The organism is Gordonia sp. J1A (genome assembly GCF_055393515.1).
The window spans coordinates 851,986-1,310,454 of the sequence record NZ_AP041607.1; the positions used below are offsets into that span (position 1 = coordinate 851,986).

General features: G+C 68.8%; 417 protein-coding genes, 8 tRNA genes, 5 pseudogenes, 1 riboswitch and 1 other annotated feature (2 of these 432 cut by a window edge). Of the genes and pseudogenes, 264 read left to right on the top strand and 166 right to left on the bottom strand.

Annotated elements, in window-relative coordinates:
• Positions 1–1,712 carry the 5' portion of a neutral/alkaline non-lysosomal ceramidase N-terminal domain-containing protein gene (locus ACZ5QD_RS03955; protein ID WP_464367122.1) on the bottom strand. Its footprint begins 331 nt before the window's first position, so 1,712 of the gene's 2,043 nt are visible here — the first part of the coding sequence; the start codon lies at positions 1,710–1,712; the stop codon falls past the left edge of the window.
• 175 nt (positions 1,713–1,887) lie between these two features.
• On the opposite strand from ACZ5QD_RS03955, the gene dapB reads away from it, so the two are divergent.
• The 5 genes and pseudogenes from dapB to ACZ5QD_RS03980 all read left to right on the top strand — a co-directional run bounded on the left by dapB (position 1,888) and on the right by ACZ5QD_RS03980 (position 4,682).
• On the top strand, positions 1,888–2,640 hold the full coding sequence (dapB, locus tag ACZ5QD_RS03960) for a 4-hydroxy-tetrahydrodipicolinate reductase (RefSeq protein ID WP_006896232.1): 753 nt from the start codon (positions 1,888–1,890) through the stop codon (positions 2,638–2,640).
• Between the two features lie 6 nt (positions 2,641–2,646).
• The gene (locus tag ACZ5QD_RS03965) at positions 2,647–3,135 is read left to right on the top strand and encodes a hypothetical protein (RefSeq protein ID WP_045538527.1); all 489 of its coding nucleotides are present in this window, start codon (positions 2,647–2,649) and stop codon (positions 3,133–3,135) included.
• A gap of 27 nt (positions 3,136–3,162) precedes the next feature.
• A pseudogene (locus ACZ5QD_RS03970) lies at positions 3,163–3,378 on the top strand (flavodoxin family protein); the annotation flags it as partial.
• A gap of 47 nt (positions 3,379–3,425) precedes the next feature.
• A complete protein-coding gene (locus ACZ5QD_RS03975) occupies positions 3,426–3,881 on the top strand; it encodes a flavodoxin family protein (protein WP_045538547.1) in 456 nt (151 codons plus the stop codon).
• Positions 3,882–3,884: 3 nt separating this feature from the next.
• Entirely contained in the window at positions 3,885–4,682 is a 798-nt protein-coding gene (locus ACZ5QD_RS03980) for a hypothetical protein (protein WP_045538529.1), read from the top strand.
• Between the two features lie 26 nt (positions 4,683–4,708).
• Here ACZ5QD_RS03980 and ACZ5QD_RS03985 read toward each other — a convergent pair whose 3' ends face one another.
• A complete protein-coding gene (locus ACZ5QD_RS03985) occupies positions 4,709–5,536 on the bottom strand; it encodes a hypothetical protein (RefSeq protein WP_045538531.1) in 828 nt (275 codons plus the stop codon).
• Positions 5,537–5,701: 165 nt separating this feature from the next.
• Here ACZ5QD_RS03985 and ACZ5QD_RS03990 point away from each other — a divergent pair, with 165 nt between their 5' ends.
• Entirely contained in the window at positions 5,702–6,142 is a 441-nt protein-coding gene (locus ACZ5QD_RS03990; protein ID WP_045538533.1) for a hypothetical protein, read from the top strand.
• Between the two features lie 121 nt (positions 6,143–6,263).
• Here the strand turns inward: ACZ5QD_RS03990 and ACZ5QD_RS03995 are convergent, their stop codons facing one another.
• Entirely contained in the window at positions 6,264–6,497 is a 234-nt protein-coding gene (locus tag ACZ5QD_RS03995; RefSeq protein WP_156150472.1) for a hypothetical protein, read from the bottom strand.
• Positions 6,498–6,742: 245 nt separating this feature from the next.
• A complete protein-coding gene (locus ACZ5QD_RS04000) occupies positions 6,743–7,285 on the bottom strand; it encodes a hypothetical protein (RefSeq protein ID WP_197078081.1) in 543 nt (180 codons plus the stop codon).
• 144 nt (positions 7,286–7,429) lie between these two features.
• Between ACZ5QD_RS04000 and ACZ5QD_RS04005 the strand changes: the two genes are divergently transcribed.
• The 10 genes from ACZ5QD_RS04005 (at position 7,430) to ACZ5QD_RS04050 (ending at position 15,021) form a co-directional block, all read left to right on the top strand.
• Positions 7,430–8,236: a thymidylate synthase gene (locus tag ACZ5QD_RS04005; RefSeq protein ID WP_045538537.1), complete on the top strand. Its 807-nt coding sequence runs from the start codon at positions 7,430–7,432 to the stop codon at positions 8,234–8,236.
• 33 nt (positions 8,237–8,269) lie between these two features.
• Positions 8,270–8,758, top strand: a complete 489-nt coding sequence (locus ACZ5QD_RS04010) for a dihydrofolate reductase (RefSeq protein WP_006896237.1) — start codon at positions 8,270–8,272, stop codon at positions 8,756–8,758.
• Positions 8,755–9,486, top strand: coding sequence for a class I SAM-dependent methyltransferase (locus ACZ5QD_RS04015; protein WP_045538539.1), 732 nt, complete (start codon positions 8,755–8,757; stop codon positions 9,484–9,486). Before ACZ5QD_RS04010 ends, ACZ5QD_RS04015 begins: the two co-directional genes overlap by 4 nt.
• Position 9,487: 1 nt before the next feature.
• Complete coding sequence (locus ACZ5QD_RS04020; protein ID WP_006896239.1) at positions 9,488–9,901, top strand: helix-turn-helix domain-containing protein; 414 nt, start codon at positions 9,488–9,490, stop codon at positions 9,899–9,901.
• A 78-nt stretch (positions 9,902–9,979) separates the two neighbouring features.
• Positions 9,980–10,387, top strand: coding sequence for a VOC family protein (locus ACZ5QD_RS04025; RefSeq protein WP_006896240.1), 408 nt, complete (start codon positions 9,980–9,982; stop codon positions 10,385–10,387).
• Between the two features lie 32 nt (positions 10,388–10,419).
• Positions 10,420–10,767, top strand: a complete 348-nt coding sequence (locus ACZ5QD_RS04030) for a nitroreductase/quinone reductase family protein (RefSeq protein WP_006896241.1) — start codon at positions 10,420–10,422, stop codon at positions 10,765–10,767.
• 8 nt (positions 10,768–10,775) lie between these two features.
• On the top strand, positions 10,776–12,005 hold the full coding sequence (locus tag ACZ5QD_RS04035) for a winged helix-turn-helix domain-containing protein (RefSeq protein WP_464367123.1): 1,230 nt from the start codon (positions 10,776–10,778) through the stop codon (positions 12,003–12,005).
• A 13-nt stretch (positions 12,006–12,018) separates the two neighbouring features.
• Positions 12,019–13,245, top strand: a complete 1,227-nt coding sequence (locus ACZ5QD_RS04040) for a CaiB/BaiF CoA transferase family protein (RefSeq protein ID WP_006896243.1) — start codon at positions 12,019–12,021, stop codon at positions 13,243–13,245.
• Positions 13,242–14,189, top strand: a complete 948-nt coding sequence (locus ACZ5QD_RS04045; RefSeq protein WP_006896244.1) for a beta/alpha barrel domain-containing protein — start codon at positions 13,242–13,244, stop codon at positions 14,187–14,189. The genes ACZ5QD_RS04040 and ACZ5QD_RS04045 overlap by 4 nt, the downstream gene beginning before the upstream one ends.
• Positions 14,190–14,256: 67 nt before the next feature.
• Positions 14,257–15,021: an HAD-IIB family hydrolase gene (locus ACZ5QD_RS04050; protein ID WP_045540388.1), complete on the top strand. Its 765-nt coding sequence runs from the start codon at positions 14,257–14,259 to the stop codon at positions 15,019–15,021.
• 24 nt (positions 15,022–15,045) lie between these two features.
• On the opposite strand, the gene ACZ5QD_RS04055 is transcribed toward ACZ5QD_RS04050, so the two are convergent.
• Positions 15,046–15,891, bottom strand: coding sequence for a tyrosine-protein phosphatase (locus ACZ5QD_RS04055; RefSeq protein WP_006896246.1), 846 nt, complete (start codon positions 15,889–15,891; stop codon positions 15,046–15,048).
• 133 nt (positions 15,892–16,024) lie between these two features.
• On the opposite strand from ACZ5QD_RS04055, the gene thyX reads away from it, so the two are divergent.
• The 6 genes from thyX to ACZ5QD_RS04085 all read left to right on the top strand — a co-directional run bounded on the left by thyX (position 16,025) and on the right by ACZ5QD_RS04085 (position 24,460).
• Positions 16,025–16,774, top strand: coding sequence for an FAD-dependent thymidylate synthase (thyX, locus tag ACZ5QD_RS04060; protein ID WP_006896247.1), 750 nt, complete (start codon positions 16,025–16,027; stop codon positions 16,772–16,774).
• A 38-nt stretch (positions 16,775–16,812) separates the two neighbouring features.
• Positions 16,813–17,718: a 4-hydroxy-tetrahydrodipicolinate synthase gene (gene dapA / locus ACZ5QD_RS04065; protein ID WP_006896248.1), complete on the top strand. Its 906-nt coding sequence runs from the start codon at positions 16,813–16,815 to the stop codon at positions 17,716–17,718.
• Positions 17,718–19,619 carry a ribonuclease J gene (locus ACZ5QD_RS04070; protein WP_006896249.1) on the top strand — a complete coding sequence of 634 codons (1,902 nt, stop codon included), beginning with the start codon at positions 17,718–17,720 and terminating at the stop codon, positions 19,617–19,619. The genes dapA and ACZ5QD_RS04070 overlap by 1 nt, the downstream gene beginning before the upstream one ends.
• A complete protein-coding gene (locus ACZ5QD_RS04075; protein ID WP_006896250.1) occupies positions 19,616–20,248 on the top strand; it encodes a TIGR03085 family metal-binding protein in 633 nt (210 codons plus the stop codon). The genes ACZ5QD_RS04070 and ACZ5QD_RS04075 overlap by 4 nt, the downstream gene beginning before the upstream one ends.
• A 342-nt stretch (positions 20,249–20,590) precedes the next feature.
• Positions 20,591–23,281: an FtsK/SpoIIIE family DNA translocase gene (locus ACZ5QD_RS04080; RefSeq protein WP_346075437.1), complete on the top strand. Its 2,691-nt coding sequence runs from the start codon at positions 20,591–20,593 to the stop codon at positions 23,279–23,281.
• A 171-nt stretch (positions 23,282–23,452) separates the two neighbouring features.
• Complete coding sequence (locus ACZ5QD_RS04085) at positions 23,453–24,460, top strand: TerC family protein (RefSeq protein WP_464367124.1); 1,008 nt, start codon at positions 23,453–23,455, stop codon at positions 24,458–24,460.
• Here ACZ5QD_RS04085 and ACZ5QD_RS04090 read toward each other — a convergent pair.
• Positions 24,454–24,735 carry a YciI family protein gene (locus ACZ5QD_RS04090; protein ID WP_006896254.1) on the bottom strand — a complete coding sequence of 94 codons (282 nt, stop codon included), beginning with the start codon at positions 24,733–24,735 and terminating at the stop codon, positions 24,454–24,456. The two genes, ACZ5QD_RS04085 and ACZ5QD_RS04090, sit on opposite strands and share 7 nt — an antisense overlap.
• Before the next feature lie 22 nt (positions 24,736–24,757).
• Positions 24,758–25,291 carry an amino-acid N-acetyltransferase gene (locus ACZ5QD_RS04095; protein ID WP_006896255.1) on the bottom strand — a complete coding sequence of 178 codons (534 nt, stop codon included), beginning with the start codon at positions 25,289–25,291 and terminating at the stop codon, positions 24,758–24,760.
• Between the two features lie 74 nt (positions 25,292–25,365).
• Here ACZ5QD_RS04095 and pgsA (ACZ5QD_RS04100) point away from each other — a divergent pair, with 74 nt between their 5' ends.
• The 7 genes from pgsA (ACZ5QD_RS04100) (at position 25,366) to ACZ5QD_RS04130 (ending at position 30,599) form a co-directional block, all read left to right on the top strand.
• Positions 25,366–25,959: a CDP-diacylglycerol--glycerol-3-phosphate 3-phosphatidyltransferase gene (pgsA, locus tag ACZ5QD_RS04100; RefSeq protein ID WP_006896256.1), complete on the top strand. Its 594-nt coding sequence runs from the start codon at positions 25,366–25,368 to the stop codon at positions 25,957–25,959.
• A gap of 175 nt (positions 25,960–26,134) precedes the next feature.
• Complete coding sequence (locus ACZ5QD_RS04105) at positions 26,135–26,470, top strand: helix-turn-helix domain-containing protein (RefSeq protein WP_006896257.1); 336 nt, start codon at positions 26,135–26,137, stop codon at positions 26,468–26,470.
• Positions 26,471–26,518: 48 nt separating this feature from the next.
• Entirely contained in the window at positions 26,519–27,343 is an 825-nt protein-coding gene (locus tag ACZ5QD_RS04110; protein ID WP_222111120.1) for a PspA/IM30 family protein, read from the top strand.
• Positions 27,344–27,393: 50 nt separating this feature from the next.
• On the top strand, positions 27,394–28,572 hold the full coding sequence (locus tag ACZ5QD_RS04115) for a glycosyltransferase (protein ID WP_006896259.1): 1,179 nt from the start codon (positions 27,394–27,396) through the stop codon (positions 28,570–28,572).
• Positions 28,573–28,630: 58 nt separating this feature from the next.
• Positions 28,631–28,825: a DUF3046 domain-containing protein gene (locus ACZ5QD_RS04120; RefSeq protein WP_006896260.1), complete on the top strand. Its 195-nt coding sequence runs from the start codon at positions 28,631–28,633 to the stop codon at positions 28,823–28,825.
• 213 nt (positions 28,826–29,038) lie between these two features.
• Complete coding sequence (gene recA / locus ACZ5QD_RS04125; protein WP_006896261.1) at positions 29,039–30,082, top strand: recombinase RecA; 1,044 nt, start codon at positions 29,039–29,041, stop codon at positions 30,080–30,082.
• Between the two features lie 7 nt (positions 30,083–30,089).
• Positions 30,090–30,599: a regulatory protein RecX gene (locus ACZ5QD_RS04130; RefSeq protein WP_006896262.1), complete on the top strand. Its 510-nt coding sequence runs from the start codon at positions 30,090–30,092 to the stop codon at positions 30,597–30,599.
• 9 nt (positions 30,600–30,608) lie between these two features.
• Here the strand turns inward: ACZ5QD_RS04130 and ACZ5QD_RS04135 are convergent, their stop codons facing one another.
• The 4 genes from ACZ5QD_RS04135 to ACZ5QD_RS04150 are packed head-to-tail and all read right to left on the bottom strand — an operon-like array spanning position 30,609 to position 33,938.
• A complete protein-coding gene (locus ACZ5QD_RS04135) occupies positions 30,609–31,508 on the bottom strand; it encodes an amino acid ABC transporter permease (protein ID WP_006896263.1) in 900 nt (299 codons plus the stop codon).
• Positions 31,505–32,188, bottom strand: coding sequence for an amino acid ABC transporter permease (locus ACZ5QD_RS04140; RefSeq protein ID WP_006896264.1), 684 nt, complete (start codon positions 32,186–32,188; stop codon positions 31,505–31,507). Before ACZ5QD_RS04140 ends, ACZ5QD_RS04135 begins: the two co-directional genes overlap by 4 nt.
• A complete protein-coding gene (locus tag ACZ5QD_RS04145) occupies positions 32,189–33,208 on the bottom strand; it encodes a glutamate ABC transporter substrate-binding protein (protein WP_045540082.1) in 1,020 nt (339 codons plus the stop codon).
• Position 33,209: 1 nt separating this feature from the next.
• Positions 33,210–33,938, bottom strand: a complete 729-nt coding sequence (locus ACZ5QD_RS04150) for an amino acid ABC transporter ATP-binding protein (RefSeq protein ID WP_045540090.1) — start codon at positions 33,936–33,938, stop codon at positions 33,210–33,212.
• A gap of 163 nt (positions 33,939–34,101) precedes the next feature.
• Here ACZ5QD_RS04150 and miaB point away from each other — a divergent pair, with 163 nt between their 5' ends.
• Entirely contained in the window at positions 34,102–35,667 is a 1,566-nt protein-coding gene (gene miaB / locus ACZ5QD_RS04155) for a tRNA (N6-isopentenyl adenosine(37)-C2)-methylthiotransferase MiaB (RefSeq protein ID WP_045540079.1), read from the top strand.
• On the top strand, positions 35,664–36,371 hold the full coding sequence (locus ACZ5QD_RS04160; protein WP_222111119.1) for an Rv2732c family membrane protein: 708 nt from the start codon (positions 35,664–35,666) through the stop codon (positions 36,369–36,371). The genes miaB and ACZ5QD_RS04160 overlap by 4 nt, the downstream gene beginning before the upstream one ends.
• Positions 36,372–36,431: 60 nt before the next feature.
• Here the strand turns inward: ACZ5QD_RS04160 and ACZ5QD_RS04165 are convergent, their stop codons facing one another.
• A complete protein-coding gene (locus ACZ5QD_RS04165) occupies positions 36,432–37,811 on the bottom strand; it encodes a DUF349 domain-containing protein (RefSeq protein ID WP_006896269.1) in 1,380 nt (459 codons plus the stop codon).
• A gap of 214 nt (positions 37,812–38,025) precedes the next feature.
• On the opposite strand from ACZ5QD_RS04165, the gene ACZ5QD_RS04170 reads away from it, so the two are divergent.
• The 4 genes from ACZ5QD_RS04170 to hflX all read left to right on the top strand — a co-directional run bounded on the left by ACZ5QD_RS04170 (position 38,026) and on the right by hflX (position 42,199).
• Positions 38,026–38,838: a class III extradiol ring-cleavage dioxygenase family protein gene (locus ACZ5QD_RS04170; protein ID WP_039867390.1), complete on the top strand. Its 813-nt coding sequence runs from the start codon at positions 38,026–38,028 to the stop codon at positions 38,836–38,838.
• Positions 38,835–39,743, top strand: a complete 909-nt coding sequence (miaA, locus tag ACZ5QD_RS04175) for a tRNA (adenosine(37)-N6)-dimethylallyltransferase MiaA (protein WP_006896271.1) — start codon at positions 38,835–38,837, stop codon at positions 39,741–39,743. Before ACZ5QD_RS04170 ends, miaA begins: the two co-directional genes overlap by 4 nt.
• On the top strand, positions 39,743–40,657 hold the full coding sequence (gene dapF, locus ACZ5QD_RS04180) for a diaminopimelate epimerase (RefSeq protein WP_006896272.1): 915 nt from the start codon (positions 39,743–39,745) through the stop codon (positions 40,655–40,657). The genes miaA and dapF overlap by 1 nt, the downstream gene beginning before the upstream one ends.
• Positions 40,658–40,720: 63 nt before the next feature.
• Positions 40,721–42,199 carry a GTPase HflX gene (gene hflX / locus ACZ5QD_RS04185; protein ID WP_045540414.1) on the top strand — a complete coding sequence of 493 codons (1,479 nt, stop codon included), beginning with the start codon at positions 40,721–40,723 and terminating at the stop codon, positions 42,197–42,199.
• A 13-nt stretch (positions 42,200–42,212) separates the two neighbouring features.
• Here hflX and ACZ5QD_RS04190 read toward each other — a convergent pair whose 3' ends face one another.
• The 4 genes from ACZ5QD_RS04190 to ACZ5QD_RS04205 all read right to left on the bottom strand — a co-directional run bounded on the left by ACZ5QD_RS04190 (position 42,213) and on the right by ACZ5QD_RS04205 (position 46,385).
• Positions 42,213–42,470, bottom strand: coding sequence for an HPr family phosphocarrier protein (locus ACZ5QD_RS04190; RefSeq protein WP_006896274.1), 258 nt, complete (start codon positions 42,468–42,470; stop codon positions 42,213–42,215).
• 56 nt (positions 42,471–42,526) lie between these two features.
• Positions 42,527–44,575 carry a PTS fructose transporter subunit IIABC gene (locus ACZ5QD_RS04195; protein ID WP_222111117.1) on the bottom strand — a complete coding sequence of 683 codons (2,049 nt, stop codon included), beginning with the start codon at positions 44,573–44,575 and terminating at the stop codon, positions 42,527–42,529.
• Positions 44,576–44,670: 95 nt separating this feature from the next.
• A complete protein-coding gene (locus tag ACZ5QD_RS04200) occupies positions 44,671–45,618 on the bottom strand; it encodes a 1-phosphofructokinase family hexose kinase (protein ID WP_222111116.1) in 948 nt (315 codons plus the stop codon).
• A complete protein-coding gene (locus tag ACZ5QD_RS04205; RefSeq protein WP_045540810.1) occupies positions 45,615–46,385 on the bottom strand; it encodes a DeoR/GlpR family DNA-binding transcription regulator in 771 nt (256 codons plus the stop codon). Before ACZ5QD_RS04205 ends, ACZ5QD_RS04200 begins: the two co-directional genes overlap by 4 nt.
• Positions 46,386–46,524: 139 nt before the next feature.
• On the opposite strand from ACZ5QD_RS04205, the gene ACZ5QD_RS04210 reads away from it, so the two are divergent.
• Positions 46,525–48,243 (top strand): putative PEP-binding protein, encoded by a 1,719-nt coding sequence (locus tag ACZ5QD_RS04210; RefSeq protein WP_006896279.1) that lies wholly within the window; start codon positions 46,525–46,527, stop codon positions 48,241–48,243.
• A 26-nt stretch (positions 48,244–48,269) separates the two neighbouring features.
• Here the strand turns inward: ACZ5QD_RS04210 and lexA are convergent, their stop codons facing one another.
• Complete coding sequence (gene lexA / locus ACZ5QD_RS04215) at positions 48,270–48,929, bottom strand: transcriptional repressor LexA (RefSeq protein WP_231650344.1); 660 nt, start codon at positions 48,927–48,929, stop codon at positions 48,270–48,272.
• A 183-nt stretch (positions 48,930–49,112) separates the two neighbouring features.
• Here lexA and ACZ5QD_RS04220 point away from each other — a divergent pair, with 183 nt between their 5' ends.
• Positions 49,113–49,658, top strand: coding sequence for a LysM peptidoglycan-binding domain-containing protein (locus ACZ5QD_RS04220; protein WP_464367125.1), 546 nt, complete (start codon positions 49,113–49,115; stop codon positions 49,656–49,658).
• 22 nt (positions 49,659–49,680) lie between these two features.
• Entirely contained in the window at positions 49,681–50,130 is a 450-nt protein-coding gene (gene nrdR, locus ACZ5QD_RS04225; protein WP_006896283.1) for a transcriptional regulator NrdR, read from the top strand.
• Between the two features lie 53 nt (positions 50,131–50,183).
• Here the strand turns inward: nrdR and hrpA are convergent, their stop codons facing one another.
• Entirely contained in the window at positions 50,184–53,888 is a 3,705-nt protein-coding gene (gene hrpA, locus ACZ5QD_RS04230; RefSeq protein ID WP_464367126.1) for an ATP-dependent RNA helicase HrpA, read from the bottom strand.
• Between the two features lie 36 nt (positions 53,889–53,924).
• Here hrpA and ACZ5QD_RS04235 point away from each other — a divergent pair, with 36 nt between their 5' ends.
• Both ACZ5QD_RS04235 and ACZ5QD_RS04240 read left to right on the top strand, forming a co-directional pair.
• On the top strand, positions 53,925–54,386 hold the full coding sequence (locus ACZ5QD_RS04235; protein WP_464367127.1) for an SRPBCC family protein: 462 nt from the start codon (positions 53,925–53,927) through the stop codon (positions 54,384–54,386).
• Between the two features lie 40 nt (positions 54,387–54,426).
• Positions 54,427–55,659 carry an aminotransferase family protein gene (locus ACZ5QD_RS04240; protein WP_464367128.1) on the top strand — a complete coding sequence of 411 codons (1,233 nt, stop codon included), beginning with the start codon at positions 54,427–54,429 and terminating at the stop codon, positions 55,657–55,659.
• Positions 55,660–55,939: 280 nt separating this feature from the next.
• Here the strand turns inward: ACZ5QD_RS04240 and ahpD are convergent, their stop codons facing one another.
• Together ahpD and ACZ5QD_RS04250 are read right to left on the bottom strand one after the other, a co-directional pair.
• Positions 55,940–56,479 carry a carboxymuconolactone decarboxylase family protein gene (ahpD, locus tag ACZ5QD_RS04245; RefSeq protein WP_006896287.1) on the bottom strand — a complete coding sequence of 180 codons (540 nt, stop codon included), beginning with the start codon at positions 56,477–56,479 and terminating at the stop codon, positions 55,940–55,942.
• 55 nt (positions 56,480–56,534) lie between these two features.
• Positions 56,535–57,122, bottom strand: coding sequence for a peroxiredoxin (locus tag ACZ5QD_RS04250; protein ID WP_006896288.1), 588 nt, complete (start codon positions 57,120–57,122; stop codon positions 56,535–56,537).
• 138 nt (positions 57,123–57,260) lie between these two features.
• On the opposite strand from ACZ5QD_RS04250, the gene ACZ5QD_RS04255 reads away from it, so the two are divergent.
• Positions 57,261–58,247, top strand: coding sequence for a hydrogen peroxide-inducible genes activator (locus ACZ5QD_RS04255; RefSeq protein WP_278127211.1), 987 nt, complete (start codon positions 57,261–57,263; stop codon positions 58,245–58,247).
• Here ACZ5QD_RS04255 and ACZ5QD_RS04260 read toward each other — a convergent pair.
• Positions 58,231–60,375, bottom strand: a complete 2,145-nt coding sequence (locus tag ACZ5QD_RS04260) for a DEAD/DEAH box helicase (RefSeq protein WP_045540548.1) — start codon at positions 60,373–60,375, stop codon at positions 58,231–58,233. The genes ACZ5QD_RS04255 and ACZ5QD_RS04260 overlap by 17 nt on opposite strands.
• Complete coding sequence (locus tag ACZ5QD_RS04265) at positions 60,372–61,388, bottom strand: proteasome assembly chaperone family protein (RefSeq protein ID WP_278127212.1); 1,017 nt, start codon at positions 61,386–61,388, stop codon at positions 60,372–60,374. The genes ACZ5QD_RS04260 and ACZ5QD_RS04265 overlap by 4 nt, the downstream gene beginning before the upstream one ends.
• A 142-nt stretch (positions 61,389–61,530) precedes the next feature.
• On the opposite strand from ACZ5QD_RS04265, the gene ACZ5QD_RS04270 reads away from it, so the two are divergent.
• The gene (locus ACZ5QD_RS04270; RefSeq protein ID WP_278127214.1) at positions 61,531–62,163 is read left to right on the top strand and encodes a hypothetical protein; all 633 of its coding nucleotides are present in this window, start codon (positions 61,531–61,533) and stop codon (positions 62,161–62,163) included.
• Positions 62,164–62,273: 110 nt separating this feature from the next.
• Positions 62,274–63,386, top strand: coding sequence for a DUF4192 domain-containing protein (locus ACZ5QD_RS04275; RefSeq protein ID WP_464367129.1), 1,113 nt, complete (start codon positions 62,274–62,276; stop codon positions 63,384–63,386).
• An 11-nt stretch (positions 63,387–63,397) separates the two neighbouring features.
• On the opposite strand, the gene ACZ5QD_RS04280 is transcribed toward ACZ5QD_RS04275, so the two are convergent.
• Positions 63,398–64,078: a metal-dependent transcriptional regulator gene (locus tag ACZ5QD_RS04280; protein WP_006896294.1), complete on the bottom strand. Its 681-nt coding sequence runs from the start codon at positions 64,076–64,078 to the stop codon at positions 63,398–63,400.
• A gap of 125 nt (positions 64,079–64,203) precedes the next feature.
• On the opposite strand from ACZ5QD_RS04280, the gene ACZ5QD_RS04285 reads away from it, so the two are divergent.
• Both ACZ5QD_RS04285 and ACZ5QD_RS04290 read left to right on the top strand, forming a co-directional pair.
• Positions 64,204–65,448: an acetoin utilization protein AcuC gene (locus tag ACZ5QD_RS04285; protein ID WP_464367130.1), complete on the top strand. Its 1,245-nt coding sequence runs from the start codon at positions 64,204–64,206 to the stop codon at positions 65,446–65,448.
• Entirely contained in the window at positions 65,441–68,233 is a 2,793-nt protein-coding gene (locus ACZ5QD_RS04290) for a bifunctional acetate--CoA ligase family protein/GNAT family N-acetyltransferase (RefSeq protein ID WP_411815839.1), read from the top strand. The genes ACZ5QD_RS04285 and ACZ5QD_RS04290 overlap by 8 nt, the downstream gene beginning before the upstream one ends.
• Before the next feature lie 64 nt (positions 68,234–68,297).
• On the opposite strand, the gene ACZ5QD_RS04295 is transcribed toward ACZ5QD_RS04290, so the two are convergent.
• Both ACZ5QD_RS04295 and ACZ5QD_RS04300 read right to left on the bottom strand, forming a co-directional pair.
• Positions 68,298–69,296, bottom strand: coding sequence for a sigma-70 family RNA polymerase sigma factor (locus ACZ5QD_RS04295; RefSeq protein WP_006896297.1), 999 nt, complete (start codon positions 69,294–69,296; stop codon positions 68,298–68,300).
• 120 nt (positions 69,297–69,416) lie between these two features.
• Positions 69,417–70,007 (bottom strand): TetR/AcrR family transcriptional regulator, encoded by a 591-nt coding sequence (locus ACZ5QD_RS04300; protein ID WP_412475672.1) that lies wholly within the window; start codon positions 70,005–70,007, stop codon positions 69,417–69,419.
• 33 nt (positions 70,008–70,040) lie between these two features.
• On the opposite strand from ACZ5QD_RS04300, the gene zapE (ACZ5QD_RS04305) reads away from it, so the two are divergent.
• A complete protein-coding gene (gene zapE / locus ACZ5QD_RS04305) occupies positions 70,041–71,132 on the top strand; it encodes a cell division protein ZapE (RefSeq protein ID WP_412475673.1) in 1,092 nt (363 codons plus the stop codon).
• Here zapE (ACZ5QD_RS04305) and map read toward each other — a convergent pair.
• Positions 71,119–71,904, bottom strand: coding sequence for a type I methionyl aminopeptidase (gene map / locus ACZ5QD_RS04310; RefSeq protein WP_006896300.1), 786 nt, complete (start codon positions 71,902–71,904; stop codon positions 71,119–71,121). The two genes, zapE (ACZ5QD_RS04305) and map, sit on opposite strands and share 14 nt — an antisense overlap.
• A 78-nt stretch (positions 71,905–71,982) precedes the next feature.
• On the opposite strand from map, the gene ACZ5QD_RS04315 reads away from it, so the two are divergent.
• Positions 71,983–72,294: a helix-turn-helix domain-containing protein gene (locus ACZ5QD_RS04315; protein ID WP_006896301.1), complete on the top strand. Its 312-nt coding sequence runs from the start codon at positions 71,983–71,985 to the stop codon at positions 72,292–72,294.
• A gap of 3 nt (positions 72,295–72,297) precedes the next feature.
• Here ACZ5QD_RS04315 and ACZ5QD_RS04320 read toward each other — a convergent pair whose 3' ends face one another.
• The gene (locus tag ACZ5QD_RS04320) at positions 72,298–72,714 is read right to left on the bottom strand and encodes a DUF3099 domain-containing protein (RefSeq protein ID WP_062366836.1); all 417 of its coding nucleotides are present in this window, start codon (positions 72,712–72,714) and stop codon (positions 72,298–72,300) included.
• A 35-nt stretch (positions 72,715–72,749) separates the two neighbouring features.
• Between ACZ5QD_RS04320 and ACZ5QD_RS04325 the strand changes: the two genes are divergently transcribed.
• A complete protein-coding gene (locus tag ACZ5QD_RS04325) occupies positions 72,750–72,980 on the top strand; it encodes a DUF3039 domain-containing protein (RefSeq protein ID WP_006896303.1) in 231 nt (76 codons plus the stop codon).
• A gap of 7 nt (positions 72,981–72,987) precedes the next feature.
• On the opposite strand, the gene ACZ5QD_RS04330 is transcribed toward ACZ5QD_RS04325, so the two are convergent.
• The gene (locus ACZ5QD_RS04330; protein WP_412475674.1) at positions 72,988–74,097 is read right to left on the bottom strand and encodes a YihY/virulence factor BrkB family protein; all 1,110 of its coding nucleotides are present in this window, start codon (positions 74,095–74,097) and stop codon (positions 72,988–72,990) included.
• 137 nt (positions 74,098–74,234) lie between these two features.
• Between ACZ5QD_RS04330 and ACZ5QD_RS04335 the strand changes: the two genes are divergently transcribed.
• Positions 74,235–76,034, top strand: a complete 1,800-nt coding sequence (locus tag ACZ5QD_RS04335) for a DEAD/DEAH box helicase (RefSeq protein WP_375002019.1) — start codon at positions 74,235–74,237, stop codon at positions 76,032–76,034.
• Positions 76,035–76,084: 50 nt separating this feature from the next.
• Here ACZ5QD_RS04335 and ACZ5QD_RS04340 read toward each other — a convergent pair whose 3' ends face one another.
• Together ACZ5QD_RS04340 and ACZ5QD_RS04345 are read right to left on the bottom strand one after the other, a co-directional pair.
• A complete protein-coding gene (locus ACZ5QD_RS04340) occupies positions 76,085–76,270 on the bottom strand; it encodes a DUF7455 domain-containing protein (protein WP_045538182.1) in 186 nt (61 codons plus the stop codon).
• 124 nt (positions 76,271–76,394) lie between these two features.
• Positions 76,395–77,018, bottom strand: a complete 624-nt coding sequence (locus ACZ5QD_RS04345) for a TetR/AcrR family transcriptional regulator (protein ID WP_045538181.1) — start codon at positions 77,016–77,018, stop codon at positions 76,395–76,397.
• A gap of 164 nt (positions 77,019–77,182) precedes the next feature.
• Here ACZ5QD_RS04345 and ACZ5QD_RS04350 point away from each other — a divergent pair, with 164 nt between their 5' ends.
• From ACZ5QD_RS04350 to ACZ5QD_RS04410, 13 genes are all read left to right on the top strand, one after another.
• On the top strand, positions 77,183–77,950 hold the full coding sequence (locus tag ACZ5QD_RS04350) for an SDR family oxidoreductase (protein WP_006896309.1): 768 nt from the start codon (positions 77,183–77,185) through the stop codon (positions 77,948–77,950).
• A complete protein-coding gene (locus ACZ5QD_RS04355) occupies positions 77,950–78,780 on the top strand; it encodes an SDR family NAD(P)-dependent oxidoreductase (protein ID WP_006896310.1) in 831 nt (276 codons plus the stop codon). Before ACZ5QD_RS04350 ends, ACZ5QD_RS04355 begins: the two co-directional genes overlap by 1 nt.
• On the top strand, positions 78,777–79,853 hold the full coding sequence (locus tag ACZ5QD_RS04360) for an NADPH:quinone oxidoreductase family protein (protein ID WP_412475675.1): 1,077 nt from the start codon (positions 78,777–78,779) through the stop codon (positions 79,851–79,853). Before ACZ5QD_RS04355 ends, ACZ5QD_RS04360 begins: the two co-directional genes overlap by 4 nt.
• Positions 79,850–80,605 (top strand): 3-oxoacyl-ACP reductase FabG, encoded by a 756-nt coding sequence (gene fabG / locus ACZ5QD_RS04365; RefSeq protein WP_006896312.1) that lies wholly within the window; start codon positions 79,850–79,852, stop codon positions 80,603–80,605. The genes ACZ5QD_RS04360 and fabG overlap by 4 nt, the downstream gene beginning before the upstream one ends.
• A gap of 2 nt (positions 80,606–80,607) precedes the next feature.
• A complete protein-coding gene (locus ACZ5QD_RS04370) occupies positions 80,608–81,060 on the top strand; it encodes a MaoC family dehydratase (protein ID WP_045538178.1) in 453 nt (150 codons plus the stop codon).
• Positions 81,060–82,085, top strand: coding sequence for a phosphotransferase family protein (locus ACZ5QD_RS04375; RefSeq protein ID WP_062366848.1), 1,026 nt, complete (start codon positions 81,060–81,062; stop codon positions 82,083–82,085). Before ACZ5QD_RS04370 ends, ACZ5QD_RS04375 begins: the two co-directional genes overlap by 1 nt.
• Before the next feature lies 1 nt (position 82,086).
• Positions 82,087–83,307, top strand: a complete 1,221-nt coding sequence (locus tag ACZ5QD_RS04380) for an acyl-CoA dehydrogenase family protein (protein WP_006896315.1) — start codon at positions 82,087–82,089, stop codon at positions 83,305–83,307.
• On the top strand, positions 83,307–84,497 hold the full coding sequence (locus ACZ5QD_RS04385; RefSeq protein ID WP_412475676.1) for an acyl-CoA dehydrogenase family protein: 1,191 nt from the start codon (positions 83,307–83,309) through the stop codon (positions 84,495–84,497). The genes ACZ5QD_RS04380 and ACZ5QD_RS04385 overlap by 1 nt, the downstream gene beginning before the upstream one ends.
• Positions 84,476–85,591 carry an acyl-CoA dehydrogenase family protein gene (locus ACZ5QD_RS04390; RefSeq protein WP_412475677.1) on the top strand — a complete coding sequence of 372 codons (1,116 nt, stop codon included), beginning with the start codon at positions 84,476–84,478 and terminating at the stop codon, positions 85,589–85,591. Before ACZ5QD_RS04385 ends, ACZ5QD_RS04390 begins: the two co-directional genes overlap by 22 nt.
• A 186-nt stretch (positions 85,592–85,777) precedes the next feature.
• Positions 85,778–87,163 (top strand): MFS transporter, encoded by a 1,386-nt coding sequence (locus tag ACZ5QD_RS04395; RefSeq protein ID WP_006896318.1) that lies wholly within the window; start codon positions 85,778–85,780, stop codon positions 87,161–87,163.
• A gap of 51 nt (positions 87,164–87,214) precedes the next feature.
• Positions 87,215–87,844: a TetR/AcrR family transcriptional regulator gene (locus ACZ5QD_RS04400; protein ID WP_101841579.1), complete on the top strand. Its 630-nt coding sequence runs from the start codon at positions 87,215–87,217 to the stop codon at positions 87,842–87,844.
• 31 nt (positions 87,845–87,875) lie between these two features.
• Complete coding sequence (locus tag ACZ5QD_RS04405; protein ID WP_006896321.1) at positions 87,876–89,603, top strand: AMP-binding protein; 1,728 nt, start codon at positions 87,876–87,878, stop codon at positions 89,601–89,603.
• Positions 89,600–92,752, top strand: coding sequence for a carboxyl transferase domain-containing protein (locus ACZ5QD_RS04410; protein ID WP_464367131.1), 3,153 nt, complete (start codon positions 89,600–89,602; stop codon positions 92,750–92,752). Before ACZ5QD_RS04405 ends, ACZ5QD_RS04410 begins: the two co-directional genes overlap by 4 nt.
• Positions 92,753–92,849: 97 nt before the next feature.
• Here the strand turns inward: ACZ5QD_RS04410 and ACZ5QD_RS04415 are convergent, their stop codons facing one another.
• Together ACZ5QD_RS04415 and ppgK are read right to left on the bottom strand one after the other, a co-directional pair.
• Positions 92,850–94,247, bottom strand: coding sequence for an RNA polymerase sigma factor (locus tag ACZ5QD_RS04415; protein WP_062366856.1), 1,398 nt, complete (start codon positions 94,245–94,247; stop codon positions 92,850–92,852).
• Between the two features lie 179 nt (positions 94,248–94,426).
• Positions 94,427–95,233: a polyphosphate--glucose phosphotransferase gene (gene ppgK / locus ACZ5QD_RS04420; RefSeq protein ID WP_006896324.1), complete on the bottom strand. Its 807-nt coding sequence runs from the start codon at positions 95,231–95,233 to the stop codon at positions 94,427–94,429.
• Positions 95,234–95,350: 117 nt separating this feature from the next.
• On the opposite strand from ppgK, the gene ACZ5QD_RS04425 reads away from it, so the two are divergent.
• Positions 95,351–96,253 (top strand): inositol monophosphatase family protein, encoded by a 903-nt coding sequence (locus ACZ5QD_RS04425; RefSeq protein ID WP_006896325.1) that lies wholly within the window; start codon positions 95,351–95,353, stop codon positions 96,251–96,253.
• A 24-nt stretch (positions 96,254–96,277) separates the two neighbouring features.
• On the opposite strand, the gene ACZ5QD_RS04430 is transcribed toward ACZ5QD_RS04425, so the two are convergent.
• The 10 genes and pseudogenes from ACZ5QD_RS04430 to ACZ5QD_RS04475 form a co-directional block, all read right to left on the bottom strand.
• Positions 96,278–97,195 carry a dioxygenase family protein gene (locus ACZ5QD_RS04430; RefSeq protein WP_412475679.1) on the bottom strand — a complete coding sequence of 306 codons (918 nt, stop codon included), beginning with the start codon at positions 97,193–97,195 and terminating at the stop codon, positions 96,278–96,280.
• Positions 97,192–98,253, bottom strand: coding sequence for a maleylacetate reductase (locus ACZ5QD_RS04435; protein WP_412475680.1), 1,062 nt, complete (start codon positions 98,251–98,253; stop codon positions 97,192–97,194). The genes ACZ5QD_RS04430 and ACZ5QD_RS04435 overlap by 4 nt, the downstream gene beginning before the upstream one ends.
• 2 nt (positions 98,254–98,255) lie before the next feature.
• Positions 98,256–98,873 (bottom strand): aromatic-ring hydroxylase C-terminal domain-containing protein, encoded by a 618-nt coding sequence (locus tag ACZ5QD_RS04440; RefSeq protein WP_428832044.1) that lies wholly within the window; start codon positions 98,871–98,873, stop codon positions 98,256–98,258.
• 87 nt (positions 98,874–98,960) lie between these two features.
• A pseudogene (locus ACZ5QD_RS04445) lies at positions 98,961–99,658 on the bottom strand (FAD-dependent monooxygenase); the annotation flags it as partial.
• Between the two features lie 116 nt (positions 99,659–99,774).
• Positions 99,775–100,044: pseudogene (locus ACZ5QD_RS04450) on the bottom strand (FAD-dependent monooxygenase); the annotation flags it as partial.
• A gap of 65 nt (positions 100,045–100,109) precedes the next feature.
• Entirely contained in the window at positions 100,110–101,180 is a 1,071-nt protein-coding gene (locus tag ACZ5QD_RS04455) for an MBL fold metallo-hydrolase (RefSeq protein WP_006896330.1), read from the bottom strand.
• Positions 101,181–101,226: 46 nt separating this feature from the next.
• Positions 101,227–102,036: an ABC transporter ATP-binding protein gene (locus ACZ5QD_RS04460; protein WP_412475681.1), complete on the bottom strand. Its 810-nt coding sequence runs from the start codon at positions 102,034–102,036 to the stop codon at positions 101,227–101,229.
• A 2-nt stretch (positions 102,037–102,038) separates the two neighbouring features.
• Positions 102,039–102,821, bottom strand: a complete 783-nt coding sequence (locus tag ACZ5QD_RS04465; RefSeq protein WP_412475682.1) for an ABC transporter permease — start codon at positions 102,819–102,821, stop codon at positions 102,039–102,041.
• Positions 102,821–103,687, bottom strand: coding sequence for an ABC transporter permease (locus ACZ5QD_RS04470; protein WP_412475683.1), 867 nt, complete (start codon positions 103,685–103,687; stop codon positions 102,821–102,823). Before ACZ5QD_RS04470 ends, ACZ5QD_RS04465 begins: the two co-directional genes overlap by 1 nt.
• The gene (locus tag ACZ5QD_RS04475) at positions 103,684–103,923 is read right to left on the bottom strand and encodes an aliphatic sulfonate ABC transporter substrate-binding protein (protein ID WP_039867362.1); all 240 of its coding nucleotides are present in this window, start codon (positions 103,921–103,923) and stop codon (positions 103,684–103,686) included. Before ACZ5QD_RS04475 ends, ACZ5QD_RS04470 begins: the two co-directional genes overlap by 4 nt.
• Between ACZ5QD_RS04475 and ACZ5QD_RS04480 the strand changes: the two genes are divergently transcribed.
• Positions 103,888–104,511 (top strand): LysR substrate-binding domain-containing protein, encoded by a 624-nt coding sequence (locus ACZ5QD_RS04480; protein ID WP_412475726.1) that lies wholly within the window; start codon positions 103,888–103,890, stop codon positions 104,509–104,511. The genes ACZ5QD_RS04475 and ACZ5QD_RS04480 overlap by 36 nt on opposite strands.
• A 20-nt stretch (positions 104,512–104,531) precedes the next feature.
• Here ACZ5QD_RS04480 and cei read toward each other — a convergent pair whose 3' ends face one another.
• Complete coding sequence (gene cei / locus ACZ5QD_RS04485) at positions 104,532–105,221, bottom strand: envelope integrity protein Cei (protein WP_062366870.1); 690 nt, start codon at positions 105,219–105,221, stop codon at positions 104,532–104,534.
• 278 nt (positions 105,222–105,499) lie between these two features.
• Here cei and ACZ5QD_RS04490 point away from each other — a divergent pair, with 278 nt between their 5' ends.
• The gene (locus ACZ5QD_RS04490) at positions 105,500–105,799 is read left to right on the top strand and encodes a DUF4193 domain-containing protein (protein WP_006896337.1); all 300 of its coding nucleotides are present in this window, start codon (positions 105,500–105,502) and stop codon (positions 105,797–105,799) included.
• 86 nt (positions 105,800–105,885) lie between these two features.
• Here ACZ5QD_RS04490 and ACZ5QD_RS04495 read toward each other — a convergent pair whose 3' ends face one another.
• A complete protein-coding gene (locus ACZ5QD_RS04495) occupies positions 105,886–106,464 on the bottom strand; it encodes a DUF3093 domain-containing protein (protein WP_045539890.1) in 579 nt (192 codons plus the stop codon).
• A 42-nt stretch (positions 106,465–106,506) separates the two neighbouring features.
• Between ACZ5QD_RS04495 and dut the strand changes: the two genes are divergently transcribed.
• Entirely contained in the window at positions 106,507–106,989 is a 483-nt protein-coding gene (gene dut, locus ACZ5QD_RS04500; protein WP_375002004.1) for a dUTP diphosphatase, read from the top strand.
• Positions 106,990–106,991: 2 nt separating this feature from the next.
• Positions 106,992–107,882: a DUF3710 domain-containing protein gene (locus ACZ5QD_RS04505; RefSeq protein ID WP_346075404.1), complete on the top strand. Its 891-nt coding sequence runs from the start codon at positions 106,992–106,994 to the stop codon at positions 107,880–107,882.
• Here ACZ5QD_RS04505 and ACZ5QD_RS04510 read toward each other — a convergent pair.
• Positions 107,856–108,569, bottom strand: coding sequence for an alpha/beta hydrolase (locus ACZ5QD_RS04510; protein ID WP_412475727.1), 714 nt, complete (start codon positions 108,567–108,569; stop codon positions 107,856–107,858). The genes ACZ5QD_RS04505 and ACZ5QD_RS04510 overlap by 27 nt on opposite strands.
• A 71-nt stretch (positions 108,570–108,640) precedes the next feature.
• On the opposite strand from ACZ5QD_RS04510, the gene ACZ5QD_RS04515 reads away from it, so the two are divergent.
• Positions 108,641–109,015 carry an OB-fold nucleic acid binding domain-containing protein gene (locus ACZ5QD_RS04515; protein WP_006896342.1) on the top strand — a complete coding sequence of 125 codons (375 nt, stop codon included), beginning with the start codon at positions 108,641–108,643 and terminating at the stop codon, positions 109,013–109,015.
• A gap of 82 nt (positions 109,016–109,097) precedes the next feature.
• Here the strand turns inward: ACZ5QD_RS04515 and ACZ5QD_RS04520 are convergent, their stop codons facing one another.
• From ACZ5QD_RS04520 to ACZ5QD_RS04540, 5 genes are all read right to left on the bottom strand, one after another.
• On the bottom strand, positions 109,098–109,538 hold the full coding sequence (locus tag ACZ5QD_RS04520) for a hypothetical protein (protein WP_006896343.1): 441 nt from the start codon (positions 109,536–109,538) through the stop codon (positions 109,098–109,100).
• Between the two features lie 10 nt (positions 109,539–109,548).
• Positions 109,549–110,709, bottom strand: a complete 1,161-nt coding sequence (locus ACZ5QD_RS04525) for a globin domain-containing protein (RefSeq protein WP_006896344.1) — start codon at positions 110,707–110,709, stop codon at positions 109,549–109,551.
• Positions 110,710–110,719: 10 nt separating this feature from the next.
• Positions 110,720–111,223, bottom strand: coding sequence for an RrF2 family transcriptional regulator (locus ACZ5QD_RS04530; RefSeq protein WP_006896345.1), 504 nt, complete (start codon positions 111,221–111,223; stop codon positions 110,720–110,722).
• A 132-nt stretch (positions 111,224–111,355) separates the two neighbouring features.
• On the bottom strand, positions 111,356–112,018 hold the full coding sequence (locus ACZ5QD_RS04535; RefSeq protein ID WP_045540236.1) for a potassium channel family protein: 663 nt from the start codon (positions 112,016–112,018) through the stop codon (positions 111,356–111,358).
• 2 nt (positions 112,019–112,020) lie between these two features.
• Positions 112,021–112,683 carry a potassium channel family protein gene (locus ACZ5QD_RS04540; protein ID WP_039867369.1) on the bottom strand — a complete coding sequence of 221 codons (663 nt, stop codon included), beginning with the start codon at positions 112,681–112,683 and terminating at the stop codon, positions 112,021–112,023.
• 78 nt (positions 112,684–112,761) lie between these two features.
• On the opposite strand from ACZ5QD_RS04540, the gene ACZ5QD_RS04545 reads away from it, so the two are divergent.
• The 3 genes from ACZ5QD_RS04545 to dxs all read left to right on the top strand — a co-directional run bounded on the left by ACZ5QD_RS04545 (position 112,762) and on the right by dxs (position 118,158).
• Positions 112,762–114,816 (top strand): APC family permease, encoded by a 2,055-nt coding sequence (locus ACZ5QD_RS04545; protein ID WP_045540238.1) that lies wholly within the window; start codon positions 112,762–112,764, stop codon positions 114,814–114,816.
• Complete coding sequence (locus tag ACZ5QD_RS04550; protein ID WP_278127250.1) at positions 114,813–116,099, top strand: class I SAM-dependent RNA methyltransferase; 1,287 nt, start codon at positions 114,813–114,815, stop codon at positions 116,097–116,099. The genes ACZ5QD_RS04545 and ACZ5QD_RS04550 overlap by 4 nt, the downstream gene beginning before the upstream one ends.
• A 112-nt stretch (positions 116,100–116,211) precedes the next feature.
• A complete protein-coding gene (gene dxs, locus ACZ5QD_RS04555) occupies positions 116,212–118,158 on the top strand; it encodes a 1-deoxy-D-xylulose-5-phosphate synthase (protein ID WP_062366874.1) in 1,947 nt (648 codons plus the stop codon).
• A gap of 13 nt (positions 118,159–118,171) precedes the next feature.
• On the opposite strand, the gene ACZ5QD_RS04560 is transcribed toward dxs, so the two are convergent.
• Entirely contained in the window at positions 118,172–119,449 is a 1,278-nt protein-coding gene (locus tag ACZ5QD_RS04560) for a ribonuclease D (protein ID WP_006896351.1), read from the bottom strand.
• Entirely contained in the window at positions 119,446–120,087 is a 642-nt protein-coding gene (locus tag ACZ5QD_RS04565; RefSeq protein ID WP_081598103.1) for a DUF3000 domain-containing protein, read from the bottom strand. The genes ACZ5QD_RS04560 and ACZ5QD_RS04565 overlap by 4 nt, the downstream gene beginning before the upstream one ends.
• Positions 120,088–120,311: 224 nt before the next feature.
• On the opposite strand from ACZ5QD_RS04565, the gene hemE reads away from it, so the two are divergent.
• From hemE to hemQ, 3 genes are read left to right on the top strand one after another with little or no spacing between them, the layout of a single operon-like run.
• Complete coding sequence (gene hemE / locus ACZ5QD_RS04570) at positions 120,312–121,340, top strand: uroporphyrinogen decarboxylase (protein ID WP_039867371.1); 1,029 nt, start codon at positions 120,312–120,314, stop codon at positions 121,338–121,340.
• A complete protein-coding gene (gene hemG / locus ACZ5QD_RS04575; protein ID WP_062366876.1) occupies positions 121,337–122,740 on the top strand; it encodes a protoporphyrinogen oxidase in 1,404 nt (467 codons plus the stop codon). The genes hemE and hemG overlap by 4 nt, the downstream gene beginning before the upstream one ends.
• Before the next feature lie 37 nt (positions 122,741–122,777).
• The gene (gene hemQ / locus ACZ5QD_RS04580; protein WP_006896355.1) at positions 122,778–123,473 is read left to right on the top strand and encodes a hydrogen peroxide-dependent heme synthase; all 696 of its coding nucleotides are present in this window, start codon (positions 122,778–122,780) and stop codon (positions 123,471–123,473) included.
• A 24-nt stretch (positions 123,474–123,497) separates the two neighbouring features.
• On the opposite strand, the gene msrB is transcribed toward hemQ, so the two are convergent.
• Genes msrB through ACZ5QD_RS04600 form a run of 4 tightly spaced genes read right to left on the bottom strand, consistent with a single transcriptional unit; the run spans position 123,498 to position 127,554 of the window.
• Positions 123,498–123,911: a peptide-methionine (R)-S-oxide reductase MsrB gene (msrB, locus tag ACZ5QD_RS04585; protein WP_006896356.1), complete on the bottom strand. Its 414-nt coding sequence runs from the start codon at positions 123,909–123,911 to the stop codon at positions 123,498–123,500.
• A gap of 17 nt (positions 123,912–123,928) precedes the next feature.
• Positions 123,929–125,179: a glycosyltransferase family 87 protein gene (locus ACZ5QD_RS04590; protein ID WP_278127252.1), complete on the bottom strand. Its 1,251-nt coding sequence runs from the start codon at positions 125,177–125,179 to the stop codon at positions 123,929–123,931.
• A gap of 25 nt (positions 125,180–125,204) precedes the next feature.
• Complete coding sequence (locus tag ACZ5QD_RS04595) at positions 125,205–126,791, bottom strand: alpha/beta fold hydrolase (protein WP_464367132.1); 1,587 nt, start codon at positions 126,789–126,791, stop codon at positions 125,205–125,207.
• Positions 126,792–126,801: 10 nt separating this feature from the next.
• Positions 126,802–127,554, bottom strand: coding sequence for a dihydrofolate reductase family protein (locus ACZ5QD_RS04600; protein WP_045537624.1), 753 nt, complete (start codon positions 127,552–127,554; stop codon positions 126,802–126,804).
• A 35-nt stretch (positions 127,555–127,589) separates the two neighbouring features.
• On the opposite strand from ACZ5QD_RS04600, the gene zapE (ACZ5QD_RS04605) reads away from it, so the two are divergent.
• Together zapE (ACZ5QD_RS04605) and ACZ5QD_RS04610 are read left to right on the top strand one after the other, a co-directional pair.
• A complete protein-coding gene (gene zapE, locus ACZ5QD_RS04605; protein ID WP_006896360.1) occupies positions 127,590–128,606 on the top strand; it encodes a cell division protein ZapE in 1,017 nt (338 codons plus the stop codon).
• A gap of 7 nt (positions 128,607–128,613) precedes the next feature.
• On the top strand, positions 128,614–129,276 hold the full coding sequence (locus ACZ5QD_RS04610; protein WP_039867407.1) for a Type 1 glutamine amidotransferase-like domain-containing protein: 663 nt from the start codon (positions 128,614–128,616) through the stop codon (positions 129,274–129,276).
• 4 nt (positions 129,277–129,280) lie between these two features.
• On the opposite strand, the gene ACZ5QD_RS04615 is transcribed toward ACZ5QD_RS04610, so the two are convergent.
• Positions 129,281–129,904: a GNAT family N-acetyltransferase gene (locus ACZ5QD_RS04615; RefSeq protein ID WP_464367133.1), complete on the bottom strand. Its 624-nt coding sequence runs from the start codon at positions 129,902–129,904 to the stop codon at positions 129,281–129,283.
• Positions 129,905–130,021: 117 nt separating this feature from the next.
• On the opposite strand from ACZ5QD_RS04615, the gene ACZ5QD_RS04620 reads away from it, so the two are divergent.
• On the top strand, positions 130,022–130,918 hold the full coding sequence (locus tag ACZ5QD_RS04620; protein WP_006896363.1) for a DUF4261 domain-containing protein: 897 nt from the start codon (positions 130,022–130,024) through the stop codon (positions 130,916–130,918).
• Between the two features lie 2 nt (positions 130,919–130,920).
• On the opposite strand, the gene ACZ5QD_RS04625 is transcribed toward ACZ5QD_RS04620, so the two are convergent.
• Positions 130,921–134,295 carry a DUF499 domain-containing protein gene (locus tag ACZ5QD_RS04625; RefSeq protein WP_464367134.1) on the bottom strand — a complete coding sequence of 1,125 codons (3,375 nt, stop codon included), beginning with the start codon at positions 134,293–134,295 and terminating at the stop codon, positions 130,921–130,923.
• Between the two features lie 136 nt (positions 134,296–134,431).
• Positions 134,432–137,200, bottom strand: a complete 2,769-nt coding sequence (locus tag ACZ5QD_RS04630) for a DUF1156 domain-containing protein (protein ID WP_464367135.1) — start codon at positions 137,198–137,200, stop codon at positions 134,432–134,434.
• A 147-nt stretch (positions 137,201–137,347) separates the two neighbouring features.
• On the opposite strand from ACZ5QD_RS04630, the gene ACZ5QD_RS04635 reads away from it, so the two are divergent.
• Positions 137,348–138,931 (top strand): HNH endonuclease signature motif containing protein, encoded by a 1,584-nt coding sequence (locus ACZ5QD_RS04635; RefSeq protein ID WP_464367136.1) that lies wholly within the window; start codon positions 137,348–137,350, stop codon positions 138,929–138,931.
• Between the two features lie 12 nt (positions 138,932–138,943).
• Here the strand turns inward: ACZ5QD_RS04635 and ACZ5QD_RS04640 are convergent, their stop codons facing one another.
• The 9 genes from ACZ5QD_RS04640 to ACZ5QD_RS04680 all read right to left on the bottom strand — a co-directional run bounded on the left by ACZ5QD_RS04640 (position 138,944) and on the right by ACZ5QD_RS04680 (position 145,264).
• On the bottom strand, positions 138,944–142,426 hold the full coding sequence (locus ACZ5QD_RS04640) for a helicase-related protein (RefSeq protein ID WP_464367137.1): 3,483 nt from the start codon (positions 142,424–142,426) through the stop codon (positions 138,944–138,946).
• Between the two features lie 78 nt (positions 142,427–142,504).
• Entirely contained in the window at positions 142,505–143,377 is an 873-nt protein-coding gene (locus ACZ5QD_RS04645) for a DUF4261 domain-containing protein (protein WP_006896368.1), read from the bottom strand.
• A 118-nt stretch (positions 143,378–143,495) separates the two neighbouring features.
• Positions 143,496–143,570: transfer RNA gene (locus ACZ5QD_RS04650), tRNA-Val, on the bottom strand.
• 49 nt (positions 143,571–143,619) lie between these two features.
• Positions 143,620–143,693: transfer RNA gene (locus tag ACZ5QD_RS04655), tRNA-Cys, on the bottom strand.
• A gap of 14 nt (positions 143,694–143,707) precedes the next feature.
• Positions 143,708–143,780, bottom strand: a tRNA-Gly gene (locus tag ACZ5QD_RS04660).
• A 52-nt stretch (positions 143,781–143,832) separates the two neighbouring features.
• Positions 143,833–144,909 (bottom strand): hypothetical protein, encoded by a 1,077-nt coding sequence (locus ACZ5QD_RS04665; protein WP_006896369.1) that lies wholly within the window; start codon positions 144,907–144,909, stop codon positions 143,833–143,835.
• Between the two features lie 70 nt (positions 144,910–144,979).
• Positions 144,980–145,054: transfer RNA gene (locus tag ACZ5QD_RS04670), tRNA-Val, on the bottom strand.
• A gap of 49 nt (positions 145,055–145,103) precedes the next feature.
• Positions 145,104–145,177, bottom strand: a tRNA-Cys gene (locus ACZ5QD_RS04675).
• Between the two features lie 14 nt (positions 145,178–145,191).
• Positions 145,192–145,264, bottom strand: a tRNA-Gly gene (locus ACZ5QD_RS04680).
• A gap of 261 nt (positions 145,265–145,525) precedes the next feature.
• Between ACZ5QD_RS04680 and ACZ5QD_RS04685 the strand changes: the two genes are divergently transcribed.
• From ACZ5QD_RS04685 to ACZ5QD_RS04700, 4 genes are all read left to right on the top strand, one after another.
• Positions 145,526–145,597 (top strand) — tRNA-Val (locus tag ACZ5QD_RS04685).
• A 258-nt stretch (positions 145,598–145,855) separates the two neighbouring features.
• Positions 145,856–147,661 carry an ABC transporter ATP-binding protein gene (locus ACZ5QD_RS04690; RefSeq protein ID WP_006896370.1) on the top strand — a complete coding sequence of 602 codons (1,806 nt, stop codon included), beginning with the start codon at positions 145,856–145,858 and terminating at the stop codon, positions 147,659–147,661.
• Positions 147,661–149,421, top strand: coding sequence for an ABC transporter ATP-binding protein (locus ACZ5QD_RS04695; RefSeq protein WP_412475728.1), 1,761 nt, complete (start codon positions 147,661–147,663; stop codon positions 149,419–149,421). Before ACZ5QD_RS04690 ends, ACZ5QD_RS04695 begins: the two co-directional genes overlap by 1 nt.
• A gap of 9 nt (positions 149,422–149,430) precedes the next feature.
• The gene (locus ACZ5QD_RS04700) at positions 149,431–150,093 is read left to right on the top strand and encodes a TetR/AcrR family transcriptional regulator (protein ID WP_006896373.1); all 663 of its coding nucleotides are present in this window, start codon (positions 149,431–149,433) and stop codon (positions 150,091–150,093) included.
• 13 nt (positions 150,094–150,106) lie between these two features.
• On the opposite strand, the gene ACZ5QD_RS04705 is transcribed toward ACZ5QD_RS04700, so the two are convergent.
• From ACZ5QD_RS04705 to ACZ5QD_RS04715, 3 genes are all read right to left on the bottom strand, one after another.
• Entirely contained in the window at positions 150,107–151,102 is a 996-nt protein-coding gene (locus ACZ5QD_RS04705) for an alpha/beta hydrolase (protein WP_222111771.1), read from the bottom strand.
• A 136-nt stretch (positions 151,103–151,238) separates the two neighbouring features.
• The gene (locus ACZ5QD_RS04710; RefSeq protein ID WP_412475690.1) at positions 151,239–153,086 is read right to left on the bottom strand and encodes an ABC transporter ATP-binding protein; all 1,848 of its coding nucleotides are present in this window, start codon (positions 153,084–153,086) and stop codon (positions 151,239–151,241) included.
• Entirely contained in the window at positions 153,083–154,873 is a 1,791-nt protein-coding gene (locus tag ACZ5QD_RS04715) for an ABC transporter ATP-binding protein (RefSeq protein ID WP_082781349.1), read from the bottom strand. Before ACZ5QD_RS04715 ends, ACZ5QD_RS04710 begins: the two co-directional genes overlap by 4 nt.
• Positions 154,874–155,076: 203 nt before the next feature.
• Here ACZ5QD_RS04715 and ACZ5QD_RS04720 point away from each other — a divergent pair, with 203 nt between their 5' ends.
• The 11 genes from ACZ5QD_RS04720 (at position 155,077) to ACZ5QD_RS04770 (ending at position 165,732) form a co-directional block, all read left to right on the top strand.
• Positions 155,077–156,426, top strand: coding sequence for a glycosyltransferase 87 family protein (locus ACZ5QD_RS04720; RefSeq protein WP_412475691.1), 1,350 nt, complete (start codon positions 155,077–155,079; stop codon positions 156,424–156,426).
• A gap of 94 nt (positions 156,427–156,520) precedes the next feature.
• On the top strand, positions 156,521–158,539 hold the full coding sequence (thrS, locus tag ACZ5QD_RS04725) for a threonine--tRNA ligase (RefSeq protein WP_375004126.1): 2,019 nt from the start codon (positions 156,521–156,523) through the stop codon (positions 158,537–158,539).
• 13 nt (positions 158,540–158,552) lie between these two features.
• Positions 158,553–159,080 (top strand): ATP adenylyltransferase, encoded by a 528-nt coding sequence (locus tag ACZ5QD_RS04730; RefSeq protein ID WP_006896379.1) that lies wholly within the window; start codon positions 158,553–158,555, stop codon positions 159,078–159,080.
• A gap of 8 nt (positions 159,081–159,088) precedes the next feature.
• A complete protein-coding gene (pgsA, locus tag ACZ5QD_RS04735) occupies positions 159,089–159,787 on the top strand; it encodes a phosphatidylinositol phosphate synthase (protein ID WP_006896380.1) in 699 nt (232 codons plus the stop codon).
• The gene (locus ACZ5QD_RS04740; protein ID WP_006896381.1) at positions 159,784–160,710 is read left to right on the top strand and encodes a phosphatidylinositol mannoside acyltransferase; all 927 of its coding nucleotides are present in this window, start codon (positions 159,784–159,786) and stop codon (positions 160,708–160,710) included. The genes pgsA (ACZ5QD_RS04735) and ACZ5QD_RS04740 overlap by 4 nt, the downstream gene beginning before the upstream one ends.
• Before the next feature lie 4 nt (positions 160,711–160,714).
• Positions 160,715–161,839 carry a glycosyltransferase family 4 protein gene (locus ACZ5QD_RS04745; RefSeq protein WP_006896382.1) on the top strand — a complete coding sequence of 375 codons (1,125 nt, stop codon included), beginning with the start codon at positions 160,715–160,717 and terminating at the stop codon, positions 161,837–161,839.
• A gap of 30 nt (positions 161,840–161,869) precedes the next feature.
• On the top strand, positions 161,870–162,385 hold the full coding sequence (locus ACZ5QD_RS04750) for a LemA family protein (protein ID WP_006896383.1): 516 nt from the start codon (positions 161,870–161,872) through the stop codon (positions 162,383–162,385).
• A gap of 93 nt (positions 162,386–162,478) precedes the next feature.
• Positions 162,479–163,384 carry a pyridoxal 5'-phosphate synthase lyase subunit PdxS gene (gene pdxS, locus ACZ5QD_RS04755; RefSeq protein WP_006896384.1) on the top strand — a complete coding sequence of 302 codons (906 nt, stop codon included), beginning with the start codon at positions 162,479–162,481 and terminating at the stop codon, positions 163,382–163,384.
• 205 nt (positions 163,385–163,589) lie between these two features.
• Positions 163,590–164,417 carry a PP2C family protein-serine/threonine phosphatase gene (locus tag ACZ5QD_RS04760; RefSeq protein ID WP_006896385.1) on the top strand — a complete coding sequence of 276 codons (828 nt, stop codon included), beginning with the start codon at positions 163,590–163,592 and terminating at the stop codon, positions 164,415–164,417.
• Positions 164,414–165,148 (top strand): hypothetical protein, encoded by a 735-nt coding sequence (locus tag ACZ5QD_RS04765; RefSeq protein ID WP_006896386.1) that lies wholly within the window; start codon positions 164,414–164,416, stop codon positions 165,146–165,148. The genes ACZ5QD_RS04760 and ACZ5QD_RS04765 overlap by 4 nt, the downstream gene beginning before the upstream one ends.
• A 104-nt stretch (positions 165,149–165,252) precedes the next feature.
• Complete coding sequence (locus tag ACZ5QD_RS04770; protein WP_101841577.1) at positions 165,253–165,732, top strand: LuxR C-terminal-related transcriptional regulator; 480 nt, start codon at positions 165,253–165,255, stop codon at positions 165,730–165,732.
• 32 nt (positions 165,733–165,764) lie between these two features.
• On the opposite strand, the gene ACZ5QD_RS04775 is transcribed toward ACZ5QD_RS04770, so the two are convergent.
• Positions 165,765–167,738: an acyl-CoA dehydrogenase family protein gene (locus ACZ5QD_RS04775; RefSeq protein ID WP_412475692.1), complete on the bottom strand. Its 1,974-nt coding sequence runs from the start codon at positions 167,736–167,738 to the stop codon at positions 165,765–165,767.
• 96 nt (positions 167,739–167,834) lie between these two features.
• Here ACZ5QD_RS04775 and tesB point away from each other — a divergent pair, with 96 nt between their 5' ends.
• The 12 genes from tesB (at position 167,835) to ACZ5QD_RS04835 (ending at position 180,255) form a co-directional block, all read left to right on the top strand.
• Positions 167,835–168,686 (top strand): acyl-CoA thioesterase II, encoded by an 852-nt coding sequence (gene tesB, locus ACZ5QD_RS04780; RefSeq protein WP_006898334.1) that lies wholly within the window; start codon positions 167,835–167,837, stop codon positions 168,684–168,686.
• Complete coding sequence (gene pdxT / locus ACZ5QD_RS04785) at positions 168,683–169,294, top strand: pyridoxal 5'-phosphate synthase glutaminase subunit PdxT (protein ID WP_045539201.1); 612 nt, start codon at positions 168,683–168,685, stop codon at positions 169,292–169,294. The genes tesB and pdxT overlap by 4 nt, the downstream gene beginning before the upstream one ends.
• A 54-nt stretch (positions 169,295–169,348) precedes the next feature.
• Positions 169,349–170,104 carry a YebC/PmpR family DNA-binding transcriptional regulator gene (locus ACZ5QD_RS04790; RefSeq protein ID WP_006898332.1) on the top strand — a complete coding sequence of 252 codons (756 nt, stop codon included), beginning with the start codon at positions 169,349–169,351 and terminating at the stop codon, positions 170,102–170,104.
• A gap of 102 nt (positions 170,105–170,206) precedes the next feature.
• Positions 170,207–170,800 (top strand): crossover junction endodeoxyribonuclease RuvC, encoded by a 594-nt coding sequence (gene ruvC / locus ACZ5QD_RS04795; protein WP_006898331.1) that lies wholly within the window; start codon positions 170,207–170,209, stop codon positions 170,798–170,800.
• Positions 170,797–171,390 carry a Holliday junction branch migration protein RuvA gene (gene ruvA, locus ACZ5QD_RS04800; RefSeq protein ID WP_006898330.1) on the top strand — a complete coding sequence of 198 codons (594 nt, stop codon included), beginning with the start codon at positions 170,797–170,799 and terminating at the stop codon, positions 171,388–171,390. Before ruvC ends, ruvA begins: the two co-directional genes overlap by 4 nt.
• Positions 171,387–172,454 carry a Holliday junction branch migration DNA helicase RuvB gene (gene ruvB, locus ACZ5QD_RS04805; RefSeq protein WP_006898329.1) on the top strand — a complete coding sequence of 356 codons (1,068 nt, stop codon included), beginning with the start codon at positions 171,387–171,389 and terminating at the stop codon, positions 172,452–172,454. Before ruvA ends, ruvB begins: the two co-directional genes overlap by 4 nt.
• A 120-nt stretch (positions 172,455–172,574) precedes the next feature.
• On the top strand, positions 172,575–172,985 hold the full coding sequence (gene yajC / locus ACZ5QD_RS04810; RefSeq protein ID WP_062367999.1) for a preprotein translocase subunit YajC: 411 nt from the start codon (positions 172,575–172,577) through the stop codon (positions 172,983–172,985).
• Positions 172,986–172,994: 9 nt separating this feature from the next.
• A complete protein-coding gene (gene secD / locus ACZ5QD_RS04815) occupies positions 172,995–174,614 on the top strand; it encodes a protein translocase subunit SecD (protein ID WP_045539197.1) in 1,620 nt (539 codons plus the stop codon).
• Positions 174,611–175,684, top strand: a complete 1,074-nt coding sequence (gene secF / locus ACZ5QD_RS04820) for a protein translocase subunit SecF (RefSeq protein WP_006898326.1) — start codon at positions 174,611–174,613, stop codon at positions 175,682–175,684. The genes secD and secF overlap by 4 nt, the downstream gene beginning before the upstream one ends.
• Complete coding sequence (locus ACZ5QD_RS04825) at positions 175,681–177,381, top strand: ABC transporter substrate-binding protein (RefSeq protein WP_062368001.1); 1,701 nt, start codon at positions 175,681–175,683, stop codon at positions 177,379–177,381. The genes secF and ACZ5QD_RS04825 overlap by 4 nt, the downstream gene beginning before the upstream one ends.
• Positions 177,378–177,947, top strand: a complete 570-nt coding sequence (locus ACZ5QD_RS04830; RefSeq protein WP_006898324.1) for an adenine phosphoribosyltransferase — start codon at positions 177,378–177,380, stop codon at positions 177,945–177,947. Before ACZ5QD_RS04825 ends, ACZ5QD_RS04830 begins: the two co-directional genes overlap by 4 nt.
• 13 nt (positions 177,948–177,960) lie before the next feature.
• Positions 177,961–180,255 carry a RelA/SpoT family protein gene (locus ACZ5QD_RS04835; RefSeq protein WP_006898323.1) on the top strand — a complete coding sequence of 765 codons (2,295 nt, stop codon included), beginning with the start codon at positions 177,961–177,963 and terminating at the stop codon, positions 180,253–180,255.
• Positions 180,256–181,378: 1,123 nt separating this feature from the next.
• On the opposite strand, the gene ACZ5QD_RS04840 is transcribed toward ACZ5QD_RS04835, so the two are convergent.
• A complete protein-coding gene (locus ACZ5QD_RS04840; protein ID WP_006894782.1) occupies positions 181,379–182,308 on the bottom strand; it encodes a peptidylprolyl isomerase in 930 nt (309 codons plus the stop codon).
• Positions 182,309–182,459: 151 nt separating this feature from the next.
• Between ACZ5QD_RS04840 and ACZ5QD_RS04845 the strand changes: the two genes are divergently transcribed.
• Together ACZ5QD_RS04845 and hisS are read left to right on the top strand one after the other, a co-directional pair.
• Positions 182,460–183,143 (top strand): MBL fold metallo-hydrolase, encoded by a 684-nt coding sequence (locus tag ACZ5QD_RS04845; RefSeq protein WP_006894783.1) that lies wholly within the window; start codon positions 182,460–182,462, stop codon positions 183,141–183,143.
• Entirely contained in the window at positions 183,140–184,405 is a 1,266-nt protein-coding gene (hisS, locus tag ACZ5QD_RS04850; RefSeq protein ID WP_006894784.1) for a histidine--tRNA ligase, read from the top strand. Before ACZ5QD_RS04845 ends, hisS begins: the two co-directional genes overlap by 4 nt.
• Positions 184,406–184,415: 10 nt before the next feature.
• Here hisS and ypfJ read toward each other — a convergent pair whose 3' ends face one another.
• Positions 184,416–185,288: a KPN_02809 family neutral zinc metallopeptidase gene (gene ypfJ, locus ACZ5QD_RS04855; protein ID WP_045539259.1), complete on the bottom strand. Its 873-nt coding sequence runs from the start codon at positions 185,286–185,288 to the stop codon at positions 184,416–184,418.
• A 136-nt stretch (positions 185,289–185,424) separates the two neighbouring features.
• On the opposite strand from ypfJ, the gene aspS reads away from it, so the two are divergent.
• From aspS to aroB, 11 genes are all read left to right on the top strand, one after another.
• Positions 185,425–187,260 carry an aspartate--tRNA ligase gene (gene aspS, locus ACZ5QD_RS04860; protein ID WP_006894786.1) on the top strand — a complete coding sequence of 612 codons (1,836 nt, stop codon included), beginning with the start codon at positions 185,425–185,427 and terminating at the stop codon, positions 187,258–187,260.
• Between the two features lie 7 nt (positions 187,261–187,267).
• The gene (locus ACZ5QD_RS04865) at positions 187,268–188,413 is read left to right on the top strand and encodes a phosphotransferase (RefSeq protein WP_412475693.1); all 1,146 of its coding nucleotides are present in this window, start codon (positions 187,268–187,270) and stop codon (positions 188,411–188,413) included.
• A 9-nt stretch (positions 188,414–188,422) separates the two neighbouring features.
• A complete protein-coding gene (locus ACZ5QD_RS04870) occupies positions 188,423–189,787 on the top strand; it encodes a replication-associated recombination protein A (protein ID WP_006894788.1) in 1,365 nt (454 codons plus the stop codon).
• Between the two features lie 66 nt (positions 189,788–189,853).
• Positions 189,854–192,535: an alanine--tRNA ligase gene (alaS, locus tag ACZ5QD_RS04875; protein ID WP_006894790.1), complete on the top strand. Its 2,682-nt coding sequence runs from the start codon at positions 189,854–189,856 to the stop codon at positions 192,533–192,535.
• On the top strand, positions 192,532–192,960 hold the full coding sequence (gene ruvX / locus ACZ5QD_RS04880; RefSeq protein WP_006894791.1) for a Holliday junction resolvase RuvX: 429 nt from the start codon (positions 192,532–192,534) through the stop codon (positions 192,958–192,960). The genes alaS and ruvX overlap by 4 nt, the downstream gene beginning before the upstream one ends.
• Positions 192,961–192,990: 30 nt before the next feature.
• Positions 192,991–194,880, top strand: coding sequence for an endolytic transglycosylase MltG (gene mltG / locus ACZ5QD_RS04885; protein WP_433821198.1), 1,890 nt, complete (start codon positions 192,991–192,993; stop codon positions 194,878–194,880).
• A complete protein-coding gene (locus ACZ5QD_RS04890; RefSeq protein WP_464367138.1) occupies positions 194,877–195,722 on the top strand; it encodes a shikimate dehydrogenase in 846 nt (281 codons plus the stop codon). Before mltG ends, ACZ5QD_RS04890 begins: the two co-directional genes overlap by 4 nt.
• A 76-nt stretch (positions 195,723–195,798) precedes the next feature.
• Positions 195,799–196,182, top strand: coding sequence for a prepilin peptidase (locus tag ACZ5QD_RS04895; protein WP_464367139.1), 384 nt, complete (start codon positions 195,799–195,801; stop codon positions 196,180–196,182).
• A 57-nt stretch (positions 196,183–196,239) separates the two neighbouring features.
• Entirely contained in the window at positions 196,240–197,454 is a 1,215-nt protein-coding gene (gene aroC / locus ACZ5QD_RS04900; RefSeq protein WP_039866780.1) for a chorismate synthase, read from the top strand.
• A complete protein-coding gene (locus ACZ5QD_RS04905; protein ID WP_045540469.1) occupies positions 197,451–197,984 on the top strand; it encodes a shikimate kinase in 534 nt (177 codons plus the stop codon). Before aroC ends, ACZ5QD_RS04905 begins: the two co-directional genes overlap by 4 nt.
• 30 nt (positions 197,985–198,014) lie before the next feature.
• Positions 198,015–199,124 (top strand): 3-dehydroquinate synthase, encoded by a 1,110-nt coding sequence (gene aroB / locus ACZ5QD_RS04910; RefSeq protein WP_045540468.1) that lies wholly within the window; start codon positions 198,015–198,017, stop codon positions 199,122–199,124.
• A gap of 275 nt (positions 199,125–199,399) precedes the next feature.
• Here aroB and ACZ5QD_RS04915 read toward each other — a convergent pair whose 3' ends face one another.
• Positions 199,400–199,891: a B-4DMT family transporter gene (locus ACZ5QD_RS04915; protein WP_006894800.1), complete on the bottom strand. Its 492-nt coding sequence runs from the start codon at positions 199,889–199,891 to the stop codon at positions 199,400–199,402.
• 42 nt (positions 199,892–199,933) lie between these two features.
• On the opposite strand from ACZ5QD_RS04915, the gene ACZ5QD_RS04920 reads away from it, so the two are divergent.
• The 10 genes from ACZ5QD_RS04920 to pyrF all read left to right on the top strand — a co-directional run bounded on the left by ACZ5QD_RS04920 (position 199,934) and on the right by pyrF (position 211,143).
• Positions 199,934–201,070: an aminopeptidase P family protein gene (locus ACZ5QD_RS04920; RefSeq protein ID WP_464367257.1), complete on the top strand. Its 1,137-nt coding sequence runs from the start codon at positions 199,934–199,936 to the stop codon at positions 201,068–201,070.
• Between the two features lie 21 nt (positions 201,071–201,091).
• Entirely contained in the window at positions 201,092–201,658 is a 567-nt protein-coding gene (gene efp / locus ACZ5QD_RS04925; protein ID WP_006894802.1) for an elongation factor P, read from the top strand.
• Between the two features lie 49 nt (positions 201,659–201,707).
• Positions 201,708–202,157 carry a transcription antitermination factor NusB gene (gene nusB / locus ACZ5QD_RS04930; RefSeq protein ID WP_006894803.1) on the top strand — a complete coding sequence of 150 codons (450 nt, stop codon included), beginning with the start codon at positions 201,708–201,710 and terminating at the stop codon, positions 202,155–202,157.
• A gap of 83 nt (positions 202,158–202,240) precedes the next feature.
• Complete coding sequence (gene pyrR / locus ACZ5QD_RS04935; RefSeq protein ID WP_006894804.1) at positions 202,241–202,804, top strand: bifunctional pyr operon transcriptional regulator/uracil phosphoribosyltransferase PyrR; 564 nt, start codon at positions 202,241–202,243, stop codon at positions 202,802–202,804.
• On the top strand, positions 202,801–203,835 hold the full coding sequence (locus ACZ5QD_RS04940; protein ID WP_062367515.1) for an aspartate carbamoyltransferase catalytic subunit: 1,035 nt from the start codon (positions 202,801–202,803) through the stop codon (positions 203,833–203,835). Before pyrR ends, ACZ5QD_RS04940 begins: the two co-directional genes overlap by 4 nt.
• Positions 203,835–205,190 carry a dihydroorotase gene (locus tag ACZ5QD_RS04945; RefSeq protein ID WP_464367140.1) on the top strand — a complete coding sequence of 452 codons (1,356 nt, stop codon included), beginning with the start codon at positions 203,835–203,837 and terminating at the stop codon, positions 205,188–205,190. Before ACZ5QD_RS04940 ends, ACZ5QD_RS04945 begins: the two co-directional genes overlap by 1 nt.
• Positions 205,187–205,765: a PH-like domain-containing protein gene (locus ACZ5QD_RS04950; protein WP_039866783.1), complete on the top strand. Its 579-nt coding sequence runs from the start codon at positions 205,187–205,189 to the stop codon at positions 205,763–205,765. The genes ACZ5QD_RS04945 and ACZ5QD_RS04950 overlap by 4 nt, the downstream gene beginning before the upstream one ends.
• Positions 205,765–206,958, top strand: a complete 1,194-nt coding sequence (gene carA, locus ACZ5QD_RS04955; RefSeq protein ID WP_375001937.1) for a glutamine-hydrolyzing carbamoyl-phosphate synthase small subunit — start codon at positions 205,765–205,767, stop codon at positions 206,956–206,958. Before ACZ5QD_RS04950 ends, carA begins: the two co-directional genes overlap by 1 nt.
• Positions 206,958–210,287, top strand: coding sequence for a carbamoyl-phosphate synthase large subunit (gene carB / locus ACZ5QD_RS04960; protein WP_006894809.1), 3,330 nt, complete (start codon positions 206,958–206,960; stop codon positions 210,285–210,287). Before carA ends, carB begins: the two co-directional genes overlap by 1 nt.
• Before the next feature lie 13 nt (positions 210,288–210,300).
• Entirely contained in the window at positions 210,301–211,143 is an 843-nt protein-coding gene (gene pyrF, locus ACZ5QD_RS04965; RefSeq protein WP_464367141.1) for an orotidine-5'-phosphate decarboxylase, read from the top strand.
• Between the two features lie 123 nt (positions 211,144–211,266).
• Here the strand turns inward: pyrF and ACZ5QD_RS04970 are convergent, their stop codons facing one another.
• Complete coding sequence (locus ACZ5QD_RS04970) at positions 211,267–212,334, bottom strand: alpha/beta hydrolase (RefSeq protein ID WP_464367142.1); 1,068 nt, start codon at positions 212,332–212,334, stop codon at positions 211,267–211,269.
• 325 nt (positions 212,335–212,659) lie between these two features.
• On the opposite strand from ACZ5QD_RS04970, the gene mihF reads away from it, so the two are divergent.
• The 14 genes from mihF to ACZ5QD_RS05040 all read left to right on the top strand — a co-directional run bounded on the left by mihF (position 212,660) and on the right by ACZ5QD_RS05040 (position 225,888).
• On the top strand, positions 212,660–212,974 hold the full coding sequence (mihF, locus tag ACZ5QD_RS04975; RefSeq protein WP_006894812.1) for an integration host factor, actinobacterial type: 315 nt from the start codon (positions 212,660–212,662) through the stop codon (positions 212,972–212,974).
• A 2-nt stretch (positions 212,975–212,976) separates the two neighbouring features.
• Positions 212,977–213,597: a guanylate kinase gene (gmk, locus tag ACZ5QD_RS04980; RefSeq protein ID WP_006894813.1), complete on the top strand. Its 621-nt coding sequence runs from the start codon at positions 212,977–212,979 to the stop codon at positions 213,595–213,597.
• Positions 213,598–213,897, top strand: a complete 300-nt coding sequence (gene rpoZ / locus ACZ5QD_RS04985) for a DNA-directed RNA polymerase subunit omega (RefSeq protein WP_006894814.1) — start codon at positions 213,598–213,600, stop codon at positions 213,895–213,897.
• 9 nt (positions 213,898–213,906) lie between these two features.
• Positions 213,907–215,214: a bifunctional phosphopantothenoylcysteine decarboxylase/phosphopantothenate--cysteine ligase CoaBC gene (gene coaBC / locus ACZ5QD_RS04990; RefSeq protein WP_222110815.1), complete on the top strand. Its 1,308-nt coding sequence runs from the start codon at positions 213,907–213,909 to the stop codon at positions 215,212–215,214.
• A complete protein-coding gene (gene metK, locus ACZ5QD_RS04995) occupies positions 215,211–216,425 on the top strand; it encodes a methionine adenosyltransferase (protein ID WP_006894816.1) in 1,215 nt (404 codons plus the stop codon). The genes coaBC and metK overlap by 4 nt, the downstream gene beginning before the upstream one ends.
• 71 nt (positions 216,426–216,496) lie before the next feature.
• On the top strand, positions 216,497–218,527 hold the full coding sequence (locus tag ACZ5QD_RS05000) for a primosomal protein N' (protein WP_006894817.1): 2,031 nt from the start codon (positions 216,497–216,499) through the stop codon (positions 218,525–218,527).
• A gap of 1 nt (position 218,528) precedes the next feature.
• Positions 218,529–219,470 carry a methionyl-tRNA formyltransferase gene (fmt, locus tag ACZ5QD_RS05005; protein WP_006894818.1) on the top strand — a complete coding sequence of 314 codons (942 nt, stop codon included), beginning with the start codon at positions 218,529–218,531 and terminating at the stop codon, positions 219,468–219,470.
• A complete protein-coding gene (locus tag ACZ5QD_RS05010; protein ID WP_464367143.1) occupies positions 219,467–220,879 on the top strand; it encodes an RsmB/NOP family class I SAM-dependent RNA methyltransferase in 1,413 nt (470 codons plus the stop codon). The genes fmt and ACZ5QD_RS05010 overlap by 4 nt, the downstream gene beginning before the upstream one ends.
• A 46-nt stretch (positions 220,880–220,925) precedes the next feature.
• A complete protein-coding gene (rpe, locus tag ACZ5QD_RS05015) occupies positions 220,926–221,630 on the top strand; it encodes a ribulose-phosphate 3-epimerase (protein ID WP_006894820.1) in 705 nt (234 codons plus the stop codon).
• Between the two features lie 34 nt (positions 221,631–221,664).
• Complete coding sequence (gene ribD, locus ACZ5QD_RS05020) at positions 221,665–222,651, top strand: bifunctional diaminohydroxyphosphoribosylaminopyrimidine deaminase/5-amino-6-(5-phosphoribosylamino)uracil reductase RibD (RefSeq protein WP_412475729.1); 987 nt, start codon at positions 221,665–221,667, stop codon at positions 222,649–222,651.
• Between the two features lie 119 nt (positions 222,652–222,770).
• A riboswitch (FMN riboswitch) is annotated at positions 222,771–222,920 on the top strand.
• Between the two features lie 56 nt (positions 222,921–222,976).
• A complete protein-coding gene (locus tag ACZ5QD_RS05025; protein ID WP_006894822.1) occupies positions 222,977–223,624 on the top strand; it encodes a riboflavin synthase in 648 nt (215 codons plus the stop codon).
• Positions 223,617–224,954, top strand: a complete 1,338-nt coding sequence (locus ACZ5QD_RS05030) for a bifunctional 3,4-dihydroxy-2-butanone-4-phosphate synthase/GTP cyclohydrolase II (RefSeq protein WP_375001924.1) — start codon at positions 223,617–223,619, stop codon at positions 224,952–224,954. The genes ACZ5QD_RS05025 and ACZ5QD_RS05030 overlap by 8 nt, the downstream gene beginning before the upstream one ends.
• Positions 224,951–225,421 carry a 6,7-dimethyl-8-ribityllumazine synthase gene (ribH, locus tag ACZ5QD_RS05035; RefSeq protein ID WP_006894824.1) on the top strand — a complete coding sequence of 157 codons (471 nt, stop codon included), beginning with the start codon at positions 224,951–224,953 and terminating at the stop codon, positions 225,419–225,421. Before ACZ5QD_RS05030 ends, ribH begins: the two co-directional genes overlap by 4 nt.
• A complete protein-coding gene (locus tag ACZ5QD_RS05040) occupies positions 225,418–225,888 on the top strand; it encodes a PH domain-containing protein (RefSeq protein ID WP_006894825.1) in 471 nt (156 codons plus the stop codon). The genes ribH and ACZ5QD_RS05040 overlap by 4 nt, the downstream gene beginning before the upstream one ends.
• Positions 225,889–225,930: 42 nt before the next feature.
• Here the strand turns inward: ACZ5QD_RS05040 and ACZ5QD_RS05045 are convergent, their stop codons facing one another.
• The gene (locus tag ACZ5QD_RS05045) at positions 225,931–226,773 is read right to left on the bottom strand and encodes a hypothetical protein (RefSeq protein WP_464367144.1); all 843 of its coding nucleotides are present in this window, start codon (positions 226,771–226,773) and stop codon (positions 225,931–225,933) included.
• Between the two features lie 108 nt (positions 226,774–226,881).
• On the opposite strand from ACZ5QD_RS05045, the gene uvrC reads away from it, so the two are divergent.
• The 9 genes from uvrC to ppc all read left to right on the top strand — a co-directional run bounded on the left by uvrC (position 226,882) and on the right by ppc (position 238,333).
• A complete protein-coding gene (gene uvrC, locus ACZ5QD_RS05050; protein ID WP_006894830.1) occupies positions 226,882–228,882 on the top strand; it encodes an excinuclease ABC subunit UvrC in 2,001 nt (666 codons plus the stop codon).
• On the top strand, positions 228,879–229,775 hold the full coding sequence (rapZ, locus tag ACZ5QD_RS05055) for an RNase adapter RapZ (protein WP_045540113.1): 897 nt from the start codon (positions 228,879–228,881) through the stop codon (positions 229,773–229,775). Before uvrC ends, rapZ begins: the two co-directional genes overlap by 4 nt.
• Positions 229,772–230,800, top strand: coding sequence for a gluconeogenesis factor YvcK family protein (locus tag ACZ5QD_RS05060; RefSeq protein ID WP_006894834.1), 1,029 nt, complete (start codon positions 229,772–229,774; stop codon positions 230,798–230,800). Before rapZ ends, ACZ5QD_RS05060 begins: the two co-directional genes overlap by 4 nt.
• Positions 230,801–230,911: 111 nt before the next feature.
• Positions 230,912–231,895 (top strand): DNA-binding protein WhiA, encoded by a 984-nt coding sequence (gene whiA / locus ACZ5QD_RS05065; protein WP_039866771.1) that lies wholly within the window; start codon positions 230,912–230,914, stop codon positions 231,893–231,895.
• A gap of 141 nt (positions 231,896–232,036) precedes the next feature.
• Positions 232,037–233,056, top strand: coding sequence for a type I glyceraldehyde-3-phosphate dehydrogenase (gap, locus tag ACZ5QD_RS05070; RefSeq protein WP_006894838.1), 1,020 nt, complete (start codon positions 232,037–232,039; stop codon positions 233,054–233,056).
• A 5-nt stretch (positions 233,057–233,061) separates the two neighbouring features.
• Positions 233,062–234,279 (top strand): phosphoglycerate kinase, encoded by a 1,218-nt coding sequence (locus tag ACZ5QD_RS05075; RefSeq protein ID WP_346076272.1) that lies wholly within the window; start codon positions 233,062–233,064, stop codon positions 234,277–234,279.
• Positions 234,276–235,073: a triose-phosphate isomerase gene (gene tpiA / locus ACZ5QD_RS05080; RefSeq protein WP_006894840.1), complete on the top strand. Its 798-nt coding sequence runs from the start codon at positions 234,276–234,278 to the stop codon at positions 235,071–235,073. The genes ACZ5QD_RS05075 and tpiA overlap by 4 nt, the downstream gene beginning before the upstream one ends.
• A gap of 123 nt (positions 235,074–235,196) precedes the next feature.
• Entirely contained in the window at positions 235,197–235,430 is a 234-nt protein-coding gene (secG, locus tag ACZ5QD_RS05085) for a preprotein translocase subunit SecG (RefSeq protein WP_006894841.1), read from the top strand.
• A 50-nt stretch (positions 235,431–235,480) separates the two neighbouring features.
• Entirely contained in the window at positions 235,481–238,333 is a 2,853-nt protein-coding gene (ppc, locus tag ACZ5QD_RS05090; RefSeq protein ID WP_464367145.1) for a phosphoenolpyruvate carboxylase, read from the top strand.
• 4 nt (positions 238,334–238,337) lie between these two features.
• On the opposite strand, the gene ehuA is transcribed toward ppc, so the two are convergent.
• From ehuA to tkt, 9 genes are all read right to left on the bottom strand, one after another.
• Positions 238,338–239,093, bottom strand: coding sequence for an ectoine/hydroxyectoine ABC transporter ATP-binding protein EhuA (ehuA, locus tag ACZ5QD_RS05095; protein WP_062367507.1), 756 nt, complete (start codon positions 239,091–239,093; stop codon positions 238,338–238,340).
• A 49-nt stretch (positions 239,094–239,142) separates the two neighbouring features.
• The gene (ehuD, locus tag ACZ5QD_RS05100; RefSeq protein WP_045539808.1) at positions 239,143–239,784 is read right to left on the bottom strand and encodes an ectoine/hydroxyectoine ABC transporter permease subunit EhuD; all 642 of its coding nucleotides are present in this window, start codon (positions 239,782–239,784) and stop codon (positions 239,143–239,145) included.
• Complete coding sequence (gene ehuC / locus ACZ5QD_RS05105) at positions 239,781–240,509, bottom strand: ectoine/hydroxyectoine ABC transporter permease subunit EhuC (protein ID WP_006894845.1); 729 nt, start codon at positions 240,507–240,509, stop codon at positions 239,781–239,783. Before ehuC ends, ehuD begins: the two co-directional genes overlap by 4 nt.
• A 16-nt stretch (positions 240,510–240,525) precedes the next feature.
• A complete protein-coding gene (gene ehuB, locus ACZ5QD_RS05110) occupies positions 240,526–241,359 on the bottom strand; it encodes an ectoine/hydroxyectoine ABC transporter substrate-binding protein EhuB (protein ID WP_085950733.1) in 834 nt (277 codons plus the stop codon).
• A gap of 301 nt (positions 241,360–241,660) precedes the next feature.
• Positions 241,661–242,386 carry a 6-phosphogluconolactonase gene (gene pgl, locus ACZ5QD_RS05115; RefSeq protein WP_464367146.1) on the bottom strand — a complete coding sequence of 242 codons (726 nt, stop codon included), beginning with the start codon at positions 242,384–242,386 and terminating at the stop codon, positions 241,661–241,663.
• A complete protein-coding gene (locus tag ACZ5QD_RS05120) occupies positions 242,383–243,327 on the bottom strand; it encodes a glucose-6-phosphate dehydrogenase assembly protein OpcA (RefSeq protein WP_045539959.1) in 945 nt (314 codons plus the stop codon). Before ACZ5QD_RS05120 ends, pgl begins: the two co-directional genes overlap by 4 nt.
• Positions 243,324–244,865 carry a glucose-6-phosphate dehydrogenase gene (zwf, locus tag ACZ5QD_RS05125; protein ID WP_464367147.1) on the bottom strand — a complete coding sequence of 514 codons (1,542 nt, stop codon included), beginning with the start codon at positions 244,863–244,865 and terminating at the stop codon, positions 243,324–243,326. The genes ACZ5QD_RS05120 and zwf overlap by 4 nt, the downstream gene beginning before the upstream one ends.
• Before the next feature lie 39 nt (positions 244,866–244,904).
• Positions 244,905–246,023: a transaldolase gene (tal, locus tag ACZ5QD_RS05130; RefSeq protein WP_464367148.1), complete on the bottom strand. Its 1,119-nt coding sequence runs from the start codon at positions 246,021–246,023 to the stop codon at positions 244,905–244,907.
• A gap of 83 nt (positions 246,024–246,106) precedes the next feature.
• Positions 246,107–248,182 carry a transketolase gene (gene tkt / locus ACZ5QD_RS05135; RefSeq protein WP_464367149.1) on the bottom strand — a complete coding sequence of 692 codons (2,076 nt, stop codon included), beginning with the start codon at positions 248,180–248,182 and terminating at the stop codon, positions 246,107–246,109.
• A gap of 361 nt (positions 248,183–248,543) precedes the next feature.
• Here tkt and ACZ5QD_RS05140 point away from each other — a divergent pair, with 361 nt between their 5' ends.
• The gene (locus ACZ5QD_RS05140; RefSeq protein ID WP_464367258.1) at positions 248,544–249,500 is read left to right on the top strand and encodes a heme o synthase; all 957 of its coding nucleotides are present in this window, start codon (positions 248,544–248,546) and stop codon (positions 249,498–249,500) included.
• A 38-nt stretch (positions 249,501–249,538) separates the two neighbouring features.
• The gene (locus tag ACZ5QD_RS05145; protein WP_231650313.1) at positions 249,539–250,783 is read left to right on the top strand and encodes a hypothetical protein; all 1,245 of its coding nucleotides are present in this window, start codon (positions 249,539–249,541) and stop codon (positions 250,781–250,783) included.
• A gap of 36 nt (positions 250,784–250,819) precedes the next feature.
• Here ACZ5QD_RS05145 and ACZ5QD_RS05150 read toward each other — a convergent pair whose 3' ends face one another.
• Together ACZ5QD_RS05150 and ACZ5QD_RS05155 are read right to left on the bottom strand one after the other, a co-directional pair.
• Positions 250,820–251,536, bottom strand: coding sequence for a hypothetical protein (locus ACZ5QD_RS05150; protein WP_006894854.1), 717 nt, complete (start codon positions 251,534–251,536; stop codon positions 250,820–250,822).
• Positions 251,529–252,506 (bottom strand): quinone oxidoreductase family protein, encoded by a 978-nt coding sequence (locus ACZ5QD_RS05155; RefSeq protein ID WP_464367150.1) that lies wholly within the window; start codon positions 252,504–252,506, stop codon positions 251,529–251,531. The genes ACZ5QD_RS05150 and ACZ5QD_RS05155 overlap by 8 nt, the downstream gene beginning before the upstream one ends.
• A gap of 35 nt (positions 252,507–252,541) precedes the next feature.
• Here ACZ5QD_RS05155 and ACZ5QD_RS05160 point away from each other — a divergent pair, with 35 nt between their 5' ends.
• On the top strand, positions 252,542–252,922 hold the full coding sequence (locus ACZ5QD_RS05160) for a hypothetical protein (RefSeq protein ID WP_006894856.1): 381 nt from the start codon (positions 252,542–252,544) through the stop codon (positions 252,920–252,922).
• Positions 252,923–253,009: 87 nt separating this feature from the next.
• Here the strand turns inward: ACZ5QD_RS05160 and ACZ5QD_RS05165 are convergent, their stop codons facing one another.
• The 4 genes from ACZ5QD_RS05165 to mptB all read right to left on the bottom strand — a co-directional run bounded on the left by ACZ5QD_RS05165 (position 253,010) and on the right by mptB (position 257,560).
• Entirely contained in the window at positions 253,010–253,930 is a 921-nt protein-coding gene (locus ACZ5QD_RS05165; RefSeq protein ID WP_006894857.1) for a COX15/CtaA family protein, read from the bottom strand.
• Positions 253,927–254,730: an ABC transporter permease gene (locus tag ACZ5QD_RS05170; RefSeq protein ID WP_006894858.1), complete on the bottom strand. Its 804-nt coding sequence runs from the start codon at positions 254,728–254,730 to the stop codon at positions 253,927–253,929. The genes ACZ5QD_RS05165 and ACZ5QD_RS05170 overlap by 4 nt, the downstream gene beginning before the upstream one ends.
• Positions 254,727–255,707 (bottom strand): ABC transporter ATP-binding protein, encoded by a 981-nt coding sequence (locus tag ACZ5QD_RS05175; protein ID WP_045539147.1) that lies wholly within the window; start codon positions 255,705–255,707, stop codon positions 254,727–254,729. The genes ACZ5QD_RS05170 and ACZ5QD_RS05175 overlap by 4 nt, the downstream gene beginning before the upstream one ends.
• A 98-nt stretch (positions 255,708–255,805) precedes the next feature.
• Positions 255,806–257,560: a polyprenol phosphomannose-dependent alpha 1,6 mannosyltransferase MptB gene (mptB, locus tag ACZ5QD_RS05180; protein WP_464367259.1), complete on the bottom strand. Its 1,755-nt coding sequence runs from the start codon at positions 257,558–257,560 to the stop codon at positions 255,806–255,808.
• 125 nt (positions 257,561–257,685) lie between these two features.
• On the opposite strand from mptB, the gene ACZ5QD_RS05185 reads away from it, so the two are divergent.
• From ACZ5QD_RS05185 to ACZ5QD_RS05225, 9 genes are read left to right on the top strand one after another with little or no spacing between them, the layout of a single operon-like run.
• Positions 257,686–258,438 (top strand): helix-turn-helix transcriptional regulator, encoded by a 753-nt coding sequence (locus ACZ5QD_RS05185; RefSeq protein WP_006894861.1) that lies wholly within the window; start codon positions 257,686–257,688, stop codon positions 258,436–258,438.
• Positions 258,435–259,871: a Fe-S cluster assembly protein SufB gene (sufB, locus tag ACZ5QD_RS05190; protein ID WP_006894862.1), complete on the top strand. Its 1,437-nt coding sequence runs from the start codon at positions 258,435–258,437 to the stop codon at positions 259,869–259,871. Before ACZ5QD_RS05185 ends, sufB begins: the two co-directional genes overlap by 4 nt.
• Positions 259,871–261,046, top strand: a complete 1,176-nt coding sequence (sufD, locus tag ACZ5QD_RS05195; protein WP_433821218.1) for a Fe-S cluster assembly protein SufD — start codon at positions 259,871–259,873, stop codon at positions 261,044–261,046. Before sufB ends, sufD begins: the two co-directional genes overlap by 1 nt.
• Positions 261,047–261,081: 35 nt before the next feature.
• Positions 261,082–261,852, top strand: a complete 771-nt coding sequence (gene sufC / locus ACZ5QD_RS05200) for a Fe-S cluster assembly ATPase SufC (protein WP_006894864.1) — start codon at positions 261,082–261,084, stop codon at positions 261,850–261,852.
• A gap of 39 nt (positions 261,853–261,891) precedes the next feature.
• Positions 261,892–263,157, top strand: coding sequence for a cysteine desulfurase (locus ACZ5QD_RS05205; RefSeq protein WP_006894865.1), 1,266 nt, complete (start codon positions 261,892–261,894; stop codon positions 263,155–263,157).
• A complete protein-coding gene (gene sufU, locus ACZ5QD_RS05210; RefSeq protein WP_464367151.1) occupies positions 263,157–263,612 on the top strand; it encodes a Fe-S cluster assembly sulfur transfer protein SufU in 456 nt (151 codons plus the stop codon). The genes ACZ5QD_RS05205 and sufU overlap by 1 nt, the downstream gene beginning before the upstream one ends.
• A 9-nt stretch (positions 263,613–263,621) precedes the next feature.
• Complete coding sequence (locus tag ACZ5QD_RS05215) at positions 263,622–263,990, top strand: metal-sulfur cluster assembly factor (RefSeq protein ID WP_006894867.1); 369 nt, start codon at positions 263,622–263,624, stop codon at positions 263,988–263,990.
• Between the two features lie 20 nt (positions 263,991–264,010).
• Positions 264,011–264,517: a hypothetical protein gene (locus tag ACZ5QD_RS05220; RefSeq protein ID WP_412475694.1), complete on the top strand. Its 507-nt coding sequence runs from the start codon at positions 264,011–264,013 to the stop codon at positions 264,515–264,517.
• A gap of 9 nt (positions 264,518–264,526) precedes the next feature.
• Positions 264,527–265,105, top strand: a complete 579-nt coding sequence (locus ACZ5QD_RS05225) for an FUSC family protein (protein WP_412475695.1) — start codon at positions 264,527–264,529, stop codon at positions 265,103–265,105.
• On the opposite strand, the gene ACZ5QD_RS05230 is transcribed toward ACZ5QD_RS05225, so the two are convergent.
• On the bottom strand, positions 265,090–265,671 hold the full coding sequence (locus ACZ5QD_RS05230) for a helix-turn-helix domain-containing protein (protein ID WP_006894869.1): 582 nt from the start codon (positions 265,669–265,671) through the stop codon (positions 265,090–265,092). The two genes, ACZ5QD_RS05225 and ACZ5QD_RS05230, sit on opposite strands and share 16 nt — an antisense overlap.
• A 48-nt stretch (positions 265,672–265,719) precedes the next feature.
• Between ACZ5QD_RS05230 and ACZ5QD_RS05235 the strand changes: the two genes are divergently transcribed.
• From ACZ5QD_RS05235 to ACZ5QD_RS05245, 3 genes are all read left to right on the top strand, one after another.
• Positions 265,720–266,697 (top strand): NAD(P)/FAD-dependent oxidoreductase, encoded by a 978-nt coding sequence (locus tag ACZ5QD_RS05235; protein WP_062367499.1) that lies wholly within the window; start codon positions 265,720–265,722, stop codon positions 266,695–266,697.
• Positions 266,698–266,726: 29 nt separating this feature from the next.
• Positions 266,727–267,083: a thioredoxin gene (trxA, locus tag ACZ5QD_RS05240; protein ID WP_062367498.1), complete on the top strand. Its 357-nt coding sequence runs from the start codon at positions 266,727–266,729 to the stop codon at positions 267,081–267,083.
• 102 nt (positions 267,084–267,185) lie between these two features.
• Positions 267,186–268,352: a DUF7373 family lipoprotein gene (locus ACZ5QD_RS05245; RefSeq protein ID WP_006894872.1), complete on the top strand. Its 1,167-nt coding sequence runs from the start codon at positions 267,186–267,188 to the stop codon at positions 268,350–268,352.
• Positions 268,353–268,375: 23 nt separating this feature from the next.
• Here the strand turns inward: ACZ5QD_RS05245 and ACZ5QD_RS05250 are convergent, their stop codons facing one another.
• Together ACZ5QD_RS05250 and ACZ5QD_RS05255 are read right to left on the bottom strand one after the other, a co-directional pair.
• The gene (locus ACZ5QD_RS05250; RefSeq protein ID WP_412475696.1) at positions 268,376–269,587 is read right to left on the bottom strand and encodes a lycopene cyclase family protein; all 1,212 of its coding nucleotides are present in this window, start codon (positions 269,585–269,587) and stop codon (positions 268,376–268,378) included.
• Positions 269,584–270,357, bottom strand: a complete 774-nt coding sequence (locus tag ACZ5QD_RS05255) for an SDR family oxidoreductase (RefSeq protein WP_062367495.1) — start codon at positions 270,355–270,357, stop codon at positions 269,584–269,586. Before ACZ5QD_RS05255 ends, ACZ5QD_RS05250 begins: the two co-directional genes overlap by 4 nt.
• Before the next feature lie 98 nt (positions 270,358–270,455).
• Between ACZ5QD_RS05255 and ACZ5QD_RS05260 the strand changes: the two genes are divergently transcribed.
• A complete protein-coding gene (locus ACZ5QD_RS05260; RefSeq protein WP_045540187.1) occupies positions 270,456–272,084 on the top strand; it encodes an ABC-F family ATP-binding cassette domain-containing protein in 1,629 nt (542 codons plus the stop codon).
• Between the two features lie 26 nt (positions 272,085–272,110).
• Here ACZ5QD_RS05260 and ACZ5QD_RS05265 read toward each other — a convergent pair whose 3' ends face one another.
• From ACZ5QD_RS05265 to acnA, 6 genes are all read right to left on the bottom strand, one after another.
• Entirely contained in the window at positions 272,111–273,010 is a 900-nt protein-coding gene (locus ACZ5QD_RS05265) for an MSCRAMM family protein (protein WP_062367494.1), read from the bottom strand.
• A gap of 44 nt (positions 273,011–273,054) precedes the next feature.
• The gene (locus tag ACZ5QD_RS05270) at positions 273,055–273,660 is read right to left on the bottom strand and encodes a class F sortase (protein ID WP_006894877.1); all 606 of its coding nucleotides are present in this window, start codon (positions 273,658–273,660) and stop codon (positions 273,055–273,057) included.
• Between the two features lie 115 nt (positions 273,661–273,775).
• Positions 273,776–275,323: an acyl-CoA synthetase gene (locus ACZ5QD_RS05275; protein ID WP_006894878.1), complete on the bottom strand. Its 1,548-nt coding sequence runs from the start codon at positions 275,321–275,323 to the stop codon at positions 273,776–273,778.
• 73 nt (positions 275,324–275,396) lie between these two features.
• On the bottom strand, positions 275,397–277,046 hold the full coding sequence (locus tag ACZ5QD_RS05280; RefSeq protein WP_006894879.1) for a substrate-binding domain-containing protein: 1,650 nt from the start codon (positions 277,044–277,046) through the stop codon (positions 275,397–275,399).
• A gap of 200 nt (positions 277,047–277,246) precedes the next feature.
• Positions 277,247–277,819 carry a TetR/AcrR family transcriptional regulator gene (locus ACZ5QD_RS05285; RefSeq protein WP_006894880.1) on the bottom strand — a complete coding sequence of 191 codons (573 nt, stop codon included), beginning with the start codon at positions 277,817–277,819 and terminating at the stop codon, positions 277,247–277,249.
• A 3-nt stretch (positions 277,820–277,822) separates the two neighbouring features.
• On the bottom strand, positions 277,823–280,621 hold the full coding sequence (gene acnA, locus ACZ5QD_RS05290; RefSeq protein ID WP_006894881.1) for an aconitate hydratase AcnA: 2,799 nt from the start codon (positions 280,619–280,621) through the stop codon (positions 277,823–277,825).
• Between the two features lie 273 nt (positions 280,622–280,894).
• Here acnA and ACZ5QD_RS05295 point away from each other — a divergent pair, with 273 nt between their 5' ends.
• The 8 genes from ACZ5QD_RS05295 to ACZ5QD_RS05330 all read left to right on the top strand — a co-directional run bounded on the left by ACZ5QD_RS05295 (position 280,895) and on the right by ACZ5QD_RS05330 (position 289,178).
• Positions 280,895–281,512: an Rv1476 family membrane protein gene (locus ACZ5QD_RS05295; protein ID WP_062367492.1), complete on the top strand. Its 618-nt coding sequence runs from the start codon at positions 280,895–280,897 to the stop codon at positions 281,510–281,512.
• Between the two features lie 313 nt (positions 281,513–281,825).
• A complete protein-coding gene (locus ACZ5QD_RS05300; protein ID WP_081598057.1) occupies positions 281,826–283,256 on the top strand; it encodes an NlpC/P60 family protein in 1,431 nt (476 codons plus the stop codon).
• Positions 283,257–283,336: 80 nt separating this feature from the next.
• Positions 283,337–284,560 (top strand): AAA family ATPase, encoded by a 1,224-nt coding sequence (locus tag ACZ5QD_RS05305; RefSeq protein ID WP_412475697.1) that lies wholly within the window; start codon positions 283,337–283,339, stop codon positions 284,558–284,560.
• Positions 284,547–285,485 carry a DUF58 domain-containing protein gene (locus tag ACZ5QD_RS05310; protein WP_412475698.1) on the top strand — a complete coding sequence of 313 codons (939 nt, stop codon included), beginning with the start codon at positions 284,547–284,549 and terminating at the stop codon, positions 285,483–285,485. Before ACZ5QD_RS05305 ends, ACZ5QD_RS05310 begins: the two co-directional genes overlap by 14 nt.
• Entirely contained in the window at positions 285,485–286,477 is a 993-nt protein-coding gene (locus tag ACZ5QD_RS05315; protein WP_006894886.1) for a VWA domain-containing protein, read from the top strand. The genes ACZ5QD_RS05310 and ACZ5QD_RS05315 overlap by 1 nt, the downstream gene beginning before the upstream one ends.
• A gap of 16 nt (positions 286,478–286,493) precedes the next feature.
• Entirely contained in the window at positions 286,494–287,228 is a 735-nt protein-coding gene (fabG1, locus tag ACZ5QD_RS05320; protein ID WP_006894887.1) for a 3-oxoacyl-ACP reductase FabG1, read from the top strand.
• 59 nt (positions 287,229–287,287) lie between these two features.
• Positions 287,288–288,121 (top strand): NADH-dependent enoyl-ACP reductase InhA, encoded by an 834-nt coding sequence (gene inhA, locus ACZ5QD_RS05325; protein ID WP_006894888.1) that lies wholly within the window; start codon positions 287,288–287,290, stop codon positions 288,119–288,121.
• A gap of 1 nt (position 288,122) precedes the next feature.
• Positions 288,123–289,178 carry a ferrochelatase gene (locus tag ACZ5QD_RS05330; protein ID WP_006894889.1) on the top strand — a complete coding sequence of 352 codons (1,056 nt, stop codon included), beginning with the start codon at positions 288,123–288,125 and terminating at the stop codon, positions 289,176–289,178.
• A gap of 7 nt (positions 289,179–289,185) precedes the next feature.
• Here the strand turns inward: ACZ5QD_RS05330 and ACZ5QD_RS05335 are convergent, their stop codons facing one another.
• Entirely contained in the window at positions 289,186–290,010 is an 825-nt protein-coding gene (locus tag ACZ5QD_RS05335) for a DUF3097 domain-containing protein (RefSeq protein ID WP_006894890.1), read from the bottom strand.
• An 83-nt stretch (positions 290,011–290,093) separates the two neighbouring features.
• Here ACZ5QD_RS05335 and ACZ5QD_RS05340 point away from each other — a divergent pair, with 83 nt between their 5' ends.
• Positions 290,094–290,891: a serine/threonine protein kinase gene (locus ACZ5QD_RS05340; protein ID WP_464367152.1), complete on the top strand. Its 798-nt coding sequence runs from the start codon at positions 290,094–290,096 to the stop codon at positions 290,889–290,891.
• Between the two features lie 4 nt (positions 290,892–290,895).
• Here ACZ5QD_RS05340 and ACZ5QD_RS05345 read toward each other — a convergent pair whose 3' ends face one another.
• The 3 genes from ACZ5QD_RS05345 to ACZ5QD_RS05355 all read right to left on the bottom strand — a co-directional run bounded on the left by ACZ5QD_RS05345 (position 290,896) and on the right by ACZ5QD_RS05355 (position 292,900).
• On the bottom strand, positions 290,896–291,453 hold the full coding sequence (locus tag ACZ5QD_RS05345) for a hypothetical protein (RefSeq protein ID WP_278127320.1): 558 nt from the start codon (positions 291,451–291,453) through the stop codon (positions 290,896–290,898).
• Positions 291,450–292,052, bottom strand: a complete 603-nt coding sequence (locus ACZ5QD_RS05350) for a hypothetical protein (protein ID WP_039866799.1) — start codon at positions 292,050–292,052, stop codon at positions 291,450–291,452. The genes ACZ5QD_RS05345 and ACZ5QD_RS05350 overlap by 4 nt, the downstream gene beginning before the upstream one ends.
• Before the next feature lie 77 nt (positions 292,053–292,129).
• Positions 292,130–292,900 carry a TVP38/TMEM64 family protein gene (locus ACZ5QD_RS05355; protein WP_464367153.1) on the bottom strand — a complete coding sequence of 257 codons (771 nt, stop codon included), beginning with the start codon at positions 292,898–292,900 and terminating at the stop codon, positions 292,130–292,132.
• A 114-nt stretch (positions 292,901–293,014) separates the two neighbouring features.
• Between ACZ5QD_RS05355 and ACZ5QD_RS05360 the strand changes: the two genes are divergently transcribed.
• From ACZ5QD_RS05360 to ACZ5QD_RS05390, 7 genes are all read left to right on the top strand, one after another.
• Entirely contained in the window at positions 293,015–294,919 is a 1,905-nt protein-coding gene (locus ACZ5QD_RS05360) for a methylmalonyl-CoA mutase family protein (protein WP_464367154.1), read from the top strand.
• Entirely contained in the window at positions 294,916–297,162 is a 2,247-nt protein-coding gene (gene scpA / locus ACZ5QD_RS05365; protein WP_045540130.1) for a methylmalonyl-CoA mutase, read from the top strand. The genes ACZ5QD_RS05360 and scpA overlap by 4 nt, the downstream gene beginning before the upstream one ends.
• The gene (gene meaB / locus ACZ5QD_RS05370; protein WP_278127324.1) at positions 297,159–298,178 is read left to right on the top strand and encodes a methylmalonyl Co-A mutase-associated GTPase MeaB; all 1,020 of its coding nucleotides are present in this window, start codon (positions 297,159–297,161) and stop codon (positions 298,176–298,178) included. Before scpA ends, meaB begins: the two co-directional genes overlap by 4 nt.
• Before the next feature lie 284 nt (positions 298,179–298,462).
• Positions 298,463–298,972 carry a MarR family winged helix-turn-helix transcriptional regulator gene (locus ACZ5QD_RS05375; protein WP_278127325.1) on the top strand — a complete coding sequence of 170 codons (510 nt, stop codon included), beginning with the start codon at positions 298,463–298,465 and terminating at the stop codon, positions 298,970–298,972.
• 27 nt (positions 298,973–298,999) lie between these two features.
• Complete coding sequence (locus tag ACZ5QD_RS05380) at positions 299,000–299,782, top strand: MSCRAMM family protein (RefSeq protein ID WP_464367155.1); 783 nt, start codon at positions 299,000–299,002, stop codon at positions 299,780–299,782.
• Between the two features lie 2 nt (positions 299,783–299,784).
• Positions 299,785–300,597 carry a YceI family protein gene (locus tag ACZ5QD_RS05385; RefSeq protein ID WP_464367156.1) on the top strand — a complete coding sequence of 271 codons (813 nt, stop codon included), beginning with the start codon at positions 299,785–299,787 and terminating at the stop codon, positions 300,595–300,597.
• A gap of 104 nt (positions 300,598–300,701) precedes the next feature.
• The gene (locus ACZ5QD_RS05390) at positions 300,702–303,305 is read left to right on the top strand and encodes an MFS transporter (RefSeq protein WP_278127328.1); all 2,604 of its coding nucleotides are present in this window, start codon (positions 300,702–300,704) and stop codon (positions 303,303–303,305) included.
• Positions 303,306–303,366: 61 nt separating this feature from the next.
• Here ACZ5QD_RS05390 and ACZ5QD_RS05395 read toward each other — a convergent pair whose 3' ends face one another.
• Together ACZ5QD_RS05395 and ACZ5QD_RS05400 are read right to left on the bottom strand one after the other, a co-directional pair.
• The gene (locus tag ACZ5QD_RS05395; protein ID WP_464367157.1) at positions 303,367–304,722 is read right to left on the bottom strand and encodes a ClC family H(+)/Cl(-) exchange transporter; all 1,356 of its coding nucleotides are present in this window, start codon (positions 304,720–304,722) and stop codon (positions 303,367–303,369) included.
• Between the two features lie 121 nt (positions 304,723–304,843).
• Positions 304,844–304,929 (bottom strand) — tRNA-Leu (locus ACZ5QD_RS05400).
• Between the two features lie 92 nt (positions 304,930–305,021).
• On the opposite strand from ACZ5QD_RS05400, the gene ACZ5QD_RS05405 reads away from it, so the two are divergent.
• Together ACZ5QD_RS05405 and ACZ5QD_RS05410 are read left to right on the top strand one after the other, a co-directional pair.
• On the top strand, positions 305,022–306,353 hold the full coding sequence (locus ACZ5QD_RS05405) for a M20/M25/M40 family metallo-hydrolase (protein ID WP_006894910.1): 1,332 nt from the start codon (positions 305,022–305,024) through the stop codon (positions 306,351–306,353).
• A 39-nt stretch (positions 306,354–306,392) separates the two neighbouring features.
• The gene (locus tag ACZ5QD_RS05410) at positions 306,393–306,932 is read left to right on the top strand and encodes a YbhB/YbcL family Raf kinase inhibitor-like protein (RefSeq protein WP_006894911.1); all 540 of its coding nucleotides are present in this window, start codon (positions 306,393–306,395) and stop codon (positions 306,930–306,932) included.
• A gap of 18 nt (positions 306,933–306,950) precedes the next feature.
• On the opposite strand, the gene ACZ5QD_RS05415 is transcribed toward ACZ5QD_RS05410, so the two are convergent.
• Both ACZ5QD_RS05415 and ACZ5QD_RS05420 read right to left on the bottom strand, forming a co-directional pair.
• Positions 306,951–308,051 carry a quinone-dependent dihydroorotate dehydrogenase gene (locus ACZ5QD_RS05415; RefSeq protein ID WP_278127329.1) on the bottom strand — a complete coding sequence of 367 codons (1,101 nt, stop codon included), beginning with the start codon at positions 308,049–308,051 and terminating at the stop codon, positions 306,951–306,953.
• Positions 308,052–308,094: 43 nt separating this feature from the next.
• Entirely contained in the window at positions 308,095–309,135 is a 1,041-nt protein-coding gene (locus ACZ5QD_RS05420) for a YncE family protein (protein WP_062367487.1), read from the bottom strand.
• Between the two features lie 57 nt (positions 309,136–309,192).
• Between ACZ5QD_RS05420 and ACZ5QD_RS05425 the strand changes: the two genes are divergently transcribed.
• From ACZ5QD_RS05425 to ACZ5QD_RS05450, 6 genes are read left to right on the top strand one after another with little or no spacing between them, the layout of a single operon-like run.
• Positions 309,193–310,032: an undecaprenyl-diphosphate phosphatase gene (locus ACZ5QD_RS05425; protein WP_278127330.1), complete on the top strand. Its 840-nt coding sequence runs from the start codon at positions 309,193–309,195 to the stop codon at positions 310,030–310,032.
• Between the two features lie 45 nt (positions 310,033–310,077).
• Positions 310,078–310,752: an MSMEG_4193 family putative phosphomutase gene (locus ACZ5QD_RS05430; RefSeq protein ID WP_006894915.1), complete on the top strand. Its 675-nt coding sequence runs from the start codon at positions 310,078–310,080 to the stop codon at positions 310,750–310,752.
• A 37-nt stretch (positions 310,753–310,789) separates the two neighbouring features.
• Positions 310,790–311,554 carry a DUF3090 domain-containing protein gene (locus ACZ5QD_RS05435; protein ID WP_045539078.1) on the top strand — a complete coding sequence of 255 codons (765 nt, stop codon included), beginning with the start codon at positions 310,790–310,792 and terminating at the stop codon, positions 311,552–311,554.
• Positions 311,551–312,369, top strand: a complete 819-nt coding sequence (locus tag ACZ5QD_RS05440; RefSeq protein WP_052692428.1) for an SCO1664 family protein — start codon at positions 311,551–311,553, stop codon at positions 312,367–312,369. Before ACZ5QD_RS05435 ends, ACZ5QD_RS05440 begins: the two co-directional genes overlap by 4 nt.
• A gap of 51 nt (positions 312,370–312,420) precedes the next feature.
• Positions 312,421–313,671 (top strand): cysteine--1-D-myo-inosityl 2-amino-2-deoxy-alpha-D-glucopyranoside ligase, encoded by a 1,251-nt coding sequence (mshC, locus tag ACZ5QD_RS05445; RefSeq protein ID WP_278127331.1) that lies wholly within the window; start codon positions 312,421–312,423, stop codon positions 313,669–313,671.
• Between the two features lie 9 nt (positions 313,672–313,680).
• Positions 313,681–313,989, top strand: a complete 309-nt coding sequence (locus tag ACZ5QD_RS05450; protein ID WP_006894919.1) for a hypothetical protein — start codon at positions 313,681–313,683, stop codon at positions 313,987–313,989.
• 24 nt (positions 313,990–314,013) lie between these two features.
• Here ACZ5QD_RS05450 and ACZ5QD_RS05455 read toward each other — a convergent pair whose 3' ends face one another.
• Positions 314,014–314,913 (bottom strand): PAC2 family protein, encoded by a 900-nt coding sequence (locus tag ACZ5QD_RS05455; protein WP_045539073.1) that lies wholly within the window; start codon positions 314,911–314,913, stop codon positions 314,014–314,016.
• Positions 314,914–314,964: 51 nt separating this feature from the next.
• Between ACZ5QD_RS05455 and metH the strand changes: the two genes are divergently transcribed.
• The 5 genes from metH (at position 314,965) to hisG (ending at position 321,307) form a co-directional block, all read left to right on the top strand.
• Positions 314,965–318,546, top strand: a complete 3,582-nt coding sequence (gene metH, locus ACZ5QD_RS05460; protein ID WP_045539072.1) for a methionine synthase — start codon at positions 314,965–314,967, stop codon at positions 318,544–318,546.
• A gap of 108 nt (positions 318,547–318,654) precedes the next feature.
• A complete protein-coding gene (locus ACZ5QD_RS05465; RefSeq protein WP_045539082.1) occupies positions 318,655–319,272 on the top strand; it encodes a DUF1345 domain-containing protein in 618 nt (205 codons plus the stop codon).
• A 149-nt stretch (positions 319,273–319,421) separates the two neighbouring features.
• Positions 319,422–320,057 carry an HAD family hydrolase gene (locus ACZ5QD_RS05470; protein ID WP_231650269.1) on the top strand — a complete coding sequence of 212 codons (636 nt, stop codon included), beginning with the start codon at positions 319,422–319,424 and terminating at the stop codon, positions 320,055–320,057.
• Positions 320,058–320,136: 79 nt separating this feature from the next.
• On the top strand, positions 320,137–320,400 hold the full coding sequence (locus ACZ5QD_RS05475; RefSeq protein ID WP_006894924.1) for a phosphoribosyl-ATP diphosphatase: 264 nt from the start codon (positions 320,137–320,139) through the stop codon (positions 320,398–320,400).
• Positions 320,401–320,458: 58 nt separating this feature from the next.
• Complete coding sequence (hisG, locus tag ACZ5QD_RS05480) at positions 320,459–321,307, top strand: ATP phosphoribosyltransferase (protein WP_006894925.1); 849 nt, start codon at positions 320,459–320,461, stop codon at positions 321,305–321,307.
• A 521-nt stretch (positions 321,308–321,828) separates the two neighbouring features.
• Here the strand turns inward: hisG and ACZ5QD_RS05485 are convergent.
• Positions 321,829–322,686 carry a thioesterase family protein gene (locus tag ACZ5QD_RS05485; protein WP_006894927.1) on the bottom strand — a complete coding sequence of 286 codons (858 nt, stop codon included), beginning with the start codon at positions 322,684–322,686 and terminating at the stop codon, positions 321,829–321,831.
• Between the two features lie 104 nt (positions 322,687–322,790).
• Between ACZ5QD_RS05485 and ACZ5QD_RS05490 the strand changes: the two genes are divergently transcribed.
• The 14 genes from ACZ5QD_RS05490 (at position 322,791) to ACZ5QD_RS05555 (ending at position 339,813) form a co-directional block, all read left to right on the top strand.
• Complete coding sequence (locus ACZ5QD_RS05490; RefSeq protein WP_006894928.1) at positions 322,791–323,621, top strand: tRNA (adenine-N1)-methyltransferase; 831 nt, start codon at positions 322,791–322,793, stop codon at positions 323,619–323,621.
• Between the two features lie 33 nt (positions 323,622–323,654).
• Complete coding sequence (gene arc / locus ACZ5QD_RS05495; RefSeq protein WP_006894929.1) at positions 323,655–325,331, top strand: proteasome ATPase; 1,677 nt, start codon at positions 323,655–323,657, stop codon at positions 325,329–325,331.
• Positions 325,332–325,441: 110 nt separating this feature from the next.
• A complete protein-coding gene (locus ACZ5QD_RS05500) occupies positions 325,442–328,084 on the top strand; it encodes an FHA domain-containing protein (protein ID WP_464367158.1) in 2,643 nt (880 codons plus the stop codon).
• A 45-nt stretch (positions 328,085–328,129) separates the two neighbouring features.
• Positions 328,130–329,635, top strand: coding sequence for a depupylase/deamidase Dop (dop, locus tag ACZ5QD_RS05505; protein WP_045537398.1), 1,506 nt, complete (start codon positions 328,130–328,132; stop codon positions 329,633–329,635).
• A gap of 117 nt (positions 329,636–329,752) precedes the next feature.
• Positions 329,753–329,944: a ubiquitin-like protein Pup gene (locus ACZ5QD_RS05510; protein ID WP_006894932.1), complete on the top strand. Its 192-nt coding sequence runs from the start codon at positions 329,753–329,755 to the stop codon at positions 329,942–329,944.
• On the top strand, positions 329,941–330,807 hold the full coding sequence (prcB, locus tag ACZ5QD_RS05515) for a proteasome subunit beta (RefSeq protein ID WP_278127336.1): 867 nt from the start codon (positions 329,941–329,943) through the stop codon (positions 330,805–330,807). The genes ACZ5QD_RS05510 and prcB overlap by 4 nt, the downstream gene beginning before the upstream one ends.
• The gene (gene prcA / locus ACZ5QD_RS05520; protein WP_006894934.1) at positions 330,804–331,520 is read left to right on the top strand and encodes a proteasome subunit alpha; all 717 of its coding nucleotides are present in this window, start codon (positions 330,804–330,806) and stop codon (positions 331,518–331,520) included. Before prcB ends, prcA begins: the two co-directional genes overlap by 4 nt.
• Before the next feature lie 5 nt (positions 331,521–331,525).
• A complete protein-coding gene (gene pafA / locus ACZ5QD_RS05525) occupies positions 331,526–332,884 on the top strand; it encodes a Pup--protein ligase (RefSeq protein ID WP_006894935.1) in 1,359 nt (452 codons plus the stop codon).
• Between the two features lie 16 nt (positions 332,885–332,900).
• Positions 332,901–333,884: a helix-turn-helix transcriptional regulator gene (locus ACZ5QD_RS05530; RefSeq protein ID WP_006894936.1), complete on the top strand. Its 984-nt coding sequence runs from the start codon at positions 332,901–332,903 to the stop codon at positions 333,882–333,884.
• Entirely contained in the window at positions 333,881–334,843 is a 963-nt protein-coding gene (locus ACZ5QD_RS05535) for a helix-turn-helix transcriptional regulator (protein WP_006894937.1), read from the top strand. Before ACZ5QD_RS05530 ends, ACZ5QD_RS05535 begins: the two co-directional genes overlap by 4 nt.
• 96 nt (positions 334,844–334,939) lie before the next feature.
• Positions 334,940–335,197 (top strand): Sec-independent protein translocase subunit TatA, encoded by a 258-nt coding sequence (gene tatA / locus ACZ5QD_RS05540; protein ID WP_006894938.1) that lies wholly within the window; start codon positions 334,940–334,942, stop codon positions 335,195–335,197.
• Between the two features lie 15 nt (positions 335,198–335,212).
• Positions 335,213–336,220 carry a twin-arginine translocase subunit TatC gene (gene tatC / locus ACZ5QD_RS05545; protein ID WP_006894939.1) on the top strand — a complete coding sequence of 336 codons (1,008 nt, stop codon included), beginning with the start codon at positions 335,213–335,215 and terminating at the stop codon, positions 336,218–336,220.
• A gap of 3 nt (positions 336,221–336,223) precedes the next feature.
• Positions 336,224–338,965, top strand: a complete 2,742-nt coding sequence (locus ACZ5QD_RS05550) for a DEAD/DEAH box helicase (protein WP_464367159.1) — start codon at positions 336,224–336,226, stop codon at positions 338,963–338,965.
• 65 nt (positions 338,966–339,030) lie between these two features.
• Positions 339,031–339,813: a DUF4333 domain-containing protein gene (locus tag ACZ5QD_RS05555; RefSeq protein WP_464367160.1), complete on the top strand. Its 783-nt coding sequence runs from the start codon at positions 339,031–339,033 to the stop codon at positions 339,811–339,813.
• Between the two features lie 43 nt (positions 339,814–339,856).
• Here the strand turns inward: ACZ5QD_RS05555 and ACZ5QD_RS05560 are convergent, their stop codons facing one another.
• Complete coding sequence (locus ACZ5QD_RS05560; protein ID WP_464367161.1) at positions 339,857–340,792, bottom strand: 5'-3' exonuclease; 936 nt, start codon at positions 340,790–340,792, stop codon at positions 339,857–339,859.
• A 42-nt stretch (positions 340,793–340,834) separates the two neighbouring features.
• Here ACZ5QD_RS05560 and ACZ5QD_RS05565 point away from each other — a divergent pair, with 42 nt between their 5' ends.
• Positions 340,835–341,953 (top strand): M24 family metallopeptidase, encoded by a 1,119-nt coding sequence (locus ACZ5QD_RS05565; protein WP_464367162.1) that lies wholly within the window; start codon positions 340,835–340,837, stop codon positions 341,951–341,953.
• On the opposite strand, the gene ACZ5QD_RS05570 is transcribed toward ACZ5QD_RS05565, so the two are convergent.
• The gene (locus ACZ5QD_RS05570) at positions 341,913–343,427 is read right to left on the bottom strand and encodes an HNH endonuclease signature motif containing protein (RefSeq protein WP_464367163.1); all 1,515 of its coding nucleotides are present in this window, start codon (positions 343,425–343,427) and stop codon (positions 341,913–341,915) included. The two genes, ACZ5QD_RS05565 and ACZ5QD_RS05570, sit on opposite strands and share 41 nt — an antisense overlap.
• Positions 343,428–344,119: 692 nt before the next feature.
• Positions 344,120–344,536: a TIGR03618 family F420-dependent PPOX class oxidoreductase gene (locus ACZ5QD_RS05575; protein WP_375004066.1), complete on the bottom strand. Its 417-nt coding sequence runs from the start codon at positions 344,534–344,536 to the stop codon at positions 344,120–344,122.
• An 80-nt stretch (positions 344,537–344,616) separates the two neighbouring features.
• Between ACZ5QD_RS05575 and ACZ5QD_RS05580 the strand changes: the two genes are divergently transcribed.
• From ACZ5QD_RS05580 to ACZ5QD_RS05595, 4 genes are read left to right on the top strand one after another with little or no spacing between them, the layout of a single operon-like run.
• Positions 344,617–345,366, top strand: coding sequence for an SDR family NAD(P)-dependent oxidoreductase (locus tag ACZ5QD_RS05580; RefSeq protein ID WP_464367164.1), 750 nt, complete (start codon positions 344,617–344,619; stop codon positions 345,364–345,366).
• Positions 345,363–346,607 carry a precorrin-6y C5,15-methyltransferase (decarboxylating) subunit CbiE gene (cbiE, locus tag ACZ5QD_RS05585; protein WP_375004065.1) on the top strand — a complete coding sequence of 415 codons (1,245 nt, stop codon included), beginning with the start codon at positions 345,363–345,365 and terminating at the stop codon, positions 346,605–346,607. Before ACZ5QD_RS05580 ends, cbiE begins: the two co-directional genes overlap by 4 nt.
• On the top strand, positions 346,604–347,377 hold the full coding sequence (gene cobM / locus ACZ5QD_RS05590) for a precorrin-4 C(11)-methyltransferase (RefSeq protein ID WP_045537376.1): 774 nt from the start codon (positions 346,604–346,606) through the stop codon (positions 347,375–347,377). The genes cbiE and cobM overlap by 4 nt, the downstream gene beginning before the upstream one ends.
• Positions 347,370–348,134, top strand: coding sequence for a cobalt-precorrin-6A reductase (locus ACZ5QD_RS05595; protein ID WP_278127343.1), 765 nt, complete (start codon positions 347,370–347,372; stop codon positions 348,132–348,134). Before cobM ends, ACZ5QD_RS05595 begins: the two co-directional genes overlap by 8 nt.
• On the opposite strand, the gene ACZ5QD_RS05600 is transcribed toward ACZ5QD_RS05595, so the two are convergent.
• The 3 genes from ACZ5QD_RS05600 to cobG form a co-directional block, all read right to left on the bottom strand.
• The gene (locus tag ACZ5QD_RS05600) at positions 348,131–349,645 is read right to left on the bottom strand and encodes a precorrin-2 C(20)-methyltransferase (protein WP_278127431.1); all 1,515 of its coding nucleotides are present in this window, start codon (positions 349,643–349,645) and stop codon (positions 348,131–348,133) included. The two genes, ACZ5QD_RS05595 and ACZ5QD_RS05600, sit on opposite strands and share 4 nt — an antisense overlap.
• 11 nt (positions 349,646–349,656) lie before the next feature.
• Positions 349,657–350,280 (bottom strand): precorrin-8X methylmutase, encoded by a 624-nt coding sequence (locus ACZ5QD_RS05605; protein WP_278127344.1) that lies wholly within the window; start codon positions 350,278–350,280, stop codon positions 349,657–349,659.
• Between the two features lie 72 nt (positions 350,281–350,352).
• Positions 350,353–351,525 (bottom strand): precorrin-3B synthase, encoded by a 1,173-nt coding sequence (cobG, locus tag ACZ5QD_RS05610; protein WP_278127345.1) that lies wholly within the window; start codon positions 351,523–351,525, stop codon positions 350,353–350,355.
• 205 nt (positions 351,526–351,730) lie between these two features.
• Between cobG and cobN the strand changes: the two genes are divergently transcribed.
• The 5 genes from cobN to ACZ5QD_RS05635 all read left to right on the top strand — a co-directional run bounded on the left by cobN (position 351,731) and on the right by ACZ5QD_RS05635 (position 360,066).
• Positions 351,731–355,366: a cobaltochelatase subunit CobN gene (cobN, locus tag ACZ5QD_RS05615; RefSeq protein ID WP_278127346.1), complete on the top strand. Its 3,636-nt coding sequence runs from the start codon at positions 351,731–351,733 to the stop codon at positions 355,364–355,366.
• A 106-nt stretch (positions 355,367–355,472) separates the two neighbouring features.
• Positions 355,473–356,012, top strand: coding sequence for an FxsA family protein (locus ACZ5QD_RS05620; RefSeq protein ID WP_278127347.1), 540 nt, complete (start codon positions 355,473–355,475; stop codon positions 356,010–356,012).
• A gap of 64 nt (positions 356,013–356,076) precedes the next feature.
• A complete protein-coding gene (locus tag ACZ5QD_RS05625; protein ID WP_278127348.1) occupies positions 356,077–357,693 on the top strand; it encodes an amidohydrolase in 1,617 nt (538 codons plus the stop codon).
• Positions 357,690–359,309 (top strand): apolipoprotein N-acyltransferase, encoded by a 1,620-nt coding sequence (gene lnt / locus ACZ5QD_RS05630; protein WP_411815864.1) that lies wholly within the window; start codon positions 357,690–357,692, stop codon positions 359,307–359,309. Before ACZ5QD_RS05625 ends, lnt begins: the two co-directional genes overlap by 4 nt.
• Positions 359,290–360,066, top strand: a complete 777-nt coding sequence (locus ACZ5QD_RS05635) for a polyprenol monophosphomannose synthase (protein WP_464367165.1) — start codon at positions 359,290–359,292, stop codon at positions 360,064–360,066. Before lnt ends, ACZ5QD_RS05635 begins: the two co-directional genes overlap by 20 nt.
• An 84-nt stretch (positions 360,067–360,150) precedes the next feature.
• On the opposite strand, the gene ACZ5QD_RS05640 is transcribed toward ACZ5QD_RS05635, so the two are convergent.
• Positions 360,151–360,495, bottom strand: coding sequence for an RNA polymerase-binding protein RbpA (locus tag ACZ5QD_RS05640; protein ID WP_006894962.1), 345 nt, complete (start codon positions 360,493–360,495; stop codon positions 360,151–360,153).
• Between the two features lie 172 nt (positions 360,496–360,667).
• Between ACZ5QD_RS05640 and ACZ5QD_RS05645 the strand changes: the two genes are divergently transcribed.
• The 3 genes from ACZ5QD_RS05645 to ACZ5QD_RS05655 all read left to right on the top strand — a co-directional run bounded on the left by ACZ5QD_RS05645 (position 360,668) and on the right by ACZ5QD_RS05655 (position 362,118).
• Positions 360,668–360,949 carry a hypothetical protein gene (locus ACZ5QD_RS05645; RefSeq protein WP_006894965.1) on the top strand — a complete coding sequence of 94 codons (282 nt, stop codon included), beginning with the start codon at positions 360,668–360,670 and terminating at the stop codon, positions 360,947–360,949.
• A gap of 81 nt (positions 360,950–361,030) precedes the next feature.
• The gene (locus tag ACZ5QD_RS05650; protein WP_006894967.1) at positions 361,031–361,831 is read left to right on the top strand and encodes an adenylate/guanylate cyclase domain-containing protein; all 801 of its coding nucleotides are present in this window, start codon (positions 361,031–361,033) and stop codon (positions 361,829–361,831) included.
• A gap of 2 nt (positions 361,832–361,833) precedes the next feature.
• Positions 361,834–362,118 (top strand): hypothetical protein, encoded by a 285-nt coding sequence (locus tag ACZ5QD_RS05655; RefSeq protein WP_006894968.1) that lies wholly within the window; start codon positions 361,834–361,836, stop codon positions 362,116–362,118.
• 21 nt (positions 362,119–362,139) lie between these two features.
• On the opposite strand, the gene ACZ5QD_RS05660 is transcribed toward ACZ5QD_RS05655, so the two are convergent.
• Positions 362,140–363,003 carry a crotonase/enoyl-CoA hydratase family protein gene (locus ACZ5QD_RS05660; RefSeq protein ID WP_051999595.1) on the bottom strand — a complete coding sequence of 288 codons (864 nt, stop codon included), beginning with the start codon at positions 363,001–363,003 and terminating at the stop codon, positions 362,140–362,142.
• 60 nt (positions 363,004–363,063) lie between these two features.
• The gene (locus ACZ5QD_RS05665) at positions 363,064–364,845 is read right to left on the bottom strand and encodes an alpha/beta hydrolase (RefSeq protein ID WP_464367166.1); all 1,782 of its coding nucleotides are present in this window, start codon (positions 364,843–364,845) and stop codon (positions 363,064–363,066) included.
• Positions 364,846–364,925: 80 nt separating this feature from the next.
• Between ACZ5QD_RS05665 and ACZ5QD_RS05670 the strand changes: the two genes are divergently transcribed.
• Complete coding sequence (locus ACZ5QD_RS05670; protein ID WP_101841570.1) at positions 364,926–365,627, top strand: VOC family protein; 702 nt, start codon at positions 364,926–364,928, stop codon at positions 365,625–365,627.
• 61 nt (positions 365,628–365,688) lie between these two features.
• Here the strand turns inward: ACZ5QD_RS05670 and ACZ5QD_RS05675 are convergent, their stop codons facing one another.
• From ACZ5QD_RS05675 to sfnG, 5 genes are read right to left on the bottom strand one after another with little or no spacing between them, the layout of a single operon-like run.
• A complete protein-coding gene (locus ACZ5QD_RS05675; RefSeq protein WP_039866824.1) occupies positions 365,689–366,186 on the bottom strand; it encodes a flavin reductase family protein in 498 nt (165 codons plus the stop codon).
• A 22-nt stretch (positions 366,187–366,208) separates the two neighbouring features.
• Positions 366,209–367,480 carry an LLM class flavin-dependent oxidoreductase gene (locus ACZ5QD_RS05680; RefSeq protein ID WP_006894978.1) on the bottom strand — a complete coding sequence of 424 codons (1,272 nt, stop codon included), beginning with the start codon at positions 367,478–367,480 and terminating at the stop codon, positions 366,209–366,211.
• Positions 367,481–367,499: 19 nt separating this feature from the next.
• Entirely contained in the window at positions 367,500–368,702 is a 1,203-nt protein-coding gene (locus ACZ5QD_RS05685; protein ID WP_006894979.1) for an acyl-CoA dehydrogenase family protein, read from the bottom strand.
• A gap of 42 nt (positions 368,703–368,744) precedes the next feature.
• Positions 368,745–369,962 (bottom strand): acyl-CoA dehydrogenase family protein, encoded by a 1,218-nt coding sequence (locus ACZ5QD_RS05690; RefSeq protein WP_464367167.1) that lies wholly within the window; start codon positions 369,960–369,962, stop codon positions 368,745–368,747.
• Positions 369,963–370,005: 43 nt separating this feature from the next.
• A complete protein-coding gene (gene sfnG / locus ACZ5QD_RS05695) occupies positions 370,006–371,178 on the bottom strand; it encodes a dimethylsulfone monooxygenase SfnG (protein ID WP_006894983.1) in 1,173 nt (390 codons plus the stop codon).
• Between the two features lie 236 nt (positions 371,179–371,414).
• Here sfnG and ACZ5QD_RS05700 point away from each other — a divergent pair, with 236 nt between their 5' ends.
• Genes ACZ5QD_RS05700 through ACZ5QD_RS05710 form a run of 3 tightly spaced genes read left to right on the top strand, consistent with a single transcriptional unit; the run spans position 371,415 to position 373,392 of the window.
• Complete coding sequence (locus ACZ5QD_RS05700) at positions 371,415–372,041, top strand: LON peptidase substrate-binding domain-containing protein (RefSeq protein ID WP_039866865.1); 627 nt, start codon at positions 371,415–371,417, stop codon at positions 372,039–372,041.
• Between the two features lie 3 nt (positions 372,042–372,044).
• The gene (locus ACZ5QD_RS05705; protein ID WP_006894987.1) at positions 372,045–373,031 is read left to right on the top strand and encodes a pirin family protein; all 987 of its coding nucleotides are present in this window, start codon (positions 372,045–372,047) and stop codon (positions 373,029–373,031) included.
• Between the two features lie 16 nt (positions 373,032–373,047).
• Positions 373,048–373,392 carry a GNAT family N-acetyltransferase gene (locus tag ACZ5QD_RS05710; RefSeq protein ID WP_006894988.1) on the top strand — a complete coding sequence of 115 codons (345 nt, stop codon included), beginning with the start codon at positions 373,048–373,050 and terminating at the stop codon, positions 373,390–373,392.
• A gap of 55 nt (positions 373,393–373,447) precedes the next feature.
• Here ACZ5QD_RS05710 and ACZ5QD_RS05715 read toward each other — a convergent pair whose 3' ends face one another.
• From ACZ5QD_RS05715 to ACZ5QD_RS05735, 5 genes are all read right to left on the bottom strand, one after another.
• Entirely contained in the window at positions 373,448–374,731 is a 1,284-nt protein-coding gene (locus tag ACZ5QD_RS05715) for a flotillin family protein (RefSeq protein ID WP_006894989.1), read from the bottom strand.
• A gap of 49 nt (positions 374,732–374,780) precedes the next feature.
• Entirely contained in the window at positions 374,781–375,287 is a 507-nt protein-coding gene (locus ACZ5QD_RS05720; RefSeq protein ID WP_006894990.1) for a hypothetical protein, read from the bottom strand.
• 108 nt (positions 375,288–375,395) lie between these two features.
• Entirely contained in the window at positions 375,396–376,475 is a 1,080-nt protein-coding gene (locus ACZ5QD_RS05725; RefSeq protein WP_006894991.1) for an NADH:flavin oxidoreductase, read from the bottom strand.
• A 37-nt stretch (positions 376,476–376,512) separates the two neighbouring features.
• On the bottom strand, positions 376,513–379,845 hold the full coding sequence (locus tag ACZ5QD_RS05730) for an arabinosyltransferase domain-containing protein (protein ID WP_464367168.1): 3,333 nt from the start codon (positions 379,843–379,845) through the stop codon (positions 376,513–376,515).
• Positions 379,838–383,098 (bottom strand): arabinosyltransferase domain-containing protein, encoded by a 3,261-nt coding sequence (locus ACZ5QD_RS05735; RefSeq protein ID WP_062367855.1) that lies wholly within the window; start codon positions 383,096–383,098, stop codon positions 379,838–379,840. The genes ACZ5QD_RS05730 and ACZ5QD_RS05735 overlap by 8 nt, the downstream gene beginning before the upstream one ends.
• A 209-nt stretch (positions 383,099–383,307) precedes the next feature.
• On the opposite strand from ACZ5QD_RS05735, the gene ACZ5QD_RS05740 reads away from it, so the two are divergent.
• The 5 genes from ACZ5QD_RS05740 to ACZ5QD_RS05760 all read left to right on the top strand — a co-directional run bounded on the left by ACZ5QD_RS05740 (position 383,308) and on the right by ACZ5QD_RS05760 (position 387,914).
• The gene (locus tag ACZ5QD_RS05740; protein WP_006894994.1) at positions 383,308–384,144 is read left to right on the top strand and encodes a mycofactocin-coupled SDR family oxidoreductase; all 837 of its coding nucleotides are present in this window, start codon (positions 383,308–383,310) and stop codon (positions 384,142–384,144) included.
• Between the two features lie 42 nt (positions 384,145–384,186).
• A complete protein-coding gene (locus ACZ5QD_RS05745; RefSeq protein WP_039866829.1) occupies positions 384,187–385,218 on the top strand; it encodes an Atu2307/SP_0267 family LLM class monooxygenase in 1,032 nt (343 codons plus the stop codon).
• A gap of 35 nt (positions 385,219–385,253) precedes the next feature.
• On the top strand, positions 385,254–386,765 hold the full coding sequence (locus ACZ5QD_RS05750; protein ID WP_062367857.1) for an MFS transporter: 1,512 nt from the start codon (positions 385,254–385,256) through the stop codon (positions 386,763–386,765).
• Between the two features lie 125 nt (positions 386,766–386,890).
• Positions 386,891–387,493, top strand: coding sequence for a TetR/AcrR family transcriptional regulator (locus tag ACZ5QD_RS05755; RefSeq protein ID WP_039866831.1), 603 nt, complete (start codon positions 386,891–386,893; stop codon positions 387,491–387,493).
• Between the two features lie 49 nt (positions 387,494–387,542).
• A complete protein-coding gene (locus ACZ5QD_RS05760; RefSeq protein WP_375004041.1) occupies positions 387,543–387,914 on the top strand; it encodes a hypothetical protein in 372 nt (123 codons plus the stop codon).
• A gap of 31 nt (positions 387,915–387,945) precedes the next feature.
• Here the strand turns inward: ACZ5QD_RS05760 and ACZ5QD_RS05765 are convergent, their stop codons facing one another.
• From ACZ5QD_RS05765 to aztA, 3 genes are all read right to left on the bottom strand, one after another.
• On the bottom strand, positions 387,946–389,064 hold the full coding sequence (locus ACZ5QD_RS05765) for a linear amide C-N hydrolase (protein ID WP_045538207.1): 1,119 nt from the start codon (positions 389,062–389,064) through the stop codon (positions 387,946–387,948).
• Between the two features lie 172 nt (positions 389,065–389,236).
• Positions 389,237–390,151, bottom strand: a complete 915-nt coding sequence (gene metA / locus ACZ5QD_RS05770) for a homoserine O-acetyltransferase MetA (protein ID WP_045538208.1) — start codon at positions 390,149–390,151, stop codon at positions 389,237–389,239.
• A gap of 75 nt (positions 390,152–390,226) precedes the next feature.
• Positions 390,227–390,859, bottom strand: a complete 633-nt coding sequence (gene aztA, locus ACZ5QD_RS05775) for a zinc ABC transporter ATP-binding protein AztA (RefSeq protein ID WP_464367169.1) — start codon at positions 390,857–390,859, stop codon at positions 390,227–390,229.
• A gap of 48 nt (positions 390,860–390,907) precedes the next feature.
• On the opposite strand from aztA, the gene aztB reads away from it, so the two are divergent.
• From aztB to aztD, 4 genes are read left to right on the top strand one after another with little or no spacing between them, the layout of a single operon-like run.
• Entirely contained in the window at positions 390,908–391,765 is an 858-nt protein-coding gene (gene aztB, locus ACZ5QD_RS05780; protein ID WP_052692401.1) for a zinc ABC transporter permease AztB, read from the top strand.
• Positions 391,766–391,811: 46 nt separating this feature from the next.
• Positions 391,812–393,005 carry a hypothetical protein gene (locus tag ACZ5QD_RS05785; protein WP_045538210.1) on the top strand — a complete coding sequence of 398 codons (1,194 nt, stop codon included), beginning with the start codon at positions 391,812–391,814 and terminating at the stop codon, positions 393,003–393,005.
• Positions 393,002–393,934: a zinc ABC transporter substrate-binding protein AztC gene (gene aztC / locus ACZ5QD_RS05790; RefSeq protein WP_006895004.1), complete on the top strand. Its 933-nt coding sequence runs from the start codon at positions 393,002–393,004 to the stop codon at positions 393,932–393,934. The genes ACZ5QD_RS05785 and aztC overlap by 4 nt, the downstream gene beginning before the upstream one ends.
• A 49-nt stretch (positions 393,935–393,983) precedes the next feature.
• Positions 393,984–395,186, top strand: a complete 1,203-nt coding sequence (aztD, locus tag ACZ5QD_RS05795) for a zinc metallochaperone AztD (RefSeq protein ID WP_006895005.1) — start codon at positions 393,984–393,986, stop codon at positions 395,184–395,186.
• 54 nt (positions 395,187–395,240) lie between these two features.
• Here aztD and arsB read toward each other — a convergent pair whose 3' ends face one another.
• From arsB to ACZ5QD_RS05810, 3 genes are all read right to left on the bottom strand, one after another.
• Positions 395,241–396,332 (bottom strand): ACR3 family arsenite efflux transporter, encoded by a 1,092-nt coding sequence (gene arsB / locus ACZ5QD_RS05800; RefSeq protein WP_375004036.1) that lies wholly within the window; start codon positions 396,330–396,332, stop codon positions 395,241–395,243.
• Positions 396,329–396,712: an ArsR/SmtB family transcription factor gene (locus ACZ5QD_RS05805; RefSeq protein ID WP_375004034.1), complete on the bottom strand. Its 384-nt coding sequence runs from the start codon at positions 396,710–396,712 to the stop codon at positions 396,329–396,331. Before ACZ5QD_RS05805 ends, arsB begins: the two co-directional genes overlap by 4 nt.
• Positions 396,713–396,789: 77 nt before the next feature.
• Entirely contained in the window at positions 396,790–397,332 is a 543-nt protein-coding gene (locus ACZ5QD_RS05810) for an AAA family ATPase (protein ID WP_464367170.1), read from the bottom strand.
• 218 nt (positions 397,333–397,550) lie between these two features.
• On the opposite strand from ACZ5QD_RS05810, the gene ACZ5QD_RS05815 reads away from it, so the two are divergent.
• Positions 397,551–398,150 (top strand): FUSC family membrane protein, encoded by a 600-nt coding sequence (locus tag ACZ5QD_RS05815; protein WP_375004032.1) that lies wholly within the window; start codon positions 397,551–397,553, stop codon positions 398,148–398,150.
• 314 nt (positions 398,151–398,464) lie between these two features.
• Entirely contained in the window at positions 398,465–399,400 is a 936-nt protein-coding gene (locus tag ACZ5QD_RS05820; RefSeq protein ID WP_006895011.1) for an FUSC family protein, read from the top strand.
• 30 nt (positions 399,401–399,430) lie between these two features.
• On the opposite strand, the gene ACZ5QD_RS05825 is transcribed toward ACZ5QD_RS05820, so the two are convergent.
• A complete protein-coding gene (locus ACZ5QD_RS05825; RefSeq protein ID WP_006895013.1) occupies positions 399,431–400,015 on the bottom strand; it encodes a hypothetical protein in 585 nt (194 codons plus the stop codon).
• 256 nt (positions 400,016–400,271) lie between these two features.
• Here ACZ5QD_RS05825 and ACZ5QD_RS05830 point away from each other — a divergent pair, with 256 nt between their 5' ends.
• Entirely contained in the window at positions 400,272–400,586 is a 315-nt protein-coding gene (locus tag ACZ5QD_RS05830; RefSeq protein ID WP_006897775.1) for a DF family (seleno)protein, read from the top strand.
• A 108-nt stretch (positions 400,587–400,694) separates the two neighbouring features.
• Here the strand turns inward: ACZ5QD_RS05830 and ACZ5QD_RS05835 are convergent, their stop codons facing one another.
• The 3 genes and pseudogenes from ACZ5QD_RS05835 to ACZ5QD_RS05845 all read right to left on the bottom strand — a co-directional run bounded on the left by ACZ5QD_RS05835 (position 400,695) and on the right by ACZ5QD_RS05845 (position 403,226).
• Positions 400,695–400,937 (bottom strand): GNAT family N-acetyltransferase, encoded by a 243-nt coding sequence (locus tag ACZ5QD_RS05835; RefSeq protein WP_006897776.1) that lies wholly within the window; start codon positions 400,935–400,937, stop codon positions 400,695–400,697.
• Between the two features lie 191 nt (positions 400,938–401,128).
• Positions 401,129–402,392, bottom strand: a pseudogene (locus ACZ5QD_RS05840) (IS3 family transposase).
• Positions 401,974–402,105: a sequence feature (AL1L pseudoknot), on the bottom strand. Its footprint overlaps the pseudogene before it by 132 nt.
• Before the next feature lie 183 nt (positions 402,393–402,575).
• On the bottom strand, positions 402,576–403,226 hold the full coding sequence (locus ACZ5QD_RS05845; RefSeq protein WP_231650158.1) for a class I SAM-dependent methyltransferase: 651 nt from the start codon (positions 403,224–403,226) through the stop codon (positions 402,576–402,578).
• Positions 403,227–403,251: 25 nt separating this feature from the next.
• On the opposite strand from ACZ5QD_RS05845, the gene ACZ5QD_RS05850 reads away from it, so the two are divergent.
• The 3 genes from ACZ5QD_RS05850 to lspA are packed head-to-tail and all read left to right on the top strand — an operon-like array spanning position 403,252 to position 406,198.
• Positions 403,252–403,674, top strand: coding sequence for an ArsR/SmtB family transcription factor (locus ACZ5QD_RS05850; RefSeq protein WP_039855988.1), 423 nt, complete (start codon positions 403,252–403,254; stop codon positions 403,672–403,674).
• Positions 403,671–405,671 (top strand): heavy metal translocating P-type ATPase, encoded by a 2,001-nt coding sequence (locus ACZ5QD_RS05855; RefSeq protein ID WP_045538215.1) that lies wholly within the window; start codon positions 403,671–403,673, stop codon positions 405,669–405,671. The genes ACZ5QD_RS05850 and ACZ5QD_RS05855 overlap by 4 nt, the downstream gene beginning before the upstream one ends.
• On the top strand, positions 405,668–406,198 hold the full coding sequence (gene lspA / locus ACZ5QD_RS05860) for a signal peptidase II (protein WP_005206743.1): 531 nt from the start codon (positions 405,668–405,670) through the stop codon (positions 406,196–406,198). The genes ACZ5QD_RS05855 and lspA overlap by 4 nt, the downstream gene beginning before the upstream one ends.
• A 48-nt stretch (positions 406,199–406,246) precedes the next feature.
• On the opposite strand, the gene ACZ5QD_RS05865 is transcribed toward lspA, so the two are convergent.
• The 3 genes and pseudogenes from ACZ5QD_RS05865 to ACZ5QD_RS05875 form a co-directional block, all read right to left on the bottom strand.
• Entirely contained in the window at positions 406,247–407,374 is a 1,128-nt protein-coding gene (locus ACZ5QD_RS05865) for a hypothetical protein (RefSeq protein ID WP_045538443.1), read from the bottom strand.
• 382 nt (positions 407,375–407,756) lie between these two features.
• Positions 407,757–408,089, bottom strand: a complete 333-nt coding sequence (locus ACZ5QD_RS05870; protein ID WP_005203177.1) for a helix-turn-helix domain-containing protein — start codon at positions 408,087–408,089, stop codon at positions 407,757–407,759.
• Positions 408,086–409,191: pseudogene (locus tag ACZ5QD_RS05875) on the bottom strand (tyrosine-type recombinase/integrase). Before ACZ5QD_RS05875 ends, ACZ5QD_RS05870 begins: the two are co-directional and overlap by 4 nt.
• Before the next feature lie 814 nt (positions 409,192–410,005).
• Between ACZ5QD_RS05875 and ACZ5QD_RS05880 the strand changes: the two are divergent.
• Positions 410,006–410,359, top strand: coding sequence for a type II toxin-antitoxin system RelE/ParE family toxin (locus ACZ5QD_RS05880; protein WP_464367171.1), 354 nt, complete (start codon positions 410,006–410,008; stop codon positions 410,357–410,359).
• Positions 410,356–410,652, top strand: coding sequence for a helix-turn-helix domain-containing protein (locus tag ACZ5QD_RS05885; RefSeq protein ID WP_006895015.1), 297 nt, complete (start codon positions 410,356–410,358; stop codon positions 410,650–410,652). Before ACZ5QD_RS05880 ends, ACZ5QD_RS05885 begins: the two co-directional genes overlap by 4 nt.
• Positions 410,653–411,240: 588 nt before the next feature.
• On the opposite strand, the gene ACZ5QD_RS05890 is transcribed toward ACZ5QD_RS05885, so the two are convergent.
• Positions 411,241–412,092 (bottom strand): hypothetical protein, encoded by an 852-nt coding sequence (locus ACZ5QD_RS05890; protein ID WP_464367172.1) that lies wholly within the window; start codon positions 412,090–412,092, stop codon positions 411,241–411,243.
• Between the two features lie 81 nt (positions 412,093–412,173).
• Positions 412,174–413,109, bottom strand: a complete 936-nt coding sequence (locus tag ACZ5QD_RS05895) for an SDR family oxidoreductase (RefSeq protein ID WP_222111425.1) — start codon at positions 413,107–413,109, stop codon at positions 412,174–412,176.
• Positions 413,110–413,240: 131 nt separating this feature from the next.
• Here ACZ5QD_RS05895 and ACZ5QD_RS05900 point away from each other — a divergent pair, with 131 nt between their 5' ends.
• Positions 413,241–414,113, top strand: coding sequence for a helix-turn-helix transcriptional regulator (locus ACZ5QD_RS05900; RefSeq protein WP_222111426.1), 873 nt, complete (start codon positions 413,241–413,243; stop codon positions 414,111–414,113).
• Here the strand turns inward: ACZ5QD_RS05900 and ACZ5QD_RS05905 are convergent.
• From ACZ5QD_RS05905 to ACZ5QD_RS05925, 5 genes are all read right to left on the bottom strand, one after another.
• Positions 414,080–414,544, bottom strand: a complete 465-nt coding sequence (locus tag ACZ5QD_RS05905) for a universal stress protein (RefSeq protein WP_222111427.1) — start codon at positions 414,542–414,544, stop codon at positions 414,080–414,082. The genes ACZ5QD_RS05900 and ACZ5QD_RS05905 overlap by 34 nt on opposite strands.
• 319 nt (positions 414,545–414,863) lie before the next feature.
• Positions 414,864–415,694 carry a class I SAM-dependent methyltransferase gene (locus tag ACZ5QD_RS05910; protein WP_222111428.1) on the bottom strand — a complete coding sequence of 277 codons (831 nt, stop codon included), beginning with the start codon at positions 415,692–415,694 and terminating at the stop codon, positions 414,864–414,866.
• Positions 415,695–415,731: 37 nt separating this feature from the next.
• Positions 415,732–417,435, bottom strand: a complete 1,704-nt coding sequence (locus ACZ5QD_RS05915; protein WP_372452507.1) for a flavin monoamine oxidase family protein — start codon at positions 417,433–417,435, stop codon at positions 415,732–415,734.
• Positions 417,432–418,316: a nitrilase-related carbon-nitrogen hydrolase gene (locus tag ACZ5QD_RS05920; protein ID WP_006895023.1), complete on the bottom strand. Its 885-nt coding sequence runs from the start codon at positions 418,314–418,316 to the stop codon at positions 417,432–417,434. The genes ACZ5QD_RS05915 and ACZ5QD_RS05920 overlap by 4 nt, the downstream gene beginning before the upstream one ends.
• Positions 418,317–418,381: 65 nt before the next feature.
• Positions 418,382–418,882 (bottom strand): hypothetical protein, encoded by a 501-nt coding sequence (locus ACZ5QD_RS05925; RefSeq protein WP_006895024.1) that lies wholly within the window; start codon positions 418,880–418,882, stop codon positions 418,382–418,384.
• Positions 418,883–419,061: 179 nt separating this feature from the next.
• On the opposite strand from ACZ5QD_RS05925, the gene speB reads away from it, so the two are divergent.
• From speB to ACZ5QD_RS05940, 3 genes are all read left to right on the top strand, one after another.
• Positions 419,062–420,057 (top strand): agmatinase, encoded by a 996-nt coding sequence (gene speB, locus ACZ5QD_RS05930; protein ID WP_006895025.1) that lies wholly within the window; start codon positions 419,062–419,064, stop codon positions 420,055–420,057.
• Between the two features lie 87 nt (positions 420,058–420,144).
• A complete protein-coding gene (locus tag ACZ5QD_RS05935; protein ID WP_199502569.1) occupies positions 420,145–420,903 on the top strand; it encodes a sulfite exporter TauE/SafE family protein in 759 nt (252 codons plus the stop codon).
• A 51-nt stretch (positions 420,904–420,954) separates the two neighbouring features.
• A complete protein-coding gene (locus ACZ5QD_RS05940) occupies positions 420,955–421,407 on the top strand; it encodes a MarR family winged helix-turn-helix transcriptional regulator (RefSeq protein WP_006895027.1) in 453 nt (150 codons plus the stop codon).
• Positions 421,408–421,420: 13 nt separating this feature from the next.
• Here the strand turns inward: ACZ5QD_RS05940 and ACZ5QD_RS05945 are convergent, their stop codons facing one another.
• Entirely contained in the window at positions 421,421–422,038 is a 618-nt protein-coding gene (locus ACZ5QD_RS05945) for a TetR/AcrR family transcriptional regulator (RefSeq protein WP_222111429.1), read from the bottom strand.
• 158 nt (positions 422,039–422,196) lie between these two features.
• Between ACZ5QD_RS05945 and ACZ5QD_RS05950 the strand changes: the two genes are divergently transcribed.
• Positions 422,197–423,993: an acyl-CoA dehydrogenase gene (locus tag ACZ5QD_RS05950; RefSeq protein WP_464367173.1), complete on the top strand. Its 1,797-nt coding sequence runs from the start codon at positions 422,197–422,199 to the stop codon at positions 423,991–423,993.
• 22 nt (positions 423,994–424,015) lie between these two features.
• Here the strand turns inward: ACZ5QD_RS05950 and ACZ5QD_RS05955 are convergent, their stop codons facing one another.
• Positions 424,016–424,240, bottom strand: coding sequence for a CDGSH iron-sulfur domain-containing protein (locus ACZ5QD_RS05955; RefSeq protein ID WP_081598062.1), 225 nt, complete (start codon positions 424,238–424,240; stop codon positions 424,016–424,018).
• 90 nt (positions 424,241–424,330) lie between these two features.
• Here ACZ5QD_RS05955 and ACZ5QD_RS05960 point away from each other — a divergent pair, with 90 nt between their 5' ends.
• From ACZ5QD_RS05960 to ACZ5QD_RS05980, 5 genes are all read left to right on the top strand, one after another.
• Positions 424,331–425,323: an iron-containing redox enzyme family protein gene (locus ACZ5QD_RS05960; RefSeq protein ID WP_045538474.1), complete on the top strand. Its 993-nt coding sequence runs from the start codon at positions 424,331–424,333 to the stop codon at positions 425,321–425,323.
• A complete protein-coding gene (locus ACZ5QD_RS05965) occupies positions 425,320–426,066 on the top strand; it encodes a methyltransferase (protein ID WP_464367174.1) in 747 nt (248 codons plus the stop codon). The genes ACZ5QD_RS05960 and ACZ5QD_RS05965 overlap by 4 nt, the downstream gene beginning before the upstream one ends.
• Positions 426,063–426,572, top strand: coding sequence for a GNAT family N-acetyltransferase (locus ACZ5QD_RS05970; protein WP_222111431.1), 510 nt, complete (start codon positions 426,063–426,065; stop codon positions 426,570–426,572). The genes ACZ5QD_RS05965 and ACZ5QD_RS05970 overlap by 4 nt, the downstream gene beginning before the upstream one ends.
• Positions 426,573–426,652: 80 nt before the next feature.
• Complete coding sequence (bluB, locus tag ACZ5QD_RS05975) at positions 426,653–427,306, top strand: 5,6-dimethylbenzimidazole synthase (protein ID WP_006895033.1); 654 nt, start codon at positions 426,653–426,655, stop codon at positions 427,304–427,306.
• 94 nt (positions 427,307–427,400) lie between these two features.
• Positions 427,401–427,964, top strand: coding sequence for a peroxidase-related enzyme (locus tag ACZ5QD_RS05980; RefSeq protein WP_006895034.1), 564 nt, complete (start codon positions 427,401–427,403; stop codon positions 427,962–427,964).
• Between the two features lie 10 nt (positions 427,965–427,974).
• Here ACZ5QD_RS05980 and ACZ5QD_RS05985 read toward each other — a convergent pair whose 3' ends face one another.
• The 5 genes from ACZ5QD_RS05985 to ACZ5QD_RS06005 are packed head-to-tail and all read right to left on the bottom strand — an operon-like array spanning position 427,975 to position 432,414.
• The gene (locus tag ACZ5QD_RS05985; RefSeq protein WP_464367175.1) at positions 427,975–428,712 is read right to left on the bottom strand and encodes a 1-acyl-sn-glycerol-3-phosphate acyltransferase; all 738 of its coding nucleotides are present in this window, start codon (positions 428,710–428,712) and stop codon (positions 427,975–427,977) included.
• Between the two features lie 54 nt (positions 428,713–428,766).
• A complete protein-coding gene (locus tag ACZ5QD_RS05990) occupies positions 428,767–429,771 on the bottom strand; it encodes a glycine betaine ABC transporter substrate-binding protein (RefSeq protein ID WP_006895036.1) in 1,005 nt (334 codons plus the stop codon).
• Complete coding sequence (locus ACZ5QD_RS05995) at positions 429,768–430,538, bottom strand: ABC transporter permease (protein ID WP_006895037.1); 771 nt, start codon at positions 430,536–430,538, stop codon at positions 429,768–429,770. Before ACZ5QD_RS05995 ends, ACZ5QD_RS05990 begins: the two co-directional genes overlap by 4 nt.
• On the bottom strand, positions 430,538–431,770 hold the full coding sequence (locus ACZ5QD_RS06000; protein ID WP_006895038.1) for an ABC transporter ATP-binding protein: 1,233 nt from the start codon (positions 431,768–431,770) through the stop codon (positions 430,538–430,540). The genes ACZ5QD_RS05995 and ACZ5QD_RS06000 overlap by 1 nt, the downstream gene beginning before the upstream one ends.
• Entirely contained in the window at positions 431,767–432,414 is a 648-nt protein-coding gene (locus ACZ5QD_RS06005) for an ABC transporter permease (protein ID WP_174302276.1), read from the bottom strand. The genes ACZ5QD_RS06000 and ACZ5QD_RS06005 overlap by 4 nt, the downstream gene beginning before the upstream one ends.
• A gap of 247 nt (positions 432,415–432,661) precedes the next feature.
• Between ACZ5QD_RS06005 and ACZ5QD_RS06010 the strand changes: the two genes are divergently transcribed.
• Complete coding sequence (locus ACZ5QD_RS06010; RefSeq protein WP_045538462.1) at positions 432,662–433,102, top strand: MarR family winged helix-turn-helix transcriptional regulator; 441 nt, start codon at positions 432,662–432,664, stop codon at positions 433,100–433,102.
• A 12-nt stretch (positions 433,103–433,114) separates the two neighbouring features.
• On the opposite strand, the gene ACZ5QD_RS06015 is transcribed toward ACZ5QD_RS06010, so the two are convergent.
• Positions 433,115–433,969 carry a MarR family transcriptional regulator gene (locus ACZ5QD_RS06015; RefSeq protein WP_045538463.1) on the bottom strand — a complete coding sequence of 285 codons (855 nt, stop codon included), beginning with the start codon at positions 433,967–433,969 and terminating at the stop codon, positions 433,115–433,117.
• Positions 433,970–434,081: 112 nt separating this feature from the next.
• Between ACZ5QD_RS06015 and ACZ5QD_RS06020 the strand changes: the two genes are divergently transcribed.
• Positions 434,082–434,867 carry an SDR family oxidoreductase gene (locus ACZ5QD_RS06020; protein WP_045538464.1) on the top strand — a complete coding sequence of 262 codons (786 nt, stop codon included), beginning with the start codon at positions 434,082–434,084 and terminating at the stop codon, positions 434,865–434,867.
• Positions 434,868–434,923: 56 nt separating this feature from the next.
• Complete coding sequence (locus ACZ5QD_RS06025) at positions 434,924–435,409, top strand: nuclear transport factor 2 family protein (RefSeq protein WP_045538465.1); 486 nt, start codon at positions 434,924–434,926, stop codon at positions 435,407–435,409.
• A gap of 23 nt (positions 435,410–435,432) precedes the next feature.
• On the opposite strand, the gene ACZ5QD_RS06030 is transcribed toward ACZ5QD_RS06025, so the two are convergent.
• Positions 435,433–437,820, bottom strand: coding sequence for an ATP-binding cassette domain-containing protein (locus ACZ5QD_RS06030; RefSeq protein ID WP_222111434.1), 2,388 nt, complete (start codon positions 437,818–437,820; stop codon positions 435,433–435,435).
• A 148-nt stretch (positions 437,821–437,968) separates the two neighbouring features.
• Between ACZ5QD_RS06030 and ACZ5QD_RS06035 the strand changes: the two genes are divergently transcribed.
• A complete protein-coding gene (locus ACZ5QD_RS06035) occupies positions 437,969–438,679 on the top strand; it encodes a lysostaphin resistance A-like protein (protein WP_464367176.1) in 711 nt (236 codons plus the stop codon).
• A gap of 1,062 nt (positions 438,680–439,741) precedes the next feature.
• Here ACZ5QD_RS06035 and ACZ5QD_RS06040 read toward each other — a convergent pair.
• Positions 439,742–440,635, bottom strand: a complete 894-nt coding sequence (locus ACZ5QD_RS06040; RefSeq protein ID WP_464367177.1) for a serine/threonine-protein kinase — start codon at positions 440,633–440,635, stop codon at positions 439,742–439,744.
• 14 nt (positions 440,636–440,649) lie between these two features.
• Complete coding sequence (locus ACZ5QD_RS06045) at positions 440,650–441,294, bottom strand: phosphatase PAP2 family protein (protein ID WP_233500075.1); 645 nt, start codon at positions 441,292–441,294, stop codon at positions 440,650–440,652.
• 186 nt (positions 441,295–441,480) lie between these two features.
• On the opposite strand from ACZ5QD_RS06045, the gene ACZ5QD_RS06050 reads away from it, so the two are divergent.
• The 5 genes from ACZ5QD_RS06050 to ACZ5QD_RS06070 all read left to right on the top strand — a co-directional run bounded on the left by ACZ5QD_RS06050 (position 441,481) and on the right by ACZ5QD_RS06070 (position 446,671).
• Entirely contained in the window at positions 441,481–442,524 is a 1,044-nt protein-coding gene (locus ACZ5QD_RS06050) for a phosphotriesterase family protein (protein ID WP_006895048.1), read from the top strand.
• A 9-nt stretch (positions 442,525–442,533) separates the two neighbouring features.
• Positions 442,534–442,995, top strand: a complete 462-nt coding sequence (locus ACZ5QD_RS06055; protein WP_006895049.1) for a Fur family transcriptional regulator — start codon at positions 442,534–442,536, stop codon at positions 442,993–442,995.
• A 38-nt stretch (positions 442,996–443,033) separates the two neighbouring features.
• Positions 443,034–445,235: a catalase/peroxidase HPI gene (gene katG / locus ACZ5QD_RS06060; RefSeq protein WP_464367178.1), complete on the top strand. Its 2,202-nt coding sequence runs from the start codon at positions 443,034–443,036 to the stop codon at positions 445,233–445,235.
• A gap of 136 nt (positions 445,236–445,371) precedes the next feature.
• Positions 445,372–446,406, top strand: coding sequence for an LLM class F420-dependent oxidoreductase (locus tag ACZ5QD_RS06065; RefSeq protein ID WP_464367179.1), 1,035 nt, complete (start codon positions 445,372–445,374; stop codon positions 446,404–446,406).
• Between the two features lie 121 nt (positions 446,407–446,527).
• Positions 446,528–446,671, top strand: a complete 144-nt coding sequence (locus tag ACZ5QD_RS06070) for a hypothetical protein (RefSeq protein ID WP_156150511.1) — start codon at positions 446,528–446,530, stop codon at positions 446,669–446,671.
• 127 nt (positions 446,672–446,798) lie between these two features.
• Here ACZ5QD_RS06070 and ACZ5QD_RS06075 read toward each other — a convergent pair whose 3' ends face one another.
• Complete coding sequence (locus tag ACZ5QD_RS06075) at positions 446,799–447,269, bottom strand: nitroreductase family deazaflavin-dependent oxidoreductase (RefSeq protein ID WP_006895053.1); 471 nt, start codon at positions 447,267–447,269, stop codon at positions 446,799–446,801.
• 4 nt (positions 447,270–447,273) lie between these two features.
• The gene (gene htpG / locus ACZ5QD_RS06080) at positions 447,274–449,214 is read right to left on the bottom strand and encodes a molecular chaperone HtpG (RefSeq protein ID WP_039866851.1); all 1,941 of its coding nucleotides are present in this window, start codon (positions 449,212–449,214) and stop codon (positions 447,274–447,276) included.
• Positions 449,215–449,264: 50 nt separating this feature from the next.
• Here htpG and ACZ5QD_RS06085 point away from each other — a divergent pair, with 50 nt between their 5' ends.
• The gene (locus tag ACZ5QD_RS06085; RefSeq protein ID WP_082781325.1) at positions 449,265–450,029 is read left to right on the top strand and encodes a PIG-L family deacetylase; all 765 of its coding nucleotides are present in this window, start codon (positions 449,265–449,267) and stop codon (positions 450,027–450,029) included.
• Between the two features lie 8 nt (positions 450,030–450,037).
• Here ACZ5QD_RS06085 and recD read toward each other — a convergent pair whose 3' ends face one another.
• The 3 genes in view from recD to recC are tightly spaced (each overlapping or abutting the next) and all read right to left on the bottom strand, a layout consistent with a single transcriptional unit that may run on beyond the window.
• Positions 450,038–451,933 (bottom strand): exodeoxyribonuclease V subunit alpha, encoded by a 1,896-nt coding sequence (gene recD, locus ACZ5QD_RS06090; RefSeq protein ID WP_464367180.1) that lies wholly within the window; start codon positions 451,931–451,933, stop codon positions 450,038–450,040.
• Positions 451,930–455,298: a UvrD-helicase domain-containing protein gene (locus tag ACZ5QD_RS06095; RefSeq protein WP_464367181.1), complete on the bottom strand. Its 3,369-nt coding sequence runs from the start codon at positions 455,296–455,298 to the stop codon at positions 451,930–451,932. The genes recD and ACZ5QD_RS06095 overlap by 4 nt, the downstream gene beginning before the upstream one ends.
• On the bottom strand, positions 455,295–458,469 hold the 3' portion of the coding sequence (gene recC, locus ACZ5QD_RS06100; protein ID WP_062367704.1) for an exodeoxyribonuclease V subunit gamma. Its footprint extends 206 nt past the window's final position; only the last 3,175 of its 3,381 coding nucleotides appear in the window; its start codon lies beyond the right edge, outside the window; the stop codon is at positions 455,295–455,297. The genes ACZ5QD_RS06095 and recC overlap by 4 nt, the downstream gene beginning before the upstream one ends.

The following is a 458,469-nucleotide window of genomic DNA, read 5'->3' on the forward strand; positions in this document are numbered from 1 at the left end:
GCGGCGGGCACCTTCGAGATCACCTGGCCGAACCGGCGGCCGGGTATCGGGGTGTCGGCGGGCTGTGAGCCCAGTAGATCCGGCTGCAGGCCCGAGGTGTCGGCCGGACGGCGCCCGGCGGCCAGCCGGGTTCCGCGGGCCATCGCCCGCGCCATGGCGTCGAACTCCTGCATGTAGGCGCACAGCGTCCATCGGCCGAACATCGTCTCGCCGCCCTCGTACTGCTGGGCCACGTACTCCTCCGGCGTCACGGTGTACTGGCTGTAGCCGTTCGAGTAGCCCTGCAGCAGGACGTTCTCCAGCGGGACCTTGAGGGCGTCGGCGACGATCCGGCGGATTCGGAGGCCGGCGACGATCGTCGACTCGCTCGGCAACGCGGCGAGCACGAGGTCGCCGATCCGGATCAACTGCACCGGAAGAGTCTGTTCGATCCACGGCCGCGGCGGGAGGATGCCGAGCGGGAACAGAATCGCCTTCGGCGCCTGGTTGTCGACGATCCACGGATCGGGCGTCGGGGCCGTACCGGCGCCGAGCGCCATCGCGAACTCGTTCCGCACGCCCTCGTTGAGGAATCCCAGTTGGCTGCGGGTGTTGTCCTCCTGGCTGGTGGCCGCCGCAGCGGCGCCCATCATGGCGGGTGAGGTGCGAGCCGCCTTGCCGTGCGGTGTGTAGTGGCCGTCGATGGAGACGTTCGCCATGTCGACGTACCGGGTGGCGGAGTCGACGCCGCCGGCGGTCATCGGGCGCGCCGCACGGAAGGCCGCCTGCGCGGCCTGATCCTGGCGGCGCCCGATGATGATGCGATTGGCCCGGTGATCGGCGGTCGGACCGCCCGGATGCATCTTGCGCAGCCACAGGTTGGGGCTCATGTCGCCCGCGTTGGTCTGCGCGTGGGCGCTCACGACGTTCGGGTCGCGCTGTTCGGCCAGGTATGCGGCATAGCCCTTGTTGTCGGCACTGATCAGGAAGTTCGCGTCGGTGAGCGAAGTGCCGTGCGTGGCGAACCAGGTGATCTCGCCGATGACGGCTCCGCCGCGGCGCAGGCGGATGGCCGTCACCTGCGGGTCGATGGCGTCGGGGAAGTGCTTGCGGTCGGCGGCGGGATTGAGCTCGAACGCCGGCATCGACCGGTTCGCGCTCGCGTCGTGGAGTTCGGCGTGCCCGAGTTCGACGGTCCCCGGCCCCAGCGAGGCGTGCGCGGCCGCGACGGCGTCGAGCAGCCCGTCGATCTCGGCACGGAAAGAATTGTGCCGATGGCCCCTGGCGGCGAGGACGTAGGCGTAATCCCATGCGGTGCCGCCGCAGGAGTTGTGGTTGTGCGTCGCGTTGATGTTGACGTTCTGCGCGGTGTACGTCGTGCCGTACCGCTTCGCGAGTTCGGCGAGCAAAGTCTGATGGTGTGAGACGAAGACGCACGCGATGTCGGCGGTGATGAACAGGACGCGCTTGCCGGTGGCCGCGTCGGCGATGATGTACGCCCGCGCCCAGGTGCGCTGCAGCAGTCCCTTCGCCACCTGTTCCATGTCGGAGTAGCCCATCATGCCCTGACCGGCGATCGCTCCCGTCATGTCACCCTTGCCCGCGCCGACGAGATAACCCGACGCGGCGGAGGCCGGTCCCGTCTCGCCGAACGATGCGGCGCCGAGCGCCGTCGCCGCAGTGGCCCCTACGGCCGCGGCTTGCAGGAAGGTTCGGCGTGAGACGGAACTCATGGGACTCCTCGTGTGACTGGTGCTTCAGCGCAGATCGGGTGTGACCCTAGCCCGCTGTTGATCGAACGATCAACAGATGGCTCGGGATTGGCGCACGTTACGGCTCGAGCGGCCGGAGCGGTGCGTTCGGGCGCCTTCTAGACTGGGGTGGATTCACGAGACGAAAGGGTCCCTCATGGGCAACGGCATCCGCGTGGGTGTGCTGGGCAGTAACGGCAAGGTCGGCAAGGCGATCGTCGAAGGCGTCGAGGCGTCGGCGGAGACCGTGTTCACCGTGGGCGTCGACAAGGGCGATCCGCTCTCGGCTTTCGTCGACTCGCAGACCCGCGTCGTCGTCGATTTCACGCACCCGGACGTCGTGATGGACAACCTCGAGTTCCTCATCGAGAACGGCATCCACGCCGTCGTCGGCACCACCGGCTTCACCGCCGAGCGGCTCGACACCGTCCGCGGCTGGGTGGAGCAGAACCCCGGCGTCGGCGTGCTCATCGCTCCGAACTTCGCGATCGGTGCGGTGCTCTCGATGCACTTCGCGCAGCAGGCCGCGCGGTTCTTCGAGTCGGCGGAGGTGATCGAACTGCACCACCCGCACAAGGCCGACGCGCCGTCCGGCACCGCTGGGCGCACCGCGCAGCTCATCGCGACGGCGCGCGCGGAAGCCGGGCTCGGCGCGAGTCCGGACGCGACGTCGACCGGACTCGAGGGTGCCCGCGGCGCCGACGTCGACGGGGTCCGCGTGCATTCGGTGCGTCTGGCCGGTCTGGTCGCGCACCAGGAGGTGCTCTTCGGCACCCAGGGTGAGACCCTCACCATCCGTCACGACTCCATCGACCGGAACTCCTTCGTTCCCGGGGTGCTGCTGGGTGTCCGCGAGATCGTCGACCGTCCCGGGCTCACGGTGGGGCTCGAGACCTTCATGGATCTGTAGTCGTCGGTGGCTGCGAAGAAGAAGGCCGACGCCCGGCCGATCGTCGCGCTCATCGCCTTCCTGGTGGTCGCGCTCTGCGTGTACTTCGTCCTGCTGAGCCGGACCGCGATCGGCCTGATCTCCGACGGCGGTGTCGTCGGCATCGGGCTCGGCGTCGGTGTGATCGTGCTGCCGCTGCTCGGCGTCTGGATGGTGGTGTCGACGCTGCGGTCGGGGATCGAGCATCAGCGGATGGTGGCGGCCGCGCAGGATCTGGGGCGCGACCTCGACGTGGACGACTTGCCCCGGCGGCCCTCGGGGCGGATTGAGAAGGACGCCGCCCTGGAACTTTTCGAGCAGGTCAAAGTGGAATGGGAGGCCGACCCGTCCGACTGGGTGAGCACCTATCGCATCGCTCGCGCATACGACTACGCGGGCGACCGCTCGCGGGCGCGCGAGATGATGCGGCGCGCCGCGGAGCAGTATCGGGCGGCGAAGGCCGAGCAGCGGTCGTGATCGCGCGATCGGGGGCATGATGGCGTCATGGCTCGATTGCTGATCGTTCACCACACGCCCTCGCCGCACTGCCAGGCGATGTTCGAGGCGGTGGTCGCCGGCGCCACCGATCCCGAGATCGAGGGGGTCGAGGTGGTGCGCCGCGCGGCGCTGTCGGTGTCCACGAGCGACTTCCTCGACGCGGACGGGTACGTGCTCGGCAGCCCGGCGAATCTCGGCTCCATTTCAGGTGCTCTCAAACATTTGAGTTGCGATAACCCCGCTATTAGATGTTCTTGGAGGTCGGCGGCATGAAGCGCTTGCTGATCATCCACCACACGCCCTCGCCACACTGCCAGGCGATGTTCGAGGCGGTGGTGAGCGGTGCGACCGATCCCGAGATCGAGGGCGTCGAAGTGGTGCGCCGCGCGGCGCTGTCGGTGTCGACGAGCGACTTTCTCGATGCGGACGGCTACGTGCTCGGCAGCCCGGCCAACCTCGGGTCGATTTCGGGTGCTCTCAAGCACGGGTTCGACTGTTCCTATTACCAGATCCTCGACTCGACGCGGGGCCGCCCGTTCGGGCTGTACCTGCACGGGAATGAGGGGACTGAAGGTGCGGAGAATATGGTTGACCGGATCACTGCCGGGCTCGGCTGGGAGAAGGCCGCCGAGTACGTCATCGCCTCGAACAAGCCGGACAAAGCGGTGCTGGAGGCGTGCTGGGAACTGGGCGCGACCGTCGCCGCCGGTCTGATGGAGCAGTGACCGATGGGTGCAGACAACTCATGCGTCGTCACGTTCACGGGTCTTGTCCATCCTCAAGGCGGGTCGTGGTATTTCGACGGAGTGCGGTTCGTCGAGGCGGAGGGTCGGCGATTCGACGTCGTTCTCCGAGAGTCCACCTTCAACGTGAAGGTCACCCTTGGCAGTGATCCATTTACTGGCGACCCCATTGCGGACGCGGCGACCCTGAATCCGCTTTGGGGTGAGACCGAGGCCGTGTTGCGCGGGATGTTGGATTCGTTGGGTTTCCACCTCGGGGCTAAGCTGGAACCCCAGTTCATGACCGGCACGATCGCCGACAGAGCAGCAACCGGTGCTAGATCGTCGTTTCCCGAGATCGCACTTGTTGAAGATCAGGCAGTCGCGGCGGAGACCATGAATCGCTATGCGCAGCTAGCGGCGAACAATGCCAATATCCGGCACGCTCTCGCGGACATGAGGTCGGCGCTTAGCTTGTCCGACGACACCCCTTTCTACTGCTACCGAGCGCTGGAAAGTCTGCGTGAGGAGTTCGTCGACGAGCGTGACTCACGAAACAATCGGGAAAAGCGGGCGTGGGGGCGCCTGCGTGCCGCGCTTTCAATTGACGAAGGACGGGCAAAAGAGCTTGCCGCGCTGGCGAAGCCGAGGCGACACGGCGGGAATCCACACGTCGACCATGATGAAAGAGTCAACTGGTTGAAATGGACGCGAGCGATCGTCGCGACGTTCATCGATGGCTATCCAGACTCTCTGCACGGCCCTGGTGACGATGGACTTGAGGGAGAAGCGGGGTCTGCGTAGACCGTTCTCTCGCTGCAATCGAGCGTTTACTGCGGCTGCCACCCGTCGTCGAGATCCTTTTCGTGGGCGGAGACAAGGTAGCCGACTGCCTCGACGACCGCCGGGCACACGGCATTCATCGCCTCGCCGAGCTGTAACCAGCGCTCCGCCCCGGTGGGGTCAACGTAGTGAAAGACCTGCTCGAACGCGAACACCGGCATGAGGTCGACAGCACCGCTGTCAGCGGGTCGCGCGAACTCAACACGCGCGAGGACTCCACCCGCCTCAACGACTCCCTCGTACACGCTCGACTTCACGCCGCCGGGTGGTCGAGGTGATACGCGCACCTCGGCCATCCGAACTGCGTTGTTGGCCACCACGTTCAGCAGTCGATGCTTGTCAGTGTTCGAGAGGTGCTGGAGCACGTGAAGCGGGTGCAGTTTGTCGGCGCCTGCGTGGTACGGCTGTTGGGACTCGAACACTTCGGTGACGGTCGGGCCGTACCACTTCTTGCGTTTGCCAATCCATTTCTTGAAAGACTCGGCCGAGCGCTGGAGTGGGAACGCTACGTCGAGGGGGTTGTTGGTCTGAATCCGTGGCGGTGTGACAGCCCAGACCGCGTGGTCTATTGCGGCTCTGAGGTTGTGGATGACGTCGCCCATGAGCAGCGACGACCTTGTGTAGTCGGGGACCTCATCGAGCGTCCATTCAGCCCACACGGTGGGTTCGGACGCCTCCGACATGTTGCTGCGCCGGGAGTACTTCTTCTCGGCGGTGAGCAGTTCTTCGAGTAGGTCCCGCAGCTCATCTCGAATCTCGAATGCGCGCTCGATTTTGTCCTGGCCCGGCAGGCGCGCGCTCTCGCTCTCACTCATGCGCAGAGCGTATCTGCTGCGGCTGCCCCCACCGGCGCTATCGTCGCCGGTGGGTGTCGAGGCCATCCATCGTCACCTTCCGCACCGCCCCTGGTGCTCGCTCTCCCACCGGGGGCGTGTGTCGTTTCAGGCCAATCTGTCAGCGCACGTCGATACATTTCGACGATGACCACACCGCCCCCGCCCTCGATCCTCATCGAGGTACGCGCACGCACTGACTACCTCGAACCCCACCACCGCGAGGCGCTGGAGTCTCTGCCCGACGTGCTGCGATCGCAGGGCGTCGAGACACAGTTGGTCTATCGCGAACTCGGCGGCATGGGAGCGCCGCCCCTCGACATTCTCACCGCCTATCTCGTCGGAGTCGGCGGCGGTCTGACGGTGGAGCTGGCGAAGGCCACGATCAAGGGCCTGATCGAGTGGGGCCGCAAGCGGATTCGCGAGCAGCCGCCCGAGTACGAGAACCACGAGCCGCCCGAGGGGTGGCGGGTGCGCACAAAGCTCTATGGACCGAAGGGCGAACTGCTCAAGGTCATGGACGTGAAGCGCGATAGCGTCGATGCCGAGTACACGCACCCCGACATCGACGACGAGCAACGCCGTTAGCGCAGTCGGGTCGAGGCGATGCAGCTGGTCGAGGATCTGGCCCTCGATGGTCGTCTCGGTGGTGGTCATGGTCGGTCTCCTCAGATCTCGGATCGAGGGGTCGCGGATGGAGGCACGGCGTTCATGTCATCGTGCCCACCGCCTCATCGAGCAGATCGTTGGCGCGGTCGGCGTCGAGGTACCCGGCGGCGACTTCGCGGTCGAGGGCGGCGCGCAGCCGCCACCACGACAGCTCAGCGCGGCACTCGCCGACGCGGGGGCCGGTGGTTTCACCTCGGGACGCGAGGACACCGAGCCGAGATCTCCATGCGGCCATGGTCCGTTCGCGGGGGTGGGTGATCGCCGTGGTGCTCATGCTTGTCAGTCAAGCAAGTAGGGTGCAAAGCCACTCGGGGCGAAAGCGTCGGCAATCTCGAAGGCACGGAAACTGTATTGCCGGTGTTGTCGAGGCGACTGAAAGGCGTTGTGGACGGTGCAGATATGACTCGACCGCCCTGCGGATCGACCGGAACCCGGCTACGGGACTTGCGAAGGTTCCGGTCGACCCGCGAGGCGGTCGATGTGTTGATCATGCACCGCTGGGGTGCAGAGGCGGTCCGGTCAGGTGGGCGTCTCGTTGAGGCGCGTCCACGCGGCCTGCATCTCGGCGGTGACGTCGGTGCCGAGCGAGCGGACCCAGCGCAGGGTCGGCTGCCGTCCGTTGACGTGGGCGACGACTTTGGTCTGCTCAATGTCGGCGGCGTCGACCTCACGCGCTTCGACCAGGTGGAAGTCGAGGTCGCACACCAGGAACACGGCGGTGGTGAAGTCGGTCGAGCGGAACGCGCTGAACTTCGCTGCGAGGCCCGCGGATCGCACACCCATCGCCTTGACCTGGATGCGCTGACCACCCGGCGCGGTGATGTCGTGGGACTTGGTGCTGTTCGGCTCCAGTACACCGCCGCGTGCGGCGTGGACCACCGCCTCGGCGACGTCGCCGAGCGGCTTGTTGCTGGTGCGTACGAGGCCGCGTCGACGTAGCTCAGCGATGATGGCGGCGTCGAGCCGGAGCAGGTCTTGCACTCCGTCAAGTCCGTTCAGTCGGCAGGCCGATTCCTGGTCGGTGGCCTCTCGCTGATCGGCGACCGACTGGCTCTTGCTCATACTGCATTTCTGTGAGCCATCCAGTTCTTGGATCAAGAATACGCAGGCGGAGAGTCGGAAGACGGTTCCGATGGATGGGTGGGCCGGAACCGCCGATCTCGCCGCTGCGACCGGGACCGGCGAACGCTCGCTAGACTCGACGACGTGAGCGCGTCGATCCCGACCCCGTACGAGGACCTGCTGAGACTGGTGCTGGAGACCGGAACCCCGAAGGCCGATCGCACCGGGACCGGAACACGCAGCGTGTTCGGCCACCAGATGCGCTTCGACCTCTCGCAGGGCTTTCCTCTGATCACCACCAAGAAGGTGCATCTCAAGTCGATCATCTACGAACTCCTGTGGTTCCTGCGCGGCGACTCGAACGTCCGGTGGCTGCAGGAGCACGGGGTGAGCATCTGGGACGAGTGGGCGTCGCCGAACGGGGAGCTCGGCCCGGTCTACGGCGTGCAGTGGCGCAACTGGCCCACGCCGTCGGGTGAGCACGTCGACCAGATCGCCCTGGCGCTGGAGACGCTGACCACCGACCCCGACTCGCGGCGCAACATCGTATCCGCGTGGAACGTCGGAGAGATTCCGCAGATGGCGCTGCCGCCGTGCCACGCGTTCTTCCAGTTCTACGTCGCCGACGGGCGGCTGAGCTGCCAGCTGTACCAGCGCAGCGCCGACCTGTTCCTCGGCGTTCCGTTCAACATCGCGTCCTACGCCCTGCTCACGCACATGATGGCGCAGCAGGCCGAGCTGGAGGTCGGCGAGTTCGTGTGGACCGGCGGCGACTGCCACATCTACGACAACCACGTCGACCAGGTGCGCGAGCAGCTCTCGCGCGAACCGCTGCCGTATCCGACGCTCAAGTTGCGCAGGGCCGACTCGATCTTCGACTACCAGTACGACGACTTCGAGGTCGTGGGATACCGGTCGCATCCGGCGATCAAAGCGCCGGTCGCGGTCTGAGCCGGTGACACCCTCCTCGGGAACGGAGCGGACATGACAATCACCCTGGTGTGGGCGCAGGACCGCGCGGGAGCCATCGGCCGCGCCGGCGTGATCCCGTGGCGCGTCCCGGAGGACATGCGGCGCTTCAAGGAGATCACCGGCGGCTCGACCGTGATCATGGGTCGCAAGACCTGGGAGTCGTTGCCGACCGCGGTGCGTCCGCTGCCCGGGCGGCGCAACATCGTGATCACGCGGGCGCGCGACTACCGCGCCGACGGTGCCGAGATCGTCGCCGGCCTCGAGGCGGCGCTGGACGCGGCGGGCGAGGCGGCCGCGGTGATCGGCGGCGGGGAGATCTACGCCGCGGCCATCGACCGGGCCACACACCTGCGGGTCACCGAGATCGACGTGCTGGTGGACGGCGCCGACGCCTTCGCACCCGTCGTGGATCCCGACCGATGGGAGTCGGTGACCGTCGGCGAGTGGCTGTACTCGTCGACCGGCACGCTGTACCGGTTCATCGACTACCGGCGACGGTGAGCTGGTTCAGCGCGGGCGGTGACGACTACGCCCGCTATCGGCCGACGTATCCGGCCGCACTGGTCGACGCCCTCGCCTCGGCGGCGCCGGACACTCGCCGCGCGGTCGACGTCGGCTGCGGAACCGGCCAGCTCACCGCGCTGCTTGCCGAGCGCTTCACCGGCGTCGTCGGACTCGATCCGGCGGGCGAGCAGATAGCTCACGCGGTGACCGCGGGCAACATCGACTACCGCGTCTGTGCGGCCGAGCACCTCGCCGTCGAAGACCACACCGCGGACCTGGTCACGGCCGCGCAGGCCGCGCACTGGTTCGATCTGAGCGCGTTCTACGGCGAGGTGCGCCGGATCGCGGTCGACGACGCAGTGCTGGCCTTGATCACCTACGGGGTCCTCGTGCTCGACGACGACCTGGCGGACCGGTTCGGGACGTTCTACCGCGAGGAGATCGGACCCTACTGGCCGCCCGAGCGCCGGCACGTCGACAACGGCTACGCCGAACTGGAGTTCCCGTTCGAGCGTCTCGACACACCCGCGTTCACCATCGAACGATCGTGGACGCTCGAGGAGTTCGTCGGCTACCTCGGCACCTGGTCCGCGGTCCGCCGCGCCGGCGAGGCCGATGCCGGCGGGCTCGTCGACGCACTCGCCGCCGACCTCGCGCCGCGCTGGGGCGACGACCGCCGCGTCGTGCGATGGCCGGTGACGGTCATCGCCGGGAGAGTGCGCTGACATGCCCGGTCCGTCCACCCCGCAGTCTCCGGAGACGCTCGCCCACCTCCGTCGCGCTCGGGACCTGATGGATCGCGAATACGCCGAACCCCTCGACGTGCCGACGATGGCGCGCCGGGCGCTGATGTCCACGGCGCATTTCAGCCGGGAGTTCAAGATCGCGTACGGCGAGACCCCGTACGGCTACCTGGTCACGAGGCGGGTGGAACGGGCGATGGCGCTGCTCCGGTCCGGTATGAGCGTCACCGATGCGTGCGTCGAGGTCGGGTTCACCTCGCTCGGCTCGTTCAGTTCCACGTTCCGGCGCCTGACGGGGGAGACGCCCAGCGCCTACCGGGCGCGCTCGCACGAGCCTCTCGAGGGGCTGCCGTCGTGTATGACCAAGATCCTCGCGCGTCCGATGCCGTTCGGCTGACGCCCCGAGGAGCACGGCCGTGGGAACCGAGCAGTTTTCGAGAAGCACGGCGACGGCGGGACCTCTAGCGTTGTCCGCATGACGAACATCGAACTGACCTACTGTCCCATCACCGTCGACGACATCGACGCCGCACTCGGCTTCTACCGCGACGCCCTCGGTCTGGAGGTGACGCGCGACGTCGCCAACGGCGACCACCACTGGGTCACCCTGCGCCTGCCCGATCAGCCGTCGGTCGAGGTGGTGCTGTCGCAGCCCGGAGGCGGCCGCTCGCCCGAGGACGCCGAGGCGATCCACCGTCTCGTCGCCAAGGGCATGATGCCGCCGATCGTGTTCCGCTCCGACGATCTCGATGCGATCTTCGAGAAGGTCTCCGCGTCCGGAGCCGAAGTGCTCCAGGAGCCGATCGATCAGCCGTGGGGGCCGCGGGACTGTGCGTTCCGCGACCCCGCCGGGAACATGGTCCGCATCAACGCCGCCGGCTGACGCGCGGGCGCGGCGCGGTTAGGCTCGTCGAGATGAACACGTTTCAGCGAGTCGCGCACGGTGTCAACAGGCTGGTGGCCCCGATTCTGAGGGCGCCCGTGGTCGGTGGGATGCTGTCGAGATCGATGACCGAGATCACCTACACCGGCCGGCGGAGTGGGAAGCAGTTCTCGCTGCCGGTCGCATACCGCCGCCGCGGCGCCGACGAGGTGATCGTCGGCGTCGCGATGCCGGACAAGAAGAACTGGTGGCGCAACTTCGATCCCGGACCGGCGCCGATCGGGATCCGGCTCGAGGGCGTCGACCGCACCGGCACGGCTGTCGCGAAGTCCACGGACGAGGGCACCGCGGTGTACATCACCCTCGACGCCGTACACTGATGACGGCGATGCGCGCCGAACTCTCGGTGGCGCAGGCCCGCCGCATCGCCCTTGCGGCGCAGGGATTCGCGGATCCGCCGCCGGCGGGCGAGCCGACCCGTAGACATCTGCGACGAGTGCTGAGCCGCACACGGCTGCTTCAGCTCGACTCGGTGAACGTCCTCGCGCGAGCGCACTACCTCCCCGCGTTCAGCCGGCTCGGAGCGTATCGTGACGGGCTTCTCGACGGCGCGGCCTGGCGCCCGAGGGCGCGGAGCCCGCGGCTGCTCGCCGAGTACTGGGCACACGAGGCGGCCCTGGTTCCGGTCGACGACTGGCCGCTGTTCGGCTGGCGGATGGACGAGTACCGCGACGGCCGCTACCGCCATACGCGAGAGGTGCTGCAGCGCAACAGGTCCCGTGCGGCCGACGTGCTCGCCGTGATCACCGATCAAGGTGCGATGACCCCGCGCGAGATCGAGGACGCGCTCGGCATCACGCGGGCTCCGGCCGAGCGCGGCTCCTGGTGGATGCGCGGTGAGGTGAAGCATCTGTGCGAGGCGATGTTCGCGGCCGGTTCGCTGTCGGCGGTGCGGAGCCCGCACTTCCACCGGCACTACGACCTCGCCGAGCGCGTCGTCGGCGCCGAGCGCGTCGGTGTCACGGTCGGCCGGCGAGATGCGCACCGCGAGCTGGTGTCCCGCGCCGCGGCCGCGCACGGGGTCGCGACGGCGGCCGACCTGGCCGACTACTACCGCTTGCGGACCGCCGAGGTCCGCGACGTGCTGGGCGACCTCGTCGACGCCGGAGTGGTGACGCCGGTGCGGGTCGACGGCTGGAGCGAGCCCGCCTATCTGCACCGCGACGCGCGGCTGCCGCGCCGAGTACCGCATTCGACGCTGCTGTCGCCCTTCGATCCGCTGGTGTTCTACCGCCCGCGCACCGAGCGGCTCTTCGGCTTCCGCTACCGGATCGAGATCTACGTACCCGAGCACAAACGGGTGCACGGTTACTACGTGCTGCCGTATCTGATGGACGAGGAACTGACGGCTCGCGTCGACCTCAAAGCCGACCGCGCCGCGGGCGTCCTCCGGGTGCTCTCGGCACACGCGGAGCCGGGCGCCGACACCGCGCGGGTCGCGCGGTCGCTGGCCGTCGACCTGGCGGCGCTGGCCGACTGGCGCGGCCTCGACCGGGTTGAGGTCACCGGACGCGGCGACCTCGGTCCCGCCTTGCGCTCCGAAGCCGCCCGCGGCTAATAGGCTGGCAGGCGTGAACTCTCCACAACACCAGCGGAGGCTGCCGCTCGACGGGGTCCGGGTGCTCGAGCTCGGCAACTACATCGCGGCGCCGACCGCCGGGCGCATGCTGGCCGACTTCGGCGCCGAGGTCATCAAGATCGAACGTGAGACCGGCGACGAACTCCGCAACTGGCGCCTGTACGACGGCGAGACGTCGATGCTGTTCCGGACGATCAACCGGAACAAGAAGTCCGTGGTGCTCGACCTCAAGACCGAACAGGGGCGCGAGGACGTCAAAAGCCTTGCCGCGCACTGCGATGTGGTTCTCGAGAACTTCCGTCCCGGGACTCTGGAGCGATGGGGGCTGGGCCCCGAGGCGCTCAGCGAGGCGAACCCGGACCTGATCTTCGTCCGCATCTCCGCGTTCGGTCAGACCGGCCCCTATTCGGAAAGGCCGGGCTTCGCGGCGGTCGCCGAAGCCTACGGCGGGTTCCGCGAACTGGTCGGCGACCCCGATCGGCCGCCGGTGCGCGTCGGGGTCTCGATCGGGGATTCGATCGCTGGACTCTACGGAGCCTTCGGCGCCGTGATGGCGCTCTACGAGCGTCTGCGCAGGCGCGACGAGAACCGCGGCGGCGACGGTGAGCCCGGACTGCCGTTGGCCGATCGGATCGTCGACGTCGCCCTGAACGAGGCGATCTTCTCGATGATGGAGTCGCTGGTGCCCGACCTCGGGGCGTACGGGGTGAAGCGAGAACGGACCGGCGGACGCATGGAGGGCATCGCACCGTCGAACGGCTATCTCTGCCGGGACGGCAGTTCCGTCGTCATCTCGGGCAACGCGGATGCGATCTTCCCCCGCTACATGAGAGCGATCGGCCGCGACGATCTCGCCGACGACCCCGATCTGGCCACCAACGACGGCCGGTGGCGGCGGCGCGACGAGATCGACGCGGCGATCGGGGAGTGGACCGGCGCGAGGTCGCGCGACGAGGTGCTCGCCGTGCTCGACGACGCGGCCGTCCCCGCGGGCCCGATCTACACCGCCGCCGACATCGTCGCGGACGAGCAGTACCGCGCACGGAACATGATTCAGGAGTTCGACGTCGACGCCGGCGGCCCCGAGCCGCGCCGGGTCGCGTTCCCGGGCATCGTCCCGGTACTCGGCGAGACCTCGCTGCCGATCCGCTCGGTCGGCCCCGACCTGGGTGAGCACACCGACGAGATCCGCGCGCGTTTTCTGGGAGGACGGCGATGAGCGCGCAGTCGGCCTCCGGAGCCACGGACTATTCGCAGGTCGCCCTCCGGGACGTGACCCTGCGTGACGGACTGCAGCTCACCGGCAAGGTGCTCGACGTCGAAGTCCGCGTGGCACTGGCACGCACCCTGTTGGCGGCGGGTGTGCCCGAACTCGAGATCGGTTCGATGGCGCGACCCGATCTGGTTCCGCCGATGGCGGGCACCCTCGACATCGTCGCGCAACTGACGCCGGACGAACTCGACCGCTGCTGGGTGTGGGTCGCCACCCCGAGACACGTCGAGAAGGCCGCCGCGGCGGGCGTCCGGAACTTTCAGTACTGCCTGTCGGTGTCGGACGCGCACAACAAGGCGAACATCGGCCGGTCCGCCGAGGACAGCATCGCCGCCATGCCGCGAGCCGTCGCGGCGGCCAAGGAGGCGGGCGGCCGCATCCAACTCTGTCTGGCCACCGCGTTCACCTGCCCGTTCGACGGTCCGGTGGACCCGGATCGTGTCCGCGGCATCGTCGCCGACCCGCGCACGGCGGACGCCGACGACGTGGTGCTCGCCGACACGCTCGGCCAGGCCCACCCCGATCAGGTGCGCGACCTGTTCGCGACCGTCGGCGCGGGCGAACGCAGGCTCGTCTTCCACGGACACGACACCTGGGGGATGGGCGTCGCGAACTCGCTGGCCGCCGCCGACGGCGGCGCCCGACTGGTGGACGGTGCGCTCGGCGGACTCGGCGGCTGCCCGTTCGCTCCCGGCGCCAGCGGCAACACCGCGAGTGAGGACCTCCTCTTCGCCACTCGCCCCGGATACCTGACGCCGGCCGTGCTCGCGGACCTCGTCCGTGCGGGTGAACGGCTGCTCGCCGAACTCGGTGAACGGTCGCGGTCGAAGGCCGCGCAGGGAGCGCGGTCCAAGGCGCAGGCCTTCGACTGGGTCATCGCCGGGGACTGACCCGCACCGGCCCGGGACCGGCGCCCGGCTACACTTCTGCGCGCACACTTAACGGAAGGGTGGACACGTGTCCGTCACGCACAACGGCAAGACCTACCGACTCGTCATGTTCGATCTCGACGACACCCTGGCGCCGTCGAAGACCGCGATGAGCGACGAGATGGTCGGGCTGTTCCGGGAACTGCTCGCCGGAAGCATGGGCTGCATCATCTCCGGCGGTCAGTACGGGCAATTCCAGTCGCAGGTCCTCGACCGGCTCGGCGACTTCGCGGACCGCGGCAACCTGCACCTGATGCCCACCAACGGCACCCGCTACGTCCGGTGGTCCGGCCGGGATTGGGAGACGGTGTACGCCGAGGACCTCTCCGACCACCAGAAGGCCGAGGCCATGCGGGTGGTGGAGGCCGGCGCACGTGAGCTCGGGCTCTGGGAGGAGAAGACCTGGGGCCCGATCCTGGAGGACCGCGGCAGTCAGGTCACCTTCTCCGCGCTCGGCCAGTCCGCGCCGGTCGACGCGAAGGCGGCGTGGGATCCGGACGGGCGCAAGAAGGAGTCGCTGCGTGCGTACGCCGCCGAGCGGCTGCCCGACCTCGAGGTCCGCAGCGGCGGATCGACGTCGGTCGACATCACGGCGAAGGGGATCGACAAGGCCTACGGGGCGCGCCGTCTGATGGAGATCCTCGGCCTGGGCACCGACGACATCCTGTTCTTCGGCGACCGTCTCGACGAGGGCGGCAACGACCGTCCGGTGGCTGAACTCGGCATCGACGCGGTCGCCGTCCACGGCTGGCAGGACACCTACGCGAAGCTGGGCGCCATCGTCCGCGGCTGACGCGCCGCGCCGGCCACCGGGGCCTCAGCTCAGCAGGCTGCTCCGGAGCGAGTCGACGTCCTCATCCGTCAGGCGCAGCCCCTTGCGGAGGTAGCCGTCCATCGAGCCGTAGACGCGATCAGCGGCCGCGAAGGCCGAGTTCAGCATCGAGATGTCCACGCCGTTGATCGGGTCGGTGGCCGATGCACGCCGATAGTGGTTGGAGGCGAGATAGTCCGCCTCGATCGTCGCGCGGTCGACACCGAGGACGGTCAGCAGGACGGCCGCCACCCAGCCGGTGCGGTCCTTGCCCGCCGAACAGTGGAAAAGCGTGGTCCGGCCGGTCTTCGCCGTCTTCGCGATCTCGAGGACGGCCGTGCGGAGCTGAGCGCGCGCGTTGGCGTCGGTGACGAATTCCGGATACGCCGACGCGACGTCGATCAGACTCAGCGGCGACACCTGTCCGAGGACGTCCGCACTCACCTGGCGCGTGCCGGGCACGCGACGGTCGGGTTGGACTGCCCGCTCGATACCGGTCCGCAGATCGATCACCGTCGCCAGACCGCGGGCGCGCAGCGCTGAGATGTCGGATGCGGTGAGCCGCGAGAGATTGTCGCTCCGCAGCACGAGTCCGTTGACATGCCGACCGTCGGCGGCGCGATAGCCCTCGAGCGTCCTGGTGTTGATCGTCCCCTCCAGCCCGATCTCCCGTCCGGGCGTGATCGCCGAGTTCGTGACGGCGGCCGTGGCCACCGGTGATGCGGCGGCAGGTGCGGCCAGGGCCGGAGAGGAGGCCGTCGGAACGACCACGGTGACGGACAGGGCGGTGACGGACAGGGCGGCGGACAGGGCGAGGGCCGCGAGGCGACGGCGGCGGATCGAAGAGCTCACTGGACCGATGATGCACCACCGGCCCGGATGCCGCAGGACGAACCGGATGCGAGACAATCGAGGCTCGAGGCTGTCCGGGTGCCATGACCCGCAGAGCCCGTCATGAGCCGCTGCAGTGCCGAGGAGTTGCGACGTGTCCGAATTAGTGCCGCTGAAGGTCCAGCTGGTCGCGGCAACGCAGTTCATGCCGCCGGAGGTGGACTGGGATACCGACGCCGACGGTGGTGAGGCCCTCATCGAGTTCGCCGGTCGCGCCTGCTACGAGAGCTGGCACAAGCCGAATCCGCGCACCGCCACCAACGCCGGCTATCTGCGTCACGTCCTGGAGGTGGGCCACACGTCGTTGTTCGAACACGCCACGTGCACCTTCTACATCACCGGGATCTCCCGGTCGTGCACGCACGAGCTGATCCGTCATCGCCACTTCTCCTACTCGCAGCTCTCGCAGCGCTTCGTCCCCGAACACGATTCCAACGTGGTCGCGCCGCCGGCGATCCGCGGTGACGAGCGCCTCGAGGAGTTGTTCGTCGAAGCGACCGACGCGGCGCGGCGCGCCTATGCCGACCTCCTGGCCGAGCTCGAGGCCAAGTTCGCCGACGTCCCGAATGCGATCCTGCGGCACAAGCAGGCCCGACAGGCGGCCCGCTCGGTGCTGCCGAATGCGACGGAGACGCGGATCGTCGTGACCGGCAACTACCGGGCCTGGCGCCACTTCATCGGAATGCGGGCGACCGAGCACGCGGACGTCGAGATCCGCCAGCTGGCCGTGGAATGCCTGCGCCGGCTCCGCGAGGTGGCACCGACGGCGTTCGGGGACTTCGAAATCGGCGAACTCGCCGACGGAACCGAAGTCGCGACCTCGCCCTTCGTATTCGAGGGCTGAGCGCGGCGATCGGCCCGTCAGACGGTAGCCTGAGCGGCATGAACTCGGCTGACGCAGGAATTGCGGAACACCCGTTCGGGACGGTTTCGGTGGCAATGGTGACCCCCTTCACTCGGGAGGGGAAGGTCGATCTCGACAAAGCCGCGGAGCTGGCCGCTCACCTGGTCGACGGGGGCTGTGACGCCATCGTCGTGAACGGCACCACCGGTGAGTCGCCGACCACCACGGTGCAGGAGAAGAACGACCTTCTGCGGGTCGCGCTCGACGCGGTCGGCGACCGCGCGAAGGTCGTCCACGGGGCCGGCAGCTACGACACCGCCGAGTCGGCGCGGCGCGTCCGCGAAGCGGAGGAGATCGGCGCGGACGGCGTGCTGATCGTCACCCCGTATTACAGCAAGCCGCCCCAGTCGGGTGTCCTAGCACACTTCCGCACCATCGCCGACGCGTCGAGTCTGCCGGTGATGCTGTACGACATCCCGCCGCGGTCGGTGATCCCGATCGAGACCGAGACCATCCTGCGCCTCGCCGAGCACCCCAACATCAAAGCCGTCAAAGACGCCAAGGGCGATCTGCATGCGGCGTCGAAGATCCTGGCGGCCACCGACCTGGAGTACCTGTCCGGGGAGGACGCACTGAACCTGCCGTGGCTGTCGATCGGCGCCACCGGTTTCGTCAGCGTCATCGGCCATCTCGTGCCGGGCCGGCTCCGCGATCTGCGGGCCGCCGTGCTCGCCGGCGACCTCGCGCAGGCGCGCCGGCTCGCCGACTCGATGGCACCGCTGGTCGACGCGATGGGTCGGCTCGGCGGAGTGTGCATGGTCAAGACGGCCCTGCGCATCACCGGTCTGGAAGTGGGGGATCCGCGGTTGCCGCAGGTCGCGGCCGAACCCGCCCAGATCGAAGCACTCATCACGGATCTGCGCGCAGCCGAGGTGATCTCCTGATGGCCGACAACAGCAACAACACCGCCGGCGACAACAGCGGTAACGGCAACGCCGACGGGGGCGGCCGCAAGGGCGGCGGTCGTCGGCGGGCCTCACGCAAGGCGGGCCCGCCCGCCGACCACCCGAACAAGGCGCGGGCGGCCGATTCAGGCGCCGCGAAACTGCCTCCGCAGGTGGCCGCGGCCACCGGATCGAGCGTCACGGGCGACGTCATCGACCGGCTGCCCGCCCCGCCGAAGCTGCCCAAGGGCGGACTCCGCGTCGTCGCGCTCGGCGGCATCGGTGAGATCGGCCGCAACATGACCGTCTTCGAGTACGACGGCAAGCTGCTCGTCGTGGACTGCGGCGTGCTCTTCCCCGAGGACCAGCAGCCCGGCGTCGACCTGATCCTGCCCGACTTCGGCTACATCGAAGACCGCGTCGAGGACATCGAAGCAGTGGTCCTGACGCACGGCCACGAAGACCACATCGGCGCAGTGCCCTTCCTGCTCAAGCTCCGCGGCGACATCCCGATCGTCGGTTCCCGGTTCACGCTCGCACTGGTCGCGGCCAAGTGCCGCGAACACCGCCTGCGGCCGAAGCTGGTCCAGGTGGCCGAGGGCGATCGCCTCTCGCACGGCGGATTCGACTGCGAGTACTTCGCGGTGAACCACTCGATCCCCGACGCGCTCGCCGTCGCGATCCGTACACCGGCCGGTCTGGTCCTGCACACGGGCGACATCAAGCTCGATCAGCTGCCGCTGGACAACCGTCTCACCGACCTGGCCGGCTTCAGCAGACTCGGCGACGAGGGCGTCGACCTGTTCCTGGTGGACTCGACCAACGCCGAGGTCCCCGGTTTCGTCACCCCCGAGCGTGAGATCGGCGGCGTCCTCGACACCGTCATCGGCAAGGCCCGCCAGCGCGTGATCGTCGCCTCCTTCGCGAGCCACGTCCACCGGATCCAGCAGATCGTCGACGTGGCACACCGGCACGGTCGGCGCGTGACCTTCGTCGGCCGGTCGATGGTCCGGAACATGCAGATCGCGCAAGACCTCGGTTACCTCACCGTGCCGGACGGCGTGGTGGTGGACATGGACACCGCGGCCACCCTGCCCGACCACCGGCTGGTGCTCATCTCCACCGGCTCGCAGGGAGAGCCGCTCTCGGCCCTCTCGCGCATGGCCCGCGGTGAGCACCGCCAGATCAACATCCGCGCCGACGACCTCGTGGTCCTCGCGTCGTCGCTGATCCCGGGCAACGAGAACTCCGTGTTCGCCGTGGTGAACGGTCTCGCCAAGCGCGGCGCCACCGTGGTGACCCAGGCCAGCGCCAAGGTCCACGTCTCCGGCCATGCCTCCGCGGGCGAGTTGCTGTACCTCTACAACGCGGTGCGCCCGTCGAATGCCATGCCCGTGCACGGTGAATGGCGCCACCTGCGCGCCAATGCCGCGCTCGCCGAGGCCACAGGGGTTCCCGCCGACCGGATCGTCCTCGCCGAGGACGGAGTGGTCGTCGACCTGGTGGACGGACGCGCCAGGATCACCGGCCGCGTGCCGGTCGGATACGTCTACGTCGACGGACTCTCGGTCGGCGACGTCGGGGAATCGACGCTCTCGGACCGCCTCGTGCTCGGCGAAGGCGGCTTCATCTCCATCTCGGTGGCGGTGGACGCGTCGACGGGTGCCGCGGTGAGCAAGCCGACGGTGTCCGGCCGCGGCTTCTCCGACGATCCCGGCGCCCTGAACGACGCCGCCGAACTGGTGAACAAGGCGCTCGTCGAACTGGCCAACGAAGGGGTCACCGACACCCACCGGATCGCTCAGGGCGTGCGGCGCGCGGTGGGTCGATGGGTGGCTGAGAAGTACCGGCGCCGGCCGATGATCGTCCCGACCGTCATCGCGGTGGGGGAGCGGCGGTGAATCTCGCCCGATCCGAGCGGGCGGCGCTCGTCGAGACGATGCGCCGGACGGGGCCCGACGCCCCCACGCTGTGTGCGGGCTGGGACAACCGTGATCTCGCGATCCACCTGATCCTGCGGGAACGCAGGCTCGATGCGACAGCGGGCATCTTCATCGGCCCGCTGGCCGGACACACCGCTGCCGTCGCCGACAGCTACGCCGACAAGCCCTGGGACGAGCTGCTGGCCATGTTGTCCGACGGGCCGCCCTGGTACTCGCCGTTCCGGGTGGCCGACCGCTTCCTCAACCTCGCCGAGATGTTCGTTCATCACGAGGACGTGCTGCGCGGGGGCGCCGATCCGGCCGGTCCGTTCCTGCCGCGGCAGGTGTCGCCGGATCTCGAGCGGGCTCTAGAGCTTCCGCTGCGGACGGTGGGACGCCGGATCATGGCGGGCTCTCCCGTGCGGGCCACCCTGCGCACCGGGGACGGTCGGGAGGTGATGAGCGTGGGCCGCGGCCAGCCGGTGGGAGTGTCCGGCTCGGTCGGGGAACTGCTGCTCTTCGCGTTCGGCCGTGCACCGGTCGACGTGGAGTTCTCCGGTTCTCCGGCAGCGATAGCGAGCCTGCGCAGTGCCCACCGGACGTTGTGAACCGGTCACGAAATCGACACGACCGTGATCTCTGCGGTGTTGCCAGTGTGACTGATGTGATTGGCGGGCATTAGGCTGGAGGCCATGGCTTCCAATGCATCAACGCGCAGCCGCTCATCCGAGACTTCGGGGAAGCCGAAGTCGTCGGCCGGCGGCCGGTCGCGCAGCGGCGCCTCACGTGGGGGGACTCGGGCCACGGCGACGGCACGGCCCAAGTCCGGACAGGGCGGCCGCGGCGGTGCGCGCAAGCCGCCCGCAGACCGGGCCGGAACCGCGCGCCGCCCGGCGCACTCGCAGGATCTCAAGCGCCGGCCGGCGGAACGGTCGTCGGTGGCGCGGGGGATGGGCCGGGCCGCAGCGGCGACCTGGAACCTCGCCGCACGCGGTCTGGGCGGCGTCGCACGCATCGGTGCTCACCGGGACGAGGCGCCGTCGCAGGGACGCGACAGCGCGGGTCTGGCTCTCACACTCGCCGCAGCGCTGGTCGCGCTCGGCGTCTGGTTCACCGCACTGGGGCCGGTCGGGGCATTCGTCGACACGCTCGTCCGGGCCGGTTTCGGCGCGCTCGCCTACGGCGTCCCCGTGTTCCTGGTCGCCGTCGCGGTGCTGGTGATGAGGTTTCCGGCCAACCCGGAGCGTCGTCTGCGCAATGTCGCCGGGACGTTGCTGATCGCAGTTCCGGTGCTCGCCCTCACGCACCTGATGCACGGCGCACCGACCGGCTACGACGCCCGCGCCCGGTCGGCGGGCTTCGTCGGCTACGTACTGGGTTCGCCGCTGACGAACGCGGTCACGGTCTGGGTCACCGTCCCCCTGTTCCTGCTTCTGGCCGCCTTCGGCGTGCTCGCCCTCAGCGGACGGACACTGGGCGAGGTGGTCGCCGCCACGTCGGACTACCTGGGCCTGGGGGCGGAGTACGACTACGAGTACGACGACTACGAGCAGGACGACTACGGGCCCGACGACTACGGGCCCGACGACGAGTACGACGAGTACGGACCGGACGAGTACGGCGACGAGCCGAAGCCGGATGCGGTGGACGAGCGCCGTGCCGATCCGGACGCGGCGATCGACTACGGCGACCCGTACCGGAACTACCCGCCCGATACGCGGCGCCGTCCCCGCTCCGGCGGTGCGTCGCCGCGCAGGCGCAGGACCGCCGGGCAGGACCGCGACTCGCACATGGCCGATCTCCTGACCGAGCCGTTGATCGACGCGCCGCTGCCGGCGTCCGCACGCCGGTCCGGGCCGGGGGAGCCTCCCTTCGACGTTCCCGTCGACGACAATCCGACCACGCCGCTGGGCGACCTCAGCGATGTCCTCGGCGACGACGGTCTGGACGGCGGCGCTCTCGACTCCGGTGCTCTCGACAGCGATGCCTTCGAGGCCGACGACCACGAGTCGGACGAGCCGACTCCCGCGGCGCGCCCCCGCCGCCGGCCGGCGCCCGCTCCCGCACCGGCGGCCGCTCGCAAGCCGGTCACGACCGCTCCTCCCGCAGCGCCGTCGGGCGGTTCGTTCCTCGATCAGGACCCCGAATCGGGATATCTCCTGCCGCCGGCCGACCTGCTGGTGCAGGGCGAGCCCGCCAAGCTGGGGACCTCTGCCAACGACGAGATGATCGACCGCATCAACAGTGTGCTCGAGCAGTTCAAGGTCGACGCCGCGGTCACCGGATACACCCGGGGTCCGACGGTGACGCGGTACGAGGTGGAGCTGGGCCCGGCCGTCAAGGTCGAGAAGATCACCCAGTTGCAGCGCAATATCGCCTACGCCGTCGCCACCGACAACGTGCGTCTGCTGGCGCCGATCCCGGGCAAGTCGGCGGTCGGCATCGAGGTGCCGAACTCCGACCGTGAGATGGTGCGCCTCTCGGACGTCCTCGCGGCGCCGACGACGCGCAAGGAGAATCATCCGCTCGTCATCGGTCTCGGCAAAGACATCGAGGGCGACTTCGTGAGCGCCAACCTCGCGAAGATGCCGCATCTGCTGGTGGCGGGTTCCACCGGTTCGGGCAAGTCGAGCTTCGTGAACTCGATGCTCGTGTCGCTGCTGACCCGCGCCACACCCGAAGAGGTGCGGATGATCCTCATCGATCCGAAGATGGTGGAACTCACGCCGTACGAGGGCATTCCGCATCTGATCACACCGATCATCACCGAGCCGAAGAAGGCGGCGGCCGCGCTCGCCTGGCTGGTGGAGGAGATGGAGCAGCGCTACCAGGACATGAAGGCGTCCCGGGTGCGGCACATCAATGACTTCAACGCCAAGGTCCGATCGGGTGAGATCACCACTCCGCTCGGATCGGAGCGGGTGTACAAGCCGTACCCGTACATCGTCGCGATCGTCGACGAGCTCGCCGATCTGATGATGACGGCGCCGCGTGACGTGGAGGAGGCGATCGTCCGCATCACGCAGAAGGCGCGTGCCGCGGGCATCCACCTGGTCCTCGCCACGCAGCGACCGTCGGTGGACGTGGTCACCGGCCTGATCAAGACGAACGTCCCGAGCCGACTGGCCTTCGCCACCAGTTCGCTGACCGATTCCCGGGTGATCCTCGACCAGCCGGGGGCGGAGAAGCTGATCGGCATGGGCGACGGTCTGTTCCTCCCGATGGGTGCGAACAAGCCGATCCGCATGCAGGGCGCGTTCATCACCGACGAGGAGATCTCGGCCGTCGTCGAGTTCACCCGCGAGCAGTCCGAACCGGACTACACCGAAGGCGTCACGACGGCCAAGGCCGGCGAGAAGAAGGACATCGACGCCGACATCGGCAACGATCTCGACGATCTGCTGCAGGCCATCGAGCTCGTGGTGTCGAGCCAGTTCGGTTCGACGTCGATGCTCCAGCGGAAGCTGCGCGTCGGATTCGCCAAGGCAGGCCGGTTGATGGACCTGATGGAGACGCGCGGCATCGTCGGCCCCAGCGAGGGATCGAAGGCCCGCGAGGTCCTGGTCAAGCCCGAGGACCTCGCCGGTGTCATCGCCTCGATCACCGGGGGAGGCGGCGAGGACGCCGATCCGTTAAACTGACGGAGATCTTGGAGGGGAGTATCCCCGCCTCGCAGGCGTTCCCGTCAGTACGGAACGGTGGTGCGGCATCCGCGGATCGGATGCCGTGCACCGCTCCCGGGGCCGCCGCCGGCGCCGCCGGTGGGAGAGACCTCCAGCATCGTCGCTTCGTGCTACGTGTTGGAGGAATTCATGAATGCCACTGTCGTGACCTGGTTGGTCACCGGGGCGGTGATCCTGGGCCTGTTCGTCTTCGACTTCTTCGCCCACGTCCGTACCCCGCATGAGCCCACGCTCCGCGAGTCCGGATTCTGGTCGGCGGTCTACATCGGCATCGCCGTCCTGTTCGGCGGATTCGTCTGGTGGAAATGGGGCGGAACCTACGGCGGCGAGTACTTCGCCGGTTACGTCACCGAGAAGGCGCTCTCGGTCGACAACCTGTTCGTGTTCGTGGTCATCATGACGTCGTTCGCCGTACCGCGCGTCTACCAGCAGAAGGTGCTGCTCCTCGGCATCGTGATGGCGCTCGTCATGCGCGGCGCCTTCATCGCGGTCGGCGCCGCCGCCATCAACGCCTACAGCTGGGTGTTCTATCTGTTCGGGCTCATCCTGCTCGTGACGGCGGTGAAGCTGCTCAAGGAGAGCGACGAGCCCGCCGTGCACGAACGCGAGCGCGAGAGCCGCCTCGAACGGTTCGTCAAGAAGTGGTTCCGCGCCACCGACGTCTACGACGGTGACCGTCTCACCACCAAGATCGACGGCAAGCGCTACATCACCCCGCTGCTGGTGGTGCTGATCATCATCGGTTTCACCGACGTGCTGTTCGCCCTCGACTCCATTCCGGCGATCTACGGACTCACCCAGGAGCCGTACCTGGTGTTCACCGCCAACGCCTTCGCGCTGATGGGTCTGCGGCAGCTCTACTTCCTGCTCGGCGGCATGCTCGACAGGCTGATCTACCTCTCGTACGGTCTGTCGCTGATCCTGGCCTTCATCGGCGTGAAGCTGGTCCTGCACGCGCTCCACGAGAACACGCTGCCGTTCATCAACGGCGGCGAGTCCGTTCCGGTGCCGGAGATCGGCACTCCTCTGTCGCTGGGCATCATCGGCGGCACCCTGCTGGCGACCACGGTGGCCAGCCTGGTGGTCAGCCGCAAGCGCAGTCGCGACGCGGCCGACGTCGGACCCTCGCGTCAGTAGGGGCCGAAGACCTGCGTCAGCTCTTTGACGGAGACGGCGGCGACGGCCGACTCGCGCGCGAACGGGTCCTGCGCAAGCAGGTCGCGAGCGGCGTCGGCGTCGTCGGCCGTGATCATCAGGAGCGCGCCGCTGCCGTCGGAGTACGGACCCACGAACTGGAGACGGCCGGCCTCGTGCTGTGCACTCAGCCAGGTCCGGTGCTCGGGCCGGAACCGGTCCCGCACCGCCGCGGCCTCCGGGGCGTAGGTGTATTCGACGGCGAAGAAGCCGGCCATGTCCGATGTCCTTCCGTGGCGGTCACAGATGCGCGAGCATCCGGGTGTTTCCGAGGGTGTTGGGTTTGACGAAGCTGAGATCGAGGAACTCGGCGACACCTGTGTCGTACGACCGGCACATCTCCTCGAAGACCTCGCGGGAGACCGGGGTGCCGTCGATCTCCACGAAGCCGTGCCGGGAGAAGAACTGCGTCTCGAAGGTGAGGACGAAGACCCGCTCCAATTCGAGTTCGCGGGCCACATCCATCAACCGGTCGACGATCTTGTGCCCGATGCCGCGACCGGCGTGCGCGGTGTCGACGGCGACCGTGCGGACCTCGCCGAGGTCCGACCACATCACGTGCAGGGCGCCGCAACCGACCACCTCTCCGCCGTTTTCGGCGACCCAGAACTCCTGGACCGACTCGTAGAGGGTGACCAGGTTCTTGTCGAGCAGGATCTTGCCGGCGTAGATGTCGATCAGTTCCTTGATGCGGGGAACATCCGATGTCCGGGCACGGCGGACGAGGACCGATGAGGGCTCGCCGGTGCGGGAATCGGGTTGTTCGCTCAGCATGCCATCGAGAGTAGCCGCAGGTCCGAGCGCGCCCTTCGGGAGTCTGAGAAAAGCGTGACGTTAGGCTTGATCACGTGACTGAGCCTGTGCGCCGTGTGTTCGGCGAGGATGCGGCCCCGGTGCCCGTGGTGAACATCGCCAACGCACTGACGGTGTTCCGCATCGTCCTGGTCCCGGTGTTCGTGGTCCTGCTCTTCGTCGACGACGGGGAATCGGTGAGCTGGCGGATCGCGGCCTTCGTGGTCTTCGCGGTCGCCGCGTTCACCGACCAGCTCGACGGCCGCCTGGCGCGCGGCATGAACCTGGTCACCGACTTCGGGAAGATGGCCGATCCGATCGCGGACAAGGCGCTCATCGGCGCGGCACTGATCGGCCTGTCGATCCTGGCGGAGCTGCCCTGGTGGGTCACCGGGGTGATTCTGGCGCGGGAGATCGGAGTGACGCTGCTGCGCTTCTGGGTGCTGCGCCACGGAGTGATCCCGGCCAGCCGGGGCGGCAAGCTCAAGACCCTGCTTCAGTCGGTGGCGATCGGACTGTTCGTGCTGCCGCTCTCGGGAGCGTGGCACACCGCCGCGTGGGCGATCATGGCAGCCGCGCTGGTCGCGACGGTGGTCACCGGACTCGACTACGTCTGGCGGGCCGTCGTGCTGCGCCGCGGCGCGGAATAGACCAGGGGCCCACGGCGTTGAGATCCGAGTGTGCCGGGCGTGCGCGGGAGCGCCGCGGCGTGCGGTATGTCGGCGGCGGTCGGTCGGGAATTCGGCTAGGGTCGACGGCACAGGCTATTGATGGAATCGACGGCCCGACCCCCGGGCTCCTGGAGAATCGTGAGGAGGTCCGCGCGTGACTCTGCTCTTGCGTGAGGCGATCGGCGATGAGCTGCGCCGTGTTCGGAACGGTCAGGGACGCACATTGCGTGAAGTCTCGACCGACGCGAGGGTGTCGCTCGGTTACCTCTCCGAGGTCGAACGCGGGCAGAAGGAGGCCTCCAGCGAGCTGCTGGCGTCGATCTGCGAGGCGCTCGACGTGCCGATCGGCGAGGTGCTCTTCCAGGTCGCGGGCCTGATGCAGCCGGCGGGCCGGCCCGTCGGAGCGTCCGATAGCCTTGTCGAAGTCATTGCCCCCCAGGAAGATTCGGTGGACGACGCGGGTGTGCCCGCGGCACTTGCCGCCGCGTGATCGATCGAACGACGACGCGACCCGCGCAACGAGGAGTTTGGAAGACCGATGGCCAATCCGTTTGTGAAGTTCTGGAACTACATGATGGCGCTGGGCAATTCGAAGATCGACGAGCACGCCGATCCGAAGGTGCAGATCCAGCAGGCGATCGAGGACGCGCAGCGGCAGCACCAGGCGCTCTCCCAGCAGGCGGCGGCGGTCATCGGCAACCAGCGGCAGCTCGAGATGCGGCTCAACCGCCAGCTCGAGGAGATCGAGAAGCTGCAGGGCAATGCGCGCCAGGCGCTCACGCTCGCCGACCAGGCCGCGGCCGCCGGTGACAGTGCGAAGGTGGGCGAGTACACCAACGCCGCCGAGGCCTTCGCGGCGCAGCTGGTGACGGCCGAGCAGAACGTCGAAGACCTCAAGGTGCTGCACGATCAGTCTCTGCAGGCCGCAGCGCAGGCCAAGCAGGCCGTCGAGCGCAACGCCATGGCGCTGCAGCAGAAGCTCGCCGAACGCTCCAAGCTCCTGAGCCAGCTCGAACAGGCGAAGATGCAGGAGCAGGTCAGTGCTTCGCTGAACCAGATGAGCGAGCTCTCGGCTCCCGGCAACACGCCGAACCTCGAGCAGGTGCGCGACAAGATCGAGCGTCGCTACGCCAATGCCCTGGGGTCGGCCGAGCTCGCCAAGGGCACCGTCGCCGGACGCATGCAGGAGGTGGAGGCCGCGGGCGTCCAGCTCGCCGGCCACGCCCGGCTCGAGCAGATCCGGGCCAGCATGAACGGTGGATCGCTCGCGCCGGGGCAGACCGCCGGCGCACAGGACGCCCCGGCGGGCCAGGTGGAGCAGGGCGGCGCTGCGCCCGCCCCGCAGACCCCGGAACAGAACTGAGCACCCTCGACAGTTCCGGCAGCCGTGACGACGGGTCCGAGACGGGCCCGTTGCGCATCGCGATCGTGGCCGGGTCCGACGCCGGACACGCATTTCCGGCGCTGGGCCTGGCCACATCGCTGCGTACGGCAGGCGACCGCGTGGTCGTCTACACCGGTGAGCGGTGGACCGCGGCGGCAGCGCGCCGGGGCCTCGAGGTGCGTCCGCTGCCGGGACTGGCGGCTCTGCCCGATGAGGACGATGACGATGCCGGAGCCAAACTGAGCGTACGGGCCGCGCGGATGGCGACGGCCCTGGCTCCGGAACTGGCGACCGGCGGATTCGACCTCGTCGTCAGCGACGTCATCACGGTGGCCGGGGCCTGGGCGGCCGAGCTGGTCGGTCTGCCCTGGATCGAGCTCTCGCCGCATCCGCTCTACGAGCAGTCGGCCGGCCTGCCGCCGATCGGCGCGGGACTGGCCGCCGGCGAGGGAATCGGCGGGCGGCTGCGCGACGCGCTCCTGCGTGCGAGCGCCGCACCCGCTGTGGCCAAGGGCCGTCGGCAGCGCCGCGGCGCCCGACGGAGCATCGGCCTCCCGGATGAGTCGACGCCCCTCGCACGATTCGTCGCGACCCTGCCCGGACTGGAGGTTCCCCGCCCGGACTGGCCTGAGCGCACCCACCTGATCGGACCGTTGCTGTTCGAACCGACCGACGACTGTTTCGTTCGGCCCGAGGGCGACGGCCCGCTCGTGGTGGTCGCGCCGTCCACGGCGGCCACGGGGGCGGGCGATCTCGGCGCCGCGGCACTGGCCGCGCTCGCCGACCTGCAGTCCACGCGACCGCTGCGGGTGGTGTACTCCGCCCTGCAGCCACCGCATGCCGAGGTGCTGCCCGACCGGCTGGTCGCGGCGACGGGCCGTCAGGACGAACTCCTCCCGGACGCCGACCTGGTGATCTGTGGCGGCGGTCACGGCATGCTCGCGAAGTCGCTGCTCGCGGGAGTGCCCGTGGTGACCGTGCCCGGCGGCGGTGATCAGTGGGAGCTCGCCAACCGGGTCGCGCGGATCGGCTGCGGACGGCTGGTGCGCCCGGCCACCACCGCCGCACTGGCGGAGGCGATCGCCGGAGTGCTGGACGATCGGCGTCACGCCGACGCCGCCCGGCGCGTCGCCGCCACCGTCTCGGGCGTCGTCGATCCGGTGCGGGTCGCGCACGCCGCGTATCGGCGATGGACCGGGCCGAGGTGAACACCTGCACGTCCGGACCGTCGGTGGCGGCGGTCGGGCGATCGTGGAGAATGGAACCATGCGTCTGACGGAGTTCGCCGAACTCACCGAGGCAGAGTTCGGCAGAAAGCGGGCCGACGGTCTGCTGACCGATCTGGTGCTGATGGAACTGGGCGGCCGCACGGGCCGGGAGGCCATCGAGCAGGGAGTGGATCCGAAGCTGGTGTGGCGGGCACTCTGCCGCGAATTCGACGTACCGCCGGAACGCTGGTGATCGCCGGATCCGGCGTGTCGGATTGCCGTCGAACATCTGTTCGCTATCCTGTAATGGAACCGGAGCGCGCTCTGGTGCGTCCAATTTAATGACCGTACGAACGGGCCCGGGCGGAAATGTCACACCCGTCTCCTACCGTGTGGTCACGAAAGCGGAAGACGTTCGTATCCACAGCAACGTTCCAATACAGCAGAGCACCCGGAGGAGAGACCGATGGCACCCGTGACTGATCGGCAGAAGGCACTGGATCTGGCGCTGGCTCAGATCGACAAGAATTTCGGCAAGGGCTCGGTGATGCGTCTGGGTGAGGACGCCCGCCCGCCGATGGAGGTCATCCCGACCGGCTCGGTGGCCCTCGACATCGCACTCGGCATCGGCGGCCTCCCGCGCGGCCGGATCGTGGAGGTCTACGGCCCGGAGTCCTCGGGTAAGACCACCGTCGCCCTGCACGCCGTCGCGAACGCTCAGGCCGCAGGCGGCATCGCCGCGTTCATCGACGCCGAACATGCACTCGATCCCGAGTATGCGGCGAAGCTGGGTGTCGACATCGACGCGCTGCTGGTCTCGCAGCCGGACACCGGAGAACAGGCACTGGAGATCGCGGATATGCTCATCCGCTCGGGTGCGCTCGACATCCTGGTGATCGACTCGGTGGCGGCGCTCGTGCCCAAGGCGGAGATCGAGGGCGAGATGGGCGACAGCCACGTCGGACTGCAGGCACGGCTCATGAGCCAGGCCCTGCGCAAGATGACCTCCGGTCTCAACAACTCCAACACCACCGCGATCTTCATCAACCAGTTGCGCGAGAAGATCGGTGTGATGTTCGGTTCGCCGGAGACCACGACCGGCGGCAAGGCCCTCAAGTTCTACTCGTCTGTGCGACTGGACGTCCGGCGGATCGAGACGCTCAAGGACGGCACGGACGCGGTCGGCAACCGGACGCGCGTCAAGGTCGTCAAGAACAAGGTGGCGCCGCCGTTCAAGCAGGCGGAGTTCGACATCCTGTACGGGCACGGCATCAGCCGCGAGGGTTCGCTGATCGATCTCGGCGTGGCCGAGGGCTTCATCCGCAAGTCGGGTTCGTGGTTCACCTACGAGGGCGATCAGCTGGGGCAGGGCAAGGAGAACGCCCGTAAGTTCCTCATCGCCAATCCCGATGTCGCGAACGAGATCGAGAGCAAGATCAAGGACAAGCTCGGCATCGGTCGTCCCGCCGCGGACGCCGACGAGATCGCCCCCGAGCCCGTCGACTTCTGATCCACCTATGTCCGACGATACGGCGGCCCGGTCCGGCCCGTCGCCCTGGGATGCTGCGCTGCGGCTCCTGGGGACCCGGGCCCGGAGCCGGGCGGAGATGCGTGACCGTCTGAACGCACGCGGCTTCACCCCGGACGAGGTGGAGCAGACTTTGCGCCGGCTCGACGAGTGGAAGCTGCTCGACGACGCCGACTTCGCCGCCGAATGGGTTCGATCGCGGCATGCGCACTCCGGTCGCGGGCGGCTGGCTCTCAAACGCGAACTGCGGACCAAGGGGATCGACGATGAGACCGCGGCGCAGGCACTGGACCAGATCGATCCCGAGGACGAGCGGGAGATCGCCGTCCGGCTCGCGGAGAAGAAGCTGAACGTCTCCGGCGAACAACTCGGTGACCGCGAGATCCGGGCCAAGGCGTATCGGCGGCTCGCAGGGGCCCTGGGTCGCCGCGGCTATCCGCCGGAGATGGTCGGATCGGTGGTCAAGGAAGTCCTCGACCGCGCTCGACACTCCGCCTGACTCCCGGCTTCACCGGCCGATACCGGTGAAGCCGGGGATGTTCTCCATCGCTTCCAGATCGGCGACGTCCGGATCGGGAGCCGCGGTCCGGCGCCGGCCGCTGCGCAGACGGCGTTCGAGGTAGTTCGCCAGGCCCGTCAGACAGAAGTTGATCGCGATCATGATCACCGCCACCACGAGCAGTGACGGCAGGTAGTTGCCCCAGTACGACGCCGAGACGATGCCCGACCGCACCACCTCGATGTATCCGAAGGCGTAGCCCAGAGCGCTGTCCTTCAGCGCGATCACCATCTGCGAGATCAACGCGGGCAGCATCGCGGTCACCGCCTGCGGCAGCAGGATCATCCGCATCATCTGCGACTTGCGCATGCCGATCGACAGGGCGGCTTCGGACTGGCCTTTGGGAACCGACTGGATTCCCGCCCGCAGGATCTCCGCGATCACCGAGCCGTTGTACAGGGTGAGACCGAAGACCACGGCGGCGAACGAGAGCTGTGACGACGGCACGACCGCGTACTTGGCGAACAGGTAGTACGCGAAGAACATCAGGATCAGGACCGGGATCGCACGGAAGACCTCGACGATCAGACCGCAGACGGCACGCACCGCCCGGTGGTCCGACAATCGTCCGATGCCGAGCAGCGTACCGACCACCAGCGCCAGGATGATCGAGGCGAACGCCGCCTTGATCGTTCCCCACAGACCCGGCAGCAGCCAGGTGGTCCAGGTCCCGGCGACGGTGAACGGTCGCCACATGTCCGATTCGAACTGGCCGTTGTCGGCCAGCACTTTGATGATGTACGCGGCGATCGCGATCAGGATCACGACGAAGACGACCGCGGTGATCAGGTTGCGGCGCCGGGCGTGCGGCCCGGGCGCGTCGTAGAGGACGGTCGACTGATCGCTCATCGCTTGACCGCCCATCGCTTGGCGGCCCATCCGAAGACCGCACCCTCCGCGAGGGTGATGATCATGAATCCGATGGCGATGATGGCGAAGATCAGCAGGATCTGGTCGCCGTGGGTCTCGAGTTCGGACTTCATGAGCAGTGAGGCCTCCGCGACGCCGATCACCGAGGCGATCGTGGTGTTCTTGGTGAGCGCGATCAGCACCGATCCGAGCGGCGCGATGACGGTGCGCAGCGCCTGCGGCAGGATGATCAGTCCGAGAACCTGGGTGAAGGTGAGCCCGAGCGATCGAGCGGCTTCGGCCTGTCCGATCGGAATGGTGTTGAACCCGGCGCGGAGGGTCTCACAGACGAACGTCGCCGTGTACAGGACGAACGCGAGCACCGCGAGCCGGAAGTTGTTGGTGGCGATGAAGTTCGAGCTCTCCGTCGCCAGCGTGAGACCGAGGTTCTGGTACAGGCCGATGGAGCAGAAGAGCACGATCAGGGTGAGCGGGGTGTTGCGCACGACGTTCACGTACACGGTCGCGAAGCCGCGCATCACCGGAACCGGCGAGACCTTCATGGCGGCCAGCAGGACACCCCAGATCAGTGCGCCGATCGCCGAATAGACAGTGAGTTTGATGGTGATCCAGAACGCGGGCCAGATCTGCGGACCCATGCTCTGCCATAGGTCGGACATCTACGCATCTCCTTCGCAGGGCGTCGACGGGGAGGTGAGGAAGTCGAGATTCCCGACGTCCGGGAAGAGCTTGTACTGCGATCCCGGCGCGTCGGCGCGGGCGATCCACGAATCGATCGTCTCGTTGCCGAGCGCGTCGCGGAGATCCCGGCTCCAGACGGACTGGTCGGAGCCGGGCAGCGGGGCGAGCATCGCTTCGAGCGCCTCGTTGACCTTCGCGACCGAGTCGGGATAGTTCTTCGCCATGCCGATGCCGTAGCGCTCGGTCGAGAACGGCTGGCCCTTCTTCTTCAGCTTCCCGCCGACGCAGGCGTCCTTGGGATAGGTCATCGACACGAGCTTGAACTCGCCGGGGTAGCGGTTGGCGTACCCGGCCAGAATCGTCTCGTCGGTGGTGAGCGCGTCGACCTTGTCACGGCGCAGCGCCTCCACGCACGAGGAGTAGGAGTCGTACTCCTGGAGCTGGACGCCCGGCAGCTGAGCCTTCACGTTCTGCGCCGGTGTCGAACCGCTCACCGAGCACAGTTTCTTGCCGTTGTTGAGGTCCATCAGCGAGTTCAGGGACGAGTCATTCTTGCGGACCAGGAGCCCCTGGTAGGTCACGAGGTAGGGGCCCGCGAAGGCCACCTTCTTCGCGCGCGCCTCGTTGATCGAGTACGTCGCGGCGATCATGTCGACCTCACCGTTGCCGATGAGGGTCTCGCGCTGAGCGGAGGGTGTCTCGCGCCAGGTGATCTCCGGATGCGGTACGCCGAGCCGGTCGGCGATGTGGTCGACGACGTACTCGGAGACCGACGGATCGAAACCGACCACCGAACCGTCCGGCTGCTGCACACCGAGCCCGGGCTGGTCGTACTTGGTGCCCAGGACGACCTTGCCGGACTTGATCGACTCGACGAGGTCGCGCGGTTCGGTGCTGCCGCACGCGGCCACGGCGGGCAGTGCCAGGGCGATCGCGAGGATCAGCGCCGGCAGTGCGCGGCGTCGGCGTGACGGGCGTCTGAGGGAAGTGGTCGCCATGTCAGCCTCCCAGGATCTTCGACAGGAAGTCCTTCGCACGGTCGGACTTCGGCGCGGTGAAGAACGTCTCGGGATCGGTGTCCTCGACGATCTGACCGTCGGCCATGAAGATCACGCGGTCGGCGGCCTTGCGGGCAAAGCCCATCTCGTGCGTCACGACCACCATCGTCATGCCCTCCTTGGCGAGGGCGACCATCACGTCGAGGACCTCGCTGACCATCTCCGGGTCCAGGGCCGAGGTCGGCTCGTCGAACAGGATCACCTTCGGATCCATCGCCAACGAGCGGGCGATGGCGACGCGCTGCTGTTGACCGCCCGAGAGCTGAGCCGGGTACTTGTCCTTCTGAGCGGCGATGCCGACGCGGTCGAGCAGTTCCTCCGCACGTTTGCGGGCATCCGCCTTCGAGGCCTTGCGCACCTTGATCGGTCCGAGCGTCACGTTGTCGAGGATCGTCTTGTGCGAGAAGAGGTTGAACGACTGAAAGACCATGCCCACGTCGGCGCGGAGCCGGGCCAGGTCGCGGCCCTCCGCGGGCAGCAGTTCGCCCTCCACCCGGATCTCGCCGCTGTCGATCGGCTCGAGTCGATTGATGGTCCGGCAGAGGGTGGACTTGCCCGAGCCGGAGGGGCCGAGGACGACCACCACCTGACCGCGGGGCACTTCCAGGTCGATGTCGCGGAGCACATGGAGGTCGCCGAAGTGCTTCTGCACGTTCTTCATCGAGATCATCGGTGTGACGTTCGTGTCGGGCATGACTAACAAACTAGTTGTGACGCGCGTCGCCGCACGGGTTCTTTCGCATGTTCCCGCGTGTCGCCGCGCGGAACCGGACATGCCGGCGATGCGGTACGTGTGACGCGGACGGATTTGCCCCGCCACGTAACCTTGAGATGTGAGTGTTGAGGCCCTGGGAGAGACGACGACCGAGGATGCGGCGACGGCGCCGCGCTCCTATTCGGTCCGTACCTACGGATGTCAGATGAACGTGCACGACTCCGAACGGATCGCGGGCCTCCTCGAAGACGCGGGCTATGTGGCCGCCGACGACGGCGACGACGCCGATCTGGTGGTCTTCAACACCTGTGCGGTGCGTGAGAACGCGGACAACAAGCTCTACGGCAATCTGTCGCATTTGGCGCCGGTGAAGGCGCGGCGACCCGGGATGCAGATCGCCGTCGGCGGGTGTCTGGCGCAGAAGGACAAGGACACCGTCCGCAGCCGCGCACCCTGGGTGGACGTCGTTTTCGGAACCCACAACATCGGCTCGCTGCCGGTGCTGCTCGAACGGGCCCGCCACAACGACGAGGCGCAGGTCGAGATCCTGGATTCGCTCGAACGATTCCCGTCCACCCTGCCCGCGCGCCGTGATTCGGCGTATTCGGGTTGGGTGTCGGTCTCGGTCGGCTGCAACAACACGTGCACCTTCTGCATCGTGCCGTCGCTGCGCGGCAAGGAGGTGGACCGGCGTCCGGGCGACGTTCTCGCCGAGGTGCAGGCACTGGTGGACCAGGGCGTGCTCGAAGTGACCCTGCTGGGCCAGAACGTCAACGCCTACGGGATGTCGTTCGCGGATCCGGACATCCCGCGCAACCGCGGGGCGTTCGCCGATCTGTTGCGCGCGTGCGGCGGCATCGAGGGACTGGAGCGGGTGCGCTTCACCTCGCCGCATCCGGCGGAGTTCACCGACGACGTCATCGCGGCGATGGCCGAGACCCCCAACATCTGCCCGCAGCTGCACATGCCGCTGCAGTCCGGCTCGGACCGAGTCCTCAAGGCCATGCGACGCAGCTACCGCAGAACCAAGTTCCTCGGCATCCTGGACCGCGTCCGCGACGCGATGCCGCACGCCGCCATCACCACCGACATCATCGTCGGTTTCCCCGGCGAGACCGAAGCTGACTTCGCGGAGACGCTCGACGTGGTGGAGCGGGCGCGCTTCTCGAGCGCGTTCACCTTCCAGTACTCGCCGCGACCGGGCACCCCGGCCGCCACCATGCCCGATCAGGTTCCGCCGGAGGTGGTGACCGAGCGGTACCAGCGGCTGATCGCGCTCCAGGAGCGGATCTGTCTGGAGGGCAACACGGCGCTGGTCGGGACCGAGGCGGAACTGCTCGTCGTCGCCGACGAGGGACGCAAGAGCTCCTCGACCGGGCGGATGACCGGACGCGCCCGCGACGGACGTCTGGTGCACTTCCTATCGACCGGCGATGCGGACGGTCGGACCGGCGGCATCCGTCCGGGTGATGTCGTGACCACCGTGATCACCGACGCCGCCCCCCATCATCTGATCGCCGACGCCGGGGTGCTCTCGCACCGTCGTACCCGCGCCGGCGATGCGCACGAGGCGGGCACCCTGCCCACCACACCACCCGTCGGCGTCGGGCTCGGGATGCCGTCGATCGGAGTGCAGTCCGTTCCTGAGCCGACGAGCGCATGCGGAACTGGAGGCTGTTCATGAGTAAGAACGATCTGGATACTTTCACTCGATACGAGCGCGAGCTCCGAAAGACCGAGAAGAAGGTCGCGGGGGAGATCGACCCCGGTGCCCGGGCCGTGGTGGTCGCCGTATGCGTGCTGCTCGCAATGGTCTCGCTGGTTCTGCCGCATGCCGGCGACGCCACGGGTCTCGACGTGCTGATGATGACCGACAAGGCCACCGCCGAGCACATCAAGCTGCCGTCGGAGATCTTCGTCTACATGCTGGCGATCTTCGGCATCGGCTTCTCGACGCTCGCGTTGATCACCCGTCGCTGGGTGCTCGCCTGGATCGCGCTGGCCGGAACCGCGGTCGACGCGGTGGCGGGCATGCTCGCGATCTGGACCCGGAACACCGTCGGAGTCGACGAGACGGCGTCGCCGTCGGGTGCCGGCGCGGGTCTGCTGCTGGGTTGGGCCGTCGCGATCGTTCTGGTGTTCCACTGGGCCCGAGTGGTGTGGAATCGCAACTCCTACCACCTCGCGCTGGAGCAGGAACGTCGCGCCGAGGCCGCCAACCGCGAAGCCTTCGGACTGTCGCTCCAGCGACCGGTGGCGCCCAGCGCGAAGGCCGCGAGAGCCGACGAAGCGGATTCTGCGGAAGCGGACTCGGCGGAGAATGCCCACACGCAGGGCGACCAGACTCGGGGCGACCAGACTCCTGAGGGGACCGCGTCGGACGACTGAGTTCCGGGCCCGGGCTCGGTGCGAACGCACCGCGCCCGGGCCGTCGGGACCTGGTGGGCGTCAGCGATCGGTGAGCGCCGAGTGGGCCGCGCTGGCCCACTCGCGCCACTGCGCGGCCTGTTGCCGCAGCTCCGCGGCCTCACGGTCGCGTCCCGCGGCGGCGGCCTTCTCGGCCTGCTCGTCGAGCTTGTCGGCGCGCTCGGTGAACTGCGCGGCGCGCGCCTGCGCCTCCGGGTCGGTGCGTGCCCAGTCGGCGTCCTCGGCGTCGCGCAGCCGCTTCTCGAGCGCCCGCGCACGGCTCTCGAGTCTGTGCATCTGTTCGCGCGGGACCTTGCCGATCTCGTCCCACTTCTCGCGGAAGGTACGGAACTCGCGCCGCGCGGTCTCCAGATCGGCCGCCGGATCGATCTTCGCCTCGGCCTCGTCGAGCAGTGCGGTCTTGGCCTTCGCGTTCTCCGCGAATTCGGCGTCACGCTCGGAGTTCACCGCGTTGCGGGCCTGGAAGAAGACATCCTGTGCGGCCTTGAACCGGAGCCAGAGCGCCTCGTCGGTGTCGCGCGGTGCGCGACCGGCGGCCTTCCATTCGGCCAGGAGTTCGCGGAACTTGGCCGCCGTGGGGCCCCAGTCGGTGGAGTCCGACAGCGCCTCGGCTTCGGCGATCAGTTCCTCCTTGCGCGCCTTGGCTCCCGCCCGTTCGCGGTCGAGTTCGGCGAAGTGCGCACCGCGACGCCGGTTGAACGCGTCCCGCGCTTTCGAGTAACGCCGCCACAGCGCATCGTCGGTCTTGCGGTCGATGCCCTTGATCGTCTTCCACTCGTCCAGGATCGCCCGGAGCCGGTCGCCGCCCGCCTTCCACGAGGTGCTCTCGCTCCCGATGTGCTCGGCTTCGGCCGCCAGCGCCTCCTTGCGTTCGATCGCCGAGACACGGGCCGACTCGCGCAGGTCCTTGACCTCCTGCGCCACATCGTCGGCGCCGGAGACGATCACCTCCAGACGGGCCGCCAGGCTGTCGACGTCACCGATGACCTGTGCGTCGGGGAGTTCGGCGAGCAGATGCGCCGCCGACGCCTGAGTCTTCCTGGGGTCGCCGGAACGGGCGGTGAGACGCTCCTCGAGGATCTCCACTTCAGTGGCCAGGTCGGCGAACTTCCGGGAGAAGTGCGCGAGGCCCTCTTCGACGGTCCCGGCCTGCCACGAGCCGATCTGGCGCTCGCCGCTCGCAGTCTTGAGCCACACCGCACCGCTCGAATCGATCCGGCCGAACTCGTTCGGATCACCCACCGGCACCGGATGGACCGGTACCGCCGGGGTCGGGCCGCCGACTGCGGGCCGGGGGACCGGACGCGGCCGAGGGCCAGGCTTCGGTCCCGGCTTCGGGCCGGGCTTGGGGGCCGACGGGCCGTTCGAGGCCGGGTTGCTCGAGTCGGGCGAGTTGATCATGCGTGTACCTCTTGAATCGTCTTCGCCGCGCGTCACGGCTGCCAGATCACTGCGTGGTTCATTCACGTGGTTCATTCACTACGAGGTTCATTCAAGCAGGCACGGCGACGGTTGTGGGCGCGGCCTGCAACATTGCCTCCCACATCGAGGCCGGGACGCCGCCGGTGCCGGGCCCGAACCGATGTTCCGCGCGCGCACCGGTAGCGTCGAGACCGTGCTAGCCCTGGTTGCGATAGTCCCGAGCGCTCCGCTGCTCGTCCCCGAACTGGCCGGTCCGGCCGCCACCGACACCGAACCCGTACGCGCGGCCGTGCGTGCGGTGGCGAAGCGGCTCGGCAGCGCGGCCGATCGGTGGATCGCACTCGGCGCAGCCGATCGCGCCGGCTCCGCCGGTGCCACGGACTACCGCAGCTGCGGCGACTTCGGCGGATACGGTGTGCCGCACCCGGTACGACTCGGCGGTCCGCCGACCGAGGGCGCGCCGCTGCCCCTGTCGATGCTGATCGCGGGGTGGGTCCGCGGTGAGGCCGACGGCGGCGGAGAGCGGATCACGGTGACGCCGTGGGTGGTGGATCCGGAGTGGTCGCCGGACCAGTGCGCGGCAGCCGGACTGGAACTCGCGCGCGCCCTGTCCGACGGCGGCGATCCCGACAGCGACGATCCCGACAGCGGCGATCCCGACAGCGGCGACCGGGTGGGACTTCTGGTGGTGGCCGACGGCTGCACCGCGTTGTCGCCGGGCGCTCCGGGCGGCGGCGAGCGGCCCTCGGCGATCGCGCTTCAGCGGCGGATCGACGACGCGCTCGCCCGCGCGGACACCGGCGCACTGGCCGCCCTCGACGCGGACGCGTGCGCCGCGGAGGGAGTCGGAGGCAGGGCCGCATGGCAGGTCCTGGCGGCCGCCTGCGGCGGTCCCGCGGCCGATGTCGCTGTGTCTGATGTCGCAGCGGCAGAGGTGTTGTATCGCGATGCCCCGTTCGGGGTCGGTTACACCGTCGCCGTCTGGTCGCCGGGGGCGCCGCGGTGACCCTCGCACCCATCGCCGTCATCGGCCCGACGGCCAGCGGCAAATCAGAACTCGCCCTCGATCTCGCCGAACACTTCGGCGGCGAGATCGTCAACGTCGACGCGATGCAGCAGTACCGCGGGATGGACATCGGCACCGCCAAGCTTCCCGTCGCCGAACGGCGGGGGATACCGCACCACCAGATCGATGTCCTCGACGTCACCGAGACCGCCACCGTCGCCCGCTACAAGTCCGCGGCGACGGCAGACGTCGAAGCGCTTCTCGCATCGGGCCGGCTGCCGGTCATCGTCGGCGGGTCGATGATGTACATCCAGGGCCTGCTCGACGATTGGGAGTTCCCGTCGACCGATCCCGCGGTGCGGGCGAAGTACGAGGCGCTGCTCACCGAGATCGGGCCGTTGGCTCTCCACCGCAGGCTGGCCGAGGTCGACCCGGCCGCCGCGGCCACCATCCTGGACTCGGACGGCAGGCGCATCGTGCGCGCCCTCGAGGTGGTCGAGATCACCGGGGAGCCGTTCGCGGCGTCGGCGCCGTCGATCGGTGAACCGCGGTGGGGGACCCGCATCCTGACCCTCGACCGAGAGAAGGAGGCCCTCGACGAGCGGATCCGGTTGCGCACCGCGGCGATGTTCGACGCCGGCCTTGTCGACGAGGTGCGAGCACTGTGCGAGAGCGGCCTGCGGGAGGGACGGACGGCCTCGCGGGCGATCGGCTATGCACAGGTCATCGAGTATCTCGACGGCGTCTACGACCTCGATCAGGCGCAGGAGCGTACTTTCTTCGGCACGCGACGGTACGTGCGCCGGCAGCGGTCGTGGTTCCGGCGCGACCCGCGCGCGGTGTGGCTCGACGCCGCCGATCCCGCCCTGCTGGAGAATGCGCTCCGCGCGCTCCGCGTAGCCTGATGGGAGTGAAGAACTCTCCGGCGCTGACCTTCGTCAAAGGGCATGGCACCCAGAACGACTTCGTGATCCTGCCCGATCCTCAGGCACAGATCGAACTGACCGAGGACCTCGTCGTCGCCCTCTGCGACCGCCGGCGGGGACTCGGTGCCGACGGCGTTCTGCGCGTCGCGACCGCCGGATCGCTGGTGGCCGAACAGGTGCTGGAACGGCTACCCGAGGGCGTTTCGGGCGTGGACTGGTTCATGGACTATCGCAACGCCGACGGTTCGATCGCGGAGATGTGCGGCAACGGTGTGCGCGTGTTCGCGCACTACTGCCGGACCGAAGGGCTCGTCGACACCGATGCGTTCACCGTCGGTTCGCGCGCCGGGGCCCGTCCGGTCACCGTGCACTCGGCCGACGACGCCGACGCCGACGTGAGTGTCTCGATGGGACCGGTGGCGCTGCGCGGTCCGAGCGAGGTCCGCATCGCGGGTACGACGCTGACGGGCGAGGCCGTCGACGTCGGCAACCCTCACCTGGCCTGCGTGGTCGACGGACTGACGCCCGAACGGCTCGCGACACTGGATCTCACCACCGGCGCCGAGCTGGACTCGGCGCTGTTTCCGGACGGGGCGAACGTCGAGATCCTCACCCCGCTGACCCCGGGCGGCCCGACCCCGGCCGACGAGGCCGACTTCCATGCGCACATGCGAGTGTTCGAGCGGGGCGTCGGGGAGACCCGATCGTGCGGTACCGGCCTGGTGGCCGCCGCAGCGGCTGCGCTGTCGGGGGCCGGCAGAGACTCGGGGTCGGTCGCGGTCACAGTGCCGGGCGGCGACGTGCTGGTCACTGTCGGCGACGGCTCGGCCGTCCTGCGCGGCCCGTCTCGGCTGGTGGCCCGCGGCCGGCTCGTCGCGGGCTGGGCCGACTGAGCGGGCACCCGCGGGAAATCCGGATGCGTTCCGGTGCCGGTCGGGGGCACAATGGATGTACATATGACTGAACTGACCAAAGAATCTGCATTGGACGAATCCGCCGACGACCGGTCCGCCGAGGAGGTCCCGGGGCTCTCGGAGCGTGGACGCCCGGGCGAACCCACGGTGGGCGAACTCCAGCTCGACGAGCGTGCCTCGCTGCAACGCGTCGTCGGCCTGTCGACCGAACTCGAGGACGTCACCGAGGTCGAGTACCGCCGCCTCCGGTTGGAGCAGGTCGTCCTCGTGGGCGTCTGGACCACCGGGAGCGTCGCCGCGGCCCGCGCCAGCATGGCCGAACTCGCCGCGCTCGCCGAGACTGCCGGATCGCAGGTGCTCGACGCCCTGATCCAGCGCCGTGGCAAACCTGATCCGGCCACCTATCTCGGCTCCGGCAAGGCCGAGGAACTCCGCGAAGTGGTGGTCGCCAGCGGAGCCGACACCGTGATCTGCGACGGTGAGCTGACTCCCGCCCAGCTGACGGCGCTGGAGAAGGTCGTCAAGGTGAAGGTGATCGACCGCACCGCGCTCATCCTCGACATCTTCGCCCAGCACGCCACCTCGCGTGAGGGCAAGGCGCAGGTGGCGCTGGCGCAGATGGAGTACATGCTTCCCCGGCTGCGCGGCTGGGGCGAGTCGATGTCGCGCCAGGCAGGTGGCCGCGCCGGCAGCAACGGCGGCGTGGGCCTGCGTGGCCCCGGTGAGACGAAGATCGAAACCGACCGCAGGCGGATCCGCGAGCGAATGGCCAAGCTGCGCAAGGAGATTCGCGGGATGAAGACGGCTCGGACGGTGAAGCGCGCGGCGCGCCGCCGGGGCGGTGTACCGGCCCTGACGGTGGTCGGCTACACCAATGCCGGCAAGTCGAGCCTGGTGAACGCGATGACCGGCTCGGGAGTCCTCGTGCAGGACGCACTGTTCGCGACGCTCGATCCGACCACCCGCCGCGCGCAGCTCGCCGACGGGCACGAGGTGGTCTTCACCGACACCGTCGGCTTCGTCCGGCATCTGCCCACCCAGCTGGTCGAGGCGTTCCGGTCGACACTGGAGGAGGCCGTCGACGCCGATCTGCTCGTCCACGTGGTGGACGGGTCAGACCCGTTCCCGGCCAACCAGATCTCGGCCGTCCGCCAGGTGTTGGGGGAGGTGCTCGCCGAAGAGGACCGCCCCGCGCCGCCGGAGATGCTGGTCGTCAACAAGATCGACGCCGTCGACGGCGTGACCATGACGGCGCTGCGGGCCGAGTATCCGGATGCGCAGTTCGTCTCGGCCCGGACCGGTGAGGGGCTCGACGGGCTCTTCGCCGCGATCACCGACTTCCTGCAGCGAGACGATGTGGACGCCGTCCTGCAGGTGCCGTTCGCCCGCGGAGAGGTGATCTCCCGGCTCCACCAGCACGCGCACGTGCTCGACACGGAGCACAACGCCGAAGGCACCCGCCTGCATGTGCGGATGCCTTCTGCGCTCGCGGCCGAGTACAGCGATCTGACCGTCGCCTGACGGTCTCGCCCGGCTACTCGGCGTCGAGATCCTTGGCGACCAGTGCCGCGATCTGATCGACCGCGGCCTGGTCGTCGCTTTCGACGGTGACCGAGGCGCCCTTCTCCGCGCCGAGGGTCATGATCATCAGCGCGCTGCCCGCGTCGACCGGATCACCGCCGGCGGCGAGCGTCACCGGGACGCCGAGAGCGGTGGCCGCGTCGGCGATGATGGCGGCGGGACGAGCGTGCAGACCGACGGCCGATCCGACGGTGACGGTGGTGCTGGGCATGGACGTGCCTTTCTTTCGGTGTGACGGCCCGAGCTGCGTGCTCGGGCCCGGGTGTTTCAGGCGGCCTCGGCGGGGATCGGCGTGCGCTCCCGGCTGGGCTGGTACTGCTTGGCGGCGAGGACGGCGACGGCGGAGACGATCACGCCCGCCACGATAGCGATCAGGAACTTCCACCACGTGCCGTTCATCGCGAAGAGGACGAACACGCCCCCGTGGGGTGCCCGGCACTGGACGCTCAACGCCATCGACAGCGCTCCGGTGACCGCACCGCCCAGCATCATGGACGGGATCACGCGGAACGGATCGGCGGCGGCGAACGGGATCGCGCCCTCGGAGATGAACGACGCGCCCAGCAGCCAGGCGGCCTTGCCGTTCTCGCGCTCCGGTTCGGTGAACGTCGACGGTCGGAGGGTGGTCGCCAGCGCCATCGCCAGCGGCGGAACCATGCCTGCGGCCATCACCGCGGCCATGATCTCCCACTGTGCGACGCCCGCGCCGGCGAGTCCGAGGCCGGCGACGCCGAAGGCGTACGCCGCCTTGTTGACCGGTCCGCCCAGATCGAAGCACATCATCAGGCCGATCACGATGCCGAGGATCACCTTGGAACTGCCGGACATCGAGTTGAGCCAGTCCTCGAGCGAGGTGTTGATCCACGACAGCGGACGGGCCAGCAGAGCGAACATGATGAAGCCGGTGACGAGCGTGCCCACCAGCGGAATGATGACGACCGGTTGCAGTCCGCGCGCCCACTGGGGCAGCGGCAGCCGGGAGAGCCAGAGGGCGACGACGCCGGCCAGCAGACCGCCGACGAGACCGCCGATGAAGCCGGCGTTCACGGCGACGGCGATCAGACCCGCGGTGAATCCGGGAGCGAGACCGGGCCGGTCGGCGATCGCGTAGGCGATGTAGCCGGCCAGGACCGCCACCATGAGCCCGATCGCCAGATTGCCGATCGCGAAACTCACTCCGCCGAGATACTGCATGAGCCCGCCCGGCGGCAGATCCCAGAGACTGTAGTGCAGTGCGTAGTACAGTCCGTCCGAGGTGCCCTCCTGCACCGTCGAACTGCCGATCTCGTAGCCGGCCAGCAGGAAGCCGAGCGCCATCAGCAGACCGCCCGCGGCGACGAACGGGATCATGTAGCTGACACCGGTCAGCAGAGCCTGCTTGAGCTGACCTCCGATGCCCACCCGCGAGGCCGCGGGCGCCTGCGCGCCGGCGTTCGCGTCCCCGGCGACGGTGGCGGCCCGGGGATCTCGCGCCGTGCGGACCGCCTCGGCGATCATCGCATCGGGTTCGTTGATCGCGCGTTTGACGCCGGAGGCGACCACCGGCTTGCCGACGAACCGGTCGCGGCCCTTGACGCCCACATCCGTCGCGAAGACCACCACGTCCGCGGCAGCGATCACATCGGGGGCGAAGGGCGTCGAACCGGTCGACCCCTGGGTCTCCACCGCGAACTCCACGCCGGCGCGTTCGGCGGCGAGCTTGAGGGCGTCGGCGGCCATGTAGGTGTGCGCGATCCCGGTGGGGCACGCGGTGACGGCGACGATCCGAGTGGTCCCGGGCTCGGCCGCTGGGGATTCGGTTGCCGGGGTCTCAGTTGCCGGGGTCGCTGCGGGGGTCGCTGCGGCCGGGGCAGGGGCCGGCTTGCCCTCGACGGCCTCGTTGACCAGATCGACGACGGCGGCGGCGTCGGGCGCCGCGCGCAGGGCGGCGACGAAGTCGGGCCGCACGAGGGCGCGCGCCAGCGAACTGAGCACCTTCATGTGCTCGCCGGCGGCTCCCTCCGGTGCCGCGATCAGGAAGACGATGTCGGCGGGCCCGTCCGGAGCACCGAATTCTGCCTTTCGCGTCAGGCGTGCCATGGCGAGGGTGGCGGTGGTGACGGAGGCGACGCGTGCGTGCGGGATCGCGATGCCTCCGGGAAGCCCGGTCGCGGATTTGCGTTCGCGTGCCATAGCGGCCTCGGCGAGCTCGGCCGGGTCGGTGCAGCGGCCGGCGTTTGCGACCAGACCGGCGAGCGCGGCGATGACACTGTCCGCATCAGCGCCGGCGTCACCGTCGAGCAGGACCAGCTCCGGCGTGATGATCTGTTGGGACATGATGGCTCCCTCGGTGATTCTGGGGGGTCGGGATTCTGGGGGTCGGGGATTCGGGGACTCGGGGATTCTGGGTGTCGGGGTTCTTCGCGGACGGATCAGGACAGCCGGGAGACAGACACACCCGCTTCGTCGAGCAGATCCGGAGTGGGCGGCGTGGTGCCCGGCAGTGCTGCGGCCGCCGAGCCGTGAGCGACGGCACTGCGCAGGAGCCCGGCCTCGTCGGCACCGCGCAGGTGCGCGATCAGATAACCGGCGAGTGAGGCGTCGCCCGCGCCGACGGTGCTGCGGACCGCGACAGCCGGCGCGGTGGCGAACCATATGCCGTCCGGGGTGGTCAGGAGGGCGCCGGCCGCGCCCAGCGTGGTCAGCACCGTCCCGCCGGTCCGGTCGGCGAGTGTTCGGGAGGCGGCCGCTGCGACGCTGGGATCACCCTGCGCCGCAGACCTCTCCATGCCGGCCGGATCGTCGCCGGTGAGTTCGGCGAGCTCATCGGAGTTCGGCTTCAGCAGTGCCGGACGGGCGGCGGCCACCGCGGCCAGGGGTGCACCGGACGTGTCGACGGCCACCCGACAGTGCAGCGACGCCGTCGCGGCGAGTACCTGCGCGTACCAGTCCTCGGGGAGGCCGGGCGGCAGCGAGCCGCACAGAGCGAGCCAGTCCGCTCCCTCGGCACGGGCCAGGATCGTGGTGCGCAGCGCGGCCCCGGCCTCGGCGGAGACGGCCGTTCCGGCGTCGTTGATCTTGGTGGTGGTGCCGTCCGGTTCGGCCACGGTCAGGTTGGTCCGGACCGTCCCGTCCGCCGACACCGCCTGGTGCGGAAGGGCCACGGCGCGCAGGCTGTCGATGAACGGGTCGTCGGCGCGGGCGGGCAGGACGGCCAGTGTGGGAAGGCCGGCAGCCCGCACCACCCGTGCGACGTTGATTCCCTTGCCGCCCGGTTGGTCGACGACGCGGGCCGCACGGTGCACCTCGCCCCGCCGGAGCGGTCCGGCGAGCTCGATCGTACGGTCGGTGCTCGGATTGGCGGTGACGGTGACGATCATGCGATCACCACCTCGATCTCGTGGGCGCGCAGTTCGTCGGCGAAGGCCGAGTCGATCCCGGCGTCGGTCACGAGGACATCGACGTCCTCCAGGGTTCCGAAGCTCATCAGTTCCTCCCGGTTGATCTTGGACGAGTCGGCGAGGACCACCGTCGTCGTGCAGGCCGCGATCATGGCGCGTTTGGTGGCGGCCTCGTCGGCGTCGGGTGTCGACAGACCGTGCTCGAGCGACAGACCGTTGGTGCCGAGGAAGCCGACCGACGCACGGATGCGCGAGAGTCGCTCGATCGCGTCGGCGCCGACGGAGGCACCGGTCTTGGGCCGGAGTCTGCCGCCGGTCAGCAGCACCCCGGAGCCGGGCAACTCCGCCACCACCTCGGCGATCTGCACGCTGTTGGTGACGCAGGTCAAGCGGGCGTCGGCGGGGATGGACAGAGCCAACTGCAGAGTGGTGGTCCCGGCGTCGATCACGATGGAACCGCCGTCGGCGGGCAGGAATGCCAGCGCAGCGGCACCGATGGCGCTCTTCTCGCCTCGGTGGGTCTCCTCCCGAACCACCAGATCGGGTTCGTCGACCACTGCGGCGACGTCGAGGCGTACGGCTCCGCCGTGGACGCGCACCAGATGGCCGCTGCGAGCGAGAATAGCCAGGTCGCGGCGCACGGTCTCGCCGGTCACGGAGAAGCGCGCGGCGAGATCGGCTACGGAGACGCGGCCGCGCAGGCGGACCTCGTTCGCGATCGCCGACTGGCGTTCCTCCGCGTACATCTGCTCTCCCGACTGTCCGATCTCATGCAACGATGGGGATCGTGCAAAGATGTGGATCTGTGTTGATTTGGTTGGTTACACATCTTTGTTTACATGGGTACGTGTTGACACGTCAAGGACTTTCTGTAATCTCTCTCACATGACCGAGGTGACTTCTCCCGTGCCTGCCGAGAACCCGTTCCGCGCCGACGTCATCGTCTCCGGTACTCCGGTGGTCGGTGGCCTCGCGTACGGACCGATCATCAGACCCGCACCGCGACCCGGCTTCGACGCCATCGATGACTCTCCCGTTCCGGAGGAGCTCCGCGACGCAGAGATGGAGCGTTTCACCGCCGCCGCCGGAGTGGTGGCCGACCGGCTGGCCGACCGGGCCTCCCACAGCACCGGCGTCGCGGCCGAGGTCCTGACTGCCACGGCCGGTCTCGCGCGCGATCGCGGGTGGGCGACGGCCGCGGGCAAGTCGATTGCGCAGGGCGTTCGAGCGCCGCTCGCCGCGATTGCGGCCACCGAGCAGTTCGTGGAGATGTTCACCAAGCTCGGCGGCCTCATGGCTGAACGGGTCACCGATCTGTTGGACGTCCGAGACCGCGTCGTCGCCGAACTCCTCGGGCTCTCGGAGCCGGGCATCCCCGTGCCGGACGTACCGTCGATTCTGCTCGCCGACGACCTCGCGCCCGCCGACACCGCGGGTCTGGACCCGGCACGCGTCATCGGGCTGGGCATGCGGCTCGGCGGCCCCAGCAGCCACACGGCGATCATTGCTCGCCAACTCGGTATTCCGTGCGTGGTCGCCGCCGCTGAACTCGATGAGATCCCCTCCGGAGCCATGGGCTACGTGGACGGGGACGCGGGAACGGTGGGGGCCGCCCCGGACGCCGGACTCATCTCGGACGCCGTGACGGCCGCGGCGACGCGGGCAGCCGAGACGGCGGCCTGGCGTGGGCCGGGCCGCACGGCGGACGGGCACGCGGTCGCGATCCTGGCCAACGTGGCCGACGGCGTGTCCGCTCGGTCGGCGGCGCAGGCGCCGGTGGAGGGCGTCGGACTGTTCCGAACCGAACTGGCCTTCCTGGACCGCGCGGCCGAGCCCACCGTCGCCCAGCAGGTAGAGCTCTACCGGGAGGTGATCGACGCCTTTCCCGGGCGCAAGGTGGTGATCCGCACCCTCGACGCGGGCTCGGACAAGCCACTGAAGTTCGTCGCCCACTCCGACGAGCCGAATCCGGCGATGGGAGTCCGCGGCAACCGCATCGTGCAGACGTATCCGGACATCCGCAACAACCAGCTCGATGCGCTGGCGGAGGCGGCGCGCGACGACGGCCGTGCGACGCCGTGGGTGATGGCACCGATGATCGCCACGGTCGACGAGGCGCGCGAATTCGCCGCGCGGGTTCGGGAACGCGGTCTGGTGCCGGGGGTGATGATCGAGGTGCCGTCGGCGGCGATCCTCGCCGACGCGATCCTCGCCGAAGTGGACTTCGTCTCGATCGGCACCAACGACCTGACCCAGTACACGATGGCGGCGGACCGGATGTCGCCGGAGCTGGCGGCGCTCACCGACCCGTGGCAGCCGGCGGTACTCGCGCTGATACAGCGGGTCGGGGACGCCGGTCGGGACCAGGGCAAGCCCGTGGGCGTATGCGGCGAGGCGGCTGCCGATCCGTTGCTGGCATGTGTGCTGGTCGGGATGGGTGTGACGTCGTTGTCGTCCGCGCCTGCGGCGTCGGCCGCGGTGGGACTGAAGCTGGGTACCGTCACCATGGATCAGTGCCGCGATGCGGCGTCCGCCGCGATCGCCGCGACGAGTCCGTCACAGGCGCGCGAGGCGGTTCGCGCGGTTCTGGCCGGCGAGGTGTGATGTCCCGCTGAGGCCGGCCGGGCGCCTCAGATACGGCGCATCACCGTGACGACCTTGCCGAGGATGGCGGCGTCGTCGCCGGGGATGGGCTCGAAATGCTCGTTGTGCGGCATGAGCCAGACGTGACCGTCGGTGCGCTTGAAGGTCTTCACGGTGGCTTCGCCGTCGATCATCGCGGCGACGATGTCACCGTTCTCCGCCACGTTCTGCTGGCGCACGACCACCCAGTCGCCGTCGCAGATCGCCGCGTCGATCATCGATTCGCCGACCACGCGAAGCATGAACAGGGAACCGTCGCCGACCAGTTCGCGCGGCATCGGGAAGACCTCCTCCACGGCCTGTTCGGCGAGAATCGGTCCGCCGGCGGCGATCCGGCCGAGCACCGGAACGAAGGTCGGCGTGGGGAGTGACTCTCCGTCGGCCTCGGCACCGCCCGAGGGCGGTGTCCGCTGATCGTCCCGAACGTTCACCGCACGCGGACGGTGCGGATCGCGCTTGAGAAGGCCGCGGCGCTCGAGCGTGCGGAGCTGATGGGCCACCGACGACGTGGAGGTGAGTCCGACGGCCTCGCCGATCTCACGGATGCTCGGCGGGTAGCCGCGCTCGCGGACCGACTGACGGATGACCTCGAGCACCTCGCGCTGACGCTGGGTCAATGAGGCCTCGAGCGTCGCGGTGGAGAGCATCGGATCGGGCGTGTCGGTCACGGTCGGGCCTTTCGTCAGCTGTGTTCGATCGATGGTCCAAAGGCTAGTTGAGTAGGTCACAAAACTCAAACAATTGTTCGACGCGTGTCGGCGTTTGTCGGACCCCTCGTGTTAACTATCGAACAAGAGTTCTTCGAACACGCGATCGATTGGAGACGAGTCATGAGCACGAGGACGGCACCCGCCCCGACCGGACGCGCCACCGCTGTGCACTCCACTGCGTCGGCGATGACCTGCGACATCCCGGTGGTCCGTGGCTCGCTGGTCCGTGATCGGGGAGTACGCGGAGCGGGGCGAGGCGACTCGAGCGGAACGTGCTTCCCGACCGGCCGCCCCGAGCGGCGTCGCCCGGTCGCGGACCGGCGAGTGATGTTCGATGCGCCGCCGGCCGGCCGGACCGCGCTGTCGCCCGCGGTGTACCGCAGGCGCCGGTGGGCCGGGGCCGCGGTGGTCGGCGGCACCCTCGCCGGCATGGTGTGGCTGCTCGCCCTCGTCGGAGCGGGCTACCAGGATGCGGCGACGCCGGAGTCGCCGGCGGCGACGCACGTGGTGTACGTCCGGTCGGGGGAGTCGCTCACCGCGCTCGCTGAGCGGATCGCTCCGGAGTTGCCGTCCGCGGGCGTCATCGCCCAGCTGCGCGACCTGAACGGCCTCGAGACATCGGGACTGCATGTCGGACAAGCGCTTATCGCCCCGCAGTACGGCTGAGGCGGGCGGGTATTGTCATGGCATGCGCTGCCCGTTCTGCAAGAACGACGACACCCGTGTCGTCGACTCCCGAGTCGCCGACGACGGCCAGGTGATCCGTCGCCGCAGGTCGTGCAATGAATGCGGGCGGCGGTTCAGCACGGTCGAGACGGCTGTGCTGTCCGTGGTGAAGCGCAACGGCATCTCCGAGCCCTTCAGTCGCGAGAAGGTGATGCAGGGCGTGCGCCGCGCCTGCCAGGGCCGTCAGGTGGACGAGGACGCACTGGCGAAGCTTGCGGTGCAGGTGGAGGACACCGTGCGCTCGTCGGGTTCGGCCGAGATACCGAGCAATGAGGTCGGTCTCGCGATCCTCGGTCCGCTGCGCGACCTCGACGAGGTGGCCTATCTGCGGTTCGCCTCGGTCTACCGGTCGTTCGAGTCGGCCGACGACTTCCAGCGCGAGATCGATTCGCTGCGCCGCGACCGTCACTGACACTCACGGCACCGGCGCCACCGGTCCGAGCAGTCAGCCACCGCCCCGAGCAGTCAGCTGAACTTGTCGATCGCCTTGATTATCCGCTGCTCGGAGACTGGACCGTTGGTGCCGAGCTGCTGAGCGAACAGGCTCACGCGGAGTTCCTCCAGGCGCCACTGCACCAACTCGTTCAGCGCCTCGTGGCGTGCGGCCGGAAGCTGGGCGAGGCGCCTATTCCAGACCGCCACCACCCTGTCGATGGCGCCCATCGCCTCGTTGTCCCGGCCGGCGGCGGTGTTGAGGGACTCGAGGCGCAGCCGCGCGGCGGTCAGATAGCGCGGCAGCGAGCGCAGATGCTCCAATGCCGTCGCGCCGACGAAGCCGTCGAAGATCAGATCGTTGACCTGATCGGAGACGTCGTCGGCGGCGAGAGTCCCGGACCGGGCGTCGACGGCCCGGCGCACCGGGGAGTATTCGGCGAGCGCCGCGACGGCGGCGTCGAAGTACTCGGGTGCGCGCGACCGGATCACCGGCCCCAGCCGCGCCGAGAGCGCGCCGAAGTCACCGGGACTGCGCAGGGCGGCCAACTCCGGCTCCCGTGCCAGGGTGTCGGTGACCGCCCGTGCCGTGCAGTCGGCCAGCAACGCGTCCACGTCCGGATACGGGCTCTGGCTCAGCGCGAGCTTGGCCGGCGGCGGCAGAGTCGACGCCAGCTTGCGGCTGGGCGGCGCGATCGCGAGTCGCAGGAGTTCTCCGGCGGCGGCGGCGATGCCGGCGTCGCGCTCGGTGGAGGTGGCGGCCTTCGCGATGCGTACGCCCTGTCCCGGCACGGTCGCGAGCGTGGGATAGCGGGTGATCGTCTGTCCCGCAACGGTCGCCGTCTCGGAGTCGGCGAGGGTGCCCAGACCGTCGGCGGTCCATTCGCGGTGCAGGGGCGCACGGCGGTCGCGGTCGGCGTCGGCAGACAGGTCGGTGCGAAGCGCGGCGAGCCGGTCGCCGCGCGCGATGATCGCGCCGTCTGTGCCGGTGACGGCGAAGTGCATCCGCAGATGCGGGGGGAGTGCCGACGGATTGAAATCGCGCGGAGCCAGGGTGACCCCGCTGATCGACGACAGCTCGCGAGCCAGGCCGGTGAGCAGTGGCTCGCTGCGCACCGAGAGTCGGCTGAGAGCGAGTTCGGCGTACCGGGACGCCGGGGACATGGACTTGCGCAGGCCCTTGGGCAACGACTTGATCAGCTGCGTCGCGAGTTCGGCGCGCATCCCGGGTACGAGCCAGTCGAATCCGGTGTCTCGCACATGTGCCAGGAGCGGCTCGGGGATGATCGCGGTCACGCCGTCATCGGGTGCGCCGGGCTCGAAGTGGTAGCGGAGCTCCAGGCGGGTCTCGCCCTGCTGCCAGGCGGCCGGATAGTCGGCGGCCGTGGGGACGTCGTCTCCGAGCAAGTCCTCGGGCCGGAGGTTGAGCAGCGCCGGATCGGTGCGGCCCGCCTTCTTCCACCACGAGTCGAAATGCCGTGTCGACACCACGGTGGACGGTATGCGCGCCGCGTAGAACTCGAAGAGCTCGTCGTCGGAGATGCGCAGGTCCCTACGCCGCGCGCGATGTTCGGTCTCGGACGCGTCGCGGAGCAACTCGGCGTTGTGGGCGAAGAACGCATGACGGTTACGCCAGCGTCCGGCGACCAGTGCCTCCTGGATGAAGATCTCGCGCGAGGTCTTCGGGTCGATCGACCCGTAGTTCACGCGGCGCTGTGCCACCAGGGGAACTCCGTACAGGCTGACCTTCTCGTACGCCATCACCGCGCCGCGGCGGGTGGACCAGTGCGGCTCGGAGTAGGTGCGCGTCACCAGGTCGCCGGCCAACTCCTCGACCCAGGCCGGATCGATCGAGGCCACGGTGTGTGCGAACAGGCGCGAGGTCTCGACGAGTTCGGCGGCCACGACGAAGGCGGGCGGTTTGTTCGCGAGGAAGGATCCGGGGAAGATCGCGAACTTCGTGCCTCGGGTGCCCAGATAGTCGCGTGAGTCGCCTTGCCGCGCACCGATGTTGGTCAGCAGGCCGGAGAGCACGCTGCGATGAACGGCTGCCGGGTCCACCTCGGTGTCCGGGATCTGCCACTTGAGGTCGCTGACGGTGCGCCGCAGCTGCCGGTGCAGATCGATCCATTCGCGGATCCGCAGGAAGTGCAGGAACTCTCGCTCGCACATCTTGCGGAACTGGCTGCTTGAGAGTTCCGCGCGCCTGGCCGTCAGATACTCCCAGAGCTTGAGGTGCCCGAGGAACTCCGACCCCGGCACCGCGTGCCGGCGATGGGCGGCGGTGGCGGCCTCCCGCTTGTCGCTGGGGAACTCCCGAACGTCGGGCAGGGCCAGCGCCGCAGTGATGACGAGCAGGTGATCGAGGCAGCCGTTGTCGTGTCCGGCAACCAGCATCCGGCCCAACCTCGGGTCGACGGGCAGCCGCGCGAGCTGCTTGCCGATCTTGGTCAGCCGCGCGGACGCGGAATCGGTGCCGGTGACCGCTCCCAGTTCGGACAGCTGTGCCATGCCGTCGCGGACCGCTCGCGGGTCGGGCGCCTGCACGAACGGGAAGTCGTTGATGTCGCCCAGCCGCAGCGACAGCATCGACAGGATGACGGCGGCGAGATTGCTCCGCAGGATCTCCGGGTCGGTGTACTCCGGACGAGCGTCGAAATCGTCTTCCGAGTACAGGCGGATGCAGATGCCCGGCGCCACCCGGCCGCAGCGACCCGCGCGCTGACGGGCGCTGGCCTGTGAGACCCGTTCCACGGGAAGACGAGTCACCTTGGTGCGGGTCGAATAGCGGGAGATGCGAGCCGTACCCGCATCGATCACGTACCGGATGCCGGGAACGGTCAATGACGTCTCGGCGACATTCGTGGCCAGCACGATCCGCCGACCGTTGGACGGGGCGAACACCCGTTGCTGCTCACCGACCGACAGCCGGGCGAACAGCGGAACGATCTCGGCCTCGCTGCGTCGGCGGAGGGCATCGGCCGTGTCGCGGATGTCGCGCTCGGTCGGCAGGAACACCAGGATGTCGCCCGGGGCGTGCGACCACAGCTCGCCGACCGCCGCGTCGATCGCCGCGATCTGATCGAGGTCGTCGTGGTCGGAGTCGTCGCTCTCGCGCGGCCGATACCGGATCTCGACCGGGTACGTCCGCCCCGAGACCTCCAAGATCGGCACCGTGTCCGCGGTGGTGGCGAAATGCCGGGCGAAGCGGTCGGGCTCGATGGTCGCCGAGGTGATGATGAGCTTGAGATCCGGTCTGGTCGGCAGCAACTGCTTGAGATAGCCGAGCAGGAAGTCGATGTTGAGGCTGCGCTCGTGCGCCTCGTCGATGATGATCGTGTCGTAACCGGACAGCCGCGGATCCCGGCCGATCTCGCGCAGCAGGATGCCGTCGGTCATCACCTTGATGCGGGTGTCCTTGCCGACCTTGTCGGAGAAGCGCACCTGATACCCGACGGTCCCGCCGATCTCGGTGCCCAACTCGTCGGCGATCCGCCGGGCCACCGACGTCGCCGCGATCCGCCGAGGCTGCGTATGACCGATCGAGGTGCGGCCGAGTTCGAGGCAGATCTTCGGCAACTGGGTCGTCTTGCCCGAACCGGTCTCGCCCGCGATCACGACCACCTGGTGTGCGGAGACGGCCTCGGCGATCTCGTCGCGGCAGGCGCTGACCGGGAGTTCCGGCGGATAGGAGATCGTCAGGGCGGACAGGTCCGGAGACGGGATCGCGGAAGGCATGATGACATCGATTCTACGGTGGGCCACAATGCGGTGATGACACCCGGAACAGAGTCCTCCGCACGCGTCGTCTCCGCCGAGCGGATCGTCGCCGCACCGCGCAGCCGGATCTTCGAGCTCATCGCGGACCCCGCCCGTCAGCCCGAGTGGGACGGCAACGACAACCTCACCGCGGCCGAGCGAGGCCGGCGGGTGCGCCGCGTCGGCGACGTCTTCACCATGCGGCTCACCAAACCCGGTGCGGTGCGCGAGAATCACGTCGTCGAGTTCGACGAGGGAAGTCTCATCGCGTGGCTGCCGTCGGAGGTGGGGAAGAATCCGCCCGGCCATCTCTGGCGTTGGGAACTCTTCGAGCACGCCGACGGCACTCGTGTGGTGCACACGTACGACTGGACGGAACTGCACGACCCCAAGCGCGAAGCCCGCGCCAGGGCGACGACGAGCGAACGGCTGGCGTCGTCGATCGACCGTCTCGCCCGGCTCGCGGAGTCCGGCTGAGAGGGAAGCACAACCCGGGGTGAAGTGCGATATTCAAGGCATGGGTTCTCTCTGGCACGGCTTTGCAGACATGGGTGCGGTGACCGCGGACGGACCGTTCATCGTGACGCGCGGACGCGGGACGCGTGTCTACGACGACAGCGGCAGGGAATACATCGACGCCACCGCGGGTCTGTGGTTCGCCAACATCGGTCACGGTCGCACCGAGGTGGCCGACGCGGTGGCGCGGCAGCTGTCGACGCTCGCGCACTACTCGAACTTCGGCGACGTGGCGTCGGAGATCACCGTCGAACTCGCCGAGCGCATCGCCGCGATCGCGCCGGTACCGGGTTCGAAGGTGCTGTTCACCTCTGGCGGCAGTGATTCGGTCGAGTCGGCGGTCAAACTGGCGCGCCGGTACTGGGTAGAGCAGGGTGCGCCCGACAAGACGATCGTCGTCGGACGCAGCCGGGCGTATCACGGGATGCACGTCGCGGGCACTTCGCTCGCGGGCATAGACGCCAACGGCGAGGGCTACGGCGAGTTGATGTCCGACACCGAGACCGTCGCGTGGGATGACGCGAAGAGTCTCCTGGGGCTGGTCGAGCGGATCGGACCCGATCGCATCGCGGCCTTCATCGCCGAGCCGATCCTGGGCGCGGGCGGAGTGTATCCGCCGCCGGAGGGCTACCTGCGCGAAGTCCGCGAGATCTGCCGCGACCACGACGTGCTGTTCATCGCCGACGAGGTGGTCACCGGGTTCGGCCGTATCGGGGCCCGGGAGTGGTTCGCCTCCTCCCGATTCGGTCTCGATCCCGACATGATGACCACGGCCAAGGGACTCACCAGCGGGTATGTGCCGATGGGCGCATTGGTGGTCGCGCCGCGGGTGGCGGCGCCGTTCTTCGCCGGCGGCACGTGGTGGCGCCACGGATACACCTACGGCGGCCACGCCGCAGCGGCAGCGGCCGCACTGGTGAACCTCGACATCATCGAGCGCGAGGGACTGCTCGAGACGGCGAGCCGTCTCGAGTCCGACCTCGCCGCGGCGTTCGCGCCGCTCGCGGAGCTGTCTCAGGTCGGCGAGGTCCGCACCGGTCTGGGAGCGGTGACGGCGGTACAGCTCGCCGACCCGTCGAAGGGAGCGGCCGCCGTGACGAAGCTGCGCGAGCACGGTGTCAGCGGCCGGGTGGCCGGTCAGGGCGCACTGCAGATCTCGCCGGCGTTCATCATGACCGCGGACGAGGTGGGGGAGCTCGCCGATCGGGTGGCGAAAGCCGTGCGGGAGCTGTAGCCACCGATATCGACGGCCACCACATCGATACCCCGAAGTCGCCTCGGAAAACCCGTTGCGGCCGCTCCGGGCATCGGCGTAGCGTTCTGCTCGTCAACAGGGAAGGAGGTGGTCCGGGAAATGGTGAATTTCAGGACTGAGGAGGTGGCCGCCGCCTGACCGACTGACTGACGTCAGACGGCGGTTGCCCACCTGAAATGACGGCAGGCCCCGAGCACGTGAAGTTCACGCGCTCGGGGCCTGCCCGCATGTGGCCCGCAGTGGTGCGGGCGGCAGTCCGTCAGACTCCCGCGGCGGCGAGTGCCTCGGCGGAGGTGATCGCCTGGCCGACGCCGGCCACGATCGACGCGGCCTTGAGGGCCTCGAACACGACCTCGCGGTCCTGCCCGCCCTCACGGACGACGTTCTCGTGCGCGCCGACGCAGTGCTCGCAGCCGTTGATCGCCGACACCGCCAGCGACCAGAGCTCGAAGTTCACCTTGTCCACGCCCGGGTTGCCGATGATGTTCATCCGCAGACCGGGACGCAAGTCGTCGTACTTGCCGTCGAGGAAGCCGCGGCCGCGGTAGAACACGTTGTTCATGCCCATGATCGAGGCGGCGCCGAGGGCGGCGTTGTACGCCTCCGCCGACAGGTTGTCGGCGGCTTCGTCGGCGATCTCACGCAGCACGGTGGCGTTGCGGGTCGCCGCGGCGGTGGCCAGCAGCGTGCCCCACAGCTGCTCCTCGTTCAGCACCGTGGTGCGGCTGATCGAGGAGAGGTTCAGCTTGAGATCCTTGGCGTACTCGGGGAGTGCGTTCTTCAGGTTGTCGATGCTCATATCGCTCGATCCCTTCGAGTGTGAGGTGGCGTGGGAGATCCGGGAACGGCCGGAATCAGACGCCCGCGCTCATGAGCTCGCCCGCGTTGATGGTCGGGTCGCCCTTGCGCCAGTTGCAGGCGCACAGCTCGTCGGACTGCAGGGCGTCGAGCACGCGCAGGACCTCGTCGACGTTGCGGCCGACCGAGCCCGCGGTGACCGACACGAACTGGATCTCGTTGTTCGGGTCGATGATGAAGGTGGCGCGATCGGCGACGCCGTCGGCGTTGAGGACGCCGGTGGCCTCGACCAGCTCGCGCTTGAGGTCCGAGAGCATCGGGAAGGGGAGGGTCTTGAGGTCCTCGTGCTGGGCGCGCCACTGGAAGTGGACGAACTCCGAGTCGATCGAGGCGCCGAGCACCTGGGTGTCGCGGTCGGCGAACTCGTCGTTCAGCTTGCCGAAGGCGGCGATCTCGGTGGGGCAGACGAAGGTGAAGTCCTTCGGCCAGAAGAAGACGACGCGCCACTTGCCCGCGTGGTCGTCGCTGGTGACCGTGGTGAAGTAGTCGTCCGGCTGCTGCGCGTCGACCTTCGAGAGGTCGCCGCCGATGACGGCGGTGAGGTTGTAGGCCGGGAACTGGTCGCCGATGGTGAGCAGAGCCATGTGTGTACTCCTTCAATTCGGATTCATGTTGCGGGAGAGAAGATTCCGGCGGAGAAACGGTCGGTTTCCCGCCTGGAGTCCATTCTGCCCGAAACCCAGTGAAAAGCAAATGCGATAGTAGTCACTATATTGATAGGCATGACCGATCAAAGTTATCAGCCGCCCATCACCGCACTGAGGGCGTTCGTGTCCGTGGCGAAGCACTTGCACTTCGGCTCCGCCGCAGCCGAACTCGGGGTCAGTCAGCCCTCGCTGTCACAGGCGCTGGCCGGACTGGAGGCGGGGCTCGGACTCCGGCTCGTCGAACGGACCACCCGGCGGGTGATGCTGACGGCGGAGGGCCGCCGGCTGCTCGGGTCGGCGATCGCGGTGTGCGACGCCGTCGACGACTTCCTGCTCGATGCCGCCGGCGACCTCGACCCGCTGTCGGGGACTCTCCGGTTGGGATTGATCCCGACGATCGCGCCCTACATCCTGCCCCGGGTGTTGCAGGGGCTCGCCGAACGCCGACCGGCGCTCGATCTGCTGGTGGTGGAGGATCAGACCGACCGTCTGCTCGGACAATTGCGCGACGGAGCCCTCGATGCGGCGGTCCTCGCCCTGCCCGCCGGCGCACCGGGGATCGGCGAGATCCCGATGTACGCCGAGGACTTCGTCCTCGCGCTGCCGCAAGGACATCCGCTCGCCGGACGGAAGCGGCTGTCGCCGAAGATGCTGGAGGATCTTCCGCTGCTGCTGCTCGACGAAGGACACTGCCTGCGCGATCAGGCTCTCGAGGTGTGTCAGCTCGCCGGCGTCTCGCCCGATCTGCGTCAGACGCGGGCCGCGTCGCTCACGACCGCGGTGCAGTGTGTCGAAGGCGGGCTGGGAGTGACGCTGATCCCGCAGACCGCGGTGGCCGTCGAGACCGCGGCGGGTGGACTCGCCACGGCCGAGTTCGCGCGTCCGCGGCCCGGCCGCACGATCGGCCTCGTGTACCGGGAGTCGTCGGGCCGGGGCGAGGCCTACCGCGCGCTGGCCGCCGACATCGCCGAACTGGTGGCCGACGGAGGCGCGGTGACCCCGGTGGGCACGCGGTCCGGCGGCACCGACGACACCGCCGTCGGCCTCACGCCTGAGCGGTGAGCTGCTCCCACTCGTCGATGAGGCTGGAGTCGACGTCGCGGATCAGATCGCCGAGTTCGTCGGTGATGTCCTCGATCTCGTCGGTGACCGCCGACATCGGCAACCCGCTGTTCAGTGCGCGGTAGCAGTCGGTCAGGTACCGCAGGACGACGCCTTCGCTGCGCGCGAGCCCGAGGTCGGAGATGAGCTCGGTGAAGGTCATCGACCGCTCCCGCATGTACCGCAGGACGGATTTGGGCGACGGGGGAGTGTTCGCCAGCCAGGGATGGCCCCGGCGATAGGTCTCGTATGCGAAACCGATCTCCTCGGCGAGCGGCTGCGGCCACGTGATCTGCTCGAGTCGCTCCATGCGCTCCTCGTACTCGATCCCGTCGGCCTTCATCTCGGCGACGGCGGCGTCGCGCGCCTGCTTGCGCTGCGCGACGAGCACGGGGCGCGGATCGTCGAGGGTGCATTCGAGTATCGAGATCACATCGAGCGCGTAGGTGTCCGAATCGGTGTCGAGGAGTTCGAACGCGGCGACCGCGAACGCCGAGAGCGGATTGGTGAGGGCGAAGTTCTCCGGCAGGTCGATGGAGAGTTCCACGTGCTTCCCGTCCGCCGCGGGCCGGTCGAGCTTCGTCACGATCCCGGTCTCGCACAGGTCGCGGTACAGCGCGATGGTGTGCTTGATGTGGCGCAGTTGCCGCGAGCGCGGTTCGTGGTTGGTCTCGAGCAGATGCCGCAGCGCCGCGAAGCAGTCGCCGGGCCGTTCGAGCACTTCCATCAGCATCGCGGTGGTCATCCGGAAATGCGACTTCAACTCTTCGTCGGGAGCGTCGATCAGCGTTTCGAAGGTCTTCTCGCCCCAGCTGACGAACCCCTCGGGGGCTTTGCGGCGCACCACCTTCCGCAGCTTCTTGGGGTCGTCGCCCGCCTTCGCCACGGCGCGCGCGTTCTCGACGTCGTGTTCGGGTGCCTGGGCCACCACGTAGCCGACGGTGTCGAAACCCGCCCGGCCGGCACGGCCGGCGATCTGGTGGAACTCCCGCGCTCGCAGCCGGCGCACCCGGTGGCCGTCGTACTTGGTCAGGCCCGCGAACAGCACGGTGCGGATCGGCACGTTGATGCCCACGCCGAGGGTGTCGGTTCCGGCGACCACCTTCAGCAGGCCGGCCTGCGCCAGCCGTTCGACGAGCCGCCGGTAGCGGGGGAGCATGCCCGCGTGATGCACGCCGATGCCCGACCGCAGGAGTTTCGACAGGGTGCCTCCGAAGCCGGTCTGGAACCGGAAGTCGCCGATCGCCTCGGCGATGGCCGCCTTCTCCTCCTTGTCACAGATCTTCACCGACAGCAGCGCCTGGGCGCGTTCGACGGCCTGCTGCTGCGTGAAATGAACCACGTAGACCGGCGCCCGGCCGGCGTCGATCAGCTCGGCGATCGTCTCGTGGATCGGGGTGATCGCGTATCGGTACTGCAGCGGCACGGGCCGCTGCGCACCGGTCACCGGCACGGTGGTGCGACCGGTGCGGCGAGTGAGGTCGTCGACGAAGAAGTCCATGCTGCCCAGCGTCGCCGACATCAGCAGGAACTGCGGCTGCCGGTCGACAGCGGTCTCGGGCGACGGATCCGGCAGTTCGATCAGAGGGACCTGCCAGGCCCAGCCGCGGTCGGACTCGCCGTAATAGTGGAATTCGTCGGCCACCAGGACGCCGACGTCGGATCCGGCGCCGTCGCGCAGGGCGATGTTGGCGACGATCTCGGCGGTCGCGCACACGATCGGCGCGTCGGCGTTGACCGACGCGTCGCCGGTGAGCAGACCTACATTGGCGGCACCGAACTGATCGCACAGATCGAAGAACTTCTCGCTGACCAGGGCTTTGATCGGCGCTGTGTAATACGCGCGCCGCCCGCGGCAGAGCGCGAAATAGATGGCGCCGGAGGCGACGAGCGACTTGCCCGATCCGGTCGGCGTCGCCAGGATCACGTTGCTGCCCGAGACGAGCTCGAGGAGCGCCTCCTCCTGATGCGGGTACAGGTCGAGCCCGCGAGACGCCCACCACGTCGTGAACCTCTCGAATGCGAGATCTTCGTCAGTGGTGGGCGTCAGCGGAACGGTGTCGCTCGGTTCCGTGGCCGGCGTCGTCAGCTCGGATCACGTCCTTGTGTGTCGTCGGGCCCGGTGTCGCTCTCGTCGTCCGGCTCCGGGAAGGCGCCATCGCCGAGTCCGTCGAACTCCGCGGCGTGTTCGGCCAGGAACCGCTCGAACTCCGCACCCAGTTCGTCGCCCGAGGGGACATCCTGGTCGGCGGCCAGCAGCGAGGCCTGCTCGTTCTTCGCGCGCATGTAGGCGTCGTACTGGTTCTCCAGCGACGTGACGACGGCCGCGACCTCCGCATTGGACGCCACCTCGCCGTCGATCTGCTCGCGCATCTGCTCCGCGGCGTTCTCGAGCGCCGCGACCGGCAGTTCGAGACCGGCGACCTTTCCGATCGCCTGGATCAGTGCGGCGGACGCGCCGGGGTAGTTGGCCTGCGCCAGGTAGTGCGGAACGTGCGCGGACAGGCCCGCGGTGCGGTAGCCGGCCTGGCCGAGCCGCAGTTCGAGGAGCATCGACGCGCTGGCGGGCAGCTTCATCGGGTTGCCCCAGCGGTTCAGGTCGCCGAGAGCGTCCGAATCGTTGCCGTGCGCGGTGATCGAGGCAGGCCGCGTGTGCGGAACCGCCATCGGGATCGAGTTCAGACCGACCACTCGCGAGACGCCGAACCGCTCGGCGAGTGCGGTGATCGCGGTGGTGAACTGCTCCCAGCGCAGGTCGGGCTCGGGTCCGTCCAACAGCAGGAACGGAACCCCGGCGTTGTCGCGCACCGCGTGGACGGTGAGCTTGTGCATGTCGATCCCGTCGAACTCCACACCGCTGAAGGAGATCATCGGCCGCCGCGACCGGTAGTCGATCAACTCGTCGGTGTTGAACGTCGCGACCAGTTCGGAGTCGAGGGCCTCGCGCAGGTGCGTCGCGGCCAGCGCGACGGCGTGTCCGGCGTCGGCGTAGCCCTCGAGGGCGTGGATCAGCACCGGTCCGTCGCCGTCGGCGCCGTACACGGCGGGAGCCGGGAACTCGAGATCGTAGAGCTTGCGGGGGTCGTCCTGCCGCTCATCCATGGTCTCTCCCTTCGAATGTGACATCTCATTGTCCCGTACGGGACTCATCGCGTTCAACACGGCTCTGCGGCGGGTCATTCCCGTGTCGCGGCCGCGCGGATGGCACAGTGGTGGTGTGCGACTTGTTGCTGGAGTGAAGTCTGTGGCTGCCGTGTTGATGGTGGCCGGGGCGGCGTCGGCGTGCGCCGTGACGGGAGAGGCAGTCCCGTCACTGGATCTCTCGTCGAAGTCGGTACCGAGTTCGGCGTTCCCCTACGGCCCCGGGCAGCAGGTCCCGTCCGCCCAGGTCCCGGGCATCCTGGCGGACATCACGTTCCGTCCGCTCCGCGGTGAGAACACCCCGGCCGACTGCACTCCGGCGCCGGTGGATGCGCCGACGGCGAGGGTGCTCGTGGGGCCGGGAGGGCCCGCGCAGGGGACGCTGACCACGATGGTGGTGCGCGCCACCGACAGCTTCGACGACTTCGTCGCGCGGGCTCGCCGGTGCGGGGAGTTCGCTCTCGGCGGAACGGTCGGCACGTCGGTGGCGACCGAGGTCACTCCCGTCGACGGCGGTGTTCCCGGAGTCCGGCTCGAGCGCCGCATCCGAATGGGACCGGCCGATCAGCCCGCGCCGCCGCCGACGAGTTCGGTGACCGAGTTCGTGGCGCAGCAGGGGGACATCCGCGTCTACGTGCAGAATCGGCGTCCGGGCGGCGACGATCTCGGCGCCGAGGAACTGGGCGCCACTCGCACGCTGTTCGACGCCGCACGGACACGCGCGTTCGGCGGCTGACGCACCACCGACGGGCAAACGCCCAGGTCGATCTGTGCATCGACGCCTTGTCGGTCAACATCGGCCGGCGGGGTCTTCCCGGCCGGCCGCGTCGAGGCCAGCGTGGGTGCATGACCAATTCACTCAGCATTCCCGCAGGCGGCCACACCGACGGTCGCTCCGATCCCGACAAGTTGCTCGCCGCGGTCCCGGGACTGCTCGGCTTCGTGCCCGAACAGTCGATCGTGCTGCTGGTGTTCGGTGCCGACCGCACTGTCGTGGCGACCATGCGGCACGATCTGTGCCTGACCAAGAACGGTTCGCCGTCCGCCGGCATGCGGCAGCTGTTCATCCGGTTGGGGACGCTCGCGGCCTCCTACGGGGCCATCGGCACCGTCGCGGTGATCGTCGACGACCGCTACCGGCCCGACGACGACCGCTACCGCGCCGTCGCGGCGGCTGCGAACAAGGGCTTCGGCCCCGCGGGCGGACTGTCCGCGGCGTTCGCGATGGCACAGGCCGCCTCGGGCAGCCGGTGGCACACCGTGTGGCGACCGGCCGGGGGCCGAGCGGCGCCCTATCCGTTCACCGCGGCGGTACCGGCCACCGGAGTGCTGTCGGACCCCAACGCCTCGCCGACCGCGCTGGAGCGCGCGGTCCACTCCGGCAGACGGATTCTGGCGCGGCGGTCGGAGATGCTCGCGCTGCTGTCGCCGGAACCGCACTGCGCCCGGGCGGGCTGCCGCGGCGTGTCACCGGTTCCGGTGCGGCACGAACCCGGCCGCGTCGACGCGCAGGGGCTCGCATTCGCGCTGGGAACGCTGGCCCGTTTCAGCGCCGGCGACACCGATCTGACGTGCGCGGACGTGAACACCCTCGCCGAAGCGCTGGTGTCGGTGCATGTGCGCGACGCGCTGCTCGGACTCTCGCTCACCGAACAGCGCGGCGCGGCGGAGGATCTGTGGCGCACCCTGACCAGACGGCTCGACGGCCATGCCCGCGCGGCGGCGGCCACACTGCTCGGGCATCTGCACTACATGGCCGGGGAGGGCGCGTACGCGGGCGTGGCGTTCGGCGTGGCGCACGACGCCGACCCCGACTACCATCTCGCGAACCTGCTCGACACCGCACTGATCAACGGCATGCGACCGAGGGAACTGCGCGGACTCGCCGAACTCGCATACGAGATCGCCGAGAGCCTCGGCGGCCCTCTGCCCGCCCCGGTACACGAGCCGGCCGGCTGACCGTGCGGTGATCAGGTCTTGTTGACGAAGATCGCGTGCGAGATCTCCGAGGACAGCGTCAGCCCCTCGTGTCCGGGAGTGTTGATGATGACCGCACGGGGTGTCACGTTCACCGACACGCGCGCGTTCGGCACCACGCCGGCCTGCCGCAGCTCGGAGATCAACTCCGGGTCGGCCTGCGCGTGCTCGGACATACGCGTGATCACGACGGTGCTCTCACCCTGGGGGAGGTCGACGAGCCGCACCGAGGTGTCCTCGCGCGCACTGGCCTCGACCCCGAGCTGCTCCAGCCCGGGAATCGGATTGCCGTACGGCGACGTGGTCGGGTTGTCGAGGACCTCGACGATGCGCCGCTCGACGTTCTCGCTCATCACGTGTTCCCAGCGGCAGGCCTCGTCGTGCACCTCGTCCCACGGCAGACCGATCACGTCCACCAGCAGCCGCTCGGCCAATCGGTGCTTGCGCATCACTGAGATGGCCAGATTGCGGCCCTTGTCCGTGAGTTCGAGATGCCGATCGCCCGCGACGCGCAGGAGCCCGTCGCGCTCCATGCGGGCCACCGTCTGCGAGACCGTCGGTCCACTCTGTTCCAGGCGCTCGGCGATGCGAGCGCGCAGCGGGATGATCCCCTCCTCCTCAAGGTCGTAGATCGTCCGCAGATACATCTCTGTGGTATCGACAAGATCGTTCACGAAGCCTCAGTCCTTTCGCCTCAGTTCAGGTTACCTGTAAGGCGGGGCGTCAGGGGCACCTGATGCAGTCCCCGAGTGGCGTGAAACCGTTAGCGTGACAGGGTGATGCGAAAAGAGGCGAGGCGATGAGTGCGGCGATCATCTGGAGCGAGCACTTCATGGAGTACAAGTGGGCCTACACCCACCCGATGAGTCCGGTGCGCCTCGCCCTCACGATGTCGCTGGCGCGCAGCCTCGGTGTGCTCGACGACGTGGACACGATCGAGCCGCTGCCGGTGGACGACGGGCTCCTGACCACTGTCCACACGCAGGGTTACGTCGACGCGGTCCGGGCCGTCAGCTACGGCACCGCGTCGCTCAACGGCCCGGTCCTCGAGCGTCTCTTCGGCCTCGGCAGCGCGGACAACCCGATCTTCGAGGGCATGCACGATGCGGGAGCGATGCTGGTCGGCGGCTCGGTGGCCGCGGCCGCGGCGATCGCGTCCGGAAGCGTGCGCCGAGCGGTCAACATCGGCGGCGGCATGCATCACGCGATGAAGGGCCACGCCGCCGGCTTCTGCATCTACAACGACTGTTCGATCGCGATCCGCTGGCTGCTCGAGCACGGCTACGACCGGATCGCCTACATCGACGTCGACGCGCACCACGGAGACGGCGTGCAGGCCGAGTTCATCGGCGACCCGCGGGTGATGACGGTGTCGCTGCATCAGCACCCCGCGACGCTGTGGCCCGGCACCGGCTGGGCCACCGAAGTGGGCGAGGGACCGGCCACGGGCACCGCGGTGAACGTCGGACTGATGCCCGGGCTGCCGGACTCGTTGTGGCTGCGCGCCTTTCACGCCGTCGTTCCGTCGATGGTGGAGGCGTTCAAGCCGCAGATCCTGGTGACGCAGATCGGTGTCGACAGCCACCGCGACGACCCGCTCACCGACCTGGCACTGACCGTCGACGGCCACGCCGCCGCGGTCCGGGCGTTGCGCGAACTCGCCGACCGGTACTGCGAGGGACGCTGGCTGGCCGTCGGCGGCGGGGGATACGGTGTGATCAACGTGGTCCCGCGCAGCTGGACGCATCTGATCGGCGCGGCGCTCGATCGCGACGTGCCCGCGCAGACCCGCATCGGGGACGACTGGCTCGCCGGCGCGCAGGATCTGGCGAAGACGGTTCACCCCGACTACGCGCGGCCGCCGAAGGCCACGATGGGAGACGGCGGCGTCACCGACTTCGTCCGCTGGGACGGCGACGGCAGCGCAGAACCACCCGACGGCGTCTCGGAGACCGCCCAGCGGCAGACCGACAAAGCCATCATCGCCACCCGCCGAGCGGTGTTCCCGCTGCACGGCCTGGACCCGGAGGATCCTCGTGACTGACACGCCCGACACCGGATCGACGGACACCGCGAGCGATACGGAGGACACGCCGACGACCGAGGACGCGCTCCCGCGCGAGTACCCGCGGCAGTGGAGCGCCGACGTCCTCGCCTCGGACGGAGGCGTGGTTCACATCCGGCCCATCATGCCCGCCGACGCCGACCTGCTCGTCGAGTTCCACAACGGTCTCAGCGAACGCACCCGCTACATGCGGTACTTCGGTCCGACGCCGACGCTCCCGCCGCGCGAAGTGGTGCGCATGACGACGGTGGACTACCGCAACCGCGTCGCCCTGCTGGCCTTCCTCGGCGACCGGGTGATCGCGATGGGGCTGTACGAGGGGCTCGCGGCGGACGGTAAACCGACGTCCGCCGAGGTGGCCTTCGTGGTCGCCGACGATCACCAGGGCCGTGGGTTGGGTCCGATCCTGCTCGAGCACCTGGCGGGTGCGGCGGCGGAGAACGGCTTCACCCGGTTCGAGGCGGAGGTGCTGTCGGAGAACCCCAACATGGTGGCTGTATTCCGTGATGCGGGATATCAGATCAGCCGGGCCTTCGACGGCAGCACCGTGCACGTCGAGTTCCTGATCGATCCCACCGAGGCGCTGACGGCGGTGCGCAACGCCCGCGAGCGTGCCTCGGAGGCACGCAGCATCGCGAATCTGCTGCGTCCTTCGTCGGTGGCCGTGATCGGTGCCTCCGCCGACCCCAAGAAGGTCGGCAACGTGTTGCTGGCGAATGTGCTCGCGGCCGGCTTCACCGGGCCGGTGTTCCCGGTGAACGGTTCGGCGGTGGCGTCCGAACCGGACGACGCCCAGCCGCGCCGCGGTCCCGGACGACCGCCGCGCACCGCACCGCCGTCGGTGCGCGGGATCCGCTCCTATTCGACTGTGCGCGACATCCCCGACCCGGTGGATCTGGCCGTCATCGCGGTGCCTGCCGCGCGCATAGACCAAGTGCTCGACGACTGTCTCGCCAAAGGCGTGCGGACCCTGGTGGTGGTGTCGGCCGGCTTCGGTGAGAAAGGCGAGGCCGGGCTGGAGAACGAGAAGCGGCTCGCCGAACAGGTCCGCGCCCACGGAATGCGCCTGGTGGGGCCCAACGCGCTCGGCGTGGTCAACAACCATCCCGACATCGCGCTGAACGCGTCACTGGCTCCCCGCATTCCGGGGGCGGGCCGTGTCGGATTCTTCTGCCAGTCCGGTGCGCTCGGCATCGCGATCCTCGACACCGCTGCCCACCGCCGGCTCGGCCTGTCGACGTTCGTCTCCGCGGGCAACCGCGCCGATGTGTCCGGGAACGACGTGCTCCAGTACTGGGACACCGACGACGACACAGACGTGGTGCTGCTGTACCTGGAGAGCTTCGGCAATCCGCGCAAGTTCGGGCGGATCGCCCGCCGGGTGGCGTCCAAGAAGCCGATCGTCGCGATCAAGTCGGGCAGCGGGGCGATGTCGCCGGTACACGCCCAGCGCACCGGTCCGGTGCGCGACGACCGCGTGGCGCAGATGGTGCTGGAACAGGCCGGGGTGATCCAGGTCGAGACGATCGCGGAGCTCTTCGACTCCGCTACCGTGCTGGCCTACCAGCCGCTGCCCGAGGGTCCCCGGACGGCCATCCTCGGAAACTCGTCGGTCATCGCGTCCCTGGCTGCCAACACCGCCCGCAGCTCGGGCCTCGAAGTGGTCTCGATCGTGGATCTGGGGCCGGCCGTGACACACGACGCACTGTCGGCCGCCGTCGCCGAGGCGATGAACGACGACGCGATCGACGCGGTGATCGTGGTGTTCGTCCCGCCGGTGGCCGTCGACTCGTCCGACTACGCGTTGGGCCTGCTGGAAGCGACCCGCCCGGCCGACGGAGGCGATGTTCCGACCAAACCGGTCGTGACGACCTTCCTCGCGGTGGAGGGTGTTCCGCCCGGTCTGTCGCGCACCGGACCGGACGGGCTGCCCGTGCGCGGGTCGATCCCGTCGTACCCGACGCCCGAGCGCGCTGCGAGCGCGCTGGCGCAGGCGTGGCGCTACTCCCGGTGGCGGTCGCGGCCGGCCGCCGCGCCCGCACCCATCCCGGATTCGCGGCCGGAGGACGCGCGCAGCTTCGTGCGAGAGGCGATGGCCGACGGCCCGCGCTCGCTCACTCCGCGCGAGGGGTCGTACGTGCTCGGGCACTTCGGCATCGAAGTGGTTCCGTTCCGGGACGTCCGGACGATGCACGAGGCGTCTGCGGCGGCGCGTGAGCTGGGATTCCCGGTCGTGGTGAAGTCCACCTCGCCGGCCTGGGTCGGTCGGGTGGACCGGGAGGGCGCCCGGCTGGACCTGTCCGACGCGACCGCGGTCATCACCGCGTTCAACGAACTGCAGACCCTCACCGGCGACTCGTCGCTCCAGGTGCAGCGGATGGCGCCGAAAGGCGTCGGGATGTACCTCCGCGTCTCCGACAGTCCGTCGTTCGGTCCGCTGATGTCGTTCGGCCTCTCCGGACGACTGTTCGAGGCGCTCGGTGACCGGAGCTTCCGGTCGATCCCGCTGACTGAGCACGATGCCAGGGAACTGGTCGACGAGCCGAGTGTCCGGACGCTGCTGGCCGAGGACCACACCGATCCGGACGCGCTGGTGGAGTTGCTGCAGCGGGTGTCGGCGCTGATCGACGACGTCCCCGAGATCCGCGAGCTGACGCTCGACCCGATCCTCGCCTCGCCCGACGGGATCTCGGTCCTGGGGTCGCACATAGATGTCGGCCCGGTGCCCACACTCGCGGACACCGGGCCGAGGCGGCTGGGTTGACTCGGGGGATCATCGACCGCAGCCGCCGGTCTGGGGCGGGACCGCGGCGCGGTCCCTCATCGGATCAGCTCGCGTAAGCGCGGAGCTTCTCGGCGCGGTCGCCCTGACGCAGCTTGGTCATGACCTCGCGCTCGATCTGGCGGACACGCTCGCGCGAGAGCCCGAAGGCGCGGCCGATCTGGTCGAGCGTGCGCGGCTGACCGTCTTCGAGGCCGTACCGCATCGTGATGACCTGCATCTCCCGCTCGTCGAGCGTCGAGAGCACCGAGCGGATGTCGGAGTGCAGGAGGTTCGCGATGACGACGGTCTCGGCCGAGGTGGCCTCGGCGTCCTCGATGAAGTCGCCGAGCGGCGCCTCCTCGTCGTTGCCGACGGGCATGTCCAGGCTCACCGGATCGCGGCTGTGGTCCATCAGATCGGCGATCTTCTCAGCCGGGATACCCGATTCCAGGGCCAGTTCCTCGTCGGTGGCCTCCCGGCCGAGCTGCTGGTGCAGTTCGCGGCGGATACGGGCCAGCTTGTTGACCTGCTCCACGAGGTGGACGGGCAGGCGGATGGTGCGGCTCTGATCAGCCATGCCGCGGCTGATCGCCTGGCGGATCCACCAGGTCGCGTAGGTCGAGAACTTGTAGCCCTTCGCGTAGTCGAACTTCTCGACGGCGCGGATCAGACCGAGGTTGCCCTCCTGGATGAGGTCGAGCAGCGGCATGCCCCGGCCGGTGTAGCGCTTGGCCAGGGAGACCACCAGGCGCAGGTTCGCCTCAAGCAGATGCGCGCGAGCCTGTTCGCCCTCGCGGACGAGAATGGCGTAATCGCGCTTCTTGGCCGGGCTGAGGCGCTTTTTGGTGGCCAGGAGATGCTTCGCATACAGCCCGGCCTCGATGGCCTTGGACAGGTCGACCTCCTGCTCAGCGGTCAGCAGAGCGGTGCGGCCGATGCCGTTGAGGTAGACGCGGACGAGGTCGGCCGAGGGTGACTGCGCATCCAGATCCTGCTCGGTGAGAGCCGGGCGAGTACGGGTGGAACGAGCTTCGGACGGGCGGGCAATCGTCGAGTGAGCCATGCGACCTCCTGGAGATGCGTTTCATCAGTGCGTTCACCAGGTCCAACGTCGCGGGTGCCGGAAAGGTTCCCCGTGGTTGCTGAGAAGTTGCTTAGTCTACCGCTGCGCGGTGGAATCGGCTCATTGGACCAGGTCAGGAAAGTAACGACCGATCGCATCCCGAAGTTCCCGCGCACCGCGCACCGTGCCGGAGAAGTAGGCGAGAGCCGTGACGCCCTCGCAGAACACCATCAGATCCTCGGCCAGATCGTCCGCACCCCGCTCGCGAGAGATACGGGAACCGGCGGCGAAGAGCGCGATGGCTGCGGACCGGGAGAAGAGGCACTCGCTCAGCGCCGTCGCCGTGCCGGCTTCGGCGGCGTCCGGGGCGAGGGCGTAACGGGCACGCACATCGCGCATCCGCACGCCGGTCAGATGGTGAAGATAGTCGGCGATGACCGTGCCCGGTGACGCGCCCGACGACTCGGCGGTCGCCGACACGCGGTGGAAGGCGGCGCGCGAGGTCCGGGTCAGATGCGCGATCGCGCCGCCGAGAAGGGCTGCACGGGTGCGGAAGTAGTAGGACGTCGATCCCTTGGGCAGGTCGAGAGCCCGGTCGACGGCAGAGTGGGTCACCGCGCGGTTGCCGCCGGCGGCGGCGAGGTCGAGCGCAGCCTCGCAGATCGCCTCACGGCGATCGGTCCTGGGAGTGAGATCGGGCACGGCACTCATTGAATCACCCTCTACGAACATAGAGTGTTCGTTATGTGGAAGTGGCGAGAGCAGCGAGCGATGCGTGCGGACCGGGAGCGCCGCGCCGCGGTCCGTGCGGCAGTGCATCAGCGCGCGGCACGGGAAGGACTGCGTCTCACCGATGGACAACTCGCCGTGCTGCGGTTGCTGTGCGGTGAGGAGAACGTCTACCTCCACGGTCCGCCCGGCCGCGGTAAGAGTTGGCTCGTCGACGCCGTGGTCGCGGCACTCGGTGCGCGCCGATGGCATCTGCACGAGTTCTTCCGGGATCTGCACGACGGTATCGGTGCGACCGGCGGGCTCGCCCCGAGCGTGTCCGCACTGGTCGGTTCGGCGCGGGCGGTCTGCCTGGACGAGTTCACCGTCCACGACCCGGCCGACGGAGTGCTGCTCGACCGAGTGCTGCGTGAGTTGCACCGCCGCCGGATCCGTATCATCGTGACCTCGAATCGCGCGCCCGCCGAGCTGATGCCGAACCCGTTGTTCCACTCTGCATTCGAGCCGACCATCGCGACGATCGAAGACATCTTCACCGTCGCGACCCTGGACGACGGCCGCGATCTGCGGGAGGCGGGTGCGGCGGTCGTCCTCGCCGCCGGCGGCTTCCGTCGGGGGCGTTGGACGATCTGCGGTGCGGGATCCGTGCGACGCGCCGGGGGCGGCCGCCCGGTCGCCTCCGGCGAAGAGATGGACGAAGAGGGGACGGTGGAGTTCGGGTTCGGCGAGTTGTGCGAGGTCCCCGCCCATGTATCGGACTACCTGTCGCTGGCCGAGCGCTTTCCGCGCTGGCGGGTGACGATGCCCGACGAGTGCGTCGCCGGCCCCGACGCGCTCGCCCGGTGGGCGGCACTGCTCGACGTCGCCCACGATCGCGACATGGAGGTGACCGTCGTCGCGAGCTTCGGGCCCGGCGAACTCGCGGACCTGCTGCGTTCTCGGCTGCCCGACGCCGCTCGCGCCGTCAGCCGAATGTCGGCGTGGACGGTCGAGACTGCAGCGACGGTGGAGACTGCATGCACTGTCGAGACTGCAGACACTGTGGAGACTGCGGACACTGTGGAGACTGCAGACACTGTGGACACGGCGGCTGTCAGCGAGCGGTGAGGACGGTCGGTCCGTCCTCGGTAATCGCCACGGTGTGCTCGGAGTGCGCGGTGTTGCTCCCGTCGGCCGAGCGGATCGTCCAGCCGTCGGCGTCGTAGACGATCTCGTCGGTTCCCGCAGCCCACCACGGTTCGAGAGCCAGTACCATTCCGGGCTTCAATCGGAGGCCGCGGCCGGCGCGTCCGACGTTCGGGACATGTGGATCCTCGTGCATGGTGCGGCCGAGACCGTGGCCGCCGAAGTCGGTGTTCACGCGGTAGCCGTCGGCGGCGGCGACGGCGCCGATGGCGGCGGAGATGTCGCCGAGTCGGCCTCCGGGAAGGGCGGCCGCGATGCCGGCCTCGAGAGCACGGCGAGTGGAGTCGATCAGTCGTGCGTCGGGATCGTCGGTGCGGGACGCGACGTCGTCGTCGAAGCCGACTTGAACGGTGATCGCCGAATCTGCAGTCCAGCCATCGATCGAGACGGCGAAATCCATGGTCAGGAGATCGCCGCGTGCGAGGACGTGCGGGGCGGGCAGGCCGTGCAGCACGGCGTCGTTCACGGACAGGCAGACGACGTTGCGGAACGGTCCTCGGCCGAAGGAGGGGGAGTAGTCCCAATAGCAACTGACCGCGCCGCGATCGGCGATCAGCCGTCGTGCGTGATGTTCCAGATCCATCACGTCGACGCCCGGGCGCGCGAGACGTGAGAGGTCGGTGAGGACCTCGGCGACGAACGCGCCGGTGACCGCCATCTTCCCGATCTCATCCGGCGTTTTGAGCTCCATCATCGTCATCTCCCAGCGTTGGTATTTAAATACCGACACTGTAGCAGCCCCGCGGTATTCGAATACCGCTAAGCTGCGGGTATGGTTCGTCTCCCGTTGACTCCCGAGCAACTCGCCGCAGGCAGACGCCTCGGAGTCCTCTTCCGCTCCGCACGGGCCGACCGCGATCCCGTGCGGGTGGCGGCCGCAGCCGGGATCTCGCCGGAGACATTGCGCAAGCTCGAGTCCGGCCGGATGCCGAGCCCGAGTTTCGGGACCGTCGTCGGGCTGTGCGCGGCGCTGGAGATGCCGGTCGACGATGCGGTCGCGACCTGGCTGGCCGACGGCGTGGACGGCGACCGAGTGGACGGCGACCGTATCGGCGGCGGACGCGACGAACGTGCGGTGGGCTGAGCCCTACTCTCGTTCCGGGTGCTCGGGATCGGGACGTCCCTCCACCTCGGATTCGATGATCCGGTGCGACCGGTCGTCGTAGCGATCGCGATGCGGCTCGGGCGCGATCTCCGGCTGCACGGAGCGGGTGCTGCCGTAGTGATACATCGGGACCTCGCCGTGCTTGCGGGGTTCCCGGTCGTTGGCCTTGAGGACGGCGATCCACGGAATCGGGATGGACGCGACGATGATCGCCAGTGCGATCCAGCCGTTCTGCGTGACGCCGTACACGATCGACGCGATGATCAGTGCGGGGATGCGGATCGACATCATCAGGAAATAGCGACGCTTGCGGGCGCGGAAGACGGCGTCGCGGTCGGGTTCAGCGCTGGTGATCAGGAAGCTGTCGCCGTCACCATCGCGTCCTCGTCGTTCCGCCATACCTCCATGGTTGCACAGTGGTCCACAATGGAGTCATGGCTACTCAGACGATCGAACGCCCGGACATCGATGAACGCACTGAGGAGGACGATGACACTCCGAAAGTCTTCCACTATGTGAAGAAGGACAAGATCGCCGAGAGCGCGGTCATGGGTACTCACGTGGTCGCCCTGTGCGGTGAGGTCTTCCCGGTCACCAAGTCCGCGAAACCCGGCTCGCCGGTCTGCGAGAAGTGCAAGAAGATCTACCAGAAGATGAAGAAGTAACCGATTCTCAGCGGGCGGTCGGGGCGGGTCCGTCGGGATCGTCCCCGTCCCGGCCGTCGTCCCCGTCCCGGCCGTCGCCCGACCCGCGGCCGTTCAGTGCGCGATTGCGCAGTGTGTCGGTCAGTTCGGTGGTCTGGCTGGTGACCCAGTTGCGCACCACCCCGCCGCCGCGCGGCGCCGGCCACAGTTCCTCGATCGAGGCGTTCAACTCGGCTCCTACGACGATCGCGAAGCCGAGGAAGAAGGTGAACAGGAGGAACGCGATCGGCGTCGCGAGGGCGCCGTAGGTGTAGCCGGCGCGGGTGAGCGCGGTCAGGTAGAAGCGCAGGACGTACGTCGCGACCCAGAAGAAGACACCCGCGAACAGGGCGCCCGGCAGCAGCCGGTGCCAGGGCGCCGGATGCGGCAGCGCGAACCGGTACAGCGTCACCAGCGCGCCGATCAACAGCACCCCCACGAACGGGAAGTAGCCCCAGTCGACCAGATCGGAGATCGCCGGATCCCACGCGTCGGGCAGGATCTGGTGCAGATACGTCGGCCCCAGTGCCACCAGCGGCAGCACCAGGACGCCGGAGACCAGGAAGACCATGTAGATGAGCAGCGCGAAGATGCGCTGCCACACCGGGTGGCGGATCTCGTGCTGTCCGTGTGCGTGCACGATCGAGGAGACGAAGCACGACATCGCCGACGATCCCGCCCACAGAGACATCACGAAGCTCACCGACATGATCGCCACTCGGCCCCGCCCGAGGACGTTCTCGACGGTCGGAGCGATGAGGTCGTCGACCACGTTCGGTGTGAAGGCGTGTTCGGAGAACGAGATGATGCGCTCCGTGATGATCTGCACGGTGTCGGGGCCGAACCAGTCGGCGATGTATCCGAGGCTGCCCAGTACGCCGAGCAACAGCGGGGGGAGCGACAGAGCCTGCCAGAACGCCGCCTGCGCGGCCCAGCCGATGATCGAGTCGTCCCAGGACTTGACCGTCGTCCGCCACGCCAGACGAGGGATTCCACGTATCACTTCGGGCAGGCTCGCCCGGCTCTGCCGGTCGTCCTGACTCGCGTTCTCCTCGCCGTCGGTGGGCGCGTGGTGCTCGGTGTCGATGCCTACCAGCATGGCGGATGGGCGCCACGCCCGGAACGAGCGCCCCGCCGGCGGGCGTGGCGCGCAGGCGTGCGGCGGCGACCGCGAGGATGTCCGGCGGCCGGGATAGACTCGTGGAGGTTTTCTCGCGAGGAGGGTGCAGGAGCAGGGTGACCAGCACGGAGACAGAAGTCGGGTCCGGGACGACAATCGGTGACGGGGTGGACGAGGTCGACGGTGAGGCTGCTCGGCGCGTGGGATCGGGCGCGCCGCTGCGCGCCTGGCAGCGGCGGGCGCTGACGAAATACCTGACCAGACGGCCGAAGGACTTCCTCGCCGTCGCGACGCCGGGTGCCGGAAAGACGACCTTCGGGCTGCGCGTGGCCTCGGAACTGCTGGCCGACCGGACCGTGGAACGGATCACCGTCGTCGCGCCGACCGAGCATCTCAAGCACCAGTGGGCACAGTCGGCCGCGCGCGTCGGCATCGCGCTGGACTCGAACTTCTCCAACTCGACGGGGTCGACCAGCTCGGACTTCGACGGTGTGGTCCTGACGTACGCACAGGTGGCGGCGCACCCGTCCCGCCACCGCGTCCGCACCGAGCAGTACCGGACGCTGGTGATTCTCGACGAGATCCACCACGGCGGCGACGCGAAATCGTGGGGCGACGGGATCCGGGAGGCGTTCAGCGATGCGGAACGGCGGCTGTCGCTGACCGGAACACCCTTCCGCTCGGACGATTCCCCGATCCCGTTCGTGACCTACGAACCGGAGCCGGGCGGTGGGCAGCGCTCGAAGGCCGATCACTCCTACGGCTACGCCGACGCCCTGCGCGACGGCGTGGTCCGGCCAGTGGTCTTCCTCGCATACTCCGGTCAGGCGAGCTGGCGGACCAGCGCGGGTGAGGAGTTCACCGCCCGGCTCGGTGAGCCGCTCTCGGCCGAGCAGACCTCGCGCGCCTGGCGCACCGCGCTCGACCCCCACGGCGACTGGATCCCCGCGGTCCTCTCGGCAGCCCACCGTCGGCTGATGAAGCTGCGGGACTCGGGTGTGCCGGACGCGGGCGGACTGGTGATCGCGACCGACCAGCAGACCGCGCGCGACTACGCCGAGCTCCTGCTGTCGATGACCGGCAAGAAGCCCGCGCTGATCCTGTCCGACGATCCGAAGTCGTCCTCCCGGATCGCCGAGTTCTCGGCGAGTCAGGACGAGTGGATGGTCGCGGTGCGCATGGTGTCCGAAGGCGTCGACGTGCCGCGGCTGGCGGTCGGGGTGTACGCGACCAATGCGTCGACTCCGCTGTACTTCGCGCAGGCGATCGGCCGATTCGTGCGGTCGCGGCGCCCGGGGGAGACGGCGAGCGTCTTCCTGCCCTCCGTGCCGGTGCTGCTCGACCTGGCGAGCAAGCTCGAGGCGCAGCGCGATCACGTGCTGGGCAAGCCGCATCGTGAGTCGGACGGACTCGAGGACGGGCTCCTGGCTCAGGCCAACAAGCGCGAGGACGAGCCGGGCGAGGACGAGAAGACCTTCGAATCGCTGCACGCCGACGCCGAACTGGATCAGGTGATCTACGACGGTTCCTCGTTCGGCACCACGACACTCGTCGGTTCCGACGAGGAGTCGGACTATCTGGGACTTCCCGGACTGCTGGACGCCGACCAGGTGCGAACGCTGCTGCAGCAGCGGCAGGCCGACCAGGTGACACGACGGTCGGCCGCGGCCAAGGCGCGTCCCGCCGACGACGCTCAGGCGCAGGCCGCTCCGAACGCCGCTGAACGGCAGACGGGGGAGAACCTGCACGCCCTGCGCAAGGAGTTGAACACCCTCGTCGCGCTCCATCACCACCGGACGGGCAAGCCGCACGGCCAGGTCCACAACGAGCTGCGCACTCGCCTGGGCGGTCCGCCGACGGCGATGGCGACCGCCGAACAGTTGCGCGAAAGGATCAAAGCCCTGCGAACCTGGTAGGTTCGCAGGGCTTCGAGCCTGGAGTCAGCCGGCCGTGACCGGCGCGGCGGTCAGTCGACCACCGCCCCGATCTCGACGAGGCGGGCCTCGTGATCGTTGTAGTGGTGGAGGCAGAAGAGCAGCTCTCCACCGGTCGGCAGGGTGGCGCGCACCTTGGCAGCGGCGCTGCAGCGATCGCAGCGGTCTGCGGCAGTCAGCGGCGTCCTCGCGGGTGCGGTCGTGGCGATGTCGCTCATGTCGTCCTCCGTCCCATAGCCGGCGAACCGCGAATCGGTTCGTCGTCCTTCACTCTGTCAGACGAATACCGGCCCCTGAATGTTCCCGGTTGGCCTCGGTGTGTCGCAAATCAATTCATTCGGACTACGGATCGGGCCGATCGGCGCGCACCGGAGCGGCGCCGACCACGCGGAGGGCGATGCCCGCGTAGAAGTCGCCGAGCCGGCTCGGGTCGAGCGGGCCGGACTCGGAGTACCAGCGAGCGATGTCGATCCCCATCGACAGGAGCGAGTTCGTGGTCGTGTGGGGATCGTCGACGTCGAACGCGCCCGAGGCGATCCCGGCGTCGACGATCGCCCGCACGCGCCGAGTGATGTCGCGGCGGAGTTCGACGATCTCGCGGCGGTGTTCGGGAGTCAGACTCGTGAGTTCGTAGTTCACTATCCGTGCGCTGGTGTGTCCCCTCGCGTGCCACTCGGCGAATGCGCGTATCACCGAGGCGAGCCGCTCTGCCGGGTCCGCACCGGGGTCGTCGGCCTGCTCGACGGTCGCGAGGGTGGCCTGGTGGCCGGTGTGCGAGAGCTCGAAGAGCAAGTCTTCCTTGCTGCGGTAGTGGACGTACACCGCCGCCGGACTCATGCCGGCGGCCGACGCGATGTCGCGCGTCGTGGTGCCGTGGAAGCCGCGTTCGGCGAAGGCCTCCAATGCGGCGTCGAGCAGACGCCGCCGGGTGAGCTCGGATCGGGACGGAATGCTCTCGTCGTTCACGCTCGCCTCCTGTGTGCCGGGTCGGTGCCGCACGGTCTCGGATATGAGCCGGGCCGCATCCGGCGAGACCGGTTGACGGATGTCTCACCGTGGTGCAAGGTGGATCGTAACAGCTAAGCAAGCGCTTAGTCAGAGTTCACCGCAGTTCATGACAAGGAGACTCCGTGGCACAGATCGATCCTCAGCGCTTCAAGGGCCAGACGGCCATCGTGACGGGCGCCAGCCGCGGCATCGGGTTCGCGATCGCCGAGCGGCTGATCGCCGAAGGCGCCAAGGTCACGATCACCGCTCGCAAGAAGGAGGCCCTCGACGACGCCGTCGAACGGCTCGGCGGTGCGGACGTGGCACTCGCGGTACCCGGTCGCGGCGACGACCCCGACCATCAGGCCGATGCGGTGGCGAAGACCGTCGAGCGCTTCGGCAGTGCGGATCTGCTCGTCAACAACACCGGTATCAACCCGGTCTACGGACCGCTGATGGACATCGATCCCGAGGCCGCACGCAAGATCATGGACGTCAACGTCATCTCGGCGCTGCGCTGGGCGCAGGCGGTCAACCGGGCCTGGCAGGGCGAGCACGGCGGTGCGATCGTCAACGTCGCCTCCATCGCGGGTCTGCGCCCCGCACCGGGCATCGCCTTCTACGGGGTGTCGAAGGCCGCGGTCATCCATCTCACCGAAGAGCTCGCGTGGGAGCTCGGACCGAACATCAGGGTCAACGCGGTGGCTCCGGCGGTGGTGAAGACGCGGTTCGCCACCGCCCTCTACGAGGGTCGCGAGGAGCAGGTCGCCTCGGCGTACCCGCTCAAGCGATTGGGGGAGCCGGACGACATCGGTTCGGTGGTGGCCTTCCTGCTGTCGGCCGACGCGGGCTGGATGACCGGACAGACGCTCGTCGTGGACGGCGGCGTGCTCCTCGGCGGCGGCGCCTGATGAGCGGCGCGGACCCGGCGGCCTTCGATCCGGCCGGTAAGACGGTCGTCGTCACCGGAGCGGGCAACGGCATCGGCGCCGGGCTCGCCGTCGCAATGGGTGCGCGGGGCGCTCGGGTGGTGGTGGCCGATCTCGATGCGCAGGGCGCCGAACGCACGGTGGCGTCGATCGCGGGCGCGGGCGGAACCGCGGTGGCCGCACCGGGCGACGCCGCGTCGCAGGACGGCGTGGACGCCCTGATCGCGACGGCCCGCGAAGCCTACGGTCCGATCGACGCGTGGTTCGCCAACGCGGGAGTCGACCGAGGGCGCGGGCTCGAGGCCGACGACGCCGACTGGGAGCTCTCGTGGAATGTCAACGTGCTCGCGCACGTGCACGCGGCGCGCCGGCTCGTCCCGGAGTGGATCGAGCGCGGCGGCGGACGGTTCGTCGTCACCGCTTCGGCGGCCGGGCTGCTGACCATGCTCGGCGCTCCCGCGTATTCGGTGACCAAACACGGCGCCGTCGCCTTCGCCGAATGGCTGTCGGCGACCTATCGGCATCGAGGAGTCGTGGTGCAGGCGATCTGTCCGCAGGGCGTGCGCACCCGGATGCTCGATCAGTCCGGGCCCCTCGAAGAACTGCTCAGCCATGACGTCGCACTCTCCGTGGACGACGTGGCGGCGGCGGTCGAGGCGGCCCTCGACGGCGACGACTTCCTGATCCTGCCGCACCCCGAGGTGTCCGGCTACTACCGGGCGAGGGCCGGCGACACCGACCGCTGGCTCGCGGGCATGAACAAACTGCAGCGCAGGCTCGACTCGGCCCGGTCCGCGGGAGAGCCGCGATGAAGGCGTGGCGGGTGCAACGGCTCGGCGAGCCCTCTGAGGTGCTGCACCTCGCCGACGTCGACCTCCCGGAGCCGGGACCGGGGCAGGTGGTGGTGCGGGTACTCGCCTCCGCGGCGAACTTCCCGGACGTCCTCATGTGCCGCGGGCTCTATCAGGTGCGGCCGGAACTGCCGTTCACCCCGGGAGTGGAACTGTGCGGTGAGGTGACCGCGCTCGGTGAGGGCGTCGCCGGGCTGTCGGTCGGCGACCGGGTGCTCGGCGGCGCGGTGCTGCCGTACGGCGGTTTCGGCGAGTACGCGGTGATGGCCGCCGCCGAGACCTTCCCGGCGCCGGAGTCCCTGGACGATGCGCAGGCCTCGTCGCTGTTCATCGGGTACCAGACCGGCTGGTTCGGACTGCACCGTCGAGCCCGGCTCCAACCGGGGGAGACCCTGCTGGTGCACGCCGCGGCCGGCGGGGTCGGCAGTGCCGCGATTCAACTGGGCAAGGCCGCCGGCGCGAAGGTGATCGGCGTGGTCGGTGGATCGGCCAAGGCCGGGGTCGCTCGCGCGCTCGGCGCCGATGTCGTGGTGGACCGGCACGCGGAAGACTTCGTCGAGGTCGTCAAGTCCGAAACCGGCGGTCGCGGCGCCGACGTGATCTACGATCCCGTCGGCGGCGACACCTACCTGCGGTCCACCAAGTGCATCGCATTCGAGGGGCGGATCCTGGTGATCGGCTTCGCCGGCGGCACCATCACCGAGACGGCGCTGAACCACGCGCTCATCAAGAACTACTCGGTGGTCGGTCTGCACTGGGGTCTGTACAACAGGTACGCGCCCGACCTCGTCCGCGAATGCCACGCCGAGCTCACCGCGCTCGCCGACTCCGGAGCCATCGCGCCCCTCGTCAGTGAGCGGCTGCCACTGGAGGAAATCCCCGACGGCCTGCAACGGCTCGCCGACGGCAATACCGTCGGACGCGTGGCGTATCAGGCCACCCCGAGCGGACTCACCGGCCGCTCCGCCCGATTCCGCACACCCGAATCCCGCACATCCGAATCAAGTACGTCCTCGAAGGAGAGAACTCTATGACCACCCAGCGCATTGCGATCGTGACCGGCGCCGCTCGAGGCATCGGTGCCCAGGTGGCGCGCCGTCTGGCCGACGACGGTCACGCCGTGGCCGTTTTCGATCTCGACGAAGCGGCCTGCCAGAGCGTCGCCGACGAGATCACCGCCGCCGGCGGCAGAGCGATCGGTGTGGGCGTCGACGTCTCGGACGAAGTCAAGGTGGAGGCCGGCGTCAGCCGGGTCGCGGCCGAACTCGGGCCGCCGACGATCCTGGTCAACAATGCGGGCATCATCCGCGACAACCTGCTGTTCAAGATGAGCGTCTCCGACTGGGACTCGGTGATGGCGGTGCACCTGCGCGGTGCCTTCCTGATGTCGCGCGAGGTGCAGCAGTACCAGACCAAGGAGGGCTGGGGGCGCATCGTGAACCTGTCGAGCACCTCGGCGCTCGGCAACCGCGGCCAGGCCAACTACTCGGCGGCCAAGGCGGGGATGCAGGGCTTCACCAAGACCCTGGCGCTGGAACTGGGCCGCTTCGGCGTCACCGCCAACGCGATCGCTCCGGGATTCATCGCGACCGATATGACCGCAGCGACCGCCGAGCGCATCGGCGTCTCCTTCGACGACTTCAAGACCGCCGCGGCCAAGGAGATCCCGGTCCAGCGCGTGGGCGAGCCCGCCGACATCGCGCACACCGTGAGCTTCTTCGCGAGCGAAGGCGCCGGCTTCGTCTCCGGTCAGGTCATCTACGTCGCCGGCGGACCGAAGGCCTGACGATGATCGAGATCAACAGTGCCGAAGACCTCGTCGCCGCCGTCGGAACGCATCTGGGCTACTCCGACTGGTACGAGGTGACTCAGGAGAAGGTGAACCTGTTCGCCGACGCCACCGGTGACCACCAGTGGATCCACGTCGACCCGGAGAGGGCCGCGAAGGGACCCTTCGGCACCACCATCGCACACGGCTATCTGACCCTGTCATTGATTCCGGTGCTGCGCCAGAGCGCCTGGCGTGCGGTCGGAACCACGATGGGCGTCAACTACGGCACCGACAAGGTGCGGTTCCCCGCGCCCGTCCCGGTCGGATCGAAGGTACGGGCCGGCTTCGAACTCGTCGAGGTGAAGGCGAGTTCGGCCGGTCAGCAGGTGGTCGAGAAGGTCACCATCGAGATCGACGGCGGCGAGAAGCCGGTGTGCATCGCGGAGACCGTCTCGGTGCTGGTGTTCTGATGGCGGCCACCGGTTCACGCGAATTGCCCGGTCTCGATCTGGCCCGGCTGACTCCGTGGTTCATCGAGAACGTCGGCCCGATCGACGGCGCGCTCGACGCGGAGCTGATCGCCGGCGGCAAGTCGAACCTCACCTACCGTCTCACGGACGGAGACAACCGCTGGATACTGCGCCGCCCGCCCGTCGGCAAGCTGCTGGCGACGGCGCACGACATGGGACGCGAGTACACGATGATGTCGGCGCTGGCGCCGACGGAGGTGCCCGTGCCGCGGATGTACGCGATCTGCGACGACACCGACCTGCTCGGCGCGCGGTTCTATGTCATGGAGGCCGTCGACGGGACTCCCTACCGTAAGGCCGCCGAACTGGCCGAGCTGGGCAGCAGCCGCACCCGTGCGATCTCCGAGCGGCTCGTCGACACGCTGGCCGCTCTGCACCGCGTGGATCCGGCCGAGGTGGGACTGGGCGACTTCGGCCGTCCCGAAGGGTTTCTGGCCCGGCAGGTCGCGCGGTGGCGCAAACAGTTCGACGCCGCGCACACCCGCGACCTCCCGGACATGCAGCGACTGCACGGGCTGCTGGCCGAGCGGGTACCCGCCGACGCCGCCCCGGGCATCGTCCACGGCGACTACCGCCTCGACAACGTGCTCGTCGACGACGCCGATCAGGCCCGGGCGGTGCTCGACTGGGAACTGTCGACGATCGGGGACTCGCTCACCGATCTGGCGCTGATGTGCGTCTACCACCGTCTCGGTGCTGCGGGCGGCGGCGTCACCGACGTCTCGCTGGCGCCCGGCTTCCTCACCGAGGACGAGGTCCTCGCGCGCTATTCCGCCGAGTCCGGCCGTGACCTCTCGGACTTCGGGTTCTACCTCGCGTTCGGCTGCTTCAAGCTGGCCGGGATCGTCGAGGGCATTCACTACCGCTACGTCAACGGTCAGACGGTCGGCGAAGGATTCGCCGACGCCGGACAGGCCGTGGGTCCGCTGCTGAACGCGGGCCTGGACGCTCTGAAGGAGAGCTGAGATGGATTTCGAGTTCGACGCGAAGACCGAGGAACTGCGGGAGAACCTCCTGGAGTTCATGGATCAGTTCGTGTACCCGGCCGAGCCGGTGTTCGCCGAGCAGCTGGCCGCGCTCGAGGACCCGTGGGATTGGGACAGCGTGCCGGTCCTCGCCGAACTGCGGGCCGAGGCCCGCAGGCGCGGACTGTGGAATCTGTTCCTGCCGGGCGAACACGGGGCGGGACTGACCAATCTGCAGTACGCGCCGCTGGCGGAGATCACCGGCCGCAGCCCCGGGCTGGCCCCCGCCGCACTCAACTGTGCCGCGCCCGACACCGGCAACATGGAGGTCCTGGCCCAGTACGCGAACGCCGAGCAGCAGCGCAAATGGCTGACCCCGCTGCTCAACGGCGAGATCCGCTCGGCGTTCGCGATGACCGAGCCGGATGTCGCCAGCTCGGACGCGACCAACATCGAACTGTCGATCGTCCGCGACGGTGACGAGTACGTCATCAACGGGCGCAAATGGTGGATCACCGGTGCCATGAGCCCCAACGCGAAGATCTTCATCGTGATGGGGAAGACCGATCCGTCCGCGGAGCGGCACGCGCAGCAGTCGATGATCCTCGTCGAGCGCGACACCCCGGGCTTCGAGGTGGTGCGCGGGATGCACGTGCTCGGCTACGACGACCACGATCACGGCGGCCACGCCGAACTGCGGTTCACCGACGTGCGCGTCCCGGCGGCGAACCTGATCGGGGCGGAGGGCGACGGATTCGCCATCGCTCAGGGCCGGCTCGGACCGGGCCGCATCCACCACTGCATGCGGTCGATCGGCATGGCCGAGCGTGCGCTGGAGATGATGTGCCGGCGAGCCGCGAGCCGCGTCGCCTTCGGCAAACCGCTCGCCGAACAAGGTGTGATCCGCAACTGGATCGCCGAATCGCGGGTCAAGATCGAGCAGTTGCGGCTGTTGGTCCTGAAGACCGCGTGGCTGATGGACACCGTCGGCAACCGCGGCGCCCACACCGAGATCCAGGCCATCAAGATCGCCACCCCGTCGACGGTCGAGTGGATCCTGGACAAGGCGATTCAGACGCACGGCGCCGGCGGACTCTCCCAGGACTTCCCGCTCGCCAACTACATCGCGGGCATCCGGACGCTGCGGTTCGCCGACGGTCCGGACGAGGTGCACAAGAATTCCCTCGCGCGCGCCGAACTCCGCAGGCAGGGGACTCGCTGATGACGGAGGCGACCGCGGCGGCCGATCTCGCGCGGACGGTGGCGGACTTCCTGGCCGCACACGATCCCGCGACCACCGATCCGCTGGAGTTCCTCCGAGCCCGGTACGACGCGGGTCTGGCCTGGGTGGCGTACCCGGTGGGCCGCGGCGGACTGGGGCTGTCGCGGTCGCTTCAGCCCGAGGTGGACCGACTCTTCGCGGAGGCCGGCGCACCCGGAAACCGGAGCGAGGTCAACGGCATCGGCCTGGGCATGGCCGCGCCGACGATCCTGCGCTACGGCACACCCGAGCAGCTCGACCGCTACCTGCGCCCGCTCTGGACCGGCGAGGAGGTGTGGTGCCAGCTGTTCAGCGAACCCGGGGCCGGCTCCGACCTGGCGGCCATGGCCACCCGAGCCGTCCGCGACGGCGACGAGTGGGTGGTGAACGGGCAGAAGGTGTGGACCTCGGGCGCGCACAACGCCCGAATGGCGATCCTCGTCGCCCGCACCGACGGCGATGTGCCCAAGCACCGCGGACTGACGTACTTCCTGTGCGATATGACCGACCCCGGCGTCGACGTCCGGCCGCTGCGCCAGATCACCGGCGAGGCGGAGTTCAACGAGGTCTTCCTCACCGACGTGCGCATCCCGGACAGCCAGCGGCTGGGGGAGATCGGTCAGGGCTGGGAAGTCGCCAATGCGACCCTGAACAACGAACGGGTGGCGATCGGGGGCCGGGCCGCCCGGCGTGAGGACGGGATGATCGGCGTGGTCGCGCGGACCTGGCGCGACCGCCCCGACCTGCGTACCCCGGAACTGCACGGCGAACTGCTGAAGCTCTGGGTCGATTCCGAGGTGGCTCGTCTCACCGGCGTCCGGCTCGGCCAGAAGCTCGCCTCCGGGCAGCCCGGTCCGGAGGGAGCGGCGATGAAACTCTCGTTCGCACGCATCAACCAGGAACTGTCCGGGCTGGAACTGGAGATCCTCGGCGCCGAGGGACTGCGCTACTCGGATTGGACGATGGTCCGGCCGCAGCGCGTCGACTTCTTCGGCCGCGACGCGGGCTACCGGTACCTGCGAGCCAAGGGCAACTCGATCGAGGGCGGGACATCGGAGATCCTGCGCAACATCGTGGCCGAACGCATCCTCGGACTGCCGCCCGAACACCGAGTCGACAAGGACATTCCATGGAAGGACGTGCCGAGATGAGCGTCGCGGCGGACTACGTGCCGCACCTGGTGACCGACGAGGCGGAGGAGGATCTGCGGGCCGCCGTGCGCGATCTGCTGTCCCGGCGAGTCAGCACGGACGCCCTCATCGCCGCCTACGACGGCGCCGCGCCGCCCGACCTCTGGCGGGAGATGGCCGGACTGGGGCTCGCGGGCCTGTCGATCGGTGAGCAGCACGGCGGTGCCGGAGCCACCCCGGCGGTGGCGGCGGTGGTCCTCGAGGAACTCGGTGCGATACCGGCGCACACCCCGATGCTCACCAGCGCCGTGATCGCGACCACCGTGCTCGAGGAGGCGGGCGACACCGAACTGCTCCCGGGGCTGGCCGACGGATCCGTCGTCGCCGCGCTCGCCGTCCCGTTCTCCGCCGATCCGTATTCGGTCATCGCGAGGGTGGCGGCGGCCGACGCGCGCCTGTCCGGGCGGGTGCAGAGCGTGGCCGGCGCCGAGGACGCCCATGTCTTCCTGGTTCCCGGTTCGGACGGCGCCCTGTATGCGGTGCCGTCGGAGTCGGTCGTGGTCACGCCGGTCACGTCGCTCGACATGACCCGACCGGTCAGCGACCTCGAGTTCGACGGGGCCGAGGGGAGGCGTGTGTCGGACGACGGCGCGGCGGCGGTCCGCTCCGGTCTCGCGATGGGCGCGGCCCTGCTGGCGTCCGAACAAGCGGGCATCGCGCGGTGGTGTGTCACCGAAACCGTGGCTTACCTGAGGCAGCGACGCCAGTTCGGGCGCGTCGTCGGTGGCTTCCAGGCGATCAAGCACCGGCTGGCGGACCTGTACGCGGACACCGAACAGGCCTCGGCGGCGGCGCGCGCAGCTGCGGTCGTCTCGACCGATCTCGGAGTGGACTCTGACGAGTCGGCGCTGACGACGGCGGTCGCGGCGGCCTACTGCGGCGACCACGCCGTCCGGGCCGCCGAGGAAGCCGTCCAGTTGCACGGCGGCATCGGAATGACCTGGGAGCATCCCGCGCACCTCTACCTCAAGCGGGCGAAAGCCGATCAGATCGCTCTCGGTACTCCCGGACGGCATCGGGCGGCGCTGACGATCCTCGCCGATCTGCCCGCCTGACCTCGGCGAACCGGAGGCGACGAGACGCGCCGTCGGCGGACGTGACCACGTCCGCCGACGGCGCGTTCTAGCTGTGCACGACGGTCGTCTCCTCGGACGCTCGCGCTGGGCGTTCAGGCATTGACGTTGACGTCAATGTAAAGCATGATGAGTGTCACGCATCACACTTCGAGGCCGAGGAGGGTCATGAGAAATCCAACTGGTGCGGTGGCAGCGCAGGGGACCGAGGAACTGTCCGCGCACCGCAAACTGCTGGCCGCCGGTCTGTTCGGAAGCTCCATCGAGTGGTACGACTTCTTCGTCTACGGCACCGCAGCGGCGCTCGTCTTTCCGAAGATCTTCTTCCCGGACGCCTCGGCGCTGGTCGGCACCCTGCTCGCGTTCAGCACCTTCGCGGTCGGATTCATCGCCCGCCCGCTGGGCGGCATCCTCGCCGGCCACTTCGGCGACAGGATCGGCCGCAAGCCGATGGTCCTGGCCTGCCTGATCTCGATGGGACTGGCGACCTTCCTGATCGGATGCCTGCCGTCGGCGGCCGCGATCGGCTCGGCCGCGCCGATCCTCCTCGTGACCCTGCGATTCATCCAGGGGCTCGCGTGCGGCGGCCAGTGGGGCGGCATCGTCCTGCTGCTCACCGAATCGGCAGGCCCCAAGCGCCGCGGATTCGCCGGGACGTTCGGTCAGATGGGAGTGCCGCTGGGTCTGGTGATGGGCAACCTGGCGATGATCATCGTCAACGCCTCGACGTCGGATGCGGCCTTCCTGAGCTGGGGCTGGCGGATCCCGTTCTGGGCCAGTGCCGCCCTCATCCCGCTGGTGCTGTACATCCACTTCAAGGTCGAGGACTCACCGGAGTTCCGTCGACTGCAGGAGACCGCCGCGGCCAGGCGCGATACCGAACAGATCGCCCAGGCACCGCTGTCGGAGGCCATCCGCTTCCACTGGCGCAAGATCCTGCTCGGCGCGGGGCTGCTGGCAGCGACCAACTCGGCCTTCTATGTGGCGATCGCCGGATTCCTGGCCTACGGCACCAAGTCCGCGGCGGACAACGGCCTCGGCATGGACCGGACCACCGTCCTCGCCGCCATCATGGTGGTCTCCGTCCTGATGCCCGTGGTGATCGCGTGGGCGGGTAAGGCGTCCGATTCGATCGGCCGCCGACCGTTGATCCTGCTCGGCGGCGGCGTGCTGCTCCTGTGGGCGTTCCCGTTCTTCTGGCTCGCGAACTCCGCATCGGGCGTTCTCCTCTTCTTCGCGATGATGATCAGCAGCATCGGGCAGGCGTTGACGTACGGACCGCTCGCCGCCTTCATGGCCGAACTGTTCGAGCCCCGGCTGCGCTACTCCGGCGCCTCACTCGGCTACCAGATCGCCGCCGTCGCCGTCTCCGGCGTCGCCCCGCTCGTCATGACCTGGATCATCGCCGAGACGGCGTCGACCACCGGAGTGTCGATCTATCTGGCGGCGATGGCACTGGTCACCGTGGTCTGCGCCTGGCGGCTGCCGGAGACCAACGGTGCGGCCGTCCGCACCGATCCGGAGGCGGTGCCGGGCGTGCCGGCCGCCGCTTGACGGCGCTCCGGCGTCCTTGAAAGGCCGACCGTGTCACAGCAGACTGTCACAGTGAGCACCACTCAAGAGCGTGCCCGTGCCAGCCGCAAGGACGCCGGAGCAGCCCGCCGCAACCAACTCCTCGCCGCCGCCGCCGAGTGCTTCGACGAGTTCGGCTACTCCGCGGTCACCGTCGAGATGATCGCGAACCGCGCGCACACCTCGCGCCCCACGTTCTACGCCTACTTCCGATCGAAGGACGAGGTCTTCCTGGCCCTGGTGGAGAAGCTGGCAGACGAGCTGAACGTGACGCAGAGCCTCACCGGGCTGGAGGACGCCGGTGCACGCGAGATCCTCGCCGCGACCACTCGCGCGTACCTGGACGCCATCTTCTCGATGGGCGGCATCGTCGGGCTGATCGACGTCACCGCGTCGGTGCGGCCGGAGGTCGCCGAGATCTGGACCTCGGGAGCCGACCGCCGGATCCGCGGTTACGCGCGATTCCTCCGGAACCTTCCCGGCGGAACCCTCGATCCGGCGATCGAGCCGGAACGACTGGTGCAGATCATCGGCGACGCCATCCACCACGGCGCCAAGCGGCTCGCCGGGGCGGATGAGGAGGCCAAGGAGCGGTTCGTCCTCGACATCATCGCGGTCACCGAGCGTCTGCTCGGACTGACCGACGACCACCCGGCCCCGTAGCGGGCCACCCCGAACAGGAGCAGTTCCACCCATGTCCCCACAGAGCACGCCGGCTGACGTCCGGGCCACCGACAGCACACAGACGCCACCGGCAGCGGTTCTCGAGGCGGCGGCCGCGGAGCTCGCGGCCCGGCAGCTGGCGAATTGGCCTGCCGCCGTGCCCCGAGAATTCGAGTACCCGGCCGGACGTCCGACGATGGTCGACCACCTGCGGCATTGGGCCGCACTCCGTCCCGACGCGCCGGCGATCACCTTCTACGACCGCGACGTCTCCTATGCGGAGTACGACGAGTTCTCGGACCGGTTCGCGGGTTGGCTCGAGTCGGTGGGCGTTCGGGCGGGGGACCGGGTCGGAATCCACCTCGCCAACTGCCCGCAGTTCCACATCGCGATGCTCGGCGTGCTCAAGCTCGGCGCTGTCCATGTTCCGGTGAACCCGCTGTTCAAAGGCTTCGAGCTCGAGCACGAGCTCACGGATGCGAACGTGACGGTGCTGCTCACCTCACCCGAGCAGCGCGACCTCGTCGAGTCGGTGCGTGCCCGCACCCCGGTGCGACTGGTCGCGACGACGGCACTGGACGACATGCGCGCACATCCGTCGTCGACCGCGTCGGACTGGGCCGAGATCATGCGCGCCCCGCGCGCGCAGGTGCGCCCGGCCGATCCGGACGTGCTCGCGGCGTTGAACTACACGGGCGGCACCACCGGTATGCCGAAGGGGTGCGAACACACGCAGCGGCACATGGCGTACACGGCCGCCACGGCCACCCTCGCCGGCGGAACCGGCCTGGGCGATGCGGACGCGGTCTCGATGAACTTCCTGCCCGTCTTCTGGATCGCCGGCGAGGACTTCGGCATCATCAAGCCGCTGATCAACGGCCAAAGGGTGGTGCTGCTGACCCGGTGGGACGCCGCAACGGTCGTCGACCAGGTGGCCGCCTACGGTGTCACCGACCTCGTGGCCACCGTCGACAGTTACCTGGAGATCCTCGACCTGCCCGGCCTGGACCCGGCTGCGCTGCGCTCATTGAGGTCCACTCTCGCCGTGTCGTTCGTGACCCGGCTCGATCCGCCGATCCGGGCCCGATGGCGGGCCGCGGTCGGATCGGTCCTGCGCGAGGCCTCTTACGGCATGACCGAGACGCACACCGCCGACACGTTCACCCTCGGCTTCCAGGACGGCGACCGCGATCTGCTCGCCGATCCGGTGTTCTGCGGTCTGCCGGTTCCCGGAACCGACATCCTGGTCGTCGACGACGACGGCCGTCCGCTGCCGGTCGGCGAGGTCGGCCAGATCATCGTCCGGAGTCCGTCGATCCTGAGCGGTTACCTCGACGATCCCCGGGCCACCGCCGACGCGCTCCGCGACGGGTGGCTGTACACGGGCGACCTCGGCCGCTTCGACGAGTGGGGTGCGCTGCACTACCTGGCGCGGACCAAGGAGATGATCAAGATCAACGGCATGAGTGTGTTCCCGTCGGAGGTCGAGGCACTGATGCGCCGCCACGAGGGGATCGAGGCGATCTCGGTGGTTCCTCGGCCGGACCCCGACAGGGGGCAGGTCCCGGTCGCCTTCGTCGTGGTCACCGAGAACGGCCCGGACGAGCGGTCGCTGGTGGCCTGGGCGAGGGAGAACCTCGCGACCTACAAGGTGCCGGAGGTGATCGTCGTCGACGCGCTGCCGATGACGGCCACCGGCAAGGTCCGCAAGGGCGAACTCCTCGAGCGCGCCGCGGCGACGACCGGGGGCGCGGCATGAAGCTGCTGATCGCCAATCGGGGCGAGATCGCCCTGCGCATCATCCGCACCGCCCGCGAGATGGGCGTGTACACCGTCGCGGTGTACGCACCGGACGACGCCGCCACACCGCACGTCGCCGCCGCCGACGAGGCCGTCGGACTGCCCGGTGAGGGCCCGGCCGCGTATCTCGACATCGACGCGGTGTGCAGCGCCGCGATCCGGACGGGTGCCGACACCGTGCATCCGGGTTACGGCTTCCTGTCGGAGAACGCCGACTTCGCGCAGGCGTGCGCGGACGCGGGCATCACGTTCGCGGGCCCCGCACCCGAGGTACTGCGGCGTTTCGGCGACAAGCAGGCCGCGCGCGCGGCCGCCGTCGAATGCGGGCTCGATGTGCTCGCCGCGACCGACGGCGCCGCCGATCTCGCGCGGATCAGGGAGTTCGCGGGACGATGCCCCGGCGGTGTGATGCTCAAGGCGCTCGCCGGCGGCGGAGGGCGCGGGATGCGTCCCGTTACCGGCGACGCCGATCTGGACGCCGCGTTCCGGTCCGCGGTCGCCGAGGCCGAACTCGGATTCGGCGACGGGCGGGTGTTCGCCGAGGAACTCCTCACCGGCGGTCGGCACATCGAGGTGCAGGTGGTCGGCGACGGCGCTGAGGCGGTGGCGGTCGGCGACCGCGACTGCAGCGTCCAGCGCCGTCGACAGAAACTCATCGAGGTGGCGCCCGCACCGGGACTGGGCGACGGCTTGCGCACTCGGTTGCACGACGACGCCGCGCGACTGGTCGCGGCGGCCGGGTACCGCGGGCTCGCGACGGTCGAGTTCCTGGTGCAGGGGTCGCGCGCGGTGTTCCTCGAAGTGAATCCCCGCATCCAGGTGGAACACACGGTCACCGAGGAGGTCACCGGTCTGGATCTGGTGGCGATCGGACTGACCCTGGCCGGCGGGGGCCGGCTCGCCGATTGCGGTCTGGCCACGATCCCGCCCACGACTGCCTGCGCGGTGCAGATGCGCGTCAACCTCGAGACGATGAGCGCCGACGGTTCGGCGATGCCGACAGCGGGCAGGCTCGACGCCTTCACGCCGCCGACCGGACCCGGCGTCCGCGTCGACACCTTTGGCGCGCCCGGCCTGGAGACCTCGTTGCGGTACGACTCCCTGCTCGCCAAGGTCATCGTCCGCGCGCCGACTCTCTCGTCGGCCTGCGCGAAAGCCGACCGCGCGCTGTCGGAGTTCGTCATCGACGGGCCGCAGACCAACATCGGGCTGCTGCGGGCGATCCTCGCGGACGCCGAGTTCGCTCAGGGGCCGGTCGACACCGGCTTCCTCGACCGCAGGCTCGCCGACCTGCTGCCCGCGTGCGACGACGACGGCGCGCGGCAGACCGTCGCCGCCGACCTCGACGAGGACGAACAGGCGGTGGCCGCGCCGCTGACCGCCACCGTCATCCACGTCGCCGAACCGGGACGCGTGGTCGCCGCCGGCGAGCCGCTGGCGGTACTCGAAGCGATGAAGATGCAGCACGAGGTGATCGCCGAGACCTCGGTGCGGGTGATGCGGGTGCTCGCGGCCGAAGGCGCGACGGTGCTCGCGGGCACCCCTCTGGTGGTCTACCGCCCGGACGCTGCGGCGAGCGGCGCAGCCGACACCGCGGCCGACGACCTCGACCGGAACCGCGCCGACCTCGACGAGGTGAACGCACGGCATCGTCTCACCCGGGACGAGGCCCGCCCCGATGCGATCGCCCGTCGCCATCGGATCGGCAGGCGCTCCGCACGGGAGAACATCGCCGACCTGGTCGATCCCGGCAGCTTCGTCGAGTACGGCGGGCTCGTCATCGCCGCGCAGAAGGCGCGGCGGTCGGAGGACGATCTGATCGCCAACACCCCGGCCGACGGGTTGGTGGGCGGAATCGCGACCATCGCCGCCGACGCCTTCGGTGCCGACCGTGCCGCCGCGGTGGTCATGTCCTACGACTACACCGTCCTCGCGGGCACCCAGGGTTGGCGCAACCACGCCAAGACCGATCGCATGCTCGACATCGCGCTCAAGCGGGAGATCCCCGTCGTCTTCTTCACCGAGGGCGGCGGCGGCCGTCCGGGCGACACCGACCTCGACATCGTCGCGGGCCTGGATGCGTCGACCTTCCGATCGATGGCCCGCGTGCGCGATCGCGCACCGTCGATCGCCGTGGTGTCCGGCCGGTGTTTCGCGGGCAACGCGGCTCTGGCGGGCGCCTGCGACATCCTCATCGCCACCCGCGACGCGAACATCGGCATGGGCGGTCCGGCGATGATCTCCGGCGGCGGGCTCGGCGAGTACCCGCCCGAGGCGATCGGCCCGATCGACGTGCAGCGCCGCAACGGCGTGGTCGACCTCGTCGCCGACGACGAGGCGCACGCCGTCCGGCTCGCTCGGCAGGTGCTGGGCTACTTCCGGGGCGCGGTGGACGAGTGGACCGCCCCCGACGGGCGTCAGGCGCGCCACGCGGTACCGGAGAACCGGCTGCGGGCATACGACGTGCACGCCGCGGTGAGGGCGGTCGCGGACGTCGATTCGGTTCTGGAACTGCGCCCGGATCACGCACCCGGAATCGTCACCGGTTTCCTGCGCGTGGAGGGCCGGCCGTTCGGATTCGTCGCCAACAGCAGCCTTCATCTCGGCGGCGCGATCGACGCCGCCGGAGCCGACAAACTCGCCGAGTTCCTGGAACTGTGTCAGCTGCGCGGACTCCCCGTGGTCTCGTTCTGCGACACCCCGGGTTTCATGGTCGGGCCGGAATCGGAGGAGCAGGCCACCGTGCGCCGCTTCTCCCGCCTCTTCTCGGTCGGCGCCCGACTGACCGTGCCGTTCGGTGCGGTGATCCTGCGCAAGGGCTACGGACTCGGCGCGATGGCGATGGTGGGCGGGAGCTTCCGGGCGCCGCAGTTCACAGTGGCCTGGCCGACCGGTGAGATCGGCGGCATGGGTCTGGAGGGCGCCGTGCGGCTCGGCTTCTCGAAGGAACTCGCCGCGGCCCCGGACGACGGGGCGCGGACCGAACTGTACGACCGACTGGTCGCGACGATGTACGCGCGCGGACGCGCCCTGAGCGCGGCGGCGACCTTCGAACTCGACGACGTGATCGACCCGGCCGACACCAGATCGTGGATCCGCACGCTGTAGGGGAGCCCGACGCAGAACGCCGGCGAGTCGACGCCGCCCGGGACGGGTGGGGGTCGACTCGCCGGCGTTCGTCGATCTGCCGGGCGGGGCCTGCTGCTCAGTCCAGGTAGTCGCGGAGCACCTGGGAGCGGCTCGGATGCCGGAGCTTGCTCATCGTCTTCGACTCGATCTGGCGGATGCGCTCGCGGGTGACTCCGTACACCTGGCCGATCTCGTCGAGGGTGCGGGGCTGACCGTCGGTGAGACCGAAGCGCAGCCGGACGACGCCCGCTTCACGCTCGGACAGGGTGTCGAGCACGTCCTGCAATTGGTCCTGCAGAAGGGTGAAGCTGACCGCGTCGACCGCGACCACCGCTTCGGAGTCCTCGATGAAGTCACCGAGTTGGCTGTCGCCCTCGTCGCCGATGGTCTGGTCCAGCGAGATCGGTTCACGCGCGTACTGCTGGATCTCCAGCACCTTCTCCGGCGTGATGTCCATTTCCTTGGCGAGTTCCTCCGGCGTCGGCTCACGGCCGAGATCCTGAAGGAGTTCGCGCTGGATGCGGCCCAGCTTGTTGATGACCTCGACCATGTGCACCGGGATGCGGATGGTGCGGGCCTGGTCGGCCATGGCGCGGGTGATGGCCTGCCGGATCCACCAGGTGGCGTACGTGGAGAACTTGTAGCCCTTGGTGTAGTCGAACTTCTCGACGGCGCGGATCAGGCCGAGGTTGCCCTCCTGGATCAGGTCGAGGAAGGCCATCCCGCGACCGGTGTACCGCTTGGCGAGGGAGACCACGAGCCGCAGGTTGGCCTCGAGGAGGTGGTTCTTGGCACGGTTTCCGTCACGCGAGATCCACGACAGGTCGCGCCGCTGCGCCACCGACAGCTTCTCGCCCGACTCCATCACCCGGCGCAGCCGCTCGGTGGCGAACAGTCCCGCCTCGATGCGCTTGGCGAGCTCGACCTCTTCCTCCGCGTTCAGCAGGGCGACTTTGCCGATCTGCTTGAGGTAGGCGCGAACCGAGTCGGCCGAGGCGGTGAGTTCGGCGTCCTTGCGAGCCTGCCGCAGCGCCTCGGACTCGTCCTCGTCCCAGACGAAGTCCGGCTTGGGCTCGTCGTCCTTCTTCGCGCGGCCGCGGCCCTTCGCGGCCTTGGCCGGCTTCGCGTCGTCGGCCTCGTCGTCATCGTCGACGATCAGTTCGGCGTCGGCGAGATCGATCTGCGAGTCGTCGACGTCGTCGAGGCCCTCGCCGCCGTCGAGTTCGGTCTCGTCCACCTCGACGGTGGGATCGGCGGCCTTGCTGCCCGCGGTCTTCTTCGTCGTCTTCTTGGCGGCGGTCTTCTTCGCAGTCTTCTTGGCTGCAGTCTTCTTCGCGGCGGCCTTCTTGGCGGGCGCCTTCTTCGCGGCGGCCTTCTTGGCCGGTGCCTTCTTGGCGGGCGCCTTCTTGGCTACCGGGGCGTCTTCTGCTCCGGTGGCTTCGGCTGCTGCGTCGGTGGACTTGGTGGTTGCCACGTACAACCTTTCGACATAACTCACGGGCGGCACGGCTGCGCGCGTCCCGAACAGGACGTGACGCCGTGGGCGAAGGGGCTTGAGGGCTCGGTGCGAGACCGACGTGTTCCATTGTAACGACATCGCCGTGACGAGCACATGCGCATGCCGGTCTCACGCCCCCGACGAGCGGCCGACGATCAGAACGAAAGACCCTCGTCGACGGCGATCGCAGCGCCGACGATTCCCGCGGTGTTGCGCAGCTCAGCAGCGACGACGGGGGTCTGGTTGGTCAGCAGCGGAATCCACTGATCGGCTTTGCGGCTGATCCCGCCGCCCGCGATGAACAGGGTGGGGGAGAAGATCGCCTCGTAGTGCCGCAGCACTTTGGAGACCTTCTTGCTCCACTTCTCCAGCGACCACCCGTGGTCCTCGCGCACCTTCGCCGACGCGCGGTGCTCGGCCTCCTTGCCGTCGATCTCAAGATGGCCGAGCTCGGTGTTCGGTACGAGCGTTCCGTTGTACAGGAGCGCCGAACCGATGCCGGTGCCGAAGGTCAGGAGGATCACCGTGCCCTCGGCGTCGCCGACACCGCTGCCGAACCGGTACTCGGCGATTCCGGCGGCGTCGGCGTCATTGAGCACCGTGACGCGGCGCCCGCCCAGCCGGTCGCTGAACAAGGCATACAGGTCGGTGCCCTTCCACGACTCGTCGATGTTGGCGGCGCTGCGCATGATCTGCTGCCGGACCACGCCCGGGACGGTCAGCCCGACCGGGCCGGTCCAGCCGAAGTGCTCGACGATCTCGGCGACCGTGTCGGCGACCGCGGCCGGGGTGGCGGGCTGCGGGGTGGCGATGCGGTGGCGTTCTCCCACGAACTGTCCGGTTCGAAGGTCGACGATCGCCCCCTTGACTCCCGAGCCGCCGATGTCGATGCCGAAGCCGAGGTCGGATGACGGACTCGGCGAACGGTCGGAGGCAAGCACGGTGAATCGCGCGTCGGTCATCGGTACGGTCCGCCCTTCTTGGCAGGTCGAGGCTCGATCGGTGGACGATGGCGGCGGGAGACGGCCTGCGCCGTGCTCCCGTCGGACACTCTAGACTCGCAACTCTAGACTCTAGGTGTGACGTCTCCCGGCTTCTCCACCCCGTCCGATCCCATCGATACGCCCACGGCCGCGCCTGCCGAACTCGCCGAGATCGCCCGGCGGGTGGCCGAACGGGCCGCCGAGCACGTCCGGACGCGGCGGGTGGAACTGTTCGCGCCGACGGGCACGAGGGTCGCCGACGGCTCGGTCGAGTCGAAGTCGACCCCGACGGATCCGGTCACGGTCGCCGACCGGGAGTCCGAGGCACTGATCCGGAACCTGCTGCGCGCCGAGCGGCCCGACGACGAGGTCCTCGGCGAAGAGGACGGCGGGTCCGTCGACGTCCCCACCGGGGTCCGCTGGGTGGTCGACCCGATCGACGGCACGGTGAACTTCCTGTACGGGATACCGGCGTTCGCCGTGTCGGTGGCGGCACAGATCGACGGACGCTCGGTGGCCGGCGCGGTGGTCGACGTCGCCCGCGGGGTGACGTATTGGGCGAGCGCCGGCGGGGGAGCGTGGGCGACGGGACTCGGGCCGGACGCGATCCGACTGTCGTGCAATCCGATCACCGACGTCGGGCTGGCTCTCGTGGCCACCGGATTCGGGTACTCGCGCGAGCGTCGCGTGCGCCAGGGCGCGCTGATCGCGCAGCTGCTGCCCGAAGTGCGCGACATCCGGCGAGTCGGCGCCGCGGCGCTGGACCTGTGCATGGTGGCATCGGGTGCCGCCGATGCCCACATCGAGCACGGACTGAGCCCGTGGGACTGGGCGGCGGGCGGACTGATCGCAGCGGAGGCCGGGGCGACGGTCCTCCTGCCGCCCGCGGACTCGCGATCGAGCGACGGCCACGTGACGGTCGCCGCAGCCGGCGGCATCGCCGACGAGTTCGTCGACGTCCTCGAGCGGATCGGAGCGCTGCGCGCGTTGCCCGACTGAGCCCGCGTACCGCCGGCCGGCCCGTCATTCGTCGGTTGCGGCTCCGGGCGCCAGCACCACGTCGAACCGCACTCGTGACCACGGTCCGTCGATCACTCGGCCGTCCGGAGTCGGTGTGCCCGCCGGCTGCTCGATGAAATCCTTGACCAGCGAATCCTTGACTCCGAACACGCTGTCGCGGTCCAGCAGCTCGTCGCCGCGGACGAAGATGTGCGTCACCAGGCGCCGGCAGCCCGGCGCGGTGACCATGAAGTGCAGGTGCGAGGCGCGGTAGGGCGATCGGCCCACGGCCTGCAGCATCTTGCCTACCGGGCCGTCGTAGGGGATCGGATACGGCGTCGGCTTGATCCCCCAGAACCGGTACCCGCCGTCGTCGTCGGTGAACAGGTGGGCGCGCGCCGCGACGCGCCCGTCGTCGTGCTGAACGTCGTAGAGACCCTCATCGTCGGCCTCCCACACCTCGATCCTGGCGTTGCGGACCGGATCGCCGTCGACGTCGCGGACGGTGCCCTCCACCCAGCACGGCTGTCCCGCAGCGCCGAACGCCACGTCGCCGCCGAGTTCGATGCGGGGGGCTCCGTCGACGAAGAACGGGCCGAAGACGGTCGCCTCGGTCGCATCTCCGTAGGCCTCGTTGTTGATGGCGATGGTCTGCATCGACGCGCCCAGCGTGTCCGAGAGCAGCACGAACTCCTGTCGCTTGTCATCGGTGATGTGACCGGCGTCGGTGAGGAAGTCGATGGCGACCTGCCACTCGTCCTCGGTCAGCCGCACATCGCGGAGAAGGGCGTGCAGATGTTCGACGAGCGAGACCATCACCCGTCGCAGACGCGGATCGGCGCAGTCGTCGAAGGAGTGGACGACGCGCTGTACGACGTCCTCTTCGACCGCCCGTTGGCGTTCGGAGATCGGGCGGTTCGAGTGGTCGGGGATGGTGGTCATCGGGGTTCGTCTCCTTCCCACGCCGCGCGGAGCAACGCGGTGAGGTCGTCGGTGCTGACGGGTTTCGGGTTGTTCGTCGGGATGGCTGCCAGAATGGGCGGGACCGCTGCGGCGATACCTTCTCCGGGCATGCCGTAGTCCTTGAGCGCGCGGGGCGCCGACACGGCGCGGCGCAGGGCGGCCAGACCGGCGACCGCGGTCTGGCTGCCGAACGCGCGAGAGATGCGTGCGGCGGCCTCCGGTGCGCCGGGCGCGTTGAAGGCCAGCACGTGAGGCAGGACCACCGCGTGCGTCTGCGCGTGGGGCAGGTCGTACATCCCGCCCAGGACATGACAGATCTTGTGATGCATGCCCGAACCCGCCGAGGCGAACGACACCGCCGCGAGGTACGCACCGTAGAGCGTCTGCTCGATGGCGTCGAGGCCTCCGGCGCCGTCGACCAGCCCGATCATCCCGGCTCGCAGTCCGCGGATCCCCTCCTCGGCCAGCGCTCGGTCGATCGGATCCGCGCGCGGGCCCCACATCGAGTCGACGCAGTGGGCGAGCGCGTTGAGCCCGCTGGCGACGGAGAGATCGGCGGGCAGGGACTGCAGGAGGGTCGCGTCGTACACGATCGACGTGGGCAGGACGCGCCGGTCGGTTCCAGTGGTCTTGACTCCGTTATCGGTCATCCCCCAGACGTTCGTGGCTTCGCTGCCCGCGTAGGTCGTCGGCACGGCGACGATCGGCACACCGCTGCGCAGGGCCACGGCTTTGGCCAGGCCGGTGGCCGAGCCGCCGCCCACGCTGACGAGGACGTCGACGTCACCGGTGCGGGCAGCGGCCCGGGCGCGCTCGGCGACCTCGATCGGCACGTGCATGGCGACGTCGTCGTGCCGCACCGCGAGCGGGAGCCGCGCGGCGACGGCCTCCACCTGTTCGGCGCTCGGACCGGAGTGGATCAGCATGGCCCGAGTGCCGCCGACCGCCGCGACCTCCGCGGCCACGGCTCCCGGCGCGTCGCCCCGCGCGAACACCACGCGCTGCGGCAGCGTCTCGTGAATGAAGTCGAAGCTCATCGTCAGCGCCCCAAGACCGTTCGCATCGCCGTCGACAGTTCGCGGGTCGGGTCGTCGGGCAGCTGGTTCGAGCGCCAGGCAATGTGCTTGTCGGGCCGCACGAGGAGCGCCCCGGACTCCGAGACCTCGCGGAGCTTCGCCCAGTCGTAGTACAGATCGGTCACGTCGCGGCCGGGACCGATCACGACTGCTTCCAGAGGTACTCCGAGCTCGCGGGCGACGGCGTCGGCCGCCTGCGTCCACGGACTGCCCGCGACGCCGGTGACGAGGGTCCAGCGATCGTACGGCGCCAGGTCGAGCATCGCTTTGCGCGAGACGTTGTCGCCGACCCAGGCGTGGGGCAGATGTGCACCCGGCGACGTGGACGGGACGTAGTACAGATCGCGATCCTCACGCCCGGCCGGCGGCTGCGGCTCGGTGCCGTCGGAGACGATCGCAGCCGAACGGTAGAACTGGCCGAGTTCCACCCCGTGCGCGTTGAACTCGTAGTTCTTGGTGTTCATGGCTTTGACGAGGGCAGCCCGTTTCGCCTCACCGGCCGGCGAGTCGGCTTTCCGCTCGGCGATCGCGGCGGCCATCTCGTCGCCCTCCAGACCGACGACGCCGAGTGCGGTGAACATGTCGGAGAACTCTCGCGCCGACTTGTTCGCCCGGGTGACGATCTGTTCGGCGACGGGGGCGCGTTCGGCGGTGTAGGAATCGAGCAGCGACGGTGCCGCCTGCCCGCGCAGAACCGCGGCGATCTTCCAGGCCAGATTGTACGAGTCCTGCACCGAGGTGTTGGACCCCAGACCGTTCGACGGCGGGTGCCGATGAATGGCGTCGCCGACGCAGAACACCCGGCCCTTCTGCAGGTCGGTGGCGTACATCTCGTTCACGCCCCACAGGCTGTAGCCGGTGATCTCCGGCTCGAGATCCGGCACCCCCAGCAGGTCGCGAATGATGCCGGTGGCCATCTCGTCGTCCAGATCCGGCGGCGGCTGGTTGATGTCGTAGCCCCATACGATGAGCCACTCGTCCCACGGGCGCACCATGCGCACCAGTCCGGTTCCGATGCCGCCGACATTCGATCCGGGCTGGATCACCCAGTAGAGAACACTCGGTCGATGGTCAACCAGGGAGGCGATGTCGGCTTTGAGATGTTCATCGATCCGGCGATGTCCATCGCGCCTTCGAACGTCAGACCGATGTCCTCGGCCACGCGTGAGCGGGCGCCGTCGGCCCCGATCAGGTACTTCGCGCGGATCCGGTACTCCTGGCCGGTGAGACGGTCCCGCACGTCGACGGTGACGCCGTTCTCGTCCTGCGAGTGGCCGAGATACTCGGTGGAGAAGCGGGTCTGCGTTCCGCGGACGGTCGCGTTGCGGACCAGGATGGGCTCGAGGTAGGTCTGCGGGATGTCCACCGTGAGGCACGGCGAGGCGAGCCGGTAGTCGCCTCGCGGTCGGGGCGGGTGCCCCAGGTTCGGATCCGGCCGATCTCCTCGCCTGCGATCGACGTGCAGAAGACGGTGTCGCCGATCAACTCGTGGGGAGTGGCCTCGGCGAGGACCTGATCCTCGATGCCCATGTCCCGGAAGACCTCCATCGAGCGTTGGTTGGTGATGTGCGCTCGGGGCGTGTTCGCGGTCCAGCGGTACTTGGTGATCACGATGTTCGGGATGCCCAGCGTCGACAGGAACAGCGCTGCCGACGCGCCTCCGGGTCCGGAACCGACGATCAGGACATCGGTCTCGACGATGTCCCCCTCGGGCACCTCGGTTGCGGCGATGCCGTCGTTGAAAACAGCCATGATCTGGCCTTCCTGTGAGATTTGATGCCTGTGCGATGTGCTGCGGTCGTGCGCCGGCGGGCGGTTCAGCGGGGCTCGCCGAGACCGAAATGCATGAGGTCTTCTCCCACCACCAGGTGGCCGGAGAACCCCTGCTGCGCCTGCTGCCACTTCTCGACCGGCGTATTGCCCGGCACCAGGTGTGTGAGGACCAGGGTGTCGACGCCCGCGGCCTCGGCTTGAGCGCCGACCTCCTCGATCGCGGTGTGCGCAGCGAGCATGTGCTGCATGAGGTTGGGGTCGGGTCTGGCGGAGTTCGGCCCGAGCAGGGAGTCCACCCAGTCCATGTCGATGCACTCGTGGAGGAGGATGTCCGCGCCGTCCGCGATCGTCACCAGATTGCTGCACACGCCGGTGTCGCCCGAGACGACGATCGAGCCGTCCGGGGTGTCGAAGCGGAAGGCGAAGGCCGGGAAGATCGGCCGGTGGTCGACGAGGATGGCGGTCACCCGGACGTTCTCGTCCGCATAGACCTCGAACGGTTCCATCGCCGGACTCGGGTCGCCGTTGGGGTCGTCGCCGGTCGTTCCCGGGAGCACGATGTCGTGGAACTCGAAGATCTCGCGCAGATCCTGCTTGGCGTTGTCGCGCATCCGGTCGTTGATGTCGAGGGCGTACGCCTGGAGCAGCCTGGCCGTCGACTCCTCGAGACCGGGTGTCGGCGACTCCGGATTGAAGACCTCGGGGATCGGATCCCGATTGGTCTCGTCGAAGATCGGCGGCAGGACGCGACGATCGCCGGGGCCGTAGACCTGCACCGGCTGCCGGAGACCGTCGGAACCGTTGTGCCAGGCGAGGAGCAACAGGTTCGGATAGTCGACCATGTGGTCGGAGTGGTGATGGGTGATGAACACGCCGCGGAGGTCGTCGAGACCCTTCTGGAATCCGGCCGGGCCGAGACCGGCCTTGCGGTACCGGGGACCCCACCCCTCACCGCAGTCGATCAGGTACACCGAGTCGTTCACCGTGATCGCGGTCGAAATGCCGGCGCGGTCCGATCCGTCCCACCACGGCGGTCCGCCGGAGGTGCCGAGCAGGGTGACCCGGGTGCGATAGGCGGTGGCCTGGGCGTTGTCGAGAGGCTGATGAGTTGTCATGGCGGCGTTCTCCTAGAGGGCTTTCTCCTGCTGGCGTTTCGGGTGGTCAGGCGATGCTCGCGTGCGACTGCGCGGCCTGGATGAGCTCGAAGACCTCGGTGCGGTACTTCGCGTACGCGGGCAGCGTCTTGGTCTCGAGTTGGTCCCGTGGCTGCGGTAGATCGACGTCGATGTTCCGCGTCACTCGGGTCGGAGCACCGGAGAGGACGATGACTCGGTCACCGAGGTACACGGCCTCGTCGATGTCGTGGGTGACGAAGACGATGGTGGTGTCGAAGTCCTTCCGCACACGCAGCACCAGGTCCTCGAGTTCGATGCGGGTCTGCGCGTCGACGGCGGCGAACGGCTCGTCCATCAGCAGCACATCCGGCTGATATGCGAGGCCCCTGGCGATCGCCGCGCGCTGCTGCATGCCGCCCGACATCTGCCAGGGGTACAGATCATGCTTGCCCGCCAGACCCACCGCAGTGAGAACCGAATCGATCCGGCGCGCGCGCTCGGCCTTGCGGACCGTGCGGCGCAGCGGAAGTTCGATGTTGTCGGCGACGCTCAGCCACGGGAACAGGGAGCGACTGTAGTCCTGGAAGACGACGGCCAGCTTCGCGGGCGGTCCGGTCACCGTGTCACCCTCGAACAGGCAGGCGCCGTCGGTGGGTGCGAGCAGGCCGGCCATGCACCGCAGCAGGGTGGTCTTGCCCGAGCCCGAGGGGCCGACCACGCAGACGAACTCGCCGCGGCGCACGGTGAAGTCGATTCCGGCCAGGATCTGGACATCGCCGTAGGATTTGCGCAGGTCGCGCAGTTCCATGAGCGTCGTCGGTGCGGTGACATCGGTTTCGGTGGCGTCGACAGACATGATCATCCTTTTGCGTTCAGGGCCCGCATGCCGTACTGCCAGCGCAGCACGTACTTCTCGATGCGGACGAAGACGAGATTGGCGAGGTATCCGAGCAGGCCGAGCAGAACGGTGCCCGCCCAGGTCTCCGGGACCGCGAAGGTCTGCTGGGAGTTCAGGAGGTAGAAGCCGATGCCGTTGGTCGACGCCACCATCTCGGAGACGACGATCAGGATGATCGAGATCTGCAGAGTGGTGCGCAGGCCGGCGAAGATGGCGGGGCCGGCATGCGGGAGCAGAACGTACCGGATGTATTGCGGGAGCGTCAGTCGGTACGACCGCGACATGTCCTCGACGAGCGGGTCGAGGGATCGAACTCCGTCGATGGTGTTGAGCAGGGTCGGCCAGACCGCACCCACGACGATGATCGAGATGTTCGTCGCCGGACCGATGCCGAAGACCAGCAGGCCGATCGGCAGCAGAACGGGAGGCGGCAGCGAGCGCAGGAACTGGATGATCGGCTCGCACGCGGCACGCAGGACCGGCGACAGCCCGATCAGCAGTCCGAAGACTATCCCCAGTGCGCCGGCGATGAGGAATCCGATGAGGAACTTCTCCACGCTGGGGACCACGTCGGTCCGCATGCCGTGGACGATCAGGTCGTCCCACATCGTGGTGAGGATGGTCTTCAGGGAGGGAAAGTACAGCGATTCACTCGTCGCCGAGGCGAACCACCAGGTCAGAACCAATGCGGCGGGCAGCCAGGCGCGAAGGAGGATCGCCCGCCAGAGACGACCGGTCTTCATCACTTCGCCTCCTCTCGGTGACTCGGGTGCCAGAACAGCAGCGGCTTCTCGGCTGCCTTGAACACGGTGTTGACCAGGAGCCCGAGCAGGCCCGCGGCGAAGATCAGGGCGTACATCTCCTTGATCGCGCCCGCCGACTGAGCGACCACGATGTCCTGGCCCAGACCTGCGGCGCCGCCGATCATCTCGGTGACGATGGAGATGATGAGTGCGATGGCGGCCGCGATCCGCAAGCCGGTCATCGCGAACGGCGTCATCGACGGAATGACGATTCGGCTCGTGGTGAGCCACCAACCGAGGTGGTAGCTGCGCGCCATGTCGAGACTGGTGGCGTTCACCTCACGGACGCCGTAGACCAGCTGGGTCAGCAGCGGCCAGATCGCGCCGAACACGATCAGGACCATCTTCATTCCCGGCGTCGGGCCCCACAGCAGCAGACCGAGCGGGATCAGGGCCACCGGCGGGATGGGTTTGAGGAACTCCACGACGAGCCAGGTCGATTCCTCGGCGAATCGCGACAGGCCGAGGAGGATGGACAGCGGCGCGGCGATGACGATGATGACCACGAGACCGAGGATCACGATCGACACCGTCGACCAGACGGACGCCCAGAAGGCTCCCGATCCGAGCAGGTCGAGGAAGGCGCCGAGCATCTGGCCTGCGGAGGGCAGTGCGGTGGCCGGCAGGACGCCGAGTGACCAGAGCACCTGCCACACGGCGAAGACGAGGGCGACGGCGCCGGCACCGTAGAGGAATCGTCCGAGACGGGACTCGGCAGATGCGTTGATCGTCCGCACCCATCGCCGGATCGGCCGGTGCATGGTCGTGGCCGAGGTGGAGTCGGTCACGGTGACGAGCTGACTCACGGCCAGATCATCTCCTTCGTATCGACGGGCTTCGAGGTGAAGCCGAGGTGGTTCATGAGGTCCGCGGTGCCCTGGAGAGCGTCGGCGCTGATCTGGTCCGTGTAGACGGGGAGACGCATCTTGGCGAAGACCTGTGGCGGCAGCTTTCCGTACTTCTCCAGCACGGCGCCCACCGCTGCGGGATCCTTCGCTGCGACGAGATCGGCGCGGTTGACCGCCCGGACGAACGCTTTCACCAGCTCCGGGTTGGTTTCGGCGAACGGGCCCGCGCTCCGGACGTGTCGGTCGAACTCTCCGATCCCGACCCGGCCGGAGTCCTCGGCATGGTGGCGGAGGGTCGGGCGGACGTCGGATTCGTCGCCACCGCGGACGTCTCCCGCCTGGCCTCCGCATTCCCCGGACTCCACGTCCGATCCCTGGTGGATCTGCCCCTGGTCCTGGTGGTCTCAAGCGGTCGGCATGTCGTCGGCCTGCGTGATCTGGAGTCGGAGACGTGGATCGTGCCCGCGGCGATTCAGGGATTCCCCGGGCTCGACGAGCTGACCGATCAGTTCTGGCGACGGAACGACGTGACCCCCGCCCGTATCCAGCAGGTGTCGACTCTCCAGACGGCGCTGCCGCTCATCGCCGCGGACATGGCCGTGGGGCTGCTGCCGCGTGACGGATTCGAGGTGGTCGGCGGGCAGGTCGCGGCGATCGATCTGGCCCTCGACATCCCGCCGTTGCGCGCCGCGATGGTCTGGTCCGCCGAGATGCAGCCCGCACCCAGTTTCGATCTGTTGTTCCAGGTGATCGATCAGGCGGTCGCCGACGCCGCCATCTGACCGCGGCGGTGCCGTGAACGCTAGCAGGCCTGGTTGTGCACCGCTTCGATGAGTGATCGATCGATCGCCGTCTTCGGGTTCTTCGGGTCCACCGACCGCAGGGCCTCGAGTGCGGCCTGCGAATCCTGAGTCGGACGTCCCTGCGTGTAGTACTCGCCCAGTGCGAGGTCGACGTCGGTACCGGTGCGGCCGTCGTCGACCAACTGAGCGCACGGCGCGGCGAGCCACACCGCCGCCGCGCCCGCCTGACCGGCCTGACCGAATCGGATCTGAGCGACGCAATGCAGATTCTGGTCGGAGTAGACGGTGTCGTCGGCGTATGCGGGATCGCCGGGGGTGAACCCCTCGGCCACGAGATCGTCGCTCACCGAACGCGCCGAACCGCGGGGCGCGGCGGAGTTGAAGACGCGCACCTTGAACGTCGACAGACCCGCCGGCGCGACGCTGAGCATCTCGGTGGAGCTGACCGGCTTCAGATTCGGCGGGGGCGTCGCCGGTGCCCCGGAGCGGTCCGACGGCGACGCGGCCTCGGGCATGTTGCAGTCCGTGGGGCGCGCCTCGTCACCGCCGCCGGTCAGCGCGACCGACCAGGCGGTGATGGCAGCCACGGCGAGGACCGCGACGACGATGAGGGCGGGCATCAGGTGGCGGCGCCGGAACGGACGGCCCTTCACATCGGTGGTGTAGCCGGTGGCGATCTTCGAGACCAAGACGCTCTAGCACCTTCTTCCGGAATCAGGGGTCGCCGACCACTGTAGAGGGCTCCGCGACGACGGTGCGGGAAGGTGTCCGGCGCGCCCTCATAAGTCGAGTTCGGTGCCTCTGACCGGCGCATTCGACGAGTGGTTGACTTCCGGGGTAGGTGCACCTAGAATTCGGGCGCCCAACATCATCGCGCGACGATGTGGGGGCCGGGGGAACGAGGCCACAAGTGTGTTCTCCCACAGCAATCCGCATCCACACCTACAGAACCCAGGTTAGGCACACTATGGCAACCGATTACGACGCTCCGCGCCGCAGCAACGACGACGACATCGCGGAGGACTCGCTGGAGGAGCTGAAGGCTCGCCGCAATGAAGCGAAGTCCGCCGACGTCGATGTCGACGAGGGCGACACCGCCGAATCGTTCGAACTGCCGGGCGCGGACCTGTCGGGCGAGGAGTTGTCGGTGCGCGTGGTCCCGAAGCAGGATGACGAGTTCACATGCTCGAGCTGCTTCCTCGTGTACCACCGCAACCGTCTCGCCGAACAGCACGGCAACGAGATGATCTGCGTCGACTGCGCCTGATGCACCCCTGTGCCGCGAACCGACCGCGGCTCCGGTGATCCCGGACCGCGGTCGGTGAATCGCGACCCCCGTGCGCCGCGTAGGGCTCAGCCCTGCGCGGCGTCGTCCTTTCCGTGACCTTCGTCTCCGGGACCCTCGTCTCCGGGCTCGCGGTCTGCGGGTTCCTGACCGGGGACGCGGCCCGCGTCACCCATGCCCAGTGAGGCCAGCACCCGATCGGGATGGCGGGTCGAGATGAGCCAGTAGGGCGTCGGGTCGTCGGGGTCGTCCAACACCACGAGCACCATCGTCTTGACCCAGGTGCGATGGAGTACGAACGCTGCCGGATCGAGCTGCCTGCCCATGGCCGCGCTGCGCTGCGCCGCCGAGACCGTGGCGCCGCGGGCGATCACCTCGCTGGGCAGCATGGCCTTCCCCGCGTGCAGCGAGCCGTTCGCGTCCACGCGAACGGGCGTCCGCCCCATCGAATACAGTCCCCAGCCGATGAGGGCCGCGATGACGGGATAGGCGACGACGCTCCACGGCTCCCGGTAGGCGGCGAGTTGGACCTCGTAGCCGAAGATCGCGGTGATGGCGAGGCCGGCGAGCCACCACCACCACGGGACGATGAGGCGCTCGCTGTAGCGGTCCTGCTGCGGGGCGGGTGTCGAGGCTGCTTGCGTCACGCGGACAAGCCTAATGCGGTAGCGCCCTAGTAGTCTGCGGGGGTGACCACGCCAGTGACGCCCGATACGTATCCGCCGTTGCGAATCCGCCGACTCGATCCCGACCTCCCGCTTCCCGTGCGCGCCCATCCGGGCGATGCGGGCATCGATCTGTACGCCGCCACCGACCTCGTGCTGGCGCCGGGACGTCGTCAGCTCGTCGGGACCGGTATCGCGATCGGGCTGCCGTACGGCACCGTCGGACTGATCCATCCGCGCTCCGGTCTGGCGGCGCGCGCGGGACTGTCGATCGTCAACGCGCCGGGAACGATCGACGCGGGCTACCGCGGCGAGATCAAGGTGTGCCTGATCAACCTGGATCCGGAGGCTCCGATCACCGTCACGCGCGGCGACCGGATCGCCCAGCTGATCGTGCAGCGTGTCGAGTTGCCAGACGTGGTCGAAGTCGATGAACTCGACGACACCGAGCGCGGCGCCGGAGGCTACGGCTCCAGTGGCGGCCACGCGATTCTGACGGAGGGATGACGATGGCACAGCGTGCGACCGGCGCCGCGGGCGACAAGTACTCGATCGGCGACACCGCGGGACCCTACGACATCGCGGATCTGGCGACGCCCCTCGCCGAACTCGCGAACTCCCATCTGGATCTGGGCTCCCTGCTGATGCCGGTGGTGGAGGGCGGGCAGGTGACCGTCGAGATGTCCGCGACGCATGAGCCCGAGGCCGTCTACCTCGTGACGCCGGTCGGCCGCATCGGACTGCACGCCTTCGCCGCCCCGCGCAGCGGGGGACTGTGGCGCGAAGTGGTGCGCGAACTGGCCGAGTCGCTCCGCAGCGACGGAGCGCAGACCTCGATCGAGGACGGTCACTGGGGCCGCGAAGTGGTGGCCCGGGTGCCCGGCGGCAGTCACCGGTTCATCGGTGTCGACGGTCCTCGCTGGATGGTGCGCTGCGTCGCGAGCGGCCCCGAGGAGTCCGAGGTGCAGCTGGCCCAGCTCGCCCGCGCCGTCCTCGCCGAGACGGTGGTGCGTCGAGGCAGTGAACCGTGCCCGCCGCGGGAGTTGCTGCCGATCGTGTTGCCGCCGGTCCTCGCCGAACAGGTCGCGGCCGCCCAGCAGCAACTGGCCGAGCAGGCGGCCGAGCAGGCCGGGATGGACGCCGAGACCGGAGCCTTCCCCTCGCAGCCGCTGCCCGCACAGCCGTCCGGTGACGACTCCGGAGTGCCGGAGGTGATTCCCGGCGGCGCCGTGGAGCAGAGCGCCTCGGCCACCGTCTACTCCGATCAACCGGACGCGGATGCGCCGTCGGCGACAGCGGAGGAGACGTCGGCTCCGCCCGCAGTGGAGCCGGAGGAGGCACCCACCGCGCCGCCGTCGCGCGGTTCGGCGATGTCACGCTTCCGCCGGCGCCGCCGCTGACGCGTCCCTCCAGGCGGCGGCACAGGCGTCGCCGAGCCGATGCGGTGCCGGCCCGAACTCGGTGAGCGGCACGGCGCGCACCGCCGCCCGCGGTGCATACGCGGCCCAGGCCCGTCCCACCTCGACGGGATGCAGCGGGTCGTCGGGGGCGGCGGCGACGCCCAGCGGCACCGTCAGCGCGGACAGTTCGCTCTCGGCGGGCGCGGTGTGCGCGGCCGCGGCACGCAACTGCTCGACCAGTCCGCGGTCGGCGAGCGAGCGCCACGACCGTGACAGCTCCGCCCCGAGCCATGCGGGGCTGGTCCGGACCATCTGCGCCACTGCGGCCGCCAGACCGTCGCGTTCGATCGCGTCGGCGGTCAGCCGCGCCGACAGCGCGGCGAGTGAGTCCGCGGCCGGGCCCGACCACGGCGGCAGGGCGGCAAGCACTCCGCGGCAGTGCTGCGCGAGCGGTGATCGCAGTGCCCATTCGACGGCGATCGCCGCACCTATCGAGATGCCGCCGACGAGTAGGTCATCGCCTTCGGCGGCGACCTGGTCCAGGCGCGTAGAATAGCTGTTGACCAGGTCAGATTCTGGTTCGAGTGACACCAATCGAGCGCCGATCGAGGCGGCGGCGGGGCCGAAGACCCGTGCGGCGTAATCGGCGTCCGACCCGGTGCCCGGCATCACGATCAGCGTGGTCATACTTCGATCATGCACGGGTAGTATGGTGAGTTTGCAAGTGAGTTCGATTGCGACACCCCGCGGAGGATGGGATGGCTAATTCGGGTCTGCTCAAGCGGCTCGGACGGATGCTGACCGAAGATCTCGACGAGATCGAAGAGGGTCGCATCCAGCGCGAGTGCCAGGCACATGGTGCGCAGCGCGCGGTCGACTGCGCCCGCGGCGACGAGGCGACGATGGTCGGCGAGCTCCGCGCGGTCGAGACGTGTTCGCGCAACACCAAGACCGGTGTGGTCGCGGAGTTCTTCGACGGCACCGACACGGTGATCCTCAAGTGGATGGGCCGGAACCGGATCCCGGGCATCGAACCCGGTCGACGGGTGACGATCCGCGGCCGGGTGGCGAACTCGGACGGCATGAAGGTGATCTACAACCCCTATTACGAACTGCACGCCACCGACGAGTGAGCGCCTGACCGAGTGAGCGCATGACCGAGTGAGCATGACGACGCCGGCCTCCGTGGAGACCGGCGTCGCGTCGTGCAGTACTTCAGATGCTCAGCAGCAGCGAGGTCCCGAGCGTGATCAGCGCCGCGACCTTGATCAGATCGAATCCGACATACCAGTAGTGCGCCGTGCTGCGGTGTTCGGGAACCGACTCCGGGTGGGCCAGGACCAGATCGGTGCGCTTGGAGAGCACCGGCCTGATCGCCGCCACCTGAACGATCAGCGCCGCGGCCGCCACACCGAGTCCGATCAACGTACCCGTCGACCAGTCGTCGCCGACGGCGACCGCGACGATCAGTGCGATCGCCCAGAGCGCCTCGACCGCGTTCAGCGCGCGGAACACGAGGCGGCCGATACCCAGGCCGAGCGGGATGGTGATCCCGGGGGCCTGGAACTTGAGCGGCGCCTCGATGAACGAGATGCCGAACACCATGCCGAGCCAGATGAAGGAGCCGGCTGTCGCCAGGGCCTGGGTCACGGTCATCGGATCACGCTCACTTCATCACGCTGAAGGACTCGTAGTGGATGCGGTCCTCGGGCACGTCCCGCTCCAGCAGGGCGTCGCGGATCGCGCCGAGGAAGCCGGACGGTCCGCACAGGAGCGCGGTGGTGTCGGGTGCGATGTCGACGCCCTCGAGATCCATATACCCGATCCGCGTCGCCTCGTCGGTCGCCAGTCCGTGCTCGTACCACTGCAGCAGTTCGGCCTGGGGGAGGCGATCGACGAGCTGTGCGAGGTCGCCTCGGTGCGGCTGCCTGCTGCGCGAGCGGTCGGCGTGCAGGACCGTGACCGGACGGGTGTCGCCGGTGGAGACCAGGTGGTTCAGCAGACCGATCACCGGGGTGCAGCCGATCCCCGCCGAGGCCAGCAGCAGCGGATCGTCTCCCTCGGGGAGGGTGAGGTCGCCGAAGGGCGTGCTCACGGTCATGAGATCGCCCTCGAAGACGTGCTCGTGCAGATGGCTGGACACCTCGCCGTCGAGCTTGACGCTGATGTGCCACGCGGGATCGGAGGTCGACCCGGTGAGGCTGTACTGCCGGATCTGCCGCGCGCCGTCGTCCATCGTCGCCTGGACCGAGATGTACTGACCGGGGACGAATGCGCCGAGCGGCTCGCCGTCGAGGCTCTCGAGCGTGAAGGCCACGGCGTCGGGGGCCACCTGCTCGCGTTCGACGACGCGCGCCGACTTCCACACATCGCCGGGTTCGACGCCGGCAGCCCGGTACAGCTCGGTCTCCCGGCCGATCAGGACGTGTGCCATCTCCCAGTACAGCTCGTCCCATGCGGCCGCGACCTCCGGGGTGACGGCCTCACCGAGGACGTCGACGATCGCGGCGAACAGGTGCTCGTGGACGATCGGGTACTGGTCGGCGACGATGCCGAGGGAGGCGTGCTTATGGGCGATCCGGTCGATGATGAAGCGCATCCGGCCGGCATCGGGCTCGAGCTGCAGTCGGGCGAAGGCCGCGACCGCACCCGCCAGCACCTGCGGCTGACCGCCGGTGGCCTGGTTGGTCCGATTGAACAGATCGCGGAGCAGTTCGGGCCGCGCGGTGAACATCCGGTCGTAGAACCGCGGCGTGATCTCCGGCAACGCGGCTTCGACGACGGGGACAGTGGCTTCGAGCACCAGTTTCGTATCCGACGAGATCATCGATTTATCCTCACTTCGCTGCGATTGAATCGGGAGCCGCCGCATCCACGGTGGTCGTGGTCGGCGGGGTATCGGTGGACCGGAGAGTCGGCAGCAGCGTCAGCAGCTGGGCTCCGGTCGGATCGGCGATCAGGTCTTCGACGCTGAGCCGATCGAGGCTGGTGTAGAACGCCTCCTGGGCGGTCGCGAGTGCGCGGCGCAGACGGCAGGCGTTGCGCAGGGGACACGGTGCGGGGCCTTCGCAGTCGACGACTTCGGCATCGCCCTCGAGATGACGGGCGAGCCAGCCGACGCCTGCTCGCCTGCCGAGCTCGGTGATGCCCAGGCCGCCGGAGCGGCCGCGGCGCGAGTGCACCACGCCGAGTTCGGCCAGTCGACTGACCACCTTGGCCACGTGCGTGTAGCTCAGCTGCAGATCGGCCGCGATCTGCTTGGAGGTGTGGCTGGCATCCGGGTCGGCGGTCAGCGCCATGACGACCCGCAGGCCGATGTCGGTGAACCGTGTCAGCTGCATGAATCGATCAGAACATAATTGGAACCCGGGACTCCAATTAATGTGTCGGACCTCTCATGACCTGCGGAAACAGGTATTTTCGGCCTTCGAGCCGGGGACGAAAGTCCCTACCGCTACTACAGCGTGTAGGAGTTAAATGGGTGACTTGATCGTCCGGTGGAGCTCTTCTTCGGCTTCCTCCGGTGCGATGAACACCAGCTCGTCGCCGCCCTCGAGAGAGTCGTCCGACTCGGGCACGATCACTCGCCGGCCGCGGATGATCGCCACCAGCGCGACGTCGTGCGGGAGCTGCAGGCGGCGCACCGCCTTCCCCGCGAGCGGGGTGTCGTTCGGCAGGGTCAGCTCGACGAGGTTGGCCTGGCCCTGGCGGAAGGTCATCACTCGCACCAGATCGCCGACGGTCACCGCCTCTTCGACCAGCGAGGCCAGCATCCGCGGTGTGGAGACGGCGACGTCGACGCCCCAGTCCTCATTGAAGAGCCACTCATTGCGCGGATCGTTGACGCGGGCGACCACCCGGTTCACGGCGAACTCCGTCGTCGCGAGCAGGCTCACCACCAGATTCGCCTTGTCATCTCCCGTGGCCGCGATCATCACGTCGTACGTCTGCAGCTGCGCCAGCTCCAGGTCCGACAGTTCGCACGCGTCGGCGTGCACCCAGTCGGCCCCGGGTACCGCGACCGGATCGATGTGCGTGCGGTTCCGTTCGAACAGCGTCACGTCGTGATCGTTCACGAGCAGTTCGCGGGCGATGGCCCGGCCGACGGCCCCGGCTCCGGCGATGGCGACTTTCACAGTTACTCCCGGGGCATCTCGGCGCCGGCGACGGCGCGCGCGTTGTCGACATTGGAGGCGAGGGTCGCGACGTAGAGCACGTCGTCGTCCTGAATCACGGTCCGCGGATCGGGCAGCACGGTGTTGCCCATCCGCGACAGGAACGCGACCCGCGCACCGGTCAGTTCCTGGAACTTGCCCGCGTCGGTGCCGACCCACGATTCGTGGAAGTCCAGAACGGCCATCACCACCGAGCCCGACGGATCGGTCCAGACCGGCGTGCTGGAGGTCTCGCCGAGGGCGGCGACGAATCGCTGGGTGGTCCACGGGACGGTCGCGACCGTCGGGATGCCGAGACGCTCGTACACCGCCGCGCGCTTCGCATCGTAGATGCGGGCGACGACGCGGTCGACGTCGAAGGTCTCCCGCGCGACCCGCGCGGCGATGATGTTGGAGTTGTCGCCCGAGGACACCGCGGCGAAGGCGTCGCAGTCCTCGATGCCTGCGTCCTTGAGGACGTCCCGGTCGAATCCGACGCCGCAGACTCTCCGGCCCCGGAAGTCCTCGCCGAGACGACGGAAGGCCGTCTCGTCTCGGTCGATGACGACGACGTCGTGGCCGAGTCCGGACATCGCCCCTGCCAGGGCGGATCCCACTCGGCCGCAACCCATGATGATTACGCGCACGGTGATCGAGGTTACTGTGCCGCGATTGAATCCGCACCCTGGTGTTGCGAGGGCGACCTCGGGCCTTAATGTTGCGGAGTGTCCACGATGTCAAAGGTGTCGGTAGCCACCAAGAGGCTGGTCCTCGGGCGTCCGTTTCGCAGTGATCGGCTCGGTCACACGCTGCTGCCGAAACGGATCGCGCTGCCGGTGTTCGCCTCTGACGCGATGTCGTCGGTGGCCTACGCCCCGCAGGAGATCTTCCTGGTCCTGTCGATCGCCGGTATCAGCGCGTACACCCTCGCTCCGTGGGTGGCGGTGGCCGTGGCGGCCGTCATGGTGGTGGTGGTCGCCAGCTACCGGCAGAATGTCCACGCCTATCCTTCGGGCGGCGGCGACTACGAGGTGGCCACCGTCAACCTGGGCTCCAACGCCGGTCTGACGGTCGCGTCCGCCCTCCTGGTGGACTATGTGCTGACCGTCGCCGTGTCGGTGACTTCGGCCGCGGAGAACATCGGTTCGGCGGTACCGCTGGTGCACGAGCACAAGGTGTGGTTCTGCGTCCTCGGCATCGCGCTGCTGGCCGCGGTGAACCTGCGCGGTATCAAGGAATCCGGTGCGGTCCTCGCGATTCCGACGTATGCGTTCATCGTCGGCGTGCTGTTGATGCTCGGGTGGGGAGCGGTGAAGATCTTCGTCCTCGGCGACACCGTCGAGGCCGAGACCTCGGGATTCGGGATCGTCGCCGAACAACCGCACCTGATGGGGCTGGCGATGGCCTTCCTCGTCGCGCGGTCGTTCTCGTCCGGCTGCGCCGCGCTGACCGGTGTGGAGGCGATCAGCAACGGTGTGCCCGCGTTCCGGAAGCCGAAGTCGAGGAACGCCGCGACCACCCTGCTGCTGCTCGGCTCCTTCTCGATCGCACTGCTGCTGGGCATCGTGATGCTCGCTCAGAAGATCGGCGCGAAGTACGTCCTCGATCCGGCGAAGGATCTGAGCGGTCTGCCCGACGGCTACCAGCAGAAGTCGATCCTCGCGCAGCTCGCCGAGGCCGTCTTCCGTGGTTTCCCGCCGGGCTTCTACTTCATCGCCGTCGTCACCGCCCTGATCCTGTTGCTCGCGGCCAACACCGCGTTCAACGGTTTCCCGGTGCTCGGCTCGGTGCTCGCGCAGGACCGGTACCTCCCGCGTCAGCTGCACACCCGCGGCGACCGCCTGGCGTTCTCGAACGGCATCGTCTTCCTGGCACTGGCCGCGATCGCCTTCGTCGTCGCCTTCGGGGCCGAGGTCACGTCGCTGATCCAGCTGTACATCGTCGGCGTCTTCGTCTCCTTCACCCTCAGTCAGACCGGCATGGTCCGGCACTGGACCCGCCACCTCAAGACCGAGAGCGATCCCGATGCGCGCTCGCGGATGCGGCGGTCGCGCGTCATCAACGCGATCGGCATGGTGATGACCGGGACGGTGCTGGTGGTGGTGCTGCTGACCAAGTTCACCGCCGGCGCGTGGATGGCGATTCTGGCGATGGTGGTGCTGTTCTGCCTGATGAAGCTGATCCATCGCCACTACTCGGGGATCGTCGACGAGCTCGAGGCCACCGACCAGTCCGACGAGGTGCTGCCGAGCCGCAGCCACGCCGTGATCCTGGTGTCCACGCTGCACCTGCCGACGCGGCGCGCGCTGCGCTACGCCCGGGCGACGCGCCCCGACACCATCGAGGCGGTGACCGTCAACGTCGACGACCGTGACACTCGCACTCTCGTCAGCGAGTGGGAGGAGAGCGACATCACGGTGCCGCTCAAGGTGCTGGCGTCGCCCTACCGCGAGATCACGCGTCCGATCATCAACTACGTGCGGCGCGTGCGACGCGAGTCGCCGCGCGACGTCATCACCGTCTTCATCCCCGAATACGTGGTCGGCCACTGGTGGGAGCAGATCCTGCACAACCAGTCCGCACTGCGCCTCAAGAGCCGCCTGCTGTTCGAGCCCGGGGTGATGGTGACCTCCGTTCCGTGGCAGCTGAACTCCTCGGAGAACCGGGCCCGGCGGGCGGAGCACAATTACCACGCACCGGGCGACGCCCGCCGGGGGTTCTCGGCCAACGAGCAACCGCGGCCCGGATCCGGTTCCCCCTCGGACGGCGGAACCCGATGAGCCGCCCCGGCGGCCCGCTCACCCTCGAGGTCACCGCGTACGCCAACGGCGGTGCCGGTATCGCGCGGTCGGACGGTCGCGTGGTCTTCGTCGACGGCGCCCTGCCCGGCGAGCGGGTACGCGCCCGCATCACCGACGACTCGCGCAGCAGCTACGCCAAGGCGGCGGTGGAGGAAGTCCTCACCCCGTCCGAGCATCGCGTGGCCCCTCGCTGTCCGGCCGCGGTGGCCGGCGCCGGCTGCTGCGATCTCGCCTTCGTCGAGCCGGCGTACGCGAGGAGGCTGGGCGCGGACGCCCTCGCCGACGTCCTTCGCCGGATCGGCCGATTCGACCTCGACGAACTGCCGCCCCCGGACGTGGAGCCGCTCGGCGGAGCGTCCACCGGCTGGCGGATCCGGACGCGGCTCGCGGTGGGCCGAGACGGGCGGGCGGGCCTGCGTGGACGCCGGTCGGCCGAGATCGTCACCGAGCCGTGCGTCGCACCCGTCGCGGGACTGCTCGAGCAGGTGGACGGCCTCGGTGCCCGGCCGGGGACCGAGATCGTGCTGATGGCGGGCACCGACGGCGTGCGGCATGCGGGTGAGCTCGCCGCGCCCCGGGAAGGCGATGTGCGCGGACGCCGTCGCGGCGACGCCGCCCGACGCCGGGCCCAGCGATCGCGCGGGGCCCGCAGTGCGCCCCGAGAGCTGCGCATGCTGGTCGGTGACGGTTCGGTGACCCACCGCGTCGGCGACCGGAGTTGGCGGATACCGGTGACCGGCTTCTGGCAGGCACATCGCAACGCTCCCGAGGTGTACTCGGCCGCCGTGGTCGATCTGCTCGCCGAGGCGGGCGTCGCGGGGACAGTTCACGCGTGGGACCTGTACGGCGGGGCGGGCGTCTTCAGCGCGGCGCTGATCGACGCTGGGCCGAGCCGCGGACTCGACGTCGCATCCGTCGACCTGGTCGACACCGATCCGAGCGCGCTCGCCGCCGCAGATGCGGTCTTCGGCGCCGATCCGGTGACCACTCATCGAGGCGGCGTCGCCGAGACCCTCGCCGGCCTGCGGTCACCGCAGGTGGTGGTCAGCGACCCGCCGCGTGCCGGGGCCGGACTCTCGGTGGTGGACGGCGTCGCCGCCGCGGGTCCGGAGGCGGTGGTGCACGTGGGATGCGACGCGGCCTCCTTCGCGCGCGACCTGGGCCGGTACGCGGTCCACGGATACCGGGTGCGCGGCTGGCGGGCCTTCGACGCCTTCCCGCTGACCCATCACATCGAGGCGGTCGCCGTTCTCACGCGGTGAGGGGCTCGGTGACCCTGCGGCGTCCTGTGATCCCGGGCTCAGACCCCGAGTCCGTAGACTGGGTCTGATGCGACGCCGCTCGGGCGGTCGCGGCTGCGAAGGAGGACTACGGATGGGCGTGCTGGATCGGGTGGACTCACCGGCAGACGTACGTGCGTGCTCGCCAGAGGAACTGGCGGAGCTGGCCGACGACATCCGGCAGTTCCTGATTCAGAAGGTCGCGGCCACCGGGGGACACCTGGGCCCCAACCTCGGCGTGGTGGAACTGACCCTCGCGATCCACCGGGTCTTCGACTCGCCGACCGACCCGATCCTGTTCGACACCGGGCACCAGTGCTACGTCCACAAGATCGTCACCGGGCGCAAGGATCGATTCGACACCCTGCGGGAGCAGGGCGGGCTCACCGGGTACCAGGACCGCACCGAGAGCCCGCACGACTGGATCGAGTCCTCGCACGCCTCGGCGGCGCTGTCGAACGCCGACGGTCTCAGCAAGGCCTTCGCCCTGCGCGGCGAGGACCGCACCGTGGTCGCGGTGGTCGGTGACGGCGCGCTCACGGGCGGCATGTGCTGGGAGGCGCTGAACAACATCGCCGACAGCGACCGCTCGGTGGTGATCGTCGTCAACGACAACGGGCGGTCGTACGCGCCCACGATCGGCGGATTGGCACGCAATCTCTCGGCGCTGCGGCTGCAGCCCGGTTACGAGCGCTTCCTGGAGACGGGCCGGCGCACCCTCAAGAGCGTCCCGATGGTCGGCGACGCCGCGTACGCGGTGCTGCACGGGATGAAGAGCGGGGTCAAGGACCTGGTCTCGCCGCAGGCGATGTTCGCCGACCTCGGGATCAAGTACGTCGGCCCGGTCGACGGGCACGACCTGGCCGAGATGGAGGCCGCGCTGCGGCGGGCCAAGGCCTTCGGCGGTCCGGTGATCGTTCACGCCGTGACCCGGAAGGGAAACGGCTACGCCCCGGCCGAGAACGACGAGGCCGAGCAGATGCACTCCACCGGAAAGATCGACCCGCTCACCGGCCGGGCGCTCGCCGAATCGCCGGTCGACTGGACCTCGGTGTTCTCGGAGACGCTCGTGCGCGAGGCCGCCCGCCGACCCGAGGTGGTGGCGATCACCGCCGCGATGCCCGGTCCCACCGGGCTCGCCGCGTTCGGTGAGCGGTACCCGGAGCGGATGTTCGACGTCGGGATCGCCGAACAGCACGGCATGACGTCGGCGGCCGGGTTGGCGCTCGGCGGCATGCATCCGGTCCTCGCCATCTACTCGACCTTTCTGAACCGTGCCTTCGATCAACTGCTGATGGACGTCGCGCTGCTCAATCTGCCGGTCACGGTGGTGCTCGACAGGTCCGGCATCACCGGTCCGGACGGACCGAGCCACCACGGGATGTGGGACCTGTCGCTGCTGGCGATCGTTCCGGGGATGCGCGTGGCAGCTCCGCGCGACGCCGTCCGGCTGCGCGAGGAACTCGCCGAGGCCCTCGATATCGGCGACGGTCCCTCGGCGGTGCGCTTCGGCAAGGGCCGCGTGCCCGACGACATTCCGGCGGTACGGCGGCTCGGCGACGGCGTCGACGTTCTCGTGGAGGCCGCCGAGCCGGGCGGGGTCCTCATCGTCGCCGTCGGCGGAATGGCGGAGATCGGCATCGGGGCGGCGGAACTCCTGGCCGCCCGCGGTATTCCCGCCACCGTGGTCGACCCGCGCTGGGCGCTGCCCGTCCCCGCATCGATCGCCGACCTGGCCCGCACGCACACCTCGGTGGTGACCATCGAGGACGGCGGCGTGCGCGGCGGTGTCGGAAGCGCGGTGGAGTCGGCGCTGGAGCAGGCGGGCGTCGACGTTCCCGTCCATCGTCGGGGAGTGCCTCAGGAGTTCATCGCACACGCTTCGCGCGAGGCGATCCTCGCCGACTGCGGGCTCACTCCCGCAGGGATCGCCGACTCGGTGATCGCCGACTCGATCGCGACCGGATCCGGGTACGTGTCCCTGGTGGGGCCAGAGGAGCCGGTGGAACTGAACGCGCCCGTCACCACCGCGAGCGGGTAGACGCAGAGCCGGCTCAGGGCCGGATCGCGTCCAGGGCCGCGTCGATCGGTGCGGCCACCAGGGCCCGCTGCCACGGTCGGGCACCGCGCTCGGCGAGCCACTCGTCGGCGCCGGCGCTCGGGCCCAGACCCTCCCAGCAGAGGTTGCGCAGCAGGTCGGGGGAGATCAGGTTCTCCTGCGGAACGCCGACCTCCTCGGCGATCGCCCGGACCACCGGACGCACGGCGCCGGCGCGGGCCGCGGCCTCCGGATTGCGCTGCTCCCACCGGTTGTAGGGAGGCGGTCCCACCTGCGGAGTCTTCTTGGCAGGCAGGTCCGACTCGGGCAGTTGCTGGGCCTTCCGGATGGCGCGCATCCAGCGGTCGGCCTGACGCCGCTGGCGCGGTCCGCCGAACACCGGGAGGCTGGCCAGGGCCGCGGTATCGGTCGGATTCGCCGTGGCCGCGGTGACGATGGCCGAGTCGGGAAGCACCCGGCCCGGCGCGATGTCCCGGCGCTGCGCGATCTCCTCCCGCGCCGTCCAGAGCTCGCGCACCACCGCGAGTTGGCGCTGAGTGCGCAGGTTGTGGATGTTCGACGTCCGCCGCCAGCGGTCGGTGCGCGGCGGCGCGGGCGGCCGCCGGAGAACGTGGGCGAACTCCTGAGCCGCCCATTCGCCGCGGCCGCGTTCGTCCAGCGCGCCGGCGACGGCGTTGCGCAGTTCGATGAGGACCTCGACGTCCAGGGCCGCGTAATTGAGCCAGTCCGCCGGCAGCGGTCGGCGCGACCAGTCGGCCGCGCCGTGACCTTTCGCGAGACCGAGGTGCAGGAATTCGGCGACCATCGCCGCAAGATTGACCTTCGGGAAGTCGAGGAGCCGGCCCGCCAGCTCCGTGTCGAACAACGACTCGGTCCGGAAGCCGAGCTCGCGCAGGCAGGGCAGGTCCTGGTCGGCGGCGTGCAGGATCCACTCGGGCCCGTCGAGGGCGTCGATGATCGGCTCCAGTGCATCCGGGTGCGCGATCGGATCGATCAGAAAGCTGCCCGATCCGGCGCGTCTGAGCTGGATCAGATAAGCGCGCTGCGAATAGCGGTAGCCGCTGGCGCGCTCGGTGTCGACCGCGATGGGGCCCGAGCCGTCGCGCAGCCGGCGTGCGGCTTCGGCGAACTCGTCCCCGGTGGCGAGCACCGGCGGGACTCCCTCGCGCGGCGAAGTGAGTGGCGTGACGTCGGGCGCGACGGCTGGCTCGGGCTGGGCCCGCGGTTCCACCCGCGGCTGTTCGCCGGTCGAACCGGTCGAGGCTTCGGTCACGAGGACTGGACCGGGCCGAGCGCGGTCACCCCGGCCGGCGGCAGCCCCGCGGCCGAGGCGAGGACCTCGCAGAACGCCTCGAGATGCGCGGCGAGCCGGGGACTGGTGGCCGTCCACGACGCGCGGAGTTCGAGCTGGTGCGCCTGCGGGGGGCCGGCGATGTCGCCGTATCGCACAGACGTGGTGGCGGTGACCGTGCCGCCGAGGGCCCGAACCATCGGTACGTCGGACCCGAGCGGGGGATCGGATTCGGTGGCGCCGTCGGGGACGCCGAGCGCCTCCGACAGCCACGTCCACGCCACCTGCGGCAGCAGCGGATCGGCTGCGAGGGCGGCCTCCACCTCGGCCTGAATGAAGGCGACGAGCCGGAAGGTTCCGTTCCACGCCTCCTGGCCTGCGGGGTCGTACAGCAAGACGAGTCTGCCGAAGGCACTGCCGGAGGAATCGTCGGCGACCAGCGCGGGATCGCCGGACTCGGGCGGGCTGACCTCGACGCCGAGGGCGTAGCTGTACGGCGCCAGGCGCTGCGGCGGGCGGATCGAGCCGATCTCGATCTCGCGGCGCACGGCGGCGTCGTGGAGCGAAGCCACCGCATCACGGAATTCGGCGGGCTCGCTCGGGGCTCCAGAAGTGGTCACGGCGTCAGGTTAGGCCCCCGCTCCTGCCAGTTGGCGGAGGCGCGCCGCAAGCTGAAACGACGATAAGTGAGCGGCCTCACGCGCCGGCGCCGGTACGGGTGCGGCATATCACCTGGACGGAGCACAGGGAGGCCGCGGGCGGTGCGCGGATGGTGGCGGGCGCGGGCAATGATGGCAGAGTTGTCCGTATGACTTCGATTCGAGGCCGACGTTCGCCGGGCCGGATGCCGTTGATCGCCGCCGCCACGGGCGGCACCCCTTCTCGCCGACCCGTGTGGTTCATGCGCCAGGCGGGGCGTTCACTGCCGGAGTATCGCGAGATCCGTGCCGGGCGCGGGATGCTCGAATCCTGCTTCGACCCGGAACTGGTGGCCGAGATCACCATGCAGCCGGTGCGCAGGCACGACACCGACGCGGCGATCCTGTTCTCCGACATCGTGGTCCCGCTGCGCGCTGCGGGGATCGACCTGGACATCGTGGCCGGGACGGGCCCGGTCATCGCCTCGCCGATCCGGACCGCGCGTGATGTGGCGTCGATCCCACGCCTGGACCCCGCTTCGGTCGGCGCCGTGACCGCGGCCATCGGCATGATCCTCGGTGAACTGGCCGACGAGAAGTCCCTGATCGGCTTCGCGGGTGCACCGTTCACCCTCGCCTCGTATCTGATCGAGGGCGGACCCAGCCGCACCTACGAGCACACCAAGGCGATGATGTTGGCTGAGCCGGAGCTGTGGCATTCGCTGATGGGGCGGCTCACCGACATCACCATCGCCTTCCTGCGCGCCCAGCTCGACGCCGGCGTCGACGCCGTTCAACTGTTCGACTCCTGGGCGGGAACGCTGTCGAAGGCAGCGTACGAGGAGTTCGTGGCGCCGCACTCGTCTCGAGTGATGGCGGAGGTCGCCGAGTACGGGGTGCCGCGCATCCACTTCGGTGTCGGCACCGGAGAGATCCTCGGCTCGATGACCGACGTGGGCGCCGACGTCATCGGCGTCGACTGGCGCATCCCGCTCGACGAGGCCGCGGCCCGCGTCGGGCACCGCGTCGCGGTCCAGGGCAACCTCGATCCGACGGTTCTGCTGGCCGGCGACGACGCGGTCCTCGAGCGCGAGATCGATCGAGTGGTGGCGGCCGGACGGCGAGCCGTCGACGCGGGTGCCCCGGGACACATCTTCAATCTCGGGCACGGCGTCCTGCCGAACACCGACGCCGGCGTGGTGACGCGCGCGGTCGAGCTCATTCACTCGCTGTGACCGGCGGGCGGTCGGGGGACCGGAACCGGGTCGCGGTGATCGGGGCCGGTGTATCCGGTCTGACCGCCGCCCACCGCCTGCGGCGCGAGCTCGGAGCACAGGCGCGGATCGACGTCTACGACGCGGCTGACCGGCCGGGCGGCCTGCTGTGCACCCGCACCGTCGGCGGTACCGCGGTGGACGTCGGCGCCGAGGCGTTCATCGTGCGCCGTCCCGAAGCCCTGGCGCTGGTGACCGAACTGGGTCTGGCCGACCGCGTGGTGGCCCCGGGACCGATGCGGCCGGCGATCTGGTCCGGGGGAGCGCTGCACGACCTCCCGGCCCCGGCTCTGATGGGCATCCCGGCGGGTCCGGCACCGTTCGCGGATCTCGCGGCCGCCGACGACCTGGAGAGGATGGCGGCCGAGGAGCGGACTCCGCTGGAGTGGACTCCCGGAGCCGATCCGTCGGTGGGGGAGCTGGTGGGTGAGCGGTACGGACGGTCGGTGGTGGCGCGCGGGGTGGACCCGATGCTCGGCGGCGTGTACTCGGCGCTTGCCGACCAGCTCGGACTGCGCGAAGCCGTGCCCGCACTGGCTCGCGCTCTCGACGCGGGCGCTGCGTCGCTGAGCGCCGCCGTTCGGACCGTGCTCGACGCCGGCGCTGGGGGAACGGGCCCGGTGTTCGGCGCGCTCGCCGGCGGATATCGGGAACTGGTGTCCGCGCTCGTCGAGGCCGCGGGCGCCGATCTGAGACTCGGTACCGAGGTGGTCGGGCTGCGGCCGATCGCCGACGGCGCCGCGGTGCTGGTCGCCGGTTCGGGTGAGCCCCGGGCGGTGGAGTACGACGCGGTGATCGTCGCCGTTCCGATCTGGACGGCCGCCCGCCTCCTGTCGGAGGCGGCTCCGGCCGCGGCCGCGGTGTTCGGCGAGGTCGCACCCGCGGGCTCGGCCGTCGTGGCTCTCGCGGTGCCCGCCGCGACCCCGCTGCCCGAGCATTCCGGTGTGCTGGTCGCGACCGACGCCGGCCTCCGGCTGAAGGCGATCACGCTGAGCAGCCAGAAGTGGCCGCATCTGCGACACGGTGACGTGCGGACGCTGCGGACCTCGTTCGGACGGCTCGGCGACCCGGTGACGGCGAGCGACACCGAACTCGTCGACGCCGCGGTCGCCGACCTCGGCACGGTCTTCGCCGCCGCCGGACTGCCCGCGCCCCAGGTCGCCGACGCGGTGGTGCAGCGCTGGCCGCACGGACTGCCGCACTACGCACCGGGGCATCTCGCCCGAGTCCGCGAGGCGGTGGCCGGACTGCCCTCCCGGATCGGGGTCGCCGGGTCCGGTTACGCCGGAGTCGGAGTGCCCGCCTGCATCGGCACCGCGGAGGCGGCCGTGGGAGAAATCACCGCCGACCTGCGGACCTGACGTTCCGCCCGAGTCGGGCCGGTGGCACGATGGAGGCATGAGTCGCCTGGATTACGCCGAACTGAATGCAACCATCCGATACCTGATGTTCTCGGTCTTCAAGGTCCGGGCGGGCGAGCTGCCGGCGGACCGTGACGAGGTGGCCGCCGATCTCGAGCGTTTCCTCGCCGAGGTCGCCGACAAGGGCGTGGTGGTGCGCGGCATCTACGACATCGCCGGTATGCGCGGCGACGCCGACTTCATGTTCTGGTGGCACGCGGAGACCATCGAGCAGTTGCAGGACGCCTACTCGACCTTCCGCCGGAGCACCGTCCTGGGCCGGGCGTCCGACCCGTTCTGGAGCGGCTCGGCGCTGCACCGTCCGGCGGAGTTCAACAAGAGCCACATCCCGGCGTTCCTCGCGGGCGAGGAGCCCGGTGCGTACATCTGCGTGTACCCCTTCGTGCGGTCGTACGACTGGTACCTGCTGCCCGACGCCGACCGGCGCAAGATGCTCGCCGATCACGGCAAGGAGGCGCGCGACTACAAGGACGTGCGGGCCAACACGGTCCCGGCGTTCGCGCTCGGCGACTACGAGTGGATCCTGGCCTTCGAGGCGCCGGAACTGCATCGGATCGTCGACCTGATGCGCGACCTGCGCGCCACCGAGGCGCGCCGCCACGTGCGCGTGGAGATCCCGTTCTTCACCGGACCGCGCGTGGACGCCGCCAAGCTGGCCCGCTCGCTGCCCTGATCGGGCCCGCGCGCCGGGCAGGGTTCACTCGGCCTCGAAGGTGAGGCTGATGGAGTTGATGCAATAGCGCAGATCGGTCGGGGTGTCGTAGCCCTCGCCGGCGAAGACGTGACCGAGGTGGCTGTGGCAGTTGGCGCACAGCACCTCGGTCCGCGTCATTCCCAGCGAGTCGTCGACGCGCTCGATGATCCGGTCGCCGGCGAGCGGGGAGAAGAACGACGGCCATCCGCAGTGCGACTCGAACTTCGTCGTACTCCGGAACAGTTCGGCGCCGCAGGCGCGGCAACGGTAGACGCCGACATCGGTCTTGTCGGTGTACTCACCGACGAAGGGCCGCTCGGTGCCGGCTTCGCGCAGCACGTGGAACTCCTGCGGAGTGAGGCGTTCACGCCACTGCTCGTCGGTGAGCTGGGACAGGTCGGCAGGCTGGTCGGTCATGCCGTCCAGGGTACCGCTCAGGCGGCGGGGACGGGCCCGTCGTGGACCGAGCCGCCGTCGCTGGAGCCCCCGTCGACGGAGCCGCCGGTCGCATCCGCTTCACGCAGGTCGAGGTAGCGGAACAGCAGCACGCAGAACACCGAGATCATCAGCAGCGACCAGCCGAGCGGAACCTTGTTGTATTCGAGGTACCGGCCGAACGGTTCCCATTTCTTCGAGTCGAAGACGTCGAAGGTCATGCAGCCGTACACGCCCAGCCAGGCCGGCCAGTTCCGCATGGTCGAGCCGGTCTGGAAGACGGTCATCAGCAGCGGGAACAGCAGCATCGAGTAGTAGCCCTGGCCCAGCGATCCCACGAGGAACGTGGTGCCGAGCAGAACGCCCGACGAGGTCGCGAGCCAGAGCAACTCGTCGCTCCGGCGGTAGTAGCGGTAGAGGAACCACAGCGAGAAGACGGCCATCACCACGAACGCGATCCGCAGCAGCCACGCCAGCCAGGAGTCGACGCCGAAGTAGGCGGCGTTGCCGGTGATGGAGCTGTTGTAGTAGTCGCGCGACTCGCCGAGGTACGGGACGGTGCGGTGGACGAAGTCCATCGGGTCCTTCGACAACGGCCACGCCAGCACGTTCAGCACCAGCGGCACACCGATCGCGGTGACCAGGATCTTCCACTGGCGGTTCAGCAGCACCAGCAGGAGCAGCGGCGCGAGTACCGGCTTGACGGCGAGCGTGAGACCGATCGCGACGCCGGCCCACAGGTCGTGTCTGCGCATCATCAGCATCATGAACGCCAGCATCCCGAGCAGGACGAAACCGTTGAAGTTGGTGAAGATCAGCGTGTGCGCCACGGTCTCGGTGCTGAAGAAGAAGAGCAGGAGCGCCGGGAACACCCAGGAGTCGTAGGAGTAGCCGAACATCCTGGTCAACAGGTAGGCGCAGAGAATGAGCACCACCACGCTCGCCGCGATGAACAGCCAACGGGAGTATTCCGGGTTCAGAACCGCGAGCGGCGCCATCAGCATGGTGCCCGACGGCGGGTACAGGTAGTGCGGATCGACCGTGCTGTAGTTCTCGTTGTAGACCGGCAGCCGGTTGAGGAAGTTGAACGCGGCGTTGTAGACGGGCGTGAAGTCGTCGGTCCGGTGTCCGTTGACTCCGAGGATCAGCGACCGCTGAATGATCATCATCACCGAGATCGGCCACAGAATCAGCGAGATGATCCGCTGCGACTCCACGCGCGGATACAGGTAGCGCTCTACAACGTTCACCCGCGCACCGTACTACACCACGGTGTCAGGCCGGACAGGCGCGCTCGCTCGGCGCGCCCAGCGGAGCCGGGCCGAGATATTCGCCGATCAGGTCGCCCGCGCACGTGGAATTGGCGGCCACCGAGTAGCCGAGACCGTCCCACGAGACGGTGGTCTGAGCCGTGTCGGCCGCCAGCATCAGCGGCGTCAGATCGTCGGCCGCGGCGGCGCCGTTGATCGGATCGTTCTGGCCCACGAGCACCAGCGGGTCGACCGCGAAGCGCTCCGGCGCGGCGGGCGAGTCGGCGACGCCCCAGCCGTCGCACCGGACGAGATCGAGTGCCGTGGTGCCGGCGGTCAGCGGATTCTGCGCGTTCCAATCGCGCGCGAGGGCGGGGATCTCGTCGGTGCCCGGACGCCCGCGCATGTCGTTGCAGCGGGCCACGATCTGGCCGTCGGCCAGGCGGAGCGAGCGAGCCTGGTCCGCGAGCTTGCGCAGGGCACCCGTGTCGCCGCGGTCGGCGGCGGTGAGCGCCGTACTCAGTTCGCGCAGTCCGTCCGGGGAGGTGTCGCCGACCGCGAGCGCGGTGGTGAGTGCGTCGAGGACCTGTGTGTCCGACAGCGCGCCCACCTGTCCGCCCGCGCCCGACGACATCAGCCGTGGGAGGACCGCCGCCCCGCCCGCGCCGAGCGAACAGCCCGCCCCGGCGCAGCGCTGCGTGAACGCGGTGAGGGTGGCCTGCAGGCCGCGGGCGCGGCTCTGGGCGGCGGCCTTCGCGGACACGTTGTAGCCGACCGGGGAGTCGAGGATCAGCCGGCCGACGTGGTCCGGGTGCGCGGCGGCGAACGCGAGGGCCACCGATGATCCGGTTCCGACCGACAGGATCGCGAGCCGGTCGACGTCCCAGCGCTGGCGCAGTTGCTCGAGGTCTTCGCCCGCCGCCGCGGCCGAGTAGTCGAGCTGGTCCGGTGTCAGCGTGTCGTTGCACTGGTCGGCGGCCGCGCGCGCCGCCTCCGACAGTTTCTCGGCGCGTGCCGCGACATCGCGTCCGTCACCCGCACCGTTGTCGTCGTAGACGCTGCGCTGCGTGGTGGTCATGCAGTCGATCAGACCGGACGTGCCGATCCCGCGATGGTCGACGGCGATCACCGGACGGCGATCCAGGATGCCGTGGTCGGCGCCCGTCGCGAACGACAGCAGGGTCCGCGAACTCGGCATGTCCTCTCCGCTCGTCAACACGAGCGGCACGGCGCCGGCCGGCGTGGCGTCGGTGCGGGCGCGGACGACGCCGACCTTGATCGTGGTGCCCGACTGCTGCGCCGGGTCCACCGGGACGTCCAGCCGCGCGCAGTCGAGCTTCACACCGTCGGGAACGGTGACGCCGTACCTCTGTGCGATCGACCCCGCGCACTGGCGCCAGTTCAAGTCCTTCTTCGGCGCCTGCAGGGCGGGCTGCTCCGGTGCGCCGGTCGCCTGCCCGCCCTCGTCGTCCCCGCGCACGATGTCGGGACCGGTGTCCGGACCGACCGCGCAGCCGCCGACGGACGCGGCCAGGACGAGCACAGTCAGGACTGCGGCGAACCGGGAGACCGCCGATGCTCCAGCGGTCCGCGGGCGTCCGGGTGAATGCATGACCGCGAGCCTAGTCGGCACGCTCCCACAGTTGATACAGATACCCTTCCGCGTCGCCGAGCATGTGCCGCAGACGCATCGGCCCGGGAAGGGAACCGGCCGTCCGAGCGGGGACCGCGGTGCCGTGCGCGATGCGGGGTGCGTCGCCGCCGACCAGCGCGGGGCTGACCGTCAACGCCAGTTCGTCGAGCAGACCGGCGGCCGCGAGATCGGCGAGGAACCGGGGACCGCCCTCGCACAGCACATGCCGCAACCCACGCCGGGCGAGCTCGTCGATCACCGCCCGCGGCTGCACCGACGACTCACCGCAGTCGACCACGGTGGCGCCGGCGTTGAGCAGTCGGCGCCGCGCGTCTCGCGGGGCGTCGCTGCACGTGGCGATGAGGACGTCGGGGTGCCGCGCCGTGGTGAAGTCGGCGGGCAGGTTCAGCGATCGCGACGCGAGGACCAGCAGCGGCACGGCCGACTGACCGCGGGCGGCGCGGCCCGGCGCGTGACGGGGCTCGACGACCGGTGGTCCGTACCCCTCCGTGACCGCGGTCTGCGCACCCACGACGATCGCGTCGGCCAGTGCGCGCTGCAGGTGGAAGACGGTGTGGTCGCCGTCGGATCCCAACGCGCCCGACCGACCCTGCGCGGTGGCGGCGCCGTCGATGCTGGCGATCATGTTGGCGCGGACCACCGGTTCGCCGGACGGCGGAAAAGAATAGACCTGCGCCAGTCCGTCTGCTGTGACATCAGTCGCTTTCTGCAGGATGAACATGAGTCCATCATGGTGCCGGTCGTTACCCTTGCCTAATGCTGGCACGACTTAGCGATCGGAATCCGGTCCTGGCTCCCGACCAACTCATCGGCGAGATGGTTCCGCCGACGATGTTCGACGAGGTGAGCTTCGACTCGTACATCCCCGACCCCGATGAGCCCAGCCAGACCGCGGCGGTGAACGCCGCCCGCGACTTCGTCGCCCGCGCATCCAAGGTCCGCAGCGGCGGAAAGAAGAGCTTCTTCCGCAAGTCCGCCGCACCCCAGGGGATCGGGCTCTACCTCGACGGCGGCTTCGGCGTCGGCAAGACGCACCTGCTGGCGTCGATCTACCACGCGATGCCGGGGCCCAAGGCGTTCGCGACCTTCGGCGAGGTCACCAATGTGGTCGGCGCCCTCGGTTACATCGACGCGCTGGAACGGCTGTCGGGACACAGTGTCCTCTGCATCGACGAGTTCGAGCTCGACGATCCGGGCGACACGATGGTGGTCTCGCGGCTGCTCACCGAGCTCACCGCCCGCGGCGTCTCCATCGTCGCCACGTCCAACACGCTGCCCGGCCAGCTCGGCGAAGGCCGGTTCGCCGCGAGCGACTTCCTGCGCGAGATCCAGAAGCTGTCGTCGATCTTCGAGACCATCCGCGTCGACGGTCCCGACTACCGGCACCGTGACCTTCCGCCCGCACCGGAGCCGATGTCCGACGAGGAGCTCGAGCGTCAGGCCGAGAACACCGTCGGGGCCACCCTCGACACCTTCGACGGCCTGATCGCGCATCTGGCGAAGCTGCACCCGTCGAAGTACAAGTCGCTGGTCGACGGCGTGTCGCTGGTATGCATCTCCGACGTGCGTCCCGCGCCGGACCAGGCGGTGGCACTGCGCCTGGTGGCGCTGGCCGACCGGTTGTACGACGCGGAGATCCCGGTGAGCATCTCCGGGGTCAAGCTCGACGAACTGTTCACCCCGGAGATGCTGGCCGGCGGCTACCGCAAGAAGTATCTGCGCGCCACCTCGCGGCTGCTGGCCCTCTCCCGATTCGCGGAGGCGAATGACTGAGGCGCCGATGACTGACGTGCAAGGCCCACTGATCCTGCTGTCCCTCGGGGCGGGCGCTCTGTTGGAGAACCTGCCGCCGGTCGCCGGTGCGGCGCACGACGCCACCGAACCGCGTCGTCTGCGGATCGGCTACATCGACGAGGCTCAGCGTCATCTGCTCGACGCGCCGTTCACCGGACCCGAACGCGAGCGGCTCGTCCGGTTCGGGTACGACGTCGTCGATGTCGACCTCCGCAAGAGCGGCTTCGAGGAGGCTCTGGCCTGTGTCGACGCCTTCTACGTCTCGGGAGGCGACACCTTCGCGCTGATGTCCGGGCTGCGCCGCAGCGGCGCCGACAAGGTGATCGCCGAACGGGTCCGCGCCGGGACTCCCTACGTCGGCCTCAGTGCGGGAGCGGTGGCGGCCGGGCCGGACGTGGAGCCCGCAGCGTTGATGGACGACCCGGGTCTGGGTCTCGACCTGGCCGATTTCCGGGGACTCGGACTCACCGACACCGTCGTGATCCCGCATGCGGACGGACAGTTGCCGCCGTATCCCACCGAACTGATCGACCGGACGCTGAATGAGTACGGCGACCGATTCACACTGCTGCCGCTGTACGACGATCAAGCGTTGATCGTCGACGCCGCCGGATCGCGCGTGGTGCCGTCGGCCGAACCCGCCGTGTGAGGGTTCAGCTCTCGCGGGCCAGCACGAAGTCGTGCTCGATGGCGCCGTTCATGTTGAAGCTCTTGGTGCCGATCTGGCGGAAGCCCATCTTCGCGTAATACCTCTTCGCGCGTTCGTTGCCCGAGTGCACGCCGAGCCACACGAGGGTCGCACCGCGGTCGCGGGCGGCGTCGACAGCCGCGTTCATCAGGGCGTGAGACGGCCGGAGCTCGCTGTGGGCGGCATGATGCTCGGGCAGCACGTACATCTTGGAGATCTCGGTGACCGTCCCGTTCGCGACGGCGGCGGCACCGGCCGGGAACGCGTCGACCGCCGCGCGCACGTCGGGGTCGGCCGGGAGGTCGTGGACCAGCAGCGCGTAGCCGACGATGGGGCCGCCGGCACCGGTCCGCGCGACGAGTACCTGCTTGCGCGGGTCCGCAAGGTACTCGGCGAACCGTGCGGCGGAGAGCACCTGCTCGATGTGCGCGGCGATGTTCTCCGGTGTCGAGTGCGGCGGGCAGGCGAGCGGGAAGGTCGAGGCAGCGACGTCGGCGATCGCGGGAGCGAGGCCGGGATCGGTGACCGTCTCGATCAACAGACCGGCGTCGCCGGCGGCCGATTGCGCTGAAGTCGCAGATTGCGTCACATACCGATTGTGCCTTGTTCCGGTGCGGCGGCACGACACGGTACCCCGCGTCCTGGTGCAATGGAGGCTGTATGGAGCTGTATGGAGGCTGTACCGCCAACGACCGTGAGGACGCCCGTGGATCCACTGTTCGTCACCCTGTTCCAGACTCGGATCGATCCCGGCCTGACGGCTGCGAGACTGCTCGAGCAGATCCGTGCCGACTGGGGCGAGTTGCTCGACTCCGAGTTCGACTCAGTTGTGGTCGAGACACAACGAGGCGAGGGACCGGAGTCCCCGCCGGTGTTCGTGATCGCTTTCGACGAGGTCCGGGTGCTCGTGGCGGGCGTCGACGTGCCGCAAGGACTCGACGTCGCCGACGCGGCTCAGGGCAGTCCGCTGTGGAGTGCGGAGGCCGAGCTGCCCGACCCGGACGGGCCGTCCCTCGTCGTCGCGGCGTCGTCGGAGGCGGTGCTCGCCGGCCCGGTATTCGACGATGCGGTTCTCGGTGACGCGGTTCTCGGTGACGACCGTGACCTCATCGAGGAGGCGACGCTGATCTCGCGGGTGGTGACCTCACTGCTGGCCTGCACCGACTCGGTGCGGGCGGTGTACATGCACACCTCCGAGCAGATCGCCGAGCCCTCGGCGTACCGGCGCGCGGCGCTGGAGGTCTCGCCCGACCTGCCGCTGATGCTGTGGGTCGATTTCATGGTCGCCGACGAGGCCGGACTGGTGTCGGCGGAGACGATCGGGATGTCGGAGCTGGGGTTGCTCGACATCGAGGTCACCGACAGCACACTGCCGGCCGAGCAGGTGGTGAAGGTCGTCGTCGACACCGCCGTGCTGATGTACGACGACGGTCCGGTCATCGGTGACGGTGACGTTCTCGGGACCGACAGCGGCGACTTCACTGCGCGGATCGCCCCGTCGAAGTACGACGCCGACCACATCGTCCTGCACCTCGTGCCGCCGACGGCGACCGCCAACCGTGCCGAGCGTCGCGCCGCGGCGCGGAAGAAGAAGCGTCGCTGACCTCAGTCGTTCTCGAAGCCGGACGCTTCGAAGCCGAGGGTCGTCGCGTTCTCCGACACGGTGCGGCGCACCGAATCGGAGAATCCGTCGGGATCGACGGCGCTGATCTCGATGCGGATCTCCACCCGTCCGGCGGCCGAGGAGAGGTGCTTGAGCACTTCCTGCTGGATGGTGCTGAAGTCGCGCGCCGGAAAGTCCGAGTCGAGTTGCGCTGAGCCGAAGTAGCGGCGCTTGAGTGCGCTCTGAGTGGTGGACTGCGTCTCCGCCGAGCCCGCTCCGGCGGTGGACGCGTCCGATGATCCGCCGTCCGCCGAGGACTGCTCGCCGTCGCGCTCCCGCTGCTGGCGCACCTCCTCGTCGCGCTGAGCGTCCGCCGGTCCCGGCTTCACGATCAGCGTGCTGTCGGAGATGTGCACGGTGGCGTCGTCGCCGGGCAGATGCAGCCCGAGATAGCGCTTCTGGGTCTCGTCGTATCCGTCGGCGAACGCGAATCCCTGCTGGCGCCAACTGATCTGGTCGTCGAGGACCGAGTACAGCCCGTCGATCAGCACCTCCCGGTCGCGCAGCCGCGGCAGGTATGGGTAGGTCGCGTAGTACCGGTGCAGCGTGCCCACGTCGAGGTGTCCGGAATCCCATGCCGCCGACAACCGGCCCGTCAGATCCAGATAGATCAGCGACGACGATCGGGCCAGCGCGATGTGTTCCAGGCTGAGCTTGGCGCCGGTGCGCGCGTAGACGTCGTCCTTGCTGCCCGAGACGTTGACCACGTCGATGGAGTAGGTCGCCTCGCCCGTCTGCTGCTCGGGGCAGAGCGCCCAGCAGAAGGTCTCGTTGAGCCGGTTGCGCACGATGTCGTCGTTCGTCGCGCGCCGTTCCGTCGCCTGCCTGGTCTGCTGACCGCCGAGCCCGTAGTCGTCGGCGTTCTCCGCGACGTGCTTCCACGCCAGGTAGTTGCGCACCGCCTCGTCCAGTTCGCGGGCCCGGTTGGTGTCGGCGGCGAGGAAGATCAGCGAGTTCTTGAACGAACGGATCGCGTTGCCGCGGTGTTCGAGGACGTTCGCGGCCCACGACTTGGCCGTCGGGGCCGAGGACCGCGCGGCGTAGGTGTGGTGCATGGGCACCACGACCAGACGCGTGTCGGTCTCGTCCGGCACGTCGGCGGACGATTCGGGGAACACGTGGATCCCGGCGAACGACTTGTCTGCGGAGATCTTGCGCAGTTCGGTGAGCCGCCGTTCCACCTCGGCCCAGACGTCCGCGGGCGCCAGCCCGGCCGCGTGGTCGCGCGCGGTGCGGCTGATGTTGGCCTGGGTGTCGTACCAGTAGCGCGACGACTCGGTGTACAGGTACGTCGACTGACCGGTGAGGGCGTCGAGCGCCGAGTGGAAGTTGCCCGGTACGTCGCCCGGGAGAGCGGTGCCGAGGAAGATGCGGTGCTTCTCCGCGCCCTTGTGCGCCGAGTGCAGACCCGGAGTCGCGGCCATGAACACCGAACGGGCCAGCCGCTGTGCCACCTTGCGCTTGCCGAAGTGCTCGTTGTTCTTGTCGACCAGCGACGGGACCGATTCGGGGCCGGCGACGTCGGTGTGAATCACCGGTTTGAACTGGTCCTCGAGGTACTTGGTCACCTCGGAGACCACGTCGGCGTCGTCGAGTGGCACGGTTCCCGGCATGATCAGCGCCGACGAATTGTCCGACCGCCAGAGGGTCCCGACCACCCGGTTCATCATCTGCAGGACGCCGCGAGTCCGCTGGAACCGGTCGAGGGTCGACCAGTCCTGGTACAGCCGGTCGAACAATTCCGGATGAATCGGGTAGCAGCGCTTGATCCGGTCCTCGTACTGGGAGTCGCGGACCTCCGACGGGAACTCGGCGTGGTACTTGCGGTAGAACTCGACGACATTCTTGGCGATGTTGGCGATCTTCGCCGACGCCTCGGCGTCCGGTGTGGAGAAGATGCGCCGCCGCACGATCTCGAAGCTCTCCTCGGCGTTGGCGGGCTGCCACTGGTCGGCGGTCCGGCCGATCACGTTCTTCAGTGCGTGGAGTGCTTCGCGGCCGTACTCGCCGCCGACCTCTTCGTCGTTCACCTCGTCGCCGCCGTCTCCGTTGGACGACGCGGGGATCGAGATGACCACCTGAATGCCCTTGACCGCACGGGCGGCTTCGGTGAGGGCCTGGGCGAAGGTGAACTGGGTGTCGAAGTCGCCGGCCGGAAGCGGTTCCGGAGGGTTCACGAGCTGTCTGGCGTACGCCACCCATTCGTCGATCAGGATCACCGCGGGGGAGTACAGCGTGAAGAGCTCGCGGAGGTCGGCACCCGGGTTGGTCGAGGTGCGGTCGGCATGGGCGACGATGTCATAGGCTTCCTGCCCGCCCAGCTGCCAGGCCAGTTCGCCCCACATGGTGCGGATGTTCGGCCGGCCGTCGTCGGTGTTCTCCCGTGACGGGACCATCTGGTTGCCGACCAGGGCGACGCGTCCGACGCGTCCTCGCACCGCGTCGAGCGGTTTGGCGAGCGGAGCGACGTCGTCACCGAAGACGTGACTCTCCGCGCCCGACGCCAGATGCCAGAGCGCGAGCATCGAGTGCGTCTTGCCGCCGCCGAAGTTGGTCTGCAGGTTGATGACCGGTGACGCGTTCTCGTCGCCGGTCAGTCGCGCGACGTTCCGGGTGATCAGATCGCGCAACCCCTCGGTGAGATAGGTACGGCCGAAGAACTCGGCGGGGTCGGTGTACTCGGACTTGTGGCCGCCGCTGCGCATCGCGACGGTGTACAGGTCGGCGGCGAACTCCGCGGCGTTGAACTGGTCGCTCTGGATGTCGGGATGGGGTGCCAGGACGTCCCGCCATGCCGGCAGATTGTCGGAGCCCACCTGCAGCGCGGGCACGTTGCGCGCGGCCCGTTCGGTGGCCTGCCGGGTGCCGATGGCGCGGACGTCGTCGCGCAGCTTCGCGACGTCGGCGGCCTCCTTCGGAGCGTCGATGGCGAGCAGGAATCGGTGACAGATGTCGAGGTCGAACTGCGCGTCGTCGTTCGTGAAGTTCTCGTGATGCGCGAGCCGGTTCCGGGCGTCAACCAGCGGCGTCGCCAGGGATACCTGCGCGCGGCTGAGCCGCTTGCCGATCGGGTCCCAGCCGCGCCGGAACTTGTACGGAATGTTGTCGGTGAACATCCGAAGGCTGTCCGACGGGTCGAGCGGGTTGTACTTCTTGTCGGGGTGCGCGCTGGGTGCCTTGACCGTGCGCAGCACGTCGATCCAGCCGCTCGCCCCCGCCGGCAGATCGGGGCCGATCGTCTCGGTCAGGAAACGATCGACCGCCGGTCCGAGCAGCTCGAACGCCTGATGGATCCGATCCCGATTACTCGGCGCCACGGAGGGCTCCTTTCACTATTCACACAACTGTGTGTATTCGCGACGAAGGTTATCGCAGCGGTCGGACAATCAGGACGTCGAGGTCACGTCCCGCCGCCGGTGTGACGGATACCCGCCTACTGCTGCGGCAGGGGCCTCACAGCAGCATCTCCTGGTGCACCGCACCCCGCGCACCGCGGGCGATGTCGCTCCATGCGGCGCCGAGGCCGTTGAAGCTGACCGCGAGGGCCGTCGACTTGCGGTCCTCGGCTAGTTTGAACAGCAGGCTCGCGAGTTCGCGGCACAGGTCGGTGTCGACCGCATCCGGCACCAGGCTCAGCAGTGTCGACGCCGCGGGGATGCCGTCCGAGTCGAGGACACGCACCAGGTGCATCACCACCTCCCACTGGCTGATCGACGAGTCGGTGGACGGGTCGTAGTCGGCAGGCATGTCCGTGGGCGCGATCAGCGCGACCCGGCCACCGCCCTTGGTGAGAATGCCCGAGCGCTCCATGCCGTCGAGCGAGATGCTGCGCGCGTTCGCGAGCGACTCGGCGTCGCCGAACTTGCCGCTGTCGAAGCCGTTCTGGCGGAACCAGGTCAGCGCGAAGCGGGTGGGTGCGTCGAAGTCGTTCTCCAATTCGCCGAGCACCTCGTCGAGGATCGCGTTGATGCGTTGCAGCGCGGTCCGGACCGTCATCTTCGACCCGTCGTCCTCCAGCACCGCGTTGTACTCGGAGAAGATCGCCATACCCGGCCCGATCGCGGCCTGCGGCAGATCGACCGGCGCGATGGCGCCCTGCTGCAATTCGCGCAGGCTCGCCGGAAGCTCATTGCGCAGCCGCGCCAGGAACGCACGGCGGTCGACGCGCGGCGCGTCCTCCGGGCGCGGTCGGAGAGCGAGAACGATGGAGGAGGCGAGGGCGTTGGTTCCCTGGCTCAGCATGCGGTTACCGAGCTCCGATCGCATCGGCCACGTCGCGGTGATCTGCCAGCCGGAGCGGATCATGCCCTCCAGCAAGGTCTCCCAGCCGGTCGACGCCTGGCCGTCCTTCGACGAATCCTGCTGTTTGAACGCGTAATACACGGTGATGGGGAAGTCCTCGTACGCATTCTCGCGGGCGCGCCGGAAGACCTCACGGAATCCGTCTTCGAAGAATTTGTGCGCGCCCTCCTTACCGTTATGTCGGTAAGGGTTGGCCACGAGTTCCTCGGTCTTCGGCACAAGCATGGTCGAGAGGATCGACGGATGGATGTCCTTGAGCGACCGACGAAGCCACACGTAGAAGTAATCCGACAGGTCCGAGTAGCCGATGTTGTCGTAGTAGGGCGGGTCGGTGGAGATGAGCGCAGGGACTAGTACAGCGTCGTCAGCTGATATCTGATCAGTCCGGGCAGGTGAGACTCCGGTGGCTTGGTCGACAGTCTCGGCCGTCCATCCGAGGGAATTCGCAAAAGATCCGGTGTTATCCCCGAGGGGATTCACCTCTGAGAAATCCCAAACCATTGGAAGTGCCTGCCGCGCGTATGTTGAACTGGTCGACTCTCGACTGACATACCAATTTGTGAGCGACGAGTTTCGGTCGGTCATCTTTGAGATCGCCAATCCCAGATAAGTAGCCACCGCATCCGCATACGCGACGGCTCCCGTTCCCCCGTCGTCGAGTCGGCTACCCTCCGTCATTCCCGCGGCGAGCGCGTCACGCAAGACCAGCTCGCGTGCTTCTCCGACCAGATCGCTGAATGTCGTCAGCGCGGTGAGTTGGCGTGGCGTGAAGAGGTCTGAGTAGGACTTGAACCCGTACGCTTGCACTCGGAAGCTGGGAGCTTTCGGCGGGATTGCCCCAATTGGTGCGGTGTCGGGTGATATGACCTCAGCGGCCTGCTCGTGCTCTGGAGTTGGCGCGAGATACACCCGTCGCCGTTTCCCCTCCGCGACCGTCGCCATCAATTGCTCGCCCATCCGCCCCGCACGACCCTCCGAGCGGATGTACTTGAGTTCCACCGCCGTCCCACACCGAATGCAGGTCGCGCCGGTCCGGCCGACGGTCCCGTCGGTCTCCTTCGTCGGCGCCTGAGCCGGATCGTGACCGATCTCGTACAGCACGGCCTTGCCTTCGATCACGGGGACGACGTACGCCTCCTTGCCCTTCTTCTTGCCGAGCCACCACGACCTGACGAGGGGCATCGCTATCCGGCACTCGGGATTCGGGCACGTCACCGTACGCGCCCAGATCCACGCGATCACCGTCGCCTCGGTGCCGTCGGGCAGGGTCGCCTTCGGATACAGATGTCCGATCCGCTTCTGGGCCTCGTCGCGCATCCACTGTCCGTAGCGGCGGACGTCCTCGGCGAGACCTGTCGCGCGGGGCCAGTTCTGGATCGTCTCGTCGGCGGCGCCGGGCCACACGGGCGGCTGGCCGGCGAATTTCGGGGGAATCTCGATCAGCGCCTTGTTGATGAGCACGGCGACGGGGTTCAGATCGGATGCATGAGCTTCGAGTCCGAGTCGTTGCGCTTCAAGGGGAATGGTTCCGCCGCCGGCGAACGGGTCGAGGATCGGCGGGGGATTGCAGTCGGTCGACTCCATGATCTTGCGATGAGCTTCGGCGAGCAGTTGCTCGTCGTTCGAGTTCTCCCACACCACGAGTCGCTCGATCAACTCGAAGAGTCGCTTTCGCTCCGCGAGCTGCTCCGCCTCGGTGGAGTACAGGTCTGGGCGCGACGCGGGGTCGTCCACCAGTTGAGAGAACAGCACAGCGCGTGCCGCGGCCAGTGGCCGGCGCGCCCACCACAGGTGCAGTGTCGACGGATGTCCGTGGCGGATCGACTTCTCGCGAGCGGACTCCTCGTTGATCTTCTGCAGCGGGATGCTGACCTCGATCAACTTGCGTCGCTGAACATTACTGTGTGCATCGCTGGACACGGGTACCCCTTGGTGAAGCGCATGGCGGACGAGAACGTTTCAACATAGCGCACACGGCAGTGTGTATCGCAATCGGTGTGACTCGCCTGAGAATGTCGGACCCCTCGACTATCATCGAACGTAAGTTCGATAATCAGGGGGTTGGAGATGAAAGTGCAGGTGAGAGAGCGTAGGGCTTCGTCTGTGACGGTGGCCGACGACGCGATCGTCATCCGGATCGAACGTCCGGACGTCCAGAACTCGGCGACCGCTGCATCCGAGGCGTCTGGGTCACGAAGCGATCGAGCGGCACTGCTCGGGTTCGCGGCGCGCGCGGACTGCTACCAGGGGCTGGTGCTGTGGCATCGATACGAGGCGCTGTACTCGCTGCTCATGGCGAAGCAATCCGAGTTGGAGTCCGATCCGTCGGCGGACGCCTACACCCGGCTCTACGACCCACTGTGCCAAGTCGCGGCGTCGTATGCGGTCGCCGCGGGTGTGCAGCACTACACGGCAGAGCGGTTCGTCGAATCCGCCGTGGCCTGCATGGAGCGGATCCCGGCCCTCGGACGGATGTTGCGCGACGGACTGATCAACTCGGCGAGTTTCCGGCGCGCGGTGGAGCAGACGGCCCTCGTCGACGATGCGGACGTCCTGGCCTTCATCGACGCGGAAGCGGCCGCGAGACTGCGCGAAGTGGGCGGTCTCTCGGCGGCGCGCGTGGAGACGATGCTCGGGGCGATCGTCGCCGAGCACGATCCCGACGCGGTGACCTTGACCCGGGAGGAGGTGCGGGCAGCCAAGCGCGTGCAGGTGAACCCGCTGACCGACACCGCCTCGGAACTCATCGTCACCGCGTCGGCCGAGGACGTGGCGATCGCCAAGGATGTACTCGATGCGGTGATCGCCGGCGTCTGCCCCAACGACCCACGCTCCAAGGGCGCCCGGCGCAGTGATGCGGCGATGGCGCGCATCAACGGCACGGACTTCGTATGCGAGTGCGGTCGAGAGGACTGCACTGCTCGACTCGCGCCGGCCGACATCGCGTCGCGGTGCGCCCGGATCGTCCTGCACGTGGTGGTTCGGAAAGAAGTGCTCGACGGGACGTCGCAGACTGCGGCGCATCTGGACGGCCACGGCCCGATCTCGGCGACACACGTTCGTGAGATGGCGTCACGGCCCGACGCTGTGCGTCGCGAGCTGAACCTCGACGAGGTCATCGCGCAGGCGAGTCGGCCCGACAGCGGATACCGTCCGTCCGCGGCGCTGGATACTGCCGTCCGCGGGCTGTTCGGCACCTGCTCGTGGCCGGGTTGCGCCCGGCCCGCGTGGAAGTGCGACCTCGACCACGTATGCGAGTACGACCACGCGGATCCGTCGGCGGGCGGCGTCACCTGCATCTGCAATCTCAATGCGAAATGCCGATTCCATCACGGGTTGAAGACCCACGCGAACGGGTGGGTCGACGATCAGATCGTGGACGCCGCCGGCGTCGTCTGGACCGAAGTCACCTCACCGGAGGGGATCACCGTCCGGCAGCAGGCACTGAACATGTGGCTCCTTCCCGAGCTGGGCCACCTTCAGTGCGGACACGGCTCTCCGACACGCCGAGAAGCACGACACGCCGGTGACGAACCCGAACGCTCGCTGACACGGTTGCAGGCCAAGCACCGGTACCGCATGCAGAAGCGAGCGGCGAACCGCCGGGCGCGCGAAGCCATCGCCCACGACGCCGGCGCCCCGCCGTTCTGATACCGCGAGCCATCAATGGGGCGGGAGTGCCTTCTTCCAGGCCTTGTGCCAGTTGAGTTCGACTCCGCTCACGTCGGTGTTCGCGAGGTCGACGTCGCGGAAGTAGTCGGTGAGGTAGCGGACCTCGTCGTGATCGGGGCCGTCGGGGCTCACCGAGACCATCGCGAGCCGGTGGTTCTCACCGGTGTTCTTGCCCTGGAGCACCTGGTTGTAGGAGACGAAGAAGGTGTCGGCGCCGGCGATCCGGCCCTTGACCTCGATGTACACCGATGGTGCACGACCGCCGTCCGCAGCCGGAGCCGGAACGGAGAGGACGTCGTATCCGGGGTTGTTGTGCGGCATCTCCTCGGGCATGCGGGCCAGGGCGCACTCGGCACGCAGCACCGCGTCGACGGCCCGCCGGTCGGTGGCCGTGGTGTCGGCGGCGTGTCGGCCCACCGACTCGCCGAGCATCCCGGCGGGGACCACGAGAACCGCGGTCTCCAGCTTCGGCGGGCGTGCGGTGAGGACACGCTCGTCGGCGAGCTCGCGCAGGCGGCGCCCGAGCCTGGCCTCCAACTCGCGCGCCCGCCGCTCGAGCCGTTCCGGGCTGAGGCGCCGCCCGCGCGTGGTCTTGCCGGCCGCCGATTCTTCACGCCGGCGTGCGACTTCGGAGTCCAGGTAGTTGATCTGCTCGATCAGCCGTGTGCGCACCGCTCTCTCGGTCCGCTCGACGTCGGGGACCACGCGGTCGCGGACCTCGCTCAGGTGACGGGGCACCGCGGTGGACGCGGCCCACGACAGCGCCTGGTCCGTCAGCGCACGGCCGACGAATGAATCGAGCCCGCGGATCGGCGCGCCCTCCGGGATCGGCTGCAGGTCGAGATGCGGCGCCGGACCGGCATCGGCGACCGATCCGTCGGCGTCGATCGAGACGAACGCGAATCTCTTGCTGACCACAGTCCCGGCACCGTCGACGATCTCGGAGGTCAGGGCGAAGATCGCGCGCGGGGCGGTGCCGGGATCGGTCGGGTCGAGCAGCGTGGCGCCCGCGGCGAGGACGTCGGCACTCCCGTCCAGGACGGAGTCGATCACGGCGTCGAGCAGCGGGTGCCCGGGTGCCAGGAGGTCGGCGCGCACGGCGCCCGACGACACCGCCGACGGCTCGAACGTGACGCGCTCGTACGCCCTCGTCACCGGCCGCCCCGCGTGCTCCCGGCGGATGTCTCGATGACGCAGCGGCGCCGGAACATTCGAGATCTGGAACCGGTGGCGCTCCCGCTTCGACAGCCGACCGCCGAGCGCGGTGAACGCATCGGTGAAGAACTGCGCGATGTAGTGCGGCTGCAACCTGCGCGCGGTCGCCTCGTCCATCTCGCGGCGCAGACGCGCCATCTCGAGCGGATCGAGCGTCTCGCGGGCGAGTGCGCGCTCGGTGACGAGCGTGTCGCAGCCGGAAGCCACCTCGGCGTCGACGATGCGCTCGATCTCGTCGATCCGCGCGGGATCGTCGCCGTAGAGCACCGCATCCCACAGCAGGTCGCGCAGCGGCCGGCCGGCGAACGCTTCGTCGCCGAGAACGTCGAACAGCTTGCCGCCGTAGGCCGAACGTTGCTGCTCCATCTTCTCGAGCAGACGCGTGTAGACCTGACCTTCGCGAGTCTGGGCGGCCACGATGTTCCACAGGCGGCACACGTTCTTCTGCCCGATGCGGTGAATGCGGCCGAAGCGCTGCTCGAGTCGGTTCGGATTCCACGGCAGGTCGTAGTTGACCATCAGGTGCGCGGCCTGCAGATTGAGCCCCTCGCCGGCGGCGTCGGTGGCCACCAGCACCAGCCGCGACGGTTCGTTGGTGAACTGCTCCCGGATCGCGACGCGCTCGCCGCGCCGCGTGCCGCCGTGAATCGTCAGCACCGCGTCGTCGGAACCGAGCACATTGCGGATCTGCGCGGTGAGGTAGTCGAGCGTGTCCTTGTGCTCGGTGAACACGATGAGCTTGCGCGGACGACCGTCCTTGCCGCGCAACAGTTCTCGATCGGTCAGCAGTGAACGCAGCTCCGACCACTTCCGGTCGATGCCGCGGTCGCGCACACGGGTCGCCAGCGCCACGAGGTCTTCCAGGATCGCGATCTCGGTGTCGAGTTCGGCGACGGTGCGTGCGGCGGTCGCCGCGTCGACCACTTCCTCCTCGATGCGCTCGTACTCCTCGGCGCTGTATTCGTCGGGATCGTCGAAGGCGTCGGCGGGCGGCAGCGGCATCCGATCGTCGACGGGGATCCGGCCGGCGATCAGGTCGGCACGACGCGAGGCGAGCCGATCGCGGCGACGCTGCAGACTTCGCAGCACCGCGTGGGTGCTCGACGCGAGCCGGCGCTGGAGGACGGTGAGCGCGAACCCGACGGTGCGGCGTTTGGGGGAGTCGGGCGAACTCTCCGCACGGTTCATCTCCACGCGCACGTACTGCGTGACGGCCTCGTACAGCTCCGCCTCCCCGTCGGAGAGCTCGTAGGGAACGGTTTCGGCGATCCGTTCCGGGAACAGCGGCCTGCCCTCGAAGGTGAGCAGTTCCTCCTTGACCATCCGTCGCATGAGGCCGGAGGTGTCGGCGACCGCGTCCGACTGCGGGCGGCCGGCGAATCGGTCCTCGTCGAGAAGGGAGAGGAACAGTTGGAAGTTGTCGTCGTTGCCGGCGTGCGGCGTCGCCGTCATCAGAAGCAGGTTGCGTGCCACGCCGCCGAGGACGCGGCCGAGCTTGAACCGCTCGGTCTCCCGGACCTCGCCGTCCCAGCCCTGCCATGACGCGGACAAGCGATGCGCCTCGTCGACCACCACCAGATCCCACTCGCTCGCCTCGAGGTGACCGATCAGGTCGGGGTCGCGGGCGAGCTGATCCATGCGGGCGATCATGAACGGGTGGGCCGGGAACGGGTCGCCGCTGGGGCTGGCGTTGATCAGATCCCGGGTCAGGAGAGTGGCTGTGAGGCCGAACTTCTCCGACAGTTCGTCCTGCCACTGTTCCACCAGCCCGCCCGGCGCGACGATCAGCAGCCGCGCGAGATCGCCCCGGAGCAGCAGTTCCTTGGCGTACAGCCCCGCCATCACCGTCTTGCCCGCGCCGGGATCGTCGGCCAGCAGGAAGCGCAGGGGAGTGCGCGGCAGCAGTTCCCCGTACACCGCGCGGATCTGGTGCGGCAGGGGAGAGATGTCGCTGGTTCCGACCGCCGCCATCGGGTCGTGGGCGCCGGTCATCGCGATGCGCAGCGCCTCCGTCGCGAGGCGGAACGTCCGCGGGTCGGCGTCGAAGGTCCACGAGCGCTCGACATCGTCCTCGACGACGATGTCAGCGATGTCGTCGGCGAACAGCATCTCCTCGCGGACGCCCAGTCGGTCGTCGCGGACGACCACCGTGGCCGCCGAATCTCCGCTCGGGATCACCGCGACGAGGTGGACCGGCTCGCGCCAGCGGCCCGACAAGCGCTGCCCGGGACGCAGATCGGTGAGGGATCGCAGATTCATGTGCACACCATAGTGGGCGCATCGGACAGTTCCCGCGTCGCGGTGGTGCTACTTGCGGTGGTGTTACTTGCGGTGGTGCTACTTACGTCCGAACCAGCGCCGCTTCCTCGGCTGCGCCGGCTCGTCGGCGAGTTCGGGTTCCGGGAAGTCCTCTCCGACGAACTCCAGCGACAGGACGGTCTTGTCCGCGTCGACCTGCGACGGCGCGTGGTGCGCGACGATCTCGGCGGCCTCCGTGGCGCCCAGCGTGTCGCCGTCGCCGATCACCGGGCCGTTCTCGAGAAGGTAGATCGCGGTGTTGACGATGCGGCCGAAGGTGTCCTCGGCGGACTCGTGCGACTGCACGATCTCGACGTCTGGCAGCCCGAGCATGTCGAGTCCGCGCGTATGTCCGGTCATGATGCCGTCGGGTCGCGGCGCGACGTTCAGGGCCACCCACGCCGGGAGCATCGGATCGGGGAGCGTCTCGATCGCCAGGTCGCGGAACAGCGGAGGCAGGATCACGTGATTCGCGCTGCCGAAGTACACGGCGACGATCGACTCCGACAGTGCCACCGCGGCAGCGATGACCTTCGACAGCAGGACCGCATCGGCGATCGCCTCGACATGGTTCGTCTCATGTCCCGGCCGGACGACGGTGACGATGGTGTGCGCCGAGTAGTCGGCGGGCGCCGGAGTGTGATCGGGCCACAGCCGGCTGTACTGGGCGATCTCGGCGAGGTCGTCGCCCACCGGTGCCGCGATCCCCATCAGGAAGATCTGCCGGTCGCCGTACGCCAACGCCAGGGGCGAGTCGGCGTCGTCGGCCGCCCCCGACCCGGCAGCAGCGTCGCCGACGCTCAGCAGATCGGCGTCCAGGTCCGGGAAGTCGCTGAGCATCTGTGCGGCGAGGCGCTCGGCGGAGAGTGCGGGATCGAGTCGGCTCTGGAACAGCATCGCGAGGCTGGGCACTGGAGTCCGGTCCTTTGCAGTGGGGTTCGAGGGGCGGTCCGGCCGAAGCGGAACGCCGTCAATCCTGCCAGAACCGGGAACGACGAAGCCCGCCGGATCCCGGCGGGCTTCGTCTGCGTGGTGCGCGATACAAGGATTGAACTTGTGACCTCTTCCGTGTCAGGGAAGCGCTCTCCCACTGAGCTAATCGCGCGGGTCTTATTGAGTTGGTGCCGTTACTCGAACTCGGTACCGGTGTTCGGTGGAGGTGGCGACGGGAATCGAACCCGTGTGCACGGCTTTGCAGGCCGTTGCCTCACCACTCGGCCACGCCACCAGGTGATCTTTCCGAGCGGATGACGGGATTCGAACCCGCGACCCTCACCTTGGCAAGGTGATGCGCTACCAGCTGCGCTACATCCGCATGCCGGTGAACTCGTCTTGTGGACGCTGTCGCTCACCGGCGAGAACAAACACTAGCGGTACGGCGGCGACATTTGCAAACCGGGGTCCCCGTCGGACCGTGGACTCCGCCAGATCAGCCGCTCCGCCTCGGACGCTCCGAGGTCGCTCGCGGCGAATGCGGTGACGTCGGCGGCTCGCTGACGGAGATGGTCGGCGACGCTCCGGTCGAATGCGGCGTCGACCCGGGACTCGAAGTCGTCGATCGGGCCAGTGGCGTCGAGCCAGGCACGTCGGTCGAGCTGTTCTCTGGCGCGGTCGGCGCCCTCGGCGTACGTCAGGAACGCCAGGACTCGATCCGTGAGGGCGTCGGCGCGCTGGTCCAGGCCGCTCGACTTGTCGATGTAGGCGTTGACGATCTCCGGATCGGATGCGCGGGGGCCGAGGGGCTGCGAACCGAGGATTCGGCGCGCCCTGCGAATCGCGGCGGCGGACTCGGCGACCGTCCGAACCTCGGCGTCGAGGTCGATGCGGGCCTGGTATCGATCCAGCAGATCGTCGTGCCATGCCGGGTTCTGGTGCAGCCGCGCCGCCACTACGGCGGCCAGCACCGCCAGCCGGCCGTTCTCGTCCGCCTGCATCAGCCGTAGCGCGGCCTGCTCTTCGGAGTCCGGTCGGTAGCGCCGGCGCAGTCGCATGTCGGCGATCTCAGCGGTCTCCACGTGCTCGGGCGGTTCGACGAAAGGGAGCCAACTCAAGCCGACCGCTCGGGCGCGCAGGGTGAAGTCACGACCTCTCCAGGTGTCCAGCGCCAGCGCCAGGTGGCCGGACACCGTTCCGTCGCGGGCTGTCTCGCCGAACACCGTCTCGCCGCACGGGTCCGGGCCGCCCGCATCCGCGGCGGCCCGGGCGGCGTCGTCGTACTGCTGCTTGCGGATTCGGCGCGACTCGCGGAGACGCTCGGTGTGCGTCGTGAGTCGCCGAGCCAGTGCGTCTCGAACGGGCCGTGGGCGGCGAAGCGGGCGTCGGTCGTCGCCGTCGGAGCGTCGGGCATCGCGCGGGCGGTAATCGGAACTGCCGGACGCGGGCTGCCGGACAAGGATCGCCACGGCGACCACGACGAGTGCGGCGGCGACGAGCATCAGTGTCATGGACACAGCACAGCATGAGGGTCGGACAACGAGACGAGGCCCGGCGGTCGCCGGGCCTCGCTGTCGGATCTGGTGCGCGATACAAGGATTGAACTTGTGACCTCTTCCGTGTCAGGGAAGCGCTCTCCCACTGAGCTAATCGCGCGGGTCTTATTGAGTTGGTGCCGTTACTCGAACTCGGTACCGGTGTTCGGTGGAGGTGGCGACGGGAATCGAACCCGTGTGCACGGCTTTGCAGGCCGTTGCCTCACCACTCGGCCACGCCACCAGGTGATCTTTCCGAGCGGATGACGGGATTCGAACCCGCGACCCTCACCTTGGCAAGGTGATGCGCTACCAGCTGCGCTACATCCGCATACCGGTGAGCTGCCTTGTGGGCGTTGCTCACCAGCGAGAAGAACACTAGCGGCACGTATGTCGTCAAGACAAATCGTGAGGTCAGCGACTTACATGGATGTGATTCCGCAGATGGGAGCGTTCTTGGCACCCCGGAGACGGGCTCGCGACCGTTCCTCGCGAGTGTTCCCGGCTCTCGAGCGGGGGATTTGGTGCCGTCGGCCGCGATGTGTAATCTGTTTTCTCGTGCGACCGACGCAGGTCGTTCATAACTCGATACGGTCCCGTGGCTCAGTGGAAGAGCGTCCCGTTCACACCGGGGAGGTCGCTGGTTCGATCCCAGCCGGGACCACAAGAAGAAGACCCGCAGGTTACTGCGGGTCTTCTTGCTGTTCGACGCGCGACTTGCCACTCGACGCGCGAGCGCGATCGCGACTCGACGACGTTCCGCCTCTCCTCCTGCTGTTTCGCAGATCTCGGTCCAGCGAGTGCCTCCTTTCTCTCTACTTTCGCCCCGCTCGGGGGCTTGCCACGACTTCGCATCGACCATATTCTGAACGCACTTCATTAATAGGTATGGCAAACCTAAGACACATGCGTGAGGAGCGATATGACGACGCTGGAAGCGCCACCGGTGCAGACCGCCGACGACCCGCCGACCGATCCGAAGGTTCAGCAGCGCGAGGACTCCCGCGCGCTCCGCGAACTGATGCGCCCGGTGGCCCCGCAACTGGCGCTCGGTCGTGGACTCGCGGTGATCTCGGGTGTGCTCGCAGTGGTCCCGTACGTCGCGCTGGTGCACATCGGCGAGGTCCTGCTCGATGCGGCCCGTGCGGAGGCACCCGTCGACGGCGATGAGGTGAACCATTGGATCGAGATCCTGATCGTCACCTTCACCCTGCGGCTCGCCGTCTATTTCGTGGCACTGGGCGTCACCCACTTCGCGGACATCCGACTGGGGCATACGATCCGCCTGCGGATGGTGGAACGTTTCTCGCGTGTGCCGCTCACATGGTTCACGTCGACGAACTCCGGCCGCGTGCGCAAATCGCTGCAAGACGATATCGGAACCATCCACCACCTCATCGCCCACCAGCCAGTCGACGGCACCCAGGCCGTGGTGATGCCACTGGCGTTGACGGCCTACGCGTTCGTCATCGATTGGCGGCTGGGTCTGCTGGCCATAGCGACGGTTCCCCTGTACGCCGCCGCGATGGCGTTGGGAATGCGCGGCATGGCGGAGAAGACCGTTGAGATGGACGCCAAGCTCAGCGTGGTCTCGGCACGGATGGTCGAGTTCGTCACGGGTATCACGGTGGTGAAGGCATTCGGACGGGTGGGCCGCGCGCACAGCGCCTATCAGGAGGCCGCCGGCGATTTCCAGGCCTTCTACTACGCCTGGGTGAAGCCGCTTCTTCGAGTCAGTTCGCTGGGTACCTCCCTGCTCGCGGTCCCATTGGTACTGCTGATCAACATCGGCGGCGGCGCCTGGCTGGTGCACCGCGGCGAGGTCACCACGGCCGACGTGCTCGCCACCTCGCTCATCGCATTGTTGGTCCCGTACGGCATCGAGGTGCTGATGAACTCCATGTGGTCATCGCAGATGGCGGGCGCGTCCGCGCGGCGTCTCACCGACCTGCTCGAAACCCCGACCCTCGACGACGACGGTGTTCGCGCCCAGCCCGAAGGACACGACGTGGAATTCGACCACGTCAGCTACTCGTACGGCGGGCCGGGAGCGGACCTGGCACTCGACGACGTCTCGTTCACCCTCCGCGAGGGCACGATCACCGCGCTGATCGGCCCTTCGGGCTCGGGCAAGTCGACCATCGCGACTCTGCTGGCGCGCTTCGACGATCCCTTCGCGGGGCAGATCCGCCTCGGCGGCGTACCGATCGCCGAGATCGACCACCTCTACCAGCACGTGAGCTTCGTGTTGCAGGAACCGCAACTGCCGTCGATCTCGCTCCGCGACAACATCGCCCTCGGCCGGCCGGACGCGACCGACGAACAGATCCGCGCAGCCGCCCGTGCCGCCCGGATCCTCGACGACATCGAAAGTCTCCCGGACGGCTTCGACACCGTCTACGGCTCGGCGAGCGGGCTCTCCGGCGGTCAGGCGCAGCGCATCGCCATCGCGCGTGCCGTACTGGTCGACGCCCCCGTCCTCATCCTGGACGAGGCCACCGCGCTCACCGATCCGGAGTCCACGCACCAGATCCAGCAGGCGCTCAGTGATCTGGCCCGCGACAAGACAGTGCTTCTGGTGGCGCACCGACCCGAGGTGGTCGAGGGCGTCGATCAGATCGTGCTCGTGGACAGAGGGCGCGTGCTCGCAACCGGCACGCACGACGACCTCCTCGGCGAGCCCGGCTACGCCCGCCTGTGGGAGTCGGTCGAGGAAGGCGAGAAATGATGAACCTGCCACTGATCGACATCATCCCGCGGATGAAGCGGATGGTCTCCGCGCCCGAGGCGCTGGCCCCGGCGTTGCTGGCCGCAGTGCTGGCCGGTCTGGTCGAAGGCCTGGCCCTGGTCGCGTTGCTCCCGGCCATCAGCTCGCTCGCATCCGGCGAACGGGTGTGGGGATCGGGAACCGCGGGATGGCTGATCGTCTTCGCAGTGCTCGCGGCGGCGGCCTTCGCGCTCATCTACATTCAGGAGCGGCGCACGTACGCGGTCGCTCTGGACTTCCTCCACAGCATTCACCGGCTGGTGGGCGACCAGGTGTCGAGACAGCCGCTGGGCTGGTTCGCACGCCCGCTGTCCGGCCGATTGTCGCGGATGGTCTCGTCGGAGTTGATGATGGCGGGCGAGATCTTCGCCCACATGATCGGCCCGCTGGTCTCGCGGATGACTGCGGCGATCGTGATCGTGGTGGCGTCGTGGTTCTGGAATCCGTGGCTCGGTCTGATTCTGACGATCGCCGCACCGGTGTTCGTGATCATCACCCTGGCGTCGACTGCGTTGATGCGCAGTGGCGAGCGGATTCACGAGCCGGAAGAGGTGAACCTGGCGAACCGCATCGTCGAGTACGCGCAGTGCCAGGGCGCACTGCGATCGTGCGGTCGAGGCCGCTCGTTCGCACCGTTGGACGCCGCGTTCGGTGACACCCTCCGCGCCCGAAGAAGAGCACAGTGGATCGAGACCGCCGGTCTGTTGCTCTCCGGCATGGCGACCCAGGGAGTGATCGTCGCGCTGATCTCCATCACCGGAGCGCTGGCCGTCTCGGGGGCGCTCGAACCGATTCCGGCGCTGGCGTTCGTCGGTTTCGCACTGCGCTTCACTTCCACCCTCTCCACCATCACCGAGAGCGCGATGAGCCTTGAATCTCGGCGGCCGCTGCTCGACGCCATCGACGAGGTGCTCACCGCCGAACCGCTGCCTGAGCCGCCGTCTCCGGCCGAGTTGACCGCTCCCGGCACGATCGAACTCGACCGGGTGAGTTTCGCCTACCGCTCCGACCAGGATCCGGTCCTGCGCGACGTCTCGCTCCGGGTGCCCGCCGGTGCGATGGTGGCCCTGGTCGGTCCCTCCGGCAGCGGCAAGACCACGCTGATCAGACTGGTGAGCCGCTTCCATGACGTCGACGCCGGCACGGTGAATGTCGGCGGCGTGCCGGTGACCGAGCAGACCACCGAGCAACTGATGGGGCAGTTGTCGCTGGTATTCCAGGACGTCTATCTGTTCGACGACACCCTTGAGGCCAATGTCGCAGTCGGCCGGAGCGGCGCGTCGCGGGATGAGATCCGCGCGGCGGCGGACCTGGCCGGCGTCACCGAGATCGCCGAGCGGCTCCCGGACGGCTGGGATTCGCGGGTGGGGGAAGGTGGGCGAGCACTCTCCGGAGGCGAACGGCAACGAGTCGCCATCGCACGGGCATTGCTGAAACGGTCACCGATCGTGCTGCTCGACGAGGCCACCTCGGCGCTCGATGTGGAGAACGAGGCGAACATCGTCGCTGCCGTCGAACGATTGCGCACGCAGGCCACCGTGCTGATCATCGCGCATCGTCTGGAGACGATCGCCGCGGCCGACCAGATCGTGGCGCTCACCGACGACGGGCGAGTGGAGGCGCAGGGCACGCACGAGCAACTCCTGGCCCAGGACGGCACGTACTCGCACTTCTGGAACCGGCTGCACAGTGCGCAGGGGTGGCGGATCGTCGCCGACTAATCTGGACCGGTGCAGGGTTCAAGCTCACCGGACAACCGGCCCGTCCGCGGCGGACGGAAGGTGGGGCGCAAGCCCGCCTTCACCGCCGACGACGTGGTCGCCGCGGCGATCGCCGAGGGCATCGACCGGTTCACGCTCTCGGCGGTCGCCGAACGGCTCGGCGTCGTGACGGCTGCCATCTATCGGCTGTTCCCCTCGCGCGACGACTTGGTGATCGCCTGCCTCGACGCGGCAGGGGCGACCATCGCGCTGCCGGAGCCGGGCAGCCGATGGCGCGACGTACTGCGGTTGTGGGCCGACGAGTGCTGGCGAGTCTGCGACGACTTCCCCGGACTCGCGTTGCTCGTATACGCCTTCGCACCGGCGCCGTCACGGATCGAGCACGTCTTCGCCGCCTACGTCGCGGCCCTGGCGGCGGAGGGGAAGACCCGCGGCCAGGCGATGTTCGCCCTGGACTTCCTGGGCGACTCGGTATTCGCCTCGCACCTGTCGGTGGAGTCGATGCGCGCGGTAGACGAGCGCGGCGACTCCGGACTGGACCGGATCCGCCGGGCGCTCGGTGCGGGCGACACCGCTCTGCGTCCGGACGACTCGTGGATCGACCGCGGGGCGGTCGACACCAAGATCGACTTCATCCTCGCCGGCCTGGAACACCACTGGCCGGAGATCTGAGCCGTGCCCGGCGTCAGGCGCCGATACCGCGGGCGATCTGCGGCCAGGACTTGTGCAGCTGGTCCTGCCAGTACTTCCAGGAGTGCGAACCGGCCGGAACACGGTCGACCGTCGCAGGAATGCGGAGACGGCCCAGTTTCGCGGCCAGGCCCTCGGTGCACTGACGCGTCGCCGCCTCGATCGCGCCGCCGACGACGATCTGGTCGGTGAGCGTCGCCGAGTCCGGGACGTACTGCGGGGTGTCGTACTTGCCGGGCAGACCGGTCGCGGCGCTCAGGTACAGCGAGACGCCGCGCAGCCCGGCAGCGTTCACGACCGGATCGTTCTGACGCCACAGGGGACCGTTGTACGGCCCCCACATGTTCCGGGCGTCGCCGCCGCCGCGGGTCTCGACCACCAGCCGCACATACGTCTGGCCGGGCTGGGTGGAGGTGGCCGCGCAGCCGCTGTAGGCGGCGACGGTGCGATACAGACCCTTGTGGGCGATCGCCAGGTTCAGCACCGAGGTGGCCGACGAGGAGATGCCGGCGATGGCGTTCCGGCCGTTGGTGGAGTAGGTGCTGTCGATGACTGCGGGCAGTTCCTCGCCGAGGAAGGTCGACCACTTGTTGACGCCGAGCTTCTCGTCGGGCTTGAGCCAGTCCGTGTAGTAGCTGAACGCGCCCTTCATCGGAATCACCACGTAGGCGTTCTTCTGTGCGAAGAAGTTCACGACGTCGGTCTTGCCCTGCCAGGTCGCGGAGTCCTCGCCGCCACCGGCCCCGTTGAGGAGATAGAGCACGCCGGCGGGCCGAGACCGGTCCTTCGGCAGAAGGACGGTCAGCGGTATGTCGCGGTTCATCGCCGCCGAGTGCACCACGATGTCGGTGCTGGTGGGACCGGTGGCGCTGGACGACACCAGCGCGGAGGCCGGCGCGGCCGAGACGGGCGCGGCCGGCAGGCTCGCGCCTCCGACGATGAGGGCGGCCGCCGTGGCGGCGAGGGCGATTCGGGAGGGTCTGCGGATCACGGTTCGGAGTTCCTGTCGTCGGGGCGGGGGAGCGGAGCCTTTCGCGGAGCCCTGTCAGGCGAGCGGAGCCCAATCAGGCAATGAGGCTGGTCACATACTTGCACATTCCGTGTCCGCTATCGGCCCTTGTCGAACATCAGGTCGGGCCGCGCCCGTAGATTCGGGCGAACTCACCGCCCGCAGCCAGCAGCTCCGAGGCCGAACCGTGCTCGATGATCCTGCCGTCGGCGAGCACTGCGATCGTGTCGGCGGTCGCGAGCGTGGAGTACCGGTGGGTGACGATGAGCGTGGTGGTGCGGTTCCGCAGTGCCTCCAGACCACGGCCGATGATGAGTTCGGTGCGCGGGTCCGCGGCGCTGGTGGCCTCGTCGAGGATGAGGATGTCGGGGTCGGCGGCGAGCGCGCGCGCGACCGTGATGAGCTGTCTCTCGCCCGCGCTGAGCAGGGTGCTGTCGCCGGAGACCGGCGTCTCGGGTCCACTCGGCAGCCCTGCCAGCAGCGAGTCGACCATCGCTTCGTCGACCGCGCGGCCATCGGTGGGGCGTCCGTAGTCGACGTTCTCGCCCGCCGTCCCGCTGAACAACCACGGATCCTGCGTCACCACCGCCATCATCGACCGCACCTTCGAGCGCGACATCCCCGCGATGTCCTCGCCGTCGATCAGGATCCGTCCGGCGGTCGGGTCGGCGAACCGCTGCAGTAGCCCGGTGAGTGTGGTCTTGCCCGACCCGGTGGCGCCGACCAGCGCGGTGGTGCGTCCGGCGGGCAGCGTCAGGTCGATTCCGCGCAGTACGGGGCTGCCGTCGGCATAGGAGTAGTGCACGCGCTCGAAGGCGACCGTCGGCGGAAGCGTGTGCCGTCCGTGAGCGGCGACCGGCTCATCGTCGACCGCGGGCTCGGGCTCCTCGTCGGCGCCCAGGAACGTGCGCACGCGACCGAATGAGATGAAGCCCGACTGCAGGGTCGGCAGCGTGCTCGACAACTCCGTCATCGGGGCCGAGAGCTGCTGGGTGTACATCACGACGGCCTGCAGGGTCCCGAGCGTGACGGCGCCGTCGAGCATCTTGAGCGCACCGAGGACCGCGATGATCACGAACACCAGGGCGTTGCAGAAGGTGAGGACCGGGGTGATGGAACCGCTCCACGCCTGCCCGCTGCGCGCCGCGCGTTCCAGCCGGCGGTTGAGCTCGTCGAACTCCCGCGAAGTCTGCGGATGTCCGTCGTACGCGGCGATCATGTCGTGGGCACCGTAGACGTCTTCGATATGTGCGCTGATCGACGAGGTGGTCCGCCACTGCGCCTGCATGTGCGGGCGGGCGAACCGGACCACCGTGAACGCCAGGGCCGCGGTGACCGGGATCGTGGCGAAGGCGATGAGGGCGAAGAAGGGGGAGAGCAGGATCAGCGCGACCGCCACCGCCACCACGGTGAGCATCAGCACCGGCAGTTGGACGAAGAGCGGGCCGATCACCGTCGACATGTTGTCGACGTCGACGGTCATCGCGTTGAGCACCTCGCCGCGCCGACCGCCCTCGAGTCGGGAGACCGGCAGACGGTGGATCTTGCGCTCCACCCGTTCGCGGATGGTGCGGATCGCGTCCTGAACCGCGCTGTTCACGAGCAGGCCGCTGCCGATGCGGGTGATCGTGACCAGGGCGATGGCGATCAACGCGACTGCGGCGGCGGCCCACAGCCGGTCCCAGTCGATCCCGGCGCCCGGTACCGCGCCGGTGGTCTCGACCACGTTGGCGAGATCGCCCTGCCCGCTTCTGCGGAGTTGCTCGACGGCCTGCTCCCGAGTGTCGCCCGCGGGCAGCCTGGTGCTCACGGCGCCGGAGAAGATGATGTTGGTGAGGCGGGCCAGGAGCACCGGCACGGTGACCGTCGACAGGGCGGCGACCACCGACAGGACCAGCGCGAAGCTCAGCCTGCGGTCGGAGCCGAGGAAACGCCGGAACTCGCGCAGCGCGCGGACGATCCTCATCGTGAGACCCCCGTCGCCACAGTCGGCCCCTCAGGAGCAGGAGCAGGAGCGGCCTGTGCCTGGGCGAACTCGCGGTACACGGCGCATCGGGTGAGCAGGTCCTCGTGGCGTCCAGTCGCGACGATCCGGCCGGCGTCGAGCACGGCGATCAGGTCTGCGGAGCGGACGTTGTCCACCTGCTGGTCGGCCAGCAGAATCGTCGCCTCGGGCAGAGTGGCCCGGATTCCCGAGAGCACCGATTCGGCGGTACTGCGGTCCATCGCCGAGAACGCCGAGTCCAGGCACAGGATCCGCGGTCGCCTCACCAGCGCGCGTGCCACCGCGAGCCGCTGCCGCTGTCCGCCGGAGAAGTTGGATCCGCCCTGCGCCACCTCGGTGGAGAGTCCGCCGCGGTCGACGACGGTCGTCGCCATCTGAGCCGCCTCGAGGGCGCGCCAGAGCCGGTCGTCGTCGGCCTCGGCGTCGCCGAGGCGGAGATTCGATTCGACCGTGCCCGCCACCAGTGACTGACCCTGGCCCACGTGGGCGACGGCCGCGCGCAGGTCGGGCAGGTGCCACGCCCCGAGTCGGACGCCGCCGGCCTCCACGGTCCCGGATGCGGGGTCGAGCAGTCTCGGCACCAGCGCGAGCAGCGACGACTTGCCGCTGGAGGTGCCGCCGATCACGGCGGTCACCGTCCCCGGCAGGCACGTCAGCGAGACCGCGTCGACGGCCGGGTGATCTGCACCTTCATACCGCACGGTCGCCGACCGGAAGGTCAGCGGCAACGGACCGTCGACGACGGCGGTCCCGTCGTCGTCCAGGCCCGCGGGACGGTTGATCACGGCCGCCAGGCGGGTGGCGCTGGCGCGGGCGCGGGGGAGCATTCCGGCCAGTGCGATGAACACCGTGATACCCGCGACGATCTGCATCAGGTACCCGGTGAACGCCGTGAGGCCACCGATCGTCAGATGCGAGTCCTCGATCAGACGGGCGCCGAACAGGCTGGTGGCGACGCTCGCCAGATTCGCGATCAACAGGACCCCGGGCAGCAGCATCAACTGCAGTGCCGCGACCCTGCGGACCAGAGCCGTCAGATCGCGATTGACCTCGGAGAACCGGGTGCTGGCGGCCCGCTCGCGGCGGAACGCGCGGATGATCCGGGTACCGCCGAGTTGTTCGCGCAGCACCCGGTTGACGCGGTCGACCGCACCCTGGACGCGCGTGGCCAGGGGCGTGACATAGACGACGAAGATCCCGATGCCGATGCTCAGCACGATGGCGGTGACGACGATGACGGGTGCCAGGCGCACCGACTCCCGCAGCGACATGGCGATCGCACCCACGGTCACCAGCGGTGCCGCCACCGCGACGCTGGTGGTCAGGAACACCGCCTGTCCGACCACCGAGGTGTCGAGGGAGGTCCGAGTCAGGAGCGTGGGCGTTCCGAGTTCGTGATAGGTGGCTGTGGAGAAGTCGGCGACGTGCCGGTACACCGATCGACGCAGGTCGGCTGACGTGCCCGCCGAGAGCGCCGCGCCGAGCGCGATGGCGGCGAGCGAGGCGACCAGTCCGCCGATCGCGACCGCCAGCATGATCGCGCCCATCCGTTCGATGTACGGAACATCGCCCGCCACCACTCCGTTGTCGATGATGAGCGCGTTGAAGGTGGGCTGGGCCAGGCTCGCGGCCATCGCCAGGATCTGGGCGAGGATCACTCCGGCGACGATCGCGCGGCGGTTGCGCATCGACGATGCGGCGAGCCGGACGAGATCGGCGCCCGGCCGGGCCGCGTGTGCTCCACTCACCTGGAACGGCTCCCTTCCCGAGCGACGGCCCCGTGCGGGCGCGTGCTCGTGTCTCATGCGTGCCGGACGCCGGCACCGGATGCCAGTATGGCCAGCGTCGCCGGGCGGAGGGGGCGGACGGGTCGAACTCCACAAAGAACCCTGGTCCGACACCCCTGTGCGCCGTACCGCCTCGGCGGACGGACCGGACGTATTATCGCCGAGTGAAAATCAGCGGGGCGGATACACGTCCGGTGACATGGTCGATGGTGGCACTGGCCGCTGTCGGTGCGGCGTTGATCATCGCCTGGAACATCTGGGTGGCGCCGTTCGACCACCCGGTGTTCGGACTCTTCAACATGGGCATCGACACGCGCGTCTACCGCGGAGGGGCCGCGGCGGTGTGGGACGGACGCCCGCTCTACGACCTCCCTGTGTACAAGGTGTGGCAATTCACCTACACCCCGTTCGCCGCGATCATCCTGGTGCCGCTGGCCTGGATCCCCGAGCACTCCGCCCAGTTCCTGTGGAACGTCGGCAACGTCGTGTGCCTGCTGGGTCTGGTCGCGGTCTCGCTGCGCTCGCTGCGGTTCCGGATCGACGGGCGATTCGTCGCCTTCGTCGTTCTGTTCGCGGTGTCGGTGATCGGTCTCGAACCGGTCCACACCACGTTCTGGAACGGTCAGATCAACCTGGTGCTGGCGCTGATCGTGATCGCGGATCAGGTGCGGCGAAGCGAGCGGATGCGCGGAATCGGCGTCGGGCTCGCCGCCGGTATCAAACTGACCCCGATCTTCTTCACCGCGTACCTGCTGATCACCAGGCAATGGCGCGCCGCGGTGACGGCGGTCGTCACCTTCGGCGTCACCATCGCCATCGGTCTGGCCATCCTCGGTTCGGAGGCGTGGGGGTTCTGGACCGACAGCCTCTCGCAGACCGGGCGGATCGGGCCGATGGACCACCCGGCCAATCAGTCGCTCAACGGCTTCTTCGCCCGACTGGTGCCCATGGGACTCGGGCACACGCCGAGCTGGCTGTGGATTCCGGTGGGTGTGGTCGTCGGACTGCTCGGTCTGTGGGCGGCGTACGCGGCCCACCGCGACGGCCAGGAACTGCTCGCGTTGAGCATCACCGGCATGACCTCGTGCGCGGTCTCGCCCTTCTCCTGGGGACATCACTGGGTGTGGGTGGTGCCCTTGCTGATGGTGGCGGTGGTGCACTGCTTCGACGCGGCCGACCGGCGCCGCCCGGTCACGTGGCTGTGGTGGCTGGCACCGGCCACGGTGGTGGCGCTGACGTTCACCTGGTGGCATCGGGTCACCGTCGTCGGCCCCCACGGGCACGAGGACATCAAACTCTCGTTCGGTGTGTTCCGGTTCCTCCGGGCCCCGATCGGCCCGGCGTGGGAACTGCCGTTCCGTTTGGCGGGCAGCGGGGCGTATGTCCTGTTGCTCCTGATCACGATCGCGGTCACTCTGTGGATGTGCGACGGGATGCGCGCGATACGATTCAACGCGACCGTGCCGCGTGTCCGTGACCGACATGCGGCAGCCGCCCCTCTCGACACCGAATAGAGGAATCACGACCGTGCCCGACAACGTCGCTGCCGAAAGAGCCCGCCTGCCCGAGACCGTCCGGGTTCCGGCGGGCACTACCGCCGGCGCCGCCATGCGGGACGCGGATCTGCCCGACGGTGTCGAACTGCCCAACAAGGGACCGCAGGCGGTGGTCGTCGTCCGCGAGGCCGACGGCACGCTGCGCGACCTGTCGTGGGCGCCGGAGACCGACACGCTGGTCGAGCCCGTCACCGCGGACTCGGAGGACGGACGCGCGGTGATCCGCCACTCGTGCGCGCACGTGCTGGCGCAGGCCGTCCAGGAGCTGAACCCGAAGGCGCATCTGGGCATCGGGCCGCCGATCACCGACGGCTTCTACTACGACTTCCAGGTGGACGATCCCTTCACCCCCGAGGACCTCAAGGCTCTCGAGAAGCAGATGAAGAAGATCATCAAGTCCGGTCAGCGGTTCTCCCGCCGCGTCTACGAGTCGAAGGAGCAGGCGCGGGCCGAGCTCGCGGACGAGCCGTTCAAGCTCGAACTGATCGACGACAAGGGCGCGGCCGACGACGCCGAGGTGATGGAGGTCGGCGGCGGCGAGCTCACCGCCTACGACAACCTCAATCCGCGGACCGGGGAGAAGATCTGGGGCGACCTGTGCCGCGGCCCGCACGTGCCGACCACCAAGTACATCGCCGCCTTCAAGCTGACGCGCAGCTCGGCCGCCTACTGGCGCGGCGATCAGTCGCTCGCCGACCTCCAGCGCGTGTACGGCACCGCCTGGGAGTCCACCGAGGCGATGGACGCCTACCTGGACCGTCTCGCCGAGGCCGAGAAGCGCGACCATCGCCGGCTCGGCGCCGAACTGGACCTGTTCAGCTTCCCCGACGAACTCGGTTCGGGTCTGCCCGTCTTCCACCCCAAGGGCGGCATCATCCGCAAGGAGATGGAGGACTACTCGCGCGAGCAGCACGCTGCCGCCGACTACGAGTTCGTCAACACGCCGCATCTGACCAAGGGGCATCTGTTCGAGGTGTCGAAGCACCTCGACTGGTACGCCGACGGCATGTTCCCGCCGATGCACCTCGACGCCGAGTACAACGACGACGGCACCGTCCGCAAGCCCGGCCAGGACTATTACGTCAAGCCGATGAACTGCCCGATGCACAACCTGATCTACCGGTCGCGCGGGCGGTCGTACCGTGAACTCCCGCTGCGGCTGTTCGAGTTCGGTTCGGTGTACCGGTACGAGAAGTCCGGCGTGGTGCACGGTCTCACCCGGGCCCGCGGCTTCACGCAGGACGACGCGCACATCTACTGCACGCAGGAGCAGGTGGTCGAGGAGCTGACCACCACGCTGAACTTCGTGCTGCAACTGCTCAAGGACTACGGTCTCGACGACTTCTACCTGGAGCTCTCCACCAAGGATCCGGAGAAGTACGTCGGATCGGACGAGGTCTGGGACGAGGCGACACAGACGCTGCGTCAGGTCGGCGAGGCCTCCGGTCTGGAGCTGGTTCCCGATCCGGGCGGCGCCGCGTTCTACGGGCCCAAGATCTCCGTGCAGGTCAAGGACGCGCTGGGCCGCACATGGCAGATGTCCACCCTGCAGCTCGACTTCTTCGAGCCGGAGCTCTTCGAACTCGAGTACACCGCCTCCGACGGCACCAAGAAGCGACCGGTGATGATCCACCGCGCGCTGTTCGGCTCCATCGAGCGGTTCTTCGGCGTCCTCACCGAGCACTACGCGGGCGCGTTCCCGGTGTGGCTGTCGCCGGTGCAGGTGGTCGGCATCCCGGTCGCCGACGCCTTCGCCGACCACCTGCAGGGCGTCGTCCGGCGCCTCAAGGGCCGACGGGTGCGCGCCGAAGTGGACTTCTCCGACGACCGGATGCAGAAGAAGATCCGCAACCACACCACCGCCAAGGTGCCGTTCATGCTGCTCGCCGGCGAGCGGGACGTGGAGGCGAACGCCGTGAGCTTCCGGTTCCGCGACGGAACCCAGCTCAACGGGGTGCCCGTCGACGACGCGATCGTGGCGATCGACGAGTGGGAGGAGTCGCGCCGCAACGATTCGCCGACCGCCGCCACCATGCAGGACTTCCTCGATGCCGCACGCAAGCGTCGATGAGGGAGCAGCGTCGATGACCGATCCGGATCACCTGCAGCGGTTGTGGACGCCGCACCGCATGAGCTACATCACCGCGGCCGCGCCCAGGCGGGCGGTCGACGGCGGTGAACTCACCGGGCACCCGTTCCTCGACATCCCGCGGATGTCGGACGAGGACGGGCTGATCGTCGCGCGCGGGGAGTCGGTGTACGTGGTGCTGAACCTGTACCCGTACAACCCCGGCCACGCCATGGTGGTCCCGTACCGTCAGGTGGCCGACCTCGAGGATCTCACTCCCGAGGAGAGCCTCGAGTTGATGGCGTTCACGCAGCGGCTGATCCGGGTCATCAAGTCGGTCTCGAATCCGGATGCGTTCAACGTCGGACTCAACCTGGGGGCGCCGGCCGGCGGCTCGCTGTCGGAACACCTGCACCAGCACGTCGTCCCGCGATGGACGGGCGACTCGAACTTCATCACCGTCGTGGGGGACACGAAGGTGCTTCCGCAACTCCTCCAGCAGACGCGCGCGCTGCTGGCACAGGCGTGGAACGAACTTTCTTAAGGACGGAAATGCTCAGCATCCTCGGACGGGCCTCGGTCTCCAAGGTCACCTTGCCGATCGGCCGTGCGCTCATCCGCACCGGGCTGACCCCGGACGCGATGACTCTCGTCGGCACCGTCATCACGGTCGGGGCCTCGATCGCCCTCTTCTCGCAGGGTTACCTCTTCGCGGGCGCCCTCGTCACGTGGGCGTTCGTGATGTTCGACATGCTCGACGGCGCGATGGCCCGCGCCCGCGGCGGAGGCACCAGATTCGGCTCGGTGCTCGACGCCACCTGCGACCGGATCGCCGACGGCGCGATATTCGGAGCGCTCGCCTGGTGGGCGGCCTTCACCGCGCCGCACCGTCCGCTGTTGATCGCGACGCTGATCTGCCTGGTGACCTCGCAGGTCATCTCCTACGCCAAGGCGCGTGCCGAGGCCGCCGGGCTGTACGGCGACGGCGGCCTCATCGAGCGGCCCGACCGGCTCATCATCGTCCTGGTCGGCGCCGGCTTCACCGATTTCCCCGGCCTGCACTGGTGGTGGGCGATCCACGTCGCGATGTGGGCGCTCGCGGTGCTGTCGGTGATCACCGTGGGTCAGCGGATGTGGTCCATCTACTGCTCGCCGGGCGCCCGCGATCTGATCCCCATCGCCGTTCCGGACGAGGCCGGCACGGATGACGGCCCGGACGAGTCCGGCCGCACCGGCGACGGGGAGGCGTGATCGTGCTCGACAAGCTCGCCGAGTACGCTTCCGACTTCGGTTATCGCGCCGGGTGGGCGGCCGTCCGCTGGGCGCCGGAGTCGGTGGCCCGCAGTGTCTTCGACGCCGTCGGGACCGTCGCCGGCCGGCGCGGCGGGGGGCCGGAGCAGTTGCGCAAAAATCTTGCGCGGGTGGTCGGCACGACGCCGGAGCAGGTGCCCGACGCACTCGTCGAACAGGCGATGCGCTCGTATGCGCGGTACTGGCGAGAGGCCTTCCGGCTGCCGACCACCGATCCCGCCGACATCGTGGCCAGTGTGCGGATGTCCGACCACGACCGCCGCGTGGTCGACGAGGTCTGCACGTCCGGTAAGGGCGTGGTGATGGCGCTGCCGCACTCGGGCAACTGGGACATCTGCGGGGTGTGGCTGGTCGCGCACTACGGACAGTTCGCCACCGTCGCCGAACGGCTCAAGCCGGAGTCGCTGTTCGACCAGTTCGTCGCCTACCGGGAGTCGCTCGGCTTCGAGGTCTTCCCGCTCACCGGCGGCGAGCAGCCGCCCTTCCGGCTCCTCGCCGATCGGCTGCGCGCGGGCGGCATCGTCTGCCTGATGAGCGACCGCGACCTGTCGCACAGCGGGGTGCCCGTCGAACTCTTCGGGGAGCGGACGCGGATGCCCGCGGGGCCGGCGAAACTCGCCATCGAGACCGGCGCGACCCTTCTCGCCGTGCACCACAGCTACCCGGACGCCGACACGTCCCTGATCCGCTGCGGCACCGTCATCGACACCTCCGGTGGCGTGGCCGCCGCCACCCAGGCCCTGGCCGACGCATTCGCCGAAGGCATCGCGAGTGCGCCCGCCGACTGGCACATGCTGCAGCCGCTGTGGGAGAGCGACTGGTCGCAGGCGCGCCGCGACCGGCTCGGGGTGGACGGGGAGTAGCGCGGTGAAGATCGGCATGATCTGCCCCTACTCGTTCGACGTGCCCGGCGGCGTTCAGGCGCACGTGATCGAACTGGCGGAGGTCTTCATCGGGCGCGGGCACGACGTGCGGGTCCTCGCGCCGGCCGGGCCGGACGTCCAGGTGCCGGACTACTTCGACTCCGCCGGCCCGGCGCTCGGGATCCCCTACAACGGGTCGGTCTCGCGTGTGACCTTCTCGCCGAAGGCCTACCACCGACTGCGGCGGTGGATCGAGGTGAACGAGTTCGACGTCCTGCACGTCCACGAACCCAACGCGCCCAGCCTGTCGATGCTGTCGCTGATGGTCGCGACCGGACCGATCGTCACCACCTTCCACACGGCGACCACGAAGTCGCTGTGGCTCACGGCGTTCGACTCGATGCTTCGCCAGTACCGCGAGCGGATCTCGGGCAAGATCGCCGTGTCCGAACTCGCGCGCCGCTGGCAGATGGAGTCGCTGGGCAACGACGCGGTGGAGATCCCCAACGGCATCGACGTCGCGTCGTTCGCCGAGGCGACACCGCTCGAGGGCTTCCCGGCGCCGGGCCGGACCGTGATGTTCCTCGGCCGCTACGACGAGCCACGCAAGGGCATCGACATCCTCATGCGCGCCCTGCCGCACATCGTCGAACGCTTTCCGGACGTGACCGTGCTGGTGGTCGGGGGCGGAGACGAGAAGGCGCTGCGACGGCGCGCCCGGGACCTGTCCGGACATCTGCAGTTCCTCGGCATGGTCGACGACGAGACGAAGGCGCGGGCCCTGGCGAGCGCCGACGTATACGTGGCGCCCAACCTCGGCGGCGAGAGCTTCGGCATCGTCCTGGTGGAGGCGATGGCGGCCGGGACGGCGGTGGTGGCCAGCGATCTGGTCGCATTCCAACGAGTGCTCGACGGCGGTGACGCCGGCCGGGTGGTGGAGACCGGCTCGCCGATCGCGCTCGCCGAGGCGGTCGTCGGCCTGCTCAGCGACGAGCAGGCACGGCAGGAACTCATCGCCCGCGGGCGGGCGCGGGCGCAGCGGTACGACTGGAGCCATGTGGCCGACGAGATCCAACGGGTGTACGACACCGTCACGCTGGGCGCCGGTCCCGTCGTGGTGTCGGACTAGGGCCGTGCCGGAAGCCGATCGGAGACGACTGTGACGAATGTGACGATCGTGTGGATCGTCGTCGGCGCGATCGCGGGAGCGGCGCTGCTCTGGCTCGCGATCCTGGCGGCCACGCGCGCGACCCGGCTCGACCGGCTCAACGTGCGCGTCGACCTCGCCTACGAGGCGCTCGTCGCGGCGCTGGAGCGCCGCGCCGTCGTCGCACGGGCCATCGCGTCCACGGCCCCGGACGGCGAGGGCGCCCGTGACCTCGCCGCCGCCGCGACCGACGCCGAAGCCGCACCGCGTCAGGAGCGGGAAGCCGCCGAGAACCGGCTGTCGGTGGCACTGGCCGGGGTGGCCGACACCGACCGGCCACCGGTTCTGGTCGCCGAACTCGCGGATGCCCAGACGCGGGTGACGATGGCGCGGCGCTTCTACAACGACGCGGTCCGCGATGCGCGAGCCCTGGGCGGTCGGCGAATGGTGCGCTGGCTCCGGCTGGGCGGACATTCCCGGCTCCCGGAGTACTTCGAGATCACCGAACGCGTCAGCGGTTCCCGCTGACTCCCTTCCCGCCGGACCCGGCGTTGGTCGGCACCGAGCCGATCGGGTTTACTTGGAGGGACATCCGACACCACTGAACAGGGAGATCAATCAGTGTCCACTGAGGCTCAGAACGCACCGGCGACCGGCACGGCTCGCGTCAAGCGCGGTATGGCCGAAATGCTCAAGGGCGGCGTCATCATGGACGTGGTCACCCCCGAGCAGGCCAAGATCGCCGAGGATGCGGGTGCCGTCGCGGTCATGGCTCTCGAGCGCGTTCCCGCCGACATCCGCGCTCAGGGCGGCGTGTCGCGGATGAGCGACCCGGACATGATCGACGGGATCATCGAGGCCGTGTCGATTCCGGTGATGGCCAAGGCCCGCATCGGTCACTTCGTCGAGGCGCAGATCCTGCAGAGCCTCGGCGTCGACTACATCGACGAGTCCGAGGTGCTGACCCCGGCCGACTACGAGAACCACATCGACAAGTTCGCCTTCACCGTGCCCTTCGTCTGCGGTGCCACCAACCTCGGCGAGGCGCTGCGCCGCATCAACGAGGGCGCCGCGATGATCCGGTCGAAGGGCGAGGCCGGGACCGGCGACGTCTCGAACGCCACCACCCACATGCGCCGGATCCGCCAGGAGATCCGCCGCCTCACCTCGCTGCCCGAGGACGAGCTGTACGTGGCGGCCAAGGAACTGCAGGCCCCGTACGAGCTGGTGGTCGAGGTCGCCAAGGCCGGCAAGCTTCCCGTCACGCTGTTCACTGCGGGCGGCATCGCCACCCCGGCGGACGCGGCGATGATGATGCAATTGGGCGCCGAGGGCGTCTTCGTCGGCTCGGGCATCTTCAAGTCGGGCAATCCGGAGCAGCGTGCCGCCGCGATCGTCAAGGCCACCACCTTCTACGACGACCCGGATCAGCTGGCGAAGGTCTCGCGAGGCCTCGGCGAGGCGATGGTCGGCATCAACGTCGACGACATCCCGCAGCCGCACCGGCTCGCCGAGCGCGGCTGGTGATCCGCCGATAAGGCGCAGCATCGAACGAGGTTCCGCGGCGAGTATCGCCGGGAACCTCGTTCGCGTCTCGAGAGCGAGCCGAAGGTCTCGCTCCGGGGTATCGCGGCGTTGACGCTGTGGTAGAAGTACACTCGCGTGGGCGACGTAACCTGCTGCAGCTGTCGCCGGCGCCACGATCGCAGGACTACAGATCGCAGGGGAGACGATGGACGAACCGAGGATTCTGCGCGACGACGCGCTCACCGGCCGGGACGAGGTCGGAGACGTGGTCGTCGACTGGGCGGTCGTCTGCCATGTCGGTCGGGTTCGCGAAGCCAACGAAGACGCCGCGCTGGCCGTTCCCGGACGGTACATCGTCGCCGACGGCATGGGCGGCCATGACAGCGGCGAGCTGGCGAGCGAGGCGGCGCTGCTGACTCTGGCACAGGCACCGGTGGGGGAGAGTTCCGCCGACACGCGGCGGGACATCGCCGAGTTGCTGGAGAAGGCGCAGGAGCGGATCGGTGAGTTCGGCACTGAGACCGGCCGGCGCGCGGGCACCACAGCCACCGGCGTCGTTCTGGCGATCGAGGACGGTGTTCCGAACTGGGTCGCGTTCAACATCGGTGATTCGCGCACCTATCTGTACTCGGCGGGCGAGCTGCGCCAGGTGAGCGTCGATCACTCCCAAGTGCAGGAACTCGTCGCCGCCGGATATCTGACGTCCGAACAGGCCCGTGTCGACCCGCGCCGGAATGTCATCACTCGTGCGCTCGGTGCGGGCATGACCGTTCCCGTCGCCGATTACTTCGCCTTCGCCGCAGCCGACGGCGACGTGGTGCTGCTGTGCTCGGACGGGCTCGACGGCGAGTTGAGCGACGACGAGATCGCCGTGATCCTGGAGGCCTCGCCCGACAACGAGGTCGCCGCCGCGGCTCTGGTCGAGGCCGCCCTGGAGTCGGGGGCGCACGACAATGTCACGGTGGTGGTCCTGTCGGCGACACTGCCGTCCGCCGCCGCCGAACCGGACCCGAACGCGACTGCGAGCCAGTGACGGTGCGACCGGAAGCGAGCACCACCTTCGTCGAGTACTGCGGCGAGCGGATGCCCGTGCTTCCCGGAGCACCGTTCTACATCGGCCGTGAGGCCACGCTGACCGTCGACGACAACCCCTATCTGCACCGCCGGTTCCTCGTGCTGCACGACGAGAACGGCATGTGGTGGCTGACGAATCTCGGGACGCATCTGTCCGCGACGGTGACCGCCGCCGACCTCGGCTTCACCGCGACGCTCGGTCCGGGCGCGCGGATGCCGCTCGTGTTCGGTCGCACCAGCATCGTCTTCACCGCCGGCCCGACCACCTACGAGGTACAGGTGCAGGCGGGCTCGCCCGACGTCTCCGCACCCACCGTGGAGACCCTGGTGGGCGGTGACACCACGCGCGGGGTGCCGAATTTCACCGAGAGCCAGCGGCTGGCGATCCTGGTGCTGGCCGAGGCGATCCTGAAGCGCGACGGTACCGGTGCCAGCGCCATCCCGAGTTCGGCGCAGGCCGCGGCACGCTTGGGTTGGCCGCTGACGAAGTTCAACCGCAAGCTCGACAATGTGTGCGACAAGCTCGACATGATCGGTGTGAGCGGCATGCGGGCGGGCGGGGGCAAGCTGGCGACCAACCGCAGGTTGCGGCTCGTCGAGTACGCTCTCTCGACCCGGGTCATCAGTCGTGAGGATCTCCCGCTCCTCGACGCGGAGTACGCGCGCAATCAGGCCTCTGAACAGCAGTGATGGCATGGGGAGTTCTCCCCATCGACGGATCTGGCCGAGCCCCATAGCGTTCTCTTCAACAGCCGCGGAACAGTGAGTTCCAGCGCCGAGAAAGGGAATTCGAGATGACCGTCACCGCAATCGCCGCCGCTCCTGCCGCCGCCCCCGCCGCCCGCGAGGCCGCACGCACCCGCCACTCACGCGGACCGGGTTCGGCGAGCAGCGGCGCCGCGTCGGCCGTCGACCGTCGTCGCCGGGAGGCGCTCGCCCGGCTCAGCGCCCGGGTGATGCCGTTGCCCGGCCGCCCGCTGTACGCCGCGCCCGCTCCCGCCACTGCGGGCCGGCAGGCCGACGCGGCGGTTCCGGCGGCGCGGCTGCCGCAGCCGACGCTCACCGATCGGGAGGTGGAGGTGCTGCGCACCTGGCTGATGCTCGATTCGAAGCCTGCGGTCGCCGAGGCGCTGTACATCTCGCTCGGCACGGTCAACACCCATCTGACCCGCATCCGGGCCAAGTACGCCGAACTCGGCCGTCCGGCCTCCACCAAGGCCGCGCTCGTCGCCCGTGCGATTCAGGACGACATCGTCGACATCGACGAGCTCTGAGGCCCGGCCAGTCGCCGGTGAACCTGCCGGTCCTACCGGTGCCGCAGCATCGGCACGTCGAGACCGACCGGCGGCACGCCGAAGGCGTCGACGAGCGTCTGAGCGTGCGGCCGCAGGTCGGCGCAGAGTTCGTTGACGCCGCGACGGACGGCCTTGGCGCGTTCCACGCTGACGTGCCGGTGCATGAGGAACCACGACAGGTCCTCTTCCAGGACCGAGTAGACGAACAGGTCGCGGACCCGCTTGAGCAACCGGCGGGTCTCGCGGTCCTGGACTCGTCCGATCACCTCGACGAAGGTCTCGAGAACGATCCGCTCGATGTGCGCCTGCCCGACCTTGATCAGGTGATCCTGGGTGTCGGTGAAGACCGCTACCGGATCGGCGTCGTCCTCGCGGGCGCGTCCCAGCCGTCCCGCGACCGTCCGGGTGAGGTGATCCTCCCGGTTGCGGAGCAGCCTGAGCTGAGTTCCGGGGTGTGTGAGGGCGCTGTTCTCGGGGTCTCCGTCGGAGCCGTCGAGCAGGGTCTGCACCACCTGCCGCGCCGCGGTCTTCTCCAGCGCGACGCTGCCTGCCATGTTGGCGACGAACCTCACCCATCCCACGGGGTCGAGGTCGCGGATGTCGTCCGCGTACGAGGTGAGCTGCTGCTTGGCGACGAGTTGCGTGAGTACCAGGTTGTCGCCCTCGAAGGTGGTGAAGACGTCGATGTCGCCGCGGAGCAGGGGCAGCAGATTCTCCGACAGGTACCCGGCGCCACCGCAGGCTTCGCGCGCCTCGGAGATCGCGCGCTGGGCCAGCGCCGTGTGACCGGCTTTGATGGCGGCGGCCTTGGTCTCCAGGCGGCGCATGTCGGCCGGGTCGACGGTGTCCGGGTCCGCGGTCTGCAAGTCGTGGAGTTCGGCGGTGACCTCGTTCTGTGCGAGTGCGAAGGCGTATGCGCGCGCCACCAGGGGGAGAAGCCGTCGCTGGTGTGTGCGGTAGTCCATCAGCAGCAGTTCGCCGTCGCCGCCGGGCGCCTGAAACTGTCGGCGGACCAGGGCGTAGTTCACCGCGAGGGCCAGGCCGAAGCGTCCCGCGGCACCGGCCGAGGCGCCTACGGTGACGCGGCCGCGGACCAGGGTGCCGAGCATGGTGAAGAACCGGCGGTTGTCGGACTCGATGGGGCTGGAGTACGTGCCGTCGGCGGCCACGTCGCCGTACCGGTTGAGCAGGTTGGCGCGCGGGACACGGACGTGGTCGAAGGCGATCCGGCCGTTGTCGACCCCGGGGAGACCGCCCTTGTAGCCGCAGTCGGAGGTGGTGACGCCGGGGAGGTCGGCGCCGTCGGCGTCCCGGATCGGCACGACGAAGCAGTGGACGCCGCGGCCGACCGGTTCCTCGCCCGGCCCGCCGGTGACGAGCTGTGCGAAGACCGCGGCGTAGCGGGCGTGGGCGGCGGCCCCGCCGATGTAGTCCTTGCGCGAGTTCGGCGTCGGCGAATGGATTTCGAACTCTTCGGTGTCGGGTCGATAGGTGGCGGTGGTCTCCAGGTGCTGGACGTCGGATCCGTGGCCGGTCTCCGTCATCGCGAAACAGCCGAGTACGTCGAGGTCGATGAGGCCGCGGACGTATTCGTCGTGGTGGCGTGCGGTGCCGAGGTTCTCGATGGCTCCGCCGAACAGGCCCCATTGGACGCCGGCCTTGACCATCAGCGAGAGGTCGCCGTAGCCGAGGGTCTCGATGGCGGTGACGGCTGCGCCCACGTCACCGGTGCCGCCGTGCTCGGCCCGGAAGCCGGCAGCGGGGAAACCGAGGGCGACCATCTCCTTCATCTGGCCGAGCACGCGGGCGCGATAGTCGTCGAGGGACAGTCCGGACTGGGGGAGCAGTGCGTGAGTCTGGATGTGGTCGCGCACGGTGTCGCGGGTGGCGGCCCACCGCCCGTCGAGGACGGTGCGCAACCGGGCGGCCAGATCCGCTCCGGTGTCGTCGGTGCCGGCGTCTGCAGAACTCGTCTCGGGGCTCATGCCCTGACCCTACCGAGGGGTTGCCGACGCCGGGAGCGGAGCGGAGTGCGTGGAGCGGCGTGCGCGGGTCTCGGCAGCTGGTGCGATAATCGCCGGGTGGCGAGCATTGAAGAGATTCTGGCCGTGGAGCGGATCGACAACGACATCTATCGCGGCGGTTCCTTCCCGAGCCAGCTGCGCAGGACGTTCGGCGGTCAGGTGGCCGGGCAGGCCCTGGTGGCCGCGACCCGGACAGTGGACCGGGAGTTCGCCGTCCACTCGCTGCACGGCTATTTCCTCCGGCCGGGAAGGCCGGACGAGCCCGCGGTGTTCATGGTCGACCGCATCCGCGACGGGCGTTCGTTCGTGACCCGGCGGGTGACCGGCGTGCAGGACGGCGAGGCGATCTTCTCGATGTCGGCGTCGTTCCATGTGACCCACGACGAGGGCATCGAGCACCAGGATCGGATGCCCGAGGTGCCGGACCCGGAGTCGCTGCCGGGCCGCGAGTCGGCGGACGACAGTCAGAGGGCGCTGCTGGAGGAGTGGGCGAACTTCGACATCCGGATCGTCGGTCAGGCGGAGACCTCCAGGTATCCGGGGCTGGCCGCACAACAGCGGGTCTGGTTCAAGTACCGGCTCCCGTTGCCGGACGACCATCTGCTGCACGTGTGCACTCTGGCGTACATGAGTGACATGACGCTGCTGGGGTCGTCGATGACGGTGCACCCGGGGGCGAAGGCGCAGACGGCCTCGCTCGATCACGCGATGTGGTTCCTCCGGCCGTTCCGGGCCGACGACTGGCTGCTGTACGACCAGACCTCGCCGTCGGCGGGCGGCGGGCGGGCCCTGACCCAGGGCCGGATCTTCGACCGCTCCGGCCGGATGGTGGCCGCGGTGACCCAGGAGGGACTGACCAGGTCGGTCGCTACCGACTCGGCCGCGTCGATCATGAGGCAGGACCGGTGAGCGTGCGGATCGGTGTGCTCGCTCTGCAGGGCGATGTCCGCGAGCACGTGGCGGCGCTGGCCGCGTGCGGTGCCGAGGCGGTGCCGGTGCGCCGGGAATCGGAGCTCGACGCGGTGGACGGCCTGGTGATCCCCGGCGGCGAATCGACGGCGATGAGCCGGCTGCTCGGTGTGTTCGAGCTCTACGACCCGCTGGTGAAGCGGTTGCGTGACGGGCTGCCCGCGTACGGCTCGTGCGCGGGGATGATCATGCTGGCGTCGAAGATCCTCGACACCCGGCCGGACGCCCGGCATCTCGACGCACTGGATGTGACGGTGCGGCGCAATGCGTTCGGGCGTCAGGTGGAATCGTTCGAGACCGATCTGAGCTTCGCCGGCATCACCGACCGACCGGGGGCGCGTCCGGTGCGCGCCGTGTTCATCCGGGCGCCGTGGGTGGAGGAGACCGGGCCGGGAGTGCAGGTCCTGGCGACGGTGGACCGCGGGCCCGCGGCGGGGCGTGTCGTCGCCGTACGGCAGGGAAACGTGCTGGCCACGTCGTTTCATCCGGAGGTCACCGGCGACGTGCGCGTGCACGAGTTCTTCGTCGATATGGTTGCCACAGCGTAGAATCTGCCCGTGCCCTGACAGGCATCGCTGACTTTTCACGAAGGGAACACCACAATGAGCGGCCACTCCAAATGGGCCACCACCAAGCACAAGAAGGCTGTCATCGACGCCAAGCGCGGCAAGATGTTCGCCAAGCTGATCAAGAACATCGAGGTGGCGGCTCGTACGGGTGGTAGTGATCCGGCAGGCAATCCGACGCTGTACGACGCGATTCAGAAGGCGAAGAAGTCGTCGGTCCCGAACGACAACATCGAGCGCGCACGCAAGCGCGGCGGCGGTGAAGAGGGCGGCGGCGCCGACTGGCAGAACATCACCTACGAGGGCTACGGCCCCAACGGCGTCGCCATCCTGATCGAGTGCCTGACCGACAACCGCAACCGTGCCGCGACCGAGGTCCGGGTGGCGATGACCCGCAACGGCGGCAACATGGCCGACCCGGGCTCGGTGTCGTACCTGTTCACCCGCAAGGGCGTGGTGACGTTGGAGAAGGGCGATCAGACCGAGGACGACGTGCTGATGGCCGTGCTGGACGCGGGTGCCGAGGAGGTCACCGATCTGGGTGATTCCTTCGAGATCGTCAGCGAACCCGGTGATCTGGTCGCCGTGCGCACGGCGCTCCAGGAGGCGGGAATCGACTACGACTCGGCCGAGCCGGACTTCCGCGCGTCGGTCGAGGTGGCCGTCGACGCCGAGGGCGCGCGCAAGGTGATGAAACTGATCGATGCGCTGGAGGACTCCGACGACGTTCAGAACGTCTACAGCAATGTCGACATCAGCGACGAGGTGCTCGCCGAGCTCGAGAACGACTGATAGAGTCTCGAACAAGTGTTCTTACCGCTGCGCTGCAGCGGAGGATGCCGTCGTCGTGCCGATCGGGTGCGACGACGGCCTTGATCGGGAAGTGAGGCGCGAGTGCGAGTCATGGGCGTCGACCCCGGCCTCACCCGATGCGGAATCGCGTTGGTGGAGGCGGGAACCGGCCGCAGAGTCACCGCGCTCGACGTCGACGTGGTCCGCACCCCGGCCGACATGGAACTGGCCGAACGGCTGCTTGCGATCCACGTGGGCGCCGTCCACTGGATCGACACGCACGGACCCGACGTCGTGGCGATCGAGCGGGTCTTCGCGCAACGCCAGGTGAGCACGGCGATGGGTACGGCACAGGCGGCGGGCGTGATCGCGCTGGCCGCCGCGCAACGCGGGATCCCGGTGCGGTTCCACACGCCGAGCGAGGTGAAGGCCGCTGTCACCGGCTCCGGCCGGGCGGACAAGGCGCAGGTGACGGCGATGGTCACGCGGATTCTCGGAATGCAGACGCCGCCGAAGCCGGCCGACGCGGCCGACGCGCTCGCGCTGGCCATCTGTCACTGCTGGCGCGGTCCGGTCAACGATCGCATGGAAGAGGCCGCCAAGCGGGCGCGCGAGGCGCAGAACCGTCATCGCGCCCGGCTTAAGGCGGCACAGGAGGAGGCCCGCGCTGTGCTGGGCGGAGAGGCGGCGTCGTGATCGCGTCCGTGTCCGGCGAGGTCATCGACATCGCGCTCGATCACGCTGTGATCGAATGCGCCGGAGTCGGCTATCGCGTCTTGGCGACTCCGCCGACTCTCGGGTCGCTCAAGCGGGGGACCACGGTGCGGCTCCTCACCGCCATGATGGTGCGCGAGGACTCGATGACGCTGTACGGCTTCACCGATCCCGAGGCGCGCGACCTGTTCGGGTTGCTGCAGACGGTGACCGGCGTCGGTCCGCGTCTGGCGATGGCGACGCTGGCGGTCCTCGAGCCGGACACCCTGCGGCGTGCGCTGGCCGATTCGGATGCGAAGGCGCTCACGGCGGTTCCGGGGATCGGCAAGCGGGTGGCCGAACGGCTGGTGGTGGAGTTGCGCGACAAGGTGACCGCTGGACCGGCGTCGTCGCAGGCGGGAGTCTCGGTGCCTGCCGGAGCCGGCGCCCAGGTCACCGAGGCTCTCGTCGGCCTCGGCTTCACCGAGGGCGCCGCGCAGAAGGCCGTCGCCGCGGTACTCGCCGACAACGCCGACGCCGACTCGTCGGCTCTCCTTCGCGCCGCGCTCACCGCCCTCGGGCCGCGTCGATGAATCCGGAGGAAGACTTCCTGGCGGCCGGTCCCATCGCGGGCGACGGTGACCTCGACGCGAGTCTGCGGCCGTCGAGCCTGACCGACTTCATCGGGCAGCCGCGCGTCCGCGAACAGCTCGAACTGGTGCTGCACGCGGCGCGGGCGCGGGGCCGCACGCCCGATCACATCCTGCTGTCGGGGCCTCCCGGGCTGGGCAAGACGTCGCTGGCGATGATCATCGCCGGCGAGATGGGGGCGGCGATCCGCATCACCTCGGGCCCCGCGCTGGAGCGGGCGGGCGATCTGGCGGCGATGCTGTCGAATCTCGTCGAGGGCGATGTGCTGTTCATCGACGAGATCCATCGCATCGCCCGGCCCGCCGAGGAGATGCTGTACCTGGCGATGGAGGACTTCCGCGTCGACGTCGTCGTGGGCAAGGGCCCGGGCGCCACGTCCATCCCGCTGGAGGTGGCGCCGTTCACCCTGGTGGGCGCCACCACGCGATCCGGCGCACTGACCGGCCCGCTGCGCGACCGGTTCGGATTCACCGCGCACATGGAGTTCTACGAGACCGGCGAGCTGGTCCGGGTGCTGCAGCGGTCGGCGGCGATCCTCGGGATCGCCATCGAACCGGAGGCTGCGGCCGAGGTCGCCGGACGCTCGCGCGGAACACCCCGGATCGCGAATCGGCTCCTGCGGAGAGTGCGGGACTACGCGGAGGTCCGCGGCGACGGCCGCGTCGACCTGTCGGCCGCGCGCGCGGCGCTGGCGGTGTACGACGTGGACGAACTGGGACTGGATCGGCTCGATCGCGCGGTACTCGGCGCTCTCGTGCGCGGCTTCGGCGGGGGGCCGGTGGGCGTCTCGACGCTCGCCGTGGCCGTCGGCGAGGAACCGGCCACGGTGGAAGAGGTGTGCGAGCCGTTCCTGGTGCGCGCCGGAATGATCGCGCGGACTCCGCGGGGCCGTGTCGCCACCGCGGCGGCCTGGCATCACCTGGGTCTTCAGCCGCCGGCGGGTGCGATGGACCGAGTACTCGGGGTCCGCGTGCGCGAGGACGGCACCGGAACCCTCTTCGACTGACGCACGTCACGCCGTCGGACGGGCGGTCGCGCGACGCGATCGGTCGGAGCATGAATCAGAATCGCGACGCGAGCGCCACCTGTGAGTCTCGCGCCCGGCGGGCCTGGCACACTGGTCCCCATGGAATCGTTGATCCTCCCGTTGATGCTGGTCTTGATGGCCGGCTTCATGTTCTTCAGCATCCGCAACCAGAAGAAGCGTGCGGCCGCTATGAACGAGATGCAGAACTCCCTCGAGGCCGGTGCGCGCGTGCAGCTGCATTCGGGTCTCTTCGCCACCGTGGTCGACACCGGCGACGGTGACAGCGACGTCGTGAAGCTCGAACTCGCTCCCGGTGTGGTGACCGAGTGGAACCGGCTGGCCATCCGCGAGGTCGTGACGCCGGAAAGCGAGGCCACCGATGAGGCCCCCGAGGCGGAGACCACAGCGCTTGAGACCACCGCGATCGAGACATCAGAGATCGTTCCGGACGCGCCGGCGGCCGACGAATCGCGCGACGAGAAGAACGAAGCGAAGCCCGAAGAGAAGTAGACGACCCACGTGACTAAACCCAATCGACGCGCCGCCGGCACCAAGCTGCGGCCCGAGGTTGCACCGTGGAAGCCGCTCACGGTGTTCTTCGTCGTCCTCGGCATCATCTATGCGCTGGTGTTCTTCACAGGCGGCGGAAGCCCGAAGCCCAAACTCGGCATCGACCTGCAGGGCGGCACCCGGGTGGTGCTGACCGCTCGCACCGACGACGGCAAGGCGCCCTCGGCCGAACAGCTCGACCAGGCGCGCCAGATCATCGACCAGCGCGTCAACGGCCTCGGCGTCGGCGGCTCGGAGGTCGTCGTCAACGGCAGCACCATCGTCATCACCGTGCCGGGTGACGACGGCAAACAGGCTCGTGCGCTCGGTCAGACCGCGCGGCTCTACATTCGTCCGGTCGTCGAGCAGCAGCCGGCGACCAAGCAGAAACCGGATCCGACGGCCAAGAAGGTCGCCGATATGACGCCGGAGGAGCAGACCGCGGCCATCGACGAGCAGCGCAGCCTGCGGCAGGCCCCGGCGAACGCCGACAAGGCCACCCTCGACAAGCTCCGACAGGAGATGGGCAAGCTCGACTGCTCGGCGTCGGCCAACGACCCGCTGGTGGGCCACGACCGGCCGGACGAGTACCTCGTCACCTGCGGTGACAAGGACGGGATGGTGTACCTGCTCGAGCCGATGCTGATCGACGGCCGCGATATCGCGAGCGCGAAGGCCGGGCAGAACCAGACGGGCGCGTGGACGGTCAACGTCGATTTCAAGGGCGACGGCAAGAAGACGTGGGCCGACTACACGGGCAAGCACGTCGGAACCCAGACCGCGGTCACGCTCGACACCCGGGTGCTGAGTGCGCCGTCGATCAACCAGCAGATTCTCGGCACCACCGAGATCAGCGGCTCCTTCACCCAGGACGAGGCGAACCAGCTGGCCAACGCGCTGAAGTACGGTTCGCTGCCGCTGTCGTTCGCGATGTCGGACGCACAGACGGTCTCGGCGACCCTCGGACTGCACTCGCTGCAGGCCGGCCTGATCGCCGGCCTGGTCGGCCTGATCCTGGTCCTGATCTACTCGCTGATCTACTACCGCGCGATGGGCTTCCTGTCGGTGCTGTCGCTGATCCTGGCCGGTGCGATGGTGTACGGCATCATCGTGCTGCTGGGCCGCTGGATCGACTTCACGCTCGACCTCGCGGGCATCGCCGGTCTGATCATCGGCATCGGCATGACCGCCGACTCGTTCGTGGTCTACTTCGAGCGCATCAAGGATGAGATGCGTGAGGGCCGGACGGTGCGGTCGGCGGTGTCCCGCGGCTGGCAGAGCGCGCGGCGCACGGTCTGGACCGGCAACGCGGTCAGCTTCATCTGCGCGGCGATCATCTACCTGCTCGCCGTGGGGGCGGTGCGCGGATTCGCGTTCACCCTGGGCTTGACCACGCTGATCGACATCGTCATCGTGTTCCTCGTGACGCACCCGCTGGTCGTGCTCGCGAGCCGGAACGAGTTCCTTTCCCGACCGGCCGTCAACGGCCTCGGCGCGGTATCGGAGGTGGCGCGGGCTCGTCGCAAGGCGAGCGCAGCGGCACGTACCTCCGGCTCCGCCGCTGATCGATCAGAGGGGGAGTCGCAGTGAGCGACAAGACGACCTCAGACACGTCGCGCTCCGGCACGGCGCCCGCGGACTGGGCCGACGCCGACTACGTCGCGGCCAAGGACCAGTCCTTCCTCTCCCGCCTGTACTCCGGCACCGGCGCCTTCGACGTCGTCGGGCGGCGCCGCCGCATGTGGTACGTCATCTCCGGCGTGCTGATGCTGATCTGCATCCTGTCGATCGCGATCCGCGGGTTCACCTTCGGCATCGACTTCGAGGGCGGAACCCAGGTGTCGGTGCCCGCACGCGCCGGCGTCACCACGAGCGAGGTGTCGAAGGTCTTCAGCGACACCCTCGGCAAGGACCCGCAGTCGGTTCAGCAGGCAGGCAGCGGCAACTCCGCGACCATCCAGCTGCGCACCGAGACGCTCACGACCGAGGAGACCGGCAAGCTCCTGCACGCGCTCGGCACGGCCTTCGAGCCGGAGGTGACCCAGGCCGATGTGAGTTCCTCCGACGTCAGCTCGACGTGGGGCAAGGAGATCACGCGAAAGATGCTGATCGCGCTCGCGGTGTTCCTGGTAGTGGCGTTCATCTACATCGCGATCAGATTCGACAAGGAGATGTCGATCGCGGCGATGGCCTCGCTCATCTTCGACCTCGTCGTCACCGCCGGCATCTATTCGCTCGTCGGTTGGGAGATGACGCCCGCGACGGTGATCGGCCTGCTGACGATCCTCGGCTTCTCCGTCTACGACACGGTGGTGGTCTTCGACAAGGTCGAGGAGAACACCAGATCGGTGCTCGCGACCACGCGCCGCACATACGCCGAGCAGACCAACCTCGCGGTGAACCAGACGCTGATGCGCTCGATCAACACCACGGTGATCTCGATCCTGCCGATCATCGCGCTGATGGTGGTCGCCGTGTGGATGCTCGGTGTCGGCACGCTGAAGGATCTGGCGCTGATCCAGCTCGTCGGCGTGGTCGTCGGCACCTTCTCCTCGGTCTTCCTCGCCTCGCCGCTGCTGGTGACGATGAAGGAACGGTCGACCGACATCAAGCGGCACACGGCCAAGGTCCTCGCCCGCCGAGAGAAGGTCTCAGCATGATTCACCCGCGGCTGCGCCGTGCCGCAGCTCTGCTCGCGGTCGGTGCGGCCGCGGGTGGAGCACTCGTCGCGTGCGGCGGCGAGAAGCGGTCGGACGTGGACTACCTCATCGACGCACGGGTGTCGTCGTACAACGTCAACACCGTCGACGCGCACGCCGACGGCGCCCTGATGGCGCTGACCCGCGTGCTCCCGGGCTTCTCCATCGTCGGCCCGGAGGGCCAGATCCTCGCCGATCGGGACGTGGGCACCGTCTCGCAGGAACAGGGCGAGGCCCTGACTCTGCGCTACGACTTCACACCCGCCGCGGTCTACTCCGACGGCACCGCGCTCAGCTGCGACGATCTGTTCCTGGCGGCGACCGCGATGGGCGGCTCGGTACCGGGTTTCGACGCCGCCACCAACGCGGGCTACCGCGACATCGCGCGTGTGGAATGCACACCGGGCGCCCGGACCGCCACCGTGGTCTTCAAACGCGGCAGCGCCTACGGCCAGTGGAACGAGCTCTTCGGTTCCGGAACGCTGCTGCCCGCGCACGTCGTGGCGCGGCTGGCGGGCGTGCCCAACGTGGTCGACCCGATCCGTTCGGGCGACCGGACCGCGATCGCCAAGATCGCGAAGGCGTGGAACACCGGTTTCGACCTTCGGCCGGGAGCCGCGGTCGAGGCCGACCGGTTCCCGTCCGCCGGTCCGTATCGCATCGACTCGTACACCGTCGACGGCGGTCTCAAGCTGGTCGCGAACGACAAGTGGTGGGGCGCGCGCCCGGCGGCGCAGACCATCACCGTCTGGCCGCGGGGCACCGACGGCGAAGCCGCCCTCGACGGTTCCCGGTCCACCGTCATCGACACCGCCGACCTCGCGCTCGGCGATCGGGTGTCCGGACGCGCCGCGCCCACCACCCCCGTCGACCGATCGACGTTGCGCGAACCGGCTCCGCTGTCGGTGACGCAGCTGGTGTTCGCCGGCAAGGGGGCCGCGGCCGATCCGCTGGTACGCAAGGCACTGGCGTCGTGCATGCCGCGCGACGCTCTCGCCCGCCGCTTCGGCACCAACGGCGTGGTGTGGAATCTGCGCACCGCCTCACCCGCGGATCCTCTGGGATCGTCGCTGAACGTCCAGTACGGCCGCCGGTACCCGCGGTCGGACGTGCCGCGAGCCAAGGAACTGCTGGCCCAGCGTGTGATCGGAGAGAACGGGGCGCGCGCGAAACCCCGGATCCGGATCGGATACCTCGCGAAGTCGCAGGAGAACGCCGACGCGGTCCGGATGATCGCCGACGCCTGCACTCCCGCGGGTTTCACCGTGGAGGACGTCGCCTCGCCCGATCTGTCGGTGACCGCGCTCGGCAAGGACGTCGACGCGCTGCTGCTCTCGGACGGGAGCTTCGCCGCGTCGAGCACCGCATCGGGCTTCCCCGAGGCGTACGCCCTCTTCGGCGGCGACCCGCTGAACCTGTCGGGTTTCCGTAACAAGCAGGTCAGCGACGCGATCACCGAGCTGGCGGCGACGCGCAGCGACAGCGCCCGGCTACCGCTGCTGCGGACGATCGAGACGGCGGCGTGGGACGAATTGCCGACGGTTCCGCTGTTCGGCACCGTCCGCGCACGGGAATCGTCGTCGGTCACGCATGTGGTCCCCGGGCTCGGCGTGTCGGGCACCGGCTGGAACATGGACCGCTGGGGCGTGTCGGGGTGAGCCTCACCGAACGCTCGTCCGACCTGCGGGGCCTCGCGCAGGCCGCGATCGAGCAGCATGCTCGGCTCGTCGCCGACTTCCCTTCGCCCGGTGTCGAATTCAAAGATCTGACGCCCGTGCTCGCCGATGCGGCGGCGTTCGCCGCGGTGACCGGCGCACTCGCCCAGGCCTGCGCGGGGGCCGACCTCATCGCGGGCATCGACGCGCGAGGCTTCCTCGTCGGCGGTGCCGTGGCCCGCGAACTGGGCACAGGTCTCGTCGCGGTCCGTAAGGCGGGCAAGCTGCCGCCGCCGGTCATCGGCGTCGACTACCAGCTCGAATACGGCACGTCGCGGCTCGAGGTGCCGGCCGAGGGGATCGACTTCACGGGGCGCCGTGTCGCCGTGGTCGACGACGTCCTGGCGACCGGGGGGACGGTCGTGGCCGCCACCCGGCTGCTCGAATCCGCCGGTGCGCGGGTCGAGGCGATCGCGGTGATCATGGAACTCGCGGATCTGCCCGGCCGGGCCACGATCGCCGCGGACCTCGGACCCGCTGTTCGAGTGCATAACCTCTGCCGCGGCTGAGTACCATCGCGTTATGAGCGATCCCGACACCAAGCGCCCGGACGACGGTTCACCGCTGAGTTCGCGCCGCGTGCGAGCGCGTTTGGCACGGCGGATGACGGCGCCGCCGCGCAGCGGGGTCGCGCCGGTCCTGGAACCGCTCGTGAGTCTGCACCGCGAGGTGTATCCGAAAGCCGACGTCGCCGTCCTGCAGCAGGCCTATGCGGTGGCGGAGGAGGCCCACTCGGGCCAGTTCCGCAAGTCCGGTGACCCGTACATCACGCATCCACTGGCGGTCGCCACCATCCTCGCCGACCTCGGCATGGACACCACCACGCTGGTGGCGGCGCTGCTGCACGACACGGTCGAGGACACCAGCTACTCCTTGGAGAAGCTCGAGGCGGACTTCGGCGCCGAAGTGGCGCATCTGGTCGACGGCGTCACCAAACTCGACAAGGTGGCGCTCGGCAGTGCGGCGGAGGCCGAGACCATTCGCAAGATGATCATCGCGATGGCGCGTGATCCGCGGGTGCTGGTCATCAAAGTCGCCGACCGTCTCCACAACATGCGCACCATGCGGTTCCTCCCGCCCGAGAAGCAGGCCCGCAAGGCGCGCGAGACCCTCGAGGTGATCGCACCGCTCGCGCACCGGCTGGGCATGGCGACCGTGAAGTGGGAACTGGAGGATCTCGCCTTCGCGATTCTGCATCCGAAGAAGTACGAGGAGATCGTCCGGCTCGTCGCCGACCGCGCACCCAGCCGGGACACCTATCTCGCGCGCGTGCGCTCCGACCTCAACACCGCGCTCGGCGCCTCGCGCATCACCGCCACCGTCGAAGGCCGGCCGAAGCACTACTGGTCGATCTATCAGAAGATGATCGTCAAGGGCAAGGACTTCGACGACATCCACGATCTCGTCGGCATGCGCATCCTGTGCGACGAGGTCCGCGACTGCTACGCCGCGATCGGCGTGGTCCACTCGCTCTGGCAGCCGATGGCCGGTCGCTTCAAGGACTACATCGCGCAACCCAGCTTCGGCGTGTATCAGTCGCTGCACACCACGGTGATCGGCCCCGAGGGCAAGCCGCTCGAGGTGCAGATCCGCACCTTCGAGATGCACCGGACCGCGGAGTTCGGCATCGCCGCGCACTGGCGCTACAAGGAGGGCCGGAAGGGCAAGGGGCGCAAGGCGACCGACATCGCCGAGGTCGACGACATGGCGTGGATGCGGCAGTTGCTCGACTGGCAGCGGGAGGCGGCCGACCCGGGGGAGTTCCTCGAGTCCCTGCGCTACGACCTCGCGGTGAAGGAGATCTTCGTCTTCACCCCGAAGGGCGACGTGATCACGCTCCCCGCGGGGTCGACGCCCATCGACTTCGCGTACGCGGTCCACACCGAGGTCGGCCACCGGTGCATCGGAGCCCGCGTGAACGGGCGACTGGTGGCGCTGGAGCGGGCGCTGGAGAACGGCGAAGTGGTGGAGGTGTTCACGTCCAAGGCCGAGAACGCCGGACCCAGCAAGGACTGGCAGAACTTCGTCGTCTCGCCCCGCGCCAAGGCCAAGATCCGCCAATGGTTCGCCAAGGAGCGCCGCGAGGAGGCACTCGAAGCCGGCAAGGACGCGATCGTCAAGGAGGTCCGCCGCGGCGGTCTGCCCGTGCACCGGCTGGTCTCGGGCGAGTCGATCAACGCGCTGGCCAAGGAGTTCGGCTTCAACGACGTCGATGCGCTGTACACGGCGGTCGGAGAGGGTCATGTGCCCGCGGGACGGGTGGTGCATCGGCTGGTGGCGATGCTCGGCGGCGTCGACGCGGCCGAAGAGGAGATCGCCAATCGGGCTACTCCGTCGTCGCCGACCCGCAGCAGGCAGAGCGGTGACAGCGGCGTCGTGGTCGAGGGCGTCGACAACGTGCTGGTCAAGCTCGCCAAATGCTGCACCCCGGTGCCGGGCGATGAGATTCTCGGCTTCGTGACCCGGGGCGGCGGCGTCAGCGTGCACCGCTCCGACTGCACCAATGCCGACGACCTGCGGTCGCAGCCCGAACGCCTGGTCCCGGTGAGTTGGGCGCCCAACCCGTCCTCGGTGTTCCTGGTCGCGATTCAGGTGGAGGCTCTCGATCGGCACCGGCTGCTCTCGGATGTGACCCGCGTCCTCGCGGACGAGCGCGTCAACATCCTCTCCGCCTCGCTCACCACCAACCGTGATCGTGTCGCGGTCAGCAAGTTCACATTCGAGATGGGCGACCCCAAGCATCTCGGCCACGTGCTGAACGTGGTCCGCAACGTCGAGGGCGTCTACGACGTCTACCGTGTGACGTCCGCCGCCTGACCCGCGCCCCTTGAGGGTTCGGAGGGCGCGACGGGCCTGGTTCAGGGCTATCTGCCTCTTCAGGGTCATCGAGTAGCGGAGGAGCGCAGCGACGGAGCGTGTCGAGATTGCGTGCGTGTGTCTCGATGCGCCGTGTCGCTTCGCTCTCTTGGCTTTCTCGACCGGCCTGGATAACAGGGTTTTCGAGTAGCGGAGGAGCGCAGCGACGGAGCGTGTCGAGATTGCGTGCGTGTGTCTCGATGCGCCGTGTCGCTTCGCTCTCTTGGCTTTCTCGACGGGCCTGGATAACAGGGTTTTCGAGTAGCGGAGGAGCGTAGCGACGGAGCGTGTCGAGATTGCGTGCGTGTGTTTCGATGCGCCGTGTCGCTTCGCTCTCTTGGCTTTCTCGACGGGCCTGGATAACAGGGTTTTCGAGTAGCGGAGGAGCGTAGCGACGGAGCGTGTCGAGATTGCGTGCGTGTGTTTCGATGCGCCGTGTCGCTTCGCTCTCTTGGCTTTCTCGACGGGCCTGGATAACAGGGTTTTCGAGTAGCGGAGGAGCGTAGCGACGGAGCGTGTCGAGATTGCGTGCGTGTGTCTCGATGCGCCGTGTCGCTTCGCTCTCTTGGCTTTCTCGACTGGCCTGGGTAGCAGGGCAGCGACGGAGCGTGTCGAGATTGCGTGTGTGTCTCGATGCGCCGTGTCGCTTCGCTCTCTTGGCTTTCTCGACTGGCCTGGGTAGCAGCGGAGCGACGGAGCGTGTCGAGATTGCGTGTGTGTCTCGATGCGCCGTGTCGCTTCGCTCTCTTGGCTTTCTCGACCGGCCTGGGTAGCAGCGGAGCGACGGAGCGTATCGAGGTTGTGCGTGTGTCTCGATGCGCCGTGTCGCTTCGCTCTCTTGGCTTTCTCGACTGGCCTGGGTAGCAGGGCAGCGACGGAGCGTGTCGAGATTGCGGGTGTGTCTCGATGTGCCCGTGTCGCTTTGCTTCCCTCGGCTTTCTCGACGGGCCTGGATAACAGGGTTTTCGAGTAGCGGAGGAGCGCAGCGACGGAGCGTATCGAGATCGCGCGGGTGTGTCTCGATGCGCCGTGCCGCTTCGCTCCCTGGCTCGACGAGCCGGGGAGCAGGGGCACTCTGCTCGGGCTACTCGGTGATCGAGGTCGACTTGATCTGCAGCGGGGTCTTCGGGAAACCGTTGGTGTCGGTGCCGATTGGACCCGGATCGATGCCGCCCGCGACCACCTTGTCGATGATCTTCATGCCTGCGTCGTCGACCTTGCCGACCACGGCGAGGGTCGGGGTGAGCTGGGTGTCCTTGGTCACGATGAAGAACTGGGCGCTGCCGGTGTTGGCGACGCCGTTCTGTTCGTCGTTCCGGTTCGCGATCGCGACGGTGCCGCGCGGGTAGACCACCGGGGGAGTCATGCCCATCTGCAACATCTGCGGGCTGATCTCGCCCTCTTTGAGGTTCGTGGGGTTCTCGTCGGGACTGCTCCAGCCGGGGGCGCCGGCGCCGGTGCGCGTCGGGTCGCCGCACTGCAGGATGTGGAGCTGATCGCTCTGCGCGAGCCGGTGGCAGTCGGTGCCGTCGTAGTAGTGGTTGTCGGAGAGCGAGACGATCGCGTTCACATTGCACGGCGCCTCGGAGCGGTCCAGGGTGATCGGCACCTGTCCGAGGTTGGTGTCCAGCGTCCATCCGACGGTGCCGGTGTTGAGTGTCCGGCTCTCCGGCATCGGGGAGGTGCGCAGCTTGCCTGCACCCTCGCGCATGAATGCGATGTACTGCTCGCCCTTGGCCTTCTGATCGGCCGGCGCGGTCTTGAGCTGCTCTTCGAGCGACTTGAGCTGCTGGTCCAGATCGTTGGGCGTCTTGGTGTACGTGCATTCGGTGTGCCGCTGGTCGTCCCAATGCCGGTAGTAGAAGTAGCCGCCGACGGCGACCGCGGCCAGCACCACCACGCTGCACACTGAGATGATCGTGATCCGCCGCTGCCGTGCGGCACGGCGCTCGCTCTCGAGCCGCTCTTCCAGCTTGCGGCGGGCAGCGTCGCGACGCTCTTCGTTGGACGACACGCTGGTGGAACCTCCTGTGCGGCATGTGGGACTGAGCACTGTCACGGCAGCGCGCCCCATGCTATCGCAGCGGTCTTCGGGGCCGATGAGACAATGGACTCCGACGTGTCGCCCTGCAGATCGCCGGGCGTTGACGAGGAGGTGTGCCACCGTGCTGATCGCCGGATTCCCCGCGGGCATGTTCCAGACCAACTGCTATCTGGTCGCCGAGGACCGGGGAAGCGACGCGGTCATCATCGATCCGGGCCAGGACGCGGCGCCCCAGGTTCGCGCGGCGCTCGCCGAATACGACCTGACGCCGGTGGCCGTCTTCCTGACCCACGGTCATCTCGACCACACCTGGAATGCCGCCGAACTCGCCGACGAGTATTCGATCCCGGTGTACATCCACGCCGACGACCGCCCGATGCTGACCGATCCCGGCATGGGCCTGGGCAGCGCGCTGTCGTCGATGATCGGCGACATGACCTTCGACGAACCGGAGAAGGTCATCGAGTTCGTCGACGGCGAGGACGTGGACGCGGCGGGAATCCGATGGTCGGTGGACCACGCGCCCGGGCACTCGCTGGGCAGTGTGCTGCTGACGCCGGACTCGGGTGAGGTCTGCTTCTCCGGCGACGTACTGTTCAATGGGTCGATCGGCCGGACCGACCTGCCCGGCGGCAGCCACCGCACGCTGCTCGAGTCGATCGCGGACAAGCTGATGGTGCGCGGCGACGACGTCGTGATCCTCCCGGGTCACGGACCCCAGACCACGATCGGAGCCGAGCGGGCCTCCAACCCGTTCCTGCTCGATCTTCCCGATGCGAACAAGAAAGGACGTTTCGGACTGTGAGTGGAGAATTTGCGGCGCCGAAAGGCATCCCCGACTACTTCCCGCCGGCCTCGGCGGACTTCCTCGCGGTACGGAACGCACTGACCGGCGCGGCGCACCGCGCGGGCTACGGGCACATCGAACTGCCGATCTTCGAGGACACCGCGCTCTTCGCCCGCGGCGTCGGCGAGTCGACCGACGTCGTCAGCAAGGAGATGTACACCTTCGCCGATCGCGGCGGCCGCTCGGTGACGCTGCGTCCGGAGGGCACGGCGGGCGTCATGCGCGCGGTGATCCAGCACGGTCTCGATCGCGGCCAGCTCCCGGTCAAGCTCTGCTACGCGGGCCCCTTCTTCCGGTATGAGCGGCCGCAGGCCGGCCGCTACCGCCAGCTCCAGCAGGTCGGGATCGAGGCCATCGGCGTCGACGACCCCGCGCTCGACGCCGAGGTGATCGCGGTGGCCGACGAGGGATACAAGCGTCTCGGTCTGTCCGGCTACCGACTCGAACTCACTTCGCTGGGCGACGACACCTGCCGCCCGCAGTACCGGGAAGCGTTGCAGCAGTTCCTGTTCGGTCTCGACCTCGACGAGGCGACGCGCGCGAGAGCGGAGATCAATCCGTTGCGCGTGCTCGACGACAAGCGGCCGGAGATCAAGGAGGCGACCGCGAGCGCACCGCTGATGCTCGACCACCTGAGCGACTCGGCACGCGATCACTTCGAGCAGGTCCGGGGTCACCTCGACCGGCTGGGCGTCGAGTACGTGATCAATCCGCGCCTGGTGCGCGGGCTGGACTACTACACCAAGACCACCTTCGAGTTCGTCCACGACGGTCTCGGCGCGCAGTCGGGGATCGGCGGCGGTGGGCGCTACGACGGTCTGATGCGTCAGGTGGGAGGCAAGCAGGATCTCTCGGGCATCGGTTTCGGGATCGGCGTGGACCGGACGGTGCTGGCGCTGGAGGCCGAAGGCGTCTCGGTGGCCGGCGAAGGCCGGGTTCAGGTATTCGGCGTTCCCCTCGGAACCGCGGCCAAGAGTGAGCTGGTCTCGCTCGCAGCGCAGTTGCGTGCCGCGGGCGTCAGCGTCGACCTCGCCTACGGTGATCGCGGACTGAAGGGCGCGATGAAGGCGGCCGACCGCTCGGGTGCCCGCCTCGCCCTGGTTCTCGGTGATCGCGAACTCGAGGAGCGCACGATCGAGCTCAAGGATCTGTCGAACGGCGAACAGCGCCGGATCGGCCTGGACGACGCGGTCGCGTCGGTGGTCGCCGCGCTGGCCTGAGCCGGCGCGATCAGAGGTCGTTGGTCGCGAAGGTGTCGCACCGGCGGGCGTCGCCGCCGTCGTAGCCGATCTTGAACCAGCGGACGCGCTGCGCCGCCGAACCGTGCGTCCAGCTCTCCGGGTTGGAGCGCGAGCCCTGGATGGTGTCGTCGCCGATGGCCTTGGCGCTCTGGATCACGGTCTGGATCTGCTCGTCGGACAGCGGTTCCAGCATTGCGTCGGGACCCTTGTCGGCATGATGTGCCCACACGCCCGCGAGGCAGTCGGCCTGGAGTTCGATGCGCACCGAGCCGGCGTTGCCCATGCGTTGCCCCTTCGCCAGCACGCCGGTCAGGTTCTCGACGTGATGGCCGAACTCGTGCGCGACGACGTACTCCTGGGCCAGCGGACCGTCGGACCCGCCCATCCTCTTGAGGTCGGCGAAGAACGACGGATCGAAGTAGGCGGTCTCGTCGCCCGGACAGTAGAACGGCCCCATCGCCGACGACGCGGCGCCGCACGCCGTGTTCACGCTGCCGCTGAAGACCACCGTCTTGGGCTGGGTGTAGCCCCGCATCAGGTTCGACCACACTTTGTCGAGGCTGATCGTCGTGGCTTTGATGCGGCACGCGTCGTCGGTGTTGGCCATCTCGACGGTGCAACTGTCGAGATGGCGCTGCATCTCGGCGTTGTTCGAACCGGCGCCCGAACCGGCGACCTGCTGGTTCGACGACGAGTCCGAGCCTCCGCCGAGAATGTCCCCGGGGTTGATACCGAACAGCAGCGCCACGATCGCCACGACGATGCCGGCCGCGCCCCCGACGACCATGCGCCCGCCGCCTCCTCCCGAGCCGCCGGCGCTGACATTCCCGCCCTCGAGCGGGCCGCTCCCTCGAAACGTCATGGGCTTACAGTAGCCGCGACATCGGCGGCCGGCCGTGACGTCGATGCGACTGTCGCTTTGTCGGTGGGGGTCCGTAGAATCGGCTGGAACAGCGTGAACCCTGGCAGCTCTGTGCTGCGCAGAAGGAAGGAACCCAGTGCTCCGCACTCATTTCGCCGGATCGTTGCGTCGTGAGGACGCCTCGCAGACCGTCACCGTCGTCGGATGGGTGGCGCGCCGGCGCGACCACGGTGGAGTCGTCTTCATCGATCTGCGTGACTCGTCCGGTCTGGTGCAGGTGGTCTTCCGCGACGAACAGGTCGCCGAAGCGGCTCATCGGCTGCGCGCCGAGTACTGCGTCCAGGTCACCGGCGAGGTGGAGGTCCGGCCGGAAGGCAGCGAGAACGCCTCGCTCGCCTCCGGTGCGATCGAGATCAACGCCCGCGAACTCGTGGTCCTCAACGAGTCGGCTCCGCTCCCGTTCCAGCTCGACGAGCAGCCCGGCGAGGAGGCGCGACTGCGCCACCGCTACCTCGATCTGCGCCGCGAGGGACCGGCGAAGGCCATCCGGCTGCGCTCGCAGGTGAGTGCGGCGGCGCGGTCGGTGCTGGGTGCGCACGACTTCGTCGAGATCGAGACGCCGACGCTGACCCGGTCGACACCCGAGGGCGCCCGCGACTTCCTCGTGCCCGCGCGACTGCAGCCGGGATCGTTCTACGCACTGCCGCAGAGCCCGCAGCTGTTCAAGCAGTTGCTGATGGTCGCAGGCATGGAGCGGTACTACCAGATCGCACGCTGCTACCGGGACGAGGACTTCCGCGCCGACCGGCAGCCGGAGTTCACCCAGCTCGACATCGAGATGAGCTTCGTCGACGAGGACGACGTGATCGCCCTCGCCGAGGAGATCCTCGCGGCGCTGTGGAAGCTGATCGGCGTCGAGATCACCACGCCGATCCCGCGGATGACGTACGCGGACGCCATGCGGCGCTTCGGCAGCGACAAGCCCGATCTGCGTTTCGACATCGAACTCGTCGAGTGCACCGAGTTCTTCGCCGACACCCCGTTCCGCGTCTTCCAGGCGCCGTACGTCGGCGCCGTGGTGATGCCCGGCGGCGCGTCGCAGCCGCGCAGGCAGCTCGACGCCTGGCAGGAGTGGGCCAAGCAGCGCGGCGCCCGCGGCCTGGCGTACGTGCTGGTCCAGGAGGACGGCAGCCTCACGGGACCGGTCTCGAAGAACATCTCCGACGCCGAGCGCGAAGGTCTGGCGGCTCACGTCGGAGCCCAGCCGGGCGACTGCGTCTTCTTCGCGGCCGGTGCGGTCAAGAGCTCGCGGGCGCTGCTGGGCGCGGCCCGCGGTGAGATCGCCGAGAAGCTCGGACTCATCAAGGACGGCGACTGGGCGTTCACCTGGGTCGTCGACGCCCCGCTGTTCGAGCCGGCCGACGACGCCACGGCCGCCGGCGACGTCGCGGTGGGGACGGGCGCGTGGACGGCCGTCCACCACGCCTTCACCTCACCGAAGCCCGAGTCGATGGATCTGCTCGAATCGAACCCCGGCGAGGCGCTGGCCTACGCCTACGACATCGTCTGCAACGGCAACGAGATCGGCGGCGGTTCGATCCGCATCCATCGTCGCGATGTGCAGGAGCGTGTCTTCAAGATCATGGGCATCAGCGAGGAGGACGCGCAGGAGAAGTTCGGCTTCCTGCTCGACGCCTTCTCGTACGGTGCGCCGCCGCACGGCGGCATCGCCTTCGGCTGGGACCGGATCACCGCACTGCTCGCCGGCGAGCCGTCGATCCGCGAGGTGATCGCCTTCCCGAAGTCGGGAGGCGGCATCGACCCGCTGACCGACGCTCCGGCGCCGATCACTCCCGAGCAGCGCAAGGAGACCGGCATCGACGCGAAGCCGCAGAAGCCGGAGAACAACTCGGACAAGAAGAAGGTGGACGAGGCCGGTGCGGCCGCCGGAACGAAGGCGTCCGAAGCCTGAGGAAGCCATGACTGTAATCGCTGACGAACGGATCACGTCAGTTCTGGAGGCCGCCGAAGGCGTCCTCGCCAAGCGCGCGGGCACCGCGGTGCGGCTCGACGGGCCCGAGGACCTCGGCGGGACCGGGCGGTCCACCGTCATCCGGGCGCGCGTGCTCGACAACCCGGTGTCGCTGGACCGAACCGTCGTCGTCAAGGCCTTCGACCAGCAGACTCCCGCGTCGCAGGTGCTCCGCGAGATCGCGTCCTACCGTTATGCCACGGCGCTGCCCACCCGTTCGCGGCCCGGGCCCCAGCTCCTCGCCTCCGAACTGGAGGCGCGCATTCTGGTGCTCACCGACCTCGGCCACGGCCGGCCGATGGTGGAACTGCTCGGCTCCAACGACGCCGACGAGGTGGAACGGGGTGTGAGCGCGTGGGGGCAGGCGCTCGGCCGGATGCACGCCGCCACTCTCGGGGGCGAAGAGGACTTCCGCACCCTGATGCACATCAGCGGCAAGGACCGCGGCGGCACCGCCTCGCGCATCTTCGCCTCCGACGGCGGCATCGTCGACGAGGCCGCGGCCTCGGTGGACGCGCATGAGCAGATTCTCGAACGCATCGACGTCGAGTTGCCGGCAGGCGCCCGCGAGACGCTCGAGAACAGCCTGCGGCTGTTCGAGGAAGGGGACTTTCGGGCGTTCAGCCCGGCCGACGTCGGCCCGGAGAACATTCTCATCAACGGTGACGGCGTCCAGTTCATGGATTACGAGTGGGGCGAGTTCCGCGATGCGGCACTCGATGTGGCGTACGCGCTCGCGACCTTCCCGGCCCGGCTCGCCGTCGATGTGGTGCCCGAGCGGCTCGAGTTGGAGAAGTCCCTCGCGGACGCCTGGCGCGGCGAGGTGAAGCCGCTGTGGCCGTCGATCAGCGATCGCGGCCTCGCCGAACGGATCTTCCACGCGCGTGCGCTGTGGGTGTGGCTGTCCACCTACTGGCTCATCCGCGGCGACTCCAGCGGACACGACTGGGCGCTGCACACCACGGACGCGCGCGTGGTGCTGTCCCGGTGGGCCGACCTCGCCGATTCGGGGGACTCGTACGACGTCGGCGGCGAGTTCATCGACGCCGCGGACCGGATGCAAGAGGCCCTGCGGATCTACTGGTTCGGGTGATCGGGAGCTGTGGACGACGGTCTGTTCGGGACACCGGACGATTCCGGTGACGCGGTCGAGTCCGGTGCGGCCGGTCGGCCCGCGCCGCCGCTCGCCGTCCGGATGCGTCCGGCGTCGCTCGATGAGATCGTCGGCCAGGAACATCTGCTCGGCGGGCGTTCGCCGCTGCGGCGGCTGATCGCCGGTTCGGGTGCCGCGTCGGTACTGCTCTACGGTCCGCCCGGCACCGGCAAGACCACGATGGCCTCGCTCATCAGCCAGGCCACCGGCGGTCGTTTCGAGGCGCTCTCGGCACTCTCGTCGGGCGTCAAGGAAGTCCGTGCCGTCATCGACATGGCCCGGCGACGGCTGGCGCACGGACAGCAGACGGTGCTGTTCATCGACGAGGTCCACCGGTTCTCGAAGACTCAGCAGGACGCGCTCCTCGACGCCGTGGAGAACCGGATCGTGCTGCTGGTGGCGGCGACCACGGAGAATCCGTCGTTCTCGGTGGTCGCGCCGCTGTTGTCGCGGTCGCTGGTGCTCCAGTTGCGGTCGCTGACCGACGACGACGTCGAGACCGTGCTGCGCCGGGCCGTCGCCGATCCGCGCGGCCTCGACGGCTCCGTGGAACTGTCCGACGAGGCGCTCGACCACCTGGTCGCGGTGGCGGGCGGTGACGCGCGGCGCGCGCTGACCGCACTGGAGGCGAGCGCGGACGCGGCCGAGGCCGGCGATGTGATCGAGGTCGCCGACGTGGAGGCCGCCATCGACCGCGCCGCGGTCCGCTACGACCGCGACGGCGATCAGCACTACGACGTCACGAGTGCCTTCATCAAGTCGATCCGCGGATCGGATGTCGACGCCGCGCTGCACTATCTGGCGAGGATGATCACCGCGGGGGAGGATCCCCGATTCATCGCGCGGCGATTGATGATCCACGCCAGTGAGGACATCGGCATGGCCGACCCGACGGCGCTGCAGGCGGCGGTCGCCGCCGCGCAGGTCGTGCAGATGGTTGGGATGCCCGAGGCGCAGCTCGCGTTGGCCCAGGCCACCGTCCATCTGGCGACCGCGCCGAAGTCCGGTGCGGTGACTTCGGCGCTGGGGAAGGCGATGACCGATGTGGCGGCGGGCAAGGCCGGCGCCGTCCCGCCGCACCTGCGCGACGGTCATTACGCGGGAGCCAAGAAGTTGGGCAACGCGATCGGATACCGGTTCCCGCACGACGACCCCGACGGGGTGCTGGCGCAGCAGTACGCACCGGACGCGCTCGTCGGCGTCGACTACTACGAGCCGACCGACCACGGATTCGAACGGGAACTCGCCCCGCGCGTGGGTCGTCTGCGCTCCATCGTGCGCGGGCTCACTTCCCGGGGGCGCTCCCGCAGGTGACGCGCCGGTGGGGCGTAAACTCGACTGTTGATTCTCTGCCCGACTTCTACGAAGGACACCGCCGCAGTGCAGACGCATGAAATCCGGAAGCGATTCCTGGATCACTTCATCCGCGCCGGACACACCGAGGTGCCGAGCGCCTCGCTGATTCTGGACGATCCGAACCTTCTGTTCGTCAACGCCGGCATGGTGCCTTTCAAGCCCTTCTTCCTCGGCGACCAGACACCGCCGTACACCCGCGCGACGAGCGTGCAGAAGTGCGTGCGCACCCTCGACATCGAAGAGGTCGGGATCACCACCCGCCACAACACCTTCTTCCAGATGGCGGGCAACTTCTCCTTCGGCGACTACTTCAAGCGCGAGGCGATCCGGTTCGCGTGGGAACTGCTGACCAATTCGGTCGAGGACGGCGGGTACGGCATCGACCCGACGCGGCTGTGGCCGACGGTGTACCTCGACGACGACGAGGCCGAGAGCATCTGGCGCGACGAGATCGGCGTGCCGTCCGAACGGATCCAGCGGCGCGGCATGGCCGACAACTACTGGTCGATGGGCGTGCCCGGACCGTGCGGTCCGTGTTCGGAGATCTTCTACGACCGCGGTCCCGAGTACGGCGTCGAAGGCGGTCCCGAGGCCGACGAGGACCGGTACATCGAGATCTGGAATCTCGTCTTCATGCAGAACGAACGCGGTGAGGGCACCAGCAAGGACGACTACGAGATCCTCGGTCCGCTGCCGAAGAAGAACATCGACACCGGCATGGGCATCGAGCGGGTCGCCTGCCTGCTGCAGGGCGTCGACAACGTTTACGAGACCGACCTGCTCAAGCCGATCATCGACCTCGCGTCCCGCCTCACCGGCCGCGAGTACGGAGCGGGCAAGCACGAGGACGACGTCCGCTTCCGCGTGGTCGCCGACCACGCCCGCACCGCGGCGATGCTGATCGGCGACGGTGTGGTTCCCGCGAACGACGGTCGCGGGTACGTGCTGCGCCGACTGCTGCGTCGCATCGTGCGGTCCATGCGGCTGCTGGGGTCGGGCACCACCGGCGGCGGCGAGGCCACGATGGAGCGGATCATCGCCGAAGTGATCGATGTGATGAGCCCGTCGTACCCCGAATTGGAGCAGCAGCGGGCCCACATCCTGTCGGTCGCGGTGGCCGAGGAGACCACCTTCGCCCGGACGCTGGCAGCGGGCTCCAAGCTGTTCTCGGAGGCGGCCGATGCCACCAAGAGGGCCGGAAGCACCTCGATCAGCGGCAGCGACGCCTTCACCCTCCACGACACCTACGGCTTCCCGATCGACCTGACCCTGGAGATGGCGGCCGAAGCGGGTCTGGAGGTGGACCGCGAGGGCTTCTCCGAGCTGATGGGCGAGCAGCGCCGCCGCGCGAAGGCCGATGCGAGTGCGCGCAAGTCGTCGCACGCCGACCAGTCGGTGTACCGCGAGTTCCTCGACCGCGGACCCACCGAGTTCACCGGTTTCGACGAACTGGTGTCGGAGGCTCGCGTACTGGGCCTGGTGGCCGACGGTCAGCGTGTCCGGTCCGCCGCCCCCGGCACCGAACTGGAACTGATCCTCGACCGCAGCCCCCTCTACGCCGAGTCGGGCGGCCAGATGGCCGACCGGGGAACGATCACCACCGGAGACGGTGTGCGGCTGGCCGTCCGAGACGTCCAGAAGGTCGGCAAGAAGGTGTGGCTGCACCGGGTGGTGGTCGACGAGGGCGAGATCGTCGAGGGCGACGAGGTGCTCGCCGCGGTGGACGCGGGCTGGCGTCACGGCGCCACTCAGGGGCATTCGGGGACGCACATGGTGCACGCCGCACTGCGGGAGGTCCTCGGTCCCACCGCCACCCAGGCCGGTTCGCTGAACCGTCCGGGTTACCTGCGTTTCGACTTCCATGCAGGCAGTGGGCTCACGGACGCTCAGCGCGAGGAGATCGAGCGGATCGCCAACCAGGCGGTGGAAGCCAACTACGCGGTGAACACCTTCGAGACCGATCTGGCGAAGGCCAAGGCGATGGGGGCCATGGCGCTGTTCGGCGAGAACTACGGTGACCGCGTCCGGGTGGTCGAGATCGGCGGACCGTTCTCGATGGAACTCTGCGGCGGCACCCATGTGGCGAGCTCGGCGCAGATCGGTCCGATCACGGTGATCGGCGAGTCGTCGGTCGGGTCGGGCACGCGCCGCGTCGAGGCATACGTCGGCATGGACTCCTTCCGCTACCTCTCGCGGGAGCGTGCCCTGATGGCCGGCCTGGCCGCGTCCCTCAAGGTGCCCTCCGAGGAGGTGCCCGATCGGGTCGAGCAGTTGGTCCTGAAGCTCAAGGAGGCCGAGAAGACCGTCGCGGCACTGCGGGCGGAGCAGTCCCGGGCAGCGGTCGCGGGCCTGATCGACGAGGCCGTCACCGTCGGTGACACGCTGCTCGTGGCGGCCCGCGTCGCGGACGGTGTGGACGCGAACGGCCTGCGCGGACTGGTGACCGACCTCCGTGGCCGCGTCGCCGACCGCAATGCGGTTGTCGCACTCTTCTCGTCGGCCGACGGCAAGGTCCCGTTCGCGATCGGCACCACCGACGCCGCGCGCGCGGCCGGTGTCAAGGCGGGCGACCTCGTGAAGGAACTGGCACCGCTGGTGTCGGGCCGGGGCGGCGGCAAGCCGGACCTGGCACAGGGCTCGGGCACCGACGCCGCGGGCATCGACGCCGCTCTGGCGCGGCTGCGCGAGGTCGTCGGCGGCCGGTGATCTCACCTCGCGGACGCCGCATCGCCATCGACGTGGGAAGCGTGCGCGTCGGGGTCGCGGTGTGCGACCCCGACGGAATCCTGGCGACCCCGGTCGAGACGGTCCGGCGCGCCAAGGACGGTTCCGACGTGGCGCGGATCGTGGAGATCATCGCCGAGTACGAGGCGATCGGCGTGGTGATCGGCCTGCCGCGGACACTGCGCGGCGAAGAGGGACCGGCGGTCCGTGCCGCGCGGTATTTCGGACGTCAACTGGCGGCCGAAGCCGACGGAGTCGCGATCGAGTTCTACGACGAGAGGCTCACCACAGTCACTGCGACTGCTGCGCTGCGTGCGTCGGGAGTGAAAGCGAAAGACGCGCGTGCCGTCGTGGATCAGGCTGCGGCTGTCGCTATCCTTCAGGGATGGCTCGACGCGCAACGATGAGCCGCCAGCCGACGAGGAGGAATCTCTCAAGTGTCTGACCAGGACGACCCGCGCAGCGAAGGATCCGGCGGACGATTGCCGTCTGACGGAGACCGGCGCCGCTACTTCGCGGAGTCGATGGGCGCCGGACAGTCGGGCAACCGGCATCGCCGCCGGCGTGCGCCCGGTGATCCGACGACGACGGGCAGCATTCCGATCGTCCGGGTGGGGGATTCACTGCCGGATCCGACGATCGAGTACCGGACCCCGGAGCCGCCTGCCGGCGAGCCGTCGCCGTACTTCCAGGTCCAGTACCGCCCGACCGAGGTGGAGGGGCTGAGCTTCACCGAACCGCGGACCTCGCCGCACTCGACGGAACCGCCGACGATCGTGAACCCGCCGGCACGTCACGCGCAGGAGCAGCAGACTCAGGTCCCGCAGACTCAGGTGCCCCAGACCGAGGTCCCACAGACTCAGGTCCCACAGGCTCAGCCGGTGCAACAACCCGAGCCGACCGGTCTCTTCGACATCCTGGATGTCACGCAGGACGACGTCACCCCGGGCGAGACCACCGGATCGCACGCCCGGTACGACGCGCCGCCGGCGGAGTACGCCGCCACCGACTATGCGCCGACCGACTATTCATCGGCTGAGTATGCGCCGGCCGACCATGCACCTGCCGAGTACGCGTCCGCGGACCCTCGAGCCGCGGGCACCGTGGGCCAGGACGTCGCGGCGGCGGGCTATGCGCCGGCCGGCGGCGCCGATGAGGACGCCGATCTCGTCGATCGTCCGATGCCCGCCCGCAAGCGCAACCGCAAGGTGGTCGTCGCCGTTCTGGCGATCCTCCTCGTGGTCATCCTGGTCCTGGCGGGCATCGCGCTGAAGGCGCTCGGCGTCTTCGACTCCAGCACCGACTACGACAGCAGCACCGGGCACGGCTCGGCGCTGGTGGAGATCCAGAGCGATGCGACGGTGCGTGACATCGGCGACACCCTCACCGACGCCGGGGTGGTCGGCAGCCGCAAGGCCTTCGTCAACGCCACCGGCAACGACACCGTCGCCGCGGGCTTCTACAAACTGCCCAAGGGCATCTCGGCCGAGGCGGCGGTGCAGAAGATGCAGGGCAGCGACAATCGCGTCGGTTTCATGGTGGTGCCCGAAGGTCTGCAACTCGACACCAAGAAGGGCGTCGACGGCAAGACGACGCCGGGCATCTTCCAGCGGATCGCCGACGCGACGACGGTGAAGACCGACGATCAGACGTACGGGGTCACCGTCGATCAGCTGATGGAGGCCGCCGCGACCGCCAGCGCCACCGAACTCGGCATCCCGTCGTGGGCGCTCGAGGCGTTCAACCGGCTCGGCAACGACCATCGCCGGATCGAGGGGCTCATCGCCTCGGGTGCGTGGGAGGATCTCGACCCGCGGATGTCCGCCGTGGAGATACTGCACACCCTGATCACCAACTCCGACAAGCGCTTCACGGCATGGGGCCTGCAGTCCGACAACAACACCGGACTCACGCCCTACCAGAACCTGGTGACGGCGTCGATCGTCGAACGCGAGGCGAACAAGGACGAGGACTTCCCCAAGGTCGCCCGCGTGATCTTGAACCGGCTCAAGGCCGGACAGCGGCTGGAGATGGATTCGACGATCAACTACACCGCGGCCGTCACGGACGTCGATGTGCGCGGTGACGTCTACAAGGACGAGAACGCCTGGAACACCTACCAGCACGAGGGCTTGCCGATCACACCGATCGGTGCGGTCGGTGAGCGTGCGCTGCACGCCACGCTGAATCCCGCCAGCGGCGACTGGCTGTACTTCGTCACCGTCGACAAGCAGGGCACCACGCTGTTCTCGAAGACCTTCGACCAGCACAAGAAGAACCGTCAGGTGGCGTGCAAGAACAAGCTCCTGACCACCGGCTGCGAATGACGGGCGAGGATCCCGTGGACCCCGTACCACGCAAGGCCGCGGTGCTCGGCTCGCCGGTGGCGCACTCCAAGTCTCCGGCGCTGCACCGTGCGGCCTACCGGGCGCTGGGTCTGCGAGGCTGGACGTACGAGGCCATCGACACCACGGCGGAGCAGCTTCCCGACCGCGTTTCCCGCGCGGGTGCCGAATGGATCGGTTTCTCGGTGACGATGCCGGGAAAGCTCGCGGCGCTGGCCTTCGCCGACGAGCGGACGCGCCGAGCCGAATTGATCGGATCGGCCAACACCCTGGTGCGCACCGACGCGGGGTGGCGGGCCGACTGCACCGACGTGGACGGGATGACCGGCGCGCTGGCAGCGGCCGGACTCCCGGCCGGGGCATCGCGAGCCGTGGTGATAGGCGCGGGCGGAACCGCTCTGCCGACGCTAGCGGCGCTGGCCGACGCCGGCGTCTCAGCGGTGTCTATCGTCGCACGCAGTGCCCAGCGGGCGCGCGGCGCGTGCGACCTCGCCGAGCAACTCGGCCTGTCGGTGGAGGTGGTGCCCTTCGACGGCGGCGCGACGGTGCGTCAGGCGTGCGCGGCCGCCGACGTCACCGTGTCGACAGTGCCGGCGCCGGCCGCCGAGGCGCTGATTCCGGCGGTGACCGCCACGCCGCGCCTGATCGACGTGATCTACGACCCGTGGCCGACGCCGCTCGCCGCCGCGACGGCCGCCGCCGGCGGCACCGTGGCCGGGGGACTGGTGATGTTGTTGAACCAGGCCTACAGCCAGGTGGAGCAGTTCACCGGCAGACCTGCCCCGAAGGCCGCCATGGCTGCGGCGGTCGGTCTGGCGCTCTGAGTCGACCCCGGTCGGGTGTCGGGGCCTGTGGATCGGGTGATTGTCGCGGTCCACAGGGGACCGGGACGCTCGAGCGATGGTCCCCGAACTCCTGGCAGCCGTCTGGCTTCTGCTCGTCGCCGCGATCGACCGCCGGACCGGGCGCATCCCGAACTCCCTGGTCGTTCCGGCGATGGTGGGCACCGCCGCCGTGGCGGTGTGTCTGCCCGTCGTCGGAGCGTCGGCGGCGGTCGCCGCCGTGCCGTATGTGCTGGCCTTCGCGCGCGGTCACTGCGGTGGCGGCGACGTCAAGCTCGCCGTGCCGTGCGGCGCGTTGGTCGGTGAACCGATCGTGAGCGGCCTCGTCGTGGTGGCGGCGGCGGTGATCTCCCTCGTGACCTGCGGTATTGCCAGAAAGACCAGCCTGCCGCACGGGCCCGCACTCGCGGCGTCGACCATCCTGTTCCTGCTGCTGACATGACCGGTGCGCGACGGCGGAACCGTCCGGAGTGCCTGCCTGTGCCGCCGGTGGACCCTTCTGGAACAATTGACCATTGTGTTGCGCTGGATAACTGCCGGAGAATCCCATGGCCCGGCCCTGGTGGCCCTCGTCGAGGGGATGGTCGCCGGAGTGGAGATCACCTCGTCCGACATCGCCGAACAACTGGCCCGCCGCCGGCTGGGCTACGGCCGCGGCGCCCGTATGAAGTTCGAGGCCGACAAGGTCACGATGATCGGCGGAGTCCGCCACGGGCTGACGATGGGCGGCCCGGTGGCCGTCGAGATCGGCAACACCGAGTGGCCCAAGTGGGAACAGGTGATGTCGGCCGATCCGGTCGACGCCGAGGAACTCGAGGGCAGCGCGCGCAATGCGGCGCTGACCCGTCCGCGACCCGGGCACGCCGACTACTCCGGCATGCTGAAGTACGGCTTCGACGACGCCCGTCCGGTGCTGGAGCGGGCGAGCGCACGGGAGACGGCGGCGCGCGTCACCGCGGGCACGGTGGCCCGGAACTTCCTGCGGCAGGTCTTCGGCATCGAGATCGTCTCGCACGTCGTCTCGATCGGTGCGAGTACGCCGTACGACGGTCCCGCGCCGACCGCCGCCGATCTGTCGGCGATCGACGAGAGCCCGGTCCGCGCCTTCGGCAAGGACGCCGAGCAGTCGATGATCGACGAGATCGAGGCCGCCAAGCGCGACGGTGACACGCTCGGCGGCGTCGTCGAGGTGATCGCCACCGGTGTCCCGATCGGACTCGGCTCGCACGTCAGCGGCGAGACCAGGCTCGATGCTCGGCTGGCCGCGGCCCTGATGGGCATCCAGGCCATCAAGGGCGTCGAGGTCGGTGACGGCTTCGAGACGGCGCGGCGTCGCGGCAGCCAGGCCCACGACGAGATGGTCCCCGGAGCCGATGGGGTGCTTCGCTCCACCAATCGTGCGGGCGGGCTGGAAGGCGGGATGACCAACGGCGAGTCGGTCCGTGTCCGGGCCGCGATGAAGCCGATCTCGACGGTCCCTCGGGCGCTGTCGACCGTCGACATGACCACGGGCGAGCCCGCCACCGCCATCCACCAGCGCAGCGACGTGTGCGCCGTGCCCGCCGCGGGTGTGGTCGCCGAGGCGATGGTCGCGCTGGTGCTGGCACAGGCGGCGCTGGAGAAGTTCGGCGGCGACTCGGTCTCCGAGACCGCCGCCAACCTGCGCAGCTACCTCGACGTGATCGAGAGCCGTCCGCCGCACCCGCAGTCGTGACGGCACAGGCCACCGGCCGTCCGGCCGCGGTTCTCGTCGGCCCGATGGGAGCGGGCAAGTCGACCGTCGGCCGCGCACTGGCCCACGCTCTCGGCGTCGCCTTCTGCGACACCGACGACGAACTCGAACGCCGCTCCGGCAGAAGCATCCCGGACATCTTCGCCGCCGACGGCGAACCGGCCTTCCGCCGGCTGGAGTCCGAGGTCGTCACCGACGTTCTGGGCCGGTTCGACGGTGTGGTCTCGCTGGGCGGAGGAGCGGTGATGACCGACACGATCCGCGAGGCGCTCGCCGGCCACGCCGTGGTGTATCTCAGGGTCGGCGCCGACACCGGGTTCGCGCGCGTCGCTGCGTCCGACCGACCGTTGCTCGCCGACCCCGACCCACGTCGGCGCTATGCGGACCTGCTGTCGCGCCGAGAACCGACCTATCGCGCCGTCGCGGCCGTCGAGGTGGACGCGGCCCGGAACCCGCAGACTGTCGTCGACGACATCCGGGCCCGACTGCAGGCGGTGCGGGCCGACCAATGAACGCCGACCAATGAACATGGGAGATCAGGCATGACCGAACCGGTGAAGGTCGCCGTCCGCGCGGCGAGTCCCTACGACGTGACGATCGGCCGGGGTCTGCTCTCCGACGTCGCCGAAGCGGCGCAGGGCGCCGATCGCGTGACGATCGTCTATCAGCCGACCCTCAAGGCCACCGCCGAGCAGATCCGCGAGTATCTGGCCGAACAGGGCTTCGATGCGCATCGCGTCGAGATCCCGGACGCCGAGGATGGCAAGGACCTCTCCGTCGCCTCCTTCTGCTGGGAGGTCTTCGGACGCATCGGCATGATGCGCAACGACAAGGTCATCAGCCTGGGCGGCGGTGCCGCCACCGACCTCGCCGGTTTCGTGGCCGCGACGTGGATGCGGGGCATCGGCGTCATCCACGTGCCGACCACGCTGCTGGCGATGGTCGACGCCGCGGTGGGCGGCAAGACCGGCATCAACACCGATGCCGGAAAGAACCTCGTCGGGTCGTTCCACGAGCCCGACGCCGTGCTCATCGATCTCGCGACGCTGGAGACGGTCCCGCACAACGAGGTCGTCGCCGGGCTCGCCGAGGTCATCAAGACCGGATTCATCGCCGATCCGGTGATCCTCGACATGATCGAAGCCGACCCCGGTGCCGCCCTCGACCCGAAGGGGACGGTCCTGCCGGAGCTGATCCGCCGGTCGGTCCAGGTGAAGGCAGACGTCGTGTCCGCGGATCTGAAGGAGTCCTCACTGCGGGAGATCCTCAACTACGGTCACACGCTCGGCCACGCGATCGAACGCCGTGAACGCTACAAGTGGCGTCACGGGGCCGCGATCTCCGTCGGCATGGTCTTCGCCGCCGAACTCGGGCGGCTCGCGGGCCGGCTCGACGACGAGACCGCCGACCGCCATCGCCGGATCCTCGAACTCGTGGGTCTGCCCACGACCTACGACGAGGACGCGCTCGGCGAACTCCTCAAGACGATGGCCGGCGACAAGAAGAACCGGTCGGGCATGCTCCGATTCGTGGTGCTCGACGGTCTGGCGAAGCCCGGCCGTCTGGAGGCCCCGGACCCGTCGCTGATCGCGGCCGCCTACTCGGCCGTCGCCTCCGGCGGAGCCTCGGGCCCCGCCCCGATCATGCTGTGAGCGGTTCGAGGGTGGGATGATTTCGACTCGCTCCGCTCGCTCAACCACCCTGGATGTGAAGTGCCCACCGGCAGGCTGATTGCGCGCGCTGCTCCTCAGGCTGGCTGAGCGGGCTGCTCCTTAGGCTTGTTGAGCGGGCCGCCCGGCAGGCTGGTTGAGCGGGCTGCTCCTTAGGCTTGTTGAGCGAGCGAAGCGAGTCGAAACCCCCTCACAGCACAAACAACAGCGGGCCGGGAACCTCGAAGGTTCCCGGCCCGCCGTCGTGGAGACGATGCTCAGGCAGTGGTCGCCAGCTGAGCGGTCTGCGCTTCTGCTGCTTCCTGCGCCTTCAACTCGGCCTTCCGCTGGTCGCGGCGGACGAAGAAGCGCCCGAGGCTGACGCCGAAGAACGCCGGCAGGTAGACGATGAGGGTGATGAACGAGACGCCGGCGGTCATCTCGATCCAGAAGGAGGCCTGGCCGATACCGTTCAGCCAGAAGGTTCCGAGGATCCAGCACACGAGGCACGACACGACGGCGGCCACGAGGCCGACCTTGAGCCAGCGCATCGTGAGATCCTCGTAGTCGTCGGGGTCGCTGTGCGCGCGGGCGTCCCTGATGCCGTCGTATCCGCCCCAGATCACCGCGATCAGCACCACGGCGATCACCGCGAGCCAGCGTCCGAGTGGCGAGGACAGAGGTGCCGTGATGACGACGACACCGAGAATGATTCGGGCGGCGATGTGCACAATCGACATCACGGCGCCACGCAGTAGCCACGAACTCATGGATGCACCATACCGGGGAGGAACATGTTCAACAACGCTGACATGCGGAAAGAAGAGGCCCGCGCCGAGGCCGGCGTGACGACCGCGGCCAGGCGCGCCCGATTGTCCCGGGCATTGGGAGACGACGCGGCGGGGGACCAGGTGGACGCGATCGTCGTGTCGAACCTGGTCAACGTGCGTTACCTCACAGGTTTCACCGGCAGCAACGCGGCGGTCCTCGTCTGGGCCGAGCGGCCGGAGCGGCCCGAGGACACGATCTCGACGGACGGCAGATATGTGTCGCAGGTGGCCGCACAGGTACCCGACCTGCCGGCGCTGATCGCCCGCGACTGCCCGCGCGCCCTCGTCGAGCACGCCGCCGGCCTGCGACCGCGCGTTCGGATCGGCATCGAGGCGGACGCGATGTCGGTGGCGGCGTTCACCGACCTGTCGCAGCACGCCGGCGCGGAACTGGTCCCGCTGCGCGGAACGGTGGAAGCGCTGCGCGCGGTCAAGGACGCCGGTGAAGTGGAATTGATCACGTCAGCGTGCCGGATCGGCGACGAGGCCCTCGCCGCTCTGATCGAACGCGACGCGATCGTACCGGGCCGCACCGAGCGCGCCGTGGCGCGCGACCTCGAGTGGGAGATGTACGTGCGCGGCGCCGACGCCATCGCCTTCGAGACGATCGTCGCCGCCGGGCCGAACTCGGCGATCCCGCACCATCGCCCCACCGATGCGGTGCTCGCCGACGGCGACCTGGTCAAGATGGATTTCGGCGCGGTCGCCGGCGGCTATCACTCGGACATGACCCGCACCTACGTACTGGGGGCCGCGGCGGCGTGGCAACGCGAGATCTACGAGATCGTCGAGGCCGCGCAGCTCGCCGGCCGCGAGGCCCTCGTTCCCGGCGCCGACCTGGCGGGGGTCGACGCCGTCGCCCGCGAGGTGATCGCGGACGCGGGGTACGGCGAGTACTACGTGCACGGTCTGGGGCACGGGGTGGGGTTGGAGATCCACGAAGGTCCGGGAATCGGGGCCGCCGCGAGCGGTACACTGCCTGTCGGCGCAACGGTCACCGTTGAACCCGGGATCTACCTGCCCGGGCGCGGCGGCGTGCGGATCGAAGACACCCTGGTGGTCACCGATGCCGGACCGCGATTGCTGACGACCACCCCGAGGGCGCTCCGCGCCCTGTGACTTTCCGAGGAGACAACACATATGGCGTCGACCGCCGACTTCAAGAACGGCCTCGTCCTCAAGATGGAGGGCGACCAGCTCTGGCAGATTCTGGAATTCCAGCACGTGAAGCCGGGCAAGGGCCCCGCGTTCGTGCGCACCAAGATCAAGAACGTCCTGTCGGGCAAGATCGTCGACAAGACCTTCAACGCCGGAGTCAAGGTGGAGACGGCGACCGTCGACCGTCGCGACATGACCTACCTGTACAACGACGGCACCGACTACGTGTTCATGGACGGCGAGACCTTCGACCAGATCACCATCGCCCCCGAGGTCATCGGCGACGGTGCGCGCTTCCTGCTGGAGAACATGACCGTCCAGGTCTCGACCCATGAGGGCGCGCCGCTGTCGGTGGAGCTCCCGGTCACCGTCGAACTCGAGGTCCAGCACACCGACCCGGGTCTGCAGGGCGATCGATCGACCGGCGGCTCCAAGCCCGCCACGCTGGAGACCGGCGCCGAGGTCCAGGTGCCGCTGTTCATCAACACCGGCGACAAGCTGAAGATCGATTCCCGCGACGGCAGCTACCTCGGCCGCGTCAACAGCTGACACACCGCACCACCGACGTTCCCCGAGCAAGACAGGCACTGCGACTCACGTGAAGAAACCCGGTACCCGCCACAAGGCGCGCAAGCGCGCGGTGGACCTTCTGTTCGAGGCGGAAGCCAAGGGCGTGAAGGCCACCCAGCTGATCGCTGAGCGGCGCGAGATCTACCCCACCGACGACAGCGTCGGAACGATGTACGAGTACACCGTGCGCGTCGTCGAGGGTGTCACCACGGACGCCTCCCAGGTGGACGCCGTGATCGAGTCGCATCTGGAGAACTGGAAGCTGCACCGGCTCCCGGCGGTCGACCGCGCCATTCTGCGGCTGGCCGTCTGGGAGCTGCTGTACGCGACCGACGTCGACATCGACGTCGTGCTCGACGAGGCCGTCGAGCTCGCCAAGGAGCTCTCGACCGACGATTCCCCGTCGTTCGTCAACGGCGTCCTCGGCAAGGTCGCCGAACTGGCCCCTCAGGTCAGGGCGGCGGCCTCGGCGGAGTAGACTGGCTCCTCGAGAGCAAGTTCTGGCTCGACAAGAGAATTTCCTTTAACGACCCGTCCAGTGAGGCGGAGAAGGAGGTCGACTTGGCTCCGCCGGTCGATCGTGCGCGCCCTCAGCGTGTGTTACTCGACGCTTCTGACGTCGGGCGCACGGTGGCACGCATGGCACATCAAGTGATCGAGAAGACCGCTCTGGACGCTCCCGACGCCCGTCGGGTCCTGCTCATCGGTATCCCCACGCGGGGCACCTCGCTGGCAGTGCGGCTGGCCGAGCGGATCGCCGAGTTCTCCGGCGTCCGGGTGCCGACCGGCTACCTCGACATCACGCTCTACCGCGACGACCTTCGCGACAAGCCCCATCGCCCGCTCGAACGGACGCTCGTCCCCGAGGGCGGCGTCGACGGCGCGCTGGTGATCCTCGTCGACGACGTCCTCTTCTCCGGCCGCACCGTGCGAGCTGCGCTCGACGCGCTGCGCGATCTCGGCCGTCCGTCCGCGGTGCAACTCGCGGTGCTGGTCGATCGCGGCCACCGGGAGTTGCCCCTGCGCGCCGACTACGTCGGCAAGAACGTCCCGACCTCCCGGGACGAGGACGTCGAAGTCCACCTGGTGGAGCACGACGGGATCGACGAGGTGGTGCTCCGATGAAGCACCTGCTCTCCGCCGCCGACCTGTCCCGCGACGACGCGCTCGACATCCTCGACGAGGCCCAGCGGTTCGAGCAGGCGCTCGCCGGCCGTGAGGTCCGCAAACTCCCCACCTTGCGTGGCCGGACGGTGATGACCGTCTTCTACGAGAACTCGACGCGTACCCGCGTCTCGTTCGAGGTCGCCGCCAAGTGGATGAGCGCCGATGCGATCAACGTCAGCGCATCGAGTTCGTCGGTCAACAAGGGCGAGTCGCTGCGCGACACCGCCAAGACACTGCGCGCTCTCGGCGCGGACGCCCTGGTGGTGCGGCACCCGGCATCCGGCGCCGCCGCCCAGGTGGCGCGGTGGACCAACGACGGCAGCGACGTCACCGGCCTGCCGACCACCGGCCCGTCGGTCATCAACGCCGGCGACGGCACGCATGAACACCCCACGCAGGCGCTCCTCGACGCCTACACGATTCGCCAGCGTCTGGGCGGTTTCGAAGGTCGCCGCGTCGCGATCGTCGGAGACATCCTGCACTCGCGCGTGGCGCGGTCGAACGCCCGGCTGCTCGCGACCCTCGGTGCCGAGGTGGTCCTCGTGGCACCGCCGACCCTGCTGCCGACGGGCGTGCAGACGTGGCCGGTCCGGGTCGCCACCGATCTGGACGCCGAGCTTCCGGCCGCGGACGCGGTGATGATGCTCCGGGTCCAGGCCGAACGCATGAACGGCGGATTCTTCCCGAGCGCGCGCGAGTACGCGGTGCGCTACGGGCTCTCGGACACCCGCATGGCGATGCTGCGCGACGACGCCGTGGTGCTGCATCCAGGCCCGATGCTGCGCGGCATGGAGATCGGCTTCAACGTCGCCGACACCCCGCAGGCCACCGTCCTCGAACAGGTCCGCAACGGCGTCCACGTCCGCATGGCGGTGCTGTTCCGCCTCATCGCGGGAGCCGAGGAGTCCATCGGCGGACCCGACAGCAGAACAGCGGACAGCAGAACACCCGACAGCAGCGCACCCGACGATTCCCGAGGAGTGAAGTAGTGTCCGTCACCGGTTCGGTCCTGATCACCAACGTCCGGCCCTACGGTGACGGCGACCCGGTGGATGTCGCCGTCGTCGACGGCGAGATCACCGCGATCGGCGCCGGCCTGCCGGCTCCCGAGGGGGCGGACACGATCGACGGCGGAGGCGGCGTACTGCTTCCCGGCTTCGTCGATCTGCACACACATCTGCGCCAGCCCGGCCGCGAGGACACCGAGACCGTCGAATCGGGCTCGCGAGCGGCGGCGCGCGGCGGCTACACGGCGGTCTTCGCGATGGCGAACACGGACCCGGTGGCCGACAACGCCTCGATCACCGATCACGTGTGGCGCCTCGGCCGGGAGATCGGTCTGGTGGACGTGCACCCGGTGGGTGCGGTCACGGTCGGACTCGCCGGCGAGCAACTCGCCGAGATGGGCATGATGGCCGACGGCGACGCTGCGGTGAAGCTGTTCAGCGACGACGGGAAGTGCGTGCACGATCCGGTCATCATGAAGAGGGCGCTCGAGTACTCGAAGGGGCTCGGAGTGTTGATCTCGCAGCACTCCGAGGATCCGCGGCTGACTGTGGGAGCCGTCGCGCACGACGGTCCGACCGCCGCGCGGCTGGGTCTGACCGGCTGGCCGCGTGCCGCCGAGGAGTCGATCGTCGCGCGCGACGCGCTGCTGGCGCGCGATGCCGGGGCCCGGGTGCACATCGCGCACGCCTCCACGGCGGGCACGGTCGAGCTGATCCGCTGGGCCCGCAGCCAGGGGATCGAGATCACCGCGGAGGTCACTCCGCACCACCTGCTGCTGGACGACTCGCGGCTGGAGACCTACGACGGCGTCAACCGCGTCAACCCGCCGCTGCGCGAGGAGACCGACAAGACGGCGTTGCGGGCGGCACTCGCCGACGGGGTCATCGACTGCGTCGCCACCGACCACGCACCGCATGCGGCGCAGGAGAAGTGCTGCGAGTTCTCGCAGGCGCGACCGGGGATGCTGGGTCTGGAGACGGCGCTGTCGATCGTGGTGGAGACGATGGTCCGGCCCGGACTGCTCGACTGGCGCGGCGTCGCGCGAGTGATGAGCGAACGGCCGGCGCAGATCGTCGGCCTCGACGACCAGGGGCGGCCGATCGCCGTCGGTGAGCCGGCGAATCTGACGATCATCGATCCGGACGGTTCGTGGGAGGTCCGCGGCCAGACACTTGCCAGCAAGTCCGGCAACACCCCCTACGAGTCGATGCGGCTGCCGGGCGTCGTGCAGGCGACGGTCCTGCGCGGTCGGGTCACGGCGGCGCGGGGACCCGCGGAGCTCGACGACACGGTCTGCGACCCGGCGTTCGACGAGACGGCGGGTGAGTGGCGGTGAACGAGGTTCTGTACTACGTGGTGGTCACCGTCGTCGCCCTCGCGGTGTGGCTGACGCTGGTGGCGATGGTGGTGCGCGGCTGGCGCAACCGGGGCCGCAGGCAGGCGGAGAGCGTCGGAGAACTGCCGGTGGCGCCCGCCGACCCGGGAGAGCTCATCCGCGGCCCGCACACCGGCCTGTACCTCGGCAGCACGATGGCGCCGAGCTGGCAGAACCGCATCGCGGTCGGCGACTTCGGAGACCGCGCCAACGCTCAGCTGTCGGCGTTCCCGGCCGGATTGCTCATCGAGCGCTCGGGCGCCTCGCAGATCTGGATCCCCGAGGAGTCGATCGTGGCGGTCCGCACCGAACGCGGGCTCGCGGGCAAGGCGATGAGCCGCGACGGTGTGCTGGTGATCCGCTGGGCGCTGCCGACGGGGATCCAGGTGGACTCCGGGCTGCGCGCCGACGACAAGTCGGTCTATCCGGAGTGGGTGGCGGCCTACGAGGAGATCACCGAGAAGGCTTTCCGCGAGCTCGAACTCACGGACGAACATGAATCTGGCACCAAGAAGACGAAGAAGAGAGACAAGTGATGAACAAAGCGGTGATGGTGCTGGAGAACGGCCAGGTTTTCACCGGTCAGGCGTTCGGCGCCACGGGACGCACTCTGGGCGAAGCGGTCTTCTGCACCGCGATGACCGGATACCAGGAGACGTTGACCGACCCGAGTTACCACCGGCAGATCGTCGTCGCGACGGCGCCGCAGATCGGTAACACCGGCTGGAACACCGAGGACAGTGAGAGCCTGCTCGGCAAGCGTTCGTCGGTCCGGTGGTCGGCGGACTTCATCGACCACCGGGATCCGGGGAAGATCTGGGTTGCCGGATACGCGGTCCGCAACCCCACGCGACGCGTCTCCAACTGGCGAGCCGGCTCGTCGCTCGAAGACGAGCTGATCGGTCAGGGAGTGGTCGGCATCGCGGGCATCGACACCCGCGCACTGGTGCGCGTGCTCCGGGACAGCGGATCGATGCGCGCCGGGATCTTCTCCGGCGATGCGATCGGCAGCACCGAGGAGATGCTCGACGCGGTCCGCGCCCAGCCGTCGATGGCCGGTGCCGATCTCGCGGCGCAGGTCAGCACGTCCGAGCCGTACATCGTCGAGGCGGCCGGCGGGGAGGCGAAGTTCACCGTCGCCGCGCTCGACATGGGCATCAAGGCCAACACCCCGCGCATGCTGGCCGCCCGCGGAGTGGAGGTGCACGTGCTCCCGTCAGACGCCACCTACGCCGACATCCGCGCTCTGAACCCGGACGGTTTCTTCCTGTCGAACGGGCCGGGCGACCCGGCGACCGCCGACGCGGCCGTCGCGCTGACCAGCGAGGTGATCGACGCGGGACTGCCGACGTTCGGCATCTGCTTCGGCAACCAGATCCTGGGACGGGCCTTCGGCCGCAGTACCTACAAACTCAAGTTCGGTCACCGGGGCATCAACATCCCGGTCCTCGACACCACCACCGGCCGGGTCGCCATCACTTCGCAGAACCACGGCTTCGCCCTCGAGGGCGAAGCGGGCGAGGAGTTCGACACCGACCTCGGCCGTGCCCGCGTCTCCCACGTCTGCGCCAACGACGGCGTCGTGGAGGGTGTGGAGCTGCTGTCCGGCCAGGCGTTCTCCGTGCAGTACCACCCGGAGGCCGCGTCCGGACCGCACGACGCCGCCAACCTCTTCGACAAGTTCGTCAACGTGATGGAGAACTCCGCCATGAAAGGAACCCGCGCGTAATGCCTCGCCGTACAGACATCTCCCACGTTCTGGTGATCGGGTCCGGCCCGATCGTCATCGGCCAGGCCTGCGAGTTCGACTACTCGGGCACCCAGGCCTGCCGGGTGCTCAAGGCCGAGGGCCTGCGCGTGTCGCTGGTCAACTCCAATCCGGCCACGATCATGACCGATCCCGAGTTCGCCGACGCCACGTACGTGGAGCCGATCACTCCGGAGTACATCGAGAAGGTCATCGAGACCGAGGCCGCCGGCGGCCACCCGATCGACGCCGTGCTCGCGACCCTGGGCGGTCAGACCGCGCTCAACGCGGCGGTCGGCCTGCATGAGAAGGGCATTCTCGCCAAGCACGACATCGAGCTGATCGGCGCCGACTTCGACGCCATCCAGCGCGGCGAGGACCGCCAGATGTTCAAGGACATCGTCACCGAGATCGGTGGCGAGAGCGCCCGCTCGCGGGTCTGCCACACCATGGAGGAGGTGCACGCGACCGTCGAGGAGCTCGGCTACCCGGTGGTGGTGCGGCCGTCGTTCACCATGGGCGGACTCGGCTCCGGCATGGCCTACGACGAAGCCGATCTGGACCGGATCGCCGGCGGCGGCCTGGCGGCCTCGCCCACGGCGAACGTCCTGATCGAGGAGTCCATCCTCGGCTGGAAGGAGTACGAGCTCGAGCTGATGCGCGACAACAAGGACAACGTCGTCGTGATCTGCTCGATCGAGAACGTCGATCCGGTCGGTGTGCACACCGGCGACTCGATCACCGTCGCACCCGCGATGACGCTGACCGACCGCGAGTACCAGATCATGCGCGATCAGTCGATCGCCATCCTCCGCAAGGTGGGCGTCGACACCGGCGGTTGCAACATCCAGTTCGCCCAGAACCCGCGCGACGGCCGACTGGTGGTCATCGAGATGAACCCGCGAGTGTCGCGCTCGTCGGCGCTGGCGTCGAAGGCGACCGGCTACCCGATCGCCAAGATGGCGGCCAAGCTGGCCATCGGCTACTCGCTCGACGAGATCATGAACGACATCACCCGGGTCACGCCCGCGTGCTTCGAGCCGGCGCTCGACTACGTGGTCGTCAAGGCTCCGCGTTTCGCGTTCGAGAAGTTCCCGGGCGCCGACGACACGCTGACCACCACGATGAAGTCGGTGGGCGAGGCGATGAGCCTGGGCCGCAGTTTCGCCGAGGCCTTCGGCAAGGTGATGCGATCACTGGAGACCAAGGCGGCGGGCTTCTGGACCGAGGCCGACCGGCCCGACCCGGCGACCATCGACACCGAGGCGCTGCTGTCGGAGGTGTCGGTCGGCAGGGACGGCCGCATGTACAAGATCATGCTGCTGCTGGAGGCGGGCGTCGGCATCGACCGGATCTACGAGGCGACCTCGATCGACCCGTGGTTCCTGGCCGAGATCGACGGCATCCGACAGATCGGTCACGAGGTCCGCGACGCCGAGAGCCTCGACGAGTTCACCCTGCGGGTCGCCAAGAGCAACGGACTCTCGGACCGCCAGATCGCAGTCCTCCGCGGTACCGACGAGGACGCGATCCGCGAACTGCGGACGGGCATGGGCGTGCGCCCGGTCTACAAGACGGTCGACACGTGCGCCGCCGAGTTCGAAGCGAAGACCCCGTACCACTACAGCTCCTACGAGCTCGATCCGGCGGCGACCACCGAGATCGCCGCGCAGACCGAGCGGCCCAAGGTGCTGATCCTGGGCTCGGGACCCAACCGAATCGGCCAGGGCATCGAGTTCGACTACTCCTGCGTCCACGCCGCGCTCACGCTGTCGGAGGCCGGCTACGAGACGGTCATGGTGAACTGCAACCCGGAGACGGTCTCCACCGACTACGACACCGCCGACCGCCTGTACTTCGAGCCGCTGACCTTCGAGGACGTCCTGGAGGTGTACCACGCCGAATCGCAGTCGGGCACCGTCGCGGGCGTCATCGTCCAACTCGGCGGGCAGACTCCGCTGGGGCTCGCCGCACGGCTCGAGGCCGCGGGCGTGCCGATCGTCGGCACCAGCCCGGCCGCGATCGATCTGGCGGAGGACCGCGGCGAGTTCGGCAAGGTACTCGTCGAGGCGGGCCTGCCCGCACCGCAGTTCGGGACCGCCACCACCTTCGAGGGCGCCAAGGACATCGCGGCCGGAATCGGCTACCCGGTGCTGGTCCGCCCGTCGTACGTGCTCGGCGGCCGCGGCATGCAGATCGTCTACGACGAGCAGGGGCTGGCCGACTACATCGCGAACGCCACCGAGATCTCCGACGACCGCCCGGTGCTGGTCGACCGGTTCCTGGAGGGTGCCGTGGAGATCGACGTCGACGCGCTGTGCGACGGCGACGAGGTCTACATCGGCGGCATCATGGAGCACATCGAGGAGGCGGGCATCCACTCAGGCGACTCGGCGTGCGCGCTGCCCCCGATCACGCTCGGCGCCGATGTGGTGGAGCGGGTGCGGACCTCGACCGCGGCGCTGGCCAGGGGTCTGGGCGTGCGCGGCCTGATGAACGTTCAGTACGCGCTCGCCGGCGACGTGCTGTACGTGCTCGAGGCCAACCCGCGGGCGAGCCGCACGGTGCCCTTCGTCTCGAAGGCCACCGCGGTGCCGCTGGCGAAGGCGTGCGCGCGAGTCATGCTGGGCATGTCGATCGCCGAACTGCGCACCCAGGGCATCCTGCCCGCGGAGGGCGACGGTTCGGTCACCCCGGCGAACGCCCCGGTGGCGGTCAAGGAGGCCGTGCTGCCGTTCAATCGCTTCCGGCGGGAGGACGGGACCGGCGTCGACTCGCTGTTGAGTCCCGAGATGAAGTCGACCGGTGAGGTCATGGGACTCGACGACGATTTCGGCCGGGCCTTCGCCAAGTCGCAGGAGGCGGCCGGGGGAGCGCTCCCTCGCTCGGGCACGGTCTTCGTGTCGGTGGCCGATCGCGACAAGGCCTCGATCATCTCCCCGATGAAGCGCCTCGCCGACCTGGGCTTCACCGTTCTCGCCACCGGCGGTACCGCGGACGTGCTGCGCCGCAACGGTATCCAGGTGGAGACCGTGCGCAAGTACTTCGAGGCCAAGGAGGGTGAGCGGACCGTCATCGACGCCATCAGAGAGCGCAAGGTGGACCTCATCATCAACACGCCGTTCGGCACCGCCGGACCGCGCGTCGACGGGTACGAGATCCGTGCCGCCGCGATCGCCGCGACGGTGCCGTTCATCACCACCGTGCAGGGTGCGGGCGCTGCGGTGCTCGGCATCGAGGCGACGCTGAACGCCACGATGAGCGTGCGATCACTGCAGCGCCGCCACGCGGAGATGCAGGCGGGCAAGTGATAGAGGCCGGAAAGTGATAGAAGCGACGGCACGATCGTCCGGTTTCGCGGCGCGATACCGGACGGTCGTCGCCGAGCGCGGACGGCTGTGCGCGGGAATCGACCCGCACGCGGCGCTGCTCGAGCAGTGGGGTCTGCCGGTGACCGTCGACGGGCTGCGCGCCTTCGCCGACGCCTGCGTCGAGGGCCTCGGTCCCACCGCCGCCGTCATCAAACCGCAGGTCGCCTTCTTCGAGGTCTTCGGCGCCGCGGGCTTCGCGGTCCTGGAGGATGTGATCGCCGGCTGCCGAGAGGCGGGGGCGGTGGTCCTCGCCGACGCCAAGCGCGGCGACATCGGCTCCACCATGGCGGCGTACACCGCGGCATGGCTCGACGACGCGTCGCCCCTGTGCTCCGATGCGGTGACCCTCTCGCCGTACCTGGGTTTCGGATCGCTCGAACCGGCTGTTCACAAGGCGCGGACCACCGCGCGCGGCGTCTTCGCCCTCGCCCGCACCTCCAATCCCGAGGGCGGCTCGGTGCAGACGGCCGACGCCGGCGGTCGGACCGTCGGACAGTCGATCGTCGACGCCGCCGCGGAGGTGAACGCCGATGGCTCCGGAACGGTCGGCGTGGTGGTCGGCGCGACACGCGAACACGGATTGGATCTGAGCCGTCTGGCCGGTCCCGTGCTGTCGCCGGGATTGGGCGCCCAGGGCGCCACCGCGGCCGATCTGGCCCGGATCTTCGACGGTTCGGATCCGTCGTGGCTGCTGCCGGCGGCCAGCCGCAGCATCCTGCGCGCGGGACCCGATCCGGCGGCCCTCGCGACTGCGGCGTCCGCGACCCGAGACGAGGTCGAGGCGGCGCTGCGGTAGCCGCTCACTACTGACGCGACACTCGACGACGGAACCCCCGTCCCGGACGGGGGTTCCGTCGTCGAACATCGCGGCTGTGCGGGGTCTGCGGGTTTCGCGGATGGCGCGGAGCCTCGGGGCCGTTCAGTAGTGGCCGATCTCCTCGCGGAAAGCGGCGATCGCGGGCCAGGTCTCCTGTTCGGCGACGGCCCCGGTCAGCAGGCCGAGGTGGCTGGTCTCGACGGTGTGGAACTCGGCGTGGACGGAGTCGGTGAACAGGCTCAGTCCGTGCTCGGCCGCCGCGTGGCTGACGATCGCGTCACGGTGCGAGCCGGCCATGAAGACCGGCGCCGTGATGGACGTGAGATCGACGGTGACCGATCCGAAGTGCAACTCGCCGCGTGCGATCTCATCGCGCAGGATGAGATTCACCAGCATCTGCTCGCTGACCTTTCCCGGGTAGCCGGGCAGCGAGTTCTGGAAGCGGTCGATCACCTGCATGCGGACCAGCGCGTCGGTGTCTCGGAGGTTCGCCAGAATGTACTGCGGCTTGCGTAGTTCGCGATCCCACGAGCTCGCTCGGTAGGCGAGTTGTACGGCGATCGACGGGATGCCGCCCAGCGCGCGGAGCAGATAGGTGACCGGCTTGCCCTGCGTGGGGCCGAGCAACCTCCGGAGCAGGGGATAGGGCTCGATCTTCTGGTAGTTGAGCGGTGTGCCGGCGGTGATGACCGAGCGGATCGGCAGGTCGCGCTGTGCGGCCGCGGTCATCAGCGACAGGGTGCCGCCGAGGCTCCAGCCCATGAGGTCGACCGCGTCCGGCCCGGCCCGGAAATCGTCGATCACCTCGCCGATCGCGCGGGGGATGAAGGTGCCGAAGTAGTCCTCGAAACCGAGCCGGCGGTCGGCGTAGCCCACGTCGCCGAAGTCGATGACGTACGGAACGGTACCGGTGCCGAGCAGGAACTCGACCACCGAGTTGCCCGGCTGGGCGCCGGGTGCCAGGTCGTAGCAATGGGCGGGCACCGCCAGCGGCGGGACCAGCAGCACCGGGACCTGACCGGACTCCCGAGCCGCCCGGAGTTGGTCCGCTGAACCGAAGCGGATCAGCTTGGCGTGCGGACGTTCCGAGAGCACCACCGACTCGCTGGCGCTGGACGGGGCGAGGTCGTCGGTCAGGACACGAGCAAGGGTTCGAAGGTCACTGAGCATGGAGGGCACGGTACCTTGTGCCGCATCCGCCGTCGCACGCCGTGTTGTTCCCGGACGATCGATGTGGTTCCGAGGTGATCGGCGCTCTCCTGCGACACCGAGTGCGGGCGCGCCCGGTGCGCTTCACCGGAAACGGCGGCGGAGCGGGTACCGTTTGTGCTGGTCCGATTGCATGGGACTCCGATTGCATGGGACAAGGCGTCGAGCGTTAGGCTGGATCCGATTCGCTCGTAGGGGCCGCACGGCCCCGAAGCGGAAAAACACGAGATGTTCGTATAGCGTCGCGTGGACAAACCGAACTGTAGACACGAAAGACGGAGGAACCGTGGCTCTTCCCCAGTTGACCGATGAGCAGCGCGCTGCAGCGCTCGAGAAGGCGGCTGCCGCTCGCCGGGTGCGCGCGGAGCTCAAGAACCGCCTGAAGAGCGGCGGCACCAACCTGCAGCAGGTGCTGGCCGACGCAGAGAACGACGAGATCCTCGGCAAGATGAAGGTCTCGGCCCTTCTCGAGGCCCTGCCGAAGGTGGGCAAGGTGAAGGCGCAGGAGATCATGACCGAGCTGGAGATCGCTCCGACTCGCCGTGTCCGCGGTCTCGGTGACCGCCAGCGCAAGGCGCTTCTCGAGAAGTTCAGCTCCTGAGCGTGACCCGGGAGCACACCCGACGGAGGGGCCGACTGGTTGTACTGGTCGGCCCCTCGGCTGTCGGAAAGTCGACCGTCGTCGCACGGCTGCGCGAGCTCGTTCCCGATCTGTGGTTCAGCGTGTCGGCGACGACCCGCGATCCGCGGCCGGGTGAGGTGGACGGTCACGACTACCACTTCGTGAGCCGAGAGAAGTTCGACTCGATGATCGAGAACGGCGAACTCCTCGAATGGGCCGACATCCACGGGGGGCTGCAACGTTCGGGAACACCCGCGGCTCCGGTGCGCGAGGCCCTCGAGTCCGGCTCGCCCGTGCTGCTGGAGGTCGACCTGGTGGGATGCCGCAACGTGGTGACGGCGATGCCGGAGGCGACGACGGTGTTCCTGGCGCCGCCGAGCTGGGAGACTCTGGTGGAGCGGCTGACCGGCCGCGGCACTGAATCCCAGGAGGTGATCGACCGTCGACTGGAGACGGCGCGGTCGGAGATGGCCGCCCGCGAGGAGTTCCAACACGTCGTGGTGAACGACGATGTCGACGCGGCCGCCGAACAATTGGTAAACTTGCTGGTTGGGCCGCCGTTAGAGGAGCAGACCCAAGCAGAGACTTCGCAGGAGAATTGAGTGAGCACTCAGACCGAGACCGAATCAACCGTGGTTGTGGACGAGCCCGTCTACGACGCCCCGCTGGGTATCACCAATCCGCCGATCGACGAACTGCTCGAGCGCACCTCGTCGAAGTACGCCCTGGTGATCTACGCGGCCAAGCGCGCCCGGCAGATCAACGACTACTACAACCAGCTCGCCGAGGGCATCCTCGAGTACGTCGGCCCCCTCGTGGAGCCGGGCGTCCAGGAGAAGCCGCTCTCGATCGCGATGCGTGAGATCCACTCGGACCTGCTCGAGCACACCGAGGGCGAGTAGGCCCCACAGGTGTCCAAAGCGCACATCCTGATCGGTGTGGGCGGCGGTATCGCCGCGTACAAGGTGTGTTCGGTCATCCGGCACTACACCGAGGCGGGGCACGACGTCCGAGTGATGCCGACCAGGGCCGCCCTCAACTTCGTCGGGGCCGCCACCTTCGAGGCGCTGTCGGGCAACCCGGTCAGCACCGAGGTCTTCGACGACGTCGACGAGGTGGCTCATGTGGCGCTGGGACGCCGCGCCGACCTGGTGATCGTCGCGCCGGCGACGGCGGACCTGATGGCCCGCGCGGTCGCGGGTCGCGCCGACGACCTGCTGACCGCATCGCTGCTCACGGTGAGCTGTCCGGTGCTGTTCGTTCCGGCGATGCACACCGAGATGTGGGAGCATCCGGCTACCGTCGCCAATGTCGCGACCCTCCGGAGTCGCGGCGTGACCGTCATGACTCCGGCCGTGGGGCGTCTCACCGGCACCGACAGCGGTGCCGGGCGCATGCCCGAGCCCGCCGAGATCGCGGCGCTGGGGGATCTCCTGCTGACCCGCGCCGACGCTCTGCCCTACGACCTGTCGGGTGTGCGCATGGTGATCAGCGCCGGCGGCACCCGCGAGGCCCTCGACCCGGTGCGATACCTGGGCAACCACAGTTCCGGCAAACAGGGGTACGCCCTGGCCCGGGCGGCCTCGCAGCGCGGAGCCCGGGTGACGCTGGTCTCCGGCGCCACCTCGGATCCGGGTGAGCCGGCATCGGTCGAGATCGTTCACGTGGACTCCGCACGCGAGATGCAGTCGGAGATGACCACGCGGGCCGCGGATGCCGACGTGGTGATCATGGCGGCCGCCGTCGCCGACTTCCGGCCCACGGCGGTGGCCGGCGCCAAGATCAAGAAGGGCGACGACGGACCCGCTCCCATCCACTTGGACACCAACCCCGATATTCTCGCCGGGCTGGTCGCCGACCGTGCGCAGGGCCGGATTCCCCGGAGTACCGTGATCGTCGGATTCGCCGCAGAGACCGGTGACGCCGACGGCGGAGTCCTCGACCACGGCCGCGCCAAGCTCCGCAGAAAGGGCTGCGACCTGCTGGTCGTCAACGCCGTCGGCGGCGGCAAGGCGTTCGGCACCGAGGACAACACCGGCTGGCTGCTGACCGCGGACGGCCGCGAGACCGGACTGCCATTCGGCTCAAAAACTTTGATGGCGAGCAGAATCCTTGACGAAGTGGCCGCTCTCGTGCCAGATGGACAGGTGCCCTCGCGCGCCGGCACCGGCGAACGAGACGGCAACGAACTGACACACAACCCCGAGAGGAACCGATGAGCGCCTCAGCGTCCCGTCTATTCACGAGCGAATCCGTCACCGAGGGTCATCCGGACAAGATCTGTGACGCGATCAGCGACTCGATCCTGGACGCGATGCTCGCGAAGGATCCGAAGGCCAAGGTGGCCGTGGAGACCCTGGTCACCACCGGTCAGGTGCATGTCGCGGGCGAGGTCAGCACCACCGCCTACGTCGACATCCCGACCATCGTGCGCGAGAAGATCCTCGAGATCGGCTACGACTCGTCCACCAAGGGCTTCGACGGCACGTCGTGCGGCGTCAACATCGCGATCGGCGCGCAGTCGCCGGAGATCGCCCAGGGCCTGACCCACTCGCACGAGAAGCGCACCGGCACCCACGACGACGACATCGACCAGCAGGGTGCAGGCGACCAGGGCCTGATGTTCGGTTACGCCACCGACGAGACGCCCGAGCTGATGCCGCTGCCGATCGCGCTGGCCCACCGGCTCTCGCGCCGGCTGACCCAGGTCCGCAAGGACGGCGTCCTGCCGTACCTGCGTCCCGACGGCAAGACTCAGGTCACCATCGAGTACGCGGGCGACACCCCGGTCCGTCTCGACACCGTGGTGGTCTCCACGCAGCACGCCGCCGACATCGACATCGAGGGCATGCTCGCCCCCGACATCCGCAAGCACGTCCTCGAGCCGGTCTTCGCCGAACTCGACCTCCCGGTGAAGCTCGACACCTCCGACCCGCGTCTGCTGGTGAACCCCACCGGCAGCTTCGTGCTCGGCGGACCGATGGGCGACGCCGGTCTCACCGGCCGCAAGATCATCGTCGACACCTACGGCGGCATGGCGCGTCACGGCGGCGGTGCGTTCTCGGGCAAGGACCCGTCGAAGGTCGACCGCAGCGCCGCCTACGCGATGCGCTGGGTGGCGAAGAACGCCGTTGCGGCGGGCCTGGCCAGCCGCATCGAGGTCCAGGTGGCCTACGCCATCGGCAAGGCCGCGCCCGTCGGTCTGTTCGTCGAGACCTTCGACACCGAGAAGGTGGACCCCGGCACCATTCAGAAGGCGATCTCGCAGGTCTTCGACCTTCGTCCCGGGGCCATCATCCGCGATCTGGACCTGCTGCGGCCGATCTACGCACCGACCGCCGCGTACGGACACTTCGGCCGGACCGATGTGGATCTGCCGTGGGAGCGCACCGACCGCGTCGCCGCACTCCGCGAGGCCGCAGGCCTGTAAGAGTGCGCGAGGCTGCAGGTCGGGGAGCGGTCCGCCGCGGCGCGGTCTCAGGCGATCGCTAATCTCGACGTGTGACAGCCGAGACCGAGCGCGTGGCCGCGAAGCCTCCGCGCAATCAGCGGGTCGCCGCACCGCAGCGACCGGTGGCCCGTGTGCTGCCGATGCTCGGGCTGGCTCACCTGGACCGGCCCTTCGATTACCTCGTGGACGCCAAGACGGACGCGGACGCCCAGCCGGGCGTCCGCGTCCGTGTGCGTTTCGCCGGCCGGTTGGTGGACGGCTACCTCTTGGAACGGCTCGACCGCAGCGAACACGAGGGCGCGCTGTCGTGGCTCGATCGCGTCGTCTCGCCCGAACCCGTCCTCACCCCCGAACTGGCCGCGCTGTGCCGTGCGGTCGCCGACCGGTACGCGGGCACGATGGCCGACGTCCTGCGGCTGGCGATCCCGCCGCGGCACGCACGGGTGGAGAAGGAGGCGGCCAGTCACGACGTGGCGCGGCCGATCGCCGAGCCGGCCGCAGCCGGCTGGGACGTCTACGACTCGGGGCGGTCGTTCATCGAACAGGCGGTCGCCGGAGGGCATCCGCACGCCTGCTGGCAGGCGCTGCCCGGCGAGGACGTGGCCGCCCGGCTGGCCGAACTCGCGGCGTCGGTCGCGGCATCCGGGCGCGGGGTGGTGATCGTGGTGCCCGACCAGCGGGATCTCGATCGTCTCGAAGCGGCGTGCGAACCGCTGCTCGGCGACGCCTGCGTGACTCTCGCCGCGGGCCTCGGTCCCACCGCGAGGTACCGGCGCTGGCTGTCGGCGCTGCGCGGACGGGCACGGGTGGTGATCGGCACGCGCAGCGCCGTCTTCGCACCCGTCGTCGATCTCGGCCTGGTGGTGGTCTTCGACGACGGGGACGACAGTCTCGACGAGCCGCGGTCGCCCTATCCGCACCCGCGCGAGGTGGCCGTTCTCCGCGCCCACGGCAGCGGGGCGGCGCTGCTGATCGGCGGACACTCCCGCACCACCGACGCGCAGGCATTGGTGGAGTCGAGCTGGGCGTTCGACGTCGTCGCCCCGCGGGCCGCGGTCCGGGAGGCGATGCCGCGCGTCGACGGACTCTCCGACGAGGATCGCCGCGTGGCGGGCGATCCGATGGCGCGGACCGCGCGGATACCGGCGATCGCCTTCGACGCGGCCCGGCGAGCCCTCGCCGCCGACCAGGCGGTGCTGTTCAGCGTGCCTCGGCGCGGTTACCTGCCGTCGGTGGCGTGCGCCCGGTGCCGCGCGCACGCCCGGTGCCGAGCCTGCAACGGTCCGCTGCAGATGAGCGAACGCGGCGACCTCGCCTGCCGGTGGTGCGGACGACCGGAGAACCGCTTCGTCTGTCCGGTGTGCGCGGGCACCGCGGTGCGCGCGTTGATGATCGGGGATCGGCGCACCGCCGAAGAACTCGGACGCGCCTTCCGCGGCGTCCCGATCGTCACCTCCTCCGGCGACAAGATCGTGGACGAGGTGCCGGCCGGGCCGCGGGTGGTGATCGCCACGCCGGGCGCGGCGCCGCGCGCGCCGGGCGGCTACGGGGCCGCGGTGCTGCTCGACACCTGGGCGCAGCTGGACCGGGAGGATCTGCGTGCCGCCGAGGAGGCGGTCCGCGCCTGGATGGCGGTGGCGACGCTGGTGCGGCCCCGTGCCGAGGGCGGCCGCGTGGTGGTGGTTGCCGACGCGGCCGCGTTGCCGGTACAGGCGCTCATCCGGTGGGATCCGGTGGGATTCGCCACCGCCGAGCTGCGGCAACGGCTGGAGTTGAAGTTCCCGCCCGCGGTGACGATGGCGTCGGTGGACGGACCGCCCGCGGCCGTGTCGGCGTTCCTCGACCTGCTCACCATGCCGCCGGAGGCCGAGACGCTGGGGCCGGTGCCGCTGCCCGCGGGGGTGCGCCGTCCCGCCGGCCTGGACGAGTCGGGGCCGGTGGATCGCATGCTGTTGCGCACACCGCGCAGCGCCGGGCGGTCACTGGCCGAGGCACTGCGTAACGCCCAGGCGCTCCGGAACGCCCGGCATGACGACACCGCGGGCATCAGGGTCCAAGTCGATCCCCCTACGATTGGTTGACATGAGGCTGGTGTTCGCCGGCACGCCCGAGGTGGCGGTGCCGACCCTGCAGGAACTGCTCGATTCGCCCGACCACGAGGTGGTCGGCGTCATCACCAGACCGGACACCACGGCCGGCCGCGGACGCCGGATGATCCGGTCGGAGGTCGGGACGCTCGCCGACAGCCACGGGATCGAGGTCCTGACGCCCCGCCGGATGTCCGATCCGGAGGTGTCCCAGGCGCTGGTCCGGTGGAACGCCGACCTCGGGGTCGTCGTCGCATACGGCGGACTGATCCCGCAGAGCGTGCTGGACATGCTGCCTCGCGGCTGGGTGAACCTGCACTTCTCGGTACTGCCCGCGTGGCGGGGAGCCGCTCCGGTGCAGGCGGCCATCGCCGCGGGCGACGAGTTCACCGGGGCGAGCGTCTTCGCTCTCGAAGCCGGACTCGACACCGGACCCGTCTACGGCACGCTCACCGAGCGGATCCGCGACACCGACACCGCGGGCGATCTCCTCGAGCGGCTCTCGGTGTCGGGCTCGGGCCTGCTCCGCGCCGTCGTGGACGGGATCGCGGCGGGCGAACTGGCTCCGGTGCCCCAGGACGCCGAAGGCGTCTCGCACGCCGGGAAGATCACGACCGACGATGCGCGCGTGCGCTGGGACCTGCCGTCGCACATCATCGGGCGCACGGTGCGCGCCCACACCCCGGCACCGGGCGCGTGGACGATGCTCGGCGACGCACGTATCAAACTCGGCCCGGTGATCCCGGTCGACGGCGACGCCGATGTCCCGGGAGCTATGGAGTGCGGAGCGCTCGCGGTCACCAAGAAGGCGGTCTTTGTCGGCACGGCGTCCGGTGCGGTGCGGCTGACGACGGTGCAGGCGCCGGGAAAGAAATCGATGAACGCCGCCGACTGGGCACGTGGCAGCCGGCTCGACGGAACGGAGCACTTCGGATGAGCCCTGCGGAGCATCGGAGCGGCGATCGGCGCCCGGAGCGCAAGTACCGCGAGAAGGATCTCGACCCGGCACGCATCGTGGCGCGCGATGTGCTGCGGGCGGTGCGCGAACGCGACGCGTACGCGAATCTACTGCTGCCCAGACTGCTTCGCGAGCGGAGGATCACCGGCCGGGACGCCGCGCTGGCCACGGAGCTGACCTATGGTTCGGCTCGGTCTCTCGGCCTGCTCGACGCCGTGATCGCCGCCGCGGCGGGCCGCCCCGTCGACGAGATCGACGGAAGCCTGCTCGACGTACTGCGGCTGGGGACCTATCAGCTGTTGCGTACGCGGATCGGGTCGCACGCGGCGGTGTCGACCTCCGTCGACATCGCGCGCAGCGAGAACGGGATGGGACCGTCCGGATTCGTCAACGCGGTCCTGCGCAAGGTGAGTCAGCGCGACGAGCAGCTCTGGATCGACGAACTCGCGCCGTCGATGATGGACGATCGCATCGGCAACCTGTCGTTCACGTATGCGCATCCGCGGTGGATCGGCGAGATATTCCACCGGGCGCTCGGCGGGTCGACGGGTGAGCTGCAGGCGGCGCTCGCCGCCGACGACGAGCGGCCGATCGTGCATCTCGTCGCACGGCCGGGACAGATCACCGCCGAGGAACTCGCGTTGATCAGCGGCGGCGACGAGGGACGCTATTCGCCGTACTGCGTGTACCTGCCCGAGGGCGGAGATCCGGGCGAGCTCGACGCGGTGCGGGAGGGCTTCGCCGGAGTCCAGGACGAGGGGAGCCAACTGGTCGCGGTCGCGCTGGCACGTGCCGACGTCGGCGACGACGGCGGCCGGTGGCTCGACCTCTGCGCCGGTCCGGGCGGCAAGGCCGCGCTGCTGGGGTCGCTCGCCGAGGTGTCGGGCGCTCATCTGGACGCCGTCGAGATCTCCGCGCATCGTGCCGAGCTGATCGAGAAGGTGGTCGACTCGCTGCCGGTGACCGTGCACGTCGCCGACGGCCGGTCATCAGGACTGGAGCCGGACTTCGACCGGATTCTGGTGGACGCCCCCTGTTCGGGACTGGGGTCGCTGCGACGGCGCCCGGAGGCCCGCTGGCGTCGGCGGCCCGAAGACCTCCCGGAGCTGGTGACCCTGCAGAGGGAGTTGCTCGCCGAAGCCCTGCATCTGGTGAAGCCGGGCGGTGTGGTCGTGTACTCGACGTGCTCGCCGCATCCGGCCGAGACCGTCGAGGTGGTCGACACGGTGCTCACGGAGGTGGCCGGGGTGAGCCGCCTCGACGCTCGCCCGCTGGTCGCGGGCGATGTCTTCGATCCGGAGTCGCTGGGAGACGGGCCGTACGTTCAGCTCTGGCCGCACCGCCACGACACCGACGCCATGTTCCTGGCCGCACTGCGGAAGGACTGACGCGCTGCCGCGAGAGCGCCGGCCGCGTTCTCGTAGAATCAGCGCCATGTGCAACCCCGGCCGCCCGGCACCGATGATCGCCCCGTCCATCCTGTCCGCCGACTTCGCCAATCTCGCCGCGGAGATCGCGGCGGTCGGCCCGTCCGACGTCGATCCCGGCGTCGACTGGGTTCACGTCGACGTGATGGACAACCATTTCGTGCCGAATCTGACGCTCGGCCTGCCGGTGGTCGAGAGCCTGCTCAAGGCCACCGACATTCCGCTCGACTGCCACCTGATGATCGAGGACCCGGGCCGCTGGGCGCCGCCGTACGCGGAGGCCGGCGCCTACAACGTGACCTTCCACGCCGAGGCCGCCGACGATCCGTCGGCCGTGGCCCGCGACATCCGCGCGGCCGGAGGCAAGGCCGGCCTGGCCATCAAGCCCGGCACGCCGCTGGAGCCGTACCTGGAGATCCTGCGGGACTTCGACACGCTGTTGGTGATGAGCGTGGAGCCGGGCTTCGGTGGGCAGAAGTTCATGCCCGAGGTGCTCGACAAAGTCCGCACCATCCGGAGCCGGGTCGACAGCGGCGACCTGCGCCTGCTGATCGAGATCGACGGCGGGATCAGCGATTCCACCATCGAGCAGGCCGCCGAGGCCGGGGTGGACTGCTTCGTCGCGGGGTCGGCCGTGTACGGCGGCGACGATCCCGCCGCCCGCGTGGCGCAGTTGCGCCGCAAAGCCACCCTCGTCCGCGACGGTCGGTAGCGCGGTGGTCGGTGCGGCCACCGTCGCGGCCGCGATGCGGCGTGCGATCGCCGAGTCTGCGGACTCGCAGGGACTCAGCTCACCGAATCCGCCCGTCGGCGCGGTGATCCTCGACGAGCTCGGCGAGGTGGTGGGAGTGGGCCGGACCCAGCCGCCGGGCGGGCCGCACGCCGAAGTGATGGCCCTGCGCGAGGCGGGGGACCGGGCGCGGGGCGGCACGGCCGTCGTGACCCTCGAACCCTGCGATCACACCGGTCGCACCGGCCCGTGCTCGCAGGCGCTGCTCGCCGCCGGCGTCTCGGCGGTGCACTTCGCCGTCGGCGATCCCAATCCGGCGGCGGCGGGCGGCGCCGCCACGCTCCGGGCCGCGGGCGTCGACGTCCATGAGTCGGTGCTCGAGCACGAGGCTCGCCGAGGTCCGCTGCGGCAGTGGCTCTTCCAGCGTGAGCGGGGGCGTCCGTTCGTCACGGCGAAGATCGCGGCGACTCTCGACGGCCGCGTCGCGGCACCCGACGGCACCAGCCAGTGGATCACCGGCGCCGCCGCACGCGAGCATGCGCATGCGCAGCGCGCGCGGATCGACGCCATCGTGGTCGGGACCGGAACGGTGATCGCCGACGACCCGGCGCTCACCGCCCGGCGGCCGGACGGGACGCTGTACAGCCACCAGCCCACCCGCGTCGTCCTCGGGCTGCGCGACGTGCCCCCGACGGCACGGGTGCGCAGTGGACCGTCCCCGCTGCTGCACGTCGCGAGCCGTGACCCGCGCGAGGTGGTGGCCGCGCTGCCGGACGCACTGCACGTCCTGGTGGAGGGGGGCCCGGCGATCATCGGAGCGTTCCTCGCAGCAGGTCTCGTCGACGAACTGCACTGCTACCTGGCACCCACTGTGCTGGGAGCGGGCCGCGCAGCGGTGGACGACGGCACGGTCGGAACACTCGCGGATGCGCACCGCTTCATCCGGACCGGCACGCGTGGACTCGGCGACGACCTGCTGGTCACCCTCGAGCGCCGCGACTGAGCACAGGCCGGCGTTTCGCGCACTGCGCGCTTAACGGTGCGAGGCCCTCTGACGTGCCCGGACCCGGTGTACGGGAGAGCGGGTACGCGGCTGGGCCCGGCTGCGTGCTAATTTCAATATTGAGTTCTCGGGGCGGGGTGAAATTCCCCACCGGCGGTGATGCCCTCCAAGGGATGAGCCCGCGAGCGCCCTCGCGACAGCGAGGGGACGAGCAGACTCCGGTGCGATTCCGGGGCCGACGGTCAGAGTCCGGATACGAGAGAATGGCAGTGCGGCGCCGTGCCGCGATCTGTCTCTCCCGAGCACACCTGGCAAAGGAGAGACGGTGTTCACGGGAATCGTGGAGGAACGCGGCGAAATCACCGCTCGCGACGACCTCACTGAGGCCGCGCGTTTTCGTATTCGTGGGCCGCTGGTCACCAGCGATGCCTCATTCGGAGATTCGATCGCCGTCAACGGCGTCTGTCTCACAGTCACCGAGCTGACCGACGACGAGTTCACCGTCGACGTGATGGCCGAGACGCTGCGGCGCAGTTCACTCGACCGCCTGGGTCCGGGCGCGAGCGTCAACCTCGAACGCGCGATGGCCGCGGGCGGCCGTTTCGGCGGGCACATCGTTCAGGGACACGTCGACGGGGTCGGCGTCATCGTCTCGGTGTCGCCGAGCGAGAACTGGACCGTGGTACGGATCGGCATTCCCGAGCAGCTCGCACGCTACATCGTCGAGAAGGGGTCGATCACCGTCGACGGCATCTCGTTGACGGTCTCGTCCGTCGGTGTCGACCGGGAATACGGGGACTGGTTCGAGGTGTCGTTGATTCCGACGACTCTGAGTGAGACGAACCTCTCCGGCGCCCGAGCCGGGGTGCGCGTGAACTTGGAAGTCGATGTCATCGCGAAGTACGTCGAGCGTCTCACCGGCGCCGGCCGGCTCGCGACCAGTGGTGTGGAAGGCAGTGAGCCGAATGAGTGAGATCGGGACCGGCGGGGTGCGCGAGAGCGCCGAGGGCAGCGGGTCGACAGTCGGCGGTGAGACGGGACGCGTGGTCCTCGACAGCGTGGAGCGCGCCATCGCCGACATCGCCGCGGGCAAGGCCGTCGTGGTCGTGGACGACGAGGACCGCGAGAACGAGGGCGACCTCATCTTCGCCGCCGAGAAGGCGACTCCGGAGCTGGTGGCGTTCATGGTGCGTTATACGTCGGGCTACCTGTGCGTGCCCCTCGCGGGCGACGACTGCGACCGGCTCGGGCTGCCGCCGATGTACTCGGTGAACCAGGACAAGCACGGCACCGCGTACACCGTCACCGTCGACGCCCGCGAAGGCATCGGGACCGGCATCAGCGCGGCCGACCGGGCGACCACCATGCGCAAGCTGGCCGACCCGACGTCGGACGCCCACGACTTCACCCGTCCCGGGCACGTGGTGCCGTTGCGCGCCAAAGAGGGCGGCGTGCTCCGCCGCCCGGGCCACACCGAGGCGGCCGTCGATCTGGCCACCGCCGCGGGTCTGGCGCCCGCGGGCGTGATCTGCGAGATCGTCAGCCAGAAGGATCCGGGACACATGGCCCGCACCGACGAGCTCCGGGTCTTCGCCGATGAGCACGAACTGGCCCTGATCTCGATCGCCGACCTGATCTCGTGGCGCAGGCATCACGAGAAGCACGTCGAGCAGGTCGCCGACGCGCGCATTCCCACCGAGTACGGGACCTTCCGCGCCGTCGGGTACCAGAGCCCCTACGACGACGCCGAGCACATCGCGCTGGTGATGGGCGACATCGCCGAGAACGGCGAGGACGTCCTGGTGCGCGTGCACTCCGAGTGCCTCACCGGCGACGTCTTCGGCTCACTGCGGTGCGACTGCGGGCCGCAGCTGCAGGCGGCCATGGAGATGGTGGGCCGCGAGGGCCGCGGCGTGGTGCTGTACATGCGCGGGCACGAGGGCCGCGGCATCGGTCTGATGCACAAGCTGCAGGCGTACCAGCTGCAGGACAGCGGTGCCGACACCGTCGATGCGAATCTGGAACTCGGTCTGCCCGCCGACGCCCGCGACTACGGTCTCGGCGCGCAGATTCTGGTAGACCTGGGCGTGCGATCGATGCGCCTGCTGACCAACAACCCGGCCAAGCGCGTCGGCCTCGACGGGTACGGGCTGGAGATCGTGGACCGCGTGCCGATGCCGGTGCGCGCGAACGCCGAGAACCTGCGCTACCTGCGTACCAAGCGCGACCGCATGGGCCATGTGCTCGACGGTCTGGACGACATCCTGCCCGAGGCGGCAGAGGGAACTGGAGAAGGTGCATGAGCGGCGTCGGTGAACCCACCCTCGATCTCGCGGACGCGAGCGGACTGAAGGTCGCGATCGTCGCCTCGCAGTGGCATGAGACGATCTGCACCGCGCTGCTGGAAGGCGCACTGCGCGCCGCGGCGGCCAACGGCGTCACCGAGCCGACGGTGGTGCAGGTCGCCGGTGCCATCGAGCTGCCGGTGATCGTTCAGGCGCTCGCGCGCACCCACGACGCGGTCGTCGCGCTCGGCGTCGTCATCAAGGGCGAGACCCCGCACTTCGAGTACGTCTGCGACGCGGTCACCGCGGGCCTCACGCGTGTCTCGCTCGACGAGTCGACACCGGTGGGCAACGGTGTCCTGACCACTTTGAACGAGGCGCAGGCCCTCAATCGCGCGGGCCTGCCGGATTCGGCCGAGGACAAGGGCGCGCAGGCGATGACCGCGGCCCTGGCCTCCGCGCTCATCCTCCGGGGACTGGAATGACCGACGCCGCGACCGACGACACGTGGGAGTACGTCTACCGGCCGCGGTGGATGCGGATCGCCGCGTGGGTGGCGGTCGCGGTGGTGATGATCATCCACCTGACCTTCGGGCTGCTCCTGGACATCTCATACACGGGCGTCAACGTCGGATGGTCGGACAAGGTGGCGTTGATCGGCGTCGGCGTCGTGATCAGCGGCGCGATCCTCTTCCTGACCCGCGCGCGGCTGCGGCTCGGACCCGAGGGCGTCGGAGTTCTCAACCTCGTCTCCGAGCGGGTATTCCCGTGGGATCAGGTGCTCGGCCTGGAGTACCCGGAGAAGGGGTTCTGTGCGCGGTTGCTGTTCCCCGGCGACGAGCACATCCCGGTGATGGCCGTGCAGGCGCGCGACGGCGACCTCGCGGTGGACGCGATGGAGCGCTATCGCGAGTTCCAGACTCGATACGGGGTGGCACAGAACGCCGAGTGAGCCGGAAGCCGGAGCGCGCGGCCGTCCGACATCGTCGTCGCCTCATGCGGCGACCGCGATCTGCGCGGGCAGACCGATCTCGGCGGCTCGCGCCCGTATCGATTCCACGACCGTGTCCGGCGTGGTCCGGGACACCGTGAGATAGACCGCCGCCGCGGGTTCGGGCCGCTGCGAGGTGGCCCGGCAGTGCACGGGGGAGGTGCCGGCCGGCAGCAGTGCGAGCAGGTCCCGGTACCGCCCGAGATCGGCCGGCGTGTCTCCGGCGTCCCACTGCAACACGCAGTCCGAACCGGTCACCGAGAGTTCGCGAATGCCCCCGGAATCGTCGGCGATGAACCGGTCGAGGCTCTCCGCCAGCGGGTACGCGTCCCGCGACGACTCGGCGGCGATCGCCGTGCGCCAGGCGCGCACCGCAGTGACCCCGGGGTTCGACGCGGTGAACTGCCGGGTCCGCCGGACCCAGTCCAGATACCTCGCCGGATCGCCGAGGCGCTGGTTGTCGGAACCGGGTACCAGGTAGATCTCGGCCGCGACGGGTCCGCCGGAGGAGTCGCGTGCCGAGAACTCGACGCGGATGCGGTGCTCGTCGATGACGGCGCCGCCGCGGTGGGCGGCGAGCTCACGCGCCGCGCGCGCGACGTCCTCGTCCGGCAGTCCGGCGCGCAGTGAGACGACGGTGTCCACCGAACCGCGGCTCAGGACCGCATTGTTGGGGTGCACGCGAAACGAGGTCACGTCGGACCGGCCGCGCAGATAGGTGGTGTAGTCCTCGGCGAAGGAGTCGGCGGAGTCGGTGGCGCAGGCCCCGAGAGCCACCGCGCTCATCAGCGCGCCGGCGAGCGCGAACGCCGCCGGCCGCCGGTGTCTGCGGTGCCGACCGGTCATGCGACAAGGCTAGGCGCGGCGGGCGTCTCGCCGCAGCGGTACCACCGCGCGGTGTCGTGACCGCGTCCGGGCCGAACCCGTGTCACCGGCGGCGACTAACCTGGGGGCGTGGCTGATCCATCGACTTACCGACCGGCGCCGGGCACCATCCCGACCGATCCCGGCGTCTACAAGTTCCGCGATCAGCACGGCCGGGTCATCTATGTCGGCAAGGCCAAGAATCTGCGGCAACGGCTCACGTCGTACTTCGCCGACATCACCGGCCTGCATCCGCGCACCCGGCAGATGGTCACCACCGCCGCCTCAGTGGAGTGGACCGTCGTCACCACCGAGGTGGAGGCGCTGCAGCTCGAATACAACTGGATCAAGGAGTTCGACCCGCGGTTCAACGTCCGCTACCGCGACGACAAGAGCTACCCGATGCTCGCGGTCACCCTCAACGAGGAGTATCCGCGCGTCTTCGTCTACCGCGGGGCGCGCCGGCCCGGCGTCCGGTACTTCGGCCCGTACTCGCACGCCTGGGCCATTCGCGAGACGGTCGATCTGCTGACCCGCGTCTTCGGCGTCCGGACGTGCTCCAAAGGGGTATTCCGCCGCAGCGAGCAGATGGGCCGGCCGTGCCTGCTCGGCTACATCGACAAGTGCTCGGCACCCTGCGTCGGCCGTGTGTCGGCCGCCGAGCACCGGGAGATCGTCGAGGACTTCTGCGACTTCCTCGGCGGGCGCACGGACAGTCTGATCCGGAACCTCGAACGCGAGATGAACAGCGCGGCGGAGGAACTCGACTTCGAGCGGGCGGCCCGGCTGCGCGACGACGTCTCCGCGCTGCGGCGCGCGATGGAGAAGCAGGCCGTGGTGCTGGGGTCGGGGACAGATGCCGACGTGATCGCTCTGGTCGGCGACGAACTCGAGTCGTCCGTGCAGGTCTTCCACGTCCGGGACGGACGGGTGCGCGGTCAGCGCGGATGGGTGGTCGAGGTCCAGGAGAACGCCTCGCTCGCCGATCAGGTCGGCACCTTCCTGACCCAGTTCTACGGCGCCGAGACGGACATGAGTTCGGGCATCCCGCGCGAGGTGCTGGTTCCCGCACTGCCCGACGACGCCGCGGACGTCGAGAAGTGGCTCGCCGAGCGACGCGGGGCGCACGTGAGTCTGCGCGTTCCGCAGCGCGGCGACAAGCGCACGCTGATGACGACGGTGGAACGCAACGCCACCGAGGCCCTCGCGCGGCACAAGCTGCAGCGTGCGGGGGATCTGACCACTCGGTCGGCGGCGCTGACCGAGCTGCAGGAGGCACTGGGGCTCGACACGGCGCCGCTGCGGATCGAGTGCATCGACATCTCGCATGTCCAGGGCACGGACGTCGTGGCCTCGCTCGTCGTCTTCGAGGACGGTCTGGCACGGAAGTCGGACTACCGGCATTACTCGATCAAGGAGGCGGCCGGCGACGGGCGCTCCGACGACGTCGCGTCGATCGCCGAGGTCACCCGGCGCCGCTTCGCCCGACACCGCGACGGGGCCATCACCCCGCCGCCGGAAGAGTCCGCCTCGGATCAGGCGGGCGCATCGGGGCAGACGGCGGCCGACGACGAGGCCACTTCGCGCCGACCGAAGAAATTCGCATATCCGCCGAATCTGTTCGTCGTCGACGGCGGCGCGCCCCAGGCGCACGCCGCCGCCTCGGTCCTCGACGAGCTCGGCGTCACCGACGTGGCCGTCGTGGGTCTGGCCAAACGACTGGAAGAGGTGTGGATTCCGGGTGATGATGAGCCGGTGATCCTGCCCCGCAACAGCGAAGCCCTGTTCCTGTTGCAGCGCGTGCGCGACGAGGCGCACCGGTTCGCCATCACCTTCCACCGCAGCAAGCGCAGCAAACGGATGACCGCCTCGGCGCTCGACGGGATCGCCGGCCTGGGTGCGGGGCGGCGGACGGCGCTGGTGACTCATTTCGGTTCCGTGGCCAATCTGAAGAAGGCGACCGTGGCGGAGATCGGCGAAGTGAAGGGCATCGGCCCGGCCACCGCGCAGGCCGTCCACGACGCGCTCCACGACTCCGACCGCGAAAGCCCTGAGACGACCGTCCCCGACATGGAGGAATCGCAGAGTTGACTGAAACGGATAGCCGTACGACGGTGCTGTTCGTCACCGGCATGTCCGGTGCCGGCCGCACGTCGGTGGCCAACGTCCTCGAGGACGACGGCTGGTATGTCAGCGACAACGTGCCGATCTCGTTGATCTCGCAGCTCGTGCAGATGGTGCGGAGCAGCGAGGTGGGTGCGCAGCGGATCGCGATGGTGGTCCGGGGCGGCGATCCCTCCTTCGCGGCCGAGATGGCGGCGCTGCGCCGCGATCTGGAGGACGGCGGCGCCACCACGTCGATGATCTTCGTCGACGCCTCCGACGAGGTGCTGGTCCGCCGGTTCGAGCAGGTCCGCAGGCGGCACCCGTTGCAGGGCAACGGCACGCTGGGAGAGGGGATCGCCGCCGAACGTGCGGTCATGGCACCGCTCGCGGCCGGAGCCGACACTGTGATCGACACCTCCAACCTGAGTTCCACCCGACTGCGGTCGATCGTGGAGAACGTCTTCCCCAACGTCGCGGGCCGCCGGCTCGCCATCGCGGTGCAGTCGTTCGGGTTCAAGTACGGACTGCCGATCGACTGCGATCTCGTCGCCGACGTGCGGTTCCTGCCGAACCCGTTCTGGATCCCGGAACTGCGCGAGCATAACGGCCGCGAACCGCAGGTCCGCGACTATGTGCTGGGACAGGAGGACGCCGCGGAGTTCCTCGACCGGTACGTCGACATCGTGGGCATCGTCGGCCGCGGCTACCTGCGCGAGGGCAAGGGATACATGACCCTCGGCATCGGCTGCACGGGCGGGAAGCACCGCAGCGTCGCGATGTCCGAGGATTTGGCGCGACGACTGTCGGAGGTGGTCGACGCCGACGGCCACCGGCTCTACGACGTCGAAGTGACCCACCGCGACCTGGGCAACGAATGAGCGCCGGCGAAGGCGCACCCGAGATCGCCGTACCCGACCTGATCGAGGGGCTCAAGGTGGTGGCGCTCGGCGGCGGCCACGGTCTGTTCAACACGCTCACCGCGCTGCGCTACCTCACCGCCGACGTCACGGCCGTCGTGACGGTCGCCGACGACGGAGGATCGTCGGGCCGCCTGCGCGCCGAACTCGGCCTGATTCCGCCGGGCGATCTGCGCATGGCGCTGGCGGCGCTGATGGCGGCCCCGGCCGCGCTCGAGGCGCGACGGCGCGTGGACCCGGCCTCCGCGGACCGGCACCAGCGCTGGGCGCGCGTGCTGCAGCACCGCTTCGGCGGCTATGGCGCGCTCGCCGGCCACCCGATCGGCAACCTGCTCCTCAGCGGGCTCAACGAGGTGACCGGCGACGTGGTGAAAGCGTTGGACGACCTCACCGACCTCTTCGACGTCGACGGCCGGGTGCTGCCGATGGCCGACGTCCCCCTGGTGATCGAGGCCGACGTGTCCGGACTGGAGAAGGACCCCCGGGTGAGTCGCGTGATCCGCGGCCAGGTGGCGGTCGCGACCACACCGGGAAAGCCGCGGCGGGTGCGGCTGATCCCCGACGCTCCGGCCGGTTGTGCGCAGGCCGCGGCGGCGATCCGGGAGGCGGACGTGGTGACCCTCGGTCCGGGATCGTGGTTCTCCAGCGTGATTCCGCATGTGCTGGTGCCCGATCAGCTCGATGCGCTGAGCGAGACGTCGGCGCGCAAGATCCTGTTCGTCAATCTCGCAGCCGAGGCGGGGGAGACCACCGGATACTCGGTGGAGCGGCACCTGCATGTGCTGCACGCGCACGCTCCCACCCTTCGGGTGGACGACGTCGTCGTCGATTCCGCGTCGGTGCCGGAGGGCGCCGAACGCGAGTATCTCGAACGCGCGGCGGGCCGGTTCGGGGCCCGTCTGCGGGTGGCGGATCTCGCGGTTCCGGGAACCGCCGTGCACGATCCGGCGAAAACCGCCGCGACGGTGGTCGGGCTGATCGACTGAAATGATCGCCGGTAAGGTTGGACCAGCACATCTGGCATGCTTCCGGGACTCGAGACGCTCGGCGCGGCTGTCGGGCAACGGGGGATATCAGGGGACAGGAGGCTTTGAACCGTGGCTATGACTGGGGCGGTCAAGGACGAGCTGAGCCGGTTGTCGGTGACGCAGATCAGCTGCCGCAAGGCAGAGGTGTCGGCGCTGCTGCGATTCGCCGGGGGGATTCACATCGTGGGCGGCCGCGTCGTGGTGGAGGCCGAGGTGGACCTCGGCAACGTGGCGCGGCGGCTGCGGCACGAGATCCACGGTCTGTTCGGCTACAACGCCGACGTCCACGTGCTCCGCTCGGGCGGAATGCGGAAGGGCGCGCGCTACATCGTGCGCGTCACGAAGGACGGCGAGGCCCTGGCGCGCCAGACCGGACTGCTCGACATGCGCGGTCGGCCGGTGCGCGGCCTGCCCGCGCAGGTGGTCGGCGGGAGTGTCGGCGACGCCGAAGCCGCCTGGCGCGGAGCGTTTCTGGCGCACGGCTCGTTGACCGAGCCGGGCCGGTCGTCGTCCCTGGAGGTCAGTTGCCCCGGCCCGGAGGCCGCTCTGGCGCTCGTCGGCGCGGCGCGGCGGCTCGGCATCTCGGCCAAGGCCCGCGAGGTCCGCGGCAGCGATCGGGTCGTCATCCGTGACGGTGAGGCGATCGGCGCGCTGCTCACCCGGATGGGCGCGCACGACACCCGCCTGGTGTGGGAGGAACGCCGGATGCGGCGCGAGGTGCGCGCCACCGCGAACCGTCTGGCCAACTTCGACGACGCGAACCTGCGCCGCTCGGCGCGGGCCGCCGTGGCCGCGGCCGCCCGCGTGGAACGTGCGCTCGAGATCCTGGGCGACGACGTGCCCGACCATCTGCTCGCCGCCGGCCGGCTGCGCGTGGAACACCGTCAGGCCTCGCTGGAGGAACTCGGACAACTGGCGGATCCGCCGATGACCAAGGACGCGGTGGCCGGCCGCATCCGTCGCCTGCTGTCGATGGCCGACAAGCGGGCCCGGACCGACGGCATCCCGGACACCGAGTCGGCGGTCACCGCCGAACTCCTCGACGAGGCGTAGGGGCGCCCGCCCGGCGTGGTGACGAACACCCCATCGCTCACAAGTGACCTTCCGGTGACCTCGCGAGCGGCGGCTATTAGGCTGGTGGGAGCGGGCCGGTAACGAACCGCCGGCTCAACACCACCGCTTAAGGAGCAACTTGTGACTGTTCGGGTAGGCGTCAACGGCTTCGGCCGCATCGGCCGCAACTTCTTCCGTGCCGTCGAGGCGCAGAAGGCGCTCGGAACCACCGACATCGAGATCGTCGCCGTCAACGACCTGACGGACAACGCCACACTGGCTCACCTGCTGAAGTTCGACAGCATCCTCGGCCGTCTGCCCCAGGACGTCCGCCTGGAGGGCGACGACACCATCGTCGTCGGCGACATGAAGATCAAGGCCCTCGAGGTCAAGGAGGGCCCCGCAGCCCTTCCGTGGGGCGATCTGGGCGTCGACGTCGTCGTCGAGTCGACGGGCATCTTCACCGCGCGCGCGAAGGCCCAGGGTCACCTGGACGCCGGCGCCAAGAAGGTCATCATCTCCGCGCCGGCCTCGGACGAGGACATCACCATCGTGATGGGCGTCAACGACGACAAGTACGACGGCAGCCAGAACATCATCTCGAACGCCTCGTGCACCACCAACTGCCTCGGCCCGATGGCCAAGGTGCTGAACGACGAGTTCGGCATCGAGCAGGGTCTGATGACCACCATTCACGCCTACACGCAGGACCAGAACCTGCAGGACGGCCCGCACAAGGATCTGCGCCGTGCGCGTGCCGCCGCGATCAACATCGTTCCGACCGGCACCGGTGCGGCCAAGGCCATCGGCCTGGTCCTGCCCGAACTGCAGGGCAAGCTCGACGGTTACGCGCTGCGCGTGCCGATCCCGACCGGCTCGGTCACCGACCTCACCGCGGAGCTGAAGAAGACCGCCAGCGCCGAGGACATCAACGCCGCCATGAAGGCCGCCGCCGAGGGCCCGCTGAAGGGCATCCTCAAGTACTACGACGCGCCGATCGTCTCGAGCGACATCGTCACCGATCCGCACTCGTCGCTGTTCGACTCGGGTCTGACCAAGGTCATCGGCAACCAGGCCAAGACCGTCTCCTGGTACGACAACGAGTGGGGCTACTCCAACCGCCTCGTCGACCTCATCGGTCTCGTCGGGAAGTCGCTGTAGTCACCATGGCAGTCCGAACTCTGGAAGACCTGCTGGCCGAAGGAGTCGAGGGCCGCGGCGTGCTGGTGCGCTCGGATCTGAACGTGCCGCTCGACGGCGGCGCGATCACCGATCCGGGGCGCATCGTCGCGTCGGCTCCGACCATCGCCAAACTCGTCGAGGCGGGTGCCAAGGTCATCGTGACCGCGCACCTGGGCCGCCCCAAGGGGGAGCCGGATCCCGCGCTGTCGCTGGCGCCGGTGGCCGCCCGGCTGTCGGAGGAACTGGGCCGCAACGTCCAGCTCGCCGGCGACGTGGTGGGCTCGGATGCGCTCGCGCGCGCCGAAGGACTCACCGACGGTGACGTCCTCCTGCTGGAGAACATCCGCTTCGATCCGCGCGAGACCAGCAAGGACGATGCCGAGCGCAACAAGCTCGCGAAGGCGCTCGTCGAGCTCGTCGGCGACGACGGCGCGTTCGTCTCCGACGGATTCGGCGTGGTCCACCGCAAGCAGGCGTCGGTGTACGACGTCGCCCGGCTGCTCCCGGCGTACGCCGGCGACCTCGTGGCCACCGAGGTGGAGGTGCTGCGCAAGCTCACCTCCGACGTCGAGCGTCCCTACGCCGTCGTCCTCGGCGGTTCGAAGGTGTCGGACAAGCTGGGCGTGATCGAGGCGCTCGCGCCCAAGGTCGACACCCTGGTGATCGGCGGCGGCATGGCCTTCACGTTCATCAAGGCGCAGGGCAGCCCGGTCGGCGATTCGCTGATGCAGGAAGACATGATCGACACCTGCAAGGACCTGCTCGAGAAGTACGGCGACGTGATCCACCTGCCGCACGACATCGTCGTCGCGGACAAGTTCGCCGCCGACGCGGACACCAGCATCGCGATGACGGCGGACGGCTTCGAGCAGGGCATGGGCCTGGACATCGGTCCGGGGACGGTCGAGCGATTCGCCGCGGTGCTGCGCGGTGCCAAGACGATCTTCTGGAACGGCCCGTCGGGCGTGTTCGAGTTCGAGAAGTTCGCCGAGGGCACCCGCGGGGTGGCCGAAGCGATCGTCGAGGCCACCCGCGACGGCGCGTACAGCGTCGTCGGCGGTGGCGACTCCGCCGCGGCAGTGCGCGCGCTCGGCATTCCGGACGAGGCGTTCTCGCACATCTCGACCGGCGGCGGCGCCTCCCTGGAGTACCTCGAGGGCAAGGAACTGCCGGGCCTGGCCGTGCTGGGAGTGCAGCAGTGAGCGGGGCGGGCGCGCGCAAGCCGCTCATCGCCGGAAACTGGAAGTGCAACCTCAACCACTACGAGGCCATCGCACTCGTCCAGAAGATCTCCTTCGCTCTTCCCGAGAAGTACTTCGAGAAGGTCGACGTGACGGTGATCCCGCCGTTCACCGACATCCGCAGCGTGCAGACCATCGTCGACGGCGACAAGCTGCTGCTGACCTACGGTGCGCAGGATCTGTCCGAGCACGACTCGGGTGCGTACACCGGTGAGATCAGTGGCGCGTTCCTGGCGAAGCTCGGCTGCACGTTCGTCGTCGTCGGACATTCGGAACGTCGCACCCTGCACTCGGAGACCGACGAGGTGGTGCTGGCCAAGACCAAGGCCGCGCTGCGCCACGGGCTCACGCCGATCGTCTGCATCGGCGAAGGACTCGAGGTTCGCGAGGCCGGTGATCACGTCGCGTACAACGTGGCGCAGATCAAGGCGTCGCTGGCCGGGCTGTCGGCCGCCGACATCGCGAAGGTCGTCGTCGCCTACGAGCCGGTGTGGGCCATCGGCACCGGCCGGGTCGCGAGTGCGGCCGACGCTCAGGAGGTCTGCGGTGCGGTGCGCGGCGCGCTCGCCGAGATCGCCGACCAGGCCACCGCCGATTCGGTCCGCGTTCTCTACGGCGGTTCGGTCAACGCCAAGAACGTCGGAGAGATCGTCGCGCAGTCCGACGTCGACGGTGCTCTGGTGGGCGGGGCCTCGCTCAAGGCCGACGAGTTCGCGCAGCTGTCGGCCATCGCCGCGGGCGGTCCATTGCTGTGACGCGCTGCAGGTGGTTTCACTAGTCACGACCACCATCGCGTAGACTGTGGCAGGTTGCATCCGAGAAGGACGCGACCTGCCACAGGCGTTTTCGCAAGATTCGACGAACAGGACCACCGACCCGTGACTATCGCGCTCGACATCGGCTTGATCATCACCAGCGTGCTGCTGATCGTTCTGGTTCTGCTGCATCGCGCCAAGGGTGGTGGCCTGTCCTCGCTGTTCGGCGGCGGCGTGCAGTCCAGTCTGTCCGGCTCATCGGTGGTCGAGAAGAATCTCGACCGGCTCACCGTCTTCGTCGGTCTCGTCTGGGTCATCCTGATCATCGGCGTCGGCCTCGACATCAAGTTCTCGTAGTCCGCTCGCTCGGTGAGCCGTGAGGCGGCGCGGCGCGTAGTTTTGTGCGCATGGCCTCCGATTCGCTGACTCCCGAGACCCTCGCCCGCGCCATCGCCACTCCGATGGTCGATCGCATCAGCGTCGACGACACCGGGCGCGCCCTCACCGAACCGCTGCGCGAAGACATCCGCTTCCTCGGTGGACTGCTGGGCGAGGTGATCCGCTCCCACGCGGGAGAGGCGACCTTCGAGCTCGTCGAGAGTTCCCGCCGCGACGCCTTCGGCATCCGCTACGCCGAGGTGACGCGTGATCAGCTGGCTGGGCGGTACGACGGACGGGCGGTCGCCGATCTGATGCCCGTCATCCGGGCGTTCACCAATTTCGCCCTGCTCGCCAATCTCGCCGAGGACCTTCACCGCGAACGCCGACGGCGCATCCACCAGCGCGCGGGCGACCCGGCTCCGCCGTCGTCGTTGGCGGCCACATTCGGCAAGCTCGCCGACGCAGGTCGCACGGACGCCGACGTCGCCGCCGCGCTGCGGTCGGCGGAGGTGGTCCCGGTGATCACCGCACACCCGACGGAGACTCGGCGGCGCAGCGTCTTCGACGCGCAGAACCGGATCACCGAACTGATGCGCGTGCGGGCGCGGACCGAGCTGACTCCGGAGGAGGACGCCCGGTTGACGGAGGACATCCGCAGGCAGATCCTGGTGCTGTGGCAGACCGCCCTGATCCGGTTGCGCAGGCTGACCATCTCCGACGAGATCACCACCGGGCTCCGCTACTACGGGGCGTCCTTCTTCGACGTGGTGCCCGCCCTGAACAAGGACGTCCGCGCGGCCCTGGTCGAGGCCTATCCCGACGCCGGTCTCGACGGCCTGTCGATGATCAGCATGGGTTCGTGGATCGGCGGCGACCGTGACGGCAATCCGTTCGTCTCGGCAGAGGTGGTCGATGAGGCGGCCACGAGTGCCGCACGCACCGCGATGCGCCATCACCTGGACGAGCTCGCTGCGCTGCATCAGGAGTTGAGCCTGTCCGCACGGCTGTTCTCGCCGGTCTCACCCGCACTGTCGGCACTCGGCTCCGGGTTCGCCCCGCCCGACGAACCGGGGGACACCGACGACGAACCCTTCCGTTCGGCGGTCTCAGCGGTGCGTTCGCGCGTTCTCGCCCGTGCGCTGCACACGCTCGGCGAGGATGCCGTCGACCCGGCGGAACTGGACACCGCGCGTGCGGCGGCACCCTACGGCGACGCCGACGAATTCCTCGCCGACCTCGACGTGATCGACCGGGCGCTGCGCGCCGCTCATGACGACTCGATCGCCGACGACCGCCTCGCGACGCTCCGGGAAGCGGTGCGCACCTTCGGTTTTCACTTGTCCGGACTCGACATGCGGCAGAACTCCGAGACACATGAGCAGGTGGTAGCCGAACTCCTCTCGTGGGCCGGGGTGTGCGCCGACTACCCGGCGCTGCCGGAGGCGGACCGGATCGGCCTGCTGACGGCGGAGCTGGCCTCGCGCCGCCCGCTCACGACTCCCGACGCCGAACTGAGCGAGCTCGCGATGAAGGAGCTGGGGGTGGTGCACGCCGCGGCGGGTGCGATCGAGCGGTTCGGCCCCCGCGCCGTCCCGAACTACGTCATCAGCATGTGCTCGTCCGTATCGGATCTGCTGGAGGTGCTGATCCTGTTGAAGGAGGCGGGGATCTACCATGCCGCCGGACCGGGCGACGCCGGGCCGTCGTGCTCGGTGCGCGTGGTGCCGCTGTTCGAGACGATCGAGGATCTGCGCGGCGGCGCGGCCACACTGACCGCGGCGCTGAACCTGGGCTTCTACCGGGCATTGGTCCGCGCGCAGGGCGACATCCAGGAGGTGATGCTGGGCTACTCGGACTCCAACAAGGACGGCGGCTACCTGGCGGCCAACTGGGCGCTGTATCGCGCCGAACTCGACCTGGTGTCCGCGTCCCGCGCGGCGGAGGTGCGGCTGCGACTGTTCCACGGCCGCGGAGGGACCGTCGGACGCGGCGGCGGACCCAGTTACGACGCGATCCTGGCTCAGCCGCCCGGTGCCGTCACCGGCTCGCTGCGCCTCACGGAACAGGGCGAGATCATCGCGGCGAAGTACGCCGAGCCCGTCAGCGCGCGGCGGAATCTGGAGTCGTTGCTCGCCGCCACCATCGAGTCGTCGCTACTCGACGTGGAAGGCCTCGACGATCCCGAGCGAGCGTACGCCGACTTCGACGAACTCGCCGAGTCCGCGCGGCGGGCGTACAGCGCGCTGGTGCACGAGACTCCCGGCTTCGTGGAGTACTTCACCGCGTCGACGCCGCTGTCGGAGATCGGGGCGCTGAACATCGGCAGCCGGCCGACCTCACGCAAGCAGACCACCGCCATCTCCGACCTCCGCGCCATCCCGTGGGTGCTCTCGTGGACGCAGTGCCGCGTCATGCTCCCGGGCTGGTACGGAGTCGGCAGCGCGTTCGCACAGTGGACCGGCGGGGACGACGCGCGGATTGCCGACTTGCGACGGTACTACGAGAACTGGCCGTTCTTCCGCTCGGTGATGTCGAATATGGCGCAGGTGCTGGCGAAGTCGGACATGGGTCTGGCGTCCCGGTACGCCGAACTCGTGCCGGATGAGGAACTGCGCCGCCGCGTCTTCTCGATGATCGTCGAAGAGCACGAGCGGACTCTCGAGATGTACACCGCGATCACCGGCACCACGGATCTGCTGGCCGACAACGACGCGCTGAAACGGTCGGTCTACAACCGGTTCCCGTATCTGGAGCCGCTCAACCTGTTGCAGGTGGAGTTGCTGCAGCGGTTCCGGTCGGGCGAGGACTCGCCGCTCATTCGCCGCGGTATTCAGCTGACGATGAACGGTCTGGCGACGGCGTTGCGCAACAGCGGGTAGGGCGTCAGCGGATCGCCTTGAGGAACTCTCGTGTGCGTTCCTCCCGCGGGTCGCCGAAGATCTGCTCGGGCGGACCCTCCTCGGCGATTCTGCCGTCGTCGAACATCATCACGCGGTCGGAGACCTCGCGGGCGAAACGCATCTCGTGCGTCACGATCAGCATCGTGATGTCGGTGGTGACCGCGATGTCGCGCAGCACCGACAGGACGCCGTCGACGAGTTCGGGGTCGAGTGCGGAGGTCACCTCGTCCAGCAGCATCACCGACGGACTCATCGCGAGGCAGCGGGCGATGGCGACGCGCTGCTGCTGACCGCCCGACAACTGCGTGGGATGCGCCGACTCCTTGTCGCTGAGTCCGACGGTGTCGAGCAGGCTCCGCGCATGCTCGACCGCCTCGTCTCGACTCCGGCCGAGGACGTGGATCGGAGCCTCGGTGATGTTCTGCAGCACCGTCATATTGGGGAAGAGGTTGAATTGCTGGAAGACCATCCCGATGTTCTTGCGGACCTCGCGAAGGTACTTCTCCTTCGCGGGGACCAGCCGGTCCCCGCGCAGCTGATGGCTCAGCGGTCGGCCGCCCACCCAGATGACGCCGTCGGTGACCTTCTCCAGGGTCATGAGCAGCCGGAGAATCGTCGTCTTCCCCGAGCCGCTGGGGCCGATCAGGGTGACCTTCTCGCCGCGGTCGACGGTGAAGTCGAGATGGTCGAGAACCAGGTGGTCGCCGAAGCGTTTCACGACGCCGACGAAGCGGATCATGGCATCCGCGGATTCGGCTGCGTCGGGGGCGTTCGGAGGGTTCCGGTCGTCAGCGGGCAAGGCGTTTCTCCAGTCGTCGGATCAGGACCGAGGTCGGGTAGCTCGCCACCAGGAAGAAGGCGCCGGCGAGGGTGAACGCCTCGAGGTAGGCGAAGTGGGCGGCGCCGTAGGTCTGTGCGGCGGTGACCAGTTCGACCACCGAGATCGTGAACAGGTAGGGGGTGTCTTTGAACATCGACACGGCGTTGTTGCCGAGTGCGGGCAGCGAGTTCCGCAGTACCTGGGGCAGGATCACCGCTCGCCAGGTCCGGCCGGCCGGCAGCGACAGCGCACGTGCCGCCTCCCACTGTCCGATGGGAACCTCCTCGATGCCGGCCCGGTACACCTCCGCCATGTAGCTCGAGTAGTGCACTCCGAGGACCGTGACACCGATGGACAGCGGCGTGAACTGCGGGAACAGGGCGAATACGAAGAGCAGTTGCACCACGATCGGGGTGAGACGGATGAACTCGGCCACCGCGTACACCGGCGCGGACAGCCAACGCGGCGCCGACCGTCTGATGACGGCGATCACGAGCCCCAGCGCAGCGGCGATGAAGAAGCCGATCACCGTGGCCAGCAGGGTGATCTGGAATCCGTCCCACAGCACCGGGAGCGCGTCCTGTGCGCGTTGCCAACTCCACTCGATCACAGCGCACCCCCGGGAGCGTCCTGGGACTGCGGACGGAGGCTGAGGATCTCCCGAAGCGTGGGACCGCGGCCGAGACGGTGCTTGGCCCGCGCCTCGGCCAGGTTGATGAACAACGTGACCACGTAGGCGAGCACGAGATAGATGACCAGCCCGACTCCGAAGGAGAACAGCGTGTCGCCGGTGGTCTTCTGCAGGTCGACGATGCCGGCCGTGAGGTCCTGCAGGGTGATGAAGGACGCGAACGCGGTGCCTTTGAGCAGATGGATCAGCAGGTTGCCCAGCGACGGGATCATCATCGCCCAGGCCTGGGGGAAGACCACTCGGGTGAGGCGCTGCCGGGCGGTGAAGTTCAACGCGACGGCGGCCTCCACCTGGGCCGGTGGTACCGCGTTGAGGGCACCGCGGACCACTTCGGCCCCGTAGGCGCCGTAGTTGAGTCCCAGTGCGAGGACGCCGCAGAACACCGGATCGAGTTGATAGCCGAGCAGGGGGAGCACGTAGAACAGCCAGAACAGCTGCACGACGAGGGATGTCCCGCGGAAGAACTCGATGAGCACGCGGGCCACGAACCGGATGGGAAGCGACCTCACCCGTACGAGCGTGCCGAGGGTGAGTGCGAGTGCGAAGGCGAGCAGACCGCCGCCGGCCGTCAGTTCCAGCGTGACGACGATGCCGCGCCCGAGGGCGGGCAGGGCGTCGACGAGCGCGTCGAGATCGTGGCTCATCTCGATCGGAACCCGGTCACTCGCCGCGGCACAACCGGTCGGTGGTGAGTGACGGATCGGGGATGTTCTCCTCGGTGAAGCCGAACGGGCCGAGGATCTTCATGTACTCGGTGCGGTCGGCGAGGATCTTCTTCACCTCGGCGTTGTACGCGTCGCGCAGGGAGGTGTCCTCCTTCCGGAACACCGTCGCACCCGCCGGGTTCTGGGGTTTGCCGTCGATGACCGCGATGAACGGCTGCGTGACTTCGACGTTGAGGCCGGGCGTGTGCGTCTTGGCGTAGTTCAGGGATACCGCCGTCAGAGCGAAGGCGTCCACCCGGCCGGAGTTCACGGCATCGATCCCGGACTGCTGGTCCTTGACGAGCATCGGATCGGGGATGTCCAGTTCGGAGGCGTAGTCGGCCTCGATGGCACCGGTCATGGCCGCCATCTTCGCGCCGGAGCGTTTGATCGAATCCATGTCCGTGAGGTGCTTCGGATTGCCCGGCTGCACCATCAGCGCGGTGGTGTAGTTGATCTCGGGAACGCTGAACGCGGCTTGGCCGCACCGCTCCGGCGTGATCGACATTCCGGCGCTGACCAGGTCGTATCGTTTGGCGTTGAGTCCGGGGATGAGGCCGCCCCAGTCGGTCTTCACGCCCTTGAGTTCGTTGACGCCGAGCCGCCGGAACACTTCGCGGTGGAGTGCGATGGTGCCGCCGGTGAGCTGCCCGTCGGCGTCGAATGAATACGGCGCTTCATTGGCGTAGGCCACGGTGACGGTTCCGGCCTTCCGCAGATCGTCGAGCGTGGTCTCGCTGCCGGTGTCGGTCTTGGTGCACGCGGTCAGCGCTGTTGCGGTCACGATCATCGTGGCCGCCACGGCCGCCGCCGTGCGGAACACATGTCGCCGGTCGCCGGCGATCCGTCGCTTGGCCGTGTGTGTCTGCTTGATCTTCTTTGCCACTGTGTTCTCCCGCCGGGCCCGGTCCGGACGGAGCCGATGGCGGAGGAGCTCTCAACGGCGAGTGACGTACGGCGGCCCTTGGTTTCATATGATCGCACTCTTGACTATCGGGTGAATCGACCGTAGCAAGGTGGATCACTTCTGATGAGCGCTTTGAGAAGCCCATCGCATCGTCGGCGGCGGGCGCGGGAGTGCGGACCGGAGGTCAGGACAGTTGCGAGGCCGCGGCGCGATCGAGGAACCACACCGTGTTCTCGACCCCGTGAGCGCCGGCGCACGGCCAGTCCTCGCGCGCGGCGCCGGACGCCGCCGCGGCGACCGCCTCCGCCTTCTCGGCGCCCGAGACGAGGAACCAGACCTCGCGGGAGGCGTTGATGACCGGGAAGGTCAGTGTGATGCGGCGAGGCGGCGCCTTGGGGGAGTCGGTGACCGCGACGACCGGACGCGAGTCCTCCGCGGTCGCCGCGCTATGCGGGAACAGGGAGTTGACGTGCCCCTCACCGCCCATGCCGAGCAGATGGATGTCGAAGACGGTCCCGGAACCCAGGCGGCGAGCGTAGTCGGCGGCCGCGGCGTCGATGTCGTCGCCGAACTCGCCGTCGGAGGGCGCCGCCACGTGGACCCGCGCGGCCTCGACCGGCACGTGGTCGAGCAGTGCCTCACGCGCCTGCAGCGAGTTCCGCTCCGGATCCTCGGCGGGGACGAAACGTTCGTCACCCCAGTACAGTTCGATGCGGGACCAGTCGAGGGCGCGGGGGTGGCGGGCGAGCTCGCGCAGCAGTGCGATTCCGTTGCTGCCGCCGGTGAGCGCGACCGTCGCGACCCCGCGGGCGTCCTGCGCCGCGGTCACCGTCGCGATGAACCGTGCGGCGGCCGTCGCCACGAGTTCGGCCGACGAATCGAAGACCAGGTGCTCCACCGGGGCGCTCATCGGGCCGGCTCCGCCGTCGTGCCACCCGCTGTCGCCCGGTCCTCATGGGTGACGCCGGACAGTCCCTGCAGCGCCAGCTCGTACACCTCGTCGGCGTCCAGGCTGCGGAGTTCCTCGGCCAGGCATTCGGCGGTGGTCCGGCGAGCGAAGGCCGACCGTCCGTCCGGGTGGCCGGAGCTGCGGATGATGCTTCCGTCCGGTCCCTGACTCATCGACAGTTCTCCCCCGGTGTGGACCAGGGTCACCGACATGTCGCCGACGGCGCGCACCACCGGGACGCCGAGTTCGGCGGCGAGCCACCCGGCGAACAGATCGAGTCCCGTGACATCGTGCGGTCCCACCACTCGGGCACGGAGGATCTCGTTGTGCGGGGGACGGTCCAGTGCGGACACCAGCATCGCTCGCCACTGGGTGATGGCCGACCACGCGAGATCGGTGTCGCCCGGTGAGTAGCCGATCCGGCGAGCGCCCAGAAATGCGCCGGGGTCGTCGGTGAGGCGGCCGTCGGTGATCCGTCGCGAGGCGAGCCGTCCCAGCTTGTCGTCGGCGGGCCGCGCGGGAGCCCGGCTCGGCCACCAGGTCACGACGGGGGTGTCGGGAAGCAGGAAGGGGGTCACGGTGGCGTGCGGATGATCGGCGAGCGAACCGTGGAGGTGGAGCACCACCACCTCCGACGCTCCGGCGTCGCCGCCGACGCGGATCTGCGCATCCAGCCGCGTCGGTCCCGAGCGGTCGTGGCGCACCACCATGATGACGCGGCACGGATGCTCGCGGCTGGCGCGGTTCGACGCCTCGACGGCGTCCTCCGCATCGTCGTCGGCGTCGAGGTCGATGACGAGCGTCAGGACGCGACCGAGCGTCACAGCGCCCCCGGTGCGCCGCATCTGGACGAGCTTCTTGCTGGTCTCGAGGGTCGAGGTGTCGGGGAGATCGACGATCACGGGCGCCTCCAGGCTCGTCCGGTGCGGTTCATCATCTCGTCGGCCGAGGCCGGCCCCCAGGTGCCCGAGTCGTATTCGTCGGGTGTACCGGACCGGGCCCAGTCCTCGAGTACGGGGTCGAGGATCTGCCAGCTGAGCTCCACCTCTTGCGCCACCGGGAACAGGGACGGTTCGCCGAGCAGCACGTCGAGCAGGAGCCGTTCGTAGGCCTCCGGCGACGACACGGTGAACGCGCCGCCGTACGAGAAGTCCATGTTGACGTCGCGGACCTCCATGCTCGTGCCCGGCACCTTGGACCCGAATCGCAGGGTGACGCCTTCGTCGGGCTGCACTCGGATCACCAGGGCGTTCTGGCCGAGTTCGGCGGTCATCGTGTCGTCGAAGGGCAGGTGCGGCGCTCTCTTGAAGACGATCGCGATCTCGGTGACCCGCCTTCCCAGCCGCTTGCCGGTGCGGAGGTAGAAGGGCACGCCGGCCCAGCGCCGCGTGTCGACCTCCAACGCGATCGCGGCGAAGGTCTCGGTGGTGGAGTCGGGGGAGAAACCCTCCTCGTCCTTCAGCCCGACCACGGGTTCGGAGCCCTGCCATCCCGGACCGTACTGTCCCCGCGCCGAGTTCTCGTCGATCGGGGTGATGTTGCGCGTCGCCGAGAGGACCTTGATCTTCTCCGACTGCAGATGCTGCGGCGAGAACGACACCGGCTCCTCCATGGCGACCAGCGCCAACAGTTGCAGGAGGTGGTTCTGGATCACATCGCGGGCCGCGCCGATGCCGTCGTAGTAGCCGGCCCGGCCGCCGAGTCCGATGTCCTCGGCCATCGTGATCTGCACGTGGTCCACGTAGTGCGAGCTCCACAGCGGGTCGAACAGCTGGTTGGCGAATCGCAGGGCCAGGATGTTCTGAACGGTCTCCTTGCCGAGGTAGTGGTCGATGCGGAACACCGACTCCTCGGGGAAGACGCTGCCCACGAGGGCGTTCAGTTCCCGGGCGCTGTCGAGGTCGTGGCCGAAGGGCTTCTCGATGACGACTCTCCGCCAGCTGTCGCCGTCCTGGTCGGCCATCCCCGTGCGCCGCAGTTGGCTCAGGACCACAGGGAACGCCTTCGGCGGGATCGACAGATAGTAGGCGTGGTTGCCGTCGGTCCCGCGTTCCCGGTCCAGATCGGCGAGCGTCTGCTGCAGAGCGGCGAAGGCGTCGTCGTCCTCGAAGGTGCCCGCGACGAAACGGATGCCCTCGGCGAGCCGATCCCACACCTCCTGTCGGAAGCCGGTGCGGCTGCCCGCCTCCACCGCCTCCCGAACCACGTCGGCGAAGTCTTCGTGCTCCCAGTCGCGCCTCGCGAAGCCGACGAGCGCGAAGCTCGGCGGAAGCAGACCCCGATTGGCGAGATCGTAGATCGCCGGCATGAGCTTGCGGCGCGCGAGGTCGCCGGTGACTCCGAAGATCACCAGGGCGGACGGCCCGGCGATCCTCGGCAGCCGCGTGTCATGCGGATCGCGAAGCGGGTTCTTCCACGGCTTGTCGACCGCACGTCCCATATCGCTCTGGCCTCTCGTATCGTCCGGGCGTCGTGTCGGCTAGCGCTGCGCGGCGTCGAGCTGCGTCCGGGTGGCCTCGAGGAGGTCGTTCCAGGCGTCCTCGAACTTGCTGACCCCCTCGGCCTCCAATACTGCGAAGACGTCGGGCAGATCGACTCCCACGCGAGTGAGTGAGTCGAACACCTCCTGGGACGCCTCGGCCCGGCCGAGGATCGAGTCGGTGTCGACCCACCCGTGGTCGGCGAAGGCGTTCAGAGTCTTCACCGGAACCGTGTTGACCGTGTTCGGCGCCACCAGTTCGCTCACGTACAGGGTGTCCGGGTACTGGGCGTTCTTGGTCCCGGTGGACGCCCACAGCGGGCGCTGGGGCAGCGCCCCGTGCGCTTGGAGATCGGGGAAGCGGATCCCGGTCTCGAACACTTCGCGGTAGGCGGCGTAGGCAAGGCGGGCGTTCGCGAGACCGGCCTTGCCTCGCAGCTCGAGCGCTTCGGGCGTTCCGATGGCGTCGAGGCGCTTGTCGATCTCGGAGTCGACGCGGGAGACGAAGAACGAGGCGACCGACTCGATCTTGGCGGCGTCGTGGCCGTTGCGGAGTGCGGCGTCGAGCCCGTCGAGGTACGCGTCCATCACTGCGCGGTAGCGGTCCACCGAGAAGATCAGGGTCACGTTGACGCTGATGCCCTCGGCGATCACCCGGGTGATCGCCGGCAGCCCGGCCTCGGTGGCCGGGATCTTGATGAACAGATTCGGGCGGTCGACGATCTTCCACAGCTCGATCGCCTGCGCCACGGTCTCGTCGGTCTTGTTCGCCAGTCGCGGATCCACCTCGATGGAGACGCGGCCGTCGTGGCCGTCGGTGTCGACGAAGACCTGCTGCAGGACGTCACACGCCGCACGGACGTCGTCGGTGGTGATGGCGGTGACGGCCGCATCGACGTCGGCGCCCACCGACGCGAGATCCTTGACCTGAGCCGCGTAGCTCTCGGATTTTGAGATCGAGTTCTGGAAGATCGCGGGATTGGTGGTGACGCCGACGACCGAGTGAGTGTCGATCTCATCCTGAAGAGCGCCCGAGGCGATCAGGTCGCGGGACAGGTCGTCGAGCCAGACGGACACGCCGGCCTCCGAGAGGGCGGCGAGGTTCTTGTTCTGAGACATGGGGATGACTCCTGTTCTCCGGATCGGGTCGGATGTCGTGTTGCGGTGGTTTCGACTCGCTGCGCTCGCTCGACCGCAGGAGGTCAGCGGTTGAGCACGCGGCGGGCGGCGGCCGCGACGGCGTCGGCGGTGATGCCGAACTCGTCGTACAGCTTCTGGTACGGAGCCGAAGCGCCGAAGTGCTCCAGCGAGACGATCTCGCCGCCCGCGACGATCGCATGCCACGGCATGGCGATGCCGGCTTCCACGGCGACGCGCGGAATGCCGGTCGGCAGCACCGACTCGCGGTAATCGTCGTCCTGCTCGGCGAACCACTCCAGCGACGGCATCGAGACCACGCGTGCGCCGATGCCCTCGGCGGCGAGCGTCTGCGCCGCCTGCACCGCCAGCGACACCTCCGAGCCGGTGCCGATCAGCACCACCTCGAAGGTCCCGTCGGCGTCGGACAGGACGTAGCCGCCGCGGGCGACTCCTTCGAAGCTGGTGCCTTCCAGGACCGGCACGTTCTGGCGGGTCAGGGCCAGCCCGACCGGCCGGTGACGGCGAGTCAGCAGATGCCGCCACGCGTGAGCGGTCTCATTGGCGTCGGCGGGACGGACCACGTCCAGGTGGGGAATCGCGCGCAGCGCGGCGAGATGTTCCACCGGCTGGTGGGTGGGACCGTCCTCGCCGAGGCCGATCGAGTCGTGGGTCCACACGTAGATCGGGTCGATCTCCATCAGCGCGGCCAGACGCACCGCGGGCCGCATGTAGTCGGAGAACTGCAGGAAGGTTCCGCCGTACGCGCGCGTCGGGCCGTGCAGGACGATGCCTGACAGGATCGATCCCATCGCGTGCTCGCGGATGCCGAAGTGCAGGGTCCGGCCGTACGGATCGGCCTTCCAGGTCCCGGTGCTGATGGTTTCGGGACCGAACGAGACGGCACCGTCCATCGTGGTGTTGTTGGAGCCGGCGAGGTCGGCCGATCCGCCCCACAGCTCGGGCAGGACGGGCGCGAGCGCCGAGAGGACCTTGCCCGAGGCCGAGCGGGTCGCCACATCCTTGTCGCCGATCTCCCAGGACGGCAGCACGTCGGTCCAGCCCTCGGGCAGCGCATGCGCGGCCAGCCGGTCGAACAGCTCCTTGCGCTGGGGGTTCTCGGCGGCCCAGACGTCGAAGCCCTCCTGCCACGCGGCTCGCTCGGCGGCGGCCCGAGCCTGCAGCGACCGGGTGTGCCCGAGCACGGCCGGGTCGACGTCGAAGCTCTTGGCCGGGTCGAATCCGAGGATCTCCTTGGTCGCGGCGACCTCGTCCGCGCCCAGGGCCGAGCCGTGCGAGGCGCCGGTGTTCATCTTGTTGGGGGCCGGCCAGGCGATGATGGTGCGCAGGCAGATGATCGACGGCTTGTCGGTGACGGCCTTCGCGTTCTCGATCGCCTCTTCGATCGCGACGATGTTCTCGCCGCCCTCGACGATCTGGACGTGCCAGCCGTACGCCTCGTAACGCTTGGCGGTGTCCTCCGAGAGCGCGATGCTGGTGTCGTCCTCGATCGAGATGTGGTTCTGGTCGTAGAAGACGACGAGGTTCCCGAGTTCCTGCGTACCCGCGAGGGAACTGGCCTCGGAGGTGACGCCCTCTTCGATGTCGCCGTCCGAGGCGATCACGTACACGTGATGATCGAACGGGCTCTGGCCCGCCGGTGCGTCGGGATTGAACAGGCCGCGCTCGCGCCGGGCCGCCATGGCCATGCCGACCGCCGACGCGAGTCCCTGTCCGAGCGGGCCGGTGGTGATCTCCACACCCTTGGTGTGGCGGAACTCGGGGTGGCCGGGCGTCAGCGAGCCCCAGGTGCGCAGCGCCTCCAGATCGCCCAGTTCGAGGCCGAAACCACCGAGATACAGCTGGATGTACTGGGTGAGGCTCGAGTGGCCGCACGAGAGGACGAACCGGTCGCGTCCCACCCAGGCCGGATCGGACGGATCGTGGCGCATCACGCGCTGATACAGGGTGTACGCCAGCGGTGCCAGACTCATCGCCGTGCCGGGGTGGCCGCTGCCGCACTTCTGTACCGCGTCCGCGGCCAGAATGCGAGCCGTGTCCACGGCCTTGGTGTCCAGGTCGCTCCAGTCGGCGGGGTGAACCTGCTGGGTGAGCTCGCGGATCTCGTCGGTAATCGCCACGGTGGTGGAGTCTCCTGTGCCTTGTCGTGGGTGCTCGGACGCAATGGTGATTTCCAGCCTAGCGGTCCGCCGCACGCTCGCGCGCGACTGGCTGGGGACTTTCCGGTGTGATGGACCACCTTCGGCGGGCGCGGTCGCAAGGATTGGGTGCGAGTGTGATCTGGGCAGTGCGGATTCTGTTATGAGAGACCTCCGGGTCTACCATCGGTTGTAGTAGCCCGTCGGTGTGCCCAGTGTCGCGTACAGACCGTCGCCCGGATCCGTCGTGGACGGATCGCGCGGCGCGATGACGCCGGGTCTTATGTGAGGAGCATCTGTGAGTATTGGGGAAAGCGCGGACACCGACGCCTCCTCGACCTCGATGTCTACCGAGAACCCGGCCGGGAACGCCGGCCTCGGTGCGCGTGCGTGGGGCATGGTCCTGGCGTACATCGCGCTGACCAAGCCGCGTGTCATCGAGTTGCTTCTGGTCTCGACCATTCCGGTGATGCTCCAGGCGGAGCGCGGAACGGTCGACATCGGCCTGATCCTGATCACCGTGGTCGGCGGGTGGCTCGGTGCCGCGAGCGCCAACAGCCTGAACATGGTGGCCGACGCCGACATCGATCAGAAGATGAAGCGGACGCAGCGCCGGCCGCTGGCCCGTCACGCGGTGCCGGTGCGCAATGCGCTGATCTTCGGCATCGTCCTGGCGGTCGTGTCGTTCGTCGTGCTCTACTTCGGTACCGCGAACGACGCGGGGGAGCGGTCGTTCCTGCCGTCGATCCTGGTTTTGATCACCATCGGCTTCTACGTCTTCGTCTACACGCTGGTGCTCAAGCGCCGCACGTGGCAGAACGTGATCTGGGGCGGCGCCGCCGGCTGCATGCCCGCACTCGTCGGATGGGCGGCGGTGACGCATTCGCTCAGCTGGCAGCCCTTCGTGCTGTTCCTGGTGGTGTTCTTCTGGACCCCTCCGCACACCTGGGCGCTCGCCATGCGCTATCGCGAGGACTACCGCGCCGCGGGCGTGCCGATGTTCCCGGTCATCGCCAGTGACGAGCGCGTCACCACGCACATGGTGGTGTACACCTGGCTGACCGTCATCACGTCCTTCGTGCTCATCCCGGCCGCGTCGTGGATCTACCTCGTCGTCGCGGTCGCCTCCGGCGTGTGGTTCATCTACATGGTCACCAAGCTCTACGTCGAGACCCGCAAGGGCGTCGAGGTGAAGCCGCTCAAGATCTTCCTGACGTCCAACGAGTACCTGGCGCTGCTGTTCTGCGGCCTCGCTGTCGACGCGGTCATCAACCTGCCGACCGTCGCCAGCTACTTCTGACCGACACTCGCAGTCTCAAGGCGCCCGCAGGTGAAAGAGTGAGGACTGCACGCGGCGTGAAGCAGCCGGGCCCGGCCGTCACGAGGACAGCGCTCGCGGCGGTCGTCGCGACACTGTGCCTGGTGGTCGCGGTCGTCGTCGATCTTCCCGTCACCTCGGTTCTGTTCGCGGTCGCCGGCGCCGGTGTCGCCATCGGGCTGATCGGCTCGCTCCGTCGATACGGCCAGAAGTCCGCCCTGCGCGGTGCCGCGGTGGTCGTGGCGACGGTTCTGCTCGTCGGTCTGCCCACCGTGGCGGTGCTGGCCGATCCCGAGACGGCGAGCGATTCGCATGCCGCCGACGGTGACGCGGTGCTCGAGGGCGGCGGCGATCCCTCGGCAGCGCTGGCGCGCGCTCTGGACCGCGCTGACCGCCTCGTTCCCGGCGGCTCGTCCTCGATCAGGCAGATCAGCATCGACGACGATCGGGAGACGGTGCGCGTGCTCGATCCGCGGACCGGGCGGGAGATCGCCTCGTATCGATCGGGAACATCGTGGAGCGACTCGGATCCGGCGCGCACCGGCGAGCGCACCGTGTTCACCCGCGCCGATGTCGCCCACTTGGACCTGAACGCCGCGGCCGCCCGGGTGAGCGCCGCGCGCCAGAAGATCGGCTATCCGGAGCCGACCTCCAGCGGCGGCATCGAGATCGGCCCGCGCTCGGTCGACGACAAGGTGGTGGCCCGATTCGGCCAGTCCGGCGGGGAGAGCATCGAGACGGATCTGCACGGGCGGGTCGCCGACACCGTCGGCGCCGCGTCCCTGAGTGAGTTCCTCTCGGTGGCCGAGCGCGTGCTGAAGGACGAGGGCATCGATCCCGATGGGGCCGTGCTCCGTTCGATCGCGTACAAGGCCGTCGATGAGGCCGCGCCGTGGATCGGCGTGGCGCACCCCGGTGTCGAGCTGGAACTGGACGGCGGCGGCATCTACCGGATCTGGGTGCAGCCCGGTCGGTTCCCGGAACTGTCCGAGACCGACTCGGCGTCCGACCCCGATGGTTTCTCGCTGACCGGACTGACCGGAGCGACGATGGTGCGGATCCGCGACGACCTGGTGCGCAGACATCGGGTGGCGGCCTACGACCGCGATGCCGTCGGACTCAAGATCGGCGTCGCGCCCGGCGACGACGATCCGGCGGCGGATCGGCTGCCGGTCACGGTGCAGATGCAGGTCGGTCCCGACGCGGTCGGGGCGACGGGCGTCTACTCGCCGAACGGGAAGTTTCTGCGCGAGGGACGCCGCTAGCGAGGGACGCCGCCGCAGAGGCCGGCCCGCACGGGCTCACGCCTCGATCGCGCGCCGGAGCTGCGCGGTCAGCCCGGCCCGGACGCGCTCGGTCTGGGGAACCACACCCCGTTCGGTGAGACGATCGACGGTGGTCAGCACCTGCTGCAGATAGGCCGCGCGTTCCTGGCTCCGGGCCCCGTCCGCGTGGGCGAGCAGCTTCAGCGCGCGTCGGCAGTCGCGGGCGTCGGCGGGGTCGAGGTCGTCGGTCCCGGTACTCCGCGCGAAGCGGTCGGCCGCGGCCCAGGTGCTGCGCAGGTCGGTCACGGCGGCGATGTAGCGCTCACCGGCGGCGTCCCCGGGGAAGCGGTCGGTGCGGAGCTCACCGGCCGTGGCCAGACTGTCGTGGAATGCGATGATCGCGGGCGCCGACAGGTCCCAGAGCCCCGGATACCGCAGGAGCATGGCCGGATCGAGTTCGAAGGAACCGTACGCGCTGAGAACCTCGTCGTGGTGGGCCGCGCTGCGCCGCCAGCGCTCCTCCACCGAGACCGGCGAGGGTGCAGCCGGACGCGCGGTGGCGGCGATCCGGGACGGCATCGGCACCGAGACCGCCAGCAGACCCACGGCCAGTGCGACGGCGAGGGCCACCATCAGTGCCACCGGACCGAAGGGCCGAGACGCCGCCAGCAGAGCGATCGCGGCGACGGCGACCACGGCCCAGCGCAGACCGGCGGCCGGCCCGCCGGCGCTCTTCGCTGCCGGCTCAGTCATCGTCGGCGACAGCGAGCATCGTCGACCCGACCGTGCTTCGGGATTCGAGTGCGCGGTGGGCCTCGGCGGCCTGCTCCAGCGGGAACGACTGTCCGACGGTCACGGTCAGCTCACCGCTAGCGACGGCGTCGAAGAACTGACCGGAACGCCACGCGAACTCGGCGGGGTCGGCGATGAAGTGGGTCAGCGTGGGCCGGGTCACCGACAGTGATCCGGCCGGATTGAGTCGTTGCAGGTCGAACGGGGGCACCGGTCCGCTGGCGGCGCCGAAGAGCACGATGGTGCCGCGGACGGCGGTCGCGGCCAGGGATTGCTCGAAGGTCGCCGCTCCGACGCCGTCGTACACCACCCGCGCCCCGCGCCCGTCGGTGAGATCGCGGACCCGTGCGGCCACGTCGTCGCCGTAGCGCAGGACCTCGGCGGCACCGGCCGCGCGCGAGAGCTGTTCCTTCTCGTCGGAGGAGACCGTGGTGATCACCCGGATGCCCCGCGCGTTCGCCCACTGGGTCAGCAGCAGCCCGATGCCGCCGGCCCCGGCATGCAACAGCACGGTGTCGCCCGCCTCGGGATGTGCGCTGCCGTCGAGCAGATAGTGGACGGTGTTGCCGCGCAGCATCGACGATCCCGCGGCGGCGAGGGAGACGCCGTCGGGTACCGGAAGTGCCCGATCGGCGCGGATACGGACGTACTCGGCGTAGCCGGCCGAGGCGTCGCACCAGGCCACCCGGTCGCCGACGGCACGGTGCTCGACGCCGTCGCCGACGGCGACGATCCGGCCCGCGCCTTCGCTGCCCGGCACGAACGGGGTGGGCGACGGGTACATTCCGGTGCGCAGGTACGTGTCGATGAAGTTCACCCCGGCCGCGGAGACGGCGACCACCACCTCGCCGGGCGCCGGTTCGGGATCGGGGAGATCGACGAGTCGAAGGACTTCCGGACCGCCGTGAGCGGACACTTGGATCGCACGCATGGGTCCATTTTCGCACGCCGCTATACTCGGCAGTCATGAGCGATGACACCGCTGCGTCCACAGCCACTGCTTCCGAATCCGTCGCGGCCGCGCCGAGCGCCGTAGTCTCCGCGATCGGAAAGTTCGTCGCCGCCGAGGGCGGTTCGGCCAAGGCCGTGGTCCAGCCTGCGGGTGCCGCGGGAGTGCGGATCACCCTGGTGGGTGAGGCCGGCGGGATTCTGGGCGATCAGGTGGTCGACAGCGTGCGGACCGCGGACGCGGTCATCGAAGCGGTCGACGGACTCGAGCGCGCGGAGTGGGACCGGGATCTGACCTCGGTCACCGAGGTGAAGCCGTCGCACTGGCGCCAGATGGCCGGTTGGGTGGCCCACCAGTCGCGGTTTCCCAAGGCGCGCAACCGCAAGATCCTCGACTGACGACGTACGCGCACTGCGACACGTGCGCACAGCGCAGAACCCGGCGACCGTACGCGGTCGCCGGGTTCTCGTGTCAGATCCGGCGGATCAGCGGCGCGTCGTCGCGAGCACGAGCTGCGTCGCGCCGATCATGAGCAGAGCGCTGCCGAACATGTGGAGGATGACGAGCACCTCGGGAAGACCGGCCGCGTACTGCACGTAGCCGATGATCCCCTGTACCACGATTACGCCGCCGAAGATCAGTGCGGCGCGGCGCAGCGACGGCACCGCAGCCACCGCCAGGAGGATGAGCGCGGCCGTCAGTCCCACGAGTGTCCAGACGGCGTCCACGTGGAGCTGAGTGGCCTGCGTCGGCTCCAGACCGTTGCGGTGCGCCTTGATGTCGCCCGCGTGCGGTCCGGAACCGGTGACCACCGTGCCGAGATAGATGGTGACCCACGTCAGTGCGTACAGAGCCCAGGCGAGCAGGACTCCGAACCGTCGGAGAACCGCGGATTCGGCATCGGTCGCCCCCGGCTCGCCGGCGTCCGGTCCACGGGCGGCCGACCCGGTGTGCACCACCATCCAGGTGGCCAGCGAGATGATCACCATCGTCGCGAGGAAGTGGAAGGCCACGATCCACGGGTTCAGGTTGGTCAGCACCGTGATGCCGCCGATGATCGCCTGCAGCGGAACACCCATCGCGACCCCGGTGGCCAGCCGCCGCGACAGTCGGTCGACCGGGACGCGCCGCATCGCGGCCACCCAGGTGGCGATCGCGATGACCACGAGCACCCAGGTGAGCATCCGGTTGCCGAACTCGATCAGCCCGTGGATGCCCATCGCGGCGTGCGGTGTCACCGAGCCCGAGGTGCACTGGGGCCACGTGGGACAGCCGAGGCCCGAGTCGGTGACCCGCACCGCGCCGCCGGTCACCACCAGCAGCACGTTGGCGGCGAGGTTGGCGATCGCCCAGTAATAGAGGTATGTCGCGGTCGGCCTCTTGAAGCCGAACCAGGAGTCGATCATTGGAAGCGGAACCACCTAACTGCCAGCGCGCCGCCGATCGCGGCCCACACGATCAGGACACAGAAGCCGAAGACGTCGAACGACGAGTCGAGGGCCCGGGTGAGCGCCTCGGTGAGAGCACCGGAGGGGGAGAGGCGGGCGACAGTCCGCGCCGCGTCGGGCACATGCTGATCGAAGACGACGAGCCCGGCCAGACCGAGCAGGACGAACCAGATCAGGTTGCCGAGGGCGAGTACCACCTCCGCTTTGAGCGTGCCGCCGAGGAGCAGTCCCAGGCTGGCGAACGCGACCGTGCCGACCGCGATCGCCACCGCGCCGAGCAGCAGACCCGCGATGCTCGGCCGCCAGCCGAAGGCCATGCCGATGCCACCGATGATGATCGACTGCAGGACCACCACGATGAGTACCGCGAGTGACTTGCCGGCGATGATGCCCCACCGCGGTATCGGGGTGGCGCCCAGTCGCTTGAGCGCACCGTAGCGGCGGTCGAAGCCGACCGCGATCGCCTGCCCGGTGAAGGCGGTCGACATGATCGCGACCGCCAGGATCGCGGGCACGAAAGTGGCGGCGCGCGCGGCGGGCGTGTCGCCGGCCTCGGTGTCGAGGGGGAGCAGGCTCAGACCGATCAGCATGGTGATCGGGATGAACATCGTCAGCAGCAGCTGTTCGCCGTTGCGGAGCAGCAGAACCAGCTCCATGCGAGTCTGAGCCGCCAGCATCCGGGTGAGCGGAGCGGGCCGCGGACGCGGAGTGAACGTTCCGCTCGGAAAGCGATTGGTCGCGGGTACCTCGGTGCTCATGCGCGCACCTCCCGTCCGGTGAGGCTGAGGAAGACGTCCTGCAGGCTGTTGCTGGCCACGTTGAGCGAGTCGATCAGGATTCCGCGGTCGGCGCAGAACTGTGCGATCGCCGAGACCACGGCGGGCGTGATGTCGCCGGTCACCACATGCTCACCGGTCGGCGAGAGCGTGCAGCGGTAGCCGGCGGGGAGTGCATCCTGGAGCCCGTTCCGGAGTTCGGTCGCGTCGACCCCCGAGACGCTGAGCCGCAGCCGGCGCTCGGCATCGCGCCGGACGAGGTCGGACGGTGTGCCCGCGGCGACGGCGCGCCCGCGGTCGATGATGACGATCTGGTCGGCGAGTTCCTCGGCCTCATCGAGCAGATGCGTGGTCAGCAGAATCGACACCCCGTCGGCGCGGAGTCGGGAGATCAACTCCCACACCATGATTCGCGCGTGTGCGTCGAGGCCGGCGGTGGGCTCGTCGAGGAAGACCAGTTCCGGCCGGCCGACCAGCGCGCACGCCAGCGAGAGTCGCTGCTGCTGGCCGCCGGAGAGGCGGCGGAATCCCGTGTTCGCGACCTCCGTGAGGCCGAGGGCGTCCATCAACCACTCGGGATCGAGGGGATCGGCGCTGTACGCGGCGCAGAGGCGAAGCATCTCCTTGGCCTTCGCCCCCGGATACGCTCCGCCGCCCTGCAGCATCACGCCGATCCGGGTTCGCAGCGCGTCGTTGTCGGCGATGGGATCGAGGCCGAGCACTCGGACCTCGCCCGCGTCCGGCCGGGTGAATCCCTCGCAGATCTCGACGGTGGTGGTCTTACCGGCGCCGTTCGGGCCGAGCAGCGCGAGCAGTTCGCCGCGTGGCAGCCTCAGATCGAGCCCGTCGACGGCGGTCTTGTCCCCGAACTTCTTCACCAGACCCCGGACCAGGAGCGCCGCGTCGCCCGAAGCCGGTCGGTGATCCGGCCCGGTACCGGGCGAAAGAGCTTCATGCACGCCCAACAGCCTAGGCGAGCGACGCAGGTCACCGGGCTGCGGGGCGGTGCCGGCCGAACGGTGCGCATCGCGCCGACTGATCCGGCCGCACACGGTCCTTACTGGCGATTCCGGTCGTGACGCTGCCTGACCCACATGCGGATCGGGCTGTCGATGAAGAAGACCATCGCCGTGATTGCGACCATGATCACACCGGTGGCCAGGCCCTGGGCCACCACGAGGGGGCTGGTGTCCGAACTCGTCGGCATCACGACGATCGCGATGATTCCGGAGATGACGACGGTGCCGACGCGGAACCAGCGGGTGGTGGCCCATGCGGCCAGCGGGATCACGGCCCACAGCAGGTACCACGCCTGCACGAAGGGGAAGAAGATCACCACGCTCGCCATCGCGATTCCGAGGCCGCCGATCGGATGGATGCGGCCCGCGAGGCATGCCAGCAGCCAGCGGACCACGAGGACCGCCGCCATGAGCTGCCCGATGGGCCGGGCGATGTCCAGGATCGCCTGGGTCTGCTCGCCGAGGCCGAGCCACAGTCCGACGCGGCCGGCGACCACCGAGAGCAGGGTCGGCATCGACATCCACGAGCGGACGATGCCGCCGGTGCTGAGAGTGTGGGTCCATCCGAAGCCCAGGCCGGTTCCAAGGCAGGTCACCACGACCACCGCGCCGGCGACCACGCCCATCACTCCCGCGCTCGCCGCCAGGGCGGCGAGCGAACGCCGCGACCGTCGCCACCATTGACTCACCGGCGCGTGGCGCAGAGCCGGAAGCGTGGCACCCCAGCGCCGGGCCAGCGCCACGCCGACGAAGCCGAGGGCGAGCATCGACGTCACCTTGATCATCGCCGACGCCGCGATGACGGCGACACCGGCGAGCAGGATCCATCCCGCCCGTGACGGCAGCGGACGGTCGGGTCTGCGGAGACGCTGCGTGCCGTAGACGGCGCGGAACGACCATTCGAGGCCGACGAGCATCATGCCGATCATCAGGGACTCGTTGTGGATGCCGCCGACGAGGTGGAGGATGAGCAGCGGGTTGAGCGCGCCGAGCCACAGCGCTGCCACGGCCGAGACGCCGCACCGCCGTGCCAGCCGGGGCAGCGCCCAGACGATCATCAGGACACCCGCGATCGCCACCAGCCGGTGCAGCAGCACGGCGACGGTGATGTTCTCGCCGGTGATGGCGGTGATCTGCTCGCCGATCCACAGGAACAGCGGCCCGTACGGTGCCGGCGTGTCCTTCCACAGGTTCGGCACCGACAGGGTGAGCGCGTGGTCGACGCCCAGACCGCGCATCGGACTGTAGGTGTACGGGTCCATGCCCTTGTACGCGATCGCGCTCTGTGCCAGATAGGAGTAGACGTCCTTGCTGAGCAGCGGCGGCGCGATGATCAGCGGCGCCACCCACATGAGCAGGGTGCGGTCGGTCTGGCCGCGCGTCATGCGGCGTGCCGGGCTGCGGCCCTCGGCGACCTCCGCCCGGTAGCGCCCGACGGCGTATCTGCCGAGCATCACCCACGCGACGACCAGCATGATCGCGCCGCCGATGGAGATGGTCAGAGCGGTGGAGTACATCCGGGAGGGCAGCGACAGGACTCGGGTGCCGACGATCGGATTCTGCAGCACCGGAAGCATGCCGGTGCCGAGCGAACCGATCAGGATCAGAATCGATCCGGTGGTGCCGAACAGCCTGATCCGACGCATCCGCAGCGTCTCCAGGCGGTTGAGCGGGCCCACCTCGCGTTCGTCGTCGTGCATCCGCGCGACGGTGGTGCCGAAGTCGCCGATGCGGTCGGCGTCGTGCTCGACCGCCGGCTTGCCGAGGCCCACGTAATCGAGCGTCCGGCGCATGAGGGGGAGTTCTGGCACATCGAAGACTCTAACCGGTGGTGTCCGCCGCCCCGTCGGGCCGGAGATTTAGGCGACCCTTGCTAGCCCGGTGGAAGTATTTAGGTAACAATATTGTTGTGAAAAGCATGAGCGGTGACGAGCGGCAGCTGCGCGAGCAGCATGCGGAGGCGGGCGGCCACGACGGCCAGACCCGCGCCGCCGTCGTGTCGCTGCTGGTGGACGAGGGGCCGATGACCGCCGGCGACATCGCCGAGCGGTTGGGGATCTCGCCCGCGGGCGTCCGCCGTCATCTCGAGATCCTGTCGGCCGACGGGGACATCGAGGTGGCGCCGTCCGGCTTCTCCAGGGCCGGTCCCGGCAAGGGTACGCGGGGCCGCCCGGCCAAGTGGTTCCAGCTCACGCCGGCCGGCCGGGGCAAGCTCCGCCACGCCTACGACGATCTGGCCGGTGCCGTGCTGCGGAAGCTGCGCGACGTCGCCGGTCAGCAGGCGGTCGACGAGTTCGCTCATGAGCGGATCTCGGATCTCGTCTCCGGCGTCGAGCCGGCGCGCGAGTCCGGTTCGGTGATCGCGACGGTTCAGCAGATCGCCGACGCTCTCACCGCGGGCGGCTACTCGGCCGACACGCGCGAAGTCGGCGCGGGCGTCCAGATCTGCCAGCACCACTGCCCGGTCGCCCATGTGGCGTCCGAGTTCCCGGAGCTGTGTGAGGCCGAGACGGCCATGTTCACCGAGCTCCTCGGTACGCACGTGCAGCGGTTGGCGACCATCGCCAACGGCGACTGCGTGTGCACCACGCACGTTCCCGTGCATCTCACGACTCCGGAGGCCGCTCAGCCCGCAGCCTCCGACACCCCCGATGGAAAGGTTCTCCGATGACGGTCACCGATCCCGCCGCCACCCAGTTGACGCAGGAAGAGACCATTGCTTCCTTCGATCGCTACGGTTACGGCTGGTCCGACAGCGATGAGGCAGGTGCGTCCGCCAAGCGCGGTCTGTCCGAGGCCGTCGTCCGCGACATCTCGGACAAGAAGAACGAGCCCGAGTGGATGCTCGACCAACGGCTCAAGGCGCTCCGCATCTTCGACCGCAAGCCGATGCCCAGCTGGGGCGGCGACCTCGACGGCATCGACTTCGACAACATCAAGTACTTCGTGCGCTCGACCGAGAAGCAGGCCGAGTCGTGGGAGGACCTGCCCGAGGACATCAAGAACACTTACGACCGCCTCGGCATCCCGGAGGCCGAGAAGCAGCGTCTGGTCGCCGGCGTCGCCGCGCAGTACGAGTCGGAGGTCGTGTACCACCAGATCCGCGAGGATCTGGAGGAGAAAGGCGTGATCTTCCTCGACACGGACACCGGCCTGCGTGAGCACCCCGAGATCTTCCAGGAGTACTTCGGCAGCGTCATCCCCGCAGGCGACAACAAGTTCTCCGCGCTGAACACCGCGGTGTGGTCGGGCGGCTCGTTCATCTACGTTCCGCCGGGTGTCCACGTGGACATCCCGCTGCAGGCCTACTTCCGCATCAATACCGAGAACATGGGGCAGTTCGAGCGGACGTTGATCATCGTCGACGAGGACGCCTACGTCCATTACGTCGAGGGCTGCACGGCCCCGATCTACAAGTCCGACTCGCTTCATTCGGCCGTGGTCGAGATCGTCGTGAAGAAGGGCGGCCGCTGCCGCTACACGACCATCCAGAACTGGTCGAACAACGTCTACAACCTGGTCACCAAGCGTGCGAAGGCCGAAGAGGGCGCGACCATGGAGTGGATCGACGGCAACATCGGTTCCAAGGTCACCATGAAGTACCCGGCCGTGTGGCTGACCGGTGAGCACGCCAAGGGCGAGGTCCTGTCGGTGGCGTTCGCCGGCGAGGGCCAGCACCAGGACACCGGATCCAAGATGGTCCACCTGGCGCCCAACACGTCGAGCAACATCGTCAGCAAGTCCGTCGCTCGCGGCGGCGGACGGTCGTCGTACCGCGGCCTGATCAAGATCAACCCCGGCGCCCACGGCAGCCGGTCCACCGTGCAGTGCGACGCCCTGCTCGTCGATCAGATCAGCCGCAGCGACACCTACCCGTACGTCGACATCCGCGAGGACGACGTGACGATGGGACACGAGGCCACCGTCTCGAAGGTCAGCGACGATCAGCTCTTCTACCTGATGAGCCGCGGACTGACCGAGCAGGAGGCCATGGCGATGGTGGTCCGCGGATTCGTGGAGCCGATCGCCAAGGAACTCCCGATGGAATACGCACTCGAGCTCAACCGGCTCATTGAACTGCAGATGGAAGGATCGGTCGGCTGATGGCGGACGCTTCCCAGACCGCCGCCTCGCCCGTGGTGGTCAACAAGGGTGAACTCTTCACCTCCTACGACGTCGACGCCTTCGAGGTGCCGTCGCAGCGCGAAGAGGCGTGGCGCTTCACGCCGTTCCGCCGGCTGCACGGTCTGCACGACGGCACGGCGCTCGCCACCGGCACCACCTCGGTGCAGGTCAGCGGCGACGCCGAGGGCGTCACCGTCGAGACCGTCGGCCGCGAGGATCCCCGTCTCGGTGAGGCCGGGGTGCCCTTCGACAGGGTCTCCGCCCAGGCTTACTCGTCCTTCGAGAAGGCCACCGTGCTCACGATCGGCCGCGAGGCGCAGATCGCCGATCCGGTGTTCGTCACCGTCGACGGTCCGGGAGCCGACGAGGTCGCCTACTCGCACATCCAGATCCGCGCCGAGGCCTTCTCGAAGGCGGTCGTGGTTCTCGATCAGCGCGGCAGCGGCGTGATCGGCGAGAACGTCGAGATCCTCGCCGCCGACAGCGCGCATCTGACCGTCGTGAACGTCCACGAGTGGGAGGACGACGCGACCCACGTCGCCACCCACCACCTGTCGCTGGGACGTGACGCGGTCGTCAAGCACTTCGCGGTCAGCCTCGGCGGACACACCGTGCGGCTCTCGCCGCACGTGCAGTACACCGCGCCCGGCGGCGACGTCGAGCTGTGGGGACTGTACTTCGCCGACGGCGGGCAGCACCTGGAGCAGCGTCTCCTGGTGGACCACTCGCAGCCCAACTGCCGCTCGCACGTCACCTACAAGGGCGCTCTCCAGGGCGACCCGTCGGGCGACAAGCGCAAGGAGGCCCACACCGTCTGGATCGGCGACGTGCTGATCCGGCCGGCCGCCGAGGGCACCGACACCTACGAACTCAACCGGAACCTGGTGCTCACCGACAACGCCCGTGCCGACTCGGTCCCCAACCTGGAGATCGAGACCGGTGAGATCGTCGGCGCCGGTCACGCCAGCGCCACCGGCCGGTTCGACGACGAGCAGTTGTTCTACCTCCAGGCGCGCGGCATCCCCGAAGATCAGGCGCGGCGCCTCGTGGTCCGGGGCTTCTTCGGCGAGGTCCTCGCCAAGATCGCCGTCCCGGAACTGCGCGAGCGGCTCGAATCCGCGATCGAGGCCGAACTCGAGTCGGCCGGCGCCTGACCATCCACACATACTTCGACAAGGAATCACCACAGATGACGACCCTGGAAATCCGCGACCTGCACGTCGACGTCGCGCAGTCCGACGCCGACGCCGAGCCGATCCACATCCTCAAGGGTGTGAACCTCACGGTGCGCTCGGGCGAGACCCACGCGATCATGGGCCCCAACGGGTCCGGCAAGTCGACCCTCTCGTACGCCATCGCCGGTCACCCCAAGTACGAGGTCACCTCGGGATCGATCACCCTGGACGGGGAGAACGTCCTGGAGATGAGCGTCGACGAGCGTGCCCGCGCCGGACTGTTCCTGGCGATGCAGTATCCGGTGGAGGTGCCCGGCGTCTCGATGTCGAACTTCCTGCGCAGCGCGGCAACCGCCGTGCGCGGCGAGGCCCCGAAGCTGCGGCACTGGGTCAAGGAGACCAAGCAGGCGATGGCCGAACTCGAGATCGACCCCGCGTTCGGCGAGCGCAGCGTCAACGAGGGCTTCTCCGGCGGTGAGAAGAAGCGTCACGAGATCCTGCAGCTCGGGCTGCTCAAGCCGAAGATCGCGATTCTCGACGAGACCGACTCGGGTCTGGACGTGGACGCGCTGCGCATCGTCTCCGAGGGCGTGAACGCCTACAAGGAACGCGAGAACGGCGGGATCCTGCTCATCACGCACTACACGCGGATTCTGCGGTACATCAAGCCCGATTACGTCCACGTCTTCGTCGACGGCCGCGTGGTGGAGTCCGCCGGACCCGAGTTGGCCGACGAGCTCGAAGAGAACGGCTACGTGCGGTTCACCGCGGCCGCCGCGAAGTGACGGCCGCCATCTCGATCAACGCGACGAAGGGGGAGTGACATGACCACCGCAGCCGCACTCGACGTCACGGCACTGCGGGCGGACTTCCCGATCCTGTCCCGCACCGTCCGCGACGACAGGCCGCTCGTGTACCTCGACTCCGGGGCCACGTCGCAGCGGCCGCTGCAGGTGCTCGACGCCGAGCGAGACTTCCTGCTGAACCACAACGCCGCGGTTCATCGCGGTGCGCACCAGCTGGCCGAAGAGGCGACCGACGCGTACGAGCACGCGCGCGCGGCGATCGCCGGCTTCGTCGGCGTCGCCGTCGACGAGGTGGTCTTCACCAAGAACGCCACCGAGGCGCTCAACCTGGTGGCGTACACCCTCGGCGATGACCGTTCGGCGCCGGTCTTCGGCGGCAGGGCCCTCGGCCCCGGTGACACGATCGTGGTGACCGAACTGGAGCATCACGCGAATCTGGTGCCGTGGCAGGAGCTGTGCCGCCGCACCGGAGCGACCCTGCGCTGGTACGGAGTGACGGCCGAGGGCCGCATCGACATGGACTCGCTGGTACTCGACGAGTCGGTGAAGGTGGTCGCGTTCACTCATCAGTCGAATGTCACCGGCGCCGTCGCCGACGTCGCCGAACTGGTGCGCCGCGCTCACGAGGTGGATGCGCTGGCGGTGCTCGACGCCTGCCAGTCGGTGCCTCACATGCCCGTCGACTTCGCGGCTCTCGGGGTCGACTTCGCGGCCTTCTCCGGGCACAAGATGCTGGGTCCGTCGGGTGTCGGCGTGCTGTACGGCCGCGCTTCGCTGCTGGCTCAGCTGCCGCCCTTCCTCACCGGCGGTTCGATGATCGAGACGGTCACCATGGAGGTGTCCACGTATGCCGCGCCGCCGCAGCGTTTCGAGGCGGGCGTCCCGATGACCTCTCAGGTCGTCGGTCTGGGCGCGGCCGTGGAATACCTCGAGAAGATCGGTATGGACAACGTCGCCGCGCACGAGCACGAGCTCACCGCGCACGCGCTGGAGCGGCTGACGGCGATCGACGGTCTGCGCATCGTCGGTCCCACCACCGCCGAGCGGCGAGGCGGCGCGGTCTCGTTCGACGTCGAGGGCATCCACGCCCACGACCTCGGCCAGATCCTCGACGACGAGGGGGTCGCGATCCGCGTCGGACACCACTGCGCCTGGCCTCTGCACCGGGCCTTCGGCGTTCAGGCCAGTGCGCGCGCATCGTTCGCCGTGTACAACACGCTCGACGAGGTGGACGCGCTCGCCGACGCGATCGGCGTCGCCCAGCGGTTCTTCGGGGGTCGCTGATGCGGATGGAGCAGATGTACCAGGAGGTGATCCTGGACCACTACAAGCATCCGCACGGCCGTGGTCTGCGGGATCCGTACGGCGCCGAGGTGCACCACGTGAACCCGACGTGCGGTGACGAGGTGACGCTGCGGGTGTCGGTGGTCGACGACGCGGTCGCCGACATCTCATACGACGGCCAGGGCTGCTCGATCTCCCAGGCCTCGACCTCGGTGCTCTACGACCAGGTGGTCGGGCTGCCCGTCGACGAGGCGCTCGCCACCGTCGATTCGTTCAACGCCATGATGACCTCGCGCGGGACCGATCCCGGCGATGAGGAGGTCATCGGCGACGGCATCGCGCTCGCCGGTGTCAGCAAGTATCCGGCGCGCGTCAAGTGTGCTCTGCTCGGGTGGATGGCGTTCAAGGACGCGCTCTCGCAGAGCCTCGCCACTGAAGTCCCCGATCCCGCCTAGGAGCGACCAATGACCGAGACCAACACCGAAACCACTGCGCCGGCCGAGCCGGTCGCCACCTCGCTCCCGTCGATCGACGACGTCGAGGAGGCGATGCGCGACGTCGTCGACCCGGAGCTGGGCATCAACGTCGTCGACCTCGGGCTCGTGTACGACGTCGCGATCGACCAGGACGCGGCGGTGAAGCTCGATATGACCCTCACCTCGCCGGCGTGCCCGCTCACCGACGTCATCGAGGACCAGACGCGCAATGTGCTGGTGACCTCCGGTCTGTGCACCGAGGTCGACATCAACTGGGTGTGGATCCCGGCGTGGGGGCCCGACAAGATCACCGACGACGGACGCGAGCAGCTGCGCGCCCTCGGCTTCACGGTCTGACCGGAGGCCGCTCGAGCGCCGTGACCGCGGCGCTCCCGAACGGCGACGATCACCGGCACGCGCTCCGCGTGCTGGTGGGTCTGGTCGTTCCCACTGTCGCACTTCTCGTCGCCGGGCGTCCGGAGCTGTTGGTCTACGCCGTCTTCGGTGCCTTCGCAGGCATGTACGGCCGGGGAGAGGGCGGTCGGCGCCGGATCACGCATCAGCTGCAGGCGGCCGGTCTCCTGACGGCGGGCAGCGCGATCGGCGTCGGTCTCTCCGCAGTCTCCGCGCCCGTCTGGGCACTCGTGGTGGCCGAGACGGCGTTCGCGGTCGTGGGCTCGCTGCTCGCCGACGCGGTGCGGCTGCGTCCGGCGGGCCCGTTCTTCTTCATCTTCGCGCTGGGCGCCACCGCGACTGTCCCGGCGGGGCTGGTGGCTCCCGGGGCGGCCGTGGCGATCTGCGCAGGCACGGCACTGCTCGCCGTGGCGATCGGAGCGGTCGGTACCCCGGCGCCGTTGCGGGGCAGGCACGGGTGGTTCGCTTGAGTCCGCTCGGTGGTGCGCAGTCCGCCTGCCGGGGTGCGCCTGCACGCGGTCCGGTACGGCGTGGCCGTGGGGACGGCCGGGTCCATCGGATTGGCGATGGGCTTCGAGCACGCGAATTGGGCGATGGCCGCCGCGGCCGTTCCGCTCGCTGTGATCGACACCGGCCGCCCGGGCGATGCGGAGGTACGCCGAGTCCTCACCCGCGCCGCGCATCGGACAGTCGGCACGATGGCCGGACTCCTGCTGGCGGCGGCGCTCCTGGCACTGGATCTGGGTGCCGGTGCGGTGGCGGTGATCGCGGTCCTTCTGCTCTGGCCGACAGAGTTGTTCATGACGCGCCACTATGCGGTCGCCATCGGGTTCTTCACGCCGCTCATCATGCTGATGACCGAGCTCACCGCTCCGTCGCCGCCGCTGCGGATGCTCACCTTCCGCGCCGTGGACACGTTGATCGGCGTGGCCGTCGGCGTTCTCGTCGCCCTGGTGATCCGCCTGCCCGATCGACGAAGCAGACTGCCCGCCTTCGACGTCCCCCTCGATCCCGTCGGGCTCGATCGGCCGGAAGGAGACGGTCACTCGGGAAGGTGAGCGCGTTCGCCGTCCCGGTCGAAGATCGTCAGAATCTCGGCGGTGGTCCCGTGGGCGACGAAGGCATGCGGCGTCATCGTCGAGAACTCGGCCGCCTCGCCGGCCTGGACGTAGATGATCCGCTCACCGAGAGCCAGCCGCACGCTGCCGGAGAGCACGGTGAACCACTCATGACCGGGATGCACGCGAGGTGTGGGCCACTCCGCCGGCGGTTGGAGCCGCATCTTGGCGACGACGACGCCGGCATCGGCGCGATCGCGCGAGAGGAGCCACGTGATCGCGTCTCCGGCGGAGTGGGCTTCCGGCCGGATGACCACGTCTTCATCGGAGACGGGTTCGACGAGCTGGTCGAGAGACACCCCGAGCGCACGGGCGATCGGCACCAGTTGGTCGAGGGCTACGCGGCGCCCGCCGGTCTCGATCCGGGAGAGCGTCGACGCGCTCATGTCGCATCGGCGGGCGAGTGAGTCGAGGGTCCATCCGCGGGCGAGCCGAAGACTCCGAATCCGGCTCCGCACCAGGGCGTCCAGGTCGGGATCGGAACGGCGATCGAGTTCTTGCGTCATGCGCAAGAGTGTATGCGTTATCTGCAATACCGCGCATACGGTCGATCCATGACGAATTCACGGGAGGCCGGCCCGAACCGGCAGTACGACGTGCTCATCGCGGGCGGGGGACCGGCGGGACTCGGCGCCGCGGTGACCCTGGGCCGCTCACTGCGGACCGTCCTCGTGGTGGACGCGGGTGAACAGCGCAATCGGCCCGCCGAGGCTGCGCACAACGTGCTGGGCCGCGAGGGTACGGCACCCACCGATCTGCTGGCGGCCGGTCGAGCCGAGGCGGCCGGGTACGGCGCCGAGATATTCGAGGGAACCGTGCTCAGTGCCGAGCGCATCTCCGGCGGGTTCACGCTGAGCCTCTCGTCCGGGGAGACGGTCGGTGCGTGCCGGGTGCTCCTGGCGACCGGAGCGGTGGACGAACTGCCCGCGATCGAGGGACTGGCCGCTGGTTGGGGGCGGACAGTGCTGCACTGTCCGTACTGCCACGGTTGGGAGGTTCGCGGACGGCGTATCGGCGTGGTCGCGACGAGCCCGATGGCTGAACACCAGGCGCTGCTGTTCCGGCAACTCAGCGAGCATGTGACGGTCTTCGATCACGAGTCCGTCCTCGGTGCGCAAGCGCGTGAACGCTTGACGGCGATGGACGTCCCGGTCGTCGACGGCCGCGTCGACCGGGTGCTGACCGACGGCGACCGAGTCCGGTCCGTCCGTGTCGCGGGTGCGGCGTACGAGGTGGACGCCGTCGCGGTGGCGACCCGCGTACACGCGCGGGGAGAGCTGTTCCAGACCCTGGGCGGCCGCGTGTCGGACCACCCGTTCGGAACGTACATCGAGACCGATGCGACGGGCCGGACGGCAGTCGACGGAGTGTGGGCGGCGGGCAACGCGCGCGACCCGATGGCGATGGTGGGCGCGGCCGCCGCGTCCGGGGTGGCGGCGGGTGCGGCGATCAACGCCGACCTCGTGGACGAGGCGGTCCGGCGGGCCGTCGGCGCGGAACCCCGCGTGGAGAAGTGCCGCGTGCAGGAATAGCACGGCGGCGGATCCGGTTAGATACAGACATGGCAACAATTGATCTGACCGGTGACGACTTCGAGCAGACGATCGTCGACAACGACATCGTCCTCGTGGACTTCTGGGCGAGCTGGTGCGGCCCGTGCCGGCAGTTCGCACCCACGTACAAAGCGGCCTCCGAAAAGCACGACGACATCGTCTTCGGCAAGGTCGACACCGAGGCCGAGCAGCAGTTGGCGGCGGCCGCGAGCATCCGCTCCATCCCGACCATCATGGCGTTCAAGCAGGGTCGGTTGGTCTTCAACGAGGCCGGTGCGCTGCCTCCCCAGGCGCTCGACAGCCTGATCGACCAGGTGAAGGCACTCGACGTCGAGCAGGCCCTCAAGGAGAGCGGCCAGGAGTGACCGGTCGGGACTGACACGGGTGCCACGCCCGGCGAGTGACGGTGTCATTCGCCGGGCGTAGTGCTGTTCGTGGGTCCGGGCCGGGCCCTTTAGGATCTGCCTATGCAGTGGAAACGAGCGGCCGCGGCCGCCGGAGCAGTCGTCAGCCTCTCGGCGGTCACCGCGTGCACCGTGGACGGCACCGCGACGCGCGGACCGATCCAGCTCGATACGGGGAAGTACGCGACCAGTCTGCAGCCTGCTGCGGGGACCGCTGATACGGAGTCGGAGATGAACCGGCTGCGGGCCATGCGGCTGGGCGAAGACATCGCGTTCCGTGACGAGGTCGATCCGGTGCTGACCAAGTTCAGCATGCCGACCTACCCGATCTCCGGCGCGAGCGGACTGCGGGGCGTCTTCTCCGATGCGGCCGACCTGCCGGTCTCGCAGAAGCTGCGTTACGGCTTCACCATGGCCGGCGGGGCGCCGGACGACAGCGACGGTAAGAACCTGCATCAGGGGCTCAATCATGCCGTGCTGGTGTATCCCGATGCGGAGACGGCCGGCGAGGCCGTGTCGGCGATGTCCGGCCAGATGCTCAAGAAGACCTACGGTTCACCGATGCGGCGCACCGACGTCCCGGGGATGCCCGCCGAGACGGTGGCGCTCACGGGGAAGTCGAGCGGCGGCGGTCAGATCACCGTGGCGTTCACCCCGGTGGCAGAGAAGGTGGTCTACACCTGGGCCGACGCCGACGACGGCGGATGGACTCTCGCCGCGGTGCGGTCTGCCTTCACGAAGCAGAAAGCCCTGCTCGATGCGATGAAACCGATCAGCGACGACAAGCGGATCGACCCGAACGGCCTGTTGCGCGCCGTGCTGCCGACGGAGTCGAACGGCGGTTCCGCCTTCTCCGGCTCGGTCGCCGGACCGCGGGCCATCTCGCAGCTGGCGAGCAAGTCGACCGCCACCTTCGCCGACTTGCAGAAGACCGGCGTCACCGAGGCCGCGGTCGGGGGCTCCCTGGTCTTCCGCGCCGGCGGCGACGACCAGGCCGCAGAACTGCTCAAAACCCTCTCCGACGACTCCGACGATCCGACCGCCAAGAAGGCCGACAGCCCGCAGGATCTGCCGTCGGCGGTGTGTCAGACCAGCAAGTCCTCGTTCGGCGACGATCAAGCGACCTGCTTCGTCGCCTACGGCAGCTACGCGGCCCAGGCGGACGGCTCCGATCTGCATGAGGCGCAGCAGAAGATCTCGGCGCAGTACCTGCTGCTGAAACAGCTCTAGCCCTCCTCAGCCGACCCCGACGCTCAGACGACCATGAGGCGGACCACTTCGACGGCGGCGCGGGCCGAGGCGACGGCGACGCGGGCCTTCAGCCGCGGCGGGGACCGCCGGAACACCGCCGCCATCGCGCGCAGCACGCCGGGGGCGTCGGCGTGCGACGACACATAGGCGCGCTGCAGCGGAACCGGGACGCCGAAGAAGGCGTCGAAGAAGCCGACGAGTTCGGCCGGTCTGAGCCGGATGAGGACCAGCAGTCCCAGCAGTCGGAGCGTGAACGCGATACGAGCGGCGCGAGGCCACAACGCGGCGCGTGGATCCCGACGGCCGGCGACAGCCTCGACGACCAGATCAGCGGCGCGCAGAGACTGCGCGACGCTGTATCCGGTCGCCGGATTCATCAGACCGCCGACCGCGCCGATCGCCAGGGCGCCGTCGCCACGCCACGGTCGTGCGTTCGGGTACATCGGAAAATCGACGATCTCGTCCATCCCGCCGTGCTGAACCTCCTCGTCGCCGGTCGGCGCGGACAGACGCAGGCGCAGGCGCGCTCGACGGGCCAGTTCGGCGATGCCCAGGGGCGGGCGGGCGGCCAGGCAGGTCTCCTCGACGAGGCGTCCGCGAGCGGTGTCGATCCGGTAGCTGAACGAGGCCGGGCCCGATGAGGTGAGGTTCGATGAGACGGCGTTCGGCCCGGTATCGGCGGGCCGCCAGTCCATCAGCACGGTGGTGTCGGGGTCGTCGCCGCCGTCCGTCGCCCCGACCCGGCCCGCGAGGATTCCGACGGCGGTCTGGCGCGGCGTGTCGGCTCGGCGGTGCCCGGCGGTGCCGCGGGCGTCGACCACATGTCGGCCGGCGAGTACGGAGCCGTCGGCGAGCGTGACCGACGTCGCGGTGAGAGCGGTCGCCGACGAGGCCACGACCGTCACCTCCGACAGCGACAGGGACTGCTGGAACCGCTCCGAGTGGAGCACCAGGTACCCGCGGTCCACCACCCGCCGCTGCGGGGTGAAGACGCAGAACTCGGCGCTGCGGGCGGCCACCGTCCCGGGGTCGAGCCAGGCCGGTGCGTCGTCGGCGTACATGCCGAAGGTCTGCCGCCACACCCGGTGCGGCGCCGGGTCGACGAGCGTCGCGCGCAGCCCCGCCGCGGCGGCGCGGTACGCGAGCGAGCGCCCCGCGGGCCCGGCGCCCACGACGATGACGTCGGCGCTGGGCCCCTCGACGGGCGCGGTCACATCCCGCCGGTGGCCAGCTTGCCGCCGTCGACGCGGATCGTCTCACCGGTGATCCACGACGCCGCGTCGCTCACCAGGAAGGCCACCGTGGCCGCGATGTCCTCGGGAGTGCCCACCCGGTTCATCGGGTAGGTCTGCCCCACGACGTCCTCACCGGCCGCGAGAAGGACGTCGGCGAACTTGGTCTTCACCACGCCGGGGGCGACGGCGTTCACCCGGATCGACGGACCGAGCTGCCACGCGAGCTCCTCGGTGAGGTGGATCAGCGCGGCCTTGGACGCGCCGTAGGCCGCGATCAACCCGGTCGGCCGCAGGCCCGCGATCGACGCGATGTTGACGACGGCACCGCCCGAGTCCTTCATTCCCGCTCGGTACGCCTCCTGGACATAGCCGAGAGCCGCGACGACGTTGGTGTCGAAGGTCTTGCGCACCGCCCCGAGATCGGCGTCCATGAGCGGACCCGCGGTCGGATTGATCCCCGTGTTGTTGACGAGGATGTCGATACCGCCGTTCGCCACGGCCGCCGCGACCGCGTCCGCGCGGTGCTCGGGATCGCCGGTGTTGCCCGCGACCGCGGTGACCACCGAACCGGGGACCGCGTCGCGCAGCGCTGCCGCAGCCTCGTCGAGGGGCTCGGGTTTGCGGCCGGTGACGACCACCGCGGCACCTCGGCGCGCGAGTTCGAGGGCGATGGCGTACCCGATGCCTCGGCTGCCGCCGGTGACGAGCGCGGAACGGCCGGTGAGATCGGTGGAGGCTGTATCAGTCATGGCTCAACGGTAGTCCGGGCGCGGGTCCGAGTCCGCGGCCGTCCATGCGCCGAGAACCGATTCGGGGACCGGGCCCGTCATCGGTAGACTGGATCGACGTGATCACCGCGACCGACCTGGAAGTACGAGCGGGCGCGAGGACTCTTCTTTCGGCGCCCGGAGACCACCTGCGCATTCAGCCGGGCGACCGCATCGGGCTGGTCGGCCGGAACGGCGCGGGCAAGACCACCTCGCTGCGCATCCTCGCCGGCGAGACGCAGCCGTACGCCGGAACCGTCCGCACCTCCGGCCCGGTCGGTTACCTGCCGCAGGATCCCAAGGAGGGCGACCTCGACGTCCTCGCGAAGGACCGCGTGCTGTCCGCGCGCGGACTGGACGAGATCCTCGCCTCGATGGGCAAGCAGCAGGCGCTGATGGAGGAGGCCGCGGACGACAGGGTCCGCGACCGTGCGATCGCCAAGTACGCCCGTCTCGAGGAGAGGTTCTCGGCGCTCGGCGGTTACGAGGCCGAAAGCGACGCCGCCCGCATCTGCAACAGCCTCGGTCTGCCCGACCGTGTGCTCGGGCAACCGCTGCGTACCCTCTCCGGCGGTCAGCGTCGCCGGATCGAGTTGGCGCGCATCCTGTTCGCGGCGTCGGACGGCTCGGGCAAGTCGGATACCACGCTGCTCCTCGACGAGCCGACCAACCACCTCGACGCCGACTCGATCGCCTGGCTGCGGACGTTCCTGCAGAACCACGAGGGCGGCCTCGTCGTCATCAGCCACGACGTCGACCTGCTGGCCGACGTGGTGAACCGTGTGTGGTTCCTCGATGCGGTCCGCGGTGAGGCCGACGTCTACAACATGGGCTGGAAGCGGTACCTGGACGCCCGCGCGACCGACGAGCAGCGCCGCAAGCGCGAGCGGGCCAACGCCGAGAAGAAGGCCGGGGCGCTGCGCGTGCAGGCGGCCAAGCTGGGGGCGAAGGCGACCAAGGCCACCGCGGCGCAGCAGATGCTCAAACGTGCCGAGCGCATGATGGACGAGCTCGACGAGGTGCGGGTGGCCGACAAGACCGCGCACATCCGGTTCCCGGAGCCGGCGGCGTGCGGCAAGACGCCGCTGATGGCGTCGAATCTGACCAAGGTGTACGGCTCGCTGGAGATCTTCACCGGCGTCGACCTCGCGATCGACAAGGGGAGCCGGGTGGTGATCCTCGGCCTCAACGGCGCGGGCAAGACCACGCTGCTCAAGTTGCTCGCCGGTGTGGAGAAACCCGACCTCGGTGAACTGGAGCCGGGTCGCGGCCTCAAGATCGGGTACTTCGCACAGGAGCACGACACCCTCGACGACGACGCGACGGTCTGGGAGAACATCCGGCACGCGGCGCCCGACGCCGGTGAACAGGATCTGCGGGGGCTGCTCGGAGCGTTCATGTTCACCGGTCCGCAGCTGGACCAGCCGGCCGGGACGCTCTCGGGCGGTGAGAAGACCCGTCTGGCGCTCGCCGGGCTGGTGTCCTCGGCCGCCAACGTCCTGCTGCTCGACGAGCCGACGAACAACCTCGATCCGGTCTCCCGAGAGCAGGTGCTGGAGGCACTGCGCAGTTACACCGGGGCCGTGGTTCTGGTGACACACGACCCCGGTGCCGCGGAGGCTCTGGAGCCTCAGCGGGTGATCCTCCTGCCCGACGGCACCGAGGACCACTGGTCCGACGAATACCAGGAGCTCATCGAGCTCGCCTGAGCGGACGCGCCCCCGGTGCGCCGGGTTCAGTCGATGCGGCCCGAGGGGACCGACCGCAGGGGCACCCGGTCGGCGGGGTTCCGCGGTGCCACATAGTCGACGGGGATGTCGTACACGGTGAGGTCGGTCTCCTCGCCCTTCTTGATCCACACCCGGTGCGGTGTCAGGTCGAGCTGGTATCCCGCGGGGGCCGCGTCCTCGAGGAGGTCGTAGCAGCCGGGATCCAGACCGCGGAACGCTGTTCCCTGATCGCCGGAGGTGAGTGCCGCGACATAGTTACCGCTGCACGTGACGACCCGGAACTTCGCTCCCTGCAACGGTTCCCCGGTGACGCGGTCGCGCTTGGTGACCCCGAGGACACCGTTGGTCGGTTCCTGCTGGTCCTTGGCGACGCGGATCCGGCGCTCCAGATTGCGACCGGCGACGATCACGCCGTCGAAGTCGTCGGCGGGCTCGAGCAGATGGTAGCCGGCCGGTGGCGCCACGACGGTGAACCGGTAGTAGCCCTCGGACAGAGTCACCTGCGCGGGTGTGGTGACGGTGCCGGGATGGTGCGGCGGGGCGTCGAACCGGATGACGGCGCCCGGGACCATCAGTCCGGCCTGCACGTCGTCGGCCCAGACCACCAGCACCCCGGTCTTCTTCTCGGGCCGGGTGGTCGGGGGCGCGGTGCTCGTCTCACTGGGCGGCGTCCCGGTGTCGGACGAGGGCGGCGTCGTACTCTCGGTCGGGCTGCCGGTGGGGGTCGCGGTCTCCGTGGGGCTCGACGTCACCTCGGTCGGAGCGGCCGTCTCGGCAGTGGTCTGCGCCGTGGTGGGCGCGGACTCCGTGGCGGGAACGTCCGCCCAGGCGGCGGCCGGGGTGAGAGCCGCGCACATCACGGCGGCGGCGAGGATCGCGGGTACTCCGCGGCGGTTGATCTTCATGGTGGTCTCCTGACGAGTGTGTGAATGGTCGGTAGCGGTCCGCGTCACGCGGGTGCGGCGAAGACGACGACGTTGTCGCGGTAACCGAGGGGCGGGCCGATGAACGGGCCGCCGCAGGTGATGAGTGCGAGAGTCTCCGGGCCGGTCCGTCGATTGAGTTCGTCCACCGGCAGTCCGTCGCGGCCGGTGGACTCCTTGTCGGCGAGCACCGACCGGGTGACGTGGTAGACGTGCCGGTGTCCGTCCGCGGTGGTGACGTCGACGGCGTCACCGGTTTTGAGGCCGGAGAACCGTGCGGCGAAGCCCTTTCCCTGCTTCACGTCGTCGACGTGCCCGGTCATCACCACGGTCCCGGAGCCGGACCCGGGCAGCGACGAGTCGACCCACCAGCCGAGGCGGTGGACGTCCTGGGGAGGCAGGAGAACCCCTGCCGTGTCGGTGGCCACCGCGTCGGTCGGCACCGTCGCACCGTCGACGGTGACCCGGATCGGCGACGACGGTTCGTCCGAGCGGGCGGACACCGGAGCGGGCAGATTGGCCTGAGCACTGCCGGATGTGGGCGCCTGCCGGTCGGAGGTCGCCGAGCATCCGGACGAGAGGGCGAGCGCGGCGGCGACCGCGACTGCGGCCGCCGCCCGATGGATCTTCATGTGGGCTCCTCGCTGTGCGCGTGGCCGCACCTGCTGTGCGGCCGCTGTGCGTGCCCCGACACTGGTGAGATCGGGTCCGCGCACGCGGCGTTAACGAGGATCAGACGTCAGTCGTTCAGCTGAATGACTCCAGTACCCGCTTCCGGAGTTCGCCCTTGACCAGCTTGCCGGTCGGGGTCCGCGGCAGGTCGTCCACGAAGCGGATCTCCTTGGGGACCTTGAACGACGCGAGTTCGGCCTTCGCGAAGTCGACGAGTTCGGCGGCGAGGCGATCGGAGGCCTCGGCGCCGTCGACCAGTTGGACGAAGCCCACCGGTCGCTCTCCGAGATCGTCGTCGGGCAGGCCGATCACGCCGACGTCGTATACCGCCGGGTGGTTGATGAGGACGTTCTCCGACTCCTGCGGGTAGATGTTGACGCCGCCGGAGATGATCGTGAAGGCCTGGCGGTCGGTGAGGTAGAGGAAGCCCTCGTCGTCCACGTAACCGAGGTCGCCGGTGGTCGCCCAGTTCGCATGCCCCGGGTGCTGCGCCTGCGCCGTCTTCGACGGATCGTTGTGATAGACGAAGGGCATCTCGTCGCGCTCGAAATAGACGGTCCCGACCTCTCCGGCGGGCAGCGGTTCACCGTCGGGACCACAGATGTGCACCACTCCGAGGACGGCTCTGCCGACCGAGCCGGGGTGGGTCGACGAGTCCGCCGATCCGATCAGCGTGACGCCCGCGGCTTCGGTGGCCGCGTAGTACTCGTTGATCACCGGTCCCCACCAGTCGATCATTCTGCGCTTCACCTCCGCCGGACACGGAGCGGCGGCGTGAATGGCGACCTTCATGCTCGAGACGTCGTACCGGTCGCGGACCCCGTCCGGCAGCTTCAGCATCCGGACGAACATGGTGGGCACCCACTGACTGTGCGTCACGGAGTATTCGTCGATGTACCGCAGGGCCGTCTCCGGCTCGAAGTGGTCCATCACGATCACCGTCCCGCCCAGAGCGTTCGTCATCGCGCAGTACCGAAGGGGAGCGGCGTGGTACAGCGGCGCAGGCGACAGGTAGACGGTGTCGGGGCCGAATCCGTACACCGGGCCGAACACCTGCGATATGAGGTCGGGGGCCTCGTCGACCTGGACGCCGGGCAGCGACGGCTTGATTCCCTTGGGCCGCCCGGTGGTTCCCGAGGAGTAAAGCATGTCGGCGCCGCGGGGCTGGTCGGTCAGCGGGGCGTCCGACGCAGCGGCCAGCACCTCCGGGTAGTCGAGGAAACCGTCGACCGGCCCGCCCCAGGCCACCCGCCGGGAATCGTCGGACAGGGCCTCGATGCGGTGGGCCTCGGAGACGGCGCCCGCCACCGCGGCCGAGGCGAAGACCGCGCGCGCATCGCAGTCGTCGAGGATGTAGTTCACCTCCGCCGGGGTGAGGTGGTGGTTCACGGCGGTGACGTACATGCCGGAGCGGACCGCGGCCCAGTACACGTCGAAGACGCGCAGATCGTTGTCGGAGACGATCGCTATGGTGTCGCCCCGACCGATTCCCAGGTCGTGCAGGTGATTGGCGATTCTGGTGGAGTTGTCCGTGAGCTCTCGATAGGTGACGCGCTCACCCGTCGACGGGCGGATCAGCGCAGGCTTGTCCGGTGTGGTCGCGGCGAAGGTTCCTGGGTACACGGGCACTCCTGAAGTGAGGGACGTCTCACCGACGACCGTACCGAGTAATCGCTCGCTCAGGAGTGCTTTGCCGTCACGCCGCTTCCACGCGGTAGGAGACCGCCTGCAGCAGGATCGCGCCCACATCCTTGGGGTCGCGTGCGATGAACGAGCTGCCGCCGGTGGCCTCGGCGATCTGCTTGAGCGCACCGGCGTCGGCGTCCTCCGAGATGCCGACCGCGATGATCGGGATGCGCCGCGCGGGGTTCTTCATGATGTTCAGCTCCGACACCAGATGCCCCAGCGTGATGCTGTCGCGATCCTCGTTGCGGCCGTCGGTCATGATGATCACGCTGTTGGAGTACGCGGGGTCGTATGAGTCGTACACGGTCTTGAACGCCGCGAGCGCGGTGTCGTAGAGACCGGTGCCGCCGCCGACGTGCCCCAGCGTGTCGCGGATGGAGTCGGCGAGGCGGTCGCGGTTGGTACGGCCTCCCTCGATCTCGGAGATCGGCGCGATCGGCATCACCTCCCGATAGTCCTGGCCGGGGCCGCCGCGGTCGATGCTGAACTCCCAGTAGCCCAGCGCGGTGTTCTTGGGGAACCGGCCCAGTCCGAACAGCGAGGCCTCCCGGAGGAAGGCCGCGCGCGAACGGCCTCCGGCGTCGAGCGCCATCGAGCCGGACACGTCCTGCACCACGAGCGCCCGGATCGGCTGGGTGAGTGCGGTCCACTTCCGCAGGATGTTGTCGACGAGTTCCCTGGCCGGCTGCTTGATCACGGTGACGTCCTGGACGCCGGTTCCGTCGGCCGGCGGCTCGCCGTCCGGAGAGCGGATGCCCATCTCCTCCCGGATCCGGCGACCACTGTCGGTCTGCAGGGTGGCCACCAGCGCGTCGATCGCGTCGCCGGCCAGCGCTTGATCGTCGGGTTGCGCGACATTGGCGGCCCGATAGTCCAGGGCCACCGTGCCGGACCGCGGCACGGCCACCTCGAGATCGGACGCGGGATGGGCGCGCTTGAACTCGGTGTAGGCGCGTTCGGTGGTGAGGGTGGCCGTCGGCGCGGGAGCGGCGGCGGTCTGCGCGAGATCGGGGGAGGCGTCGTTGTCGTTCATCATCAGGGCCCGCTTGGTCAGGAACTCCACCAGCTCCCGGTGCGTCAGCGAGCCCGACGACACCTCGGAGAGCGCTCCGATCACCGCGGCGTTGCTGACGTCGCTGCGGGCCGGCGGAGCCACTCGCAGTCCGGGCGAGGTGAGCACGTCGGTCCACGCGGGCATCGCCGGGAGTTCACGGCCGGCCACCACCACCGGGGAGACGCCGAGCGACGGTCCGACGTCGGCCCACGTCCGGCCGAGTGCGGCGCGCACCTGCCGGACGCGCGCCTGCGACTCAGCGATCCAGATCTGCGGTGCGTTCCGGTCGGTGAGGCGTTCGGAGGTGTGGCTCGGCGGCACGGCCTGCACGGTGAAGTCGAAACAGCTGTCCGCCTCGGTCTGCTTCGACAGGGCGGTGACGTAGTCGGCGACGTCCTGGTCGGCGATGACCGACACCGGTCGCACCTGAGAACAGCCGCCGTGCCCGCCCCGCCAGACCGCGTACACTCCGCCCGCCAGCAGCGCGGCCAGCACCAGGGAGAGCCCGACCCGCGCGCGGGTGCCGGGGCGCCGTCGCCGGCGGCTCCCGGCGGACTCCCGCGGTGGATCGGAAGCGGGACGCGCGGCGTTTCGGTGTTGGCCCATGTCGGGTCGACCCCTCCTTGTGAATTCCTCGAGAGTGCGAGAGAAGGCTAGCCCATGCGTGAGATGGGACACGTCGGGGGTGCCGAGTACCGCCGATTACGCCCGTCGGCGCGACGGGCACGGACGTCATGAGCACCACGGCCGCGCACAGCAACGGGCCCGGACCTTCGGCGGTCGAAGGTCCGGGCCCGTTGCGCCGGTCACTCGCCCGCGGGTACGCGGACCGAGGCCTCGACGAGGTCGAGGACGGCATGCAGATCGTCGGTCGACTGACCCGAGGCCAACCGTGTGACCAGGCCGTCGAGGATGACGTCCAGGTAGGTGACGAGCACCTCCGGGGGGACGTCCTTGCGGAGACTGCCCGCACGGCGCTTGCGCTCCAGGCGGGCGAGGGTGGCGGCCTCGCGGTCGGCGCTCTGCGCCTCCCAGGCCTCACGGAAGCCGGGATCGGTGCGGATCTTCCGCACGATCTCCAGCCGCGTGCTCAGCCAGTCGAAGTCCTTCGGCCGCGCGAGGATGTCGCGCATCACCTGGACCAGACCCTCGTGCGAGGCGACCTCGGCCATCCGCTCCGCGTCTTCGCGTGCCAGCGCCAAGAACAGGGCTTCCTTGTCCTTGAAGTGGTGGAAGATCGCACCGCGGGAGAGGCCGGTCGCCTCTTCGAGACGTTTGACCGTCGCTCCGTCGTAACCGTATTCGGCGAAACAATGCCGCGCGCCGTCGAGGATCTCTCGACGACGCGCGGCAAGACGGTCATCGCTGACCCGTGGCATGAATCAGCTCTTGATCATGTTCCGCAGGACGTACTGCAGGATGCCGCCGTTGCGGTAGTAGTCGGCCTCACCGGGCGTGTCGATGCGCACCACGGCGTCGAAGACGACCTTGTCGCCGTTCTCCTTGGTCGCGGTGACCTTCAGCGTCTTCGGGGTCACGCCCTCGTTGAGCGCAGTGATGCCCTCGATGTCGAAGACCTCGGTGCCGTCCAGTCCCAGCGTCTTGGCGCTCTCGCCCTCCGGGAACTGCAGCGGGACCACGCCCATGCCGATGAGGTTGGAGCGGTGGATGCGCTCGAACGACTCGGTGATGACGGCCTTGACACCCAGCAGCACCGTGCCCTTCGCCGCCCAGTCGCGCGAGCTGCCGGAGCCGTACTCCTTGCCGCCGAGGACGACCAGCGGGATGCCGGCCTTCTTGTAGTTGACCGAGGCGTCGTAGATGAACGACTGCGGACCGCCCTCCTGGGTGAAGTCACGGGTGTAACCGCCCGAGACGCCGTCCAGCAGCTGGTTCTGCAGGCGGATGTTCGCGAAGGTGCCGCGGATCATCACCTCGTGGTTGCCGCGACGGCTGCCCAGCGAGTTGTAGTCCTTGCGGGCCACACCGTTGGCGTCGAGGTACTGCGCGGCGGGGGTGCCGGGCTTGATGGGTCCGGCCGGGCTGATGTGGTCGGTGGTGACCGAGTCGCCCAGCAGCGCCAGGACGCGGGCGCCCTTGATGTCCTCGACCGGCGCCGGCTCGGGGGTCATGCCGTCGAAGTACGGTGCCTTGCGAACGTAGGTGGACTTCTCGTCCCACGCGAAGGTGTCGCCCTCCGGCGTGCTCAGTCCGCGCCACCGCTCGTCGCCCGCGAAGACGTCGGCGTAGGACTTGCGGAACATGTCCTGGCTGATGGCGGTCTTGATGGTGTCGTCGATCTCCTGGGCCGACGGCCAGATGTCCTTCAGGAAGACGTCGTTGCCGTCGGTGTCCTGGCCGAGCGGCTGGGTCTCGAAGTCGAAGTCCATGGTGCCCGCGAGCGCGTAGGCGATGACCAGCGGCGGCGACGCCAGGTAGTTCATCTTCACGTCGGGGGAGATGCGTCCCTCGAAGTTGCGGTTGCCCGAGAGGACCGCGGTGACGGTCAGATCGTTGTCGTTGACCGCCTTGCTGATCTCCTCCGGCAGCGGACCGGTGTTGCCGATGCACGTGGTGCAGCCGTAACCGCCGAGGTAGAAGCCGAGCTTCTCGAGGTACGGCCACAGGCCGGCCTTCTCGTAGTAGTCGGTGACGACCTGCGAACCGGGGGCCATGTTGGTCTTGACCCACGGCTTGCTGGTGAGACCCTTCTCGACCGCGTTGCGGGCGAGGAGGCCGGCGCCGATCATGACCGACGGGTTCGAGGTGTTGGTGCACGAGGTGATGCCCGCGACGGCGACGGCGCCGTGATCGAGGACGAACTCGCCGCGCTCCTCGCTGACGATCTTGATCGGCTTGCTCGGGCGTCCCTCGGCGCCGTTGGCCGCCGACTGGACCTTCACCGCTCCGTCGTCGGCGAAGGACAGCGCGGCCGGATCGGACGCCGGGAACGACTCCTCGACGGCCTCGTCGAGCTGCGTGTGCGCGGCGGGATGCTGCTCTTCGACGTAGTTGTGGATGTCCTTGCGGAAGGCCACCTTCGACTCCGACAGCAGGATGCGGTCCTGCGGACGCTTCGGGCCGGCGATCGACGGGACCACGGTGCCCAGGTCCAACTCCAGGTACTCGGAGTAGGCCGGCTCGTGGTCCGGGTCGTGCCACATGCCCTGTTCCTTGGCGTAGGCCTCGACCAGCGCGAGCTGGTCGTCGTCGCGGCCGGTCAGGCGCAGGTAGTTGATGGTCTCGGAGTCGATCGGGAAGATCGCGCAGGTGGAACCGAACTCGGGGCTCATGTTGCCCAGGGTGGCGCGGTTGGCGAGGGGGACCTCGGCGACGCCCTTGCCGTAGAACTCGACGAACTTGCCGACCACACCGTGCTGACGGAGCATGTCGGTCACAGTGAGCACCACGTCGGTGGCGGTGACACCCGGCTTGATCTCGCCGGTCAGCTTGAAGCCGACGACGCGCGGGATCAGCATGGAGACCGGCTGGCCGAGCATCGCGGCCTCGGCCTCGATGCCGCCGACGCCCCAGCCCAGGACGCCCAGGCCGTTCTCCATCGTGGTGTGCGAGTCGGTGCCGACGCAGGTGTCGGGGTACGCCTGGCCGTTCCGGACCATGATCGAGCGGGCGAGGTACTCGATGTTGACCTGGTGCACGATGCCGGTGCCCGGGGGCACCACCTTGAAGTCGTCGAAGGCGCCCTGGCCCCAGCGGAGGAACTGGTAACGCTCGCCGTTGCGCTCGTACTCGAGTTCCACGTTGCGCTCGAAGGCGTCGGCGCGGCCGAAGACGTCGAGGATCACCGAGTGGTCGATGACCATCTCGGCGGGGGAGAGCGGGTTCACCTTGTTGGGGTCGCCGCCGAGGGCGGTGATGGCCTCGCGCATGGTGGCGAGGTCGACCACGCAGGGCACACCGGTGAAGTCCTGCATCAGGACGCGGGCCGGGGTGAACTGGATCTCGATGCTCGGGTCGGCCGACGGATCCCAGTTCGCGAGGGCGTTGATGTGATCTTCGGTGATGTTGGCGCCGTCTTCGGTGCGCAGGAGGTTCTCGGCGAGGACCTTCAGCGCGTACGGCAGCTTCTCGGTGCCGGGCACTGCCGACAGGCGGAAGATCTCGTAGGAGTTCTCACCGACCTGCAGGGTGCCGCGGGAGTCAAAGGAATTGATGCTCACGTGTGCTCCACTCGTTTCGTGCAAGTTCCGCCGACGGGCTGCGCCGACGGGAGTTCGTCAGAAGCGTCGCAGCATGCGGCGGGCTGCGGCCGCGGTGCTACCTCTCCAGCATAGCAGTACGCGCGTACTGGTTGGGCGGTACGGGTCGCTCGGCCGTATCGGCGTGCGGCTGTCGTATCCTGGGCGCCGAGTGCCACCCGTCGCCAGCGGCCAGCCGGCTTCTGCGCGCACCCCGCCATGTCGAGTCAGCAACCGTTCAGGGAGCCACATCTGATGAATCCGGGCCCATCCGCGTTCGTTCTCGCCGAGCCCGCGTCCCAGCCGCCGGCCGACGTGTGGTCGAACCTCGACATGGCTGCGATCACCGACGCGCTCACCGGCTCCGGAGTGTGGGCCCCCGCCGACCAGCAGCCCGCGCTCAAGCAGCTGGTGAAGCAGGCGGCGGCCGACGGGCACAGCCTGCACGTGGTGGTACTGGACCAGTCGTACCCGAAGTTCACCGCCTACCGGGACATCGCGACCCACCTGCAGTCGGAGGTCGGCGGGACGGTGCTGGTCTTCGGCCCGTCCGGCAGCGGCACCGCGTCCGACGAGTTCAGCCGAGTTCAGCTCGAAGACGCCTCGAACGACGTCTCCAAGGGGGCCACGGCCTCCCAGGCCGCCGCGCAGATGTACCACAAGGCCGTCGATCCCAACGTGAACTGGAACGGCGTCACCATCGGCCTCATCGTCCTCGTGGTGATCGGCGCGGTGATCGCCCGCTGGCGGATGAAGCGCCGGCGGACGACGGCCGAGCCGGCCGCGGTCGGGCAGAACGGCGACGCCTCCGGCCCGGCGACTGCGGAGGGCGACGAGGATCCTGACGGCCGCCGTCCGGCCGGGACCGACTGACCCCTCGGGGTCCCGCCGTCCGGCGCCCGCGCTCGTCGCGGACGCCGCTTTCTTCTGACGCGTCACGATTCGTGCGTTATCCAACTGTGACAGGACTCTAAGGTTCCGTCTTTGCGCTGCTGACGCGTGTTTCCGCAGGTAATCACCTATTTGTAATTCAGGGCTTCAGGTTCTCACAGAGACTGATGTGACGTACGGTGCAGAAGACACTTTATGGTGCACGGGGGATAGATGTTGCGAGGGAGTTCTCGACTTGAAGCCAGCTAAGAACGGCGCACGTTGGGCGGCGCGAGGTACCACCGTGGGTGCCGTGATGCTCGTGAGCGTTCTCGGAGCCGGTCCGGCCCTCGGTGACCCCAACAACGCCAATCCCGTGGCATCGCTGATCAACCAGATCGCCGACGTTGATCAGAATCTGTCCGACCTCGCGAGCGCGGTCGCGGCGAAGCAGGAGAACGTCAACCGCACGCTGGTGGACTTCCAGAACGCGCTCGCGGCTCAGCAGGTCGCAGCCGCGGCCAGCCGAAGCGCCAAGGACTCGCTCGGCGAGGTGAGCGCGAAGGTCGAGGCAGCGCAGAAGGACTTCGACGCCTTCGTCCGGTCGGTGTACCGGCAGGGCAACAATCGCGGGGCGATGACCAAGTACGTCGCGTCCGACGATCCGGAGAAGGTCCTGGACCAGATGTCTGCCGTCGACCAGGTCACGCGACAGCAGCAGGCGACCATTCGCAAACTCCAGGTGGCACGCAACCAGCAGGCCAACCGGGTGGCGGCCACCGAGGCCACCCGCCAGCAGACGGCGATGGCCGCCAAGGACGCGTCGGCCCGGCGCGATGAGGCGATCGCCGCGGTCAAGGCCGCCCAGGACGCGGTCCGCACTCAGCAGACCAAACGCAACGAATTGGTCTCCCAGCGCACGTCGCTGGCGTCGAAGCTCGAGAAACTGCGCAAGTCGGCCCCCAAGAGCGAGGTGGACGCCCAGGCCTCGCCGGGCACCGTCGCCGACGTGGCGGGCAAGGTGCTCGACCGCATTCCGGCCAAGCCCGTGGAGGGCGATGATCTGGTGGCCCAGGCCGCCCAGGCGGCCGCGAAGCTCGCGATGGAGACCGGTCAGGCGCTGTTGGCCGGCGCCATCGGCAAACTCCAGATTCCGCATTCGGAACTGTTCGACCTGCTCGGCATCGGCGGGTCGTATCCGTTCGGTGAGGGCCAGGACAGCACCTACGGCCGACTCCAGAACGGCTCGCTCGGTCCGCTGCTGACCAATCCCGAGTCCGGGGTCCCCGGCGGTGGCGGAGGGCCCTCGCAGCCCGGTCTGCGCGGCCCGGCGGCCGTCGAACTCGTGGTCAACCGGATGAAGTCGCAGCTGGGCGTCACGTACGCCTGGGGCGGCGGCGACGCGAACGGCCCCACCCTCGGCATCCGCGACGGCGGCGTCGCCGACAGCTACGGCGATTACCGCAAGGTCGGCTTCGACTGCTCGGGTCTGATGATCTACGGCTTCGCGGGAGTGGGCATCGACCTTCCGCACTACACCGGCTACCAGTACACCTCGGGACCGCAGGTGCCGCTGTCGCAGATGCGGCGCGGCGACATGATCTTCTACGGGCCCAACGCCAGCCAGCACGTGGCGCTCATCCTCGGTGACGGGACCATGATCGAGGCGCCGCAGTCCGGCGACGTCGTGAAGATCTCGCCGGTGCGGACCGCGGGCGCCATGCCGTACGTGGTCCGGCTCCTCTGACACGTGCGCGGTCCCGATACTCCCCGCCCGCTAGTGTGGGTGTCGGTACATCGCAGGCCTCGACCGGTAGGAGCATCGGCTTGACTTCAACAGGCAGCAGCGGACAGGACCGCAGCGGCGCGGCGACGGAGGGATCCGCCGCCGGGACACTGTCTTTCACCCCGGAAGACGCGAAACTGATCGAACGCGCTCTGTTCGAGGTCAAGCGGGTGATCGTCGGCCAGGACAAGCTGGTCGAGCGCATCCTCACCGGTCTGCTGGCCCGCGGCCACATCCTGCTCGAGGGGGTGCCCGGCGTCGCGAAGACGCTGGCGGTCGAGACCTTCGCCACGGTGATCGGCGGCAGCTTCTCCCGCGTGCAGTTCACTCCCGACCTGGTGCCCTCCGACCTGATCGGTACTCGCATCTACCGGCAGGGACGCGAGGAGTTCGACACCGAGCTCGGCCCGGTGGACGCCAACTTCGTCTTGGCCGACGAGATCAACCGCGCCCCGGCCAAGGTGCAGTCGGCGCTGCTCGAGGTGATGGCCGAGCGGCACGTGTCGATCGGCGGCTCCACCTACCCCATGCCCGATCCGTTCCTGGTGATGGCGACGCAGAACCCCATCGAGAACGAGGGCGTCTATCCGCTGCCGGAGGCGCAGCGCGACCGCTTCCTGTTCAAGGTCCTCGTCGACTACCCGTCGGTGGAGGAGGAGCGCGAGATCGTCTATCGGATGGGCAACGTCCCGCCGACGGCGTCGCAGATCCTCGACCCGGCGGCGACCATCCGACTGCAGCAGCTCGCGGCCAACGTCTTCGTTCATCATGCGCTCGTCGACTACGTGGTCCGGGTCATCAACGCCACCCGGCGGCCCGCGGAGGTCGGGCTCGGCGAGGTCGACCAGTGGCTGGCCTACGGTGCGTCCCCGCGCGCGACGCTCGGCATCGTCGCCGCCGCTCGCGCCCTCGCGCTGATCCACGGGCGCGACTACGTGATCCCGCAGGATGTCGTCGAGGTGATTCCCGACGTCCTGCGGCATCGCCTCGTGCTGTCGTACGACGCGCTGGCGGACGAGGTGTCGCCCGATCACATCATCACTCGGGTGCTGCAGACCATCGGTCTCCCGCAGGTCTCCGCGGCGCCGGCCCAGCCGGTCCAGAGCCCGCCGGTCCAGCAGCCGCATGCGGCGCAGCAGCCCGTGCAGCAGCCGCACGTCCAGCAGCAGTCGGGCCAGCAGCAGTCGGGTCCGCAGGCTCCCGCGGCGCAGGCCCCGGCCGCCCAGCAGTCGCCGACGGTTCAGCCGGGCAATGCCGGCCACTGACGGGCTGCCGTCGTTCGCGGCGGGAACACTGACCGACCCCGAGTTGACGGCTTCGCTGAAGTCTCTCGAGCTCACCGTCCGGCGCAAGCTCGACGGTGTGCTGCAGGGCGAGCATCTGGGCCTGATCCCCGGACCGGGTTCCGAACCGGGCGAGGCGCGCGAGTATCAGCCCGGCGACGACATCCGGCGGATGGAGTGGTCGGTGACCGCCCGCACCGGGACGCCGCATGTACGGCAGATGATCGCCGACCGGGAGTTGGAGACGTGGTTCGTGGTCGACGCCTCGGCCAGCCTCGACTTCGGGACCGTCGGGCGGGCCAAACGCGACATCGCGATCGCCGCGGCGGCCGCGATCGTGCATCTGACGGCGGGTGGCGGTAATCGGCACGGCGCGATCATCGTGACGGGCGACGACGTGGTGCGGATACCGGCTCGCGCCGGCCGCGCTCACGACCAGGCCCTGCTGAAGGCGATCGCGACCACTCGGCGGAGCGCTCCGGGAGTGCGCGGCGATCTGAACGCCGGACTGGAGGCGTTGCGCCGCCCGTTGCGCAGGCGCGGACTGGCGGTGGTCGTGAGCGACTTCCTCGGCGAGATCGACTGGGCCCGCTCGCTGCGCGCGATCGGCGCGCATCACGACCTGCTGGGCGTGGAGGTGCTCGACCCGCGTGATGTGGAGTTGCCGCCGGTGGGACCGGTGACGCTCCGGGACGCCGAATCCGGTGAGGTGGTCGACGTCGACGTCACCGCGCAGGTGCGGGCCGACTACGCGCGGGCCGCCGCCGAACACCGGGCCGAGGTGCTGCGGACCTTCCGCAGCGCGGGCGGCCCGGTGCTGTCCCTGCGCAGCGACCGTGACTGGATCGCCGACACCGTCCGCTTCGTCGGCATGCGCCGCCGGACGATGGCGGCGGGGGTGCGTTGATGAGCGATCTGTTCGCCCACCCCTGGTGGCTGTTCTCTACGCTGCTGGTGGTCGCGTTGATCGTCGCCTATGTCTACGTGATGCGACGGCGGCGGGCGCGGGCGCTCGCCTTCGCGAACCTCGACCTCCTGCGGTCGGTGACTCCGAAGAACCAGGACCGCTTCCGCCATGTGCCGGTCGCGGTGCTGCTGACCGGTCTGGTGCTGCTGACGATCGCGATGGCCGGACCGATGGCCGAGCGCGACGTGCCGCGCAACCGTGCGACGGTCATGCTCGTCGTCGACGTGTCGAATTCGATGAAATCCACCGATGTGGCGCCGTCGCGGCTCAAAGCGGCTCAGGCCGCGGGTAAACGGTTCGCCGACGAACTCACCGACGGAGTCAATCTCGGGCTCATCTCGTTCGCGGGCACGGCGTCGACCCTCGTCTCGCCGACACCCGACCACGCCGCGACCAAGAACGCGCTGGACCGGCTCAAACTCGCTGACAAGACGGCGACCGGAGAAGGCATCTTCGCGGCGCTGCAGCAGATCCAGACACTGAACGCGGTGCTGGGCGGGCCCGAGGGTGCTCCACCGGCACGGATCGTCCTCCTCTCCGACGGCAAGCAGACCGTCCCCGAGAGCCCGGACGACCCCCGGGGCGGCTTCACCGCCGCGCGCAAGGCCAAGGAGGAGGGCATTCCGGTGTCGACCATCTCCTTCGGAACCCTGACCGGCACCGTCGATCTCGAAACTCCCGGCGGAGGCGTGGAGCGGGTGCCGGTCCCGGTCGACGACGAATCGCTGCGGAAGATCGCGAACCTCTCCGGCGGCGAGTTCTTCACCGCCTCGAGCCTCGACGAACTGAACAAGGTGTACTCCACGCTGCAGAAACAGATCGGTTACGAGCGTGAACGCGGCGACAATTCGAGGCCCTGGCTGATCGCGGGCACGCTGCTGGCGGTCGCAGGCACATTCGCCGCCCTGCTCCTGAACCGGCGCCTCCCCTGAGATAGGTTGATCAACCATGGCAGAGCATTCATCGATTCCCGCCCAGACCCCGCGCTCGGTGCTCGTCACCGGCGGCAACCGCGGCATCGGCCTGGCCGTCGCGCAGCGTCTGGCCGCCGACGGGCACAAGGTGGCGGTGACCCACCGCGGCTCGGGGGCGCCCGAGGGCCTGTTCGGCGTGCAGTGCGATGTGACCGACACCGAGTCGGTGGAGCGGGCCTTCGCCGAGGTCGCTGAGCATCAGGGGCCGGTGGAGGTGCTGGTCGCGAATGCGGGCATCACCGACAACATGCTGCTCATGCGGCTCAGCGAAGAGAGCTTCGAGAAGGTCATCGACGCCAATCTGACCGGTGCCTTCCGCTGCGCGAAGGTCGCGACCAAGGGGATGCAGCGCGCGCGGTTCGGTCGCATGATCTTCCTCGGCTCGGTGGTGGCCACCTCCGGCATCCCGGGACAGGCCAACTATGCGGCGTCGAAGGCCGGCCTGATCGGCCTGGCTCGCTCCATCGCGCGCGAACTCGGGTCGCGGAACATCACCGCGAACGTCGTCGCTCCCGGATTCATCGAGACCGACATGACCGCCGCGATGGAGGACCGGTACATCGAGATGGCCAAGCAGGCCATTCCGCTGGGCCGGACCGGTAAGCCCGAGGATGTCGCGGCGGCCATCAGCTTCCTGGCGTCCGATCAGGGCGGATACATCACCGGTGCGGTCATCCCGGTCGACGGCGGCATGGGCATGGGCCACTGACGAGCCGGTACCGGCGCCGCCTTCCACACTTCTTCACTCACCCCCCACAGGAGCTTTTCGTGAGCGGAATCCTCGCAGGCAAGACCATTCTGGTGACCGGCATCATCACCGATGCATCGATCGCCTTCCACACCGCCAAGGTCGCCCAGGAGCAGGGTGCCACCGTGATCATCACGGGCATCCCCGAGCGGCTGCGCCTCATCGACCGGATCGCCAAGCGGCTGCCGCAGGAGGTGCCGCCGGCCATCCCGCTCGACGTCACCGACGAGGAGAGCCTCGGGGCCCTCGCCGACAAGGTGCGCGAGCTCGCGCCCCAGGGGATCGACGGTCTCGTGCACTCGATCGCGTTCGCGCCCAAGACGCTCATGGGCCCGGATGCGCTGCCCTTCCTCGAGGGGCCGGGCCCGGACGTCGCGAAGTCGTTCGAGATCTCCGCGTGGAGCTATGCCTCGCTCGCCCGCGCCGCGCTTCCGGTGATGAACGAGGGCGGCTCGATCGTCGGCATGGACTTCGATCCGCGCACGGCTCTGCCCGATTACAACTGGATGGGCGTTGCGAAGGCCGCACTCGAATCGGTGAACCGCTACGTGGCGCGCGAGGTGGGGGAGGCCAAGCGCATCCGCTCCAACCTCGTGGCGGCCGGACCGATCAAGACGCTGGCGGCCAAGGCCATCTCCGGCACCGCGACCGACGATGCGCGCAAGCTCAACATGCTCAACGAGTACTGGGACGGAGCCTCGCCGATCGGCTGGAACGTCGACGACCCGGGCGTGGTGGGCACCAGTGTGTGCGCCGTGCTGTCGGACTTCCTCCCGGGCACCACGGGATCGATCATCTACGTCGACGGCGGAGCCAGCCACAACACCTGGTTCCCCGAGAACTTCCTCGGCTGAGATGCACGGATCGGAAGACGGCGGCGCATTCGATGCGCTGCTGTTCCTGTCGTTCGGCGGGCCGGAGAAGCCGGCGGATGTGCGGCCCTTCCTCGAGAACGTCACGCGCGGCCGCGGCGTGCCGCGCGAACGCCTCGACGAGGTGGTGGAGCACTACCTGCACTTCGGCGGGGTCTCGCCGATCAACCGTCTCAACCTCGACATGATCGAGGCGCTGCGCGCCGAGCTGGGGCGACGTGGCCGGGACCTGCCGATCTACTTCGGCAACCGCAACTGGCATCCGCTCGTCGCCGACACCACCCGCCGGATGTACGACGACGGGCACCGGCGGGTACTCGTGTTCCCCACCTCGGCGTGGGGCGGGTATTCGGGCTGCCGGCAGTACCACGAGGACATCGCGGGAGCGCTGTCGGCGACGGGGCTGGACGACGCCGGGCTGGTACTGCGGAAGCTGCCGCAGTTCAGCGCCGAGCCGAAGTTCATCGAGGCCTCGGCGAATGCGCTGCGCACGGCCCTGGGTTCCTTCGGCACGGCGCCACGCGTGGTGTTCACCGCGCATTCGATTCCTGCGGCCGCCGACCGGAACGCCGGGCCCGCGGCCGAGGGCGGACACCTGTACTCGCTGCAGGTGAAGGCCGCCGCCGCGGCGGTGGCGCACTCGGTGGGCCTGCAGGAGTACGACGTCGTGTGGCAGTCGCGATCCGGTCCGCCGCAGGTGCCGTGGCTGGAGCCGGACATCTGCGATCACCTGCGAGAGCTGCGCGAGAGCGGCGTCACCGATGTGGCGGTGATGCCGATCGGCTTCGTCTCCGATCACCTCGAGGTGATCTGGGATCTGGACTCCGAGGCCAGGGAACTGGCAGCCGAGCTCGGCATGGGATACGTGCGCGTACCGACGGTCGGCACCGACCCCGTCTTCCTCTCGATGATCGTCGACCTGATCGAGCGGTATGCGGACGGCGGGGGAGACGTCACCGCGATGGGCTGTGGCGACAACGGTGCGCTGTGCCGGCCCGACTGCTGTGTTCCCGCGCGGCGGCCGAGCAGCCGGCCGTGATGTCCGGCTAGCTCGGATCCACCGTCACGAAGTCGATCAGCTCTTCCACGCTGCGCAGCAGCGGGACTTCCAGATCCCGGAAACTCGACACGCCCGCCAGAACGCGCCGCCAACCGTCTTGCGGTGTGCCCCAGCCGAGTTCGGAACAGATGCCGGTCTTCCAGTCCGTGCCCATCGGGATCACCGGCCAGGCGTCGATGCCGACGGACGCGGGCTTCACGGCCTGCCAGACATCCACGTAGGGGTGGCCGCAGACGAGGACGTGCGGACCCACCTCGGCGGTCAGCTTGGCCTCCTTCGTGCCGGCGACCAGATGGTCGACCAGCACACCGGCCCTTCGATGCGGTGCGGGCTCGAAGTCGGCCAGCGCGTCGTCGAGGTTGTCGAGGCCGTCGAGACTGATGACGACGACGCCCTCGCCTCGGAGGTCGTCGCCCCAGACCCGTTCCAGGAGCGTGGCGTCGTGCACCCCCTCCACGAAGATGCGGCTGGAGCGCGCTGTGCGGGCCCGTTGCTTGGGCGCCGCGCGCGAGCCGGAGGCGGTCCGCGTGGGCTGGACCGGGCCGCGCCCGCGAGGCCGGACCAGAGTCACCGGCTTGCCGTCGATGAGGAATGCGGCCGGATACATGTGAAACACGCGGGTCCGCCCGCGGCGATCCTCGAGCCGGACCATGTCGCCGGCGTAACTCTTCTCCAGACCCACCACGGCGCCGCAGAATCCGGTCGCCGCGTCTTCGACCACCAGATCGCGCTCGGCGGCCACTTCGGGGGCCTTCGGCTTGGTCTTGCGGGGCGAGGACAGCACGTCGCGGCCGTATCGATCATCGAACACGGATTCCAAGGGTAGGGGCCGGCGTCGGGATCGGCGGGCGCGACGCTCCGGTGACCGCCGAGTCGCCGAGTATTCTGGCTTGGATGACCAGTTCCTCCCTGATGCTGCGGTCGTGGCCGGCGAGCGCGTTGGCGGTGTGGGCGGCCGCGCGTGAGGCCGGCCGCTGCTCGGCCGACGACGTCCTGCACACCCTTCACGACTACGCGCAGGTGCACGAGCTCGACCCCGGAGGCGACATCCTCGACCTGCTCGGCGCGGTGTCGGGCGCCAACGCGATGTGCGTGCGACTGCCCGCGCCCGGAGATGCCCAGGGACTGCCGCCGGGACGCCCCACCGATGCCGCGATGGCGGCGGGTGAGGTGATTCTGATCGACGACCGCGAACCCGAAGGTCCCAGTACGCCCGCCGCCGGAGCGATGCGTGCGCTCGCGCTCGTCCCGATCGGCACGGCCGAGCGCTGCCGATGGCAGTCGATGCGCTACGACCGTGACGTGGCGGTCGGGGCGTTGCTCTCCGACAGCCCGCTGGGGGAGGTCGAGTACGAACTGCGCAGCGCGGTCGCCGAGGCCGCGACCTCGATCGCCGCACTCGGCGGCAGGCGTGGTTCGCCGGCCGACCTGCGCGATGCGCTGGCCGCTCGGGTCTCGGCGTCGACCATCGATCTGCCGCCGCACGACAATCCCCGTGTCGACCGGGTGCTGGCGAGCGCCGCGCAGATCGACGCGATCGTGTCGTTGACGGGAACGGGGGAGCTGGGCGACTCCGGGTCGCAGTTGGCGACCGCCGACGAGCGGTTGCGCGGTCTGGCGGCGCTGGCACGCCGAGCGCGGTCGGCGGCGGTGAACACACTGATCGCCGATTATCGGTTCCGCGCCGGCTGACCGCTCAGACGCCCGCCAGCCAGCCGATTCCCGCGAACGCCGCCGCCCACAGCACAGAGGCGAACGTGCCGAGAATGAACTGTTCGCTGGCACGCGGAGCGCGAAGTTCGGAGAACCGGGCCAGGCTCTTCACCGCGAGGGTGATCCCGATGCCGGCGGGCCACGCGAGAAGCAGCGACGCCGCCACCGCCGTGCGTTCGAGCATGCCGATGATCCGGCCGCCGCGCAGCGGTGCCTCGGGTTCGTCGTCGTGGTTGTCGGCCCGGGTCGGGATCCCGCCGAGCACCAGCACGACGCGGACCGCGCTCGATCCGGTGGTCGCCGCGGCGATCACCGCCACGACGTGGACGGCGACCAGCCCGGCGCCGGACGACGGCGCGCCGACCGCGGCGACGACGGCAGCCGCGGCGATGAGCGCCGCGCTCGCCGCCGCCGCGATCACATCGGTCGCCAGCACGGCGGAGTCGGACCGTTCGGGGTCGTCGACGAGGCGGCGCCGAACCAGCGAGGTGCCCGCGGACACCGCGATCGCGAGCAGTAGCAGGACGATGATCGCGATCATTCACTCACCTCCGGCAGCGGGCTGACGCCGTCTGCGGTCTGAAGCAGTCGGCGGAACAGCTCCTCCGCCGGACGCTGCACATCCCAGCGCGCATGCCGCAGTCGCAGCGACATGGCCTGCGGCGAAATGCCCAGGGCATCCGCCGCCGCGGACTGGCTCGACCCGGCCGCGACCAGGGACACCGCCTCGCGACCGGCCTCGGAGCGGTCGAGCAGGACGTCGAGCAGGAGCCACGCGGCGGTCTGGGCATGATCGCACCACGGCGACACCCCGCGAACGCACAGATGCCAGCGGTTCTTCTTCGCCGCCTCCACGGCGTCACGGGCGTCGAGGAAGGCCTGCCCGCGCCCCGCGCGTGTCTGCGGCGGCAGCGGAGCCTCCAGGGTGCCCACCCCGATGCCGACGCTCCAGTCGCCCGAGGCGGCGAGGTCGACGGCGAGCACAGCCAAGTGATCGGGGGACTCGAACACCGCTTGCACTTCATCGCCCGCGGTCCGCTCGAACGGTCGGATCATGCCCGGGCCGGAGCGGGCGAGCACCTCGGGCACCCGATCGCGTCCGGTACGGCTGCCCCGTTGATCGGCGGTCAGAACGAACACGGTCACCTCCCGAGTGAGTCCGCTTGGCGTGGGCGCGCGACGAATCCATCAAGCATAAAGGCTTGAAACTGGGAGAATCAAGTGTTTTTGCTTGATTGTGACCCGTTGACGGGCATGCGGGTGTCGACGATCAACCCGATGACACCGATAGAGAACAGCACCGCGGAGAAGACCAGGCTGATCGGGCTGCCTTCGCCGGTCAGTGCATTGCCGAGGAAGATCAGGGCCGCGTTGCCCGGAGTCATCCCGATCACGGTCGCGGCCGTGTAGGGGAGGAGTCGGATGCTCGACAGCCCCGAGAGGTAGTTGAGCAGTGAGAAAGGACACACCGCGATCAGGCGCAGAGACCCGACCGCCAGCCAGCCGCGGCGCTCGAGGCGATACTCCACGGTGGCGATCACCGGATGGCGCAGGTACGGGCGGATCCGTTCCCGTCCCAGCCGCCGCGCGAGCAGGAAGGCGGCGACGGCGGCGATCGTCGACGACACCGTCGCTCCGGCGAAGGCGAGAGCCGGCGCGAACAGCACACCCGCCGTCACGGTGAACGCCGTCCGGGGAACCGGACCGATCGGGACCACCGCGTAGGCGAGGAAGAACAGCGCCGGAAACCACGGCCCGAGCGATTCGGACCAGGCGCGCGCGGTCGCTATCGACGGCAGTGGGATGAAGTACGCGGCGACCAGTATCGCCACCACCGCGGCCATGACGATCCCGCCGCGGATCAGCGCTGTCCGGGTGACGTCCGTCCGCTTGCGGGCCGGCCGGTCCCGGCGCGCCTCGGCGGTCGTGCCATCGAGGGACACCGGCTGTTCGACCGGAGCGGCGGACCGCGGTGAATTGATGCGCACGAGGGAGTAGTTTACGGGTCAGATCACATCCCCCAGGTTCGCCCGAGCGTTTGATCGGTTATCGTTCCCTACGACGAAACTTCAGATGGTCGAGCTTTGGAGGTAGGCGAGCCGATGACGGCAAGTGACGACCCCGCGGCGCCGCGCGGCGCCGACGCGCTGCGGCAGGCGTACGACGAATGGTCCGAAGCGGCCGCCGGTGTGCTGGCGAAGGCACGCAAGGTCTCGGCGGATGAACTCCCCGACACCGCGGAGGCCCTGCTGTCCACCACGACGGGCGACGGCACCGTGGTCCGCCCGCTCTACACCCGGAAGGACGAGGTCGCCGAGTCGGGACTGCCCGGACAGTTCCCGTTCGTGCGCGGCGCCGATCCGGTGCGCGACGTCAACGTCGGCTGGCGGGTGACCGAGCGTTTCGGCGACGAGGGCGGCAGCGCCGAGGAAGTCAACGAGCAGATTCTCGACGCCGCGGGCAATGGGACCAGCGGGCTGTGGCTCAAGGTGGACGGCGGCATCGGCGCCGACGGGATCGCCACGGCACTGCGCGGCGTGTACCTCGACCTGATGCCGGTGACCCTGGACGCCGGCGCCGAGGGGATCGAGGCGGCGCGGGCGTATCTGGAAGCTCGCGTCGCGGCACCCGTGGCGCCGCAGGCCGCGCCCTCCACGATCGCGAACGTGCAGAGCCTGGGGCTGTCGCCGTACACGGCGCAGTTCTCCGGACGGGCCACCGTCGACGTCGACGCCGCGACCGCGCTGGCCGCCGACGCTCCGGAAGGGGTACGCACCTTCCGGGTCGACGGCACCGACTTCAGTCAGGCGGGAGCGAACAACCCGCAGGAACTCGGGCTCTCGGTGGCCGCGGCCGTGGCACATGTCCGCGACCTGGTCGCGGCCGGCCGCAGCCGGGCCGAGGCACTCGGACAGATCACCTTCGGGGTCTCGGTCGACGACGACCAGTTCGCCGGCATCGCCAAGTTGCGCGCACTGCGCACCGTGTGGGCTCGGGTGGCCGACGTGCTCGGCGAACCGGACGCCGGTGCCGCCGTGACCCACGCGGTGACCGACCTGGCGATGCTGACGCAGCGCGACCCGTGGGTCAACATGCTGCGATCCACCGTCGCGGCGTTCGGTGCCGGCGTCGGCGGCGCCGACCAGGTGACCGTCCTCGGCTACGACGCCGCGCTTCCGGCGGGCGAACGGTCCTCCAGCGCGTCCTTCTCTCACCGGATCGCCCGCAACACCCAGCTGCTTCTGCTCGAGGAGTCGAACCTCGGCCGTGTTCTCGATCCGGCGGGTGGCTCGTGGTACGTCGAGTCGCTCACCGCCGATCTCGCCGCGGCGGCATGGGACGTCTTCACCGAGGTCGAACGCCGGGGCGGGTACCGGGCGGCCCTGTCCGACGGCTGGATCGGCGAGCAGATCGCCGAGTCCCTCGCAGCACGCGACCTGCGAGTCGCGCACCGCGCAGCGCCGCTCACCGGTGTCAGCGAGTTTCCGAACCTGGACGAGGCCGCCCGCCCGGCGGGCACGGCGCAGACCGTCGACCTCGCGACGGCGACGCCGAAGCTCGCTCGCGTGGCGCGACAGTTCGAGGCGCTCCGCGACCGGGCCGACGCGGAGCGGACGCGCCCGAGCGTCCTGCTGCTTCCGCTCGGAAGTGTCGCCGAGCACAACGGACGCACCACTTTCGTCGCGAATCTGCTTGCAGCCGGCGGGATCTCGGCAGTCAATCCGGGTCCGATCGAACCCGACCAGATCGCCGGCCTCGCTGCGGAGAACGCCGCCACGGTCGCCGTTCTGTGCGGCACGGCCAAGCGATACGCGAGCGACGGTCCCGCGGCTCTGGCCGCGGCGCGTGCGGCGGGAATCGACCGCGTGCTGCTGGCCGGACCCGATCGTGAGTGGCCGGAGGCCGCCGACCGGTGTGACGGCTCGCTGCGAGTGGGCATCGACGCGGTCGCGACCCTCACCGAACTTCTCGACCACCTGACCGACGGCGGGAGCGTATCCGCATGAGCAACACAGTTCCGAACTTCGCCGATGTCGCGCTGACCGGCGACCGCGCCGTTGAGCCCGCGGGTTCGGGTGCGGCGCAGACCGAGGCGCTCGCCCGTGCCAACGGCTACACGGCCGATCAGGTCACCTGGAGCACGCCCGAGCAGATCGACGTGCAGCCGGTGTTCACCCGCGCGGACCGCGACGCGGCCGCCGAGGACGGCGGCTACCCGCTCGATTCGATCCCGGGTGCGGCGCCCTTCATCCGCGGCCCGTACCCGACGATGTACGTCAACCAGCCGTGGACCATCCGCCAGTACGCGGGATTCTCGACCGCCGCCGAGTCGAACGCCTTCTACCGGCGCAATCTCGCCGCCGGCCAGAAGGGTCTGTCGGTGGCCTTCGACCTCGCGACCCACCGCGGATACGATTCGGACCACCCCCGGGTGGCCGGTGACGTCGGCATGGCCGGCGTGGCGATCGACTCCATTCTCGACATGCGCCAGCTCTTCGACGGCATCGACCTCGGCAATGTGTCGGTGTCGATGACGATGAACGGCGCCGTGCTGCCGATCCTCGCGCTGTACGTGGTGGCCGCCGAAGAGCAAGGCGTGCCGCCGGAGAAGCTGGCCGGAACCATTCAGAACGACATTCTGAAAGAGTTCATGGTCCGCAACACCTACATCTATCCGCCGACGCCCTCGATGCGGATCATCTCGGACATCTTCGCGTACACCAGCGCCAAGATGCCGAAGTTCAACTCCATCTCCATCTCCGGCTATCACATCCAGGAGGCCGGCGCGACCGCCGACCTGGAGCTCGCGTACACCCTCGCCGACGGTGTGGAGTACATCCGGGCGGGACTGGAAGCGGGCCTGGACATCGACAAGTTCGCTCCGCGGCTGTCGTTCTTCTGGGGCATCGGGATGAACTTCTTCATGGAGGTCGCCAAGCTCCGCGCCGCCCGCCTGCTCTGGAGTGAGCTGGTGGCGAAGTTCGAGCCGCGCAACGCCAAGAGCCTGTCTCTGCGTACCCACTCGCAGACCTCCGGCTGGTCGCTGACCGCGCAGGACGTGTTCAACAACGTCGCACGCACCTGTGTCGAGGCGATGGCGGCGACTCAGGGGCACACCCAGTCGCTGCACACCAACGCGCTCGACGAGGCCATCGCGTTGCCGACCGACTTCTCGGCACGGATCGCCCGCAACACCCAGCTGCTGCTCCAGCAGGAGTCGGGCACCACGCGGCCCATCGACCCGTGGGCCGGCTCCAACTACGTCGAGTGGCTCACGCACCAGCTGGCGGAGAAGGCGCGCGCACACATCGCCGAGGTGGAAGAGGCCGGCGGTATGACGCAGGCCATCAACGAGGGTCTGCCGAAGCTGCGCATCGAGGAGGCCGCCGCACGCACGCAGGCGCGCATCGACTCCGGGCAGCAGCCCCTCGTCGGCGTCAACAAGTACCGCGTCGACGAGGACGAGGAGATCGAGGTCCTCAAGGTCGACAACTCCAAGGTACGGGCCGAACAGCTCGCCAAGCTCGAGAAGCTGCGCGCCGAGCGGGACTCGTCGGCCGTGGAGGCGGCGCTGGCGAACCTGACGCGCGCTGCCGCCGAGCCCGGCGGCAGCGACCTCGACAACAACCTGATGGCGCTGGCCATCGACGCCGCTCGCCACGGGGCCACCGGCGGCGAGATCTCCGATGCGATGGAGAAGGTCTTCGGCCGTCACCAGGCGGAGATCCGGACCATCAGCGGCGTGTACCGCAACGAGGCAGGTGAATCCGTGAGCAACATCGATGAGGCGATGGCCGTCGTCGACGCCTTCGCCGAGGCCGAGGGCCGACGCCCCCGCGTGCTGGTCGCGAAGATGGGCCAGGACGGCCACGATCGCGGACAGAAGGTGATCGCCACCGCCTTCGCCGACCTCGGCTTCGACGTCGACGTGGGCCCGCTGTTCGCCACTCCGGAGGAGGTCGCCGCCCAGGCCGCGGACAACGACGTGCACGTCGTCGGTGTCTCGTCCCTGGCGGCCGGCCACCTCACGCTGGTGCCTGCGCTGAAGAAGGCACTGGCCGACGTCGGCCGTGACGACATCATGATCGTCGTCGGCGGCGTCATTCCCCCGGGCGATTTCGACGAGCTGTACCGGGCCGGGGCCGCGGCGATCTTCCCGCCGGGAACGGTCATCGCCGACAGCGCGGTGGATCTGATCCGGAAGCTGGCCGATCAGCTGGGCCTGGAACTGGCTGCAGCAGCGGAATGAGCGACGCGCAGTCCCGCCGGGCCGACCGCCCGGCGGGCCGCCGGATCGACGTCGACGCGCTGACCGAGGGCGTCCTGTCGGGAAACCGAGCCCAATTGGCGCGCGCCATCACGCTCGTCGAATCGGCCCGGCCGGATCACCGGGCGGCGGCACAGCAACTCCTGCTGAACCTGGGGCCGCACGCGGGCAAGTCGTTCCGCGTGGGAATCACGGGCGTGCCCGGTGTCGGCAAGTCGACGACCATCGAGGCCCTCGGCATGCATCTCATCGAGTTGGGGCATCGGGTCGCCGTGCTGGCGGTAGACCCCTCGTCCACCCGCACCGGCGGTTCGATCCTCGGTGACAAGACCCGGATGGGCCGGCTGTCCGCGGCGGAGGAGGCCTACATCCGCCCGTCCCCGAGTTCGGGGACCCTCGGCGGCGTGACGAAGGCGACGCGCGAGACGATCGTGCTCGTCGAGGCGGCGGGCTATGACGTCGTGCTCGTCGAGACGGTCGGGGTGGGGCAGTCGGAGGTGAGCGTCGCGAACATGGTCGACGTGTTCACCTTCCTCACTCTGGCGCGAACGGGCGATTCGCTGCAGGGCATCAAGAAGGGTGTCCTCGAACTCGCCGAGATCGTGGTCGTCAACAAGGCCGACGGCAAACACATCAACGAGGCGCGGGGCGCCGCCCGCGAACTGCGCAATGCGCTGGGGCTGATCTATCCCCACGACGTGTTGTGGCATCCGCCGGTGCTGACGATGAGCGCGCTGGAGAACACCGGCGTTCACGAGTACTGGGAGGCGATCCTGCGGCACCGCGAGACGCTTTCGGCCGCCGGACAGTTCGAGAGGCGCCGAGCGCAACAGCAGGTGGACTGGATGTGGAGCATGGTGCGCGAGGCGATGCTCAATCGCCTCGAGGAGGACCCGGCGGTCCGTGCGGTACGGCGTGAAGTGGAGGCCGGAGTGCTCTCGGGCACGCTGACTCCGACTCTCGGAGCCGAGCGGATCGCGGGGGCCGCGGGTTTCTGACCCGCGCCGCGCGTCGGTCGCACCCTGTTCTCGGGGTTGACTCCCTCATTGTTAGACCGCCCTCATCGCTGTTCAAGCCTGAATGCTTGATCTCTGGCAACTTAAGTCTCTGAGCTTGCGCTGAGACGACGGCGGGCGCCGAGATGTCACGTGCGTCCGAATCGCCCGATCACGCAAGCCTTTGTTGCGGATCTCACATGCGCTGAACTTTTTGAACAGACCTCTTCCGGGTCTAGTCTGGCTGAGTATTACTTAACTGCAGTCAACTATCTAAATGTCGGAGCGTGCGAACAGTGACGGACAACGGCGCGGACCGTGAGGACGGTGAGCACCGGATCGCCGACGGTGCGCTGATGTCGCTCTCGGTGATCCGCTTGACCCGCGCCGTGCGGCGCGGTGTCGGTCAGCAACAGCTGACCTCGTCGCAGGCGGCCACCCTGTGGGCCATCGCCGAGCTCGCCCCGGTGCGGCCCACCGATCTCGCGGAGCGGGAGAAGGTGACCACGGCGTCGATGTCGAAGAGCATCGCCTCGCTGGAGAGCGCGGGCCTGGTGTCGCGTACACCCGATCCGCACGACGGTCGAGTCAGCATGCTCGATCTGACGCCGGCCGGGCAGGCATACGTCCGGGACGCCAACTCGGAGCGGATCTCGTTGTACGAGACCGCCCTGAATCGGCTGCCGGAGTGCGAACGGGAATCGGTGGTCCGGTCGATCGCACTGTTCGCCGACACGATGTGTGAGCTGGTCACAGCCGGTGCGGCCCAGCCGTCCGCGCACCCGGCCAGTCGTTGAATGCCTGAGAAACGAGGGAGGAACTCTGTGCGGAATGCAGTCGATGGACATTCTCGGCTGATTCGCGGCGTCGTCCGAGACGAGCGCGGCGGATCCGTCCCGGATGCCACCGTCACGGTGATCGACCAGCAGGGGAGTCAGGTCGCTGTCGCGTCAGCGCGGCACGACGGGTCGTTCACCGCCCACGTCGCGGCCGACGGCCAGTACGTGCTCGCCGCGTGGGCGACCGGGCACGAACCGGCGGCGGTGACGGCGATGATGGCCGGTGCCCCGATCCAGACGCAGATCGTGCTGTCCGCCCATTCCGCGCTCGGCGGTCTCGTCCGCGACGCCGACGGCGCACCGATCGCCGGCGCGGTGGTGACCGCGACCGCCCCGTCCGGGCACGTGGTCGCGACGGCGGTCGCCGGCGCCGACGGCCGATGGGAACTGCGCGGCGTGGCCGAGGGCGGATACACGCTGGTGGTGAACGCGCCAGGGTTCGAGGCGACCGCCAGAACCGTCGCTCACACCGCGGGTTCCTCGCAGCCGGTGGTCGTCGAGATGCGCTCCGCCGTCGCTCTGTCCGGTCTGGTCACCGACGCGCACGGGGGAGTGATCGGCCACAGCCAAGTGTCGCTGCTGGCCGCCGACGGCTCAATGGCGGCCAGTGTGTTCAGCGACGAGGACGGGCGCTACAGCTTCACCGATCTCACCCCCGGCGACTACACGGTGCTGGCCAACGGTTACGCGCCGGTGGCCGCGACCGTCGACGTCCGGGCCGGACGATTCGTCAATCACGAGTTCGTCCTCGGCGTGCAGGGGCGGTGACCATGACCGCACAGCTCACAGCACGCGTGGCGACTCCGGCGGGCCGCGGCATCGACACCGCCGTGGTGACCGTCATGTCGCAGGAGGGACAGCAGGCGGCGATCGTCAGGTCCGACGGCGACGGACACATTCGCGTCGACGACCTGGCCGCGGGGATGTACACCGTGGTCGCCGCCGCGGACGGCTTCCAGCCGGCCGCTCGCACCGCCGTCGTGTCCGGTCCCGGCGCGGTCGGTCTGGGCGAGGTCACTCTCGCCCGGGTCGGCGGATCGCCGACCCCCGAGGCCGGCCGCTGGGAGATCGACGGCTCGCATTCGACCATCGACATCAGCGTCCGTCACCTCGGGATCGCGACCGTCCGCGGCCGTTTCACCGAGTTCACGGGCACCATCGTCGTCGGCGACTATCCGGAGCAGTCGTCGGTGACGGCGGAGATCTCGACCGCCAGCATCGACACCGACAACCGGATGCGCGACGAGGTGCTGCGATCGAGTGCGTTCTTCGACGCCGAGCGCTACCCGACGACCCTCTTCCACGCCGAGCGGGTGCGCCCGGCGTCCGACGAGACCTGGACGCTCGAGGGAACGCTGACCCTGCGTGACACCGCCGTCCCGGTCTCGCTCGAGCTGATCTTCCTCGGGCAGACCGAGGACCCGTGGGGCGGCGTCCGCGCCGGCTTCCAAGCCACGGCGACCCTTCGGCGCCGTGACTTCGGGATCAGCTTCGACGACAAGCTCGTCAGCGGAGCCGCGCAGATCGGCAACACCGCTCGCGTCCGGCTCGACATCCAGGCCGTCCGCTCGCCGGAGACGTGATCGACGCCTCCGCGGCGCACGGCCCACCCGATCTTCGGCGTAACCGTCGCAAGCACTGATTCACCGCAAGCACTGATTCACCGCATTAGTCCTGAAAGGTTCGCATGTCGACCAAAACAGTTGCAGACACCGCCGGCGGCACAGGCCCGGCCGGCGGTGCCCGCCAGCAGACCCTCGAAGAACTCGGTCCCCACTACAAGTGGATCGCGCTCTCCAACACCACCCTGGGCATGTTGATCGCCACGATCAACAGTTCCATCGTGCTGATCGCCCTGCCCGACATCTTCAAGGGCATCAACCTCAATCCCCTCGAACCCCAGAACACCAGCTACCTGCTGTGGATGATGATGGGCTTCCTCGTCGTCACCGCGGTCCTGGTGGTGAGCTTCGGCCGGCTCGGCGACATGTTCGGCCGAGCGCGCATGTACAACATGGGCTTCGCGGTGTTCACCGTCTCGTCCATCTTCCTGGCGATCACCTGGTTCGACGGGTCGCAGGCCGCCATCTGGCTGATCTTCTGGCGCGTCATCCAGGGTGTCGGCGGCGCCTTCCTGATGGCCAACTCATCGGCCATCCTCACCGACGCCTTCCCGGCCAACCAGCGCGGTCTGGCGATGGGCATCAACGGTGTCGCGGCGATCGCCGGCTCGTTCCTCGGCCTCCTGATCGGCGGCGTGCTGGCCCCGATCCAGTGGCACTACATCTTCCTCGTCTCCGTTCCGTTCGGCGTCGTGGGCACCATCTGGGCCTACCTGAAGCTGCGGGACACCGGCGAGCGCCGCAAGGCCAAGATGGACTGGTGGGGCAACCTCACCTTCGCCGTCGGCTTGATCGCGATCCTCGTCGGCATCACCTACGGCATCCAGCCGTACGGCTCATCGGACATGGGCTGGAGCAACCCCTGGGTGCTCGCCGCACTGGTCGGCGGTGCCTTCGTCCTCGCGGTCTTCGTGTTCATCGAGATGCACGTCGACAGCCCGCTGTTCGAACTGTCGCTGTTCCGCAACCGGTCGTTCACCTTCGGCAACATCGCGAACCTGATGGCGTCCATCGGGCGCGGCGGTCTGCAGTTCATCCTCATCATCTGGCTGCAGGGCATCTGGCTGCCGCAGCACGGCTACGACTACTCGCAGACACCGCTGTGGGCGGGCATCTACATGGTTCCGATGACCGTGGGCTTCCTGGTCTCCGCGCCGGTGTCGGGCGCGCTCTCGGACAAGCTGGGCACCAAGTGGTTCACCACCCTCGGTCTGCTGATCACCGCGGGCACCTTCGCTGCCCTCATCGCCATCCCCGTCGACTTCGACTACTGGGTGTTCGCCGTGATCCTCGTGGTCAACGGCATCGGCATGGGCCTGTTCGCCTCCCCGAACCGTGCCGAAGTGATGAACAGCCTGCCGGTCACCTCGCGTGGCTCCGGTGCCGGGATGATGACGACCTTCCAGAACGCGGCGATGGTCCTGTCGATCGGTCTGTTCTTCTCGCTGATGATCGCGGGTCTCTCGAGCACGCTGCCGTCGGCGATGTTCGACGGTCTCACCGCCAACGGCATGCCCGCGCAACCCGCGCAGGCCATCGCCGGTCTGCCGACCGTGGGCATCTTGTTCGCCGCGTTCCTCGGCTACAACCCGATCCAGCAGGTCGGCGGCCAGGCGCTGAACGGACTGCCGCAGGCCAGCGTCGAGCATCTGACCGGACTGGACTTCTTCCCGCACTTGATCAGCGATCCGTTCGCGGACGGTCTCACCGCCGCGTTCACCTTCGCCCTGATCTGCTGCGTGCTCGGTGCGATCGCGTCGGTGTTCACCGGCGCCCGGAAGCCGCTGACGGCGAGCCATGAGACGGTCGGCGCCGAGATCGCCGCGGTCGCCGGAGACGCCGGTGTCGGATCGCCGGTCGCCCTCGTCGCCGAGACGCCGTCGGAGAGCTTCGCTTCCCCGTCGGGCGCTCAGCTGTCCGGAACCGTGACCGGTCCGGACGGTGCGCCGCTCGCCGGGGCGGCCATCACGGTCACCGACAGCGAAGGACGGCAGGCCGGCGGCGCGACCGTCGCCGAGGACGGTTCGTACCGAGTCGGCGGACTGGAGAGCGGGGCGTACACGGTGATCGCCACCGCGCCGGGACGCGGCCCCAAGGCCGTCGGTGTGTCGACGGTCGGGGACGTGGGACTGCGCCGGGACTTCTCGCTCTCGGGCGCAGCCGTGCTGACCGGGCGCGTCCGCGACGCCCAGCGCCCGCTGCCCGCACGGCTGGTCGTGACCGATCAGACCGGTTCGGTGCTGGCCACCGCGCAGGCCGGCTCGGACGGCGAGTTCTCGATCGGCGGCCTCACCGACGGCGACACCGTGGCGGTGACCGCCTCGGCGCCCGGCTACCAGGCGAGCAGCGAGTTGGTGACCGCCGGAGACGCCGTGGCGATCGACATCGTGCTCGACGCCATCGGCGGCGTCCAGGGGTACGTGCGCGCCGCGGACGGCACTCCGCTTGCCGGAGCGACCGTGTCGGCGATCGGCTCGGATCGGACCATCGTCGCCACGGCCCGGACCGACGCCGACGGGCGCTACCGCATCGAGGGTCTCACCGACGACAGGTTCACCGTCGTCGCGAGCATGTACGAGCCGCGCGCGGTGCAGACCACGGTGACCGCCGACGGCGACAACACGCTCGACATCACGCTCGGAACCGGGGTCGGCAGCAGACAGGGCTGACCGCGGCAGACCCGGCACGCGGCGCGGGCGTCACCGATCTTCGGTGGCGTCCGCGCCGCTGTCAGTCGTGCGGGCGTACGGCGACGCCCGAGACGCCGATGTCGCGCAGGTATCGTTCGCGCAGTGCGTCGTAGACCGGCTTCGACCCGGCCAGCGAGGCGGTCGCGACACCGGCGGTCACCGCCACCGCCATGGGCACCGTCAGTGCCGTCACCGCGGTCATCTCCACCACCAGGACGATCGCGGTGAGGGGTACGCGGACCACCGCCGCGAACAAGGTGCTCATTCCGACCACCACCAGCGCAGGCGTCAGATCGCCGAAGGGCGCGTACAGCGCTTCGAGGATCCGGCCGAAGCCGGCTCCCGTCAGCGCTCCCAGTGCGAGCATCGGGGCGAAGAGACCGCCGGGCGCTCCGGTGCCGTAGGAGACCGGTCCGGTCACGAACCGCATGGCGATGATCGCGAGGATCATCCAGAATGCCGTCCGCTGGGCGTCGAGCAGCCGTTGGGCGAGGTCGTCGCCGCCGCCGACCGCCGAGGGCACGGTGATCGCCAGGATGCCGATGCCCGCGCCGACGAGGGCGCCGAGAACCACCGCTGGCACTCTGATGCGCGCGGCGAGATCCACGAACAGGAGCAGCAGCCGACTGTAGACCACTCCGAGGGCGCCGACGACGACACCGAAGACGAGGAAGACCCACAGACGGTCCGGCGACGGATTGTCGATCCCGCCCGCCCGGAAGTCGGGAGCGTCGCCGAGGATCAGCCGGCTGCAGGCGACGGCAGCCGCCACCGCGGTGAGCGTCCACACCGCGTAGCGCAGCCGGATCTTCTTGGCGACCTCTTCGAAGGCGAAGAGTGCACCGCCGATCGGGGCGTTGAAGGCCACGGCGAGTCCGGCGCCGGCGGTGGCGGTCTGCATCACCCGGATCTCGTCCGACGTCGCACGGATCAGGCGTGCGACGGCCGCGCCGATCGCCGCGCCCATGTGCACGGTGGGGCCCTCGCGGCCCAGCACCATTCCCGCGAAGCCCATGCTGAGCACGCCGCCGGCGAACCGGGCGGGGATCACCGACCACGGCGCGGCGGGCGCTTCATCGTCCTCGACGGCCTCCACCTGCTGGATGCCGCTGCCCGCGGCGAGGGGGATCCGTCGCACGATCGCCACCGCCGCGGCCGCGGAGGCCGCGGCCACGGCGATGACGATCAGCGCGCCGCCGAGTCCGTGATCACCGGCCCAGTCGACCAGATCGGCGCGACGCTCCTCGGCCCACGAGAGAGTCCAGCGGAAGGCTCCGCCGACCAGCCCGGTCAGCGCGCCGGCGACGAGGGCGACACACGTGAGAAGCACCAGAACGCGGGTGCCGGGAAAATCGGAGTCTTCCGTCTTGCTCGCCGGGTCCCTGTCCACGCACATGACTGTATCGTCGTCCGGCCGCTCGCGGTCGCGCCGAACCGCAGCGGACGCGACCACCGTCGAAGTCGAAAACGGCGGCGGCGACATCGATTCGATCGATGTCGCCGCCGCCGGAGAGGTGTGTCCGAGGGGGGACTTGAACCCCCACGTCCGTTAATAGGACACTAGCACCTCAAGCTAGCGCGTCTGCCATTCCGCCACTCGGACTTGTTCTGTTGTTCGTGCGCTCCGCACCGCTTTGCGCGGGATAACAATAACCACGGTTGCCCCCGTATCCCAAATCGCCTACGAATGAAGAGGTGACAGGCTTGCGAGCGACCGATGAAGTTGTCGATCTGGTGAGTGCGCTGATCCGATTCGACACGTCGAACACCGGACAGCCGGAGACCACCAAGGGGGAGGCGGAGTGCGCCAGATGGGTGGCGGCGCGGCTCGAGGAGGTCGGCTACGCCACCGAATACGTGGAGTCGGGCATGCCCGGACGCGGGAACGTGTTCGCGCGGTTGCCGGGCGCCGATCCGGACCGCGGTGCGCTGCTGATCCACGTGCATCTCGACGTGGTGCCCGCGGAGGCGGAGGACTGGAGCGTCCACCCGTTCTCCGGCGCCGTCCGCGACGGCTACGTCTGGGGCCGAGGCGCGGTCGACATGAAGGACATGGCCGGCATGGCGCTCGCACTGGCGCGCCAGTTCAAACGTGAGGGCACCGTTCCGCCGCGCGACATCGTCTTCGCCTTCCTGGCCGACGAGGAGGCCGGTGGCACGTGGGGATCGCACTGGCTGGTGCAGAACCGCCCCGATCTCTTCGAGGGCATCACCGAGGCCGTCGGGGAGGTCGGCGGGTTCTCCCTCACCGTCGACCGCCCGGACGGAGGTGTGCGGCGTCTGTATCTCGTGGAGACGGCCGAGAAGGGACTGTCGTGGATGCGGCTCACCTGCGACGCGCAGGCAGGCCACGGTTCGTTCCTCGCCGCCGAGAACGCGGTCACGGAGATCGCGACCGCGGTGGCCCGCATCGGCGCGCACCGCTTCCCGCTGGTGATGACCGAGTCGGTCCGGGAGTTCCTGGAGGCACTGTCGGAGGAGACCGGCCTCGATTTCAGTCCCGAGACGCCGGATCTGGAGTCCGCCCTGTTCAAGATCGGGAACATCGCCCGCATCATCGGCGCCACCCTCCGGGACACCGCGAACCCGACGATGCTGTCGGCCGGCTACAAGGCGAACGTCATTCCCCAGCACGCCGAGGCCGTCGTGGACTGCCGCGTGCTGCCCGGCAGGCAGGCCGAGTTCGAGCGCACGATCGACGAGTTGATCGGCCCCAAGGTGAAGCGCGAGTGGATCACCCACCTGGATCCCTACGAGACGCGGTTCGACGGCGATCTCGTCGACGCGATGAACGATGCGATCCTCGCGCACGACGAGGACGGCCGGACGGTGCCGTACATGCTCTCGGGCGGCACCGACGCGAAGGCCTTCGCGAAGCTCGGGATCCGGTGCTTCGGCTTCGCTCCGCTTCGGCTGCCTCCCGAACTCGATTTCGCCGCGCTCTTTCACGGCGTCGACGAACGCGTGCCCGTAGACTCGATCGTGTTCGGTACCAAGGTTTTCGAGCATTTTCTCCGCAACTGCTGACGACAACGGCCGGGTGCGGACAGTCGAAAGGATGCGATAGTGACGACATACGACCCGTATGACGCGTTACCCCAGTTGCCGGCGATCACGGTGACATCGAGCGACTTCGCCGAGGGCCAGACCCTCCCGACGCCGCAGGTCTCGGGGATCTTCGGCGCGGGCGGAGACGACGTCTCCCCGCAGCTGAGCTGGTCGGGTTTCCCCGCCGAGACCAAGAGCTTCGTCGTGACGTGTTTCGATCCGGACGCTCCCACGGCTTCCGGCTTCTGGCACTGGGCCGTCGCCGACATCCCGGCGTCGGTGACCTCGCTGCCGACGGGCGCCGGGTCGCCGGGGTCGGCGGATCTGCCCGCCGGTGCCGTGACGCTCAACAACGATGCGAGCCTCAAGCAGTTCATCGGTGCCGGTCCGCCTCCCGGTCACGGTCCGCACCGCTACATGTTCGCCGTGCACGCCGTCGACACCGAATCGTTGGAACTGCCCGCCGAGGCGACTCCGGCCTTCCTCGGCTTCAACCTCTACTCGCGCGCGATCGCGCGCGGGATCCTCACCGGCGTCTTCGAACAGCCCGCCGAGTAGGGCGCGCCGCCGGGCGGCTCACTGCGCCGCGGAGCCGACGGCTTCGCGGATCGAGGAGTAGCCGCCCGCGCGCAGCCGCGCAGCGATGCCCTCGTGCAGTTCCCGGAGACGGACCGGTCCGCCGTAGATGAATCCGGTGTACATCTGAAGCAGGTCGGCGCCGGCGCAGATGCGTTCCCACGCCTGGTCGACGGTCTCGATCCCGCCGACGCTGACCAGCGCCACCCGGCCGCCCACTCGTCGGTACAGGCGGCGCAACACCTCCAGCGACCGGTCGGCGACCGGCGGTCCGGAGAGTCCGCCCGCGCCGCAGGCCTCGACCTCGGCCCGCGGAGTCACAAGGGAATCGCGCCGGATGGTCGTGTTGGTGGCGACGATGCCGGCGACGCCCAGCTCGACGGCGAGGTCGGCGACGGCGTCGACGTCCTCGTCCGACAGATCGGGTGCGATCTTCACCAGCACCGGCTTGTCGACCACGTCCAGGACCGTCGCGAGGATCGGCCGCAGCGAGTCGACGGCCTGCAGGTCGCGCAGTCCAGGAGTGTTCGGCGAGCTGACGTTCACGACCACGAAGTCCGCCAGGGGCCCGAGTGTCCGGGCGCTGTGCCGGTAGTCGTCGACGGCATCCTCGACCGGAACCACTTTGGTCTTGCCGATGTTCGCGCCGATCGGGACCCGGACCGGTCCGGGCCGGGGCTGAGCCAGCGCGCGGGCCGCGGTGTCCGCACCGGGATTGTTGAAGCCCATCCGGTTGATCAGCGCCCGATCGGCGGGCAGCCGGAACAGACGGGGAGCGGGGTTGCCCGGCTGCGCCTGACCGGTGATGGTGCCGATCTCGGCGAATCCGAAGCCCATCTGCCCCCACGCGTTGACGCTCGACGCGTTCTTGTCGAAGCCGGCGGCCAGTCCGATCGGTGCGGGGAACGAGACCCCGAAGACCTCGTTGCGGAGAATCGGGTCATCGGTGGCGAAGAGCTTCGCCATCAGCGATCGCACTCCCGGCGCGTAGCCGCAGCGGCGGATCACCTGAGCGGTGATCGCGTGGATCCGCTCGGGGTCGAGCAGGAACATGACCTTCAAGACCAGCGGGTAGAGGATCCGGTTCAGTGTGCTGAGCATCGTGAGAGCCTTCGTCGTGAGTGCGAGGTCGGGTACGGGGCGGTCACCGGACCGCATCGGCCGCGATCACTTGGAGTGAGCCGTCGCGGCCCGAGGCCGCCAGAAGTGAACCACTGACCGGGTCGACGTCCATCGAGGTGACCTGCGGGACGCTCGCGAACCGGTGCTTCTCGATGACCTCTCCGGTGGAGACGTCATAGGCGGCGATCTCATTGGTGGCAGTGCTGGAGACCCACAGCAGGTTGCGACGGTTGTCGAAGGCCAGCGCGTACGGGCTGTCGGCGACCGGAGCCCGCATGCGCATCACGATCGGCTGCCCGTAGAACGCGTACACCTCGTTGTTGCGGGTACCGGCCACCAGCACCCGGCCGTATCGATCGACGATGGAGGTGGTCGCCCCGTCGCCGGCGCGCAGCGCCGCCTTGAGTTCCCCCGAGTCGATGTCGACCGGGGTGACCGCCGACTGCGCCCGATCGAGGACCACGACCTGCCCGGCACGATCGCCGGCGGTCGCAGGTGCCACGGTGATGTCGTCGACGCGGACGAACCCGCCGATGTCGCGCTGTTGTTGTCCGTCGCGGTCGAGCACCAGCACGTGGCCGCGGTCGGTGCCGACCAGCGTCCGGCCGTCCTCGGTGGTCGCCACCGACAGTGCGCCGGGCAGATCCGCCTTCGTCACAGTCACCGAGCCGGCGGGATCGATGCGGACGATCCCGCTCTCTCCGGCACCGACGAAACCGTCGCCGGAGGCGGTGAGCGCGGCGAGACCGGGCACCGGAACCGAGGTCGGCGCGGGCGCACCCGGGGCGCCCGGATCGGTGAAGATCTGCACGGTTCGGCCGTCGTTCGACAGCAGCGCGACCCGCGACTGCTGACCGTGCCCGGCCACCACGGCGCGTGCGGCGTCCGCGGCGACGACCGCGCCCGCCGGGCGGGCGGCGTCGGCCGGGGATTCGGCAGGTGTCGCGGGTGTGACAGTCGGCACATTCTGTGCGGAGCCGTCGTCGGACTGACCGCAGGCGGTGAGGGCGGAGGCCGTGGCCACGGCCACGAGCAGGGCGGTGAGTCGGGTTCGCGCGCGCATGACACCATCTTGCGCGATGCCGATGTGTGACCCGTTCGATGGGTAGCATCAGCCCCCGTGACTGAGACCATGACATGGCTCCAGGCGATCGTCCTCGGAGCGGTCCAGGGCCTGACGGAGTTCCTGCCGATCTCGTCCTCGGCCCACCTGCGCATCATCTCGGAGATCTGGTTCGGTGACGACGCCGGTGCCTCGTTCACCGCGGTCACCCAGCTCGGCACCGAACTCGCGGTTCTCATCTTCTTCGCCAAGGACATCTGGCGGATCGTCGGTGCGTGGTTCGCGGGACTGCGGGATCGGACGAGGCGCGGTCTGGACTACCGGCTGGGCTGGTACGTGATTCTCGCCACCATCCCGATCGGTGTGCTCGGATTCGTCTTCAAGGACCAGATCCGCACCGCAGGCCGGAACCTCTGGCTGGTGGCGATCATGCTGATCCTGTTCTCCTTCGTCTTCCTCGCCGCCGAGTACGTCGGAACGCGCGAGCGGCCCCTCGAGAAGATCACCCGGCGCGACGCCCTCGTGATGGGCGCGGCGCAGTGTCTGGCGCTGATCCCCGGAGTCTCGCGGTCGGGTGCGACGGCGAGCGCGGGTCTGTTCGTCGGCCTCGAACGCGAGGCGGCGTTCCGATTCTCCTTCCTGATCGCGATTCCGGCGGTTCTCGCCTCCGGACTGTTCAGCCTCAAGGACGTGTTCGAACCCGCGGGGGAGGGCCTGGCCGCGAGCGGCTCGCAGATCGCGGTGGCCACTCTCATCGCCTTCGTGCTCGGTTACGTCTCGATCGCGTGGCTGCTCAAGTTCGTCTCGCACCATTCGATGGTCTGGTTCGCGACCTACCGCGTGGCGCTCGGCCTGCTCGTCATCGTCCTGCTGCAGGTGGGCGCGATCGGGGCGTGACCGCGTCGACGGGCCCGATTCACGTGCGGCAGTAACCTGTGTGACATGACGGTGATCCTGGTCCGGCACGGACGCTCCACGGCCAACACGTCGGGACTTCTCGCGGGTCGGACGCCGGGTGTGGGGCTCGACGGTCACGGACGCACGCAGGCCGGTGAACTCCCGGTCAGGCTCGGCAGCGTCCTCGGCGACCTCACCGCCGTCGTCCGCTCGCCGTTGCAGCGATGCGCGGAGACGGTCGCACCGCTCGTGGCGGCGCGCCCGGAGCTGCCGCACCTGACCGACCCGAATCTGGAAGAGGTCGATTACGGCGACTGGAGCAATCGCAAGATCTCCGAACTGCTCGGCGAGCCGCTGTGGAAGGTGGTGCAGCAGCAGCCGTCGGCGGTGGTGTTCCCGGGCGGCGAGGGCCTGCTCGACGTGTCGCGCCGCGCGACCAGGGCGATCCGGGAACTCGACCGGGTACACGGCGGTCCCGACGGGAAGGGCGTGTGGGTGGCCTGCTCGCACGGCGACGTGATCAAAGCGGTGCTCGCCGATGCACTCGGCATGCATCTGGACCAGTTCCAGCGGATCGTGGTGGATCCGGGTTCGATCAGCGTGATCCATTACTCGGCTGCCCGGCCCTACGTGCAGACCGTCAACAACAACGGGGTGCTCGAGCTCCCGCGGCCGCCGATGGCCGCCGGCGCCACGGTGGGCGGGTCCACCGGGGCATAGTCGGGAGCACGGCTCGCCGTCCGGGTACCGTTGAGTCATGGCTCGTACGATCCACGAATTCCGGAGTCCGCGGCGTTTCGTCGCGGGCACCGTCGGTCAGCCGGGGGATCGCACCTTCTACATTCAGGTGTCGCAGGACTCTCGGTTGATGAGCGTCGAACTGGAGAAGCAGCAGGTGCTGATCCTGGCCGACCGCCTCAGCTATCTGCTCGACGAGGTGCGCCGGCGCTTCGGCACGCCGATTCCACCGGAGGCCGAGGACGTCGGCGACGTCTCGCCGCTCGAGAGCCCGATCGATTCCGAGTTCCGGGTCGGTTCGATGGGTCTGGGCTGGGACGCCGATGCGGCCGCGGTGGTGATCGAACTGCTCGCGGTCACCGAACAGCCGTTGGACGAGTCGGTGATCCTCGACGACACCGAGGAGGGACCGGACACCGTCCGCGTCTTCCTGACCGCCGACGAGGCGCGCGAGTTCAGTGCCCGCTCTATGCGCGTGATCGCGGCCGGCCGCCCGCTGTGTCCCCTGTGCAACCAGCCGCTGGATCCGTCGGGGCACATCTGCGCACGCAGCAACGGCTACAAACGCGACGCCGAGTTCAGCCGGTCACTCGAGTTCGTCGACCCGGAGGTGCTCGCGAGTCTGAGTCGGCTGGTGCCCGGATTCGACTCGTCGTTCACCGTCGAGGACGAGGACGCCGTACTGGACGACGACACTGATGACGACAGCGACGACGACGGCACCGACGAGCGTGGTGACGGCGCGGACGACGGCGACTGGGGCGGGGACGACACGCACCGGTGAACGCCGACTGCCTGGAGCTGCTGGCCACCGGCGAGCTCACCGTTTTGGGCCGCATCGCCTCGGCCAGCAACCTCACGGTGGCCTGCGCCGTGTCGGACGGACGGACGGCCATGCGCTGCGTGTACAAGCCCGTACGCGGTGAGGAACCGCTGTGGGACTTCCCGGACGGGACCCTCGCCGGCCGCGAAGTGGCGTCCTATCTCATCAGCGACGCACTCGGATGGGATCTGATACCCGAGACCGTGCTGCGCGAGGACGGTCCGACCGACATCGATCTGGGTGCGGGCATGGTCCAGCGGTGGATCGAGCAGCCGCCGTCGGACGACGGCCGTCTCGACCCGGTGGATCTGGTGCCCGCCGGCGAGGTGCCGGAGGGGTATCGCGGGGTCCTCAACGCCTACGACCACCGAGGCGATGAAGTGATCCTCGTTCATTCGGTGGAGGACAGGCTGCGCCGCCTCGCGGTGCTCGACGCCGTCCTCAACAACGCCGATCGCAAGGGCGGGCACATCCTGACCGACGGCGACGGCCGGCTGTACGGCATCGATCACGGGATCTGCCTGCACAGCGAGAACAAGCTTCGGACCATCCTGTGGGGATGGGCGGGCACCCCGGTGCCGCCCGGCGAGCGTGCCGACCTGGCGCGTCTGAGCGGCGTGCTCGAGGACGTGGACAGCGTGCTGCATGTGCGTCTGTCGACGCTGATCACCCCGGAGGAGATCGCCGCGCTGCTGCGGCGTGCGAAGTCGCTCGCCGATGTGGGCGTGATGCCGCTGCCGCCCCACAGCCGCGCGATCCCGTGGCCGCCCTTCTGACCGGGTACCCGGACTGCCGGGCACCGGCCGCGGGCACATACAGTTGACGGCATGCATTCGTGGCCGTCGCCCAAGATTCCGTCCGTGCCGGGGCCCGCTGTCCCGCTGCGTCTCTACGACACCTCCGACGCCCAGGTGAAGCCGGTCAGCCCGGGTGAGGTCGCGACGATGTACGTCTGCGGCATCACCCCGTACGACGCCACTCATCTCGGCCACGCCGCCACCTACGTGACCTTCGACCTGATCAACCGGATTCTCCGGGACGGCGGGCACGACGTGCACTACGTGCAGAACATCACCGACGTCGACGACCCGCTGTTCGAGCGCGCCGAACGCGACGGTGTGGACTGGCGCGACCTCGGCTCGCGTGAGATCGATCTGTTCCGCGCCGACATGGAGGCGCTGCGAGTCCTGGCGCCGCGCGACTACGTCGGCGCCGTGGAGTCGATCGGCGAGGTGGTCGACGCCGTCGGCGAGCTGCTGGCGCGGGGCGCGGCCTACGTGGTGGACGACGAGGAGTTCCCGGACGTCTATTTCAGCGTCGACGCGACACCGCAGTTCGGGTACGAGTCCGGATACGACGCGCAGACGATGGCGACGTTCTTCGCCGAGCGCGGCGGCGACCCCGACCGTCCGGGCAAGCGCAATCGGCTCGATGCGCTGCTGTGGCGCGCCGCGCGCGACGGCGAGCCGTCGTGGGAGTCGCCGATGGGCCCGGGCCGTCCCGGCTGGCATATCGAGTGTTCGGCCATCGCGCTGCGACGGCTGGGCATGGGTTTCGACATCCAGGGCGGCGGCAGCGATCTGATCTTCCCGCATCACGAGTTCTCGGCGGCCCACGCCGAAGCGCTCACCGGTGAGCGTCGCTTCGCCCGTCACTACGTCCACACCGGGATGATCGGACTCGACGGCGAGAAGATGTCCAAGAGCCTGGGGAACCTCGTGCTCGTGTCGAAGCTGCGGGCGGCGGGCGTCGATCCGGGAGCCGTCCGACTCGGTCTGATCTCGCAGCACTACCGTGCCGACCGCATGTGGACCGACGACATCCTCGCCGACGGTGAGCGCCGACTGGCGACGTGGCGCCGGGCGGCCAAGCTCGCGACCGCGCCCGACGCCGCCGACACCGTCGCACGACTGCGTCAGCATCTGGCCGACGATCTCGACACCCCGAAGGCGCTGGCCGCCGTGGACGCGTGGGCGGCCGACGCGATCCTGGGAATCGGTGCGTCGACCACGGCGCCGCGGCTGGTCGCCGACGCCGTCGATGCGCTGCTGGGTGTCGACATCGCACCGGTCGGCTAAGGTTCGCTCGTGGCTCGTGCTCAGCAGATCCCGATCGACGGTCCCGAGGGTGTGTGGACGGTCGTCACGCGTACCTCCACCTACGTCATCGATTTCGGGGAGATGACCCTCCTGCGCGCACCCGGCGTCGGGCGCACCGACGATCACCGGTGGGAGGTCAGTGAACTCCGGCGCGATTCGGAGGACATCCCGCTGCTGGACGTCAAGATCTGCCGCGTCGGGGAGCCCGCCCAGTTCTGGGTGCGCGCCGCCGACGACCCGGAGGTGCGCACCTGGCGGGTGACGACGCCCGTCGTCGAGATCGAGCGCATCGGCTGATCACTCTCGCCGTGGGGGAGCCGGTCAGTCCTCGTCGTCCCGCCGACGAAGGTACTTCTCGAACTCCGCCGCCAGCTGTTCACCGTCGATCCGGAGCATGGTGTCGTCCAGATCCTCGTCGGAGGCCTGCTCGAGTTCATGGACGTACGCGGCCATGTCCTCGTCGTCCGAGGTCATCTCGCTGATCGACTGCTCCCATTCCTCGGCCCGGTGCGGCAGCGTGCCCAGCGGGATCGGGAGACCGGTCACCGACGCGACGTTCGTCAGGAGCGCGAGTGTGGCCTTGGGGTTGGTGGTGTGCGCCACGTAGTGCGGGACGGCCGCCCACAGGGAGACCGACGGGATGCCCGCTTGGACGAAGGCGTCCGACAGTACGCCGGTGATTCCGGTGGGTCCCTCGTATCGGCTGAGCTCCAGACCCAGCCGCTTGGCGGCGTCGCTGGTCTCGGCGGTCCCCGAGACCGGCACCGGACGAGTGTGCGGGGTGTCGGCCAGCAGGGCACCGAGCATCACGGTCATCTCGACCTCCAGTGCCTCGGCGAGTTCGACGATGCGGGCGCAGAACGACCGCCAGCGGTAGTTCGGCTCGGGACCGAGGACGAGGACCACGTCGCGGTCGTGCGCGGACAGGACGCACACCGACATGCTCGTCACCGGCCACTCGATGTGCCGGGTGACGCCGCCGCGCTGCCGAATCGTGGGACGTGTGGACTGGTAGTCGTAGAAGTCGTCGGGTTCGATCTCCCAGATGGAGGTGGCGTCCCACTCCAGCGCCAGGTGTTCGACCGCCGCGGTGGCGGCGTCGGCGCCGTCGTTCCACCCGGAGAACGCCGCAATTAAAATCGGCGTGCGTAAAATGGGCAGTCCCGCGCGGTCGGCCGAATCGTCCTGCTCAGCTGCGTTTCCGTCCGGTGTGGAGTTCATTCCACCGAGCCTACGACGGCCGTCGATTCGCCGCGAACTAACCTGCTAGGTATGGCATCGCACTCCACCGCACATGATAACTACGACTCGACTTTCCTCCAGGCGATGTCGCGTCGGGTGCTGATCGGTGACGGGGCGATGGGAACGATGCTCCAGGCCGCCGATCTGACGCTCGACGATTTCCGGCAGCTCGAGGGCTGCAACGAGATCCTCAACGACACTCGTCCCGATGTGCTGGCAGGCATCCACCGCGCCTACTTCGAGGCGGGCGCCGACGCCGTCGAGACCAACACCTTCGGCTGCAACCTGTCGAACCTGGGCGACTACGACATCGCCGACCGGATCCGGGAACTCGCTTACAAAGGGGTGTCGATCGCCCGCGGGGTGGCCGACGAGTTCGGGCCGTCGGCCGACGGGACCGACCGGTTCGTGCTCGGCTCGATCGGTCCGGGCACCAAGCTTCCCAGCCTCGGGCACACCACCTTCGGCGCCATCCGCGACGCGTACGTCGAATGCGTGCTCGGCATGTTGGAGGGCGGTGCCGACGCCATCCTCGTCGAGACCAGCCAGGATCTGCTGCAGCTCAAGGCCGCCGTCGTCGCGGCACGCCGCGCGATGGAGCAGTTCGGCCGCCACCTGCCGATCATCACCCACGTGACCGTCGAGACCACCGGCACCATGCTGATCGGCTCGGAGATCGGTGCGGCGCTGGCGGCGATCGAGCCGCTCGGCGTCGACGTCGTCGGACTCAACTGCGCCACCGGTCCGACCGAGATGAGCGAACATCTGCGGTACCTGTCCAAGCACGCGCGGATCCCGGTCTCGGTGATGCCGAACGCCGGCCTGCCCGTTCTCGGCAAGAACGGCGCCGAGTATCCGCTGACCCCGGAGGACATGGCGTCCGCGCTGTCGGGATTCGTCGCCGACTACGGTCTGCAGTTCGTCGGTGGGTGCTGCGGCAGCACTCCCGAGCACATCCGCCAGGTGGCCGAGGCGGTCAAGGACGTCACCCCGGCCCCCCGCCACCCGCAGCACGAGTCGGAGACCTCATCGCTGTACACCGCGGTGCCGTTCCACCAGGACGCGAGCTTCCTGGTGATCGCCGAACGGACCAACTCGAACGGCTCGAAGGCCTTCCGCGAGGCGATGATCAGCGGCGACTACGAGAAGTGTCTCGAGATCGCCAAGGACCAGACCCGCGACGGCGCCCACATGCTCGACCTCAACGTCGACTACGTCGGCCGCGACGGGGCGGCCGACATGACCGAGCTCGCCTCCCGGTTCGCGACCGCGTCGACGCTCCCGATCATGATCGACTCCACCGAACCCGACGTGATCCGCGCCGGCCTCGAGCACCTCGGCGGCCGTTGCGCGGTCAACTCGGTGAACTACGAGGACGGCGACGGGCCCGACTCACGGTTCACCCGAATCATGTCGCACGTCGTGGAGCACGGCGCCGCCGTGGTCGCGCTGACGATCGACGAGCAGGGGCAGGCACGCACCGCGGATCACAAGGTGGCCATCGCCGAGCGGCTGATCACCGACCTCACCCAGAACTGGGGTCTCGAAGAGGAGGACATCATCATCGATGCGCTCACCTTCCCGATCTCGACCGGTCAGGAGGAGGTGCGCCGCGACGGCATCGAGACCATCGAAGCCATCCGGCGCATCAAGGAGGCCCATCCGCAGGTCCACTTCACGCTCGGCATCTCGAACATCTCGTTCGGTCTCAACCCCGCCGCGCGTCAAGTGCTGAACTCGGTGTTCCTGCACGAGTGCGTGAAGGCGGGATTGGACACGGCGATCGTGCACGCGTCGAAGATCCTGCCGATGGCGCGGATCCCGGACGAGCAGCGACAGACGGCCCTCGACCTCGTCTACAACAACCGCACCGACGATTACGATCCGCTGCAGAAGCTGATGGAGCTGTTCGAGGGCGTGTCGGCGGCGTCGGCGCGCGAGTCGCGGGCCGCCGAACTCGCGGCGCTGCCGCTGTTCGAGCGGTTGGAGCGGCGGATCGTCGACGGCGACAAGAACGGCCTGATCGAGGATCTCGACGAAGCGCGACAGACCGTTCCGCCGCTGTCGATCATCAACGACACTCTGCTGTCGGGCATGAAGACCGTCGGCGAACTGTTCGGGTCGGGCCAGATGCAGCTGCCCTTCGTGCTCCAGTCCGCCGAGGTGATGAAGTCGTCGGTGGCGCATCTCGAGCAGTTCATGGAGGCGACCGACGAGGACGGCAAGGGCAAGATCGTGCTCGCCACCGTCAAGGGCGACGTCCACGACATCGGCAAGAACCTCGTCGACATCATCTTGAGCAACAACGGGTACGACGTCGTCAACATCGGCATCAAGCAGCCCATCGCGACCATCCTGTCGGCGGCCGAGGAGAATCGGGCCGACGTCATCGGCATGTCCGGACTGCTGGTCAAGTCGACGGTGGTGATGAAGGAGAACCTGGAGGAGATGAACTCCCAGGGCAAGGCCGACTACCCGGTGCTGCTGGGCGGGGCGGCACTGACCCGCACGTACGTCGAGGGCGATCTCGCCGACGTCTACGAGGGTGATGTCCGGTACGCGCGCGACGCCTTCGAGGGGCTGTCGCTGATGGACGAGATCATGGCCATCAAACGCGGAGAGGGTCCCGATCCCGACAGCGAGGAGGCCAAGGCCGCCGCGGCCAAGGTCGCTGAGCGCAAGGCCCGTCGCGAACGGTCCAAGCGGATCGCGGAGAAGCGCAAGGCCGCCGAACCGCCGGTCGAGGTCCCGGCGCGGTCGGATGTGGCCGCCGACAACGAGGTGCCGACACCGCCGTTCTGGGGGACGCGGATCGTCAAGGGCATTCCGGTCGCCGATTACCTGGCGATGCTCGACGAACGCGCGCTGTTCCTCGGACAGTGGGGACTGCGCGGCACCCGCGGCGAAGAGGGACCCGACTACGAGGAACTCGTCGAGACCGAGGGGCGGCCGCGGCTGCGCGAGTGGATCGACCGTCTGGCGACCGAGGGGATTCTGCAGCACGCCGCCGTCGTCTACGGCTTCTTCCCGGCCGTCAGCGAGGGCGACACGGTGCACGTGCTGGAGTCGCCCGACCCCTCCGCGCCCGTCCGGCACAGCTTCGAGTTCCCGAGGCAGCAGCGCCCCCGCTTCCTGTGCATCGCCGATTTCATCCGTTCCAGGGAGCAGGCGCTCGCCGACGGGAAGGTCGACGTCCTGCCCTTCCAGTTGGTCACGATGGGCACCCCGATCGCCGACTTCGCGAACAAGCTGTTCGCCGAGAACGCATACCGCGACTATCTGGAGGTGCACGGCATCGGCGTGCAGCTCACCGAGGCGCTCGCCGAGTACTGGCATCAGCGGGTGCGCAGCGAGCTGACCTTCGCCGACGGGGTGATGGCCGACGAGGACCCCGACCGCCCGCAGGGCTTCTTCGACCTGGAGTACCGCGGTGCGCGCTACAGCTTCGGCTACGGTGCCTGCCCGAACCTCGAAGACCGCGCCAAGATGATCGATCTGCTGGAACCGGGCCGCATCGGCGTCGAGCTGTCGGAGGAACTGCAGCTGCATCCGGAGCAGTCCACCGACGCCTTCGTGCTGCACCACCCGGAGGCCAAGTACTTCAACACGTAGTCCGAGGGCCGCGCCAGCGGAGTCCCCGCTGACGGCGGGGCCGCCCCGGGCGTGCGGTCCGCGACCGGCTCGGCGCTCCGATAACGTCACAGCATGGCCAAACGGGATGTGCGCGGGATGACGCGCTTCATCGTCGGACTCGCGGCGGGACTGGTGATCGCCGCGGTGGTCTGGCCGGCGACCGGGCTGTGGCAGCTCGCGCCGATGCTGATGGTGACGGTCACGTCGGCGGTGTATCTGGTGTGGTCGGTGGCGATGCTGTGGCCGATGGACGCGCCGACCACCCGCGCCCACGCGGAGGCCGCCGACGTCCGCGACGAACTCGGCGATGCGGCGCTGATCGCAACGCTCGCGGTGAGTCTGTCCGCGATCGGTGTGCTGCTGCTGGCCGCCCGGGACCGCAACGGCAGTTGGTACGCGATGCTGGCGGTGGTGGCGGTGCTCGCGGCGTGGGGGATGCTGCACACGCTGTTCGCGTCGCGGTACGCCCGGATCTACTACGCCGGCGAGCCGGGCGGGATCGACTTCAACACGAGCGATCCGCCCTGCTACGCGGACTTCTTCTACTTCGCCTTCAACCTCGGCATGACCTATCAGGTCTCGGACACCGCCGTCGGACCCACTGTCATCCGGCGCGAGGTGCTCAAGCACTGCCTGCTCAGCTACGTCTACGGAACGGTCATCATCGCCACGACCATCAACCTGGTGATGAACCTGGTCAGTTGAGGGGTGCGGCGATCCGCCCGCGCCGACGACCGCTGGCCTACGCTGGTGCCCGATGGCCGTGGCCCGTCGCCGGCCGATCGGGAACCGACGTCGAAAGGCAAGAGGCAGTGACAGACGACCGTGTGCTTCCGCGCGCCGTGCTCTGGGACATGGATGGAACGCTCCTCGACACCGAGCCGCTGTGGGGCCGGGCGATGGAGGAGTTCGCCCGCGGCATCGGCGCCGAGATGACTCCGGAGCTGCGCAACGCCACCATGGGCAACAGTTCGGTGGACGCGCTGACCAAGGTGTACGACGCGGCACGGGTGCCGGAGTCCGGGCGCGACTTCGAGGCCGACGAGGACGCGATGGTCGCTCGGGTCCTCGAACTGTTCGCCACCGATCTGCGGTGGCGGCCCGGCGCACTCTCCGCGCTCGACCTCGTGGCGGGTGCGGAGATCCCGATGGTGCTGGTCACCAACACGGTCCGCGAGGTCACCGATGTGATGCTCGAGACGCTGGGGCGCGACCGGTTCGTCGCCACCGTCTGCGGCGACGAGGTGGAGGCGGGCAAGCCCGAGCCGCACATCTATCGCCGGGCCGCCGAACTGGTCGGATTCTGCGCGTCCGAGTGTCTGGCCTTCGAGGACTCGCCGGTCGGCGCCGCCGCGACGCACGCCGCCGGCGTGCCCGCGATCGTGATCCCGTCGGCGATCCCGGTGCCGCCCAAGCCGACGTACACCTACCGCGAGACGCTCGAGGGTCTCACCCTCGACGATCTCGCAGCGGTCTTCGCCGCACGCTGACCGGACCCCGTCGCGCGCCCCGGGAGGGCACCGCGCCCCGGCCAGGGACCGATCGACTCGACGTGCAAAAATAGTCGGTGTGAAAACCTTCGACGAACTCTTCTCTGAGCTGGCTGACAAGGCCCAGACCCGCCCCGAGGGCAGCGGTACCGTCGCCGCTCTGGACGCGGGCGTCCATACGCTCGGGAAGAAGATCATCGAGGAGGCGGGCGAGGTCTGGCTGGCCGCCGAGCATGAGTCGGACGAGTCGCTCTCGGAGGAGATCTCCCAGCTCGTGTACTGGTTGCAGGTGATGATGGTCAAGCGCGGGCTCACCCCCGCGGACATCTACCGCTACCTCTGACCGCCAGCCTCCGGTCACCGACACCTCCCGCCGACCACATCCTCTAGGAGTCACCGCAATGTTGCGCGTCGCCGTCCCCAACAAGGGCGCCCTGTCCGAAGCCGCCGCCGGAATCCTCTCCGAAGCCGGGTACCGCAAGCGCTCGGACCCCAAGGACCTCAACGTCATCGACGTCAACAACGACGTCGAGTTCTACTTCCTGCGTCCCAAGGACGTCGCGATCTACGTGGGTGCGGGCACCCTCGATCTCGGCATCACCGGGCGCGACCTGGCCGCCGACTCCGGCGCCGAGGTGATCGAGGAGGTGGCGCTCGGTTTCGGTTCCTCGGTGTTCCGCTACGCCGCTCCGGCCGACCAGGAATGGACCGTCGCCGACCTCGCGGGCAAGCGGATCGCGACGTCGTATCCCAACCTGGTCCGCCGCGACCTCGCCGCCCGGGGGATCGACGCGGAGATCATCCGCCTCGACGGTGCCGTGGAGATCTCGATTCAGCTCGGCGTGGCCGACGCGATCGCCGACGTCGTGGGAACCGGACGCACGCTGCGGCTGCACGGTCTGGCGGCGTTCGGCGACTCCCTCTGTGATTCGGAGGCGGTGCTGATCCGCAATCCGGAGTCGGCGGAGGCCTCCCGGGCCGCGAAGCAGTTCATCGCCCGCGTACAGGGCGTGGTCTTCGGTCAGCAGTACGTGATGATCGACTACGACTGCCCCAAGGCACTGCTCGATCAGGCGGTCGCGATGACGCCCGGCCTGGAATCGCCGACCGTGTCGCCGATGCTCGACCCGGAATGGCTCGCGGTCCGCGCGATGGTTCCGCGTAAGACGCATCAGCCGCTGATGGACGACCTGTCGGAACTGGGCGTCCGCGCCATCCTCGCCTCGGACATCCGCTCCTGCCGCTTCTAGGACACGCTCGCCTTCCTCAGGCTGGTTGAGCGAGCGCTTTCCCCAGGCTGGTTGAGCGAGCGTAGCGAGTCGAAGCCAACTGTCACCCAGGCTGATTGAGCAAGCGCTTTCCCCAGGTTGGTTGAGCGAGCGTAGCGAGTCGAAGCCAACTATCACCCAGGCTGGTTGAGTGAGCGCTTTCCTCAGGTTGGTTGAGCGAGCGTAGCGAGTCGAAGCCAACTGCCACCCGGGCCGGTTGAGCAAGCGCTTTCCTCAGGCTGGTTGAGCGAGCGCAGCGAGTCGAAGCCAACTGCCACCCGGGCCGGTTGAGCAAGCGCTTTCCTCAGGCTGGTTGAGCGAGCGCAGCGAGTCGAAGCCAACTGCCACTCGGGCTGGGAGCTCGATCGCTCGGTTCCCAGCTTCACTCGCGGCGGTTTCGACTCGCTACGCTCGCTCAACCAGCCTGTTAGGCGCTCAACCAGCCTGTTAGGCGCCCAACCAGCCGGTGAGGTGTCCAACCGGCCAAGAAGTAGCTCCAGCCGCTATCCCTGCTCGGCGATCAGATCGGTCTGCGCCGAGCGGCCGAGGAAGCCTGAGACGTCGTAGAGGTCGGCGAAGCTGGCGCCGTAGCCGCGCGCGCCGACGGCGAGATCGGAGTCCACACCGAGCCACGGTGAGGTCGGCTGGGTGATCAGATGGACCGTCGTGTCCATGTTCATCCACGACCACTGCGTCGGGTCCAGACGCGTCCCGACGCCGTTCGCGACGTCGAGCACGGTGAACACCGACTCGAGGTGCGACATCTCCTCGCCGGCCACCAGCGGGATCGCGGGCCGGATCCAGATCGCCGGCGTCTTGCCGTTGCGGCCGGGCTGACGGGCGGTGACGGTGGTGCCGATGAACCCGACCTTTCCCCATGCGACCGCGTCCGTGTCCTGTGTCGGGAATCCGACCGTCTGCGGAAGCTCGTCCGGCGAGGCGGGCAGCGGATCGAGGGGAGCGTCGGCGACGGCCGTCGAGTCGGACCCGAGCAGACGCCACGCCACCGACCGGGCCACCGTCCGGTAGGTGCCGTCGGGCCCCTGCGCCTCGAGGTCGGCCTGAACCATCGAGATGCGTCGGCCCGGCCGCGGGATGCTGGTGCGGATCCGGTTCACGCCCAGCCCCACGGGTCCGATGATCTCGGTGGTGATGCGGCTGAACTCCTGACCGTCGTCCGGCACGGCTCGCATCATCGCGCGCATCAGCAGGCCGGCGGGCGGACCGCCGTGCTGCATGTCCTGCGACCACACGCTCGCCGTGGCCGGTGTCGGCTGGAAGTACTCGTAGCCCGGATCGTCACCGCCGGGGACGGGGATGGGCTCGTAGTAGCAGCTGTAGGGCACCTCGCTCATGTCCATACCGGCACTCTATGACAAGGTTGTCTGAGCGATTCCCGGGCCTCTCCACTCCTCGCGAAGGCCCCGAATCGGCCCTGCCGACCGACTTGAAGGACACCAGCACGATGGCGACAACCGGCCCGTTCGCCGTAGGCGATCGCGTACAGCTCACCGACGCGAAGGGACGCAAGTTCACCGTCGTCCTGGAGGAGAGCAAGCAGTTCCACACGCATCGCGGCGGCATCCTGCACGACGATCTGATCGGCAGCCCCGAGGGCTGCGTCGTCGAGGCGACCTCGGGCACCCAGTACCTGGCGCTGCGACCGCTGCTGACCGACTACGTGGTCTCCATGCCCCGCGGGGCGCAGGTGATCTACCCGAAGGACTCCGCGCAGATCGTCGCCGAGGGCGACATCTTCCCCGGTGCCCGAGTCCTGGAGGCCGGCGCGGGATCGGGAGCGCTGACGCTGTCGCTGCTGCGCGCCGTCGGCACCGAGGGCTCGGTGCTGTCGTACGAGGTGCGAGAGGATCACGCCGAGCACGCCGTCCGCAACGTCGAGACCTTCCTGGGCGGGCGCCCCGACAACTGGACCCTGCGCGTCGGAGATCTCGTCGATCACGACCCCGCCGAGCAGTTCGACCGCATCATCCTCGACATGCTCGCGCCGTGGGAGTGCCTGGACGTGGTGTCGAAGACGATCCGCCCCGGCGGCGTGCTGACCGTGTACGTGGCCACGGTGACGCAGCTGTCGAAGGTGATGGAGGGCCTGCGCGAACAGCAGTGCTGGACCGAGCCGCGCGCATGGGAGTCGCTGGTCCGCGAGTGGAGTGCGGTGGGTCTCGCGGTCCGCCCCGAGCACCGGATGCAGGGCCACACCGCCTTCCTGATCACCGCGCGCCGACTCGCCGACGGTACGGAAACGCTTCGGGTACAACGGCGTCCCACACGCGGGTAGCGTGGAGTACGTACCACCGGCAAAGGAGAGACGATGACCGAGTCCGACCGTTCGCCCAGCAGCAGCGTCGAATTCTCGACCATGCAGCAGCGCGTCGAGAGTCTCACCGTGCGCAACAGCAAGCTCACCGAGATGCTCAAAGAGGCGAGACAGCAGCTCATCGCCCTGCGCGAGGAAGTCGACAACCTGGGTCAGCCGCCCAGCGGATACGGCGTGCTCCTGCAGGTCTTCGACGACGACACCGTCGACGTGTTCACCTCCGGTCGCAAGATGCGGCTGACGCTGTCACCCAACATCGACGCCTCCGCTCTCCGGCGGGGCCAGTCGCTCCGCCTCAATGAGGCATTGACCGTCGTCGAGTCGCTCGACTACGACACGGTCGGCGAGATCAGCACCCTGCGCGAGGTCCTCGCGGACGGACGGCGAGCCCTCGTCGTCGGCCACAGCGACGAGGAGCGGATCGTCCAACTCGCGGGCTCGCTGATCCACACCGACGAAGGCGGCGAGTCGACCCGCAAGCTCCGGCCCGGCGATTCGCTGATGATCGACGGCAAGGCCGGCTTCGCCCTCGAGCGCATCCCGAAGGCCGAGGTGGAGGATCTCGTCCTCGAAGAGGTTCCGGACGTCGATTACGAGGACATCGGCGGACTTCGCCGTCAGATCGAGCAGATCCGCGACGCCGTCGAACTCCCGTTCCTGCACAAGGACCTGTTCCGCGAGTACTCGCTGCGCCCCCCGAAGGGCGTGCTCCTGTACGGACCTCCCGGATGCGGCAAGACGCTCATCGCGAAGGCCGTCGCCAATTCACTGGCGAGGAAGATCGCCGAGGCGCGCGGAGACAACGCGCACGAGGCCAAATCGTACTTCCTCAACATCAAGGGCCCGGAGCTGCTGAACAAGTTCGTCGGCGAGACCGAGCGACACATCCGGCTGATCTTCCAGCGCGCCCGTGAGAAGGCGTCGGAGGGCACTCCGGTGATCGTCTTCTTCGACGAGATGGACTCGATCTTCCGTACCCGCGGCTCCGGCGTGTCCTCGGATGTCGAGACGACGGTGGTGCCCCAGCTGCTGAGCGAGATCGACGGCGTCGAGGGCCTGGAGAACGTGATCGTGATCGGCGCCTCCAACCGCGAGGACATGATCGATCCGGCGATTCTCCGGCCGGGCCGTCTGGACGTCAAGATCAAGATCGAGCGGCCGGACGCGGAGTCGGCGATCGACATCTTCTCGAAGTACCTGACGCCCGATCTGCCGGTGCACCCGGAGGATCTGGCGGAGTTCGACGGCGATCGCCGGCGGTGCATCGACGCGATGATCCAGCGCGTGGTGGAGCGGATGTACGCCGAGTCCGACGACAACCGGTTCCTGGAGGTCACCTACGCCAACGGCGACAAGGAGATCATGTACTTCAAGGACTTCAACTCGGGAGCGATGATTCAGAACGTCGTCGACCGAGCGAAGAAGTACGCGATCAAGGCGCATCTCGACACCGGTCAGAGCGGACTGCGGATCAGCCATCTCCTCGACTCGATTCTGGATGAGTTCTCGGAGAACGAGGATCTGCCGAACACGACCAACCCGGACGACTGGGCGCGCATCTCGGGGAAGAAGGGCGAGCGCATCGTCTACATCCGGACGCTGGTCACGGGTAAGACCGGCGGTGCCAGCCGGGCCATCGACACCGAGTCGAACACCGGCCAGTATCTCTGATCCCGGGCTCTGGTCCGCGGCCCGCCCGACCGCGTTCGCCGGAGCCCGGATCCGGCTTAGTCATTCCGTCGGTCTAGGCCGGGCGCCGGGACTCGCTAGAGTTACCGGCGATGAACACGACAGCAATCACCCCGCTGCAGGTCCGGGTCGCACAGGCTCGCCCGCATGTGGTGCGGACCTCACCGGCGACGCTCGGGCGCACTCCCGATAACGACGTCGTGGTGAATCACCCGCTCGTGTCCCGCGTGCACCTGGCGTTCGAGTGGTCGGACGGCTGGAGCGTGGTCGATCGCGGAAGCACGAACGGCTTCTTCGTGGCAGGCGTCCGGCAGTCCGCGGCCCGGATCGACCGGCCGGTCCAGATCCGCCTCGGTGATGCGGCGACCGGACCCGTGGTCGAGTTGGCTCCGCAGGGAGCCGCGGCTCCGACGGTGGTGCCGCCCTCGCGTCCGGTTCCGGGCCGGCAACCGCCCGTGCCGCAGTCTCCGGCGCCGCAGTCTCCGGCGCCGCAGTCTCGCCCGCTGCGATCCGCAGCCGGACCGCAGGCGCCGACGCCGTACCCGTCCGGGCCGCAGCGACCGGACCGGCCACCCGTGCGCCCGGCGAACCGTCCGGCCACCGCACCGCTCTCGGCTCAGCGTCCGCCCGGCGGATACCGGCAGGCGCCCCCGCGATTCGGCGCGCTTCCCGACGCCCCGCACCTGGCGGCACTGCATCAGAACGCGTCGGCCGTCTACGAAGTGCCCGGCGACCTGCGCGGGCGCGAGACCATCTCGCTCACCGGCGTGCAGACCATCGGCCGCACGCCCGACAACGACATCGTCGTCAGCGACGTCCTGGCCTCCCGGCACCATGCGCGGATGACGAGTACCCCGCAGGGGTTGCTCCTGGAAGACCTCGAGAGCGTGAACGGCACCTTCGTCAACGGCCGTCGCGTGATGGCGCATCGCCTCAGCGAGAACGACGTCGTCACGATCGGCAACTCCGACTTCGTGCTGACCGACGGCCGCCTGGTGCGCGGGCGGCCACAGGCGCAGGTGGCCGGTGGCCTCGAGGTATCCGGGATCGGCTTGACGATCGACGGCAAGGCACTGCTCAACGACGTCTCCTTCTCCGCGGCCCCCGGCACGCTCACCGCGATCATCGGCCCGTCCGGAGCGGGCAAGTCGACGGTCTCGAAGATCGTCGCGGGCCTGAACAACCCGACAGTCGGAGTCGTGACCTTCGAGGGGCGCGGAGTTCACAGCGAGTACGAGGCGCTGCGCTCCCGTATCGGGATGGTGCCGCAGGACGACGTGCTGCACCAGAAGCTCACCCTCCGACAGGCGCTGCGCTATGCGGCCGAACTGCGGCTGCCCGCCGATCTGTCGACCGCCGACCGCGACGTCGTGATCGACGGAGTGCTCTCCGAACTCCAGCTCACCGAGCACGTCGACACCCGCGTCGACAAACTCTCCGGCGGCCAGCGCAAACGCGCGTCGGTGGCGATGGAGCTGCTCACCGGGCCGTCGCTGCTCATCCTCGACGAGCCGACCTCGGGTCTGGATCCGGCTCTCGACCAGCAGGTGATGAAGACGCTGCGCCGGCTCGCCGACGCGGGTCGCGTGGTGCTGGTGGTGACCCACTCGCTCACTTACCTGAGTCTGTGCGACCAAGTGCTGCTGCTGGCGCCCGGCGGCAAGACGTCGTTCTGCGGCGCCCCCGGGGATGTGGCCGGCGAGATGGGCACCGCCGACTGGGCGGAGATCTTCAGCTACGTCGCCGAACGACCCGACCAGGCCTGGGCCCAGTACCGCGGGCGCCATCCGCATCAGCCGCCACCGCAGGCGCCCGCGCCCGGGGCACCCGTCACACCGGTCAAGATGGGCCTGGTGCGGCAGACCAGCACGGTGGCCCGACGTCAGGTCCGCCTGGTGTGGGCCGACAAGGGGTACCTGGTGGTGCTGCTGGTGATGCCGATCGTCCTGGGACTGCTCACCCTCGTGATCCCGGGCGACAAGGGATTCAGCCGGGCGGTGCTGCCGCCGACGAACGACTACGTCCCGCCGAAGGATCCGGGGGAGGCTCTGCAGATCCTCACCGTGCTGGTGATCGGCGCCGCCTTCATGGGCACCGCGCTCGCCGTCCGCGATCTGGTCGGCGAGCGGGGGATCTTCGAGCGCGAGCGCGCGGTGGGACTGCGTCCGGGCGCATACCTGACCGCCAAGATCCTGGTGTTCTCGCTGATGAGCGTGGTCCAGGTGGCGATCATGATCGGCATCACCTATGGGCTTCGGGCGATGCCGAAGGCCGCCGACATCGTCAAGACCGGCGGCGCCGAACCCGCGATCCCGCCCGCGGTGACGCTGTTCATCGCGGTCGCCACACTGGCGTGCGTGAGCGTGCTCGTCGGCCTCGCGATCTCGGCGGCTGTGAGATCGACCGAACAGACGATGCCGCCGCTGGTGATCGTGGTGATGGTCCAGTTGGTCCTCTCGGGCGGGTTGTTCGCGATCGGGTCGGCCTTCGTCAAGCCGATCACCTGGCTGTTCCCGACCTACTGGGGGTACACCAATGCGGCGCAGTCGGTGAACATCCCGTGGATCGCCGATCAGGTTCCCCAGGTGAAGATCGACGAGCCCGGTGGCGAGATGATGTATCCGCTCTGGGAGCCCTCCCTCGCGCACGCGCTCATCAGCTATGCGGCGCTGGTGGCCATCGCGCTGGTACTCACGCTGTTCATCTTCTCCCGCCTGCGGTTGCGCAGACGCTGACCGGCGCCGCGCCGGGCGCAGATCGCCGCGGTTAGGCTGGGTTCCATGCAGCGCATCATCGGAACCGAAGTCGAGTACGGCATCTCCGCGCCCGGCGATCCGTCCGCGAACCCGATCATGACGTCCACCCAGGCCGTCCTGGCGTACGCCGCCGCCGCGAACGTGCCGCGCCGTGACCGCCGGACCCGCTGGGACTACGAGGTCGAGTCACCGATGCGCGATGCGCGCGGATTCGACCTCGGCCGAAGCGGCGGCCCGGCGCCCATCATCGACGCCGACGAGATCGGCGCCGCCAACATGATCCTCACCAACGGTGCTCGGCTGTACGTCGATCACGCGCATCCGGAGTATTCGGCACCCGAGGTGACCGACCCGCTCGACGCGGTGATCTGGGACAAGGCGGGGGAGCGGGTGATGGAGCAGGCGGCTCGGCATGTCGCGAGCGTTCCCGGTGCCCCTCGGCTGCAGTTGTACAAGAACAACATCGACGGCAAGGGCGCCTCGTACGGCACTCACGAGAACTACCTGATGCACCGCGACACGCCGTTCGACTCGATCATCACCGGATTGATGCCCTTCTTCGCGTCGCGTCAGGTGATCTGCGGTTCGGGCCGGGTGGGCATCGGCCAGCGCGGCGAGGACTCCGGTTACCAGCTGTCGCAGCGTGCCGACTACATCGAGGTCGAGGTCGGTCTCGAGACCACACTGAAGCGGGGGATCATCAACACCCGCGACGAACCGCACGCCGATCCCGAGAAGTACCGCCGCCTGCACGTCATCATCGGTGACGCGAATCTCGCCGAGACGGCGACCTACCTCAAGGTGGGCACCACGGCACTCGTGCTGGACCTGATCGAGGCCGGGGTGGACCTGTCCGATCTCGCGCTGGCCTGGCCCGTCGAGGCGGTTCACGCGATCAGCCACGACCCGACGCTGCGCACGGCCGTGGCGCTCGAGAACGGCCGTGAGATGACCGGGCTGGCCCTGCAACGCGAGTACCTCGACCGAGCGCAGAGGTTCCACGACGCCCACCACTCCGACGACGAGCGCGCCGCGCACGTGCTGGCCACGTGGGCCGATGTCCTCGACAAGCTCGAACGCGATCCCATGGAGTGCGCCGACCTGCTGGACTGGCCGGCCAAGCTGCGACTGCTGGAGGGCTTCCGCAACCGCGAAGGACTCACCTGGTCGGCGTCCCGGCTGCAACTCATCGACCTGCAGTACTCCGACGTCCGGCTCGACAAAGGCCTCTACAACCGTCTGGTGGCACGCGGGTCCATGAAGCGCATGACCACCGAGGACGAGGTGATGCGAGCGGTCGAGACGCCACCGGAGAGCACGCGCGCCTATTTCCGCGGGGAGGCGGTTCGCCGGTTCGGCGCCGATGTCGCCGCCGCCAGCTGGGACTCGGTGATCTTCGACCTGGGCCGCGACTCGCTGGTCCGGATTCCGATGCTCGAACCGCTCCGCGGCACGGCTGCTCACGTCGGCGAGCTGCTCGACGCCGCCGATTCGGCCGCCGATCTGGTCGACCGCCTGACCACGTCCTGAGCGTCCGGAATCCCACCGGCGCAAGACGATCGCCGACCGGACCGACGCGTCGGCGACGCACGGGGCACGCCCACCGGTAGGGTTGAAGTCACAACATTCTCTTCTCAGGAGGCGAACATGGCGCAGGAGCAGACCAAACGAGGCGGCGGCAGCGACGATGACGACGCGATCGGTGGTGGTGCGGCCGGCCAGGAGCGGAGAGAGAAGCTCACCGGCGAGACCGACGATCTGCTCGACGAGATCGACGACGTGCTGGAGGAGAATGCGGAGGACTTCGTCCGCGCCTACGTCCAGAAGGGCGGGCAGTGATCTCGGTACCGGGCGAGGCTGGAGCCGGCGGGATCTCGTCGTTCACCGAGTACCTGCGCGTTCATGCGCCTGATCGATTGCCGCACAACATGATCGACGGTGGCGGCCGGGCCGGCGTGGAGCAGATCCCGCACGGCACCACGATCGTCGCGGTCAGCTACCCCGGTGGCGTGGTGCTGGCCGGCGACCGCCGGTCGACGATGGGCAACCTCATCGCCACCCGTGATGTGCAGAAGGTGTACGTCACCGACGAATACTCCGCGGCGGGTATCGCGGGCACCGCGGGCATCGCGATCGAGATGGTCCGGCTGTTCGCCGTCGAATTGGAGCACTACGAGAAGATCGAAGGGGTGCCGCTGACCCTCGACGGCAAGGTGGCACGCCTGGCGACGATGGTCCGCAGCAACCTGGGCGCTGCGCTGCAAGGGCTCGCCGCGATCCCGCTGCTCGTCGGTTTCGACGCCGAAGCCGACGCGGGCGCACGGGGCCGGATCTTCTCGTTCGACGTCGCCGGCTCCCGTCACGAGGAGACCGGCGGCTACGACGCGATCGGCTCGGGATCGGTCTTCGCGAAATCGTCGCTGAAGAAGCTGTACCGTTCGGACCTGTCCGCCGACGAGGCGCTGGCGGTCGCGGTCGAGGCGCTCTACGACGCGGCCGACGACGACTCCGCGACCGGTGGCCCGGACCTTGTGCGGCGGATCTTCCCGACCGCCGCCCGGGTGAGCGCCGAGGGCGCCGACCTGGTGGCGGAAGCGGAGATCGAGAGTGCGGCCGAGGCGGTGGTCGCCCGCCGCAGGAGCGCGGCGGCGTCGGGTACGGCACCGTCCGAGCCGGCCGGCCAGACAGGGGAGCGCGCATGACTTTTCCGTACTATGCGAGCGCCGAGCAGATCATGCGAGACCGCTCGGAGCTGGCGCGCAAGGGCATCGCCCGGGGCCGCAGCGTGGTGGCGCTCACCTACGCCGACGGCGTCCTTTTCGTGGCGCACAATCCGTCGAACACGCTGCGCAAGGTCAGTGAGATCTACGACCGCATCGGTTTCGCGGCCGTCGGCAAGTACAACGAGTTCGAGGGCCTGCGGAAGGCCGGCATCCAGATGGCCGACCTGCGCGGCTACAGCTACGACCGCGCCGACGTGACCGGACTGTCGCTGGCCAGTGCTTACGCGAACACCCTCGGCGCGGTGTTCACCGAGCAGGCCAAGCCCTTCGAAGTGGAACTCTGCGTCGGCGAGGTGGCCCGGGCCGGACGCACCACCCCGTCGCAGCTCTACCGGATCGGCTACGACGGATCGATCGTCGACGAGACCTCGTTCATCGTGATGGGCGGCAGCACCGAACCCATCAACGCGGCGATGAAAGACGCATACGAGCCGAACCTTCCGCTGCCGCGCGCCCTGCAGATCGCCGTGCGCGCACTGTCCACACCGGCCGAGTCGGCCAACGGCGACACCGCCGCCGCACCGACACTCACCGCCGCCGACGTCGAGGTGGCGATCCTGGATCGCAACCGACCGCGGCGGGCGTTCAAGCGGCTGCGCCGCACCGACATCGCCGGCTACCTCGAGGAGTGAGCGCCGTGGAACGACGGATCATGGGCATCGAGACCGAATTCGGTGTCACCTGCACGTTCAAGGGACAGCGTCGCCTCAGCCCGGACGAGGTCGCGCGCTACCTGTTCCGGCGCGTCGTCGCGTGGGGCCGGTCGTCGAACGTCTTCCTCACCAACGGTGCGCGGCTGTACCTCGACGTCGGCTCTCACCCCGAGTACGCCACCGCCGAATGCGACTCGGTGGCGCAACTGATCACGCACGACCGTGCGGGCGAGCGGATCCTGGAGGAACTGCTCGTCGACGCCGAGGAACGTTTGGTGGCCGAGGGCATCGGCGGCGACATCTACCTGTTCAAGAACAACACCGACTCCGCGGGCAACTCCTACGGATGCCACGAGAACTACCTGGTCAGCCGGGTGGGGGAGTTCGGCAGGGTCTCCGATGTGCTGCTGCCCTTCCTCGTGACGCGCCAGCTGATCTGCGGGGCGGGCAAGGTGCTCTCGGTGGGCCACGAGGCGCGCTACTGCCTGTCGCAGCGCGCCGACCACATCTGGGAGGGCGTCTCGTCCGCGACCACCCGGTCGCGGCCGATCATCAACACACGCGACGAGCCCCACGCCGATGCCGAGAAGTACCGTCGGCTGCACGTGATCGTCGGCGACTCCAACATGTCCGAGACCACCACCATGCTCAAGGTCGGTTCCGCACTGCTGGTGCTGGAGATGATCGAGTCGGGGATCTCGTTCCACGACTTCGCGCTCGACAACCCGATCCGCGCGATCCGGGACATCAGCCACGACCCGACCGGCCGGCGCGAGATCCGGCTCGCGGGCGGACGGACGGCGACGGCGCTGGCGATCCAGCGCGAGTACCACGCGCGGGCCGTCAAGCACCTGCAGACGCGCACGCCCGACCCGACGCTCGATCGCGTGGTGGACCTGTGGGGCCGTGTCCTCGACGCCGTGGAGCGCGACGACTTCAGCGGTGTCGACACCGAGATCGACTGGGTGATCAAGCGCAAGCTGATGCAGCGCTACCAGGACAAGTACTCGATGGAACTGACCGATCCGAAGATCGCGCAACTCGACCTGGCCTACCACGACATCCGCCGGGGCCGCGGCGTCTTCGACCTGCTGTCCCGCAAGGGGCTCGCGGCACGGGTCACCACCGACGAGGCGATCGACGAGGCCACCTCGACGCCGCCGCAGACCACCCGGGCCAAGCTCCGCGGCGACTTCATCACCGCGGCCCAGAAGGCGGGACGAGACTTCACCGTCGACTGGGTGCATCTGAAGATCAACGATCAGGCGCAGCGGAACGTGCTCTGCAAGGACCCGTTCCGGAACGTCGATGAGCGCGTCGATCGGCTGATCGCGTCGATGTGACGCCTAAAGTGGACGCGTGACTGCGAAGAACGAGAGACTCGTCAACCTCGTCGTCTGCTTGATGTCGGCGCGGACGTACGTCCCCGCAACCTATGTGCGTGCGAACGTGCAGGGATACATGGAGTCGGACCGGAGCGACGACTCGTTCAAGCGGATGCTCGAGCGCGACAAGGCGCTGCTGCGAGAGATGGGCATTCCCGTCGAGACCGGCCGCAACCCGCAGGGCGAGGAGGGCTACCGGATCGATCCGGACCAGTACGCGCTGCCCGACATCACCCTCGATCGTGCCGAGGCGGCCGCCGTGGCCGCGGCCTCGGCGCTCTGGCGCGATCCCTCGGTGGCGGCCGTCTTCCAGACCGCGGTCCTCAAGCTCCGCGCGGCGGGGATCGAAGTGGTTCCCGACGACGAATCGGTGGTGACCCTCGGCGGCGCCACCAGATCACTGGGCGACGAACGCACGATCACCGATCTGCTCTCGGCGATCGACGCCGGCCGCCCGGTCACCTTCACTCACCGCTCGTCGAAAGGCCGCAAGACGCGGACCCTCGAACCGTGGGGGATCGCCGGCGGCGGCGGACGCTGGTACGTCACCGGACACGACCGCGACCGCGGAGCTGTGCGGACCTTCCGGATCTCCCGGATCTCCGATGTCGAAGCCTTCGGCGATGCGGGATCGGTGGTGGTGCCGGCGACGGTCGACATCCAGGCGATCGTGAACGAGGCGGTCGACGTGGCGACCGCGGACGGCGGCGCCACCGCGGAGATCTGGGTCGCCGCCGGTCGGGCGCACGGCCTGCGGCGGATGGCGACGTCGACGGTCCCGCAGCGGTTCGGAGACGAGGACGGAGATCTGCTGACCGTGGAGATCCATTCGCGGTCGGGGCTGCGCAGGGTGATCCTGGCCGCCGGACCCGACGCGGTGGTGCTCGCACCGGACGATCTGCGCGCGGAGGTGGTCGCCGACCTGGACCGCCTGATCGCGGCGGAGGTGAGCGCATGAGCGACGCCAATCCGAGCCGGCTGTCGCGTCTGCTGGCGATGGTGCCGTACTTCCTGGCCCGTCCGGGAATCAAGGTGTCGACCGCAGCCGACGACCTCGGCGTCAGCGAACACCAATTGCAGACCGATCTCGAGCAACTGTACGTGTGCGGTCTCCCGGGCTACGGTCCCGAACACCTCATCGACATCCAGTTCTGGGACGGATACGTCAGCGTGGTCTTCACCGCAGGAATGGACCGGCCGCTGCGGCTGACCGGCCCCGAGGCCAACGTGCTGCTGATGGCGCTCAACATGCTCTCCGAGACACGGGGAGCGGTCGACGCCGATGCCGTGCGCAGCGCGATCGCGAAGATCGAGGAGGCGATGGGTACCACGCGGCGCGCGGTGAGCGCCGACCTGCCCGCCGCTCCGGCACCGCCCGTCGACGGCGTCATCCGCCAGGCCCTGGAGGACGGCCAGTCGCTGAGGATCACGTACTACACGGCCAGTCGCGACGAGGTGACCGAGCGGACCGTCGATCCGATCCGCATCCGGGCGGTGGACGGCAACAGTTATCTGGAGGCCTGGTGCCGGTCGTCGGAGGGCGTGCGCCTGTTCCGATTCGACCGGATCGAGTCGGCGCACGGCACCGGCGAGGTCTCGCAGCCTCCGGTCGAGGCCCTCCACCGGACGGACCCGACCGATCTGGGCGCGCTCACCGGGGAACTGCCCACGGCGCACATCGAGATCGATCCCGAGGCGGTCTGGCTGCTCGAGTACTTCGCGGCGGAGCCCGACGACGAACTCTCCGAGGAGCCGACCGAGCCGATCACCGCGACCATCCGCTACGGCTCGCCCCAGTGGCTCGCGCGATTCGTGCTCGGATTCGGCGGGCGCGTGCGGGTTCGTAGCGACGTCGACGGCGTGACGTCGCTGATCGCGAGCACCGCGAAGGCTGCGCGGAGCCGGTACGGTTCCTGACCGCAGTACCGGCCGACGAATCTGGGCGCGCCGATGACGCCGCTGTTCGGTAGACTCGAACACGTCTGAGACTGTTTACTCTCGAAGGGTTGAATTATGGGTGCGATGTCGCCGTGGCACTGGGCGGTCGTTCTGCTCGTGCTCGTGCTGCTGTTCGGCTCGGCCAAGCTCCCCGGGGCGGCTCGCGGCCTCGGCCGGTCGCTGCGCATCTTCAAATCGGAGATCCAGGAGATGCAGAGCGACGGCAAGCCGTCCGCCGAGACCACTGAGACCGCGCGCGAACTGCCGACCGCACCTCAGCCGAGTCCGGATCCCGCCGACCAGGCGACGCGATCCGACAAGAAGACGGCCTAGCCGCGCACCACCGGAGTGCGCAAGCGATTCTCACTCGCCCGTCTCGACCCCCGGCAGCGACGGAGCCGAGTCAACCCCGACGGCTCGATGCCGTTGGCCGAGCACCTCTACGAGCTGAGGACCCGGCTCGTCATCTCGATGGTGGCGATCGCGGTCACCACCGTCATCGGTTTCGTCTGGTACAGCCACGGCGTGTGGCGGATCGAGTCACTGGGTGAGCTCCTCCGCGGTCCGTACTGCGACCTCCCGGCGTCCACCCGCGCCTCGCTGACCCCCGACGGCGAATGCCGGCTGCTGGCCACCGGGCCGTTCGACCAGTTCATGCTGCGCCTTCAGGTCGCCCTGACCGCGGGCGTGGTACTCGCATGCCCGATCTGGCTGCTGCAGATCTGGCGTTTCATCACACCGGGGCTGCACAAGAACGAGCGTCGATACGGCATCAGCTTCGTCGCAGCTGCGAGCGTCCTCTTCGTCGCCGGCGCAGTGCTGGCCTACCTGGTGGTGTCGAAGGCGTTCCACTTCCTGCTGACGGTGGGCAACGACGTTCAGGTCACTGCGCTCGCGGGCGACCAGTACTTCAGCTTCATGCTGCACCTGCTGATCCTCTTCGGCATCAGCTTCGAGCTTCCGCTGCTGATCGTCGCGCTGAACCTGGTCGGAGTGCTCACCTACGAACGACTCAAGCGGTGGCGCCGCGGGCTCATCTTCGCGATGTTCGTCTTCGCCGCGGTCGTGACACCCGGCCAGGACCCGTTCACCATGTTGGCGCTGGCGGCGGCGCTCACTGTGCTCCTCGAGATGGCCATTCAGATCGCCCGTTTCCACGACCGCCGCAAGGCCCGCCGCGATCCCGACTGGATGAGCGTGCCCGACGATCAGGCCTCGCCGCTCGAACACGACGGCTCCGCCCCGGTGACCGACGACGTCGGCCGTCCGGCACCCATCGAGCCCGCGGGACCGATCGGCGCGTCGAGCGAGCGTCGATCCGTTCGGACTCCGGGCGCATTCGATGACATCCTGTAGGTGATGACCACCGACGACTTCTCCGGCCCCGGCCCGCAACTAGCGGCGTTCACCGCTCGACTCGGCTTTCGACTCGACCCCTTCCAAAGGGAGGCGTGCGCCGCTCTGGAGGCGGGGCAGGGCGTGCTCGTGTGCGCCCCCACGGGCGCGGGCAAGACGATCGTCGGTGAGTTCGCCGTGCATCTCGCGCTGGCGCAGGGGACGAAGTGCTTCTACACCACTCCGATCAAAGCGCTGAGCAACCAGAAGTACCACGACCTCGTCGACGTGCACGGTGCGGCGAATGTGGGACTGCTGACCGGCGACAACTCGATCAACTCGGGGGCACCGGTGGTCGTGATGACGACCGAGGTGCTCCGCAACATGCTGTACGCGGAGTCGTCGTCGTTGCAGGGCCTCTCGCACGTGGTGATGGACGAGGTGCATTTCCTCGCCGACCGTTTCCGGGGCGCCGTGTGGGAGGAGGTGATCCTGGGGCTCGATCCGTCGGTGCGCGTGGCGAGCCTGTCGGCGACGGTGAGTAACGCGGAGGAGTTCGGCGACTGGATCACCACGGTCCGGGGCGACACCGCGGTGATCGTCGACGAGCACCGGCCGGTACCGCTGCACCAGCACATGCTGGTCGGAAACAGGATGTTCGAGCTCTTCGACCGCAAGCATCCGAAGCAGGTGAACCCCGAGCTCAACCGCTTCATCAAGCACCGCCTGCTGTCCGACGACGCTGTCGGCGGTTACCGCGAACGTCTGGCGCGCGAACGCCGGCGCGGCGGGACCGGAGTCTCGCGGCCCAGACTGATCCGGCTCCTCGAGGAGAACGGGCTGCTGCCCGCGATCACCTTCATCTTCTCCCGCAAGGGCTGCGACGGCGCGCTCGCGCAGTGTCTGCGCTCGGACCTGAATCTGCTCGAGCCGCACCAGGTCTCCGCCGTCGACGCGATCGTCGACCGCCATCTCTCGGCGCTGGCCCCCGGTGATGCTGACGTTCTCGGGGTCGACGAGTGGCGCGACGGCCTGCGCCGCGGCTTCGCCGCCCATCACGCAGGACTCCTGCCGACCTTTCGGCAGGCCGTCGAAGAGCTGTTCGTCGAGGGACTCGTGCAGGTGGTGTTCGCGACCGAGACCTTGGCGCTGGGCATCAACATGCCCGCGCGCAGCGTGGTCCTCGAACGCCTGGTGAAGTACAACGGCGAAGCGCACGTCGACTTGACGCCGGGGGAGTACACCCAGCTCACCGGCCGCGCCGGACGACGCGGGATCGACGTCGAAGGACATGCGGTGGTCGTCTGGACTCCCGAAGTGGCCCCCGACCGGGTGGCCGGCCTGGCGGGAGCACGGACCTTTCCCCTGCGCAGCTCGTTCGCCCCCGAATACAACATGGCGATGAACCTGATCGATCGGCTCGGGGTGGACGGATCGCGCGATCTGCTCCGACGGTCGTTCGCGCAGTTCCAGACCGACAGATCGGTGGTGGGTCAGGCGCGGCAACTCGACCGCGCCCGCATGACGCTCCGCAAGGTGGACGCCGAACTCGAGCACTCGGCCGAACGGAAGGGGCTGGCCCCCGAGTCGTTCCTCGAATACGTCTCGCTTCGCGAGGACATCCGCAGGCACGAACGCGCGGCCAAGTTCGTCCGTCGGATGGAGGCGTCCGAGGCGGTGTCCGAGGATCTGCTGTCGTTGAAGCCCGGCAACGTGATCGGCCTGAACAACGGCAGGCACCGCGGACTGGCACTGGTGCTCGAGCGCGCGGCCATGGATGTGGACCCGAAACCGCTGGTGCTGAGCGAGGACGGCTGGACCGGCAGGGTCGGCGTGCGCGACTTCGTCAATCCGCCCGAGGTGCTGGGACACCTGCGGATACCGAAGTCGGCGAATCGGCGCAGCGCACAGGGCCGACGCGAACTGGTCAAGCTGATCCGCTCCAGCGGAATCGCGCGGCCACGGGGACGCAACAAGAAGAAGCGGGAGCTGTCGGAGCACGATCTGCGGCTCACCGAACTGCGCAACCGGCTCCGCAAGCACCCGGTCCACAAGCTCAACGGCATCGACGATCTGCACCGGCTGTCCGAACGTCGTCACCGGCTGCTTCGCGACATCGACAGTCTCGAACGAGCGGTGGACGAACGGACCGCGGCACTCGAGACCGAGTTCGACGCGATCACCGGTGTGCTGACCGAACTGTCGTATCTCGAGACCGATGACTCCGGGGAGCTGGTCGTGACGCCGACCGGCGCGGTTCTGCGACGGATCTACTCCGAGAGCGACCTGCTCGTCGCCGAGTGCATTCGTGCGGGGATCTGGGACCGGCTCTCACCGCCGGACCTGGCCGCCGTGGTGTCGTCGATGGTGTACGAGTCGCGGCGCGACTCCTACAGCGGCGGTGTCGACTCGATGCCCGGCGACCGGGCGCTGCGGGAGTCCCTCCTCGCGACGGTCGACGTGTGGCAGGCGACCAACGACGTGCAGGAGCGACACGGAGTCGTTCAGACGCGTGAACCCGACACCGGATTCTGTGTCGCCATCGGTGCCTGGGCCTCGGGCCGGTCGCTGCGGGAAGCCTTGCTGGCCGCGTCGGAACGGGGACAGTTGCTCTCACCTGGCGACTTCGTTCGGTGGAACCGCCAGGTCATCGATCTGCTGGAGCAGATCCGAGGCAGCGTGGATCCGGACACCGGTCTCGCGGTGGTTGCGGCACGGGCGGTCAAGGGTGTCAAACGCGGGGTCGTCGCCTCCGAATTGGATTGAGTCGCTGCGGTAACGTGACACCAGCCACGGCCGCAGGTGGCATCTGCTGAGGAGGAAGGCGCGACATGACGAACGGAAACGAGCCCACCGCTCCGGGGCAGCCGGGGGACGAGGAGACCACGGTGGTGCGACGTCCGGACGCGGCGGGACAGCAGCAGAGCCCGTGGCAGCGAGATCAGCAGTCATTCGCGGGCCCCACCGAGCAGATCGGTCAGCCGCAGACGGGTCAGCCGCAGCCGGGGCAGGAACAGGCGGGCCAGACGCAGACCGGCTGGCAGCCAGGCCAGTACGGCGCTCCGTCCGGTGCTCCGCAGGGGGGTCCGGCGTACGGCCAGCAGCCGTACGCGCAGCAGGGATATCAGCAGCAGTACGGGCAACCCCAGTTCGGTCAGTCCCAGTACGGTCAGCAGCAGCCGTATGCGCAGGCCCCGTTCGGTCAGCAGCCGCCGGCTCCGCCGCTCGGCGGCGATCCCACTCTCAATCCGTACGCTCCCGCGCAGCCCGCGCCGAAGAAGGCGACCGGGAAGCTGATCGGCGTCATCGTCGGCGTGCTGGTCCTCATCGCGGCCGTGGTGGCGCTGACTGCGTTCGTCTGGCCGGGATGGGTCACGAAGACGTTCAACCAGTCCGCGGTGCAGGACGGCGTCATGAAGGTGCTGACTGCGAAGAACCAGGACGACGGATACGGTCTGTCGGACGTGAAGGACGTCCAGTGCCCGAGTGGTCAGGAAGTGAAGGCGGGAACCGTGTTCACCTGCTCGGTGAAGGTGAAGGGCGAGAACAAGCACGTCACCGTCACGGTCAAGGACGACAAGGGCACCTACGAGGTCTCGCGTCCGACCAACTGACGCGCCGGACCGACCGACCGCCGGCCGTGCTGCGGGCTCCCGATCACCATTCGAGCGCCTTCGCCAGCCGCGTGATCGAAGCGTCGATGCCGAGCTCGGCGACGAGGGCGTCGAGTCCGTCCCGGTCCGCGGGCGCCGCGGGTAGCGCATCGGTCTCGGTGCTGTCGACGGTGTCGGCGTCGGTCCGTACGGCGACCACTGTGCGGGCCGCAGCCAGGTAGTCCCTCGAATCGCGGATCGAGTTCCGAGCCCGTGTCGGTACGGCGGTCCGGTCGTCGTAGGCCGCTGCCTCCAGCGCGTCGAGGCTGCCGAACTGGGTGAGCAGTTTCGCGGCGGTCTTCTCGCCGATCCCGGGAACGCCGGGAAGCCCGTCCGACGGGTCGCCCCGGAGGATCGACATCTCGGCGTAGGCGACGCCCGCGCGCTCTGGCGGAACTCCGTACTTGGCGGCGACCTCCTCCGGGCCCATCAGTTCGGCCTTGGCCAGTCCTCTGCCCACGTACAGCACGCGGACCGGGACCGGATCGTCGGCGACCACCTGCAGCAGGTCGCGGTCGCCGCTGACGACCAGCACCTCGTCGTCGGCCTCGTGGAAGGCGAGCGTGCCGATGACATCGTCGGCTTCGCAGCCGGCAGCGCCCGAAGTCGCGATGCCCGCACACCGCAGCACGTCGAGGATCATGTCGACCTGCTGGGTGAGGGTCTCCGGAACCTCTTCGGCGCCGTCGCCGCCGTCGGAGACCCGGTGCGCCTTGTACGACGGGATCAGATCGGTTCGGAACGATGGTCGCCATTCGAGGTCGAGGCACACCACCAGCCGTGTGGGGCGATGTGCGGTGACCAGCGCCGCGATCGTGTCGACGAACCCCCGGACCGCGTTGACCGGGCGTCCGTCGGGTGCGGTCATCTTCTCCGGCAGTGCGTAGAACGAACGAAACCACAGGCTCGCTCCGTCGAGGAGCATCAATGATCCGGTCATGGTCATCACCTTGTCACACCGCCGGTGAAATACCCTGAACGCATGGCGACCAGATTCGACTCCGAGGTGTATGCCCGCCGTCTGCGACGGGCAGCCGATCTCACCCGCGATGCGGGCTACGACGCGATCATTGTCGGGACCGGACCCGACTTCCGGTATCTGACGGGATCGACGGCCGAGACCTTCGAGCGGCTGACAGCTCTGGTGATTACGGCGAGCGGGCAGGCGCGGGTGGTGACCGCGAGGCTCGAACTGGCGGCTCTTCGCGAGTCGGCGATCGGCGAACTGGGCCTGCGCATAGCCGACTGGGTGGACGGTGATGACCCGTACGCGCTGGCCCTCGACGGACTCGGTGAGTCGGCGCGTCTGGCGGTGTCCGACAGTCTGCCCGCGCTGCATCTCATCCCGTTCGCGCGCCGGACCTCGGTGGCCCCGGATCTGGCGACACCGGTGCTGCGCGAGTTGCGGATGATCAAGGACGACGCCGAGCTGGAAGCACTGCGGAGGGCGGGAGAGGCCATCGACCGCGTTCACGCGCGTATGGCCGAGTTTCTGAAGCCGGGCCGTACGGAGGCGGAGGTGGCGGCTGATATCGATACGGCGATTCGCACCGAGGGCCACACTCATGCGGAGTTCATCATCGTGGGGTCCGGGCCCAACGGCGCCGATCCGCATCACGAGCATTCCGATCGCGTGATCGCCGAAGACGACGTGGTGGTGATCGACATCGGCGGACCGGTGGAGCCCGGCTACAACTCCGACTCCACTCGCACGTACTGCTTCGGCCCGCCGCGCGCCGACGTCGCCGAGGCCTATGCGGTCCTGGAACGGGCGCAGGCGGCCGCGGTCGCTGCGGTCCGGCCCGGCGTCTCCGCGGAGAGCGTCGACGCCGCGGCCCGCGACATCCTCGTGGACGCGGGACTCGGCGACCGGTTCATTCATCGGACCGGCCACGGGATCGGGCTGTCGGTGCATGAGGAGCCTTACATCGTCGCGGGCAACGCGGACGTTCTGCGGGAGGGCATGGCCTTCAGCGTGGAGCCTGGTGTGTACTTCGACGGCGACTGGGGCGCACGTATCGAAGACATCGTCATCGTGACAGCCGACGGCTGTGAACCGGTCAACTCGCGGCCGCACGGCCTGGTGGTCCTGCCGAACTGATCGGGCGGGGCAGCCCCCGCGATCGCGGCTCGCGCGGGTGAAGCGATTGTGCTTGTCCGGCGTGGTGGATGGGGTTCAGGCGCCAGGGTTGTTCGGTGGTGGCTGGTCGCCAGGCCATGCGTCCGGCGTGGGGTCCGTCGGTGAGGGTGGTGGTCTCCCATTGGCCGCGGTTGGTGCCGACGGCGCGGTTGTGGCGTCCGCAGGCGGCGCCGAGGGCGTCGATGTCGGTGCGTCCGGCCGGGGTGATCCAGTCCGGTGCGTGGTGGGCCTGGGTCTGCGCGAAGGGGCGGTCGCAGCCGGGGGCGGTGCAACCGCGGTCGCGGGCGAACAACGCCAACCGCTGCGCCTTACTCGCGAAGCGTGCACCGCGGCCTTGGTAGAGGAGCTCGCTGGTGTGATTGCGGAAGACGGCCAGGTGCGGGACGGCGTCGGCGGCGAGCCGTACGAGTTCGCCGATCGGGATGCGGGTGCCGGTGGCGGTCAACGCGATTCCGGCGTGGGCGGCGAGTTCTTGGTCGGTGACGGTGATGACGAGTTCGGTCGGTATCCGGTTCGGTGCTCCGAGTCCGCCGTGGGCGAGAACGTAATCGCACAACGCCAGCAACGCATCGTGTGTGCGCTGGGCGGCACTGCGCAGATCCCGACCCCGCGCCGCCGCCAAAGCCTCGGCGTCGATGCCGTCGGCGTCAATGGTTCCGGTGGGCGAGTCCGGGTCGGCGGGATTGTTCATGCCGGGTGCGGCCCAGGCGGTCAAGATCACTTCGAACTTCGCCCGCAACTCCGGAGTCATCGCGCCGCGGACCTTGCTCATCAACTGCCGATCCTGCGGGAGGATGCTGATTCCGCGTTGGCGTTGCCGGTCGACGTGATCGCTCTCCTGCCCGTCCGGATCCAGATGGGCGAGCAGCCGGTCACCGACCTTGCCCAGATCATCCGGATTCAACCCAGCCGCCGCGTCGGCCAACTCCGCCTCCGCGCGGGCTTTGACCTCCGGCGCGATACAGCCGGGCACTTTCGCCAAAACGGCCGAGATCACCAGTGCGTGTTCGGCGCCGACGGTCCCGGCCGCCACCGACGCGGCGGTCGCCGGCTTGCGCGGAGGCAGAGTCTGCCCTTGAAAGTTGGAGAACTCGCCGATCGCCTCAGCCATCCGGAGCCGCCGGCCGGCCTCGCGGGTTCCCAGCCGCAGCCCTTGTGAGAGGTACTGATGCGGATTCAGATAGCCGGCGGTGCGGTGCGCGTTGCGGTCGGAGACCTCCACCAGCAGCGCGGCGGAGATGCCGTCCCAGCGTCGCCGAATCCGTTCGGCAGTCTGTGTGTGCGCCAGCAGTTCCGGTTCGGTCTCCGGCGACAGGGAGGTCTCGGCGAGTTTGACCGCCGCGGCATCGATCAGTGCGAGTAGTTCGGCGGGCCGCTCCGGCAGTGCACCGGTGGCGACGACAGTCGCGATCGAATCGGTGATCGGATCGGTCATCGCTGCCACCTCCCCCGAGTGTTTCAGCTGTTCACACCATGTTTTCTTGACCTACCAGAACTCTACCAACGGGGTACGACATTGATGATGGTTGGTAGTTCCACGACGGTCGTGACTCCGGGTACGACTGACGCCCTGCTGGGTTGTCCACGAATTGGTCTGTCCGGTCGGTGTGGGGCGTCGAATGTTCACGAGCGGCGGTGGCCATGACCTGATCAGGAGCTTGGCCGGTTGCCTAACCGATGTCTTGTCTGACCGCCGCCGCCCGCCGAGCGCCGTCGCAGTCATCACCTCGGTCGGCGGCGAGCCGGCCGAGGCGAGAGTTCCCGGCGACCTCGGCCGGGTACCGGGCGGTGACTTCGTGCCTCGATGGTCACGACGTCAGTGCCGTCGGGGTGGAATGCACCAGCAGCTACGGGCGGGGAATCACCAGCGTGCTCCAGGCGGCAGGGCTGTCGGTGGCCGAAGTGTACGGCGGCGGCAAGGACAAGAAACGAATCAAGGGGCAAGTCCGACCCGCTTGATGCTGTCGCCGCGGCCCGCGCGGCCCTGGCCGGCGACGGTATCGCGATCCCGAAGGACGAACGCACCAACATGGTCCGCGCCCTGCATCTGACGCGGCGCGGCGCCGGTCCCCGCATCTTCGGGGAAGACCTCGCGTCATCGAGGTCTCCGTGACCTCGGCCCGCGACTCATCCGGCAGGAGCAGTGCCGAACATTCCGGCCGACCCGAGCACGCGCGCGATGTCCATCTCAATCACGACGCGGCGGGGATTCGGCTTCGGAGTCCGGTAGCGAGCCGCGTACCGTGCCTCGGCATCGGCCACGGAGACCGGATCGCGGCGGACAGTCACCGGACCCTCGAGGGTCAGCCACCGTGGGCCGTCCACGTGCGTCAGCGCCGCGTATCCGCCCCGATCGGCGTTGCGCACCTTCTGCGAGCCCTCGAAGGTGATCACCCGTGCCTTCTGCGCGTCGCCGTCGAAGGTGAAGCCGACCGCCACCACATGCGGCGTTCCATCGGCTCGGGTGGTCGCCAGCGTCGCGAGGTGGTACTCGGACAGCATCTGGGCGGCTTCGGCGGACAGATCGGCGACGGTTCGGCTCATGGTCCCCACGGTATCGGCGACGTCGCGCCGTCATCGACCCGGCCGCGTCGCGGTCCGGCAGCACCGGCGATACTGGTCCGGTGGGAACGATCGTGGTCTTCGGTGGACGCAGCGAGATAGGGGTGGCGACGGCGGCGCGCCTGGCCGAGGGAAACCGCGTGGTCCTCGCCGCGCGCCGACCCGACGACCTGGCCGGTGAGACGCAGACACTGCTGTCGGCGGGCGCGACGGCGGTCGACACCGTGGCGTTCGACGCCGACGACATCGCCTCGCATGCCGCACTCGTCGAATCGCTGTTCCGCGACGGTGCCCGGGTGGACGTCGCGATCGTGGCGTTCGGGATTCTCGGCGACGCGGCCCGGTCGGAGACCGATGTGGCCCACGCCTTGCAGATCGCCCACACCGACTACTACGCGCAGATAAGCGTGATGACTCCTCTCGCGGTGGCCCTGCGACGCCAGGGGTCGGGCACGATCATCGTGTTCTCGTCGGTCGCCGGTGTCCGCGTGCGCCGCGCGAACTACGTGTACGGCTCCACCAAGGCCGGGCTCGACGGCTTCGCGAGCGGGCTGGCCGACGCGCTGCACGGTTCCGGCGTCCGCCTCCTCCTCGCGCGGCCCGGCTTCGTGGTCGGTGCGATGACACGCGAGCTGATGGCCTCCGGAGTCGAGCCCGCTCCCTTCGCCAGGACCGCGGACCAGGTCGCCGACGCCGTCGCCAAGGCCTATCGCAAGGGAAGAGGCGAGGTGTGGATCCCCGGTGTGCTCCGGCCCGTCTTCTTCGGCATGCGCCTGCTTCCCCGCGCCGTCTGGCGGAGGCTGCCGCGATGACGGGAGAGTCCGAGGCGAAGCAGCCCGCCCGCTTCGTCGTGGTGGGAATCGGAGCCGACGGATGGAGCGGACTGAGCGACCGCGCCCGAGCAGCGCTGGACGAGGCGACGACGGTGTACGGTTCGGCGCGCCAACTCGACCTGGTCGCCGAACACCTCACCGCGGACACCGTGCCGTGGCGTTCGCCGATGTCCGAGCACCTGCGCGAAGTGCTGCGCGACAGCTCGGCACATGGCACGATTCACGTGCTGGCCAGCGGTGATCCGATGTTCCACGGCATCGGCTCCACCATCGTCCGACAGGTCGGTCGCGACCGCGTCACCATTGTCCCGGCACCGTCGAGCGTCTCGCTCGCGGCCGCCGAACTGGGCTGGGACCTGGCGTCCACCACCATCGTCAGCACAGTCACCGCACCCGCCTCGGCGGTGGTTCCCGAACTCGGCGACGGCGTCCGCCTTCTGGTCCTGTCCAGAGACGGCTCCACACCGGCCGAAATCGCGGAGCTGTGCCGGGCGCACGGGTACGGCTGGACCACGATGCGTGTGCTCGAGAATCTCGGAGCCGCGACGCAGGCCGTCCGGACCGGGCTGGCTCGCTCATGGGACGACCGCCCGTGCGCGCCGCTGAACATCACCGCGCTCGACTGCGTGGGCCCGAGCTCGTCGCACTGCCCGGGACTGCCCGACGAGGCGTACGAGCACGACGGTCAGCTGACGAAACAGACCGTGCGGGCACTCTCTGTCTCGGCCCTGGCTCCCGCCGCCGGACAACTGCTGTGGGACGTCGGCGCGGGCGCCGGAAGCATCGGTATCGAGTGGCTGCGGTGCACGCGCGACGGCCGGGCCGTCGCCTTCGAGGCCGACCGGCTCCGGGCCGCCGCCCTGCGACGCAATGCCGAGAAGCTCGGCGTCGGTCACCGGCTCACGCTGGCCGGCGCGGTGCCCGAGGCGCTGGCCGGAGCCGCCGACCCCGACGCGGTCTTCCTCGGGGGCGGCGTCGACCGCGACGTCCTCGACACCGCCTGGGATGCGCTGATGCCGGGCGGACGCATCGTCGGAAACGCGGTCGCGATCGAGACCCAGCACTTGTTCATCGACGCGCAGGAGCGGTACGGGGGGAGCCTCACCCGCCTGTCCGTGGAACGTGCCGCACCACTGGGCCGCCTCACGGCGTGGCGACCCGCTCTGCCGATCGTCCAATGGGTCGCGGTGAAAGACGACGCCGCGCGGGAGGACACATGACCGTCTACTTCATCGGCGCCGGCCCGGGGGCAGCCGACCTCATCACGGTTCGCGGCGCCGAGATCCTCAGTCGATGCACGGTGTGCCTGTACGCGGGATCGCTGGTGCCAGACGAACTCCTCGGTCGTCTGCCCGACGGTGCCGAGATCGTGAACACCGCGCGAATGCCGCTGACGGAGATCCTGAGCAGACTCGCACGCGCCGACGCCGCCGGTCACGACGTGGCCCGACTCCACTCCGGCGATCTCGCCCTGTACTCGGCGTTGACCGAGCAGCAGCGCGGTCTGCGCGAACTGGGCATCGCCTACGAACTGATTCCCGGGGTGCCCGCGTTCGCGGCGGCGGCGGCCGCCCTCGACACCGAGCTGACCGTCCCGGGAGTGGGGCAGAGTCTGATGGTGACGCGCGTCTCGACGCTCTCGACCGATATGCCGCCGGGGGAGGACCTCGGTTCCCTGGCTCGCAGCGGCGTCACTCTCGCCCTCCACCTCGCCGCACACCGCACCGAGCAGATCGTCGCCGAACTGGCGCCGCACTACGGCGCCGACTGCCCGACGGCGACGGTCGCGTACGCCTCGCGCCCCGATCAGCGGATCGTGCGCTGCCGGCTCGACGAACTGCCCGCGGAACTGTCGGCGGCGCGCATCACCAAGACCGCCGTGATCTTCGTCGGGCGCGTCTTGGACGCCCGGACGCATCCCGACGTCACCGACAGCTATCTCTACTCGCATGCCCGGATGACGAAGCTGCGTGAGGACCGCCATGCCTGAGCCGTCCGTGCTGATCCTGGGCGGAACCGGCGAGGCGCGCGAACTCGCACGCCTGCTCGATGAGTCCGGTGTTCCGGTCGTCACCTCCCTCGCGGGCAGAGTCGCCGATCCGCGTCTGCCGGTCGGCCGGGTGCGCGTCGGCGGCTTCGGCGGCGTCGACGGTCTCGCCGCGTGGATCGGCGAGGCCGGAATAACCGCGATCGTCGACGCGACGCACCCGTTCGCCGCCAGAATCACGCCGAACGCCGTCGCGGCGGCGGAACTGACCGGGGTCGGATATCTACGCCTCGCCCGACCTCCGTGGTCACCCGGGGCCGGCGAGCGCTGGACGCGCGTGCCCGACATCGCCGCCGCCGCGACCGCGGTCGCCGAGAGGGGCGGGAGCCGGGTATTCCTCACCACCGGAAGACAGGACGTGTCCGAGTTCGCGGAGATCGACGAAGCGTGGTTCCTGATTCGGGTGGTGGATCCGCCCGAGGGGCCGCTTCCGCCGCATCACCGGGTTCTCCGCTCCCGCGGCCCGTACCGTCTCGCCGATGAGACGGCGCTGCTGCGCGAGCACCGCATCGACGTGCTGGTCACGAAGAACAGCGGGGGAGAGATGACCGTCGCCAAACTCCGCGCCGCCGCGCGGCTCGGTGTCGAGGTGATCGTCGTCGACCGTCCCGCGGAACCCGACGGGATCGCGCGCGTCGACACCCCGAGCGAGGCCCTCGACTGGCTGTCCGGGCCGGCCGGCCGAGGAGAGATCCGCTAGGCGTAGTGCCGCGGGGTGTACACGAGGTCGCCGCCCGGCCTGCGGGCGAGGGTGGTCATCGACGAGCCGATGATCAACAGCGTGCGCATGTCGACTGTCGCCGGATCGAAGTCCGCGGCCGTGGTCACCGTCAGGCGCTGTCCCGGGCCGCCCACGTCACGGCCCGCGATCACCACGCGGTCGGCCGGAACCAGTTCGGTCAGGAGTTCCTTGAGACGTTTGATCTGCTCCACGCGTTTCGGCGACGCCGGATTGTAGATCGCGATCACCAGGTCGGCGGCGATCGCGTGCCGGAGCCGCTCCTCGATGACCGATCCGGGCTTGAGCAGGTTCGACAGGGAGATCACGGCGAAGTCGTGGCCGATCGGCGCACCGACAGCGGCCGCCACCGCGTGCGCGGCGCTCACCCCCGGCGTCACTCGCACGGGCACATGCGCCCACCGTTCCTCCGCAGCAGCCTCCGCCACCGCAGTCGCCATGGCGAACACCCCCGGATCGCCCGACGACACGACGGCCACCCTGGCGCCGCGCGAGGCCAGGTCGAGGGCGAACTCCGCGCGTTCGGCCTCGACTCGATTGTCACTGGCGTGGACGCGCTGTCCGGGGCGCGCCACCACCCGGTCGAGGTAGGTCTTGTATCCGACGAAATCGGTCGCCGCTGCCAACTCCGCGGCCACCTGCGGCGTCGTCTGGTCCACCGGTCCGGGACCGAGGCCGACCACCACCACTTCACCGCGCGAACGGTCGCCTCCCGCGGCGAGCGGATTGTTGCGTCGCCCGGGTACCACGATCAGGGAGAAATAGGGCACCGACGACGGGTCGACGTCGGCCACGCGCTCCACGCGCTGGCGGTCGGTGGACGCCCTTTCGACGTACCAGGCCTCGTCGAGACGCCCGGCGGCGGCCAGAGCGTCGCGCACCTTCACGAAGGTGCGGCCGAGTTTCATGATCGCCAAGGCCTCGCCGGACCGGAAATGCGCGATCAGCTCGCCGGCCTCGGCGGTTCCTGGCAGGACCGTCAGCGTCTCCTCGCCTTCGACGAGCGGGATGCCGAGCGCCGCGGACGCCGCATTCACCGACGTCACCCCGGGAATGATCTGCGCCTCGAACCGGTCGACGAGCCGCTTGTGCATGTGCATGTACGAGCTGAAGAACAGCGGGTCGCCCTCGGCGAGCAGCGCCACATCGCGTCCGGCGGCCAGGTGCCCGGCGAGGAGTTCGGCACTCTCGGCGTAGAAGTCGGCCATCGCGCCCGCGTAGCCGCCGGGATGATCGGTGGTCTCCACGGTGAGCGGGTACATCAGCCGTTCTTCGATCTGGCCTTTGCGCAGATACGGTTCCGCGACCGAGCGGGCAATCGAATTACCGTGCCGTGCACAGTGATACGCGATCACGTCGGCCTCGCCGATGATCCGCGCAGCCTTAACCGTCACCAGTTCGGAGTCGCCCGGCCCCAGGCCGACACCCCACAGTTTTCCGTTCACAGCGGAGTCCGCTCCCGTCGTCGACATCACCGGACCGCTCATTCCGCCGTGCTCGCGAGAGCGTTGACCGCGGCCGCGGTGATCGCCGAGCCGCCGCGTCGGCCGGTGACGGTGATGAACTCCAGATCAGTGCGGTCGGCGAGCGCCGCACATGATTCGGCGGCGCCGACGAAGCCCACCGGTGCGCCGACGATCGCGGCCGGACGAGGCCAGCCCTGGTCGATCAGGTCGAGGAGCGCGAACAACGCGGTGGGAGCGTTGCCGATCGCGACCACGGCGCGGTCGAGGTCGTCGCGCCAGTACTGCAGCGCCGCGGCGGTCCGAGTGTTGCTGATCCGCTCGGCGAGATCGGCGATCCCCGGCTCCTTGAGGTGACAGCGGACCGCATTGTCGGCGGGAAGCCGCAGCCGCGTGATACCCGACGCGACCATGTTGGTGTCGCAGAGGATCGGCCCGCCCGCTGCCAAGGCGGCGCGAGCGGCCGTCACCACTCCCGGGGTCGCCACCACGTCGTCGGTGAGGTCGGTCTGTCCGGACGCGTGGATCATCCGGACCACCACCGGCTCGAGGTCGGCGGGAAAGCCCGTCAGATCGGATTCGGCGCGGATCATGGCAAACGACTGACGGTAGATCTCGGCTCCGTCGCGGACATACTCGGTCATGGTGTGCCCAAGATTACGCACCCGAGGCGGCGGCGGTGGACCCGGTACGGCCCCGCGCCGTGCCGGTGGGAATCAGCCGCCCGGGACGCGACGGTCGGTGCGGTAGCCGTCGCCCGTGGCGATCCGCCGGACGTGCGGACCGTTCGGGGATCCGCACCCGCGGTCGCAGCCCAGCCAATGCTCGCGTTCGCGACCGGGCGCCGCATCCGGGGCACCGAGGTGCGCGAGCAGGTCGCCGCGGACGTCGGCGTGCGACCGGCCGCATCCGGGCGAGCCGGTGCAAGCGCTGAATCTCGTCCACGGACTGGCCGAATCGAAGATGAACCCGAGCGGGGCGAGCACGCGCACCACGGTCTCGGCCACGGCCTCGGTGAGGTCGGGAATCAGGATCTCGCGCTCGGGCGTGATGAGGATCGGCGTGCCGATGGCGCCGGCGAACTGCGCCTGCCGTGCCGAGAGCCGGCCGAACTCGGTGACGGCACCGAGCAGCACCCGTCCGTCCGATTGCTCGAACCATCCGACGATGGGCTCTCGGACGTCCGGCCGGCCGCCATTCGCGGAGGCCGCGGCTTCGGTCGGTGCCAGACGCCCGAAGCCCGCCACGGCGCCCGAGACCGCAGCGCGGGCCCGACCGTCGAGTTCCCGGATCCGCCACTCGTCGGCACGGTGCTCGTGGAACGACGCCGCGGCGGCGACCATCGCGGCGGGCAGTTCCGTCAGCGGCACCACCCGGCCGGTCGGGACGCCCCCGAGATGGATCGCCGCCTCGTCGGGACTCACGGCCGCGCCGAGCACGTCGACGTCGCGGCCCCTGACGTCACCGCGGCCGTCGTCGAAGCCGAACCAGAACCGGCCCGAGAGGTCGCGGGTCCACTGATGCCGATGCAGTTCGGCCTCCAGTTCGCGAGCAGCGGGCCGGACATCGGCCAGACCGCCGATCCGACCGCTCAGCGGCGACACCACGATGTTCCGGACGCGGTCGTGAGCCCGGTCGGTGGCGAGTCCGGCCGCCAGGATGCGGTCGGCGAAGGCGTCCACGCGGTCGTCGGCGATCCCGCGCACCTGCAGGTTCGCGCGGACGGTGATCTCGATGTGGCCGTCGCCGAACTCCTCGGCGGCCAGTGCCAGCGCCTCCAGCGCGGCCGGTTCCACCTGCCCGCCCGACAACCGGATCCGGGCCAGCCGGCCGTCGTCGGCCGGATGGGTGCGGAAGACGCCGGGACAGCGGTCGGCGGGTTTGTTCACCCCTCCAGGATATGGCCTACAGTGAAGCCCAGCCTGCCCGCGCGGAAGCCGGTTCGAGTCCGGCACGGTCGCGCCACTGTGTGGGACACCGCCCGCCACTGCCGGCGTGTCCCGAGTCAGACCCGCAGCGTCAGGCGACCTTCGGTCCACCGGGCCGATGTGACCGTACGACGCCGGGCGCGCACTCCCGGCGAGGAGTATCACCGTGATCACCCTGTTCTCCACTTCCGACACCGACCTGCGCACGGCCGCCACCTGCGGTGCCGACTTCCGGGTCGCGAATCCGGCCCGCACGCTGATCGACGATCTGCCCGGGCTGCTCGACGGCGCCGACCTGGTGGTCGTCCGGCTGCTCGGCGGAAAGCAGGTGTGGGAGGACGGGCTGGCAGCGGTCCTCGCCGGCCGGGCGCCGGTGGTCGTGCTGTCGGGGGAGCACAATCCGGATCCGGATCTGATGGCACTGTCGACGGTGCCGGCCGGCGTCGCCGCGCAGGCGCACGCGTACTTCGTGGCCGGCGGCCGCGAGAACCTCCTCGCGGTGCACAACTTCCTCTCCGACACCGTGCTGCTCACCGGGCTCGGCTTCGACAGCCCGACGCAGACACCGGACTGGGGGGTACTCGAGCGGCCGGCGGCCGCCGTCCCGGACGACGCGCCCGCGGTGGCGGTGCTGTACTACCGCGCCCAGCATCTCGCGGGCAACACCGACTACGTCGCCGCCCTCTGCGATGCGATCGAGGCCCACGGGGCCCGCGCCACCGGAGTCTTCTGCGCCTCCCTGCGCAGCGCACCCGATGAACTGATCGAGCATTTCGCCGAATACGACGCGCTCGTGGTGACGGTGCTGGCCGCGGGCGGGTCGACGCCGGCGCTCGCCTCGGCCGGCGGCGACGACGAATCCTGGAACGTCGAGCGCCTCGCCGCGCTCGACATCCCGATCCTGCAGGGGCTCTGCTCCACCAGTTCCCGGTCCGACTGGGCAGCCAACGACGACGGTCTGACCCCACTCGACGTCGCCAGCCAGGTGGCCGTGCCCGAGTTCGACGGCCGCATCATCACCGCACCCTTCTCCTTCAAGGAATTCGACGACAACGGGCTCCCGTTCTACGCACCCGACCCCGAACGATGCGCGCGCGTCGCCGGCATCGCCGTCGCCCATGCGCGGCTGCGGCACGTGACACCGGCGGAGAAGAAGGTGGCCCTGCTGCTGTCGGCGTACCCCACCAAGCACGCCCGCATCGGCAACGCGGTCGGTCTCGACACGCCGCGCAGCCTGGTCGGAGTGCTGCGCGCCCTCCGGGATGCGGGCTACGATATCGGTCCGGCCGGCGGCGACGCGGCCGTCCCTGGCTTGGGATCACGGCCCGACGACGACGATCCGGACGCCCTGATGCACGCGCTGATCGACGCCGGCGGGCAGGACGCCGACTGGCTCACCGAGGAGGCGCTCGCGGCGAACCCGATCCGCGTCGGCGCCGCCGACTACTCGCGGTGGTTCCAGACGCTGCCGGAGCAGTTGCGCTCCGACGTCGTCGAGCACTGGGGTCCGCCTCCGGGCGAACTGTTCGTGGACCGCTCTCACGACCCCGACGGCGAGATCGTGATCGCTGCGATGGTCTTCGGGAACATCGTGCTGCTGGTGCAGCCGCCCCGCGGGTTCGGTGAGAACCCGGTCGCGATCTACCACGATCCGGATCTTCCGCCCTCGCACCACTATCTCGCCAGCTACCGGTGGCTCGCGTCGCGACCCGATCGGGACGGCTGGGGCTTCGGAGCCGACGCCGTGGTGCACATCGGAAAACACGGCAATCTGGAGTGGCTGCCCGGCAAGATGGTGGCGCTCTCGGCCGATTGCGGCACCGACGCGGCACTGGGCGATCTGCCGCTGATCTACCCGTTCCTCGTCAACGACCCCGGCGAGGGAACGCAGGCCAAGCGGCGCGCGCACGCGGTCCTGGTGGATCACCTCATCCCGCCGATGGCGCGAGCCGAGACGTACGGCGACATCAACCGTCTCGAGCAGCTGCTCGACGAGCACGCCAACATCTCGGCGCTCGACCCGGCCAAACTCCCCGCCATCCGGCAACAGATCTGGACACTGCTGACCGCGGCCAAGATGGACCAGGACCTCGGGCTCTCCGAGCGGCCCGACGAGGACGTCTTCGACGACATGCTGCTGCACGTGGACGGATGGCTCTGCGAGATCAAGGACGCCGCGATCCGCGACGGCCTGCACGTCCTCGGGCAGGCGCCCGACGGCGAGATGGAGATCGACCTCGTGCTCGCGATGCTGCGCGCCCGCCAGCTCTGGGGCGGCTCGCAGACGCTGCCCGGACTGCGCGAGGCCCTCGGACTCACCGAGAACGCCTCGGCGCGCGGGGAGGTCGACCGAGTGGAGGCGATCGCCAGGCGATTGGTCAGCACCTGCGCCGAGGGGGGCTGGACCCCCGAGGCCGTCGCGGCCGCGGCCGACGGCCACCCCGACGACGTGCACCGGATCCTGGCCTTCGCCGGGGACGAGGTGATCCCGCGACTGCGCCAGACCACGTGCGAGACGGACCGGGTCCTGCATGCGCTCGCCGGCGGGTTCATCCCGGCCGGCCCGAGCGGATCGCCGTTGCGCGGCCTGATCAACGTGCTCCCCACGGGTCGCAACTTCTACTCCGTCGACCCGAAGGCCGTCCCGTCGCAGCTGGCCGCCGAGACCGGTCGGGCGATGGCTGATTCGCTTCTCGAGCGCTATCTCGCCGACCACGGCGAGTACCCGGAGTCCGTCGGGCTCTCGGTGTGGGGGACCAGCGCCATGCGTACCTCCGGCGACGACATCGGGGAGGTCCTGGCGCTGCTGGGCGTCACGCCGGTGTGGGACGAGGGCTCGCGCCGCGTGGTCGATCTGGAGCTCGTGCCGCTCGCCGAACTCGGCCGCCCGCGGATCGACGTGACAGTGCGGATCTCCGGCTTCTTCCGCGACGCGTTCTCCCACGTCGTGGCGATGATGGACGATGCCGTGCAGCTCGCGGCCGACGCCGACGAGCCGGACGAGCAGAATTACGTCGCCGCGCACGCTCGGGCGGCGATCGCCGAACACGGGGACGCCCGCCGCGCCACCACGCGCGTCTTCGGCTCGCGGCCCGGCACGTACGGCGCCGGCCTGTTGCAGCTCATCGACTCCAAGCAGTGGCGCACCGACGAGGACTTGGCCGCGGTCTACACCGAGTGGGGCGGCTACGCCTACGGCCGCGGTCTCGACGGAGTCGCCGCCGTCGAAGACATGCGGGCCGCGTACCGCCGCATCGCGGTGGCGGCGAAGAACACCGACACCCGCGAACACGACATCGCCGATTCGGACGACTACTTCCAGTACCACGGCGGGATGGTCGCCACCGTGCGGGCGCTCACCGGCACCGCACCGGAGGCCTACATCGGCGATTCCACGCGCCCGGACTCGGTACGCACCCGCACCCTGCACGAAGAGACCTCCCGCGTGTTCCGCGCGCGGGTGGTCAACCCGCGCTGGCTCGCGGCAATGCGCAGGCACGGATACAAGGGGGCCTTCGAGATGGCTGCCACCGTCGACTACCTCTTCGGATACGACGCCACCACCGATGTGGTGGCCGACTGGATGTACGAGCAGCTCACCGAGCAGTACGTGCTCGACGAGACCAACCGCGAGTTCCTCGATGCGGCCAACCCCTGGGCCCTGCACGGCATCACCGAAAGGCTTCTCGAGGCGGTGGAGCGGAAGATGTGGCACGAGCCACCCGCCGACATGCTGACCGAACTCCGCCGCGTGTACCTCGAAGCCGAGGGCGACATCGAGGCGCGCTCGGAACAGGAGTGAGCCGCCTGCGCCGAGGTCGCTGAGCAGCGGGGGAGCAAAACCGGGTCCTCGTTCGTTGAACTCTGTGTGAGCGCCGGTGACTGCACCGGCGCAGAGAGGACCTGACATGCGATACCTGTTCGTCGGCTATGTGATCGCCGAGATCGCGGCCTTCTGGGCGATGGCGCACTTCCTCGGATTCGCCTGGGCATTCCTCATCACCGTGCTCGCCGCCGGCGTGGGGTTCGCGGTGCTCGGGCGCCGAGCCCGCACCTTGGGCACCGACATGCGCAAGGCGATGCGGAACGAGATCGGCGCGGGCCGCCCGATCACCGACTCCGCTCTGTTCGCGGTCACCGCCACGCTCATGATCCTTCCCGGGATCGTGTCGACGATCGTCGGACTGTTGCTGATGACTCCGCCGGCGCGCCGCCTGCTGCGACCGGTGGTCGCCGCCACCGCTGCCCGCAGAGCCACGGCGATGGCCGGCCGGATGACGGTGATCGACCTCGGGGGCCGGCCCGCCGGCGGCCGAGGCTTCGGGTTCGGCGGGCACGGTTACGTCGACGGGACGGTCGAAGGCGTGGTCGTGGACACCACGGTGCGCAACCCGGACGGCTCGGTTCACGCCGACGCACCGTCGCTGCCGCCGACCCGCCGCGACTGAGTAGTCCGTCACCTTGGCGAACCGCGACCGGCGCGGCAGAAGACCCGTCTGGGAGAATGACGGCGTGACGACGCAGCTGCTCCTCGGAGGCATGGTCTACTCCTCGCCGGCGGTACCCGACGCCACCGCGATGGCGGTGACCGACGGGACGGTCGTATGGGTCGGGACCGACGACGTCGGCCGGGCCCTGCACCCGGACGCGCACGTGATCGATCTGCAGGGACGGTTCGTCAGCCCCGCGTTCGTCGACTGCCATGTTCATCTCACCGACACCGGCATCGCGCTCGGCGGCCTCAACCTGTCCGGAGCCGGCAGCCGCTCGGAATGCCTGCGGATGCTGGCCGAGTACCTCTCCGAGCACGATGAGGACCTCGTCTGGGGGCTCGGCTGGGACGCATCGGCGTGGTCGAGTGACGAGCCGGGCCAGGACTCGCCGCCGACCACGTCCGACATCGACGCCGTCGCCGGCGGCCGCGCCGTGTACCTCGCCCGGATCGATGAGCATTCGGCCGCGGCGTCGTCGGGGCTGCGCCGCCTGGTTCCGGGACTCGAGTCCGAGCACGGGTACTCGCCCGAACAGCCGCTCGTCGCGGACGCGCACCACCGGGTCCGCACCACAGCGCGCAATCTGATCGGTGCCACCGCGCGCAGGCGCGCCCAGTTGCGGGCCCTCGACCACGCGGCCGCCCGCGGTGTGGTCGCCGTCCATGAGAACGGCGGCCCCGACATCAGCGGGCTCGACGACTTCCGGTCGCTCGCCGACCTCGACCACGGGGTCGGCGTGCGGCGGTACTGGGGCGAGGCGGCGTCGTCCGTCGACGAGGTGCGGCACATCCTCGACCGCACCGGGGCCGATGCCATCGGCGGCGACCTGTTCGTCGACGGCGCGCTCGGCTCCCACACCGCCTGGCTGTGCGAGCCCTACAGCGACTGGTCGAGCACCAGCGGTGTCAGCTACCTCTCCGAGCAGGTGATCCTCGATCACCTGCGCGCCACCACCGAGGCCCGCGTGCAGGCCGGCTTCCACATGATCGGTGACGCCGCCGCGGCCGCCGTCGCTCATGCGATGGAGGTGTTGGCGGCCGAACTCGGCACGCCGGCCCTGGCGCGGTGCGTTCACCGTCTCGAACACGCGGAGATGGTCACCCGCGCCCAGGCCGAGATCTTCGCCCGGTGCGGCGCCGTCGCGAGCATGCAGCCGCTGTTCGACGCCGCATGGGGAGGCACCGAGGATCTGTACGCCACGCGCCTCGGCGATCGGGGTACCGGGTTGAACGATTTCGCGATGCTCGCGAAGGCCGGAGTGTCCCTCGCCTTCTCCAGCGACTCCCCGGTGTGCGACATCGACCCGTGGTCCACCGTCCGGGCCGCGGCGCACCATCGCACGGCCTCGAGTTCGATCTCGCCGCGCGCCGCCTTCGCGGCGTGCACCCGCGGCGGCTGGCGCGCCGGCGGGGTCAACGACGGCCTCACCGGAACGCTGGTCCCCGGTGCGCCCGCGCACTACGCCGTGTGGGAGGTGGACGAACTCGTGGTCGCAGCGGCCACCGAGAACGTGCAGCGGTGGTCCACCGATCCGCGCTCGCGGGTGCCGGCCCTGCCGGATGTGGCACCGGGAGCTCGACTGCCCGAGTGCGTCGAGACCGTCGCCGGAGGCCGGACCATCTTCCGTCGCGCGTGACCGCCGTCCGTTGGTGGCAGCGGGTCCCGGTCGCCGCGGCGGCCGGCGGCCTGATGTACGCGTCGTTTCCGCCTCTGCACCATGTGTGGTGGCTGGCGCCCGTCTCACTGGGGCTGCTGTACGCCGTCATGACCATCGGCCGCCCGTCGGTGAAGAGCTGCGCCGGGTCCGGCTTCGTCTTCGGCCTCGCCTTCTTCGTCCCGCTGCTGCCGTGGATAGGGGAGTACGTTGGACCACTGCCGTGGCTCGCGCTCGCCGCCGTGATGGCCGGCTATCTCGCGCTCTTCGGCGCTCTTGCGGCGGTCACCATGCGGCTGCGCGCGCGGCCGCTGTGGTTCGCACTCAGCTGGGTCACTGTCGAAGCCGTCCGCTCCGCCTTCCCCTTCGGGGGCTTTCCCTGGGGGCGTACCGCCTTCAGCCAGGTGGACGGCTGGTACCTGCCGCTCACGTCGGTGATCGGCGTTCCCGGCGTCGCCTTCGTGATCGCGCTCACCGGGGCCTCCGCGGTGGAGGTCATCGGCAGGCTCCTGCATCGACCGACCAGGACCGCCCGATCGGCGGGTGCCGCTCTGGCGATCGGGGTGGTGGTCGTGCCCCTAGCCGCCGGTGCGGCGCTGTCGCGCATCGGAAGCCCGCTGACGTCGTCGGCCGGCACCAGCGACATCGCCGCCGTGCAGGGAAACGTGCCGAGACTGGGCCTCGATTTCGACACCCAGCGCCGCGCCGTCCTCGACAATCACGTCCGGGAGACGCTCGGGCTCGCCGCCGAGATCGACTCCGGCCGGCGCAGCAGGCCCGACCTGGTGCTGTGGCCGGAGAACGCGGCCGACGCGCCTCCGACGGTGTACCGGGACTCCGCCGAGAGCATCCGGGCGGCCGTCACGGCCGTCGGCGCCCCGGTGGCCTTCGGCACCTGGATTCCCCTCGACGGCGGCGGCACCACCAATACCGTGCTGCTCTGGGGCGAACACGGCGGATTCGCCGACGACCAGCCCTCGGGACGGTACGACAAGCACATCGTCCAGCCCTTCGGCGAATACCTCCCGTGGCGCAGCTTCTTCCGGATCTTCTCGTCGTACGCCGATCGAGCCGGCGACTTCCGGCCGGGCACGGGACCCGCGGTCCTCACCGCGCACACCCGTCACGGAGACGTGGTGATGGGCGTGTCGACCTGCTGGGAGGTGGCATTCGACCGCGCACCCGCGCAATCGGTTCGCGAAGGCGCACAGATCCTGTTCGTGCCGACCAACAATGCGACCTTCGGCAAGACCGACATGACCTACCAGCAGCTGGCGATGTCGCAGGTCCGTGCCGTGGAGACGGGGCGCAGCGTCGTCGTGGCGGCCACCAGCGGAGTCAGCGCGCTCATCGCGCCGGACGGCTCGCTGATCGCCGAGAGCGAGATCTTCACACCCGATGTCCTGCAGGCCCGCATGGAGTTGCGGTCCGGGCAGACCCTCGCCGTCAGGCTCGGCCCCTGGCCGCAGCGGCTCGCGATCCTCGCCACGGTGGTGGCATTTTTGTACGCGCTGCGCGGACGCATTAGCCTCGATGTGTTCGCCGGTCGGAGGGGACCGGCCACGAAGAAGGAGCACGATGGCCAGCAGGCAACCTGAATCGCGCATCGTCGGGGCGAACGGCGAGGGCGCCCTCGTGGTGATCCCGACCTTCAACGAGCGCGAGAACCTGCCACACATCGTCGGTCGCCTGTTGACCGCTCAGCAGGGCATTCACGTGCTGGTGGTCGACGACTCGAGCCCGGACGGCACGGGCGAGGTCGCCGACCGGCTCGCAGCGGACGACGCGGCGGGCCGCATTCACGTCATGCATCGCACCGTCAAGGACGGTCTGGGCAAGGCCTATCTGGCCGGATTCGCGTGGGGTCTGGAGCGTGACTACGCGGTCATCGTCGAGATGGACGCCGACGGCAGTCACGCTCCCGAGCAGTTGTTCCGGCTGCTGGAGGGCATCAATGAGGGCGCCGACCTGGTGATCGGTTCGCGATACGTTCCCGGCGGCGAGCTGGTGAACTGGCCCAAGCGCCGCGAGCTCCTCTCCAAGGGCGCCAACACGTATGCGCGGCTGGCGCTCGGCGCCAAGGTCAAAGACATCACCGCCGGTTACCGCGCTTTCCGCCGAGAGGTGCTGGAGAAGATCGGTCTCGATCAGGTGGAGTCGGCGGGCTACTGCTTCCAGATCGACCTCGCGTGGCGCTCGCTGCAGAACGGCTTCACGATCCGTGAGGTGCCGATCACCTTCACCGAACGCGAGATCGGCGAGTCGAAGATGGACGGCGGCGTGATCGCGGAATCGTTCCTCAATGTCGCCCGGTGGGGAATCCGCGGCCGCCTCGACAGGCTCCGCGGACGCTAGTCTCCGGCACGGGCTCGCACCCGGAAACGAATCAGCCCCCGGAGAATCGATTTCTCCGGGGGCTGACGTCGTATTGCGCCGCGGTTATGCCGAGCCGCCGCGCCGGCGCTGCTTGAGCAGGTCCAGACGTTCGGCCAGCAGCACCTCGAGTTCCTCTTCGGAGCGACGCTCCAGGAGCATGTCCCAGTGCGTGCGCGGCGGCTTGCCCTTCTTCTCCTCGGGCACGCCGCCTTCGAGGAGCTTGCCCTCCATGCCGTTCTTGCACGGCCACGTCGCGGGAATCTCCGCATCGTCGGCGAACGGGATGTCGAAGATCTCACCGTTGTCGGTGCGGTACTGGACGAGCCGACGCGGCGCGAGGTCGTGATCACGGTCGGTCTCGTAGCTCACCGCCCCGAGCCGGCTACCACGCAGGACTCGATCAGCCATGAAGTCTTCCTCTCAAACGGTCGGGTGACGGTGTCCATTCTACGCGGTCCACGACGTGGACGGCGTTCCACGGTACCGTCGTGATGTGTCCGAATCCCCGGCTCCCGAAAGCCCTGCGAACGAACCGCAGTCTCGTCGCCGCCCGTACGCATGCGCCTGGTGCGGTCGTCAGATGGTGGATTCGGAGCGGGGGCGCAGACGCAAGTACTGCAAGCGGTCGTGCCGGCAGCGCGCCTACGAACAGAGAACGCTCCTCGAGGGCACCTCTATTCCCGAGGATGCGATCATCCTCAGCCACGCGGAGGCCGAAGACCTCGGAGACCGGATGTTCGCGCTCCGCTGCGCTGCGGAGGACTTGTCGACCGCACTCGGGGAGAAGGCCGATCGTCAGACGCTGACCGACCTGGCCGCCGAGGTCCTGCGGCTGGCGAGTGAGGCCGAACGGTTGCGTTGATCGCCGGCTGCCGAGCCGGGAGAGGCAGGTCACGGACTTCCGGAGCCGGCGGCGCGCGCGAACGCCGTTAAGATCGTCAGAGTGAACGACGAACGGCGCGACGACTCGGCCCCCGACGTCGTCTCCGTGCGTCCTCTTCACCGGGCGGGGGAACTGCTCGCGCGCACCGATGAGAGCCAGGCGGCTGTTCGGGCCGCTCAGATCGCGCGCAGGCTCGCGCCGGTGGACGGCCGACTCCCGTCCGGCGACCGCACCTCCGACCGGGTCGCCCGCCTCCTCAACGACGTGCGGCCCGACCGTCCCAGCGCGATCCGGGAACTCGGTCTGGCCTCGGTGGCCGTCTGGCAGTCGCTCATCGAACGCAGACGCCCCGACCCGGCCGGTCCGATCCCGGCCACGATTCTCTTCACCGACCTCGTCGGCTTCTCGTCCTGGGCGCTGCGCGCCGGAGACGACCAGGTGCTGGAGTTGTTGACCGCCGTCAACGCTGCGTGCGAGGAGGTGATCAGGGCGCACGGCGGCCAGGTGGTGAAAACGCTCGGCGACGGCACGATGGCAGTCTTCCTCGATCCGGGGGAGGCTATCGCCGCAGCTCACGAGGCGGTGGGTGCGGTGAGCGCGATCGTAGTCGGCGGCTTCCGGCCGGCTCTGCGCGCCGGGCTGCACACCGGCACCCCGCGAGCGGTCGGTTCGGATTTCCTCGGTGTGGACGTGAACATCGCGGCGCGGGTCTGCGATGCGGCGGGCGGTGGCGAGGTGTATGCGAGCGAGTCCGCCCTCGACCAGCTCGATCCCGATGACTATGTGCTCCGCCGCAAGCGGTTCAAGGCCAAGGGCGTACCGCGCGAACTCCAGGTGTTCCGCGTCGTTCCGCGGTACTGACGATGCCCTTCGACGACGACGAGCTGGAAGAGTTCTACCGGCGCATCGAATCGCGGACCGCGGCGGCGAATGCGCGTCCGCGCAAGCGCAGGCGCCAGGTGCCCCGCGTGCAGTTCGCCTGTCCGACGCCGGAGAAGATCGCCTATCCGTCGCAGGCGGCGGTGACCGGCGCGATCCTGGCGGTGGCTCGCAACTCTCGAGGTCGCCCCAGCCTTCGGTCATACGAATGTGTGTGCGGCGCATGGCATCTCACGAGTGCCATACCCCGCCCGCCGGGCAGCCGGTGATCCGGGTGCCCGGCGACGGCGTCACTGCCCGCGGAAGTTCGGCGGACGCTTCTCGAAGACGGCGGTGACCGCCTCGGTGAGATCGTCGCTCGGCAGGAAGGCCGCGTTCCACGCCGCGACGTAGCGGAGGCTGTCGTCGACGCGCGCGCTCCGGCTGTGATCGAGGACATCCTTGACGCCCTGCACTACGAGGGGAGCGTTGGCCGCGATCTCGGCCGCGATCCCCCGCGCGGCGGCAAGGGTGGCGTCCTTGTCGTCGTACACGTCGCTGACGAGACCGATCTTCTCTGCGCGAGCGGCATCGATGTCCTTGCCGGTCAGCGCGAGTTCACGGGTGTGACCTTCGCCGATGATCAGCGGCAGCCGGGCGAGCGAGCCCATGTCCGCGACGATGGCGACCTTGACTTCGCGCACGCTGAACTTCGCGTCGGCGCTGGCCACCCGGATGTCGGCGGCGCTGATCAGGTCGACGGCACCGCCGATGCACCAGCCCGAGATCGCGGCGACGACCGGCTTGCGGCAGTCGGCGACGGCGTCGATGGCCCGCTGCATGCGCTTGATGGTGTGGTGGAACTCAGTGCGCGGACCGGCCTTCGCATCCGGGGCCAGCACCTTGCCGAAGTCGCCCATCATCGCGGGCAGGTCGAGGCCGAACGAGAAGTGCTTGCCCGATCCGGAGAGCACCACTGCGCGCACATCCGGGTCCGCGTCGATCGCCTCGAACAGCGGGGCGGACTCGGCCCAGAAGTCGGGGCCCTGAGCGTTGCCCTTGCTGGGGCCGATGAGCGTCACCTCGGCGACGTGATCGGCGACGGTCACCTCGAACGCCTTGTAGGGATGCGTCCGGTATGCGGGGGAGTCCGTGAGAGTCTTGTCCTGAGTCACGGACCCGATGCTACCCACCCGGGGTTACTCATGAGTAACCCCGGGTGGATCCGGCAGTCGTCAGTCGCGATGCAGCCGCGGCAGCAGTTCGGCGGTCTTCTGATCGGTCCACCCTTCGGGGGTGAGGATCGCTGCCCACGCCGTCGGGATCTCTCGCAGATAGTTGTGACCGTGTCCGTCGGGGACGTCGACGGCCACCGCCATATCGGCGGCGACCTGCAGGAAGGTGACGAACGGGATCCAGTTCACCGCTGAGAGCACGTCGGAGCCACGGGGCTCCTTGAGCCAGTCGGGCTTGTTGAGCACGAGATCCGGATTCCACCACGAGATGGGATCGGACGCGTGCTGTAGGTAGACGATGCGACCGCGGTCCCATTCCACACCGGCCGGGCGGTCGAGGTCCTTGGCCGTGTTGATGAATCGGACCTGCTCACCGTCATTGAAGATCGGCAGCACTTCCGAGGTACCGGCGTCACGGTCGGCGGTGGTGTCCACCCACGTCTGGTTGCTGAACGTGGGGCCGGTCAGCAGGGCGCCGTCGGTCCGGGCGCTCATCGTCGCGACAGAGCCGAACGGGGCCTCGGCGCCGAACGATCCGAGGCTCTCGCCGAAGACCACGACCTTGGGCCGTTGCGCCTCGGGGATACGCCGCACCAGCCGGTCGACCGCCTCGAACAGCGCGCGTCCGGCCTGGCGCGCGCGCTCCTGGTCGACGAGGAACGAGAGCCAGCTCGGCAGCATCGAATACTGCATGGACACCATCGCGGTGTCGCCGTTGTACATGTACTCCAGGGAGTCGAGGTTGGCCTGATTGACCCAGCCGGTGCCCGTCGACCCAGCGATGCCGATCAGTTTGCGCTGCAGACCGCCCGTCCGGACCAGTTCCTGGGCCGCCAGTTCAGCGCTGTCTTGGATCGAGTCCGCCGAATCGAGCCCGGCGTAGACCCGGATGGGTTCTTTCGCCGGCGCCTTGTTGAACGCCTCGAGTTCGGCGACCGTCGGGCCGGTCGAGACGAAGGTGCGACCCATGCGGCCCAGGCTCGCCCAGCTGACCACCGACTCCGGTCCGCCGGAACGCAGTGTGGAGGTCGGGGGAGCCGAATCGGGATTGGTCTCATTGTTCAGCGCCGCGAAGGAGTTGTTCAACGCCGACATGCCGTAGTCGGCGACCGCGCCGTTGAGGATCAGGACGCTCACGACGACCATCACCGTCGCCGCGGTGATCCCGGCGATCCGGGGTGGGATGCGCCGGCTCATGCGGCGCGCGAGCATCCGCAGCAGCGCACCCCATGCCTGTCCGACGCCGAGCAGGACCCCGAAGACCACCACCGCCACCACCACGATGATCGGGTACGCGGTCCAGTTGAGGTGTTCCACGCCCATCAGGTCACGCAGTTCCTCCTGCCAGCGGTGATACCAGTAGAGCATGAAGACGGTGCCTGCGAGGAAGACGATCGTGAGTCCCACCCACCACCATCCGCGCGGACGCGGCCAGGGTTCTCGACGGGACACCAGGTATCGCGCCAGCCATGTGAAGAAGGCTCCGATCGCGTAGCCGATCGCGGCGGCAGCGGCGCTGACGAGGCCTTGGAACAGGGGTCCGCGCGGCAGCAGCGACGGTGTCACCGACAGCCACAGCAGGACCGTCGCGACGACCAGACCGCCGTACGACAATCTTTTGGAGTACCGCGACCACAGACGCACCACGGCATTCGGAGACGAGGCGTTCGGAGACGAGGCGTCCGATTCCGCATCGCCGGCGTGCGCGGCGTCGGCGCGGGTCTCTTCGACGGCGTCGGCTTCGGTCGCCGGCGGCGCGTCGGTCGGTTCTTCAGCGGCCATGAGCCTGCCTTCCATGTGCCTGGTGTGACCCCTCACTTTAGAAGCAGGAGTGCCGAGATCGCGTGTGCCACGATGGTTTCGTGAACTCGATCCCTGATCCGCTGTCCATCGCCGACGTCCACGTGAGCCTGCCGGTGGCCGATCTCGACGCCGCGTCGCGGATGTACGACCTTCTCCTGGGTGAATCCGAGGGGCTGCGCTGGGCGGCGTCGAATGCGACGGTCGCACTCCGGGACGGGCGGACCGACGCCGACGCGCACGCCGTCGAACCGACGGTCGACTTGACCGTGGCCGATTACGACGGTGCCGCAGCGCTCCTGCGCCGGCGGGGCCTGACCCTGGCCGATAAGGACGGCGCTGCGGCGATCGTCGGCGCCTCGCCGCTGCGCATCACCGCCGGCCCGCAGGTCCGGCCCACCGGCCGGATGCTCGACCACATCGTCCTCACCGCGCCCGATGCCGACCGCGCCGTCGCGCTCCTCGGCGGCCGGCTCGGGATCAACCTGCGCCTCGTCCGCGAACTCGGCGACGGGATGTGCCAGCTCTTCTTCCGGACACGGACCGTCGTGATCGAGGTCGTCGCCGGAGCCCCGGACGCCGGCGACCACCTCGGACTCATGGGACTGGCCTGGCGCACCGACGACATCGTCGCCGAACGGCATCGCCTGGCAGGCGCCGGCCTCGAAGTCAGCGATGTCCGCACCGGCCGCAAGGGAGGCACTCGCGTATGCACCGTCCGAGAACCGGCACTGGGCACGGCCACCCTGCTCATCGAGCAGTAGGCATCGCGCAGTAGGGATCGCGCAGTAGTCAGCCAGCAGCAGCGACTTCCGCGCCGAAGGCTCAGTCCGCTTCGAGCGCCGACACGCGGTGCCACCGGCTCCGGTAGAAGACCAGCGGATCGACAGTCGGGTCACCGGAATGTCGATCGACGGCGAGCACCGCGATCACATGGTCGCCCGCGGTGACGATCTGCCGCGGCCGGGTGACGAACACCGCGGCGGCTCCGTCGAGCAGAACGGCGCCGCCGGCCTCACGGCGCCAACCAAGACCGTCGAATCTGCGCGGAGCCGGTCGACGGAAGGCGTCGGCCACCGGCGGCTGGTCCGCGGCGAGCACGCTCACTCCCCACTGCGGCACAGCCGAGAGCCGCGGGAGCGTGGTCGACGTCGCAGCGATGTTGACCGACACCAACGGCGGGTCCAGTGACACCGAGGTGAACGAACTCGCGATCAGGCCGAACGGTCCGTCCGCATCGACGGCGGCCACGGTGACCAACCCGGTGGGGTAGCGGGCCATGGTTGCCCGCAACGTCGGCTCGGTTTCGAACGCGGTGGTCATCACCAGAGTCCTCCCCGCGGCGTCAGTGTGCGGCCGTCTGAAAAGGCGCGGCCGCGACGCGTCCGGGAGTGTTTCCCGGCACCGCGAACAGACCGCGCAGCACCAACTGCGGTATCACGCCTTCCCCGAACCAGTACAGCTCTTCCAAGTGCGGGTAACCCGACAGGACGAACTCATCGATGCCCAGCGCGGCGTACTCGGCGATGCGGTCGGCCACCTCGGCATGACTGCCCACTAGCGCGGTGCCCGCGCCTCCGCGCACCAGACCGACACCCGCCCACAGGTTCTCGGCCACTTCCAGAGCCCGCGGATCGCGCCACGATCCGTCACCGCGGTGGGCGGCGTGCAGATCGCGCATCGCCGCCTGTCCCGCCGACTCGCTGCGTGCCAGGCCCTCCTGGGCGGCGCGAACGGTGTCCTCGTCGAGCGCTGCGAGCAGGCCGGCTGCCGCGGTCCACGCCTCGTCCGCGGTGTCCCGGGAGATGACGTGCAGCCGAATGCCGAATCGCACCGTTCGGCCCCGCTGCGCGGCGAGGCCGCGGATCCAGTCGATCTTCGCCGCCACCGCCGCCGGCGGCTCGCCCCAGGTCAGGTAGACGTCACTGTGCCGCGCGGCGACGGGACCGGCCTCGGGAGAGGATCCGCCGAAGTAGATCGGGATCTCCTCCGCGGGCAGCCGATGCAGCGCTGCGTCGTCGACCTGCAGGTGCCTGCCGCGGTGCGTCACCCGTTCGCCGCGCCACAGTCCGCGGACCACGGTCAGGAACTCGTCGGTGCGGGCGTAGCGCGAGGGTTTGTCGAGGAAGTCGCCGAACGCCCGCTGTTCATGGGGCTCGCCGCCGGTGACCACGTTCAGCAGGAGCCTGCCGGGCGCGTGCCTGCTGAAGGTCGCAGCCATCTGTGCGGCAAGAGTCGGGCTCACCAGCCCCGGACGGAGGGCGACCAGGAATCCCAGGCGCTCCGACTCTCGCGCGATCATCGCCGTCGTGAGCCAGGCGTCCTCGCACCAGGCACCGGTGGGCGTGAGTGCCGCGGTGAATCCGAAGTCCTCCGCCGCGCGGGCGATCGAACTCAGGTAGCCGATCGAGGCGGGCCGATCGCCGCGGGCGGCCCCGGCCGGAAGCCCGTGTCCGCCGCCGACGATGAACCGGGAATCGCCGTAGGTCGGCAGAAACCAGTGGAGCTTCAGTGCGGGGCGCTCGGTGTTCGACTGCTCTGACGGACTCGCGACCGGAGGTGTCGGGATCGCGGACCGGTTGGCCGTCACGGTGGTCGAGGAGGGGGTCTGTGCCATGTCTTCTTCCTGTGGAGGATCAGATGTTGCCGTGGGCGGGGGGCCGGGTGCCCGCGAGCGCCCATCGGCCGAGATGAGCGAGCTTCCATCGCTCGGGATCGTGAAGGGTGTGGGTTCGCGCGTCGCGCCAGTACCGCGAGAGGTTCGACGCCGCCGCGGCCGCCCTGGTGCCGCCGAAGTCGAACAGCGCCTCGCCCGCATGCCGGGCCGCACGCCCGGCGGCGACCTTGGCCGCGGCCGTGGCCAGCGACGCCTCTGCGACGAGCTCGGGCGGCTCGCCTGCGACTTCGGCCGTCTCGATGGCCCGGACCGCGGCGTCGAGCAGAGCCCGCGCCGCGCGGACCGTGAGTTCGAGTTCGCCGGCCGAGGCCAGCAGGAGGGGATCGTCGACCGCGCGCTCGACGCCGGCCTCGAACCAGGGGCGAGCGCGTTGCGCGGCCTCGGCTCCGGCCGCCAGCGCACCGGAGGCCAGACCGGCGTCGACGGCGGCGTGCAGCAGCTGCGCGCGAGCGCCATACGTGCTCGGTCTCTCGAACAGCTCGTCGAAAGCCACCACCTGCTCCGGCTCGACCGGAACATCGTCGAACTCGACCGTCCCCGATGCGGAGGTCCGCTGGCCGACCGCGTCCCAATCGTCGAGGATCGACACGCCTTCGGTCTCGGCCGGCAGATAGACCAGAACGCGACCGCCGTCGGGGCCGAGGGCGCGCACCGCCAGCAGATCGGCGAGGACCGCACCGGTGCAGTAGAACTTCTCGCCCGACAGGCGCAGTCCGCGCGCTGTCCGAACCACGCTCGTAGCGTCGTCCACGGCTGTCGCGCCGCCGCGCTCGCTCTGGGCGTTGGCCAGGCGCGCACCGCCGGCGACCCGTCCGAAGACCTCCTCGGCGAGTCCGGGCGGCGCGAGCCGCGCGAGGGCGTCGAGGAAGGTGAAGTGGCTCTGGGGGATCTGCGCCAGGCTCGGGTCGACGGCGGCCAGTGCGGCGATGAGCCCCGCCGCCGACCCGATGCCCAGACCGTGTCCGCCGTACTCCACCGGAACGGTGACCGCCAGCAATCCCGCCCCCGCCAGGAGATCGAGCTCCGCGCGGGGAAGCACGCGGTCGCGGTCGCGGTCCGAGGCGGTGCGCGCGATCTCCGGCAGCAGGCCCGGTAGAACGGTGGCGATAGGATCGGCTGTGACGGCGGTGGTCTCTGCGGCTCGATTCGAGACGGGACTCATGGTGGAGAGGACCTCTGGGTTCGACGGCGGGCGGTGGTCGGTTCAGCTGTACAGCGTGAACTGCGGGGCGCGGCGGTTCAGCGTCCAATCGCCGACCTCGCGGGCCTTGTATGCGACCGGATCGTGCACCGTGTGCGTTCGCAGGTTGCGCCAGTGCCGATCGAAGCCGTAGGAGGTCGTCGTCGCGCGAGCTCCCTGGATCTCGAACAGCCGCGAAGCCACGTCGAGGGACACCTTGGTCGTGACGTACTTGGCCTCGGCGATCGCGATCGCGGCTTCGGCACGCTGGTCGGGCGTGAGGTCCGGGCCGATGTCGAGTGCGCTCTGCAGCGCCTCACCCGCGTGGTCGGCGAGCAACGCCGCGGCGGTGACCTCGGAGCGCAGCGCGCCGACCAGCTCGAGGATGTACGGATCGTCGGTCGCGCTCTCCAGACCGGAGGTCTCCCACGGTGAGGCGTGCAGGCGAGTCCAGTCCAGTGCCTCCTCGAGTGCACCTTCGGCGGTGCCGATGTAGAAGTTGACGAAAGCCAGCTGCCAGTGCGGGGTCACGAGAGTCTGATATGCGCTCGGCACGCGTCCGGTCAGCGGATCCTCGCCGAGGATCTCGCTGCGCTCGATGCGCACACCGTCGAAGACCACTCCGCCGGAGTCGGTCATTCTCTGGCCGATGTTGTCCCAGTCGTTCAGCGGTGTGAACCCTTCGCGCCGGGCCGGGATGGACAGGAACACCAGGTCGCCGTCGAGATCGGCGGTCACCGACAGCTGGTCGGCGACACCGGCTCCCGAGGCGAAGGTGCGCCGGCCGTCGAGCCGGAAACCGGACCCGTCACGGGTGAGCGTCAGACCGGATGCGCCGCGCGGATTCTGCACGCCGCCCCAGAAGGGCTTGAACTGTGCGTTGCGGCGCGAGAGTTCGTCGGCCTGATCGGCGGTCCCGAACAGGTGCGGTATGCGCTGCTGTGCGTAGTGGTAACCGAGCAGGTGCGCGATCGAGGTGTCGCCGCGGGCGACGTGTCGGGTCAGTTGCTGCGACTGCGCATAGTCCAGTCCCGAGCCTCCGTACTCCACCGGCTCACCGACCTGCAGCAGGTCGGCTTCGCGAAGCAGTTCGATCTCGGCCAGCGGCGGCTTGTTCGCGCGGTCACGCTCGGCGGCGGTGGCCCGCAATTGCGCCGCGACGAGGTCGGCGCGGCGCAGCGCGGCGTCGAACCGGGCCAGGTCGTCGGACGCGGGCGGTGCGGTGTGGTCGGTGACGGTCATGGGTTGCCTTCTTTCGATCCGGATGGAATGAGGAGGTGGGAGCTCACCGGGCGGCGAGGACGCCGTGACGGGCGAGCTCGGATTCGAGGCGGCCGCTGACGGCGAGGTCGTTCTCGAGATCGCGAACGATCGGCAGGATCTTCTCGCCGAAGTAGACGACGTCCTCGTGGTAGTGCAGAAAGCCCAGGAGCAGCAGATTCACGCCGCGGGTCTTGTAGGCGACGATGCGCTCGGCGATCTGTTCGGGTGTGCCGATCAGTCCGGTGCGGAAACCGTCGTTGTACTGGACGAGGTCGGCGAACTCCGAGTCCTGCCACATGCCCTTGCCGTCCGAGGTGGACGAGCCGGCCTGCTTGACCGCGGATCCGAATCCCTCTACCGCCTCGCGGTCCGCCTTGTCGACGATCTCTCGGAGCACGTCGCGGGCCTCGCTCTCCGTGTCGCGTCCGATGAGGAAGCCGTTGAGGCCGAACTTGACCGTGCGGTCGTGCAGTGCCGCTTCGGTGAGCACGTCGCTGACCTGCTCGCTGATACCGTCGAAGTCTCTACCGTTGCTGAAGTACCAGTCCGAGACCCGACCGGCCATCGCTCGAGCCGCGGTCGAGTTGCCGCCTTGGAAGATCTCCGGATGCGGGCGTCCGGGCAGGTCGAGCGGCTTCGGCTTCAGATCGAAATCATGGAGACGATAGAAGTCGCCCGCGAGGTCGGCGTGGTCGTCGGTCCAGATCCGCCGTAGGTAGGTGATGAACTCCTCGGCGCGGCGGTAGCGTTCGTCGTGCTCGAGCCACGGCTCGCCGAGCTTGGTGAACTCGTCCTTGAACCAGCCGCTCACGACGTTGACCGCGGCGCGGCCCCCGGACAGATGGTCGGCGGTGGCGAGGAACTTGGCGAGGACGCCCGGGTGCCAGAGCCCGGGATGGACCGCGGCGATGACTTTGAGCCGCTCGGTGGCGAGCAGCAGAGCGAGCGAGAAACTGGTCGACTCGTGCTGGTACGCGGCACCGTACGAGGCCGTGTAGCGGACCTGGCTCAGTGCGTAATCGAAGCCGTTGTTCTCGGCGAGCCGGGCGAGAGTGCGGTTGTAGTCGTACCCCCAGTCGGTGCGCTGTTCGATACGGGAGACGACCAGACCGCCGCTGACGTTCGGCACCCAGTACGCGAACTGGAGCGGCTGATACGCGGTCTCGAGACGACGGTCGGAACTGTTGGTGGACATGACGAATAGACCTCCGGTGAGGTTGGTGACGAGAGTTCGGTGAAGCAGGACTGGGCCGGCGATCGGCGCCGCCGGATCGGGCGGAGCGGATCAGGCGGGACCGATCAGCGACATCGGCGGGGTGAGTACATCGGCGCGAGCACGTTGACAGTGTGCTGTTCGCACGGGAAGGCCGACAACCATTCGAATCAGGGTGGGTCTGACCGACCGCGGGTAGGGTGATCGGCGTGAGGGAGATGCCGATGTTTCCGCTGGGCGCTGTGCTCCTGCCAGGGGAGCAGCTGCCTCTCCGGATCTTCGAACCCCGTTATGCGGCAATGCTTCCCGTGGTGGAGAAGAACGGCGGCGAGTTCGGTGTCGTGTTGATCGAGCGCGGCTCGGAAGTCGGCGGCGGCGACGTGCGTTCGATGGTGGGCACCGTGGCGAGGATCGACCGCCTCACCGACGCGGGACCGGGCCGCTACTCCTTGCTCTGCAGCGGAACCTCGCGCATCCGGGTGACCGAGTGGCTGCCCGACGATCCGTATCCGCGTGCTCTGGTCGAGGATCTCCCCGAGCCGGACACCGGCCCCGTCGAGTGGTCGGACGTCCTGGAGAAGCGGGCTCAGCTGCAACTGCTCTGCGGGCAGGGCGGCCGGAAGGATCCGCAGTTGCGGTGGATCGCCTCGCAACTCGCCGCGCCGGTCGACTACGGCGACGGCGACCCGGTCACGGAGACGTTTCGCGCCGCCTCGGATCTTCCACTCGGACCGGCCGACCGGCAGAGCGTGCTGGAGAGCCCCGATCCGGGATCGCGGATCGATGTGATCGACGCCGCGCTCGACGACCTGATCGCAGCGCTCAGATTCAGATTGAGGGGTTGATCGATGAGCAACATGGAGGCACAGCCCGCCGAGGTGGAGTGCGGTGCGACGCCCGCGGCCGGTGTGGAAGTGATCGAACCTCGCCTGGTGCCGCTCGGCGGCATCCGGGCGATGAAGGTGAACCGGACGTTGCCGACACGTGATCGATCGATGATCGGCGCCTGGTGCTTCGCCGACCATTACGGTCCCGAACCGGTCTCGGAGTCGGGCGGGATGCGGGTGCTGCCGCATCCGCACACCGGACTGCAGACCGTGAGCTGGCTGTTCGAAGGAGAGATCGAGCACCGCGACAGCGCGGGGGTGCACGCGATGGTGCTGCCGGGGGAGATGAACCTGATGTCCGCCGGCCGCGGGATCAGTCACTCCGAGGTTTCCACACGCCGGGTGGAGACGCTGCACGGGGTGCAGCTGTGGGTCGCGCTGCCTGACGGCGCCCGCCACGGGGAGAACGGCTTTCAGCACTATCGTGCACCCTCGGTGGACCTGACCGATGCGTCGGGAGCCGTGGTCGGCAGCATGAAGGTATTCGTGGGCGACTCGGGCGGATCGTCGGCGGAGATCGTCACGGCAACACCGCTGCTCGGCGCGGAACTGTCGATCGACCCGGGCGCGTGTGCGGTCTTGGAGGTCGACGAGTCCTTCGAGCACGGTGTTCTGCTCGACACGGCCGCCGCGGAGGTCGGCGGAGTCCGGATCGGGCGCGCTTCGCTCGCCTATGTGGGCCCGGGGTCCAGCCGGCTCGAAGTGCACAATCCCACGGACCGACCGGCACGCGCGGTGCTGCTCGGCGGCGAGCCCTTCGCCGAGGACATCGTCATGTGGTGGAACTTCGTCGGCCGCGACCACGACGAGATCGCCGAGTACCGCGAGGAATGGCAGCGGCGGTCGGAACGTTTCGGAACAGTGGGCGGCTGGGGAGCCGACGAATGGATCCCAGCGCCGCCGCTGCCGAACACTCGGCTGAAGCCGCGCAGGCGGACTCGACCATGACGAGAGGGGACGGGCGATGACCGACGCAGGACACACCGACGCAGAACGCACGGAGGTGGTCCGGAACGACGCGCTGGGCCGTTACGAGATCCTGGTGAACGGTGAGACCGCCGGATTCACCCGATTCATCGACCGTGGAGACCAGCGGATCTTTCCACACACCGAACTCGACGACCGGTTCTCCGGTCGCGGTCTCAGCTCCGTCCTGGTCCGTGAGGCGCTCGACGACACCCGGGCCGCGGGCCGGCGGGTGGTGGCCGTCTGTCCGCTCGTGGCCAAGTATGTGAGCAAGCATGAGGAGGTGGCCGATCTCGTCGATCCGGTGACCCCGGACATCCTGCAGTTCCTGCGGGGCGAATAGACCACCGGGCCGGGGCAGCGCTGCCCCGGCCCGGTGGCCCGTCAGTGATCCACCGTCAGTGATCCTGGGGAGGCTCCGCCGGCGCGGCGCGCCCGCTTCCGTCGGTATCACTGGTCCCGAGGTCGGACAGCATCTGCGCGACGTCGATACCGGTGGCGCCGCGGATCAGCTCCATGGTGCTCACCAGGCTCGATCCCGCGCCCTTGGCGACCGGGCTCACCGAGTCGCCGACCAGTGTGATGTTCGCATCGGCCAGCGGTGCCGAGGCCGCGCGGACGATGTCGGGGAGCTTGCTCAGCACCAGTTCCAGCTGGCCGACCTCGTCGAGCTTGCCGAGCGCCTCGGCGCGCTTCTCCAGGGCGTCGGCCTCGGCCTCGCCGGTGATCCGGATACCCTCGGCCTTGGCCGCCGCCTCGGCGATGATCTCGGCTTTACGGGCCTCGGCCCGCTGTTGCGCCGCATACAGCTCGGCTTCGGCGGGGCGGCGCACCTCGGCGTCGAGCTGTGTGTCGCGCAGTCGGGCGGTCTGCTCGGCGACCTCGTTGTCCTTCTCCACCTGAATGCGCCGGCGTTCGGCCTCGACCAGCGGGCGGACCGCGTCGGCCTCGGCCGCCGCACGGTCGGTGGCCTGGCGGGCGGCTTCCCGCTCGATGTCGAGCTCGCGCTGCTGCTCGATGATCGCCTGCTCGTTCTCGATGCGGCTCTGTTCGGCCACGCGGTGGGCCACGGCGCGCGACCGTGCTGCGATCGCGGCCTGATCCGATCGCTCCTTGGCGGCGAGGTCGGAGAAGTACTGGCCGTCCGAGTCCTGGACGTCGTTGATCGAGAAGCTGTCGAGGATCAATCCCTGGTTGCCGAGGATCTCCTTGATCGAGCGCGCGACCTGGTCGACGAGTTGCTGCCGATCGACGAGGATGCTCTTGGCGGTCATTGTGCCGACGATCGACCGCAGCTCACCGGAGAGCTGCTCGGTGACGAGGGCCTTGACCCGGTTGAGGTCGTCGCCGAAACGCGGACCCGCCTTGAGGATGGCTTCCGGCGTGTCGCCGACCTTGACGACCGCGACGCCTCGAACCTTCAGCTCGATGCCGTCGTTGGCCGGGGTCGAGGTGTCCAGATCGGCCTTGACCGATGACAACTGCACCCGGGTCGCGCGCTGCACCACCGGAAGCACGAATGTTCCGGTTCCGCGATACACCTTGCCCTCGTGCCCCTTGCCGGTGCCGGTGACGATGAACGCCTCTTCCGCTCCCGGCACGCGGTAGCGCGACAGCACGAGCAGGACGATGAGGACGAGTAGCACCACGATGGCCACTACGGCGCCGATGACGGCTCCCATCTTGCGGGTTCCTTTCGTTGCCCCGGTTCCGCAGGGAACCGGGTGGGGATCAGTCGGTGAGGGAGATGCGGGCGACGACGTAGTTGTCGCCGCCGTCGATGCGGTCCACGATCACGGCCTCATCGTTGTGTTCGAGCGGGGCGTCGGAGGTGACCGTCACCTGGCGGGTGCCGAGCGGCGTCCGTACCTCACCGATCCCGAAGCGGCCGGGAGTGACGGGTTCCACGATGCGTACCGCCGAACCGATGAGGTCGACGTTCGGCAGTTCGGCTTCGGCGCCGACGAGGTACCCCAGAACGACGACGGCCGCGACCGAGAGCACCACGCCGGCGAGCGCACCGACCAGCAGTGCCGGCCAGGTCGCCGTCTCGGTGAACGTCAGGAGCCCGCCCGCGAGCAGGCCGAACCCAGTGGCGAACGGGGTGACAATGGACAGCAGTCCGGCGCCGGAGTCGCCGAGGTGAACGTCCACGCCGCCGGCATCCACACCGAGGACGGACAGCAACGTCAACACCAGACCGACGCCGCCGACGATCAACAGCACGATTCCCAGCACGCATACCCCCGTCTGCAGTCACCTGTGCCCCCAGTGTGACACACCGTTCAGAGCCGACCATTCGGACGGGCGACCGGCGCGTGTGGCCGGAACCGCGGGACGCCGGCCTCAGGAGGAGAGCACGAAGTCGTCCCAGTTCGTCGACAGGTACTCGAGAAACGCCGGACCGACGGACTCGGCGCGCATGTGATCGGCAGACACGGGCTGCGGCGTCGACGTGAACGCGGGGTCGGCGACCACTCTGGCTGCGAAATCGTGGTGCAGGATCCCGGCGGTCCCGATCAAGACGAAGTCGGCGCCGGCGTCGAGGCTCTCGCGCACTTGAGCACCGGTCAGGATCTTCCCGGCGACGCCGAGACGGGTGCCCCCGCGCGGCAGATCGGTGAAGTGTTCGAGCAGAGTGCGGTCGCGGTGCTCCTCCTCGGCCGGGTGTTTGAACGCGTCCCACATCGACATGTCGAGGTAGTCGAGCCGTCCCGAGGCGAGAACCTGAGCCGCCAGCTCGCGCGACTCGGCGAGCGGAACGCCGTAACGCTCGGGCGAGAGTCGCAGGCCCAGCTGAAAATCCGGTCCGGTGGCGCGACGGACCGCATCGACCACCTCGTGGATGATGCGGAATCGGTTGTCGGCGCTGCCGCCGTACTTGTCGGCGCGGTGATTACTGCGCGCGTCGAGGAACTGGCAGAGCAGGTAGCCGTGGGCCCCGTGGATCTCGGCCCCGTCGAAACCGGCCTCGGAGGCGAGGACTGCGGCTTCGGCGAACTCCTCCACGATCGCCTCCACCTCGGCGGTGCTCAGTTCCACCGCCTGCTTGGCGGCATCGTTCCACGGCGCCACCCGGACGGGGTCGAACTGTCCGTCGCCGCGTCGCCCTCCGTGCTGCAACTGGATCGATGAGACCGCTCCCGCCGCGCGCAGCCCGTGCGCCAGCCGGGTCAGTCCGTCGAGGTGCTCGGGGCCGGCGACGCCGAGCTGTCCGGAGAACGAGTGCCCCCGGCCGGACACCCATGCCGCGCATGTCATCACCATGCCGAAGCCGCCCTCGGCTCTCCTCACGAGCCAGTGGTACTCGTCGTCCGAGAGAGTGCCGTCGGCATTGCTCTGCAGATTCGTCAGCGGAGCCAGGGCGATGCGGTTGGCCCAGGCGGGGCCGCGTGCGAAATCCAAGGGAGAGGCAGGTGTGATCACCGTCCCAGGCTACCGGGGTGCCTTCCACTGTCCCGATTCAGTTGCGGATCACCCGCATCGGCCCGGGAGTCCAGAGACCGGTGTGGTCCTCGTGGGTGACGGTGAGTTCGGCGTCGTGCTGCGGCAGGAGCGGGGTGAACCGCTGCAGTGAACCCCAGTCACGGCCCCAGTCGTTCTCGAGGTAGGCCGGGACCTCCGTCTGTCGCAGCTCGTTCTCGGTGATGCCCAGCGGGCCGCCGTAGTCGCCGGCCATCCACTGCGCCGAGTTCACCCGTTCACCGACCGCATCGGGGGTGATGCGCCACTTCGGCGTCTCGAGGATGCCGTGCACCACGCCGGCCGGGCGCTGGCAGGGGAACGCGAACGCGACTTCCCAGTCGAGCAGTACCGGATCATCGCTGCCGACGAGCGAATTGAGCGTCTGCAGTCGTGTGGCACGCGGTGGCGTGACGGCCAGCCAGGCATCGTAGCCCGGCGAGGTGTCCTCGGCGACGATCCGGACGACGGACGCGCCGGGAGGAATCTCGGCCATCGGGAACCGCAGGTTGCGCCACTGCGGTGCGCCGCCTGCGTCGTACGGGGTCAGGGACGCGACGGTTGCAACGGTGCCGTCCGGCTGCACCCGTCCGGCTTCGAGCCGCAGTTGCTGGCCCGGATGCCGGACCGCCAGTTCGTCGATCGACTCCACCGCACCCGCGGCCGACAGGGTGATCAGAGGCCGATCGTCGGAGCGTTCGGGCAGCTGGTACCAGTCCGAGGTCAGGCGGCCGGTCCCGGCGGGCGCACCGAAGCTCCCGAGCACCGGCACCCGCTGCGGGTCGAGACCGAAGGGCAGCTTCACCGACGAACCGTTGACACCACGGCTGACCGTGGTGCCGCCACTGGTGTCGGAGGTGGTGTCGGCGGTCGTCGAATCACCGGTGGTCGACTGCCCGCTCTGATCCTGGTCGACCGCTTGGGCGGGATGAGCGTCGGTGTCACTGCTGGACGTGTCGCTGTCGTCGGTCTCCAAGTGCGTCGGCACGCCGTCGGGTGAGAACCCGGCCGGGGGCGTCGCTCCGCCCGCGAGGGCCTGGCCGGCGCTCGCGGGCCGCTGGCCGGCCAACTGCGCCGGCGCGAGAAGACCCGTGTTCGGATCGGCCTCCACCAGCACGGCGTCGGCGAGTGCGCACGGGCGCCCCTGCAGGGACGCGATGTTGGAACTCGCCCAGGTCCACGAATCCGATTGCGTCCTGGCCGCTTTACCGAACGAGATCATGTTGAAGGCCAGGATCACCGCGGAGACGATCACGAGCGAGTACATCGGCAGGTCGGCCATACGGCTCGGCTCCGGGCGCCGGAAGGGTTCCGCGGCGTCGGCGAACTGTGCTCGGCCGTCGTCCCGGTAGTACTGCCACAGTCCGACGGCCGTCAGCAGTACGGCGACGGCGAAGATCGGCCAGAAGAAACCGATGCCGGCGATATGCGGCGTGTCGTCCGACCACGGGATGCCGTAGCTGCCCACATACCACCACTGGTTGCGGCCGGCGAAGGCCACCGCGAGCGCGTACGCCGACGCCGCGGCGAAGAACGTCCGGTTGCATGGGCGCCGAAGCACACTCGGTTTCAGGAAGGCGGTCGCGGCCGCGGCCAGCGGCCCGGCCAGGCAGGCGAAGATGCCCATCTGGTGGGTCGCCTTGGTCGGGACGAAGGCCAGCACCGCCACGGCGCCGCCGGTGACGGCCACGAGCCGCCACAGGGCCGCGGTCGCCACACCCGGCACGCTGTGCTTGCGGACGAGGACGAGGACGACCAGCAGCACCGACAGGATCGTCACGAAGATTCCGACCCGGCGCGCGATGGAGCCGTCGGGTGTCGGATTGAGCAGGATGTAGTACCGCATCGCCTCGGTCCACCAGTGATTGGTCGGACCCACGATGCCCTGCGCCTGCACGCCCTCGACGATCGTGGCGAGCGGCTGGTCGGCGAAGATCTCGTACAGGACGGCCAGACCCGCCGCCACGAGGGGCACCAGCATCGGCGCCAGCCCGTCGCGACGCCGCCGGTACAGCACCCGCTTGAGCATCGGCCGGAGCCCGGCCAGCAGCGCGACCGCCGCGACCGCGCCCACCGGGTGGATGGTCAGGGTGAAGGCGGCCGAAACGATCGCGAGACCGAAGGGGAGCAGTCGGCCGGTGGCGATCGCGCGTTCGACGAGCACCCAGGTCAGCAGGATGCCGACGGTGATCACCGGTTCCACGCGCAGGCCGTTGTTGAACGGCAGCCACACGGCGAGGAAGGCCAGGGCCGCGGCCCAGCGTGCGACACCGGAACCGGCGATCGTCCGACCCAGGCGCGGGATCGCCACGCGGCTGATCAGGAACCATCCGACGATCGCGAACAGGAACGGCAGCAGGCGCAGCCACGGGATCGCGGTGCTGACCTCCATCCATTTGGCCAGGTACTGGTAATGCCAGCCGAACGGGTCCTGGGGGACACCGAAGTACCGGTAATAGTTGTCGAGGTAACCCGCGCCGGGCGCCACGCGCCCGACCGTCACCTGATAGCCGTCGTCGGCGGTGTTGCCGCCGATCATCAGCCAGATCAGCAGCACCGCGGTGACGAATCCGTCGAGCACGGTCGGTCGCCACCAGCGCCGAGGCAGCAGTCGGCGCAGGCGTCGCCCGTCCCGGGCATCGAGCACGGCGAGCGCGATGAGAGACAGGATCGTCGCGACCACGCCGACGATCAGCAGGGTGCGTTTGAGCGGGGTGGGGCTGGTGCTGAACCGGGTGTCGACGGTGGAGCGGAAGCTCAGCCCGGCGGTGGGGGCGGTGGCCGGCAGGTCGGTGTACACGCCGATGATCTGCGGCCGCGCGTTCGGATCGCGGATGCCGAAGGCCGAGTCGGGGACCGTCAGTCCCTCGACCTCGCCGCGGGTGCCGGCGGTGTCGGCGTGCACGACGATGCGGCATTCAGGAGTGCGCTGCGCCTGCTCGCGCGGGATCGTCATCAGCACGGCGTTGCGCTGGGTGACCAGGAGGTTGTCGTGGGTGGCGCTGATGAACAGGCCCACCTTGCGCGCGTCGACACCGGATTTCGGCACGGTCGAGAGCAGCACGCCGCCGTCGGCCGGCAGCAGCGATGCCAGCGAGCAGGGCACGGTCGCATCCATCGACACGGGGTTGTACGAGACGTTGGGCGCCGCGATGTTCGCCACGGTCGGCGCCGACGTCGACGACGTGGCTTGCGGCCAGGTGATCTCGGTCTTGGCGTACGTGACCGGCAGGAACGGCGACGCGAGGGCGAGCAGGATGCCGATGGCGCCGGCCACGACGGCGACGATCCGTGCGATGCGGACCGTCCGGGGGCTCGGTGTCCGATCACTCATCGGTACCTCCAGCCACGATTGTGCTCGGATTGCGCCAGCCGGCCTGCCGGACTGTCGCGGTGGTCAACGCAGCGGCCGGTGCATCCGGCACGAGCGGTTCGAGTCTCACGAGGTTGCCCCAGTCTCGGTACCAGTCGTTCTCCAGGTAGGTGGCCATCGTCGACGGCCTGGTCAGCGACTCCGACACCGACAGGATTCCGCCGGAGGACGCGGCCTGCCAGCTCTTCGACGTCGAATAGGTCGTGGTCCGGTCGGGTGTGATGCGCCATCGGGGAACGTCGTACACCCCGTCGCGCGCGGTCACCGGCTGCTGGCAGGGGAACTGACTGCCGACCGACAGGTCCAACAGCACCGGTTCCCGGCTGCCGACGACGTTCTGCAGGGTCTGCAGCCGCGGGGCACGCGGCGGGGTGATCGCCAGCCACTCGTCGGGACTCAGGTTCGAGTCGACGGCGACGATCCGCATCGCGGTCGCCGACGGCGGGATCGCGGCCATCGGGATCCGCAGGTTGCGCCACGGCCGGTTGGGGTGGTCGGGACCCGGATCGATGGGAACGAACGGCGCACCCACCGGGGTGAACTCCCCGTCGGTGTCGACGCCGAACTCGACATGCAGATCGCGGCCGGCGGTCACGGCCCCGTCCTGTCCCACGGAGAAGACCGAACCCGCCGTGGTGATGACGATCAGCGGAGACGTAGTCCGGTCGGGGAGCCGGTACCAGTCGGTGGTCAGTTCCGCCCGGCCGTTGTCGAAGCCGTAGCTGCCGAGCACCGGAGTGGTGGCCGGATCGAGACCGAAGGGCAGTGCCACGGTGCCGCCGTTCGCGGTCTCCGGACCGGTACCCCCGGTGGTACCCGCTGGAGCGCCGTCGCCGGAGTACGAGTGGCCGGGCGTCGCGGTGCGGAGGGTGCCGGCGCCGAGCCGGACCGGATCGGGTGTCAGATCGTCGGCGACGCCGTCGGGGGAGAACCCCGTCGACTCCCCGGCGAGCGCCCGCGACGCGTCGACGGCCCCGACCGGCTGCAGCATCCCGACATTCGGATCCTTCTCGACGAGCACGCGGTCGGCCATCCCGCAGGCGCTCCCGGTCAGGGCGCGCGCGTTGGCGCTGAACGCCGTATAGGTGTCCGAGCGGCTCAGCGCAGCCTTGCCGAAGAGTGCGAACTCGGCGAGCACCAGCGCTGCGGCGATCAGCAGGACCGGCACCGCCGATACGATGCGGCGCCGGCGGACCGCTGCGGCCGACGGGGGACGTGCGGTGTGCGGCCGCACGCTGACCCAGACCAGCATGAGGAACGAGAGCGCGGTCAGCACGAGGAACAGCGTCGACACCGGTCGTCCGGCGAGGACGGGAGCCTTGTCGAACCACGGGATGCCGTAGTCGTACGACCATCCCCAGGCGTTGTCGCCGGCCGTCGCGACGGCACACGCGCCGACCAGCACGGTGACGTACGTCCAGAGGGTGCGCGGCGCATGCGCCGACACCCGGATCATCGCCGCGGTGGCAACGGCGGCACAGGCGGCGGCCAACCCGGCGAAGATCCCGAACTGGACGGTCCACTTCATGGGCACGAACGAGAGCAGACCCATCGTGAGGAGGACGCTGCCGATCAGTCGCCACACCGGGCCGCGTGCGAAGCCCGGCAGGCGGCCGCGCCGCATCATGACCGCGGTCGTCAACCCCAGTGTGGCGAGCAGGAGCAGCACCGGTACACGACGGGCGAGGGAACCGTCCGGGGTCCCCAGCGTGAGGAAGTAGTACCGCATCAACTCCTGGTACCAGGACAGCGTCGGGCCGACGACGTACCGGACCCGGATCGCCTCGACGACCGCGCCCAGGGTCTGGGTGCGGAAGACCAGAAAGCAGATGAGGGAGACGGCCGCGGCGACGGGCGCGAACAGCGGCAGCAGACGGTACTGCCCGCGCAGTGTCCGGACCACTCGCAGCATCGGCCGGGAGCCGACGATCAGAACGGCGACGGCGATGACGCCCTGCGGTCCGGTGGCGAGTGTAAGCAACGCGACGAACGTCGCGAGCGCCGCGGGCAGCAGCCTGCGCGTCGCGATCGACGTCTCGACCAGCCACCAGGTCGCGAGCGATCCCGCGACGATGATCGGCTCCGGCCGCAGGCCGCTGCAGAAGGCGATCCAGAACGCGACGAACACCGCGGCGGCGCTGAACACCGCCCACCGTGAGGACCGGACGGCGGCGCCCAGACGGGGTAGCAGGACGCGGCTGAGGATGAACCACGACACCAGCCCGGCCACCAGGCCCGGCAGACGCATCCAGACGCCCGCGGAACTCACCGTGGCCCAGTGGGAGAGGAAGGAGTAGTACCAGTCGAACGGCGCCTCGGAGACACCGAAGTAGCGATAGTAGTCGGACAGATACCCGGCGTCGGTCGCGTTGCGGCCCATCACCATCACGTAGCCGTCGTCGGCGGTGCCCGCTCCGAGGACGTGCCAGATCAGCAGGGCGGCGGTGACGGTGAGATCGGTGACGCTCGGTGCGACGAGCCTGCGGAGCGGTCGGCGCCCGGCGGTCGGCGCCCGGAAGCGCGACACGGCGTCGAGGCGGCTCAACGCGAACAGCGCCACCAGGGCGGCCAGAACACCGATGACGATGACCGCGGTCTTGAGCGCGGTTCGGGCGACGTCGAAGGCGTTGTCGACGTCGACGTGCACGGTCAGACCCTGCTGTGCCCGTCGCACGGTGTCCCCGGACAGATCGGTGAAGACTCCGGCGACCGCCGGCCGGGTGGCGGGATCACCGTGCACCGTTGCGCCGGCCCCGACGAACTGAGCTCCCAAGGAGTCCTCCGACGCCCAGAAGCGCAGTTGCGAACAGTTGTTCAGGCCCGCGCGGTCGATGCTCGTCAACGCCGATCCGCGCACGTTGACCGTCGCACCGGAAGAACCGGACGTGACCACGAGGGCGGTGTCGCGGATGTCGCGCGGTGCCGAAGCGGGAACCGTCGACACGACGACCGCGGTGGAGCCCTCCGCCCCCGCCTCCCGGAGCACCCGGCAATTCACCGTGACGTCGAGCCGCCGGGCGGTCTGCGTCGCCAGGGGCGCCGTGACCGACGCATTGTCGGCGGAGATGCTCTGGCCCCGCGGCCAGTCGAACGACGATGTCCGCTCGGTGACCGGCAGGAACGGTGTGGCGATGGCAGCTACGAGGGCGACCAGACCCGCGACGGCGGCGATGACCGCGTACCCGCGCGCGGTCACCCTGTGTGAAGTACTCATCGGGAGTGAGGATAGGCGCTGTCTCTTAACCTTCACCAAGAGCCGCACGGGGCGAGCCGCACCGGCGGTGCGGCCGAAGGCACTGTCGCGGGACGCGATCCCGCTCAGTGGGCGCACGGACTCGCCGCGACTGATAGATGTGGTGTGTCCTCTGGACAGACGAGTTTCGATCGACGATCCGGACGCACGTCCGGCGGCAAGGAGACGGCATGGACGACTTCAGCAATCGCGTGGCATTGGTGACCGGAGCCGCACGCGGTCAGGGACGTGCGCACGCGATCGCGTTCGCCGAACGGGGCGCGGACGTCGTCGTCTGCGATCGGTGTGCGGACAGCCCCGCGATCGCCTACCCGATGGGCACCGAGGAGGATCTCGCCGAGACGGTCCGACTGGTGGAGGCCACCGGGCGGCGATGCATCGCGGTGAAGGCGGACACCGCAGATCGGGCGGCGATGGAGGCGCTGGTCGCACGCGCCGAGAACGAGCTGGGCCGCGTCGACGTCGCAGTCGCCAATGCAGGCGTCTCCGGCACGTCGCCGATCACCGAGGCGTCCGCGGCCGTCTGGGAGGAGGTCATCGGCAGCAACCTGACCGGTGTGTACAACACCCTCGCCGCGGTAGCGCCCGGGATGATCGCGCGCGGCTACGGGCGCATCGTCACCATCTCCTCGATGCTCGGGCGGAGCGCGGCACAGGGTCAGGCCGCGTACGGCGCGTCAAAATGGGGCGTCATCGGCATGACCAAGAGCGTGGCGCTCGATCTCGCCGCTCACGGGATCACGGTGAACGCCATTGCGCCGGGCAATATCTCGACGCCGATGGTGCACAACGACGCGCTGTACTCGGTGGTGCGGCCAGACCTGGACGCACCCACGCGCGCGGATGTGGAGCCGGTGATGGCGATGCTGCACGCGCAGCCGATCGCCTTCCTCGAACCCGAGGAGGTCACTCGCGCGGTCCTGTTCTTCGCCGCGGAGGCCAGCGCCCACATCACCGGCACCGTGCTTCCCGTCGACGCGGGCGCCGCCGCCCGGGTCTCGAGCTGACGTGCGGGAATCATTCGGTCCACGGTGATCGTTGACCCAACCGTGAACCACATCGAATTCGGCCTGGACACCTTCGGCGGAGTGACCCGCGACGCACACGGAGAGCCGGTGCCCCACCCGCAGGTGATCCGTGATCTGGTGGACGATGCGGTGGTCGCCGATGCAGCGGGCCTGGACTTCTTCGGCGTCGGTGAACATCACCGGCCCGACTTCGCGGTGTCGAGTCCGGAGATGGTCCTGGCCGCCATCGCTTCGCGGACCGAACGGATCCGGCTGGGTTCGGCCGTGACGGTGCTGAGCTCCGACGATCCGGTCCGCGTCTTCGAGCGGTTCGCGACGCTCGACGCGGTCTCGAACGGCCGAGCCGAGATCGTCGCCGGCCGCGGGTCCTTCACCGAGTCGTTCCCGCTCTTCGGGTACGACCTCCGCGATTACGAGGTGCTGTTCGAGGAGAAGCTCGCCCTGCTCTCGGCGCTCTTGACCGAGGAGCCGGTGACCTGGTCGGGCAGCACCCGCGCCTCGCTGTCGGACCAGCGCGTCTACCCGGCCACCGCCCACGGCATCACCGCGTGGGTGGGCGTCGGCGGCAGTCCCGAATCGGTGGTCCGGACCGCACGATACGGCTTCGGCCTGTTCCTGGCGATCATCGGCGGACCCGCCGACCGCTTCGCCGGTTACGTCGACCTGTTCGAGCGCGCGCAGGATCAGTTCGGCGTTCCACGCAGGCCGGTGGCGGTCCACTCGCCGGGCCTGATCGCCGATACGGACCAAGCGGCCCGGAATCTGGTGCGCGACGGCTGGTTCGAGATGCGGGAACGGATGGGGCGTGAGCGGGGATGGCCGCCGCCGGCCGCGGGCGACTTCGAGCGCGAGATCGAGACCGGATCGCTGTACGTCGGCTCCCCCGAGACGGTCGCAGAGAAGATCGCGGCGACTGTTCACACGTTGAAGGTCGACCGCTTCGACCTCAAATACGACCAACCGGTCACCCATGACGACCAGCAGGAGTCCATCCGGCTGTACGGCGAGAAGGTGGTGCCCGCGGTGCGTAGGATTCTGGCTGACCTTGCCTGAGATTGCACGATAGCGACGACGAATCGAGCGACCCGATGTCAGTGCCCGCAGCCGAACCCGTCACCGAACCCGATCCCCGCCGCTGGAAGGCCCTGGTCTTCATCTGTCTCGCACAGTTGATGGTGGTTCTCGACGGCACGGTGGTCAACATCGCCCTGCCCGATGCCAAGCGGGATCTGGGAATCAGCACCGCGAACCAGCAGTGGGTGATCACCGCGTACGCCCTCGCCTTCGGCGGACTGCTGTTGTTCGGCGGCCGCGTGGCGGACATGTGGGGCCGCCGCCGGGCGCTGATGATCGGCCTGGTCGGATTCGCCTGCGCATCCGCGGTCGGCGGCGCGGCGGTCAATGAGGCGATGCTCTTCGCCGCGCGAGCCGTGCAGGGGGCCTTCGGAGCCCTGCTGGCGCCCGCGGCGCTCTCCCTCCTGACCGTGATGTTCACGCAACCGAAGGAACGTGCACGCGCGTTCGGCGTCTTCGGCGCGATCGCCGGCGGCGGCGCCGCCGTCGGCCTGCTCCTCGGCGGCCTGCTGACGCAGGTGCTCGACTGGCGCTGGACGATGTACATCAACGTCGCGATCGCGGCCGTCGCGCTGCTCGGCGCGGTCTTCGAAATCAAGGAGCCGCCGAGGAACACCGACCACGTCGTCAAGCTCGACGTACTCGGCGTGGTGCTGGGCGGCTCCGGGCTGGCGCTGGTGGTGTACGGCTTCAGCCGGGCCGCGGAGAAGGGCTGGGCCGACGGCGGGACGCTGACCTGTCTGGTGGCGGCGGTGGTGCTGCTCGCTCTGTTCGTCGGCTGGCAGTGGAGGTACTCGTATCCGCTGCTTCCGCTGCGCGTGGTCGCAGACCGTTCGCGCGGCGGCGCGTACCTGACCGTCGCGCTGTCCGTGATCGCGATGTTCGGATCGTTCCTGTTCCTGACCCTCTACATGCAGACTGTGCATCACTACACTCCGCTGAGTGCCGGGTTCGCGTTCCTGCCCATGGTGTTCGGCATGCTCATCGGGTCCACGCAGGTGGCGGCCCGCTTGATCACCCGCGTCCCGCCGCGGTACCTGCTGGTGCCCGGCGCCTTGCTCGGGTCGTGCGCCATGCTGATCCTCGCGCAGGTCTCGGCCGACTCCACCCGATACTGGAGCGTGATCTTCCCCGGTCTGCTCATTCTCGGCTTCGGCATGGGAACGGTGTTCATGACGTCGATGAACCTGGCGACCTTCGGAGTCGCACCGTACGACGCGGGTGTCGCTTCGGCGATGGTGAACACCTCGCAGCAGGTCGGCGGCGCCGTCGGGACGGCGTTGCTGAACACGGTCGCCGCGAACGCGGCCGCGCGCTACATCACCGATCACCGGGACTCGGTCCGCGGCCCCGCGGACATTCCTCATTTCCAGGCTCTCGCCATGGTGCACGGAGACAGTGTCGGTTTCTATGTCGCGGCCGCCATCCTCGCGTTCGTGGCAGTCGTGGCGGGATTGCTGATCAACGTCCGACACCCGCTCGGGCTGAACACCGCGAGTCCGGAACCGGCCGCCGCACCGGTCTGAGCGGGCCGCAGGGCCGCCGCCGGCTTGGAATCGATTCCACCGTTGGAAGTCGATAGGGTGGGTCCGTGACTCCCAGTGGCGTACGGAAGCAGTCGGCGTCGAAGCCGGGGGACGGGCAGGCGCCGATGACGCGTACCCAGCGGCGCGCCGCGGCGACGCGTCAGGCGATCGTCGACGCCGCGCGCGAACTCGTCGCCACCCGCGGCACCGATGCGCTGACCCTCGATGCGGTCTCCGAAAGCGCGGACGTCGCAGTCCAGACCATCTACAACAGGGTCGGCGGGCGGTCGGCGTTGCTCACGGCGGTGGCTGAGCAGGCGATGAGGGAGAGCCGGGTCTACATGGACGCCGCCTACGACGCGGAGGGGACCGCAGAGGAACGCCTCCTGCTGGCGGCCGCCGCCTACGCCAAGTTCGCCAGGGAACGGCCGCACGAGTTTCGCATCCTTGTGGAGCCGCCCGACGAGCCGGACGCCGTCGCCCACATCGCGGAGCTGACGGGGGAGCAGAACGCCAAGCTCGCGGCGACCATCCGCGCGGGCATGGCCGACGGCAGCGCACGCTCCGATCTCGATCCGGACGATCTGGCGACAGCCTTCTGGGCCACCCTCAACGGACTGCTGGCACTGGCCTGGCGTCCCGGGGCGCTGCGTGCCGACCACGATCGGCTCGACCGATTGCTCGCGACGTACATCGCCACCGTCGCCGACGGGCTTCGCTCGCGCTGAGCGACCGGCGCGGCGTACGCTGATAGGCCCGAGCAGCCAGGAGACGACGATGTCGATGCGCCCCAGCCCCACCGTCGTTCGGACCGCTGTCGTTCGGACCGCCGCGATCGCGGCGGGGATCGGAGCCATGGCGCTCTTCGGCTCCGCCGGCCAGGCGGCCGCGGACGTCGCTCCGGGCTCCTACACGTCAACGACCTCGTCGTCCGGGATCGTCCTTCTGCAACGTGATGCCCGCGTCGAGGGCGATCAACTGGTACTCATCGGGCGGTACCCGATTCATCGGACTGCCACCGGCGGCTATGTCGACCTCTTCCCGGGACATCGCGTCATTCTCAACAGCGACGGTCACGGCGGCTACCGGGGCCCGGCCTATTTCGGCGGCGCCGTCATCGGCGCGATCACTCTCACGCCCCACCGCTGACCGGACACAACCACGGGGTTCGTCGAGATTCCTACTCTGAGGCGATGAACTCGGCGATCTTCGCCTCCACCTTCTCCTGGATCCGCTCCGCCCGCGTCTCCGCCGACTTGAGCGGATCGATGGTCTTGGCAGCCTCCGCTACGAGTTCGCCGATCAGCTCACTCTGCTTCACCGAGACGAGGTGAAACTTGCGGTGCTTCTTGAACTTCTTGGTGACGTTGCCGGAGAGGCCGTGTTCCACTTCGAGGTGGTCGACCAGGTTCAGCTTCCACTCACCCGAACCCTCACTGAAGTCGAGCTCCGCCAGATCGACCCAGACGGTGTTCGGCCGCGTGGTCGATTCGAAGACATAGCGGAGATTGGTCAGATCGATCACCACCTGCCAGAGGGTGGTGGAGGCGTCCGGCTTCCCCGGCTCGGGGTTCCGGAAGGGTTGCGCACAGTTCCGGATGATGCTGCCCATCGCGGCGACGGCTTCCAGCCGCGAGGACGGCCGCGGCTGATTCCGCACGTAGTACAGGGCACGTGCGAAGCGGTCCTCGGCGCGGCAGGTGCCGGGGATCGGATCCTCACCGCCGAGGCCCTCGTACTTCTCGACGAGCTCGAGTTGCCGGTCGTACGACGGCGAGTTCGTCATCACCCAGTAATCCCTGCTGTGGAAGACGTTCAGCTTCCCGTCGATGTACTCGAAGATCACCGAGTCGCCGTCGGCGTCGTCGAGCGCGAGGTGGATCGCGGGCTTGCTGCCTCCGGTCGGGTCGGCCATCGGAACCACCTGGGGGTCGTTGGCCCGAGTCCACTCGACGGCCTCGGCCACGGTGGCGAAGTTGTCCAGGTAGTACTGCATCCACACGGACATGGCGAGCTGCGGGCGCGCCGGATCGGGCGTGCCGTAATCCGACTCCGCCAGCCACAGGACGTGTCCGGCCAGACCCTTCTCGTTGACCCCGTCGGCGGAGATGATGTCGTACACTCCGGCGACCACGCTGCCGTACTTCGCGGTCCACGAGAGGCCTCCGCCGACCCGGTCGTCGCGCTTCACACCGCGGGGGAGCTTCCAGAGGTTGGTGTGCAGATCGCGCGCGAAGTCCATGTTGCGTCCGACGACCACCGAACCACCCGCGTCCGGCCACATAACACGTGTACACATACGTCAATCGCTTTCGTCGCAGTTCAGGCGCGGTGAGCAGTGGGCTCAGGCGTCACTGTCAGCCTAAGGTGCCCCCGCGGGGCCCGCGTCGCGCAAGGCCGTGGCGGCACGGATCAGTCCGGTTTCTGCACAGAGCGGAGCCCCTGCGCCGAAGTCGGCGATCGATCGGGTCTCAGACGCCGTTCGGATCGAACGGCGTCTCCTGGTAGACGCAGTAGTTGAGCCAGTTGGTGTACAGGAGGTGACCGTGTCCGCGCCAGCGGTTGAGCGGGAGCGCGGTCGGGTCGTCGCCCGGGAAGTAGTGTGCGGGCACCGCGACGTCGCTCTGCTGGTCACTGTCGCGCCGATACTCGCGGGCCAGCGTGTCCGCGTCGTACTCGGGATGCCCGGTGACGAAGACCTCGCGGCCGTCGGGAGTGGCCGCCAGGAAAACGCCTGCCTCGTCGCTCACGGCCAACACCTCGACCGCACCGGTGGCCTCGATGTCACGGGCGTGGACGTCGGTGTGCCGGGAATGCGGGGCCAGGAACTCCTCGTCGAAACCTGTGACGAGCGGCGACTTCGCGCCGGTGAGGCGATGGGTGAACACGCCGGAGATCTTCTGGCGCACTTCGTACTTGCCCACCCCGTAGTGCCGGTAAAGCGCAGCCTGCGCGCCCCAGCAGATGTGCAGCGTCGACTGCACGTTGCTGCGTGTCCAATCCAGGATTCTGGTCATCTCGGGCCAGTAGTCGACGTCCTCGAAGTCGAGCCTCTCGATCGGGGCCCCGGTGACGATCAATCCGTCGAAGTGCTTGTCTGCCACATCGTCGAAGGTCGAATAGAACGACTCGAGATGACCGGGCGGCGTGTTCCGCGAGACGTGGCTGGACATGTGCAGCAAGGTGATCTCGACCTGCAGCGGGCTGTTGCTCAGCAGTCTCAGCAACTGTGTCTCGGTCGCGACCTTCATCGGCATCAGATTCAAGATCGCGATCCGCATCGGGCGGATGTCCTGATGCCCCGCGCGCTCGTCGGACATGACGAAGACCTTCTCCGCCTCCAGGACGGCCCGGGCGGGGAGATCGTGCGGCACTGTGACGGGCATAGCCGATAAGTCTAGTCTGGATGCCCGTGGCGCGCCCCGGACCGGTGCGGGAGCCGACCGCGCCGGCCCCGACGGTCATCGCGACATCGACGGGCTCGCGAGCTCGATGACCGTGTCGGCGAATCGAATCTCGTCGCGATCATGCGACGCCACGACCACCGTCTTACCGGCGTCCGTGTGTTCCCGCAGCAGGGTGCAGAGGAGCTCTCGCGTCCCGGCGTCCAGCGCCGTCGAGGGCTCGTCGAGGAGATAGAGATCAGCCCGCTGAACCAGCGTCTGCGCGATCAACACCCGCTGGCGCTGCCCACCCGAGAGGTCGCGCATCCGGGACTCCCGCAACGGCGTCATGCCGACTCGTTCGATGATCTCCTCTGCCGCGCGCCGCTCACGCCGTGCCGTCGGGCGCCAGCACGGAACCTGTCCGAAGGTCCCGATTCGCACGCAGTCCCGGACGGTCAACGGCAGGCCGTCGATGTGCTCGCTGCGCTGTGTCAGCAGAGCGGGGCGTCGCGGTCGGGGCGTGATCTCGCCGGCGTCCGGTGTGCGCACTCCGGCGATCAGCTCCAGCAGCGTGCTCTTGCCCGTGCCGTTGGCGCCGACGAGGGCGGTGACCGCCCCCGGCTGCAGAGTCGTCGTCAGATTCTCGAGGACCGTCGTCGCGCCATAGCTGAAGCTCAGCCCGCGCACGGTGTAGCCGGTGGCAGTCAATCGGGACCCCTTCGAGTTAATGAAATTGATAACCGTTACTGTTAACGCGTGATCCCAACGATACTGGAGCCGTTCTCGGTCGCGTTCATGGCGCGCGCGCTGTGGGCCGGCGTGGTGCTGTCGGCGCTGTGCGCACTCGTCGGGGTGTGGGTGATCGCCCGCGGCATGACCTTCCTCGGCGAGGCGATGGGACACGCCATGCTTCCCGGGGTCGCGGTCGCGGCGCTGACGGGGGTCGACCTGATCGTCGGCGCGGCGGCGAGCGCGGTGGTGATGGTGCTCGGGGTCGAGTCCATGCGCACCCACCGCGACTTCGGCCGGGACACGAGCATCGGCTTGCTGTTCGTCGGACTGCTGGCGGTCGGGGTCATCATCGTCTCGCACTCCTCGTCGTTCGCGACCGACCTGACCGGCTTCCTATTCGGTGACGTGCTGGCCGTCGACGACGGCGACCTCGTGCGGCTGTGCGTACTCGTCGCGGCGGTCCTGGCGGTGACAACGCTGTCCTACCGGGGATTCCTCGCGGTGACCTTCGATGTCCGCAAGGCGCGCACGCTCGGTCTGCGGCCGACCGCGACCAATCTGCTGATGGTCCTGACACTCGCCGTCGCGATGGCGGGCGCCTTCAGCGTGGTCGGCACCCTGCTGGCCTTCGGCATGCTGGTGGCGCCGTCGGCGTCCGCACTGCTGATCGTGCGCCGGGTTCCCGCGGCCATGCTCGTGGCGTTCGGATTCGGCGCCCTCGCCACTTTCGTCGGGCTGCTCGTCTCCTGGCATCGGGCCACGGCGGCCGGTGCCACCATCGCCGCGACCGCGGTCGTCCTGTTCTTCCTCACCCTCGCACTCCGCACCATCGGACGCGCGGTGCTGCGGCGTGCCCGTGGCATCGCCGACCCGACGACATGAAAGGCGAACACTTTTGCCCAATCGAACGCGAACAGTCCGAACAGCGATGACGGCGCTCGCGACGTCGACTGTCATCCTGGCCGCCGGCTGCGGCGCCGACGAACCGGCTCCGCAGAACGGGTCAGCCGGCAGCGACCGCCCGCACGGCTACGTCGAAGGAGCCAAAGAGAAGTCCGAACCCCAGATCGCGCTCGCCGTCGCCGCCCGGAACGGGAAGAAGCTGAGCTTCCTCGACCCGGCGGAGGAGAGCACCGTGACGGTGGACCTGACCACGGAGGCGCAGCGCCTGGACGAGGACGGCCGTTTCGTCTACGTGATCGACGGCGACACCCTGGAAGTGGTGGACAGCGGCGGCTGGACCGTCGATCACGGCGATCACGTTCACTACTACCGGGCGACGACCGAGCCGCTCGGCACGCTGACCGTGCCCGCGGCCGTCACGACCGTGTCGGGAGCGGACGAGATCACCGCGGTGGGCGCGCGCGGAGGCTCGGTGACCGTGCTGGACCGGCGGGGTCTGGAGAACGGTTCGGCCCCGCGCCCGATCTCGACCATCGACACCCGCAGCAGTGCGGGTTTCGCCGTGCCCTACGCAGATGGCCTGGTGCTGGGCTTGGGCGACGGTCCGGACCGCCCCGCCTCAAGAGTCGTCTTCACCGATCGGGACGGAAATCCCCGCCGACCGGCCCAGCCCTGCGTCGACCCGCAGGGCCCGGCGCTGCTGCGCAACGCGGTCGCGGTGTCCTGCGCCGAGGCGATCATCCTCTTCACCGACAGGGGCGGCGAGGTCGCCGCACAGGTACTCGACTACGGACGCAGGGGACCGCGGGCGGGTGCGTTCGGCGTTCGGCCACGCAGCAACCGGGCCGTCGCGGCCACCGCGGCCGGCTCGTGGCTGCTCGACTCCTCGGCAGGGTCGCTTCGGTGGGTGCCCTCGGCCGACCGGCTGTCCGCCGCTCTGGCCCCGGGGCGCGACGAGACGCTGATCGTGCTCACCGACGACGGTGAACTGCGCACCCTGGCCGTCGACCCCGCAACCGGCGCCGGGCGGCCGGTCGCGACGGCCGGTGCGTCTGCGGGCATGGCCGGGAAGGTGCTGACCGCCGACACCGGCCGGGCGTACCTCTCCGAGCCCACGGCCCGAGCCGTTCACGAGTTCGACTACGGCGACTCCCTGCGCAGGACACGCACCCTCCCGGTCGACGTCGAGCCCGAGCTCATGGTCGAGGTCGGTCGATGACGCCGCCGCGTCGCCTCGTGGCGACACTGCTCGCAGCGGTGATCGGGACCCTGCTCGGGACAGTGGCGCTCACCGGCTGCGGCATCGCGCACGACGACCAGCCGCAGGTGGTGGCGACCACCAACATTCTGGGTGACGTCGTCGGTCGGCTGGTGGGTGATCAGGCGACGGTGATGACCCTGATGAAGCCGAACGCGGACCCGCATTCATTCGCCGTCTCGGCCCGCGAGGCGGGCGCCATGCGCAATGCGGACCTGATCGTCTACAACGGGCTGGGCCTGGAAGAAGGCATCGAGCATCATGTGCGCGCCGCGCACGACGACGGGGTCCCGATCGTCGAAGCCGGCGGGGCCGCCCGACCGATCACGTTCCGCACCGGTGAGACCTCCGGAGCCGCGGACCCGCACTTCTGGACCGACCCGACCCGGATGCGCGACGCGGTCCGTGCCGTCTCGCACCGGCTCGCGGAGATCGATGGCGTCGACCGGGCCCGGCTGAGCGCGAACACCGAGGCGTATCTCTCGGAGCTGAACGATCTGGACGAGTGGATGCGCGGGCTCTTCGCGGCGATTCCCCAGGATCGCCGCAAGCTGGTGACGAATCACCACGTATTCGGCTATCTCGCTGATCGCTACGGCTTCGAGGTGATCGGCGCCGTCGTGCCGAGCGGTACCACCCTCGCGTCGCCGAGCAGCTCCGACCTGGCATCGCTCGCGACGGCCATCCGGACCACCGCGGTGTCGGCGATCTTCGTCGACACGTCCCAGCCCGACCGCCTCGCGAAGGCCCTCGCAGCCGAGACCCGGACGGCGGTCGCCATCGTTCCGCTGTACTCGGAGTCTCTCGACGAGCGGGGCACCGAGGCAGACAGCTACATCGCCATGATGCGAACCAACGCTTCTCGTATCAGTTCAGGTCTGTCGCGTTGACCCGTCCCGGGCCTCGACGGACACCCATGTGAATGAAAGGTGACAGTGAATGATGCTCAGCAACCGAGAGTGGGTGCGGCACAGCAGGGTAGTGCTCACGCTGGCGGCCGCGGCCGCCCTCACGATGACCGCGTGCTCGTCGGCCGATGACGAGTCGGCGTCGTCGAGCACGCCTCCCGACGGAACCGAAGTCGCCGAACCGATCGCCGTCACCTACGACGGAGGCATCGCGCTCCTCGACGGCACCAGCCTCGACGTGGTGAGCAAGGTTCCGATGGACGGATTCACTCGCGTCAATCCGGCGGGAGACGACGACCATCTCATCGTCTCCGACGAGAAGGGGTTCACGGTGATGGACGCCTCCCATGCCGAATTGACCGATCTCGTCTATCCCGGGGAGAAGCCGGGTCACGTCGTGCTGCACGGCGGTAAGACCGTGCTGTTCACCGACTCCACGGGGTCGGCGCTCTCGTTCGATCCGCACGAACTGTCGGACGGCGCACCGACCACACGCGAATACACGAGTGCGAGTCCGCATCACGGCGTCGCCGTAGAACTCACCGACGGGACTATCGTCGCCTCGGTGGGCGACGAGGAGAACCGGCGCGGAGCGCGGGCCGTCGACGCGCAGGGCAGACAGATCGCTCACAGTGATCAGTGCCCGGGAGTCCACGGCGAGGCGGTGGCGTCCGGGGAGGTGGTCGGGCTCGGCTGCAAGGACGGGGTCCTCCTGTTCAAGAACGGCGCGTTCGTGAAGGTGCCCTCCGTCGATCCGGAGTACGGCGCCACGTCCACTCAGGTCGGCAGCGACGCGTCGCCGGTGCTCGTCGGCGACTACAAGACCGACCCGGATGCCGAGCGCGAATTCCCCACGCAGTTCGCTCTGATCGATACCGCTGCCCAGAAGCAGCGGTTGGTCCAGATGCCGGGCGGCGCCAGTTACAGCTTCCGCTCGCTCGGCCGTGGACCCGGCGGCGAAGCTCTGATCCTGGGCACCGACGGACATCTGCATGTCTTCGACGTCGTCTCCGGCGCGAACGTCAAGTCGATTCCGGTGGTCGGCAAGTGGCAGGAACCGATGGACTGGCAGGAGCCGCGGCCGTCCCTGTTCGTCCGTGACGACACCGCCTATGTGACCGATCCCGCGACGAAGACGATCAAGCGGGTGTCGTTGTCGACCGGCACGGTGAGTGCCGAGGCGTCGCTCGACGTGACACCGAACGAGATCAGCGGAACCCTCCACAAGCACTGACCGTGGTGTGAGCCTCGACGCCCCGGCTGTTCCGGTCTCGGAACAGCCGGGGCCTCAAGCGTTTTCGGCTCCGTCTCCGTCCCCGGGAGAGTCGGCGGCGAACCGTCTGCGCAGTGCGAGAGATACGTACACGAGTGCGACGAGGACCGGGACCTCGATCAGCGGGCCGACGACGCCCGCGAGAGCTTGGCCCGATGTGGCGCTGTACGTGCCGATGGCCACCGCGATGGCGAGCTCGAAATTGTTGCCTGCCGCGGTGAAGGCCAGCGTGGTGGTCCGCGCGTACCCCAGTCGCATGGCCGCGCCGAGAAGGTAGCCGCCGCCCCACATGATCGCGAAGTAGGCCAGCAGCGGCAGGGCGATCCGAGCGACGTCCCACGGCTTGGAGGTGATCTGGTCGCCTTGGAGGGCGAAGAGGATCACGATCGTGAACAGCAGACCGTAGAGAGCCCACGGTCCGGCCTTCGGGAGAAAGGACTCCTCGTACCACTGACGACCTCGTCGGCGTTCGCCGATCCGGCGAGAGAGGTAGCCGGCCACCAGCGGGATGCCGAGGAATACCAGAACCGATTGAGCGATCTGCCACGGCGAGCTGTCGATTCGCGTCTGCGGCAGTCCGAGCCAGCCGGGTAAGACCGACAGATAGAACCAACCGAGCACAGCGAACATGACCACTTGGAACACCGAGTTGATCGCCACCAGGACCGCGGCGGCTTCGCGGTCGCCGCACGCGAGGTCGTTCCAGATGATCACCATGGCGATGCAGCGCGCCAGGCCGACGATGATCAGGCCGGTGCGGTATTCGGGGAGGTCGGGCAGCATCAGCCACGCGAGGGCGAACATCAACGCCGGCCCGGCCACCCAGTTGAGGAGCAGCGAGGCGACGAGGAGCTTGCGATCGCCGGTCACGGTGTCGAGCCGGTCGTAGCGGACCTTGGCCAGCACCGGATACATCATGATCAGCAGTCCGACAGCGATCGGCAGGGACACGCCATCGATCTGTATCTTCTCGATGGCCGTGCCGAGCCCCGGGACCGCGCGGCCGAGCAACAACCCCGCGGCCATGGCCGCCCCGATCCAGATCGGCAGAAAGCGATCGAGTCTGGAGAGCCGTGCGGCCACCGGTTCCGTAGAGGTGCCGGTCATGACGCGCACGGGGCGCCGGTGGGCTGGTCCACCGGAGAGAGGACCGCGGTGAGCGTCGCCAGCGCTTCGGGGACGACGCGGTAGTACACCCAGGAGGCGCGGCGCTCGGACGCCACGAGGCCGGCCGCCTTGAGCACCTTGAGGTGATGCGAGATCGTCGGCTGCGCGACGTCGACGGCGGGGGAGATGTCACAGACGCACGCTTCGCCGCCGGCGTGGCTGGCGATCAAGCTGAAGAGGCGCAACCGTATCGGGTCGGCGAGCGCCTTGAACACCGACGACACCTCGCCGGCGTCCTCGACGGAAAGCGGCTCGCGGACGAGAGGGGAGCACCGCTGCATCGTTCCGGTCCCGACGGCGGCCGTTGACTGATTTGACATACGTCGATATTGACGTCCATCGATACTGTGGGCAAGTCGGGTGAGCGCTCCCCGGAAGCTCCGGCCGGGCCGACCGATCAACCACGCAGACCGAGCTCAGCGAGAATCAGCTCGGCGCGCTCGGCGACGCTCACTTTCGGCAGAACGGTGATGCTGTAACCGAGTTCGTCGTACCTGCGCAGTAGACGGCCGTATTCGCTGACTGCCTCGTCGAGCCCCAACTGCCGTTCGTCGTCGGCTGCGTACAGCTCCGGCCATGGCGGTGTCATGAACACCCGCGCGTGGTAGTTCTGCAACTCCTCGATCGAACACGCTGATCGGCCAGCGTGGTGACGCAACGCGGTGTCGGCGTCGACCAGCCCGCGATCGAAGAAGGTCCACCGGTCGGCGACGACGTCTTCGCGATCCACGCGCGCGAGGTCGATGCACGCTCGCGCGAACCGGTCTGCGTGCTCCCACGGCAAGGCGTGCCCGCCGGTGCGGAGTTCTTGCCGGACGATTCGGCGACCGGGCTCGTCGACTGTGCGGTATCCGTGAGCCGCCGGATGCTCGAGCACGGTGGATTTGCCTCCACCCGAGCACCCCGACAGAACCACTGCGCGCGATTGACGGCGGTACACATCATCTCCTCTGCTCTGAATTCGCTTGGACTTCGTCTTGGCACGGAACGGAGTGCGCCATGGCACTGAAGGGTCTGACACCACCGATAGAGTCAGTTCACACCCCGTGCTGCTCGGCACAAGGAGGCCCGGTGCTGTCCCCGATGCGTTCGCTCGCCGACGATCCTCGATGGTCCTGGATGCGCGAAACCATACGCGTTCGTCCGGCGGAATTCCCCGTGGGACATGCGATCCGGTCCGGAGCGGCGGTCGGCGTGCCGTTCATCGTCGGAGCGCTCACCGACCACATCGTCACCGGGATGTGGATCGGTCTGGCCTGTCTGCTTCTCGCAGCGGGCGAGCGCGAAGGAACCTACCGGCTGAACTTCACGGTCCTCGCGGTATCGACACCGATCGCGGCGGCCGGATACATCCTCGGATACTCGCAGGACATGCCACTCGTCGCGCTCGCCATCCTCATGGCGATGCTCGCACTCCTGATGGGTCTGCTGGCAGGACTCGGGCCTGCTTTCTCGGTGGGCGGAATGCAATTCTTGCTCACCTCTTCGATCGCGATCGGTGTCGACGGGATTCACAATTGGTGGGTGCCGCTGGGGCTGTACTTCGCCGGCGCAGCGCTCTATGCCGTACTGCTCGGGCTGGAGGCGCTGATCGTCCCAGACCGACCGCAGCGCAAAGGGCTACAACCGCTCTTGGAAGCTCTGGCGGAACTCGCCCGGGCTCGGCACGGCGATCTGCTGGTCGGGGGCGCGCAGACCACGGATGCACGTATCCGCACCGACGCCGCCTACTATGCCGCGCGTGACCGACTTGCGTAACTCCCGCTGCGCCGGCGCACGAGGTGGTGGTCGCTCACTGACGACGTCCTCGACGCAGCGGAGGGGATTCAGGCTCTTCTGGTCGGCGAAGAGGACCCGGACGTCGCGGAGGCCGCTGCGCGACGCCTCGAAGCGTTTGCCGACGGCATCACCCGCCACGAGTCGATCTCGACACCGGTGCCGGTGCGCACCGACGGCGCGTCGGCGCTCACGCTGCGCATCGACCGGTTGCAGGACGCGCTGACCGCACCGCAGCGCAGCGCACAGAGCCGCGTCGCCTGGTCACGCCGGTCTCGGCGACGATCGATTCCGAGGTGATCCGCGCTGCGGTCAGGCTGGCACTGTGCTTCGGTATCGCCGTCGGGGCCAAGTGGTACTTCCCGTTCAGTCACTGGTTCTGGGTGCCGCTGACGGTCTGTCTCGTGATGAAACCGGACTTCGGTTCGGTGTTCTCGCGCGCGATCCTGCGTATCATCGGGACTCTCATCGGTGCCGGCGTTGCCACCGTGATCATCGTGCTGGTACCGAAGGGCGTCGGCTTCGGCATCGCCATCCTGCTGATCTCCGCGTTCATTCCGTGGCTGATGATGTGCTCGTACTCTCTACAGGCAGTCGCCATCACGCCGGTGGTGATTCTTCTCGTCGCCGCGATCACTCCCGCAGAACAGGACAACTACTCTGCACAACGCATCGCGGCGACCGCCATCGGCGGAGCTGTTGTCATCGTCTTCGGCTACCTTCTCTGGCCGCACTCCAGGAGAGTGTGGGTGCACCAGGTCTTCGCCGAAGCGATGGGATCCATCGCGACCGAACTGACCTATTCCGGAACTCCGATTCCGCGTGACGATGCGGGTCCTGTCGGACGACGGCACGACGGCGTTGTCCGTGCTCGCCGCGCGGCCGCCGCCTCACTCACCGAGCTGAGCGCTCGGCTCCACCGAGCGCTGGCTGAGCCACCGCCGAGCGACGCCGTGGCCGCGGCCTGGTTACCGGCCGTCGATGCGGCGCAGCAGTTGGCCGACGAGGTCGCCCGGTACGCCGCCGACAGGCTCTCCAACCGTGCGCCGGCGAATCCCGACGGTGCACGCGATGTCGCCGACGCCGTCCGAGCCGTCGGGCGGATCCCGGGACAGGGGAGCGACCCCCGCGCCAGCGCGGTCGATCAGCAGAATCTGCGTACAGGCGACGGTCTGGGTGCGATTGTCGACAGACTCGCTGAAGTCACGGGGCTGGTTCCGCACGGACGCTGACCCGGTCGCTGTCCGTCATGAGACGTTCGTCTAAGTAGCGCGATGCTCGGTCATCGACGGCTGTGACCAGGAGAACCATGCGATGCCGCAGAACGCAGCGAGCATGACCAAATCGGCGGTGAGCGCGATCGTCGGAACCCGAGACACCCGTGCGATCGGGAACGCGATCGCGGCGATCACGAGCAGTCCTGAACACGCTCGGGGCGACAGTCTCGTGTGCCACAACATCATTCCGAGTAGCAGGAGTGCGAGCGGGAACGTCGGTCCCGCCAGTAGGAACATCACCGTACCAGCCGCCGGGTAGCCGTCGAATGCCGCGAGAGCGGATGCGTCGTCGACTCCGAACACGTCCTCGAAGAACCCCTGCAACCCGAACGCGACTGTCCCGAACATGCCGATCAGCACCAGCAGGAGCCACAGTCCGGCCGCCAGAGGAAGTCGCGAGCGTACCCGGTCGTACTGGCCGATGAGTCCGAACACCCACGGCACGGTCGACACTGCGATCAGCATGCCGCCGACAGCGCCGTAGTGTCCGTCCTTCCAGAATGCCGGCGACAGTGCGAACAGTGCCGGCCCGATAACCAGCCCGAGGTCGTTCAATCGGGACACCCGCATGCGGCCAGCGTAGCCGCCATGGGCGTTGTGCAAGCGGGCATCGCGTGGCTTAATGGACCAGCCGTCGTACGACCTCCCGAAAGAAGATGGGCAGGAGGGTCTTGGAGGTCCACTCGGCTTCGAAGTCCGACCCGTAAGTGCCAAGCCGGATGTTGACTCGTGTCGTATGGGCTGCCGGATTCTACTGGATACCTTGCGTATCACTCTGATGCGTATTGCTGTCCTTCGACGGGCATCAACTTGAGAGAATAGGGCGATGCTGGTTGAGATTCTGTACTTCGAAGCGTGCCCGAATTGGGAGGAGACCCTATCGCGGGTACGGGAGGCTGCGGCAATCGTAGGGTGTGAGATCGACATACGCTGTCGGCCGATCTCGTCGGATGCGGAGGCGTCCGCGTCGTTGTTCGCTGGCTCGCCGACGGTTCTGGTTGACGGAAGCGACGCTTTTGACGACGCGGTTCAGGTTGACGAACTTGCGTGTCGTGTTTATCGCACCGATTCAGGCTTCGCGGGGTCACCGACGGTCGAGCATCTGGTGTCGGTGTTGCGGGCCCGCAGAGGTCCTGACTAGAACCCTTGGGGCACTTCGCGCCTGGGTCGGCATGTCCGATCACCGTGATCGGAACTCAGGAGCGTGTCGAACGTCGGTTGGCTCGAGGGTTCTCTGCGAAGTATACGGCTAGGTGTTGCTGCGGCGTTCGATGAGGACGACGTCTCGCCAGTGGCCGTTGTGTTGGCCGATGCGTTCCCGTGTTCCGACGGTGCGGAATCCGTGGGCGTGGTGCAGAGCGAGGCTGGCGTGGTTCTCGGGGAAGATTCCTGTTTCGATGGTCCACACTCCTGCGGTTTCGGTGGAGTCGATGAGCGCTTGTAGGAGTGCGGTGCCGACGCCCTTGCCGGAGTGGTTGGGGTCGACGTACACACTGTGTTCGATGACGCCGGTGTAGACGCACAGGCTCGATGCCAGGCGATGCGGCGATCCATCCGGTGACGTTGCCGTTGGGGTCGAGGGCAACGAATCGGTGGTCGGGTAGGTGATCGCGGTCGAACTCGGACCAGGTTGGGGCGGCGGTCGCGAAGGTTGAACCGTCCTGGTCCGGTCGGAGACCTGGATTAGGCCACCTCGGGTGTCGAGGGGACGGTCTGACGGTAGCGCGCCTCATGCTCGGTCGGCGAGATGTAGCCGATTGACGAGTGCAGACGCTCAGTGTTGTACCAGTGCACCCAGGCCGCGGTCTCACGCTCGACCTCGGCCCGGCCGGTCCAGGACCGGGATCGTTCGACGTCGATCAGCTCGGTCTTGTACAAGCCGATCGTCGACTCCATCAGCGCGTTGTCGAGCGCATCGCCCACGGAGCCGATCGACCCGGTGATCCCGGCCTCGCGGAGCTCGGTGGAGAACGCTATCGACGCGTACTGGCTACCGGCATCGCTGTGATGCACCAAACCTGTTGGGGTGAAAGCGAATTCACCCCTTTGGCGAGTGAATAGGGCTTGCTCGACGACACTGGTCACCAACGGGGTGTGCTTGCTCGACATGACCCGCCACCCCAGGATCCGGCGAGAGAAGACGTCGACGAGAAACGCGACGTAGACGAAGCCAGCGAGGGTCCACACGTAGGTGAAGCCGGCCACCCACAACTGATCCGGCGCAGCCGGTCGGTTCCATTGCCGCTCAACATGATCGGGGAATCTCGGTGCTCGATCATCGCGGTGGGTGGTGACGGTGCGATGCTCGCCGCGAACGGCGCCGGAGATCCCGCACACGGCCATCAGTCGGGCCACTTGATCGCGACCCATCGCCTGGCCTGGCGTGCCACATCGCGTGCCAGAGCTTGCGAACCCCGTAGACACGGCGGTTCCGCTCGTAGACCCCGAACACTGCGTTGGCGGCGTAGGCCTCGGCCAGGACTGCTTCGGAGACTGTGCCTGGCCTTCTTGCGTGCGTAGTACGTGGACGGGGCGATCGCCATGCCGTGCTCGGTGAGCACGCGGCAGATCGGGTCGACCCCGAACCGTTCCCGATGGTCGTCGATGTACTCGACGATCACCGCAGTCGGCGGTCGACCTCCGCCGCTGCGAAAAACGCTGACGCAGTCTTCAAAATCTCGTTGGCCCTTCGCAATTCAGCATTCTCCTTCCGGAGGGCCTTCAGCTCAGCCGAGACCGACGAGCCCGATTCTGCATCGCCCGACGCCCCTGCCATTTCGTCGGCGTCGATCCAGTTGCGGAGAGTGGCGGGGTTGATGTCGAGGAGAGAGCCGACATGCCGACGGGCACCCAACTTGGATTCGCCGTCGTTCTCCTTCAGTCGGTCGTGGTACATCCGGACGGCCCGCTCGCGGGTCTCCTGGTCGAACTTGCGTGGTGCTGCCATGATCGCATTCTCCTGGTGCGTTCACGGTCTCCACCAGACCCAGGACGGTTCATGCGTGTCGCGTCTACCTCACTGACTCGGGTCTTGCTGGAGTGCCGACTGTCGAGCAGTTGGCGTTCGTGCTAACGGAGCGTAGTCATCGGTAGCGAATCTATGGTCGGCCGGGATGTTATGGGGCTGCATCTATCTGGGTCGGGGTGTCCGAGTTGCGCGGAACTTGGCTAATAGTACGTTTTCTTGAACAGATGTTTCTGTGAGCGGCAACTTCTTGAGTTCGGGGAGTAGTTGGCCGGGTTTGATGAAGCGGTGCGGTGCGCCTTCGAGTCGGTGGAGAATGCGGGCCGGTGGGGTATTGAGGAGGTCGTAGCCGACCAGGACTCCTCCTGGTTTGAGCACTCGGACTGCTTCGGCTAGTGCTTGCTCCCAGTCGACGACGTGGTGGAGCATGATGAACGAGACGACCATGTCGAACTGGCCGTCGGCGAATGGTAAAGCAGTTGCGTCTGCAACCCGGGTGTGCGCGCGGTCACCGAAGGCTCGGAGGCGGTCTTGAGCGGCTGTGACCATTCGGGGGTCGAAGTCGGTGACGGTAATGGTTGTCGTCTGCGGTTCTGGGCTTGCCGCCAGAATGTGGGCCGCCATAGCGCCACCGCCGCCGCCAATCTCGAGGAGGGCGCCGTTGGGTTGGACTCCTTGTAGAGCCCAAGGGAGCACCCACCGACTGGTCGCGGTCTCCCATGGTGCGCTTCGGCAGAACAGTGCTTCGACTTGTGACATCGACGGCATCGCGGATTGCTCCTTCGGGGTGCGGGTGAGGTGGAGCTTCGATTCCACCGTGTCTGGACGCTATCATCGTCGTATGACGATGAATAGATGTTCGGTGATGGTGGGGACGGAGCTCGATCCTGCGGTCGCGTTGTTTCGGAGTTTGTCTGACGGGACCCGGCTAGCGATCGCGGCTCGATTGGCCCGCAGTGGTGAGGCTCGAGTGGCTGATCTGATGGCTGAGTTGGGTCTTGCTCAGTCGACAGTGTCCGCGCATGTTGCGTGCCTGCGGGACTGCGGATTGGTGGTGGGTCGGCCAGAGGGCAGGCAGGTGTTCTACCGTCTGGCGCGGCCGGAGCTTCTCGACCTGCTGGCGGCGGCTGAGACGGTGCTTGCTGCGACGGGCAGTGCCGTAGTGCTGTGTCCCAACTATGGGTTGGACAGTGCCTGCGATGGTGAGGCCACTGCCGGCGCGGTCGTTGAGGAGATCCGCGGTGTGGGGGGTGATCGACGATGAGTGATGCATGTGGATGCGGGCACGACGAGATCGGGGAGGATGAGCAGGCGCCTGGACATTGGTGGAACGTCCGAGAACTTCAGGCAGCTGCGGTTGCCGGATTGTTGTTGGTGGCCGCCTATGTCACTGGCTGGGCAGATGGTCCGAGGACGATCAGTACGACCCTGGAGTGGGGTGCTCTGCTAGTAGGCGCGGCGACGTTTGTCCCGTCGACACTGCGGCGGCTGGCATCGGGGAAGATCGGCGTTGGAACGCTGATGACGATCGCTGCGGTGGGTGCGGTGATTCTCGGTGAGGTCGGGGAAGCGGCGATGCTCGCGGTGTTGTTCTCGATTAGCGAGGGCCTTGAGGAGTACGCCGTTGGTCGTACTCGTCGGGGCCTGCGGGCGTTGTTGGATCTGGTCCCAGATTCGGCGATGGTGTTGAGGGCGGGCGTCCCGACAGCGGTGTCGCCGTCAGTTCTTCGTGTCGGGGATCAGATCCTGATCAAGCCGGGTGAGCGTATCGCCACTGATGGGCGCATAAGCGAGGGGCGATCGTCGCTGGATGTATCGGCGATTACTGGCGAATCGGTGCCGATTGAAGCGAATCCTGGGGACGTCGTGTTCGCGGGATCGATCAACGGCACTGGTGTGTTGACCGTTGATGTCAGCGCTACTGCGGAGAACAATTCGCTGGCGAAGATTGTGCAGATTGTCGAGGCGGAGCAGTCTCGAAAAGGCGATGCGCAGCGGTTAGCTGACCGGATTGCTAAGCCGCTGGTTCCGGCGATCATGCTCATGGCCGCTGTGATCGCGAGTATCGGCGCAGTGTTTGGCGACCCGGCGACGTGGGTGGAACGAGCTCTTGTGGTGCTGGTGGCAGCCTCACCCTGTGCGCTGGCAATCTCGGTTCCGGTGACAGTGGTTGCTGCTATCGGCGCCGCCAGCAAGATTGGTGTGCTGGTCAAAGGTGGTGCGGCGTTGGAGTCTCTCGGCCGGGTCCGGATCGTGGCTGTTGACAAGACGGGAACGCTCACCGCGAACAAGCCGGTTGTTGTCGGTGTTGCTGTTGGCGGTCAGGCGAACGAGGTCGCGGGAGAACCCGGTGTGACCGGCGACGTTGGGCATTCGATTGAGCAGGCGCGAGTGCTCGCGGTTGCCGCGGCGCTGGAAGCTCACAGTGAACATCCTCTGGCTCGTGCGATCCTTGCAGCTGACGGTGGGGTGAGTAGGGCTGCGACTGATGTACAGGCGGTGCCAGGAGCGGGTCTGACCGGTCTGGTCGAGGGTCGCCCCGCTCGGCTTGGGCGGCCGGGTTGGATCGATGCGGGTGCTCTGGCCGACCGGGTCGCGGCCTTTCAAGCTGATGGTGCAACCGCGGTTCTCGTCGAGGAAGACCAACGTCTCCTCGGAGTCGTCGCGGTACGTGATGAGCTTCGCCCCGAAGCACGGGAGGTCATCACGCACATGCACGATTCTGGAAATGCCGTGGTGATGCTCACCGGTGACAATGCCGCGACGGCGACTGCTCTTGCACAGATCGCCGGGATCGACGATGTCCATGCGGATCTGCGTCCAGAAGACAAGGCACGAATCGTATCCACGCTGCGCGGCGACGGATTCATCGCAATGGTCGGTGACGGGGTCAACGATGCTCCCGCACTGGCCACAGCTGACTTGGGAATCGCCATGGGCGCGATGGGTTCTGATGTCGCGATTGAAACCGCGGACGTGGCACTGATGGGCGAGGACCTGCGGGTGCTGCCTCAAGCGCTCGATCATGCTCGTCGGGCGCGGACCATCATGCTGCAAAATGTGGGGCTGTCCCTTGGTCTGATCGCCGTTCTCATCCCGCTCGCACTGTTCGGGTTGCTCGGGTTGGCCGCGGTGGTCGCTGTCCACGAACTCGGTGAGATCGTCGTCATCGCCAACGGCGTCCGTGCTGGGCGGGTCAAGAACCGCCTGACGATGGCCGATACCGCTGGAGCATCGGTAGCAGTCGGGGCGAACCGATGACCCCGTCTGGTCCGGCGGTGTCAGGCGGTAGGTCGGGATATGCCCGCCGCCTGGGGATGCTGCTGCTGGCCCTGACCTTCGTCATCGTTGACGTGGCCGTCAAGGCATGGGCAGTCGATGCACTTGACGGCACCCGAATAGAGGCCGGGCCGGTGGACCTGCAGTTAGCGTTCAATTCGGGCGCGGCCTTCTCCTTGGCCGCCACCGCTCCGGGGTGGGTACTGCTGGTCATTCCCGCCGCGGTCACGTGTGGGGTCGCGGTCCTCGGTTGGCGTACCGCAGACTCCCACGGACTGCTCTGGCGCGTCGCGATTGCCGCCGTCCTGGGCGGAGCGATCGCTAACATCATCGACCGCATACCGGACGGAAAAGTCACAGACTACCTACACACCGGTTGGTGGCCCACGTTCAATCTCGCCGACACGTTCATCGTCCTAGGCGCCCTCACCCTCGTCGTGTGCATCATTGTCGACCCACACGAATCACCATCGCAGAACGAGGGGCAGGTACCGGCTGAGGACCAGTGAGCTGGTGCAATGTTGTGCTGTCTCCGGACCGTGATGGTCCGGCCGACGTCACCGCAGTCGTCGGCCGGCATACCGAGCCCACGTTTCGCCGGAGCGTTCAGCGTGAAGGAACGCAACCTGATGGCTGTAGCCCAATGCGTCGGCGACGACGGACGGAGGGCACTCGAGCACGAGGTCGTCGAGTGCGCTGTTGCGGGCACCGAGGTTGCTCATGCCGATCAGGCGCAGGCGATGCATGATCGTGTCGGGATGGAGATGATCTCCGGCATGCGTGCCGGGAAACAACCAGGGATTGCCGTGTCCACTGGTGCGTAGATTCGTGCGATGGGCGAGCACGTCGCGGATGAGTTGAGCGAACGGTTCGGGCACGTCGACGGGGTGCTTGCCGAACGTGATCGCCATCGGATTGCCGTCGATGATCGATGATGTCTGCAGTCGGACAATGCTTTTCAGCGGCTGCGCATACAGCAGAATCAGGACCCCAGCGACTCTGTAAGGGAGAGTCTCACTGTCACCAGTGAGCAGTTCGCTGATCCAGGCGATCCGCTGGTCTTGAGTCAAGGATGGTGTCGTCTTCGGAGCCCGGTGGCCGAGCTGCACGGCGGTATTGAGTCTGTCTTGTTTGCAGATGACCAGGAACGTTCGGATCGTGTATCGCGTTGTCGGACCTGTTGCGATCCACTGGTCGACGTCGTGTTGCGTGCAGGTCTCGATCGTGCGTCCGTAGGTGGACCTCAGCCAGCTCAGGAACTTGACGGTCTCGGTGATCTCTTGTTTGGCCGATCGCACCGATGGCTGGGTATCGCCGCCGGCATCGGCGATTGCGCGAATCCGCCGCAGATGGTGCCACGTCGCGAAGTGGCGAGCGGGCCGGGCAACCTCGGTCGGCAGGTCGATCAGCTTGTCATCGATCCATTGTTCGAAGCGTGGCAGCCACCGGTCTCGGGGAGGCAGTAGGCCGTGGTATTCCATCAATGTCCGCAGATGTTCTGCTGCCCGACTGGGTAGGGCGTCTAGGCCTTCGTGCGTGGCGGCGATGGCGCCGGTTCCTAGCCCCTTGAGCAGTTCCTGGACTTTCGGTGACCGCTTCCAGATCATCGTCGACTCGGGTCGCTTAGCGGCGCATAGCGCGTCGACGAGGCCGCTGAGGATTGGGTCGGACGGCGGCCCGCCCATGATCTCGTGTAGGTCGTCCCGGACGGCGCAGCGAGCGCATATCGTCCCGCGGTGGTGACCGGACTCCTCGCCGCAGCGGCTGCATCGAAAGTCGTCGACGATACCTGCGCACGGCCCGCACACCGGGGTGCCGTCGGGCAGGGGTGGTCCAGGTAGAAGTCGTTCGACGCCGCATACCGGGCATGTTCCGTGAGTGTGGATCGCGGTGAACCAGCAGGTGAAGCAGATTCGGCCTTCGGGCCAGTGTGCCTGCGTCCGGGTGGTCGATCTGCCGCACCGGTCGCAGACCCACGCTCCACTCGCCTGTCGCGGTCGGCCGCGTACTGGCCGATAGGGGACTAGGCCGTCAGGTTCCATCCTGTCTTCACCTCATTGCGTGGTGCTACTCGTCGAGGATGTTCGCGCGCCGCGGACGCACAGCGCGGTCCAGCCGCATGACGTTCGGGCCGGCATTGGCCGCTCGGTGGTGCTCGCGAGCATTGACGGCGGTGACTGTGAGAAGCGCGTCGGGGCCGCACCCGAAGATGTCGCACAACGCCGACATCAACTGCAGCGACACCCGCTCAGGTCGCTGGTTGACCAGCCGATACACCTGGGGACGGGACAACGAGATGTCCCGTTCTGCGAGCAAGGGGATCAAGTCCGTGGTCGTGTTCATTCCGCGCGCAGCCATCAACTCCGCCAGCCGCCACGTGTAATCGACCTTGCGTTTCATTCGGCAGTTCCCTTCGTCGTGCTGTCCAACGCTTCTTTCACGGTCCGGTCCAACACCGATCTCAATGTCGACCGACGAAATTCGTCAGATGTGAACTGATAGATTCCCGTCGTCGAGGCGTGTTCGTGCCCCATCTGGTCCTGCACGAACCTGGGATCCCAGCCATCCTCGAGTAAATGCGTGGCGTACGACCGCCGAAACGAATGCAGATCGACGCCGTCGGGGATACCCAGATCAACACAGTAGCGGCGTACACGACGAAGAAGAGTCGACCCCACCACCAGCCCGCCTCGTTCGCTGGAGAACAGATCAAGACTGTCGGGATCACCTCGGCCGTTGGCGATCCAGTCCTCGATGATCGGAGGCGTCCACCGCCACACCGTCAACACCGAACGGGGTTTCGGAGGTGACCCGCGGAACGCCTTCCCGTACCGGACCTTGCACACGCCGAACTTCCCGAACTCGCGAGCGTGGGGATTGCGGGCGAAGTCCACCAATTGCAGGTGCGTGAGCTCGTTAAACCGCAAGCCGTAGGCGTAGGCGACCTTCATCATCGCGGCGTCCCGGTAGGCCGCCTGCCAGCCCTTCCTGCTGGTCGCACCGATCCGAGCTACCTCATCGTCGGCGTACTCGAACAAGGCTTGAAGCTCGTCCTTGGTGTAAGGGCGCTTGCTCGCCCGCCCGTCGTACTCCTGGACGTGGCTCGCGGTGTTCCAGGCGGAAAAACCTGGGCCGGGTACGCGTCGAAGAGCTGCTCACAGACGCGGTCCCACCCGTAGTCAGGGTTGCTGATGTAGGAACAGAATGCCCGCAGTGTGCCGTGGTAGCCGCGCAACGTCGAGTGCATCACATGACGAACCGACCGAAGATCGGCGGAAAACTCCTCAACCATCGCCGGTGTCCAGTTCCACGGCTCCTCGTTCGAATGCTCGATGAACCTCTGCACGCAGCGCACTCGCCGATCGATTGTCGAGAACTGCAAGTTCCTGGACAGCTGCTGGTTCCGCCATCCGTCGAGCATCAGCTCGACGACACGCTCCTCCGGCCGCAGAAGCGGCACAGATTCAACCAGATGTACTCGGCCAACCTCATCGATTCGCATCGGAACCTCCACCAGAAACGGTTTCATCTGATGATTCAATGATGCATCCAATGAGACGGCAGGTCAATACCTGCAGGTCAAAATGACGACGAAATCGATCGAGACCGGGCTACTGCCCACGTCACTCATGGGCCTCGCCGGAAGGCGGCTGGCCTAACCGGTACGTATCCGCTGGTCCCGACGCCATAGAATGAACGAAGCGCCCGGGCATGGGGGAGCCGCAGTGATTCATCTGTTGCAATACGCAGGGTTCAACTTGACATAATGTATCTTATCGGCTCGGGTTCCATGTCCATATATGCAACTCGCCAGTCGACGACAGTTCAGCGCGTTTTGCACACAACTGGCAATTGTTGAGAAGTACTTAACCGATTGAGCTGGGTCTGCTTGTTGGAAACCTCAGCTTTCGGCAATCCTAGTTGGCCAGTTCGATCAAAGCAGTTGGCCAAAGCATGGTTCGCGGTCCCATAGTTTATCGTCACTGTGACGATGACCAGACGCGCGGGCCGCCGCACCTGGGCCGCTGCGCCGTCCTCGTGACCCGACCGCTCGTAGGTCTCAGGATTGGGTCGCGCGAGGGCAATACACGCTGCAATACTCCCGCCTCCACCACGATGCGAGCACCACTTCGCAGCGTCGTGGACCGTCCGGTTCGTTCTTGCCAAGGTGCATCGCTGAGGCCACACGACCGGTCACGCCGCCATTGACCCGCGAAGGCGGCTACCCGATACACACCGAACTCGCCCCGAACGCTTGCACGCCAGTTGCTGATTATTCCGTTGATGCTATATATCTCTCCCGGTATACTCGGAGGGTGGGAATCGAGCGGGGATCGACGTGGCAGATTGAGCTGAGTGAAGAGGTGCGCAGTTGGCTCGACGGGCTCACAGTGAAGGGACGGGCACAGGCGTTCCGGGCACTCGACCTCCTGGCCGTCGAAGGTGCCATGCTCCGAATGCCGCACAGTCGCAAGCTCGACGAGAATCTCTGGGAACTCCGGTTTCGCTGTGATCAAGTCAACCAGCGAATCGCCTACACCATCCAGCCTGAGCGCCGCGTGATCACGTTGACGACGTTCCGCAAGCAGCGCAGCAACGAGCGCAAGGAAGTCCAGCGAGCCCGCAATGTGCTGCGCCGCCGGGATCAGGAGAAGGAAGGGAAATCATGACCAACTACACCGAGTACAAGCAGGCGGCGCTCGCCGACCTCACCGCCGCCGAGCGTGAGGTCTACGACCAGGCATACGAAACCGCCGGAGTCGTGATGGAGCTAGCAGGAATCGCCTACCAGGCTCGAATCGACGCCGGACTCACCCAAGCCCAGCTCGCAGAACGGATGGGCACCACTCAAAGCTCCGTCGCCGCCGTCGAGAACGGTTCCCGCACTCCCACCGTCAACTTTCTCGAGCGCCTCGCCCGCGCCTGCGGCGCCCGCCTCACCGTCAGCATCGACGCCGCCTGACCTCGCCCCCGGTCATGCATCAGCAAGTGCTCGCCGCCTGGGGCCGCTTGGTGGATCATCCCTCTCGCACTTGCGGTCTATGCCAGTCGGACGGGTGTCGTCGCCACGATCGACTCCGTACAGCGCTCGCCGCGTGCAGTTCAACTCGAACCCAGCCTCCATCCTCGCCGACCAGGAAGTCGCCGATGGTGGTTGCGGCGATAGTTGGCCCCGCTGGCACTCGGGTCCCGAACCAACTCGCAGGTTCGATCTCTACCGGGTAATTCACGGCTCGCGACTTGAGGCCGGGAGACGCACCTTCGGAAGGCCACAACTCGATGGCGTGCTTCGAACCTTCTACAATTAGATCTCCGTCGAGAACGAATGATCGCTCGTGTATCCCATAGAACGGCCAGGCGAACCACACGCGGATATCGCCCGGACTGGGGAGTCGACGTTGGCGGATGCCACCTTCGCTTGCGCACTGAGACCGAGAACTCGAACGAGTCGAGGTAGACGTACACTGAGTCCATCCAGACGGCAATGTTCTCATCTCTGTAGAGCGTGAGCTCGATCCGGGCGTCGTAGGGCTTCACGTTTTCCGGGCATCTAGCCATTGGTTGCATCATTCGCGTTGTCGAGGAGAGCGCGGAGGTTTTCCGCCTCGTCTCTGATCTTTTCTCGCTCGAACCGGGTAAATGTACGCAACTGCATCGCCAGTACCGCGTCAGTTCCGACCGCGTCGGTTCCCAGCAGCCCCGCGACGGCCGTCCGTGCATCGTCGACCACTGTGGACGATGCGATGGCGGCGAGTACCTCCGTACGGCGGTCGACAGCCGACGTGATCGCTTCCAGAATCGCCGAACGATCGATCGTCCGCTGTCTGTCGGAGATCACTTCCTCCACGGGCGGATTGCCCGGCCACGGCCAGGCGAATGCGTCATCGTCCACCGGACCGCTCGACAGGCTCGTCACGGTGAGCGCAAAGCCTCGCCCTGAGGACAGTCCGGCAATCAAACCCGACCGGTCGTCGATCGTGATCGTGAGCCGCTCTCGCTCCGGGGCACCGGGTCGGCCTAGCAGGGTCGACCACGCCGGCCGCCCATCGCAGCGGACGGGCACCGGCGTGGTGAGTGCGATGACGTCTCGCGTCATCTGGTGGAGGACTCCGGATTGCCCCACGAGGTCGATCGGGCTTATGTGAGTCGTCAGCCACGGCATTCGGATACCGCGGCCGCTGAGTTCCACTGCCGCGCCGTTGCTGTCACGGTAGAACGTGCGGCGGCCATTGCTGATGTACTGGACCTCGCCGTCTCGCTCCACACGCCAACGTCCGGCTCCACCGGACCAGAAATCGAGGACGTCGGTGTCGTTCGGTGTCGTACTCGTCATGCGTCCGGCGACTGGCACCATCGCAGCCCCGATGTTCCGTCCGACGAGTTCGGGCCACGATGGTGTCATCACAGCACCTTAACTCCGACCCTCGGTTCTGTCGGGCTCGTCTGCGGCGACGGCCGGAACGGTCTCGGTGCCAACGCCGCGTCATTCGAACCTGACGCCCGTCATCTCTTCGGACACGGTCCAGAGTCGTGCCGCGTCGTCGGTGCGCAACGTCTTCCACAGATTCTGTCGGCCCGGCGGACCGCCGAGTCGGCCGGGCCACTGAGGACCGTACAAGCGGCCGCCGACCGCGTCGGGTGCGGTCGCCGCTATAAGCGCCGGAAGCTTGGCGCTCTCCACAGTGCCGACGATCAGGCTATGTGCCGAGAGCCAGCGAATCATGCGCACCGCACGCGTATCCCGCCGGCGTCCGAGTTCCGGTCTGGCCGCGAGCAAGGCAGTGGGAGCGACACCGGGATGCGACACGTTGCTCGTGATACCCCATGACGCCGCGGAACTACGTCTATCGAGTTCGAGGCCGAACAGCGCACACGCGATCTTCGACTGACGGTAGGCACGCATTCCGTCGTACCCACGCTCCCAGTTCAGATCGGCCCAGTTGATGGTGCCCCTGCGAGCTGCGACGCTCGACTGCGTCGTCACGCGGGCGGACCCCGCGCGCAACTGCGGCAGCAGACGTCCGACGAGTGCGAAGTGGCCCAGATGATTTGTTCCGAATTGCAGTTCGTTGCCGTCGGCGGTCACTTGCCGAGACGGCGGCGTCATGACTCCCGCATTGTTGATCAGCACATGAATCGGCTCGCCCTCCTCCATCAGGGCCGCGCCGAGCGCCGCGACGGAGTCGAGCGATGACAGTTCGAGCTCCCGCAGAGACACAGCCGCCGCCGGTACACGGGATCGAATCGTCGCTAAGGCGGCCGCACCTTTCCGCGGGTTGCGGACCGGCATGATCACTTCGGCGCCCGCGCCCGCCAATTCAGTGGCGATTCCGAGGCCCATTCCGTCACTCGCCCCGGTGACGACGGTTCGTCGCCCCGAGAGATCACCGATAGCGATGTCGTAACGTTCGCGATCCATGCCGATGACTCCTATTCAACCGCCGAGTGAGGCCAACACCCTCTGATTCGAGTCTGGCCGGCGGGAAGCCCGTTATCCACGGCATGACGATCCGTGGATAACCACGGCACGTCCGCGCCACAATGAAATACATGACCGATCGCGACGCACTCGGCGAGTTCCTGCGCACGCGCCGGGAAGCCCTCGCGCCCGAGGACGTCGGCCTGCCGCGCGGACGTCGCCGGCGCACCGCGGGCCTCCGGCGCGAGGAAGTTGCCGTTCTGTGCCACATGTCGGCCGACTACTACTCACGGCTCGAGCGCGCGCAGGGCCCGCAGCCGTCGGAGCAGATGACCGCGTCGATCGCGCTGGGCCTGCATCTCACCCGGGCGGAGCGCGATCACCTGTTCTGGCTCGCCGGACATCAACCGCCGCCGCGGGGCTCTTCCACCGATCACATCAGTCCCGGGATGCTGCGAATCTTCGATCGCCTGGCCGACACGCCGGCGGAGATCGTCGGAGAACTCGGTGAGACGCTGCGGCAGACTCCGCTGAGCGCGGCACTCGTCGGAGACCTCAGTGGACGTACCGGTCTCTCACGCAGCGCAGCATACCGATGGTTCACCGAGCCGGTGTCCCGGGAGCTCTATCCTCCCGACGACCACGACTTCTACTCGCGGATGTACGTCTCCAACCTGCGCGGCGTGGTGGCGGTTCGGGGACCGGAGTCACGAGCCGCACAGGTCTCCGACGAACTCCGGGCCCGCTACGAGGAGTTCCGCAGGCTCTGGGAGCGTCACGAAATCGGCGTCGCACCGCACGAGGTGAAACGCCTCCTGCATCCGGAAGTCGGATTGCTCGAACTCAATTGCCAGATTCTCCACGATCCCGTTCAGACACACTCACTTCTCGTCTACACCGCATCGCCGGGCAGCGAAAGCTACGACAAACTGGCCCTGCTGGCCGTCATCGGCCGGCACGATCGCGTCCCTCAAGCCGCCAGTCCCTCGCCCGGCACGGGCTGAGACTCCCCTCCCTCGGGAACGATGAGGACCGGGCAGTTGCCGCGATTCGTCAGTCCCTTGAACACCGCCCCGCTCAGACTGTGGTCGAGCATCGCTCCCAGTCCATGATGAGGTCGTCCGACGACGATCATCGTCGCCCCGCACGACTGCGCCTCACTGGTGAGAACCTGGGCGGTCTCGCCGCGTGCGGTTGTGTAAGTCCAGTCGTCGGCGTCACGACCCAGGAGTTCGGCGACCACACGCCGGTGCTCCTCGAGGTGCTGATCGGTTTCGACCTCGTAGTCGGGCTCGTCGGGATCGAACGGCAGGTCGCCGAAATCCACTACATGGACGACGCGGATCTGCGAATGCAGAGCACGTGCCAGCCGCGCCCCGAACACGACCGCCGCCTTGCTGTTCGCGTGGGCGTCGTAGCCAATGACAATGTTCACCTGTCGCTCCCCTCCTCGGTGGAGTCCCAGGGTCCATCAGCCGGGTCGGCGGTTCAGGCGGACGCTCTGAGCGCCGCCTCGGCAGGATCCATTGCCGCTACCACCATTCTACCCCGCTGATCTGGATCCAGCGGTCCTCGACGTCTCCGCCTGTCGGACGATTGCGGCAACCTCGATTTCTACGACGGGAACGGATCGCCCTGAACCCAGGCACTTCGAGTAAGCCAAGGGAGCGAAGCGACACTGCGCATGGAGGGAACCCGTCGACGGGCCGGCGATCGTGCGAAACCACTGACGGCGTAGTGCGCCGCCGTACCTGTCACCCGCGAGCCCAGAGGATCCGACTCGGGCTCGTTGCCTCGGTCGTCCGGCCCGTATAGGTCCCGATCAGCTCGGCGGCGGACAGATCCTCCACGTCGTGGAAACGCAGATCGCGCATCAGCGCGCCGAGGTCGTCACGGTCATAGAAGTTGAACCACGGCTCGCCCACGGCGGCCACCCGCTCCGCCCGTGCCTGCATCCGTGCGCGTTGTGCGTCGTCGGTCGCCGGCTCGAGATAGTCGAGAATGACTTCCGTCGACGGTGTCTGGCCGGCGACGTACTCCAGCGTCGATCGCGCGGCCTCCGGTGTCAGGTAGTAGACCACGCCGAGCCAGACGAACACCGCCGCCGCGTCTCGCCGGAACCCGGCCGACGCCAGCGACTCCGCGAGATCGTCGGTTTCGAAGTCGATCGGAACGAGCGTCGTCGTCGCCGGCACGTCGATCTCCGCTTCAGCGAGCCGTTCCCGCTTCCATTCCTGTGTGGCCGGGTGATCGACCTCGAAGACGCGCAGGCCCGGATCGGTGCTGCGATAACCGAAGGTGTCCAGTCCCGCCCCCAGCACGACGACTTGACCGACACCCCGGGCTGCCGCGGCCGCGACCCGGTCCTCCGCGAATCGGGCGCGGGCCGCGAAGAACAATCGTCGCCGCCGATCGGTGGCCGCGACGGGCAGTCTCCCGTCCTCGGCCGCGCGGCTCAGTGCCTCGCCGGAGCTTCCGATCAGACGCACGGCGAAGGGATCGTCGAGGATCCGCGGGCTGTCGGCCACCTGGTGATAGGCGCGGGCGTATGCGGTCGCGAGTGCGGTTCTACTCGGTTCCTTCATCATGTTCCTCCGGTCTGCCGATCGCGTGGCCACGCGGTCACGTGACATCGGGCAGGCGGATCGGTGCCAACTCGGCGAACCTGTCCCCCGGCCCGGGATTGCGACGATCACACCGCCCACCGAGGTGGTGCATCACGCCCCACACGGCGTTGAGCGCGGTCTGCACCGCGCCCTCCGCCCATCCCGCCGTCCACGCGACGTCGTCGCCGGCGAGGAAGACACCGCGATGACCGGGCGCGAACCCCTCCTGGACGAAGTGCGTGAACAGCCGTTCCTGATAACGGTAGTGACCGGGCAGATTCGCGCGGAACGCACCCATGAAGTTCCGCTCCACCTCCCAGGAGATCGTGAGCGGTGGCGCGATCACATGACTGCGGATGTCGAGATCGGGATAGATCGACGACAACGAGTCGAGCATGAGATCCATCCGCTCGGAGGCCTCGAGCGGGATCAGCTTCAGCGAGTCGTCGGCCCACGTGTACGACAGGCAGATCACCGCGGGACCGTCGGAGGACTCCGGCTCCCCGCTCCCGGCGAGCGGACCGTCGAACAGGTACACGCCTCGGGGCATGCGATCGGTGAGCGTCATGCTCATCCGCGGATACCCGGTCGACGTATCCAGCTCACGCCAGAAGGGCCGGTCCACCAGCACGAACACTTTGCTGGAACCCATGTAGTGAGTCCGCTCGATGGCACTCCAATGCTCGGCGGCGAACAGTGACTCGTCGCATTTGACGGTGCTCAGAAGCAGCCACAGTGGCGCCGTGTACACCACCGCCGGATAGTCGGCGATGCCGCCGCCGGCATCGGTGACCGTGATCCGGTGGGGATGCGTGCGCCGCATCTCGACCGCGGCCGGACGCGGGCGACCGCCGTTCAACGACGCCGGCGACGTGCCCGCCGGCCAGTGCGCGGCACCGGGAACCGCCGCCGACCACAACCGGACGGGCACCTGCTGCGCCCCGCCGACCACGCCCCGATGGTCCTCGTCGGCCGCCGTCGCGACCACCCGCAGCACCTCGAGGATCGAATTGGAGAAGTCGGTGTCCCACCCGCCGGTACCGAAACCCACTTGACCGAACAATTCTCGGTCCGCGAACGACCGCAGTTGTGCGGAGTCGACGAGGAAACGGTAAAAGGTGGTGTCGTCGTAACGCTCCACGAGCGGGTGCCACAGCGCCGCCACGGCCGCGGCGTCCCGTGCCCGGATCGCCGATCGCAGCGCACCGAGGCCGGCGCCCGCCTCGAGTGCGGCCTCCCAGCCGCGGGCGACACGGCCGAACACCGGCGGCAGATCGTCCAGCGACCGCCCGTGAACGGTGACGCCCTTGAGGTCGATGACCGTGTCCGGTGTACACGGCGCCAACGGATTCGGGAACGGCACAGTGCCCACGCCTGCTTCGTCGAAATAGCCGAACAGCGTGGTGGAGGACGGTGGAAACCGCATGGCGCCCAGCTCAGCGACCGCTCCGGGATGACCGTCGAACGACACCGACCGCATACGGCCGCCGATCCGGTCGGGCTCGTACAGCACCGGCCGCAGGCCCATCCGAGTGAGCTCACGCGCCACGATGACGCCCGACAGCCCGCCTCCGATCACGGCGACCTGCGTCCCGAGGGCTTCTGCGGGAACCGCACCGATCCCGGCGGGGTGCGCACGGAAGAGGTCGTACGGGAAGGGGAAGTCGGGTCCGATCATCGACAGCGGGGTTCCGCCCTCCGGTGCAACCGGGATGCTCACCGCGATCGCCTCCCGGCGTCGTGCGGATCGGGACGCCGACGCGGATCGCTCGCCCCGTACAGGTCGGCGCGACGATCGCGCAGGTAGTGATTATGGCGGCGCGAACGCTCCAGACGCTCCGGCTCCAGATCCACCAGCAGCAGTTCGGCGCCCTCGCCGGCACGGGCCAGCTCGACGCCGTCCGGTGCGATCGCGCACGACCGACCGCAGTACCGGACGGCCGCACCGGCACCCTCGGCATCCGAGACCGCGCCCACCCGGTTCACGTAGGTGAGGAACATCTGATTCTCGATCGCCCGCGCCGGAACGAGCGTGGTGGCCACGTGATCGTCGGGCTGCGCGAGCGCTGTCGGCACCAGAAGCCAGTCGGTACCCGCGAGGGCGTGCGCACGCGCGGCCTCCGGGAACTCGACGTCGTAGCAGACGAGGATTCCGCAGGTCAGCCCGCCGAAGGCGAACTGCTCCACCAGCCGATCGCCCGCGGTGAACGGAGTGTCGTCGGGCGCGGAGCCGGCCGGCGTCCCGACAGCGGGCCGGTACAGGTGCGTCTTTCGGTAGTGCGCGCGCAGGGTGCCGTCGCGACCCACCACCGCCGCCGAGTCGAACACCTCGCCGCCGCGTCCGCGCTCGGCGTACCCGTAGGCGATCGCCAGGTCGCATGCGTGAGCGGTTTCGGTCATCAGCCGGCCGATCGGTCCGCGCCCGGTTCCCTCGGGCCGCGGCTCGGGCGCCAGGGGACTCCGGTATCCGGTGAGCGTCAGCTCGGAACAGACGAGGATGCTCGCGCCGGCCTCCTGCGCGGCGACGGCCACCGCGGCGACCTCCGACGACGCGGCCGGCAAGCCGGTCGACGCCGGACCCTGAAACAGTGCAGCTCGCATCGTGCGCCTCCCCCGCCGCCGCGTGAATGAGGACAGGTGGTGAACCGGCCGCCGCCGTGGCGGGGCTACTCGGCGGAGTCCGCGGGCTCCGCGGTCCGGCAGCACGTACGGCGAGTGCGCATCCCGCCCGACAGCGCCGCGTCGATGAGCAGACTGGTGCCGATACCCAGCATCCACGAATCCTTCGCGACCGGTATCCCCTGCTGTGTCGGTCGCAGCGACCCGTCCTCGTGCATCCCGGGCGTCCGCACGTACATCGTCAGCAAGCCGGAACTGAACGCGGTGAGCGCCGCGCCCGCCACCGCGGTCGGCACCCACGGCGCCAGCAGCGCCGATCCGACGCCGATCTCAGCGACGGCGAGCGCTTTGCCGAACAGTCCCGGCCGCACCTGCCGGACCGCCGGGAACGCGTTGGCCGCCATGCCTTGGAGACCGGCGGCTGCTTCGTCGTCGAGGGAGAGCTTCCCGATTCCCGAGTTGAGGATGAAGGCGCCGGTCGCGAGCCGCAACGGCAGTCGGCGCAGTCGGTCGGTGACGGTGGGTGCGGTGCTGGACGTGTCGTTCACTGGTGGCTCCTCGCTGCTGTTCGACGGCGATCTCTCTGTGGACGAGGCCACCTTCCATCTCACCAGAATCGGGAGGCGGGACGCGGCGCTTCCGGTGATCGGGTCGCGATGCCGAGCACACAGAGGACAATCAGGGCTGGACGATCAGGACTGGACAGTCGCGACGGGAGGTGGACGCGATGTCGGATTCAGCGAGTTCGCGTCCGGAGCACTCGGAGGCCGGAGAGCCGATCGGTCCGGTGGATTCGACGGTGATTCCGAGATTCGCCGGACCGACGACCTTCGCCAGACTCCCCCGACTCGATCAGGTGCCGCCGGAGGCCAGACGCGACGGCATCGCGATTCTCGGAGCGCCCTTCGACGCGGGGACGTCGTACCGGCCGGGCGCGCGGTTCGGGCCGGCGCACATCCGTGCCTCCTCGAAGCTGCTCCGGCCGTTCCACCCGGGACTGGGCGTATCGCCCTTCGACACGCTGCAGGTGGTGGACGCCGGCGACGCCACGCTGAATCCGTTCGACATCGCCTCAGCGCTCACCGAGCTCGACGCCGCGGTGTCGGAACTGCGCGCGCAAGACCTGCGGGTGATCACTCTCGGCGGCGACCACACCGTCGCGCTCCCGATTCTGCGGGCGGTGGCGCGCGACGTCGGCCCCGTGGCGGTGGTGCACTTCGACGCTCATCTGGACACGTGGGACACCTACTTCGGCGAGGCCTACACGCACGGCACACCGTTCCGCCGCGCGAGCGAGGAGGGCCTGATCGATGTGGACCGCTCCGTGCACATCGGGACCCGCGGCCCGCTGTACTCGCCACGAGATCTCGACGAGGACGCACGGCTCGGATTCCGGGTGATCGCCGCCGACGAGTACGAAGCCGGCGGCGTCGCCGCAGTGTCCGGTCTCCTGCTCGACCGCATCGGCGCGGGTCCGGTGTACGTCTCCGTGGACATCGACGTCCTCGATCCCGCGCACGCGCCGGGCACCGGAACGCCCGAAGCGGGTGGACTCACCTCGCGGGAACTGCTGTCCACCCTGCGTTCGCTCGCCGGTCTGGACGTGCTCGGTGCCGACGTCGTGGAGGTCGCGCCGGCCTACGACCACGCCGAGATCACCGGAATCGCCGCCGCGCACATCGTGTACGAACTGCTCGCCGTGATGGCCGCACGCGGCGCGTGACCCCGGCGCTCGGGTCCACTCGACGGGCACTACCCTGTCGGTGGTCCGAAGCCCGATCTCTTCCTCGAGGTGTTGACTCTGTCCGGAATGGCTGTCCCCGTCCTGATCGCGCTCGCAGTCATCGGATTCGTCGGCGGAGTGGGGATCACGGCGCTCGGACCGGGCGGAGTACTCCCGACCATCGGGCTCTTCGCGCTCACCGGTCTGGCGGCACCGACCGTCGCGGGGACCGCCATCGTCACACACGTGGCGACGGGTGTGGCGGGCACGGCGGCCTACCGGCGTTCGGGCGAGCTCCGCAGACCCGCGACGCGTCGCACCGCACTCGCGCTCGGCGGTACCGCGCTGATCGGCACGCCGATCGGAGTGTGGGTCAATTCCCTTGTGTCCCAACGGGTATTCGGTATCGTTCTAGCCGTCCTGGTGGCTGTGGCCGCGGTGTCGATCTGGGTGCGCGAGTATCTCGGGGCCGACGCCGCGAGCGACCGCCATCCGCACGTCGCCGTGGTGGCACTGCTCGGGTTCACCGTCGCGGTGTTCAGCGGCATCGTCGGGATCGGCGGTCCGATGCTCACCGTGCCGCTGCTGATCGCCTGCGGCGTCCGAGTGCTGGAGTCGCTCGCGGCCGCCCAGGTCCAGTCGATCGTCATCGCGGTCGTCGGGTCGGTCGGATACGCGGCGCAAGGGGCGATCGATTGGCCGCTCGCGGCCCTGATCGGCGTTCCCGAACTCGCGGGAGTGCTGGTGGGATGGCGCGTCGCGCAGGCCCTGCCGACGCGCGTGCTGAAGATGGCCCTGACGGCGGCCCTCCTCGCCCTCGCGCCCTACCTGGCACTGACCGCCTGATGCCGACAGGGCCAGTAATTGCATAATCAACTAATTCGGTAAGGTCGACGTATGAACTCTCCACGATGGCTCTCCGACGAGGAACAGGCGGCATGGCGCGCCTACCTCGACGCGACCCGGCTGTTGATGAATACGCTCGACCATCAGCTCGTCCGGGACGCACAGCTGTCGCTGACCGACTTCTCACTGCTCGTCGCCCTCTCCGAAGCGCCCGGCCGCCAACTGCGGATGAGCGGTGTCGCAGACGCTGTCGCCACGTCGCGAAGCACCGTCACCCGAGCGATGAACCGCCTGGTCGACAAGGGGTGGGTGGAGCGAATCCCGTGCGTCGACGACCGCCGCGGAGCCTGGGCGCATCTGACCCCCGCGGGTCTGGCCAAGCTGGTCGACGCCGCACCGGCGCACGTCGACGAAGTCCGCGAGACGATGATCGACGTGCTCAGTCCCGCCGAGTTGAACGTCCTGGCGACGAGTTTCCAGAAGATTCGCGACCGATTGAGCTGAGCCTCACCCGCGACTACCGTGCCGCCCGGGCACCCACGATCCGTAGCGCGACCTCCGCGTAGTCGTCGGCGAGATCGTCCGCGTCGGCGTGATTCCTGACGGGAAACCATCGGCTCACGTCGATCCCGAGGGACGTCAGGGCGAGTGTCACGGTCGAGACGTCACCGAAGGAGAACTCGCCCGAGGCGGCGCCGGCTTCGGCGATCTCGGTGAACACTCTCGTGGTCGCGCGTCGCAGACCGGCGATCAGTTCGAAGTGATCGTCGGTCAGCGCCCGCAGTTCGTACTGGATGACGCGAGCGATCGCCCGGTTCTCCGCATGCCACCTCACGAACGACGCGATGGCGGCCCGGAGCCGTTCGGTCGGCGACCGCGCCGGATCGTCCGCGGCGAGCAGCGCGTCCAGAACCGCCCGATGGCCTTCCATCGCTATCGCGAAGAGCAGCGACTCCTTGGTCTTGTAGTGGGGATACACCGCGCCGGGACTCATGCCGAGACTCGCAGCGATCTCACGGGTGGTGGCCAGGCCGTAGCCCTTCGCCGCGAACACCTCGCAGGCCGCCCGCCGGATCCGTGCGGCGGCTTTCGAACCCGGTACGCCGTCGGCCGGACCGGGTGCGGTGGCGGTCATCGAACTCTCCTGTCTCCGGTCGGGATTGACACGGCGCACACAGTCCTGAAATATGCATATGCATAGTTTCTATGCGTTTGCATAGTACATGACGCCGGCCGGAGTGACAGGGCCCCGAGTCGTACGTCGCCCGGCCCCCGACCGATCGGAACCCTCCCATGACGCACGCTCTCTCTCGCCGCGACCTCGACTTCCTACTCTACGAGTGGCTCGACGTCGAATCCCTGACCTCCCGCGAACGGTTCGCCGATCATTCCCGAGAGACTTTCGACGGCGTCCTCGACCTCACGGCCGACCTCGCCGACAAGTACTTCATCCCCCACAACCGGCTCGCCGACGCCTCCGAGCCGACGATGCGTCCGGACGGCACGGTCGAGATGATCCCGGACGTCCAGCGCGCACTGGCGGCGTATGCCGAATCCGGGCTGATCGCCGGACCGTTCGACCACGAGGTCGGCGGCATGCAGTTGCCGACCACCCTCGCGCGGGCCTCGATGGCCTGGCTGCAGGCCGCCAACGCCGGAACCTCGTCGTACGCGCTGCTCACCGCGGCCAACGCGGCACTTCTGGCCGAGTACGGCACGCCTCAACAGATCGACACCTTCGTCCGGCCCATGCTCGAAGGACGATGGTTCGGCACCATGTGCCTGTCCGAACCCCAGGCCGGATCCTCGCTGGCCGACATCACCACCCGCGCCGAACGCAGGCCGGACGGCACCTACCGGGTCGTCGGATCGAAGATGTGGATCTCTGGAGGCGATCACGAACTGTCGGAGAACATCGTCCACCTGGTGTTGGCCAAGACGCCGGGCGGCAAGCCCGGTGTGCACAGCATCTCGCTGTTCATCGTGCCGAAGTACCTGCCCGGCGACGACGGCGGCCGCGGCGAGCGCAACGATGTCACGCTCACCGGCCTGAACCACAAGATGGGCAATCGCGGCACCGTCAACACGGCGTTGGCCCTCGGTGACGGCACCCATCGACCGGGCGGCGAGGCCGGCGCGGTCGGCTATCTCGTCGGTGAGGAGCACCGCGGGCTCTCGTACATGTTCCACATGATGAACGAGGCGCGGATCGGCGTCGGCTTCCTGGCGACCGCACTCGGGTACGTGGGATATCTCAAGGCCGTCGACTACGCGGCCGGGCGCACCCAGGGCCGCCCGATCGGCGCCAAAGATCCGGCCGCGCCGCCGGTCCCGATCATCGAGCACCCGGACGTCCGGCGCATGCTGCTGGCACAGAAGGCCTACGTCGAAGGCGGTCTGGCACTGGGCCTGTACTGCGCGAAACTCGTCGACGACTTGGACACCGCCGCCGACGCGGAGACCGCAGCCGACCTGGAGTTGCTGCTCGACGTCCTGACACCGATAGCCAAGAGCTGGCCGTCGCAGTGGTGTCTGAAGGCCAACGATCTGGCGATCCAGGTGCACGGCGGTTACGGCTACACCCGCGACTACGACGTCGAACAGCACTACCGCGACAACCGCCTCAATCCGATCCACGAAGGCACGCACGGCGTTCAGGGGCTCGACCTGCTCGGCCGCAAAGTGATCATGCGGGGCGGCAGGGGGCTGAGCCTGCTCGGCGCGCGTATCTGCACGACCATCGACGCCGCCCGCGGTCGCGGCGGCACCGCGTCGGCGTTCGCCGACGGTCTCGACGACGCCTGGCGGCGGGTGGTCGAAGTGACGGGGACCCTGTGGGCGGACGGTGATCCCGCTACGGCACTGGCGAACTCCTCGGTGTACCTGGAGGCCTTCGGTCACGTGGTGGTCGCCTGGCTCTGGCTCGACCAGTATCTCGCGTGCGAAGACCGGTCCGGCGACTTCTACGACGGCAAGAGGATGGCCACGCGCTACTTCTTCGCCCACGAACTCCCGCAGACCGGACCGTGGACGGCCCTGCTCGCGTCTCTCGACGACACCACCGCGGTCATGGAACCGAACTGGTTCTGAATCGGTCCGTCCGTCGCCTCGGTCACCGTCCGGGGCGGGTCCGCACTTTGTGCGAGCCGTCGCACATCGGGGCGATGGTGGACCGGCCGCATCGACAGAATGCGACCGTGCGCCGGCGGGGCGAATAGGCGGTACCATCGGGCTTGATCACCGAAATCGGCCCGCGTACCAATAGCGGCCCTGAAGGACATGGAATGACGGTGACGTCATCGTCCCGATGGTCGCCGCCCTGATCGTTGGAGGTCATTTGTCCTCAATTCCTGGGAACGTGCGGAATTCATCGCTCAGCGCGAGCCTACTCACCTCGGACGACGGCGCCAACGGTTCGCAGCCGCGCATGCCGATGCCCGCGCCCCGCGGCCCGGTGAGCGCGGCACTGGCCGAACTGCTGCTCGATCTCGACGGTCCGGCCGAGCCCCTCTCGGCCGCGGTCGCCGCACATCGCAGTCCCGTGCTGGACGACGAAGACGCCCAGCTCACCCTGACGATGCTGTATGAACTGCACCTGCGCGGCATCCGCGGCGTCGACGATCGGGCGGAGTGGGACGTGCGACTGCTCGAGGTGCGCGGCGAACTCGAACAACGTCTGGAATCGGAACTGAACGCGTTGGTCGGCCCGATCGAGGACCCCGACGACGTCGTGGAAGCGTTGTTCCAGGCGAGCGCGGACGACGACGGTCCGCCGCTGGCGGCATTTCTCGCGCGGTCGGGAACCGTCGATCAATTCCGTGAACTCGTTATTCACCGATCGCTGAACCAGCTGCGGGAAGCCGATGTTCACACGCTGGGCATTCCGCGCCTGGGCGGCGCACCCAAGGCTGCGCTGATCGAAGTGCAGAGCGATGAATACGGCGGCGGCCGACTCGATTACATGCATGCCACTCTGTGGGCCGATCTGATGCGGGGAATGGATCTGGATTCCGGATACGCCGCATATATCGACAGCATTCCGGCTCCCACCCTGGCGGCCGTCAACACACTCTCCTATTTCGGCCTCCACCGCGGAAGGGTCCGCGAACTCGTCGGACATCTGTGCATGGTGGAGACCACGTCGTCACTGCCGAGCCGGCAGTACAGCCGTGGCCTGCGCCGCCTCGGATTCGGGCGCCCGGTCCGGCTGTTCTTCGACGAACACGTCGAGGCGGATGCGGTGCACGAGCAGCTCGTCGTCCGCGAGGTCGCCGGAGCGCTCGGCGACACACCCGACGGCCGCATCGGCCTCCTGCGCGGCGCACTGACCTGTCTGGCGGTGGAACGGCTGGCCGCACAGCACATCTGGGCCGCGTGGGAGGCGGGCCGGTCGTCGCTGCGCGTGGGGTCCGCCCGGTGATCGGCCGATGGGCGGTCGGCGAGGCCACCGCCGGCCGGATCCTCGGGACCCTGCCCCTGCCCCAGCCCACCGTGACCGCGCCGACGGGCGTGTACTGGCCGTCGGTCGACTCGGCGCTGCTGTGCCGTCGAATGGTGAACCACATGCAGACCCACCCGAAGGGCGTGACCTCGGTGATCGAGCTGTGCGCTGGGAGTGGAATCGCGTCGGTCTACGCCGCTCTGGCCGGCGCCCGCGTGACGGCGGTCGACGACACCCGGGAATCGGTCGAGGCGGTCGCGGTCAACGCGGCGTCGAACGATGTGACCGTCGACGTCGTCCGCTCCGATGTCCGCGCACTCCCTCGGCTCGATCCCGCCGACCTGGTGGTCGCCAACCCGCCGTATGTCCCGGCGCCCGCGCACATGCCCGACGGACACGCCTGGAACGCCGGACCGAACGGCAGGAGCGTGGTCGACTCGATCATCGGCGTGCTGCCCGAGCTCGTTCGGCCCGCGGGTGCGGCACTGCTGGTCCAGTCGGACGTCTGCGGTGTGACGCCCACCCTCTCCGGACTGGCGGACCGGGGCTTCGACGCGGCAGTCACCGACGAAGTCGTTGTCGACTTCGGTCCGGTGATGCACGAGCGCGCGCTCTGGCTGGAATCGCAGGGCTTCATCGAACCGGGCGAACGCACCGAGCGCGTGGTGGTGATACGAGCCGTGCGGTCGACGTCGGCCGTGCCGCGGGGAGCGTCGCGATGACCGGGGCGTGGTCGGTGCGCCCGGAGGGCGACGGCGACGCGCAGGCGGTCCATGAGGTCAACGCAGCCGCGTTCCCGACGCCGGCCGAGGCGGATCTGGTCGACGAACTGCGTCGCGACCCGGCGGCGTGGATCGACGGGCTGTCGTATGTCGCGGAACAGGACGGCGAGATCATCGGGCACGCCCTGCTCACCCGGGCGACCGTCGGAGGAACGCCGGTACTGGCCCTCGCACCGTGTGCGGTGGTTCCGGCACAGCAAGGCACCGGCGTCGGAACGGCGGTGATCTCAGCACTGCTCGACGCTGCCCGCCGGATCGGCGACGAGACCGTCGTCGTCCTCGGCCATGCCGACTACTACCCGCGGTTCGGCTTCGTTCCCGCGTCCCGATTCGGTATCTCGGCGCCGGTCACGGTACCCGACGACAGCTTCCTCGCACTGCCGCTGACCGCCGCGGCGCGCGTCCCCTCCGGAGTCATCTCCTATCCGGCGGCCTTCGGCCTCTGACCACGACCGGAGTCTCCGGTCGATCACCGGCCGGCGTGCGGCCGATACCATTGGCCCGGAGATCCGACGAGAGGCAGACGATGACCACCGCGCCCGAAGCCGAGGGCAGTTTCGGCGAGCAGTTCATCGAAGAGTTCGACCGACTCCTCCGCTGGCGCCGCGACGTGCGACGCTTCCGGACCGACCCGGTCGAGCCGCGACTGATTCAGGAGATCGTGGCCGCCGCCGAACTGGCGCCGTCCGTGGGCAACAGCCAGCCCTGGCGATGGGTCGAGGTCCGGTCGCCGGAGCTGCGGGCAGTGGTGAAATCCACCTTCGCCCGGTGCAATGCGGAAGCACTGGAGGGATACCGCGGCGAGCGTGCCCAGCAGTACGCCTCGCTCAAACTCGCCGGGCTCGATCAGGCACCTGTCCATCTCGCGGTCTTCAGTGAGGACCACCCGCAGCAGGGACACGGCCTCGGTCGTCGAACCATGCCCGAGACCCTCGCCTACTCCGTGGTCACGGCGATCAGCAGTCTCTGGCTCGCCGCCCGCGCCCGCGGCATCGGCGTCGGCTGGATCTCGATCGTCGAACCCGACGAGGTGCACCGGGCCCTCGGCGTTCCGCCCGGGTGGCGATTCGTCGCCTACCTCTGCATCGGCTATCCGGAAGAGGTGAACTCGGTGCCCGAACTCGAACGCGCGGGCTGGCAGGCCCGGACCGACCCGGAGACGCGCTACTTCATCCGCTGACTCGCCTAATCGGTACCGATCACTCGTTCGGTCGTCATACGATCGCCAGGGCCGCGCATTTCGGCGGCCGGACGTGCTGCGAGAGGAATTCCCCATGACCGACCGAATCACCGCGCTCGATCTGCCCGCCGGAGAACTGAGCGCCGACACGCTCAAGTACTTCGACGTCTGCCGCGAGAAGCTCGGGATGGTCCCGAACGTCCTGCAGGCGTACACCTTCGACGAGACCAAGCTTCGCGCCTTCACCGCGATGTACAACGACCTGATGCTGGCCGACTCGGGACTGTCGAAGCTGGAACGCGAGATGATCGCCGTCGTCGTCTCGTCGATCAACAAGTGCTATTACTGCCTCACCGCGCACGGAGCCGCCGTGCGCCAACTGTCGGGCGATCCCGAACTGGGCGAACTGCTCGTCATGAATTTCCGGGCCGCCGATCTGTCCGATCGTCACCGTGCGATGCTGCTCTTCGCCGAGAAGATGACCGAGCAGCCCTCGAAACTCGACGCCGCCGATCGAGAGGCGTTGCGCGCGGTGGGCTTCACCGATCGCGACATCTTCGACATCTCGTCGACCGCGGCGTTCTTCAACATGACGAACCGGGTGGCGAGCGGCATCGACATGCGTCCCAACCCGGAGTACTCGGCTCAAGCGCGATGACGTCCCGGCATCACCCGATCTGCAGCGACGCATGGGCGGCCGTGACGGCGCGCTGCAGTTCGGAGGCGACCAGCCGGGTCGTCTGCGCCGGAGTGGCCGGAGCGACCGCATCGAGTGCGATCGGGACGCTGAAGACCACCACCGGGCGGTCCTGGTCCGGATAGGCGATGCCCGCGCACACCAACCACGGCCGACTCCCCTTCTTCAGTGCCCCGCTCGCGATGTGGCCGACTCCGCTGCTGACCTTCTGAAGCAGCCGGGGATCCTCCTCGTTGCACGTGCCCTCGGGGAAGATCGCGATCGAGTCTCCCCGACCCATCCGCTCGATGCAGACGTCCATCATCTGCTTGCCCGCGGTGGCCGCGGCGCGGAGACCGTGGTCCTTCTGGCGGAAGACCGGGATGCCGCCGAGGTCGTCGATCTTGCGGCGACGGTCCGGATCGTCGAAGAGTTCGTCTTTGGCCAACACACGCATCCGCCCGATCCGCGGGCGCAGCGGCGACAAGAAGCCGGATGCGGCAAGGATGAACGGATCGGTCTGGCGCACGTGATTGGCGGCGATCACCAGCGGCACCTCGCTTCGCCGGACAACAGCGCGCAGACGGTCGTGCGCGTCGTCTTCGAAGCGAACACGCGGACGGTGTCGAGCCGCCAGTACGCCGTACATGGCGAGCGCCTTCATCCGGCTCTGACGGTGGTCGCTGTAATACCGGTACACCTCGTCGGCGTTCTCGAGCGTTACGTCCATGCGAGCTACGGTACCGTAACTTACGGTTCCGTAACCACGGGGAACAGCGTCGAGTCAGACTTTGACGAAGCCGTTCTCGACCAGCCAGTCGCGCGCGACGTCGGCCGGCTCGCGTCCGTCCACGTCCACCTGACGATTCAGCTCGCTGATCTGCTCCGACGTCAGCTTCGCCATCACCGGCGCCATCACCTTCGCGATAGACGGGAACTGTTCGTTGACATCGGAACGCATGGTGACCGCCGCGTTGTAGTGCGGGAAGAACTGCTTGTCGTCCTCCAGCACGTTGAGGTTCAGTGCCTTGATCCGGCCATCGGTGGTGAAGACCTCTCCGAACACGCAATTCCCGTTGGCGACCGCCTGGTAGATGATGCCGGTCTGCAGGATCTGCATCCGCACCTGCGCCGGATCGAACCCGTACTTGGCGGCCATACCCGGGAAGCCGTCCTGCCGGCTGCGGAACTCGGTCTCGACGCAGGTGGTCGCCGTCGCGGGATCCTTCTTCACCAGCGCGGCGTAGTCCGAGAGTGTCTTGACGCCGGTCTTCGCGGCGTTCTCTTGATTCACCGCGAGGGCATAGGTGTTGTCCATCGGCGCCGGGTCGATCCAGACGATGCCGTTCTTCGCCAGATCCGCGTCACGGACGGCCTCGAACTGCTTGGTGGAGTCCGGGATCGGCTGTTCGTTGCCGAGATAGTTGATCCAGCCGGTACCGGTGTATTCGATCGTCACGTCCACCTGTCCCGCGGCCATCGCGTCGCGTGCGCTGTTGGATCCCTGAATGTTGGTCAGATCGCGGACGTTGGCGCCTGCGGCGGCGAGGGAGAAGCCGAGGATGTACCCCAGGATCACCTGCTCGGTGAAGTCCTTGGAGCCGACCGTGATGGTCTGTCCCTCGAGGTCGGGCTGCACGGTGATCGAGCCCGGCTTCACCGGCAGCGGAAGCGCACCGCCCGACTGCAGACCGCAGGCCGCGGCACCGAAGACGAGGGCGGCCACCGCGATCAGCGCGACGAGCGAGCGCAGTGGGCGGCGTGCGGCCGCGGGCAGGTGCGGTGTCATCGCAGCCCCTTGGGTCCGAGGTACCGTTCGGCGAGCGCGCCGAACCAGTCGACGACGAGCGCCAGCGCGACGGCCAGCACGGCTCCGACGACCAGTGTCACGTTGTCGCGCAACTTGTAACCGGTGTCGATCAGGATGCCCAGTCCCCCGGCGTCGACCAGGAAGCACAGGGTCGCGGTGCCGACCGCGAGCACCAGCGATGTCCGCAGGCCGGCGAGGATGAAGGGCACCGCCAGCGGCAGCTCCACCTGGGCCAGCACTCGCGGCTCCGACATCCCCTGTCCCTTGGCGGCGTCGATGGTCGCCGCATCGACCTCCTGCAGACCGAGCATGCTGTTGCGCAGCACCGGGAGCAGCGAATAGAACGCGATCGGCAGCACGCCGATCCAGAAGCCCGTCGTGGCGGTCCAGAGGAAGAAGAGCACCAGCAGACCGATCGCCGGCGCCGCCTGCCCGATGTTGGCCACGCCGATGAAGAACGGTGCCAGCCAACGGAATCGACGTCGTGTGACCAGCACGGCGAGCGGTACCGCCACCACGACGACGATCGCGGCGATCGCGACGGTCAAGGCCAGATGCTCACCGACGAGCTGCCCGATGTACGACGGATTGATGGTCGCCTTCTGGGTGGCGGTCAGGTCGCGGGAGAAGGCCCAACCGAGCACGCCCGCCGCGAGCAGCACCGCGATCGTCGGCTGAATCCACAGCTGAAGATTGCTGGCCCTCCCGGCACCGGTCTCCTTGGACACCGCCTCCGCGCTGGTCATCAGCTGGTGCCTTCCGGCGAGGCGTCCGCGGTCAGGTCCGCAGCTGGGTCATCGGCGTGCGGGTCGACGATCGCGGGACTGCCCTCGTGCTCCTCGCGCAGCGCGCGAATCGAGTCGATCAGCGTCTCGATGGTGACCACACCGACGTAGCGGCCGCGGGCACCGGTGACCACGGCGGACGCGTTACGTTCGGCGAGGATCGCTTCGAGCGCGTCCTGGAGGGTCGAGCTCGTGGCGACCGTCTCACCGAGCGGGATACCGACGCCGCGAATCGACGATGCGCCGACCAGATGGCGCCCGTCGGTCCACCGGATCGGCCGGTCACGGCTGTCGAGGATGATTCCCCAGTCACTGCCGATCCGTGCAGCGAAGTCGGCGGCCGAATCTCCTTCGTGGGCCGTCGGCCGCTGCTCGATGTCCACGTCGCGCACGCGCAGCAGGTTGAGCTGCTGCAGCGACGCACCGGAGCCCACGAAGCCCTCGACGGTCTCGTTGGCGGGGTTGGCCAGAATCGCCTCCGGCGAGTCGTACTGCAGCACCTTCGAGCGCGCGCCGAGCACCGCGATCTTGTCGCCGAGTTTGACGGCCTCACTGAAGTCGTGGGTCACGAAGACGATGGTCTTGCGGAGTTCCGCCTGCAACTGCATCAACTGGTCCTGCAGGACGCCTCGGGTGATCGGGTCCACCGCGCCGAAGGGCTCGTCCATGAGCAGGACCGGAGGATCGGCGGCCAGGGCTCGCGCGACGCCGACGCGCTGCTGCTGTCCACCCGAGAGCTGGCGCGGATACCGACCGCCGAATTCGTCGGCGTCGAGGCCGACCATGTCGAGCAGTTCGTCGACTCGGTCGGCGATCCGCTTCTTATCCCATTTCAGCAGCTTGGGCACCACGGCGATGTTCTGTGCGACCGTCATGTGCGGGAAGAGGCCACCTTGCTGAATGGCGTACCCGATGCTCTGTCGCAGTTTGTTCGCGTCGATCGACAGTGCGTCCCGGCCGCCGATGGTGATTCGGCCGCTCGTCGGCTCGATCAACCGATTGATCATGCGCATCGTCGTGGTCTTACCGCTGCCGGACGGCCCGACGAAGACCACGACCTCGCCTGCCGGAATGGTCAGAGAAACGTCTTCGACAGCAGGTTCGCGCTGGCCGGGATAGATCTTCGAGACATGCTCGAGAACGATCTCGACTCCGGAGATCTCATTCTCTGCGTCATCTTTGCTGTGGGTCAACGGATCCCTTTCGACGTTGTCAATCGGCCGATCAGGACATAGATCCCGTCGAGGATCAAAGCCAGGATGACGATCAACACGGTGCCCGTCAGCGCCTGCGGAATAGCCGTGGGGCTACCGACGCGCGACAGACCGGAGAAGATGAGATTGCCCAGGCCGGGGCCCTTCGCGTAGGCCGCGATCGCCAGGATTCCCATCGCCATCTGCGTCGCGACACGCATGCCGGTGAGGATCGACGGCCATGCCAGCGGCAACTCGACCCGCGTCAGCACGCGGAGACGACTCATTCCGATGCCGCGTGCGGCATCGGTGACCGCGGGGTCGACCGCGCCGAGACCGACGATGGTGTTACGCACGATCGGCAGAAGCGAGTACATCGTCAGCGCAATGACGGTCGGCGGAACACCGAGGCCCACTATCGGAATGAGCAGACCGAGAAGTGCGAACGACGGAATGGTCAGAATGGTGCTCGAGAGCGCCGTTGCGATAGCCGAGCCTCCGGGGCTGCGATATACCGCGATTCCGACGCCCACTCCGATGATCGTCGCCAGGAGTAGACACTGAATCACTGCGCTGACGTGCAAGTAGGAATCGACCACAAGCTGCGACTTGCGGCTCGATATGAAATCCCAGATCCCGTTCAGAACAATTCCCCTCTATTAGCGTTTTCACCGTAGCGCATATCGGCGGACGGTTCGCGCGGTCACGGTGTAATCGCAGGTCAGAACCTAGCGCCACGCACCGATTCCGACAGAGCGCAAAGGAGCGACGTTCACACTTCGGCAGCGGCTGCGGGCGTCGAGACCCCGCCGGTGGCCGCATACGCGACCCGAGCCCTCCGGGAGCCTCCGACTACCATGCGTGGGAACGGTTCATCGGAGGAGGCAGCAGGTGTCGGACAACGAGGAGCAGCTCGTCGACGTGCGTTCGCTGCACCACCGGCTCGTGCGGATCAATCGAGTGCTGCGGGTGGCCGGTTCCGGTTCCGGTCTCAGCGCTGGAACCGCCGCGGCCCTGTGGTCGATCACCCAGCACGCACCCCTTCGGCTGTCCCGGCTGGCCGAGATCGAATCGGTCTCCACCCCCGCCATCTCGCGGATCGTCACCGGCCTGGAGGACATGGGCTACGTGGAGCGGCGACCCGATCCACTCGATGCGCGGGCCCGACTGCTCTATCCCACCGAATCGGGGTGCGAAGTGGTCTCGACGACGCGGAACGCCCGGGTGCGGCGGATCGCCGAGGCTCTCGAGACGCTCGAACCGGCCGACCGGCAACTCGTCGAGCGCGCCTTCGAACTCCTCAGCGACGCCCTGGCGGCGAGTGAAGTCTGAGCCGCCGCCGGATCAAATGAGTGCCGAGATCCGGTCCGCCGCCTCGACGAGCGCGGTCACGAGCCTGCGACGCTCCCGACCGTCCACCGCCGATTTGAGCACCCCCAGCTGCAACTCGAACTCGGCCTGGTCGCCGGCGAAGACCGGTGCTGCGAGATAGCTGATCGGCTGCGCGTCAGCGCCGTCGAGTTCGTCGTCGGAATACGCACGCGACGACAATTGCGCGAGCCGACGGGTCGCCGTGTGGCGGAGCGCGGGGTCGATGAGAAGCGGACCCACCGCGCCGAGCAACTCGGCGAGCACCTCGACGAGCATCGCGTCCGACGACTCCGGGCGGTACGCCGCGAAACCGCGCCGACGTACCGATTCGAGCAGGAGCCTCCGTCTCGGACGATCTCGCTCGCCCAGCCAGGCCTCCTGGTCGGCCTCCCGCCAGGCCATCGCCGCGGCCCCGACGGGAAAGACGATCGCCAACGACTGGCCGAGCCCCAGTCCGGGAACCGGCCGCACCTCGCTGTGCCGTTTGGCGACGACGGTCATCGCGTCGGGCGCCATCCGCGCGAGCGTCACTCCGCAGTCGGTGGCCGCGACGAGTTCGTCGAGAACCTGCGCCACGTCCGGATTCGGCAGGTGAAGCGCCGGAGGCGAGACTCCGCCGAGTGCCATCGCCGCCGGGCCCAGCCGATAGGCACGAGAGGCGTCGCGCTCAGCCCACCCCGCGTCGTCGAGCTCGGCCAGGATCGCCGACATCGTGGCGCGGGCCACTCCCAGCTCGTCGGCGATCTCCGCGATGGTCTGCGGGCGCTCGACGCGGGCGAGAAGTTCGAGGGTGTCGATCACCCGGCGCGTCGGTGGCGATCCGGCCATGTGTGTCCTCCCCCGCATGCGGGCCGATCTTGTGTCGCGGCTCATACCCCGCTACCTTGTGACGGATATTCAATCACACCTATTCGAATATTCGATTCATGAAGGCGGTCCCATGAGCCAGACCCAGTCCCTCGAGGGCAGAACAGCGATCGTGACGGGTGCCGGCCGCGGCATCGGAGCCGGCATCGCGCTCGGTCTCGCGGAAGCCGGCGCCGACCTGGTGATCGCTGCCCGCAGTGCCGACCAACTCGAGCAGGTCGCCGACCGGATCCGGAGACTGGGCCGACGCGCGATCACCGTGCCCGCGAATGTCGCCGAAGACGACCCCGCCGATCTGGTCGACGCCGCCACGCGGGAGTTCGGTGCGCTCGACATCGTCGTCAACAACGTCGGCGGCGCCCTCCCGAAGCCCTTTCTGCAGACCAGCGTCAAAGCACTCGTCGGTGCCTTCGCGTTCAACGTCGGGACGGCGCACGCGCTCAATCTGGCGGCCGTACCGAGCATGCTGTCCAACGACCGCGGCGGTTCGATCATCAACATCACCTCGTCGATCACGACTCAGCCGGGACGCGGGCTGCTGGCCTACGGAACGGCTAAAGCGGCCCTCGCGCACTACACCCGGATGGCCGCGCAGGACCTGTCGCCGCGCATTCGGATGAACGCCATCGCACCCGGCACCATCAACACACCCGCGCTCGGTTACGTCGCCGAGGACGACGCGATCCGCGAGGAGATCGTCAGCCGCACCCCGCTGCGCCGACTGGGTGTGCCGGACGACATCGCCGCCGCCGCGGTGTTCCTGGCAGGCGACGGCTCGGCGTACATGACCGGCAAGACCATCGAGGTGGACGGCGGTCTCATCGCCCCCAACATGGTGATGCCGCTCCCCGATCTCTGACCGCCCGCCCCATCACCGGCCGACGACCTCCCGCCGACAGCCCCTAGGACTCCCCCATGACGATCACCACCGCCGACGATCTGCGCGCCATCGAGACCGTGAAGTACCGCTACCTGCGAGCCGTCGACACGAAGGACTGGTCGGCGCTGGCCGACACGCTCACCGACGACGTGCACGCCGAATACGGATCGCAGGTGAACGGCCGGCCGCTGACCTTCGACGACCGAGCCTCTCTGGTCGCACATCTGAGCACGATCATGGCTCCGACCATGGTGACCGAGCATCGCGTCGACCATCCGATCATCGAAATCGACGGCGACACCGCCACCGGCAGCTGGTACCTGCAGGACCGCGTCATCGTTCCGGAGTACGACGTCATCATCATCGGAGCCGCGTTCTACCGCGACGCCTACCGGCGGACCCCGGACGGCTGGCGCATCAGTTCCACCGGATACGAGCGCACCTTCGAGGCGCGAGGCAGTCTGTCGGCTGCCCGGATGCACGTGGAACAGGGACCGGCCGTCCACCGGCCCGCGACGTAGCGCGGGAGCCTCCGACACCGGGTTCAGCCGGCGCCGGTACCCGCGCCCACGTACTCGGCCAGGTGCCGGCCGGTGAGGGTGGAAGCCGATGCGACGAGGTCGCGCGGCGTTCCCTCGAAGACCACGCGGCCGCCGTCGTCACCCGCGCCCGGACCGATGTCGACGATCCAGTCGGCGTGCGCCATGACCGCCTGGTGATGCTCGATCACGATCACCGAGCGCCCCGCCTCCACCAGGGCGTCGAGTAACCCGAGCAGTTGTTCGACGTCGGCCAGATGCAGTCCGGTCGTCGGTTCGTCGAGGATGTATACGCCGGCCTTCTCAGTCATCGCGATCGCGAGCTTGATGCGCTGGCGCTCGCCTCCCGAGAGCGTGGTGAGCGGCTGGCCGAGGGTCAGATAGCCCAGTCCGACGTCGGAGAGACGCTTGAGGATCTTGTGGGCTGCCGGCGTGCGTGCGTCACCGTCGTCGAAGAACTCCAACGCCGTGTCCACCGACATCGCCAGCACCTCGCTGATGTCCCGGCCGTCGACCCGGTAGTCGAGCACCGCGGCGTCGAACCGCTTCCCCTCGCAGACTTCGCACGGCGTCGCCACGCCGGCCATCGTGGCGAGATCGGTGTAGATCACGCCCGCGCCTTTGCAGTTCGGGCACGCGCCGTCGGAGTTGGGGCTGAACAGAGCGGGTTTGACTCCGTTGACCTTCGCGAAGGTCTTCCGGATGGCGTCGAGCAGACCGGTGTAGGTCGCCGGATTGCTTCGCCGTGAGCCGCGGATCGCCGTCTGGTCGATCGACACCGCGTCGGCGTCGGCGGGCAGCGAGCCGTGGATCAGGGAGCTCTTGCCCGACCCCGCGACACCGGTGATGACGGCGAGTACGCCGAGCGGGATGTCGACGTCCACGTGGCGCAGATTGTTGGTGGTGGCGTCTCGGATCTCCAAGAATCCCGACGGGGTCCGCACACTGTCCTTGAGCCGCGCGCGGTCGTGGAGATGACGCCCGGTCAAGGTGTCCGAGGCCGCCAATTGCTCGACGGTGCCCTCGAAGCAGATCTCGCCGCCCAGCGATCCGGCGCCCGGCCCGAGGTCGACCACGTGGTCGGCGATCACGATGGCCTCGGGTTTGTGCTCCACCACCAGGACGGTGTTCCCCTTGTCGCGCAGTCGCAGCAGCAGGGCGTTCATCCTGGCGATGTCGTGCGGATGCAGTCCCACGGTGGGTTCGTCGAAGACGTAGGTGATGTCGGTGAGCGATGATCCGAGGTGGCGGACCATCTTGGTGCGCTGTGCCTCCCCGCCCGACAGTGTTCCGGTGGGCCGTTCCAGGGACAGGTAGCCCAGGCCGATCTCGACGAACGACTCGAGTGCCGCATGGAGCTTCTCGATCAGCGGTGCCACCGTCGGCTCGTCGAGCCCCGCCACCCAGTCCGCGAGGTCGGAGATCTGCATCCGGCATGCGTCGGCGATGCTGACTCGGCCGATCCGGGAGTTCCGGGCGTGCTCGGCCAGTCGGGTGCCGTCGCACTCCGGGCAGGTCGTGGACGTGACCGCGCGTTCGATGAAGGCCCGCACATGCGGCTGCACAGAGTCGATGTCCTTGGACAGCATCGATTTGGTGATCTTCGGGATGATGCCCTCGTAGGTGAGGTTGATGCCCTCGACCTTGATCTTGGTGGCTTCGCGATAGAGCAGATCATCGAGTTCGCGATCGGAGAACCGGCCGACGGGCTTGTCCATGTCGAAGTAGCCGCTGCCCGCGAAGATGCGGCCGTACCAGCCGTCCATGCTGTAGCCGGGCACCTTGAGCGCTCCGCCGGACAGCGACTTGTCCGCGTCGTAGATCTCGCTCAGGTCGATGTCGGAGACCGTTCCCATCCCCTCGCATCGCGGGCACATCCCTCCGAGTTGCTCGAAGGACCGTCTGACCGCCTTGGTCTGCTTGCCTCGCTGGACTTTGATCGCACCGCCGCCCGACACGGTCGGGACGTTGAACGAGTACGCGTTGGGGCTGCCCACCTGGGGATCGCCGAGCTTGCTGAACAGGATCCGCAGCATCGCGTTGGCGTCGGTGACGGTGCCGACCGTCGACCGCGGATTCGCACCGATCCGCTCCTGGTCGACGATGATGGCAGTGGTGATGCCGTCGAGCACATCGACGTCCGGGCGGGCCAGCGTCGGCATGAATCCCTGGACGAACGCGCTGTAGGTCTCGTTGATCAGCCGTTGCGACTCGGCTGCGATGGTGCCGAAGACGAGCGAGCTCTTTCCGGACCCGGAGACTCCGGTGACGGCGGTGAGCCTGCGCTTCGGCAGTTCGACGCTGACGTCTTTGAGGTTGTTGACCCGCGCGCCACCGACTCTTATGACGTCGTGACTGTCGGCGGGCGCGGTAGTGGGGCGGTCGGCAGACATGGAGCACATTGTCCCCTACCCGGACCGGATCGCGTGGACGCTCCGCGAGGGGACCGGTCCGGGTATTGTTCGGTGGTTCCCACACTGCCGCATGTCAGATAGCTCAGGTGGCGGGGGATGCTCGAAGAATCGTCAGACCGGAGGCCGAGTGAGCCAGGCGCGCAACCATCGAGACTGGGCGATCGTCGGCATCGTGGTCGCGGCATTGATCACGGTCAACGCCCTGGCGCATTTCGCCGGGCATTGGCCGGGGCTCCTCGCGGTTCCGGTGGGCGCGGTCGCGCTGGTGCTCCTCGCGCGGATGCGGGGCCTGGCGTGGTCGGAGATGGGCATCAGCTCCTCGGAGCTGAAGTACGGGTTCCGGTGGTCGGCGATCGTCGTGGTCGCGGTCGTCGTGGTGGTCGGTGCCGGCGTCGCCATCCCCTGGACCCGGACGTTCTTCCTGAACGACCGCTACTCGTCCGCGCGTGACGCGCTGCTCGCCGCTCTTGTGTGGATTCCCGTGCAGACCGTGCTTCCCGAGGAACTGTTGTTCCGCGGTGTGCTGCAGGGATCGTTGCGGCGAGTGATGAGCCGGCGGCTCACTCTGATCGCCGGTGCGGCCCTGTTCGGTTTGTGGCACATCGCCTCGTCGCTCGGACTCTCGGCGGGGAACGCCGGTGTCACCGATGCGATCGGCGCCGGCGTCGGAGCCGCCGTCGCCGGCGTGGTCGGCGCGGTGGTCGCGACCTCCGCGGCCGGATGGATCCTCGGCTGGCTGCGCTTCCGAACGGCCAATCTGCTCGCCCCGATCGTCCTGCACTGGACTCTCAACGCCTCGGGTGCGCTCGGCGCCGCCCTGGCCTGGCAGCTGCTCTGACTCGCGCCGATCAATTCCCGGTCTGCACGCGGAGATTCACGATCGCCTTGTCGACTTCGGCCCTGGTGGTCGCATCGTTGATCGGACTCACTCCGAAGGCGAAGGTCATCGGAGAACTGTTCACGACGACCACCGTGACATCGTCACCGAGAACACCGGAGCGCTGATTGCGGACGTCGATGCGAGCCCGGATCAGCGTGTACTCGGTGATCTTGTTGTCGAGCCGGTCGTTGCGCACGTCCTCGATCCGGGCCGGTGAGGCGTCGACTCCCGAGTACCCCGAACTCGACGACAGACACTCCACCAGTTTCCTGGCGATGGGCTCCGTGCGATCGCGGAAGGATGCGGGCAGCGTGCCGACGGCGATCTGCGCCATCCACCCCGACGTGCCGGCCGGGCGTGAGGCTTTGATGCCGTTGGCCGTCACCGCGAACGGGATCTGCGAGATGTTGTCGGGATCCCAGCCGCTGACCGGAAGGTCGTTCGACGGAATGGAGATCGGTCCGGTCCCGACTCTGGACGCGGACGACGACTGCGTCGTGACCCCGCCCGCACACAGCGTCGGAACGCCGGCGACCACCGCGGGCCCGCCGGCAGTGGTCGAGGGAGCCGAGGTACTCACCGGCGACGACGTCGACTCGGGAGTGGACGGCACGGTAGATGTCCCGGCCGCGGTGTCGGGACCGTCGTCGCCGCGGAAGACGAAGAATCCGGCGACCGCGATCGCCGCGAGGACGACCAGCACTACCGCCGCCACGATCTCGGCTTTCCGCCTGCCGGTGTCCGTCGGCTCGGGCGGATACCCGGGCGCACCGTAGGGCTGCTGCCGGCCGAAGTCTCCGGGCGGCGGCCCGAAATGAGGTGGCTGTTGTGCCGGGGGCTGCTGTATCGGGGGCTGCGGTACCGGAGATTGCGGTACCGGGGGCGGGCCGAAGGCGCCGATTCGGGGACGCTGCGGGTAGGGCTGCGCCGGCGACGGGCCCTGCTGCGCCGGCGGCGACTGCGGCGCGAGGGGCGCGGTGGGCTGTGCCCCGCTGTGCGGTGGGGTCGGAGCCGGATTGATCATCGTCGGCGCGTACGCCGCCGGAGCCTGCGGCGTCGCCGCCTGCGGTGTGAAGCCCGGTCTGCGCAGCGCCCCGTCCAATTCGTCTGCGAACTCTCGGCACGTCCGGTACCTGCGGGCGGGGTCCTTGTCCATCGCCCGTGCGAGGACCAGGTCGACGGCGGGTGCCAGAGTGGGCAGAACCGCGGTGGCGCTCGGGGCCGGAGCATGGAGATGAGCGTTGATGATGTCGGTCGGTTTCGCGAGCGGGAACGGCGCTCGGCGGTCAGGAGCCGGAATGCGGTACAGGCGAGCGCGTATTGGTCGGTGCGTCCGTCGAGTGCGGCCCCGCGCAACTGCTCCGGTGAGCAGTACTGGATCGACCCCACCGTCAGGTTCGCCGCTGTCAGCGCGGTGTCGCTTGTGGTGGTGCGAGCGATTCCGAAGTCGGTGAGATACACCTTGCGGTGCGCCGCGGTCGAGTCGTCCACCAGAATGTTCGCGGGCTTGACGTCGCGGTGCAGCATTCCCCGCGAGTGCGCGTAGTCGAGAGCGTCCGCGACGGCGCCGATCATCTCGCAGACCGTCGCCGGGTCGAGCGGTCCCGACTGCTGGAGCAGGGCGTCGCCGTCCGCCCCGGGGACGTACTTCATCGCGATCCAGAGCTGCCCCTCGAACTCACCGCGGTCGTACACGCTCACGATGCCCGGGTGATCGAGTTGGGACGCCAGATCGGCCTCACGGATGAACCGGGCCCGATAGGTGGGGTCACCGGTCAGCTCGGCGGGCAGCACCTTGAGCGCATCTTCCCGGGGGAGCCGCGGATGTGCGACCAGGTACACCTCCCCCATGCCGCCGACCCCGAGTCTTCGCTCGATCAAGTAGTTGGCGAAGTACTGGCCCGGGCTCAACATGGGAACAGCCTAGGTCATGACCTCGCATGCAGCGGCGCATGCCGCAGCACGGCGTGCACCAGCGGCGGAACGATCAGCGCGGCGGCTGCCCCGACCAGAATGCCTGCGGTCACATCGGTGATCCAATGCATTCCGAGGTAGAGCCGGGATGCGGCGGCCGCGAGCGCCACGGCCAGCGCTCCGCACGCCGCGACGACTCTGGTCGCGGCGGACGCCGACGCCGCGGTGACCGCGACCAGCCCGAACGCGAGCGCCGCGGTGCCGGTGGTGTGTCCGGACGGGAACGACCCAGCGGTCTCGTGGGCCTCGAGTTGCCAGGCGACCGGAGGCCGGGTCCGATGCACCGCGATCTTGAACACCTCCGCGACGGCGGCCGCGGCCACGACCGTCGAGAGCAGGGCCGCGGCTCGCTCGACGCCGCCGTCTCGGCGCCACAGGACCATCGCGGCCACCGCGCCGAGCACGATGGTTCCGACAGGGCTGAGAACGGTGGAGAGAAACACGGCGACGCCGGTCGCGGTTCCGGAACGCTGTGCGAGCGTCCACTCCCACACGCTCCGGTCGGCGGCGAGCGGGCCGTGGACGTCGTAGACGACCGCACCGAGAGCGGCGGTCGTGAGCAGCAGTAGGACTCCGACGGTCATCGAGGGCTTCGGCATACTGACCATCTTCGGCTCCGCTCACTGAGCAGACGCTGAGAAGTCCGCAGGTCGGGGCCCGATCTGCGAACCATGAGCAGTGCGGTGGGACGGCTTCTGCGGTTACGGCGCCAAGGCGCGTCTCCTGCGGCTAGGTTGGCAATGATCGCGGGCGCCGCTACGGTGCCCATTTCTGTGAGAGGCGCCATGGAGAGCATCGAAACCGCGGCCGGTCCGATCGACGCGGACCGCCTGGGCAACGTGCTCTCCCACGAACACATCTTCGTCGTGAACGACGACTACCGCGTCAACTTCCTGCCGGATTGGGACGAGCAGGCCCAGATCGATGCGGCGGTCGCCACGCTGACCCGACTCAAGGCCTCGGGCATCGACACACTGATGGATGTCTCGGTGCCCGGGCTCGGCCGCAACGTGGAGCGGATCGCCGCCGTAGCCGACCGCGTGGACCTCAACATCGTGCTGGCCACCGGCCTGTACACCTATCACGATCTGCCTTTTCAGTTCCATTACACCGGACCCGGACTCGGTTTCGACGCGCCGGACCCGCTCGAGCGCCGGTTCGTCCGTGACCTGACAGTCGGCATCGGCCGCAGCGCGATCAGGGCCGGGTTCCTTTACTGCGCGATCGAATCCGAGGGATTGAGCACGGGCGTCGAGCGCGTGATGCGGGCCGTGGGACGGGCGGCTGTCGAGACAGGCGCGCCGGTGGTGGTTCACACGAACCCGCACACCGCATCCGGACTGGTGGCCCAGCGGGTCCTGGCCGAAGAGGGCGTCGATCTGAGCCGGGTCCGGATGTCGCATTGCGGTGACACCACGGATCTGGACTACCTCATGAGGCTGGCCGATGCCGGCTCGCTGCTCGGACTCGATCGATTCGGCGTCGACGTCCTCCTGCCGTACGCCGACCGTATGCGCACGCTTCTCGCTCTGATCGAGCGCGGGTACTCAGACCGGATCATGCTGTCGCAGGACGCCTTCTGCTTCAGTGACTGGTTCGAACCTGCGAGCCTGGCCGAGGCCGCGCCGGACTGGGACTACTTCCAGGTGACCGGACGCGTGATTCCAGATCTTCTCGCCGCCGGCGTGAGCCGCGAGGTCATCGACACGATGATGCGTGCCGTCCCTCGGGCCTTTCTGACCAGGTCGGCGGGCTCGTCCGTGTCGAGTGACGCCGTCATCACCGTGGCAGATTTCGAGAAAACTGGATTTAGTCCAGAAAAGCCGTAGAGTGGGCGCATGGCCACCGACTACTCCACCGTCATCCGGCGATCCGGGCTGAGAGTCACCCGGCCCAGACTGGCCGTGTTGGCGGCCGTGGACGCGCATCCGCATGCCGAGACCGAGACCGTTCTGACGACGGTTCGCGAAGAACTGCCCGGCGTCTCGCGGCAAGCGGTGTACGACGTCCTCCACGCGTTGACCGACGCCGGCCTGATCCGGCGGATCCAGCCGTCGGGACACGTCTGGCTCTACGAGACGCGGATCGCGGACAACCATCACCACCTGGTCTGCCGGGTATGCGGAGACGTCCGCGACGTCGACTGCGCGGTCGGTGAAGCCCCGTGTCTGCAGGCGGCCACCGACCACGGCTTCCAGATCGACGAGGCCGAGGTCATCTACTGGGGCGTCTGCCCCGACTGTCTCGCCGCCGAGGACGTTCCGGGCGACTCCGGTCGTCCTGACAGTTCAGCTCACTGATCGCCACCCCGGAGTTTCACCCACCGAAAGGAACCGCAGTGTCCGACCCACAGCCCGTTCAGAACGCATCAGGATGTCCGGTCCACGCGGCCGCGATGGCAGCCCCTGCCGAAGGCGGCGGCAACCGTGACTGGTGGCCGAAGCAGTTGAATCTCAAGCTCCTCGCCGAGAACCCGGCCGAGGGCGACCCGATGGGCGCCGACTTCGACTACGCCGCGGCCTTCGAATCCCTCGACCTCACCGCGGTCCGCCGCGACATCGAGGCGCTCATGCGCGATTCGAAGGCATGGTGGCCCGCCGACTACGGCCACTACGGCCCGCTGTTCATCCGGATGGCCTGGCATTCGGCCGGCACATACCGCGTCGCCGACGGTCGCGGCGGCGCCGGCCACGGCATGCAGCGGTTCGCGCCCCTCAACAGTTGGCCCGACAACGCGGGCCTCGACAAAGCACGCCGACTGCTGTGGCCGATCAAGAAGAAGTACGGCTCCGCGCTGTCGTGGGGCGACCTCATCATCTTCGCCGGCAACGTGGCCCTCGAATCGATGGGCTTCAAGACCTTCGGGTTCGCCGGTGGCCGCACCGAGAAGTGGGAACCGGAGGAGATCTACTGGGGACCGGAGACCACCTGGCTCGACGACGAACGCTACACCGGCGACCGCGACCTCGAGAATCCGCTCGCCGCCGTCCAGATGGGCCTCATCTACGTCAATCCCGAAGGCCCCAACGGGAATCCGGATCCGCTCAAGGCCGCCGTCGACATCCGCGAGACCTTCGGCCGGATGGCGATGAACGACGAGGAGACGGTCGCCCTGATCGCCGGCGGTCACACTTTCGGGAAGACGCACGGCGCGGGTCCGGCCGACCATGTCGGACCGCTGCCCGAGGACGCTCCGATGGAGAACATGGGGCTGGGCTGGAAGAGCACCTACGGCACCGGCTCGGGTGCCGACGCCATCAGCTCCGGGCTCGAGGGAGCGTGGAACAGCACGCCGATCACCTGGGACAACAACTTCTTCTGGACCCTCTTCGGCTACGAGTGGGAGACGTACACCGGTCCGGGCGGAGCCATCCAGTGGCGGCCCAAGGACAACGCCGGTTCCACCAGCGTCCCCGACCCGCAGGATCCCGACAAGCGGCATCAGCCCATGATGCTGACCACCGACATCGCCCTGCGCGAGGACCCGGTGTACGGCAAGATCTCGCGCCGCTTCCTGGAGAACCCGAACGAGTTCGCCGACGCCTTCGCACGCGCGTGGTTCAAGTTGACGCACCGGGACATGGGCCCGCTTCCCCGTTACCTCGGCGACGAGGTCCCGTCGGAGACCCTGGTCTGGCAGGACCCGGTCCCCGTAGCGGACTACGAGCAGATCGACGACGCCGACGCCCAGGCGCTCAAGGAGCGGATCCTCGATTCGGGCCTGACCGTGTCTCAGCTGGTCAAGACGGCGTGGGCGGCTGCGGCGTCGTTCCGCGGCAGCGACAAGCGCGGCGGCGCCAACGGCGGTCGTCTCCGTCTCGAGCCGCAGCGCCACTGGACCGTCAATGAGCCCGCCGAGCTCGACGAAGTGCTCCCCGTCCTGGAGGGGATCGCCCAGGAGTTCAACGCCGGGTCCGGCGTCAAGCAGGTCTCGGTGGCGGACGTGATCGTCCTCGGCGGGGCCGCGGCGATCGAGAAGGCCGCGGGTGCGGCCGGCCACACGGTTCAGGTGCCGGTCTCACTCGGCCGCACCGACGCCACGCAGGAGAACACCGACGTCGAGTCGTTCAAGGTGATGGAGCCCCGCTGGGATGGTTTCCGCAACTACCTCGCCGCCGACGCGCCGATCCCGGCGGAGTACCTGCTGGTCGACCGCGCGCAGTTGCTTCAGCTCAGCGCCCCGCAGACGGCGGTGCTGGTCGGCGGTCTGCGTGTGCTCGGCGCCAATCACGGACGATCGCAGCACGGGGTGCTGACCGACCGTCCCGAGACGTTGACGAACGACTTCTTCGTCAACATCCTCGATATGGAGACAGAGTGGACCGACGCCGGCGACGGCACTTTCGTCGGCGCCGATCTCGCCACCGGAGAGACGCGGTGGACGGCCACGCGCGCCGACCTCGTCTTCGGAGCCAACGCCCAGCTCCGGGCGCTGGCCGAGGTGTACGGGGCCGACGACGCCGAAGCCAAGTTCGTCGACGACTTCGTCGCCGCGTGGACGCAGGTGATGGACGCAGACCGGTTCGACCTGCACCGCTGACCGACTGACCGGGCCGAGATCCGTCGGGTCAGCGGCGTCCGAGGGTGATCCGCCCTCCGGCACCGCTGCCCCGACGGATCTCAGTTCAGCCCCCGATGGCGGGCCTCGCCCGCGACTGCCCCGTTAGCCTCGAGGGATGAAACTCGGTCTGCAACTCGGATACTGGGGCGCCCAGCCGCCCACGAACCACCGCGAACTCGTTCAGGCCGCCGAACGGGCGGGCTTCGACTCGGTCTATACGGCGGAGGCCTGGGGTTCGGACGCCTACACTCCCCTCGCCTGGTACGGGAGCGACACCGAACGCCTCAGACTCGGCACGTCCGTGCTTCAGCTGTCGGCCCGCACGCCCACCGCGTGTGCGATGGCGGCCCTGACCCTCGACCACCTCTCGGGCGGCAGGCACATCGTCGGTCTCGGCGTCTCCGGCCCGCAGGTGGTCGAGGGCTGGTACGGCCAGCGATTCGCGAAGCCGCTGGCACGCACCAGGGAGTACGTCGACATCATGCGCCAGGTGTGGGCGCGGGAGGCACCGGTGACCAGTCCCGGACCGCATTATCCGCTCCCGCTGTCCGACGAGTCGGCGACTGGCCTCGGAAAACCCCTGAAGTCGATCGTGCATCCGCTGCGCCGGGACATCCCGGTCCACCTCGGCGCGGAGGGCCCCAAGAACATCGCCCTGGCCGCCGAGATCGCCGACGGCTGGCTTCCGCTGTTCTTCACACCCCGGATGGCCGACCAGTACAACGCCTGGCTCGACGAGGGGTTCGCCCGACCCGACGCCCGCCACACCCGCGAGACGTTCGAGATCGCCGCGGTGGCGCAGATCGTCCTCACCGACGACGTCGCCGCCGCCTACTCCGCGATCAAGCCCTTCCTCGCGCTGTACATGGGCGGTATGGGCAGCGAGGACACCAACTTCCATGCGGAGGTCTACCGCCGAATGGGCTACGCCGAGGTAGTCGACGAGGTCACCGCGCTGTTCCGGTCCGGCCGCAAGGACGAGGCCGCGGCGATCATCCCGGACGCGGTCGTGGACGATTCGGCGATCGTCGGCGACGAGGCCCACGTACGCGAACAGATAGCTGTCTGGGAGCGCGCCGGGGTCACCACGATGCTCGTCTCCCCCGGCACCGTGGCCGAGGTGGAACGCCTCGCCGCACTGCTCGACTGAGCCGTTGACCGCAACCTTGATTAGGTGAACGAAAGGTTAACGCGACCCGAATAACGCTTGACTTCACCTTGCGCGGAGGTTACAAAGGTATGGACTGCAAAGAACGAAGGAGGTCTCCACCATGCGAAACAGCACAGGTTCGACCTTTGCGTCCACCTTTCACGCGTACATTCGCCGGATCGCCGCGCGGATGAACCAGAGCGCCAACGAGCGCCTGAGCCTGCAACTCGGAAACTCTCCGGTCGCGGTGCTCGGCGTCGGCTGACGGCCCGAACAACACGAAACAGCAGTGGTCCCCGACGGAACGAATCCGTCGGGGACCACTGCTGTTTCGGAGGGTTGTGAACAAGTCGTCGTTCAAGAACGGCCGGCGGACGGCCCGGCGACGACGGTCAGCTCACGCGGTGCAGGCGGAACAGCGGAATCACCCGGGTCGTGCGCTTCTCGTACAACGTGAAGTTCGGCCACACGCCGAGCAGCCGGTCCCACGCGGCGGCGCGCTCGACGCCGGAGAGCTCGGTCGCTGACATCCGCGTCGCCGCCCCGTGAACCTCGACGTCGAACGAATCGGCGGCCCGGATGTTGTAGACCCACGCAGGCGTCCGCGGTCCCCCGAAGTACGAGCCGGCGACGATCCAGTCCTCGCCGTCGGGCGCCGCGAGCACCGGCGTCGAGTGCAGCACTCCGCTCTTGCGGCCGCGCACCGTGATGGTGATCCCGGGCAGTCCGGCGATCCGCAGCAGATCCACTCGGCCGCGCGAGACCTTCTGAAGCACGGTGTCCGCCTTCACGATCCACGGGAGGTACCGCGGCAGCCAGGAGATCGACCCGATCAGGATCGCCAACCGCGTGAGGATCCCCACCGGGTCAGCCGAGGTCTCTGGTGAGCGTGTCGGCCAACAGCCTCGCGACCTCCGCCGGATCGTCCAGATCTCCGCCCTCGGCGAGCACCGCCGTCGCGTACAGCAGCTTGGCGGTCGGTTCGAGAGCCGTGTGATCGTCGCCGTCCGCGTCGAACTTGCTCCGCAGGGCCGTGACGAGGGCGTTGTCCGGATTCAGCTCCAGGATCCGCTTCGACTTGGGCACCGGCTGGCCCGACGCCCGATACAGCTTCTCCAACTGCGGGGTCATCGAGAAAGTGTCCCCGACCAGGCACGCCGCCGACTCGGTCAGCCGCGAACTCAGCCGCGCCTCCGAGACGTCGTCCGCGAGCGTCTCGGCGAGCCAGGACAGCAGCGGTGCGAACTCCTCGTCGCGCTTCGACTTCTCCTCGCCGTCGGCGTCCGCGTCGGCGTCATCGAGGTCGACGACGCCCTTGGCCACCGACACCAGTTGCTTGCCTTCGAAGTCGAGACCGGAGGAGACCCAGACCTCGTCCACCGGATCGGACAGCAGCAGCACCTCGATGCCCTTCGCGCGGAAGGCCTCCAGGTGCGGCGACCGCTCGATCTGCGTCCGCGACTCGCCGGTCATGTAGTAGATCACGTCCTGATCGGGCTTGCACCGCGAGAGGTAGTCGACCAGTGTGGTCGGCTCGGTCTCACTGTGGGTGGACCCGAACACCGACGCCTTGAGGATCGCCTTCGCGTTGTCGTGGTCGTTGATCAGACCTTCCTTGAAGACGCGGCCGAAATTGCTCCAGAAGGTCTGGTAGTCCTCCGGACGACGGTCCTGCAGTTCCTGGACCGACGAGATGACCTTCTTCACCAGACGTCGCCGGATGGCGCGGATCTGACGGTCCTGCTGCAGAATCTCGCGCGAGACGTTCAGCGACAGATCCGCGGCGTCGACCACGCCCTGGACGAACCGCAGATACTCGGGCATCAACTCGGCGGCGTCGTCCATGATGAACACGCGCTTGACATACAGGTGGATTCCGCTGGTGCGCTCGCGCATGAACAGATCGAACGGCGCCTGCGACGGGATGAAGAGCAGGGCCTGGTACTCGAACGTGCCCTCGGCGTGCAGCGAGATGGTCTCGAGGGGCTCGTCCCAGGCGTGCGAGATGTGACGGTAGAACTCGGCGTACTCCTCCTCGGACACCTCGCCGGGCGACTTCGCCCACAGCGCCTTCTGCGAGTTCAGGGTCTCGTCGACCTCTTCGGTCGTGGGCTCGCCGCCTTCCTCGGCGGCAGGCACCTGCTTGGTCACCCGCATGCGGATCGGCCAGGAGATGAAGTCGGAGTACTTCTTGACCAGAGCGCGCAGCACGTTCTGGTCGGCGTAGTCGTGGACCGCGTTCTCCTCGTCGACGGCCTTGAGGGTGAGGGTGATCGACGTGCCCTGCGGAGCGTCGGGGGCCTCGTCGAGGGTGTAGGTCCCGTCGCCGGTCGACTCCCAGCGCGTTCCGACGGTCTCGCCGGCCTTGCGCGTGACCAGTTCGACGCGATCGGCGACCATGAACACCGAGTAGAAGCCGATGCCGAACTGGCCGATCAGTTCCCCGGCGTCCTTGGCGTCGGTCTCGGCGAGCTTCCGGCGCAGTTCATCGGTGCCCGACTTCGCCACGGTGCCGATCAGGTCGACGACCTCCTCGCGCGACATGCCGATGCCGTTGTCGGACACGGTCAGCGTCCGAGCGGAGGCGTCCGGGGTCAGCCGGATGTGCAGATCGGAGATGTCGACGTCGAGGTCCTTGTCGCGCAAGCCTTCCAAGCGGAGCTTGTCGACCGCGTCCGACGCGTTGGAGATCAGTTCGCGAAGAAAGCTGTCCTTGTTCGAATAGATCGAATGAACCATCAGATCCAGCAGTTGGCGTGCCTGGGCTTGGAACTCGTACACCTGCGAGGTCACCGCGTAACTCCTCATCGTTGAGCTGATTTCGCGCCGCTGAGTGTACCGGGGCGGCTGCGCGTACTGTGAAGGGCGTGTCTGGGGTTCCACGTGCTCTGTTCGTCCACGCTCATCCCGACGACGAGTCGTTGTGGACCGGCGGCACCATGGCACGACACGCCCGGCGCGGCGGCGAGGTCTCGCTGGTGACGTGCACGTGGGTGCCCGGGACCGCGCGCCACGGCGAGTTGCTCGACGCCGCCCGCGAACTGGGACTGTCTCGCGAGCCCATCATGCTCGGCTACGCCGACAGTTTCGTCCCCGAGTCCGCGCCCGGCGCGACTCCGTTCGTCTCAGCGCCCTTCGACGAGCAGGTCGCGGCTCTGGTGGCACACATCCGGGAAATCAAGCCGCACATCCTCGTCACCTATGACGCCTACGGCATGTACGGCCACCCCGATCACATCCACGCCAACCGGCTCACGTGCGCCGCGGCCGACGCCGCGGCGATCGGCGCCTACCGCCCCGACGCGGGCGAGCCCTGGCAGGTCCGTTCGCTCTACTTCATCACCATCCCCGAGACCACCGTGACCACGTTGAAACCGCACCTCACCGAGGACTCGCATCTTCCCGTGTCCGGGACGCCCAGCGACCGGATCGACCTCGCCGTCGACATCGACGACTGCCTCGGCAGCAAGATCCGCGCGATCGTCTCGCACAAGACGGAGATCGCGCGCAGCGCGTCGATGAAGGCCTTCGGAGCACTCCCCCGCGATCCGCAGCGACTGTTTCTGCAGTGGGAGTCGTATCTGCGGCGCGATCTCGTTCCGGGCGGAGCCGAGCTCGCCTGACTCCCGGCTCAGGCCGGCGACACGACCTCGACGAGATCGGTGCGCAGCCCTGACGCCCGCGCCACCCGGCGGCCGACGGCGGCGCGCAGGGATTCCGGTGTGCCGACGATGTTCACCTCGCGCTCGGCGCGGGTGATCGCCGTGTAGAGCAACTCCCGCGTCAGCAGTTCCGCGTCCGGGGGCGGGAGGATCACGGTGACCGTGCCGAACTGGCTGCCCTGACTCCGGTGAATGGTCATGGCGTAGACCGGAATCGCGTCGGCGAGCTGACTCGGGTGAAGCCGCTTGATCTCATGACCGCGTTCGAAGACCGCGGCGAGCCCGCCTGCATCGTCGATTACCACTCCGGAATCGCCGTTGTAGACGTCCTGCGTCCGGTCGTTCGCGGTCACCAGCAGCGGTTCGCCCGGATACCAGCGGCCCGTTCCGGCCGCACCGCCGAGGTCGTCGCTGATCCAGCCGATCACCCGTCTGGACCAGCCCGCGACCCCGAAGGGACCGTCCCGGTGCGCGCACAGCACGCGGTGCCCCCGGAGTGCCACCACGGCGCCGCGGGCGTCGCCGCTCCGCGCCGCCTCGCGCAGGCTCCGTGCCCAGCCCACGGCTTCGGTCCGCACCACGTCGGCGTCATCCGGATCGATCAGCCGGACCGGATGCTCCGACCGCGCGCCGTGGCCGATGAGCTCGATCACCCGCTCCGCGTCGCCGGCGTTGACCGCTTCGGCGACCTCGCCGATGCGGTCTCCGTAGCGGTGTCCGCGGCGCAGCGTGATGACGCCGCGTGCCAGTGCGGAGGTCTCCGCCGAATCGAAGTCGGCCGCCGCGAGATCGCACACAGCCGTGAACGCGTCCGGAAGCACGGCGCCGGCCCCCGCGGTCACATCCCGGTCGACGAGGTCAGCGAGAACCGCGCCCGCCTCCACCGACACCAGCTGGTGCGGATCGCCGACGAGGATGAGCCGGGTGTCGGCGCGCAGCGATTCGAGCAGACGGCACATCATCGTGACCGGGAGCATCGAGGTCTCGTCGACCACCACGACGTCGAAAGGCAGACGGTTGCCCGCCCCGCGGACGAACGTTCCGTCCGGCCGAGATCCGAGCAGGCGATGCACGGTCACCGCGGCGGGGTCACTCCGCAGGGTCTGGTGTTCGCGGCGGTACTCCCCGATCGCCGTCTGCAACTGGGCCGCGGCGCGTCCGGTGGGCGCGCACAGCCCGATCCGGAGGTCGCCGCCGAACAGCGTCTCCATCACGGCCAGGATGCGAGCGACCGTGTACGTCTTCCCGGTACCGGGACCGCCCGCGAGGACGGTGGTCCACGAGGTGGCCGCCAGCGCCGCGGCGGCACGCTGGCGGTCGTAGCCGCCAGTGTCGCCGGCCCCGAACGCCGCATCGAGCGCCGCCGTCAGCGCGGCTGCGTCGACCGCGGGCCGGCTCGCGGCGCGTGCGTCGAGGATCTGCCGGATGCTCTGTTCCTGCCGGAAGAATTTGCGCAGATACAGCAGCGGGCCGTCGGCCGACTCGGCGAGGGCGAGCGGTCGCAGTGGGCCGGTGCCGCCGCCGATCACCAGCGGCGACGCGGCCAGCGCTGCACGCAGCGCGTCGGGTGCGGGCCACGGCAGCGGCGTCTGGTCGTCACCGGCCGCCGCGAGATCGGCGATCCTGTCCAGCTCGACGCAGGTGGAACCGGTCCGGACGGCACGGACCGCCAGCGCTGCGGCAAGGAGCACCTGCTCGTCGACGGGTCCGCCGCACAGCGCTGCGACGCGCCTGGCGACGTGCACATCGGCGGCGTTCAGCACACCCGCCGCGTTGAACGTCGTGAGCAGATCCGATCCCGAGGCCACACGCTGCGGCGCGCAGCGGTCCGACAGTGCTCCGGCGGTCGCGGACGGGTCGGTCATCGCCCCACTCCTTCCGTTCGGCCGGCGAGGAGCTCCGACATCTCGACGATCAGGGCGGGCGGCAGGTCCCATTGAAAGACGCCGCAGCCGGGCGGAGTCTGCGGACCGGCCATCCCGCGCACGAAGTGATACTGCACCGGACCCAGGTGCCGTGCGGGGTCGTAGCCGGCGAGCCGCCAACGCAGATAGCGGTGGAGTGCCACCGAATACAGCAGTGCCTGCAGCGGATAGTGCGCGGACATCATCTCCTCTGCCATCGCCTCGCGACCGAAGTCCTCGACCGCCAGATCCCCCGGACGCAGGCGGTTGGTCTTGTAGTCGACGACCACGAATCGGTTCTCGGCGGTCCGCAGCACCGAGTCGATGCTGCCGGTGAGATAGCCGATGAAGGTCTCGTCGGAGACCGTCCGGACCATTTCCGCATACGGTGCCAGCGGATCGTCGCCCGGCAGATGCCGCGCGAGCAGATCTCCGACCTCCTCGAGGCCGAACCCGCCGGCGGTATCGGACAACGGCAGTTCGAAGTCCATCTCGGCCAGTCGCGCGCCGGGTTCGATGCTCCACAGATCGCCGAATCCCAGAGGTGTGGTGAGCACCCCGATCAGCGCGCGGGCGAGAACATCGACGTCGATCTCGACTCCCCGTGCCGCGGCGCCCTGCACGCACATCTGACGCACGTGCGCCGCCATATCCGGCTCCGCGGTGTCCACATGCTCGAGTACTTCGTGGACGAGGGTTCCGAATCCGGCGCCGAAGGGCAGCCCGTTCATCAGCGACGGTGTGCCCACGACTTCTCCGGACACCGCACCTGCCTCCGCCCGCGCGTCATCGGGCTCGTCGGGCCGCAGCACGTCCTCGGGTTCGCTCCCCGCCTGAACCGGCGAGGCTGGTCCGGGCGTCTCGGCGTGGAATGCCGCGTGCGCCGCGGCCACGATGGCCGAATACGACGTTCGGCGCCACCGTTGATCGATGCTTCTCGTGAACCGTGCCACGCTCAGTTCCGGAGGCGTGCCCGCGTCGGACGGAGGGCGCCACTCGGTGCGGCCGCGGCGACCCGCCGGTTCCACGACGACCGAGGGGTTCCCGGCTGCGACGCCGCGCAGAGCGCCGACGCACTCGGTGTCCCCGGCCGGGATCGGCACGGTGTCCGGAATCGGCGACAGGTCGCCCGACCGTGCGGCCAGTCGACGCTCGTCGGCGGTGAAGAGCAGCCGGTGCAGGGCCCCGCGCGCGGTCGTCGTGCTCGGCGCCCACCACAGGACCACCTGGCTGCGGGCTCGGGTCGCGGCCACGTAGAGCAGTCGAAGATCCTCACCGGCGCCTTCGGAGCGGGACTGCCGATCGCGGCGCGCATAGCCGCGCGCCTGTTTCCCTCCGACGTCGAGATAGCGGCGATCGCCTTCGTGGAACAGGAAGGTGGCCGGATTCGGGTGGCTGGCGCCGTCCCAGCCGAACGGCACGTAGACGATCGGGAACTCGAGTCCCTTGCTCGCGTGGACCGTCATGATCTGGACGGCCTCGGTGTCGCGGTCGAGCCGTCGCGTCGCGTCACGCTGCTGTCCCCACTGCGAACCCTCGTCGATCTGTCGTCCGAGCCAGTCGACCAGCGTGGCGATCCCGGTCGACGACTCGGTGACATGCCGATTGCACAGTTCGGAGATCTGCAGCACGTCGGTGAGCAGACGCTCGCCTCCGTCGACGCCGAGCAATCGCTCCGCGGTGCCGAACTCGCCGAAGAGCCGTGCGGCCATCGCCGCGAACCCGCCGTCGGCGAAGACGCGACCGAGTTCGGCCAGCCGTCCCGACAGCGCGCCGACACCCGTGTCGCCCTGCCGTTCCAGCGTCTGGGCCGACAGTCCGAGGATCGGCGTCAGCGCGGCCAGACGCACGCGTGGCTGGCGGGACGGCGTATCGATGGCGGACAGGACGTACCACCAGTATCGGGCCGCGGGTGTGGCGAAGATGGAGGTGCCCGAGGTGACGACGGAGGCGATGCCCCGTTCGGCGAGGGCACGCTGCAGCGGTGCGATCGTGCGGTTGGCGCGGAGCAGAACAGCGATGTCGCCGGGTTCGACCGACCGGGCGCCGTAGCCGTCGTCGATGGTCACGTCGCCGCCCAGCACACCCGCGATGTCGTCGGCGACGTCGTCGGTGACGCGCTCGCGGACTTCGGCGACCAAGGGAGTGGTGCCGTCCTGCGTCGTGGTGGTGAAGTCGCCGCGCAGGAATCCGCGGATACGGACCGCGGGCGCGCCGTGGATCCGCGATCCGGAACGGCGCGCCCGAACCGGCTGATAGGCGATCTGTCGGTGACCGAGCGTCGCGCCCTCGAAGAGCGCGCCGAGCCCGTCCACCACCGCGGCGTCCGAACGCCAGTTCACGGTCAGCCGCTGCCGCTCGTCTGCCGCCTCGACCGCGTTCAGGTAGCTCAGCACCTCGGCGCCGCGGAAGGCGTAGATCGACTGCTTCGGATCGCCCACCAGCACCAGCGGCAGGTGATCGTGGAAGCATCGCCTGACGATCTCCCACTGCTGAGGATCGGTGTCCTGGAACTCGTCGATGAGCACGGCCGAGAACTGTGCGCGGATCCGGCGGCACGCCTCATCGCCGATCTCGGCGTCGGTGACGATCTCGAACAGCGCCTGCTGCAGATCGTCGTAAGTGCGGACCCTGGCCAGCCGCTTGCGCAGCGCCGTGTGTGCGCGCGCCTGCTGAGCGATCCACACTCGCAGGTCCGATTCCTCGGTCCGCTCGTCCTCCCGGTCGGGAGCCAGTGCCGCAGCGGGATCGCGGACCGCGGCGACGGCGATCTGCTCGGCTTCGGCGTACCCGGGCGCCGAGTCCGGGTCGCCGGCGAAACGCGCGAGGTAAGCGTCTCGCGCGAGCTCGGCGACCATGTCGTCGACGTTCTCGAGGATCGGGAACTGCTGCTGACGGCCACCGAGGAAGCCGAGGACCGAGAGCATTCGATTGCAGAAGGTGTGGGTGGTCGCCATCGTGGCGGCGTCGAAGTCCGACAGGGCGTCCGCGAGCCGTTGACGCCGCCGTGCGACCTCGTCGGCGTCCGCGTCGGCCAGGAAGGCGATCAGATCGTCGCCGGACGTGCGTGCGGTGGCCCGATCGTGCAGCGCGGCGACGCACTCGGTGAGACGAGAATGCGTCCGGTCCCGCAATTCGGCGGAGGCCGCGTTCGAGAACGTCGCCATGAGCAACTCCGACACCGGGACGCCGCCGGCGATGTAGCGCACGGCCAGCGCGACGATCGCGTAGGTCTTGCCGGTGCCCGCGCTGGCCTCGAGGACCAGCGTCCCGGTGGGCAGCGGTCCGGTGAGATCGAAGGCGGTGTCGCTTCCGAGTGCCGTCATCGGTCCTCCTCGTGCGCCAGGAGCGACCCGAACAGGGCCGCGGCGAGTCGGATGTACATGTCGGTCGCGTCGTCGCCGGGCAGCAGACCCGCCACGGACGACAGCGCCTCCGGCTGCGGCACCGCCGCGGCCATCGTCTCGAATCCGACCGCCGCGCCGGGATCCCCGTGGAAGACGAGCCCGGCGTACCGGTTCTGATCGCCGTACGACTTCTTGTACGCCCACTCGGCTCGACGCCGGGCCTTCGCCGGGTCGCCCGACCTGCCGAACTCCGACGCCGCGGCCACCGCGGCATCGAGGGTCAGGCCGATCGGCGCGGTCAGTCCCGCGTCACGGATGGCGACGAGCACCGCCAGCAGGTCCCCTGCGTCGTCAGGGGTGCGGATTCGACTCACCTTGGCCGACGGGTACCGACCGGAGGCACTGCCGACGACGACGGCTTCGGCGACGTCGCGGTCGGAACCGGCCCGGATCGCCAGCAACCGGATCCAGGCCGCGAGGCGATGCTTGGGCCCGAGCCGCGAATAGCTGACGGGCACCAGCCTGCCGGCGAAGACGTCTCCGACCGTCCCGTACACCCGGCGGCCGTCGGGCAGCACCACGCGGACGTCGACGGCGTCGGCGGAATCGTCACGATAGCCGTGTGCGGCAGTCGCCACCGCCTGCGCCTTGTCGCAGATGGGACCGAACTCTCTGGTTCCGAACGCGAAGGGCGGCAGACTGCCGCGCCGCAGTTCGGCTCCCTGCGCGGCGTGCGGATCCGCACCGCTGAGCAGCGCGTCGAGGTAGCGGTTGCCCACGCCCCACCGTTCGAGACCGTCCAACTCCACGGCGAGTTCGTCCCGATGTTCGTCGGCCTGTTCGGGCAGCCCCACGCCGAGACGCTGCCGTGCATGACCTTCCACCGGTGCGGCCAGAAAGCTGATGAGCTCGTCGAGGTCGACGTCGGCATCGCCCGGCGCCCGCGGGAGTCTCTCATCGGCGATCACCGGCAGCGCGGGTCCCCGCTCGCGGCATCGGGTGAGTGCGCTCAGAGCACGGGCGCCCGGAAGCAGGGCCGCGTCGTAGCTGAAGGGCCCGGAACCGTCGTCGACGAAGTTCCGTTCGTCGAACGCGTGCAGGGTGTGCCGGTACAGCACCGGAACCGGATCGCCGACGCCGAGCCCGAGCACCCCGCGCACGGCGTCGAGCAGCTCGGAGACCACCACCGCCGGCGGCGTCCGGGCACCGGTCAGCGCATCGGCGCCGGTGTAGAACACCAGCAGGTGCTCGGTCGCCGCACAGATCGCGTCGAGGAACACCTGGCGGTCTTCGTCGCGCACATTCCGTTCCCCCACCATCGGCGCCACCTGGAGGATGTCGTCGCCGTCGACGGCCCCGGCCCGCGGGTATTGACCGCTGTCCATGCCGAGCACCACGATCACCCGATGCGGCACCGAGCGCATCGGCACCATCGAGCACACGGTCAGCTCGCCGGTGCAGAAGTTCGATCGCGTCGGACGCGCGATGAGCAGCTGCGCCATCAGATCGCGCATGTCGGCGAGCTCGAGTTCGGACTCCGGGGTTCCCTCGGGAACCGAGAGCGCATCGGTGAGCATGCCGACGGCTTGCGCCCGCTGCCACTCGGTCTCCGAGTCGGTGTGGGTCAGCAGATCGGCGGCGTGGATCATCGTTCGCAGCCATTGACCGGAGGCATGGGGTTCGGACACGGTCTCAAGCAGTGTGGTCAGGCGCTCGGCGAACTCGGCGAATCTTCCGGCGAGATCGGTGTCCGTCGAATCGATTCCCGACAGTGGCAGAGCGGTGGCGAGCCACTCGTTCTCCGCTTCCTCGGCGACCACGCCCAGCAGGATGCGGTCGAGCCCGGTCCGCACGGTGCCCTGGGGGAAACCGCCGAGCCCGAATCGGCGCCGCTGGGTCTCGTCGACGCCCCACCGGATACCTGAGCGCTGGACCCAGCCGGTGATCGTGTCGACATCGTCGTCGGTGAAGCCGAACCGGCGGCGCACCGGCTCCGTCGCGGCCAGATCGAGCAGATCGCCGGCCCGGACCCGGCCCGCCGCGAGGTCGAGGACGCGGGCGAGCACGTCGAGCACCGCGTTCTGCGCACGGATGCCCCGATCGGCGAGCCGCACGCGCAGCGAGAAGGCCGGATGGTCGCCGACGCGGCTCGACTGCCCGAAGACCCCGCCGATCAGCGGTGCGTACGCCTCCACGTCGGGACACATGATGAGCACATCGCGCGGTTCCAGAGTCGGGTCGGCGTCGAACAGGTGCAGAAGCCGGTCGCGAAGCACCTCCACCTGGCGCTGCGGACCGTGGCAGGCGTGCACCTCGACGCTGCCGTCGGCACCGGGGTCGAGTCCCTCGCCCTCGGCCGGGCGCCCGGGATCGTCGCGCCTGATGCCGTCCTGAAGCGCACCCAGCAGTGTCGCGGGACGACGGTGTTCCGCGGAATGGTGGCGGGTGGCGCCGACCGCGGGCGCCAGCACCTCCTGGAGCTCCTGCACGTCCCGGGACAGGCTCGCCAGCAATGGGTGCCGCACGCGCACCGGTCGGCGTTCGGCGCGCAGCCGTCCACTCCGCTGCGGCCCCGCGGTCTGGACCGCCGACCACAGTTCGGGCGAGGGATGCGGAAGATACAAGCCCACCTCGCGCCGCTCCGACAGCGCCGCGAGCACGCTTCGCAGCGTCTGCGGGATCCGCGTGGCCCCGAACAACGAGAGCCGTTCGGGAAGGTCGACGGCGTCCGCGTCGGCGCGCAGACGGTCCACCACGACCGGCAGTTGCTCCGCCAGATGCGGATGCCCCACCTCCTCGCGGACCAGCCGCCACAGCCACGGCTGCCACCGCAGATGCTCGGCGAGTTCTCCTCCCGCACCGTCCGTGTCGGAGCCGGAGGCCCACTCGGCGATCATCGTCGGCCGCTGCCATCCGTACGAGGTGAACAGTGCGGCGATGGTCGACGCGGTCGAGAGCCGACGTCCGCGATCGGCGCGGGCGTCTCCGGTCCCGAGATGTGTGGCGAGAACGCGGAGCACGGGATCGTCGATGTGGCCGTCCACCACCCGCAGCACCGGCCATCGCAGACGATCGGCGAACCAGCTCTCGGCGGCCTCGGGATCGTCCGACACGCCGTCGAGCACCTGACGCAGCAGGAACGACGGCGAG

Bases quoted from the DNA above. Each gene is read 5' to 3' on its own strand.
- ACZ5QD_RS05950 (WP_464367173.1), top strand. From the start codon at position 422,197: ATGACGCACGCTCTCTCTCGCCGCGACCTCGACTTCCTACTCTACGAG.
- ACZ5QD_RS05895 (WP_222111425.1), bottom strand. From the start codon at position 413,109: ATGGATCGCGAACGTTACGACATCGCTATCGGTGATCTCTCGGGGCGA.
- ACZ5QD_RS04405 (WP_006896321.1), top strand. From the start codon at position 87,876: ATGTCCCCACAGAGCACGCCGGCTGACGTCCGGGCCACCGACAGCACA.
- scpA (WP_045540130.1), top strand. From the start codon at position 294,916: ATGAGCAACACAGTTCCGAACTTCGCCGATGTCGCGCTGACCGGCGAC.
- ACZ5QD_RS05900 (WP_222111426.1), top strand. From the start codon at position 413,241: ATGACCGATCGCGACGCACTCGGCGAGTTCCTGCGCACGCGCCGGGAA.
- ACZ5QD_RS05760 (WP_375004041.1), top strand. From the start codon at position 387,543: ATGTCGATGCGCCCCAGCCCCACCGTCGTTCGGACCGCTGTCGTTCGG.
- ACZ5QD_RS05165 (WP_006894857.1), bottom strand. From the start codon at position 253,930: ATGATCGACTCCTGGTTCGGCTTCAAGAGGCCGACCGCGACATACCTC.
- ACZ5QD_RS04120 (WP_006896260.1), top strand. From the start codon at position 28,631: ATGCGTCTGACGGAGTTCGCCGAACTCACCGAGGCAGAGTTCGGCAGA.
- ACZ5QD_RS05420 (WP_062367487.1), bottom strand. From the start codon at position 309,135: ATGCGCGCGCGAACCCGACTCACCGCCCTGCTCGTGGCCGTGGCCACG.
- ACZ5QD_RS04200 (WP_222111116.1), bottom strand. From the start codon at position 45,618: ATGATCGTCACCGTCACCGCCAATCCGAGCACCGACCGTACGATCGAG.
- ACZ5QD_RS05865 (WP_045538443.1), bottom strand. From the start codon at position 407,374: ATGGGCGGGCCGCCGTCCGACCCAATCCTCAGCGGCCTCGTCGACGCG.
- hemE (WP_039867371.1), top strand. From the start codon at position 120,312: ATGCCGTTGATCGCCGCCGCCACGGGCGGCACCCCTTCTCGCCGACCC.
- ACZ5QD_RS05635 (WP_464367165.1), top strand. From the start codon at position 359,290: ATGGCCAGCAGGCAACCTGAATCGCGCATCGTCGGGGCGAACGGCGAG.
- ACZ5QD_RS04440 (WP_428832044.1), bottom strand. From the start codon at position 98,873: ATGTTCACCGCACTCGGCGTCGTCGGTCTGGAGGGCGACGAGATGGCC.
- ACZ5QD_RS05995 (WP_006895037.1), bottom strand. From the start codon at position 430,538: ATGACCAGCGCGGAGGCGGTGTCCAAGGAGACCGGTGCCGGGAGGGCC.
- ACZ5QD_RS04520 (WP_006896343.1), bottom strand. From the start codon at position 109,538: ATGACCGTGACCCAGGCCCTGGCGACAGCCGGCTCCTTCATCTGGCTC.
- ACZ5QD_RS05315 (WP_006894886.1), top strand. From the start codon at position 285,485: ATGAGCGATCTGTTCGCCCACCCCTGGTGGCTGTTCTCTACGCTGCTG.
- ACZ5QD_RS04300 (WP_412475672.1), bottom strand. From the start codon at position 70,007: ATGAGTGCCGTGCCCGATCTCACTCCCAGGACCGATCGCCGTGAGGCG.
- ACZ5QD_RS04380 (WP_006896315.1), top strand. From the start codon at position 82,087: ATGGATTTCGAGTTCGACGCGAAGACCGAGGAACTGCGGGAGAACCTC.
- ACZ5QD_RS04360 (WP_412475675.1), top strand. From the start codon at position 78,777: ATGAAGGCGTGGCGGGTGCAACGGCTCGGCGAGCCCTCTGAGGTGCTG.
- ppc (WP_464367145.1), top strand. From the start codon at position 235,481: ATGGCCTCCGATTCGCTGACTCCCGAGACCCTCGCCCGCGCCATCGCC.
- tatA (WP_006894938.1), top strand. From the start codon at position 334,940: ATGGGTGCGATGTCGCCGTGGCACTGGGCGGTCGTTCTGCTCGTGCTC.
- ACZ5QD_RS04265 (WP_278127212.1), bottom strand. From the start codon at position 61,388: ATGGATGAGCGGCAGGACGACCCCCGCAAGCTCTACGATCTCGAGTTC.
- ACZ5QD_RS05140 (WP_464367258.1), top strand. From the start codon at position 248,544: ATGTCTACCGAGAACCCGGCCGGGAACGCCGGCCTCGGTGCGCGTGCG.
- ACZ5QD_RS05985 (WP_464367175.1), bottom strand. From the start codon at position 428,712: ATGGACGTAACGCTCGAGAACGCCGACGAGGTGTACCGGTATTACAGC.
- ACZ5QD_RS05910 (WP_222111428.1), bottom strand. From the start codon at position 415,694: ATGAAGGAACCGAGTAGAACCGCACTCGCGACCGCATACGCCCGCGCC.
- ACZ5QD_RS05960 (WP_045538474.1), top strand. From the start codon at position 424,331: ATGCCGATGCCCGCGCCCCGCGGCCCGGTGAGCGCGGCACTGGCCGAA.
- ACZ5QD_RS04035 (WP_464367123.1), top strand. From the start codon at position 10,776: ATGCGCGCCGAACTCTCGGTGGCGCAGGCCCGCCGCATCGCCCTTGCG.
- hflX (WP_045540414.1), top strand. From the start codon at position 40,721: ATGACTGAACTGACCAAAGAATCTGCATTGGACGAATCCGCCGACGAC.
- ACZ5QD_RS03990 (WP_045538533.1), top strand. From the start codon at position 5,702: ATGACCACACCGCCCCCGCCCTCGATCCTCATCGAGGTACGCGCACGC.
- ACZ5QD_RS04920 (WP_464367257.1), top strand. From the start codon at position 199,934: ATGCGGAAAGAAGAGGCCCGCGCCGAGGCCGGCGTGACGACCGCGGCC.
- ACZ5QD_RS05270 (WP_006894877.1), bottom strand. From the start codon at position 273,660: ATGAAGATCCATCGGGCGGCGGCCGCAGTCGCGGTCGCCGCCGCGCTC.
- ACZ5QD_RS05205 (WP_006894865.1), top strand. From the start codon at position 261,892: ATGACCACCGCAGCCGCACTCGACGTCACGGCACTGCGGGCGGACTTC.
- ACZ5QD_RS04210 (WP_006896279.1), top strand. From the start codon at position 46,525: ATGACCGAGGTGACTTCTCCCGTGCCTGCCGAGAACCCGTTCCGCGCC.
- ACZ5QD_RS04090 (WP_006896254.1), bottom strand. From the start codon at position 24,735: ATGGCCGGCTTCTTCGCCGTCGAATACACCTACGCCCCGGAGGCCGCG.
- ACZ5QD_RS04355 (WP_006896310.1), top strand. From the start codon at position 77,950: ATGAGCGGCGCGGACCCGGCGGCCTTCGATCCGGCCGGTAAGACGGTC.
- fabG (WP_006896312.1), top strand. From the start codon at position 79,850: ATGACCACCCAGCGCATTGCGATCGTGACCGGCGCCGCTCGAGGCATC.
- ACZ5QD_RS05170 (WP_006894858.1), bottom strand. From the start codon at position 254,730: ATGAGCACCGAGGTACCCGCGACCAATCGCTTTCCGAGCGGAACGTTC.
- zapE (WP_006896360.1), top strand. From the start codon at position 127,590: ATGCTGGCACGACTTAGCGATCGGAATCCGGTCCTGGCTCCCGACCAA.
- ACZ5QD_RS05490 (WP_006894928.1), top strand. From the start codon at position 322,791: ATGGCGACAACCGGCCCGTTCGCCGTAGGCGATCGCGTACAGCTCACC.
- ACZ5QD_RS05555 (WP_464367160.1), top strand. From the start codon at position 339,031: ATGACGAACGGAAACGAGCCCACCGCTCCGGGGCAGCCGGGGGACGAG.
- arsB (WP_375004036.1), bottom strand. From the start codon at position 396,332: ATGACCGGCACCTCTACGGAACCGGTGGCCGCACGGCTCTCCAGACTC.
- ACZ5QD_RS04430 (WP_412475679.1), bottom strand. From the start codon at position 97,195: ATGACCACCATCCCCGACCACTCGAACCGCCCGATCTCCGAACGCCAA.
- ACZ5QD_RS05245 (WP_006894872.1), top strand. From the start codon at position 267,186: ATGCAGTGGAAACGAGCGGCCGCGGCCGCCGGAGCAGTCGTCAGCCTC.
- ACZ5QD_RS04825 (WP_062368001.1), top strand. From the start codon at position 175,681: ATGATTCACCCGCGGCTGCGCCGTGCCGCAGCTCTGCTCGCGGTCGGT.
- ACZ5QD_RS04030 (WP_006896241.1), top strand. From the start codon at position 10,420: ATGAACACGTTTCAGCGAGTCGCGCACGGTGTCAACAGGCTGGTGGCC.
- ACZ5QD_RS04240 (WP_464367128.1), top strand. From the start codon at position 54,427: ATGGGTTCTCTCTGGCACGGCTTTGCAGACATGGGTGCGGTGACCGCG.
- ACZ5QD_RS04370 (WP_045538178.1), top strand. From the start codon at position 80,608: ATGATCGAGATCAACAGTGCCGAAGACCTCGTCGCCGCCGTCGGAACG.
- ACZ5QD_RS05940 (WP_006895027.1), top strand. From the start codon at position 420,955: ATGAACTCTCCACGATGGCTCTCCGACGAGGAACAGGCGGCATGGCGC.
- htpG (WP_039866851.1), bottom strand. From the start codon at position 449,214: ATGAGGAGTTACGCGGTGACCTCGCAGGTGTACGAGTTCCAAGCCCAG.
- ACZ5QD_RS06040 (WP_464367177.1), bottom strand. From the start codon at position 440,635: ATGTTGAGCCCGGGCCAGTACTTCGCCAACTACTTGATCGAGCGAAGA.
- ACZ5QD_RS04140 (WP_006896264.1), bottom strand. From the start codon at position 32,188: ATGTCCGACCTATGGCAGAGCATGGGTCCGCAGATCTGGCCCGCGTTC.
- ACZ5QD_RS05485 (WP_006894927.1), bottom strand. From the start codon at position 322,686: ATGGACATGAGCGAGGTGCCCTACAGCTGCTACTACGAGCCCATCCCC.
- ACZ5QD_RS05715 (WP_006894989.1), bottom strand. From the start codon at position 374,731: ATGGGAGCCGTCATCGGCGCCGTAGTGGCCATCGTGGTGCTACTCGTC.
- ACZ5QD_RS05550 (WP_464367159.1), top strand. From the start codon at position 336,224: ATGACCACCGACGACTTCTCCGGCCCCGGCCCGCAACTAGCGGCGTTC.
- ACZ5QD_RS04895 (WP_464367139.1), top strand. From the start codon at position 195,799: ATGGTCCCCGAACTCCTGGCAGCCGTCTGGCTTCTGCTCGTCGCCGCG.
- ACZ5QD_RS04595 (WP_464367132.1), bottom strand. From the start codon at position 126,791: ATGCATTCACCCGGACGCCCGCGGACCGCTGGAGCATCGGCGGTCTCC.
- ahpD (WP_006896287.1), bottom strand. From the start codon at position 56,479: ATGAGCATCGACAACCTGAAGAACGCACTCCCCGAGTACGCCAAGGAT.
- ACZ5QD_RS05295 (WP_062367492.1), top strand. From the start codon at position 280,895: ATGAATCCGGGCCCATCCGCGTTCGTTCTCGCCGAGCCCGCGTCCCAG.
- ACZ5QD_RS05345 (WP_278127320.1), bottom strand. From the start codon at position 291,453: ATGATCGCGATCATCGTCCTGCTACTGCTCGCGATCGCGGTGTCCGCG.
- ACZ5QD_RS05980 (WP_006895034.1), top strand. From the start codon at position 427,401: ATGACCGACCGAATCACCGCGCTCGATCTGCCCGCCGGAGAACTGAGC.
- ACZ5QD_RS05645 (WP_006894965.1), top strand. From the start codon at position 360,668: ATGGTGGATTCGGAGCGGGGGCGCAGACGCAAGTACTGCAAGCGGTCG.
- ACZ5QD_RS05155 (WP_464367150.1), bottom strand. From the start codon at position 252,506: ATGCGTGCGATCCAAGTGTCCGCTCACGGCGGTCCGGAAGTCCTTCGA.
- ACZ5QD_RS03975 (WP_045538547.1), top strand. From the start codon at position 3,426: ATGAAGCGCTTGCTGATCATCCACCACACGCCCTCGCCACACTGCCAG.
- ACZ5QD_RS05700 (WP_039866865.1), top strand. From the start codon at position 371,415: ATGCCGATGTTTCCGCTGGGCGCTGTGCTCCTGCCAGGGGAGCAGCTG.
- ACZ5QD_RS05830 (WP_006897775.1), top strand. From the start codon at position 400,272: ATGCTGGTTGAGATTCTGTACTTCGAAGCGTGCCCGAATTGGGAGGAG.
- ACZ5QD_RS04410 (WP_464367131.1), top strand. From the start codon at position 89,600: ATGAAGCTGCTGATCGCCAATCGGGGCGAGATCGCCCTGCGCATCATC.
- ACZ5QD_RS04915 (WP_006894800.1), bottom strand. From the start codon at position 199,891: ATGAGTTCGTGGCTACTGCGTGGCGCCGTGATGTCGATTGTGCACATC.
- ACZ5QD_RS06055 (WP_006895049.1), top strand. From the start codon at position 442,534: ATGGCCACCGACTACTCCACCGTCATCCGGCGATCCGGGCTGAGAGTC.
- ACZ5QD_RS04020 (WP_006896239.1), top strand. From the start codon at position 9,488: ATGCCCGGTCCGTCCACCCCGCAGTCTCCGGAGACGCTCGCCCACCTC.
- trxA (WP_062367498.1), top strand. From the start codon at position 266,727: ATGGCAACAATTGATCTGACCGGTGACGACTTCGAGCAGACGATCGTC.
- ACZ5QD_RS04890 (WP_464367138.1), top strand. From the start codon at position 194,877: ATGACGGGCGAGGATCCCGTGGACCCCGTACCACGCAAGGCCGCGGTG.
- ACZ5QD_RS04940 (WP_062367515.1), top strand. From the start codon at position 202,801: ATGAAGCACCTGCTCTCCGCCGCCGACCTGTCCCGCGACGACGCGCTC.
- ACZ5QD_RS05330 (WP_006894889.1), top strand. From the start codon at position 288,123: ATGCACGGATCGGAAGACGGCGGCGCATTCGATGCGCTGCTGTTCCTG.
- ACZ5QD_RS05040 (WP_006894825.1), top strand. From the start codon at position 225,418: ATGACCGACGCCGCGACCGACGACACGTGGGAGTACGTCTACCGGCCG.
- ACZ5QD_RS04635 (WP_464367136.1), top strand. From the start codon at position 137,348: ATGAAAGTGCAGGTGAGAGAGCGTAGGGCTTCGTCTGTGACGGTGGCC.
- recA (WP_006896261.1), top strand. From the start codon at position 29,039: ATGGCACCCGTGACTGATCGGCAGAAGGCACTGGATCTGGCGCTGGCT.
- fmt (WP_006894818.1), top strand. From the start codon at position 218,529: ATGAGGCTGGTGTTCGCCGGCACGCCCGAGGTGGCGGTGCCGACCCTG.
- ACZ5QD_RS04730 (WP_006896379.1), top strand. From the start codon at position 158,553: ATGACCGATCCGGATCACCTGCAGCGGTTGTGGACGCCGCACCGCATG.
- ACZ5QD_RS05755 (WP_039866831.1), top strand. From the start codon at position 386,891: ATGACGCGTACCCAGCGGCGCGCCGCGGCGACGCGTCAGGCGATCGTC.
- ACZ5QD_RS05945 (WP_222111429.1), bottom strand. From the start codon at position 422,038: ATGACCGCCACCGCACCCGGTCCGGCCGACGGCGTACCGGGTTCGAAA.
- ACZ5QD_RS04775 (WP_412475692.1), bottom strand. From the start codon at position 167,738: ATGAGCCCCGAGACGAGTTCTGCAGACGCCGGCACCGACGACACCGGA.
- ACZ5QD_RS05455 (WP_045539073.1), bottom strand. From the start codon at position 314,913: ATGAACTCCACACCGGACGGAAACGCAGCTGAGCAGGACGATTCGGCC.
- ACZ5QD_RS04390 (WP_412475677.1), top strand. From the start codon at position 84,476: ATGGAAGGACGTGCCGAGATGAGCGTCGCGGCGGACTACGTGCCGCAC.
- zwf (WP_464367147.1), bottom strand. From the start codon at position 244,865: ATGGGACGTGCGGTCGACAAGCCGTGGAAGAACCCGCTTCGCGATCCG.
- ACZ5QD_RS03995 (WP_156150472.1), bottom strand. From the start codon at position 6,497: ATGAGCACCACGGCGATCACCCACCCCCGCGAACGGACCATGGCCGCA.
- ACZ5QD_RS05230 (WP_006894869.1), bottom strand. From the start codon at position 265,671: ATGACGCAAGAACTCGATCGCCGTTCCGATCCCGACCTGGACGCCCTG.
- ACZ5QD_RS04640 (WP_464367137.1), bottom strand. From the start codon at position 142,426: ATGAATCTGCGATCCCTCACCGATCTGCGTCCCGGGCAGCGCTTGTCG.
- ACZ5QD_RS04970 (WP_464367142.1), bottom strand. From the start codon at position 212,334: ATGCTCAGTGACCTTCGAACCCTTGCTCGTGTCCTGACCGACGACCTC.
- sufC (WP_006894864.1), top strand. From the start codon at position 261,082: ATGACGACCCTGGAAATCCGCGACCTGCACGTCGACGTCGCGCAGTCC.
- ACZ5QD_RS04325 (WP_006896303.1), top strand. From the start codon at position 72,750: ATGGCTACTCAGACGATCGAACGCCCGGACATCGATGAACGCACTGAG.
- ribD (WP_412475729.1), top strand. From the start codon at position 221,665: ATGCGGCGTGCGATCGCCGAGTCTGCGGACTCGCAGGGACTCAGCTCA.
- nrdR (WP_006896283.1), top strand. From the start codon at position 49,681: ATGCGCTGCCCGTTCTGCAAGAACGACGACACCCGTGTCGTCGACTCC.
- arc (WP_006894929.1), top strand. From the start codon at position 323,655: ATGACCGAGTCCGACCGTTCGCCCAGCAGCAGCGTCGAATTCTCGACC.
- efp (WP_006894802.1), top strand. From the start codon at position 201,092: ATGGCGTCGACCGCCGACTTCAAGAACGGCCTCGTCCTCAAGATGGAG.
- cobM (WP_045537376.1), top strand. From the start codon at position 346,604: ATGACCGTCTACTTCATCGGCGCCGGCCCGGGGGCAGCCGACCTCATC.
- ACZ5QD_RS04330 (WP_412475674.1), bottom strand. From the start codon at position 74,097: ATGCTGGTAGGCATCGACACCGAGCACCACGCGCCCACCGACGGCGAG.
- ACZ5QD_RS05415 (WP_278127329.1), bottom strand. From the start codon at position 308,051: ATGCTCAGCACACTGAACCGGATCCTCTACCCGCTGGTCTTGAAGGTC.
- aztC (WP_006895004.1), top strand. From the start codon at position 393,002: ATGACGCCGCCGCGTCGCCTCGTGGCGACACTGCTCGCAGCGGTGATC.
- ACZ5QD_RS04320 (WP_062366836.1), bottom strand. From the start codon at position 72,714: ATGGCGGAACGACGAGGACGCGATGGTGACGGCGACAGCTTCCTGATC.
- ACZ5QD_RS06015 (WP_045538463.1), bottom strand. From the start codon at position 433,969: ATGGCCGGATCGCCACCGACGCGCCGGGTGATCGACACCCTCGAACTT.
- ACZ5QD_RS05825 (WP_006895013.1), bottom strand. From the start codon at position 400,015: ATGCGGGTGTCCCGATTGAACGACCTCGGGCTGGTTATCGGGCCGGCA.
- ACZ5QD_RS05710 (WP_006894988.1), top strand. From the start codon at position 373,048: ATGACCGACGCAGGACACACCGACGCAGAACGCACGGAGGTGGTCCGG.
- ACZ5QD_RS04665 (WP_006896369.1), bottom strand. From the start codon at position 144,909: ATGACACTGATGCTCGTCGCCGCCGCACTCGTCGTGGTCGCCGTGGCG.
- ACZ5QD_RS04550 (WP_278127250.1), top strand. From the start codon at position 114,813: ATGAGCCGCCCCGGCGGCCCGCTCACCCTCGAGGTCACCGCGTACGCC.
- fabG1 (WP_006894887.1), top strand. From the start codon at position 286,494: ATGGCAGAGCATTCATCGATTCCCGCCCAGACCCCGCGCTCGGTGCTC.
- ehuA (WP_062367507.1), bottom strand. From the start codon at position 239,093: ATGATCCGCTTCGTCGGCGTCGTGAAACGCTTCGGCGACCACCTGGTT.
- ACZ5QD_RS04530 (WP_006896345.1), bottom strand. From the start codon at position 111,223: ATGCAGCTGACACGGTTCACCGACATCGGCCTGCGGGTCGTCATGGCG.
- mshC (WP_278127331.1), top strand. From the start codon at position 312,421: ATGCATTCGTGGCCGTCGCCCAAGATTCCGTCCGTGCCGGGGCCCGCT.
- ACZ5QD_RS04220 (WP_464367125.1), top strand. From the start codon at position 49,113: ATGAGCACGAGGACGGCACCCGCCCCGACCGGACGCGCCACCGCTGTG.
- bluB (WP_006895033.1), top strand. From the start codon at position 426,653: ATGACCACCGCGCCCGAAGCCGAGGGCAGTTTCGGCGAGCAGTTCATC.
- ACZ5QD_RS05680 (WP_006894978.1), bottom strand. From the start codon at position 367,480: ATGGCACAGACCCCCTCCTCGACCACCGTGACGGCCAACCGGTCCGCG.
- ACZ5QD_RS05970 (WP_222111431.1), top strand. From the start codon at position 426,063: ATGACCGGGGCGTGGTCGGTGCGCCCGGAGGGCGACGGCGACGCGCAG.
- ACZ5QD_RS04085 (WP_464367124.1), top strand. From the start codon at position 23,453: ATGAATGCCACTGTCGTGACCTGGTTGGTCACCGGGGCGGTGATCCTG.
- dxs (WP_062366874.1), top strand. From the start codon at position 116,212: ATGGGCGTGCTGGATCGGGTGGACTCACCGGCAGACGTACGTGCGTGC.
- ACZ5QD_RS05805 (WP_375004034.1), bottom strand. From the start codon at position 396,712: ATGTCAAATCAGTCAACGGCCGCCGTCGGGACCGGAACGATGCAGCGG.
- rpe (WP_006894820.1), top strand. From the start codon at position 220,926: ATGTGCAACCCCGGCCGCCCGGCACCGATGATCGCCCCGTCCATCCTG.
- speB (WP_006895025.1), top strand. From the start codon at position 419,062: ATGTCGGATTCAGCGAGTTCGCGTCCGGAGCACTCGGAGGCCGGAGAG.
- sufU (WP_464367151.1), top strand. From the start codon at position 263,157: ATGCGGATGGAGCAGATGTACCAGGAGGTGATCCTGGACCACTACAAG.
- ACZ5QD_RS04600 (WP_045537624.1), bottom strand. From the start codon at position 127,554: ATGTTCATCCTGCAGAAAGCGACTGATGTCACAGCAGACGGACTGGCG.
- aroB (WP_045540468.1), top strand. From the start codon at position 198,015: ATGACCGAACCGGTGAAGGTCGCCGTCCGCGCGGCGAGTCCCTACGAC.
- ACZ5QD_RS05735 (WP_062367855.1), bottom strand. From the start codon at position 383,098: ATGAGTACTTCACACAGGGTGACCGCGCGCGGGTACGCGGTCATCGCC.
- ACZ5QD_RS05435 (WP_045539078.1), top strand. From the start codon at position 310,790: ATGGCTCGTACGATCCACGAATTCCGGAGTCCGCGGCGTTTCGTCGCG.
- ACZ5QD_RS04695 (WP_412475728.1), top strand. From the start codon at position 147,661: ATGAACCTGCCACTGATCGACATCATCCCGCGGATGAAGCGGATGGTC.
- ACZ5QD_RS05470 (WP_231650269.1), top strand. From the start codon at position 319,422: ATGGATGGAACGCTCCTCGACACCGAGCCGCTGTGGGGCCGGGCGATG.
- ACZ5QD_RS05560 (WP_464367161.1), bottom strand. From the start codon at position 340,792: ATGACCGGATCATTGATGCTCCTCGACGGAGCGAGCCTGTGGTTTCGT.
- tal (WP_464367148.1), bottom strand. From the start codon at position 246,023: ATGTCTCAGAACAAGAACCTCGCCGCCCTCTCGGAGGCCGGCGTGTCC.
- yajC (WP_062367999.1), top strand. From the start codon at position 172,575: ATGGAATCGTTGATCCTCCCGTTGATGCTGGTCTTGATGGCCGGCTTC.
- ACZ5QD_RS04255 (WP_278127211.1), top strand. From the start codon at position 57,261: ATGACCGATCAAAGTTATCAGCCGCCCATCACCGCACTGAGGGCGTTC.
- ACZ5QD_RS04770 (WP_101841577.1), top strand. From the start codon at position 165,253: ATGACCGTCACCGCAATCGCCGCCGCTCCTGCCGCCGCCCCCGCCGCC.
- ACZ5QD_RS05750 (WP_062367857.1), top strand. From the start codon at position 385,254: ATGTCAGTGCCCGCAGCCGAACCCGTCACCGAACCCGATCCCCGCCGC.
- ACZ5QD_RS05280 (WP_006894879.1), bottom strand. From the start codon at position 277,046: ATGGGCCAACACCGAAACGCCGCGCGTCCCGCTTCCGATCCACCGCGG.
- ACZ5QD_RS05395 (WP_464367157.1), bottom strand. From the start codon at position 304,722: ATGTGCGTGGACAGGGACCCGGCGAGCAAGACGGAAGACTCCGATTTT.
- ACZ5QD_RS05570 (WP_464367163.1), bottom strand. From the start codon at position 343,427: ATGACCGATCCGATCACCGATTCGATCGCGACTGTCGTCGCCACCGGT.
- ACZ5QD_RS05600 (WP_278127431.1), bottom strand. From the start codon at position 349,645: ATGTCGACGACGGGAGCGGACTCCGCTGTGAACGGAAAACTGTGGGGT.
- ACZ5QD_RS05885 (WP_006895015.1), top strand. From the start codon at position 410,356: ATGACCAACTACACCGAGTACAAGCAGGCGGCGCTCGCCGACCTCACC.
- ACZ5QD_RS05150 (WP_006894854.1), bottom strand. From the start codon at position 251,536: ATGACTGAGCCGGCAGCGAAGAGCGCCGGCGGGCCGGCCGCCGGTCTG.
- ehuB (WP_085950733.1), bottom strand. From the start codon at position 241,359: ATGATCGTGACCGCAACAGCGCTGACCGCGTGCACCAAGACCGACACC.
- ACZ5QD_RS05640 (WP_006894962.1), bottom strand. From the start codon at position 360,495: ATGGCTGATCGAGTCCTGCGTGGTAGCCGGCTCGGGGCGGTGAGCTAC.
- ACZ5QD_RS05870 (WP_005203177.1), bottom strand. From the start codon at position 408,089: ATGAAACGCAAGGTCGATTACACGTGGCGGCTGGCGGAGTTGATGGCT.
- ACZ5QD_RS04190 (WP_006896274.1), bottom strand. From the start codon at position 42,470: ATGCCCAGCACCACCGTCACCGTCGGATCGGCCGTCGGTCTGCACGCT.
- ACZ5QD_RS05730 (WP_464367168.1), bottom strand. From the start codon at position 379,845: ATGAGTGATCGGACACCGAGCCCCCGGACGGTCCGCATCGCACGGATC.
- mptB (WP_464367259.1), bottom strand. From the start codon at position 257,560: ATGCGCCGGACGCTCGATTACGTGGGCCTCGGCAAGCCGGCGGTCGAG.
- ACZ5QD_RS03980 (WP_045538529.1), top strand. From the start codon at position 3,885: ATGGGTGCAGACAACTCATGCGTCGTCACGTTCACGGGTCTTGTCCAT.
- ACZ5QD_RS04510 (WP_412475727.1), bottom strand. From the start codon at position 108,569: ATGACCACGCTGATCGTGATGCCGGGCACCGGGTCGGACGCCGATTAC.
- ACZ5QD_RS04165 (WP_006896269.1), bottom strand. From the start codon at position 37,811: ATGATCAACTCGCCCGACTCGAGCAACCCGGCCTCGAACGGCCCGTCG.
- ACZ5QD_RS04395 (WP_006896318.1), top strand. From the start codon at position 85,778: ATGAGAAATCCAACTGGTGCGGTGGCAGCGCAGGGGACCGAGGAACTG.
- metH (WP_045539072.1), top strand. From the start codon at position 314,965: ATGGCATCGCACTCCACCGCACATGATAACTACGACTCGACTTTCCTC.
- ACZ5QD_RS04150 (WP_045540090.1), bottom strand. From the start codon at position 33,938: ATGATCTCGATGAAGAACGTGCAGAAGCACTTCGGCGACCTCCATGTG.
- ehuC (WP_006894845.1), bottom strand. From the start codon at position 240,509: ATGAGCCACGATCTCGACGCGCTCGTCGACGCCCTGCCCGCCCTCGGG.
- ACZ5QD_RS05890 (WP_464367172.1), bottom strand. From the start codon at position 412,092: ATGACACCATCGTGGCCCGAACTCGTCGGACGGAACATCGGGGCTGCG.
- ACZ5QD_RS04790 (WP_006898332.1), top strand. From the start codon at position 169,349: ATGAGCGGCCACTCCAAATGGGCCACCACCAAGCACAAGAAGGCTGTC.
- ACZ5QD_RS06030 (WP_222111434.1), bottom strand. From the start codon at position 437,820: ATGTCTGCCGACCGCCCCACTACCGCGCCCGCCGACAGTCACGACGTC.
- ACZ5QD_RS05955 (WP_081598062.1), bottom strand. From the start codon at position 424,240: ATGACCTCCAACGATCAGGGCGGCGACCATCGGGACGATGACGTCACC.
- ACZ5QD_RS06045 (WP_233500075.1), bottom strand. From the start codon at position 441,294: ATGCCGAAGCCCTCGATGACCGTCGGAGTCCTACTGCTGCTCACGACC.
- ACZ5QD_RS05510 (WP_006894932.1), top strand. From the start codon at position 329,753: ATGGCGCAGGAGCAGACCAAACGAGGCGGCGGCAGCGACGATGACGAC.
- ACZ5QD_RS05675 (WP_039866824.1), bottom strand. From the start codon at position 366,186: ATGACCACCGCGTTCGAAACCGAGCCGACGTTGCGGGCAACCATGGCC.
- ACZ5QD_RS04490 (WP_006896337.1), top strand. From the start codon at position 105,500: ATGGCAACCGATTACGACGCTCCGCGCCGCAGCAACGACGACGACATC.
- ruvB (WP_006898329.1), top strand. From the start codon at position 171,387: ATGAATCCGGAGGAAGACTTCCTGGCGGCCGGTCCCATCGCGGGCGAC.
- carB (WP_006894809.1), top strand. From the start codon at position 206,958: ATGCCTCGCCGTACAGACATCTCCCACGTTCTGGTGATCGGGTCCGGC.
- ACZ5QD_RS04070 (WP_006896249.1), top strand. From the start codon at position 17,718: ATGGCCGACAACAGCAACAACACCGCCGGCGACAACAGCGGTAACGGC.
- ACZ5QD_RS05500 (WP_464367158.1), top strand. From the start codon at position 325,442: ATGAACACGACAGCAATCACCCCGCTGCAGGTCCGGGTCGCACAGGCT.
- ACZ5QD_RS06025 (WP_045538465.1), top strand. From the start codon at position 434,924: ATGACGATCACCACCGCCGACGATCTGCGCGCCATCGAGACCGTGAAG.
- ACZ5QD_RS06050 (WP_006895048.1), top strand. From the start codon at position 441,481: ATGGAGAGCATCGAAACCGCGGCCGGTCCGATCGACGCGGACCGCCTG.
- ACZ5QD_RS04080 (WP_346075437.1), top strand. From the start codon at position 20,591: ATGGGCCGGGCCGCAGCGGCGACCTGGAACCTCGCCGCACGCGGTCTG.
- ACZ5QD_RS05385 (WP_464367156.1), top strand. From the start codon at position 299,785: ATGACCGCACAGCTCACAGCACGCGTGGCGACTCCGGCGGGCCGCGGC.
- ACZ5QD_RS05060 (WP_006894834.1), top strand. From the start codon at position 229,772: ATGAGCGCCGGCGAAGGCGCACCCGAGATCGCCGTACCCGACCTGATC.
- ACZ5QD_RS04465 (WP_412475682.1), bottom strand. From the start codon at position 102,821: ATGAAGACCGGTCGTCTCTGGCGGGCGATCCTCCTTCGCGCCTGGCTG.
- sufB (WP_006894862.1), top strand. From the start codon at position 258,435: ATGACGGTCACCGATCCCGCCGCCACCCAGTTGACGCAGGAAGAGACC.
- cbiE (WP_375004065.1), top strand. From the start codon at position 345,363: ATGACGGGAGAGTCCGAGGCGAAGCAGCCCGCCCGCTTCGTCGTGGTG.
- ACZ5QD_RS06020 (WP_045538464.1), top strand. From the start codon at position 434,082: ATGAGCCAGACCCAGTCCCTCGAGGGCAGAACAGCGATCGTGACGGGT.
- ACZ5QD_RS04000 (WP_197078081.1), bottom strand. From the start codon at position 7,285: ATGAGCAAGAGCCAGTCGGTCGCCGATCAGCGAGAGGCCACCGACCAG.
- ACZ5QD_RS04295 (WP_006896297.1), bottom strand. From the start codon at position 69,296: ATGGCTCACTCGACGATTGCCCGCCCGTCCGAAGCTCGTTCCACCCGT.
- dapB (WP_006896232.1), top strand. From the start codon at position 1,888: ATGGGCAACGGCATCCGCGTGGGTGTGCTGGGCAGTAACGGCAAGGTC.
- ACZ5QD_RS04095 (WP_006896255.1), bottom strand. From the start codon at position 25,291: ATGCTGAGCGAACAACCCGATTCCCGCACCGGCGAGCCCTCATCGGTC.
- map (WP_006896300.1), bottom strand. From the start codon at position 71,904: ATGATGGAGCTCAAAACGCCGGATGAGATCGGGAAGATGGCGGTCACC.
- ACZ5QD_RS04160 (WP_222111119.1), top strand. From the start codon at position 35,664: ATGAGTAAGAACGATCTGGATACTTTCACTCGATACGAGCGCGAGCTC.
- hisG (WP_006894925.1), top strand. From the start codon at position 320,459: ATGTTGCGCGTCGCCGTCCCCAACAAGGGCGCCCTGTCCGAAGCCGCC.
- ppgK (WP_006896324.1), bottom strand. From the start codon at position 95,233: ATGACCGACGCGCGATTCACCGTGCTTGCCTCCGACCGTTCGCCGAGT.
- ACZ5QD_RS04760 (WP_006896385.1), top strand. From the start codon at position 163,590: ATGGACGAACCGAGGATTCTGCGCGACGACGCGCTCACCGGCCGGGAC.
- pgsA (WP_006896380.1), top strand. From the start codon at position 159,089: ATGCTCAGCATCCTCGGACGGGCCTCGGTCTCCAAGGTCACCTTGCCG.
- ribH (WP_006894824.1), top strand. From the start codon at position 224,951: ATGAGCGGCGTCGGTGAACCCACCCTCGATCTCGCGGACGCGAGCGGA.
- ACZ5QD_RS04250 (WP_006896288.1), bottom strand. From the start codon at position 57,122: ATGGCTCTGCTCACCATCGGCGACCAGTTCCCGGCCTACAACCTCACC.
- ACZ5QD_RS05605 (WP_278127344.1), bottom strand. From the start codon at position 350,280: ATGACCGAGTATGTCCGCGACGGAGCCGAGATCTACCGTCAGTCGTTT.
- ACZ5QD_RS05340 (WP_464367152.1), top strand. From the start codon at position 290,094: ATGACCAGTTCCTCCCTGATGCTGCGGTCGTGGCCGGCGAGCGCGTTG.
- ACZ5QD_RS04010 (WP_006896237.1), top strand. From the start codon at position 8,270: ATGACAATCACCCTGGTGTGGGCGCAGGACCGCGCGGGAGCCATCGGC.
- ACZ5QD_RS05575 (WP_375004066.1), bottom strand. From the start codon at position 344,536: ATGAGCCGAACCGTCGCCGATCTGTCCGCCGAAGCCGCCCAGATGCTG.
- ACZ5QD_RS05300 (WP_081598057.1), top strand. From the start codon at position 281,826: ATGCTCGTGAGCGTTCTCGGAGCCGGTCCGGCCCTCGGTGACCCCAAC.
- ACZ5QD_RS05390 (WP_278127328.1), top strand. From the start codon at position 300,702: ATGTCGACCAAAACAGTTGCAGACACCGCCGGCGGCACAGGCCCGGCC.
- sufD (WP_433821218.1), top strand. From the start codon at position 259,871: ATGGCGGACGCTTCCCAGACCGCCGCCTCGCCCGTGGTGGTCAACAAG.
- ACZ5QD_RS05740 (WP_006894994.1), top strand. From the start codon at position 383,308: ATGGACGACTTCAGCAATCGCGTGGCATTGGTGACCGGAGCCGCACGC.
- ACZ5QD_RS05160 (WP_006894856.1), top strand. From the start codon at position 252,542: ATGAGCGATGACACCGCTGCGTCCACAGCCACTGCTTCCGAATCCGTC.
- ACZ5QD_RS04315 (WP_006896301.1), top strand. From the start codon at position 71,983: ATGGTTCGTCTCCCGTTGACTCCCGAGCAACTCGCCGCAGGCAGACGC.
- ACZ5QD_RS04460 (WP_412475681.1), bottom strand. From the start codon at position 102,036: ATGTCTGTCGACGCCACCGAAACCGATGTCACCGCACCGACGACGCTC.
- ACZ5QD_RS05920 (WP_006895023.1), bottom strand. From the start codon at position 418,316: ATGCGAGCTGCACTGTTTCAGGGTCCGGCGTCGACCGGCTTGCCGGCC.
- ACZ5QD_RS06065 (WP_464367179.1), top strand. From the start codon at position 445,372: ATGAAACTCGGTCTGCAACTCGGATACTGGGGCGCCCAGCCGCCCACG.
- ACZ5QD_RS04525 (WP_006896344.1), bottom strand. From the start codon at position 110,709: ATGATCTCGTCGGATACGAAACTGGTGCTCGAAGCCACTGTCCCCGTC.
- ACZ5QD_RS05765 (WP_045538207.1), bottom strand. From the start codon at position 389,064: ATGTGTACACGTGTTATGTGGCCGGACGCGGGTGGTTCGGTGGTCGTC.
- ACZ5QD_RS05430 (WP_006894915.1), top strand. From the start codon at position 310,078: ATGACGGTGATCCTGGTCCGGCACGGACGCTCCACGGCCAACACGTCG.
- aztD (WP_006895005.1), top strand. From the start codon at position 393,984: ATGATGCTCAGCAACCGAGAGTGGGTGCGGCACAGCAGGGTAGTGCTC.
- ACZ5QD_RS04110 (WP_222111120.1), top strand. From the start codon at position 26,519: ATGGCCAATCCGTTTGTGAAGTTCTGGAACTACATGATGGCGCTGGGC.
- ACZ5QD_RS04045 (WP_006896244.1), top strand. From the start codon at position 13,242: ATGAGCGCGCAGTCGGCCTCCGGAGCCACGGACTATTCGCAGGTCGCC.
- ACZ5QD_RS04025 (WP_006896240.1), top strand. From the start codon at position 9,980: ATGACGAACATCGAACTGACCTACTGTCCCATCACCGTCGACGACATC.
- ACZ5QD_RS05665 (WP_464367166.1), bottom strand. From the start codon at position 364,845: ATGGCCGCTGAAGAACCGACCGACGCGCCGCCGGCGACCGAAGCCGAC.
- ACZ5QD_RS04610 (WP_039867407.1), top strand. From the start codon at position 128,614: ATGACTGACGTGCAAGGCCCACTGATCCTGCTGTCCCTCGGGGCGGGC.
- dop (WP_045537398.1), top strand. From the start codon at position 328,130: ATGCAGCGCATCATCGGAACCGAAGTCGAGTACGGCATCTCCGCGCCC.
- pgl (WP_464367146.1), bottom strand. From the start codon at position 242,386: ATGAGCGCCCCGGTGGAGCACCTGGTCTTCGATTCGTCGGCCGAACTC.
- ACZ5QD_RS05565 (WP_464367162.1), top strand. From the start codon at position 340,835: ATGGCGACCAGATTCGACTCCGAGGTGTATGCCCGCCGTCTGCGACGG.
- prcA (WP_006894934.1), top strand. From the start codon at position 330,804: ATGACTTTTCCGTACTATGCGAGCGCCGAGCAGATCATGCGAGACCGC.
- ACZ5QD_RS05285 (WP_006894880.1), bottom strand. From the start codon at position 277,819: ATGCCACGGGTCAGCGATGACCGTCTTGCCGCGCGTCGTCGAGAGATC.
- ACZ5QD_RS04385 (WP_412475676.1), top strand. From the start codon at position 83,307: ATGACGGAGGCGACCGCGGCGGCCGATCTCGCGCGGACGGTGGCGGAC.
- ACZ5QD_RS05690 (WP_464367167.1), bottom strand. From the start codon at position 369,962: ATGACCGTCACCGACCACACCGCACCGCCCGCGTCCGACGACCTGGCC.
- ACZ5QD_RS04135 (WP_006896263.1), bottom strand. From the start codon at position 31,508: ATGAGCGATCAGTCGACCGTCCTCTACGACGCGCCCGGGCCGCACGCC.
- ACZ5QD_RS05685 (WP_006894979.1), bottom strand. From the start codon at position 368,702: ATGAGTCCCGTCTCGAATCGAGCCGCAGAGACCACCGCCGTCACAGCC.
- ACZ5QD_RS04515 (WP_006896342.1), top strand. From the start codon at position 108,641: ATGGCTAATTCGGGTCTGCTCAAGCGGCTCGGACGGATGCTGACCGAA.
- ACZ5QD_RS04340 (WP_045538182.1), bottom strand. From the start codon at position 76,270: ATGAGCGACATCGCCACGACCGCACCCGCGAGGACGCCGCTGACTGCC.
- ACZ5QD_RS05360 (WP_464367154.1), top strand. From the start codon at position 293,015: ATGACGGCAAGTGACGACCCCGCGGCGCCGCGCGGCGCCGACGCGCTG.
- ACZ5QD_RS04710 (WP_412475690.1), bottom strand. From the start codon at position 153,086: ATGAGGATCGTCCGCGCGCTGCGCGAGTTCCGGCGTTTCCTCGGCTCC.
- meaB (WP_278127324.1), top strand. From the start codon at position 297,159: ATGAGCGACGCGCAGTCCCGCCGGGCCGACCGCCCGGCGGGCCGCCGG.
- ACZ5QD_RS04130 (WP_006896262.1), top strand. From the start codon at position 30,090: ATGTCCGACGATACGGCGGCCCGGTCCGGCCCGTCGCCCTGGGATGCT.
- ACZ5QD_RS04195 (WP_222111117.1), bottom strand. From the start codon at position 44,575: ATGTCCCAACAGATCATCACGCCGGAGCTGGTCCTGCTCGACGGTGAC.
- ACZ5QD_RS05785 (WP_045538210.1), top strand. From the start codon at position 391,812: ATGACGGCGCTCGCGACGTCGACTGTCATCCTGGCCGCCGGCTGCGGC.
- thrS (WP_375004126.1), top strand. From the start codon at position 156,521: ATGCGGGACGCGGATCTGCCCGACGGTGTCGAACTGCCCAACAAGGGA.
- ACZ5QD_RS04145 (WP_045540082.1), bottom strand. From the start codon at position 33,208: ATGGCGACCACTTCCCTCAGACGCCCGTCACGCCGACGCCGCGCACTG.
- ACZ5QD_RS04835 (WP_006898323.1), top strand. From the start codon at position 177,961: ATGAGCGATCCCGACACCAAGCGCCCGGACGACGGTTCACCGCTGAGT.
- ACZ5QD_RS04435 (WP_412475680.1), bottom strand. From the start codon at position 98,253: ATGAGCTTCGACTTCATTCACGAGACGCTGCCGCAGCGCGTGGTGTTC.
- dapF (WP_006896272.1), top strand. From the start codon at position 39,743: ATGGGAGTGAAGAACTCTCCGGCGCTGACCTTCGTCAAAGGGCATGGC.
- sfnG (WP_006894983.1), bottom strand. From the start codon at position 371,178: ATGTCCACCAACAGTTCCGACCGTCGTCTCGAGACCGCGTATCAGCCG.
- ACZ5QD_RS05855 (WP_045538215.1), top strand. From the start codon at position 403,671: ATGAGTGATGCATGTGGATGCGGGCACGACGAGATCGGGGAGGATGAG.
- msrB (WP_006896356.1), bottom strand. From the start codon at position 123,911: ATGACCGACCAGCCTGCCGACCTGTCCCAGCTCACCGACGAGCAGTGG.
- ACZ5QD_RS05935 (WP_199502569.1), top strand. From the start codon at position 420,145: ATGGCTGTCCCCGTCCTGATCGCGCTCGCAGTCATCGGATTCGTCGGC.
- ACZ5QD_RS05620 (WP_278127347.1), top strand. From the start codon at position 355,473: ATGCGATACCTGTTCGTCGGCTATGTGATCGCCGAGATCGCGGCCTTC.
- dapA (WP_006896248.1), top strand. From the start codon at position 16,813: ATGAACTCGGCTGACGCAGGAATTGCGGAACACCCGTTCGGGACGGTT.
- ACZ5QD_RS04505 (WP_346075404.1), top strand. From the start codon at position 106,992: ATGGCACAGCGTGCGACCGGCGCCGCGGGCGACAAGTACTCGATCGGC.
- ACZ5QD_RS04275 (WP_464367129.1), top strand. From the start codon at position 62,274: ATGACCAATTCACTCAGCATTCCCGCAGGCGGCCACACCGACGGTCGC.
- ACZ5QD_RS05310 (WP_412475698.1), top strand. From the start codon at position 284,547: ATGCCGGCCACTGACGGGCTGCCGTCGTTCGCGGCGGGAACACTGACC.
- ACZ5QD_RS05595 (WP_278127343.1), top strand. From the start codon at position 347,370: ATGCCTGAGCCGTCCGTGCTGATCCTGGGCGGAACCGGCGAGGCGCGC.
- metA (WP_045538208.1), bottom strand. From the start codon at position 390,151: ATGCCCGTCACAGTGCCGCACGATCTCCCCGCCCGGGCCGTCCTGGAG.
- ypfJ (WP_045539259.1), bottom strand. From the start codon at position 185,288: ATGACGTTTCGAGGGAGCGGCCCGCTCGAGGGCGGGAATGTCAGCGCC.
- ACZ5QD_RS06095 (WP_464367181.1), bottom strand. From the start codon at position 455,298: ATGACGGCACTCGGAAGCGACACCGCCTTCGATCTCACCGGACCGCTG.
- ACZ5QD_RS04455 (WP_006896330.1), bottom strand. From the start codon at position 101,180: ATGACAACTCATCAGCCTCTCGACAACGCCCAGGCCACCGCCTATCGC.
- ACZ5QD_RS04375 (WP_062366848.1), top strand. From the start codon at position 81,060: ATGGCGGCCACCGGTTCACGCGAATTGCCCGGTCTCGATCTGGCCCGG.
- ACZ5QD_RS05030 (WP_375001924.1), top strand. From the start codon at position 223,617: ATGAGTGAGATCGGGACCGGCGGGGTGCGCGAGAGCGCCGAGGGCAGC.
- ACZ5QD_RS03985 (WP_045538531.1), bottom strand. From the start codon at position 5,536: ATGAGTGAGAGCGAGAGCGCGCGCCTGCCGGGCCAGGACAAAATCGAG.
- ACZ5QD_RS04690 (WP_006896370.1), top strand. From the start codon at position 145,856: ATGACGACGCTGGAAGCGCCACCGGTGCAGACCGCCGACGACCCGCCG.
- ACZ5QD_RS05705 (WP_006894987.1), top strand. From the start codon at position 372,045: ATGAGCAACATGGAGGCACAGCCCGCCGAGGTGGAGTGCGGTGCGACG.
- ACZ5QD_RS06070 (WP_156150511.1), top strand. From the start codon at position 446,528: ATGCGAAACAGCACAGGTTCGACCTTTGCGTCCACCTTTCACGCGTAC.
- carA (WP_375001937.1), top strand. From the start codon at position 205,765: ATGAACAAAGCGGTGATGGTGCTGGAGAACGGCCAGGTTTTCACCGGT.
- ACZ5QD_RS04235 (WP_464367127.1), top strand. From the start codon at position 53,925: ATGACACCCGGAACAGAGTCCTCCGCACGCGTCGTCTCCGCCGAGCGG.
- metK (WP_006894816.1), top strand. From the start codon at position 215,211: ATGAGCGCCTCAGCGTCCCGTCTATTCACGAGCGAATCCGTCACCGAG.
- ACZ5QD_RS05010 (WP_464367143.1), top strand. From the start codon at position 219,467: ATGAGCCCTGCGGAGCATCGGAGCGGCGATCGGCGCCCGGAGCGCAAG.
- ACZ5QD_RS05265 (WP_062367494.1), bottom strand. From the start codon at position 273,010: ATGAAGATCAACCGCCGCGGAGTACCCGCGATCCTCGCCGCCGCCGTG.
- recD (WP_464367180.1), bottom strand. From the start codon at position 451,933: ATGACCGACCCGTCCGCGACCGCCGGAGCACTGTCGGACCGCTGCGCG.
- ACZ5QD_RS05850 (WP_039855988.1), top strand. From the start codon at position 403,252: ATGACGATGAATAGATGTTCGGTGATGGTGGGGACGGAGCTCGATCCT.
- lspA (WP_005206743.1), top strand. From the start codon at position 405,668: ATGACCCCGTCTGGTCCGGCGGTGTCAGGCGGTAGGTCGGGATATGCC.
- ACZ5QD_RS05655 (WP_006894968.1), top strand. From the start codon at position 361,834: ATGCCCTTCGACGACGACGAGCTGGAAGAGTTCTACCGGCGCATCGAA.
- ACZ5QD_RS05215 (WP_006894867.1), top strand. From the start codon at position 263,622: ATGACCGAGACCAACACCGAAACCACTGCGCCGGCCGAGCCGGTCGCC.
- hrpA (WP_464367126.1), bottom strand. From the start codon at position 53,888: ATGCCTTCCGCGATCCCGTCTCCGGACCTGTCCGCCCTGACGATCTCC.
- hemQ (WP_006896355.1), top strand. From the start codon at position 122,778: ATGAGTCGCCTGGATTACGCCGAACTGAATGCAACCATCCGATACCTG.
- ACZ5QD_RS05535 (WP_006894937.1), top strand. From the start codon at position 333,881: ATGAGCGACGCCAATCCGAGCCGGCTGTCGCGTCTGCTGGCGATGGTG.
- zapE (WP_412475673.1), top strand. From the start codon at position 70,041: ATGTGGAAGTGGCGAGAGCAGCGAGCGATGCGTGCGGACCGGGAGCGC.
- ACZ5QD_RS05045 (WP_464367144.1), bottom strand. From the start codon at position 226,773: ATGACCGGTCGGCACCGCAGACACCGGCGGCCGGCGGCGTTCGCGCTC.
- ACZ5QD_RS04205 (WP_045540810.1), bottom strand. From the start codon at position 46,385: ATGTACGCGGAGGAACGCCAGTCGGCGATCGCGAACGAGGTCCGCCTG.
- ACZ5QD_RS05075 (WP_346076272.1), top strand. From the start codon at position 233,062: ATGGCAGTCCGAACTCTGGAAGACCTGCTGGCCGAAGGAGTCGAGGGC.
- lexA (WP_231650344.1), bottom strand. From the start codon at position 48,929: ATGCTCTCCACCGCGACGCTCGAGGCCTCATTGACCCAGCGTCAGCGC.
- ACZ5QD_RS05235 (WP_062367499.1), top strand. From the start codon at position 265,720: ATGACGAATTCACGGGAGGCCGGCCCGAACCGGCAGTACGACGTGCTC.
- ACZ5QD_RS04865 (WP_412475693.1), top strand. From the start codon at position 187,268: ATGACTGTAATCGCTGACGAACGGATCACGTCAGTTCTGGAGGCCGCC.
- ACZ5QD_RS05990 (WP_006895036.1), bottom strand. From the start codon at position 429,771: ATGACACCGCACCTGCCCGCGGCCGCACGCCGCCCACTGCGCTCGCTC.
- ACZ5QD_RS05255 (WP_062367495.1), bottom strand. From the start codon at position 270,357: ATGACTGATACAGCCTCCACCGATCTCACCGGCCGTTCCGCGCTCGTC.
- ACZ5QD_RS05185 (WP_006894861.1), top strand. From the start codon at position 257,686: ATGAGCGGTGACGAGCGGCAGCTGCGCGAGCAGCATGCGGAGGCGGGC.
- ACZ5QD_RS04285 (WP_464367130.1), top strand. From the start codon at position 64,204: ATGAGTGCGGCGATCATCTGGAGCGAGCACTTCATGGAGTACAAGTGG.